The organism is Paenibacillus crassostreae (assembly GCF_001857945.1).
Taxonomy (GTDB): Bacteria; Bacillota; Bacilli; order Paenibacillales; family Paenibacillaceae; genus Paenibacillus_AQ; species Paenibacillus_AQ crassostreae.
Map to the genome: position 1 here is coordinate 1,960,834 of NZ_CP017770.1, position 461,373 is coordinate 2,422,206.

At 40.1% G+C, this 461,373-nt stretch carries 377 protein-coding genes, 14 tRNA genes, 3 rRNA genes, 1 other RNA gene, 7 pseudogenes and 6 riboswitches (2 of these 408 cut by a window edge); of the genes and pseudogenes, 89 read left to right on the forward strand and 313 right to left on the reverse strand.

Annotated features, from left to right (window positions below; all coding sequences use genetic code 11):
- Positions 1-9 carry the start of a nitrite reductase large subunit NirB gene (gene nirB, locus LPB68_RS09240; RefSeq protein WP_068661458.1) on the reverse strand. 2,424 nt of this gene lie to the left of the window's left edge, so only the first 9 of its 2,433 coding nucleotides appear in the window; it begins with the start codon at positions 7-9; its stop codon lies beyond the left edge, outside the window.
- Positions 10-499: 490 nt separating this feature from the next.
- Between nirB and LPB68_RS09245 the strand changes: the two genes are divergently transcribed.
- A complete protein-coding gene (locus tag LPB68_RS09245; RefSeq protein WP_068661459.1) occupies positions 500-1,102 on the forward strand; it encodes an ANTAR domain-containing response regulator in 603 nt (200 codons plus the stop codon).
- Positions 1,103-1,226: 124 nt separating this feature from the next.
- Here the strand turns inward: LPB68_RS09245 and lacZ are convergent, their stop codons facing one another.
- The 7 genes from lacZ to LPB68_RS09280 form a co-directional block, all read right to left on the reverse strand.
- Positions 1,227-4,265: a beta-galactosidase, LacZ type gene (gene lacZ / locus LPB68_RS09250; RefSeq protein WP_068661460.1), complete on the reverse strand. Its 3,039-nt coding sequence runs from the start codon at positions 4,263-4,265 to the stop codon at positions 1,227-1,229.
- A 47-nt stretch (positions 4,266-4,312) separates the two neighbouring features.
- Complete coding sequence (locus LPB68_RS09255) at positions 4,313-5,137, reverse strand: carbohydrate ABC transporter permease (RefSeq protein WP_068661461.1); 825 nt, start codon at positions 5,135-5,137, stop codon at positions 4,313-4,315.
- Positions 5,130-6,026 (reverse strand): carbohydrate ABC transporter permease, encoded by an 897-nt coding sequence (locus LPB68_RS09260; protein WP_068661462.1) that lies wholly within the window; start codon positions 6,024-6,026, stop codon positions 5,130-5,132. Before LPB68_RS09260 ends, LPB68_RS09255 begins: the two co-directional genes overlap by 8 nt.
- Positions 6,027-6,155: 129 nt before the next feature.
- Positions 6,156-7,451 carry an ABC transporter substrate-binding protein gene (locus tag LPB68_RS09265; protein WP_068661463.1) on the reverse strand — a complete coding sequence of 432 codons (1,296 nt, stop codon included), beginning with the start codon at positions 7,449-7,451 and terminating at the stop codon, positions 6,156-6,158.
- Between the two features lie 188 nt (positions 7,452-7,639).
- Positions 7,640-9,409, reverse strand: a complete 1,770-nt coding sequence (locus LPB68_RS09270; RefSeq protein ID WP_068661464.1) for a sensor histidine kinase — start codon at positions 9,407-9,409, stop codon at positions 7,640-7,642.
- A 5-nt stretch (positions 9,410-9,414) separates the two neighbouring features.
- On the reverse strand, positions 9,415-10,983 hold the full coding sequence (locus tag LPB68_RS09275) for a response regulator transcription factor (RefSeq protein ID WP_068661465.1): 1,569 nt from the start codon (positions 10,981-10,983) through the stop codon (positions 9,415-9,417).
- Between the two features lie 511 nt (positions 10,984-11,494).
- Positions 11,495-12,802, reverse strand: a complete 1,308-nt coding sequence (locus LPB68_RS09280) for a hemolysin family protein (protein WP_068661466.1) — start codon at positions 12,800-12,802, stop codon at positions 11,495-11,497.
- A gap of 238 nt (positions 12,803-13,040) precedes the next feature.
- On the opposite strand from LPB68_RS09280, the gene LPB68_RS09285 reads away from it, so the two are divergent.
- Both LPB68_RS09285 and LPB68_RS09290 read left to right on the forward strand, forming a co-directional pair.
- Positions 13,041-13,805, forward strand: a complete 765-nt coding sequence (locus LPB68_RS09285; RefSeq protein ID WP_068661467.1) for a DUF1836 domain-containing protein — start codon at positions 13,041-13,043, stop codon at positions 13,803-13,805.
- 17 nt (positions 13,806-13,822) lie between these two features.
- On the forward strand, positions 13,823-14,638 hold the full coding sequence (locus LPB68_RS09290; protein WP_068661468.1) for an undecaprenyl-diphosphate phosphatase: 816 nt from the start codon (positions 13,823-13,825) through the stop codon (positions 14,636-14,638).
- Positions 14,639-14,708: 70 nt separating this feature from the next.
- Here LPB68_RS09290 and LPB68_RS09295 read toward each other — a convergent pair whose 3' ends face one another.
- The 14 genes from LPB68_RS09295 to LPB68_RS09360 all read right to left on the reverse strand — a co-directional run bounded on the left by LPB68_RS09295 (position 14,709) and on the right by LPB68_RS09360 (position 29,502).
- The gene (locus tag LPB68_RS09295; protein ID WP_068661482.1) at positions 14,709-16,193 is read right to left on the reverse strand and encodes a methyl-accepting chemotaxis protein; all 1,485 of its coding nucleotides are present in this window, start codon (positions 16,191-16,193) and stop codon (positions 14,709-14,711) included.
- A gap of 38 nt (positions 16,194-16,231) precedes the next feature.
- Positions 16,232-16,792, reverse strand: coding sequence for a hypothetical protein (locus LPB68_RS09300; protein ID WP_068661483.1), 561 nt, complete (start codon positions 16,790-16,792; stop codon positions 16,232-16,234).
- A gap of 108 nt (positions 16,793-16,900) precedes the next feature.
- Positions 16,901-18,145: a stalk domain-containing protein gene (locus LPB68_RS09305; RefSeq protein ID WP_068661484.1), complete on the reverse strand. Its 1,245-nt coding sequence runs from the start codon at positions 18,143-18,145 to the stop codon at positions 16,901-16,903.
- Positions 18,146-18,454: 309 nt separating this feature from the next.
- Complete coding sequence (locus tag LPB68_RS09310; RefSeq protein ID WP_068661485.1) at positions 18,455-19,237, reverse strand: alpha/beta fold hydrolase; 783 nt, start codon at positions 19,235-19,237, stop codon at positions 18,455-18,457.
- Between the two features lie 8 nt (positions 19,238-19,245).
- Positions 19,246-19,399, reverse strand: a riboswitch (cyclic di-AMP (ydaO/yuaA leader).
- A gap of 17 nt (positions 19,400-19,416) precedes the next feature.
- Positions 19,417-19,794 (reverse strand): monovalent cation/H(+) antiporter subunit G, encoded by a 378-nt coding sequence (gene mnhG, locus LPB68_RS09315; protein ID WP_237087919.1) that lies wholly within the window; start codon positions 19,792-19,794, stop codon positions 19,417-19,419.
- Positions 19,769-20,062 (reverse strand): Na(+)/H(+) antiporter subunit F1, encoded by a 294-nt coding sequence (locus tag LPB68_RS09320; protein ID WP_068661486.1) that lies wholly within the window; start codon positions 20,060-20,062, stop codon positions 19,769-19,771. The genes mnhG and LPB68_RS09320 overlap by 26 nt, the downstream gene beginning before the upstream one ends.
- Entirely contained in the window at positions 20,059-20,538 is a 480-nt protein-coding gene (locus tag LPB68_RS09325) for a Na+/H+ antiporter subunit E (RefSeq protein ID WP_068661487.1), read from the reverse strand. Before LPB68_RS09325 ends, LPB68_RS09320 begins: the two co-directional genes overlap by 4 nt.
- A 6-nt stretch (positions 20,539-20,544) precedes the next feature.
- On the reverse strand, positions 20,545-22,023 hold the full coding sequence (locus LPB68_RS09330) for a Na+/H+ antiporter subunit D (protein ID WP_068661488.1): 1,479 nt from the start codon (positions 22,021-22,023) through the stop codon (positions 20,545-20,547).
- Positions 22,020-22,355: a Na(+)/H(+) antiporter subunit C gene (locus LPB68_RS09335; RefSeq protein WP_068661489.1), complete on the reverse strand. Its 336-nt coding sequence runs from the start codon at positions 22,353-22,355 to the stop codon at positions 22,020-22,022. The genes LPB68_RS09330 and LPB68_RS09335 overlap by 4 nt, the downstream gene beginning before the upstream one ends.
- A gap of 1 nt (position 22,356) precedes the next feature.
- A complete protein-coding gene (locus tag LPB68_RS09340; protein ID WP_068661490.1) occupies positions 22,357-25,224 on the reverse strand; it encodes a Na+/H+ antiporter subunit A in 2,868 nt (955 codons plus the stop codon).
- An 85-nt stretch (positions 25,225-25,309) separates the two neighbouring features.
- Positions 25,310-25,951, reverse strand: a complete 642-nt coding sequence (locus LPB68_RS09345) for a universal stress protein (protein ID WP_068661491.1) — start codon at positions 25,949-25,951, stop codon at positions 25,310-25,312.
- A gap of 534 nt (positions 25,952-26,485) precedes the next feature.
- The gene (locus LPB68_RS09350) at positions 26,486-27,700 is read right to left on the reverse strand and encodes an ArsR family transcriptional regulator (RefSeq protein ID WP_068661492.1); all 1,215 of its coding nucleotides are present in this window, start codon (positions 27,698-27,700) and stop codon (positions 26,486-26,488) included.
- Between the two features lie 203 nt (positions 27,701-27,903).
- Positions 27,904-28,455, reverse strand: a complete 552-nt coding sequence (locus LPB68_RS09355; protein WP_068661493.1) for a CueP family metal-binding protein — start codon at positions 28,453-28,455, stop codon at positions 27,904-27,906.
- A gap of 132 nt (positions 28,456-28,587) precedes the next feature.
- Positions 28,588-29,502 (reverse strand): helix-turn-helix transcriptional regulator, encoded by a 915-nt coding sequence (locus LPB68_RS09360; protein WP_068661494.1) that lies wholly within the window; start codon positions 29,500-29,502, stop codon positions 28,588-28,590.
- 103 nt (positions 29,503-29,605) lie between these two features.
- Between LPB68_RS09360 and LPB68_RS09365 the strand changes: the two genes are divergently transcribed.
- Both LPB68_RS09365 and LPB68_RS09370 read left to right on the forward strand, forming a co-directional pair.
- Positions 29,606-30,067, forward strand: a complete 462-nt coding sequence (locus LPB68_RS09365; protein ID WP_068661495.1) for a VOC family protein — start codon at positions 29,606-29,608, stop codon at positions 30,065-30,067.
- 146 nt (positions 30,068-30,213) lie between these two features.
- A complete protein-coding gene (locus LPB68_RS09370; RefSeq protein ID WP_068661496.1) occupies positions 30,214-30,783 on the forward strand; it encodes a YdeI/OmpD-associated family protein in 570 nt (189 codons plus the stop codon).
- A gap of 271 nt (positions 30,784-31,054) precedes the next feature.
- Here the strand turns inward: LPB68_RS09370 and tnpB are convergent, their stop codons facing one another.
- From tnpB to LPB68_RS09420, 10 genes are all read right to left on the reverse strand, one after another.
- Positions 31,055-32,212, reverse strand: coding sequence for an IS200/IS605 family element RNA-guided endonuclease TnpB (tnpB, locus tag LPB68_RS09375; RefSeq protein WP_418303823.1), 1,158 nt, complete (start codon positions 32,210-32,212; stop codon positions 31,055-31,057).
- Positions 32,213-32,648: 436 nt separating this feature from the next.
- The gene (locus LPB68_RS09380; RefSeq protein ID WP_082865870.1) at positions 32,649-33,953 is read right to left on the reverse strand and encodes an McrC family protein; all 1,305 of its coding nucleotides are present in this window, start codon (positions 33,951-33,953) and stop codon (positions 32,649-32,651) included.
- A gap of 9 nt (positions 33,954-33,962) precedes the next feature.
- Positions 33,963-35,873, reverse strand: coding sequence for an AAA family ATPase (locus LPB68_RS09385; RefSeq protein WP_068661498.1), 1,911 nt, complete (start codon positions 35,871-35,873; stop codon positions 33,963-33,965).
- 260 nt (positions 35,874-36,133) lie between these two features.
- Positions 36,134-39,484: an AAA family ATPase gene (locus LPB68_RS09390; RefSeq protein ID WP_068661499.1), complete on the reverse strand. Its 3,351-nt coding sequence runs from the start codon at positions 39,482-39,484 to the stop codon at positions 36,134-36,136.
- Positions 39,485-39,486: 2 nt separating this feature from the next.
- A complete protein-coding gene (locus LPB68_RS09395) occupies positions 39,487-41,193 on the reverse strand; it encodes a hypothetical protein (protein ID WP_068661500.1) in 1,707 nt (568 codons plus the stop codon).
- Between the two features lie 242 nt (positions 41,194-41,435).
- Positions 41,436-42,746, reverse strand: a complete 1,311-nt coding sequence (locus LPB68_RS09400; RefSeq protein ID WP_068661501.1) for an ABC transporter permease — start codon at positions 42,744-42,746, stop codon at positions 41,436-41,438.
- Entirely contained in the window at positions 42,739-43,644 is a 906-nt protein-coding gene (locus LPB68_RS09405) for an ABC transporter ATP-binding protein (protein WP_068661502.1), read from the reverse strand. The genes LPB68_RS09400 and LPB68_RS09405 overlap by 8 nt, the downstream gene beginning before the upstream one ends.
- A 2-nt stretch (positions 43,645-43,646) precedes the next feature.
- Complete coding sequence (locus LPB68_RS09410) at positions 43,647-44,561, reverse strand: ATP-binding cassette domain-containing protein (protein ID WP_068661503.1); 915 nt, start codon at positions 44,559-44,561, stop codon at positions 43,647-43,649.
- 7 nt (positions 44,562-44,568) lie between these two features.
- Positions 44,569-44,973, reverse strand: coding sequence for a GntR family transcriptional regulator (locus LPB68_RS09415; protein ID WP_068661504.1), 405 nt, complete (start codon positions 44,971-44,973; stop codon positions 44,569-44,571).
- 46 nt (positions 44,974-45,019) lie between these two features.
- On the reverse strand, positions 45,020-45,742 hold the full coding sequence (locus LPB68_RS09420; RefSeq protein WP_082865871.1) for an ABC-2 transporter permease: 723 nt from the start codon (positions 45,740-45,742) through the stop codon (positions 45,020-45,022).
- A 260-nt stretch (positions 45,743-46,002) separates the two neighbouring features.
- Here LPB68_RS09420 and LPB68_RS09425 point away from each other — a divergent pair, with 260 nt between their 5' ends.
- Together LPB68_RS09425 and LPB68_RS09430 are read left to right on the forward strand one after the other, a co-directional pair.
- Complete coding sequence (locus LPB68_RS09425; RefSeq protein ID WP_068659106.1) at positions 46,003-46,344, forward strand: transposase; 342 nt, start codon at positions 46,003-46,005, stop codon at positions 46,342-46,344.
- A pseudogene (locus tag LPB68_RS09430) lies at positions 46,338-47,180 on the forward strand (IS3 family transposase); the annotation flags it as partial. The gene LPB68_RS09425 and the pseudogene LPB68_RS09430, both read left to right, overlap by 7 nt.
- A 594-nt stretch (positions 47,181-47,774) precedes the next feature.
- On the opposite strand, the gene LPB68_RS09435 reads toward LPB68_RS09430, so the two are convergent.
- The 7 genes from LPB68_RS09435 to LPB68_RS09465 all read right to left on the reverse strand — a co-directional run bounded on the left by LPB68_RS09435 (position 47,775) and on the right by LPB68_RS09465 (position 53,886).
- Positions 47,775-48,239, reverse strand: coding sequence for a DUF420 domain-containing protein (locus LPB68_RS09435; protein ID WP_068659856.1), 465 nt, complete (start codon positions 48,237-48,239; stop codon positions 47,775-47,777).
- 119 nt (positions 48,240-48,358) lie between these two features.
- Positions 48,359-49,249: a cytochrome c oxidase assembly factor CtaG gene (ctaG, locus tag LPB68_RS09440; RefSeq protein WP_068659858.1), complete on the reverse strand. Its 891-nt coding sequence runs from the start codon at positions 49,247-49,249 to the stop codon at positions 48,359-48,361.
- A 101-nt stretch (positions 49,250-49,350) separates the two neighbouring features.
- Positions 49,351-49,674: a cytochrome C oxidase subunit IV family protein gene (locus LPB68_RS09445; RefSeq protein WP_068659860.1), complete on the reverse strand. Its 324-nt coding sequence runs from the start codon at positions 49,672-49,674 to the stop codon at positions 49,351-49,353.
- Positions 49,675-49,677: 3 nt separating this feature from the next.
- Positions 49,678-50,304 carry a cytochrome (ubi)quinol oxidase subunit III gene (locus LPB68_RS09450; protein WP_068659861.1) on the reverse strand — a complete coding sequence of 209 codons (627 nt, stop codon included), beginning with the start codon at positions 50,302-50,304 and terminating at the stop codon, positions 49,678-49,680.
- Between the two features lie 2 nt (positions 50,305-50,306).
- Entirely contained in the window at positions 50,307-52,151 is a 1,845-nt protein-coding gene (gene ctaD, locus LPB68_RS09455; protein ID WP_068660154.1) for a cytochrome c oxidase subunit I, read from the reverse strand.
- A gap of 71 nt (positions 52,152-52,222) precedes the next feature.
- Positions 52,223-53,272 carry a cytochrome c oxidase subunit II gene (gene coxB, locus LPB68_RS09460; protein WP_068659863.1) on the reverse strand — a complete coding sequence of 350 codons (1,050 nt, stop codon included), beginning with the start codon at positions 53,270-53,272 and terminating at the stop codon, positions 52,223-52,225.
- Between the two features lie 425 nt (positions 53,273-53,697).
- Positions 53,698-53,886 (reverse strand): hypothetical protein, encoded by a 189-nt coding sequence (locus tag LPB68_RS09465; protein WP_068659865.1) that lies wholly within the window; start codon positions 53,884-53,886, stop codon positions 53,698-53,700.
- Between the two features lie 353 nt (positions 53,887-54,239).
- Between LPB68_RS09465 and LPB68_RS09470 the strand changes: the two genes are divergently transcribed.
- The gene (locus LPB68_RS09470) at positions 54,240-55,142 is read left to right on the forward strand and encodes a diacylglycerol/lipid kinase family protein (protein ID WP_068659867.1); all 903 of its coding nucleotides are present in this window, start codon (positions 54,240-54,242) and stop codon (positions 55,140-55,142) included.
- Between the two features lie 131 nt (positions 55,143-55,273).
- On the opposite strand, the gene LPB68_RS09475 is transcribed toward LPB68_RS09470, so the two are convergent.
- The 5 genes from LPB68_RS09475 to LPB68_RS09495 all read right to left on the reverse strand — a co-directional run bounded on the left by LPB68_RS09475 (position 55,274) and on the right by LPB68_RS09495 (position 59,535).
- A complete protein-coding gene (locus LPB68_RS09475) occupies positions 55,274-56,614 on the reverse strand; it encodes a nucleobase:cation symporter-2 family protein (protein WP_068659868.1) in 1,341 nt (446 codons plus the stop codon).
- Between the two features lie 30 nt (positions 56,615-56,644).
- Entirely contained in the window at positions 56,645-57,220 is a 576-nt protein-coding gene (locus LPB68_RS09480) for a xanthine phosphoribosyltransferase (protein WP_068659870.1), read from the reverse strand.
- Positions 57,221-57,390: 170 nt separating this feature from the next.
- A riboswitch (purine riboswitch) is annotated at positions 57,391-57,490 on the reverse strand.
- 142 nt (positions 57,491-57,632) lie between these two features.
- Positions 57,633-57,920, reverse strand: coding sequence for a hypothetical protein (locus LPB68_RS09485; RefSeq protein ID WP_418303824.1), 288 nt, complete (start codon positions 57,918-57,920; stop codon positions 57,633-57,635).
- A gap of 4 nt (positions 57,921-57,924) precedes the next feature.
- Positions 57,925-58,761: a TrmB family transcriptional regulator gene (locus LPB68_RS09490; protein ID WP_068659872.1), complete on the reverse strand. Its 837-nt coding sequence runs from the start codon at positions 58,759-58,761 to the stop codon at positions 57,925-57,927.
- Between the two features lie 54 nt (positions 58,762-58,815).
- Complete coding sequence (locus tag LPB68_RS09495) at positions 58,816-59,535, reverse strand: zinc ribbon domain-containing protein (RefSeq protein ID WP_068659873.1); 720 nt, start codon at positions 59,533-59,535, stop codon at positions 58,816-58,818.
- A 195-nt stretch (positions 59,536-59,730) separates the two neighbouring features.
- On the opposite strand from LPB68_RS09495, the gene LPB68_RS09500 reads away from it, so the two are divergent.
- The gene (locus tag LPB68_RS09500) at positions 59,731-61,821 is read left to right on the forward strand and encodes an ATP-dependent helicase (protein WP_068659875.1); all 2,091 of its coding nucleotides are present in this window, start codon (positions 59,731-59,733) and stop codon (positions 61,819-61,821) included.
- A 94-nt stretch (positions 61,822-61,915) separates the two neighbouring features.
- On the opposite strand, the gene LPB68_RS09505 is transcribed toward LPB68_RS09500, so the two are convergent.
- From LPB68_RS09505 to LPB68_RS09515, 3 genes are all read right to left on the reverse strand, one after another.
- Positions 61,916-62,794, reverse strand: a complete 879-nt coding sequence (locus tag LPB68_RS09505; RefSeq protein ID WP_068659877.1) for a M15 family metallopeptidase — start codon at positions 62,792-62,794, stop codon at positions 61,916-61,918.
- A gap of 63 nt (positions 62,795-62,857) precedes the next feature.
- Positions 62,858-63,574, reverse strand: coding sequence for a hypothetical protein (locus tag LPB68_RS09510; protein ID WP_068659878.1), 717 nt, complete (start codon positions 63,572-63,574; stop codon positions 62,858-62,860).
- A gap of 53 nt (positions 63,575-63,627) precedes the next feature.
- Positions 63,628-66,726 (reverse strand): DEAD/DEAH box helicase, encoded by a 3,099-nt coding sequence (locus LPB68_RS09515; RefSeq protein WP_068659880.1) that lies wholly within the window; start codon positions 66,724-66,726, stop codon positions 63,628-63,630.
- A 518-nt stretch (positions 66,727-67,244) separates the two neighbouring features.
- Between LPB68_RS09515 and LPB68_RS09520 the strand changes: the two genes are divergently transcribed.
- Positions 67,245-68,003 carry a tryptophan-rich sensory protein gene (locus LPB68_RS09520; RefSeq protein ID WP_068659882.1) on the forward strand — a complete coding sequence of 253 codons (759 nt, stop codon included), beginning with the start codon at positions 67,245-67,247 and terminating at the stop codon, positions 68,001-68,003.
- A gap of 150 nt (positions 68,004-68,153) precedes the next feature.
- Here LPB68_RS09520 and LPB68_RS09525 read toward each other — a convergent pair whose 3' ends face one another.
- From LPB68_RS09525 to LPB68_RS09535, 3 genes are all read right to left on the reverse strand, one after another.
- Positions 68,154-68,534 (reverse strand): RidA family protein, encoded by a 381-nt coding sequence (locus LPB68_RS09525; protein ID WP_068659884.1) that lies wholly within the window; start codon positions 68,532-68,534, stop codon positions 68,154-68,156.
- Between the two features lie 47 nt (positions 68,535-68,581).
- Positions 68,582-69,247 carry an oxidoreductase gene (locus LPB68_RS09530; protein ID WP_068659885.1) on the reverse strand — a complete coding sequence of 222 codons (666 nt, stop codon included), beginning with the start codon at positions 69,245-69,247 and terminating at the stop codon, positions 68,582-68,584.
- Positions 69,248-69,353: 106 nt separating this feature from the next.
- Positions 69,354-70,610, reverse strand: coding sequence for an MFS transporter (locus LPB68_RS09535; protein ID WP_068659887.1), 1,257 nt, complete (start codon positions 70,608-70,610; stop codon positions 69,354-69,356).
- A gap of 477 nt (positions 70,611-71,087) precedes the next feature.
- Here LPB68_RS09535 and LPB68_RS09540 point away from each other — a divergent pair, with 477 nt between their 5' ends.
- The 3 genes from LPB68_RS09540 to LPB68_RS09550 all read left to right on the forward strand — a co-directional run bounded on the left by LPB68_RS09540 (position 71,088) and on the right by LPB68_RS09550 (position 74,636).
- On the forward strand, positions 71,088-72,962 hold the full coding sequence (locus LPB68_RS09540; RefSeq protein WP_068659889.1) for an NAD(P)/FAD-dependent oxidoreductase: 1,875 nt from the start codon (positions 71,088-71,090) through the stop codon (positions 72,960-72,962).
- Positions 72,963-73,192: 230 nt separating this feature from the next.
- Positions 73,193-73,651 (forward strand): hypothetical protein, encoded by a 459-nt coding sequence (locus LPB68_RS09545; protein ID WP_068659891.1) that lies wholly within the window; start codon positions 73,193-73,195, stop codon positions 73,649-73,651.
- 4 nt (positions 73,652-73,655) lie between these two features.
- The gene (locus tag LPB68_RS09550) at positions 73,656-74,636 is read left to right on the forward strand and encodes a polyprenyl synthetase family protein (protein ID WP_068659892.1); all 981 of its coding nucleotides are present in this window, start codon (positions 73,656-73,658) and stop codon (positions 74,634-74,636) included.
- Positions 74,637-74,724: 88 nt separating this feature from the next.
- On the opposite strand, the gene LPB68_RS09555 is transcribed toward LPB68_RS09550, so the two are convergent.
- The 5 genes from LPB68_RS09555 to LPB68_RS09575 form a co-directional block, all read right to left on the reverse strand.
- Positions 74,725-75,597, reverse strand: a complete 873-nt coding sequence (locus LPB68_RS09555) for a 4-hydroxybenzoate octaprenyltransferase (protein ID WP_068659894.1) — start codon at positions 75,595-75,597, stop codon at positions 74,725-74,727.
- A 135-nt stretch (positions 75,598-75,732) separates the two neighbouring features.
- Positions 75,733-76,566 (reverse strand): energy-coupling factor transporter transmembrane component T family protein, encoded by an 834-nt coding sequence (locus LPB68_RS09560; RefSeq protein ID WP_068659896.1) that lies wholly within the window; start codon positions 76,564-76,566, stop codon positions 75,733-75,735.
- A complete protein-coding gene (locus LPB68_RS09565) occupies positions 76,563-77,450 on the reverse strand; it encodes an energy-coupling factor transporter ATPase (protein WP_068659898.1) in 888 nt (295 codons plus the stop codon). The genes LPB68_RS09560 and LPB68_RS09565 overlap by 4 nt, the downstream gene beginning before the upstream one ends.
- A complete protein-coding gene (locus LPB68_RS22260; RefSeq protein ID WP_082865771.1) occupies positions 77,426-78,913 on the reverse strand; it encodes a Gx transporter family protein in 1,488 nt (495 codons plus the stop codon). The genes LPB68_RS09565 and LPB68_RS22260 overlap by 25 nt, the downstream gene beginning before the upstream one ends.
- A complete protein-coding gene (locus tag LPB68_RS09575) occupies positions 78,897-79,289 on the reverse strand; it encodes a NusG domain II-containing protein (RefSeq protein ID WP_068659900.1) in 393 nt (130 codons plus the stop codon). The genes LPB68_RS22260 and LPB68_RS09575 overlap by 17 nt, the downstream gene beginning before the upstream one ends.
- 152 nt (positions 79,290-79,441) lie before the next feature.
- Between LPB68_RS09575 and LPB68_RS09580 the strand changes: the two genes are divergently transcribed.
- Both LPB68_RS09580 and LPB68_RS09585 read left to right on the forward strand, forming a co-directional pair.
- Positions 79,442-80,497, forward strand: coding sequence for an FAD:protein FMN transferase (locus LPB68_RS09580; RefSeq protein ID WP_068659902.1), 1,056 nt, complete (start codon positions 79,442-79,444; stop codon positions 80,495-80,497).
- Positions 80,498-81,063: 566 nt separating this feature from the next.
- The gene (locus LPB68_RS09585; RefSeq protein WP_068659904.1) at positions 81,064-81,402 is read left to right on the forward strand and encodes a L,D-transpeptidase; all 339 of its coding nucleotides are present in this window, start codon (positions 81,064-81,066) and stop codon (positions 81,400-81,402) included.
- Here LPB68_RS09585 and LPB68_RS09590 read toward each other — a convergent pair whose 3' ends face one another.
- Entirely contained in the window at positions 81,403-82,218 is an 816-nt protein-coding gene (locus LPB68_RS09590; RefSeq protein ID WP_068659905.1) for a squalene/phytoene synthase family protein, read from the reverse strand.
- 124 nt (positions 82,219-82,342) lie between these two features.
- Positions 82,343-83,116, reverse strand: a complete 774-nt coding sequence (locus tag LPB68_RS09595; protein ID WP_068659906.1) for a glycoside hydrolase family 25 protein — start codon at positions 83,114-83,116, stop codon at positions 82,343-82,345.
- Positions 83,117-83,281: 165 nt separating this feature from the next.
- Here LPB68_RS09595 and LPB68_RS09600 point away from each other — a divergent pair, with 165 nt between their 5' ends.
- A complete protein-coding gene (locus tag LPB68_RS09600; RefSeq protein ID WP_068659908.1) occupies positions 83,282-83,884 on the forward strand; it encodes a YitT family protein in 603 nt (200 codons plus the stop codon).
- A gap of 203 nt (positions 83,885-84,087) precedes the next feature.
- On the opposite strand, the gene spoVAE is transcribed toward LPB68_RS09600, so the two are convergent.
- Genes spoVAE through LPB68_RS09620 form a run of 4 tightly spaced genes read right to left on the reverse strand, consistent with a single transcriptional unit; the run spans position 84,088 to position 86,833 of the window.
- Complete coding sequence (gene spoVAE / locus LPB68_RS09605; RefSeq protein WP_068659910.1) at positions 84,088-84,438, reverse strand: stage V sporulation protein AE; 351 nt, start codon at positions 84,436-84,438, stop codon at positions 84,088-84,090.
- A complete protein-coding gene (gene spoVAD / locus LPB68_RS09610) occupies positions 84,435-85,454 on the reverse strand; it encodes a stage V sporulation protein AD (RefSeq protein ID WP_068659912.1) in 1,020 nt (339 codons plus the stop codon). The genes spoVAE and spoVAD overlap by 4 nt, the downstream gene beginning before the upstream one ends.
- A gap of 1 nt (position 85,455) precedes the next feature.
- Positions 85,456-85,935, reverse strand: coding sequence for a stage V sporulation protein AC (spoVAC, locus tag LPB68_RS09615; RefSeq protein WP_068659914.1), 480 nt, complete (start codon positions 85,933-85,935; stop codon positions 85,456-85,458).
- 37 nt (positions 85,936-85,972) lie between these two features.
- Complete coding sequence (locus LPB68_RS09620; RefSeq protein WP_068659916.1) at positions 85,973-86,833, reverse strand: DUF421 domain-containing protein; 861 nt, start codon at positions 86,831-86,833, stop codon at positions 85,973-85,975.
- A 174-nt stretch (positions 86,834-87,007) separates the two neighbouring features.
- Between LPB68_RS09620 and LPB68_RS09625 the strand changes: the two genes are divergently transcribed.
- A complete protein-coding gene (locus tag LPB68_RS09625) occupies positions 87,008-87,214 on the forward strand; it encodes a DUF1657 domain-containing protein (RefSeq protein WP_068659918.1) in 207 nt (68 codons plus the stop codon).
- Positions 87,215-87,330: 116 nt separating this feature from the next.
- Here LPB68_RS09625 and LPB68_RS09630 read toward each other — a convergent pair whose 3' ends face one another.
- The 8 genes from LPB68_RS09630 to LPB68_RS09660 form a co-directional block, all read right to left on the reverse strand.
- Positions 87,331-89,646, reverse strand: coding sequence for a histidine kinase (locus LPB68_RS09630; protein WP_068659919.1), 2,316 nt, complete (start codon positions 89,644-89,646; stop codon positions 87,331-87,333).
- 108 nt (positions 89,647-89,754) lie between these two features.
- Positions 89,755-90,351, reverse strand: coding sequence for a potassium-transporting ATPase subunit KdpC (gene kdpC, locus LPB68_RS09635; RefSeq protein WP_068659921.1), 597 nt, complete (start codon positions 90,349-90,351; stop codon positions 89,755-89,757).
- 67 nt (positions 90,352-90,418) lie between these two features.
- Positions 90,419-92,449 (reverse strand): potassium-transporting ATPase subunit KdpB, encoded by a 2,031-nt coding sequence (gene kdpB, locus LPB68_RS09640; RefSeq protein WP_068659923.1) that lies wholly within the window; start codon positions 92,447-92,449, stop codon positions 90,419-90,421.
- A gap of 17 nt (positions 92,450-92,466) precedes the next feature.
- Positions 92,467-94,146: a potassium-transporting ATPase subunit KdpA gene (kdpA, locus tag LPB68_RS09645; RefSeq protein WP_068659925.1), complete on the reverse strand. Its 1,680-nt coding sequence runs from the start codon at positions 94,144-94,146 to the stop codon at positions 92,467-92,469.
- A 57-nt stretch (positions 94,147-94,203) separates the two neighbouring features.
- On the reverse strand, positions 94,204-94,281 hold the full coding sequence (gene kdpF / locus LPB68_RS23860; RefSeq protein WP_082865783.1) for a K(+)-transporting ATPase subunit F: 78 nt from the start codon (positions 94,279-94,281) through the stop codon (positions 94,204-94,206).
- 153 nt (positions 94,282-94,434) lie between these two features.
- Positions 94,435-94,830 carry a hypothetical protein gene (locus LPB68_RS09650; protein ID WP_068659927.1) on the reverse strand — a complete coding sequence of 132 codons (396 nt, stop codon included), beginning with the start codon at positions 94,828-94,830 and terminating at the stop codon, positions 94,435-94,437.
- A gap of 124 nt (positions 94,831-94,954) precedes the next feature.
- A riboswitch (cyclic di-AMP (ydaO/yuaA leader) is annotated at positions 94,955-95,137 on the reverse strand.
- A gap of 84 nt (positions 95,138-95,221) precedes the next feature.
- Positions 95,222-95,419: riboswitch (cyclic di-AMP (ydaO/yuaA leader) on the reverse strand.
- Between the two features lie 364 nt (positions 95,420-95,783).
- The gene (locus LPB68_RS09655) at positions 95,784-96,677 is read right to left on the reverse strand and encodes a hypothetical protein (RefSeq protein ID WP_068659928.1); all 894 of its coding nucleotides are present in this window, start codon (positions 96,675-96,677) and stop codon (positions 95,784-95,786) included.
- 658 nt (positions 96,678-97,335) lie between these two features.
- Positions 97,336-97,638 carry an MTH1187 family thiamine-binding protein gene (locus LPB68_RS09660; RefSeq protein ID WP_068659930.1) on the reverse strand — a complete coding sequence of 101 codons (303 nt, stop codon included), beginning with the start codon at positions 97,636-97,638 and terminating at the stop codon, positions 97,336-97,338.
- 343 nt (positions 97,639-97,981) lie between these two features.
- Positions 97,982-98,242: riboswitch (cobalamin riboswitch) on the forward strand.
- Positions 98,243-98,288: 46 nt separating this feature from the next.
- On the opposite strand from LPB68_RS09660, the gene LPB68_RS09665 reads away from it, so the two are divergent.
- From LPB68_RS09665 to LPB68_RS09675, 3 genes are read left to right on the forward strand one after another with little or no spacing between them, the layout of a single operon-like run.
- The gene (locus LPB68_RS09665) at positions 98,289-100,256 is read left to right on the forward strand and encodes an anaerobic ribonucleoside triphosphate reductase (protein ID WP_099458710.1); all 1,968 of its coding nucleotides are present in this window, start codon (positions 98,289-98,291) and stop codon (positions 100,254-100,256) included.
- Positions 100,253-100,759: an anaerobic ribonucleoside-triphosphate reductase activating protein gene (nrdG, locus tag LPB68_RS09670; protein ID WP_068659933.1), complete on the forward strand. Its 507-nt coding sequence runs from the start codon at positions 100,253-100,255 to the stop codon at positions 100,757-100,759. Before LPB68_RS09665 ends, nrdG begins: the two co-directional genes overlap by 4 nt.
- A gap of 25 nt (positions 100,760-100,784) precedes the next feature.
- On the forward strand, positions 100,785-101,441 hold the full coding sequence (locus LPB68_RS09675; RefSeq protein WP_068659935.1) for a deoxynucleoside kinase: 657 nt from the start codon (positions 100,785-100,787) through the stop codon (positions 101,439-101,441).
- A 95-nt stretch (positions 101,442-101,536) separates the two neighbouring features.
- Here LPB68_RS09675 and ssuE read toward each other — a convergent pair whose 3' ends face one another.
- Complete coding sequence (ssuE, locus tag LPB68_RS09680; RefSeq protein ID WP_068659937.1) at positions 101,537-102,106, reverse strand: NADPH-dependent FMN reductase; 570 nt, start codon at positions 102,104-102,106, stop codon at positions 101,537-101,539.
- A gap of 486 nt (positions 102,107-102,592) precedes the next feature.
- Here ssuE and serS point away from each other — a divergent pair, with 486 nt between their 5' ends.
- The gene (gene serS / locus LPB68_RS09685) at positions 102,593-103,870 is read left to right on the forward strand and encodes a serine--tRNA ligase (RefSeq protein WP_068659939.1); all 1,278 of its coding nucleotides are present in this window, start codon (positions 102,593-102,595) and stop codon (positions 103,868-103,870) included.
- A gap of 57 nt (positions 103,871-103,927) precedes the next feature.
- Here the strand turns inward: serS and LPB68_RS09690 are convergent, their stop codons facing one another.
- The 3 genes from LPB68_RS09690 to LPB68_RS09700 form a co-directional block, all read right to left on the reverse strand.
- A complete protein-coding gene (locus tag LPB68_RS09690) occupies positions 103,928-104,224 on the reverse strand; it encodes an antibiotic biosynthesis monooxygenase family protein (RefSeq protein ID WP_068659940.1) in 297 nt (98 codons plus the stop codon).
- 179 nt (positions 104,225-104,403) lie between these two features.
- Positions 104,404-104,604, reverse strand: coding sequence for a hypothetical protein (locus tag LPB68_RS09695; RefSeq protein ID WP_068659942.1), 201 nt, complete (start codon positions 104,602-104,604; stop codon positions 104,404-104,406).
- A gap of 179 nt (positions 104,605-104,783) precedes the next feature.
- Positions 104,784-105,422, reverse strand: a complete 639-nt coding sequence (locus LPB68_RS09700; protein WP_257786629.1) for an NAD(P)-dependent oxidoreductase — start codon at positions 105,420-105,422, stop codon at positions 104,784-104,786.
- 269 nt (positions 105,423-105,691) lie between these two features.
- On the opposite strand from LPB68_RS09700, the gene LPB68_RS09705 reads away from it, so the two are divergent.
- Together LPB68_RS09705 and LPB68_RS09710 are read left to right on the forward strand one after the other, a co-directional pair.
- Complete coding sequence (locus LPB68_RS09705; RefSeq protein ID WP_068659943.1) at positions 105,692-106,000, forward strand: hypothetical protein; 309 nt, start codon at positions 105,692-105,694, stop codon at positions 105,998-106,000.
- Positions 106,001-106,092: 92 nt separating this feature from the next.
- A complete protein-coding gene (locus LPB68_RS09710) occupies positions 106,093-107,034 on the forward strand; it encodes a hypothetical protein (RefSeq protein WP_082865772.1) in 942 nt (313 codons plus the stop codon).
- A 163-nt stretch (positions 107,035-107,197) separates the two neighbouring features.
- Here the strand turns inward: LPB68_RS09710 and LPB68_RS09715 are convergent, their stop codons facing one another.
- The 4 genes from LPB68_RS09715 to LPB68_RS09730 all read right to left on the reverse strand — a co-directional run bounded on the left by LPB68_RS09715 (position 107,198) and on the right by LPB68_RS09730 (position 110,528).
- Positions 107,198-107,428, reverse strand: a complete 231-nt coding sequence (locus tag LPB68_RS09715) for a YezD family protein (RefSeq protein WP_068659945.1) — start codon at positions 107,426-107,428, stop codon at positions 107,198-107,200.
- 185 nt (positions 107,429-107,613) lie between these two features.
- The gene (gene cysW, locus LPB68_RS09720) at positions 107,614-108,477 is read right to left on the reverse strand and encodes a sulfate ABC transporter permease subunit CysW (RefSeq protein WP_068659947.1); all 864 of its coding nucleotides are present in this window, start codon (positions 108,475-108,477) and stop codon (positions 107,614-107,616) included.
- A gap of 48 nt (positions 108,478-108,525) precedes the next feature.
- Complete coding sequence (gene cysT, locus LPB68_RS09725) at positions 108,526-109,359, reverse strand: sulfate ABC transporter permease subunit CysT (protein ID WP_068659948.1); 834 nt, start codon at positions 109,357-109,359, stop codon at positions 108,526-108,528.
- A 56-nt stretch (positions 109,360-109,415) separates the two neighbouring features.
- Entirely contained in the window at positions 109,416-110,528 is a 1,113-nt protein-coding gene (locus LPB68_RS09730; protein ID WP_068659950.1) for a sulfate ABC transporter substrate-binding protein, read from the reverse strand.
- Positions 110,529-110,852: 324 nt separating this feature from the next.
- Between LPB68_RS09730 and LPB68_RS09735 the strand changes: the two genes are divergently transcribed.
- On the forward strand, positions 110,853-111,779 hold the full coding sequence (locus LPB68_RS09735) for an ArsR/SmtB family transcription factor (protein ID WP_068659952.1): 927 nt from the start codon (positions 110,853-110,855) through the stop codon (positions 111,777-111,779).
- Positions 111,780-111,905: 126 nt separating this feature from the next.
- Here LPB68_RS09735 and arfA read toward each other — a convergent pair whose 3' ends face one another.
- On the reverse strand, positions 111,906-113,420 hold the full coding sequence (arfA, locus tag LPB68_RS09740) for an arabinosylfuranosidase ArfA (protein ID WP_068659954.1): 1,515 nt from the start codon (positions 113,418-113,420) through the stop codon (positions 111,906-111,908).
- Positions 113,421-113,625: 205 nt separating this feature from the next.
- Complete coding sequence (locus LPB68_RS09745) at positions 113,626-114,048, reverse strand: RrF2 family transcriptional regulator (RefSeq protein ID WP_068659955.1); 423 nt, start codon at positions 114,046-114,048, stop codon at positions 113,626-113,628.
- Positions 114,049-114,385: 337 nt separating this feature from the next.
- On the opposite strand from LPB68_RS09745, the gene LPB68_RS09750 reads away from it, so the two are divergent.
- The 3 genes from LPB68_RS09750 to LPB68_RS09760 all read left to right on the forward strand — a co-directional run bounded on the left by LPB68_RS09750 (position 114,386) and on the right by LPB68_RS09760 (position 118,094).
- Positions 114,386-114,874 carry a CcdC family protein gene (locus tag LPB68_RS09750; protein WP_068659957.1) on the forward strand — a complete coding sequence of 163 codons (489 nt, stop codon included), beginning with the start codon at positions 114,386-114,388 and terminating at the stop codon, positions 114,872-114,874.
- A 293-nt stretch (positions 114,875-115,167) separates the two neighbouring features.
- Positions 115,168-116,121, forward strand: coding sequence for an L-lactate dehydrogenase (locus LPB68_RS09755; protein WP_068659959.1), 954 nt, complete (start codon positions 115,168-115,170; stop codon positions 116,119-116,121).
- Positions 116,122-116,348: 227 nt separating this feature from the next.
- Positions 116,349-118,094 (forward strand): glycoside hydrolase family 13 protein, encoded by a 1,746-nt coding sequence (locus LPB68_RS09760; protein ID WP_068659961.1) that lies wholly within the window; start codon positions 116,349-116,351, stop codon positions 118,092-118,094.
- A 129-nt stretch (positions 118,095-118,223) separates the two neighbouring features.
- On the opposite strand, the gene LPB68_RS09765 is transcribed toward LPB68_RS09760, so the two are convergent.
- The 4 genes from LPB68_RS09765 to LPB68_RS09780 all read right to left on the reverse strand — a co-directional run bounded on the left by LPB68_RS09765 (position 118,224) and on the right by LPB68_RS09780 (position 123,809).
- Positions 118,224-119,069, reverse strand: a complete 846-nt coding sequence (locus LPB68_RS09765) for a sugar ABC transporter permease (protein WP_068659962.1) — start codon at positions 119,067-119,069, stop codon at positions 118,224-118,226.
- On the reverse strand, positions 119,066-120,379 hold the full coding sequence (locus LPB68_RS09770; protein WP_068659964.1) for a sugar ABC transporter permease: 1,314 nt from the start codon (positions 120,377-120,379) through the stop codon (positions 119,066-119,068). Before LPB68_RS09770 ends, LPB68_RS09765 begins: the two co-directional genes overlap by 4 nt.
- 92 nt (positions 120,380-120,471) lie before the next feature.
- A complete protein-coding gene (locus LPB68_RS09775) occupies positions 120,472-121,797 on the reverse strand; it encodes a sugar ABC transporter substrate-binding protein (RefSeq protein ID WP_068659966.1) in 1,326 nt (441 codons plus the stop codon).
- Between the two features lie 290 nt (positions 121,798-122,087).
- Positions 122,088-123,809, reverse strand: coding sequence for an alpha-amylase family glycosyl hydrolase (locus tag LPB68_RS09780; protein ID WP_232510268.1), 1,722 nt, complete (start codon positions 123,807-123,809; stop codon positions 122,088-122,090).
- A 272-nt stretch (positions 123,810-124,081) separates the two neighbouring features.
- On the opposite strand from LPB68_RS09780, the gene LPB68_RS09785 reads away from it, so the two are divergent.
- The 3 genes from LPB68_RS09785 (at position 124,082) to LPB68_RS09795 (ending at position 128,298) form a co-directional block, all read left to right on the forward strand.
- Entirely contained in the window at positions 124,082-125,122 is a 1,041-nt protein-coding gene (locus tag LPB68_RS09785; RefSeq protein WP_068659968.1) for a LacI family DNA-binding transcriptional regulator, read from the forward strand.
- A gap of 165 nt (positions 125,123-125,287) precedes the next feature.
- Positions 125,288-125,962, forward strand: a complete 675-nt coding sequence (pgmB, locus tag LPB68_RS09790; protein WP_068659970.1) for a beta-phosphoglucomutase — start codon at positions 125,288-125,290, stop codon at positions 125,960-125,962.
- Positions 125,963-125,994: 32 nt separating this feature from the next.
- On the forward strand, positions 125,995-128,298 hold the full coding sequence (locus LPB68_RS09795; RefSeq protein WP_068659972.1) for a glycoside hydrolase family 65 protein: 2,304 nt from the start codon (positions 125,995-125,997) through the stop codon (positions 128,296-128,298).
- Positions 128,299-128,379: 81 nt separating this feature from the next.
- Here LPB68_RS09795 and LPB68_RS09800 read toward each other — a convergent pair whose 3' ends face one another.
- Positions 128,380-128,796, reverse strand: coding sequence for a pyridoxamine 5'-phosphate oxidase family protein (locus LPB68_RS09800; RefSeq protein WP_068660167.1), 417 nt, complete (start codon positions 128,794-128,796; stop codon positions 128,380-128,382).
- A 148-nt stretch (positions 128,797-128,944) separates the two neighbouring features.
- A riboswitch (TPP riboswitch) is annotated at positions 128,945-129,055 on the forward strand.
- 110 nt (positions 129,056-129,165) lie between these two features.
- Between LPB68_RS09800 and LPB68_RS09805 the strand changes: the two genes are divergently transcribed.
- Together LPB68_RS09805 and LPB68_RS09810 are read left to right on the forward strand one after the other, a co-directional pair.
- Entirely contained in the window at positions 129,166-130,212 is a 1,047-nt protein-coding gene (locus LPB68_RS09805; protein ID WP_068659974.1) for an ABC transporter substrate-binding protein, read from the forward strand.
- A gap of 47 nt (positions 130,213-130,259) precedes the next feature.
- On the forward strand, positions 130,260-130,568 hold the full coding sequence (locus tag LPB68_RS09810) for an MTH1187 family thiamine-binding protein (protein ID WP_068659976.1): 309 nt from the start codon (positions 130,260-130,262) through the stop codon (positions 130,566-130,568).
- Between the two features lie 110 nt (positions 130,569-130,678).
- On the opposite strand, the pseudogene LPB68_RS09815 reads toward LPB68_RS09810, so the two are convergent.
- Positions 130,679-131,504 (reverse strand): annotated as a pseudogene (locus LPB68_RS09815) (RNA-guided endonuclease InsQ/TnpB family protein).
- 165 nt (positions 131,505-131,669) lie between these two features.
- On the opposite strand from LPB68_RS09815, the gene LPB68_RS09820 reads away from it, so the two are divergent.
- On the forward strand, positions 131,670-132,431 hold the full coding sequence (locus tag LPB68_RS09820; protein ID WP_068659978.1) for an ABC transporter permease: 762 nt from the start codon (positions 131,670-131,672) through the stop codon (positions 132,429-132,431).
- Positions 132,432-132,455: 24 nt separating this feature from the next.
- Positions 132,456-133,274: an ABC transporter ATP-binding protein gene (locus tag LPB68_RS09825; RefSeq protein WP_237087917.1), complete on the forward strand. Its 819-nt coding sequence runs from the start codon at positions 132,456-132,458 to the stop codon at positions 133,272-133,274.
- Positions 133,275-133,417: 143 nt separating this feature from the next.
- Here LPB68_RS09825 and LPB68_RS09830 read toward each other — a convergent pair whose 3' ends face one another.
- Positions 133,418-134,035, reverse strand: coding sequence for a TVP38/TMEM64 family protein (locus LPB68_RS09830; protein WP_068659979.1), 618 nt, complete (start codon positions 134,033-134,035; stop codon positions 133,418-133,420).
- Between the two features lie 102 nt (positions 134,036-134,137).
- Here LPB68_RS09830 and LPB68_RS09835 point away from each other — a divergent pair, with 102 nt between their 5' ends.
- On the forward strand, positions 134,138-134,938 hold the full coding sequence (locus LPB68_RS09835; protein ID WP_068659981.1) for a TatD family hydrolase: 801 nt from the start codon (positions 134,138-134,140) through the stop codon (positions 134,936-134,938).
- A 67-nt stretch (positions 134,939-135,005) separates the two neighbouring features.
- On the opposite strand, the gene nfsA is transcribed toward LPB68_RS09835, so the two are convergent.
- The 6 genes from nfsA to LPB68_RS09860 all read right to left on the reverse strand — a co-directional run bounded on the left by nfsA (position 135,006) and on the right by LPB68_RS09860 (position 140,909).
- Positions 135,006-135,749, reverse strand: a complete 744-nt coding sequence (gene nfsA, locus LPB68_RS09840) for an oxygen-insensitive NADPH nitroreductase (RefSeq protein WP_068659983.1) — start codon at positions 135,747-135,749, stop codon at positions 135,006-135,008.
- A 12-nt stretch (positions 135,750-135,761) separates the two neighbouring features.
- Positions 135,762-138,200, reverse strand: a complete 2,439-nt coding sequence (locus LPB68_RS09845; protein WP_068659984.1) for a heavy metal translocating P-type ATPase — start codon at positions 138,198-138,200, stop codon at positions 135,762-135,764.
- A 151-nt stretch (positions 138,201-138,351) separates the two neighbouring features.
- Complete coding sequence (locus LPB68_RS09850; protein WP_068659986.1) at positions 138,352-138,552, reverse strand: copper ion binding protein; 201 nt, start codon at positions 138,550-138,552, stop codon at positions 138,352-138,354.
- Positions 138,553-138,591: 39 nt separating this feature from the next.
- Positions 138,592-138,924: a metal-sensitive transcriptional regulator gene (locus tag LPB68_RS09855; RefSeq protein WP_068660171.1), complete on the reverse strand. Its 333-nt coding sequence runs from the start codon at positions 138,922-138,924 to the stop codon at positions 138,592-138,594.
- Between the two features lie 210 nt (positions 138,925-139,134).
- Positions 139,135-139,308 (reverse strand): hypothetical protein, encoded by a 174-nt coding sequence (locus tag LPB68_RS23140; protein ID WP_198402174.1) that lies wholly within the window; start codon positions 139,306-139,308, stop codon positions 139,135-139,137.
- Positions 139,309-139,541: 233 nt separating this feature from the next.
- Positions 139,542-140,909, reverse strand: a complete 1,368-nt coding sequence (locus LPB68_RS09860; protein ID WP_068659988.1) for an MATE family efflux transporter — start codon at positions 140,907-140,909, stop codon at positions 139,542-139,544.
- 212 nt (positions 140,910-141,121) lie between these two features.
- Here LPB68_RS09860 and LPB68_RS09865 point away from each other — a divergent pair, with 212 nt between their 5' ends.
- Both LPB68_RS09865 and LPB68_RS09870 read left to right on the forward strand, forming a co-directional pair.
- Positions 141,122-142,786, forward strand: coding sequence for a copper resistance CopC/CopD family protein (locus tag LPB68_RS09865; RefSeq protein ID WP_162274312.1), 1,665 nt, complete (start codon positions 141,122-141,124; stop codon positions 142,784-142,786).
- A 37-nt stretch (positions 142,787-142,823) separates the two neighbouring features.
- Entirely contained in the window at positions 142,824-143,501 is a 678-nt protein-coding gene (locus tag LPB68_RS09870; protein WP_418303825.1) for a YcnI family copper-binding membrane protein, read from the forward strand.
- Positions 143,502-143,633: 132 nt separating this feature from the next.
- On the opposite strand, the gene LPB68_RS09875 is transcribed toward LPB68_RS09870, so the two are convergent.
- Together LPB68_RS09875 and LPB68_RS09880 are read right to left on the reverse strand one after the other, a co-directional pair.
- On the reverse strand, positions 143,634-143,864 hold the full coding sequence (locus LPB68_RS09875; RefSeq protein WP_068659994.1) for a cold-shock protein: 231 nt from the start codon (positions 143,862-143,864) through the stop codon (positions 143,634-143,636).
- Positions 143,865-144,024: 160 nt separating this feature from the next.
- Positions 144,025-144,225, reverse strand: a complete 201-nt coding sequence (locus LPB68_RS09880) for a cold-shock protein (RefSeq protein ID WP_036651712.1) — start codon at positions 144,223-144,225, stop codon at positions 144,025-144,027.
- Positions 144,226-144,567: 342 nt separating this feature from the next.
- On the opposite strand from LPB68_RS09880, the gene LPB68_RS09885 reads away from it, so the two are divergent.
- The 6 genes from LPB68_RS09885 (at position 144,568) to LPB68_RS09910 (ending at position 149,360) form a co-directional block, all read left to right on the forward strand.
- Positions 144,568-145,296 (forward strand): amino acid ABC transporter ATP-binding protein, encoded by a 729-nt coding sequence (locus LPB68_RS09885; protein ID WP_068659995.1) that lies wholly within the window; start codon positions 144,568-144,570, stop codon positions 145,294-145,296.
- A gap of 36 nt (positions 145,297-145,332) precedes the next feature.
- Entirely contained in the window at positions 145,333-146,133 is an 801-nt protein-coding gene (locus LPB68_RS09890) for an ABC transporter substrate-binding protein (protein ID WP_068659997.1), read from the forward strand.
- Between the two features lie 81 nt (positions 146,134-146,214).
- On the forward strand, positions 146,215-146,880 hold the full coding sequence (locus LPB68_RS09895) for an amino acid ABC transporter permease (protein WP_068659999.1): 666 nt from the start codon (positions 146,215-146,217) through the stop codon (positions 146,878-146,880).
- A gap of 33 nt (positions 146,881-146,913) precedes the next feature.
- Complete coding sequence (locus LPB68_RS09900; RefSeq protein ID WP_068660001.1) at positions 146,914-147,564, forward strand: amino acid ABC transporter permease; 651 nt, start codon at positions 146,914-146,916, stop codon at positions 147,562-147,564.
- 181 nt (positions 147,565-147,745) lie between these two features.
- On the forward strand, positions 147,746-148,231 hold the full coding sequence (gene infC / locus LPB68_RS09905) for a translation initiation factor IF-3 (RefSeq protein ID WP_068660002.1): 486 nt from the start codon (positions 147,746-147,748) through the stop codon (positions 148,229-148,231).
- Between the two features lie 55 nt (positions 148,232-148,286).
- A complete protein-coding gene (locus LPB68_RS09910; RefSeq protein ID WP_068660004.1) occupies positions 148,287-149,360 on the forward strand; it encodes an undecaprenyldiphospho-muramoylpentapeptide beta-N-acetylglucosaminyltransferase in 1,074 nt (357 codons plus the stop codon).
- Between the two features lie 85 nt (positions 149,361-149,445).
- On the opposite strand, the gene LPB68_RS09915 is transcribed toward LPB68_RS09910, so the two are convergent.
- The 3 genes from LPB68_RS09915 to LPB68_RS09925 all read right to left on the reverse strand — a co-directional run bounded on the left by LPB68_RS09915 (position 149,446) and on the right by LPB68_RS09925 (position 152,171).
- Complete coding sequence (locus tag LPB68_RS09915) at positions 149,446-150,342, reverse strand: YitT family protein (protein ID WP_068660006.1); 897 nt, start codon at positions 150,340-150,342, stop codon at positions 149,446-149,448.
- Positions 150,343-150,424: 82 nt separating this feature from the next.
- Positions 150,425-151,672, reverse strand: coding sequence for a cation:proton antiporter (locus tag LPB68_RS09920; RefSeq protein WP_068660007.1), 1,248 nt, complete (start codon positions 151,670-151,672; stop codon positions 150,425-150,427).
- A 4-nt stretch (positions 151,673-151,676) separates the two neighbouring features.
- Complete coding sequence (locus LPB68_RS09925) at positions 151,677-152,171, reverse strand: cation:proton antiporter regulatory subunit (protein WP_068660009.1); 495 nt, start codon at positions 152,169-152,171, stop codon at positions 151,677-151,679.
- Positions 152,172-153,166: 995 nt separating this feature from the next.
- Between LPB68_RS09925 and LPB68_RS09930 the strand changes: the two genes are divergently transcribed.
- Entirely contained in the window at positions 153,167-155,044 is a 1,878-nt protein-coding gene (locus tag LPB68_RS09930; protein ID WP_068660173.1) for an LTA synthase family protein, read from the forward strand.
- A 127-nt stretch (positions 155,045-155,171) separates the two neighbouring features.
- Here LPB68_RS09930 and LPB68_RS09935 read toward each other — a convergent pair whose 3' ends face one another.
- From LPB68_RS09935 to LPB68_RS10005, 14 genes are all read right to left on the reverse strand, one after another.
- On the reverse strand, positions 155,172-157,370 hold the full coding sequence (locus LPB68_RS09935) for a DEAD/DEAH box helicase (protein ID WP_068660011.1): 2,199 nt from the start codon (positions 157,368-157,370) through the stop codon (positions 155,172-155,174).
- A complete protein-coding gene (locus LPB68_RS09940) occupies positions 157,367-158,689 on the reverse strand; it encodes an ATP-binding protein (protein WP_068660013.1) in 1,323 nt (440 codons plus the stop codon). Before LPB68_RS09940 ends, LPB68_RS09935 begins: the two co-directional genes overlap by 4 nt.
- 26 nt (positions 158,690-158,715) lie before the next feature.
- The gene (locus tag LPB68_RS09945) at positions 158,716-161,211 is read right to left on the reverse strand and encodes a TerB N-terminal domain-containing protein (RefSeq protein ID WP_068660014.1); all 2,496 of its coding nucleotides are present in this window, start codon (positions 161,209-161,211) and stop codon (positions 158,716-158,718) included.
- Positions 161,212-161,230: 19 nt separating this feature from the next.
- Positions 161,231-162,031, reverse strand: a complete 801-nt coding sequence (locus LPB68_RS09950; protein WP_068660016.1) for a sulfite exporter TauE/SafE family protein — start codon at positions 162,029-162,031, stop codon at positions 161,231-161,233.
- 389 nt (positions 162,032-162,420) lie between these two features.
- Positions 162,421-164,019 (reverse strand): response regulator, encoded by a 1,599-nt coding sequence (locus LPB68_RS09960; protein ID WP_068660020.1) that lies wholly within the window; start codon positions 164,017-164,019, stop codon positions 162,421-162,423.
- Complete coding sequence (locus LPB68_RS09965) at positions 163,994-165,865, reverse strand: sensor histidine kinase (RefSeq protein ID WP_068660022.1); 1,872 nt, start codon at positions 165,863-165,865, stop codon at positions 163,994-163,996. Before LPB68_RS09965 ends, LPB68_RS09960 begins: the two co-directional genes overlap by 26 nt.
- An 80-nt stretch (positions 165,866-165,945) precedes the next feature.
- Entirely contained in the window at positions 165,946-167,634 is a 1,689-nt protein-coding gene (locus tag LPB68_RS09970; RefSeq protein ID WP_068660024.1) for a type 2 periplasmic-binding domain-containing protein, read from the reverse strand.
- Between the two features lie 91 nt (positions 167,635-167,725).
- Positions 167,726-168,616: a carbohydrate ABC transporter permease gene (locus tag LPB68_RS09975; RefSeq protein WP_068660026.1), complete on the reverse strand. Its 891-nt coding sequence runs from the start codon at positions 168,614-168,616 to the stop codon at positions 167,726-167,728.
- Between the two features lie 18 nt (positions 168,617-168,634).
- Positions 168,635-169,594: an ABC transporter permease gene (locus tag LPB68_RS09980; RefSeq protein ID WP_232510277.1), complete on the reverse strand. Its 960-nt coding sequence runs from the start codon at positions 169,592-169,594 to the stop codon at positions 168,635-168,637.
- A gap of 234 nt (positions 169,595-169,828) precedes the next feature.
- Positions 169,829-173,050, reverse strand: coding sequence for a cellobiose phosphorylase (locus LPB68_RS09985; RefSeq protein ID WP_068660028.1), 3,222 nt, complete (start codon positions 173,048-173,050; stop codon positions 169,829-169,831).
- 12 nt (positions 173,051-173,062) lie between these two features.
- Positions 173,063-174,403: a glycoside hydrolase family 30 protein gene (locus LPB68_RS09990; protein WP_068660030.1), complete on the reverse strand. Its 1,341-nt coding sequence runs from the start codon at positions 174,401-174,403 to the stop codon at positions 173,063-173,065.
- 87 nt (positions 174,404-174,490) lie between these two features.
- A complete protein-coding gene (locus LPB68_RS09995) occupies positions 174,491-175,510 on the reverse strand; it encodes a LacI family DNA-binding transcriptional regulator (protein WP_068660032.1) in 1,020 nt (339 codons plus the stop codon).
- Positions 175,511-175,640: 130 nt separating this feature from the next.
- Positions 175,641-176,189: a hypothetical protein gene (locus tag LPB68_RS10000; RefSeq protein ID WP_068660034.1), complete on the reverse strand. Its 549-nt coding sequence runs from the start codon at positions 176,187-176,189 to the stop codon at positions 175,641-175,643.
- A 78-nt stretch (positions 176,190-176,267) separates the two neighbouring features.
- Entirely contained in the window at positions 176,268-176,825 is a 558-nt protein-coding gene (locus LPB68_RS10005; protein ID WP_071193209.1) for a hypothetical protein, read from the reverse strand.
- Positions 176,826-176,949: 124 nt separating this feature from the next.
- Here LPB68_RS10005 and LPB68_RS10010 point away from each other — a divergent pair, with 124 nt between their 5' ends.
- Both LPB68_RS10010 and LPB68_RS10015 read left to right on the forward strand, forming a co-directional pair.
- The gene (locus LPB68_RS10010) at positions 176,950-178,065 is read left to right on the forward strand and encodes a GNAT family N-acetyltransferase (RefSeq protein WP_068660038.1); all 1,116 of its coding nucleotides are present in this window, start codon (positions 176,950-176,952) and stop codon (positions 178,063-178,065) included.
- Between the two features lie 52 nt (positions 178,066-178,117).
- Positions 178,118-178,420 carry a Dabb family protein gene (locus tag LPB68_RS10015; RefSeq protein ID WP_068660040.1) on the forward strand — a complete coding sequence of 101 codons (303 nt, stop codon included), beginning with the start codon at positions 178,118-178,120 and terminating at the stop codon, positions 178,418-178,420.
- Positions 178,421-178,523: 103 nt separating this feature from the next.
- On the opposite strand, the gene LPB68_RS10020 is transcribed toward LPB68_RS10015, so the two are convergent.
- The 13 genes from LPB68_RS10020 to LPB68_RS10085 all read right to left on the reverse strand — a co-directional run bounded on the left by LPB68_RS10020 (position 178,524) and on the right by LPB68_RS10085 (position 192,059).
- Positions 178,524-179,834, reverse strand: a complete 1,311-nt coding sequence (locus LPB68_RS10020) for an ATP-binding protein (RefSeq protein WP_232510269.1) — start codon at positions 179,832-179,834, stop codon at positions 178,524-178,526.
- Positions 179,835-180,258: 424 nt separating this feature from the next.
- Positions 180,259-181,809: a tetratricopeptide repeat protein gene (locus tag LPB68_RS10030; RefSeq protein ID WP_068660047.1), complete on the reverse strand. Its 1,551-nt coding sequence runs from the start codon at positions 181,807-181,809 to the stop codon at positions 180,259-180,261.
- A gap of 12 nt (positions 181,810-181,821) precedes the next feature.
- Positions 181,822-182,373, reverse strand: coding sequence for a pyridoxamine 5'-phosphate oxidase family protein (locus tag LPB68_RS10035; RefSeq protein ID WP_068660049.1), 552 nt, complete (start codon positions 182,371-182,373; stop codon positions 181,822-181,824).
- Positions 182,374-182,401: 28 nt separating this feature from the next.
- Complete coding sequence (locus LPB68_RS10040; RefSeq protein WP_068660051.1) at positions 182,402-182,860, reverse strand: RidA family protein; 459 nt, start codon at positions 182,858-182,860, stop codon at positions 182,402-182,404.
- Positions 182,861-182,884: 24 nt separating this feature from the next.
- Positions 182,885-183,727, reverse strand: a complete 843-nt coding sequence (locus tag LPB68_RS10045) for an alpha/beta fold hydrolase (RefSeq protein ID WP_068660053.1) — start codon at positions 183,725-183,727, stop codon at positions 182,885-182,887.
- A gap of 22 nt (positions 183,728-183,749) precedes the next feature.
- Entirely contained in the window at positions 183,750-184,505 is a 756-nt protein-coding gene (locus LPB68_RS10050; RefSeq protein WP_068660055.1) for a class I SAM-dependent methyltransferase, read from the reverse strand.
- A 334-nt stretch (positions 184,506-184,839) separates the two neighbouring features.
- Positions 184,840-185,997 (reverse strand): serine hydrolase domain-containing protein, encoded by a 1,158-nt coding sequence (locus tag LPB68_RS10055; protein WP_068660057.1) that lies wholly within the window; start codon positions 185,995-185,997, stop codon positions 184,840-184,842.
- 1,015 nt (positions 185,998-187,012) lie between these two features.
- Positions 187,013-187,408: a VOC family protein gene (locus LPB68_RS10060; protein ID WP_068660058.1), complete on the reverse strand. Its 396-nt coding sequence runs from the start codon at positions 187,406-187,408 to the stop codon at positions 187,013-187,015.
- Positions 187,409-187,461: 53 nt separating this feature from the next.
- Positions 187,462-188,247 carry a phosphotransferase gene (locus LPB68_RS10065; protein WP_068660060.1) on the reverse strand — a complete coding sequence of 262 codons (786 nt, stop codon included), beginning with the start codon at positions 188,245-188,247 and terminating at the stop codon, positions 187,462-187,464.
- Positions 188,248-188,431: 184 nt separating this feature from the next.
- Positions 188,432-189,109, reverse strand: coding sequence for an HAD family hydrolase (locus LPB68_RS10070; RefSeq protein WP_068660061.1), 678 nt, complete (start codon positions 189,107-189,109; stop codon positions 188,432-188,434).
- 336 nt (positions 189,110-189,445) lie between these two features.
- On the reverse strand, positions 189,446-190,342 hold the full coding sequence (locus LPB68_RS10075; RefSeq protein WP_068660062.1) for an AraC family transcriptional regulator: 897 nt from the start codon (positions 190,340-190,342) through the stop codon (positions 189,446-189,448).
- Positions 190,343-190,916: 574 nt separating this feature from the next.
- Positions 190,917-191,369 carry a GNAT family N-acetyltransferase gene (locus LPB68_RS10080; RefSeq protein WP_068660064.1) on the reverse strand — a complete coding sequence of 151 codons (453 nt, stop codon included), beginning with the start codon at positions 191,367-191,369 and terminating at the stop codon, positions 190,917-190,919.
- A 264-nt stretch (positions 191,370-191,633) separates the two neighbouring features.
- Entirely contained in the window at positions 191,634-192,059 is a 426-nt protein-coding gene (locus LPB68_RS10085; protein WP_068660065.1) for an NUDIX hydrolase, read from the reverse strand.
- Between the two features lie 222 nt (positions 192,060-192,281).
- On the opposite strand from LPB68_RS10085, the gene LPB68_RS10090 reads away from it, so the two are divergent.
- Positions 192,282-192,560 (forward strand): hypothetical protein, encoded by a 279-nt coding sequence (locus LPB68_RS10090; protein ID WP_068660066.1) that lies wholly within the window; start codon positions 192,282-192,284, stop codon positions 192,558-192,560.
- Positions 192,561-192,589: 29 nt separating this feature from the next.
- On the forward strand, positions 192,590-192,781 hold the full coding sequence (locus LPB68_RS23865; protein ID WP_418303833.1) for a type II toxin-antitoxin system RelE family toxin: 192 nt from the start codon (positions 192,590-192,592) through the stop codon (positions 192,779-192,781).
- Positions 192,782-193,313: 532 nt separating this feature from the next.
- Here the strand turns inward: LPB68_RS23865 and LPB68_RS10100 are convergent.
- The 35 genes and pseudogenes from LPB68_RS10100 to LPB68_RS10275 all read right to left on the reverse strand — a co-directional run bounded on the left by LPB68_RS10100 (position 193,314) and on the right by LPB68_RS10275 (position 231,546).
- Entirely contained in the window at positions 193,314-193,538 is a 225-nt protein-coding gene (locus tag LPB68_RS10100) for a hypothetical protein (RefSeq protein WP_068660067.1), read from the reverse strand.
- Positions 193,539-193,905: 367 nt separating this feature from the next.
- The gene (locus LPB68_RS10105; protein ID WP_082865779.1) at positions 193,906-194,238 is read right to left on the reverse strand and encodes a DUF6979 family protein; all 333 of its coding nucleotides are present in this window, start codon (positions 194,236-194,238) and stop codon (positions 193,906-193,908) included.
- Between the two features lie 210 nt (positions 194,239-194,448).
- The gene (locus LPB68_RS10110) at positions 194,449-195,339 is read right to left on the reverse strand and encodes a PhzF family phenazine biosynthesis isomerase (protein ID WP_068660068.1); all 891 of its coding nucleotides are present in this window, start codon (positions 195,337-195,339) and stop codon (positions 194,449-194,451) included.
- 234 nt (positions 195,340-195,573) lie between these two features.
- Positions 195,574-196,062: a GyrI-like domain-containing protein gene (locus LPB68_RS10115; RefSeq protein WP_068660070.1), complete on the reverse strand. Its 489-nt coding sequence runs from the start codon at positions 196,060-196,062 to the stop codon at positions 195,574-195,576.
- A gap of 187 nt (positions 196,063-196,249) precedes the next feature.
- The gene (locus tag LPB68_RS10120) at positions 196,250-196,735 is read right to left on the reverse strand and encodes a GyrI-like domain-containing protein (RefSeq protein ID WP_068660072.1); all 486 of its coding nucleotides are present in this window, start codon (positions 196,733-196,735) and stop codon (positions 196,250-196,252) included.
- Between the two features lie 245 nt (positions 196,736-196,980).
- On the reverse strand, positions 196,981-197,520 hold the full coding sequence (locus LPB68_RS10125; protein ID WP_068660074.1) for a GNAT family N-acetyltransferase: 540 nt from the start codon (positions 197,518-197,520) through the stop codon (positions 196,981-196,983).
- A gap of 905 nt (positions 197,521-198,425) precedes the next feature.
- Complete coding sequence (locus tag LPB68_RS10135; protein WP_068660078.1) at positions 198,426-198,971, reverse strand: GrpB family protein; 546 nt, start codon at positions 198,969-198,971, stop codon at positions 198,426-198,428.
- A 239-nt stretch (positions 198,972-199,210) separates the two neighbouring features.
- A complete protein-coding gene (locus LPB68_RS10140) occupies positions 199,211-200,011 on the reverse strand; it encodes an aminoglycoside phosphotransferase family protein (RefSeq protein ID WP_232510270.1) in 801 nt (266 codons plus the stop codon).
- Between the two features lie 251 nt (positions 200,012-200,262).
- On the reverse strand, positions 200,263-201,003 hold the full coding sequence (locus LPB68_RS10145) for an SDR family NAD(P)-dependent oxidoreductase (RefSeq protein ID WP_082865780.1): 741 nt from the start codon (positions 201,001-201,003) through the stop codon (positions 200,263-200,265).
- Positions 201,004-201,248: 245 nt separating this feature from the next.
- Positions 201,249-201,611, reverse strand: a complete 363-nt coding sequence (locus LPB68_RS10150) for a VOC family protein (RefSeq protein ID WP_068660082.1) — start codon at positions 201,609-201,611, stop codon at positions 201,249-201,251.
- A gap of 285 nt (positions 201,612-201,896) precedes the next feature.
- On the reverse strand, positions 201,897-202,343 hold the full coding sequence (locus LPB68_RS10155; RefSeq protein WP_068660084.1) for a DUF2691 family protein: 447 nt from the start codon (positions 202,341-202,343) through the stop codon (positions 201,897-201,899).
- Between the two features lie 98 nt (positions 202,344-202,441).
- Complete coding sequence (locus LPB68_RS10160) at positions 202,442-203,149, reverse strand: SDR family NAD(P)-dependent oxidoreductase (RefSeq protein WP_068660086.1); 708 nt, start codon at positions 203,147-203,149, stop codon at positions 202,442-202,444.
- 272 nt (positions 203,150-203,421) lie between these two features.
- Positions 203,422-203,850 (reverse strand): SRPBCC family protein, encoded by a 429-nt coding sequence (locus LPB68_RS10165; protein WP_068660088.1) that lies wholly within the window; start codon positions 203,848-203,850, stop codon positions 203,422-203,424.
- Between the two features lie 292 nt (positions 203,851-204,142).
- Positions 204,143-204,637: a hypothetical protein gene (locus tag LPB68_RS10170; protein ID WP_068660090.1), complete on the reverse strand. Its 495-nt coding sequence runs from the start codon at positions 204,635-204,637 to the stop codon at positions 204,143-204,145.
- A 365-nt stretch (positions 204,638-205,002) separates the two neighbouring features.
- Positions 205,003-205,431, reverse strand: coding sequence for an NUDIX hydrolase (locus tag LPB68_RS10175; RefSeq protein WP_068660179.1), 429 nt, complete (start codon positions 205,429-205,431; stop codon positions 205,003-205,005).
- 265 nt (positions 205,432-205,696) lie between these two features.
- Positions 205,697-206,194 (reverse strand): shikimate kinase, encoded by a 498-nt coding sequence (locus LPB68_RS10180; RefSeq protein WP_068660092.1) that lies wholly within the window; start codon positions 206,192-206,194, stop codon positions 205,697-205,699.
- 259 nt (positions 206,195-206,453) lie between these two features.
- Positions 206,454-207,062, reverse strand: a complete 609-nt coding sequence (locus LPB68_RS10185) for a hypothetical protein (RefSeq protein WP_068660093.1) — start codon at positions 207,060-207,062, stop codon at positions 206,454-206,456.
- A gap of 249 nt (positions 207,063-207,311) precedes the next feature.
- A complete protein-coding gene (locus LPB68_RS10190) occupies positions 207,312-207,695 on the reverse strand; it encodes a VOC family protein (RefSeq protein ID WP_068660095.1) in 384 nt (127 codons plus the stop codon).
- A 250-nt stretch (positions 207,696-207,945) separates the two neighbouring features.
- Complete coding sequence (locus tag LPB68_RS10195) at positions 207,946-208,470, reverse strand: SMI1/KNR4 family protein (protein ID WP_068660097.1); 525 nt, start codon at positions 208,468-208,470, stop codon at positions 207,946-207,948.
- Between the two features lie 464 nt (positions 208,471-208,934).
- Positions 208,935-209,030 (reverse strand): competence inhibitor ComI, encoded by a 96-nt coding sequence (gene comI / locus LPB68_RS23390; protein ID WP_018759049.1) that lies wholly within the window; start codon positions 209,028-209,030, stop codon positions 208,935-208,937.
- Positions 209,031-209,372: 342 nt separating this feature from the next.
- Positions 209,373-209,897 carry a cysteine hydrolase family protein gene (locus tag LPB68_RS10200; protein WP_068660098.1) on the reverse strand — a complete coding sequence of 175 codons (525 nt, stop codon included), beginning with the start codon at positions 209,895-209,897 and terminating at the stop codon, positions 209,373-209,375.
- Positions 209,898-210,135: 238 nt separating this feature from the next.
- Positions 210,136-210,492 (reverse strand): NIPSNAP family protein, encoded by a 357-nt coding sequence (locus tag LPB68_RS10205; protein WP_068660100.1) that lies wholly within the window; start codon positions 210,490-210,492, stop codon positions 210,136-210,138.
- A 236-nt stretch (positions 210,493-210,728) separates the two neighbouring features.
- On the reverse strand, positions 210,729-211,583 hold the full coding sequence (locus LPB68_RS10210) for a DUF5677 domain-containing protein (protein ID WP_068660102.1): 855 nt from the start codon (positions 211,581-211,583) through the stop codon (positions 210,729-210,731).
- 796 nt (positions 211,584-212,379) lie between these two features.
- Positions 212,380-213,141: a DUF6602 domain-containing protein gene (locus tag LPB68_RS10220; RefSeq protein ID WP_068660106.1), complete on the reverse strand. Its 762-nt coding sequence runs from the start codon at positions 213,139-213,141 to the stop codon at positions 212,380-212,382.
- 414 nt (positions 213,142-213,555) lie between these two features.
- Positions 213,556-213,648 (reverse strand): annotated as a pseudogene (gene comI, locus LPB68_RS23395) (competence inhibitor ComI); the annotation flags it as partial.
- A gap of 337 nt (positions 213,649-213,985) precedes the next feature.
- Positions 213,986-214,645: a hypothetical protein gene (locus LPB68_RS10230; protein WP_068660110.1), complete on the reverse strand. Its 660-nt coding sequence runs from the start codon at positions 214,643-214,645 to the stop codon at positions 213,986-213,988.
- Positions 214,646-214,778: 133 nt separating this feature from the next.
- Positions 214,779-215,906: a tyrosine-type recombinase/integrase gene (locus LPB68_RS10235; protein WP_232510273.1), complete on the reverse strand. Its 1,128-nt coding sequence runs from the start codon at positions 215,904-215,906 to the stop codon at positions 214,779-214,781.
- 155 nt (positions 215,907-216,061) lie between these two features.
- Entirely contained in the window at positions 216,062-216,580 is a 519-nt protein-coding gene (gene msrA / locus LPB68_RS10240) for a peptide-methionine (S)-S-oxide reductase MsrA (protein WP_068660112.1), read from the reverse strand.
- A 73-nt stretch (positions 216,581-216,653) separates the two neighbouring features.
- Complete coding sequence (locus LPB68_RS10245; RefSeq protein WP_068660114.1) at positions 216,654-219,791, reverse strand: GAP1-N2 domain-containing protein; 3,138 nt, start codon at positions 219,789-219,791, stop codon at positions 216,654-216,656.
- The gene (locus LPB68_RS10250) at positions 219,791-221,050 is read right to left on the reverse strand and encodes a TRAFAC clade GTPase domain-containing protein (protein WP_068660116.1); all 1,260 of its coding nucleotides are present in this window, start codon (positions 221,048-221,050) and stop codon (positions 219,791-219,793) included. Before LPB68_RS10250 ends, LPB68_RS10245 begins: the two co-directional genes overlap by 1 nt.
- A gap of 571 nt (positions 221,051-221,621) precedes the next feature.
- Positions 221,622-222,248: a beta-mannanase gene (locus LPB68_RS10255; RefSeq protein ID WP_332455200.1), complete on the reverse strand. Its 627-nt coding sequence runs from the start codon at positions 222,246-222,248 to the stop codon at positions 221,622-221,624.
- 29 nt (positions 222,249-222,277) lie between these two features.
- Positions 222,278-223,552 carry a vWA domain-containing protein gene (locus LPB68_RS10260; protein WP_068660120.1) on the reverse strand — a complete coding sequence of 425 codons (1,275 nt, stop codon included), beginning with the start codon at positions 223,550-223,552 and terminating at the stop codon, positions 222,278-222,280.
- A 41-nt stretch (positions 223,553-223,593) separates the two neighbouring features.
- Positions 223,594-226,089, reverse strand: coding sequence for a transcription initiation factor TFIID (locus LPB68_RS10265; RefSeq protein ID WP_068660122.1), 2,496 nt, complete (start codon positions 226,087-226,089; stop codon positions 223,594-223,596).
- A gap of 2 nt (positions 226,090-226,091) precedes the next feature.
- Positions 226,092-229,481: a tubulin-like doman-containing protein gene (locus tag LPB68_RS10270; RefSeq protein WP_068660124.1), complete on the reverse strand. Its 3,390-nt coding sequence runs from the start codon at positions 229,479-229,481 to the stop codon at positions 226,092-226,094.
- A gap of 283 nt (positions 229,482-229,764) precedes the next feature.
- The gene (locus tag LPB68_RS10275) at positions 229,765-231,546 is read right to left on the reverse strand and encodes a vWA domain-containing protein (RefSeq protein WP_068660126.1); all 1,782 of its coding nucleotides are present in this window, start codon (positions 231,544-231,546) and stop codon (positions 229,765-229,767) included.
- Positions 231,547-232,100: 554 nt separating this feature from the next.
- Between LPB68_RS10275 and LPB68_RS10280 the strand changes: the two genes are divergently transcribed.
- Together LPB68_RS10280 and LPB68_RS10285 are read left to right on the forward strand one after the other, a co-directional pair.
- Positions 232,101-233,009, forward strand: a complete 909-nt coding sequence (locus LPB68_RS10280; RefSeq protein WP_068660128.1) for a hypothetical protein — start codon at positions 232,101-232,103, stop codon at positions 233,007-233,009.
- 42 nt (positions 233,010-233,051) lie between these two features.
- Positions 233,052-234,794, forward strand: coding sequence for a hypothetical protein (locus LPB68_RS10285; protein ID WP_068660130.1), 1,743 nt, complete (start codon positions 233,052-233,054; stop codon positions 234,792-234,794).
- A gap of 75 nt (positions 234,795-234,869) precedes the next feature.
- On the opposite strand, the gene LPB68_RS10290 is transcribed toward LPB68_RS10285, so the two are convergent.
- The 4 genes from LPB68_RS10290 to LPB68_RS10305 all read right to left on the reverse strand — a co-directional run bounded on the left by LPB68_RS10290 (position 234,870) and on the right by LPB68_RS10305 (position 240,930).
- Positions 234,870-237,293 carry an Ig-like domain-containing protein gene (locus LPB68_RS10290; RefSeq protein WP_082865781.1) on the reverse strand — a complete coding sequence of 808 codons (2,424 nt, stop codon included), beginning with the start codon at positions 237,291-237,293 and terminating at the stop codon, positions 234,870-234,872.
- A 153-nt stretch (positions 237,294-237,446) separates the two neighbouring features.
- A complete protein-coding gene (locus LPB68_RS10295; protein WP_068660132.1) occupies positions 237,447-238,625 on the reverse strand; it encodes an acyl-CoA dehydrogenase family protein in 1,179 nt (392 codons plus the stop codon).
- A gap of 262 nt (positions 238,626-238,887) precedes the next feature.
- Positions 238,888-240,096 (reverse strand): sn-glycerol-1-phosphate dehydrogenase, encoded by a 1,209-nt coding sequence (locus tag LPB68_RS10300; protein WP_068660134.1) that lies wholly within the window; start codon positions 240,094-240,096, stop codon positions 238,888-238,890.
- A gap of 42 nt (positions 240,097-240,138) precedes the next feature.
- Positions 240,139-240,930 (reverse strand): HAD-IIA family hydrolase, encoded by a 792-nt coding sequence (locus tag LPB68_RS10305; RefSeq protein ID WP_068660136.1) that lies wholly within the window; start codon positions 240,928-240,930, stop codon positions 240,139-240,141.
- A 411-nt stretch (positions 240,931-241,341) separates the two neighbouring features.
- Here LPB68_RS10305 and LPB68_RS23145 point away from each other — a divergent pair.
- Together LPB68_RS23145 and LPB68_RS23150 are read left to right on the forward strand one after the other, a co-directional pair.
- Positions 241,342-241,956, forward strand: a pseudogene (locus tag LPB68_RS23145) (LamG-like jellyroll fold domain-containing protein); the annotation flags it as partial.
- A 90-nt stretch (positions 241,957-242,046) separates the two neighbouring features.
- A pseudogene (locus LPB68_RS23150) lies at positions 242,047-243,216 on the forward strand (right-handed parallel beta-helix repeat-containing protein); the annotation flags it as partial.
- A gap of 147 nt (positions 243,217-243,363) precedes the next feature.
- Here LPB68_RS23150 and LPB68_RS10315 read toward each other — a convergent pair.
- Together LPB68_RS10315 and LPB68_RS10320 are read right to left on the reverse strand one after the other, a co-directional pair.
- On the reverse strand, positions 243,364-244,890 hold the full coding sequence (locus LPB68_RS10315; protein WP_068660138.1) for a copper amine oxidase N-terminal domain-containing protein: 1,527 nt from the start codon (positions 244,888-244,890) through the stop codon (positions 243,364-243,366).
- A gap of 20 nt (positions 244,891-244,910) precedes the next feature.
- On the reverse strand, positions 244,911-246,371 hold the full coding sequence (locus LPB68_RS10320) for an MBOAT family O-acyltransferase (RefSeq protein ID WP_068660140.1): 1,461 nt from the start codon (positions 246,369-246,371) through the stop codon (positions 244,911-244,913).
- 647 nt (positions 246,372-247,018) lie between these two features.
- On the opposite strand from LPB68_RS10320, the gene LPB68_RS10325 reads away from it, so the two are divergent.
- Positions 247,019-247,837, forward strand: a complete 819-nt coding sequence (locus LPB68_RS10325; protein WP_157756222.1) for a hypothetical protein — start codon at positions 247,019-247,021, stop codon at positions 247,835-247,837.
- An 83-nt stretch (positions 247,838-247,920) separates the two neighbouring features.
- Here the strand turns inward: LPB68_RS10325 and LPB68_RS10330 are convergent, their stop codons facing one another.
- A complete protein-coding gene (locus tag LPB68_RS10330) occupies positions 247,921-250,638 on the reverse strand; it encodes a WD40/YVTN/BNR-like repeat-containing protein (protein ID WP_068660144.1) in 2,718 nt (905 codons plus the stop codon).
- Positions 250,639-251,243: 605 nt separating this feature from the next.
- Here LPB68_RS10330 and LPB68_RS10335 point away from each other — a divergent pair.
- Positions 251,244-251,930, forward strand: coding sequence for a response regulator transcription factor (locus LPB68_RS10335; protein WP_068660187.1), 687 nt, complete (start codon positions 251,244-251,246; stop codon positions 251,928-251,930).
- Complete coding sequence (locus tag LPB68_RS10340; RefSeq protein ID WP_068660146.1) at positions 251,927-253,444, forward strand: sensor histidine kinase; 1,518 nt, start codon at positions 251,927-251,929, stop codon at positions 253,442-253,444. The genes LPB68_RS10335 and LPB68_RS10340 overlap by 4 nt, the downstream gene beginning before the upstream one ends.
- 98 nt (positions 253,445-253,542) lie before the next feature.
- Here LPB68_RS10340 and LPB68_RS10345 read toward each other — a convergent pair whose 3' ends face one another.
- From LPB68_RS10345 to LPB68_RS10440, 20 genes are all read right to left on the reverse strand, one after another.
- Positions 253,543-255,840, reverse strand: a complete 2,298-nt coding sequence (locus tag LPB68_RS10345; protein ID WP_082865782.1) for a stalk domain-containing protein — start codon at positions 255,838-255,840, stop codon at positions 253,543-253,545.
- Positions 255,841-256,173: 333 nt separating this feature from the next.
- Positions 256,174-256,401 (reverse strand): MerR family transcriptional regulator, encoded by a 228-nt coding sequence (locus tag LPB68_RS10350; protein ID WP_068660150.1) that lies wholly within the window; start codon positions 256,399-256,401, stop codon positions 256,174-256,176.
- Positions 256,402-256,615: 214 nt separating this feature from the next.
- The gene (locus LPB68_RS10355) at positions 256,616-256,909 is read right to left on the reverse strand and encodes a TFIIB-type zinc ribbon-containing protein (protein WP_068660152.1); all 294 of its coding nucleotides are present in this window, start codon (positions 256,907-256,909) and stop codon (positions 256,616-256,618) included.
- 86 nt (positions 256,910-256,995) lie between these two features.
- Positions 256,996-258,483, reverse strand: coding sequence for an arabinan endo-1,5-alpha-L-arabinosidase AbnB (locus LPB68_RS10360; protein WP_269466229.1), 1,488 nt, complete (start codon positions 258,481-258,483; stop codon positions 256,996-256,998).
- 471 nt (positions 258,484-258,954) lie between these two features.
- Positions 258,955-259,025 (reverse strand) — tRNA-Gly (locus tag LPB68_RS10365).
- An 18-nt stretch (positions 259,026-259,043) separates the two neighbouring features.
- Positions 259,044-259,117: transfer RNA gene (locus tag LPB68_RS10370), tRNA-Pro, on the reverse strand.
- Positions 259,118-259,126: 9 nt separating this feature from the next.
- A tRNA-Arg gene (locus tag LPB68_RS10375) sits at positions 259,127-259,203 on the reverse strand.
- A 12-nt stretch (positions 259,204-259,215) separates the two neighbouring features.
- A tRNA-Gly gene (locus LPB68_RS10380) sits at positions 259,216-259,290 on the reverse strand.
- Between the two features lie 7 nt (positions 259,291-259,297).
- Positions 259,298-259,381, reverse strand: a tRNA-Leu gene (locus LPB68_RS10385).
- Positions 259,382-259,398: 17 nt separating this feature from the next.
- Positions 259,399-259,471 (reverse strand) — tRNA-Lys (locus LPB68_RS10390).
- A gap of 6 nt (positions 259,472-259,477) precedes the next feature.
- A tRNA-Gln gene (locus LPB68_RS10395) sits at positions 259,478-259,551 on the reverse strand.
- A 31-nt stretch (positions 259,552-259,582) separates the two neighbouring features.
- Positions 259,583-259,658 (reverse strand) — tRNA-Thr (locus LPB68_RS10400).
- Between the two features lie 27 nt (positions 259,659-259,685).
- Positions 259,686-259,761 (reverse strand) — tRNA-Phe (locus LPB68_RS10405).
- A gap of 28 nt (positions 259,762-259,789) precedes the next feature.
- Positions 259,790-259,865: transfer RNA gene (locus tag LPB68_RS10410), tRNA-Val, on the reverse strand.
- Between the two features lie 14 nt (positions 259,866-259,879).
- A tRNA-Glu gene (locus LPB68_RS10415) sits at positions 259,880-259,954 on the reverse strand.
- Between the two features lie 56 nt (positions 259,955-260,010).
- Positions 260,011-260,086, reverse strand: a tRNA-Ala gene (locus LPB68_RS10420).
- Between the two features lie 35 nt (positions 260,087-260,121).
- Positions 260,122-260,198, reverse strand: a tRNA-Ile gene (locus LPB68_RS10425).
- A gap of 55 nt (positions 260,199-260,253) precedes the next feature.
- Positions 260,254-260,370, reverse strand: a 5S ribosomal RNA gene (rrf, locus tag LPB68_RS10430).
- Between the two features lie 216 nt (positions 260,371-260,586).
- Positions 260,587-263,515, reverse strand: a 23S ribosomal RNA gene (locus LPB68_RS10435).
- Between the two features lie 336 nt (positions 263,516-263,851).
- Positions 263,852-265,407, reverse strand: a 16S ribosomal RNA gene (locus LPB68_RS10440).
- Together the 16S, 23S and 5S rRNA genes with 13 tRNA genes alongside form the textbook arrangement of a ribosomal RNA operon.
- A 717-nt stretch (positions 265,408-266,124) precedes the next feature.
- Here LPB68_RS10440 and LPB68_RS10445 point away from each other — a divergent pair.
- Complete coding sequence (locus LPB68_RS10445) at positions 266,125-267,000, forward strand: cation diffusion facilitator family transporter (protein ID WP_068657151.1); 876 nt, start codon at positions 266,125-266,127, stop codon at positions 266,998-267,000.
- 107 nt (positions 267,001-267,107) lie between these two features.
- On the opposite strand, the gene LPB68_RS10450 is transcribed toward LPB68_RS10445, so the two are convergent.
- Entirely contained in the window at positions 267,108-268,013 is a 906-nt protein-coding gene (locus LPB68_RS10450) for a copper amine oxidase N-terminal domain-containing protein (protein ID WP_068657149.1), read from the reverse strand.
- A 189-nt stretch (positions 268,014-268,202) separates the two neighbouring features.
- On the opposite strand from LPB68_RS10450, the gene LPB68_RS10455 reads away from it, so the two are divergent.
- On the forward strand, positions 268,203-268,580 hold the full coding sequence (locus LPB68_RS10455) for a hypothetical protein (protein WP_068657147.1): 378 nt from the start codon (positions 268,203-268,205) through the stop codon (positions 268,578-268,580).
- A gap of 151 nt (positions 268,581-268,731) precedes the next feature.
- Here LPB68_RS10455 and rnhA read toward each other — a convergent pair whose 3' ends face one another.
- The 7 genes and pseudogenes from rnhA to LPB68_RS10490 all read right to left on the reverse strand — a co-directional run bounded on the left by rnhA (position 268,732) and on the right by LPB68_RS10490 (position 279,298).
- On the reverse strand, positions 268,732-269,388 hold the full coding sequence (gene rnhA, locus LPB68_RS10460) for a ribonuclease H (protein ID WP_068657145.1): 657 nt from the start codon (positions 269,386-269,388) through the stop codon (positions 268,732-268,734).
- 116 nt (positions 269,389-269,504) lie between these two features.
- Positions 269,505-270,245, reverse strand: coding sequence for a CPBP family intramembrane glutamic endopeptidase (locus LPB68_RS10465; RefSeq protein WP_068657143.1), 741 nt, complete (start codon positions 270,243-270,245; stop codon positions 269,505-269,507).
- 2 nt (positions 270,246-270,247) lie between these two features.
- The gene (locus LPB68_RS10470) at positions 270,248-270,772 is read right to left on the reverse strand and encodes a PadR family transcriptional regulator (protein ID WP_068657141.1); all 525 of its coding nucleotides are present in this window, start codon (positions 270,770-270,772) and stop codon (positions 270,248-270,250) included.
- 168 nt (positions 270,773-270,940) lie between these two features.
- Positions 270,941-272,530, reverse strand: a complete 1,590-nt coding sequence (locus LPB68_RS10475) for an ATP-binding protein (protein WP_068657139.1) — start codon at positions 272,528-272,530, stop codon at positions 270,941-270,943.
- Positions 272,531-272,773: 243 nt separating this feature from the next.
- Positions 272,774-274,852, reverse strand: a pseudogene (locus tag LPB68_RS10480) (alpha-amylase family glycosyl hydrolase); the annotation flags it as partial.
- Between the two features lie 127 nt (positions 274,853-274,979).
- Positions 274,980-278,195 carry a DEAD/DEAH box helicase gene (locus tag LPB68_RS10485; protein WP_068657137.1) on the reverse strand — a complete coding sequence of 1,072 codons (3,216 nt, stop codon included), beginning with the start codon at positions 278,193-278,195 and terminating at the stop codon, positions 274,980-274,982.
- A 320-nt stretch (positions 278,196-278,515) separates the two neighbouring features.
- Entirely contained in the window at positions 278,516-279,298 is a 783-nt protein-coding gene (locus LPB68_RS10490) for an alpha/beta fold hydrolase (RefSeq protein WP_068657135.1), read from the reverse strand.
- Positions 279,299-279,623: 325 nt separating this feature from the next.
- On the opposite strand from LPB68_RS10490, the gene LPB68_RS10495 reads away from it, so the two are divergent.
- From LPB68_RS10495 to LPB68_RS10510, 4 genes are all read left to right on the forward strand, one after another.
- Positions 279,624-281,060 carry a PTS mannitol transporter subunit IIBC gene (locus LPB68_RS10495; protein ID WP_068657132.1) on the forward strand — a complete coding sequence of 479 codons (1,437 nt, stop codon included), beginning with the start codon at positions 279,624-279,626 and terminating at the stop codon, positions 281,058-281,060.
- 320 nt (positions 281,061-281,380) lie between these two features.
- A complete protein-coding gene (locus tag LPB68_RS10500; RefSeq protein WP_068657130.1) occupies positions 281,381-283,447 on the forward strand; it encodes a BglG family transcription antiterminator in 2,067 nt (688 codons plus the stop codon).
- 16 nt (positions 283,448-283,463) lie between these two features.
- Positions 283,464-283,898: a PTS mannitol transporter subunit IIA gene (locus LPB68_RS10505; RefSeq protein WP_068657128.1), complete on the forward strand. Its 435-nt coding sequence runs from the start codon at positions 283,464-283,466 to the stop codon at positions 283,896-283,898.
- Complete coding sequence (locus LPB68_RS10510) at positions 283,898-285,043, forward strand: mannitol-1-phosphate 5-dehydrogenase (protein WP_068657126.1); 1,146 nt, start codon at positions 283,898-283,900, stop codon at positions 285,041-285,043. Before LPB68_RS10505 ends, LPB68_RS10510 begins: the two co-directional genes overlap by 1 nt.
- A 215-nt stretch (positions 285,044-285,258) precedes the next feature.
- Here LPB68_RS10510 and LPB68_RS10515 read toward each other — a convergent pair whose 3' ends face one another.
- Positions 285,259-286,656, reverse strand: a complete 1,398-nt coding sequence (locus LPB68_RS10515; RefSeq protein ID WP_068657157.1) for an RNA-guided endonuclease InsQ/TnpB family protein — start codon at positions 286,654-286,656, stop codon at positions 285,259-285,261.
- Between the two features lie 169 nt (positions 286,657-286,825).
- On the opposite strand from LPB68_RS10515, the gene LPB68_RS10520 reads away from it, so the two are divergent.
- The gene (locus LPB68_RS10520) at positions 286,826-287,074 is read left to right on the forward strand and encodes a hypothetical protein (RefSeq protein ID WP_204249606.1); all 249 of its coding nucleotides are present in this window, start codon (positions 286,826-286,828) and stop codon (positions 287,072-287,074) included.
- A 68-nt stretch (positions 287,075-287,142) separates the two neighbouring features.
- Positions 287,143-287,670: a glycosyltransferase family protein gene (locus tag LPB68_RS10525; RefSeq protein WP_068657122.1), complete on the forward strand. Its 528-nt coding sequence runs from the start codon at positions 287,143-287,145 to the stop codon at positions 287,668-287,670.
- Positions 287,671-287,828: 158 nt separating this feature from the next.
- On the opposite strand, the gene LPB68_RS10530 is transcribed toward LPB68_RS10525, so the two are convergent.
- On the reverse strand, positions 287,829-288,647 hold the full coding sequence (locus tag LPB68_RS10530; protein WP_068657120.1) for a S1 family peptidase: 819 nt from the start codon (positions 288,645-288,647) through the stop codon (positions 287,829-287,831).
- A gap of 135 nt (positions 288,648-288,782) precedes the next feature.
- Entirely contained in the window at positions 288,783-289,229 is a 447-nt protein-coding gene (locus LPB68_RS10535) for a V4R domain-containing protein (protein ID WP_068657118.1), read from the reverse strand.
- 378 nt (positions 289,230-289,607) lie between these two features.
- Between LPB68_RS10535 and LPB68_RS10540 the strand changes: the two genes are divergently transcribed.
- Positions 289,608-290,333 carry a Crp/Fnr family transcriptional regulator gene (locus LPB68_RS10540; protein ID WP_068657116.1) on the forward strand — a complete coding sequence of 242 codons (726 nt, stop codon included), beginning with the start codon at positions 289,608-289,610 and terminating at the stop codon, positions 290,331-290,333.
- 241 nt (positions 290,334-290,574) lie between these two features.
- On the opposite strand, the gene LPB68_RS10545 is transcribed toward LPB68_RS10540, so the two are convergent.
- Genes LPB68_RS10545 through LPB68_RS10570 form a run of 6 tightly spaced genes read right to left on the reverse strand, consistent with a single transcriptional unit; the run spans position 290,575 to position 295,764 of the window.
- Complete coding sequence (locus LPB68_RS10545; protein WP_068657114.1) at positions 290,575-291,426, reverse strand: metallophosphoesterase family protein; 852 nt, start codon at positions 291,424-291,426, stop codon at positions 290,575-290,577.
- 33 nt (positions 291,427-291,459) lie between these two features.
- The gene (locus LPB68_RS10550; protein WP_082865668.1) at positions 291,460-291,801 is read right to left on the reverse strand and encodes a DMT family transporter; all 342 of its coding nucleotides are present in this window, start codon (positions 291,799-291,801) and stop codon (positions 291,460-291,462) included.
- Positions 291,798-292,586 carry an HAD family hydrolase gene (locus tag LPB68_RS10555; RefSeq protein ID WP_068657112.1) on the reverse strand — a complete coding sequence of 263 codons (789 nt, stop codon included), beginning with the start codon at positions 292,584-292,586 and terminating at the stop codon, positions 291,798-291,800. The genes LPB68_RS10550 and LPB68_RS10555 overlap by 4 nt, the downstream gene beginning before the upstream one ends.
- A 14-nt stretch (positions 292,587-292,600) precedes the next feature.
- Positions 292,601-293,962, reverse strand: coding sequence for an ABC transporter substrate-binding protein (locus LPB68_RS10560; RefSeq protein ID WP_418303826.1), 1,362 nt, complete (start codon positions 293,960-293,962; stop codon positions 292,601-292,603).
- A gap of 52 nt (positions 293,963-294,014) precedes the next feature.
- A complete protein-coding gene (locus LPB68_RS10565) occupies positions 294,015-294,851 on the reverse strand; it encodes a carbohydrate ABC transporter permease (RefSeq protein WP_068657109.1) in 837 nt (278 codons plus the stop codon).
- Positions 294,852-294,885: 34 nt separating this feature from the next.
- Complete coding sequence (locus LPB68_RS10570; protein ID WP_068657153.1) at positions 294,886-295,764, reverse strand: carbohydrate ABC transporter permease; 879 nt, start codon at positions 295,762-295,764, stop codon at positions 294,886-294,888.
- A gap of 218 nt (positions 295,765-295,982) precedes the next feature.
- Between LPB68_RS10570 and LPB68_RS10575 the strand changes: the two genes are divergently transcribed.
- Both LPB68_RS10575 and LPB68_RS10580 read left to right on the forward strand, forming a co-directional pair.
- On the forward strand, positions 295,983-296,558 hold the full coding sequence (locus LPB68_RS10575; RefSeq protein ID WP_082865666.1) for a GbsR/MarR family transcriptional regulator: 576 nt from the start codon (positions 295,983-295,985) through the stop codon (positions 296,556-296,558).
- A 253-nt stretch (positions 296,559-296,811) separates the two neighbouring features.
- Positions 296,812-297,261 carry a MarR family winged helix-turn-helix transcriptional regulator gene (locus LPB68_RS10580; RefSeq protein ID WP_068657105.1) on the forward strand — a complete coding sequence of 150 codons (450 nt, stop codon included), beginning with the start codon at positions 296,812-296,814 and terminating at the stop codon, positions 297,259-297,261.
- 140 nt (positions 297,262-297,401) lie between these two features.
- Here LPB68_RS10580 and LPB68_RS10585 read toward each other — a convergent pair.
- The 7 genes and pseudogenes from LPB68_RS10585 to LPB68_RS10615 all read right to left on the reverse strand — a co-directional run.
- A pseudogene (locus LPB68_RS10585) lies at positions 297,402-298,233 on the reverse strand (transposase); the annotation flags it as partial.
- Positions 298,234-298,377: 144 nt separating this feature from the next.
- On the reverse strand, positions 298,378-299,439 hold the full coding sequence (locus LPB68_RS10590) for a DUF418 domain-containing protein (protein ID WP_068657102.1): 1,062 nt from the start codon (positions 299,437-299,439) through the stop codon (positions 298,378-298,380).
- A gap of 289 nt (positions 299,440-299,728) precedes the next feature.
- The gene (locus tag LPB68_RS10595; RefSeq protein ID WP_068657100.1) at positions 299,729-301,585 is read right to left on the reverse strand and encodes an FtsX-like permease family protein; all 1,857 of its coding nucleotides are present in this window, start codon (positions 301,583-301,585) and stop codon (positions 299,729-299,731) included.
- Positions 301,575-302,336 carry an ABC transporter ATP-binding protein gene (locus LPB68_RS10600; RefSeq protein WP_068657099.1) on the reverse strand — a complete coding sequence of 254 codons (762 nt, stop codon included), beginning with the start codon at positions 302,334-302,336 and terminating at the stop codon, positions 301,575-301,577. Before LPB68_RS10600 ends, LPB68_RS10595 begins: the two co-directional genes overlap by 11 nt.
- A 119-nt stretch (positions 302,337-302,455) precedes the next feature.
- Complete coding sequence (locus LPB68_RS10605) at positions 302,456-303,451, reverse strand: sensor histidine kinase (RefSeq protein ID WP_068657097.1); 996 nt, start codon at positions 303,449-303,451, stop codon at positions 302,456-302,458.
- The gene (locus LPB68_RS10610; protein ID WP_068657095.1) at positions 303,448-304,140 is read right to left on the reverse strand and encodes a response regulator transcription factor; all 693 of its coding nucleotides are present in this window, start codon (positions 304,138-304,140) and stop codon (positions 303,448-303,450) included. The genes LPB68_RS10605 and LPB68_RS10610 overlap by 4 nt, the downstream gene beginning before the upstream one ends.
- 440 nt (positions 304,141-304,580) lie before the next feature.
- Positions 304,581-305,798 carry an IS110 family RNA-guided transposase gene (locus LPB68_RS10615; protein ID WP_071193210.1) on the reverse strand — a complete coding sequence of 406 codons (1,218 nt, stop codon included), beginning with the start codon at positions 305,796-305,798 and terminating at the stop codon, positions 304,581-304,583.
- A gap of 401 nt (positions 305,799-306,199) precedes the next feature.
- Between LPB68_RS10615 and LPB68_RS10620 the strand changes: the two genes are divergently transcribed.
- Complete coding sequence (locus tag LPB68_RS10620; RefSeq protein WP_068654602.1) at positions 306,200-307,018, forward strand: arsenite methyltransferase; 819 nt, start codon at positions 306,200-306,202, stop codon at positions 307,016-307,018.
- A gap of 117 nt (positions 307,019-307,135) precedes the next feature.
- Here LPB68_RS10620 and LPB68_RS23670 read toward each other — a convergent pair whose 3' ends face one another.
- Complete coding sequence (locus LPB68_RS23670) at positions 307,136-307,261, reverse strand: hypothetical protein (RefSeq protein WP_257786631.1); 126 nt, start codon at positions 307,259-307,261, stop codon at positions 307,136-307,138.
- Positions 307,262-308,578, reverse strand: coding sequence for a hypothetical protein (locus tag LPB68_RS10625; RefSeq protein WP_068654831.1), 1,317 nt, complete (start codon positions 308,576-308,578; stop codon positions 307,262-307,264). It lies immediately after the preceding gene.
- A gap of 270 nt (positions 308,579-308,848) precedes the next feature.
- Here LPB68_RS10625 and LPB68_RS10630 point away from each other — a divergent pair, with 270 nt between their 5' ends.
- The 3 genes from LPB68_RS10630 (at position 308,849) to LPB68_RS10640 (ending at position 314,404) form a co-directional block, all read left to right on the forward strand.
- Positions 308,849-310,498, forward strand: coding sequence for an SWIM zinc finger family protein (locus LPB68_RS10630; protein WP_068654604.1), 1,650 nt, complete (start codon positions 308,849-308,851; stop codon positions 310,496-310,498).
- Positions 310,495-313,443, forward strand: a complete 2,949-nt coding sequence (locus LPB68_RS10635) for a DEAD/DEAH box helicase (RefSeq protein ID WP_068654606.1) — start codon at positions 310,495-310,497, stop codon at positions 313,441-313,443. Before LPB68_RS10630 ends, LPB68_RS10635 begins: the two co-directional genes overlap by 4 nt.
- Positions 313,444-313,549: 106 nt before the next feature.
- On the forward strand, positions 313,550-314,404 hold the full coding sequence (locus LPB68_RS10640) for a hypothetical protein (RefSeq protein WP_068654608.1): 855 nt from the start codon (positions 313,550-313,552) through the stop codon (positions 314,402-314,404).
- A gap of 290 nt (positions 314,405-314,694) precedes the next feature.
- Here the strand turns inward: LPB68_RS10640 and LPB68_RS10645 are convergent, their stop codons facing one another.
- The 4 genes from LPB68_RS10645 to nrdI form a co-directional block, all read right to left on the reverse strand.
- Complete coding sequence (locus tag LPB68_RS10645) at positions 314,695-315,528, reverse strand: protein-glutamine gamma-glutamyltransferase (protein WP_068654610.1); 834 nt, start codon at positions 315,526-315,528, stop codon at positions 314,695-314,697.
- Positions 315,529-315,683: 155 nt separating this feature from the next.
- Positions 315,684-316,640 carry a class 1b ribonucleoside-diphosphate reductase subunit beta gene (nrdF, locus tag LPB68_RS10650; protein WP_068654612.1) on the reverse strand — a complete coding sequence of 319 codons (957 nt, stop codon included), beginning with the start codon at positions 316,638-316,640 and terminating at the stop codon, positions 315,684-315,686.
- 87 nt (positions 316,641-316,727) lie between these two features.
- The gene (nrdE, locus tag LPB68_RS10655; protein WP_068654614.1) at positions 316,728-318,812 is read right to left on the reverse strand and encodes a class 1b ribonucleoside-diphosphate reductase subunit alpha; all 2,085 of its coding nucleotides are present in this window, start codon (positions 318,810-318,812) and stop codon (positions 316,728-316,730) included.
- Positions 318,799-319,158: a class Ib ribonucleoside-diphosphate reductase assembly flavoprotein NrdI gene (gene nrdI / locus LPB68_RS10660; protein WP_068654616.1), complete on the reverse strand. Its 360-nt coding sequence runs from the start codon at positions 319,156-319,158 to the stop codon at positions 318,799-318,801. The genes nrdE and nrdI overlap by 14 nt, the downstream gene beginning before the upstream one ends.
- 510 nt (positions 319,159-319,668) lie before the next feature.
- Between nrdI and udk the strand changes: the two genes are divergently transcribed.
- Positions 319,669-320,292, forward strand: coding sequence for a uridine kinase (gene udk / locus LPB68_RS10665; RefSeq protein WP_068654618.1), 624 nt, complete (start codon positions 319,669-319,671; stop codon positions 320,290-320,292).
- Between the two features lie 148 nt (positions 320,293-320,440).
- On the opposite strand, the gene LPB68_RS10670 is transcribed toward udk, so the two are convergent.
- Positions 320,441-320,845 (reverse strand): DoxX family protein, encoded by a 405-nt coding sequence (locus LPB68_RS10670; protein WP_068654620.1) that lies wholly within the window; start codon positions 320,843-320,845, stop codon positions 320,441-320,443.
- Positions 320,846-320,995: 150 nt separating this feature from the next.
- On the opposite strand from LPB68_RS10670, the gene LPB68_RS10675 reads away from it, so the two are divergent.
- Positions 320,996-321,547 carry a helix-turn-helix domain-containing protein gene (locus LPB68_RS10675; RefSeq protein WP_068654622.1) on the forward strand — a complete coding sequence of 184 codons (552 nt, stop codon included), beginning with the start codon at positions 320,996-320,998 and terminating at the stop codon, positions 321,545-321,547.
- Between the two features lie 167 nt (positions 321,548-321,714).
- Here the strand turns inward: LPB68_RS10675 and LPB68_RS10680 are convergent, their stop codons facing one another.
- The 6 genes from LPB68_RS10680 to LPB68_RS10700 all read right to left on the reverse strand — a co-directional run bounded on the left by LPB68_RS10680 (position 321,715) and on the right by LPB68_RS10700 (position 328,904).
- On the reverse strand, positions 321,715-322,260 hold the full coding sequence (locus tag LPB68_RS10680) for a 50S ribosomal protein L25 (RefSeq protein WP_068654624.1): 546 nt from the start codon (positions 322,258-322,260) through the stop codon (positions 321,715-321,717).
- A gap of 248 nt (positions 322,261-322,508) precedes the next feature.
- On the reverse strand, positions 322,509-322,871 hold the full coding sequence (locus LPB68_RS10685) for a response regulator (RefSeq protein ID WP_068654626.1): 363 nt from the start codon (positions 322,869-322,871) through the stop codon (positions 322,509-322,511).
- Between the two features lie 17 nt (positions 322,872-322,888).
- A complete protein-coding gene (locus LPB68_RS10690; RefSeq protein ID WP_082865542.1) occupies positions 322,889-324,052 on the reverse strand; it encodes a diguanylate cyclase in 1,164 nt (387 codons plus the stop codon).
- 9 nt (positions 324,053-324,061) lie between these two features.
- Positions 324,062-324,523 carry a response regulator gene (locus tag LPB68_RS22275; RefSeq protein WP_082865543.1) on the reverse strand — a complete coding sequence of 154 codons (462 nt, stop codon included), beginning with the start codon at positions 324,521-324,523 and terminating at the stop codon, positions 324,062-324,064.
- 53 nt (positions 324,524-324,576) lie between these two features.
- Positions 324,577-327,429 (reverse strand): ATP-binding response regulator, encoded by a 2,853-nt coding sequence (locus LPB68_RS10695; RefSeq protein ID WP_068654628.1) that lies wholly within the window; start codon positions 327,427-327,429, stop codon positions 324,577-324,579.
- A gap of 329 nt (positions 327,430-327,758) precedes the next feature.
- Positions 327,759-328,904, reverse strand: a complete 1,146-nt coding sequence (locus tag LPB68_RS10700) for a family 8 glycosyl hydrolase (protein WP_099458643.1) — start codon at positions 328,902-328,904, stop codon at positions 327,759-327,761.
- 239 nt (positions 328,905-329,143) lie between these two features.
- On the opposite strand from LPB68_RS10700, the gene LPB68_RS10705 reads away from it, so the two are divergent.
- The gene (locus LPB68_RS10705) at positions 329,144-329,998 is read left to right on the forward strand and encodes an SDR family oxidoreductase (protein ID WP_068654630.1); all 855 of its coding nucleotides are present in this window, start codon (positions 329,144-329,146) and stop codon (positions 329,996-329,998) included.
- A 262-nt stretch (positions 329,999-330,260) separates the two neighbouring features.
- Here LPB68_RS10705 and LPB68_RS10710 read toward each other — a convergent pair whose 3' ends face one another.
- Positions 330,261-331,364: a threonine aldolase family protein gene (locus LPB68_RS10710; RefSeq protein ID WP_068654633.1), complete on the reverse strand. Its 1,104-nt coding sequence runs from the start codon at positions 331,362-331,364 to the stop codon at positions 330,261-330,263.
- A gap of 67 nt (positions 331,365-331,431) precedes the next feature.
- Entirely contained in the window at positions 331,432-332,568 is a 1,137-nt protein-coding gene (locus LPB68_RS22280) for a winged helix-turn-helix domain-containing protein (protein ID WP_082865544.1), read from the reverse strand.
- A gap of 210 nt (positions 332,569-332,778) precedes the next feature.
- Between LPB68_RS22280 and LPB68_RS10720 the strand changes: the two genes are divergently transcribed.
- Entirely contained in the window at positions 332,779-333,549 is a 771-nt protein-coding gene (locus tag LPB68_RS10720) for a helix-turn-helix domain-containing protein (protein ID WP_068654635.1), read from the forward strand.
- 46 nt (positions 333,550-333,595) lie between these two features.
- Here LPB68_RS10720 and LPB68_RS10725 read toward each other — a convergent pair whose 3' ends face one another.
- The 4 genes from LPB68_RS10725 to LPB68_RS10740 all read right to left on the reverse strand — a co-directional run bounded on the left by LPB68_RS10725 (position 333,596) and on the right by LPB68_RS10740 (position 339,025).
- Positions 333,596-335,131, reverse strand: coding sequence for a glycoside hydrolase family 43 protein (locus tag LPB68_RS10725; RefSeq protein WP_068654637.1), 1,536 nt, complete (start codon positions 335,129-335,131; stop codon positions 333,596-333,598).
- A gap of 15 nt (positions 335,132-335,146) precedes the next feature.
- On the reverse strand, positions 335,147-336,997 hold the full coding sequence (locus LPB68_RS10730; protein ID WP_068654639.1) for a family 43 glycosylhydrolase: 1,851 nt from the start codon (positions 336,995-336,997) through the stop codon (positions 335,147-335,149).
- A gap of 44 nt (positions 336,998-337,041) precedes the next feature.
- Positions 337,042-338,049 (reverse strand): endo-1,4-beta-xylanase, encoded by a 1,008-nt coding sequence (locus tag LPB68_RS10735; protein ID WP_068654641.1) that lies wholly within the window; start codon positions 338,047-338,049, stop codon positions 337,042-337,044.
- 121 nt (positions 338,050-338,170) lie between these two features.
- The gene (locus LPB68_RS10740) at positions 338,171-339,025 is read right to left on the reverse strand and encodes an AraC family transcriptional regulator (RefSeq protein ID WP_232510130.1); all 855 of its coding nucleotides are present in this window, start codon (positions 339,023-339,025) and stop codon (positions 338,171-338,173) included.
- Between the two features lie 230 nt (positions 339,026-339,255).
- Between LPB68_RS10740 and LPB68_RS10745 the strand changes: the two genes are divergently transcribed.
- Entirely contained in the window at positions 339,256-341,541 is a 2,286-nt protein-coding gene (locus LPB68_RS10745; protein WP_068654645.1) for a glycoside hydrolase family 127 protein, read from the forward strand.
- A gap of 68 nt (positions 341,542-341,609) precedes the next feature.
- Here LPB68_RS10745 and LPB68_RS10750 read toward each other — a convergent pair whose 3' ends face one another.
- The 15 genes from LPB68_RS10750 to LPB68_RS10820 all read right to left on the reverse strand — a co-directional run bounded on the left by LPB68_RS10750 (position 341,610) and on the right by LPB68_RS10820 (position 364,935).
- The gene (locus LPB68_RS10750; protein WP_232510131.1) at positions 341,610-342,854 is read right to left on the reverse strand and encodes an endo-1,4-beta-xylanase; all 1,245 of its coding nucleotides are present in this window, start codon (positions 342,852-342,854) and stop codon (positions 341,610-341,612) included.
- A 93-nt stretch (positions 342,855-342,947) separates the two neighbouring features.
- Complete coding sequence (locus LPB68_RS10755; RefSeq protein WP_068654647.1) at positions 342,948-343,895, reverse strand: carbohydrate ABC transporter permease; 948 nt, start codon at positions 343,893-343,895, stop codon at positions 342,948-342,950.
- 16 nt (positions 343,896-343,911) lie between these two features.
- Positions 343,912-344,814 (reverse strand): carbohydrate ABC transporter permease, encoded by a 903-nt coding sequence (locus tag LPB68_RS10760; protein WP_068654649.1) that lies wholly within the window; start codon positions 344,812-344,814, stop codon positions 343,912-343,914.
- Positions 344,811-347,357: a DUF5696 domain-containing protein gene (locus LPB68_RS10765; protein WP_068654651.1), complete on the reverse strand. Its 2,547-nt coding sequence runs from the start codon at positions 347,355-347,357 to the stop codon at positions 344,811-344,813. Before LPB68_RS10765 ends, LPB68_RS10760 begins: the two co-directional genes overlap by 4 nt.
- Positions 347,358-347,373: 16 nt before the next feature.
- Positions 347,374-348,009 (reverse strand): YIP1 family protein, encoded by a 636-nt coding sequence (locus LPB68_RS10770; RefSeq protein ID WP_068654653.1) that lies wholly within the window; start codon positions 348,007-348,009, stop codon positions 347,374-347,376.
- A complete protein-coding gene (locus tag LPB68_RS10775; protein ID WP_068654655.1) occupies positions 347,993-349,453 on the reverse strand; it encodes an NHL repeat-containing protein in 1,461 nt (486 codons plus the stop codon). The genes LPB68_RS10770 and LPB68_RS10775 overlap by 17 nt, the downstream gene beginning before the upstream one ends.
- Positions 349,454-349,469: 16 nt before the next feature.
- Positions 349,470-350,345: a carbohydrate ABC transporter permease gene (locus LPB68_RS10780; RefSeq protein ID WP_068654657.1), complete on the reverse strand. Its 876-nt coding sequence runs from the start codon at positions 350,343-350,345 to the stop codon at positions 349,470-349,472.
- Between the two features lie 2 nt (positions 350,346-350,347).
- A complete protein-coding gene (locus LPB68_RS10785; RefSeq protein ID WP_068654659.1) occupies positions 350,348-351,304 on the reverse strand; it encodes a carbohydrate ABC transporter permease in 957 nt (318 codons plus the stop codon).
- Positions 351,305-351,319: 15 nt separating this feature from the next.
- Positions 351,320-354,214 (reverse strand): extracellular solute-binding protein, encoded by a 2,895-nt coding sequence (locus tag LPB68_RS10790; RefSeq protein WP_068654661.1) that lies wholly within the window; start codon positions 354,212-354,214, stop codon positions 351,320-351,322.
- A 99-nt stretch (positions 354,215-354,313) separates the two neighbouring features.
- Positions 354,314-355,699, reverse strand: coding sequence for an extracellular solute-binding protein (locus LPB68_RS10795; RefSeq protein ID WP_068654663.1), 1,386 nt, complete (start codon positions 355,697-355,699; stop codon positions 354,314-354,316).
- A 259-nt stretch (positions 355,700-355,958) separates the two neighbouring features.
- The gene (locus LPB68_RS10800) at positions 355,959-357,950 is read right to left on the reverse strand and encodes a glycoside hydrolase family 43 protein (RefSeq protein ID WP_232510132.1); all 1,992 of its coding nucleotides are present in this window, start codon (positions 357,948-357,950) and stop codon (positions 355,959-355,961) included.
- A 157-nt stretch (positions 357,951-358,107) separates the two neighbouring features.
- Complete coding sequence (locus LPB68_RS10805; RefSeq protein WP_068654665.1) at positions 358,108-359,856, reverse strand: sensor histidine kinase; 1,749 nt, start codon at positions 359,854-359,856, stop codon at positions 358,108-358,110.
- Between the two features lie 36 nt (positions 359,857-359,892).
- Positions 359,893-361,566, reverse strand: a complete 1,674-nt coding sequence (locus LPB68_RS10810; protein ID WP_198402105.1) for an extracellular solute-binding protein — start codon at positions 361,564-361,566, stop codon at positions 359,893-359,895.
- A 41-nt stretch (positions 361,567-361,607) separates the two neighbouring features.
- A complete protein-coding gene (locus LPB68_RS10815) occupies positions 361,608-363,251 on the reverse strand; it encodes a response regulator transcription factor (RefSeq protein ID WP_068654667.1) in 1,644 nt (547 codons plus the stop codon).
- 493 nt (positions 363,252-363,744) lie between these two features.
- Positions 363,745-364,935: a M14 family metallopeptidase gene (locus LPB68_RS10820; RefSeq protein WP_068654669.1), complete on the reverse strand. Its 1,191-nt coding sequence runs from the start codon at positions 364,933-364,935 to the stop codon at positions 363,745-363,747.
- A gap of 200 nt (positions 364,936-365,135) precedes the next feature.
- On the opposite strand from LPB68_RS10820, the gene LPB68_RS10825 reads away from it, so the two are divergent.
- The gene (locus tag LPB68_RS10825) at positions 365,136-365,513 is read left to right on the forward strand and encodes a hypothetical protein (RefSeq protein ID WP_068654671.1); all 378 of its coding nucleotides are present in this window, start codon (positions 365,136-365,138) and stop codon (positions 365,511-365,513) included.
- Positions 365,514-365,559: 46 nt separating this feature from the next.
- Here the strand turns inward: LPB68_RS10825 and LPB68_RS10830 are convergent, their stop codons facing one another.
- Positions 365,560-367,983 carry a sensor domain-containing protein gene (locus LPB68_RS10830; protein WP_068654673.1) on the reverse strand — a complete coding sequence of 808 codons (2,424 nt, stop codon included), beginning with the start codon at positions 367,981-367,983 and terminating at the stop codon, positions 365,560-365,562.
- 500 nt (positions 367,984-368,483) lie between these two features.
- Here LPB68_RS10830 and LPB68_RS10835 point away from each other — a divergent pair, with 500 nt between their 5' ends.
- The gene (locus LPB68_RS10835; RefSeq protein ID WP_068654675.1) at positions 368,484-371,435 is read left to right on the forward strand and encodes a hypothetical protein; all 2,952 of its coding nucleotides are present in this window, start codon (positions 368,484-368,486) and stop codon (positions 371,433-371,435) included.
- Between the two features lie 270 nt (positions 371,436-371,705).
- On the opposite strand, the gene LPB68_RS10840 is transcribed toward LPB68_RS10835, so the two are convergent.
- The 25 genes from LPB68_RS10840 to LPB68_RS10960 form a co-directional block, all read right to left on the reverse strand.
- Entirely contained in the window at positions 371,706-372,287 is a 582-nt protein-coding gene (locus LPB68_RS10840) for a lysozyme inhibitor LprI family protein (protein WP_068654677.1), read from the reverse strand.
- A 183-nt stretch (positions 372,288-372,470) separates the two neighbouring features.
- Positions 372,471-375,938 carry a glycoside hydrolase family 2 TIM barrel-domain containing protein gene (locus LPB68_RS10845; RefSeq protein ID WP_068654679.1) on the reverse strand — a complete coding sequence of 1,156 codons (3,468 nt, stop codon included), beginning with the start codon at positions 375,936-375,938 and terminating at the stop codon, positions 372,471-372,473.
- A 177-nt stretch (positions 375,939-376,115) separates the two neighbouring features.
- Complete coding sequence (locus LPB68_RS10850) at positions 376,116-377,114, reverse strand: SPFH domain-containing protein (RefSeq protein WP_068654681.1); 999 nt, start codon at positions 377,112-377,114, stop codon at positions 376,116-376,118.
- 20 nt (positions 377,115-377,134) lie between these two features.
- The gene (locus LPB68_RS10855) at positions 377,135-377,914 is read right to left on the reverse strand and encodes a TPM domain-containing protein (RefSeq protein ID WP_068654842.1); all 780 of its coding nucleotides are present in this window, start codon (positions 377,912-377,914) and stop codon (positions 377,135-377,137) included.
- 2 nt (positions 377,915-377,916) lie between these two features.
- Positions 377,917-378,948, reverse strand: a complete 1,032-nt coding sequence (locus LPB68_RS10860) for a TFIIB-type zinc ribbon-containing protein (protein ID WP_068654683.1) — start codon at positions 378,946-378,948, stop codon at positions 377,917-377,919.
- Positions 378,949-378,974: 26 nt separating this feature from the next.
- Positions 378,975-379,664 carry a PspA/IM30 family protein gene (locus tag LPB68_RS10865; protein WP_068654685.1) on the reverse strand — a complete coding sequence of 230 codons (690 nt, stop codon included), beginning with the start codon at positions 379,662-379,664 and terminating at the stop codon, positions 378,975-378,977.
- A gap of 136 nt (positions 379,665-379,800) precedes the next feature.
- A complete protein-coding gene (locus LPB68_RS10870) occupies positions 379,801-381,606 on the reverse strand; it encodes an ABC transporter ATP-binding protein (RefSeq protein ID WP_068654687.1) in 1,806 nt (601 codons plus the stop codon).
- A gap of 23 nt (positions 381,607-381,629) precedes the next feature.
- The gene (locus LPB68_RS10875) at positions 381,630-382,112 is read right to left on the reverse strand and encodes a lasso peptide biosynthesis B2 protein (RefSeq protein ID WP_068654689.1); all 483 of its coding nucleotides are present in this window, start codon (positions 382,110-382,112) and stop codon (positions 381,630-381,632) included.
- The gene (locus tag LPB68_RS10880) at positions 382,112-382,405 is read right to left on the reverse strand and encodes a lasso peptide biosynthesis PqqD family chaperone (RefSeq protein ID WP_068654691.1); all 294 of its coding nucleotides are present in this window, start codon (positions 382,403-382,405) and stop codon (positions 382,112-382,114) included. Before LPB68_RS10880 ends, LPB68_RS10875 begins: the two co-directional genes overlap by 1 nt.
- Before the next feature lie 94 nt (positions 382,406-382,499).
- Positions 382,500-383,735: a nucleotidyltransferase domain-containing protein gene (locus LPB68_RS10885; protein ID WP_082865546.1), complete on the reverse strand. Its 1,236-nt coding sequence runs from the start codon at positions 383,733-383,735 to the stop codon at positions 382,500-382,502.
- Positions 383,702-385,078 carry a sugar phosphate nucleotidyltransferase gene (locus tag LPB68_RS10890; protein ID WP_068654693.1) on the reverse strand — a complete coding sequence of 459 codons (1,377 nt, stop codon included), beginning with the start codon at positions 385,076-385,078 and terminating at the stop codon, positions 383,702-383,704. The genes LPB68_RS10885 and LPB68_RS10890 overlap by 34 nt, the downstream gene beginning before the upstream one ends.
- Before the next feature lies 1 nt (position 385,079).
- Positions 385,080-386,219 (reverse strand): glycosyltransferase, encoded by a 1,140-nt coding sequence (locus LPB68_RS10895; RefSeq protein ID WP_232510133.1) that lies wholly within the window; start codon positions 386,217-386,219, stop codon positions 385,080-385,082.
- Entirely contained in the window at positions 386,219-387,415 is a 1,197-nt protein-coding gene (locus LPB68_RS10900; RefSeq protein ID WP_068654695.1) for a glycosyltransferase family 4 protein, read from the reverse strand. The genes LPB68_RS10895 and LPB68_RS10900 overlap by 1 nt, the downstream gene beginning before the upstream one ends.
- Entirely contained in the window at positions 387,412-388,599 is a 1,188-nt protein-coding gene (locus tag LPB68_RS10905; protein WP_068654697.1) for a glycosyltransferase family 4 protein, read from the reverse strand. Before LPB68_RS10905 ends, LPB68_RS10900 begins: the two co-directional genes overlap by 4 nt.
- Positions 388,600-388,626: 27 nt before the next feature.
- Positions 388,627-389,679 (reverse strand): glycosyltransferase family 4 protein, encoded by a 1,053-nt coding sequence (locus tag LPB68_RS10910; RefSeq protein WP_068654699.1) that lies wholly within the window; start codon positions 389,677-389,679, stop codon positions 388,627-388,629.
- Between the two features lie 68 nt (positions 389,680-389,747).
- Entirely contained in the window at positions 389,748-390,257 is a 510-nt protein-coding gene (locus LPB68_RS10915; RefSeq protein WP_082865547.1) for an acyltransferase, read from the reverse strand.
- Between the two features lie 47 nt (positions 390,258-390,304).
- Complete coding sequence (locus tag LPB68_RS10920) at positions 390,305-391,450, reverse strand: glycosyltransferase family 4 protein (protein ID WP_068654701.1); 1,146 nt, start codon at positions 391,448-391,450, stop codon at positions 390,305-390,307.
- A gap of 16 nt (positions 391,451-391,466) precedes the next feature.
- Positions 391,467-392,810 carry a lipopolysaccharide biosynthesis protein gene (locus tag LPB68_RS10925; RefSeq protein WP_068654703.1) on the reverse strand — a complete coding sequence of 448 codons (1,344 nt, stop codon included), beginning with the start codon at positions 392,808-392,810 and terminating at the stop codon, positions 391,467-391,469.
- A gap of 28 nt (positions 392,811-392,838) precedes the next feature.
- Positions 392,839-393,969 (reverse strand): glycosyltransferase family 4 protein, encoded by a 1,131-nt coding sequence (locus LPB68_RS10930; protein WP_068654705.1) that lies wholly within the window; start codon positions 393,967-393,969, stop codon positions 392,839-392,841.
- Positions 393,966-394,751: an SGNH/GDSL hydrolase family protein gene (locus tag LPB68_RS10935; RefSeq protein ID WP_068654708.1), complete on the reverse strand. Its 786-nt coding sequence runs from the start codon at positions 394,749-394,751 to the stop codon at positions 393,966-393,968. The genes LPB68_RS10930 and LPB68_RS10935 overlap by 4 nt, the downstream gene beginning before the upstream one ends.
- Before the next feature lies 1 nt (position 394,752).
- Positions 394,753-396,177 carry an O-antigen ligase family protein gene (locus LPB68_RS10940; RefSeq protein ID WP_068654710.1) on the reverse strand — a complete coding sequence of 475 codons (1,425 nt, stop codon included), beginning with the start codon at positions 396,175-396,177 and terminating at the stop codon, positions 394,753-394,755.
- The gene (locus tag LPB68_RS10945; RefSeq protein WP_068654712.1) at positions 396,156-397,079 is read right to left on the reverse strand and encodes a glycosyltransferase family 2 protein; all 924 of its coding nucleotides are present in this window, start codon (positions 397,077-397,079) and stop codon (positions 396,156-396,158) included. The genes LPB68_RS10940 and LPB68_RS10945 overlap by 22 nt, the downstream gene beginning before the upstream one ends.
- Before the next feature lie 25 nt (positions 397,080-397,104).
- On the reverse strand, positions 397,105-397,995 hold the full coding sequence (gene galU / locus LPB68_RS10950) for a UTP--glucose-1-phosphate uridylyltransferase GalU (protein ID WP_068654714.1): 891 nt from the start codon (positions 397,993-397,995) through the stop codon (positions 397,105-397,107).
- 255 nt (positions 397,996-398,250) lie between these two features.
- Entirely contained in the window at positions 398,251-398,940 is a 690-nt protein-coding gene (locus tag LPB68_RS10955) for a CpsD/CapB family tyrosine-protein kinase (RefSeq protein ID WP_068654716.1), read from the reverse strand.
- A complete protein-coding gene (locus tag LPB68_RS10960) occupies positions 398,921-399,676 on the reverse strand; it encodes a YveK family protein (protein WP_068654718.1) in 756 nt (251 codons plus the stop codon). The genes LPB68_RS10955 and LPB68_RS10960 overlap by 20 nt, the downstream gene beginning before the upstream one ends.
- Before the next feature lie 313 nt (positions 399,677-399,989).
- Here LPB68_RS10960 and LPB68_RS10965 point away from each other — a divergent pair, with 313 nt between their 5' ends.
- The 4 genes from LPB68_RS10965 to LPB68_RS10975 all read left to right on the forward strand — a co-directional run bounded on the left by LPB68_RS10965 (position 399,990) and on the right by LPB68_RS10975 (position 403,664).
- Positions 399,990-400,403 (forward strand): VanZ family protein, encoded by a 414-nt coding sequence (locus tag LPB68_RS10965; RefSeq protein ID WP_068654720.1) that lies wholly within the window; start codon positions 399,990-399,992, stop codon positions 400,401-400,403.
- A gap of 142 nt (positions 400,404-400,545) precedes the next feature.
- A complete protein-coding gene (locus tag LPB68_RS10970; RefSeq protein WP_068654722.1) occupies positions 400,546-402,495 on the forward strand; it encodes an asparagine synthase-related protein in 1,950 nt (649 codons plus the stop codon).
- Positions 402,496-402,510: 15 nt separating this feature from the next.
- A complete protein-coding gene (locus LPB68_RS22775; protein WP_157756135.1) occupies positions 402,511-402,639 on the forward strand; it encodes a paeninodin family lasso peptide in 129 nt (42 codons plus the stop codon).
- 98 nt (positions 402,640-402,737) lie between these two features.
- Positions 402,738-403,664 carry a phosphoenolpyruvate carboxykinase (ATP) gene (locus tag LPB68_RS10975; RefSeq protein ID WP_068654724.1) on the forward strand — a complete coding sequence of 309 codons (927 nt, stop codon included), beginning with the start codon at positions 402,738-402,740 and terminating at the stop codon, positions 403,662-403,664.
- A 52-nt stretch (positions 403,665-403,716) separates the two neighbouring features.
- Here the strand turns inward: LPB68_RS10975 and LPB68_RS10980 are convergent, their stop codons facing one another.
- The 6 genes from LPB68_RS10980 to LPB68_RS11005 all read right to left on the reverse strand — a co-directional run bounded on the left by LPB68_RS10980 (position 403,717) and on the right by LPB68_RS11005 (position 413,047).
- Positions 403,717-406,503, reverse strand: a complete 2,787-nt coding sequence (locus tag LPB68_RS10980) for a glycoside hydrolase family 3 C-terminal domain-containing protein (RefSeq protein ID WP_068654726.1) — start codon at positions 406,501-406,503, stop codon at positions 403,717-403,719.
- 117 nt (positions 406,504-406,620) lie between these two features.
- Entirely contained in the window at positions 406,621-407,841 is a 1,221-nt protein-coding gene (locus LPB68_RS10985; RefSeq protein ID WP_068654728.1) for an MFS transporter, read from the reverse strand.
- A gap of 15 nt (positions 407,842-407,856) precedes the next feature.
- Positions 407,857-408,897, reverse strand: a complete 1,041-nt coding sequence (locus tag LPB68_RS10990; RefSeq protein ID WP_068654729.1) for an ROK family transcriptional regulator — start codon at positions 408,895-408,897, stop codon at positions 407,857-407,859.
- 181 nt (positions 408,898-409,078) lie between these two features.
- Positions 409,079-410,605, reverse strand: coding sequence for an alkyl hydroperoxide reductase subunit F (gene ahpF, locus LPB68_RS10995; RefSeq protein WP_068654730.1), 1,527 nt, complete (start codon positions 410,603-410,605; stop codon positions 409,079-409,081).
- 11 nt (positions 410,606-410,616) lie between these two features.
- The gene (ahpC, locus tag LPB68_RS11000; RefSeq protein WP_068654731.1) at positions 410,617-411,180 is read right to left on the reverse strand and encodes an alkyl hydroperoxide reductase subunit C; all 564 of its coding nucleotides are present in this window, start codon (positions 411,178-411,180) and stop codon (positions 410,617-410,619) included.
- Between the two features lie 331 nt (positions 411,181-411,511).
- Positions 411,512-413,047: a serine hydrolase domain-containing protein gene (locus LPB68_RS11005; RefSeq protein ID WP_068654732.1), complete on the reverse strand. Its 1,536-nt coding sequence runs from the start codon at positions 413,045-413,047 to the stop codon at positions 411,512-411,514.
- Positions 413,048-413,320: 273 nt separating this feature from the next.
- Between LPB68_RS11005 and LPB68_RS11010 the strand changes: the two genes are divergently transcribed.
- Complete coding sequence (locus tag LPB68_RS11010; protein WP_082865550.1) at positions 413,321-417,454, forward strand: endo-1,4-beta-xylanase; 4,134 nt, start codon at positions 413,321-413,323, stop codon at positions 417,452-417,454.
- Between the two features lie 121 nt (positions 417,455-417,575).
- On the opposite strand, the gene LPB68_RS11015 is transcribed toward LPB68_RS11010, so the two are convergent.
- The 5 genes from LPB68_RS11015 to LPB68_RS22285 all read right to left on the reverse strand — a co-directional run bounded on the left by LPB68_RS11015 (position 417,576) and on the right by LPB68_RS22285 (position 422,468).
- Positions 417,576-418,856 carry a mechanosensitive ion channel family protein gene (locus LPB68_RS11015; RefSeq protein ID WP_068654733.1) on the reverse strand — a complete coding sequence of 427 codons (1,281 nt, stop codon included), beginning with the start codon at positions 418,854-418,856 and terminating at the stop codon, positions 417,576-417,578.
- A 258-nt stretch (positions 418,857-419,114) separates the two neighbouring features.
- The gene (locus LPB68_RS11020) at positions 419,115-419,933 is read right to left on the reverse strand and encodes a methyl-accepting chemotaxis protein (RefSeq protein ID WP_068654734.1); all 819 of its coding nucleotides are present in this window, start codon (positions 419,931-419,933) and stop codon (positions 419,115-419,117) included.
- Between the two features lie 402 nt (positions 419,934-420,335).
- Positions 420,336-420,983 (reverse strand): 2OG-Fe(II) oxygenase, encoded by a 648-nt coding sequence (locus LPB68_RS11025; RefSeq protein WP_068654736.1) that lies wholly within the window; start codon positions 420,981-420,983, stop codon positions 420,336-420,338.
- Between the two features lie 297 nt (positions 420,984-421,280).
- Positions 421,281-421,910: a polysaccharide deacetylase family protein gene (locus tag LPB68_RS11030; protein WP_068654738.1), complete on the reverse strand. Its 630-nt coding sequence runs from the start codon at positions 421,908-421,910 to the stop codon at positions 421,281-421,283.
- Between the two features lie 258 nt (positions 421,911-422,168).
- The gene (locus LPB68_RS22285) at positions 422,169-422,468 is read right to left on the reverse strand and encodes an alpha-L-arabinofuranosidase C-terminal domain-containing protein (RefSeq protein WP_237087888.1); all 300 of its coding nucleotides are present in this window, start codon (positions 422,466-422,468) and stop codon (positions 422,169-422,171) included.
- 121 nt (positions 422,469-422,589) lie between these two features.
- On the opposite strand from LPB68_RS22285, the gene LPB68_RS11040 reads away from it, so the two are divergent.
- Positions 422,590-423,330 (forward strand): nitroreductase family protein, encoded by a 741-nt coding sequence (locus tag LPB68_RS11040; protein ID WP_068654741.1) that lies wholly within the window; start codon positions 422,590-422,592, stop codon positions 423,328-423,330.
- Positions 423,331-423,423: 93 nt separating this feature from the next.
- Here LPB68_RS11040 and ssrA read toward each other — a convergent pair.
- The 10 genes from ssrA to LPB68_RS11090 form a co-directional block, all read right to left on the reverse strand.
- Positions 423,424-423,788, reverse strand: a transfer-messenger RNA (tmRNA) gene (ssrA, locus tag LPB68_RS11045).
- Between the two features lie 258 nt (positions 423,789-424,046).
- Entirely contained in the window at positions 424,047-424,529 is a 483-nt protein-coding gene (gene smpB / locus LPB68_RS11050; RefSeq protein WP_068654743.1) for an SsrA-binding protein SmpB, read from the reverse strand.
- Between the two features lie 127 nt (positions 424,530-424,656).
- Entirely contained in the window at positions 424,657-427,515 is a 2,859-nt protein-coding gene (gene rnr / locus LPB68_RS11055; RefSeq protein ID WP_082865552.1) for a ribonuclease R, read from the reverse strand.
- 343 nt (positions 427,516-427,858) lie between these two features.
- Entirely contained in the window at positions 427,859-428,089 is a 231-nt protein-coding gene (gene secG / locus LPB68_RS11060) for a preprotein translocase subunit SecG (protein WP_068654745.1), read from the reverse strand.
- A 183-nt stretch (positions 428,090-428,272) separates the two neighbouring features.
- On the reverse strand, positions 428,273-429,559 hold the full coding sequence (eno, locus tag LPB68_RS11065) for a phosphopyruvate hydratase (RefSeq protein ID WP_068654747.1): 1,287 nt from the start codon (positions 429,557-429,559) through the stop codon (positions 428,273-428,275).
- 39 nt (positions 429,560-429,598) lie between these two features.
- On the reverse strand, positions 429,599-431,143 hold the full coding sequence (gene gpmI / locus LPB68_RS11070) for a 2,3-bisphosphoglycerate-independent phosphoglycerate mutase (RefSeq protein ID WP_068654749.1): 1,545 nt from the start codon (positions 431,141-431,143) through the stop codon (positions 429,599-429,601).
- A gap of 1 nt (position 431,144) precedes the next feature.
- A complete protein-coding gene (gene tpiA / locus LPB68_RS11075; RefSeq protein ID WP_068654751.1) occupies positions 431,145-431,897 on the reverse strand; it encodes a triose-phosphate isomerase in 753 nt (250 codons plus the stop codon).
- A 54-nt stretch (positions 431,898-431,951) separates the two neighbouring features.
- Positions 431,952-433,133 (reverse strand): phosphoglycerate kinase, encoded by a 1,182-nt coding sequence (locus LPB68_RS11080; RefSeq protein WP_068654753.1) that lies wholly within the window; start codon positions 433,131-433,133, stop codon positions 431,952-431,954.
- 130 nt (positions 433,134-433,263) lie between these two features.
- Entirely contained in the window at positions 433,264-434,274 is a 1,011-nt protein-coding gene (gap, locus tag LPB68_RS11085) for a type I glyceraldehyde-3-phosphate dehydrogenase (RefSeq protein WP_068654755.1), read from the reverse strand.
- Between the two features lie 141 nt (positions 434,275-434,415).
- The gene (locus LPB68_RS11090) at positions 434,416-435,474 is read right to left on the reverse strand and encodes a sugar-binding transcriptional regulator (RefSeq protein ID WP_068654757.1); all 1,059 of its coding nucleotides are present in this window, start codon (positions 435,472-435,474) and stop codon (positions 434,416-434,418) included.
- 294 nt (positions 435,475-435,768) lie between these two features.
- Between LPB68_RS11090 and LPB68_RS11095 the strand changes: the two genes are divergently transcribed.
- Together LPB68_RS11095 and clpP are read left to right on the forward strand one after the other, a co-directional pair.
- Positions 435,769-435,843: transfer RNA gene (locus LPB68_RS11095), tRNA-Arg, on the forward strand.
- A 184-nt stretch (positions 435,844-436,027) separates the two neighbouring features.
- A complete protein-coding gene (gene clpP, locus LPB68_RS11100) occupies positions 436,028-436,618 on the forward strand; it encodes an ATP-dependent Clp endopeptidase proteolytic subunit ClpP (RefSeq protein ID WP_068654759.1) in 591 nt (196 codons plus the stop codon).
- Positions 436,619-436,814: 196 nt separating this feature from the next.
- On the opposite strand, the gene LPB68_RS11105 is transcribed toward clpP, so the two are convergent.
- The 14 genes from LPB68_RS11105 to LPB68_RS11170 form a co-directional block, all read right to left on the reverse strand.
- Entirely contained in the window at positions 436,815-437,900 is a 1,086-nt protein-coding gene (locus tag LPB68_RS11105) for a PdaC/SigV domain-containing protein (protein ID WP_068654761.1), read from the reverse strand.
- Positions 437,901-438,029: 129 nt separating this feature from the next.
- On the reverse strand, positions 438,030-438,437 hold the full coding sequence (locus tag LPB68_RS11110) for a GIY-YIG nuclease family protein (protein ID WP_068654763.1): 408 nt from the start codon (positions 438,435-438,437) through the stop codon (positions 438,030-438,032).
- A 20-nt stretch (positions 438,438-438,457) separates the two neighbouring features.
- A complete protein-coding gene (locus LPB68_RS11115; protein ID WP_068654765.1) occupies positions 438,458-439,234 on the reverse strand; it encodes a DUF2087 domain-containing protein in 777 nt (258 codons plus the stop codon).
- A 173-nt stretch (positions 439,235-439,407) separates the two neighbouring features.
- The gene (locus LPB68_RS11120) at positions 439,408-440,412 is read right to left on the reverse strand and encodes a polyamine ABC transporter substrate-binding protein (RefSeq protein WP_198402106.1); all 1,005 of its coding nucleotides are present in this window, start codon (positions 440,410-440,412) and stop codon (positions 439,408-439,410) included.
- A 153-nt stretch (positions 440,413-440,565) separates the two neighbouring features.
- Positions 440,566-441,372: an ABC transporter permease gene (locus LPB68_RS11125; protein ID WP_068654769.1), complete on the reverse strand. Its 807-nt coding sequence runs from the start codon at positions 441,370-441,372 to the stop codon at positions 440,566-440,568.
- Positions 441,369-442,220, reverse strand: coding sequence for an ABC transporter permease (locus LPB68_RS11130; RefSeq protein WP_068654771.1), 852 nt, complete (start codon positions 442,218-442,220; stop codon positions 441,369-441,371). Before LPB68_RS11130 ends, LPB68_RS11125 begins: the two co-directional genes overlap by 4 nt.
- A gap of 2 nt (positions 442,221-442,222) precedes the next feature.
- Complete coding sequence (locus LPB68_RS11135; RefSeq protein WP_068654773.1) at positions 442,223-443,197, reverse strand: ABC transporter ATP-binding protein; 975 nt, start codon at positions 443,195-443,197, stop codon at positions 442,223-442,225.
- A gap of 413 nt (positions 443,198-443,610) precedes the next feature.
- Entirely contained in the window at positions 443,611-444,363 is a 753-nt protein-coding gene (locus LPB68_RS11140; RefSeq protein ID WP_332455159.1) for an SIMPL domain-containing protein, read from the reverse strand.
- 282 nt (positions 444,364-444,645) lie between these two features.
- Positions 444,646-446,151: a methyl-accepting chemotaxis protein gene (locus LPB68_RS11145; RefSeq protein ID WP_068654778.1), complete on the reverse strand. Its 1,506-nt coding sequence runs from the start codon at positions 446,149-446,151 to the stop codon at positions 444,646-444,648.
- Positions 446,152-446,328: 177 nt separating this feature from the next.
- The gene (locus LPB68_RS11150) at positions 446,329-446,598 is read right to left on the reverse strand and encodes an HPr family phosphocarrier protein (RefSeq protein WP_068654780.1); all 270 of its coding nucleotides are present in this window, start codon (positions 446,596-446,598) and stop codon (positions 446,329-446,331) included.
- 97 nt (positions 446,599-446,695) lie between these two features.
- Positions 446,696-447,625, reverse strand: coding sequence for a DNA-binding protein WhiA (gene whiA / locus LPB68_RS11155; RefSeq protein ID WP_068654781.1), 930 nt, complete (start codon positions 447,623-447,625; stop codon positions 446,696-446,698).
- 5 nt (positions 447,626-447,630) lie between these two features.
- A complete protein-coding gene (locus LPB68_RS11160) occupies positions 447,631-448,617 on the reverse strand; it encodes a gluconeogenesis factor YvcK family protein (protein WP_068654783.1) in 987 nt (328 codons plus the stop codon).
- 14 nt (positions 448,618-448,631) lie between these two features.
- The gene (gene rapZ, locus LPB68_RS11165) at positions 448,632-449,537 is read right to left on the reverse strand and encodes an RNase adapter RapZ (protein WP_068654785.1); all 906 of its coding nucleotides are present in this window, start codon (positions 449,535-449,537) and stop codon (positions 448,632-448,634) included.
- A gap of 88 nt (positions 449,538-449,625) precedes the next feature.
- Positions 449,626-450,576, reverse strand: a complete 951-nt coding sequence (locus tag LPB68_RS11170) for an ROK family glucokinase (RefSeq protein WP_068654787.1) — start codon at positions 450,574-450,576, stop codon at positions 449,626-449,628.
- Between the two features lie 224 nt (positions 450,577-450,800).
- Here LPB68_RS11170 and LPB68_RS11175 point away from each other — a divergent pair, with 224 nt between their 5' ends.
- The 4 genes from LPB68_RS11175 to LPB68_RS11190 are packed head-to-tail and all read left to right on the forward strand — an operon-like array spanning position 450,801 to position 454,193.
- Positions 450,801-451,718 carry an ABC transporter ATP-binding protein gene (locus LPB68_RS11175; protein WP_068654789.1) on the forward strand — a complete coding sequence of 306 codons (918 nt, stop codon included), beginning with the start codon at positions 450,801-450,803 and terminating at the stop codon, positions 451,716-451,718.
- Positions 451,719-451,720: 2 nt separating this feature from the next.
- Positions 451,721-452,458 carry an ABC transporter permease gene (locus tag LPB68_RS11180; RefSeq protein WP_068654791.1) on the forward strand — a complete coding sequence of 246 codons (738 nt, stop codon included), beginning with the start codon at positions 451,721-451,723 and terminating at the stop codon, positions 452,456-452,458.
- Between the two features lie 8 nt (positions 452,459-452,466).
- Positions 452,467-453,594, forward strand: coding sequence for a sensor histidine kinase (locus tag LPB68_RS11185; RefSeq protein ID WP_068654793.1), 1,128 nt, complete (start codon positions 452,467-452,469; stop codon positions 453,592-453,594).
- On the forward strand, positions 453,591-454,193 hold the full coding sequence (locus tag LPB68_RS11190) for a response regulator transcription factor (protein WP_068654795.1): 603 nt from the start codon (positions 453,591-453,593) through the stop codon (positions 454,191-454,193). The genes LPB68_RS11185 and LPB68_RS11190 overlap by 4 nt, the downstream gene beginning before the upstream one ends.
- A 57-nt stretch (positions 454,194-454,250) precedes the next feature.
- Here the strand turns inward: LPB68_RS11190 and trxB are convergent, their stop codons facing one another.
- From trxB to hisH, 8 genes are all read right to left on the reverse strand, one after another.
- Positions 454,251-455,204, reverse strand: coding sequence for a thioredoxin-disulfide reductase (gene trxB, locus LPB68_RS11195; protein WP_068654797.1), 954 nt, complete (start codon positions 455,202-455,204; stop codon positions 454,251-454,253).
- A 13-nt stretch (positions 455,205-455,217) separates the two neighbouring features.
- A complete protein-coding gene (locus LPB68_RS11200) occupies positions 455,218-456,933 on the reverse strand; it encodes a tetratricopeptide repeat protein (RefSeq protein ID WP_068654800.1) in 1,716 nt (571 codons plus the stop codon).
- A 245-nt stretch (positions 456,934-457,178) separates the two neighbouring features.
- On the reverse strand, positions 457,179-458,126 hold the full coding sequence (locus LPB68_RS11205) for a ribose-phosphate diphosphokinase (protein ID WP_068654802.1): 948 nt from the start codon (positions 458,124-458,126) through the stop codon (positions 457,179-457,181).
- A 74-nt stretch (positions 458,127-458,200) separates the two neighbouring features.
- Positions 458,201-459,025 (reverse strand): histidinol-phosphatase HisJ, encoded by an 825-nt coding sequence (hisJ, locus tag LPB68_RS11210; protein WP_068654804.1) that lies wholly within the window; start codon positions 459,023-459,025, stop codon positions 458,201-458,203.
- A 16-nt stretch (positions 459,026-459,041) separates the two neighbouring features.
- The gene (hisIE, locus tag LPB68_RS11215) at positions 459,042-459,728 is read right to left on the reverse strand and encodes a bifunctional phosphoribosyl-AMP cyclohydrolase/phosphoribosyl-ATP diphosphatase HisIE (protein ID WP_068654806.1); all 687 of its coding nucleotides are present in this window, start codon (positions 459,726-459,728) and stop codon (positions 459,042-459,044) included.
- A complete protein-coding gene (hisF, locus tag LPB68_RS11220) occupies positions 459,725-460,483 on the reverse strand; it encodes an imidazole glycerol phosphate synthase subunit HisF (protein ID WP_068654808.1) in 759 nt (252 codons plus the stop codon). Before hisF ends, hisIE begins: the two co-directional genes overlap by 4 nt.
- Positions 460,484-460,528: 45 nt before the next feature.
- Complete coding sequence (gene hisA / locus LPB68_RS11225; protein ID WP_068654849.1) at positions 460,529-461,269, reverse strand: 1-(5-phosphoribosyl)-5-[(5-phosphoribosylamino)methylideneamino]imidazole-4-carboxamide isomerase; 741 nt, start codon at positions 461,267-461,269, stop codon at positions 460,529-460,531.
- A gap of 59 nt (positions 461,270-461,328) precedes the next feature.
- On the reverse strand, positions 461,329-461,373 hold the final stretch of the coding sequence (hisH, locus tag LPB68_RS11230) for an imidazole glycerol phosphate synthase subunit HisH (RefSeq protein WP_068654810.1). 588 nt of this gene lie beyond the right edge of the window; 45 of the gene's 633 nt are visible here — the last part of the coding sequence; its start codon lies beyond the right edge, outside the window; it ends in the stop codon at positions 461,329-461,331.

Here is a 461,373-nt window from a genome sequence, read left to right on the forward strand (position 1 = left end):
GTGACTCATATTCAATCTCCCCCCCAGAGTAAATATAAAAAGACCTGCTGCGCTCAAGGAAATACATCATTCCCCATTTAAGCGAAGACAGGCCTCATTGCCGCTTCTATACGAATACGCCGTTGTATCCGTTAAAAATTATTGTTGGTTGTTTAGAATCAATTTCATAATCGTCTATGCATCTTAAGTAAGGATTGTATATTGATCGGAACGAATTATTCCGTCTATATATAGTTACAACTAAAAGATTTACATAATTATGAAATTGATTCTATTGGAACTAACTATATAAGAATCAATATCATATGTCAATATACTTAACATAAATTAAATTAATTTTTATGTAATTGGGCTTTATTATTCTATTGGTAGTTAATGTATGTTATATTATATAACATACAGTTTGTTTGACTTATGTAGAAGCTTAATTAAGTTTTAAAATATTATTACTTATTCACTTGATTACCAAACTGCAATAATTAGGAGGAGTTTGCTACCGATGCACTTCTTATTGGTTGTTCATGAACCGTATAATACCGTTAATACCAATCACAGTAAGACTTCTTTACCAGATGTACTGCCTGAGGTTATGCTTAAATCTTATGGTTACCAAGTATTTACTACATCCAGTGAACAGGATATTCCTCCAATCATTGAAAAATTGGACGCTGTTGTTCTCCATATACCTATCGGCGATATCAAAGGGTGGGATGTTTTCTTTCAGCAACAGAACCCTCTGCCTCTTATGTGGTGGTGCGGATCTGGCGTAGCTAATTCTTCCATTACTTCTTGTGAGGATAATGTTACGATTGATGGTATATTAACGCCTAGTATGAATGAAGTGGAACTACATTGGGCGCTCCATATCGGTACCAAGCAATTCTATGACCGGAAGCACTGGTTGAATGAACGATCACAACTAATATCCCGCCTCGAAGAACGCAAATGGATCGATATGGCGAAGCAAATTCTGAGTGAAGTGAATCGAATTTCTGAAGCTGAAGCATATGATGTTCTCCGTAAGAGAGCCATGAACGAGCGTAAGCGAATGGTTGATATCGCCACTTCGATTGTCAAAGCACAACAACAACTGAAAGCATAGTTCGCAAATCTATATATACACCAGACAAGCAAAAATACGCACCCTAGCTTCTTGTCTAGGGTGCGTATCTATATGTCACATCATTTAGAATAAGACAATATCAATCACAAATCTCCATACTAAATTACAATCCCTTAATCATAAATTCAAACTCTAATTCTTCATCCGAAGGGATTAGATATTCATCATGAACTGGAGCGCCCCAGCTATCGTCTCCACCTACGCCCATCTGTCTTCCAGCTACTGTAACTACTGTATAATAGACTGGAGGCAACTCGTAATGATGCGCTGCATGTTCTAGCTCAAATGCTGTGTATGGTGAAATATTACATTCCACAGGCACCTCCGCGTTGATAGAGATTCCATGACCGAGATGATCTGTAATACTCACTCTTCTAACCCCTGTGCGATTTCCAGATTCTTGCGGTTTCACATAACCTGATACATTATTCGAGACCTCATTATGGAACACCCCAAGCTTAGCTCCGTGAAGCCGATCGATATAGTTCTCCTCCGGACCCATCGCATACCATTCTAGATGACTGTAATCGGCAGGGATTTTAAATGACAGAGCAAAGATCGGTAATGTTGGCAATCCCGTTGTTCCTTGATAACGAGTCTTCACTCGCAATGATCCATCTGGTGTTACCTTGTAGGTTACAGTTACTTTCACATGTTCACTTATACTTACTGTATATGTGAACGTTATGAGAGCACTATTGTCCTGTTCAACAATCTCCACATCTACACATCTAGGCATAAGACTAGCTGCATACCAACCACTATGCGTGTAACCACTACCCATACCTCTATCATTATCCGTCATCGCCCGCCAATACTGGGGATATGGTGGTCGAGAGATCATCTCTCTACCCGCGTATTGTAGTGAAACTAGGCTACCTTGCGCTTTAGAGAAGAGCATATTGAAGTTCGTTCCTTTAACACCGATATTCACATCGCCATGTATAACTTCCAACTTACCCATTGTTACTTGTAGCTGTTTATCTGCTTCTCCATGCTGGAATACCTTCTGACCAGATGCAATCTCATAACCTTGTGGTGCCCAATCCAAATCCTCTTTCAATACAAGGGCTGCATTGATGTAATATTCACCGAATATATCTACAAAATTAGCGAGGTAAGGTAAAGCTACATATTGTTCCGATAACGGCGCAACATCCACGTCCATGCTTCCGAGATAGAGCTCTCTTCCCTCATAATTCAGACTGTATTCCAAGCGATAATCACTCGCATTCTGAAATAAACACTCATTCACGATCGTTACACCCTCAAGTCCAGGTTCCAATCTGAAATTCTGATACAAAACTTTGACCTCTTGCATCTTCGGTGAAAGAGTTCGATCCGCATACACAATACCATCCGTACAGAAGTTATAGTCTGTAGGACGATCACCGAAATCCCCACCATAAGCGAGGAACTCCTGGCCATAGCGGTCCTTTTTAAATAATGCCTGATCGATATAGTCCCAGATGAAACCACCTTGATACAATGAATATTTGCGTTCAAGTTCTACATATTTGTGCATACCTCCAAGTGAATTACCCATCGCATGCATATACTCACAACTAATGAATGGCTTCTGTGGATCATCCTGTAAATATGCCTCAATCTCAGTTGGCTTAGCATACATACGACTCTCCATATCACTCGTATCATTAAAACGGCGATCATGAAATAGCCCTTCGTAGTGTACCAATCGAGCTGGGTCACGGTCTCTGAAATATTGCGATACATTGTAGATCACTTCGCCACCATAAGATTCATTGCCACAAGACCAGATCAAGATAGATGGGTGATTCTTATCTCTTTCCACCATGGATTGAGCACGATCAAGAACAATTCCCTGCCACTCCGGTCGATCTCCAGGAATAACCCAAGAAGGTTCTACAATACCTAACTTCTGCCATGAACCATGTGTTTCTAAATTCATTTCATCGATCACATAGATCCCATACTCATCGCATAGCTCATACCAATCACTCTGATTAGGATAATGCGACGTACGCACAGCATTAATATTATGTTGCTTCAGGGTTCTGATATCCCACAGCATGTCTTCTCTGGTGATCGCTCTACCACGTCTTGCATTAAATTCATGACGATTAACACCCTTAAATGCAATCCGTTTACCGTTCAGACACATCACTTTATCAATAAGCTCAAATACACGAAATCCTACCCGTTGCGGAATCACTTCTACCAAATTGCCAGAGGAATCAAAGACACGAATATATAGGGTGTATAAATAAGGTTTCTCCGCACTCCACAACTGAACTAGACCAGCCTCTAGAGACAGATTAGACGTACTTCCCTCAGCAGCTGATCTCATAGTCGCAACCTGTTCTCCATCTGCGTCTCTCAATTCTAATTCCAAAGTTCCATTCTCATCACCAAGGAAGTCGAGTTCTACGGATAACATCCCTTTGGAATAACCTTGATCCAATTTCGTGTGAACGAATAGATCTCTAACATGAATATCCGGCACCGTATATAGATATACATCCCTGAATATACCCGAGAATCGCCAGCAATCTTGATCTTCTAACCAACCACCAGTACTACGCTGATACACCTCTACCGCAAGCTTATTCTCACCTTCCACTAAATAAGAAGAGATATCGAATTCGGATGGGGTGAAGCTATCTTCACTGTATCCTACAAATTGACCGTTCACCCAAACATAAAAGGCAGATTCCACCCCCTGAAATGAAATCATTACGGGTCTATTCTTCATGTTATCGGGTACTGAAAAATACTTCACATAGCTCCCAACTACATTTTGGTTCAGTGGAATTTGTGGAGGACGTAATTCCTCAACACCATCCCATGGATACATCGTATTGACATATTGAGGAATCCCGTAACCTTGAAGCTGTATATGCCCTGGCACATTAATATGATTCCAACCCGCACAGTTATAATCCAGTTGATAGAAATGCTGAGGCCGGCTGTCAGGGTGATTACTATAACTAAATTTCCACTCACCACTTAAAGAATACCGGAGAGGCATCACATCGGACGTCTCTGCCTCCTCCATCGTCTCATAATATCGATGATCCGAATGCGCCGCTAACCGATTCACAGCATAAACACTTAAGTCTGATAGCCATCCTAAGTTCGTTGCTGTATCTCTAATATCCATCCATATTCTCCTCTCAGGTGTATTCGTAGATTAAATTGAAAACCATTTTATTTAACCGAACCTGTCATACCCGCTACAAAATGTTTCTGTAGTAAGAAAAATACCAACGCAGTCGGAAGTGTTGCAATCACAATCGCTACCATAATCACACCATAGTCTGGAGCATAACCTGCACCCAGTGTTGAGATGAGAAGTGGTATCGTCTTTTTCTCAGGTGTTTGTAGAACAATCAATGGCCATAAATAATTATTCCAACTAGCCATAAACGTAATAATACCCGCAGCAGCATAAGTTGTTTTCATTGTAGGCATGAATATTTTGAAGAATATCCCAATCTCTGACAAGCCATCAATTCTTCCCGCTTCAAGCATATCCTTAGGAAACATCTTTGTACTTTGACGGAAAAAGAAAATCAGGAATGCTGTCGTTACCGTAGGCAGAATAACCGAAGATACCGTATTAATTCCGATCCATGGAGCAAATCGGGATACATCCGCAAAGAACCGATATAAAGGTACCATCAGTGCAGCAAATGGAATCATCATCGAAAGCAACAAGATACTGAATACAGCATCTCTTGACTTACTTCTGAAGATTTCAAAACCATACCCCGCAAGAGAAGCAATGAGCATTGCTAATACAGTAGTCACAATAGCAATAACAGCCGAGTTATATAATGCCTGTAATAACTCTGTTGAATCCAACAATTTCTTCAAGTTTTCCATTAAGAAGTTACCTGGAAGGAGTTTCCCCTTTGTAACGTCAACTGATGGATTCGTAGCACTGATGATCATCCATAGAAATGGAAAGATCGAGACAAAAGAGACAACACTTAAGAATAAATATACGAAGATTCTTTTTATTTTAGCCATTCTTATCACCTGCCACCTTAAACTGAATGAAGGCCAACACAATAATCATGATCACGATGGAGTAAGATACTGTCGCGGCATAGCCAAAGTCCGCAGTATATTTGAAGGACAGGTTATAAATGTAATGGGAGATACTCATGGTTGCGTTTCCTGGTCCACCTTTTGTGATATTTACAATTTCATCAAAGAGTTGAAGTGTACCAATCGTTGAAGTAATGGAAGTAAACAATATGATGGGCTTCATCAAAGGTATTGTGATTTTGAAGAATTGTCTTATTGATGATGCTCCGTCTATTCTAGCTGCCTCATAAATAGAATGATCAATGTTCTGTAACGAGGATAAATAGAAGATCATATTATATCCTGTCCAACGCCAAGTAATGGCTATGATGATCGTCACCTTCGCCCAAAATGGATCCGTGATCCACGCGATAGGTTCACTAATGAAATGGATATTCAGTAGTAGTGAATTCACTAGGCCATCGCCTGCAAATAAATATTTAAAAATTATCGAATATGCAACAAGCGATGTTACGCAAGGAAGGAATATCGCTGTTCGGAAAAACCCTCTAAATTTCAACTTACTATCATTTAAAAGGACTGAAATGATCAATGCTAATATAATCATTACAGGTACCTGAACGATCAAATAAATAAAGGTATTCTTTACCGCTGTAATAAAAGTACTGTCACTGAACAATCGGATATAGTTATCCAATCCTGTGAACGTTAAATTAGCCCCTGTACCTGTTTTGAAAGACAATATGAGCGATTGAATCATGGGATAGAAATAAAAGAGAACAATCATAACAACAGAAATGATAATAAATCCCCAACCGCTAAATGCATTTCTTCGATCTAAGCTCAAGTGTGACTTCGCTTGCTTCATACAATGTCCCACTCCTCTCTGTGAGTACTATTGAATAGAACCTTGAGGTTGACCCGTTCTCCTCCATTCTTTCTTTTTGGCGAAGGAGCCGTTCAAACCTCAAGGCTCTAGGTTTAACCTATCATTTTGTTATCTAATTTGTGTTTCTGCTTGACTCTGAGCATCTTTTAGAACACTATCAATGTCCTTACCGTTCAAATAATTCTGCATTTCTACGATCAGGATATCTTCAATTGCGTAGGTATGCATGCCATAATTAACATTCGGAATTTGTTCTGTCCAAGTGGCGAAATCAGCATAGATTGGTTGTCCTGAGAAGAATTCATCTGGTTGTGCATATGCTTCTCCTGTTGCTGCTTCTTTAAATGTACTTACAACACCAATATCTTTAAGCAGTTTTTGATACATTTCAACATTACTACCAAATGTTGTAGCAAGGAAGTCCGCTGCTTCTTCAGCACCTGGAACATTCATAACATACCACGAGCTACCTCCAAGGTTAGAAGCATTAACCGAATCAGCATTACCTGGAAGTGTTGGGTATGGCGCTACTGCCCACTTGCCTGATTGTGAAGCTTCTTGTTTAATAGAAGGCGTAATCCAGTTACCTGTGGGAACGGTCGCAACTGTACCCGTATTTAACGCCGCTATGAATTGACTCCAGTCGGAGTGAATATTTACGATGTCAGATTCCATCATTTTCTTGTAAAGTTCAAAGGATTGTTTCAACGCTGCATTTGTTGCAATATCTGGAGTTGTTCCATCTTCAGCCAAATACCAAGAACCTGCAGATTGAATCATAGAACGGATAAACCCTAAATCATTTGGATCAAGCGTGATTATATTTTTCCCTGTTTTTTCCTTAACTGCTTTTCCGATCTCGATATATTGATCCCAAGTTAGATTTTTCATATCATCAGTTGTGTATCCAGCTTGTTCTAAATAATCTGTTCTGTAGTACAACCCTGTAGCACCTGAGTCAAACGGAACACCATATTGCTTGCCTTCTAGACTTGTAGGTCCAAGTTTATAATCTGCGAACTTTGCTGAATCAATACTTTTTGATAAATCATAGAAAGCATCTGGATATGCACTTAAGAAACTTTGTGCGCGGTAATCCTCAATCAGAACGATATTAGGAAGACCACTAGTAGTACCAGAGTTAAGACCCGTATTTAATTTCTGGATAATATCAGCTTGTGCGTACTCGATGACATTAACCTTCACATCAGGATTGGTAGAACTATATACTTCCTTCGCTGCTTCGAGTGCTGCGATGTTAAAGGCTGGATCCCATGCCCAAGCTGTTATTTCTTTACTTGTTCCAGTTGCTTCACCACTACCTGTATTTTCCTCATTCGTTTTAGGAGAACAGGCACTAAGCATAAATACACTTGCAAGTAGAATAACTAATAACTTCTTCACTATCATCAACCCCCGTTGAATTATTTTGATAAAGCATTTACTGAAAGCGTTTGCTTTCTGTAAAACTATCTTAACTTTTCTCTAGAATGGATAGTTAGTAAAATGTCACTGTTAATTTGTCATATATTTGCGTTGTTGTAATCGCTTACTTTATTTTTTTGTACTTTCTTTGGTTTTTAGTAATATATTTATGTCAATGGTAACGTTATCTTCACCCTCGTTCCTTCTCCTAGTTTGCTCTTAATACTCACACCGTATTCATCACCATACAAGAGTCCGATACGATCATGTACATTCTTGATTCCTATTCCACTGAATAATTGACGACTTCGCTTATTAAATAGCATATTTTCAGAAGGAATTCCTGCAATCCCATCACCACTATCTACGACCTCACAAGAAAGAGTCTGTAATTGTTTATCTCTCGATACAAGCACATGGATATATCCACTATTTTTCATATTGAAAGCATGAAAAAAGGCATTCTCAATAAATGGCTGAATGATCAGTTTGGGGACATGATAATCTAAACAATCTGGAGCTACGAAATAGCTCACCTTAATTCGTTCCCCGTAACGAGCATGATTAATGAATACATAATGTTTCAAAATCTCGATTTCCTGTTCTACACTAATCGTCTCATTCACATTACTGATCGTATTCTGCAACACCGATATTAACGAATGGATCGTCTCAGTCGCCTTTTCCTTACTGCCTTGCTGTACCAATGTTTTGACCGATGCCAATGTATTATACAGAAAATGTGGGTTAATCTGTCTTTGTAATGCTGCTAACTCTGCATTCCTCTGCCCTTTTTGTGTCTCTACAAGCTTGTCCACATAATCGTGGAGCTCATCAAGCATATAATTATAAGCCTGACCGAGTTCTCTAATCTCATAACTACCCGTCACGGAAATATGATTGCGGAATTCATTCTTCGTTACATTAGACATTTGAAGCACAAGTGTGGTTAACGATTTACTTATTTGTCTTGTGGTCAGAAATACGATAACTAAAGCGATCATAACAATAACGACACATATGATCGTTAATGTCTTCACATTAATCATTTGCCCTATTGCGAGTTCCTTATCAATTGTGTTCACTATATAGAAATCATAGGCGGGAAGACTATCTGATATCACAATGCTGTCTTTCCCTAGTACACCTACATTTAAATAATCTAAGGATACCGCTTCCAATTGTTCAGCGTAATCTAGCAGTTCTTTACTGAAATGACCGATTCGGTCTAACCGATTACTCGAGACAATAATACCATTTTGATTCAAGATAAATACATCATTCCCCATACTCGTGAAGCTATCGAAGACTTGGCCAAAGTCACTCTCCCTTATCGCAATATGTATCGTTCCATAGATAAAGTTCGTTGATCGATCTAATATTGCTTTAGATGCTACGATAATCGGCTCTCTCCGCCCTACACTTCTAGTCACTTCTTTATATTCTTGATAAATCAGTTTCTTAGGCTCTTTATAACTGTTTAGAGTAAGTGGATGATTCTTCAACTTTCGATCTTCTATATTCAAAAAAGAGCGATCGGTTGAAACAACCCGCCCATTAATCCCCACCATCGTTATTTCCACCTCATAAGCATCTAAACTAGATTCAAGCTTTTTCAATTGCTCAGTCGTATTGAAGTATGACTTCGTTGTGCTTATGGAATCTGCTTCACCTTCCGTCAAGAACCTCTTGATCGCACCGCTCTGATTGGCATTACTTACTACAGTTATGATGGAATCATGATAGGACTCAAACCCTGTTTTTATCTGGTTTAGCACTTTCTTATTCGTGATACTGAATGTCTCCATAAACAAATCCGTTGACATATGAATCATAGTCCAAGAAATGGATACAGAGACCACAATAATACTAATTACCGTGATCATAAACATTTTGGTGAACAGTTTCGATGTTTTAAATTTATCTAATATTTTCATAGGAATCACTTCTCTTGCTTCATAAATTTTCTACGATAGCTACTTGGAGAGTCACCGGTAAACTTCTTAAACACCTTACAAAAATAACTGTGGTCTGAATATCCCACGCTGCCACTAATTACAGAAATCGTGTAGTCATCATCTTTCAACATTTCAATTGCTTTCTCAATTCTAATTCTGTTCAAATATTCGCTGAAGCCTTCCTTTGTATGAGCCGAGAAATAACTAGATAAATATGAGGCATTGAAATGAAAATGATTAGATAATTCCGCTAACGTTAATGGTTCTGCATAATGCTCATGCATGTAATCCAATAGTTGTTGTACTCGCTTATTATCTTTGTTATCTACGGATCCGATCATAAGCTTTACTTTATCCAGAAATGTTTGTAGTATGATCACCGCATCTCGTGCATACTCGGCTTCTTCCATCCTTTTGAAATAAACATATTTCTCCTCATTTAGCTCCTCGGTATCTACTTCGGAACCATCTAGAAGCGTAATGATGACAAAGATGATATTACTCAGAAAAGATTTGAATTCAAATACATCGTTCTTAAACTGAGCTGCAAGTACCTCTACATGCTCCTGTAAATATTGGAAAGCTGTATCCGACTGTTTTCGCTTTATTTCATCGGTGAATTGATTCAGATTAAACTTAGTATTCAATTTAGGAAACATAGGAAGTTCACTTGTAACAATAATCAACTGTTCCGGGAAATAAAATGAATACTCCATCTGCTTCATGAATGATTCACGGTATATACTCCCTAATTGATCCAAATGTTGAAACAACTCCCCTAGAACCCATACTCCTTGTTTCTGTTCTCTCATTGAAGTAAGCATATGTCTCAATATATCTGTCATCTGCTTCACTTCAGTATGCCTACAATTCAGTAATACAATGAACAAATGAGGCTCTGTCTGGATCAGATGAAGCCTCACTTCGTTAGGGGATAAATAATCTTTTAATTCGGTGAGTAAGTTAGACTTATAGGAATCAATCTCATTCTGCTTCTTTCCTTGTAAACTTTTCAATGGACACCCAAGCAAACAAAATCCATCATACGGGAACGAATCACGAATGTTAGTTACATCTGTATCTGTCTCATAGCCAGAAATAAGCTTATCTATAATATGGTCTACCGAAGGTGTGAAACTCTCTAAGGAATGCTCTCTCCCACGTAAGGATGGTATTTTGTCTGCCGTTGCTCTAAGAACATGAAGTAGTCCTTCTGTTTCTAGTGTGGGCTTTAATATATAGTCAGCAACACCACTCTGAAAAGTCGATTTCACATATTCGAATTCGCTGAAGCTACTGAGCACAATAATTTCAATATTAGGATTACTAGTCTTTAACCTGCGGACAAATTCCTCACCATCCATTACGGGCATAACCATATCGGTAATAACAATGTGCGGTTCTAATGTAGCTACCATTTCCAAAGCTTCCTTACCATTACCGGCTTCGCCTACCATGTGGAATCCTTCCTCTTCCCAATGCAGAAGATGTTTGATTCCTTGTCTGACCAAATATTCATCATCTACGATTAATACTTTACATAGCTCGCTCAAACATATCCCTCCTGTATAGGTATCTATGAATTTAGTAATAACGTTTACATAATTTCATTCCATTTAATCTTCATCACAATTCCCTGTCGAAACGTATCTAATTTTTCTTTTTCTCTTCACGAGGCCAGATGAAATAACTAACGGTAATTATCAAATCTATTCCAAGTACAATTGTCCAAATTTCCATTATATTATTTAGTACCGCAGTTCGAGATGCGTCATTAATAAGGAACAGAATCCCGAGCAGCAAGGCACATCCAATGGAATAAGCTAATATGTGTCTAACAAATCCTTTTAAATAGTGCCTAAGCAATTTCACAGCCTATAATCAAGTAAAAAACCCAATTCATATCACAATCCCCTTTCACTCTACTCTGTTTCTCTTTAATTTAATATATATATTTCTATTGTACGGATTAGAGTATCAAGTGTAACTTATACTTTCTTATTTTTAAAAAAGACTCTCCAGATCAAGTTCTGATCTAAAGAGTCTTTGGTTCACCTTATGAAATTACAACTCGATCTCCGCTACTTCTGGATTCCGACGATAAATCTCAATTTTGCGAATACGATATTTATCTTTTTCTTGAATATTGAAGATCCAATCCTCGTATGGCCATTCCGTGCCCTTAGGAAGTTCAGGTTGCCGATTAAATAACCAGCCTCCAATAGAGTCCACATCTTCATGTTCAATACTTATACCAAGTAGTGCGTTAACTTCATCAATAGCCGTGTTTCCGTCAACTAAATAATGATCATTGTCAATCTTCTCAATTGGCTTTTTCTCATCTGTATCGAATTCATCACGAATTTCACCGACAATTTCCTCTAATATATCCTCAATTGTTACTAATCCAGCTGTCCCTCCATACTCATCTAACAATAGAGCAATGTGCACATGCTGTTCTTGCATCTTCAGTAGCAATGACTTCACAGGTATACTTTCCGGCACGGTTAGAACCGGTTGAATTAATGATCGTATATCAAATGTAGAATTATTATCATAGTTCAAGAAGAATTTCTTCGTGTTCATGAAACCAATAATGTTATCTTTACTTCCCTTCGTAACTAGGAAGCGAGTATATTGTTCCGTCTTTACAATCTTTATATTCTCCTCAAGGGTTTGATTTACATCTAAGCACACCATATCTGTGCGCGGAACCATAATTTCACGGGCGAGTAAGTCATCGAATGCAAATATCCGACTAACATATCCATATTCTGATTTATTAATCTTCCCACTCTCATAACTCTCGGATAAAATGATTTGAATTTCTTCCTCCGAGTGCGCCTCTTCATGTTCGCTAGCAGGCATAATCCCGAACATTCTTACAAATGCATTCGCCGAACCATTTAATAACCATATAAAAGGATACATTGCTTTATTGAATACAATAATGATAGGTGCAGTAAGAACCGCAATTTGTTCCGCCTTTTGAATTGCAAGCGTCTTTGGTGCAAGCTCACCCAACACGACATGGAGGAATGTTATCGATACAAACGCAATAATAAATGCGAGAATATGCCCTGTACTTTCACCAATCCCAAGTTGCTGGAACAGTGGGAATAGGATCTTTTCAACTGTAGGTTCACCTAACCAACCAAGTCCTAGAGCAGTAATCGTAATCCCTAGTTGACAAGCAGATAAATATCCGTCCAAATTACTAGTAACTTTCTGGACAGCTAGTGCATTCTTCTTTCCTTCCATAACCATTTGATCCACTCTACTCGGGCGCAACTTAATAATAGCAAACTCCGTAGCTACAAAAAAAGCGGTAAGTACAATCAGTAAAGCAATCAAGAATAAATTCAGTACCATATCATGCTCCTTCTAAATTTGTTGAACCGTTCAATAAAACAGTTCTTACGAACTAATTCTAAAGTAGATAACATCTCAATGCAAACCCGCCTATAGCCAATATAAGGTTAAATCTGACCATTTCTCTGCATGTATAAGCTAAAAGTAGCTTCGCTCTTTTAGTATATCCTTTTGACACAAGCGCATAATCATTTTATGATAAGTTCAAATGAACCATTCACGAATAGGGGTTGATCACTTGGAAACTTTAAGCTTCACAAGAAAAGACATGGCTAATTTATTGCTATCTCTCAAAGAGAATTCCAATAGGTCTCCTAGATCAATCATTCAAGATATTTGGAGAGCAAATCACCAATCTGATATGTCACAAGCCTCTTCCATGTCTGCATTTATATCTACATCACTACCACCTATTATTGAAAAAATGATTCGGTCCGACGTAAACCCAACATTATCACTCCAAGATATTGTGTCCTTAGGTACCCTAATTGAATACACTCATTTCTCCATCACATCTGTTCAAAACTGGGTGAAACGAGATTTCAAAAATATCATTGGGCATGCAGAGGCAGGTAAAAAGTATTCATTGCAACAAATAGCTTTATTCTTAATTATTGAAGATCTGCGCTCCACTCTAGATTACGATACGATCCGCAAGTTTTTTCAAATTATATTCCGCTTATCCAATCATGAGAAAGCCAATTTGCATACTATTACACCACTCCATTTTTATACAGCGTATGCAGGACTATTCGAGGAAATTGATGAGCGGTTCAGAAGTCACATCGGGGATCATACAGACTTTGGATATAAGTGGGATAAAATGATCAATGAAATCGCCAAAGATTATGTTACATCCACTATGGATCTCTCCAATGAACAGAAAGAAACATTACAAACGGCAATCTATGTTGCATTGACATCCGTTCATACGTCTTGTTTCCAATCCCTTTCTCGTCGATATGTCAACGGGTTAGTGTTTCTCCACAATTTACATGAATGAGGTGCTTTAACTAAATTATGAATGATATCTTCACATTGCTTAAATATGCTTTCCTAGGTCTGGTTCAAGGAATCACCGAACCCATTCCTGTATCGTCTAGTGCCCATGTTATTATCGTACAGAATCTTTTTGGATTAGAAATTGCAGGGCTAAGTTTTGAAGTCCTGGTCAACTTCGCTTCATTACTAGCCATCCTACTCATCTATAAGAAAGAATTAATTCAATTAGTTAATCATGGATGGTTATATTTTCGCGGACAAGATGATGAATACAAAAAGGATTTCCACTTCATCTTATATCTCATTATTGCAACGATCCCTGCTGGATTATTAGGGTACTTGTTCAATGACCTAATCTCTGAAGTCTTCAAAGGAATGTTAACCATAGCTATCTCCCTCTTCGTCACTGGAATTGCACTATGGTTGATCCGCAATCTTCGTGGTCGAAAGAATGAAGCTGGACTTAAACTTAAAGATGCCATTATCATCGGCTTAGCTCAGGCTGTCGCATTAATTCCAGGAATAAGTAGATCAGGTTCAACGATTGTTGCCGGTATGGGTCTAGGTCTGAAGCAATCTACTGCACTCAAATTCTCATTCTTCCTATACATCCCCGTTAGTGTAGGTGGTATGATCCTTGAGGGCTCAAACTTACTATATGATCCAGATCTTGGAACACTAGCACTTCCTTATTCACTTGCCTTTATTTGTTCGCTTGTTGCTTCCTACTTCTCTATGAAGTGGTTTATGGGGATTATGGAACGTGGCCAACTTAAATATTTCTCTTGGTATTGCTTCGTATTAAGTGCATTTATCTTAATATTCATGCTCTAAAGGTAGCTATAAGATAAACAAAACTCCTACTTGATTAGATAATCTAGTAGGAGTTTTGTTTATCTTATTCTTAATGCTGGGATACCAGTAATTTCAGTTCCGATATCAATTCATCAAGTTTACCGTAATCTTCCACAATCATACTAATCTTATGATCCTGCGTTTCCATACTTCCGTACACCTCTTCTACTGCTGCCATGTTCTGTTCTGTCGTTGCAGCGATAGTCGACGTTTCATCCGTTATGCCTATTTGTCGTTCATGAAGACGATTGGCTGATTGCCCTACAATATCGGCATGTATCTTCACTCGGTCACTATTCTCATTAATACGCTGAATCAGTAATTGAACCTCTTGTGATACTTTACTACTAGCAATAACTTCTGTCTGACCACGTTGCACCTGAAGATCTACGACATTAATCTTCTCGCGTACACCAGTTAAAATCTCACCAATTTCATCCGCTGCTTTACGTGAACGATCTGCCAGCTTGCGCACTTCGCCTGATACAACAGCGAAGCCTTGACCATGTTCCCCAGCACGGGCTGCTTCAATTGCTGCATTAAGTGCAAGCAGATTGGTCTGCTCAGAAATTTCACTAATTACACCAACGATTGAGCTAATCCGTTCATTCTCTTTATTCAGAAGTTGCATATTCTCTACAGTGTGATCGATAATCTCCCGTACACTTTCAACTTCTGAGGATAATTCCTGCATTTGTTTACTACTCTGTTCAGTTAGAGTGGCATTATCAGCAGAATATTGTTGTAATTGCGTCGTTCCATCAAGTAATTCCTTTACATCATCCTTGATAATCAAGGTCGTCTCACTAACATTCATCACATTACTCGTCTGTTTCTCAATAGCAATTGCCATTTCTGAGAAGGTCAACGTCACTTCCTTAGATATTCCTCCGGTAATACGAACATTCTCCTTCTGTCTTTCACTGAACTCGTTCAGCATGAGAATGGAACCTTTAAGCTTATTTAGTAGTTCATCTGCTGTATTCTTAGCCGCTAGTGTTTCCTCTTGCTTGTCTGCAACTTGCTGTTGTAATTTCTGGCTGAATCTAGCTGAGAAAGCAAGAGCAGCCGTTGCAAATATTAAGTACATATAAATATAGATTAGCGATTCTCCAGGAAATAATTGTTCTTTCAAAGAAGGACTCATGAACAAATATGTACTGACTGCTGCACCTAGAAATCCAGTAAAAATAATAGGCTTATGATCTTGATATAACGTCATGACTGTTAAATTAACATAAATCAAAAAATATGTACTAATAATAGGATTGGGATCTGAGACAATTAAGAAAAGTACGATTAAAGTAAAAATTGTAGCTACAAAATATTTTATGTAAGATACCCAAATTTGTCGATAAGTCATGAACGTTGCCCCACCACAAGCTATGGCTCCCAAGCCTGCCAGCATTAGAATCATCTGTGTTTCTAGCCCAATTGCAATATCTGTAACAACACCAAGCGTTAGCATTCCCCACAATATCTTTACGAATAACCGATTACGTTTATCAAGTTCCGATAGCGTTGCTGTGTCCAAGGAAATCCCTACCTCTACTATAATTTTGATTCAAACCATCATGTTGGTTGAAGCTTCTGACTTAAAACCTGCGGGTTAATTATCCACGAATAATGCTTTTTATTGTTGTACACTTTTTCCACATCGATAATCACCGGTACAATATGATCACCCTTGTAGAACATCTTATCCCCGATCTTCTCATAGGGAACCTGGAACGTAATTCGGAGTGCTCGTAGAAATACGGGTTCCAGTAATGCTACATAATATTTCAACTGCTTCTTCTCCCCAAAATAAACAACGGCTGATAGTAAATCTGCAATGTAATGACCCCGATATTGCTTAAGCACAGCCATCTTATCAATTTCAGCTACCGCCCCCTCTGCCTGTACTAATTTCGGATGAGTAGAAAAGGGCGCAACCTCGTTAATCATACTTTCATTGATCGTGTATGGCTTAATTTCAGTGGTACCCACATACTCGTCATCGTTCGTAACAATCACGAATCGTTCCATCACTTGCTCAGAGAACTCAAGTTCAAAACCTTTTTCTAACCAGACGGTTGTCCAAATGCTGTGATATCGCGCTAACTCCCTATCATCCTCCACACGTTTGAACATTATTTCTACTCCTCTCTCTAAATACAATAGGTTTCTCCGTGTTCTGAGCGATATCTATAAACTTTATCGGAATAAAGGATTGGAAATTGTATACATTAAAATAAAAACCTATAACTCCAATGTCTTACTCATTTCACTCCAAGCAGCTTGTCCAATAAGCCCTAATCGCCATATTGCAATTCCTTTGAGGTCATAACGCTTGGCTAGTCCGACTTTGGTATTTATCGAATTTTCATTCTCACTACCCATGGATATGCCCAAAATCAACTTATCCTTATCAACTTCCTTCAATGCTAACGTAATAGCTTCATTTACTTTTGCCAGTGGTTCTGGATTCTTCTCATCTTCGTAGGCATACGCCATAATGATTAAATCATCTGCAAGATTGCCTAGAGTTGTATAGTCATATCCTGAATACGCGCTATTAAGTGGATGTAGAACGACTGTTAGCTTAAGATCAGATTGATGTGCTTTTGCAGAGATATTCTTAATGAACTCATTATAATCTGTACGCGCCTTAGCTTTGTCGCCACTCCAACCCAGACCTTCTAGATCGAGTACAATCCCCTTAAATCCTTTCTGAGCAGCAGTATTTACTATGGCAGATATCGTCTGTTCCTGTAGCACTTTATTCTCTAGATTCTTCGTTATCTCAAGGCTACTATCAACCGAATATACCATTAAGTAAGGGGATGTACCCTGCCCCTGCGCATCTTGAATGATCGATTCGGGCGTAACGGTTCCAGCTGATTGTGGCCATTTGTATTCCTGACCCTCTGTCGTAAACTGACCTTCCTGATCAATTCTGCTCCACCCAAAAGCAACAGAATCAAAGGAAGGGATTAAGGCACGTTCGTCAAAAGAAGACAAAGCATAAAAACCCAGCGTATATAAATCTTCCTTCGGAGATGTAATGATTACTTTCTTAGATACCTGATCCCATGCAACAGTTGCCCCAAATTGCTGACTGAAGAAGCTTAGCGGAATCATTGTACTTCCACTCACTGTTTGTACTGGAGCAGATAACTTCATAGTTGCACCGTCAACCTCTGCATTGGTACTTCCCTTTGTAAGTACAACTTGCGTAAGTCCAGTTGTATCCTTCTTGGAAGCCGTAATCGTCTGTGTATTCTGATTCCAACTAACGGTGACACCTAGTGCCTCAGCAATAGCTCGAAAAGGTACCAAAGTTGTTCCATTCATAACCTTAGGCTGTACCGGAAATGGTAGTGGATATCCGTCTAAGACAATACTGACCTGAGCTTCAGCTGCCTCGGTTGTGTTATTATCCATTGCGAACATTCCACCTATGGCTATCACCGAGCATAACAATACTTGAGTAAATCGTTTCATTCGAATCTCCTTTTCTATTAAATATTTCATAAAGACTGTTAAATTAACTATGAACGATTCTACCATTTTACCAAAATATGAAAGGTTTGGCGATATAATATATTCACATAAATATAAACCATATTTACAAGTAGAAACGGCAATATAAGAAATAGAGTATCGAGAATCAATTTCATAACTGCGCAATCCGATTTAGCTGCATCGGCGATTATGCAGAATACTTAATAGGACAATAAGAAAAACCTCGATGTCCAAAAAATCTGGTCATCAAGGTTCTCTATTTTATCTCAAGCATATACCGTTATTTATCTAAACAACATGCTGGTCAATCAAAAAATTCAAGAGCAGTCGATTGAACAATTGAGGCTGACACAGATGGCTTGGGTAGATGGCATCATCAACAATTTTGAGCTGTGCATAGGGAAACGCAGATACCATGTTCTTCATTTGCTTTAGACCCCATTCATTTTGACTGCCAGCCACGCATAGTATAGGCACCTGAAGCCGCACCGAATGACCACGCAAATCGATCTGTCGTAAAGCCAGACGTTGTTTGATTAATTCTGTAGGTCGCTTGTTCAGCAGACCCTCTCTCATAATCTTATAAGCCGGAGTCCATTGATGATAGGTCAGTCTTAGTGTACGAAGCAAAAATACCGCTGGTAAATAATATGATAACCAACTGAAGGTCTCAAACATCTCCCATAGTTTACTCGTCTTAGCAGACAAATAGCTATCCACTAACACTAAAGCTCTCACCCGTTCTGGGTAAATATCCGCGAACTTCCGAGCTAGAACACCCCCACTGGAACAACCGACGAGTGTAACCTTGAAAATGCCTAATCTTTCTAGTAGCTCTCTCAAATCTTCACATTGTGTATCGATAATCCGATTGACATCAACATTCATTTTGCCTGACTGACCATTCCCTCTCAAATCTAGTACGATCACCTTTGCTCTTGTGCTAAAGTATTCCACTTGCGGATCAAACATGTGATGTGAGGAAAGATGATCATGTATAAAAACGATGGACACACCGCTTCCATATGTCTCGTAATATAAAGAAGTCCCATTCAGTAGAATCTGGGGCATGTTTCAACGACTCCTCGCTTTGTACGCTTACGGGGTTAGCTGACGGATTCGGGCTCAAAGAATAACCCTACTCGAACATTCGAGATTCACCCCATGTGAAGACAAGATCATCCTCACGATTGGTTCCCCCGCTCCCTAAAAGGAATTCAGCGAAATATCTTTTTTATGAAATGATCATGTCATGAATGGCTTTGCCGTTCTTTTTCCTGTTCTAGCGCAATCTTCAGATCATCCTGTACACTTTTATCCCATAAGGGAACTCCTGAACGATAAGCTGCTCTACCATTCAAATGCCCAGCCACAGGAGACGTAATAAAGACGAACACAATACCCAACAGTAACTTGATGCTGATAACATCAAGAAAGAACATAAAATAGAAAAACGTCCCGATCAATACACAGAGTACACCGAGTGTTGCACTCTTAGTCGCAGCATGCGAGCGCAAATAGACATCCGGCAGTCGGATCATTCCGAAAGCGCTAATTGCACTAAATAATGCTCCGAACAATATCACTAACACAATCAACAGTTCACCGATCATGCGCATCGTCTCCATGTTCAATGACAACACCTCTTTCAATATATCTTGCCAACGCTGTTGTACCAATAAAGGTTAGAATACCGATCAATAGAATGATATCTATGAAAGCTTCTGTATGCAGTAGTAGGGAAATGACCGCGATCATAGCCAGCAGGTTGATACCTATCGTGTCCAGTGCGACAATCCGATCAGAACGTGACGGTCCTTTTATGAGTCGGTACATACAAGCGAATATCGCTAAAGATAGGATCACTAAGGTAGCCGTTAACAGTGATGTAATCATGAGCGTGTCACCTCCATAATAGCTTTTTCGAATGTTCCTCTGATTTGCTCAGAGATGATATTTGCGTCCTCCATGTCCATCGCATGAATATAAAGCGTCTGTCCATCCTTGGATACCTCTAGCGTCAGCGTTCCCGGAGTTAGACAAATCAGACAAGATAATATCGTAACTTCCCAATCCGATTTAAGTTCTGTCGTATAGGCAAATATACCTGGGGTGATCTTTAGCTTTGGGCGAAGAATATGGCGAATAACCGCAATACTGGACAGAACTAACTCCCGATTGAACAATACCAATAGCGCAAGAATCGCCCACACCCGTTGAGGATAGAATGGACCCCGAAAGAAACGCCGTAGCACAAGTAGGATTACGATCCCCATCAGAAACCCGATGATAAAGCGTGAGACTGACCAGTCATTATGAAGGAACATCCATAGAAAAGAGATCATCAAGTTTGTTAAAATTTGAAAGGCCATGTTTATCTACTCCTTCATTACGGCTTCAATATAAAGTGTGGGATTAGCAAGGACATCCCCTGCTTGTGACACATAGGAATAGACCCACTCCGATCCGAATCCCATCAGAATGATAAGCACGAGTAATCCTACAACTGAGACAGTTACGCCTTTTAGCTTGATGGGTTCTCGTTTCACTTGTTCCTTCTCATCACCCCAGAAAGCGAGTCTAAATACTTTCATCAATGAGTAGAGAACAAGCAAACTAGAGGCTAGACCGATCAAGGACATTGTTAGCATTCCAGCATCAAGTCCCCCGCGAATCAGCAGAACTTTACCCGCAAATCCACTGAGTGGTGGAATTCCTACAAGTGCCAGTGCCAGCGTGAAGAACATCCAACCAATGAACGGATACCGTTTGATCAACCCACCCATATCTTTCAATCGATCGGTACCCGCAATGGATATAATGATCCCCCCTAGAATAAACATTAATCCCTTAGCGAGCATGTCATGCATTAAATAGAATACGGCACCATCCAATGAATCCCCCGTTGCTGCTGCAAGACCAAAAGCAACGAAACCCACACTAATGATTACATTATAATTCAGAATTCGCGCAATATCGTTATAAGCAACGGCTCCTATGCCGCCGAGAATCATCGTAGCCGCAGCCATCCAAGCAATCCATGTATGCGTTAACCCCGGATCATGATAAAAGATTAATGTGAACGTTCTAAATATAGCGTACAAGCCTACTTTCGTAAGTAATGCCCCGAATAATGCCCTAACCGCAGACGGCGGAGCAGCATATGATCCCGGAAGCCAGAAGAATAGAAGCAATCCCGACTTTAAAGAGAATACGATCAGGAACATCATTGCAATCACATTAAGTACACCTCCCTGACCCAGCTCAGCAACACGCAAAGACAGATGAGCCATATTGAGCGTACCAACGGCTGCGTACAGATAAGCGACAGCCGCTACGAATAGAGTGGAAGATACAATGTTAATCAGCAAATATTTGACCGTTTCGCGAAGCTGTAGCTTTGTCCCTCCCAAGGAGATCAACGCATAGGAAGAAATAAGCATGACCTCGAAGAAAACGAATAGATTAAAGATATCCCCTGTCAGAAAAGAGCCATATACACCTACTAGCAGAAAATGAAAAAAAGTATAATAGTAGGTTCGTTCCCGCTCCACTCCAATGCTGCGGAATGAATATAAAAGAATGGCAAAGCTGACTATAGAAGCGGTAAGCACGAGCAAGGCAGCAAACATATCCGCTACAAAAACGATACCGTATGGCGGCATCCACCCTCCCATGTTCAATGTCTGAATTCCATTCTGATCAATACGATTGACTAGGATGAGGCAAACACCAATATTCAATATCGCGCTAAGCGCACTAATGAAACGTTGCACTGCTATTTTATCTTTTAGAAACATTAGAATAACGGCTGTGCATAGAGGGATTAGAATTGGAAATACAGGTAAGTTACTCATTGTTCATCCCCCTCAATACTATCTATATCATCCGTACCCAAGGTTTTATAAGCCCGGTAGGCGAGCACGAAGAAGAATGCTGTGACGCCAAAACTGATCACTATGGATGTTAAAATTAATGCTTGCGGCAAGGGGTCAACGTAAGCTTCTGTTTGCCCGTCCAGTATGGGCGCTGCACCCGTCTTCAGACCGGCCATCGTTAGGAGCAGCAGATGCACGCCATGTGTTAACAAACTTGTTCCCAGAATGATACGTAGTAAGGTCTTCGATAAAATTAGGTAAACACCGATTGCAAATAATACACCAACGGCTAAAGACATCATCAGTTCCATGTTATTCATCCCCTCCTATCGAAAGTATAATATTCATGGTGACACCGACTACGGCTAGATAGACACCAAGATCAAATAAGACCGCCGTCGCTAATTCGGTATCCCCCATGATAGGGAGATTGAAATGTCCAAAGGCATGGCTTAGAAAAGGCGCACCGAACGCTACCGATCCTACCGATGTTAGAATTGCGATGATCAGACCTATGGCAGTCAAAATTCGATAATTTACCGGCAATGCTTTACGAATCATGTCCATCCCAAAAGTGATAGCTAACAGAATAAGTGCAGCCGAAGTCATCAACGCCCCAATAAATCCACCGCCGGGATTACCATGTCCCGCGAAGAATAGATACAAAGAAAAAGTAATGATCATCGGGACAACAACCTTGGATACGGTCTTCAGAATCACATCGTTGCTGTTGCGTTGAATTATTGTTCTGCCTGACTTAGCTTTCATTAACTTACTTTCCATCTCCATGGGATCCAGCCGCAGTTGAATTAGACCATAAATAGCGAGCGATGCTATGGAGAGAACCATAATCTCAAACAACGTATCGAAGCCTCTGAAGTCAACGAGTATGACATTCACAACATTGTTGCCCCCTGCCAAATCATGACTATTTTCAATAAAGAACTCCGAGATCGGTTCAAATGGGCTGCTTCCGAGAGAGGCAAGTGCGATCAGCGTCATGGTGACACCGACACCGATTGAAATGATCAGGTTAGTTAATTTAACTCGTCTAGTTGTAACTTGCTTCTTTAATTTCGGAAGATACTTAAAGCACAGCAGGAAGAGCGTTACTGACACCGTCTCTACGATCATTTGTGTCAATGCTAGGTCTGGTGCGCGGAAGATCACGAACAATAACGTCACCATATAACCGACAGCACCGGTGAACAAGATTGACACGACCCGTGATTTGGCGAATGGTATAACAAACGCCGCCAAGAGCATGACTATGATAACTACTACTTCATAAAAGGATACTGGAGCATACTGATTCATGCCCAGCGTTATCCCCTCAGCTCCTAACATTGTGCTCCCAAGTGCGATGATGAAGAATCCAAATATATATATAAGATAATTCCGATTAGAGCCCGTCATGTAGAGGTTAGTTAGTTGGTTAGATCCGCGCTCCATCAGACGAAGCCCACCATCGTAGACACGGTTGAGCGAAACTCGACCTCCCCATTCACGATCCAACAATCGGAAACGTTTATATCCTCTGAACAAGAGTGTTCCTACTCCTACAACACCCAACGTCATAAAGATCTCTGAAGTCCAACCATGCCAGAAATGAATTGATACATCGAAGGTATCCCCTGGTGTCAGTAATCCACTATGAATGGAAGCCATAGCCGGTTCAATGAGTGAATAGGATAACAGGTTGGGGAACAATCCGAATATGACGGCTAAAGAAGCCAGAATAACCGGAGATATCAACAATCCTAGCGGAGCTTCATGCGGCTTTTTGTCTAACTTGTCTAGTTGAAGTTTTCCTGTAAAAGTCTTCATCACAAGAATCATACTGTAGACAAAAGTAAATACACTTGCAATCCAAGCGACAACTGCAAACATCATCATCCATGATTGCGTATTTAAGACATCAAACTCCCGGATATTCAATACGGACGTAAAGAACATCTCTTTACTCAAGAAACCATTAAATGGCGGTAAACCGGCCATGGAGAACGTTCCGATCAGTGCAATAGAAAAAGTTACCGGCATCAGAGACATTAATCCGCCAAGTTTACGAAGATCTCGAGTATTCGTCTCATGATCTACAATGCCTACAACCATAAAGAGAGAACCTTTAAATATAGCGTGATTGATTAAATGAAAGATCGCCGCCGTTGTAGCCATGGTATAAAAGAGCGAATCCTCTGTGCCAGGAAAGAATGCCGCGGCAGATCCAAGCCCTAGTAGACACATAATCATTCCTAGTTGGCTGATCGTCGAATACGCAAGCATTGCCTTTAGATCGGTTTGTTTAATCGCTTTGAACGAACCATAGATCAACGTAATTAGACCCGTCAGTGAGACAAGCCAGAACCACTCCGCTTGTCCAGCAAAAACCGGACTAAGACGTGCAACCAGATACAGACCCGCCTTCACCATCGTAGCCGAATGAAGATAGGCACTAACCGGAGTCGGCGCTTCCATCGCATCGGGCAACCAGATATGAAACGGAAACTGTGCGGATTTGGTGAATGCCCCTAACAGGATCAGTAACATTGCTGGAATAAATAGTTGTTGCGTAGTTAGCATATCGACCTGACCTATAATCTCCCGAATACTGAACGTTCCGGTCATGACATACAGCAGATTGAAGCCAGCAAACATCGCTAGCCCACCAAAGACAGTAATAAGCATCGATTTGAGTGCCCCATAACGGGATTTTTCCCGTCGATGCCAAAAGGCAATCAGTAGAAATGAGGAAATACTTGTTAATTCCCAAAAGCCATACAACACCATCAAATTATCCGACAATACAACTCCTAGCATTGCCCCCATAAACATCATTAAATAGATGTAGAATTGGTGCAGCGCTTCTGTTCGTTTATTCAGATAATAAATGGAGTACAGTACAACTAATGCTCCCATACCCGTAATTAACAGGACAAATAGTAAACTAAGTCCATCTAGCACGAGTGAAATATTTATACCCAGTGAAGGGATCCAAGATACCGTGGACAATATATATTCTCCAGCTTGAATCGCAGGAATCTTCGTCAGGAAATACACGAATAGGGCCGCAGGAAAGGGTAGAACGCTCCAACCCGTGTGAATACGAGTGAACCGCTTCGTTAGCGGAATCAAGAAAGCTAGAATAAATGGAACCATAATTGTAGCGTGTAGCACAAACAAACCTCCAATACAGACATCATAATCTACTCATTACCATTTTCACCTAATATGGCGAACATATCATGCACTTTCATCCAGAACTCTATCAGATAGGAGGAGTACTCCATTCCCCCTGAACAATTCTCAGGTACTGTTGCTTGCCTTTCCAGACCGTCTTAAATAATCCATTATTGAAATCGGTGTGAAGTTCACGAAAAAAAATCCCCTCAAACATCGGAGTTTCACCAGGCTGATCTCTTAGTTCATAGATTTCTCCTTGCTTAACCAAATACGAAGTAACGCCCGCCTCGTGTGTCTCCTCTAATAAATCGGGATAACGTTGCACAGATACAATATGCAGATCTATCGGGCCAAGTAACTCAACTAAATCATTGACAAAGTCACCTTGGGTCATCTCCTGCCACCAAGTCTGGGCAGATTGCCCAATAATAATCTGCGTAACGTTGTGGTCTTGTGCTGTTTCCACTATGACATCGGTTGCCTTCCTTCCGTGAGATTTGAGATTTAGAAATTCCCCGCCAGCTTCTTTAGCAAGCCTCTCCCACACCGTGATATACTGCTCTTTACTCTCGTTGAATTCATTATCCTCTGAAGTATCCACAGTTAGCACTCTAAATGGTGCGCCAAGCAATTGTGCCAACCGGCTGCCCCTTTGAATTAGACGTTGTCCGTGCGGTCCATAATTAACACATACCATGACACTTTCTCCATTGTCTTTCATCGTCATTCTCCATACCCCCTGTCTAATATATCCAAAAAAACGCAAAAGAAGCCCGCTGTTGGCAGGCTCCTCCGATTAAACAAATATACAATTACTTAGAATTATATCGTTTCGGAAGAAGGATGTAAAGATATTACCCTTTCAAAAAAGTATAAATGGGCTTTGAAATGGGGATCATTCATTCATATAAAGGAGTGATTCTCATGTTGAAACGAAGTATTATCGTCTGTTGCTCCATCTTTTTCCTTCTGCTAATGTTGGGATGGAGACTTGAGCATAACATTCACGAGAAACAACTAAAGAACCTCGTTCTGCCGTCAAATACCGACGGTTACAATGTCCTCTCCACTAAATTTACTACATCCGTTCATATCAATATGCCCTTTCTCCCCCGTGAATATGTACGGATTATCCGAAGAATTAGCGAGTAACACTTCAATTTATATCTATATTCTCCTTAAGAAATTAATTACTGTCCTCAAAAATGTTGTGAAGAAGTTATTAAGATAGAAGTTAGATCGAGGATCAGATGTTCTTCTATTAATGATTCATTCCCGGCATACTTCCATGGTCAGGACCAGATTTAGAGATAATTTCAAGCATGGAGTCGATCTCACCTTGGGCTTTCGGAGTCATAGATTGTTGCGAACCTGTCAACCAAGCATGATTATACGGACCTTCTGTCGGTGACATTTCATATTTCGGTTGTACAGATACCATATAGGACATAACCGATTCTGGCATACCGTCTTCATCACTCCAGAGTAGCGGTGAATGTTTTCCTAAGTGTGAAAAAGGAGCCGCGGCAATAGCCAATACTGGGGAGTTCACATTAACAAATGAGAAATTGTGTCCTGGTGTTGTAATCCCCCAGCCAAAACCGGTTGTACTGTCCTTATATTTAGCAAAGGCTATTGCATTCTCGTAAGGGTCATTACCTGAGATACGTACGGTTTTCCCATATTGTTGTAATCCTTTCTCAACTTCTGCTGAAACAACGGTTTCAGGACCAAGAATATATATACTAGCTTTGCCCCCTCTTGTCTGTAAAGCTTCCATTGTCTCTTGCGGTATTTCATCCTTCTTTACATACAATAATGGCTCGGGCATGTGAGCAATCCAGTTAATAGCAGGCAGGGTATACTCCGGACTATCTTGGGAACCGATAATGACGGAAGATGGATTTTCTCCTGCTATCTTTGCATAATAAGCATCTATGGCTTTTGCCAACGCTGCAGAATTATCCGCTGTTACTTTATCTACTTTGTAACCAAGTTCTTTCGCCTGATCTTCAATCTTTTGATCCAAATCACCCACAAGAATTACTTGAACACCATTGTTGGATTCAACCCCTTTAGGTTGAAGACGTTTCATTTCATTCACAGTAACATTGGGAATCCCCTCTTTGTTAACAAATAAGATTGGACCATTGCTCGGATGATGTATCAGATCAGCACTGACCAAGGCATTTTGCCAATTATCTGGGTCTGTTAAAATAATACTGCCTGGTCGATTATCGTCACTTGTTGCCATCCATAATGTCTGGGATATGATAACGGCAGCTTCCTGTGGATTGTCCGTGTTTATTCTGGTAGTATTCTTCGAAGCTATCCAAGGCGTAGAGACTTGAGATGTTGCATCACTTGCTTGTTGATTGGCTGTGTTAGATTCAACGTTGTTAACTTGTTTCGTACATGCAGATAAAACTAAAATCATAGTTAAAGCAACCATTCCAACTTTTATTATTTTTTTCATAAATTATCCCTCCGTTTAACCTTTAATTTTTAATAAATTCAATATTCTTACTCTGCTAACCATCATTTCCAAATAACGAAGACTACAATACATAGTAACTTGCAAATGCGCTTATATTATTGATTACCGAAATGCTATTCAAACCTCCCCGCATCAGAGTTACATTAACCGCTTCCGGCATTAAAAATAAAAAAAGTGCCCGCTTAGGCACTTTTGTTCTCTGTCAACTGTATGTTTGTAATGCAAGTATTGTCATTCTCAAAGGTAGAAAACTCTGACTCCGCCGTTTTTCCGTCGTGTGCAATCGTTATACGATACGCCCTGTCACGTGGTAACCACAAATCGACAAATCCGTTAGATTGGGATATCAATGTTTGGTCCAGTAATACGTTCCCATCCACGTCTTCAATGTATACACTAAACTCTTCATTCGCCATTTCTCCACGGCATCCAGTTAAACTGTGGACGGAGCAAGGGTGGGTTTTCTCGACGTATGGCGCAATGGAAACAAAAAAGTTCTCATCTGGCAAGTCATAGGTTAACTGGTTTTCGTCGCTGTCGGTCACAATAAGTTGCCGTGATGTAATAGAAGCAGACTGATTTTTTATATTACCAACACTGTAATCATGTACCAATTGCTTAATATTTTGAGTTTTATTTTCTTTCGGTGCATTTCTTTCGATGCTTTCCGTGAACAAATACGTCCCTAGTACAACGACAACCACTCCAATAACCGCAATGACTTTTCTTTTCATCCTATATTCACTCCTGCCTAGTTATATATGTTATTCTCTTTCTACGCTCATATCCTAATTCCTTTTAACTAATCTTTTTATAACATAGCTCGTCCTATCATCTTACTATTAAAAAATGGACGAAAACGAGTATCAATCCCTGTATTTCTTTATCATGACATTTAGAAACTCTCGAAAACCTTCAATATATGTTTTAGGCTCTATGATTTCCAAATCAGTTCCAAAACTAGCCAAAAATCGAAATCCGATATGATTTTGCGGCACATCTATTGTCACTATTAAAAATTCAGAATTATAAGCTTCAATCTTTTTGTGACCGTATCTTTCAATAAAATGATCTTTTATGCTATGTGAGATCAATGCTTTAATTGTAATTAATTTCGGTTGATAATGTTGTTCAGCTTTTTGCTCAGTCAAAAAATCTCTAGGAACAAATGTTTTGATATCGATATTAAGATTATCCGTTCTGGACAATTTAAAAGTTCGATATTCCATTCGATTTAAACAAAACCCCTTCAAATACCAACTCATTTCACTAAAATGAAGCTGATATGGCTCGATCATTCTATTCGTCTTCACTCCACTTTGATCTATATAATCGAAGGTAATTATTCTTTCTTGCACTATTGCTTCTTGACAAGTCTTTAAGATTTGAAAAATTTCAGAACGACCGTCCCAATCATAAAATGACAGGTGAATTGAACCTTTCCAAGTTGCTGAGCCTATCATTGATTCAATTTTTTTAAGAGTTAGTTCAACTTCGTCACTAAATAGAATTTGTCCCAATCCACCCAGTGCGGTTAGGATATTTTCTAAGTCTTTACTACTTAAAAGTCGTTTGTCTAATTTGTATTCATCCATAATCCCGTATCCGCCCTTAACTCCATTTATAGAATAAATAGGTATATTAGACAAACTGAGAGTTTCCATATCACGTAGAATCGTTCTTTTGGACACGTTAAATAATTGTGCAAATTCGGTTGCTGAAACAACGTTCTTTTGCAGCAAGATCATTATTATAGATATTAATCTTTCAATTTTATTCATATTGTCCCTCCCATAAAAATTTTCACAAAGCTATAATAGGTGACAAACAAGCTGTCACCTATTATAGCTTATACTTCATGTATTACAAGAAGGAGGTTTTTTCATGTCAGTTATTGCATATTTAAACTTTGATGGGAATACAGAGAAGGTCATTGAGTTTTATTCAGAAGCTCTGAATTCAAGTAAAGTAAAAAAAGTGAAATTTAAGGATATTTCACAAGATCCAAATTACCCTTTGCCAGAAAATGAGTTGAATATGATTATGGAGTCATCGTTAGAATTCGCTGGTGGAAAAATAATGATGTCGGATATCCTGCCCTCGATGAAGAAGGTAACGGGCGAGTTGGTTAAAGGCAACAATATAATGATTAGTATCGTTATTGATGAAAAACAGACAATGGAATATTACTTTTCTAATTTGTCTGTAGGTGGCTATGTTATCATGCCGTTATCAGAAATGCCTTGGTCTTCCTGCTTCGGAATGTTGGTTGATAAATTTGGTATTGTTTGGAAATTTAATAGTGACGCTGATAAGTTCCTTGATCGTTTAGTTTCAAACCAATAACAAGAATTAACACCAAGGAGTAGCTTCTCGTTTCTAGGTAATTGAAGCTGCACATTATATGACTTAAGGGAAAGTGGCAACGGACAGTTAGCGTTGCCACGTTTTCTCGTTTGTAGCCCAGGCAGAAAGGAGAATGAAACACATTCATGGAAATCAACGAACTGCTTCAAGTAAAGTCGAAAAGCGAATTGAGGTATTGGTTTCAGGAACATTGTTTGACTGAAAAATCTTGTTGGGTTGTCGTGAGTATGAAGTTGACACAAGGTACTTTACTGTATCTGGACGCTGTCGAAGAGGCCTTGTGTTTTGGATGGATTGATGGAATAAAAAAGAAAAATTCCGAGACTGAACTAGCCCAAAGGCTATCTCCTAGAAGCAAAAACAGTTCATGGACTGAATTAAATAAAGAACGGGCCCGTCGCCTTGAAACGTTGGGATTAATGACAGCAGTAGGTAGAAAGGAGCTCCCTGACCTGAGTTACGAGTCTTTTAAAATTGATCCTATTATTGAGCTGAGGCTGAAAGAGGAAACAGATGTATATCAGAATTTCGTTCAATTTCCAGATCTTTATAAAAGAGTTCGAATCGACACAATACAAAGCAATAAAAATCAACCTGAGTTATTTAAGAAAAGATTAGATAAGTTTATAACAAACACCAGACAAAATAAATTGTATGGTAATTGGGATGACAACGGACGCCTTTTGAATTACTGAACATAATTCTTAACCATATAGTGACGTGAAATCAATGCTCCAAACGGATGAACATCGCACTTTTCTAATACTAACAGACAATTATTTCATTAACGCCAAGAATCGTCTTACATTCTCTGGCGAACTTTTTAATCGACTGCTTCATTCTTACTTCTCTACATTAATGATTACCTTTTGAACCTCCCACGAATAAATCCGTAGGATTCCTACGCTAATACTCTATCGGAGTAAGGTAAGTAGGCTATCCCCGTAGTTCCTACGGTTCTATTTTTTATGCGGAAAGAAGCCTTTTCGCTTCTTGAAGAATATTCATACTGGCATTCTGGTCTCGTTTCTGATGGATTCCACATTGCGGGCAGTCCCATTTGCGAATGGATAGCTTCTTGGCTTCTTTGTACTGAAATCCGCAACATGAACACAATTGTGAAGACGGAAACCATGGACTAACCGCCACGACCTGTTTACCATACCATTTCGCTTTGTATTCCAATTGTCTGCGGAACTCTGCCCAATACGCATCTGCGATACTTTTGGCTAACCGATGGTTCTTGACCATATGGGATACTTGCAAATCCTCAATGGCAATGAGGTCGTGGTTTTTGACCAATGCCGTTGAGTGTTGGTGCAAGAAATCCATTCTGGCGTTGACAATTTGTTCGTGCATTCGAGCCACTTTGATTTTTTGCTTATGCCAATTAGAAGATCCCATGGTTCTTCTGGACAAAGTACGTTGTTCACGTATTAATTTTTGTTCCATGTTTCGCAGGAAGTGAGGGTTCTCCATCGGCTTGCCTTGACTCAACACCGCAAATTGCTTAATGTCTAAGTCCATGCCGACTTCCTGATGGGTTTTGGGTGATAGCTGAATATCTACTTCTGCGACAATGGACACAAAATATTTACCTGACGTATTTCGTCTAATAGTCGCATTGAGAATGCGACCATCCACTTCACGACTTTTGGTAAAACAAACCCATCCCAACTTGGGTAATTTAAGTTGATTACCGTCAATGGCGATATTCCCATTCATCTGTTTGGTTGTATAGGATTGGACAGGGTTCTTTTTGCTTTTAAAACGTGGTGTATTATTTTGCTTTTTATAATAGCGAGTATACGCATCGTTTAGGTTTTCTACGGATTTTTGCAAGGCAATGCTATCCACTTCTTTGAGGAAGGAATAATACTGTTTTAATTGCTTCACCGATTTAATGGATTCATTTTTATTGAAGAATTCACCTTTCCAACGATTCAGAGGAAGCTGGCCATTTTGAACCATCTCTTTGGTGATAGTCCAATAAGCGTCTTTTTCTTTTTGTTTCCCTAAGAAATGGTTAAAGACAAACCGAGTACATCCTATCGTTTTGTTGATGAAGATAGCTTGTTCTTTTGTAGGATACAAACGAAATTTGTAGGCTTTATGATGGTTCAAAATGAGACACCTCCTTTGAAGTAGATACCTTTACTATAGAACATATGTACGCCATTGAAAACAAAAAAAGAAGTTCAATTCATCTCATGGCTAAAGCCACAAGTGTTCTCGAACCAGTCATAAAATAATCAATTTATGCTTATAAAACAGAAAACAAAAGCCCAGCAAGGGTTCACTGGGCTTTTGTTTTCTGTTTTGGAGACATTATAAGATGAAGTTTACAACATCTGTGGGTAACGTCTGTAAATGAGACAAAAAGATCACCAAATCAGGTGATCTTTTTGTTATAAGTGAGACTTATTTGATCATTAATTGATACTTTTTGTTGATATTCCGGTTATAGATGAGATTTGTTATTGAGTAACATTCCTGGCTCAGAAGAACCCAGTCTATTGCTTCATTTTTACTTTACCACTTATACATTAAAATGACGATTTCACGCTCTCATCATTTCATCAATTTTGTTGGCAAGATCATGAATACTAGTGTTGATATTTATTAAATCTATGAAGCAAATATGAACCATTACGTCATCCTCACTTAGATACATAATCGATTCATCGATCGTGCACATGCTAATTGTCCAGGGATATAGTAAGAACACCATTTTAGAAGAGTATTTTTTATTGTACACGTACATCTGGTACATATCCGCCTGCGAGATTCCGTAGTTACTTTGATTTGGATAAAGTATTTTCCACTTTGTATCCAGTACGATTGAACAATTATCACGATCCTTCACCACAATATCTGGCTTCAATAGAAATCGCATGGGTTTATCGAACAGATGATATAACCGATCTTGTGTCTTCATTTGATAATGAGCTTTGTCTAAGACCTTATTTAGCTTGCCAGCAACATAGCTTTCAAAGACCTTCTCCATTGGAAACAAAAGCGCAAAGGCCACTCCGCCACCTTGAAATGTAGTAAAGCTTTTATTCTTCAGAAAGATGCTACACCATTGAAGAATCATTTCATAGTCCTTCATATTACGATCGGAGATGACCTTTTCGAACTCCTGATCAGGATTTTCAGAGACTTCTACTGCATCAAACGATGCCAACAATACGATAAGATCCTTTTTATTAATTCTACTGGAACTAACTTTTCGCAAAAAATCTAGCGTTGTCTTGATCAGCCTGTTCTCCGGTCGATTAACACTGAAGATATCATATTCGATATAAAAGCGTTCCTTATGTACGTAATTCGATTTAATATGCTGCGAAAAGTTGAGCTTACCTTTATAGTAGCGCTCGTTATCCTCGTGCTCAATATAAGCTGATTTCAATCCTCGTTTGACCAGCACATAGATCTCTTCAATGAACATTCGAATAAAAATTTCAAAAATATTATTTTTCTCAATATGAAGGTTCGACATCTTAAAGGTTTTGTACGGTATTTCCTTAAGGAATTTCAACATATCCAGAAAAACTCTTTTCGTTTCTACTTCTGAGCTTTCGTGTTCCTTGGAATATAACTTTGGTAAAATTTCAATTTGCGTGCCATCATCCATCGTTATTAAACCTACATAATTTTTTGCACTAATGATTTTACCAATACCGCGTTTACTAGAAATCGTCATCAATTCCAAAGTATCTGTATCAGCACTCTGTTTCTTCAACAAGATAAACTGCTCTAACCGATCGAAGGTAGACTCGGGTAAGGAGTGATATTGATTAGATGACACAGCTACATTCCTTGTGAACGAATCATATTCTTTAATCATGAACTGTTGACTCAAACCTGTCACCTACACGTTATAAATTTTGCGATACGATTCAATTTGGGTAAATGCTTGCTCATTAATTTCATAGGGTACTTCATCATCAAGATCAATCTCGCGCGAATTGCCAAATAGCTCTTTGAAATCAATCTGTTGGTTCTGGATAAATTGTTCATCCCTGTTTTTGTTGTTGTCTCCGAGAACAAGCTGGATATTATGATAATCTTCATAGAAGTATTCTTGCAGTAAAGGGATTATGGCATTTTTAAAAATACTGGCTAGGTTATCTAATATAGGATTGCTTGCTAGGGACATGAAATAGGCATGTCCAATCGTATGCTCTCTATCAAATAATACTTCAATACGGTGATTGATCTTCATCAGCATGGCGGCGATATCAATTCCTTCAACAACTACACCCTTAAGAAATTGTGGGTTTGGCATCAATTCCGCAAAATGAAAACGTCGGCGCAGAGCTGTATCTAGTCGAGCAATAGATCTATCTGCCGTATTCATAGTTGCGAGAATATATACATTGTTAGGAACACCAAATTCCACCTGTGAGTAAGGAAGTTTAAGCTTGATTTCTTCGACTTGTCCTAGACGCTTGGTAGGCTCAATTAATGTAATCAATTCACCAAATATTTTCGAGATATTTCCACGGTTGATTTCATCGATAATAAATACATATTGATTGGTATTCTCTTTAATAGTCGTGCCTGAAGAAGCATCATACTTTTTTAGAATATGAAGTACATCTGTAAGTTTAATCCGATTTAGTCTGTATACTGAACCTAAAGTCAGAACAGTGTTTCCATTTAGTTCATAGATATCTTCACGAATATCCTTAACCAGCCATTTGACCGTTCGCGATCTTTTGTAATGTGCAAACTGATCCAACCACTCGTAATCACCGGTAACGACGCCAATCGCATCTATCGTTTTCTCGTCATATAGAACTAGAACGATATCACCAATCATCATTTCATCGATAAAGCTAGACAGAATTTTCTTCCCACCGGCTTTTGTAAAATCAGTCTCTTCTGTGATCTTCTCACCATATCCATCCCAGCCAACTCTTATTCTACTATTAACAAAGCAATCTCTCTTGGTAGTATTCTCCCGCGCTCCTTCTAACGATACTTTCCATATTGTCGGTTCACTACGAATGCCATATTCATTGCTGTTCTGAATGGTTGGCGTTATTGCATGTTCACAGAATTCCTTGAAAATACCCGTCTTGATTTCATAGGAAACGTCGTTTCCATCCTGATCCGTACTTCCGATTCCAATCTTGGGCTTAATTCCCTCAATAAATTCCTCATATCCATACGATTGATGAAAGGTTGTAAATGCAATTTGCCCATTATCCTTGTATGTTCGATACCGTGTCAGAACACTTTCATAACCGTTCTTATCTATTTCCTGCTGAATAGATTCCAAAGATTTCCTCTCGATAATCGCGATTGCATAAGCAACGGTGTTGTAGGTCTTCCCCGTACCTGGTGGTCCGTAAAGAATGATATTTTTATCCATTGTTATAGCTTCTGTTGCCACCACCGTACTAGCTTGTAATGAATTCTGACCGTAACTAATAGATGAAGTATTCAACAAATCTCCTTCCCCCTGTTGCATGAGGAATTCTTCATAATATTGTAGTGCATATTGAAAGGCTTTGTTACCCGCCTTAACGTTGACTTCATCGAAGTTTTCTGCCCCTTCAATCAACACTCTTACCTTTTTAAAAGCTTCTGGTGATGCTATTTCGTATAAGTCAGTCGCTTCTAATTCAATACCCTTTAGCCTTTCAGGTGCATTTGACAAAGATGACACATAGGAGTTTACTGTATTATCTGAGTAATTTTCACCATTTGCTTTTTTACGCTGATTAAACCACTCCGTATACGCTTTTCGCTGCACTTTAGATGAATTATTCATATTGTTAACCTCATTTCATAATTCCCCTGTAAATGTTCATAAGATTTGAGCCGCGAAACTTCCCTTTAACACTTTAAAAACAAGCAATCTACGGCGCTCCCATGTGTACAAATAATCATTGTTCGTTTGTTACTACTCACAATTACATCCATCCTTATTTTGATGTCTTTCGCACATGCACGATCGTTCTACATCTGGATCAGTTATTTTTGTTCCAACAATATGAGAAACCTGGATTTATGATCCACATATATATGATCCTACATAACATCTACTTTTACGGGTTCTTCGATATGCGGTGTATAGAAAGAAATTTCACCATGTATTTTCTTATTTTTCGTCCTCGATAATTTAATTGATCTAAATTCGTCTTCTAGCGAACTAAACTTACGTCGAATTAACCTTGCAATATTGGGATTCGCAGTTGTAATAAACAATTGCACTCCATTTGCTGAAATCTCTCTGATGAAGTCAAGAAAACTAAGGACATTTAAATCATCCATATTTGAAACAGGCTCATCTAATAAAATAAATTTAGGTGCATTTTTCATACTTATATGTAAAACAAAAAAAACAGCGAGTGCAACTGCAGTCCTCTGTCCAGTACTCATTAAATGTATGGGGACTTCTTCAATTTTATTTGATGATTCACGTAATGCAATCAATTTGTTATTACTGTTAAGTTCCAATACTGAGAATTCTCTTGGACTATGCAGTAGGACAAATTTCTTACTAATTTCAGATATGTTGTTTTTAAGAAATTCCGAGCTATAATCCGAAAGTGGGTTTAACTTATTTATTACTAATTTGGCTTTTTTACAAACCTTAAGTAACTCCTTGTCTGAAGCAATTAATCGTTCTTCATCTTTCATACGCACTGAAATTTCAGAATAGTTTTTACGGTTACCAATATTTTCTTTTAGTAGTAATATCTCATTCTTTACTTCCATTAGATCACTAGCCCAAGAAGAAAGATTAATGTCATTAATACTATTATACGTTATCTTACTTATTAAGATTTCCTTAAAAACAAACCATTTAGAAAATACATTCAGTTGATTTTGATATACTTCATGCTGGACTCTATATTTATTTCCTTCATCAACGACTTTCATTTGTTCTTCTTGTAATAGATCTAATTCTACTTCTAGTTTTCTCATTTCAGAGAGACTTTCCTGAACTTTGTTAAGAAATTCTGCTTTCTTAGCATTTAAGTTCGAAAGCATTTGATCGATTTGAATCTGTCCTTCAATATAGGAATCTCCTAATTCTTGTTTGAATGATTGAACAAAGTTAACTACAGAATTGTAGGAATAACTCTCACTTTCTAAACTTTTAATTCTGTAATCCAACTCAGAAAGGATATCTTTTGTGTCAACTATTATTTTATTAACATAGTTAAATATTATACGGAAATTAGATTGTTCATTTATATGGGAACTTATAAAATCATCTGCAATATTATACTTTAATAAATAACCAAAGCTAGAAGTTATTTGATTCAATAGGGTATCTTCTTTTTTTATTGTTTCTAGTTCGTTAGCCGTTTCTCTAATTTCAGCAACAAGAGAGAATTCTTTCCTTTTAAGTTCTAAACTTGTATCTAATTGTAATCCCTCCATTCCATTAAGAACATTAACTAGAAGTTCATTGTAGGAAGAGTGATTAACTCCGCATAAAGGACAGCTATGAATACTCCTATTAGTCTCTAATATTGTTTGCCCTATGACTTTCAACTGTTTTAATTGATCTTTAAATTGAATGTTATTGTTCTCTTCTTTTAAAATGGCAGTTAATAATTCTTCATGTTGGACATTCAATTTTCGAAGTCTGTTTTCAGTTTCAATTCTCTTTTTTTCTGTTTTCTCAGTACTTATAATGGGAATATTTACCATTTCAGGTATTTTGTAATTTGACACAAAATGAACATAATAATCATATCTTTTCTTTAGTTCATAATATTTACTTTCAATTTCTAATCTTTCAGTTACTTTATTGAAGTTACTAAAGTAAATAAAATTCTTATTGACATAATTAATTCGATTATTAAAATTAATCAGATTATTATTTTCAGATTCTTGCTGTTCTTTTCTAATCATTAATTTATTTGTGACAGACTTTATCTTTTCATTTAGTGACGTATAAGTGGAACGAAGATTCTTTAGAGTTTGATCTATATTATTTAAGTTTAACTTTGTTTCAGTTCTTTTATTTTCAGCTTCAACAAAAGTATAAATACCTAAAGATTTCATCTCGAAAAGTTCACCAGCGTATTGATCAAAGTAATCAACTTCAATATGCAGTGCTTCTAGTAATTCATTAAGACGCTCTAAATTATTATCATGAGTATTATGAAATGTTGATAGTTGTGAGATATATCGATCGTCTCTTAAATATAAATTATCCAATGATCGAACTACTGTGGATAAATTAATTTCTGAAACATTTTTTCTCAATAGCTCAGAGTATATTAAAATTTGTTTTTGGTGAGAATCAATATTTTTATTTAGCCCCTTTATTGTATCTTCAACTTCTTCAAGGTGCCTATTAATATTTTTTTCAATCGTTTTAACTTCTTCACCGAATATAACCTTCTGAAATTCATTTTCATAATCAGGTTGACCTTCTGGGGTAAAACAAAATTGATAGACCTCTTCAGTTGAGAAGTAATTGTATTGATGAAACGCATGGTTTAATTTATCAATTTTACGTTCTCTATTTTCATAAAAAAGTGATTCACGTAGCTTTTTTTCTTCACTGGATGGCAGGCCCGATATAGATAGGTTGTTGGTAAATGTTATAATTCCGTCCCATGAATTAACTTTATTCGTTTTTTTAGCATCTCCTATTTGTTCACGATGGACATTTCCTGTTAATGCAATTTCTATAGCTTCTAATATTGAGGTCTTACCTGAACCATTTGGGCCAAATAGTAAGTTGACATGAGAAAAATCTAGCTTTGTGGAGGGCTCAAAGCAGTGCTCTCGATAAGCTGTTCCAAAAGAGATGTTGGATATTTTTAAGTTCGCATACTTATTTTTAATAGTGCTGCCTAATTCTTTAATATTTTTCTTGTCTTTTAATGTGAATTTGTTCCCCTGTAAAAACAACTTAAAATTTTTCGTTGTAAATTCTTCCACACATAACAACATACCATTCTCGCTAAGAACTGTTGTCCAATCTTTAGAAGGATCTGCAGATTTTAATACTTTATTATTTCGAGTTTCATTATCACTACGTTGTTCAAGATTATTCTCATATTCTGACGCAGCGATAACGGTCTTTCTTGCGTAATCACTTTTTCTTTCAATAAATACCTTTTTGTCCCAAGCCAGTTGTTTATAATCCATATCACTTAAAACAAACACAAAGTATAAGTTCCAGCGATCATCACCAGATAGGTTATAAAAAAAGTCTTCAATATATCTAGATTCGAATTGACTATATGCTTCATCACTGCTAGTTATCTCATTAAGATAGGATAATTCAGAATGAAATATTAAGTATTTTGCAATAATATTGTTTTTCTCATATATTATTATTTCTTTAATCTCTTTTTGTTCAATCATAAAAGTTTGTGAAGTTAATTGTTTTCCTTGTAACTTTAACATAATCAACCCTCCGAAATATTCGTTCTAGGCTTAACACGTACGGATGCATCTATTGAAGTATCATATTGCGGGAAAGTAACTATCTCGGTGACGTTACCCTTTTTCGAGCTGAACACACATATTTTTTCTTTATTCTGAGGGTCCATATTTTTGATTAATATATCGGCTGTCTTATTTGCCAATTCTTCACTACTTACAAAACAAACTAAAGCACTAACGTCTTCACTATCGACAGAAAATAAATTATGATTATTTAACTTATTTAGACCAAACCTATGATTCTCCCTTAAACCTTTAATATGTGACGGTAATCTTTTTTCTCGTAGACAATTTGCTAAATTAATGAACTGATCAATTCCATCTACCCTAGTCTTTTCTGAATATAAATCAATGGATATCCCAAGCCTGTTACAATACTCATCCTTGTTTGCTATTAATTGACTTTCTTCATTCTTACCAAGAGAAACTCCGAAGAAGTAGTCACGATCCTCTAACTGAGCAGTTAATGGGAATTTATATTCATCTGTGAGTAAACTCTCTATATCGTTAAGATCTTCATCAAACAACTTCTGAGCATCTACCCACCTACTTCTTGATTCATCTGGGTAAAAAGATTCATAACACTTGACGTCAATTGTTGGGGTAGTTACCATGGGTCCTAATTGACATGGTTTACGAACATGCAAGAATTGCATATTCTCTCTTTTAGATGAGAACCAAATATTCACCTTTTTATCAAGCCAATACGCAAAACCCAGCCCTTTAAGATGATTATTTTTCCGATGACTTCTTGTGTCATTATTCCAATTTTTATTATTATTCTTTACATATATACTAGACCAGGGACTATCTATTAATTCCGAATCACCAGAATCTTTAATAGCAATTGAAGAATCTTCAGCCCAATTTTGTGATATATATACTAATTTGCTCCCTTCATTTGAACGAAATAATTCCTTTCTTAATGAAGAGAAGTCATCTTGACGGGGTTTAGTGTTTAATTGAGGATGCAAAAGTACAATTGATTCATTGCCACATTCGAATAACTTCGAAATAGACACATCTCTTTGATTTAATGAATCTGCACATATCAATGAAATTAACTGGTTAGGTTGATTCCTTCCAAATCGATAGATGATAGATCCTAAACTTAATCCAACTTCCTCACATTCTAGCGATCGATCAGCCATAGATTTCGTCTTTAATTGAGGTGTTATACACAATTTACCGCTGGTTAGCTTAAAAATATAGAATAATGAGTTGACAAAAAATCTTTTACTATAATTCTCTGCTGCATCTGTAATTACAACCAATTTAGCATTTCCTTTTAAATCCTTGATAAATTGATCAAACACATCTACTTCTATACCTTGAGTGCAAATACACCACAATTTGCCGAGAGGAGGATGCATTGACTCAGTCGATATTATTTGCTCAATTATATTAAGTGGAATAGAATATTCAGGAGTCAAAAACAAATCAACATTCTTTGTTTTAGCTAATCTCAACGCATCCGGGAATAGGTTTATTGTATAATCGCTATTTTCAAACCTTGGACCTTCTTCTGGGCTAGCGATAATATTCCCCTTGCATTGGAGTTTCAATACTGTAAACGTTGCGGAATCATTTTTACACAAATCAAATTGAGGAATTTCTTCATTTTCTATACTTTGAAAACAGTCTTCGATGAATTTATATGTAATTGTCATATTTACCTCCGGTAATGTATTTCATTAGTATTCTACATAAGTTCGACATTACCTTCCAAAATCTACATCACTCACTTAGAGTTAAGGGACCTATAAATATTATGAAAATAAAAAGCCTTGATATACCAGGAAATATGGTTATCAAGGCTCTTTATTTTATCTCAACCATGTGAAGCTATCTTCCCCATTTTTTTCCTAAATCTCATCTATAACCGTTACTTACATCTGACTGGCAACAAGCACTAAATTTTATAAGCCTTCATCGCCTTACGTATCTCTTTCATCGTTGGACGCTTACCGTACATGAGTACACCGGTACGATAGATCTTAGCGGATAACCAACCGAAGAATATAATGAATACAACTAAAGCAAGAATTGAGGCCCATATTTCCCAGACGGCTACTTCCCCAATACCGATTCGTACAATCATGGTCGTAGGTGAGAAGAATGGAATGAATGAGGATACTTTCATCAGTACTGAGTTAGGAACACTAATGCTGAAAGTTCCGATATAAAATGCTGCCAGTGATAACATCGTGATCGGCATCACGGCTTGACCTAGATCCTCTGTGCGACTTACGATTGAACCAACAGCTGCAAATAAAACAGCGTATAAGAAGTAGCCTAGCACATAAAATATGAATCCATAGATCAATACGTCCAGACTAACCTGCGATAGATTCAAGTCGAAATCTGCAAGCAGTTGTTTGTTCTGCGGCATCAGTAAGTTTGCAACCAATACCAGTATGAAGGTAGCAATTTGAGTTAATCCAACCAAGAACATTCCGATGATTTTACCGAACATTTGCGTTAATGGTGAGACACTAGTGATTAGAATTTCCATAATCCGTGAGCTCTTCTCTGTCGTCACTTCAGAAGCTATCATATTTCCTGTCGTCATCGTTGTGAAGAAGAATAAAATAATCAGTACGTAGACTACACCGAAATTCAATATTTCCTGTGCTTCATTTTCTTCCGTAGCAGTTTTATTATCAATACCCGATGCCAGACTAACACTTTCAGTATTAAACTGCACTGGAGTTCCTAATTCAGCAATCTGCTCAGGCGTAAGTGAATCTTTTACGATACTCTGCGTCTTTACTGTCTGTAAAGCACCTGTAAGTTCCGCTTGAGCAATTGGGTTCAGCTGTTCCCCCTCTTCCGAAGCGTAGATCACTGCAGGAAATATCACATTGGTATCTTCTGTGAACTGTAGATAACCTTCAATGATCCCCTCTTCTATATCATTCTGCAATACTTGTATATCTGCTGTATCATACTTAACGAGAGTAAGATCTTCATTATTCTGTGCCTTCCAATAGCTATCAAGTTGTTCAGCTAATTCTGCCTGTTGTCCATAGATTAGTCCTATCTTCGTAGACTCTCCGCTTGCACCGTCTTTCAAATCCTCACCTGAGAACAACTGGATAAAATATGGAATATTAATCGCAATAGACATAATAATAGCTAAAACTAATGTAGTAATGATAAAAGCCTTCGTCTTCACTTTATTTCTAAAAGTAAATCCTATGACCGTCCCTATTTTATTCATTAGATTCACCAACCTCTTTAATAAAGATTTGATTCAATGTGGGTTCCTTCAATTCAAATTTCTCTACAACACTTTGCTGCATAGCAGACTGTAATATTTGTTGAGCAGCGGAAATATCTGAGATTGTGATCAGATAGCCTCCTTGCTCTTGCACTGTTACTTTAGTGACTCCTGAAATATTCTCTAGCCCAGAGACTTCACTCGTTGTTATTAGTGCTACTTGTTCGCGGGGATATCTGCTTTTGATTTCTTTCAAGCTCCCCTGAACAACGGGATTAGATCGATGCATAATGGTAATATGTCGACATAACTCCTCTACATGCTCCATACGGTGGGTTGAGAATAATATACTTGTTCCTTGTTCACGGAGTTCCTTCACCGTTGATTTCAGCAGCTCCACATTAACGGGATCCAATCCACTGAATGCTTCATCCAGAATAAGGATCTGAGGTTTATGCACGACAGCTGCGATGAATCCAATCTTCTGCTGATTACCTTTGGATAACTCTTCAATTCGTTTATCATAATATTCCGGAACTTCGAACCGTTCTAACCAATAGCGTAGGCTCTTATCTGCATCTTTAGAGGACATGCCTCGAAGCTGAGCCAAGTAGTTTAATTGTTCACTCACTTTAATCTTCGGATACAGTCCTCGTTCCTCAGGTAAGTAACCCATGATCTGCCGTAGCTCATCACTATGAGGCTTACCATGGTATCTTATACTTCCACCATCGGGATATATAAGTCCCAATACCATACGCATCGTTGTTGTTTTCCCTGCCCCGTTAGCTCCAAGGAGTCCGTAAATCTCCCCCGCCTCTACTTGAAGTGACAGTTCATTGACTGCGGTCTTCTCTCCAAATTGCTTTACAACTTTCTCCAACTTTAATGCTTCCATAATTACTCTCCCCTCTCTGACTGCGCAACGGCAGCCTCATCTCTTTGAATCCATAGATTTAAAATTTCATCAAGCTCCAATCCGCGTGTCTTCACTAGTTGTATTCCTGAAGCATGAAAGAGATTCTCTAATTGCTTACACTCTGTAGTTATCATTCGTAACACACCCGCAGAATCCTGCTGCACTTTCATAATTCCTGGTAATTTATCTACAATTGAACTACCGCTTCTAACCCAGACTTCTTTCCAATTATCCATAAGACTATCTTTCTCAACCATGCCAAGTATTCGACCATGGTGAACAAGGATAATGTAATCAGCCAGTTTCCTAATCTCATCAGCAATATGAGTGGATAGTAGAATCGTAGAATCACCCTGTTTCATATAATCTTGGAGTTCATCCATCATTCTCTTCCAGGCAAAAGGATCAAGCCCAGAGGAAGGTTCATCTAATAACAGTAACCTCGGGCGTGTTGCCAAAGCCATCGTGATTTCGAATTTTCTTCGTTCACCCTTAGACATTTTGCTTAATTTCGTACCTCTAGGTATATTAAAACTGGCCATTAATCTTCTACACAGATTATCATCCCAATTTGGATACCAGTATGAGCGGAATTTGGCTGCTGCCTCAGCTGTCAGATGATCTTCTTCCATATTACTTTTCTCCGACACATAGCCTATTTGTTGCTTAATCTCGATTGGAATACCCTCAGGATAAGACTGCCCAAACCATGTTATGTCTCCTTCTTCTGGGATCACAGTTTGCATCAACATATTCATCATTGTACTTTTACCCGACCCATTCTCTCCTACAATCACAACGACATATCCTTCAGGAATAGAGAGATTGAGAGGGCCTATCATTTTATTTCGTCGTTTCTTCTTCACGTTTACCATATTAACGACCATCTGCTCCATATCACGATTACTCCTTCCCATCTTCAGAATGATATTTATGCGTTACTATATCTAGAAATATCCTCATGATATCTTCTTCACTACACTGAACCGAAATCGCCACATCAACAGCCTTTCCTAGGGCATCTACTACAGATTCTCGTTTAAATGTATCTCGCTTAGAATCTCCTACCTTTGCAACAAACGTGCCTGTTCCCTGTTTCGTACGGAGTAGACCTTCACTTTCTAAATCTTGATACACTCTTCGAACTGTAATTACGCTACAATTCAATCCGCTAGCAAATTCTCTGATCGATGGTAAAAGCGTATTCTCCTCAATCTGACCATTTATAATAAGCGATCGTAGTTGAGTCTCTATTTGGTGATACATCGGCTCGGCACTATTCTCGTCAATTTGGATGGGTATCCACACCTTTCACACCTCATTCCTTAACTCTTCTTATACAACCATTTATCATTTATAAAAGGTCTCTATTCTGTAACTTACGAATTGTAAATTTCCCCATAATAGCTAAGACTATCAATCCACCAACAAGCGTACCCCACATGACTGGTGATAGCATTCCCCACTCTTGACTCATGTTCACTGTATATAATAGCAAATTGCCACCTAGCATCCGAATCGCAATCGCTACAATAAAAGAGATCCCCATTAGTATCATCGATAACCAGAAATATTTTCTACCACTACATAAAAATTCGAAATGAATATATATTCCCATAACAGCTATTGCATATCCAATCCATGTAAGTGCGAAGCTTATGAATGCTTCTAGAGGCATTTCCACTCTCAACGGATGGCTAATGCCATACATGATACTAAAAAAGATCAAGCTATTTATAATCAAAGCGGTTGTCAGCTGCATGTATCTGTACCCCATGATGACTTTAGACGAAATCGGCAAAGTTCGTAGATAGATCATCATTTGTGTATAAGAGTCCTCTGTCAAATATTTAAAAGATTTTTTTGAAAAGTAAAAACCTAACATCGGGATAAGGACTAACAGTACGATATCCGATATCGGATATAATTCATTCTTAGGTTCGAGCTGACTTTCTACAATCATGCTAATCATGACTCCAAAATAACTCATAAATATTATAGAAACGATCCACATATATTTCTCGATTTTTAAATCCCTTTTGAAAATCACCCAAGCGTCTCTTATTACGATTTTCACTCTAATCCCCTCGCTCTTAATCAATATCGTTATTCGCCATATATCTTTCTTCGGTGTGCTTACTGTATATATCTTTATACACAGTATAATGTGTGAAGTATCCATCGTCAATAGATAATTTCATTTTTATTCCAGGAAGTTTTTCATGAAAAAATGGCATAAAGAACCGCAGTAGATTGGTAATATCCCCTTTAAGTAGACACTCAAAAAAAACCGCATGTTATCATGTGGGAAAGAGTGAACTTGGAGGGGATATTTTTATGGCTAAAAAAGGACAAGTATTTCAACAGTATACGAATGAATTTAAAGAAGTAGCGGTCAAAGAATACCTTAAGGGATTAGCAAGCTTCAAAGTGGTGGCAGAAAACTTGGGAATTAGGAACTGCACACAATTAAAAGTATGGGTGAGAAAGTGGCGAGATGGAGAGGAATTCGATGTACGTAAAAGCTTATCTAATCCGTTAAAAGGACGAACACGTACGTCTTTTGCCTCTGTAGAGGAAGAGCGAGATCACCTGAAAGTACAGGTGGACTACTTAAAAAAGCGGTATCCAAATCTGGTAAAGGAGGCTTCCTCAGTCAGCAAGACAACTATCAAGTAATTGAAGAACTCCGTGAGTTACACGGTGTCACGCGTTTATTAACCATTGCAGGTGTACCCAGAGCCAGCTACTACAAATGGCGTGCAACGCGATCTAAGCGTATTGAAAGACAAGCGCGAGATCATGAAATCAAGGAGCACATGATGGCTATTCATTCCGTTCATTCTTACTTTGGATATCCACGTATGATGACGGCTTTATGGGAAGCAGGCTATCGTGTCAACCACAAAAAGGTAGCGCGGCTCATGAGGGAATTATCCATCCAATCCGTGATACGAAGGAAAAGACAACGATTCAATTATACACCTTCTGTCGTATATCCTAACCGATTGAAGCGTCAATTTCATGCTACAGGCCCTCAACAAAAGATGGTCACAGATATCACCTATATCTCCGATGGTACACGCTTTTATTACCTGTCTGCGATTCAGGACTTATTTAACAATGAGATCGTAGCTTGGCAAATATCAGATCGTAACGATGTTAAACTCGTACTAGATACGATCGACCAGTGGACAAGAAAAAGAGACGTATCAGAAGCCGTGCTCCATTCGGATCAAGGTTTCCAATATACGTCTCAAGTGTACAACACACGACTAGAAGCATTCAGCGTCAAAGGCAGCCACTCTCGCAAAGCAACCTGCCTGGATAACGCGTGCATCGAATCCTTCTTTTCGCATCTCAAAACAGAGAAGTTGTATCTTCTCCAGTGTAAGTCAGAAGCCGAGATACATCAAGCCGTTGAAGATTATATCTACTTTTATAACTATCAACGGTTTCAGGCTAAACTCAAACAACGCGCGCCGATTGAGTATCGGCACGCGCTGGCTGCATAGTTTTTTCATCTGTCTACTTGACAGGGGTATGACCAGATATAATCTGAGGTTTTTGTAGAGTTTAGTATTAACAAATGCTGGTTATGCAGTGTTCAGTGATTACAAATTGTAGTTTCAGAATTTACTAGTTGCACAAACATTGCCGGCAGCATACATTTCAGAGCTCTTATCGCGATCATTGGGTAGCGTCAGCATTAGATCATTGGATAATGTCTGCTGTAGGTGTAAAAAGTACATCTAAATCCGCCCAATGTCGTCTATTACTCGGTTTAGTTGTACAGAATACATTTATTATTTGGATATATAGCATTTTTCATAGTTATCCCACTTTTAGCTGTACTTTCTACATCTATTATCTACACCCACCTCTATCTCCTAGATTAAGTGTAGGTTTTGCAATTAAACATAACTAAACACAATCCTATGATCTCTACAGTCACCATGTTGGATTCTTGTTAGTTGGCGATGACTGGACCCCTTCCAACTTACGCTTTCCTATATTTAAAAAAACCGCCTTTAAGCGATCTTAGTAGATGATTATGTTTAAAAGAAAAAAACATCTAAACTGTGTTCAGTCTAGATGTCTTGAGATCATTATATACCTAGTATAACTTTCCACATTGGTATCGTATGACCACCTGGATATAAGATATAGAGAAGTAAATACACCATAACACCTGTGATCGCTGTGAAAAACCACATGATCGCGGTGACCTTACCCCATTTACGATGTTTCGCAAACTTAGCTTTAAATCCTAGTGTAAGTGTCGTAATTCCGAACACAGCAGCTACAGTTGCTAGAATAATATGTGAGATTAGAAAAATTTGATAATAGACTTGGAGGTCCTCTGGACCGCCCCACTCTGTATTACCTATAAAGATGGTGCGCGAAGTATAAATTATAAAGAACACCAATGCAGAAACGGCAGCACCAATCATAACCTTCTTATGTGCATCCCTATGACCTTTGATAATAAGAATCCAACCAATAGCTACCAACACCGCACTAAGTACGATGAATGAAGTACTAATCGTTGGGAATATAAAAAACAAATCCATGATATCCTCCTAAAAGTTTTATTAGCATATGCTACATGAATTACTTCGAAAAACTGACATCGAAAGCATATACCAAAGTTTTTTTATAGCATAGTAGCTTCTTGGTTTACTTCGTAAAGCTAGTATGACTCTCCATTGGTTAATTCATCATTCTCACGATTCTCACTCTTATACCAACGATTAAAAACATACGCTAATATAGAAGCGAAAATGATTTCTTGAATAAACTTCATGAGGATACCACCTACCTGTTGATCAACCAACGGACTCATTAGGCTGAAAAATGTGGGTCCACCAAAATTAGCTAACAGTAGTGAGGTATCCCCCGAGATACAATATCCCATAGACTTAGCCCATGTATTCGGATCACTGTAAATACTGTACATTGGCGATGATGCGAAAATGATCAAGCCACATGCTGGTGTTAATAATATCATATTCAAAAAGATATAGCCCATTTTACCAAGACTTGATCCCTTACTGCTCTCAGGGAGTGGATTTAGAAGCGTCCACCACATTAACATGGCACTCACGAACAATACTAAATAATACAAGCGGTGCACATTGAAATGCAACATTACATAGTCATGAATAACGGGAATATGATAGAAAGAGAATAATCCATTAAATACAAGCGCTGCCACGATAGGCATGGCCAGAAACTTTAATTTCCGCAATGGATTAATCTTCAACATCTTACGCCATAACCAAGGTGGAATTCCTAACATAATTAACGGAGGTGCCACAAGATATGAGAGTGCCATCGATAACATATGGAAAGAGAACATCATATGCCCCAATAGACTTATCGGTCCACCTTGTGCCAAATAGAGTATAAACACTCCTGCAATAAACATAAATTTCTTCATCCACGAGACGGGTTCAGCTTCAGCGAACTTTTCACTGAAAGGACCTACTACTAGTAAATAACCTGCGACTACAAGTAGCATACAACACATAAATAACGGACTCCACAAATCTGCAATACTAAAATATTCTAATCCCAGCATTCATTAACCTCCTTGCTACCGGGTTTCCTTTTGTCTAAAAAAGCATATTCTAATTTTCTAAGATTTAAAAAAAGAGGCGGCTCACGCCACCTCTTCTCATCTTACCACCACATCCAGGCTAGTGCAGTAACGATTGCCGTCCCTGCAACAAAGAATCCACCTGCCATGAATATAATCGGTAGCATATGACCCTTATCTTTCAAGTGCATCCAATAACCCATCTGAACAAATACTTGTAGAACGGCCATGACTAGCAATAGGGTAATCGTAAATCCTGCGTTTATACCGCCGGCTGCTACAGCTGCAAAAGCGATTAGTGTCAGTACAATAGAGAATATAAATACAACGATATGTTTCTGTGGACCTTCATGCCGAGGCCTTGAGTTGACTAGCTGATGCTTATTTGGTTGTTCATCGACAGTCATGACTTAACCCACCTTTCCAAGCAAATAAACGACCGTAAAGATAAATACCCATACTACGTCGATAAAGTGCCAGTACATAGCGGACACATAAACCTTCGGTGCCGTTACAACGGTTAATCCTTTGGTGTATAGCTGCCCAATGAGAACACCGATCCATGCAATACCGAACAGAACGTGAGCACCGTGAAACCCAACCAACGTATAGAACGCTGAGCTAAATGCACTTGTTGTCATACTGAAATTCTCTAAATGCATGTATTCATAGAATTCGTAAATTTCTAGACAGAGAAAGCCAAGTCCTAGAACGACAGTAACGATTAACCAAAGTTTCAGTGATTCTAACTTGTGACGATGTAATGCCTGAATCGCAAAGACACTAGTCAAACTACTTACTAACAAGATAAATGTTGCTGCAGCCGTTAGTGGCAAACCAAAAAGTTCATCACCTGTGGGACCACCATTTGTTTGATTACGAAGTGTAAGGAATGTAGCGAAGAGCGTACCAAAGAGTACGGCCTCGCCACCTAAAAAAAGCCAAAAGGCAAGAATTTTGTTGCGACCTTCAAGTGTTGCTTTCTCAGGATAATGAGGTAATTGGCCCTTTACCTCTTCCACGTGTGCTGTAGCCATAATTACACTCCCTCCTCTTCCAGTTCCTCTGGTTCAATATGCCAGCCATGATCATCATAAAGAGAACGTAGCAGCATACATCCAAACGTGATGAGAAGTCCCAATCCACACACGATCCAGTTATTAAATATGAGGCTCATGAACGAATTTGAAAATTCCTCTCCACTGAACATTAAACCAAGGCCTGCGATGAATATACCAAGAGACATAATAAAAGGGAGAATGGTTGGTGACGGCATATGAATAGGTCCCACTGGTTCTGAAGGTGCCATTTCTGTGTTGCCAGCCATTTTTTCCTTCCAATAAGCATCAATACCTCGTACGAGTGGTATTTGTTTGAAATTGTATTCCGGTGGTGGAGATGGTATCGTCCATTCCAATGTCCGACCATCACCCCAAGGATCATTAGCGACCCCAATAGGCTTCATTGATGTACGAATAATATTGACTAAGAATATAATTACACCCACACCCATCAAGAATGCACCCACGGTACTTATTAAATTCATCGTATCAAATCCCTGATTCGGTAAATACGTAACTATACGACGTTGCATCCCAATAAGTCCAAGGAAATGCTGTACAAAGAATGTCATATGGAATCCAATTGCAAATGTCCAGAATGTCCATTTACCCAGAGGTTCACTGAGCATTCGCCCGAACATTTTTGGCCACCAATAATGGAGTCCTGCGAACAATCCGAATACCATACCCCCAACGATAACATAATGGAAATGGGCTACAACAAAGTAGGTATCATGGAACTGAAAGTCTGCAGGAGCAGAAGCCAGCATCACGCCCGTAACTCCACCCATCGTAAATGTTGGGATAAAACCAACTGCGAATAGGTTCGGTGTCGTAAAGGATACTTGACCACCCCACATCGTAAACAGCCAGTTGAAGATCTTAATTCCTGTTGGAACGGCAATTAACATGGTAGATATCGAGAATAAGGCATTAGCCACAGGTCCAAGCCCTGTCGTAAACATGTGATGCGCCCATACCATGAATCCCAAAAAGGCGATCAAGATCGTAGCAAACACCATTGAACTGTAACCGAAAAGGCGCTTGCGTGAGAATGTAGGAATAACTTCTGATATCACCCCAAAAGCAGGCAAGATCAAAATATATACTTCTGGGTGCCCAAAGATCCAGAATATATGTTGCCAAAGAACCGGATTTCCTCCACCAGCTACATCGAAGAAATTTGCACCTAATATCCGATCAAATGTTAACAATACTAGCCCAACTGTAATAGCTGGAAAAGCAAACAATATCATTGCGGAAGTAACAAATGAAGTCCAAGTAAACATCGGCATACGCATGAACGACATTCCCGGAGCTCTCATTGTAATAATCGTGGCTAAGAAATTAAGACCACCAATTAATGTCCCTAATCCTGCAATCTGTAATCCGACCGTATAGAAATCTACGCCATGTGTTTCACTATACATTGAACTAGAGAGTGGTGTATAAGCAGTCCAACCTGCATCTGGTGCACCACCCATAACCCAACTTAGATTCAATAGGATACCGCCGAACAAGAAGGTCCAGAATCCTAGCGCATTAAGAAATGGAAACGCAACATCACGAGCACCAATCTGAAGAGGAATAAGAGCGTTCATGAGAGCAAATACAATGGGCATAACCCCAAGGAAAATCATCGTTGTTCCATGCATTGTAATTAATTCATTAAATGTTTGTGCGTCTAACATATCATTCATTGGTTTAATTAATTGAAGACGAATGAGAAGTGCTTCAATACCACCGATACCAAAGAACAGTCCCCCACCTAATAAATATAGAATCGCGATCTTTTTATGATCAACAGTCGTTAACCAATCCATTAAGCCCTTGTAACGCTTGACACTATGAGCGTGAGTCAAGGTTTGTACCCCCCTTAGAGTCCTTGCTATTATTAGTAATCTAATTTGTAGTTAGCTAAATATTCTGCTATACCATTGATCTCATCATCGGTAAGTCCCAAGTCTTTTGGTGCAGGCATTTTATTACCTGGTTTAACCGATTGTGGATCAATAAGCCATTCCTTCAAGTTATCCTCGACAGGATTGGTATATTCTCCAGCAACATCAGAATTCAATAGGATACTTGCAACGGTTTCACGCGATCCAATTCCCGTTAAATTCGGTCCAGATGAACCTCCTTGATCTCCAACTGCATGGCATGTCAAACATTGGTTCTTGAAAGTCTCAGCAAGAGCCACATCTTCGATCGGTACCATTGGTTCTTTCATAGCTGTTACCCATTGATCAAAGGATTCTTGACTTACAGATTTTACTTTGAATTCCATGAAACCATGTGATGGTCCACATAACTCAGCACATTTACCCAGATACACACCTTCATTAGGTGCACTGAAGCTAAATTTATTAATCGTTCCATCTGGATTGGTATCCAGCTTACCTGATAAGGAAGGAACCCAGAAAGAGTGAATAACATCCATTGTTTTCAATTCAAATGCTATATCCCTATTGGTTGGAATAATTAAATCTTGTGCTGTTGTGATGTCATACTGAGGGTATTCGAATTCCCACCAATATTGGTGTGATGTTACCTTTACTTTTATAGCATTGTCATCATTAGAATGATCTTCCCCAAAAGCAAATACTTCTTTAACAGTAGGAACTGCTAGAACAAGTACTAATACCAATGGAATAACTGTCCAAATAACCTCGAGTTTGAAATTACCTTCCACTTGTTCAGGCATCTCTGTCTGTCCTGGTCTTCTGCGAAATTTAATGAGTACAAATGCCGCAAGCGCAAACACAATAACCAGTACAACCAACATAATCGAGATGGATAGCTTTATTAGATCGAACTGCCCTTGCGCTACTGGCCCCTGAGGTTTTAGTACCGACAAGTCTTCCCGGCCACAACCTGCCAAGAGCAAAGTAAAAATTGCTAGCATAGGAAGTAATCGCTTCATAACCTGCCACCTTTTCATCATCATCTACCCCACTTTTTATGCAATTTTATATATATTTTCAAACATTATCACCAGAAACTCACCAGAAAGGCTCTTACTATAAACAAAGATATGCATTTGTCAATTATATGTATCACCTATTTTAATATAAGTTTATGACACAACTTTGTCAATCATTGACGACGAGTTCACAAATTGTTCAAATATACGAAAAATAGCGTAAAATAGGGATTTGGAAACGGTTACATTTATTAGAATTTAGATTCTCCTTATACTCTCTACTTATCCAAGTACCTATCAAAAGGAGTTGCTAGTCTACTATTTTACTTTTGCCAATTTTGTGACAGTTGAAATAACTCGTCCCACAATAAAAAAACCGATTCTCGCGGTTAGTACCGCGAAAAACAGTCTATAAGGGCGTTTCATAAAGTTCAATGTTCATTGTACTAAGATATGGAGGAATTCATCCGTCCTAGTTCATGTTCTACCACAGAGGTCAATTCCTCTTCGTATCCTCCCATAATATGATATTTCCTGACGTAATCCTTCACGAACTTCTTTGGATCCTTAGGTTGGAAAATCCGTGTCATTTCCCGTAGACTTTCCTTGACTTCGTTATGACCTTTAGTTGCCATAATTGTTCCCTCCCAATACGCTGAATGAAAAGCTAGGGTTAAGAGAATGCCGAAAAGATCTTCCTTAAACATCATGGAGTAAAATAACTTATGCAATGGATAGAAAGCTCTTCGATCACAGTTCGGGGTAAATTCAAATAATCACCTGGAACTAATGTAGCTGAATCACTCATCCTCATTGTACCATACTTCTCCAATCGTTACAGTACTCCGAACACATGATTCCTTATTTCTTTTTATAATTATGAAATTGATTCTTATAATTAATATTTATGTAGCTTTACATATTTTGTAGTTCCTTTTTTAACCTAAATTTTTTAAAATGAAGATAATCAACTTTTGGAGGAAAAACCATGTATCTGTTTGTCATTAACAAGAAATCCGGCAGCGGGAATGGGCTTCGCACATGGATCAAAGCACAAGAAATACTACAATCGCGCCAGGTACCCTATCGTCATATTTTCACCGAAAATTCAGAACAAGCTGTAGGTTTAATTTCAGATATACTTCAAGAACCTGAATTATGGCAAGCTGTAGCGATCATTGGTGGCGATGGTACCATTCACAGTATCCTGCCTGTTCTACAAAAGACAGGCATACCTTTAGCTGTTGTTCCCGCCGGATCAGGTAACGATACTGCACGTAATTTTGGAATCCCATTTGATACGGAAGGCGCATTAAATGTGATGCTCACAGGTCAGTCACAGGCTGTGGATCTGATCTTAACTTCCGGTGTCCTAACCTTAACAGCACTTGCGATTGGCTTCGATGCGCAAGTGGCAGAGAATGTGAACCAGAGTTGGTATAAGAAGTGGTGCAATATGCTTCGAGCAGGAAGAGTTGCTTATATCATCGGTATCATTCATACATTACTGACTTTTAGACCTTCGAGAGTCAGGGTCACATGCGATAATGAAACAGTAACCTATGAAGATACATGGATGACAGCTATTTCTAATGGCGCATCTTATGGAGGGGGGTTCAAGATATCACCTCAGGCCATTCCAACAGATGGTCAGTTGGACATCTGCGTCGTTCATGGCTGTACTCGGATGCAGCTTCTGACTCTTTTTCCAAGCGTATTAACTGGTAAACATGTGAACTACCCATTCGTTACCATGTTACGTGGTCGTACTATTTCTATTCATAGTGAGCATAAGAGACTTGCATTAGGTGATGGAGAGAATATGTCCAGCCGTCCATACGATTCCACCGTTTCACCAAGCGTCTTGCAAATGATGATCCCAGCAATTTGACTTATTGAATTTTTCATCTCAAGCAGTGACGGCTATGCCGAAATATAAAAGGTGCTGCCCCATTCGTAGAATAACATCTACAATCGGAGCAGCACCTTTTTCTATTCCAAGAGCATTTTCATAAGCCTTCACTATTCTGAAGCAGTAGCTCCTTTTCCTTTGATTCCGTTAAAAATAAGATTCATAAGTATGGCTGTCACACTACCCGCCACAATTCCATTATCTACAAGAATACGAAGCGAATCAGGCAACTGTGCAAATACTTCAGGCACAACGGTTACTCCAAGTCCAATTCCTACGGAACAAGCAATAATAAACAAATTCTCATACCGATTAAGATCCACTTGATCACCGAGCATACGAATACCTGATGAGACAACCATCCCGAACAAAGCAACCATTGCTCCGCCTAATACAGCCGTTGGCACAAGTTGTGTAAGTGCAGCAATCTTCGGTACGAAACCTATTATAATCAAAAGCCCACCTGCAACGACGATAACATCTCTTGTTTTCACGCGACTCATCTGCACCAACCCAACATTCTGGGAATAGGTCGTATAGGGAAAGGAATTAAATATACCACCGATCACGATGGCGATCCCCTCTGCTCGATATCCACGACTTAGATCTTTTGAGGTAATATCTTTATCTACAATTTTACCAAGAGCCATAAATACACCTGTTGATTCCGCTACACTAACAATAGCAACTAAGATCATCGTAATAATGGCTGAAGCATGGAACGTCGGTTTGCCGAAATAGAATGGCTGCACAGCATGAAACCAACTCGCATCTCTTAATGGAGCAAAATCAACATGACCTAACATGCCGGATACGATGGTCCCCACAATTAAACCTATAAGTACCGATATAGAACGTATAAATCCTTTTGTAAAGCGATTCATCAATACTATAAACAATAGGACACCAAATCCAAGCGATAGATTTAAGGGACTACCGAAATCAGGTGAGCCTGATCCCCCACCTAAATCCGTTAGTGCAACGGGAATAAGTGTCACACCGATGATCGTCACCACAGATCCTGTGACTACTGGTGGAAACAATGCAATTAGCTTTCCAAATAAGCCTGAGAATAGGATAACAAATATACCAGATGCAATAATTGCACCATAGATCGCAGATACACCGTCTTTCAGTCCAATCGCGATCATTGGTGATACAGCTTGAAAGGCACAACCTAACATAACAGGAAGTCCAATCCCAAAGAATCGATTCCCCCATACTTGTAACAATGTCGCTACACCACATGCAAGTAAATCAATAGAGATCAAATAGGTCAATTGCTCAGAAGTAAGACCTAACTGTCCAGCGACAATAAGAGGAACAATAACTGCACCTGCATACATCGCTAAAACATGCTGTAATCCAAGAGATAACGTCTGAAATGGATTTCTATTTTTTTGAAATACCGTATTCTGTTCTTGTGCTTGTACATGCTCTTGCTGTTGCATATTACTTTCTTCCCCCTATTTCATATCTATCTATTCTTCTACAAAATTCACTGTTCCATTATCCAACGCAGCAATCCGTACTAGGGATTCCACACGGTAGCCAGCCTCAAGTAAAAGTTGGCGTCCTGGCTGGAAGGACTTCTCAATCACAATGCCTATCCCCACAACCGTAGCACCTGCCTGCTCTACAATTCGTGCTAAACCAAATGCAGCTTCTCCATTGGCAAGGAAATCATCAATAATCAACACACGGTCTGTAGGTTTCATGAATTTCTTTGATACCGTAATTTCATTACTTTCTTGTTTGGTAAAAGAGAATACTTTCTCCACGTAGATATCCTGCTTGAGCGTCAAAGACTTCTGTTTGCGCGCAAAAATGAGTGGTACATTTAATTCCAATGCCGTCATGATCCCCGGTGCAATTCCTGATGACTCAATCGTTAGTACACGTGTAACCTCCTGATCAGCAAATCTACGTGTGAACTCTTTCCCTACTTCTTTCATTAAGACTGGATCCATTTGATGATTCAAGAAAGAATCAACTTTTAACACTTGATTACTGAGTACAATTCCTTCATCAATGACTTTCTTTCTTAGCAATTCCATTTAAAATCCCCCATAAATAAAAGTTGTAAAATCTGCGTTGTCCAAATTATCAAAAAAAGCTCTTCATCACCGCTAATATTCAGCAGGAAACGAAGGGCTTTAGATTAACAAATATACTTGCCTAACTCTACCTTATTAAATCTAAACCACTTGTTTAGAAAGATAGGAATGACATGATATGGCTAATCCGTAGTCCAATCATTCCGGTGATCGGGTAGAGACATGCAGGCCGATTCCTGCACCTATACGGAAGTCGTATGACAATGTAAGTGTGAAATGTAACTTATGAAGTATAACTCATACACCATAACAAAATAAAGTGGCAATAACTAGATTAATGTGAACATTTCACTACTGAATCAATTTCATAATTACGCAAACCAGCTGTATAGCGATTATGAAATTGATTCTTTTATAATAAATTAGACAGAATCGATTTAAGATCTCGATCTTCTGTGTAACGTTCTTCACCTTTATCTAACTCAGTAATTCTAATAGACGTATACTCTGATGCGGGATCAACTGGCTTAAATAGTAATAGATCTCGATCAGCAATCGTCACATTATAATTCATATCTCTGAACATTTCCAACAATTCATCATCACCAGGCTGTTGTTTATCATCTATGAAAATGATCCCACGTAACTGCTTAACCTCAGCTTTATGTTTAACTTCGAAATGTACGATGCATTCCAGCATTACATCACTCCTTATCGTAATTAACATCTTCATTAGCATCAAAAACGTCTATGCCAACGTATTTATTATATATTTTTTCATAATGTTGGCCATAACGCTCCGTAATTACATCCCCAATGTCTTTCTCCATTTCATAGAGAACCATCTCTTGCGTGAAATGACTTAGAAGAAGTTCAGTCATCGCAGGATGTACACTGACCATCGCGATCATAGAGGTATCTTTCCCATTCATACCGATCATACACCACTTCCGATCGATAACGAATGAGAATTTACGAACCGAACTCACTGGAGGCTGAGCAAAGGATGAGTCCCACTCTGGCCACAACATTTGCCGACTCAAGCTCGTTTCTCCACCATCCGTAGACCAGAGCAACCTCACGCCTCTGCTCTCAGCACGTTCCAATTCACTACGTAACAGCGTTGCCACCTCATGTGACACATCAATGACAATTTCCCGTTCGGATCTCTCCAACGCTTGAGCAAGCGCCGCCAAGACTTGTTCATTCCCTTCAACAGAGGAGAAAGGATGATGATCTGGCTCAGCCCTTGGCATTTGGCTCTCAATATAGGTGATTGATTGACGCATTTGACCTGAGATCATCTGCGTTAATTCTTCTGTCTTAATCATACTGTAGCGAACAGGTTCCCCTGAAATCTGATGGAGAAATCCTTGATGGGATAATCGTTGTAAAGTCGTATATACATTAGAACGAGATACACCCAATCTTTTAGCCACTTCATATCCCGATAACGGGCCACTTCCAGCCAACTCGACCATCACTTTGGCTTCCATCTCCGTAAATCCTAAATTACGAAGATGATGTAACAACTGTTCCATTCTTATGTCCTCCCAGGCTGCACGAACGTGTTCCCTTTTTCGAAACCATTGATATTATATCTGTTCTGCACCACAACGTGTACACCACTTAGACCCTACTGGCAGATCGACAGCACATATCTGACAGTTGATACTTTCCTCTGATGCCGCTACTTCGTCTTCCCCACTTAACTCATCGTGGTCCTGACCTTTCCAGTAACGAACTCGCCGATCAAGTTCCAGTTGGCGCTCACGCTCACGTTCCAGTTCCTCTACTTGCCTGCGTTCTCGGTCTATTCCTTGTGATTGCTTATCTATATTCACGGGATAATCCAACTTCTCATTCGTGTCTGGATACTCTGGGTTTAGAATAACCAGATCTTCTGGCTGTATTGATTCCTTCTCCGGAACAACACTCTTACCTTGCCGAGGTTGATTCCTAACCTCTGACAATTTTGTGCCACAATACGGGCAATAGTTAATATCTAAGGGTGCAACCTGACCACATTCACATAGTTTTTCATTCTTTAATTCGGCAATACGCCCACGAAGACCCTCTATTTCTTCCCACAGTGTATCACAAGCTTTCGATAATTTAACCATTTCTGTCTCTGCTTCACTCATGTCCTGTGATTGATAACCCTGATAGAACACTTTACCCATTTGCAAGAAGTAGATGTCCATTTCTCTTTCAATGTCATTCATGTGAGTTTTAATTTTATTAACTTCTACAAGTCCTTGAGCCTTCTCCGTTGCACGGTTAGCTCCATCTTTAATTCGTTGCATAATATTCATAAATAAACACTCTCCTTCGCGAGTTCACAATCCTTTTAACAAACACTATGATTAGCCCAATGCTTGCTCTAGCGTTATAATAATAATCAATGATTCTTTTTTACCCAAAAACCGTAGTGCTAACTCTATCATAACAAATTTTTATATGGATTGTGAAAAGGTATATCCTGTACAGTTCAGAAAGGTAGGCCGCAATTGCATCAACCCACTCTTCAATATCAGTCACATCCGCCCGGCGTGCCCATTACCACACCATTACCACAGACCCCATCTGCTCCAACTACAACAAGTAAAGAACTCGTTCAACCAGCCGTGGAGGATGCGTTCTACTTCCGTGCACTGGAGGAAGAAGGGATTCTTCTAAATGGACCACAAATTGACGCTGTTCGTCACGGTCATGGACCATTACTCACACTTGCTGGAGCTGGTTGTGGCAAAACAACCGTCTTGGCCGCACGTACCGGTTATTTAATTGCTGTTCGTGGTGTTCCTGCTTCACAAATATTATTAGTTACATTCACGAGCAAAGCAGCAGCAGAAATTAAAGCCCGTATCGCTAATATACCTTGTATTACACCCTTAGCAGCACGCTCTGTACAAGCACGAACCTTCCATTCATTTGGGTTAGCAGTATTACGTCAATCGGGTCAACGAGAACAAATCCTCAGTGATTTCTCAACTAGACATACGATTATGAAAATCATATTACGTCGCCTGAAAGTAGGAGAGACTTATCAACCTGAGACACTCTTAGCCGCACTCTCCTCTTGGAAAATGAATGGTGAATGGCCTACTGATCTTCCTTCTGATACAGCTGAAGAATTAAAGATCAAGAAGATTATGCTGGCCTATGAAGAATGGAAACAAGGACGTAATCAATGGGATTTCGATGATATATTGTTACACACAACAAAATTATTGAATGATCCTTCTCGACTAACCGAACTACAATCAAGATTCAGCTATTTGATGGTCGATGAGTTTCAGGATACGAATACAGTACAATATGATATCGTACGGAAGTTATCTGCAGGGCATCGCAATCTTATGGTCGTAGGCGATGATGACCAGACGATCTATTCTTTTAATGGTGCACGACAAGAATCTGTTCTGCAATTCGATCAAGTCTACCCAGACGCCACCATTATTTCACTTCCCATCAACTATCGAAGCGATTCGCGGATTCTCGGTCTAGGAACAGCACTCATCGCTCACAATGTATTCCGCCGAAACAAGCAACTAGTCGCTGCAGGATCTAAAGGTAATCCACCCTACTATGCATCTCCTATGAGCGTGGAGGAAGAAGCCTCCTTTGTTGTTGATCATATAGAAGAACAAGTACGACTTGGAGAGATCTCCTATTCTGATATTGCTATTCTCCATCGAACTGCTGGTAGTAGTCGTTCCGTATTAGAACAATTATTAATTCGCGGAATCCCTTTTGTCCAATATGGCAACAATACCGTCTTTTATGATCAGACCATCATTAAGACGTTAATGGATCATCTTCGATTATCACTCGATCCGCGTTGTAAAGAAGCCTTTCAGAGTACACTTGGTCCACTTTATATTTCTCGTGAAGAGGGACTTAATTATTTGATGGAACAAGAGAGGAAACAATCAAAGAAATACCCTCTCATTCACCTCTCGCATTGGGATCGTCTTCAGCCATTCCAACAGGCAGCCGTTAAAGAGCGAATCCGATTGATCAAGAAGCTAACATCACTCAAACCTGTATACGCAATTCGAGAAATGAGAAGAATCTTTTATGATAAGTATTTAGAGGCTGGAGATCCACTTCTTCACACCCAATATAAAGAGACACTTACCGATAGCTTGGATGAACTTGAGAGTGCTGCTGAACGATTTAGTACGGTCGAGCAATTCATAGCTCATGCTGATGAGTTAACTTTACGACATCAACAAATGGAGGATATGCGTGATGGCAATGCAGGTCATGCAGTACAATTACTAACCATCCACCGTGCTAAAGGGATGGAATTCCGTCAAGTCTATTGGATTGGCGCCAGCGAGGGAATTCTTCCTCATAGTACAGTGCTCAAAGAGAAGATCCCGCAAGAAATGAAAGCTACTCACCCACAGACAGCTGAATCCAAGCTCGCTCAAGCTGCGATTGAGGAGGAACGTCGTTTAGCATATGTAGCTGTAACCAGAGCCAAGGAATCCTTATATATCACCTCACCAAGCCATTATCACGGCAAAGCGGTTGAGCCATCTCGATTCATATTGGAAGCCTTTGGGGTGATACGCAAGCATTCTAGTTGATCTTAATAATGACAAAGAAACAGTAGACCTTGGGACAACCCCTGATCCACTGTTTCCTTGTTTGTCTTCTGGAGCTGTCGCACATCATGAACGACTAAAGCTTAATATTCGTTTCATCGAAATATTCTTCAACCGTCAGTACACTGTCAGCTAGGTCCGGTGCTATATCCGTTCCTATATAACGAATATGCCATGGTTCATATACATATCCTGTCCTATCCTCAGCACCCTCAAGATATCGGATCACGAATCCATACTCCGATGCATGCTCTGCCAACCACTTACCTTCCACAGTCTGACCAAATGATTCCTCGAGTACATTCCCTACACTTGGACTAGACACATCCATTGCAAGACCAGTCTGGTGCTCACTATTGCCTGGTGTGGAACTAACGCGAGAAGCTGCTTCCTCTCCTCGATTACGAACATTAGTCTCGTAAATTACCTTTTGACGATCATAGGAGCGATAACCTGATACCGCACGTAATTCAATTCCGTCAGCCTCTGCACCAGCAAATAACTCTTCCAAGGCTTCCGCGGCTTCTTTACGCATCATTCGTTTCTCGTGTGGACCATCGAAGGAAAAGGGAACATTAGGTTCCACTAGATCCTTCGGTTCATATCCCTCTGGAAGACCCCGCTGTTTATTCACAATCACTGTTATCGCCTCTGGATTTGTTACTACAGATTGTCCTTCTACTTCTTGGATTGTGGCTTGGATGGAGCTCTCACTACGCACCGCCATTACAGGATCGACAGCTTGTCCACCACTGTTCGCTGCCCCTTGTTCATTCTCCACAATTTCCTTCTGATCTCCTTGACCGGCAGGTGCAGCCTGTAGGGCTTGTCCTTCTTCTTGTGCGGAACCCCCTGTTTTAGGTCCACAACTTGCAAGTAGAACACAACACAGAATAAGTGTGGGCACTATTAACAGACGTTTCCAATCTTTTGGTCGCCATGTCTGTGAATTCATCGTAGCTCTCCTTTGTTGATAAATTTTATTTAAGCTGCATAGGCGATTATGAAATTGACTCTCTTATATTTTAAAGTATAACTTACGTCTTTTTTCGGCAGAATCTGATGTTTTCTTAATAACCATTCGCAACGCCTTCTGAAATCCAGGAACACTCTTCAACAACGGTGACCAATCATCAGCATTTAGTTCCAATTCTTCCTGCGTAGAGAGGTGTATCGTAACATCTTGAAAAAGAGGACCTGGATCATGTAATTTCCCTTGTTCTGCGGCTTCTGCTAACCAGTCGCCTGGAGTAGGTCCTAGCTTCTCCTTCTCTTTGGCGATCGAAGCTTCCAGTAAGGCTATTTCCTTCTCCTGTGAAGTCGTTGAACTAGCCCAAGCATCAAATACATTAGATAATAATTCTTGTCTTGGCAAGCCTAACAGAGTCAGCTTCATAAGTGGATCTATCATCAATTGATCCCAAGCATATTCACGCATGGATAACAATGCTGTACAATTCACATTCCCACAATCACAACCCGCTTCTTCCCACAATAATGGAATAGGAGATGGCAACAATTCAAGAACCCACAATGGAGTCTCCCCATTAAGTATACAGTATAGGTCATGAGGATTCCCTCGCAATTCCTGGAGTATCTCTTCTCGTATCTGAGGAGAACTCTTTTCCACAGGAATACTTACTACGTGCATTAGGGTTTTATCAAGGGAATCGTTCAAGGTCGCTATCCATCGTCCAGAATGTGCCTCTAGTACGATATCCTCTACCTTTGTCAACTTTATCCCCCCTACTCTTATTATATTCAAGGACACGCCAGATGATATTAGAATTACATCCAGTCCTCACCTTGTAATGATATAAGATCTTTCAGATCTGTATCTGACATCTCAGTCAACCAAGTTTCACCCGAACCTACGACTTGTTCTGATAGCGCCTTTTTATTCTCAATAAGTTCATCAATTCGCTCTTCCAACGTCCCTTGACAGATAAGCTTGTGTACTTGAACATTCTTATTCTGGCCAATCCGGAATACCCGATCCGTCGCTTGATTCTCTACCGCTGGATTCCACCAACGATCATAATGCAACACATGATTTGCACGTGTTAGATTGAGACCCACTCCGCCTGCCTTTAACGAAAGCACAAAGAACGTCGGTCCCTCACTTTCTTGAAATGAGCGAACCATCTCATCCCGTTCTTGCTTCAATACACCCCCATGTAGGAATGCAGGTTCCTTACCATATCTTGCAGCAAGGCGTGACACCAGCAAATGACCCATCGCCACATATTGTGTGAAAATAAGTGCCGATTCGCCGCATTCCTCAATACTGTCAAGAATCTCTAATAAACGATCCATTTTTCCTGAAGCTTCCTGTTTGGTCGCCCGATGCTCTTCTTTGCCGAGAAGCTGCGGATGATCACAAATCTGCTTCAATTTAGTTAATGAAGATAATACTAGACCCTTTCTCGCAAAACCAGTGCGTTGCTCAATTTGTACTAACATTTGATCAACAACTGCTTGATACATCGCACCCTGCACATCGGTTAATGTACAATAAGATTTAAGTTCAATCTTCTCTGGTAGATCTTTCGCAATATCTGGATCGCTCTTGAGTCTACGAAGCATGAAGGGTGCAACCAATTGATGAAGTTCCTTCAAGCGTTCCTGGTTGGCATCTCCGGTGTAGCGCTGACGGAAGGATGATGAAGTACCAAGATATCCAGGGTTTAAAAATTGGAAAATAGACCACAACTCTCCTAAGCGATTCTCCACCGGAGTACCCGTCATGGCAATCCGATGCGGAGTAGATAATTTCATTACACTTTGAGCTTGCTTCGTTCGATAATTTTTAATGTATTGAGCTTCATCCAAGACAACAGTCTCCCATGATACCTGCGCTAAATCTACACCATCTCTACCACATAAATGGTATGTTGTCAGGATAACATGATGCTGTGTAACCTGTTGAAGAAGTTCTTCCCCATGAAGTCTCTTATTTCCATGATGGATGTAAATCGACATATCCGGTGCGAAACGTTGTAACTCCCGTTGCCAATTCCCAAGTAACGACGTTGGGCAGACAATCAGAACAGGTCTCGTCTGTTCCGCCAACCGCTCTAGAATGCAAGTGATAACCTGAACAGTCTTACCAAGCCCCATATCATCAGCTAGACATACACCAAAGCCCAGATCTCTCATCGCTGCCAGCCACTGATAACCACGTTCTTGATAAGGGCGTAGTACGCCGTGAAGAGATTCCGGGGTCGAACGGCTTGGCACATCTCTCGAGCTCGTACTTTCGAGTAGCGCAGATAAGCGCCCCACCGTTTGCATACCCATGATACTGAGGCCTTTCCACGTTCTTTCATCGCCATCTTCGGCTGTTAAATGCATCCAATCAGATATTTCCATTTGGCCTTTTTCATGTCGTTTAATATAGCGCATAACCTGACGAATTTCTTTGAGATCAACTTCAATCCATTCTCCACGAAATTGCGCATAGGGGACATCAGATTCTGCCAACGTAGCCATTTCTTCGAGTGTTAGTGTTACTCCTCCAATAGCAGCCTCAACTTCAAATGAGACTAAGTTCTCCATACCCAGAGCAATAGGGACACCTTCTCTACCCTCACCCGCTTCGGGTTGTACCATTCTAAGCGATAATCCGACTCGACGCCGTTCGCGACTCCAACGAGAAGGAAGCTGTACACTCACTCCTGAAGTACTTAAGCGCGGCACATCCTCCCGCACGAAGCTAAATAATTGTTCCGGTGTAAGATCCATTCCCTCTGGAGCAGGGCGATTCAAAGCATAACGAATTTCATTTGACACCTTCGCAGCTTCTCCAAGTGTCATTAAAAATTGCTCCTGAATCGCTTCATATTGTCTCCCTCGAACTTCCAACCCACGTTGAGTCCTGCCCCAAATAAAGCTTGCAGGAAGCCATGTTCCATAATCATCTTGAATCTCCGCCCAAAATGAAACATACCAATGTTGTTCGTCCCCAAGCATTCTTGGTTCCATTCGTAAACCTAATTTCAAACGACCCTTTTGCTGTGCCAGAGCTGCCTCTTCATCCTTAGCAATCGAAGGAATAGAAGTACCTCCTATATGAGACACCACATTCGTTAACTCACTTACTTCATCAGGGGAACCTTGGATTGAAATATCACGACTTACCGTCAAGAGCCCATCCCACCACAATTCGGATAGAGGGGAATATCCCCTTCGGTAATCTGCCATATATCGCGACAGCTTACTTTCTATTCCATGGATGACATCTTTCATTTCAGTATGAATAATCGCACTCAAAAAAGAATGAAGCACATTAGCTCCAGCTTCTTCCTTCGTCTCTGAGCCTAGGAATGCAGGCACACCAAAGGCAAGAGGTGGGATAGAGGCAGCCAGTTGTAAGAAGCGTTCCACTTCGCGTTTGTCTTTCAAACTAGGTAGCCAACGAGCCGTTACAACTTGTTCGCTGCTACGTCTGCGTGATCCTGTTGTAACCAGTGGCGCAGTCCCTGGTGCAACCCGGCCTCGTAGCATAAGCTCCAATGCGAAATGTGCCACTTTTACCCAATAACTCATCTCTGCTCCTGGCTGTATTCCTTGGGATAGATACCTCTCTTCATCCCATGCAAGAAGCATCATAAATGCATCTTGTGGAGAAAGTGCAAGACCCTCTAATGTCCTACCCATTAATTGGCGTCTTTCACCACGTCTGTTGTTAACTCTGGTACTTGAGGTTGGAGAAGGGTACCGAAGTTCTGCCAGGCGAAGTACTCCCTGAGCAAATGGTCGAGTTCCATTATTCCATTCAAACTGCTTAACTACCCGGCTCCATGCATCCACCCTAGGTTCGGACACCTCACCGGAAAAACAAAAAAATACATCGCCTAACCATACGCCATATAGCGGTTGATTCATCGTTGTCTCCTGTCGTTTCACTGCTCACATATTTTTATTGCAACTTACCTAGAATCAATTTCATAATCGCCTATGTAGCTGGTTTGCATAATTATGAAATTGATTCCTATTTAACTTATAATGTGAAAAAAACCCACCTAAAGCTTACTCTCCAAAGGTAGGTTTATGATCGTAGCAAGCATAAACGCCTTCGGCGTCCTTATAAGGACGGTAAGTGTTTAAGCGAGAAATATAAGATATAAAGTATAGCGTAAAACTTATACTTTCTTATATTTGTACAAAATCAGCAATTTCTTTATCATAAATCATGACATTAAACTCCATTTACCACTGTACATCATACCATACGTTCTGAACCAATAACAACCAAACGTGAATAGTAATCAACTATCGTAAATCCAAATTCAAGAAGAATCGATGAATACTATTCTAGCCAATATGGGCATAGCTTATGTTAGTGGTTGTACTAAATTCAACAAAGCTAAACTAACTAATATAGATAGAGGAGGCATCTAGCCTTGTCGAAACATAACTTTTATATGTGGATAACCCTCGTCTCATTTATAATCATGTTAATCGTCAACTGTCTTGCAAATACCACACTTCTTGGTGGGAGAACCACTGGAGAAATATCCAATATGTATCCTACGTACATGACACCTGCTGGATATGCTTTCACGATCTGGATCGTCATCTATATCCTTCTTGCAGGATTCATATACTACCTGTTCAGACAAAATAATATCGGACGCAAATCCATATCATCCATTGGAATTGTGTTCACACTTAGCAATATCATCAATATCTTATGGCTCTTATTATGGCAGTACCTCTATATTGAATTGTCAGTTGTAGCTATGTTGTTGCTCTTACTAACACTAATTCACTTGTATCGGCGTACGATGCAGATCACTAACCTTACCATAATTGAACAATGGATAGTCAAACTACCATTCAGTCTCTATTTAGGTTGGATTAGTATTGCTACCATCTTGAATATTGCTATCGTACTCTCGAAGAATGAATGGGGAGTATTCGATCTAGAAGAACGAACCTGGGCTGTCCTTATGCTCTGTATCGGAGGTGTTGTCGCCTTATTATCTAGCTACCCTTATCGCGATAGCGTAATCCCGCTTGTTTACATCTGGGCATATATTGCCATTGCCTTAAAGCAAAGGAACGATGAACAAGTTTTCCTAGCAGCCTCTATCCTGATCGTCATTCTATTCGTTTACTCGATGTGGTTGTTCCTGATCCGCAATCGAGATCGTGATTAAGTGGATACGCAAAATGGACTGTACGGTGAATCCCATACAATCCATTTTGTGAGAATCAATTTCATAATAGCCTATGTAACTTAAATAGTTTGCGTAATTATGAAAATGATTCAGTATAGCTCATTTATTAACTCACTTGATCATCCTGCCTTATTTCTTCAACACTACAGCTTCGATCTCAACTAAGGCATCTTTGGGTAAACGAGCTACTTCAACTGCGCTACGCGCTGGAAAGGGTTGTGAGAAGAATGAGCTATAGACTTCATTCATTGCAACGAAGTCATTCATATCTTTTAAGAAAACAGTTGTCTTAACTACTTGGTCCATCCCAGCACCTACAGATTCGAGAATGGCTTGGACATTACGAAGTGATTGACGTGTTTGTCCTTCAATTCCTTCACCAAATTCCCCCGTCTGCGGGTTAATTCCCAGTTGTCCTGATGTAAAAATGAATCCTCCTGCCTCAACTGCCTGACTATATGGTCCAATTGCTCCTGGAGCTGCCTCCGTTGAAATCACTTGTTTACTCATTTATTTGTCCCCTTTCAACCTAAGTCATGATCTTTAACTTCCACTTATTATACCAATCCTAGAATATGAATGACATCATTCGGATAAATATGAACACCAGTCGGTCTCTTTATTGCAATATTCACCATCGCACGTGCGACTACTCTGGCAGGGATCGCCCGATATTTAATACCTTTTCCCCGGAAAAGAAAGTCGAAGGTAGTCATAAATTTGGCACCCCATTGTTCTCCCAACCGCTTCTCCTGACGCTGCCCAAGTAGCAGTGATGGTCGAAAGAGATGTACTGCTGGTAGCCCAATAGTTGAAAGCTTATCCTCCACTTCCCCTTTTGTACGATTATAGAACACACGAGATGAAGGATCCGCACCCATAGCTGATACAACCAAAAACTGACTTACCCCTTGCTCTTGTGCCAATTGAGCTGCACGAACAGGATAATCATAATCTACTTTACGAAATTGTTCCTGGGATCCTGCCTTCTTAATTGTAGTTCCTAGACAGCAATACACATCTCTCACATTTGAGAATATCTCGTGATATTGATCCAAGCGATCCCAATCAACTACAATCTGAGAAAGCTTTGGATGCTGAATGTCCAATGGTTGTCTGACAAGCAATTTTATGCCATCATATTCATCGCGTTGTAATAATTCTGCAACAACAAAACTTCCAACTAATCCACTGGCCCCTAATACAACAGCCTGCAATTTCATAGGATTCTCCTTAAAAGTTTTTAAAGCATAGGCTTCTTATTGAATGACTTCGTTAAAAACTCGCATCGGAAGCATAATCATAGTTTTTAAAGCATAATGTAATGTACTATGTTTCTTTTAATATTTTCCGTCCCAGTGTCAGCGCAACTAATAACATGATCGTCCCTACAATAGTCTGTAATCCATACTCCTGTACCCAGCTTGGAAGAACACCAATAATTTTATATATCTGTCCACCTATCACCGGTCCTAGGAAAGAAGTAACTCCCGTTATAGCAGCATACATCGCAATAAACATCGGTCTTTCACTCTTGGGAGTATCTCCAATCGTAAAGTTAAACACTAATTGGTTGAACCCACCAACTCCCGCTCCTAGTAACATATGTGATATGACCAGTACAAAAAACATTGGCAATATCGAAACGAGTCCCCAAACCATACAAGAAAGAGCAATAATCGGAAGTGTCCAGAAGAGCAATGTCCTATTACTGAACTTCGCATTAAGGTTACCCCACACATAAAAACTTGCCATCATAGAAATCGTCTGTACAATGGTCAGTATGGAGACAGTCTGATAATTAATATGTAATATATCCAACATGACATACGAGAACAATGGGACGACTAAGGTCTGTAGGAATAGCCAGGAGGCTAGAAATATTGTCGACTTCATAAAAGGTTTATCATGAAATGGCTTCTTCATCATCGGTAATAGCTTATTCTCTTTCGATCTCTCAAATGGTAAATCCGGATAAAAGAAGAACGATGCAATGTTAGCAATTGCAAATATCCATACGAGTATAAATAGTATCATGAACCCCGTGCTTTCAGGGTTACTATCAAGTATTCTACCACCAACAAACAACATGATACTTCCCAAGGCATTCAAGAAAGTATTCCTAATTCCAAAGTATCTACCTCTTACACCAGCAGGTACGATATCGCTAATAAGTGACGCCCATAATACCCCGACCACCGTATTAGCTAGAAATGCAGATGTGTATAATATGATGAAGACAGGTACCCACCACTCTTTATCAAAAAGAAACGGAATAAGTCCTGTAGAACTCCAAAGTAACCTGTGAAGTGCAACAAATATAACGAGTGCCCACTTCCGACTTTGCAATTTCTGAATCATATAAGCAATAAACACTTGTGCTACGTTAACTAACGTTGTAATAGCGAGTACAAAACCAACAACACTGGATCCGGCACCTAAATACAATAAGTAACCCGTAAGAAATGGACCTCCCAATAATGTTTGAAAAATCGTTGAAGGAATCCCCTCTGTTGTTGCAATAAATAAATTTTTCCGTTGCAGTGAGATTTTCCGTCGTTGTTTAGCAATAGAAGTCGTTCTGATGATGATGCACTCCTTTTAGTATCACTCTCTCCAAGCAGAAATGGATTCACCGTCCTTTTGTCACCATTCTACACTCCCACCATCTTCTGTCAATAAGATTTAAAATAGCCATTTGATTTTTATATCCTTTCTATTAATCTACATGCAAATATAGATAAATTTCCATCTTTTTCGTATTTTCTCTTCCCTAATATGACATAACCTGATATAATTCATTTCCATAGAAGAGATTTTAATATAATTAAAACTATTTTTTTGTTTTTTAAGTGATTTTTTTCACATATAGTGAGACATTTATCATGGTACCCTTTCACTATATAAGTGGAGAGTGATTATCAATACGATAGTAATAATACAGCAGTGTTATATTGACTTAGGAAGCTCTTTAAGGTGTCAAATAATAACTGTTATTGTATAGCTATCGTTGGTATTATAAGAATTTGAAATATACTTACTATTAATGAGGTGAACTTTAAGTTGAAGAAAATTGTCCTATTGGGTGGAGGTTACGGCGGTGTTCTCACCGCAAAAAAGTTAGCTAAGAAGTTCAAAAAGAATACTGAAGTTGAAATTCAGCTAATTGATCGTAATCCTTATCACACCATGCTAACAGAACTACATGAGGTAGTAGCTAATCGTACTCCTGAAGATGCGATTAAAATCGATCTTAAAAAGATTTTTGCTAACCAAAAAGTGGATGTTGTTCTTGACAATATTCAGAATATCGATTTCGAAACACAAACTTTAACATCAAGCAAAGCTAAATATGACTATGATTATCTAGTCATCGGTACAGGTAGCAAACCAACCTTCTTCGGAATTCCAGGTGCAGAAGAGAATACTTTCCCACTATGGTCATATGAAGATGCGGTTCGTTTGAAGGAACAGATTCGTAATATGTTCACAGAAGCAGCGAAGGAATTAGATCCTGTTATCCGCAAAACAAAGCTCACTTTCGTTGTTGTAGGTGCTGGGTTTACCGGTGTTGAATTGATCGGTGAAATGGCTGAGAATCGCGATGAATTGTGTAAGGAATTCTATATTGATCCACAAGATGTTCGTTTAGTTGTTGCCGATATGGCTCCGAAGATTCTGCCGATTCTGCCTGAGAAGCTGATCACTAAATCCGAAGCACGACTTCGTAAAATGGGTGTTGAAATTATTGTTAATGCCAAAATTACAGGTGTTGATCCTTCTGCAGTCAAGTTGGGTGACATGGAAGTTGCAGCAAATACCATTGTTTGGACTGCTGGAGTTGAAGGTTCAGAAATCGTTGGTAACTTGGATGTAACGCAAAAAGGTCGCAAACGTATAGAAACTAATGATAAATTACAAAGCATGGATCATGAGAATGTCTATGTTGTCGGAGACAACATCTTCTTCATTCCAGAAGGCGAGGAACGTCCCGTTCCCCAAATGGTTGAGAATGCAGAACAAGCTGCACCAATCGTTGCTCACAACATACACGCTGACATCATGAGTACAGCGAAGAAATCCTACAAACCTGCCTTTCACGGTACAATGGTATCGATTGGTAGTCGTTATGGTGTTGCCAATGTAGGACTTCCTAATAAGATGTTCATGCTTACTGGATTTATGGCTATGCTCTCTAAGCACTTTATCAATCTATTCTATCTATCTACTGTTGCTGGGTTTAATAAAGTATGGTCTTATCTGATGCATGAGTTCTTCCATGTTGAGAATCGTAGAAGTTTCCTAGGTGGCCATTTCTCCAAACGTTCACCAAATTTCTGGCTATTCCCATTGCGTATCTTTGTTGGGTTTATGTGGTTCAAAGAAGGTTGGAATAAGATAGGTAGTATTCTGGATGATCCATCTCGAATATTCCTAATCCCTGCCTCTCCACTAGCTGATGCAACATCAGCAGCAAGTGAAGCTGTAACCAATGTTGCTGAGACCGTAGATGCTCAAACTGCTGCTTCTGCAGTTGAAGCAACAGGTGAGACATTAACCGCTCTACCTGTTCCTGGATTTATTACTAGCATTATGAATACCTTTATGGATATTTTCTTCTATACATCTGATGGTGGTTACACCGTACTTGCTGAAGTATTCCAAATCGGAATGGTTGTAGCGGAAATGACATTAGGTGCATTACTTATCTTAGGTCTTTTCACAGCTGTCTCATCCATTGCGACAGTCGGTTTAGGCGTTATGATCTGGACTTCAGGTATGGCACCAACTGAAATGATCTGGTATGTAACAGCTGCTATTGCATTAATCGGTGGTTCAGGAAGCGTATTGGGTCTTGATTACTACGTACTTCCATGGTTGAAGAAACAATGGAAGAGGATTCCACTCGTTAGACGTTGGTACTTATTCACAGACTGAAATTAATGAATAATTGGTATTTTAAAAGCTAAGCAAGCATAAACGCCTTCGGTCCTTATAATGACGGTAAGTGTTTAAGCGAGAAATATAAGAAAGTATAGCGTAAAACTTATACTTTCTTATATTTTTAATTCAGAGTAATGTGCTTCTAGCACATTACTCTCCTTATTTTTACATTGTTATTGAATATCTAATTTAGACTACAATACCGATTCCAAGGGGTGAAGCATATGCACACACAACTTATGAATGAAACCTTCCTCATCCTCCAGACTGAATGTTCACCAGTAGCTAAGATTGTGTTGGACATAGATCGGGCGGATTTACTGGTTGCGGAATCATTATTGAATCGTTACGACATAGAACACGAGCGTAGAGTTCATATTCTTACACTTTACACATTGCTCAAATTGGCAACTAGTCGCCATAAAGACTGCCATTATTCTGATCCGAATCTAACTCGCAAGGTTCTTGATGGAGATTATTTATACAGCCTTTATATTCAATTAGCCCTCCAGTTTAAAGAATTCGATCTGATCTCTTTCCTAGCACCTCACATCAAGAAGTGGCAAATCATTTGGGCTGAGGGACATTCCGAAGTTGAGTTGTTACTCACATGCTTGGAACAGTTCTTAAATATAGAATTTCAGTGTGACAATAACCATAACAGTGTTGAACAGGTAGGGTAACGATATGAAACTTCATGAGACTTTAAACATCAATCTACCTCGAATTAACAAAGCTATTGAGCAAATTGTTACATCAGATAAAGACTTGCCGTCATCCTCAATTATATTAGAGAGTATTCTTTCATTAGTTCGATCTGGTGGCAAAAGAGTTCGCCCTTTAATGGTCATTGTCGGGAGTAGATTTGGTACCCAGCCACCTGGACGTCGACAGATTGAACTAGCTGCAGCTGCGGAGTTCATTCATGCTGCTTCACTTGTTCATGATGATATCATCGATCATGCAGAAATGCGAAGAGGGCAACCCTCCATGCATATGAATACAAGTGTATCTGAGGCCGTATATATTGGTAGTTATATGTCTGCGCGAATTATCGAACTTCTCTCTACCCATAGCTCCGAAAGAAACCGTTATGTTCATGACTTATCAGCAATAGCAACTGCTCAGCTCTGCATAGGTGAATATGAGCAACTTGAACATCGGTATGACTATAGTCTTTCACTTGGGCAATATTTAGAGAAATCAAGAAATAAGACCGCTCAGCTTATGGCTACATGTCTGCGAGTTGGGGCTTTATCTACAGAGGCTAAGCCTGATATCACAGACCTGCTTTACAAATTTGGTGAGCACCTCGGGATGTCCTTTCAGATTCAAGATGATCTACTCGATTTCACTCAGACACCTGAGTTACTCGGCAAACCAGCAGGTAGCGATTTGATCCAAGGGCAAGTAACGTTGCCCGTCATCTATGCTCTTCAAAAACCTGAAATCGCAGATACTATCCGCTCTATACATGCTGGATCAACCTCTGACGAGATTAATGTTGCTATCGAGATCATTCGCTCTTCTGGGGCATTAGAACAGACTGAACAACTAAGTCTTTATTACTTGGAGCAAGCTCAGCAGATTATCAATCAACTTTCTTCATTCCCAGCCCATCAGGATCTTCAGTCTTTACTCCATTACTTTGCTGGACGTGATCATTAATCAAACGGTTGAACCATCCAAAAACACCCTATGTCATCTTCAAATGACATAGGGTGTTCTTGAATTCCAATGGATAATCAACTTATAATTACGACACAAGAAAATAATCTATTAATGTACAGAATAAGATAACCATACTGATGACTTGGTTTAAATTATAGGAAGCTATTTTCATTAATTTAGGCTGGTTCGGTTTGATGATCCCATGCTCCGTCATAAGCAGGATTGTAGCGATACCTAGTCCAATCAGATACATCCAACTTAAATCTCTGAAATAATAGAGGAACACTAACATCATCATCATAACAAAATGCATTCCTTTGGCTATCCATAGAGCGGACTTTAGACCAAAGAAGCTAGGAATAGACCATAACCCATGTCTCCGATCAAACTCAATATCTTGTGTTCCATATATCACATCAAAGCCAGCGATCCACAGCATAACAATCGTGCCTAACACAAAAGGTGTAAATGCGAACTGACCTGTTACGGCAAACCATGCTCCAATGGGAGCAGATGCGATTACAAATCCAAGATACAGATGGCTTAGCCATGTAAAACGTTTCGTATACGAGTACACCGTGATAAGGAGAATAGCAACCGGAGATAATACCATACATAATGTATTCAACATGGATGCAGCAATAATAAATATGAGGTAATTCACTGTGATAAAAATAGCAACTTCTTTTGTCTTCAACAATTTCTTCGGAAGATGCCTTGAAGCCGTCCGTGGATTCTGTTCATCGAACCAGCGATCAGCCAGCCTGTTAAAGGCATTAGCACCATTCCGAGCACCAATTAAGGCAATTAATCCCCAAATCATAATCCACCAAGTTGGCCAGCCTCCTGCGGCCCATACCATGGATATCACCGCAAAAGGTAATGAAAACAGAGTATGAGAGAACATGACGAGTTCACCAAATTGTTTCCCTTTATATATCACTTTTTTATAATCCATCTACTTTCACCGTCCATCCTAGACGACGTTCACTTCCTCCCTATAACTCTCTGCTGTTGTTCAAGACTGATCTAATCCATTAAGAACTATACTCAAGCTTTTAGCATGTGTACCTTCCACATACAAGTAAGTAACTCATGTAAGCGTCCAAATATTCCCACTACCCGAATTAGACATCCAACCAACAGCAATTAGTACCATTATGAAAATAGCAATAAATACGGTATCTCGTCTTCTCCATGTCAGTCGATGATACTTTGAACGAGGCTCTCTCACACGAAATCCCCGGGCTTCCATCGAGTGAACCAGATCTTCAGCCCTTCTAAAAGCACCTACTGTTACGGGAACAAGCAAGGAAACCAACATTTTCCCTTTCTCTTTCCAAGGGAGTTCCTTTAAGTCTGCACCTCTTGAAGCTTGGGCCTTAAGTATAATCTGAGTCTCCTCCAGGATCGTAGGAATGAATCGCAGGGCAATACTAATCATTAGAGTAAGCCGGTCAGGTGATACTTTGATCCAATGTAGCGGCTTAAGTACACCCTCAAGACCTTGATTTAGACGTCCGGGCGTCGTTGTGAAGGTTAAGATTGCGGTAAAAGTCACTAGGAATACCATTCTTAAGACAGCGAACAACCCTAATCGAAATCCTTCGAAATACAGATTCCATGAACCGATACTTAGCAGCACTATTCCATTCTTATCTTCAACTTTTAAGCACTGTACAAGAAAAATAAAAACCATCAATATCCATAATGGCTTGGCAGCCTTAACATAATATTTCAAAGAAATACGTGTTGAAGCAATTACTGCAATTGAAAATATAAGTACACTTACCATCTCCAACCAGGTATTAGACATGATAATGATGACAACATATAACATCATCGCAATCATCTTGGCACGGGGATCGAGACTATGTACCCAAGATCCGGTGTCAATCGTTCGGCCAATTAACAATTTCTCGCTCATAACGATCCCTCTTCCCCTGGGGCAATCTTCAAGTTGGCCTCTCGTACTATCCGCTTAGCAATCGCCTCAGCACTCAAGCAGGGTTCTTCATTACTCCATCCAAATTCCTCAGATAATGCACGCCAATAACGAATAGACTGTGGAATCGCGACACCATACTGTTCCATCTGATCCGCTTGTTCAACTAATGCCTTAACTGTCCCCTGAAATACAGTTCTACCTTCATGTAGAACCAACCACTGATCTGCAAAAGGTAATAATTCATCCATACGATGTGTGACAATAATGACGGTTCTACCATCATCCCGACATAAACGATATAACAATTGAATAAGTTCAGCTCTGCTCACCGGATCTAGAGTTGCCGTAGGTTCATCGAGCACTAATATATCAGGATCCATAGCTAGAACTGATGCGATCGCCACTTTACGCATTTGTCCGCCGCTCAATTGGAAAGGATTGCGAGAGAGTAGTTCTAAATCCATTCCCATTCTCTCCATCGCAACACGTGCACGGTCCTTCGCTTCTTCTAAGCTAATCCCAAAGTTCATTGGACCGAAGCATAGATCCTTCTCTACGGTATCTTCAAATAATTGCTGTTCAGGAAATTGAAAGACTAGACCTACTCTTTTACGTAGTTGTTTAAGTTTCGGTGATTTCTCCCCTGCTACCATCGTAACATCTAATACTTGAACACTGCCTGAACTGGGCTTTAATATCCCATTAAACATCTGTAATAATGTAGACTTTCCAGATCCTGTCGCACCAGCAATACCAACCAGAGTTCCTGATTCAATTTGCAAATCCACCCCTTGAAGAGCAGCTTGTCTCCACATACTGTTGGCATCGTACTCATAATTCACTTGTTTGAAAGTAATGGCCATAGTCCTTCTATAAGCTCCTCTTCGCTACTAGGAATCGGAATTTCAACGCCTTGCTTGTGCAGTTCACTCTTAAGCCGGAAGGCAAAGGGTGCCGTTAAATGGCACATTTCTAGCATATGATCATCCCGAAATAGTTCGATTGGTGTTGAATCCGCAATAAGCTTACCTTCGTGCAATACGAGTACGCGCTCGGAAGCAGCAATTTCTTCTGCATCGTGAGTAATAGAGAGAATTGTATACTTTCCACTCTGATGCATATCAGACAGGATCACTGTCAGATCATTTCGTGTCTTCTCATCTAGCATTGAAGAAGCTTCGTCAAAGATGACAATTTCCGGTTCCATACTCAATATAGAAACAATAGCTACACGTTGCTTCTGACCACCTGACAACTCACTTGGGTGTTTATGTAGCAGGTCAGTAATGCCAAGCTTAGCGGCGTAAGTCTGTATTCTTTGTTCCATGATATCTACTGGAAAGCATTGACTCTCAAGGCCAAACACTATATCGTCCTCGACCGTTGTACCGATAAATTGATTATCCGGATTCTGAAAGACCATTCCAACATTTCTTCTAATCTCACCAATGGTATTCGACTGTAATTCGATTCCATTCACCTTAATACTTCCCGCACTCTTTGGCAGAAGTGCGTTCGTGAGTTTCACCAATGTTGATTTACCCGATCCATTCGACCCAACAAGTGTCACCCACTGGCCCTGCAGTATATTCAAGGATATTTGATCTACAACCGGTTTGTCCTGCCCATATCCAAAGCTAACTTCATGAAATTCAATAGCAACTGGAAGTGATCCAGCTACCCTTTGTATCACTTCAGTACTTTGAATCGTCGCTTCTACACCAGCCGTAGTAGGAATGACCTCATTCAGGTCAGATTTATGTGGATTCTTCCTAGATCTATCAGATTGAAATTCATCAAACAAAGATATATTAGTTAAAGATGGCACTAAATATTTCACAGCAATCCCAATTAGAACACCCGTAACCAAACCAGTCATTAATAACAAAGGTAAATAATAATAAATATTCGATGTTCGAAATACAATCGAAGCAGCAGTGATCTGTCCAACATTATGACCAACACCACCAATAACGCTTACTCCAAGTAAACTAACTTGATTACGACCTAATCTCATAACAAAGAACATTGCTATAAAGCTAAACACCGACCCAAACAAACTGAATAACATACTGGAGAATGTTCCGAAAATAAAGGCTGTAATAATAGTCTTTAAAATGACTAACATTAGAGCATCTCGGCCTCTCAAAAAGTATAAACAGGTCAGAATCATGATGTTCGCAAGACCTAATTTTGCACCTGGAATTTGCAAATTAACCGGAATAATCGATTCAACAATACTCAGTACAACCGCTACTGCAGCAAAAATAGCCACAATAACTATTCTTTTCAAAACTCGGGTAGATTCTTCAGTTGACAATGACATCCGGCTCATCTCCCACATCTTTCACACCATTTATTTCAACCATAACCCGATGAGGCAAACATATAATACTTTCTTTAGGTTGATCAATAAATCCAAAAGTTAGACAAATTTTATCTGGACAATCCGTATCATACATTTCTACACCATAATCATGCACTTTAACAACATTCGTGCCATTTTCCGATTTTATCTCAATAATTTGTTCTTCTTTAGTCAACTCAACCGTCTTAAACAGTTTTCCGTTCAATGTAATATCCGCTGTCAACAATTCATTGTGATTATTTTCACTATTATCTCCGGGAAACCATCTTGGAACTAGGAAGAATAAAGCCACAGCAGCAATGATCGTAATAATCAATATGTCTCCGCGTTTCATGGATAACTCCCTTATATTTTATATTATCTATCAATCAGATATCCTAATTATACCTATCTTATTTAAAACCTTCAATGTGTTTGCCCTATTTCTTTTAAATGATATATTTGTTATAATCCATCTCGAAAATGCACAGAAAATGGGGGAATACAATGAAACCATTCAAACATACTCCAATACTTCTATTACTATGCGTGATGATCGGCATAGCGGGTTGTGGAAATTCCACAGCATCCACTGACCCAACCATTGAGCCTGCATCTAAATCATTCTATGTATTTGATACCATTGTTCAAGTACGGATATATGACCAACCCGTGACCGAACAGAATTTCGATGATATTCAAGGCATTCTAGATACGATTGAAATCCAAATGAACCGTAGCAATGACAAAAGCGAGCTAGCGGATGTTAATAGAAACGCTGGTGTGAAACCCGTTGCCGTATCTGAAGATACTTTTTATGTCATATCCAAAGCATTAGAATATTCACAACGATCTGTAGGACGATTTGATCTGAGCATCGGCCCCCTTGTCTCATTATGGAATATAGGCCATGAAGGTGCCAAGGTACCACCTAAGGATGAAATTGCCCACGCACTGGAACTCACCAATTATAACAATGTGATACTAAATTCAGACAGAAGTGAGATCTATCTGGCAAAAGCAGGAATGGATCTAGATTTAGGCTCTATAGCTAAAGGTTTTGCAGCAGACAAGATTGTCGATTACTTACAGGATAAAGGCTTTAAAAGTGCTATCATTGACCTCGGAGGAAATGTGTTTGCTATGGGAAAAAAGACTGGAGATCAATTATGGACGATTGGTATCCAGGACCCTGATGAATCGCGAGGAAATCCGATCGGCAACATTCACGTTGAACATAAGACGATTGTAACATCAGGGATATATGAAAGATTCTTTGTAGAGAACGGTAATCATTATCACCATATTCTTGATCCAGAGACAGGGTTTCCTGTTGAGAATAATATAAGTAGCGTTACCATTCTAACCGACAAATCGATTGATGCCGATGGACTATCCACTACGTTATTCGCTCTGGGAATTGAAAAAGGGATGGAATTCATTGAAAATACAGAAAATGCAGATGCACTATTTATTACTAATGATAAGAAGATTTATGCATCCTCAGGACTACGTGAGCTACTTACACTAACCAATGATAGCTACACTTTAGTGGAAGAATAGAACAAGTAATAGAATGAATACTCTAAATCCCCGTCCCTGCAAGCCATAACCATTCAGTTTCTCGGTATGAACTGTGCTGCAGTGGGTGGGTTTTTACAGTTGGCAGTAATTCCATGATTACCCTTTTTAAATAATTGTTTGCTATTTTATCTTATATATGATATTATATTGGTATTGTGAAATTAATTTAACCCCATAGCGTTCCTCGCAAGAAGAATAACCCTTCACCAAATGAAGTTGAAATTTCTATTTTATTAAACCCAAACTAAGTAGAGTTTTTAAGACGTATCTGATTCACACTGGCGCGGTCACTGGAGCCGTAAGGACAAAAGAGAGGTAGGGCTTTTGTTGTGTTGGAAGTCATTTATTCTGTAACCCATCTGTGCTAAAGGGACCAACTGTAGTCAAAGTATGATGACTGACAGGGGTTAAATATATACAGCTACTAAAGCTGAACAACATGAAAGCACCTGGAATATCAATTCCTGGTGCTTTTTCTATTGCTGCTTATAATCACAAATAACATACCTAACACATATCCTAATAACAAAGGAGTGATTAGACATATGCCGAATTATCGGATTATCGTGGATCTTTCTGACAGGAACCTATATTTGCTTGATGGCAATATAGTCACCAGATCCTTTCCAGTAGGCATCGGAAAGATGCTGACCCAAACACCTATCGGCGAATTCACCATTGTGAACAAGCAAAACAATCCAGGTGGTCCATTCGGGGTGATGTGGATGGGACTATCCAAACCACACTATGGTATACATGGTACGAATGATCCTTCCTCTATTGGGAGAGAGGTGTCTCATGGATGTATTCGAATGTATAATGATGATGTTCTCGCACTGTCATCCCTAGTCCCAATAAATACCCGTGTAACTATCCGACCTTAATTACCTAACAGCCCCACTTACTATCTTCAATACAGCTATACGATTAAGTTTAGATTTGCCTGCAACAATAGCATCTAATGTTCCATGAGCTAATGCTAGCGGGATTTTACAGAAATTATATATAGGATCTAGCTTAATGCGACTCGTATAATCTTCGGCAATCTCTAAGTTCTGTCTCGCATAAGCTAGCATCTCATCAAAATTCCACCCCGGTGGATGGAAATTCACACCACGTTCTGAATCTTCTGCACGATTGCTAATGATATTAACCAACTGTAGACCCCGGCCAAATGCAACACTCTGTTCCTTAGCAACATCTCTTTCTCCGTACATTGTCCACAAATCAGAGAGCATAACCCCTACCAAGCCTGCCACATAATAGGTATAGTCATCCAGATCCTCTTTATTCTGAATATTCCAATTCTTCGATACCCATTCTGCCATTCCTTGTGACATTGTTGAAGTATAGCGACAAATGACTTCTTTGGTCTGTGTTGGTGCTAGCTTAATCCAATCTGTTAATCGTAGACTAACTTCAGGTAGATCTTTGTTGTAAGGTTGTAATAACGATGTGAATTCTTCTTCTACATAATCCGTTTTCAATAATGAAGCTATGGATAGCAATAGTGAAATTTTATCCTCCCTTGGGAGCTTCTCATGATCTTCAATCTCATCAATCGCTCTCATGCTAAGATAGCCTGCGGTTACAGCTTCTTGAAGTCCCGCTCCTAAGTGGCTAATTGGAATAATGAATGTTCTACTGGTTTGAGCTAATACTTTATTAGCGTCTTTTAGTAATGCCGCATTCGCTTGCACAACTCCACTTCCTTTCTAACGTCACAGCTGCATATAAGTCGCAATAGTCTCTATTTATCATACAATACATTTACCCTAGATGCACATGCTTCAAGAGGATCATATTGCTATATTCACACATACTTCAATCTTTTTTGTTAAAGACTCTACTAAGGAGTGTACCTAGCGTCCCAATGTCCACAATATCATTTGCCTTCCAATCCTCAGATATTCCTAATTCATCTATCAACCATTGCCGTCCTGTTTCCTTCCAGAGTGGCGCTTTCGGATCGTACACTGCTCTCAGCTCCGCTTCCGTTCCCTTGTATTCATTCATATCCACATTTCCAGAGATCCCCTGTACTCTCCCAGAACTCGTATACTGTAGAAACTCCCATTCTTTCCAGCCGCCACGATTGTTAGGGGTGCCATCTTGATTATAGTAGGCATACCACAATTTAATATCTCCGAATGAAGCATCCAATGAAGTATCTATAAAATTCGGAAATGTATAGATCATAGGGTAATTCCCTGTCCGTTGTTTGAAATATTCGACCCATGCGCGTACAGTCTTCACGGTATTAGCTTTACTTCCTGCTTCCTTCGTTTCAATATCAAGTACTATAGGCAGTTTTATGTCATTAATAACAGGTGTTATCACTGACAATAAATGATCGACCTCAGCTTTTACCTCCGCTGGATTAGCCGCTCTCGAGAAATGATATACACCAACTAATATCCCTGCAGTAGCAGCCCGCTTCACATTAGATAGAAACAATTTATCTCTCACAGTACTTCCTTCACTTGCTTTAATAAAAGCAAACATAATAGAATCTTCCGCAACCTGCTGCCAATTGATGTTACCCTGCCAATGCGAAATATCAATTCCCTTGGCATGAGTTGAACTTCTGTTTTGCATATGATCACCTCTTCGTATATTAAATGTTGATAGGGGATTTATTGCCTGTACAAATCTACATTTCTACTGAAATACGTGAGGTGATCTAACTTTTTTCTAGGCTAAATATCATGTATTAAAAAGATGAGCATATAATAAGACATGCTGTTAAGGGAGCTGTAAACCATGCCTTTTATTCGAAAATATGCAATCATCGTATTCGGTAGTCTATTAATCGCTATCGGTACAGACTTTTACCTTGTTCCCTTTAAAGTGTTAGATGGTGGTGTGATCGGCATTGCGTTGATTATGAATTACTTATTCCATTATAAAATTGGTCTAGTAATCATCATCTGTAGCATTCCTATCTTCTATATTGCTTGGATGAGAAATCGGGCATTTTTCTATAACAGCATATCTGGAATGTTGATTTCATCCATTTTTATCGAACTGCTGGTGCCTTTTCAATATTATTTCCTCTATTATATCGAATTGGGTCCTCTTACTAGTTCTATGTTCGGCGGATTTCTGCTCGGAACCGGACTCGGACTAATGCTTCGATACGAAGCTAGTACAGGGGGAACGGATCTTATCGCTAAATTGATATCTAACCATACCGTTCTGAACGTTGGCGTTATCATATTTCTGATTGATGGATTGGTGATTGGCATCGGGGGACTTCTTATTTCGTGGGAAACCTTTTTTTATTCAGTTATCTCCATTGCCTCAGGGGGGCTTGCGACTAGCATTTGTACGTTGAAGGGCTCCCGTAATTTACAACTAAAGTGATAGTTGCCTATTATGTAATTTATGAAGAAATCATGCCTATTGTTTATTGATAGCGCTGTGACAAGCAGAAACGGCGATGCTGTCCTTTTTCAAGGAGTTTATCCTTCCGATGTTAGTGATACTTTGTATCACTTTAGGGGATCCGATCTCCCTATCACAACGTTATGATTGATTTATAGGTTATTCTCTGTATTCTAAGGTTATTATCCCTTAGGCTTTACCCACAAAGCAGCGATAAAGGAGAATATAATCGCTGCTGATATCCCAGCACTAGTCACTTTGAATATTCCGGTTATAATGCCGATCCATCCATGATTCTTCAATTCCGTAATTGCCCCGTGGACGAGTGCATTACCAAAGCTTGTAATCGGAACAGTAGCCCCTGCGCCTGCAAAATCTATAAATGGATCATACAATCCTAACCCGTCCAAAACTGCCCCAATCACAACAAGCAAGGTCATCGTATGCGCAGGATCTAATTTGAACACATCAAAGCAAATTTGACCAAATACGCAAATAGCTCCACCAACCAAAAAGGCCCATACGAATATCATGTCATACTCCTCCCAGCTTCTATGGATACGGCATGTGCTATACAAGGAATGCTCTCACCTTGTTGAAAGCTCAGTGGAGATAATAAAGCTCCTGTCGCCACAACAAGTAGCCGTTTTATTTCCCCTTTTTGCATACGATTAAGCAAATGCCCATAAGTGACAACCGCAGAACAACCACAACCGCTTGCTCCTGCTTGAACCATCTGCGTATCATAATCATACATCATCATCCCGCAATCCTTATATTCCGTCTGATGAATAGGAATGTTATGTTTCTCCATTAATTTGCAGGCAATTTCATATCCTACCTTAGACAAATCACCCGTTACGATCAGGTCGTAATAACCAGGTTCAATATTTAAATCGCGTAAATGAGCTTCTATCGTATCTACCGCAGCGGGAGCCATAGCCGCCCCCATATTAAAAGGATCTGTAATTCCCATATCAATCACTCTTCCAATGGTCGCCGATGTAACTACAGGACCTTCTCCTTCCGTTGATACAATCACAGCACCTGCACCTGTTACCGTATATTGTGCCGTTGGTGGCTTCTGTGACCCATACTCCGTTGGGTAACGGAACTGCTTCTCGACGCTTGCATTATGACTACATGTCCCAGCCAGCGCATATTGTGCCGATCCTGAATTAACAATCATTGAAGCGATAGCCAAGCTCTCCATAGAAGTTGAACATGCACCGAATACACCAAGGTATGGAATAGCTAATGTTCGTGCAGCGAAGCTACTACTAATGATCTGATTCATCAAATCACCACCAATATAAAATTGTACCTGTTCCTTCGTTAATCCAGCATTCTCAATCGCTAATTTAGCCGCTTCTTCGATCAACACTTTCTCTGCTTTCTCCCAGCTTTCCTCCTGCAACATAGAATCTCCATGAATGATATCGAAATCCTCTGCAAGGGGTCCTCTTCCTTCAAAGGGCCCGACAATCGTTGCTTTTCCACGAATAACTGGTTTATTCTCAAACACCCAGCTTTGATGTCCCTTTAACATATTATGAACCACCTCCGCCTTGGAATAACCACGTCACTATACCAATAATAAAAGCTGCTACCGTACCAAATACAATAACTGGTCCAGCGATTTTAAACATTTGGCCACCTACTCCTAGAACGATACCTTCACTCCGATGTTCAATTGCTGCGGATGCCATCGAGTTAGCAAAACCTGTAACAGGCACTGCAGATCCCGCTCCTGCCCATTGTGCGATCTTATCGTATACGCCTAGACTAGTCAGTATGACAGAGATGAGAATCATTACAGCAACCGTAGGGTCACCCGCTGTCTTCTCTGTAAAACCAGCCCAATGAATAAACATCTCTTGAACTACCTGTCCAACCAAACAAATAACCCCACCCGCAATAAATGCCCGCAGACAATTTCCGAACACAGGTCTTGGAGGCTGAACTTTTCTAGCTAATTCTTGATACTCTTGCTGTGTTGGAGTTAAATTTTTCTTTTTATTATTCGCCATGAACATTTCCTCCTTGATTCAAATAGACAACCTGCCATTAACGAGTGAGCACCGGTCTAACATTGTCGATTACCTTAGCTAATCTAATGGAACTTTGTTCATACATATCCTTTATTTCTTTATTGTCAGTAGACAAAGCGAACATTTCTAGGTCTGCCTCACACTTCTTCAACGTTGCAAATAAGGTAGCCTTCACTTGTGGCTTCGGAACAATGAGCTGATCATCGAATAAATCAACATATAATTGGCCATACGAGTCCACTTGACCAAGAAATACATTCTCAATAGCCACACCAATTTTCTCTAACTCTACATCTAACCATTTCCTGTTCAATCCAATTGTTGCTAGTGGCTCATCCATAATTTCTCCATCCATAATCACGGTCTGCGTCTCTTGTTCTGGAGCGACCTTTATGCCTAGAGAATTAGGTGTAATTGGTAGGTTTTCTTTCGTTAACAGGACACTTATTCCACCGCTAGGCTCCATCACAGCGAATTCAGCATCTGCCACCCTAAACACATTCTTACTTCGAAGTTGTTCCATTAGCTCATCTGTAGTAAGCCGTTCTTTTTTTAGATTCTCTTCAAGAATTTTACCGTCTTTTATGAGGACCGTACCATGACCATCTACAGCGTCCCTTAACGTTTTACTCTTCAGCGTCAAAAATTCTATACCAAAAGAAAAGCCTATCCATACTAACAGCGATACAATACCTAGATACCAAGATCCATCCATCTCGATCGGAATCGTTGCTGCAAGGCTACCGATCGTAATTCCGGTTATGTATTCAAACAAGGATAGTTGAGATACTTGTCTCTTGCCAAGAAGTCTTGTTAATAAGAATAGGACAACAATTGTTAAAACAGTACGAAAAACAACTAATAACCACTCTTGCATAGTGACTTACCTCTTTTCAGTTTAGTATTAGGTACAACTAAGGATGTCCTGTACGCGATTATTTTAACCGAATTCTACAAATTCAAACTCTGAAGTATAGCCTTAACTAAAGACGGATATATTATGTTCGTTCCAGTTTACAAAAAAATATTTCAATTAAAGAGGTGAACTTAGATGACCGTTTCTTCTCAAGTGAAAACATGCTTAGCATCTTTAAAAGGAGCTCAAGCCAACCTTGAACAATTTGCATTAGAAACAGAAAATCAAGAAGCGAAAACAGCATTTACTAGCGCAGCTGAACAGACACAACAAATCGTTCAGTCCGTTGAAACACGCGTACAACAATTAGAGAATGAAGAGCCTCAATATAAAGGATTCTAAAGAATTGAATGATTCATGAATCAGGAAAAGCCACTGATAAAGGCATGAGGCCTATGATCAGTGGCTTTTCTTCTATAAATAATTAATCTGAATACAACGTATTATCTGAACAAACGTCAGAATCTCGCAACAACAAGTACATCTACATGCCGCCCTGCACGTAGTAGTCGTTTCACAACAGATCCCTTCCATAATACTTCAAATAGTTGAAGCTTGGATTGACCGACGATAATCTGTGTAGCGGTATGCTCGGTGGCTTGAGTAATAAGCACCTTTGCTATGTCACTACGACATCTCGCTTGTTGTATGTTAAACTGACCACCCAACTGTTCTGTTAACTTTTTTAGCGTCCCAATCCGTAACCTAGCTTGTTCCATACATTCTGATTTCTCAAGCTGTACATATGTCACATACCACGTTGCTTTGAGGCGATGGGCGATTCGGAATCCCCTTCGTATTAAGCTTTCCGCATGAGCTGTTAATTCTACACATACATATATCACTTCTTGTCTCCGCCAAGGTCCTCTTAAAGAACTTGTTCGCTCCCACGCTTCCAATCGTTCATCTACATCGTCTGCAATCTCTCTTAGAGCCAACTCACGCAATGCAATTAAATTACCTGTCTTAAAGAAGTGCCCTAACGATTGTTCAACTTTATTGAGCGCATATACTTTCCCATCTCTTAATCTCTGTTGCAAAGACTGAGGTGCTACATCTATCAATTGAACTTCATCCGCTAACCTTAAGATGTGATCAGGCACGGTTTCTCTAACACGAACGCCTGTTATTTGCGCGACGGCATCATTAAGACTTTCTAAATGTTGCACATTCATGGTCGTGATCACCGAAATACCTGCATTCAGAATTTCAATAACATCTTCATACCTCTTTTTATTTTTACTCCCAGGAACATTGGTATGTGCTAGTTCATCAACCAAGATAACATCAGGTGCCTGCTTAATAATTTCTTTGGTATCCATCTCTTCTAACTTCGCACCACGGTAATCTATAATTGCTCTCGGAATCGTTCCAAGCGCTCCTACCTGGGCCGCAGTCTCTTTACGACCATGTGTTTCCAATAGTCCGATCAACACATTCGTCCCAATACGTTGTAGATCATTTCCCTCGCGAAGCATCGTATAGGTTTTACCGACACCTGGTGCTGCTCCAATATATACCTTGAATTGTCCTCTTCTGATTCTTTCAATCTGCTTATCTACCTCTTCAGAGCTCAAGCGCCGATACATCGAGCTTGCTCTTGGACCTTTTACTTTTGTGGGTAGAATACGTTCTCCCTCATGTTCGGCACGGTCAGCAATAACAAACACATCCATGTTCTGTGTCTTTTTTAAGATGTCATGGATAATTGACCCTTGCCAGAATTCCTGCCAGCGTGTTTGTTTCGAATGACCCAACACGATTCGTGTCGCTCGATGTTCCATAGCATATTGAACTAATACGTTAGGTAGTGAACGTCTAGAGCTGAAAGAAAGTTCCTCAAATTCACCATTTACCTTTTTAACTAATTTCACGAGCGAACGTTTAAATGTCTCTGCTTCTCTGCTCATTTTTTTTTGTGGATTCCTAAAGGTGATCACACACAGATCCCCATTTAGTCTTTTTGCAATTTGCTGACCACGCCGAACATAAATGGAACTATTCCAATGATATTGAGCGGACACAAGAATTTTTTCAGTTACGCCTGTCGGACCGTAGTTCCCCATCTCCTCATTATGCTTCTCCAATGAATCATTAACACCTTCAGCAACATGTCGTAGTGCCAATTCACGTAATATCGCTAAATTCCCTCTTTTAAAAACAGTATCTGTCTCTGCTTGGCTTAACTGCAGTTTCCCCGTCGCAATACGACTCAATAGCGTTTCCGGTGTCACATCAATAAGTCGAACTTCATCTGCTAGCGCAAGCGTATTGGCAGGGACCGTCTCTTCCACTTCAACACCCGTCATTCGACTAGCGACTTCCCTAACACCCTCTAGATCATATATGTTAACTGTGGTGATGACACTTATCCCACGACTGAGCAAAAGCTGAATATCTTCAAGCCTTGTGCGAAAGGGAGCACCCGGTCTATTTCGGTGAGCAATGGCATCTACAAGAACAACTTCTGGGTTCCTTTCCAACAGAACATCTACATTCAAATCCTTCTGTTCAATTCCATTCTTAGTCCAATGAATACTGGGTACACGTTCCAAATCCGCAAGTTGTTCTACCGTTTCAGATCGCTGGGATGTCGTAACGGCACAGATCACAACATTGATCCCTTGCTCCTTGAGAAGTTGCCCTTCTCTGAGCATATGATACGTCTTTCCTGAACCACTTACAGCTCCGATGAGAATCTTTAATCGTCCTCGATGCAACTTGTAAATCGAGATTAGAATTTCTTCGGGTGTTTTTCTTTTGAAGGTTTCCATCGTTCATTACATCCTTTGCTAAACGTCAAAAAATTAAAAAAAAGCCAAAAACAAGCGGATCATATCCGAAATGCCTTGGCTTTTTGTGAGTGAATGGATCGCAATCTTTTATTTTATCATTTCTCCCAAAGCGAGGTTCAACAATAATACGTTGACTCTTGGATCCCCGAATATGCCTAAGTCACGTTCTTTGGTATGGTTATTCACTAATTTTTGTAGCTCAGCCTGATCTAATCCCGTTAAATTACTGATTCGTGGAATTTGAGCTGTGGCTGAAGCTGGTGAAATATCTGGGTCTAACCCTGATCCAGAATTCGTTACTAGATCAATGGGTAACTTCTCCAAAGGGACATCTGGATTAGCTGCTTCCCAAGCGACCATGGATTCTTGGATCCGTTTCACCAATTCTGGGTTAGATGGCGCATAGTTCATGGATCCAGAACCCGCTCCATTATTCTCAATGCTTGAAACACGACCTTGGAAGAATGCAGGATTGGTAAAGGTCTGTCCTATCAGCTCTGAACCAACGACCTTACCCTCCCCATCTTTCACCATACTACCATTCGCTTGTTGTGGGAAAATCAACTGGGCTATACCGGTACTAACCATTGGATATATTAAACCGCAAAGCACAATCATCACTAAACTGATGCGTGCGGCAACTCCTATCATTGAACTTTTATTGGATGTCTCTACATTGTTCATTGCTATTTCCTGCCTTTCCCTATTATAGTCTACGGCACATAACGCATGCCATCTTATTCCTTCGCGCTTAAATCCACAAGTGTACAATTAGGTCAATGACTTTAATCCCGAGAAAGGGAGCAATAACCCCACCAACTCCATAGATTAGTAAATTGCGACTGAGCAACTTACTTGCGCCCATGGGTTTGTATTTAACACCTTTCATGGCAAGCGGAATGAGCAGTGGAATAATCACAGCATTAAAGATGAGCGCTGAGAGTATTGCCGAGAGCGGTGAACCTAGACTCATCACATTAAGCCCATTCATTTCTGGAATAGCGACCATAAACATCGCTGGGATAATAGCAAAATATTTAGCTACATCATTCGCAATACTGAAGGTCGTTAAAGCACCTCGTGTCATCAATAGCTGTTTACCTATAGCGACAACTTCAATAATTTTGGAAGGATCGGAGTCCAGATCGACCATATTAGAGGCTTCCTTCGCAGCCGTTGTTCCACTATTCATCGCTAAGCCTACGTCGGCTTGAGCGAGTGCGGGAGCATCGTTCGTACCATCACCAGTCATAGCGACTAGCTTACCTTCACTTTGCTCACGACGGATGACTGCAATTTTATCCTCGGGTGTACTCTCCGCTATAAAACTATCTACGCCTGCTTCACGGGCAATGGTCGCTGCAGTTAACGGGTTATCCCCTGTACACATGATGGTCTTGATCCCCATCTGTCTTAATTGGTCGAATCGCTCTTTCATACCCGGTTTTACGGTATCCTTCAAATAAATCAATCCATAAATAATTCCGTCTACTGCCACCGCAAGAGGTGTACCTCCATCCGAAGAGATGACATTCGCCTTATCTTCCAAATCTGCAGGAATGAGTCCTCCTTGAGATTCAACCCACTTCCTTACAGAGTCAACGGCTCCTTTACGTACATGGCGTCCATCTTTGAGATCAATACCACTCATACGCGTCTGTGCTTTGAATTCAACGAATTCGCCACCTACTGCAAGTTGGTCTTCTACGAAATAATCAAGCTTCCTCATGAGTTCAAGGACTGAACGCCCTTCAGGAGTCTCATCCTTCAAGGAACTGATCGCTGCCCAATAACCTAACTCTTTCTTAGTCATTTTACCTACAGGTATAAATTCACTTGCCATACGGTTACCATAGGTTATGGTTCCTGTCTTATCCAGAATCATTGTGTTGATATCACCAGAAGCCTCGACGGCTTTACCCGACATCGCTAACACGTTGAATTGCGTCACACGGTCCATACCAGCAATACCTATGGCGGACAATAACCCACCAATGGTTGTTGGTATTAGACACACTAACAATGAGATAAGAACTGGAATCGGTAGATCAATATCGAAATAATTAGCAATAGGAGCTAAGGTTACAACAACAATTAGAAATATCAATGTCAAGCAAGTAAGCAATGTATTAAGTGCTATTTCATTCGGTGTCTTCTGACGCTGTGCACCTTCTACGAGTGAGATCATTTTATCAATAAAAGACTCACCTGGATCGGCAGTAATTCGCACTGTAATGACGTCACTGACTACCCGTGTACCGCCCGTAACAGAGTTGAAGTCTCCTCCTGCTTCCTTGATCACAGGAGCTGATTCACCGGTTATAGCCGATTCGTCCACAGATGCCAATCCTTCAATGACCTCACCGTCACCAGGGATCATCTCACCACTTGAGACAATCACGACATCGCCTTTACGTAACTCCGTAGAGTTAATAACTTTAATCTCGGAGCCTATTCGTTTATTGGCTTGAATCTCTCTCTTTCCTTTTTTCAAGGAATCCGCTTGTGCCTTCCCACGTCCTTCTGCCAATGCTTCAGCGAAGTTCGCGAACAAGACCGTAAATAACAGAATTAAGAAGACACTAATATTAAATCCTATCTGATCTTCAGTTCCGAAGTACTTTGGAAATAGTACCATCATAAGTACAACAAATGTCCCTACTTCAACTATAAACATGACAGGATTCTTCATCATAAACATCGGATTCAATTTTATAAAGCTTTCTTTAACAGCATGTTTGGCTATTTCACCATTGAACATGCTCTGGCGTTTATTATTCATCGTTCAAGCACCTCGTTCTAATGGAGTGTTAAAAATTCGGCCACAGGGCCTAAAACAATGACCGGAAGGAACGTTAACGCGCCGATCAATAAGACAACACTGATCAATATTCCAATAAATAGCTTGTTATCTGTACGAAATGTACCGATTGTTTCACCTACGGGGTTCTTAGCACTAAGTGAACCTGCTACTGCAAGCATAGCGATAATCGACATGTAACGTCCAAAGAACATTACGAGTCCTGTTGAAACGTTCCAGAATATCGTATTATCTCCTAGTCCTTCAAAACCGGATCCGTTGTTAGCGGCAGATGAAGTGTATTCATATAAGGACTGGGTTAAACCATGGAATCCCGGATTACTTAATGAATCATAGCCCGAAGAGGTTATAAATGAGAGCGCCGTAGGCACTAAGATGATAAATGGATGCACCAGAATAACGAGTGCAATCAGCTTCATTTCCCTGGCCTCGATCTTCCGTCCTAAGAACTCTGGCGTTCGTCCAACCATAAGTCCGCAAATAAAGACACCTAGTATGGCGTACATCAACATGTTAACCAGTCCGACACCTTTACCTCCAAAGACGACATTCAGCATCATTTCACCAAGTGCTGCCATTCCTCCAAGAGGCGTTAATGTATCATGCATATTGTTGACTGATCCCGTTGTCGCAGCCGTCGTAACAGTAGAGAATAGAGTCGATTGTGCTATACCGAATCGAACTTCTTTGCCTTCCATACTACCTTGAGAAGATTCAATACCTAACGAATTGATTGCCGGGTTGCCAGCTTTCTCTGACGTATAACTAATACTTAGGAATATCAAGAACAGAATCATCATGCTTGAGAATATGACCCATCCTTGCTTCTTGTTTTTAGCAAACAGACCAAACATATAAGGTAGTGAGGCTGCTAACATCCACATACTTAATATTTCGATAACATTGGTTAATGGACTTGGATTCTCAAATGGATGTGACGAGTTGGCTCCAAAGAATCCACCACCATTCGTTCCGAGATGTTTAATGGATTCCAACGAAGCGATAGGACCCATCGTTATCTGTTGCTCAACACCTTCAAACGTTGTTACTGTAGCCGTTGGGTCGAACGTTTGGGGTACTTTTAAACCAACTAATACGATCGTAACGATAAAAGCTAGTGGTATGAAGATACGAATAATAGCTTTGGTAAAATCCTGAAAGAAGTTACCTAATCCTTCACCGCGTCGAGTAATCCCACGAATAAATGCAACCGCAATCGCTAAACCTGATGCTGCCGATGTGAACATCATCATCGTAACAAATGCCATTTGGGTTAAATACGTCAATCCACTCTCGCCGCTATAATGCTGTAGATTGGTATTTGTCATAAAACTGATGATCGTATTAAAGGCGAGTGAAGCCTCCATATTCTCGTTCCCACTCGGATTTCCTGGCAGTAATCCTTGAAGACGTAGGAGTACGTAACTAATAACGATTAACACCGCATTCGTAGCAATAAAACTCAGTACGTACTTCTTCCAATTCATACTATTACGATTTCTTAATCCGATCAGCTTGTAGATGACATTTTCCGTTGAACCGAAAACCTTATCCGTTCGGTTAGGTTCATTGGAGAATACATGAAACATATAAGTACCGAGTGGCTTCACCAGCAACAGTAGTACGACAATCACAATTCCTATTTGCAGTAAGTCCATGCTTTATATCCTCCTATAGAGATGAATTTTCTGTTAGTTCACAATATTATGGCAATCCTAGAATTTCTCTGGATTGATTAACGCATATATCAGGTAAATGAAGATGACTAAGGTCAATGCAAGTACAACGATCATTGTTCCCCGCCCCCTCTATCTACCAACGTTCCGCACCAATGTGTGAACAATAACAATAATCCAAATCCAACAATTAACGTGATGACCATATAGACATCCATCATTATGGGAATGCCCCTCTCTCAAGTAGATTTTTGATGATTCATCCTGAGCTTATTTCTCAAGGAGAAATCCAACGTCTCCATTTTTCGTATAAATGACATGATCTGCACCCATTCCTCGATAGACCCCTCGAGGGCTAGAGTATCGGGTTATAATGTATATCTCACGCGTCGTCCATGGACGACATATTTGAAGATATCTACAACTTAAGTTAAGACTACTTTCGAAAATATAAATCCTTCCCACTGCCACATGTGGTACAATCCACTTTTTAGTCATATAAGTATCGATTCTAACAACATGTTTTGCACCCATTTCTAGGTAATCCAGTTCTTCTGTACGGCTGTTAGTCAGCACCGCAAATGACTTTTTATTATAAATTAATTGGTTTACGAATTTCCGTCCGTCCTCATTAGGAGCGATAACCAAAATGACATCATCTTCCATTATTAGGTCCTCCTATACGTTTAAAGACAACAAAAAAGAAGCTCAGCGAAAAAGTAGCTTTCCCAGAGCTTCTTTGTTAGTCCATGACAAAATAAATCCACGAACCAGCCAGAAGGCGGTTTGCTGCCTCTCCCTGTACGCTTACGAGGTTAGCTGTCGGATTCGGGCGAGAGAGTCGCCCTATTCCCGGCTTTGAAATACAATAGCCGAAAAATTCACCCCATGGAAACATCCGGCGTTTACGCAGCAGACATCTCCGATTGGTTCCCCCGTTTCTGAATTTCACAGAATTCAGCGTTCAAGACATTCTTTCAACATCCATCACAATTAATAACCGCAGAGCAGCTTGAGCGCCCTTCGATCGATAGTTTCGATCACAAGATTCATCATTCCTCTCTCAAACTTAAGCTTACGAGGTTAGCTGTCGGATTCGAGCGGTGAGAGTCGCTCTACCTAGATAAGGCTTAATAGCCTTATCTAGGATTCACCCCTGTAGCTTCCTAATTTCGACTCTCACACCGAAAAAAGGTTGCTACGTTTGGTTCCCCCGTTCCCCACCTTAAAGGTAGGGACTCAGCAAAACTAAGAATTGAAAATAATAACAATTTGTATTTCGATATGAATCATACACCCGCCCCAAATTAGTGTAAAGGTGACTCGAGGCCTTCTTAAAAGGAAATTTCAATCATTCAGGTTAATAATGGCGCTTACAATGATATTTCTCTCCTTCCTGCTTGTTCATGCTCTCTATATCTCATTTTTGGATTATTATGATGATTCTTGGGATTTACCCCTATAAACAAAATAGGCCCCGCCAGTTAACTAACCGGCGGAACCTTGTGTCAATATATATTCTAAAAGGGGGTACTTTTAGAATATATATTCTCGCTTAAATTGAGATGATAGAAAGCTTAAAATTTCATAAATTAATTGTTCTTATTTTCGTAGATGACTTAAGGACGCTCTACTGCGATGGAGCCCACAGCTGAAGTGAGCGATAATAATGGCCCACCTCCATTGATGTCGCTTTTACCTTTATTAACTCCTGTAATTTGTCCGAGATCACTTTCAACATTCAAGCTACATTGAAGAGTTCCAGCTAGTGTAGTAGTAATCCCACCAACTTCCGTATTCACCTTGAGACTGCTATCACTTTCCATCTGTTCAATCCCGAGTTGAATTCGACCGACATCTGATTGTACAGTGGATTCCCCTTGAATCTGTGCACCCTCAATATTGATCGTGCCCACATCACTTACAACATCATAGTTCCCTTTTAGATTCCGAAGTGTCAATTCACCCACATTATTTGTGAGATCGAATTGATTCACCGAGTCCGGTAACTCTACCTTATAATCAATGCTGAACTCTGAGAATCCGTATTTATCCTCTGCCCATGTCCACAAAGATTTCTTGGAGTTACCTTGGGGATGTGTAACAATCTTCAATTGATCCCCTTGTACCACGACCGAGACTTCAGCTTGATCCAGGATTTCTTGGTATTTTGCTTCACGTAATGATGATTTCGGAAATGAGAGTGTTGCGTTCACGATAAGGTTATCATCTGTAGCTGCTATAACTTCAATATTTCCTACCGCATTATCCATATTCAGGGTCGATGCAGAGCCTACCTCTTGTGTGAGTGATATCTCTTTTTGCAACCCATCTTTCTTCAATTCCGCACTCCAATCTGAGCTGATATTCTGAGCTGTATCCCCGATGGCTTCTGTCACTTCTCCGATGCCCGTCTTGAACATTTCATCAGTCTCATTAGTACATCCAGCCAATATCACCAGCGAAACGACTGTTACTATCATCACTTTTAAAAACTTAGGTTTTCTGTGCATACTAAGGAACTCCTCCATTATGACAACTATTTTTTGATATTTCTGATGGTAACGTATAGATGTTAGTATACAACAAGAGGAAATCATTAACACTCCATCCGCAGGCTAATATTCTACTGGACTTAAGTCGGGGTAAGATCATCTTTCGAAGCAGAAAAAACGCTGATTAATCCTGAGAAAAGCTAAAAACTTGCTTAGTGGTATTAAGTTATATTCCTGATATCCTTTGATTTGTAATAAATCATTTAAAGCGGCAAACCGTTATGTGGTTTTCTCTTCTAGCCACGGAAAATCATCATTGGTGCTTGGACGATTTTCATCAACAAGGATAAAACAGATCAAACGCCTGATCTAATCCGAAAGAAATAACTACCTTACTGCGTTACTCGGCGGTCAATTTGCGCATAACCGTTTTACCCTTACGCTGATCGTTCGACATAACAAAAAAACTCCTACTATATTACCGTAGGAAGCTTCATATTTACCGAGATTATACGCTGACGTTCATATAATTTAGTGCTAGGAAAGTGTAGGAATTACGTTAGCCTATCCGCTACATTCAACGAGTGACAAACGTTGATAGTACGGGAAAAACTAACGAAAGATGCTGATGAAAGAAATTGAACCCCCGACCTACGCATTACCTGGTAGATTGGGATTACTTTAATCGATCTTGAACAGACTGTATCTTCTGTGCACTGGATGACAACTTATCCCGACGATCATCTAGTTTAACAGAAGTCGATACTCGTTCTGCTCCTGAACTAAATGGAGATTCATGCAAAGCAGCAATAGCTTTCCACACCATACCAAGGGGACCTTCTATAATGGTACTCATCGATGTTAACTGATATGTTATGCCTTCTTGTTCTTTCAGAACTCGTTGCATATCTGCTACGTAAGCACTTAGACTTGTCGTCTGCGTTCCGATCGGAATGACGGTTACTTCTGCAATAGCCATATGACACCTCCTAAAAGTTTTGATAATGAAATTACTTCTTGAATCAGCTTCTTCAAAACTACTTCGAAAGCATATTCTTAAGTTTTGATAATGAAATTACTTCTTGATTGAGCTTCTCCAAAACTACTTCGGAAGCATAAACTTAGTTTTGTGATTTTACTACGTTTCTGATTCATTGTAGCGAATTCATAATTATTTCGCAAAATAAAGACACACAATTTTCATTACTTTTTTTATTCTAAGCTGTAGTAGGTCTCGGAGGTTTTTCATTCATTTTCATGGAATTCTTTCATTCTAGTTTATTTACAAACACAATATATTGAGTTAGATTTATATAGAAATACTAAATATAGTGAATTCAGGTGATCCGGCTAGTAATAGTTCGAGTCTTAAAAGGGAAGTATGGTGCAAATCCATCACGGTCCCGCCACTGTAATCCAAGAATCAACCTGCATCATGCAGAGAAGTAGGCTCAAGCTTATGCCACTGTAAGCACTACTTATGGGAAGGCGCTAGTGCCTAAATAAACGGACATCATCTACATATAGATAACGAAGCCGTTAACTTGGAGAGTCAGGAGACCTGCCTGTTGGACCAATATAACAAATCCTACGAGGATATAGGAAGGTTGGAATTTATTCATGGTACTTATGGAAACAAGAAGTGGTGTCTCTGAAGAAGAAGAGCAAATGTTGCGTGAAGTATCGGGTCTCGGACATGATATCACAGAGAGCCTCAATGTAGAAATGCTCCGCGAGAACGCCAATCTGAATGGAGAAAGCTTTTCAGGTAAAATAGGTAAATTCGGCAGTGAATATGCTAAATGGTACGCAAGATATTACATAGTCCCCGAAAAGCTCATGACTGCCGTAGATCATAATGATTTATATGTTCACGACCTTGATCAATACGCGGTAGGTAGCACGAACTGTATCTTCATCCCATTCGATAAACTTCTGGCACGAGGCTTCAGTACGGGTAGTGGTAGTGTTCGCACTCCACAGTCTATATCTACTGCTATGGCTCTCGTGGCGATCATATTCCAATGTCAACAGAATTCTCAATATGGCGGAGTCTCCGGAAGTAAGTTAGATCATGATCTAGCTCCATATATCGCTAAGTCATTTGCGAAGCATTTTCATAAAGGTGTACTCTACTTTGATGAGAATCTTCCGCTCGAAGAGCATAACATCACACTTGGCAGTTTGACATTATGCAACTCTCATCCACGTTCATATTCTTTTGCAGTACAGGAGACTAAGATAGAATGCCTTCAGGCTGCGGAGAGCTTAATACATAATTTGAATACGATGTCTAGTCGGGCTGGAGGTCAGATCCCATTCACCAGTATTAACTACGGTACCTGCACCTCGCTTGAGGGCCAAATGATTATTGATAGCCTACTCAGTGCAACAATGAACGGACTGGGAAGTGGCGAAACACCTGTATTCCCCATTCAGATATTCAAATGTAAGCGTGGCGTCAATCAATCACCAGAAGACCCGAACTATGATCTATTCTTGAAGGCCGTAGAATGCTCAACCAAACGCTTGTATCCTAATTTTGCTAACCTAGATGCTCCTTTCAATTTACAGTATTATGATCCAACCGATCCCAATACCGAATTTGCTACTATGGGTTGCCGTACTCGTGTGCTTGCTGACCGACATGGTCGTAACCGCTTGTCCGGCAAAGGTAATTTATCCTTCAATACCATTAATCTCGTGAAGTTGGGCATCAAACACGGTATCGTTAATGGCCGTACTGTGCCTCATGAAGTAGATTTTCAGCGAGATCTCTATCATTTCTTAGATATTGCACTTAATGGTCTATTACACCGTTACAAAATCCAAGCTCGGCAACCTGCTAAAGCATCTGATTTCATGATGCGTGAGGGCGTCTGGGAAGGTGGAGAACTACTAGATTCTGACGAGTCCGTCGAAGAATGTTTGAAGCATGGTAGCTTGTCCATTGGTTTTATCGGTCTAGCTGAATGTATGAAAGCTATGTATGGTAAACATCATGCTGAGAGTGAAGAAGTATATGCCACGGCCTTGGAACTTATCTCATCGATGCGTCGCTACTGTGATATGAAGAGTGAGGAGCATGATCTTAATATTACGTTAATGGCTACACCAGCTGAAGGCCTGTCTGGAAAGTTCACCAAGAAGGATCGCGAAGTATTCGGCTCTATCCCAGGTGTCACAGATCGTGAATACTACACTAACTCTTTCCACGTACCCGTGTATTACAACCTACCAGCTGCACGGAAGATTTCACTGGAAGCTCCCTTTCATGAATTATGTAATGCCGGAGCTATCTCTTATATTGAATTAGATGGAAATGTTCGTAGTAACCAGACCGCTTTTCTAAAAATAGTTCAGTATGCACTATCCCAGAACATCAGCTATTTCAGCATTAACCATCCAATCGATCGATGTGGTTCTTGCCATTACGAAGGCATAATTGGAGATACTTGCCCTATCTGTGGTACGAAGGAGACAGATGTGCCTATGTATCGCTTACGGCGAGTGACTGGTTATCTAACAGGTGATTATCAGACACGATTTAATGCTGCGAAGCAAGCTGAAGTAAGAGATCGGGTCAAACATAGATGAATATTTGTGGATACTATCCTGAATCCATTAATGAAGGTGATGACCTGCGGGCCGTCATCTTTCTTAGCGGCTGTCGTCACCGTTGCTCAGGATGCTTCAATCCGGCAACGTGGAATTTTAACTACGGAGAACCTTTTACGGAACAGCGTCAACAAGAGATCATCACTGAAATGGCTAATAATCAGTTACTCGGGGGTATGACACTTGCTGGAGGAGATCCTTTCTTCTCAGCCGATGAGGCTGCTGATTTCATTGATAATGTTCGTGCCGCTATCCCTAACTTCTCTGTGTGGATCTATACTGGTTATATCTACGAGGATCTCATCGTCTCCGTGGATTCAGCTGAATACCGTCTGCTTATGAAATGCCAAGTTGTGATCGACGGTCCTTTCATTGAATCTTTAAAAAACACCAGTCTTCCCTATCGTGGAAGTTCCAATCAGCGGATTATAGATATTCAGTCTAGCATAAGATATAACGATGCTGTAGAGTTAACTACCTAATTATGATAAGGAATGAGTGGCCATTATGGACTTCTCGAAACATTTTATTAACATACAGAAGGGTCGATGGGATATGATCGTAGTAGATGCCGTAGTCGGCGCAGGAAAAACAACATTAATGAAAATATTAGCAGATGAGCGGGGTTTAACAACTTTTGAAGAGCCTGTAGTCGATAATCCGCTATTAGATAAATTTTATCATGATCGTGAAAGGTATAGCTTTAGCTTACAAATATTTTTCCTGAATCAACGATTTCGTCATATAAAAGAAGCAGCGAAAATCAACAATGCTGTATTAGATCGTTCAATTTATGGAGATCTAATATTTGCACGAATGCTTTATGATAATGGTGAAATGTCGAGCGAAGAATTCAATTTGTATGTGAACCTGTTTGAGAATATGATTGAGCATTGCCAAGCTCCCAAACTGATGATTTACTTAGAGATTTCTGTTGATGAAGCGATTCAACGTATAATACAACGAGGACGCGATTATGAACAAATTGTGGAACATTCCTATTGGGAAAGACTTAATTATTATTATAGAGAATACTTCAATCAATATAATTCCTCACCCGTCCTTACGATTAATGTAGATGGACTTGATTTCGAGAAGAGCCCCATTGATCGACAATATGTATTATCAAAAATTGATCAGAAGCTTCTAGAATTAATGGAGTAAAACCTCTCAATCCACAAAAACGGAGTCGAGTCTGTTATCAGATTCCACTCCGTTATTTATATTTAGCCTATTATATGACAACATCATGATTTCAATTATAACTTCAATTGATTGTTTTGTTGCTTCATTTCACTTCTTAGTCTAGTTTCACTGACCAATTCCTCGAGAGCGGCATTTAATCGTAACTTCAACTCTTCCGCTATCTCCATTCCTCCATCTTCCTTACGAACAACCTGTGAGTCAACTGTGTAGACCCCACCAAGTATATATCTCGCTCCAAGTGCAGACAACACAGGCTTTAGAGCATAATCGATTGCGAGTAGATGCGCCATACTTCCTCCAATAAACAGAGGTAACGTGATTTTTCCTGCAAAGCCTTTTTGCGGAACCAAATCCAAGAAGGTCTTGAGTACGCCCGTATATGACGCCTTATACACTGGACTTGCTACAATAACAGCATCAGCTTCTGCTAATAATCCGTTAGCTTTGACAATAGGTTCACTTTCAAATTTGGTATGAATGAGATCTTCTGGGGGTAGCTTAGCCACATCGATTCGACTCACTTCAATTCCAGAATCAGAAAGAATCTTCTCTAAGTATTCAATGACAGCTTGAAGTCTTGAAGTAAGAGAAGGATTTCCGTTAATTACAACAATTTTAGCCATGTCTCAATCTCCTTTTCATATTAATAAATACATAATTCCGACAATAATACTTTGTTTAATTTATGGTACCAAGCATTATAAGCATTGTCAATTTATTATAACTTAGCTTGTCTTAACACAACCATTCTTATATTTACTACACCAAAGTAGAGAAAGAGCTCAGTCTCTTGCATTCCAAAATGCCTTATACTGAATCGATTTACGTATATGTTGCACTTATACTTCGTATACGCTATACTCGTTGACAAAGAATTAAACAGTGAAATTACGCCAATGATCAGAATCCAACTGTGAGGCGTTGGCGACCGGAGCAGGTAACCCCTCTCCCTAAGTTAACCGGCATCCGTCCGTTATCGCGGAACCAAGCGGATCGAAGACTGTCTTAGACAGATTCGATCAAGTTGGGTGGCACCGCGAGCAGACGCTCCTCGTCCCAAAGGATGAGGGCGTTTTTTGTATTTTTTCAGACAAAGGAGCTCGTGAGATATGTTGGACATCCGATTTATCCGGGACAATCCGGACTTGGTACAAAGAATCGCTGAACAGAAAAGAATGGAACTCTCAGTCAGTGATTTATTGAAATGGGATCAGAAAAGACGGGATCTTTTGAAACAAACAGAAGATTTGAGAGCTAAGCGTAACCAGTTGACACACACCATCGCAACATCTCTGCAACAAGGACATAATCAGGATGCTGAACCTCTTAAAGCACAAGTAAAAGACATCAACAAACGGTTATCAGTGACTGAGGTTGAATTAACTCACGCCACACAACAATGCGACAACCTCATGATGTTGATCCCTAATATCGTATCACCCGATACGCCTGTAGGTAACGATGATCATGACAATGTAGAGGTTCGACAGGTCGGAACTCCTCCTGTGTTCGATTTCGTAGCATTAGATCATGTACGGCTAGGAGAAATCCATGATCTCATTGATATCCCCCGTGGCGTGAAGACTGCAGGTAGCCGGAACTATTACCTCAAGGGCAACGGCCTGTACTTACATTTAGCCGTACAACGCTTAGCTCTCGATCTACTTACTTCGTATGGATTCACGGCTATGGACGTTCCCGTGATGGTTCGACCGGAAGCACTCACAAGAACAGGGTTCTTCCCAACAGGGCAAGATCAGACTTTCGAAGTCATCGGGGAAGATAAGTGGCTAGTTGGAACATCTGAGGTCTCGTTGGTCTCGTATTACAGCGATGAGATTGTCAATGTGACTGAACCTATCAGACTTGCTGGCGTGTCAGCATGCTACCGTAAAGAAATTGGATCAGCCGGCCGAGATGTTCGCGGCCTATATCGAGTGCATCAATTTGCGAAAGTAGAACAAGTCGTTCTTTGCGAGAATAACAACGAGGTGTCAGATCGAATATTACAGGAGATTACAAGTCATGCGGAGGAAATTCTCCAATTACTCGAACTTCCTTATCGAGTCATGGCAGTCTGTACAGGAGACATGTCGCAAAAGACGTATAAGCAATATGATATCGAGACATGGATGCCCAGCCGTCAGGCGTATGGAGAGACGCATTCCTCTTCAAATGTCCTGGACTTCCAAGCGCGTCGTTCAAACATTAGATACAGGGATCATGACGGGAAGCTACAATACTGCCATACACTAAACAACACAGCTGTGGCAACACCACGCATTCTGATTCCACTTCTAGAGAATCATCAACAATCCGATGGTTCCATCTATATACCTAAGGCATTGCGTCCTTATATGAAGGGAATGGATAGCCTTAGTTTCTGATATTTTTTTATAAAAACAGCTTCTTTAGACTTTTTCAAGTCAGAAGAAGCTGTTTTTCTAATTTAGATCAATCTCAACATAATGCTCTACTACTGGAAATGGATCGTAGTAATGATGCAATAGACTCTTCCATTCCTGATATTCCGCAGATTCTCTAAAACCTATCGTATGGTCTTCAAGAGTCTCCCAACGGACTAGCAAAATGTACTTGTTATCTTGCTCCATACATTTCTGCAATTCATGATGAATGTAACCCTTCATACCAGAAATAATCTTAGAAGCTTGTCGAAAGCTATGTTCGAAATCTTCTGCTAACCCTTCCTTTACATACAAAACAGCTGATTCAAGTATCATTTCGTAGTAACCCACCTTTATAACTTCTAAATGTTTAATTACATATTACATGTAGTCATATCTTACTAGCAACGGTTAACTTAAACTTAAAGAGGCTATTCTCCATAAGTCAATTATGGTGAATAGCCTTTTACATTATTCACTTACACTATATATGATTAGACACTACAGACCTACCATTAATTTCTCCACCATCTTCTTACCTTGGGTGTTCCAGAAAAGATTCCCTGATGTTTAGAACCTGTTAGTTCTGGTGTATGCAGATTGTTACGCTCAGATCCGAACTCAATTTTACGATACTGTTCTTGATTCAGTCCCTCGTCTCTTGAATACTGAACTCGAGTGACAACCTGTTGCATCTCAATAAATCCTTCATACATAAATTTCGACCTCCCGAATGGTTGCAAGCGTTCCCTGCCTTAACAAATCCATTCGCGATTACTGAAGGGATACAGCAAGGTTTGCCTGCTATAATAATATTGGTTACGCTTACATTATAACACGAATACTTCTCAAGTTAAACATATAATCGTTTATCGTGAGAGGATATTCGTATCATTTAGTAGGCAATAGTAAATCGAGCACGTACGAAATAAGGATCTTCCAGTTCATCAATCATAGCCACTGCATAATCTTCTCCAGAGATAGCACTTCTATCACCTGCATCGAGTATCATCATGTCCATTCCAATTCTGAATTGTCCCGTGCGACGTCCGGCAGTAATATGAGCAGCAGGACTACAATACGTCCAATCCAGGTCAGAATTACTGTAAATTTCATAAGCTAGCAAATGAGCGTTAGCTAGTGCTTTTTTGTCCACAGGGTATTCATCCGTGTCCATCCATTGAATGCCAGCTGCATTCCTGAGACCACCAGCCTCACCAACTATAAGAAGTCTAGACACACCTGAACGACGCACACCATCAACAAGAGAATGTGCTACTGTTACTAATTCCTCTTCTGCTCCAGGCACAGGACCGAAAGCACTAATGACAGCATCATGCCCTTCACAAATAGCAGCTACAGCAGCCACATCCATGATGTTTCCTTCTACAACATTTAGATTCTCATACAACTCCGTTAACTTAAGTCGATCTCGCACTACTGCGGTTACTCTATATCCACGATCAAGTGCTTCTTTCATAATAAGTTGCCCTATCTTCCCATTTGCTCCGAACAGCACTACCTTTTCATTCACAACAGATTCCTTCTTTCAATATTATTCAGATCTTACAAAGCATCATCTATCTTTTATGATTCATCATGTTATCTTAACACCTTGAACTAGTTGTTACACCTTATTCATTCATTGTTAATATTCACAAATAGTTGGGAATAGGGTATATATTAGAATAAGAAGTTTAGGTCTTCTTATATTGAATCAATTTCATAATTACGCAAACTAAGCTGCACAGGCGATTATGAAAATGATTCTATACAAATCTAAAACTAAGGTAGGTGCCGCTTATGTCTAATATATCAAAGCTTTTGAAATGGATTACATTTGCTATGGAAGCTTTTTTCGCTATTCCAGTGATCGGTGGTACGTATATTCTCGCTCAGGGTTGGTTGCCTTTAGGTGTTGCATTCCTCCTGCATATCGCGGCAATTATCTTTCTCTTGAAAGATCGAAGATCCATTATTGGTAATGGGTTAGGGGTTATAACCTCTATTATAGGCATCATTCCTATTCTAGGATGGATTATGCATGCAATTACTGCAATCGTACTTTTATTTGAAGCCCTTGCTGGGTCCAATAATAAACCTCGTTATTAGGATATTACGCTACTTGTCTTATGAGCCGATTACCTTGTAATATTAACGCTCATGTGCAATAGTGGAGGAAGATTAATGAAGGGGGAATTAAGTTGTCCCTTATGTTACAGGATATCACTAATGCCTTCTCCAGTTCTATTGAAGGCACCATAGCGGCTGGTCTAGCCGTTATTCTATTTGTATGGATGTATATAAGAACAGCTCTTCAACTAAGAATGGCAGGGAAAGAGCAATTAGAAAGATTACAGCAATCTCTTTTGCTCTATAGCCGTGTTACTGGACCTCTCGGGGAAATGTTAGAACGAGAAGAAACCAGTCTTGAGGATATAAGTCATCTGATATTTCTGTTGGAGGAATGTAAAGCTGCACCACTACTTACGAGTGATCTTCACGAGCAGATGAATGCTTACATTAAAGAACGAGATCAACCTCGTTTAGCGAACCTTTACAAATCTTGGGTACGCGAGGTCAATCGACGAATCAAGGAACAAAGTACGCTGTTACGCAAATGGGACCACCGAACTTGGGGTTTCAGCTTTTGGTTATTGTTAAAGCCCGCATTTCCTTTCATTGCCATTGCGTCTATTCTAATGTGGGTTTATCAACTCACATATACTCTTTCAGGACTACCAACCTGGGATTCATCGCCTTGGGATATCGTTAATGTATGGGCTCGCCTGATCTCTTGCCTTATTGCAACAGCTTCCCTGTACATCGTGCTCATGTATACCCAGCGAAAACCGGTTCATTTTATCTATACCATTCTGTATGTATTCATTTCTATCGTAGCGCTATTCCATATGCTAGGTCTGAATTGGGCAATCTATATTTTAGCGACACAAGGGATTCTCTATCTTGCAGGCTTCAGTCTTAACACACAACGATCACGTAAGGATCGTCCTTATGCCGGTCGCGATCTTGTATCGGAGGCTATCCCATCATTAACAGCAGAAGAATTAAACCAATTACGATCAAAAGCATATGATAACGATGTGCCACCATTACCATCACGTTCTAAAGGGATGAATAAATAGGATTTCTCACCAATGGACCCTAACACATAAATAACCCCACTGTTGTACATATGCTTCTGTAACTAAGAAGCATTCGTACTTAACAGTGGGGTTTTTAATTGTAATTATCCGAATCAATTTCATAATCGCCTAAGCAGCTAGGTTGACGTAATTATGAAATTGATTATCTTGAATGAGATCTAGTTTCCTTAAGTTGTCGTGAACCTGAACGAGGAACAGAACTAGTCTTGACGATCCCTGTAGGCTTATTCTCGAAACGCTTCCGCTCTGTTCGTTCCATCTGTACGATCTGTCCTTCATGCACTACAATCTGTAGTGAACCGAATTCCATATCATTCAAGAGTTCCGCAATACGTCCCAGCCATATCTCATCCACTTGAAGTGGTTTTGCCATAGTGTCGCCCCCTCCCAGGTTAGAAAACTACTATCCATGAATCAATTTCATAATCGCTTTTTCAGCTTAGTTTACGTAATTATGAAATTGATTCCATATAAATCGTTTCGCTTTAATTTCGCTTAATCCTCTGTTATCCAACCAAATTACTGTGAATTAACTTTAGCACGAACTGGAAAGTGCTGTCAATGAGCATTTTTGTGAGTAAACCAACTTTTTAATAACAGCGTAACCATAGCCAATAATAGCAATAATGATGCGACGGCAAATGAGGCCGAGAATTGATATTCATTGTACAAAATCTCAACATGTAGCGGCAGCGTATTCGTTTCTCCGCGGATATGTCCGGATACAACCGAGACAGCTCCAAACTCACCCATCGCCCTGGCATTACACAGAATAATCCCGTATAGTAGTCCCCATTTAATATTAGGCAACGTTACTTTGAAAAAGATTGTCCAACCACGTGCACCCAAAGTGACTGCAGCCTCCTCTTCCTGTTGACCCTGGTCTTCCATGAGTGGGATCAGCTCTCTAGCGACGAAGGGAAAGGTAATAAAGAGTGTTGCTAGAACAATACCTGGTACTGCAAATATAATTTTAATATCATGAGCACTAAGCCACGGACCGAACCAACCATGTGCACCAAATACTAAGACAAAGATAAGTCCTCCAATTACGGGAGAAACGGCAAACGGAAGATCAATCAATGTAATTAATAATCCTTTACCGCGGAATTTAAACTTCGTTACTGCCCATGCGGCGACCACACCAAATACCGTGTTCAATGGTACCGTTATTAGCGCAACAATTAATGTAAGTTTTAAGGCAGACATAGCATCTGGGTCGGTAAGTGCTGCCGCATAGACAACCCAGCCCTTCTTCAAAGCTTCTGTTAGAACAATAACAAGTGGTAGTACAATTAACCACAACATGACCAATCCCGCTAAAATGATCAGAAACCATTTAACCCATCCTGCTTCGGTTGTTGCCGGGGAGGTGATTCCTTTTGCGCTAGGTGCTGCTATTACAGGTTCCAATTCCACCATTGCTCCATCCTCCTTTGATTAAAGTAGTGGTTGCAATTTTCCTCTTGATTAGCGCGAGGTCCGACGCACCCAGCGTTGTAACGAATTAATCATAAATAATAAAAAGAACGAAATAATCAATAAGAGCATAGCGACCGCCGTTGCACCAGCATAATCATATTGTTCGAGCTTTGACATGATCAGCAATGGAGCAATCTCTGTCCTCATAGGCATATTACCAGAGATAAACACAACTGAACCGTACTCTCCTATCCCACGTGCAAAAGCTAGAGCGAAACCTGTCAGAAGCGGTGGTAGTAAACTCGGTAATATCACTTTACAAAATGTGCGTAAACGCCCTGCTCCTAGTGTCGCAGCTGCCTCTTCAGCATCTCGATCCATATCTTCCAGCACAGGTTGCACCGTACGTACAACGAACGGTATCCCAATAAACATGAGAGCCAAAGTAATTCCAATGGGCGAAAAAGCTACCTTTATCCCTAAAGGTTCTAGAAAAGAACCAATCCATCCATTCTGTGAGTATAGAGCCGTTAGGGATACACCTGCTACTGCTGTTGGCAGTGCGAAGGGTAGATCAATCAGAGCATCAAACACGGCTTTACCAGGAAATTTATAACGTACTAATACCCAAGCTAGTAGCAATCCAAGGATCGTATCTAGTAATGCAGCAACTGCTGAAGTTGTGAAACTGACCCGATAAGATGCTAGTACGCGCGGATCAGTCGCCACCTCCCAGAACTTAACCCAAGTAAGCCCTGTAGAATTAAAGAGTAATGCCGCTAGTGGAATAAGGACTACCACACTAAGATAAAAGACACTAAATCCCATAGTCAACCCAAACCCGGGTATGACCTTTTGTTGGATACTTTTAACTTGACTCATATCCTAATGTTCCTTTCCTCGCCTTCGACCTTTGGAAGTCGATCAGCTCAATCAATCTATTTGCCAGGTACATATATTTGATCAAATATTCCTCCGTCATTGAAGTGCTTCTCCTGTGTTTCTTTCCATGTTCCAAACACATCAGCTAAAGTAAATAATTCAACATTAGGGAAGTTATCCTTAAATTTCTCTTTCACACTATCAAGTGTTGGACGGTAGTAATTCTCTGCAGCAATCGTCTGTCCTTCTTCCGTGTATAAATATTGTAAGTAAGCTTCTGCCACTTCTTGTGTTCCTCGCTTATCAACCACTTTATCAACGATAGCAACGGGAGGTTCCGCCAGAATACTTAACGTAGGGTATACGATATCAAACTTATCTGGCCCCAGTTCCTTTATTGACAGAATAGCTTCATTCTCCCATGCAAGTAACACATCACCGATACCACGTTCTACAAAAGTCGTTGTTGATCCACGTGCACCTGTATCTAACACAGGAACATGCGAGAATAGATCCTTGACGAATTGTTGCGCTTTGGCCTCATCGTTTCCATTCTCACGCAGAGCATATCCCCATGCTGCAAGATAGTTCCAACGTGCTCCACCTGAAGTTTTCGGATTCGGCGTTATCACTTCAACATCATCCTTGATTAAATCCGACCACTCATTAATGCCTTTAGGATTTCCTTTTTTCACTAAGAACACGATGGTTGATGTATAAGGAGAACTATTAAGTTCAAACTCGCCTTCCCAACCTTCATTAATCAGTCCATCTTTTTGAAGCGCATCAATATCATACCCAAGTGCTAATGTGACCACATCGGCCTCTAAGCCATCAATAACAGCTCTACTCTGTTTACCTGAACCCCCATGTGATTGCTTGATTGTAACCTTCTGTCCCTTTTCTTTCTCCCAATAAGTAGCAAATGCTTTATTGTAACTTTCATAAAGTTCACGTGTTGGATCATAAGATACATTCAAAAGTTCAACATCCTCTAGTTTTGCTGGTTCTATATCTTGCTCTGCTTCTTTTACTGTCTTTGTTGTGTCATTAGCCGCTGGTGTGGCTGTTTTCTCATTCGCTGTTGCATTATTTCCACATGCGGCCATCATAGCACTCATTAGTAATACTAATCCCAATAGAACCCCTTGTTTCAACGTTTTCCTCATCATTAATCACTCCTGAATTTTCAATTCTACCTTGATCCAAATAGGAATAAAAAAATAGACGAAGGAAACACATCTATCGATGCTGTCAGTCCAGTCGCATATGACCGTGCCTGCAGCTTTGAGAGTGTTTTCCTCCGTCTGTACGGTAAGAAAATTTATTTTATTATTCCTACCTGTTTAGTAAGGTATAGTGCTATTGTAATGAGCCCATGACGAAGTGTCAAACCTTTTTTTATCCTGATTGTTATCCCAGTATTTATCAGTGTATAATGTTTATATATTTGTTAATCAATCACGTTAGAACAATGGGGGTTATTGATTCACATGGAACTAGATATCTCAGAGAGTTCACTACCTGTCTACGAAGCCTTGGCAAGTCAGGTTAGATTAAATATGATTCAATTGTTAGCCAAACAACCTATGAATATTCGAGAATTAGCAGAAGCACTTGGACTTAGTAGTGCTATTATGACGATGCATGTAAAAAAACTAGAGAAAGCTAAATTAATCTCCACACGAATGGTCCCCGGTAAAGGTGGTGTGCAAAAGATCTGCTCTATCGCTGCAGACAAAATAGAAATAACAATGCCTGTTGCACAAGACCAGGTACGTGAATTTCACCAGACGGAAGTACCTGTGGGACATTATACAGATTTCGATATTGTACCTACTTGCGGTCTAGCTACTATAGACCATATCATAGGCGAATTCGATGAACCTCGTTATTTCTGGGATGCTGAACGCGTCCACGCTAGAATATTGTGGTTCGGACAAGGCTTCATCGAATACAAAGTCCCTAACTTCCTGCTCTCTAGTCAAAGACCAGAAGAACTGGAAATTTCAATGGAGATATCTTCGGAGGCACCTTTTACTAATGATAATTGGCCCTCAGACCTCTCCTTTTATCTAAATGATATCCATCTTGGAACTTGGACAAGCCCTGGTGATTTCGGCGATAAGCCTGGTAAATATACACCCTCTTGGTGGCCAAGCGTTGTAAACCAATATGGTCTCCTAAAGAGACTTCGAATTACACAGGAAGGAACCTTCATGGATGGTCACCACATTTCTAACGTGAATCTGGATCAACTATCAATCGAACATAAACAATGGACCTTCCGTATTGCAGTTCTAAATGATGCTCAACATATTGGTGGCGCCACACTATTCGGTACAGGATTTGGCAACTACAATCAAGATATACTATTCAAGCTCTTTTACACACAAGAAACGCAACAGGCTAAGTCATAGAATATTCCCCTATAACATATCCATTTACGTTTGGACAAAGAAGCAGGCTATTCCTTTATTAGGAACAGCCTGCTTCTTTGTCTACATTATCTATTCTTTTATATAATAAGTGAATTAGGAATTTAATTAATTTTTGGCTAGACGAATAACATTCCACGAAGCCTTCGGAAGAACCACTTCAAGCATACCTTCATCTAGCTTCGACTGCCCTTGATGATGTGGTTTTACAGCTTCGTGATCCGCAGTATTCACGGCTTTGAGATCACCATCATTCTCAAGGACGATATGTTCCACGATTCTGTAGCCTTCGAAACTACGAACATCCGCGTTCAGAATCAATGATTCCTCGAGATGACGATTCACCGCAAATACCGTTACACTCTCTTCTTCATCATTAAATACAGCAGTAGAATCTAAATAGGGTACATCCGTGTAATCCTTACTGTCATATTTAGGAGAAGAGTTGACCGTCTGCAATGCGATTCCCCGTCCGAATACGGAAGTGTGCATATAAGGATAAAATATTGTCTGCTTCCAAGAACGACCATTATTCTCAGTCATAATAGGTGCAATGACATTCACAAGTTGTGCTAAGCAAGCCATTTTGACACGATCGGCGTACTTAAGGAACGTAATTAACATACTACCTACTAATAGAGCATCCTCGAAATTATATACATCTTCCAACTGCGGAGGTGCCACAGACCACGGATCAATCTTCGTGTCCGATTCATTAGAATGATACCATACATTCCATTCATCAAAACTGAGGAACATCGTTTTCTTACTACGTTTCTTCGCTTTAATATAATCACATGTTGAAATAATCGTCCGAATGAAATGGTCAGTCTCCATGCTTTTAGCTAAGAAATTCGGGGAATCGTTCTCGGCATTTCCATGGTATTGGTGTAGAGATACAAAGTCTACTGCATCATACGTATGAGTCAATGTTGTTGCTTCCCATTCCGGGAATGTTGGCATCATTGTGTTGGAACTACCACATGAGACAAGTTCAATAGAGGAATCCACGAGGCGCATAGCTTTCGCTGTCTCTACTGCTAAACGACCATATTCTTCCGCTGTCTTGTGACCGACCTGCCAAGGACCATCCATCTCATTACCTAGACACCAAGTCTTGATTCGATGGGGTTGCTCATATCCATGCTTCCGACGAAGATCGCTGTAATATGATCCACTTGGATGGTTACAATATTCAACTAAATTACGTGCAGCATCAATACCGCGAGTTCCAAGGTTCACAGCCATCATTACATCTGCACCAACTGCCTTACCCCAGTCCATAAATTCATTAGTTCCCACTTGATTATCTTCAATCGTACGCCAAGCTAACTCCAGACGTTTCGGGCGCTCACTCTTTGGACCCACCCCATCTTCCCAATTGTAAGCAGACACCATATTTCCACCAGGATACCGAATAATCGGCACTTGAAGCTCTTTCACCAGTTCGATAACATCTTTACGAAATCCCTGTTCATTGGCGAGTGGATGCTCTGGCTCGTAGATTCCACCATAGACTGCACGTCCTAAGTGCTCTATGAAGGATCCATAGATACGATTGTCCACACGTGCAATTTGAAAATCTTTGTCAATAACCATCTTAGCACGAAGTTTTGTACTCATAAGTAACTTCCCTTCTCATTCAAATATTAATATATTTACTATTTAATTCGTATTTGTATTATGCTATTAATATACCGTCACGTCATTCTATTTGTCAACGAACAATAAAGCGCTTCCAAATTTCTATTCCATATGTATTATTGTAGTTACAAAAATAGCCCCACTTATCTGTGCAGGGCATGACTAAGTTCGATTTTCAAATCCATCATTTGGTTTCCGCTTGAATATCCCTTGTCACATCCAATAACGTAATATTATCGTAATGACGTTCTAATGCCAATTCTCCACCACCATATATTCGGTCCATAATATCTTGAATACGGTCGGAGACTACACAAGGAGATTCTCCTCCTCCAGAACACCAACTCGGTTGTAGTGAACCACGAGCTAGCAGACGATACAGATCACCCAGAGTTACCTCAGAGCTGTTAATGTTTAACATATATCCGCCGCCAACGCCTTCCTTCGTTATCACATATCCTTGCTTGCGAAGTAAACCGAGCACTTTACGTACACGCGCTGGATGAGTACATACACTCTTAGCAATTTCATCACTATTAGCCATGTGGTCTTTCTTTAAGCTAAGAAGGGTTAAACAATGGACGGCAATATTAAATTCACTATTCATTTCATCGCTCCCTCTCATCTGTAAATATATGCATAACAGTTATATTTGTCAAGTTAACAGATGATTTATACTGTCCATAATATATGGGAATATGAGCTTTACTACTCACGACAAACTCTAACATATTATAAAGTTCCATAAAAAGTGAGCCCTTTCCAAAGAAAGGGCCCCAAATAGACTAGACATATGAAAGGGTTTACAATTTCCATTATAGTACGAAAAATTCAATTTGAAAACGTTTTTTTATTTAATCAAAAAAACACTTCAAATTGAAAGTAGACATTCGTGTGCTATAATATACATACTTATATTTGAAATATGGAGAGGGGTGCTTAACATGTTACAAATCAGTCCCTCATTACTTCAACTTGGAACTACTATTGGAACTGTTGTTATAGCGTTACTTGCTATTTTCATCCGATTCAAAGCTAGTAGTTCACCTGTGACAATTAAAAAAATTATCATTCCTCCTTTTGGAATGTCTACAGGCTTTCTTATGTTCGTTGCCCCTTTTACGCATATCCCTCTATGGTGGGCTGCCATTGCGCTAGTTGTCGGTTGGTTTCTATTCTCCTATCCACTGATTCGTAGCACTCATTTCAAGATTATAGATGGTCAAATCTATGCTGATCGTACTCGGAGTTTTGTCTTTATCTTGCTCGGGATGCTTGTAGTCCGTATGCTACTACACCAAGTTATTGAACAATATATCTCCATTCCACAGACCGGAGCGATATTCTTCATATTAGCTTTTGGGATGATTGTACGTTGGCGAATATTTATGTTCAAAGAATATAAAGCAATGACCCAAGCCAATCTCCTTTAGCAATTAAATAGACCCAATTAATTAGAAACCATCCATTATTATTTATGGACGGTTTTTGATGTTATTTACTGACGTAAATCCGCAAACTCTCACTTTCACATCTTTGGCATAGGGAGGGAAATTTTGTAATTACAATTCCACCATAATAATGTAATATATATGTAATAAAACATATCACACGATTACAATAGCCAATCAAGAACAAATAAATTCAATAATCACGTTATTTTATATCACATAAAGATCATATTTATATACTATATACTAGATAACTAGGTAAGGAGAAATGGATCATGAAGGTGAAATCACGAAAAGTAGCTATTATCGGATCGGGCATGGTAGGTTCAAGCTGTGCCTATTCAATGATTAACCAATCCATATCTGATGAGATTATGATGGTTGACCGTACGTATGATCGTGCATTAGCACAAGCCCTTGACCTCTCACATTGCATGGATTTCACACATACACGAACTAAAGTCTATGCAGGAACTTATGCAGACTGCGGCCCTATGGACGTTATTATCATCACGGCAGGAGCTAATCCTAAGCCAGGACAGTCACGTTTAGATGTACTAGAAGATGCACAAATCATTACAAAGGAGATTGTCACACCAATACTAGAGAGTGGATTCGATGGTGTCTTTGTCATTGCAGCTAATCCTGTAGACATCGTTACTTATATGGTATGGAAAACTTCAGGTTTCCCTCGTCATAAGGTTATTGGTACAGGGACTTCTATTGATTCTTCACGTCTTAAGACTTTATTATCCGAGGTATTCTCTATTGATCCGCGTAGTGTTAATGGTTACGCCATGGGCGAACATGGTGAATCACAATTCGTGGCTTGGTCACATGTTACGATAGGTGGAAAACCAATCCTTCATATCCTGTCGCAACATCGCGAAAGATTTCAACAATTAGATCTTGCCGATATCGCACGCAAAACTAAAGATGCAGGTTGGGAAATTTTCACTCGCAAAGGTTCAACTCATTTCGGTATTGGCAGTGCAATTGCTTATATTACTCGCTCCATCTTAAACGATGACCACAAAATCATTGCCGTATCAGCTGTTCTGGACGGAGAGTATGGCCAATCCGATATCTGCATTGGCGTCCCTGCCATTATTGGTAGTGAAGGCATTCAAGAATTAATTGAATTAAATTTAAATGATGAGGAGATGCGTCTATTTAATGCCTCATGTAATATTATCCGCAGCAATATTGAAGGTCTAGCAGAAGTTTAATGTGCAAGTTGATAACCACTCATTGATCCCGTAGAAATTAACATTTATGATGCTCGTCTCCTTGTATAATCAATGAAATATATGGTATATTCGAAATAGATATTATATTGATCTCAAAATAATAATACAATTAAAAGGCAATGTTACCCATACCCAAAGGTACAACCTCGACTGATTTATAGTCTGATGTTGTACCTTTTTTATGGCGCCCACAGGAGGAGATTACTATGTTATTAGAAGCTATATATCATCGACCGAAACAAAACTGGTGTTATGCTTACGATGAACGCACCATACACATTAGAATTCGCACAAAGCGAGACGACATTGATTCGATTCAGGCCATGACTGGTGATAAATATGCTTGGGAACAAACATTGACATATATCCCAATGACGATTATGTCATCTGATGAATTGTTCGATTATTGGGAATGCGAAGTCATCCCCCCACATCGCCGCTTAAAGTATGGTTTTATTTTGCAAAAGGGAAAAGAAAAGTTATGGATGACAGAGTATACATTTTTAAATGAGCCTCCTGAAAATCCAGATCGTCTTTTTGACTTCCCATATATCAATCAAGTTGATGTATTTACAACACCTGAATGGGTCAAGGATGCCGTGTTCTATCAAATATTCCCGGAGAGATTTGCTAATGGGGATGCTAGTCTCGACCCTAAAGGAACACTTCCATGGGGTGGAAAACCTGAAAGAGAGAACTTCTTCGGGGGCGATTTACAGGGTGTAATCGATCATATCGACCACCTAAGCAATTTAGGAATTAACGCCATTTATTTCACACCATTGTTCACGGCGACAACAAACCACAAATACGATACAGAGGATTACTTACAGATTGATCCTCAATTCGGGGACGCTGAATTATTGAAGAAATTAGTGTCAATCTGCCATGAACGTGGAATACGCGTACTCTTGGATGCCGTATTCAATCATTCTGGTAGAACTTTTGCCCCATTCGTGGATGTACAGAAGAACGGAGAACAATCTCGCTACAAAGATTGGTTCCATGTGAACAAGTTCCCGATCACAGTCGAGAATGGGATTCCAACTTACGAAACCTTCGCCTTCGAACCCTTGATGCCTAAGCTTAATACTGAGAATCCTGAGGTCAAAGCTTATCTTCTCAAGGTAGCAGAATATTGGATCAAAGATATTGGAATCGATGGTTGGAGATTAGACGTAGCCAATGAAGTAGATCATCAATTCTGGAGAGAGTTCCGCCAAGTTGTGAAGAAAACCAAACCTGATGCTTATATCCTGGGTGAAATATGGCATGAATCGTCAAATTGGTTACAAGGTGATCAATTTGATGCTGTCATGAATTACCCATTCACCAATGCCACGCTAGACTTTTTCGTAGAAGGTTCTACCGATGCAGAAGGATTCTCACATGCTATCGGTAAACAACTTGCTCGCTATCCGCAACAAGCGAATGAAGTGACATTTAACTTACTCGACAGTCATGATACGGCACGCTTAATTACATTGTGTAAAGATGATCAACGCAAAATGAAGCTAGCTACAACATTCATGCTTACCTTTAGTGGAACACCATGTATTTACTACGGTGATGAAGTAGGTATAACCGGTGGGCAAGATCCCGATTGCCGGAAATGTATGGAATGGGATCCTAAGAAACAGGATCAAGAACTTTTCAAATTCTATCAAGAATTGATTAAGCTTCGCCTAGACCATCGTGCACTTCGTACTGGTAAATTCACTTTCCTTGCATCTGAAGCAGGTCAAACAACGCTAGCCTATGCTCGTGAAGATGATCAAGAGAAGTTTGTTATTCTGATGAATAACGATAGTAAAGCCCAATCAATTAAAATCGATATCGAGGATACTCAGTTCATGGATGTACACTCAAGCAAGACCTATGCCTTTAAGAATGGGTCTTTGAACGTCAAATTACTTCCTTATGAGTCTATCATCTTAAAAGCTATTCGTTAATCCGTTACCAAGATTAGCAAATAACAAATAAGAAGAGGGCATTCTAACAGCTATTCATCAAGCTGTAGAATGCCCTCTTCTTATATTTATATCATGTTCATTCTAAGTGCGATTTCAAAATAACATTCTTTATCCTTTACTCGCTCCAGATGTTAATCCATCTACGAGAAAACGTTGAAGGAACATAAATAGAAGAGTGATAGGAACAGCAATGAGAACAGCTCCTGCTGCGAATAACGTGAAATTTGAATTCGTATTCGTATTCACCATTTCATAAAGTCCGACAGCCACTGTCCATTTCTCCTTCGATCTCAGTACCATCTTCGCAAAGATGAAGTCAACCCACGGACCCACGAACTGTGTCAATGCCATATACGTGAACATTGGTCGAGAAAGAGGAATGATGATTCTTGTGAATATTTTGAAGTTACTCGCTCCATCAATCCTAGCTGCCTCGTCTAATGATCGTGGGATGGTATCTAAGAAGCCTTTAGCAACAAAGGTTCCCATTAAAGGAGCCCCTGCTGCGTAAACAATAATCAAGGCAAGATGAGTATCGAGTAAATTGAACTCTTTTAGGAGTAAAAAAATTGCAATCATACTCATAAATCCAGGGAACATCCCCAAAATTAATACAGCTGATAATGCTGTCTGACGTCCACGAAAACGGAAGCGTGATACGGCGTAGCTTGTTAATAGTGTGAGAAAAACACCAATAAGCATGGATGCGATGGAAATTTTCAGCGTATTCATATACCAGTCGCCAAACATATAACTTTTTGATGTGAATAATTCACGATAATGATCGAATGTAAACTGTGTTGGAATAAGCGTCTTACTATACAGAGACTTCCCCGGTCGAACAGATCCGAAGATGACCCACAATACAGGATATACGGCACAAATAGACAAGATAATAAGAGTAATATAACTGATTGACAATCGGAATAATTTCTTTATTTTATGTCCACTCATTGGATCATATCCTCCTCTTTGAATGACTTCGTTCGACGGTAGTTATAGATCGAGAACGAGGCGATAATTAGGAAAATAATGATCCCGACAGCAGAGGCCATATTGTATTTATTCTGATCTAATGTTAATTTATACAACCAGGTAACCAGTAGATCAGTCGCTCCTGCATACTGATAATCCCCAACAACAGGATTTCCGCTCGTTAGTAGGAAAATGGCGTTAAAGTTATTGATATTTCCCGCAAACTGCATGATTAGAATTGGTGCAGTTGAGAAAAGTACCATCGGCAGAGTTACAATACGGAATTTTTGATAATTACTTGCACCATCTACCTCAGCTGCTTCATACATATCCCGTGGAATCGTTGTCAATACACCCATTATTAATATCATAGAGACTGGGATGCCGACCCACATGTTAACAATAATTACCGTAACTTTCGCCCAGAATGGATCCGTCAACCATGGAAGTCCTCCTAACCCAAAGTACCCGAAGTACTTAGTTATATACTGATTGATAGGTCCGAATTGTCCGTTAAACATATTTCTCATCACAAGCAGCGAAATAAGTTGCGGAATCGCATAAGGAATAATTAAAATCGTTCTCCAGAAACCCTTAAATCTGATGCCTTTCTGGTTAATAAGCAACGCAACAAGTAAACCACCGAAATAAGTAGTAACCGTAGATAAGACTGCCCAGATAATAGTCCAAGTCAAAACTCCGTAGAACGTATGACTCCAAGTCTTAAGTGATATCAAATCCTTAAATGTGTTGAACCCAACCCAATCGACCAACTTAAACGGTGGAATATGGTTTGGAGACGAGTAGTTCGTGAATGCCAGCATGACCATAAAGATGATAGGCATGATTGTAAAAAAGAGAATACCTACGGCTGGCAATGTCAATAATGCTTGCGCAAATTTATAATCCAGCACATACCGAATAGACTGGAGAAAACGATTCGCTTGGACTCCCTGCTCTCTTTTTTCAGCAATTTTACGTGCATCTCTAACATTTATAATATATATGATGATAAAAATAATTAAAAATAAGATCGTAATCAAACTTTTAATTAAAAGGATAATCGAATGATCAGCATCTACGAAAACACCATTAACTTTCGTTCTAGGCGTTTCCCCTAGTGTGACAATGCCCCATAATGCTCTGCCGAGATTACTACTGAAATAAATGATCGCATAAGCTTCTATTAACAGATATATAAGGCCTTTTATAAACTGACGGTTATATATTTGTCCAAAACCCATGAATATAAGCGACATTATTGTGGCTTTGTTACGATATCGGTCCACAAGCTTTCTCCTCTCTCTAGAAAATCGAGGAATGACCCGCCGCAATAAGCGGCGGGCATTTTCAATGTTATATCCCTCGAACTCATCATGAATTACTCTGTCGCACCGTCATTCAAATCTTTAATTTGTTGTGCTGCTTTATCCATAGCTTCTTTCGGTTCTTTCCCGTTATCCCAAATTTCCGGTAAAGCTGCATTGACTGGACTCCATACATTTCCCATTTCAGCAATCGTAGGCATTGGCTGTGAGTTGATAACTTGTTGAGCGAACCCTGCAACAAATGGATCATTATTAATTTGATCAGATGCTAATGCTTCATTATTCGTCGGTATTGAACCAACTTTTTCATTCAGCAGAAGTTGTGCATCCTTGCTTGAAGCGAATTGCGCGAACAATTGTGCTGCATTTGGGTATTGTGTGAATGAGTTAATGTACCATGCTTTGATTCCAGAGAGTGAAATAGCTGGTTTACCATCAATCGTTGGAATAGGTGCAATTCCAAGCTTATCTCCAAGTGCCTCTTTATAACCTGCAAGCTCCCAAGGACCCGTTATATCCATCGCTATATCACCGACATTGAATAAACTACGTTTAATATCTGGTGTAATATCGCCACTCTTAACAGGTAGCACTTCTTTTAACTTGACATAGGTTTGTAATCCTAACAGAGCACCTTCTGAATTAATTCCAATATCATCTTTGTTCGTACCATTGTCACCGAAGATATATCCGCCACCGCTAGCTATAAACGGATAGTTGAAATACATATTACCCGTTTCCCACATAATTCCATATCTATTCTTTGATTTGTCTGTGAATGTTTTGCTAAATTCAATCACATCATCGAATGATTGGGGAACTTCCGTTACAAGCTCTTTATTATAAAAGAGTGCATACGTCTCAGCCGCTCTAGGATAGCCATACAACTCACCATTAAAAGTTACCCCTTGAATGGATGCTGGTGTATTATTAGCTATTGTTTCTTCTGCAAGGACTTCATTTGTAAGGAGTAGACCCGCCTCTGCTGCTCTTCCTAAGTTATCATGTGGGAACATGACAATGTCTGCTCCTAATCCTGAGGGACCATCCTGAGTTAACTTCGTCACTTGGTCTGTTGCTGCTACTTCCTCAACCTTAACTGGAATACCATATTTTTCTTCAAATTGCTTCGCAATTTCATCCGTGAACGCTCTTTCTTCTCTACTCTCCCATACAATCAACGTCGCGCCTTCTTCAGGTTGAAGTCCTTCTTCAACAACAGCCTCTTCTTGAGCTGGAGCTTCAGTTACTGTGTTGTTAGCTGCAGGAGCGGGTGCTGGCTCAGCATTATTCGTTGTCGAATTACTCGTTCCACAAGCCGTAATGGAGAGTGTCAAGGTGAGTGTAGCTAATAACGTCAACATTTTTTTCATTTTCATACAAATCAAACCCCTCTCTAATGGTTATGCTGTTTACTTTTGTTGAAAGCAAACAAATTGAGCAAACGATTGCATTAACATGTCAAATTAACCACTCACTTTGAAAGAAAGAAACTTATTATTCCGTCCATTCTCTAAAGTAAGCGCTTTATTTATGTCTACATCATACACAATGGACTATCCTTTGTAAAAACGTTTGCACATGTTGATTTCACTTAAATTTGGCTATTATAGCTAGATTACAATATGATATCTCCTTATATCGCACTATATCCCATTTTTACTAATAATTACTTAATAATTACCGTGGAAAATGGATGTATTACTAGGATATTCTCATCAAGACTGGTTTTTAAATGATTTGTTTTAATGATTTCAGCAAATACATGCTCTCCAGATCCAGATTCCGCATCTAGCTTAATTTCTTGCACTTTTCCAGATAAATTATGCACGACAAGCACCTCATCTGATTGTGTACGTCGTATATAAGAACATAATTGTACATTCCCCGTATCATAATATTGGATATCTCCATTAAGAAGTTCAGGAATTTCATTTCTCCATGAGATCAGATCCCTGTAATGAGTTAATAATGAATTATTATCGTTCAATTGCATTTCCACATTCGCTGAACCATCCCCATGGTTAAAGATAGATTCTTCCCATGTTGTTTGTCCCTTCTTTATAGCCCCATCTTGATACCATTTCAACGGTTCACGGATTTGCTCATCTGGCTTAGCACCTAACATACCGATCTCTTCACCGTAGTAAATAAAAGGGTTACCAGGTAAAGTTAAGAGAATAGAAACTACCATCTTGGCATGATTCACATTACTTTCAAGCTGACTCATCACCCGATTCTGATCATGATTCGTTAAGAATATGGCATCAACAAATTCACCATTAGATTTCGTATTAAATAATTTATATGTTCGTTCTAGTGTAAAGGCCAAGTTGTTATCACGTTCATTTTTAACACTACTAATGACAGATTCTGCGAGACTGAAATTAAATCCTGAATCAAATGCCTCATCCAAATAGGGTGCTACTGAAGCAACAGAATTCTCCCATACCTCACCTACAATATATGCCTCCGGGTTAATTTCATTCATGCTGTTGCGGAATTCTTTCCACCAAGCTATATTCTTTGCTTCGATTTCCTCGTTCTTGTCTGTCGCTAAATCTTCATAAATATGCTTAGCTGCATCCAATCGAAACCCATCCACACCTAACTTTAACCAATATTGTCCAATACCCCTCATCTCTGAACGTACAGCTGGATTGTCAAAATTCAGATCTGGCATTCCTTCCCAGAACCCAGCCATATAATGAGCACCTTCCCTTTCATGCCAAGGATTCGAGCCTGATGCGGCACTCGTTCCATTAGGTTCCCGTCCCTGATCCTCTGCCCACACATACCAATCTCGATATGGGCTATCTTCACCTTCTGCAGAATCCATGAACCATGGATGTTCTTTACTTGTATGGTTGACCACTAAATCCATAATAACTTTGATACCGCGTTGATGTGCTTCATCAATCAACAGGCTTAGATCATCTACTGTTCCATAGTCAGGATTCACACTTCTGTAATCTGTCACATCATATCCGTGGTAACTTGGGGATGGTTGAATTGGCATCAGCCAGATTCCTCCAACACCTAAGTCATCTGTTGTCGAGGGGTCACCATCATTTAGATAGTCAAGTTTCTCTATCACTCCACGTAAGTCACCAATCCCATCACCATTCGAATCATAGAAAGACCGAACGAAAATTTCATAATATACAGTTGACGGTTGTTCATCAATCAGGTCATTTCCTTTAAGCATAACTGTCTCTTTTTCCTGTGGATTTGCGGGGGTCTCTACAGCTTTTTGGTCATTTTCTTCCATTTGTGTTAAAGTTGCATTATCAGACCCATTGCAAGCTGTCAACAGCATAGCCAGTAAGGTTACACCTATAAATCCATGTCCGTAACTTTTGAAATATTTCATTTTTGCAATCGTTTTCAAAAAAGTTGTCCTCCCCCATATCCGCTAACTCGCGGTTTATGGATATCATCATACTCGAGGAAGCTATGATGTCAATTTATTTGTCTTCGTAAAGAAACCTTTTTCATGAAACAGTTCCATAATCGCCTATATAGGTTTTGCGTAATTATGAAATTGATTCATTTACAAATAATTCTCATTAGATTAAGATAGCTAGTGTAAAAATGTATATGTACGTTTGTTTGATTAATTCATTTATTATTTACGCAAACGGTATCATCCGGGAGGTTATTATGTCTGTAACAATTAAAGATGTGGCTAAAAAAGCCGGCGTATCTCCCTCCACTGTGTCCCGGGTGCTATCAAATCACCCAAGAATTAGCCGCGAAACTTCTCGTAAGGTAAAAATCATTCTTGATGAAATGGGATATCACCCTAATATTATGGCTCAGAGCCTTGTATCGAAGACAACGAACAGCATTTGCGTTATCCTACCTAAATCAGCTGAAGAACTTTTCCTGAATTCATTCTTCATGGAATTAGTTCGGGGGATTGTAACTCAAGCGAACCGTTCGGGATATGATGTGGTGCTAAGCTCGGGAGGAAGCGAACAAGAAGAAGTCGAAGTTGTGTCACGTTTAATCAATGGAAAAAGGGTTGACGGTGCAATATTGCTATATTCAAGGAAAGATGACGCTGTTGTCGAATTTCTACACAGTAATCATCATCCCTTCGTTCTAATTGGCCGTAGTGAGAAATACCCTGATCTTCTATCCGTTGATAATGATAATATTCAAGCTGCTTATGATGCTACCAAGCACCTTATTTCTTTTGGTCATAAACGTGTAGGATTTGTTAGTGGCCCTCCGAATCATGTCGTATCACAGGATCGGCTTAAGGGTTATCAACGAGCGCTTGAAGAATCCGGACTTGAGATGCGCAAAGATTGGATTGTTGAAGGAGAGTTTCTACAGGAAAGTGGATATCGTGCGATGTCTTTTTTCATGAATTTACCTGAACGCCCTACGGCATTAGTTGTTGTTGATGATTTCGTTTCCTTTGGGGTATTACGCGGTTTACATGAATTAGGATTTAAAGTTCCTGATGATCTAAGCATTGTCAGCTTCAACAATATTTCTATAGCTGAACTCTCAACTCCCCCCTTGACTAGTATCGATATTGGTATCTATAATTTGGGTTATACAGCTTCTCAAGCTTTAATTCAATCGATCCAACATAACGGAGAAAAGCAATTTCAAAAAAGAAATATTATCCCTCATCGACTTGTTGTTCGAGAATCATCCATGATATCTGTAAATGGGAATAATGAATGAGCAGACTAACCCACCAACTATATATCTGATATAATGTTGATGTAAGAAATTTCATAAGTAATGTTATTTTGTTCGATTATTATATTTTGTTAAAATGAAGCATATAAATGCTTCATATATTTTTGACTGTAGTACAAACGTTTGCACAATAGAGGAGATGTCTACATGGAAGCGAAGAATCACCCCATCCAAGCCTGTTTGTTTGACCTAGACGGCGTACTAGTTGATACGGCTAAATATCATTTTTTAGCTTGGAAACGGCTTGCTGATGAACTAGGATTTGAATTCACAGAGAATGATAATGAAAGACTAAAAGGTGTTAGCCGCATGGCTTCCCTTGATATTTTACTGTCAGTAGGGAATGTTCAACTTGATGAGGAGACTAAGATCGCACTCGCAGAGAAGAAGAACAACTGGTATGTTGACTATATTTCGAAGATGGACGCATCTGAAATACTGCCTGGATCACTCGCTTTTCTTCAAGAATTGAAAGAGCGTGGTATCAAGATTGCCCTTGGTTCAGCCAGTAAAAATGCGATGACTATATTAAACAATGCTAATCTAGTTCCTTATTTCGATGCAATTATTGATGGAACCAAAACCTCAAATGCTAAACCAGACCCTGAAGTGTTTGTACTTGGTGCACAAGAAGTCCAAGTTGACCCAGAACATTGTGTCGTATTCGAAGATGCTGAAGCTGGAATTGAAGCTGCTATTCGTGCAGGAATGCGCAGTATTGGTATTGGATCAGCAGATACGCTAACCCAAGCAGAATATGTCGTATCTTCGCTAGCAGAAATGTCAGTTGAGAAATTACAACAAATCATGTCTAACAAGTAACTTATTATCCCATCTAAAGGAGACGATTTCACATGAAGCAATATTTAAAATTGGACCCATGGAGCATTATTGAAGAAGGATTCGATCCACAAAATCATGAAATATCTGAAAGTATATTCAGTATAGGTAACGGTTACATGGGTCAACGTGCTAATTTCGAAGAATTATATACGGGTCCTTCACTTCAAGGAAGCTATATGGCAGGCGTTTATTATCCAGATAAAACACGTGTTGGCTGGTGGAAGAATGGCTATCCTGAGTATTTTGCGAAGGTACTAAATAGCACTAACTGGATTGGAATCGATATCTATATCGATGGCGTTGCACTTGATCTAGCTGTGTGTAAAGTGAAAGATTTCGTTCGTGAACTTAATATGAAGGAAGGAACGCTCTCAAGAAGTTTTATTGCTGAATTACCTGATGGTAAAGAAGTAAAAGTTGAAGCGATTCGCTTCACTAGTATTGCTCGCAGAGAAATCGGTGTAATCCGATATGCCATAACACCGTTGAATTTTAACGGTTCCATTACTTTTACACCTTATCTTGATGGGGATGTGAAGAACAAAGACTCTAACTACGACGAGAAGTTCTGGTTAGAAGTATTAAAAGAAGTTACTCCTGAGGATGCAGCTCTGACGATCAAAACCAAGAAGCTTGATTTCCATGTTACTTCTGTTATGGCTTACACTGTTCATCAGAATGGTAATCCTGTTTCTGTAACACCTGAAGCAACGCATAAGGAAAAGTATGTTGCTCATTCTTTCAAACTAGGTGTTCAAGCGAAAGAACAAGTTGTTCTTTATAAATATGTAGCCAATGTGACTTCCCGTGATCATGGTTACGGTCAATTACTTAGTGTCGGACGGACTGCACTTCAATCTGCTAAGGAGATCGGATTCCAACCATTACTTGAAGAACATATCAAGGCTTGGGCTGATAAATGGAGCGAAAGTGATATCGTAATTGATGGTGATGTTGCTGCACAGCAGGCGATTCGATTCAATATTTTCCAACTAAATCAGACTTATAACGGTGAAGACGACCGACTTAACATTGGTCCTAAAGGCTTCACTGGTGAGAAATACGGTGGCAGCACGTATTGGGATACCGAGGCATATTGCCTACCCTTCTACCTAAGTACAGCTGATGATTCCATCGCTCGTAATCTCTTGGTCTATCGCTACAAACACTTAGAAAAAGCGAAAGAAAATGCCAAGAAACTAGGATTCAGTAAAGGTGCCTTATATCCGATGGTCACCATGAACGGTGAAGAATGCCATAATGAATGGGAAATCACTTTCGAAGAAATTCATCGTAATGGTGCCATTGCGTATGCCATTTATAATTACGTTAATTATACTGGGGACATTTCATATCTAGGTCAATATGGTCTTGAAGTTCTGGCTGAAATTTCCCGCTTCTGGGAAGAACGTGTTAATTACGTACCTGCCAAAGACAAATATATGATCTTGGGTGTTACTGGACCTAATGAATATGAGAACAATATTAACAACAACTGGTATACCAATAGCATGGCGGTATGGACATTGAAGTATACTTTGGAAGTTCTGGAGCATTTACAAAAGAATGAACCGAGCGTATACAAAGAGCTTGTTGCCAAATTAGATCTTAAAGAAGAAGAAACCTCCAAATGGAGTGATATCATCGCCAAAATGCATTATCCATATGATGAAGAACGCCAAGTATTCCTTCAGCAGGATGGATTCTTAGATAAAGACTTGACGCCAGTGAAAGATCTAGATCCATCAAATTTACCATTGAACCAACAATGGTCTTGGGATCGCATCTTGCGTTCGGTTTATATCAAGCAAGCTGACGTATTACAAGGGATATTCACATTAAGAGATCAATTCAATCTTGATGAAGTCAAACGTAATTTTGACTTTTATGAGCCACTTACAGTTCATGAGTCTTCCTTATCACCTTGTGTACATTCCATTCTTGCCTGCGAATTAGGTTATAAAGAGAAAGCATATGAAATGTATCTACGTACTTCTCGCCTAGATCTAGACAACTATAATAACGATACGGAAGATGGCTGTCATACAACAAGTATGGCTGGTACTTGGATGTCTGTTGTTCATGGTTTTGGGGGACTACGTGTTCAGAATGGCGTTCTACATTTAAATCCATTCAATCCTGGTCATTGGAAATCCTTCTCATTCAAAGTGATGTTCCGTAGTTCTCGCCTAAAAGTTACAGTTAGCGAACACGATGTGACCGTTTTGAACGAGACGGAAGCACCAGCAAATGTCAATGTTTATGGAAATGATTATACGGTTAATGGATTGAGCCACATCCAAATCAGTATTTAATAGCCTATATTAGAAGACCCCCATACTCCGCGATCGCGGGATGTGGGGGTCTTTCTCGTTCGACTTACTATGTATAATACTTCATGCGATCCATTCCCTTTGCTTACCACCCTTTTCTTGATAAAGAATACGTGTAATGTGAACGTCAAGAATGCCATAATTGGGATCCTTTGGTCCGTCGAACCACTCTTTCAAATCATCATTCCAGACTTTTTCCTTTAAACTATCATTCGTACTGATTGAACAGGTACCTTCGATCTCCAAACTATCTTTTGTTCCACCGATTTCATACCCGAGAAGCAAGGATATATTAGGATTATTCTTCAGTTCTTCTACTTTATGTGTTCTCAGATCGGTCGCCAAATGTAGGCTCAAACCTTCATTAAACAGTACCATATATCTCTGTTTCGGTTTATTTCCTTCAATCGTAGCCAATGAACAAATCTTATTTCGGTCTAAAATCTTTGTTATTTCTTGCTCAATCATTGTTTTTTCCATAGGTCTATTATTCACCTTTCTTTTACTAGGAATCAATTTCATATCATTTATTATGCCCACCATCTTACTTATAAACCGTCCCTTGAACAAGTGCCTACTGGACACTATCACCGTAGTGGATTATAATTCATATAGAAACGCTTAACTTTATATGTACCAGGGGTGCTGGAATTGGCTGGCTGAGATTGTGTCCCTCTAGACACTGACCCTTATACCTGATCTGGATAATGCCAGCGTAGGAACGTAACCGATATGATACAGCCATATCTATATTGCGCCTACATGCGTCCCGATTACGGGACGCTTTTTTTGTCGAATACAAATAGGACTTATTTAGCTCATGGTCCACCAAAGGAGAGAGAAAGAAGAATGAGAAACCGGAAAGGAATAACTTCACTTCTAATCAGCTTGCTATTAATTGTAGTAGTTGGTTGCGGGAGTAACCAGAATGACCAGGCTTCAAAGCCTAGTAATCAGTCCAAATCTACAACAGAAGGAACGTCAACAGAGTCCAAGCCGTTAAAAGATGTTAAAATTGTGTTGGACTGGACGCCTAATACGAATCACACTGGACTTTATGTAGCGAAGGATCAGGGATATTATGAAGAGGAAGGATTGAACGTAGAGATCATTCAACCGGGTGAAGGTGGCGCTGATACGATGGTTGCCTCAGGGACTGTTCCCTTCGGAATCGGGTATCAAGAGAGCGTGACACAAGCAAGAACACAAGATGTCCCGCTGGTCTCTATCGCAGCAATTATCCAACATAATACTTCCGGTTTCGCAGCACCTGTAGACCGCAATATTAAATCACCTAAGGATTTTGAAGGTAAAAACTATGGTGGATGGGGCTCACCTGTAGAAGAAGCCGTGATGGGTTCCATCATGGAGGCTGAAGATGCGAATGTCTCAGAGGTTAGTATGATCAATATGGGTAATGCTGATTTCTTCACAGCGGTTAAACGTGATATCGATTTCGCATGGATCTTCTATGCATGGACAGGTATTGAAGCCGAACTTCGCAATGAACCACTCGATATGCTATATGTTAAAGATTATTCTGATGAGCTAGATTATTATACACCTGTTATTGTCACGAACGAGAAGCAGATCCAGGAGGATCCTGAACTCATAAAATCCTTCCTTAAGGCAACAGCTAAAGGCTATCAACTAGCTATAAATAATCCAGAAGAAGCTGCCAATATTCTTATTGCCTCCGTTCCTGAGTTAGACAAGGATCTAGTCTTAGCAAGTCAGAAATGGCTTAGTCCACGTTATACAGATGATGCTCCTCGTTGGGGTGAACAAAAAGCTTCCGTATGGCAAAATTATACCAATTGGATGTTAAGTCATAACCTTTTGGATAAATCAATTGAAATTGAAAAAGCATATACCAATGATTTTCTACCACAATAACTTATCGTAACTATTTATTCTAATTTAGAAAGGATTGAATTTATATTATGGCTAACACCTTACTAAGCATTCAAGTTATTCCAAAGACACCGGGAAATGAAGATTCCATTCCTTACGTAGATCGTGCAATCGAGGTCATTCAACAATCTGGCGTGAAACATGAGGTGCATCCATTAGAGACTACTATGGAAGGTGAACTAGGCGAACTACTAGATATTGTAAAAAAAATGCATGAGGCTCTGGTGGAAGCGGGAAGTCCAAGTATCATCTCTCAGATCAAAATCGCGCATAATCCGAAAGGTATTAGTATGGAAAAATTAACGGAGAAATATCGTCCATCAACAGCTCAAGACTAAAGTCACGAGCTTGTAACTGCCCGGAAGTGCGAACGATTCTTGCGAATCTCCTTCCTTACTGTGGCGTTACATCAGGCAGGCTGACAGCTACCCAACTACAAAAGACATGCTTAGGTAGTTACTTCAGCGATGTACTCAATTCCTTTTCGCTGAAGATTCATTGCCCCCACACGATCGTCATTAGAAGTGTAGTGGCAGTTTTTACAGCAAAACACGTGTTTCTTTTTATCTCGGTTAGCCTTCTCTGTGTGACCACATTTCGGGCAGGTTTGCGAAGTGTATCGTGGATCAACGATAAGAACCTTAGACTCCGCCATTGCGGTTTTGTAAATTAGCATTTGACGGAACTGGAAGAATGACCAAGAAACTGTGATGTAACGATCCTTAACTCTTACTCTTTCAGTTGCGTTACGTACTCCAGACAAGTCTTCAATAACAAACAGGGTGTTGTTTCCATAATGGTCAACGAGTGCCTTACTGACCTGATGATTTACATCAGTCATCCAACGGGATTCTCGTTGTCCAATCCGCTTTATTCTTCTGCGTGAGGATGCAGTCCCTAGTTGTTGAAGGTGTTTGCGAAGAAACTTGTATTTAGAACGCTTATGCTTGATAGGTCTCCCATTGAAGAAGAAAGTGTTGTCTTGGGAATCATAAGCAGTTGTACCATTCATGATTATTACTCTTGTTGGTCTTATATCTTGCAATGACGGTTTTCATGACAGACTGAGCCATTTGTGATCGCAATCCATATTGAGTACGAAGTGGTCCATATGTGGCTTTATGCAAAAAAGCTTGATTTAGATTTACAGAATCTAAGACAATCCTAGAAACAAAATTGCATCCTTGTCTGTATGCGCTCATTGTTTCGCTTAACTGAGATACTTGGTCCCCCGTAGGTTTGATCTTTATTTTAGCTGTAATTGTAATTTGCATATTGGCACCACCTTCACTAAATTTATTATAGTTATTCTCTAGTGAAGATTCAAGAGACTAGACACAGACGAAAGGAGAAGTGGATAATGCGAGACAAACACCAGTCGCATTCAGCGACACTGCTTCCTCGCACGACTAAAGTCGCGTGTATCCACAGTGATATTGATGAAATCTTGGTGGAGTAAATGTTGGCCGCCCTTCGTGGCGGTCCTCTTCTTGTTAACAATATGGCAACTATGTACTACTTTCTTCGATATCGAGCAATGGATTCTCCCCTCTCCATACGCTATTGCCCAAGAGGCTTCCAGTCAATCTGTTGGATTATGGAAGCATACTTTAGCTACTATACAGTTAACGGTTGTGGGGTTCATCATTGGTACTCTGGTGGGTCTTCTTATCGCTATTGTATTACATATGACACCTTTTCTTAAATCAGCATTATATCCTTTACTTATTCTGAGTCAAAATGTTCCTACAATCGCTCTTGCTCCACTGCTCATGATATGGTTTGGTTTTGGATTACTACCCAAGATCATTGTCATTACATTAGTCTGTTTCTTCCCTGTATCTCTCGCCATGATGGGTGGGTTGAAACAGACAGATTCAACGATGCTTAGTTATATGCGGATGATTGGAGCTAACAAGCGTCAAATCTTCGTTAAGTTAGAACTTCCACACTCACTACCATCGTTGTTCTCAGGAATCAAAATTGCTGCCACTTATAGCGTGATGGGGGCTGTCATTGCAGAATGGATTGGATCAGATAAGGGAATTGGTTACTACATGATGTTACAGAAAGCTAGCTATCGAACAGATCGGATGTTTGTGGCGATCGCAATCATTGTTGTGCTCAGCCTTATCATGTTCTCCCTTATAGCTCTTCTTGAGAAGTGGACAGTACGTTGGACTCCACAACAAGAAAAATAAGAAATGAAGGATGTGTATATCATATTGGAACCTATTATTTCACAAGACAGCAGCCTTCAGAATAACGTACATTCAACCTCACTAGCGTTAGAAGTTACGGATATTCACAAGACTTTCCGCAATAAGGCACAGGATCTAACTGTGTTGAATGGAGTATCTCTAACCGTAAAGCAAGGAGAATTCGTCTCTATTATAGGACCCTCAGGATGTGGGAAAAGCACCTTGTTCCACATCATCGGAGGATTAGTTCAACCGGATTCGGGGACAGTATCGATGAACGGTCGTGAGGTTACTGGCGAACGGGGGCATATCAGTTTCATGCCACAGCAGCCTGCCCTATTCCCATGGCGAACCATTGAAGATAATGTCATTCTTGCACAGGAAATTATGGGGATCTCTAAGAAAAAAGCTCGTGCAGAAGCACGTGAGTGGATCACTAGGGTAGGTCTGTCTGGATTTGAACAATCCTATCCCCACACCTTATCTGGGGGCATGCAACAACGTGCAGCATTCCTTCGCGCACTTCTCAGCCCGGAAGAACTTATCTGTTTAGACGAACCCTTCAGCGCCTTGGATGCATTGACGCGAAGTGATATGCAACGTTGGCTCCTCGATATTTGGGAAGAAAATCAGCGCTCCGTCCTATTCATTACCCATAATATCGAAGAAGCTTTATTGTTATCCGATCGAATATACGTTTTCTCCAATCGGCCTGGTACCGTTTTACAAGTCCTAGATGTACCTCTTCCACGACCGCGGAGAGAAGAGATTATAGAAGATCCCATTTTCCTGAGATTAAAGCGAGAAATTTCCCAGATGATGAAAGAAGAACAAACAAGCTGAAACGGCTACACCGTCCTTTTAAAGGAGATTATCCTTCCGACGTTAGCGATACTTCGTATCACTTTAGGGTATCCGTCTCAGCCGAAATATAAGATATAGAGTATGAAGTGAAACTTATACTTTCTTATATTTAAAAATAGAATCTACGAACTCTTCGTAATCCTATCTCGACTCATCTTGTAAGTTTTATAATAGCTAATACTAAAGATCATAATGAGTACCATACAAAATATAACATACGAAATGATCAACATTCTTAAGTCTGTATCAGGAAAAATCACGGATGAACTAATAATACCGAATAACCATATATGTGAGAGCGTCCCTACAATAGAGGACCAAATATACGTTGACGATTTAATTGGGGATAATGCCGACATAAAGGCAATGAGATTATTGGGCATGATCGGTAAGGTTCGTAGAAAAATAATCGCCCAAGCTCCGTATTTATCAATACTTTGCTGCCACTTCTCATATCGTTCGAGACGTTTGCCCCATTTACGATTAAACCAATCACGAAAAAAATACTTGCAGATGAAGAAAACAACTACCGCAGCTACTGAGCCAACAAACCAGGTAGCCATTAACCCAACTTTTAAACCTAGGATAGATATATGGAGCACAAGTAATGTAGCAAATGGAAATATTCCGATGAAGCTTTGAATAATTGCAAGTATCGTAGTTAGCAAGATGATCGAAAGACCTTCCAATCCCGTAAAATTAATAAGCCAATCAATCGCTTGATCTATCAAATTAGTCATAAATATAGTCCTACTCCATTCAGCACTACTCTATTGTTGTTCAATTACAGTTATTCTAGCATTATATTCGTATAGACCATTCTTGGATAGGAGCCCTTGTATATGAACATATCCACTAATACGCCATTCATAGATGCCCATATTCACCTAGATTCCTATGGTGAACAGCAGCCATTACATCTCGGTGAATTACCCAATCATGGTGTAAGTAACGTTATTGCTGTATCCATGAATCTTCAATCCAGTAAACGCAATCTTGAACTTGCTAAATTATATCCTTCAATCGTTCATCCGGCTTTCGGATTCCACCCTGAGCAATCTCTACCGACATCCGAAGAGGTTCAAGAATTGTTGACATGGATGGAACTTCATCTTCAAGATATGATCGCGGTTGGCGAAGTTGGTCTTCCTTATTATTCGCAGTTGGAAGCGAAGGAGCTACAGCAACCTTTTGACCCAGCACCTTATGTCGATTTGTTGGAACAATTCATTTCTTTTGCAGCTGCATATCATAAACCTATTATACTACATGCTGTGTATGATGATGCAAAAATAGCATGTAAGCTACTTGAAGATTATGGTGTTACACGTGCACATTTCCATTGGTTCAAAGGTTCACGAAACACTATTGAACGTATGTCTAACAACGGTTATTACATATCCTTCACACCAGATCTTCTATATGAACCAGAAATTCAAGAACTAGCTCGTATTTACCCCAAGGATCAGGTCATGGTGGAGACAGATGGACCTTGGCCGTTTGAAGGTCCGTTTGCTGGTCAAATGACTCATCCTCGTATGGTTTCCGATGTGATCGAAGCATGGAGTCATATCCAACAGATTAGCGTAGCAGAAGCGCGAGAAACGATATATCGTAATACGACACGATTTTATGGGATTTAGAAGAAACAATAAGAAGAACGCCTAAAGGCGTTCTTAAGGAAGTAATATGGTCCATGAAATGGATAGCCTACTGTTTCATGAATCCTTTACTATCTAGAAATTGCTTCATGTGTAGACGGTTCGGTTGTGCTAAGCGAGTGGCCATCACTTGTGACCACGACGTATCACTCTTCCCATCGGTTCTCTTTAACATATACCGCTTTGTCGTTTCATCATAATCATTAACTGGTTCTATTATTCGATCTTTGGAATATCTATTTCTATGAAGAACTGCATCAACAGGTAACCGGGGGCGTAGGTCAGTCTCTTGATCCGGATACCCAACACACATTCCGAACACAGGGTACACCAATTCAGGTAAACCCAGTAGTTCAGACAATTCTGCCACTTGGTTACGTACACCACCTATATATACGATACCAAGACCTAACGATTCTGCAGCTACCACAGCGTTCTGTGCTGCCAATGCCACATCAATTGTCGCCACAATAAAATTTTCCGTCGAATCTTCATAGGAAAGCTGTTCTCCTAGATGGGGTGCCGTCACTTGCTGGAGGCGATATAGGTCTGCACACCAAACTAGAAATACTGGACATTGCTCTATATAAGCTTGATTTCCTGAAAGACTAGCTAATTCCTTCTTCAACTCCGGTTCTGTCACTGCAATAACACTGTACGCTTGAACATTACTTGAAGTTGAGGCCATCTGCGCACTAGCGACGATGAGGTTCAACTGCTGCTCAGTCACTGGCTGATCTGTAAATCGGCGGATCGAACGATGCTTCATCAATAATGATATAACGTCATTCATAACAAACCTCCTTTATAATTTTACACGTTGTAATCGGAGTGCATTAAGTACGACAGATACAGAACTGAATGCCATCGCAGCACCTGCAACCCATGGAGCTAACAATCCTAAGGCTGCTATCGGAATACCAATCACATTATAACCAAGCGCCCAGAATAAATTCTGCTTAATATTGCGCATCGTTCTTCGACTCATCACAATGGCATCTGCTACCGCATTTAGATCGCCACGCATTAAAGTGATATCCGCTGCTTCCATCGCCACATCTGTCCCTGTCCCGACAGCCATACCAATATCAGCAGTTGCTAGCGCGGGTGCGTCATTTATGCCATCTCCGACCATAGCAACGACTTTACCAGCATGCTGTAGCTTCCTCACTTCCTCAGCTTTACCTTCCGGCAATATCTCAGCCAACACGTTCGAGATTCCCGCCTGTGTGGCAATGGCTGCAGCCGTACGTTTATTGTCACCCGTAATCATGATGACGTCGATGCCCATTTCCTTTAACCGATTCACTGCTTCTTTCGAAGTTTCTTTTATCGTATCTGCTACAGCAATCATTCCCGCATACTTACCATCTACAGCTATAAGCATTGCTGTCTTTCCCATTGCTTCCAGCTTATTCATATCCTCATGGGCAGATCCGAGAGTCACGCCATGCTCAGACATCAACCTACGTGTACCGACCAACATCTTCCTACCCTCTACCCACGCTGTAACCCCATAGCCTGGCATATTCGCAAATTCCTTCGCAATCGGTAAGGGTAACCCTTTACTTCGTTCAATCGCTTCAGTCACAATCGCATCTGCCAACGGATGCTCAGAATGCTTCTCAACGGCAGCAGTCATCCGTAATAACGAACTCTCCGTCAAAGGTGCATTCGGTATAACATCCGTTAATACAGGCTTACCATTGGTAACTGTACCTGTCTTATCGAATACGACAACCTCGACTCCCTGAGTTGATTCCAGATATTCGCCACCCTTGAACAGAATTCCAAATTCGGCTGCACGTCCCGAACCCGCCATGATAGATGTAGGCGTTGCTAATCCTAGCGCACAAGGACAAGCAATAACGAGTACCGCAATGGCTTTTTCTAAAGCACTACCGAATTGACCCTGCTCGACAACTAAATACCATACACAGAAGGTGATTACTGCGATACCTACCACTACCGGAACAAAGATACCTGAGATCACATCCGCAATCCGTTGGATAGGAGCCTTGGAACCTTGTGCCGCTTCTACAACTTGGATAATCTGTGCTAATGTCGTTTCTTTTCCTATCTTTGTTGCCTTCATGTGAAGAACGCCATTCTTATTCAATGTTGCACCAATCACTGTATCACCAATCTGTTTCTCTATGGGAATACTCTCACCCGTCAGCATCGACTCATCCACAGAGGACACCCCTGCAATTACCTGCCCATCTACTGGTACCTTATCTCCAGGTTTAACAATGATAACGTCTCCAACTACAACTTCTTCTAGAGGAATGTTCATCTCTTCGCCATTACGCACAACAAGTGCCGTCTTTGCTTGAAGCCCCATTAAACTCTTAATAGCTTCGGATGAACGACCTTTTGCTAGGGCTTCGAACCATTTCCCTACTAGAATCAATGTGATAAGGACGCTACTTGTCTCGTAATACATCTCAACGGTATGATCCATCCCATTCATACTTAACGATTGAATCGTTAGATATAGGCTGTAGAAATAGGCTGCAGAAGTGCCCAATGCCACCAATACATCCATATTTGCACTACCATTTCGTAATGCCTTATAGGCTCCTATATAGAATTGGCCTCCTATAATAAACTGTACAGGTGTCGCTAAGATAAGTTGAAACCAAGGATTCATAAACAACTCGGGAACGGGAATCGATGACGTAAATGAGAAATGACTAACCATCGCCCATAACAGTGGTAGCGACAATAATCCCGAAATGATCCACATCCATTTCTTTCGATTGATTTCGTGTTTACGTAAGAGGGCTGTATCTTTCGCCTCACTTTTCGGCATCGCTTTATATCCAAGTTGTTCTACCTTTTGAGTAATATCTTTGATTGTTACATTCCCTGGGGAATATTCGACATGTGCGGTCTCTAGTGCCAGATTCACATTCGCTTGGGTAATGCCTTGCATACGATTAAGGCCTTTTTCGATCCGAGTAGCACATGCTGCACATGTCATTCCGGTGATCTCAAAGTCCATTGATTCCTTAACGACTCCATAACCGAGATCTCTTATTTTCTGTTCAATCTTAGTCACATCTAACTGCTTAGGATCATAACTCACCGAAGCTTGTTCTAAAGCCAGATTTACATTCGCTTTCGTTACACCTTCCATGCGGGCTAAGCCTTTTTCGATCCGTGTCGCACATGCAGAACAAGTCATACCCGTGATTTGCATCTGGTCTTTTTTTTCTTCGACATTACTGGATAAATCCATTATCATATCTCCTTCCTTAACTATCCATGGTCACTTTAATACCCTAGTAGGGTATACACTTTTGAAAAAAATACGAGGCGATTGGAATGATTCATCCCTCTGCCCCGCTAATTACATCTAACAAATCTCTCTTTGCATATATAGATGTGAGCTACACCACATCGTATCCTTGATCAACAATGGCTTTCTTAATATGATCTAAACTAACCTTATTCTCATCAAATTCTATGTCTACTTTCTTGAGTGATAAATCTACCTTTCCTGTTGCACCCACACTCTTAACAGCACCTTCCACAGCATTCAAGCAATGATTACATGACATACCCTCTACGTTCAATGTTACTTGTTTCATTTTTTATTCCTCCATATATATTCATATTGATAGTAATATTTATTTCATTAATTTATTTACTGTTATCAATAATTCATCAATGACCTCATGTTCTCCTGCTTCAATGCGTTCTACAACGCAACTTTTCATATGTCCTTCCAACAGTAGCTTACCCACACCATTCATAGCTGATTGGATCGCTGCAATCTGGTTTAGAACATCATCGCAATACGTATCTTTCTCAATCATTCCTTTTACTCCACGAATTTGACCTTCAATACGATTTAGACGAGTAATTAATTGGCTTTTCGTCTTCGCTGAATGATGACTTTTACGTATACTTGTATCAGAATGACAATGAGTTGTGACTCCGTCAGAATCAGATTGATCCATCACTTTGGCCGAATTATCTAAATTATGATCTACCATAGGCTCCCCCTATACATATATTTTAATAAATATCTTACATTTCCTAATCAGTATACCATACCCCACATGGGTATGCAAACTCATATTTATATCTCCTAATATTCCTCATTTCCAGCATAAATAACCCCTTGAACGCCGTCGCGTTCAAGGGGTTATCTTACATTTTAGATCATCTTAATCTCGTTCCGCTGATTCCATTTCATGAGAAGTCTGATAAAGTTCCTTAATCATATGTTGCATGAGCATATTTTGCTGATTACTAATTCCGTACTGATTATCTTGAACAATCATTCGGTGGATATTCTTCTTCAATATCTCACTACGACGTTCTAACATAGCATGGTTCATTTAGTAAATCACCCCAGACTTGTTATTGAACTTGCAAATGAAGTTCTTTATTCATTATAAAGAAGTCTGAAAAATAATGAAAACATGCTGAAAATGGTTATCCCTTTATAAAACTAGATAAAATAGGAGCACAGACCCTCAACAAGCTTAGCCATAGTTATCCTCCCCAATACTCCATTATCCTAGAGAGTAATAGCAAATCGAATAGATCCACGTTATTTCCCCTATTGAAATTACAAAGATAACCCATTCGAGACCGGAACAGGAACATCCCTCATTTGTCCTTTTCCCTTTCTCCATCTTAAGGCTACAAGAATTCCACGCAGATACTCATCCACAATCATCGCTATATATACACCAAGGAGACCCATCTCTAGCACAATTCCGAGTACATAAGCTAATCCAACGGATACCAACCACATTGAAATAATACTGGTTATCATAACATAGCGTGTTTGCCCAACTGCATTCAAAGCATTCCCCATCGTCATATTCATCATTTTACCTGGTTGAAGAACAATATTAATAATCAACAGGAACACGCCTAGCGCTATAATAGACTCATCCGACGTGAACCAATTCAAAATATATTTACCTAATATAACGAGGATTAATGTGTTCACCTCAACTAGCACGATCCCCCACTTTAGCGCTTTCCATACATCAGAATAAGCCTCTTTCCGTTTTCCTGAGCCATATAAGTGTGCAGTACGAATCTGTACAGCCATCGCTATGGCCATTCCGAATAGAAAAGCAAATGACTCAACTGTTGATAAATAGGAACGCGTAGCCAATTCTAGCGCACCCATTGTCCCAATGAAGGCTGCAATGACTAGCTGAGTAATGGAGTAAGTCCCACCACCCAAAGCAAGAGGAACACCGATCTTGGCAATTTCTTTGACAATCTTTTTATTCCACCTTACAAACTCGGCAAATGTTAGACGTGAGCTAAAACTATTTAACAGAATGATGAATAACATCAACGCGGCAAGCGTTCTACTCAGAACGGTAGAGATCCCTACGCCTACCATCCCTAGTTCAGGGAAGCCAAACGAGCCAAAAATAAATACATAGTTAAATACAATATGAATTAGATTCATCCCGATGGCAATCATCATTGTTGCCTTCGTATTACCTGTGTTACGAATAATATTACTGCAAACTTGAAGAAGTGCCATCATGATTGCGCCACTTCCTACGATATATAGGTACTGCTGTGCCAAAGGTTTAATCTCCGGCGGGACCTGCATTAATGTCAATATTAAATCTGTATTGAAATGTACTACTAGACTTACAGCAATCCCAATCATAACATTAAATGAAAAAGCTAGAGAAGCTGCCTTACGTGCTTCTAGTTCATTACCCGCTCCAAGCTTCTGGGCAACTAATATCCCTGCACCACCGCTAATCATCGTAAATAATACAAACAAAGCTGCAAAAAATTGATTACAAATTCCTACTGCTGCAACAGCCTCATCTGATATTCTGCTAACCATAATTGTGTCGACTGTCCCAATCATAAATTGAAGCGACATTTCTAACATAATAGGCCATGCTAAATTATACAGAGAATAGGTGTCATTATTTCTTAAAGATGCCATGTTTCTCTACCCCTTGGTCATTTAGACATATTCATTAATAGTATTTTTCTCATCGTCGCTAATGATAACATTCATTCATAAGTGCTACAATAACTTTATATTGTTTGCGCAGTACTTTAGAAACATTGCATTTAAACAACCTTATGATAGTATATAACATAAAGAAAGATGCCCTTATTATGTTTATTAGGCAATCAAAAGGTGAAATAACATTGAAAAATAATCATAAGCTTCTTATCCTTGGATTAGTCCTATCCTTTATATGGATGTTCCTATATCCTTCATTCAGCTATGCACATGCATATCTTCAGCAATCTAGCCCCTCTGCGAACGATATCATCAGTCAATCCCCATCTAAGATCACCCTTCAATTCAATGAGTCTGTACAGCCATCTTTCCACAGCATTCTAGTCACGAATTCAAGTGGGGAACGGGTTGAGCTTGATGATAGCTACATTCCAGACGACCAGCTAAATAGGCTAGAAAGCAATCTGAAACCTAATCTCCCTGATGGTTTATACGTAATTCAATGGAATGTCATTTCTGGAGATGGCCATCCCATAGAAGGAGATATCCCCTTTCAAGTTGGGGAGGGTAATCATTCTACTGTCGTACCTTCAGCAAACACCACGAAGAAGCTTCCTAGTGGTGACTACATTGCAGTACGTTGGTTATTGTACTTGGGCATATCCTTCTTGATGGGCATTCTCAGCTTTTATCTCTTTATGTATCCTGCTAACCCTAAAGGTAAATCTCCATTACCTCGGCGTAGTCGTACTTTATTATGGATATCATATTGCAGTATTGCTGTAAGTGTTGTTTTGAGTCTGCCACTCCAAGCGACAATCAATGCACATATCCATTGGTTAGAACTATGGACAACTCCATGGTTTGATCAAATCCTTCGAACTAATTTCGGTCCGATCTGGTTGGTTCAAATAGTGCTAGTAACGATTCTAGGAGGATCACTTTATTCTATCAACCGATCAGTTGCAACAAGTCGATCAAGAATGATAAGTTTATCCGTTGCCTATTCTTTGGGGCTTGGAATTCTTTTATCTAAATCTTTCATTGGTCATTCGGCTGTTTCTGAATTTAAAATTTTATCCGTCACAATGAACTTTCTTCACTTGGCTGCCATCTGCATCTGGATCGGTTCATTACTTGCAATAGCTGTGATTCTTCCGAAAGAGGCATCACTCCCTTCTCTGGCAAAAGACCGAAATGTGGTCATTTCGCACGTCATTCATTTGTTCTCCTATTGGGGAACCGGACTTGTTGCTACCATGTTGGTGAGTGGAATCTATGCCAGCCTGAAGTATGTCCCAACGCTATATTCATTATTTAATACATTATATGGTCAAGTGTTATTACTCAAATGTGGCCTAGTAGTCATTATGCTAGTGTTAGCAGCATTTAACTATTTACGCGGTAGAAAGAAGAAATCATTGGGGCGTAGTGTATGGATCGAATTATCTATGGGTGTCATTATTCTTGTACTTGCCGCAATCCTTACCCATTTGCCCACTGCGATGGCATCACCAGGACCTATCCAAGCAACGAATACTCTAGCTAACGGTGAGGCCATTACAATCCGCATTAGTCCCAATGTTGTCGGTATTAATGAGTTTGAAATAGACATTCATGATGTGCACGGGCAAGAGATTCGTAATATTCAACAAGTGAAGCTTACACTCACTTCCCTAGATATGGACATGGGTAAATACGAGATCATTCTTCCCTCTCAACCCAGTTCGACCTTTCTAGCACAAGACCTAATCAGCATGGCCGGAAGCTGGAAAGTTCAAGTCCATATTCTAACTGAGTCACTAGATGCTTGGGATACGGAGTTCACTATCAGAGTGGGTACTGAATAACAACTCAGTAACTAAATTATGAAAGTAGGAATTCATCTTGTTTAATAAGTCCAAATTATCCGTACTACTCATCTCAGTTGTCGCAAGCATCATGGTATTTGCCGGTGTTGCAAGTGCACATATCACAGTTAAGCCAGCTACATCCACCCCGGGAGCTTGGGAAACCTACACCATAAAAATTCCGGTAGAAAAGGACATCGCAACAACTAAAGTATCTCTGAAAATCCCCACTGAAATTGTCTTTAAGCAATATCAACCTGTTCCTGATTGGCAGATCAGTACAGAAAAGGATTCTGCAGGTAAAATAAGTACAATCACATGGACTGCTACAGGCGAAGGAATTTTAGCTGGAGAGTTTGAAATGTTTAACTTTGTAGCCCAGAATCCCACGGAGGATACCTCCGTAGCATGGGATGCTTATCAATATTATAAGGATGGTACCATTGTCGAATGGACAGGCGAAGAAGGTTCAGATTCACCTCATGCTATCACCTTGATTACATCATCTGAAGAAGCTAATAGCAGTTCATCTACGGAGCATGATCACAGTACAACAACTGCACCCGCTATATCAGATCAAGACCTTACTTCAACAGAAACCGAATCCACAAGTTCTAGCTCAACCTTAGATATCATCACACTGATCATATCCATTGTAGCTCTAACCCTATCACTCGTAACATTATTTAAAGCACTTAGAAATAAAAAGCAATAACTTCAAGAATCGCTTATCACTCAATAACGTAAATATGAAATAGACCGTAATCCTTTAAGGATTACGGTCTATTTCACATTCACATTAGTAATTTAACATCCTGATGGATGTTAATCCTAGCTGTGACATGATCTAATCGATTTGAACGCCTCTCTTGATTGCCTTCAAGTCACCATTGGAATTGTTAAGTATAGGAAGCATCTTAGTATCTCGAACCATAGGGGCATTGCATAACCGACAAGTCGGTTCATGTTCGAATGCGAAATTATCTCGCATCCATCCCTTACAGTTCTCATCCGTACAGGACCAAATTGAAGTATTTTCTTCTGGAATTTCCTCTAACGACTTTTTACGATAATTCATACTCAACCTCCTCATAAGACTTTAAAAAACCAAACAAGTAAAGACGGATACCGAACCTGAAATAAGTGGCATCCGCAAGATAGATCGTACCTTATACGTCCTGTGTCTTATAGTATAGAAAAACTGCCCTTAACAGACGTTAAGGGCAGTTCTGTTTATATTACAGTTTTACTACGTTTTCTGCTTGTGGTCCACGGTTTCCTTCAACTACGTTGAACTGAACACGTTGTCCTTCGTCCAAAGTTTTGAATCCGTCACCAGTGATAGCTGAGAAGTGAACGAAAACGTCGCTTCCGCCTTCTACTTCGATGAAACCGAAACCTTTGTCTGCGTTAAACCATTTTACTGTACCTGTTTGCATTTGTAATTCCTCCAAAAAATTTAATTAATGCTGATCTTTTTTTACACTTGCATATAAAAAAGTTTCACACATTGAAAAGTGTTCCATTATGACTGAATCCGCTTTTCAATACGTGAAAGCGATCAATATTTCCTAACTGAGTTCAGTGTAACATACGGTTTGACGAAACGCAAGGATGAGTGAAACTAATTTCCATTTTTAATGAAAAACCATAACACACCCGTAATGTTATATTTCATAACAAACTGTCATTGGTTTGTTTTCTTCCTCATATACTATGCACATATTTGCTTCAACCTATACATGATTTTATATTGTAATCGGCAAAGGAGGGCATGAACACTGATCAAATTCAAGAACGTTAATAAGTACTTTGGTTCTTTTCACGTACTCAAGAACATTGACCTTCAGATTAATGAAGGAGAAGTTGTTGTGATTATCGGTCCCTCAGGTTCAGGTAAAAGCACACTACTTCGTTGTATTAATCGGCTCGAGACCATTTCAGATGGCGAATTGATCCTGAATAAGGTTCCTTTGCACGACAACAAAATTGATATTAATCTGTTCCGTCGCGATATAGGTATTGTGTTCCAACACTTTAATCTTTATCCCCACAAAAAGGTTATTGATAATATTATCCTCGCCCCTATGAAAGTTCAACGGCTTTCTAAAGATGAAGCAAAGACGATAGCTATGTCCTATCTAACTCGTGTGGGAATAGATGAAAAGGCAGATAGCTACCCTTCCCAACTATCAGGTGGGCAACAACAGCGCGTTGCTATTGCACGTGGACTTGCGATGAATCCCAAGATTATGCTCTTCGACGAACCTACCTCAGCACTTGATCCTGAAATTATTGGGGAAGTACTCGATGTCATGCGTTCTTTAACCAATCAAGGCATGACCATGGTTATTGTAACGCATGAGATGGGATTTGCCCGCGAAGTTGCTGATGTCATAGTTTTTATAGATGAAGGTCAGATTCTAGAAGTAGCTACATCAACAGAATTCTTCTCCAGCCCACGCGAAGCACGTGCACGTGCTTTCCTCAGTCGCCTGATTAACCATTAAACATATCCTAGAGAAATTGAAAGGGGAACATGAATCATGAACAAAATAATGAGGTCCCATGTATTACTTATTGTAATCTTAGCTATTGCTGTTGCATTGGCAGGATGCAGCTCAAACAAAGAGAATACTACGCTCGGAGCGATAAAGGATCGTGGGAAAGTGATTGTAGGTGTGAAATATGATACCAAGTTGTTCGGTCTTAAAGACCCTGCTACAGGTAATGTTGAAGGGTTCGATATCGATATTGCCAAGGCTTTAGCCAAAAAAGTATTAGGCGATGAATCAAAGATTGAGCTCAAGGAAGTCACCTCTAAGACACGTATCCCACTTCTCCAAAATGGAGAAATCGATCTTATCATTGCCACGATGACGATAACGGACGAACGCAAAGAACAAGTTGATTTTAGTGATGTCTATTTTAAAGCAGGCCAATCGTTGCTTGTTAAGAAAGAAAGCCCTATTCAAAGTATTGAAGATCTCGCCAAAGGCACCAAAGTTTTGGCTGTAAAGGGATCCACTTCTGCTACTAATATTCGTGAGAAAGCACCTGATACCGAAGTGCTCGAATACGAGAATTATCAAGATGCCTTTACAGCACTCAAAGCAGGAAAAGGCGACGCACTCACCACAGACAACGCTATTCTCCTTGGCATGCAGCAACAAGATCCTGGCTATGTGTTGGCTGGTGGTACCTTTACAGATGAGCCTTACGGTATCGCTATTCGAAAGGGAGATAGTGAATTTGTATCAATCGTCAATGAATTACTTAAGGAAATGAAGGACAGTGGCGATTACGATGTACTTTATGAACAATGGATGGGTGTTAAACCTGAATAACGAATCCGTTTGGAGGGGGAGTGGCTCAACACGCCCTCCTCTTTTTACTTATCCGAGGAAACGGAGGTTCACAGACCAGCTATGGGAAAATTCGATATCACTCTAGTATTTGACCATTGGGATCGCTATATAGAAGGATTTATGAACACCATTCAAGTTAGCATCATGGCTCTTATTGGAAGCTTCGTATTGGGAGCAATCATTGCGATATTCCGTATCGCTCCTATTAAACTTCTGAATTGGGTCGGGACAGTATATGTAGAAGTTGTTCGCAATATCCCGCTTTTGATCGTTGTTTTCTTTTTCTATCTGGGGTTACCCTCACTCGGTATCACCTTAGATGGATTTGTATCGGGCACATTGGGTCTAACCGTTTATACTGCCTCGTTTATTGCTGAAGCCATTCGTGCTGGGATTCAAGCTGTTCCTTCAGGACAATCCGAAGCAGCAAGGTCGACGGGACTATCATATCTTCAGACTATGAATCATATCATTCTGCCACAAGCGATAAAGATTGTACTTCCAGCCATCGGCAATCAGTTCATTAATCTGGTGAAAAATTCGTCGATCCTTGCTGTCGTTGCCGGGATGGATTTGATGTATTACGCAGATCTGATTAATTCAGATACTTTCTTACCGTTAACTGTTTATACATTTGTAGCACTTTTCTATTTAGTACTCACAGTTCCACTCAGCTTCGCTGTTTTATATTTGGAAAGACGTTTTAACATTGCTGATAACCAATGATGCCTATTTCCAGCAGAAAGGAGCGAGTGATCTATGGATTTTAGCGGTGCGTATTCCATTCCTAATCTGACATTTATTCTAAAAGGATTCCTTATCACTTTAGAAGTAGCCGTTATCTCGATCATATTAAGTTTCATATTAGGAACTATGTTAGGTACTCTGAGATATACACGAATGCCTGTTGTGACGCAACTAACCGCTTTCGTTGTAGACACCCTACGTAATTTACCACTCTTACTTATTATATTCTTCATGAGAATCGTACTTCCTCAAGTCGGCATCAGCATGTCTCCTTTCTGGTCTACCGTTGTGGCATTGACCTTATTTGAAGGAGCCATGATATCTGAAATTGTAAGAAGTGGGTTAAATTCAATCGATAAAGGACAGATTGAGGCAGCTAGATCATCCGGACTTAATTATATTCAGACATTCTGGCATATTGTACTCCCTCAAGGATTACGTCGAATGTCCCCACCATTGGTCAGTCAATTTATTTCCTTGCTCAAAGATACATCTCTTGCTATCATCATTTCGCTCCCCGAAATCATGCACAATGTTCAAATCCTTGGAGGACAAAGCTTCAATTATGTTATCCCAGCACTTATCCTTGCAGCAGTTCTATATTTCATTGTGAATTACACCCTATCGATTATCGCTCGACGTCTCGAGTCTAAGATCAATTAACATCTGAACCTTACTTGCAGTCCGTTTAGGCCAATCATCTTTTTATCGTCAAGTTGAAGGAATGATGAATGGTCTTTGCCGGACTATTTTTCATGGAAATTAAAGTGGAATGGTTGATATTTCTCCTCGCACACGCTAACATGGGTTCATTATCCTATGTGAAAGTTCAGGTGTATATACGATGATCAAAAACGAACAAATCAGAGCCTCCGAGGTTCAGTTGACTGGCATTCATGGTGAAGATCTTGGTGTGATATCAACCTCAGAAGCTCTAGCTTTGGCTAAGAAACACAAGGTCGATCTGATCTGTACTTCACTTTTAAGCAGCCCTCCACCATGCCGATTAATGAAAGCTGGAGCCGCTAAGCAAGAAGTTCAGAAATCTAAGCCAAAGTCCGGCAAGCAAGAACAATCTCTTAAGGTAAAAGAAATACATCTTACACCCCAAATTGAAGATCATGATTACGATACGAAAAAGAATCAAGCTTACAAGCTTTTACAATCAGGAAAAGCGGTGTTGATCGTTGTACGTATTCAGGGTAAAGAAGGCCCTAAAGCAAAAGAATTGCTGGAGCGATTACTAAAGGATCTTATCGATGTAGGAAGTAAACAAAGTGGAATCCAACTCAGCGGTAAGCAAGCTATGGTTCAGGTGAATCCATTATAATAGAAGTTAGAATAACTGGTTCACCTACGTGACCAGAACAATGTGAGGTTAACAAATGTCCAAACGTATTTTATTCACAGGTGGTGGCTCTGCAGGTCATGTCACAGTTAATGTAGCTCTCATTCCAAAGTTCGTCAAATTAGGATGGGATGTATCATATATAGGCTCTATCAAAGGAATTGAATCCGAACTCATTTCCAATATCGAATCGGTGGATTATCATGGCATTTCCACAGGTAAGCTTCGGCGCTATATGAGTATTGAGAACTTCAAAGATCCCTTCCGCATTGTGAAAGGTGTATTTGAAGCTTACACGTTAATTCGTAAAATCAAGCCGGATGTTGTGTTCTCAAAGGGAGGATTTGTATCTGTTCCTGTTGTCATCGGTGCTAAGTTAAACAACGTACCTATCATCATTCATGAATCCGACATTACACCAGGTCTTGCGAACAAAATCGCACTTCCTTTAGCTACTAAGGTATGTGTCACTTTCCCTGAAACGTTAGATCATATGAAGAGTGATAAAGCAACCTATGTTGGGGCAATTATTCGTGATGAACTTCGTTCTGGCGGTGCTAGCCAGGGATTAAGCCATCTTCAGTTTGAGAATAGTAAACCAATCATACTTGTAATGGGAGGTAGCCTAGGCTCCAAAAAAATCAACGATACGATTCGCAGGAATCTCCCCACTCTCCTTGATCAGTTCCAAGTTGTACATATCTGTGGTAAAGGTCAGGTAGACGATTCTATCCAACTCAATGGCTATCAACAGTATGAATATATTCATGATGAGCTACCCGACGTGATCGCCTCAGCAGATATTGTCGTGACAAGAGCCGGTTCTAACTCGATCTTTGAATTTCTAGCACTTCATAAACCTATGCTGTTAATTCCACTATCGAAAGCGGCAAGTCGCGGGGATCAAATATTAAATGCACAATCTTTTGAAAAGGCAGGGTATGCAGAGGTTTTATTAGAAGAAGAATTGACCGACGAGAGCTTTATGCTTTCTCTCAATATACTATTCACCAGAAAATCTCAAATCATAGATACGATGGCTAAACATGATCAGAGTAATACGATCAATCAAGTTATTGAACTCATACAGAACACGGCAAGAACGAGATAGATTTCTAAGATACTTTCTTCTATTGCTAAAAAGACGAACGCAAGGATTAACCCTGCATTCGTCTTTTATATTTAGATGAACTCAATTACGTCCTATCCCGATAATACGATGTTGCTCTTGTAGATGTGTTAGATGAGATGATCGCTTCAGGGTCTATCGACTTTACAAGAACTCTAAATCTTGCTTTTTCTGCGAAATGAACCTTGTACACGATTGGACTACCCTCATCCTGTTCAATATTCTCTTCTTCTAACGACTTTTCTTCCGATATATTGGTCAGTCCCAGACGTAATGACAGAACCTGCTTGATCTCTTCATATCTACTACTTTGAACATATATAGTCCGGTATAAGGAAAATCCTCTAATCGTTAAGTGAACCATCTCAAAAGCTAACAGATAGGCAATGACAGAATACATCGCTTGATCCCATCCGAATACAAATCCAGCCATCGTCAACACCATACAATTGATAAGCATGATAATATCATCCAGCGAGACTGGAACTCCATTTCTCCATAGAGAGTGCTCAGCCAGTTCCAATATATCCAGCGCTCCTCCATATCGCACGACAATACCGAGACCTAACCCCAACGAGACTCCACCCACCATTGCGGCAGATAGAGAATGTTCGATTAAGGCAGGTATATGATGAAGAAAGATGGCAGTTAATGAGAATACGATCAATCCTAATACCGTCAGGACAACAAACTCTTTACGTATATGTTTGTAGGACATAACCATAAAAGGTACGTTCAACAGGAAAAGAAATAATCCTAGTCTCATCTCCGTAATATGAGCGAATATGGCTGAAATTCCTGTCATCCCACCAATAATAATCTGATTAGGCATTAGGAAAAGTTCTAAGCCCATTGATGCTAATATACTTCCTACAACGACAAAGAAGATATGAATAAACCAGCGCTTAATGTCATTTAACTCATAAGCTTTCCTTGATTCTAATGAAGTTCTAAGTTGTTTCAGTGCAAATCCCTCCTCCTCTGCTATAGACTCTCCCTATAATGACAGATGGTTCTGGATAGCATTTTAATAGGATTCGTGTAATTTAAGTTCCGCTTTCTTCTGGTAGCTTAGGGTTTACGTTCGTGTTACCTCTTCTTTTGGAATCTTTGAATTTGAATATATTATCCATAAAGTTGTATACATGCTTAGATTCTTTCGATAATAGAGGACCGAGAATAGCCATAATTAATACATAGAGCGCTGTAAAGGATTGAAGCACAGGCATAAGGCCCCCTGCCTTCCCTAAGTTAGCCATAATAATGGAGAATTCTCCACGACCCATAATCGTGAACCCAATGTTAAATGATTGCTTGGTAGACAAACCAGCGCTTCTCCCAGCCATCAATCCAGCTATAAAATTCCCGACCAATGTCAAAAGAACTGCGGCAAGAGATAACCATATCGCACCGAACATTTCCAGTGGATTAATAGATAATCCAAAGCTAAAGAAGAAGATAGCTCCGAAAAAGTCCCTGAAGGGTAAAATAAGATGCTCAATTCGTTTCGCATGTTTCGTATCGGCGAGTACAAGTCCAAACAGTAACGCTCCTATAGCTTCCGCCACATGAATCGTTTCTGAGAAGCCCGCTACAAGAAATAATGAACCAAAAACAACAAGTACAAATAATTCATTAGAGCGGATATTGAGCAGCTTATTTAACAATGGGACTGCCTTTCGCCCAACAATAATCATGAACAACATAAATCCTAGTGCTATTGATGCAGTCAGTAACACACCCCATACGCTAGAAGAATCACTGAGAACAATCCCTGAAAGGATAGATAAATATACAGCTAGGAATACATCTTCAAACATGGTGATGCCAAGAACCATTTCCGTCTCTGTATTAGCAGTACGCTTCAGATCTACAAGCACCTTTGCCACAATCGCACTAGAGGAAATGGTTGTGATACCAGCAATAACGAGAATTTCTTCAATAGGAAACCCAGCTATTATCCCAAGTAGTAATCCCAAAACAAAGTTAATTCCAATGTAAATGGAGCCACCTGTCACAATGGACTTCCCTGATTTAATCAACCGACCAATCGAGAATTCTATTCCTAAATAGAACAATAAAAATAAAACACCAATACGGCCAAGCAAATCGATGAATGGGGCACTCTCTATGAACCGAAAGTCAAAATGCCAAAAGTTCATTGCATGAGGCCCTACAGCCATTCCGATTAATATATAGAAGGGTATAACCGAAAATTTAATCTTTGTCGCAATCAGTCCTCCTGCTGCGATCAAAGCAATGGCTAACCCTACTTCAAGAATAATATGATCCATCTATTCAACCACTTCCATTCAGTAAAATTTGTTTGAATAATTTCTGTTGTTCACGTTCGCCCACAACAACCAAAGTAGATTCTGCTGGAATTACGAAATCTGGACCTGGATTTACGTGCTTGGAATGATTCTTCTCAATGACAGCAATAATCATCGCTCCAGAATTTTGACGTACATCAAGCTCACCAATCGATTTCCCGATGGCTTTATAACTATTGTCAGTTTTGTACCATTCTATAATCAGTTCATCAAATGCCATATCTACTTTCTCTAGCGCTTTAGGAACGTAAGTCATTCCACCTACAATTGCTGCAATGACACGAGCTTCATCATCATCCAAAGAAACCATAGAAATGCTATCATCAGGATCCTCATATTCAAAATGGTACATTTCACGTCTTCCATTATCATGAATAATAACAACTAACTTATCGCCACTATTTGTCTCGATATGGAACTTCTTGCCAATTCCAGGCAAATCAATTTCGCGTACATTCATTATTAAAAACCTCCAATATTTTGTTTGAATATATATATATATAAATAGAACGGTTACATTGCTCGAAATTGAACAATATCCGCCTGCATATTTTTGTATAAAAAGTTCCAATAAATATAATGGGTATTAGGAAAGAATCTCTAAATGGGTGCTTAAATTAGAGCACAGACAAATTGGCTCTGCTCACGAAAGTGGAGGTGTAGTTAATGGGGTCTAGAAATAAGCGTCGTAGTAATAACATAATGCAACGTTTAAACGGATAGATAAATGAAGGTAAATGTAACAATTCTAATAAGAAAATGTAGAATAACGGGGAGACTAACTGTGAAACAAGCTTAAGCTTTAATAAGAGTGGTGCGGATTGTCGAATAAAGGGTTTGGACATACTCAACCCCGAAGTAATTTCACTATGAGAAGATTCACTCCTGTATTCTTCATGAGAAGAAACGGGAAAGGATAGAGCTAGTACTAAAGCTAGTCCGATCGTCATCATGTAACGAAAACATTGTTGTATAATGGACAAATAGTACCACTCCCTTCTCATACTGTTACTAAAATGATATCACACCTCAATTCTTATCACAAACCAGATACATGAATTTATAAAACAGACCTTCAACACATCATGAAGGTCCGTTTTACTGTGTCCTACACTTTGAACCGACTTACTAGTTGATGAAGTCCCTCAGACAATTGGATAAGCTCTTGTGCGGAAGAGCTAATCTCCTCCATCATGGCAAGCCGACAATTACTGGGTTGCGGCTGTTGTCTCTTCGATTTGATTTACTCTTAGTCCGTGGTAATTGGCACATTAATACAAAAAAATACTTATTCAAGGATTTACCATCCGTTACTTACTTTGAATTTTCTTAATCTTTACGTTACACTGAATCTTAATATTGCCTTTTTACTTGGAATGAATTTAGATAGAAAAGATGTGAAATACGTTGTCTATAAACTGGAAAACTAACAAACTAACCACTCTGGTTATTATCATGTTGCTATTCGTAGCAAAATTAAGTCTTCTGCGATTTTTTTATTTCAGAGAAATTACCGGTAGTGGCCTACTCGCTGATACATTGTCCATCCTCATATTGGTTTCCCTACTTGACCTAATCTTGCCATCCAAAGCAAAACGGATCGTATTTTGGATTTTAAACACCCTATTCTCTGTCGTACTATTCGCAGCTACGTTATATCAAGTTCATTTTGGGTCAGTACCCACGTATACAACACTAAGTGGGTTAGGGCAAGTTGGTCAGATTCGTGCTAGCATCCAATCCTTGATTAAACCAATTCATTTTCTGTTTTTTACTGATCTTGCCATCGCTCTTATCTTAACGTTCATGGGTTTCATTCGTCCTCGTCGTGCGGTTTATGTGCATCGTGTAAGTCCTATATTCAGTTCCACATTTGATCATAAAAGAAAGAGACTCAAGTGGAAAATGGTTACTGCACTCCTCTTAGTCATCAGTATTAGTGGCTCAAGTCTACTAATTAACCGCTCGCTTGGGATACATAATGAGCTTGTTCAAGCCAATAAACTTGGATTTCTAAATTATCAGGTAGCCGCAATTTTAAAGCTAAAGCAGGAAGATGAGTCGATTACCAAAGGTAATCTCCAGCAAACAATCGCAGATGTGAGGACATTACAGTCCACTTATCCGTATATAGATGACCCCTCAGTAGCACCTGCCTCTTTCGGTTCCGCTAAAGGAATGAATGTTATCGTTATACAGATGGAGGCTTTTCAAAATTTCCCTATCCATTTGCGTCTGGGACAACAAGAAGTGACCCCTGTGCTCAATAAACTAGCTCAGGAAAGCTATTACTTCCCTTATTTCTATCAGCAAATTGGGCAAGGAAATACGTCGGATGCTGAGTTCATATCCAATACATCCATCTATCCAACTGGAACTGATGCCATGTCTTCCGGCTTCGGAAATAGACAGATACCTAGTCTGCCAAGGCTATTAGGCGGATTACAATACACCTCTGCGACATTCCATATCAATGATGTCACTTTCTGGAGCCGCAACTTGTTGTATCCAGCCCTTGGTTTCGATCATTATTATGATAAACCTTTCTATAAGAATGATCATTTCAATGATTTCGGTGCTTCAGATGAAGAAATGTATCGTGTAGGCGTGGAGAAGATGAAGGAGCTCTCTGCCGACAATCATCCTTTCTATACGCAGTTCGTTACAACTTCTAGTCATGCTCCTTTTGTCATTCCAGAAGATCGACGGCAGCTAACGCTACCCTCCGATATGGAAGGAACAGAACTTGGTCATTATTTGACTGCTGTAAACTATACGGATTATGCAATTGGTAAACTTATTGATCAATTGAAGGAAAATGGACTTTGGGATAATACCGTACTTGTGGCTTATGGTGACCATTTTGGGATAAATCCGAAAGAGATTGATGGGGCTGAGATTACAGATAAACTGGGCGTTCCGTATCATAATCAGATCAGTCGCTTCAATATCCCCCTCCTTATTCATGTACCTAATCAAGGAGCAGGGAAAGTGGTTGAGCTTACAGGTGGGCAGCTTGATATCATGCCAACGGTCGCCAATCTGATGGGGATTTCACTCGAGGAGGAGAACTTCACAACATTCGGACGCGATCTTCTGAACACAGATCACAACGTCTTCGGTATGCGTTATTATTCTCCTACAGGCACATTTTTCAATAATGATATCATGTTCGTTCCAGGTGCTGGCTTTGAGGATGGCAATGCCCTTTCCTTAAAAACATTGCAACCGGTCGAAGATATCAGTGCTTATCGCAGCGATTATGATTACATCATGTCATTGATGCAGTTATCTGATCACTATATGCAATTATTACCTAAACGCGCTCCTTGATTTTAGCTAAGTTAGCTCAACCATTAGAGTCATTCATATTAGATAAGCTATCTCTTCTTTAGACAACAACAGCCCAAACAACCACCAGTAATCTGGTGGTTGTTTGGTTCTGAATAATTATTTATTTTTACTGAGTGGTATCATTACCTACAAGCCCCGCAGCCAATCCTTTAACATCCAACCCATCAATGGCAAAAGCTCTCCGCACTAATTCTGGGGAAATGAACTCATCGTATTTCCCTAAATACGGGGCCTCATCTGGGGATAGGAGCGTAATGGCATCCTCGCATGTTGAAATCTCCGCTAGGATATGGTCGAGAAGTATCTGTACGTTGGTCTTACCAGCTACAACCATATAATACGGTTCCATCGGGACGATCGAACGTAAACCTAACTTATCCTTCAGGTTATTCTTAATCAACCGTTCCAAGGTACGGAATTGCTTACTCCCAACCCAAGGCATAATGAAGAAGGAATCGCCTCCCGCGGGAATGACTGAACTACGTAACATCCCACTTTCTCTTACAAGTCGACGAGCACGCTCAAGACGGTTGACTGCATTGGGCGCTAGATAGGAGTAGATGACATCATCCGCTAAAATTTCACGCATCTTCTGCATCACTCGGGTATGTACATCGCCTCCGGCACCTAACCAGAGTGTATCCACCTTTCCACGTGTAGATTGCACATAGACGGCTTGATGTTTCGTATCGACCTCTTCTACTTTCCACGGCTTACCAGCTAATGTGAAGACATAACCCGGAGGTGGCACGGTTGTGATGGAACCAATCTCCTCCGTACCGTTGTATACTACATGCTCCTCATCATCTTTAAACACCGCATAGAACCGGAAGTTATTCACGATTCGCTCGCCCATCAATCCGATGATAAGGCCACCTTCTTCGGTCCGTTGAATATGGTCGGTCTGCAATAAGTAATTTAAGAATGTTTTGTAGTCCTCTGGCTGTATCTCTTTAAAAGAAGGCAAAGTCAGCACCGCCCGAGCGAGTTCGGCTGGTTCCGCTTCCCCCAAACTCTTCAACACGCTCATCGTTTGATGATACATCAGACCGATAGGCATTTGCCGAACATCTAGTGGCTCCACCCATTTCTCTCGAACATATAACTCAATGACGGCAATGGCACGAAGTAACATCCATGGCATCCGTGCGGGGAGTTGTGCTTCTTCATCCTCTTCTTCAGGACAGACAAACAGCATTTCCGATGCTGCATTGCCACGCCGCCCTGATCGCCCTAATCTTTGAACGAAGCTCGAACTACTGTAAGGTGCTCCTAATTGAACTACTCGCTCCAGTTCCCCTAGATCAATCCCTAGCTCTAGCGTCAAGGTCGCCGCTGCAACCGCAGGTCCGTATCCTGTACGCAGTGCGGCTTCTGCTTCCTCACGCAACATAGCGGATATACTCCCATGATGTACATAGAATACATCTGCCTCATGACGTTTGGCTGCAATCCGTCGTAGCTCTAACGTCATCATCTCGGCATCTGAGCGACTATTGGTGAATACAAGGGCTTTCTTATGATGTGTATGATCGTAGATATAGTCGTGATAAGCTTGTTTGGCGAATTCTAACATCTTAGCTTCTTCTTCATTACGTGCATCAGGAAATGAGAAATGTTCTACACTTAGCTTGAGTTTACGTCCACCCTGTGGAGCTACGATTTCCGTCGCTTTATCTGTACCGGCACTAATCCATTCGGTGGCGGAATCATAATCACTAAGTGTTGCAGAAAGGCCAATTCTGCGCGGCGTGCAATAGGCCATCCGCTCAATTCTAGACAACTGGCATAACACTTGAATACCGCGGTCCGATCCCATAAAGGCATGTACTTCATCAATGATGATGTAGCGCAGATCATGAAATAGAGCTGGAATAGCATTCGGTCGATTCATAAGTAGTCCTTCGAGCGATTCGGGTGTGATTTGTAGCACTCCAGAAGGCTTCTTCATGAGCTTGGTTTTCTCTGTTTGAGAGACGTCACCGTGCCAATGCCATACGGGGATGCCACCTTCTTGTAGTAGCTCATTCAATCGTTCAAACTGATCATTAATTAGTGCCTTAAGTGGGCTAATATATAAGATACCCACGGATTTAGAAGGTCTTTCATGTAGTTCAGTAAGAGCAGGAAAGAATACCGCTTCTGTCTTACCAGATGCCGTACCCGAAGCAATCAGAAGATGATTAGGCGTATCAAATAGAACACGACAAGCTTCTACTTGTGCTTCACGCAATTCATCCCATCTTTTGCGATATATAAATTCCTGAATAAACGGTGCTAATCGATAAAAAGGGTTGTTGCTCATAGCTCGAACTCCGCAAGGAAATCATCCATATCATCCGCATTGACCGTTGCCGTTGTAGCTATATCTCGTTCACCAAGTAGATCCTCGTACGTCTTCTCTGGATTCTGATGGAGCGTATTGAGTAAATCCATGAAATCTCTTATAATTTCCCGTGTCGTAAGTAATTCATCAGCCCCTAATCTACCTACGGCAAGTTCCATAAATTGTACAAGTTGTGCATTGCTTAGGGATGACTCGTAACCATAGTGCATCGCATGAATACTGCTTAATTTCTGCAATAGAATTAAGATCTCTTCATGCGATAACATATTCAACCGAAGCATGGGACCCGTATAATTCTTTAAGCCCTCTGCTCCATAACGCCCCTCAACCAACCGTGATCTCAGCGCTTCATAGCTGAATAATCCTCGACGTGGATCTTCTACGAATTGAGGAGTTCCACCTAGGAAAATACCTAAATGCTCAGCTTTGCCTTGCATCGTATCATTGAACATCATCAATAGCTTCTCATAGTTACTTTGACGAGAAATGCTATTGGTTATTTTGTAAAGATTAACACCTTCATCAATAAACAATAACAATCCTTTGTAACCGATCCGTGCCACAAATTCTGACCATAACTTCATATAGTCATACCAATTACTATCGTCGATAATAACGCCTACATCTATAGCTTTTCTTGCTTCAGTCTTGGTCGCATACTCTCCGCGTAGCCAGCGAAGTGCCGCTTGTTTCCTTTCATCATCTGCCAGTTTATAGCTATTCCAATAAGCAGCCAATACCTTGGCAAAGTCGAAACCATGGACCATATTCTGCATCTCAGATGTTATGGCGAATATCCGTAACTCTACTTCCTGATTCAAGGCAAGATCGTTAGGTCGAAGCCCAAGCTCCTTCATGGCCGTTTGCTGAATGGAAGCAATCCATTTCTGCAAGATCACTTCCAGTGCTCCTCCATCTGGACGAGTACGTGTAGATAGATTCGTCATCAACTCACGATACGTTGCTAGTCCCTGTCCTTGAGTTCCAACTAATCGACGCTCCGGAGACAGATCAGCGTCTGCCACAACAAATTCACGGTCCATCGCATAATTCCGGATCATTTGCAGCAGAAAACTTTTACCACTTCCGTACCTTCCGGTAATTAGCTTGAACATAGCTCCACCCTCAGCGACATTGTCCATATCTCTGAGAATAGCTTCAATCTCATATTTACGACCTACAGCAATATGCTCCAATCCGATTCGTGGAACTACACCTGCTGTTAATGAGTTTACAAGGGCTGTCGTCATTCTTTTGGGGATTTTCACTTCACTCATTCGTATTCACCTCTTTACGTTTCTCTTTAAATTGTCTTTGTGATCTGAGACAGCATAGGTATATATTCTTCTGTTATTTCTTCACCATCTATGATTAAATCGCCTATCGTATCCATCGCGATCTCATTAATATCATCAGTCAACAATTCGGGCATCGTTCCCGCTTCATTAGCGATGTCTTGTAATGCTGATAGTCTTTGCCCCTGCTTCAGTACATACAGAACCTCTAGGTGACTCGAGTTTAGTGCATCTGCGAAGTCCTTCCATTCTTCTGGTAGTCCAGTAATATCCCAATGAATGGAGGATTCATTGATGCTAGGTATAGACAATTCTTCCTGTTGTTCGGAGAGATTGTCCTCTACATCAATATTCACAGTTAGAATATCTCGCACGAACTCCGAATCTTCCTGCAGTTGAGCGAGCTTCTCCTCATCAATAATGACGGCTGGCCCTTCTCGTTCTGGAGTTGTCTTTGTCTTCAACATTCGTTCTAGATATCGTGATACCAATGTGTCGACCTCGGGTTCAAGTTCAATTCCACGAAGTCTTCCTTTGAAATTCAGATGCTCACGCAGCTTATTCTCCGTCAGTCGTATTAATTGTGTAATGTACTCTCTTAGTGGTGCATGCTGGCTGATTCTTGTCACACTTATACTTACGAACCTACCATACAACGACTCATCATAGGTTGCACTTTGAAAGAGTTGTCGTTCTTTCTCTACCGGTGGGCCAGGATAGAATATTTCTATTAGTCGTAACCCTTGTTGCTTCGCTAAATAAGCATCCACCAAGGCTATGACCTTAGGAACATATTCCTGCAGAAGAACATCTCCACACTCATTGTAGAATTTACTTTTAATCATATCTGTATCCGATAACCGTCTCAACAAAGAGAATGGAATATCTAGAGGCTCCGAGTTAAATCGATGCATCAATTCCAGCTCTAGTTCATCACCAGATAACTCATTCGGAGCAAGTTGATATACATCTTGATATGGCATTGGAAGCCCATGGATCAGCGTGAAATCTGTAATCCATTCCAACAAATACGAGGTTAGTTTAAGATTACGTTCGCGATATGCCATCCATACATCCGACATGAGACGATAGCCTTCTATCTCATCTTTCCATCCTATACCATTAATTAATTCGTATACATAGAGAAAGATATATGAAAGATCTGTATCAGGATAACGCTGTTCACGCACTTCCCCTCTCCAATAGAAATACCACCTAGATTGCGACCCAGTCATGCTATCATAGGTAGGCCAATAATTCATATAAGGAACATACGTGGCGATACCCTCCACATGATTCTCTAACTGTCTAGCTCGCTTAGTGAACCGATGTTCTCTTTTCTGGACATCGATTTCTGCTTTAAACAGTTCAAACGATGAGAGGAAGGGCGGAGCCGGAATAGAAGTTGATCTTCGCTCAACCTGAGGAACTGCCTCCCTACGGGGAATCGGCGTACCCTTCTCCCCAAGCTCACCTTCTAATTCCATCTCTGTCATATGTAAAGGGATCGATTCCTTAACCTGAACCATAGGGAACCGTTCCATTCTCCGATAGGGTCGTGGTAGATCTTTTTTGGGCTGTTTAGGGTTATAGATGACATACTGAGATACGGTATAATCATTGATCTTCAGTAGGTTCATATGCGTAGTGGAGACATAAGATTGTGCAAAATAATCCTCTGCTGAGTAAACGGCCAGCTTAAGCCGTGATTTCATCTTCTTCAATTGCTTGAATATTTGAGTAGTACTACTCTTCGTTAGATCATCAGGTTCAAGCATGAGAATGATATCAAATGATATGCTCGCAATCTGTTGTTGCTTTGCAACATTCGGTGTCGTAATGATTACTCCGCTAGAGAGGATTTCCTGAACAATCTGATCTTTACCACCTGTCGTAAGCCAAATCGCATCCAGCAGACGCCAACGATCTTTCAGCTGTTCAAGCAAAGCCTTCTTACCTAACACAAGAATTCTAGATTCTGGATAACTCTTCAGAATATCATTCATAAACAATCGTAATTCTTCTGCGTGATGGTATGCTCCACCTCTAATACCACCGTTCAAGCCCCATTGGGTCAGAAATTTCAAATGTTCATATACAGGGTATTCACTCCCATAAGGCCATACTAGATCAGGAAATATGGTCTTACTCCAAGCTCCCTGCATACGCTCACTTCCTCGAGCAATAATCTCCGCTGGCGTGAGTTGAAAGGGTCTATCTAACATAGCACCATGTATGGTTCTTCCCATAGGACCTAGTCCAGCTTGTCTAAGTGTATCCACAGCTATATATCCATCATGAACAGGCACAAGGGGTACATCTGGCTTGATACTCCGCGAAACTTCAGCTGCCTGAATTCGTTGTGAGCCTATGTTCAACACTGGAATGGCCAAAGCTTGTCCCACACCATTGCTTAATTCTGTATATCCTTCAAGTACAAGTTCAGCTTCATGATATGTAGGGCGATTGTCATTAAGCCTAATATTCCCCCGGTTATCACCCATGTATATACCCCCTCCTTCATTATAAAATAATAGACATCCATATTTTTATCGCAGTCAATGAGATCAAGACCACCAAAGCGTATCGTAAATATTTCACATTCATTTTCGCACTAATCCGTGAACCCAGTGGAGCACCTAATAAACTTCCGAACACTGCAAAAAGAGTTGGCATGAGAACCATTGGTCCTCCTGATAATTTCCCGATTACCCCGCCTATAGCAGAAATAAACACGATCGCAAGCGAAGAGGCAATCGTTGTTCTCGTCGGAATCTTCATAATCGTTAACATAATGGGAATAAGAATAAACGCACCACCTGCGCCAACAATTCCAGATACTATCCCTGTTAGAAATGCAGCTACAATGGCAACACCTCTATTATAAGATATTTCCTCTGAATCATCTTGATATTTCCCCTTATTCGGAATGACCATGAGCACAATGGCAACAATTGCGATCACACCATAAATAACATTAATCGAATCCCCTACTAAAAATCCGGATAAGTATCCCCCAATAAGACTTCCGATTAGAATACTAATACCCATATTTAAAACAAGCCCCTTATGAATCAATGAGGCTTTATTACTTTTCTTACTCTTATGTTTGTAAGCCAGAATCCCAGCTAGAGATGCAAAGAAAACTTGAAACATACTTATCCACGATGCTTCTTGAGCGGAAAAGTTCGCTAAAGCAAAGATTGAAGGAACAAAGAGTAACAGGGGATAATTAATAATGGCTCCACCAATTCCTAATAATCCAGAAAAGAAGGATCCGACAAAACCAATGATGATCATAAGCATTAATAATATTATATCCATAGATACACCCTTATCTCTCTAACTCAATAGAATGAAGTATTTAGAGTTAGGCAATGTTAATCTAATTATACTGTACAATACGGAATCATGAAGGTATAATAAAACCAAGTAAATTCATGTGATTTGGGAGGATACTATGATAAATACATTTAAAAAATGGTTTGAGAGTAGGTGCCCGGAGTGTAATGAATTACTAACCACAGAGAAAACTGACTTGGGCATGGTTAAAACTTGCTGGGAAGGTCACTATACGGAAGAAACATACAGTTCACTTGGCGTAACTATTGTTTATGACTCTAAAGGAAACACTGAATGACAGACTTACGACAACAAAGCCGAGGTCAGTAGTTCACCTCGGCTTCGTTTACTTCATCAGCTTGAATATGCTACTAGATTGATTCCAATCCATCTTTCAACTTCACAACCGTTTGAACCTTATTTCGATACTCATGCGGAGTAACACCCTCTAATTCCTTAAACACACGCGAGAATTGCTTGCTATTCTCAAACCCCACGGACTCACCGATTACTGATAATTTAACTGAGCTTTCCACCAATAACTCCTTGGCTTTGCGAATACGTACTTTTTTCAAAAAGAGTACGAAATTCTCACCCGTATATGCCTTAAATGCCTCGCTGAAATAAGAGTAATTCAATGAAACATGATTACTTACCATCGCCATATTCAATGGTCGAGCGTATTGTTCTTCTATAAAAGCTACGGCTTCTTTCATATCACCATTCTCTGTATAGGCAGATCGCACCTGCGTAACATAGTCATTCACACTGATGAGCAGATGTTCTAACTTTCGATAATAATCATGAAAAGTCTGGAAATTGAACATATTCCCAACCTTCCGATAGAGTTTGAGCACTTCTACGGAAGCTTCCCCGTATACCATAAATATCTCATCTAAAACCTGCTCATTAATCAATCTACTGACCCGCTCTAAATAGGAAATATCGATTCGTTGTAAATGTTCTGTCTGAAAAATAGAACCGAGCAGAACCATCATGTCTCGCTCATGATCTGTACCTAGCATGTTAGCCAATCTACGAATATTCTCAAGTGGAAGTTGGAAATTCTGCCGCTCCTCCTTCACCACTTCATAATCGATATAATTAGCCTGAGGATACAAGAAGGTATATTGTAATGCCCGAACTGCTTCATGATATTGCGTTGTAATGTCCACTAATTGATACTGCTCTGAACTTAATCCCATACGTAATCCATGCCAACCCTTGACTTCAGCTAGCTTCGACAATTGTTGAAACCCATTCTTTGGACTACCAATCAACACCAATCTTCCTTCAATATCTGAAGTAATCACTTCAACTCTGTTCCCTAAAGTACTAGACAAACGTTCCACAAGGCTCTGGAGCTCATTCGTATTCATCCGGGAACCATCTTCATATTGGAAATTAACAACCGCTACTGTAAATGGCTTAATGAACTTCTCGAATCCAATTTCTAGACTATACTTCTCAAGCTGTAATTCAGATAATGGTTCCTTTTCCATCAATAGTTGCTGGATGATATTAGATCGGTGTATTTTTCGGAATAAATCACTTTCCTCAGCTCGTCTTTGAACAAGCAACTCCTGATCTGTTAGTTCTTTATTAATACGCTCCAATTGACCAAATAACTCTTCACGACGAATAGGCTTTAACAAGTAATCTTTCACCTTGTATTTGATTGCAGTCTTCGCATACTCAAAGTCATCATAACCACTTAGTATAATAATAACAGGCTCTTCACCCTTTGCTGCTAGCGTTAATTCTTCTAATAGACGAATTCCATCCATCACAGGCATGCGTATATCTGTAATCACAATATCAGCGGGCGTCTTCCGATATTGCTCGATGGCGATCTGACCATTACCTGCAAGTTGTATATCATATATTTCTGGATATTCTCTCTCAATCATTGTTTTCAATCCAAGGCGAATATTCTTCTCGTCATCAACGATCAGCAGAGTACGCTTCATGTGTACTTCCTCCTGTCAATAGTACTCTTGGGAATGTAATTAGCACCTTTGTGTAGACACCCTGTTCACTAGTTACCTCTAGTCCATATCTTATTCCATAGAATAATTGCAATCTCTGGTGAACATTCTGCAGACCAATCCCTGCACTATGAGGATCATCTGTGTGGATTCTTCGATTCAACTCTTGAAGTTGTTCCCATCCCATGCCATCTCCATTATCCGTAATAGAAATACAAATATCATCCTTCACGGTTTCAATGACGATATGAATCTTCTTACCGTTACTCTCTTCCTCATCAATAGTATCGGACCATCCATGCTTGACACTATTCTCAACGATGGGTTGAAGAGACATCTTTAAGACTTCCACTTCCATATAAGATGGCTCAATATCCATAATTAATGATATAGGGTCTTCAAAACGGATATTCATTACCGCAATATAATTCTCAATATGGCGAATCTCATCTTTTAATTTGACATACTCACCAGACCATTTAAAATTGTAACGCATCATTCCACCAAGTGAGGTTAGTGCATCAGATATCTGACGGTTATTATCTATTTCGGCCAACATTTTAATATTCTCTAATGTATTATAGAGGAAATGTGAATCAATCTGATTATGTAGCGTCCGTAATTCTGCTTCCTTGGTCAATGCCTGCTTACGAACAGCCACGGCAACAAGCTCATTAATCTTATACATCAATTTATTGAAATGGTGTGCCAGCTCACCAATCTCTCCGCCAGCACTCATGGTAATTCCAGTATAAAGTTCACCACGACGGGCCTTCTTCATTGCTTCGGTTAGTCTAACTAAATTTTTCAGAATAAACGAATTTAACACATAGACAATCACTGTGAATAAGGCGATAAACAACACATTGGCACCAATCGTTTTATTACGTATGACTGATATATCCTTAAGAACATTCTCCATAGAGACAACATTAAGCAGATAAGCACCTGTTCGTTCAATGGGCACCTGAAGGAATAAGAATGACTTACCATTCTCTTCATAATGTGTGTCCCATGTTCCTGCTTGTTGCAGTGTAACGAATCGATCATGGATGGCCTGCTCCATCGCTGTATTTTCCAATAGAATAGAATCATTAGTCCGTGTAAATATTTGCAGATCTTTATCTAGAAGGAACAATTGTGATTGATCATCATGGATATCTGAGAACGTCCTAGGCGAAAAATTCGATAATAACATATCCACTTGAATAATACCTGCATGCTTTCCAGCAATAATACTAATCTCCCTAAACAATGAGATCTTGGGTGTATTCTCTGGTATTGAACTATTCATGAGATCAAGATCATAGTCTTGGAAATACCACATTTGTTGCTCTTCTAGGCCAAATGTATGTTTATACCATGGTTCTTGATTAATTCTGTCCTCGCTGAAAATAATAGGCCAAATCTCATGTACATACTCACTAGCCGAGAACAAACGTAAGTGCTCAATATTAGGGTTATTGAACTGAATTCGCGTCAAATTTCTAAAAGCATTCATATTAAATTCAACAAGTTCCCTTGTTTGCTGTTCATTCTCATTCGTCAAGTAGTTCTCAACGTCTTTATCTAATTTTGCAAGCTGTGCCGAACGCTCCATGGACTCGATCTGGTTCATGATCTGCAATTTTTCCATCTCAAGCAGATTGGTATTCTTATTCATTGCATCTTTGATATATGTTTCGTTAAGAGAATTAAAGGAAACGACAGAGACAATTAAACTAGGCACCAAAATAATAAAAATATAAGCCAATAAAAGGCGGCTCTGTAGTGATCTACGCTCCCACCAATACAACAATGATTGTAGATATTCCGGTGTCCGTTTCATGTCTATAACACTCCCCACTCTCGTCGAAACAGCCCCGATCCCTCTCTACAGTGGGAAACGGGGCTTCACTACCTATATCTTTATTTCAAAAATTCTTCTAATTTCTTCACGTTCTCTTCATATTTACCTTGTTTGAATACATTCACCTGATCCACGCCATCTTTTTTGCGTTTCTCTTGGAATTCATTCCAAATGGTATCAAATTCAGCATCTGACTCAGCCATTAGAAGTTGTGGAAGTGTCTTGCCCCATTGCAATGCGAGCTTCGAAGCAATAATACCTTCTTCCGAATTTCCTGTTGGATCCAATAACTCGAACTCAGAAGCACTTACCGTCTTGCCCTTCGTCCAATCTTCCATTTGTTTAAACGGCTCTACTGCTTGAGGAGCCCATTGAGCTGTAATATTCGTATTCATCAACATCCAGAACGTATGTGATGCACCATATTTCTTATCGAATGCCGAACGGTCTGAGTTTAGTAATTCTAGTACCTCTGGCAGGAATTGATCTTTACCATCAATAGTATCATAACTAACGCCTTTTTCACCTAAGAATAAATCTTTATTTCCTTCTTCACTATTCAAATAACTGAGGAAACGAATGGCACGTGCTTTATCTTTTACATTCTTCGAAATTAATGTAACTGTCCATCCAGAAATACCAGGTCCATCCAGAGTAGCTGTATCCATATTAGCATTCGATGGTCCATCCACTGCAATATATACGGAATTCGGATCATTCGCATAAAGTGTATTCAACTGTGCTGCCATATCACTACGTTGATAGATCATTGCAAAGTAACGACCTTGGGCAATTTTTTCTTCCATTTGTGGGCGTTTATCAATGAAGACATCTTTGGAAAGTAACCCATCTTGGTTAGCTTGACGTAATGTTTTGAGCCATGCAATGTATTCAGGATCTGTAGAACGGTCATATAGTTGGCCATCCTTCGCTTTCGGGATCGCTAGAAGGTTCTGAATATATCCTTCAAGTGAATAGTTACCGTTCTCACCGAATTCATGTAATCCTAGTGGGATTAAGGGTTGACCATTTACCGTACCAAATTGTTCTTTAGCAGATTGTAGCGCTTTCAAGAATCCTTCAGGTGTACGCATATCCGGTGAACCAATGGCTTCGTACATATCTTTACGTACTAGAAACACTTGGTTAGATACATAAGTATCCCCATATTCAGCATAATCCTTCGGCGATGAGGATGCATTCGGATAGGCATAAACATTGCCATCATCCTTTGTATACCATGATAATTTAGCAGCATCAGATGCTGTGAAGAAGTATGGATCATATTCATCGGCTAACTCATTTAATGGAAGTACTAATTCACCATCAATCATCTTTTGGATGGAGCCTTCACCCTTATCCAATGTAATGAAGTCAGGTAGGTCACCTGAAGCAATTAACGTATTCAATTTCTCATTCTCATTCCCGGCAGGAACGATAAAATTCAGATCAACACCCGTCTTTTTCGTAATATATTGTGATGTAGCATCAACACCCCATTTATTAGCAAACCAAGAGAAATTGAGATACCAATCAAATGTAATCGGAGAAGTGTCGATCTGCCATCCCGGTTTATCTGCTGACAACTCAGCAACAGGAGTCTCTACTGCAGCTGGATCGCTATTGCTCGCGGCCTTATTGTTAGCTCCAGCATTGTTATTATTTCCTGAGGAGCAGGCTGTAGTTACTACCATTACCAACGCTACTAACAGAAACATGCTGCGTTTGAAATAACGCTTCTTGTTCATTGTCTTACCCCTTTTCATTATGATTATATCACTTATTTATAATGCACTCTTCCGTTGTAAGGCGGTAAGAGGAACTACCTTAGTCATTGATTTAACCCTTAATAGAACCAATCATCATACCTTTAACAAAGTACTTCTGTAAGAATGGATATACGAACACAATTGGAAGTGTCGTCACGACCATGGTCGCAAGTTTGATCGATTGTGATGTTACCGTCTGTGTTCCAGCACTTCCTTGCACCGCGACCATCATCTGATTCGAACTTGATTGCGCAACAACGCGATACAAATAGGTCTGGATAGGTTGTAGATCGGTATTGTTGATATAAATCATGCCTGTGAAATAATCATTCCATTGCCATACACCATGAAATAAGGCAATTGTCGCAATAACAGGCATAGATACCGGAAGAACAATTCTGAGGAAAATAGACCAATCGCTCGCACCGTCAATTCTTGCAGCTTCTTCCAATCCTTCCGGAATTTCGCGGAAGAACGTCATGAAGATGATGAGATCAAAGAAGCTAAATAAGAAAGGAATGATATATACTAAGAAATTATCAAGTAGTTGAAGATCTCTAATCAGGAGGAATGTTGGGATCAGTCCGCCTCCAAAGAATAGGGTTATTGTACCTAATAGGATATATATTTTTCCCCCTATGAGTCCTCTTCTTGAGAATGCATAAGCAACCATTGCTGTGAAAAAAACATGAGCTACGGTACCGACTGCTGTCTTGGCAACCGTCACTCCCATCGCGGTCATAATACCAGCGCTCTCAAATACGGCTTTGAAATTCTCAATGCTGAACACTCTAGGCCACCAGTAGATGCCTCCTCGCATAGCATCTGTACCCTCGTTAAGTGAATTCACTAAGACATACCATATTGGATATAAGGTGATGAAACAGATAAGGATCATACCAATCGTGTTGATTAGATCAAACAGAGCCTCACCCTTCGTTTTCCGTTGTAGCGTAAACATGAATATGAGCCTCCTTGTCTAAAACAGCGATGTATCGTTTAGTTTTTTGGTAATTCCATTCGCAATAAGTAGTAGAATCAGTGCAATAACTGACTTAATTAAGCCAATAGCAGCTGAATATGAATATCTTGCAGAGAGTAACCCCGTTTGATAGACATAGTAGTCGATCACGTTACTTGCACTATCATTCAGTGAATTACGCAAGACTAGGATCTGATCGAAGTTCGAGTTAAGCACTCCACTAACGGCAAGAATGAATAGAATACTAATGGTCGATTTAATGGATGGTAGAGTGATATACCACATTTTTTGAAAACGTCCTGCACCATCAATCGTCGCTGCTTCATACATTTCAGGAGATACACTCGAGATAGCAGCTAGATAGATGATAGCTGACCATCCAAGTTCCTTCCACAGATCTGAAGTGATGATAATCGTCCAGAAATATTTCGGTTCAGCTAGATATGTGATCGGTTGATCAATGATATTCAACCACAACAGAATGTTATTAATAATTCCCACATCAGCTAGCCATGTTGCTAGAATTCCACCTAATACGACCCATGATAGAAAGTGAGGCAGATAGGATATTGTCTGCACGAATTTCTTGAACTTAACAGACCGTAGCTCGTTAAGGAAGAGAGCAAATATGATAGGTAATGGAAATCCAATAAATAACTTAATTAGACTAATTCCGATAGTATTTCGAATGACATTCATTAGATTATCATCCTCTAGGAATTCCCTGAAATATTCAAAACCCACCCATGGTGCCTCGGAGATTGTACGAATAATGTCATAATCTTTAAAAGCAATGATAATGCCATACATTGGAATATAATTGAATATAATCATCCATACGACCCCAAGTAGTGCCATGGTCTGGATATGCCTCTGTGTGTACAATTTCCTCCACCATTTACGTTTAGGTGACGACGGAGTTGGCTGGACATGTTGTAAAGGAAGCTCTTTATTCATCGTAGGTTCCATTTCCATATTTCCTTACCTCCATGCTGTTTCTTTATCTCTGTTGAAAGCACTTACATTACACTTATAATAGTAAGTCTATTTCGTCCCAAACATAAGGCTTCAGATTTCGTTTTTAGGGTCTCATTTTTCGGATTATGTACAAAAGAACCTGACACAGAATATACTGTCAGGTTCTTTATGTGCACCATACTATCTATACCTGCTGCTATTCTTACTATTGATTCATTCCATAAAGACTTCTATAGCTTCAACTTCACCGTCGCGGATAGCTAAGGCATCTGCTCCTTGTACGATAGCACCACCGCATTCAACTATGGTACCCTCTCCTTTTAGTAGCTTCATCTTACTTATCTTCGCCGCATGACTACCGAAAGTATCTGCTCGACGAGGGTTATGATAAGTCACTAATGTGCTACCAAGAAGTGTGAAAGATACCTTCCCTGTGTCATCGAATAACCAGCTAGGTAATGCTGGGGCGAGGGTAAGTGTTAATTGTCCTTCGCTCATTATAAATAAGTGGTTACCAACCATCATCCTTCTCCACATACTAAGAAATTCTGCTGTAGATCCACTTAATCTGGCTACAAATCCTCTCCCGTGCACCTCAGGATCTGGATTCCCCCCTGTTGCAATAAAGGAAGAATTCTCTAATGTACTACGTCCATATACGGCAGGATCAAGGAAAGGAACCAGTGATGTTCTCAATTCTCCGAAATACTGTTCATAAAGGCCAGACTTTAATAGTTCTAATAGGTATTTATAAGACATGTGAAGGAAATTCGATTCTCGTTCGAGCCAACCTGGTGTAAATGCACGCATACGACCAATTTCATGTGATTCTGCGTCTAAACTTACGGATGTCTGATACATTTGCGTCGTCTGATCATACATCCCTGTCTTTTTAATGCGATGATAGATTTCCTTGACCTGCTGCGGATCCTTTAATGTCTTCATCCAGCGCGTTGGACCTTCAAGGAAATACGGCAATACATGAACTTGAAAACTCTTCACTTTTGCTTTTGGAAGACCATGATGACCAATAAGGGGCTTACCATCTACACCTATTATTTCCTCAAACTCTGTAGCTTCATAGCGTAAATACGTAGGTGTAATTCCATTACCTAGTTCTACAGCTTTCGTGATTCCTTCATCAATCTTGACTAAAAAGATAGAGAAATCTTCCTCAATTGTTCTCACAGAAATTTCACGTTCCACACCTGTAATCCCAAACCGAATACGGTCCCGATAAGCTTCACGCGCGGAAGCCACCCTGTCCCAATACGTGTACGAATCTAAGTTGCCCTCTCGATAATCTCTAACCGCTTGATGGACAACTTCCAGAAGATCCACGATCTCCTCTGGTATACGAACTACTCTTTCTTCGAGCACTTTCATACTATCCAGAAGAAATGTGATCATTCGTTTCAATTCGAAAGTCTCACTCATTCCCGAGCCTATCAATCCCGGGAGTCCATTCATGGCATCATTCCAGCCAGGTTTATTTGCTTCCATCTCGACACCCATACCGTGTGGATCCAGACATGTAAACTTATTGAGAGCTAGTGAGACCATTTTGACAAAAAGGTTAGTACTATACACATCCCCTTTGCCTCCATCGGTCTGCAACCAATTCGTATCGCCCATAGATCTTCCAAGCTGCTTTAACTTCTCTTCATCCTCAACTAAGGCATCGTACTGCCGAACTTGATTATGAATCACGACATATTTCTCTGTCCGAGGTTGAATTTGGGCAGCACTATCATAAAATGTGTACGTATCATCTCCAAAGAGAAGTTCTTCTTTTTTATCCGGAAAAATATCCAAATAACTGTCCACTAAATCCATGTTATACGTCCAATGATCACTCCAGAATCCTTCACCGAAACCGGCTTCGAAATTCTGCTGCGAAAGAGCCAATACGCCACTTAGTAAACGTTCTTCGCTAACCTTCAGTTGAACGCTTTGGTCAGCAACATAATTGATAATCTGCCCAGGTGTGAATTTATCGCTACATAATGCCACGAGTTCATCATGATGATCTTCAACCGCATCTACAATCCACTCTTTAAGCTTCAATTTATTCTCAACTGTAACCTTGAAGCTACATCCCTGTACGCTAAGTGGGTTATAGCCATCCGCCTGCATCAGACTAAAGAACATTTTGATATTAAAGTATCCAACTTTGGGATTAAAGAAAACATCATTTCGACGGTTCTGATTCATATCACGGAAGTTCCCATTCCCCTGCGAGTAATACTCTGGTGCAAGTGAGAAGAAATTATAATCCCGCTCCAAATCCCCATGCTTACGAGAGTACAGATGTACCACAAACCCTTCACCCTCATTGTCAAAAATAAACGGATACCCTCCACGCAAGAAATTATCCATGTAGGACTGCCCTGCGTAAGCATCGAATATTTCAGATGACGTATGCGTAGCGATGTCTGCCGTCAATTCTTCAACGATACTGCCTGCTTCTACTTTTTTACGAGAAATGTATTCCGCCGTGCATATGATATCTGCCTTAGCATTAATTCTCTCAATATCATTAACATGACCAATAATCGTGTTTAGAGATAGACTTTCGCCAGGAGCAAGTTGCTTCGCAACCCCACTGAAACCACAAGGGACTTTATTGACTGGATATTGTGGCTGTTGAGCTAACTCCGCAAGCGTGCTTGTCGCAAAGTTATCTGGATACATCAGTGAAGTATTTCCTCCAAACACAACTTCGAAATCTACAATCGGAGCTAGCCGCTTACCATCGTCTGTGAAGGATAGATAGAAATGTCCACTTGTAACTTCACTAACTCTTGCCTCATCCTCCGTACTCGATCGCACATGATAGAAAGGAATTCTATTCTCCAGATTATAGACTTCCATCCAACTACGAAGTAGATTACCAATCTCTTTAAACCCACCATTCTGTACACCATAGGGAAGAATCTCAGGCATCCCATCAAGTAACTCGATTTGGAGTGGTTTATTTCCGATATTCACGATCTCAACTTGCCGAACTAGTGCGGCATAATCATCATTCGGTAGGTGGAAATAATGAACCGTTGTCTTCAATCCATGGCCTGCATGGATCTCTTCAATCATAAGTCCATTAGGAGATATTCTCATAGTACGTGAAGCTTGTGTATCTGGTCGAGCCGATTGAAAAGGCTCATAAATATCTTCTTTTCCAGCTATTTTGATAAACGTCCGAAATCCATTCGCAGCGACACTCTTATAAGTAATACTCGCTGGAGAGAATTCCATGATTGCTGAATTTTTATCACGAATCCCAAAACTACATACCCCTTGACCCCGGTTCACATAGAACGTCCACATGGGAATGCCTTTAAGCCCCGCGATTCCTGGTAGGAAGCTAGAGAAAGGTTTCGCTTGATCAAATTCCTCTATTACAAATGAATTTTTCTCGTAATAATATTTAGGCATGGTATTTCACTCCTATTCAGAAATTATATAAGTCGCAATGGAATGAGGTTGTAACTCCGCTTCTAGCAATCCTTCGCCTAGACCGATGGTTGCCTTCTGTGTCTGATCACTCTCATTCATCATAATTACCGCTATGCTACCATCAGGATTCTGGAATGCTATGGACAATAGGTTATCTACCTTCGAATGGTTCCCAATACGCACAGCGCCAGGAGCGATATACTTACTGAAATGTCCAATGTAATAAAATGAGCTATTGTAATGAATCGTATCTGTCTTCGTGTCTGCAATAATTGGGGCATCACAATAGTTACCGACATGGTTAGGACCACCCATCTCATCTAGCACAATATTCCAGTCCAAGTATCCTTCTGTCCAGTTAGTCAAGTCACCAATGATGTTTCTACCGTATCTTTCTCCTGTGAACCATTCACCAAGCTTGACGCCACCTTCTTGGCATCCTTCTGTAAACAATAGATGTTTATCCGGGAATAAATCATGTACCTTCCCTACATTTTCGAATTCCTCACTCACGTACCAGTGCACCCCTGTACCCCATACATACTTCGCCGCTTCAGGATCAGACAATATAACGGATGCACGTTCCACAATGATATCTCGGTTATGATCCCAGATGATGATATTGACATCGGCAAGCCCCTCTTGATGCATTACAGGCCCTAGATGATTCTTTACGAAATCACGTTCATCTTCGGCACTATAGATACAAGAATCCCATGTTTGCACTGCAGCTGGTTCATTCTGAACACTAATTCCCCAGATTGGAACACCCTCTTGGCGATATGCTTTGATGAACTTCGTGTAATAACGTGCCCAGACGTCGCGGTATTCCTCTTTCAGCTGACCCCCATTATTCATTTCTCCATTCGTCTTCATCCAAGCCGGTGGGCTCCAAGGGGATGCCAACATGGTGAACTCTCCACCCTTAACTTTCATCGCATCTTTAATCAGCGGAAGTACCCATTGATGATCATGGGATATATCGAATGTGCCTAGCTCCGTATCGTTATCTTCTACATACGTATAGTTACCAAGTGCGAAATCGCAGCTGTGTATGTGTACTCGCCCAATCGAATAACCCAATCCTTCTACCGGATCGAAATAGCTTTTGATCACTTGTGCCCGTTTTTCCTTGCTCACACGCGATAATGTATACGCAGCAGATTCCGTGAATGCGCCTCCAAAACCAATAATATTCTGATATGTGATGTTCGGATCGAGCTCAATATCCGCTACTTCGCGTGCCGTTCTTTGCGGTAAAGAAGTAATTCCCTTATCACTCAGACGTTCTCCAGAATCTTTAGCTGTTAGGATCGTTTTAACTTGTTTCATTTGTATGCAACTCCTTATTATATACGGTTCGACACCGGTTTCGAAAAATACAAAAAAAAAGAATCATATAGGTTCAAAACTTTTGTATCATGTCTGTTTATTAACATAACCACATGAATCTCTAACGACTAATTTCACAGGCAATACTATAGCTTCTAGCGGCTGCGTAGCGTCGTCAATCGACCGAATTAACATTTGTGCAGCCTCACTTCCCATCATTATTGCATCTTGACCAATCGTTGTCAGAGCAGGCGTAATGTACTGAGTAAGGTCAATGTTATCAAATCCTATTAGAGATAGATCTTCTGGAATCCGCAGCCCACATTCCCTCGCAGCTCTCATCGCTCCTAATGCTAGATGATCCCCTGCCGCAAATACAGCCGTTGGCCGCTCTTCTAAATCCAAAAGCTCCATCATCGCAGCGTACCCGCTCTCAATCGAGAAATACCCGCTATGAACAACATAGGCATCTCTCTTCTCCAAGTTCAACTTGGACATTGCGAGTTCATACCCTTGTTCACGCTTTGCACCAGCAAATGTATTCATTCCACCTGAAATATGAGCTATTCTGCGGTGTCCCAGCGAGTATAAATACTCCACTGCCAGAAAGCTACCTTCTAAATTATCCGAATATACGGTATGTGCTTGTGGTGTTTCATAATCTAGAATGACGCATGGAATATCACTGTCCACAAGCTCTTTGAAATAAGGATCTTCATAATCCGATAGCACGACAATTACGCCATCCACACCTCTAATCTTACAATTCTCCAAATAGCCACTCTGCTTCCCACCAACATCCTTAGAAATAAACATCAGTGCATATCCCTTTTCTACAGCAACTTGCTTGAAACTTTCAATGACTGCACTAAAGAAAGGATGCTGCATTCCGATCCCGGAGGATTCAACAAATAATACTCCGATGGTCCAGGATTTCTTGGTTGTCAAAGTACGTGCATGCGCATTAGGCAAATAACCGAGCTCCTTGGCAGCTTGTAGGATAGTCTGACGTGTCTGTTCCTTTACATCTGTGTAATTATTGAATACTTTTGAAACTGTTGTGGGTGAATACCCCGTTTTCTTAGCAATATCATAAATAGTAGTCAATCGGGAATTCACTCCTGTTACTTACAAATAAAAATGATTATGGCAGATTCTTAATTGCATTCTAATCTTTTAGCTGGTGGTCGTCAATAACAATTAAGCGGTTTCAACTAGATGAACCGGACCTTACATCTCAAATCCTAGATCTCCACAGACGCCAAATACCATATACGACGACACCCGCCACACATACACCAATTAATATTGCCGGTAGCGATTCACCCAACTGATTATCCTCTAGGGTTGATTCAGTTGGAGCAGAAATTCTTGTAACAGGAACTTCTTTATCTTGTAGAAATAATAGTTCTGCACCTGCATCAGCAACCTTCATGGTTGGAGAACAAAGTGGGTTTTCCCATCCACTATCACTTTCTCTTAGATAAAAGAGATATTCCTCACCGATCTCACTTGGTCCATGCAACGATCCCCAGGTTATATTCTCCTTCACCGATAAATGTTCTTTATCAATTTTTTTGAAACTTTGGATTACCTTTAATTTGATGATATTGTCATCTTTCTCACGCGTCACATCTTCCACATGTCCTATAATGATCCCGTCATATTCTGCGTAACCTTGCTCACCTGTCGGCATTTCCGCGCAAGATAGAGCATGCGTAGTTGTTGGGTTGACCATCAATACAAAAAGGATCGACACCACCATAAAAATTATTGCTTTTTTCAATTGACAACACCTCCTTTCCCTTCAGACGAAGAAGATAGCGAAATGTTGCTAGTAGATTTTTTTGTAACTTCACACAGGCTAATGATCAAAGAATTTCGTTTCTAATTTCTGAACATGAACCATGTTTTCAGCCGGTGCAGCGAATTTGTAATTTCCACTATCATCGAAAATGGAACCAACGATAGCTTCGAAGTCTCTTGTCGCTTTTAGTGTAATTTCGTTAGTCCTTATATGATTAGGTCCATCAAGATGAATGACAATACGTTCTACATGGTAGAGCTTGCGATTCAATCGATCTTTGACTCGTGTCAGGAAGGGTCTTATTCCCGGATCATAGGAGATATTATCTGTTACTGTCCCTGTAAAAAAGGCATTATGGTTAGAAATTTCATAAGTATCTTCATTCAAACGAATCGTTCCATCGATCAAGTCATCATAAAACAATCTTTTCTCCAAAATAATATCTAATGAGATGTTGATCTTCTGCTCGCTATTCTCCCCGTAGCTTACGCCTGAGTACTGTTGGGATATCCTCACAGTTTCACTATAAATATTGACGTAGACAAAGGTAGTACACAGGATCACTACGATAATTATGGATAGGATTACAGCAGGACGCTTGAACCTTCCCATCATACTCAATCTCCTCTCTGACAATACTCCCTTACAATGGGTGTAGTAGCTAGCAATTTTTATTAGCATTTCACACCAAAATGAATGATATATTATACATGTATACTTAGATCAGGAGGGATTATTTATGGAATTTAGACTCATTAGAGAACATGAACTTAAAGAGGCTGCGTTTTTAGCAGAGGAAGTATTCTGTGATAATGGTGAGCGTTATATGGAATACTCTTTCCCTTCTTTATTTCGTCCAGGAGTGAGCCACTCATATGCTGCGTTCAGCGATCAAGGTAAGCTTGTGTCCTTCATCGGGATGGTTCCCGTGATGATTCATTCCGGAAAAGCACGTATATCTGCATATTCAATCGGTGCGGTCTGTACAGAACAAGCATATCGGGGACAAGGAATTGCAAGAAAATTACTAACTTTATGCCAACAACATGCCAAAGAAGCTGGTGCTTCATTAATGTTCATTTCAGGCGATATTCCTCTATATACGAAGGCAGGAAGTATGACATTCGGTAAATCCGAAAAATATAGTATTCATGCAAACGCTGCTGAACAATTAGAGAATCAACCAACGACGTGGACGTACTCTGAAATGGAACCACAAGATTTATTTGCTATTCATGCTTTAATATTACAGAACCCCGCTGCGATACAATGGGGTATCACTGAACTTGCTCAGTTCATCGGTGCAAGCCCGATGGCTAATATTTATCAGATGAATCAATACGTCCGCGTGGCGAGAACGTCTGAACAAGAGATCGTTGCTATTGCTGTATTCGCTATACCAAGAGTGGATTCCCCAGATCGTGCTGGAATGCTAGTTGAATACGCAGGATTACCATCAGCTGTAACCGCATTGATATCGCATTCCTTTACTCAATTTGAAATCGAATCATTAAGCGTAACTATACCTTGGCAAGATAAAGAACTAGCGAATCTATTGCAGTCTGTTCATGCCAATGTAGAGCAACAAGCTAATGCGGGTACCGTTCTTATTGTCGATGGGGCTACATTGATTACCCAAGCCGGCTATGATATATCTACCACCAATGAGACTGCAATATCCATCCTTCCCGATGGTCGTTATAAGTTACATACACAACATAAATCATCAGTTATTGGTGGTAACCCAGAGCTATGTTCACTCTTGTTCAATCCCGATTCAGATGTGGATCAGCTAGAAGATACGAATCTTCCAACTATAGCATTACCTTATATGTATGGATTGTATTTTATCTAACAACCAGCTACGGTAGTAATAGACATTAATCTATGGTAAAGGGGAAATTAAAATGAGTAGCAGTATTAAGCATATGGTCATATTTAATCTACATTCCGGGAAAGACACACCTGAAGCAGAGGCATTCCTTAAAGATAGCGCCACTGAGCTAGCAGCAATTCCCGGTGTACAACAGTTCGAAATATTTCATCAAGTCAGCATTAAGAATGAGTATGACTATGGTTTCTCTATGATTTTTGCTAATCAAATTGCTTATGATACCTATAATAATCATCCTGTACATCAAAACTATGTCGCAACACGCTGGCTCAAAGAAGTGAGCCAATTCCAAGAGATCGATTTCATCAATTATTAAATTGAAATAACTAGAGGATGACTTCTGATACTATCAGGAGCCATCCCTTTTCTTCGTTATGCGGTATACTCAGTGATTGATATTAAAATCTCTTGATGTATCCTTACTCTTGATACATGGGTAAATGTACGGTAAACAGCGTACCTACGCCCACTTCACTTTCCACTGTAATATTCCCATTGTGATCTTCAATAATTTTTTGACATAGTGATAATCCTAGCCCAGTTCCATCTTCTTTCGTTGTATAAAAGGGATCAAAGATTCTATCTAAGCCATTCAACGGGATTCCTTTTCCATTATCACGGACTTGAATGACAGCCATGTTCCCTTCTCTTCTGAGTATAAATTGTATGTGACCTGCCCGTTCCATAGCCTGAATGGCATTTCGAATCAGATTAATGAGCACCTGAATAATCTTATCACGATCCATCCATACCATAATATCTTGATTGGTAGCTTCCATTTCTATGTAGTGTCCATATGATAATGCTTCAGATTCACAAAGCGAATATACTCTCATCATACTGTTTGCAATGATTTCAAGCTTCATGTTACTCACATGCGGTTTTGAGAATTGTAAGAACTCCACCGTTAATTCGCTAACCCTTGAAATTTCACCCATAATAACTTCATACCAAGGCTGAATATTATATCCTGAATTCTGAGAGAGCTGAATAAAACCTTTAATTGAGGTTAGTGGGTTCCGTATTTCATGTGCCATTCCAGCTGCTAATTCCCCAACCATCTTCATTTTGTCTGTACGTAATTGTTCTTCCTGCCGATTGAGCCAATACTCACGCCTCATTTGATAAATTCGATCCTCTCCTATTTGGATCAATTGTTGAAAAGTGTCCGCTTCCTGCGGAAAATGCGTGATGCTGAAGGTTACTTGGATGCCTAAATTCCCAAATTTTAACTTGTCGTCAATTTGTTCTGTGGGCGGTAGAATTAGTGCAAAATGATCTCCGCTATATCGGGATGCGCCCAGATGGTTGGGGAATCGTTCTTGTAAAGCAAGAGAAAAGTTAATTAATATTTCATTGGCGTTTATAATCCCCTTGGCATTTAGAGATTTGAAATTATTAATATCAAACATAACAACCCAGAATTCCTTTTTTGTATCGATGTTCTTTTGGATTTTTTTTATGAAACCTACATAATTATTGAAGCCTGTTAGTGTGTCATGGTCAGTAAGATAATTATTTTGCTTGGTCAATTGCCTTCTCTCAGTTTCAATGCGTACAATGACGTGGAATAATAAGATAATGACGATTGAAGTGATCATATCATATACAGTAACTAACAAATTATAGGTTGTGGTGGGTACATAACTGAGCCGGATGAGTGAATATTGAAGAATGACTAGGAAAGCGACTGGAATGGTATCCCGAAACCTTACTTTATGCTGTATCAAGTACAATATCATGATGTAATATAGTGAAATGGACCAATTCAAATGGCTAGTATAGTGGAAAGCCCCTAAAAAAATTAATTGAGTATATTTAAACCAAGTATATTTTTGATCCAAAATCAAACTAACTATTAACATTAGAGCAAATGTAATCATGAGAACAATATTGGGTGATTTATTAAGGAACACAGTGGATATCATAATGAGTACGGAGATCACAGGAACACAGATGAACTTGATAATTTTAATAAGCAGATGGAATCACACCTCATGGACGGAATTGTCTTATAATTTCTTATTTAAGCATATTCTACCTTTAGATTCCATTCCCTCTATATTATTTATCAAACTTATTATGAATATTGCCGGTTTAAAGACAAATAATGAGGATTGCTCCTTCATCATTTGTCTCTGTGTTATTTAGCGTTCACTCAAAACACTTCAGTAGCTCCAAAGCCTCTTCATGCTGTGGTTCCAAGACCAACGCTTCGCGTGTATATCCTAGTGCCGCCTCTTCCAGCCCAAGCTCGTAACAGCAAATGGCAAGACAGTATAAGACTGTCGATACCGGCTCATCTTCATCTGCTTGTACGGATAATTCTAGGAATTGCTTCGCATCTTCATACATGTCCATCTCGAACAGTAACAATCCAGCGTCCAGCGCTAAATCATAACGTTGCTCCATCTCATAGTAGGATGACCACATCAAATGTATACCTCTTTGGATATCTTGCATTTCTTCATCGCTGGCCTCTGGTAGTAAGTTCGAGATCACTTTGGCACTCTGGATGAAAAACTCTGCATCATATCCACCTAAACGCCAAAAGGCTAGAATTTGTTGCAATTCCATTGTATCCACTTGCCGATCTACCCATTCCTTCATACTGAAGAAATCATCCGGTCCAAAACGTTCGATAAATCGTCGGTAAGCCAATCGCGTATTGACATAATTTTTTGGTGTTTCCAACATTAATATACAGCCGACATTGATATTCTTATAATGATGTGTGGTGAAAAGAGATTGAGCACCTTTCTGCTCCAACACATGTTGAATCGCATGATAGTTGGCCGTTAAAGAGAAACTTCCATGATGAATTAACTGAGGTGGCTCTGCAAATTTCCAGTTCTCTAATCGATGGTCACCTTTATCCGCTGTAAGCAGTATAAACCCCGCCTGCGACAGCTGCTCCAACCGCTCAAGACAGCTCAATCCTACTACCGGAAATAGGATATGCGAGTCCTCAAGCTCCTGCTGATATAATGTAATTACTTCGTGATAGGGGTAGGTCACTTCTTCATATTCAGGTGCTCGACGATACTCATAGTTCAGTGTCATTTCTTCTAAAGCTACTGATGGATCAAGCTGATCAAAGTTCTTGGGGTACGTAATGAATACATCGCATTCGAAGATTTCCCCATCGCCCACATAGATCAACTCTTGTGGAATACTATCAAAGAAATAATTAGCGACGATGATTAGCGGCTGCTCTAGATCACCTGAAGTAATGGTTCTTTGAGTTACAATTAAATGAAGTTCTGTGTCTTGCATGGCATCAAACTGTGCGAAATCCAACATTCCCTGTTGAATAAAGGATTGCATCGCAGGATGATTTCTCCATCCATCTATATTTTTCAACGCCAGATCAGTCATTACATATTGAAAAGGGGGCAGTTCAATACCCGCATAATCTCTTAGCTCGCATAATTCATGCAATACTTGGAAAGCAAGACGACCCGCTCCCGCTCCCAACTCCAGAATCATCACAGGTTCAGAGATTTCACCTCTCCCTGCCCGATCTTGCAGGAATCCAAAAATCATTTCTGCGTAGGCAGTAGCAATCATCGGATTGCTTGTTATATATTGTGGAACTTGATCATTATTCCAAGCCTTCATTCCTTGTTCTTCATAATAAGTCCGCTGTAAATCCCAGATGGGTGCTTCGCTAAAGCGGAAGCTCTGTTGTTCTTTATCTGCCATTCACTATATCCCCTAATCATATTGATGTCCTATGGGTGTTACGATCCCATCCATACTTGTTGAGTTTTTTTTCTTTTTATACTCTTCCAAACCTTCTTCGCCCTTCTTATCTGCCCATTCTAACAGTAAATTTCTTTCTCCTGCAAATGAATAAAGCGGCACACTAAATCCACAAGATGTTTTTACTATCTCAATATTAGATATTATTATTTGTCTAGCACCAGGAAGTATATTGAAATGTTGAGCGGTCTCCTCCCATTCTTGTGTACCCGGTAAGATCACCGTTCCATCTCCATATAACCTTAATATCAAAGGATTTCCTTCAAATGAAATGAACATATAGGTCATTCGATTGTTAACTGAGAGGTGTGCACTTGTCTCATTCCCACTTCCAGTTAAATCAAGATACGCCACCTTGTTAGGAGATAGGATTCTAAATACGTCATGACCTTTAGGTGAAATATTAACATGTCCATGATCTGCGGCAGTTCCAACGAAAAACATCTGTTGTTGTTTGATGAATAATTCATGTTCTGGTAAAATAGCTTGAAAATTCTTTCCCACATGGATCACCCGCCTTGCTCATCCAAATTTATACTTCAACTTCAAATATTGAATCCACGATGATGGGTAGATTATCTCTGACTGAAACGGCTCCAAATACTGAGCGAGCATGACTACCCTTATCACCAAATACCTCTAACATTAAATCGGAGAATCCATTGAGTACTTTATGATGTTCTTCAAATGATGGCTCTGCATTCACAAATCCTTGCGCTTTTACTACTCTCTTCACTTTATCTAATGATCCTAGTGCATCCTTGAGGACAGCAATTATTTCTATTCCTGTATTACGAGCAAAATCATACCCTTGCGCTGTTGTATATTCATTTCCTAATTTCCCTTTGGGATGTCCACTCGGTCCCTTTCCTGATACAAACATTAATCCATTTACAATTACAAAGTTAGCGTACTTTCCAGCTGGATCGCTTACATTAGGTAATACAATGCCTAAGGATTTCAATTTTTCTTCAATGGTTCCATTTATCATATTGGACCTCCTCGTTAAACCTCTTCAAAATGTGTTATCCATTTCTAGACTAACTCTATTTAACCATTCTTTTACCGTCTCTGAGAACAGAATATCCTGTTCAATATGCAAATTATGACCGGCTCTATCAAGTAAAACAAATGATGCCCTAGGATACATTTCGATAATTTTCCACAAGTCGCGATAACCTACAATTGAATCTTGTCTTCCTGTCAACATCAGAGTTGGTTTCATATACGGATTTTCAAGAACATCCACATTGAAACTAAAAGAAACTTGCTGACCTAGATTGTTTTTCAAAAATGATTGGTCGGCAATTTTTAGACCTGGAAGAATTTCCTCTTCAAACCTCTCCCATACTCGTTTATTTTGAATTGCGTTTATTCCTCCAGCTTCGAAATAATTTCTATCCTCTATTGTTAGACTTTTCAAGAGAATATCATCTTTATCAAATATCTGAAAATGAGCCCCATTTTCCTGTAGTGTTTCTTGTTCTGCGACAGGGCATATTAAAAGAAGTCCGTCCACAATCGAAGGTTGTTTATGTATGATTCCTCTGGCTAAATAGCCACCATAGGATTCTCCTGCTACGACAAAATGTTGGTTGGGGATGATAGCATCAATAAAGCCAAGAACCACTTCAAGCATTTGATCAGAACCAGTAATCCATTCTTCTCCTTTGGTTTGTCCCATCCCAGGTAAATCAAAGTATATACGCTTCCAAGCTGTATCCATCGTTTGAAGGATAGGTTCCATGCACCCTTTCATCAGCCTGTGGTCGGGACCCCATCCATGAATCATTACAAGCGGCGTACCTTCACCATAAACTTCATAATAAATATTTATATCCTTAACTGTACATTGCATTAATCTACTCTCCTTTGTGTTCCTACTTACTAAGTTTAAAAACTATGAAATCGCTGCAACGTAAATCTTCCTTGAATGATGGATACTTTTCAATCATTTCAGCCGATGGTTTGGGTTCCACAATTTCTTCTATTCGAAAACCAGTACTAATAATTGTATTTATATAATTTGATAATGTTCTATGAAAAAATAGTACTTTATCTTTGTCATCTACTGGAAGGCTTTGCTCATAAGCTCCTTCATAAAAATAATTATCAACTTTCCAATATAACTTTTCTCCATCATCCGACTTAACCCATCCACTTCCAGGTGTCACAAAGCATGGATGTAATATAGAAAAAATAAACGAACCATTATCAACTAAAAGTCGATACATCTCACTAATCGCCTTATCATAATTTGGTAAGTCCTGAATTACCATATTTGAAACTATTAAATCAAAGCTTTCATCTTCAAATCTGCTAAGTTCTTCACAATTTCCATGGAAAAACTGTATGCCTAATTCCTTAGGAGTTCTTTCGTTTGCTATTTTCAACATGTTTTCAGAATAATCAACACCGATTACATTTGTACCTAATCTCGCTAGCATTCTGCTAAAATAACCTTCTCCACATCCAGCATCCATAACTCGCTTATCTTTTACCGATTCAATAAGATTAAGGATGGTTGGATTTAAAAATACTTCTCTATGTAAGTCACCATTCTCTCCATACTTAGATGTAAATTTAACAGCATGCTTATCCCATCTACGAATCGCTTCCTCAGCATCAAATTTCATCCATTAACCTCCGATTATAGTTAGAATTTCCTCTTAAACACTAAGCCTTAGTCCATGTTGATCTAGTGTAACCAATCTTCATACCAACTCGTTCCATATTTCGATGACTTGACGAACAGTATGAAGTCTGACTCACAACTAATTTACATGCATTCTTATAAGCATCATCAATTCGCCTCTGAATTAATGATGTTTGAAGACCTTTGTTTCTGAAATCCGGTCATCTTCTTCTATTCTCCTTTCCTTGACTTGCTTCTGGTAGGTTCAAAAGGTTTAGCCTCACATTACTTATTGGCTTGGTTTAATTCTAATTTTAAAGCCAAGTTCGTCAGAGCTACCTTTCTACACTTAGTAACCAATATTTAGCCTTGGCAGCTATTTCATCAATAAACTTGCTACCATTATCACTGTTTGTCAAAAGAACAATACCATTACCACTAGATAAATTAATATAGAAGTTACTAATATAGCCTACATTATTCCCCCCATGCGTCAATATTGGTACCTTTTCCATTTTCGTGATTCTATAGCCAAGACCGTAACTATTTAAGCTCGGTTTAAACATCATCTCAAGTGAGTCAGCAGTAAGTACATTTCTACCTACTGGTTTTCCTTGTATCTTATCATCAACAGAAGCAGCTACGAATTCTGCATAATCAGAAATAGTAGACAGCAGTCCTGCGGCAGCTAGCTCTGTATAAAGCGTTATTGGATAAGGATCGCCATTAGTTTTGTAACCAAATGAAAGTTTACGAACTTCTTTTTCATCATATGTAAAGAACGAATGGTTCATCCCCAATGGTATTAATATCTCCTCTTTCATAAAATCAGAGAATGATTGTTGGCTAATCTCCTCAATCAATAGTTGAAGAACCGTATATCCACCGCCTGAGTATTCATATTTCGTCCCTGGTTCATGTATTAAAGTAACCTTTGTACCTTCGCTATTCTCGCCATTTAATGACTGTTCAAGGGTGGGGAAAGTTGAACCCGAAGGATATCCTATGTATCCACCTAAGGATAATCCAGATGTGTGGTTGAGCAGCCTTTCAATAGTTACTTTCTCCTTACTTAAAGGGGTATTTGGTATTTGCCAACGAGAAAGATATTGTTCAACTGGTGCATTTAAATCCAACTTCCCTTCTTCAACTAATTTCATGACACCCCATGCTGTGACAGGCTTTGAATTTGAAGCCACTTGAAAAAGAGATGTTTCATCTACTTTTATTTTATTTTCTACATCTGCTAAACCAAAGCCTTTTGACCACACAACCTCTCCTCCCTCTATGAGCGCAATCGCAGCACCAGGTACCTGATGCTGTTCCATGGATAGTGGAACCGAAATTTCTAATGAGCCAACTAAATCCTGAATCGTTGCAGCATTATTACTAGTTTGATGAACGCTCTTAGTCCTATTCCCTGAACATCCAACATTCAACAATATGATTGATATCATTCCTACTGTAAGCAACTTTTTGAATATTACGATCATATCAATTCTCCTCATATTCTATTTTTTTCTACTATATAATAGGAATCATTGTGTCTTACTTATTGTCTTTTGTTGTTTCTGTATTCATAAAACTATCCATTAAAAAAATCCATACAAACAACAGATGGTATCCTAAGAAAGTCACAATATATTCTGGCTCGATAAAAAGAACTATAGGTAAAAGTAGTAAAATAGTAATATAAGAATAATTATAAAGGTAATAAACTTCCCTGTTCTTTGATTAAATAGTTCATCATAAATTTACGATAATATTCAAAAAAATTTAATTTTGAAACTACAATCGAAGCAAGCGTAAGCATTCAATTTAATGCCGATCCTTGTAGATTTTTTAACTCACTTTCTTGTCTTTTGGCGATTTTTCTTACTTGGGATGACGGAAGTAGCGGATTGTTCCTGAAGAAAATTCAAGATTCACTTGGTGTCATAAACTCGGTCAGACAAGGCTTGTTTCTGGGTTAAATCCATCTATTTTAGCATCTCGTAGCCGATCACCGCGTCATGATGCTGTCCAGCCGTATGTTATCTAGCTACAATCACCTGAACCTCAAGTTGAGCTTAGCAAATCTATTCATCAGTTCCTTGTTATCTGTCGTCAATACCAGCATTGGACTGGACTGTATGGTGAGACACAGCTTCATTTTCGCGCCGTTCTTGATCTTCTTTTTCCTGGATACGACAAGGCTTTCCACAAGGTCTGCAATCGTACTTCTCTTGAATTATTATCTCGGTTCCCTTCCACTGCAGAACTATTGGCTGCTGAGAGACATGGGAGTGAACATCGCTAGGGGCGACATGGAGACGTGCAGTATATGGAACAAATTGGATGGTATTCCCTCATCTTTATTCCTGCATGCCCCTTCAGGTGTTCCAAAACTACCGACTCCTCTGTCTCCTTCTTATCTGACACTTAGCTAAAGGTGAAATCCTGCGAATTCATGAGCCTGAGTGAGAAAACTAAATCATATTGAGGGAGTTTAATACGCAAAATTTATCTCTATGTCAATTGCTGCGCAATCTCCCATACATGTCCCGCAGGATCTATGAAGGCAGCAGTACGTATTCCCCACGGTCGGTCCACTGGACCGTTAAGTAGAGCAACTCCGCGTGTATTCAATTCGTTAATTACTGCATCCACATCATCCACCCGGATGGTAAACTGGAAACGAGATCCTGATTCTCGGCTTGCGACTGTTCCAGGTTGAATCAGACCGTATGCCTCGGAAATATTCAGGAGGTTAATGCTCATATTTCCGAAGTCGAATACTGCAGACACATCGTCTTCATATACAGCTGAAAACCCAAATACTTCTTGATAGAACGCCCTCACCCTTTGTAAATCCTCCACAAACAACGTAATAACATCGACATTCATCGACCCTAAAGTCCTCATCTGTACACCTCTTCACATTTGGATTAAATCAAAACTCAGGTCGTCTGCCTACACTATTTCTTTAATCTTATTTGTAATTTTTCTTTAATCTCTTGCCTATATTCTCCTTGCATTTCATCAATTCGTGCTGCCAAAGTTGGTATCATCCACCGTTCAAGGAATCCGCCATTCATATCAGCTAGCTTAATATACTCAGTTAAATATTCCTTGTTAAAAAACTCTCGAAGTTCTCCATGAATTAACCAATTTGGTGCATTAGGCGGTAGCGAATGTGATTGAATCATCATTGAAGTTCTTGTAACATCAGCTTCTTGGTTACCTACTAATAGATTCAACCAATCAATTATTATTGGGCCATTAGGTGAAATAATAATGTTATCTGGATGAAAATCATAATGACATATCGTATTTCCATCAGGTAAAAAGTTCAATATATCTATAATAATTTGCTTCTCATGATTTGATATTTCTTGTGAATTATTAACTTTATTCGTTATTTCCGGTTTAAGATTTGGAATAATCTTGTTCTCAACATTATGAATCTCATATTGAAGATTTGCCATCAACTTAGCGTTATAAGATATACTCTGTTTTGTTGGTTCGATATGCCACAACATCGTAGGGCCATCAATTCTCTCATAAACTATACCAATCTTGCCTTCAAGTTCTACTAGTCCAGAATAATTAGGCGCTCTCAACTTTAAGTTATTTATTACTTCTGCATTTTTCGCTTCATTTATCGCAGAACTTTGATCATAAAATATCTTTATTACTTCAGTCTTTCCCCATCGATAAACTCTTGCAGTGTTACCAATACCAAGTAATTCGCCAATTTTCATGGTTTGTTCCTCTCTTCGAGCAACTGGACGTTGCGGATGGACTACTCATAAGTGTGTTTGAGAACTATCTTTCAGATAACGTTTAGCATTTCTGACGTTCAAGCAGCTTAAGTGACCGTTAGGTTCGGGTGGCACTGCCAAAGTGACGACGTAGGAATGTTTTGTCAGACAAAGATCACTGCATCTAAGAGTTATCTTCACGATTCCATTGTTCTATTATTCCTTCAAGTTCTAATAAATCTCTTACAATTCCATCTGATTCAAATCGTTCTGTATAATAAGTGTCTTCCTTCCATATCCCTCTCATACCAGCATTTATACTCGCAATTACATCATTTGTCGGATGATCTCCCACGTAGACACATTCTTTAGGTTGTACGTTCATCCTCTCAGCTGCTCTAAGGAATATAGATGGATTCGGTTTTCGAATTCCCTCTAATTCAGATATCAACATCACTTCAAAGTAGTCTTGTATTCCTAATGCTTGAATATTACTGGATTGAAAATCACCATATCCATTTGTAATCATTCCGAGCTTGTATCCCTTATTTTTGAGATTAGTTAGTGTTTCAATTGTATTTGGGAAAGACACTGCAAAAGATGAGAACCTGGTTCTATAGTCAGATAGTAAGTCATTCCAATCCAAAGGTAACTCAAATTCCTTGATGAGGTCCTGGTAGACTTTATCCTTCCAGACATACCCACGATTATCTAGTTCAATGAACCGGTTAATATAGTCTTCTTTATTAATATCCTTAGAATGTTTAATAATCCTTTTATACTGATCCACAATAAAAAGGTATAACGAATTATTCCGATCCAAAAGAGTTCCATCTAGATCAAATATGATTGATCGAATCATGTATTTTTCCGCCCTTTAATAGTTTTAGTGATTTCCGACTAACGTATGTACAGTTGCCTGAATCCTCCTCCCTGAATTGCCTCCGGCGACCAAGGGGCGAATGCCCCGCAGCGCAGTTGCTCTGTTATAGGATGTTCCACTCTCCTTCGATATACTTTCAATTATCACTTAATCAGGTTCGATTAACTTTCCAAATTCAATTCTCTTGGGTAATCCATCCGTATTAGTCTTAAACTATCGTTACTCGTTACATCAACGAAGGCTGCCGTACAGCTTCGCGTGGCAGCCTTGTGTTGTTCCTTTCATTGAGTCCTCGTCTTTCCTCCCGTACACCAATTACACTTTACGAATGGCGAACCAGAGTTCGATATAGTTGAGGCCGTCTTTAGCGCCATACATTTCGAACTCTATCCCGTCCAATTGTTCATATCCGGCTGTCGGGAGCCATTCGGTGTAAAAACGTTTGTATAGCGTTTCGATCGTCTCGCCGAACTGATCCCACGGATGCGGTTCCGAGGGGAAGATCGCCCACGTATGCGCTGGAATATTCACCGAGGTATACCCGTCCATGTTACTGGCTCCGTCTTTGAAAGCGCATAGCATGTACGGAAACGTCTCCGGCCCGGTCTTCCGGTAGCTACATACCGCATGCACGAGATGCAGATTCTGGCTGACGAACGATGGCAAATTGCCCGCACGTGCTTCAAGCCGTTTCACATCACCGTTCGCATGACTCTGCTCCCAAAGCTTTGCTGGAGTCAGCACCGACTCCCCACCCCCATTAGTAGGGAATACACCTTCAATGCCGAACACTTCAAAGCTTTCCTTTGTTTCGATCCGATAATTCATCGCCTCTGCCCCTTTGATTGTGATAAGGAAGGACAGACGAGGGTAGGCTTTGAGCGCAATCCCCTCCTGACGGGCCATGGCCGGCGTGATCCCGTGCAGCGAATTGAACGCCCGCGCGAACGAGACAGGCGATTCGTAACCATACTTCAACGCAATATCGATCACTTTCGCCGCTCCGCCGTGCTGCAACTCTAACGCGGCAAGCGTCAGCCGTCTTCTACGAATATACTCTGACAATGTCACGTCCGTAATGAACGAGAACATCCTTTGGAACTGATACGACGAACAGCAGGCCATGCGGGCCGCCTCGCTCAGTTCGACCTTCTCGGTAAGATTCGTTTCAATATAATCTATCGCACGGTTCATCCGCTCGAGCCATTCCATCTTAGTCCCTCCTCTCGAATTCAAGTATAGGTGGAGCATCAAATAGCTTCGCAACAATTTGTGCCAAAAGAAGTTGCTTCTATAAATTGTTTCGTAGTATCTTGCCCGTTAGTCTGACTCCAATGATCACGGTGCATCTCAGATTGTCGCACCCAATACGGGTAGCACTTAGGGGAGACTAATCCTTTTTAGCTGGTTGCACAGCCTTACATTTATTTTTAGAAGAAAGTCGATTGCTACCAACTAAACTCCATAATACTCTATCAGAGGCTCTACCTTTTTTAAAAACGTTACCTAATATGCCCTTTTTTAAGGTTTCGAGCTTTTTAATTTTCATGGGAGTTGAATACATATGGTTTTAAAAACACTAATGTATTGCGCTGATTTCCTATAACGTTCGCGAATTACCGACATCCAGACGGCTTAAGGACCGAAGGTCCGGGTGGCTCTGCCACTTGGCCGGCTGATGTGTCGCCTGGTTCAACTTGCTTGGTGACCAAGGGAGGGTAGCGACCGCTGTAGTAATGCAATGTTATGTGATGCCACCTCTCCTCCGATATCATTTTCAAAAAATCTATTCATAATTTATTATAAACCCTGTTTTTATGCCTCTCTTAAATCCTGATCTTTCATAAAATCCTAACGTTTCTTCTTTCTTACTGCTTGTCATTAGCATTACCTTATAACAATTTCCCTCTTCTGCTATTTCTAATGCTCTATTCAGTGTCAATCTTCCAAATCCTTTATTTCTATATTCCTCGTGAGTCACCACATTCTCTATTATTCCATACGGTCTTGCATTTCTTGTTAAATTTCTGACTATTATCAACACACAAGAAGAAACTATTCTTCCTTCATACTCAAGTACAATTATGTTCATATTTGGATCATTCATCATTGATTTCCATAAGTCTGATAATTCTTGATTCTTTAATAATTCAGGGTCTTCCTTATTTAAATGCTTATACAATTCTAGTAGTTCATTCAATTCATTATTTTGTATTAGACGCACTATAGATTCTGGCATTTTTACAACCTACTTTCAAAGCATATTTGATTAATAGCGTTGGGGTGGTTTCACATAACGTTTATGCATTCACGAACCCTTACTGGCTTAAGCTGCCGACCGATCTAGCGCAGTGATCAGTTAGCCGGGTCGTAGACTTAGCGAGTGCAGGGTTGTCCCCTGAATTTCTTCCCTGCTTCCTCCTCGGGGGAGACCGAGGGACGTGGTAGTAGCCCAATGCGTGAATGCGATGTTAGATAATGCCTGCGACTTCTAGAGATACCCTCATATATTCTTCTTATCCATAAACTCAACACAAAATGGTTGAATTTCAGGTCTTAAACAATACTCTATTCTTTGTCTGAAATCTTTCCATTCTACTTTTTCAAGTGCTTCTTCCATCGGAAAGAAGCCTACTTCCAAGCTTTCAGATGATATTGTAAGTTCTCCACCAATTGGTTTGGCTAAAAATAAAGTGTTACAAATTGAGTTCTCTACGTTCTGAAATATTCCGCAGAATTTGATAATTTCTATATCTATTCCAGATTCTTCTTTTGTTTCTCTTATTGCAGCTTGACTTAAGGATTCTCCCTCTTCTACTTGACCGCCCGGCATCTCCCAGCCTCTTCTTGGCCCTTTAATAAGTAACAATTCATTCTTTTCATTGACAACAATAGCTGCAGCAGAAAGGATATGCTTAGGTGGGTTCATTTCTTTGCTCCTTTATTGTGTATATATATTTTTCACAGATTTCATCTAACGTTGCGTATTTCTGACGTCCAAACGGCTTAAGCTCTCTGAATGAACAAGCGAAGCGATCAAGCTTGACCGGGTGGCTCTGCCACTTAGCTGGTTGGATGTGTCTCTTGAATTAACTTCTATGAAACTTCATCCGGGTGACCAAGGGAGCGTAGCGATCGCTGTGGTAATGCAATGTTATGTGATGTTATTGCCATCACTGCACAACCAAGAAAAACAGAACGTAGGATTTCAAATATTTTAGTTGATTTAGTTCTTCTCTTCCGCAGTACGCCTTCGATAGTAAATTCCAATAAGTCAGTGAGTATTAGGAAAAACGCTGCAATCGAAGATGATCTAAAACAAATCCAAGAAGCAAAAGAAGCCTTTGCTCGTGGCGAGGGAATAGATCTAAAGGATGTCATTGATGAGCTTACTCAATTGAGATTTATAAAGAGGCGCTCAAGTATATAAAGAAATTAGATAAACCAACAAGGACTCGTATTATTCATGCATTACAAGTCCTGTCAGATAATCCGTACAATCCAGAATTGGACATCAAGAAAATGCATGGAGTTACTGAGGAATTTCGTCTACGAGTCGGGATTTACCGAGTCATATACACAATTAACAATAATATATTGCAAATTCATATAATTAAAATCGGATCACGCGGTGATGTTTATAAAGGTTAGTCTTCATCCACTTCATCAATCATGAAGTGGGTTTTGTTTATTAAATTTCAGCTAACGTTCTTGTATTCACGACTTCCAATCCCCTTAGATAACTCTTATCTTAGGTCGGGTCGTGTTTTGTCTGAATATACTTCTCTTCTCCGATATCCTTCTTGGCAACCGAGGAACGTTAGTAACGACGCAGGATTTTTTTGTTATACGATGTTGGCGTCTTCTTGAGTAGCTTACATAATCTTCTTCAAACAAAAATAGCCCTAACTTTATTGCCAGGGCCTGATGTCATTTATATATGTCTCCTCTTGGTCCTATACGAACTACAAAAATGATTAATTCATTATTGAGAACCTCATAGATTATTCAATAATTTCCCACCCGTAATCTATAGATATTGCCTTCTTTACCTTTCATTTTCTTCGTATTAGGATTATTAAATGGGTCTTTACTTAATTGCTCAAGGACTATAAATATTCTTCTTGCTATAGTTCGATCTAGTTTCCCTAGGGTCCTTTCTGCTTCACTTGAAAATGTGGTTTTATATTTCAAGTTCACGTTTTAGGTCCTCTAAGGATTTAGTCTGACCATTTTGAAACTCAAGTCGTCCCTGTTCTATTGCCTGAATATCTTCTGGCGTCAAACAGTCATCTACCTCATCAAACTGTTTCTCAAGTAACCATGATAAAAAACTCTTTGCGACAACCTTATTCTTGTCATTTAAGTTACCTAATATGTTTTCTAGTTCATCATTCGGGACACTCATCAACTGTACCCCTTTTCTTTAATTATTCTTATTATACGCCAATATATAAGGATGCTCCAGACATTGCTTCTTTTATACTACATCGAAGTATTAGCCATCACAAATCCGCTTTCACGTCAATTTCTTATAACGTTTCGCATTCCTGACGTTCAAGCGGCTTAAGTGGCCAAAGGGAACGAGTCGTCAGACTTAGCCGGTTGAATGTGTCGCCTGATTACTCTTTTCTGAAATCCCTCATGGCGAGCAAGGAGCGTCAGCGACGATGTAGGAATGTTATGTTAGACGATTTATTGCCATCTTCGAAATACCTACAAATTATTCAATCATTTCATTCTTCCAAAGTTCTATTACTACATCCATCTGTGAATTATGCACCTTTTTTTTCATGTCCTATCGTTTCTATCCACAAGGTTTTCTTATCCTGTATTAAATCTCGGTTCTTCTTAATTAATTCTAATGCTTTCAATCCATATTCCTTGTTTCTTTGTGATGTTGTATATGCTCCTTTAGGTATGCCTACTACAATTCCTGTCTCACATAATCCTAAAAATGTTGTTCTTGGACAACCCTTCTTTTGCGACGCGGTCCCTTCCCCGAATATCTCTTTCGTGATGACCTCCCAAGCTATTCTTGGACTTTCTAATTTATTCTCCTTTATGTATTGAACTGTTTTCACAGCCGCTTCTCCATATTTGCTCACAAAATCACCTCTTCTTTCTATTTTTAAAATATAGCAATAATTTCGTCTAACGTTTGGCATTCGCGACGTCCATTTCCATTATATAGCTCTTATCTTAGGGGAATGAATGTATCTGCCTGAATTCACTTCCCCGAGAATACGTCTGGCAGATCAAGGGCCGTATGTCCCGAAGCATGAATATTGTGTTAGATGATGTTGGCTCTTCTTCGATCAATCCAAGTCAATCTCTAATTCTCTAACAAAAACAGCTGTACCTGATATAAAAACATCAATATTATTGGGCTTTCTTAGTACTTCTACATGTACTCTTCCATCCTTATCTATCTCTTGGCCCTGCTCTACTGTAAATTTAAAAAATCCTAATTCCTGATTAACGTACGTTAGATAATAGGCCCCCATTACACCTGAAGCAGTTCCAGTTACAGAATCCTCTGTAGTACCTGAATAAGGTGACGAAAAATGTCTTGCATGCATGAATGCAGTCTTATCATAAGTTTCAAAACAAATCGGATGTATAGATGATCTCGGATTCTCGGTCAAAATATCTGGAAATAACTTATTTTCAGGTTTCATGTCATGAAATCTTCTTAGATCCTTGACAGGTACTATTAAGGTCCAGGTTCCAGTACTTCCATATACTATTGGCATTGTTTGATCTAGATCATCTATCGTCACCCCCATTGAAGCGGCTAACTTTTCAACATCTCCGTTAAAAGTAATAAATTTAGGTTGGTCTTGCTTCATTTTTATACTTAGTTCATCATCCACTATGCTAAATGTAATCGGTAAAACTCCTACATTTGTCTCGATCTGTATAGTTTCCTTATCACCTAACAAGCCCCTTGTTTTTAGGCAGTATAAAGATCCCATAGTAGCGTGACCACAAAGGTTTATTTCGTGACCTGGAGTAAAATATCTTAATCTAAGATCAGTGTTCTCAGAATTCAAGACAAATACCGTTTCATTAAAGCCAATATTATAAGCTATTCGTTGCATCTCCATTTCAGTGAGATTATTCGCATTTAATACTACACCAGCAGGATTTCCTTTATCAGGTGTTTTTGAAAATGCATCATAGTGAAAAACTGTAATTCTTGTCATCTTAGAATCCCACTTTCATTAGTGTATTTAGCCAATTTCATCTAACGTCTCGTGTATTCACGACGTCGATCCCCCTTAGATAGCTCCTATCTTAGGGGGATCGATGTGTCCGGCTGAGTTTACTTCCCTGCTACTGAAATGCCTCACCGAATCCACATCTAACTTCTGCCGGACCGAGGGCCGAATGGCCCGATGCGTGAATATTGTGTTAGGCTATGCCATCATGAATTACATTCAAGATACCTTTTTCTTTATTGGGCAGTATATTGTAATTTCATTTCTATCATCATCATTTTCTCTAATTGTCTTTTCATCATACTTTTCAAAATAGTACGAAACATCATCATACTCGTACCTATTTTCTTTCAACCAATTAGACGTAAAATCATATGCGGAATACGTTTTACTTGCAGGGCCTTTATAGTATGTTACTGAGTACACTCTTGGTAGAATATGAATTTGAATCATTCCATGTGGTAAGTTAGCTAACGGATCTACTTCATAACAGCAATAGAAATCAAGGAGTCCACTATTCCCTTTGTAATTCGGGGGAGTAATTCCATAGGTTACTTCAGGATTCGTAATATTTTTTATTTCATTTTTTATTTCTATTAACCCCTTAAAAGCATGATTTACATTATCACCCAATTCAGTCATTAAACTAATAGCCCTTATTCCAACAAATGAAGTAATTTGATTTGTTTGCATGATTTCAATTCTCATAAAGGACACCTCGATTCTATCTTCACTGCTGCTTGACGGTTTCGTCTAACGTTCTTGTATTCACGACGCCACACCACCTTAAGTCCCGTAGGGACGGCCGCGATGCGGTTAGGTGGTGCGGGTCTGTCCGGCTGATTCCGCTTCCTTACTGCTGGAAAGCTTCTTCGAATTCACGATATTCCTTACTCTAATTATTCAATTTGCTTATTGGGATTAGTATTTCAACTGGCTCCTCATCTGCTTCATCATTTATATAAAAGATCTCAATTTGGCAAGCACCATAAAATTTATGTTCATATCGATTTCCTTTCATCCATTCAAAGAGCTTATTGTAACCTTCTCCAATTGTTTTATTGGTACATGATACTTTTACATACTCTGTATTGGGCAATGTAAAAGCAATCATTCCTTCTGGAGTTTTATCCAAATATTCTGTAACCTCAATGCACGCAAAATAAGTGGCAAGAATGCCATTACACATTCCAGGACTGAACAAAATCTCATAATCATTCGATTTTTTTATTTCTTTTCTTCTTTCCCAAAATTCTCTTTGAACAGTGATAGCCGCTTCAGGGAAAGACTCTGGGAAGTTTGCAGTGATACTCATTCCGACAAGTTTGTATTCTCTGTTAACGACTTCAATTTCAAATGATGCGGCCAATGGATTGCTCATAATTGTTCATCTCCTAAAAATGTTTATATTGGTTTTGCTACTGCGATGATTTCAGCTAACCTTTAGGTATTCACGACGTTCAAGCGGCTTAAGTGACCAAAGGGAACGGGTCGTCAGACTTAGCTGGTTGAATATATCGCCTGAATCTAATCCACTCACTTGGTGATCAAGGACGAATGCCCGCAGTAGGAATGCCGTGTTACGTGATTTGCTCGCCTTCGAAGCATATTCGGAAAATTATCCTTTTATCTTTCATATTCAATTAGCCAGCAATCCCTTAATTCTCCTTCATGCCATTCATGTTTATCAAGATACTTCTTCTTTACAAATCCATTCTTCTCATAAACCCTAAGAGCTCTCGTATTCCAAGTCTGAGGATCCATTAATATTTTGTTTACTCCTTTAATTTCTATTAAATATTTAACTGTTTCTTGTATTAAAAGCGAGCCAAATCCTCGGTTCCAGAAATCAGGTTCCCCAATGAATTGATCCATTCCATAGATTTTGCCCTTATAGTCTTTATAATCATATTTTTCTTTCTCTTCATCATCAATTATGTAGAACTGAATGTATCCGATATCAGTTGAATTGTATTGAATAATGCATTGAGTTATTTCTTCTCTGTCCTCATAAAAGTGTTTTTTTACTAGGTCCTTATTATGAGGGCGATCACGTCCTTCATAGAACTCCAATACAACGGGATTTGAGAGCCACTTCACCAGTAAATCAGCGTCTTCTTCTTCAAGGGTTCTAATACTTATATCTTGTTCACTAAATAGAATCATAGAGTCTAATCTCCTATATCATTTCATTTATGATCTGCGGGAATTTCACTTAACGTTTTGTGTTCCCGACGTTCAAGCGGGTTAAGTGACCATAGGGAACAGGTCGTAAGACTTAGCCGGTTGGATGTGCCGCCTGAATTAACTTCTCTGATATCCCTCTTGGCGATCAAGTGCGAATGCCCGCAGCAGAAATGCTGTGTTATCTGTTGCCAGTGACACCCTGAGTTACTTTCATGATATCTATATCCATCTATATATTTTCCCACTAGTTACTTTTATCCTATTCATACTTGCCCACTGTTTTAATTCTTCTATATTATTCTCTTCATTATTCTTAAATCTAAAATGTAAATCCATTGAAACTAATTTTCTTCCATATAGCTTGATACCGATACTCTGTACAAAATAGCCTTGTATTATAATCTTCTCGATTTTTTTGTATTGGTACTTCAATATGATTTATGTTAATTTTATTTTCTGTGATTTCTAGCTCACTATTTTTTCTTAAGATCGTCTTCAATAGCATTACTACTTGTATTAGGCTACCTAACAATAAGATAATGACAAAAAAAATAGATAAAAAATCATCTTTTCGAAGTACTGATAATAGTAAAGAAGAAATTAAAATAGAACTGACCACTTGGATATACCCTGATTTAGGTATTTTGATTTCTTATTTCTTGTTCATGTTCTGATTTATTCCCTTTCTAACTGGTTTCAGATAACGTTTGGGTATCTACGAATCCTTACCACCTTAAAGGAGCATAGCGACTGGCCGCGACACGGTTAGGTGGTGCAGGGTTGTCTGTTGAATCAGCATCCTTGAAATCCATCTAGCAGACCTAGGCCGATAGGCCGTAGCGTAGATACTATGTTAGATGATGCTATCGCTTTCCTTGAATCTACTACATATCTGTTTTTTCTGGTTTCCATCCCTTTATTTGAGACCATTTAGTAGCCTTTTTAAGGATGTCCCAAATAATAGGGTCTTTTCCATCCACATATTTCACTCTATCATGACGAAAAAAATTCATTAATCGGTGTTTTTCAACTATATAACGTTCACAATCTTCAGGATGAGTTCTTAAATAATCTCTAAAAAGTAAAGAAATCTGTTCACCTAAACTTCCAACTTGCCTAACATGAATATGAGTCCTTCTTGTTCCTGGAATCTCTCGGAAATATCCTTTTGTTTTGTCGATGTTTTCAGATCTATATACAAATCCAAGTCGTTCAATTTTGGATTGATATTGGGACAAATCATCAAAATCTATAACAGAAATCTGAATATCTATTATGGGCTTCGCCTCTAATCCTACTACTGAAGTTGATCCAATGTGATCAATTCTTATTGCGGTATCTTGCAATGATTCTCTTAACTTCATACCTAATTCTTCAAATAAATATTTCCAATCAGAATCATACTTAGCTATTCTCCATTGTTCATCCATGATAAGACCTCACTTTCTGTTTTTACATGTTGCGATAGTTTCATCTAACGTTGGTATATTTGCGACGTCCATTCCCTTAGATAGCTCTTATCTTAGGGGAATGGATGTATCTGCCTGATTATTCATCTTCGAACTCGGGTAGATCAAGGGGCGAATGCCCCGCAGTGTGGATATCGTGTTATCGGATGTCAATGCCTTCTTCGAATCAACTATCGTACCCGATAGAGTAATATTCAATTCTATATCCAATCTTCGAAATAATCTGTTACAAATCGAATCTCGCGCTCATAGTGCACCAAGTGTCCCTCATCAACCATTTTTTGAAAGGCAGGATTTCCTTCGGTAGCACCATTACTCAACGTGTCACACAGTGCAGTCAAACGTTGAATAATCCACTGTCGCAGATCATTAGAAACGGGAATTCCATACGATTCAAAAAACAAATGAATTCTCCGACGGCGCTCTACGGCATGTAAATCTGATTGGTATGCTACCGTAGATCCTGAAGAATAGTCAGGTGCGAAACTCGAAAGCGGAACCGATGTGTAAAGGGAGTACGCAATATCCCACATACGCGGACCAGGTCCTGCCATGTCAAAATCAATCAACGCCACAGGTACCCCCATTTGAAAGACCACATTATACAACGCAGCATCATTATGACAGATCACTTCGTGCTTGGTATCGTCGGCGTAGCTAAGCTGCCATCTGCCCTCCGTCACGAGAGTGAACCCTTTAGTCACATCATGAAAATGGCGCAAAAGGCGTGCCAAACACACAAGCGTCTCGTCCGACCACATGTACGGTTCAAGTTCAGGGTAATCATTTCCTGACACTTCTCCAGAAATAAATGTTAATATTTCGCGATCAGAGTCATCGATTCCAAGAAATCTTGGTGCTCCCTTATAGCCTTCTTTCTCCAAATGTTTGAGTAGTTCATGAACACATGGACTCCAATAACCTGTGGGCCGGTGAACAGTATTCGCCATGCGGACAATGTGATTAACATTACCACCTTTTAACACTTCTTCCTGAGTCACTAGGCTTCATCCTTCGCTTTTTATATTGCAGTTTACTGCCAGTTAGTTCAAATGTGTTTTTGCATTGAATTCCGATAACGTTTGGCATTCCTGACGTTCAAGTAGCTTAAGTGACCAAAGGGAACGGGTCGTCAGACTTAGCTGGTTGGATGTGTCGCCTGAATAATCCCCTTGAAAGTCCTTCTTAGCGATCAAGGGCGAATGCCCGCAATAGGAATGCAGTGTTAGGTGGAGTCTATGCCTTCATTGATTCACCCTTCAAGAAAACTTACTAGTTTACCAGAATCAAAGCGCTTATCGATAATATTTATTAAATGGTTGCATATGTTTTCTTTTGTTTGTAATTGTCCGGTTTGCTGTGCTTGCTTAAAGTTTTTAGCGAGTTTGAATTCTTGATCGTTCTTTTCTCTAGCAATTACTTGTAACTCTGTATCTACCATTCCTGGATCAACAGAGATAATTTCTACAGGTGAATTTTGGGTCGACTGTTCTGCTCCTACACATTGAGTAAACATATTTATTCCAGCTTTCGCAGTACAGTACACACTCATTTCAGGTGCAGGATAACTTCCTGAACCTGAAGAGATGTTAATAATTTTTCGTCTTCTTTGAAAAGTATTTGTTTGTTTAATGAAACAGGAGGTTAATATCATTGGGGCTATCAAGCTTATTTGAAGGTTCTTATTAATTTCTTCAGTTGTACATTGATCAATTGATTTCAGTGGTTCAAGCATAGCAGCATTATTAATAAGACAAATCATCTCCACATCCTTTATGTCAATTCGATAAATCGCCTCACTCATCATGTGTTCAACACTTGAAGTATCACTTAAATCAAACTGGATATGACTGTAATTCTCATACTTATCAAGGATAGAAGATTTCCCTCTTGCAATCCCGCAAACAAAGTCGCCATTCTCAAGTAGCATCTTGGCTAGTTGTTCTCCAATCCCCTTTGATGTACCAGTAATTATGAAATAAGATTTGTTCACTATATTTCCTCCATTCATTCCTATTGCTGTGATTTCACCTAACGTACCCGCTTCCCTGCTACTGAAATGCCTCCTCGAATCCACTTCTAACTTCGTACCGAACCGAGGGGCGAATACCCCGAAGCGTGAATATGGTGTTATCTGATGCCGGTGCCTTCTAGAATTACATACTTTATACTTATTCTTTAACATAAACATTTATTAAAAAACGGCTGCGATAAGGCAACCGTTATTTCCTGAACTATTTACCAATGTACTTGGAGTTTATTATTACTTGGATCATAGAAATGAAAATAAAAATGACCATCTTCTTCTATTATTTCATCTACTTCTACGTTCTGTTCAATTAATTGCTGATGAAATTTATGAATTTCTGGGCAAGTAAAGCCAACTGAAAATTCTGGTTTGCCGTTTATTAAGAAGTGACCTCTTGAATTTATATCTGCCTTAACTAAAACTAGTAATGGCCCTTCTTTTAGTTCAAATACAGCTAATTCTTCATTCTGTCTTCTAAGATGAAATCCTAAACATTCTATATACCATTTAACTGACTCTTCTAAACTAATTACAGGTATACGGAAATAATGAATTTCTCCAATTAACGACATTTTTTTAGGCTCCTTAAAAGTATCAGCTTTAAATGTTATTCTCCAAAAAGATGATTTCACCTCCTGTTTTGGAAATTTATTGTTTTTGTACTGTACCGGTTTCAGATAATGTACCCACATTTCTGACGTTCGAGTGGCATAAGGTGCGTAGCACCGGGTCGTCAGACTTAGCCGGTTGATTGTGTCGCTTGAATCTACTTCTACGAAATCCCTCTTGGCGACCGAGGAGCGTCAGCGACGACGCACGAATGTTCTGTTATATGATGCTACAACTTCTTGAATAAACTAAGAAACAGTCAATCTCGTCCTTGAATCATCTTCATCTATTAACTCAGGGTTTAAATCTAATTGTTTAATGATTGTAAAATAATGATTTGTAATTTCAATATCTTTTATGTAGGCATCAAAATATCCACCATCAACTAATAAAAAAATAACTTCGGCATGACTATTTAGAAATTCTTCATAAGTATCAATATCATTTAAATTAGCCTTACTTTTGTAACCTATAAATTCTCCAAATATTGCGTGTGTATAACCAGTTTCTAATAAGTCTAATAATTCCTTACCTTTCATAATACAAGGTTGATCAAATTCCCATCCCTCACCATAGATATTGATATAACTTAATCTCCAATCATAAAGTTCAATATTTAATGGTTTTAAAATATCGTAAAGCGTATAGTCATTATTATCTAAATTTTGAAATCTAACTCCTCTGATACTACTCATTAAAATCCCCTCTCTCTTGTCGTTTCAGATAACGTTTGGTATTTCTGACGTTCAAGTGGCTTAAGGACCGTAGGTCCGGGTCGCCATCTTCGACCTTACTACCAAGCAATCTCTTTAACGTTGGGTTCCATGTATTTTCCGGTTGACTCAATATTAGTTTCGCTTATCCACATATATATGTTTTCGGCTGCAACTGAAGGACAAGTATCTGAGTCTGGCGAACCTCCTCTAGTTATCAATCTTCCTGGATGAACAGCGCTTACCATAATATTTTCATTTTTCAGCTCTTGACTAAGGCAGATTGTTAACATGTTTTGTGCAGCTTTTGCCATTCGGTAAGAATACGAAAATCCCATTCCATTGAATTCACCTGATGCCACCCTACTAAGAGAACCAAGTCTAGAAGATATATTAATTATTTTAGGGCTTTCTGAATTGCGCAAATACTTTATACTGCCTTTTACTGCTCGAATAGGCCCAAGACAGTGAATATTGAACAAGTTATTTACCTCATCTGTGTCTACTTCCTCAATTAAACTACCCCTACCCGAAATCCCAGCGTTGTTAATTAAAATATCTATTGATGTAGTTATTTCTTTTAAGGAATTATCGATTTTGTATATAGAATCGTCTGTATTCAAATCTGAAATAATTGGGTAACAATTTATTGTGAACTCTTGTGTTAAAAGCTCTGCAGATTCTCTAGTTCTAACTAAAGGATAAACAATGCTTCCTGAATTAATATAAACTTTTAGTAATTCATAGCCCAAACCACGATTGGCACCTGTAATAAGGATTTTCTTCATCGATATACCTCCTGCTATTTCTATTACGTCCCTTTCTTATAACGTTCAGGCATTCACGAACCCTCACCACCTTAAGGAAGACTGGGAGGCTTAGATAGCTCTTATCTTAGCCTCCCAGTCTTCCAGCCACGATGCGGTTAGGTGGTGCAGGGTTGTCCGCTGTATAAGCTACTTTAGAAAATGCATCTCGCGGACCGAGGGGCGCTATCCCCGATGCGTGAATTTGGTGTTATGTGATGCCATGGCCTTCTTAGTATTACATTCAAGCTTCTTTAGAACTTACGTTTTTGATACGGGAGGCCCACTCCATCTTCACAATATGATTTTAAGCTATACAGGAATATTGCCCAATTATAATTACAAAATCTATAGAATGTTGTAATTTCTCTCCAATTGGAATGCTTCAAGGTAATGTATGACTTTTGATTTTTTTCTTCAATTTCAAAGGATACAAGAGTATCAATCCATTCGGGATCGGAATCTATACACTTCCAAACCACCCTGCTATTACTAACAATTTCAAGTATCTCCATCTTTGTGATGTCGTTACTTCCAAAACGAAACTCGTTTATTAATCCAGTTCGATTTTGAACTATAAGTTCATTTGTCCATACTTCAGACAGTCCTTTCGAAGTAGTCAAGGCATCATAAACAATAGAGGATGATACATTAGCTATTTGTAGGTGTTCAATGTTTGGCAAAATAAGAACCTCCTGTGTGATTATTACTTTAATGTTTTGCGTTGATTTCACATAACGTTGTTATGTTCCCGACGCCTTACCGGCTTAAACCCTAAGGGTGGCCGCGACGCGGTTAGTCGGTGCAGGTGTGTCTGCTGAATCGTCTTCCTCGAAATTCTTCTTGCAGACCAAGGCTCCGTAGGATCCGCAGTGGGAACATGGTGTTATATGACGTAATTGCCATCTTCGAAATGCTTTCACAAATACTTAAAATTAAATGTCTCTCCATATCAGCTACATACACATATAGGAATCAGTCAAGTTCATATTTTGAGAATTTTAATTCCATTAAACTTGTACCGTTATTTCCCTTTTTATTGCCGAATATCTCTTTTTCAATAATCTGAAATATTATTGTTTCGCCCCACTCATCTAACGCTCTAATTCCTTTCGAATTTAAATAATTCAGTCCTTCATTTAATCCTTTCAATTCCGTTTTCAGTCCACCCTTTTTAAAGATACTGAAAAAATAATCTCTATAAATTAGAGATTCTGAAATCCAAAATGTTTTTACTTTATACTTTTTTGATAATTTCAAAGGAAAACTTAAATCTTCGATAAATCGACCTTCTGTATCTACTATTAATATCCATGATTGAGTTTGTCCAACTCCAAGAGCAGATCCCATTGATACAGAAGTAACTTCTTCAAAATGTAGTCCCTCTTTCGATTTATAGAAAATATCGAGAATGCTATCTACTTCATCTATACCTGCCTTTATACAAAGCAATCCAATATTCCATGCCATATTCTCGCCTCACTAATATATAAAATTTATTAGAGCAAATGCTTCAATTCGGGGACGTATAGATGATATTCCTGAAATTTAAACCGACTTCTCCGTATTACATACTCACTACACTTTTATCTATTTTGCTCCATCGAAAATACTCACACAAAACTTCTTCAAACGATTTGCAGTTATGTCATATAACGTTTGGCATTTCTGACGTTCAAGCAGCTTAAGTGACCAAAGGGAACGGGTCGTTAGACTTAGCTGGTTGAATGTATCGCCTGAATTAACTTCTCTGAAATCCCTCTTGGCGATCAAGGAGCGTATACGACGATGTAGGAATGTTTTGTTATATGATGTCTGAGTCATCATTGATATGCTTAGAATATCTCTTCAAAATTATTAAACTCAATTATTAGAGATTCCTTACAGTTCACGCAATGTCTAATCTGTTCTTTAATGCTATTCCAATTCACTTTGTCCAGTGCCTCTTCAATAGTAAAATAACCAATCTCATAGCTCTCACTTGAAGTTTTAAATTCTCCACCAATTGGTCTTGCTAAAAATAAATTGCTACAAACTGATTCACTAACATTCTGAAAAACGCCACAAAAATTGTTAATCTTAATGTCTATTCCTGTTTCTTCTTTAGTCTCTCTAACTACAGCAGATGTTATTGACTCCCCTTCTTCAACTCGCCCTCCTGGGATCTCCCAACCTCTCTTTGGTCCATTAAGTAGTAATATCTCATTATGGTCATTTATTACAACTGCTGCTGCAACTACAGTATGCTTTGGTGACTTATCCATATATTTATGGTTTTCCTCTCTTATATAGACTTGCTCAGATTTCAAATAACGTTAATGTGTTCACGACGTCCCACCACCTTAAGCCCGAAGGGCGGCCGCGACGCGGTTAGGTGGTGCGGATGTGTCCGGCTGAAACTACTTCCTTGCAACTGCCAATTGCATCCCCGAATCCACTTCTAACTCCTGCCCGGACCGAGGGCCAAATGGCCCGAAGCGTGAACATGGTGTTATATGAAGGCCCCGATTACGAAGCAATACCCTCTAGTTATGAAGGTAACTGATCCAATATTTTTTCTATTAATTCTTCAATTCCAAGATTTTCAGCATCAATAATTACGTCTGCATACGACTCATATAAAGGGCATCTTTCCTGATATAGCTGAAGTAATGTTTGATTTTCTCTTAAAACTACGCCTCTTTGTTTTGCATTTTCCAGACGTTCTTGTATCGTTTCGTAACTTAACTTTAGATAGACTACAGTTCCAATATCTTTCAAGTGTGCCATCGCCTCATCTCCATAAATCACACTTCCCCCTGTGGCAATTATGGAATGATTAACAAATAAAGAGGCATTTGTACGGTTCTCTATTGAAATGAAGCTGTCGATTCCCTCTTGCGCAATAATGTCTTTTAAGAGTCGATTTTCTTGATTTTGAATTACAAGATCACTGTCTACAAAATCATAACCCTTTACCTTAGCCAATATAACGCCGACTGTGCTTTTCCCTGCAGTCGGCATACCGATTAGTACAATATTCATCATGTTATCCTCGGTTCTAAATTTAATAAATTGCTTCCATGAACAACGTCATTAAATGCTCTTCCGGGGCTTTCATATAACGTTGCGCATTCCTGACGTTCAAGCGGCTTAAGTGACCGAAGGGAACGGGTCGTCAGACTTAGCCGATTGAATGTGTCGCCTGAATCTACTTCTCCGATATCCCTCTTGGCGACCAAGGAGCGCCAGCGACGATGCAGAAATGTAATGTTATATGATTTCAGGGCCTTCACTGAATACACCTTCAAAGTATCTTTACTATTTGTTTTTTTCTATCTTCATCTTCATACTCAAAATTACATTTGTCTTGCCAGCCAATTATCTTCTCATAAGGTTTTATTCTTTTTAATTCCTTATATGGTAATCGGAGAGGATTGGAAAAGTCATAAAATACTATTTCGTATTCATCCCCCCAGTAACATCCTCCTACAACCAATACATCAATCCCTTGCGTATAATGTATTTCTGCCCAACAAAACCCCCTACCCTCATAAAATTCTGCCGGTACATAATCAATCACCTTCATAATTTTTAAATCAACTATTGAGAACCCTTGATAATCTTGACCACATAGTAAAAAGCTCTCTTTATCTTTCAAAATCCATTCAAAAGGAAAAGAACCAAAATTACGTATCAACACAAGTTCATTTTCCGTGCGAAGCTGAGTTATAGTTCCTCTAGAATACTTCCATCCTTGATTTTCTTCTGGATTAAAATATTCAATAATCAGCCTATACTCATTATCTGGTGAGTAATAAATATCGACTTTATCAGTTTTATATTTATCTTGAATACTTGTGAGTATCTCATTTCTAATCTGAAGATACTTTTCATCTTTTACTATATTCTTCATTGAACTCCCCCCCGGATAATATTATTGCCCTGATTTCATATAACTTTTCCGTGTTCACGACGTCCATTCACCCTAAGCTGCCAGAGTCGTGCGTCTAGCACGATCTCAGCCGGCCGCGATGCGGTTGGGTGAATGGATGTGTCCCGGCAATCTCTTCCCCGACTTAACTCCCGGACCGAGGCGGCTTGTCCTCAGATGCGTGAACACATTGTTATATGAAGGTCATGCCTTCTTCGAGTTAACTTTTAGTTACTTTCTATGAGTCCATTCTATTAAATTAATTGCATTTCCATCTGGATCATAAATATCAAAATCAATATGGTCATTCCAATCTGAAGCCCACTTATTAATTGGTCCTAAGACAATTCCTTTATTATTAAGTTCTTCATATGCTTCTAAAATGCTGTTACAATACAAATTAAAGATTGGATGTTTTAAAGGTTCACATGATTCTCCAACTTCAATTAAAGTTAGTAGTGTTGATTGGTTTGGAAAAATATAATTAGCTCCTCTACCATCATCCCATTGTTCAACATTACGCAATTGTAAACCAAGCACATCAGAATAAAACGGTAGCGCTCTATCCAAATTACTAACTCGAATAAAAACTGTTCCTAGATCTTGTACTTTCATATGAATAACTCCTCCTAAAATGAATCTTGCTTTTATTTATTTGCCTTGCATGACTTTCCTATAACGTTTGGCATTCCTGACGTTCAAGCGGCTTAAGGCACGAAGTGCCGGGTCGTCAGACTTAGCCGGTTGGATGTGTCGCCTGAATCTTCTTCTCCGATATCCCTCTTGGCGACTTAGGAGTGTAAGCGACGACGTAGGAATGTAGTGTTATATGATGTCAGTAACTTCTTGGTATACAAACATCAATTCAGTTGTCATCTTCCTTTAAACAAATCTGGAGAAATTCAAAAAGATTCCCTGCTTCAATAGAGCGTTTTCCCCAGTCGTGCCAAAAATACAGCACTTGTCCTACACTTCCTACATCTGATGGATCTGTATCCAGGCAGAGATAATCTCCTCCACCATTCTCAGCAATCGGAATCCATTTCGGATTCCAAAGATACGGCTTAATCGCACTATCAATATCGGGTTCTAATTCATCGGGCTCAAATTCTCCCTGTAAAAACATCCAGTTTTCGATAATTTCTGTAATTGGAGAAAGAGTTAAATTCCTCACAAAACACTCTCCTCCTATCCTCCAGTCCTGTCCATTATGAACCTTATAAAAATCTTTCATTTCCTTGGGAAACGTTATATCAATAGTTTTTTCGATTAGCTGAAAATCTTCATCACTAGCACCTGGTTGTAAATATAATCTATCTTTAAAATCCTCATTCCTACGTGTCCCCTTTTCTATAATGTTTTTCCACATTAACTCCGCTTGATTGATCACACTATCATTCCTTTCCATTTATAATACTGTTACAAAATACAAACCTTTTTATATAGGAAAAAGAATTTAAAAGCATTTTTGCTGATGTCATATAACGTTTGCACATTTCTGACGTTCAAGCGGCTTAAGTGACCAAAGGGAACGGGTCGTCAGACTTAGCCGGTTGAATGTGTCGCCTGAATCCGCTTCCCCGATATCCCTCTTGGCGACCAAGGAGCGCCAGCGACGACGCAAAAATGTAATGTTATATGATGGGGATGCCTTCTTTGAGTATACTTAAATAGTGTTTAACTTTTATTCATTTTTTCTGTTTTGATACATCTTTTTAAGTGTGTTATTATATATTTAATAAAGACCAAGTGCTGCGAACACTTGGTCAGTACAATTGGCTTGGATGGTATATTCCCTTCTAAGTCTTACAGGAATCAAAACCCACCTTAGGCTACTAATCTTTGGGTGGGTTTTTATTTTCTCTTGTTGTTATTATTAATGTATGTTAAAAGAGCAAGGATAAACATTCCAAATAGGAACATAATCGTTATTGCATCTTTTACTTCCATGGCTTCAGCTCCTTTCGAAGGGAAACCATGCCCACCCAAGATTCAATTGTATCTATATTTTACCTTTATTTTCATCTGCGTACAAGCGTTCCTATATACTTTTGATTTATGTATTTTATGATTTTAATATACGTATTTTGTCTGCATCCCTTTCATATAACGTTTGGGTATCTACGAACCCGAGAGGCATAAAGGAGCGCAAGCGACTGGTCGAAGACTTAGCCTCGCAGGGTTGTGAGCTGATTCCGCTCCACTGCTTACCTCTTCTTGCGAACCAAGGGCCGAACGGCCCGCAGCGTAGATACTTTGTTAGATGATGGTGATGCCATCCTTGTACTAGCCCTATATAAATACTTCTCTACTTTCCTTAATATTTGCAAACCGCTTCAACTCATTATTATGATTATCGATAATCTCTTTCGCCAAGAGATTATTACTATCCATTGTACTGTGGGCATCGCTTACAAGAGTTACTTTATATCCATTCCTATATGCTCTCTGACACGTTGCATCAATACACATATCTGTTTGTAAGCCCGTTATGATTAACTCATTAATCGATCGCTTCTCAAGTTCTTCTTGTAATATCGTCATATGAAATGAATCCGGGGTAGTTTTCTGAACAATCACATCACCCTCAGTCGGTTGAATGTTCGGATGTATTTCCCAACCCGGCTTTCTAGTTTCGAGTGGTTCTCCTACACTTTCATTATGCTGTACGTAAATAACTTGTGTACCTATTGATCGGGCTTTCGATATCAGGTTCTTAATCTTTTCTAGTAACTCTTTCTCTTTGAATATAGGGTAATTAGGGTCAAACATTCCAATCTGTACATCAATAACAATAAGTGCTTTTCTATTCTCCATTAATTTTAACCTCCAATTTAATTTTGTTTTAGCATCACTTTCATATAACGTTTCGCATTCCTGACGTTCAAACAGCTTAAGTGACCATAGGGAACGGGTCGTCAGACTTAGTTGGTTGAATGTATCGCCTGAATTCACTTCTCTGATATCCCTCTTGGCGATCGAGGAGCGTTAGCGACGACGTAGGAATGTTCTGTTATCGGATGTTACCGACTTCATAGCAAAATCAAAAGGAAAATTAATTCAATATTGTTTTTTCTCTTGTTACTGTGCTTTTAACAAACTCCTGTTTAATGTCTTCTTTAAGTACCTGTTTCAATCGTTCTCTACCTATTTGATCAAATCGTTTTTGCACCTTCATTACATGTTCTTTATCTGATTTTATCTGACTCTCTATTCTTTCGTAATCTTCATAACTGTCATATTCCCACATAGCGAATACCTCGGTATTATTCTCATCCTTATCGATCAACCATCGTCCAATTAACCTAGCACCATACTTTAGCTGAGACGGTAATAATATTTCATTAAATAATTGATTAAACTCCTCAACGAAAGTTGATTCGACTATGTATGTTTTTCTTCTATAGATCATTTTTGTTTGTCCTTTCTTTTTTTAATTATTATTTTCGGTAATTTCCGATAACGTTTGGGTATCTACGAACCCGAGAGGCTTAAGGGAGCATTTGCGACCGGGTCCAACGGACTTAGCCTCTCAGGGTTGTGAGCTGAATCAGCTTCTCTGCTACCTCTCCTTGCGAACCAAGGGCAAAGCCTGCAGCGTAGATACGATGTTATGTGAAGGAAATGGCATCTTGGAATAACAAAAGATCAATTGTACTTACTAATTAATTCATTTAAATACTCATCTCTGTCAATTGTATCGTCTAACAGCACTGCATTAACAAATATCTCTATTAATTTTGGTTTATCATAGGTATCTAAGATATGTGGGTGATTATTTGTTAAATACTTAATTAAATGTGATAGTGTAATAAAATAGGTATTACAGGCCATATTTAATATCATTAATTCTTCATTAGTATTTGATTTGGATAAATTCATCTTGAAAACTTCATCAGAAGAATAGTCATCTAAAATTTGATCTCTATAGACTTTCAAAGATGTTGGATCCGAATGTTCATGTTTGCTCGCTTCCCTGTATAACGATATATATATACCAAATAGTAACTTATCTTCTCGAGCCAAACCTGCTAGTGTTAATGGGATCATAGAATACTTATCTTTCAAGTCATATCCATTTCTTTTCAATTCTTTTTTACATTCATTAAATTTATTTATTCGGTTTGGATAATCACTTTCATTAAGCCAACCTTTATCAATAGCCTTCCTTAAATCCTTTAGAAATTTGTAATCATTCTTAATGGGTTGCATTGTAAACTCTTTATATCTTTTCTTGGATGAATCATCATTGCATAAAAATTCTATTAACATAAAATTATTTATTTGTGATCTTAATAATATATATGATTCTTCAGTAAAATTGTTCTCAAGTAAAACTAGTAAACTACTAAGAAGATTTGTCTGTTTAGCATAGAGGGTTATAATATCTCGAACATTTTCAAAGCCCGGTTGAATTATTACTGGACTTTCTTCTCTAAGAAAATGTATACTTACTTCTTCTATAAATCTTTTAATAAAAGATATTTTGTCTAATTTCTCCAATGGGTTCACCTTCATAATTTTATATTTTCATTTCTTTCACATAACGTTGTTGTATTCACGACGTCCCACCACCTTAAGCCCGAAGGGCGGCCGCGATGCGGTTAGGTGGTGCGGATGTGTCCGGCTGCATCTACTTCCCTGAACTCTGAAATGCCTCTCCGAAATGCCTCGAACTCCGGCCGGACCGAGGGCCGAATGGCCCGAAGCATGAATATTGTGTTAGGTGAAGTCATTGACATCGAAGCACTACTACATGCTTTGATAGTATGTATGAATTCTTTTTATTGTTGGAAATTCTTCAGAATAAATCAGAACAGAAATAAATTTATCTCTAACTGATGATGGTACCCATTCTTCTAAAGGTATCCTCTGTATCATAAACTTTATGTTGTAATAGAATATCCCTCTATTTATGTACCAATCCCTTACACTTCTGATATTCTTCCGGCTGATCGTTGTTGATTCTCCAATAATAAAATCCGAGCAAAGTTTGGTCCAATGCAGATTAAACTCGATCTCAGATTTCATCATTCCTATATATTTTTTATGATATTTTTTTCTGTACCTTTTCTTCATTGAACCCCCACAGATTAATATTTTTATTTGTTTCAATGATTTCACCTAACGTACCCACATTTCTGACGTTCGAGCGGCTTAAGGTGCGTAGCACCGGGTCGTTAGACTTAGCCAGTTGAATGTGTCGCCTGAATAAGCTTCTCCGAAAATTCCCTTGGCGACCAAGGAGCGTCAGCGACGATGGAGGAATGTAATGTTAGGTGATGTATGCTCTTCTCGATTATTCAATCACAATATTATTTATTCTTCTTGCTTCTTTTGTTCCTTCAACTGGATAAAGAAACCATTCAATATCCGTTAATTCACCAGTTTCAGATCTACTTAATTTATGAGTAATTTCAATTAGATTGGATAAAAAGTAGGAAAAAGATAAATCATTAATTCTATAAACACTAGTAGATGGTCTTTGATTATTTATTTCTGGATTCCCTTCAGGCCAATGCTTAATAAATAATGATTCTCCAATTGCAATATGATTTACTAAACCTCTAGACTCTTCTTTAATAACATTTTCTAAATTCGACCCCTCAGAAAAGTCAATATTCCCTTCATAATCATAATAAAAGATTCCATTAAAGATCTGCCTGTTCACCAACCCATTAATCGCTTCCGCCTTTACAAGAACATCTTTAAATAAATTAGATCTAAACTTACTTTTAACTTCAATAACACCAACAACGTTTCTTGGATGAACAATAACAAAATCACCTTCATTAAAGATGATTGGACAATTATTCTCATAGATTATTAAATCAATTTGAGTTGAAATGGATTCGTTATCTCCGTATTTCATAATAAATCCAGTGCCTACGGATAAATTGCTAGGTAAATGTTTTTTTAGATAATTCATTAAAATTACTTCTTTATATCGTCCCTCTTCACCCCAATGTGAATTACCAATCAACAATCTTACTCTATCTTTAATAACTGAAAATTCTTTCGAAATAGAAGAATGATAACGTCCAATATCAATATTAATCATATTTCTTCTCCTTTAAGTTTGGTTTAGCATATTTCACCTAACGTTTGCACATTTCTCACGTTCAAGCGGCTTAAGTGACCAAAGGGAACGGGTCGTCAGACTTAGCCGGTTGAATGTGTCGCCTGAATCCGCTTCCCCGATATCCCTCTTGGCGACCAAGGAGCGCCAGCGACGACGCAAAAATGTAATGTTATATGATGGGGATGCCTTCTTTGAGTATACTTAAATAGTGTTTAACTTTTATTTATTTTTTCTGTTTTGATACATCTTTTTAAGTGTGTTATTATATATTTAATAAAGACCAAGTGCTGCGAACACTTGGTCAGTACAATTGGCTTGGATGGTATATTCCCTTCTAAGTCTTACAGGAATCAAAACCCACCTTAGGCTACTAATCTTTTGGGTGGGTTTTGATTTTCTCTTGTTGTTATTATTAATGTATGTTAAAAGAGCAAGGATAAACATTCCAAATAGGAACATAATCGTTATTGCATCTTTTACTTCCATTGCTTCACCTCCTTTCGAAGGGAAACCATGCCCACCCAAGATTCAATTGTATCTATATTTTACCTTTATTTTCATCTGCGTACAAGCGTTCCTATATACTTTTGATTTATGTATTTTATGATTTTAATATACGTATTTTGTCTGCATCCCTTTCATATAACGTTCGTGTGTTCACGACGTCCCACCACCTTAAGCCCAAAGGGCGGCCGCGATGCGGTTAGGTGGTGCGGATGTGTCCGGCTGATTACGCTTCCCTGCTGCTGAATTGCTCCACTCGAATTCACTTCCCTACTACTGCCGGACCGAGGGCCGAATGGCTCGAAGTGTGAACATGTTGTTAACTGATGTTCCGGCCATCTTCGAAACACTCAATATTCCATTCTTTATTAAGATATAAAAATTCCTTTGCAGTTTCTCTTATAAAGTTCATGACTTTATCATTCTTAAAGTAAATCGGTGTGATTTGGGGTTCATTATTTAAATCTTCTAACCAGTTTATCTTACAGTCCCTATATTGATTGATTTCAAGTTGTGTAAGAAACGGATCTACTGAATATCCCTTAGCTTGTTCAAGTTTTACTAATAATTTATCTTTACTTTCTAAAGCTCTTAAAAGATAAAATTCTACTTGACTAACTTCATTATTATAAGTTTTTCGAATTTCATTCTTATCGCCATTGTAGTTATTCTCGAAATCCGTATAAATTGTTTCCGTCCATCTTAGATCCGTATAGATATGCGAAAAATAACCCACTACAAAGCTCTTCCATTCCGGTTCCATTCGCTTCGGTAAATATTCCCGATACCTTTCCATGATTAATTCCTTGTTCGGTAATTTACCATTATGTACAAGATGGGTCACTCCTTTTTCTTCCCTTGATATCTGACCCCTCATGTGAATAGCATCTGGAGAGATACTTCCTAATAAAAGATTAGGACTAGGATCACCAAATGATAGAATTTCTGATATTGCAAAATGCACCATAGGCCAAGGCATATTATCTAACTCCTTCGAAAATCTTTCAATCACGTTCTTGCCGGAATTTCAGTTAACTCCTAATCTGCGCACTCGTTTATCCGTCTAATAGACGAGTGCGTTTAGGTCTCTTCAAAGGGATGATAGGCGAAGCCTATTCATCCTCTTCGAACCCTATCATTCGATCCAGAGGGCTCTGGATGCGACGGATATCTTTAATACTTACGTGGGTGTAGATTTCAGTGGTCTTTGAACTTGCATGACCTAGTAATTCCTGAATATACCGAAGATCCGTTCCATTCTCTAATAAGTGAGTAGCAAAAGAGTGCCGTAGGGTGTGTACTGTAGCTGGTTTAGATATACCCGCTTTACGTATTGCCCTTTCAAATACTTGCTGTACAGAACGTTCCGTGATGTGATGATCAAGCCCTTTTCCACCTGGGAATAAGTATTTGATGATCGGTTGATTCTTCATATAATTCTGTAACAGATCATACGCTGCAGTAGAGAGAACGGTGAAGCGATCTTTCCCTCCTTTTCCTTGGCGGATATGTATCGTTCTGCGTTCAGGGTCAATATCCTGCTTCGTTAAACGTACGGCTTCACCGATTCGAATACCTGAAGAGTAGATCAACGCTAACAGTGTACGATGCTTCATATGCTGTACAGACTTTAGGATCTTTGATACTTCAATTGTTGAAAGGACCACGGGTAGTTTTTTTTGCCGTTTAGGCCTAATCCTCAGATTTGGATCACTACGTCCTAGTACGGTAACATGCCAGAAGCGTAGAGCGCTGACCGCTTGATTCACATAAGAAGATGATCGAGACTCTTCATGTAGATTCAACAAATACGCTCGTGTATGCTTTAATTCGGCATCTTTTAACGGAACAGGAAGCATTCGTAGGTAACGTTCAGCATGACCCATATACGCCTTTTGCGTCTTGGTACTATATCCCTTCAACTTCATACCCTCTCTTAATCTTTGTAATGCAATCTTCTCTTCTGCCGTTTGAAGCTGTAATAGTTCAGGGAACATCTCACCCAATTGAGCGTCGCCTAACTTCACAGGTATATCCTTTAATACATGACATAAGAACAGTATAGCTGACTTCGTACCTGGAATTTCCCACTGTTTCTCTGCAACATTCCACTTCCGACCAGGGACACTTCTGACAGCCTCAATCCACTCTTGGATATAAGGCATTCCTACAATTACATCACCATTGTCTGCCATCTTCAACGTAATATACTGATCCTCAGAGTATACATTCGCTTTCACCAATCCATTCTCCTTCCAAAATATACTATTCACACTGCTACATTTACACGCAAAAAGACAGACCGCTCAATAGAGCAATCTGCCTTCCGGTGCTTCCGCAAGTTTACATATTTATTTCCTCAATATCGTGAATCTAGCCAGATCAACCAGCCTACTTACTCGCCCCAATGCTTCGCAATAAAGGGATCTCTCCCAGATTGCTCACGATCTTCCTTGTAATGCTTCGGGTTCTTGTGATGATAGTCTTGATGATACTCTTCTGCTTCGTAGAATGGTTCGGCAGGAATAATCTCCGTGACGATGGGTCCGGGAAATCTCCCACTAAGAGCAACTTGATCCTTGGAAGCTAGAGCCGCAGCAAATTGCTGTTCGTTATGATAGAAGATGGCTGTCCGATATTGTGGCCCTCGATCTTGGAATTGTCCACCTGCATCCGTTGGATCAATTTGCGGCCAGTATAACTCTAGTAACCTTTCATAAGGGAAAACATCCGAATCAAACGTAATCTGTACTGCTTCATAGTGGCCCGTGGTTCCTGTCTTCACTTCTTCATATGTTGGGTTGACCTTAGTGCCCCCAGTATATCCCGATACAATACCATGAATGCCCGGCAATTCCTCAAAAGGAGATACCATGCACCAGAAGCATCCTCCCGCAAAAGTTGCTTGTTCCATGTTCCCTGCCTTCTCTCCGTTGTCTAATCTATATCATACTTAATGACCTAGAAATTTAATATTGTTAATCATCCTACATCGAAGGTTTCTTCATCACAGTGAATGTTTCTATACCTACCTTAACGGTACTACCAACCAAATTCTCTAATGTAACCTCTGGTAGTTTCACAGTAATGGAGCTCTTGTATTCTTCTATGTTGATGATCGGCATAGATGCTTGTCCACCTGATCCCGCTTCACCTGAATGGGTCGCATCATCGGTTCCTGTCACAGCTCCTGAGTCAGTTCCTTCTTCTGTTCCGATCTCCGTTTCTGAGCCAGTCCCTGATTTCACATCCGTTCCGATGCCCGCTCCCGAAGAATTAACCTCTGATTCTGCCTCGGTTCCTGTTCCAGTTCCAGTTCCAGTCTCCGTTCCTTCCACAGCTCCGTCCTCACCAACTTTTCCAGGCTCATCGTTTGTGGTTGCAGAATCACCTTTTTCAGTCTCGGCATCCTTACTCGCTCCATCTGATTTCCCCGCGGCTACCCCAGTATCCTCAAGACCATTAGTCTCTGACGAATCTGACTCCACCACAACCTCACATTTCACATCCGGCTCTAAATTAGTCAGAATCTTTGGGTCTGTCCCATCAGCTAATTCCAATGTGATATTGCTCGCATCGAATGCTTCACAAGTACCCGCATTTTTAAACAAAAAGACAAGCTGCGCATCCTTTACTTCACTATCTTCCGTATGTTCCACTTGATCTGCATATACCACGACATCTTCCGAGATGCTTTCATCTACTGGCGGCACCACCGGAGGTGTTGGGTTCACGACGACCTTCTCTTTATCGAATATACCCGTTGCCTTAAGTCCATAGAAACCACCAACCAGAACAATTAATACCACACCTACCACCATACACATCTTAACCAACTGCCGACTATTGCGACGCAGGAACTTCATGAATGGTGATGACAATTCTAGCTCTGCCTTGGCATATACCGCTTTAAGTTTCGGATTCACTGATGTGAAGTATTTCTTAACCACATCTTTCTTTTTAAAGGCGTCACGATCCATGTTTTTGAAATAAAAAATAATAGCTGAAGCATACGCTGGAATCAGACCTCGCCCCGCTGCAAACATCTGTTGCGTCGCAGACCATTGAAAGAATGAATAGATATCTTCATGATCCTGAACATTTCTATGAATAAAGTTGATCAGACCTGGATAATTCACTCCAGCTTGTCCACCTTGATAGAAAGCTAACGCCAACCGGCCGAATTGCGCTGGAACAATCTGATTCTGTAACCATTGACGACCCAACTGCTGTACACGGTCTAACTCCATCGGACTAAGTCCATCAAATACACTCTCATCTGGTTGATCATGACTAAACCAAGCATAAGCTGCCAGCATCACCGCTACCTGTGACTTAATCCGAGTATCGAATTTAGAAGCCCATTGCTTCACTTCACTTTGCTCTTGCAGGAAATCAATCTTCAAAAGTTGTTCTCTTGGCAATGTATCCAAGTCTAGTTCTGTTAATAGGAATAGATTCGCCACATATGCAAGTTGATCCATAACCGTATAATCAGGCGCAACCGCATTGTGTCCTGGTCCTTGTGGCTCCCAATCTTCCTCAATCTTAAGCTGCTGCTTCAATAGAGCATTCACCGCGGTTACGGGTTCCGACTCCTTACGGAGTTTCACGGACAACTGCGACTTCGCCTGATCAACAAAATAGGTATTTCGGGTCACGATAGGATGGTTTTTCCCCCATACCCCTACTAATTGCATCACATCTCTAGCTTTAGGTGCATGGTGTAACTTTTCCAGAATATACGGTTCAAACAATGATTTTTCGAAGCCACTACTCAATACCATATCAAAGAATGCCTTACTCAACTTGGGACTACTCTCAATCACTTTATAAAAGGAAGCAACAGCCTCTTTACGTTTCGTGGATGCGGCATGGCTAATGGCAACCATGAGATAGGTGACGATTTTACCTTCATTATGTTTACCACAGATACCATAGTAATCTCTGAAAGCTTCCACGATGCCCAAATCCGGTACTTCTCCTTGCTTGATAAGATCGAATTCCTGATCAAAGCGAGCGAGAAAAATATCATTCAACCGCACTTTACTCGTCATCGCTCCGGGAAGAGACAAATACTCCAACAAGCCATGTAACACCATGTTTTTATTATTAATAAAAAGCGATTCATTGCCTTCCTCGATCTGGAAGAACACCGCCAAATCATTATAGCTAGATACAGACGTCTGACGTATATGGTTCATATCCGATAGCATCAACTCAGCGAAAGAGTAGAAATGCTCTGCACGTTCAGGACGATTAAGATTATGCCAAGCAAAATCGAAATAAGGTTGCTTTATGAGTTCATTTTCACCATTCGTCACACGCTTCGCTACTAGATCAAATGTAAAATCTTTTTCGATATTCCGATCCCCAGGACGTAGACTACCACGCTCTACGAACATGACATGAATCCCTTTTTTGCTCTGAGGCTCTTTAGAAAACGTTAAGAATCCCAGCATTTTACGAAAAGCATACGGAATATTAGCATATATAACCTCTAGCAGTTGCTTCGCAAGCGTAGATATCTGTTCTGCTGGTACATCTAGTGAGATATACACCTTTTTCTTACCCGTAACTGATGTCATCACTGCAAATAAGAGCTGTTTAAACATCCTCTCATCTATATTCAGCGTATTCAGTAGCGCCACAACATCCGTTCTAATAGGAGGGCTTGCAACTGGCAAAGAGCTCAGCTCGGGTAGATCCTGTCCCTGTTCAATATCATAGTTGTCGATGAAATCAGCATGAAGCCAAGCGCTGTAATGGTTAACAATCTCATCTAAACGTTCACTAGGAATAATATAGTTATGAGTAAAAAAAGCACTCCGAAGCCCCGTGAAATCTGCGGATTGATATGTACTCCGTCCAATGATCGTCTGGTCATTATCGTTATGGACTAGATGCAGGGCATCCGGATACAACGTCGTATCCTTTTCCCCACGTGCAGATAATTCGGCGGGTGCGTCGTATGCGCAGAATGGATGGAGTGTTTTTTTGATAAAAGAATGATCTAACCCCTTCGATCTCGCGATCGTGTCAAATCCTTCTGTCGAACGAAAAATCCCCCGCCGCTCTCGTGTATACAATTGTTGTTGAATAGGTTGGGGAGTCGAATTCTCCACTATTCCTCTCTCCCCTCAATGTACATTAATTGATAGAGTAGCCAAATGAATGGTTCATCCACCCGAATCGGGCTAGCCACCCCTTGTAATTTCTGATTAACCGGATTGCTTCCTAGGGCCGACACGGCAAAATACGCAGTATTGGAAAAATACACATCCATCGTTCCCTTAAACGGTCGATCAACTTTCTCAATAAATCGGCGAATTTCCCCATCTATATTCTCGAATTCCGTCAAGTTAAGCCATTTACGATGCACCATATTGTTAAATACATTACTATTCGACTTAATATATTCCCCCTCTTCATCTTTCAATGAATGGAGCATATCACTCTTCGTCAGAACGACTGCTGTCGGAATATCTGTTTTACTCTTATCTTGATAGGCAATAAAGTCACCGAACATTGTCAGAACGACATCCCGTGGCTCATCATATTGTGACACCCATGCATTCTCCGAATCGCCAAATTGCATACGGATCTTCTCACGAATCGAGCGAATCTGCAGAGGATCAACCATGAATAAAATTCCCGAGGAATTCTTAATATGCTGACCATGCAGCCCTAGATAATCTTGATCGACCATACCTTCACCCGCTACATCAAAGAACACCAGTGTCAGCGGAGGCTTCGATTCATCTTTAAATACAAATTGGAAAATAAATGGTTCCTGCATCTTCTCCTTCTGGGTAGAAGCTAGCAGATCACCCCGTTCGAACAGCGGTTCTTCGTATAACGTGCGGAACTTGCGGCTGATCTCCGCATTTAATGGCATACACGCAGCATCGAAATGATCTGCTGTCGTATTCTGTAGTGTATGTATCAACGATGTCATGTACACCGATTTACCCACTTGAGATGCACCGACGATAGAGATAATATTACTCGGTACTTTCCCCGAGGTCACAGGCAATTCATTATGACATTTCGGGCATAATCTTCTGCGGGTGACCACACCATAACGATCATTTAATCCAACAAGCACGTTATCCGAATAGATCTGATGTTCTTCTGGAATATCATTAGGATGAATAATCGCTTCTATATCATCGACGGTATCGAGTCCGAAACGTTCGCGGTACCGATTCAGTTCATCATCTTCACCTAATGCATAGTTCTCATCATCTTCACGATGGTGACCCGCACGGAACACAACTTCATCAGGTGCGAATTTCTCGAAACAATACGGACATACGATGTCATAGAATAGTGGCTTGGGTTGTTGTGGTGGTTTCTTTTTGAACATATCGAAAATTCCCATGTTATCCCTCCCGAAATTTTTTGAAGAGCTATACTTCTCTGATTATTCTTCGTTTCAAAAAATCGCATCGTAAGCATAATCTAAGTTTTGCTTTAGTACAGGTTAACCATAACGTGGCCGCTACGGTAACGGATTGTTCTTACGATCGCTGTTGAGCTCAGTTTTCTTGATTATATAAACCCCTTAGAGGTAGAAAAATGATCTCAAAGGCGACCACTCCGTTTCTTCAGAACAATTCCGTTCCCTTCGCTACTTCTCAGCATTAATCATTATTGCCAGCAAGCTCTTAATATTGTCTAGATAAAATTCGTTTAATAATGTTAAGCTCCCTCGTGAGGTTACTCACTTCTCAAAACTCACCTCGTAAGAGCTAACTAATAATTTTGCTCCATGTTGTGCCTTGAGGTTCTAAAAGTATCTGGATTACTTTTATCACATGATTTAGAGCACTTAGATCACTTAGATCAGCTAGATCACTTAGATCACCTAGATCACCTAGATCACCTAGATCACATGAATCACTTAGCGTAGCTTTAGCATTAATTCACTTAATTCACTTCCACCATCCCGCCTACTCCGGCATTAATTCGTACAATTGTCCGTATTTGGGGCCGTCGGTGAAGAATATTCGTACGAAGTCATTTTTTCCCACCTCAATCTCAGGCAAGGTGTTTCTACCTGGGTTAAAATGTTGTACGAATGGGTAGACGGTGCCGTCGGTTTTATTGGATGGGTAGCTGCCCTCTTTCTTCACGTAGCATAGAATATCTTTGGATATAGGGACTTCTGTGGTTACCCTCATTTGGATTGTTTTATATTTCTGGAATAGAGCTCTCTTTTGTTTCAAAGAATACATAATCCGCGCTTTGCCCGTGTTAATCTGCTTGCGGTTCTGTCCATCTTCTTGAAGAATAAGAACAGGTTCGCCTTGATCCATCGAGCAAGCAAATACCGTATACACCCATCCGCCGACACCCTGAGTTCGATCATGATATCCATTGTTCGCTTTATACTCATCTCTGGTATATAGCTTCAGATTTTCAATAGCTGGTTGGTCCAGTACATCCTGATCTGACGCTACGCGGTAGATGTAGACCGCTTGAACCCCATCTGGCCAGAACCAACGTAGGGTACAGCGATCATCCTTCACTTGATGCACCAACTCACGTATGACTGGGGCCGATGAGTCCGCATCCATATATTGCAATTCTACTCACCTCCAACCTTTTAGAATCCCTTACTACTATTTGTCTTTCGTCGAGATCCATCTGTAATCACTCCTGCATGCCCTGGTCGATGTCTACCTTCTTGCAGTAGTCCATTCTCCTTGATAGGGATAACCCACGTGAAGAGTACCATCAGACCTGCTAAGATGAGACATGCCAACAATCGAAGGATGCCATCCTCAGGCGATTGCCCAGACAACCCTGATTCTAGGATTAATCCTGCGATCAATCCAGCAACACTACCGCCAACACCAAAACTCCGTGCTAAATAACGATTATCAAATACTAGACCTAGCGATAAGCCTATTGCTGTACCGATCAGAACAAATGATATTACTCGTAAAATCATATAATAAGAACTGTCTTGCATTGGGCCAGTTCGTTCTGTTAAGAGCGTGCGATCTCCGATTCTGTCATATATATTCTGGAATGCTAGAGATAGATTATCTACATTGTCTACATCAATATACTGACCGTTCGTCCGAATCGCTATCTCATTTAATAATCTAGAGCCATCCGAATTAATAGAACTCATCCCAACCGCATTAATGACAATACCTAGATCCTGATACTCAACTAATGCGGTATTCATATCCATCTCACTGAAACCATCAGATAGCAGAATCACCATCGTCCCACGTGAACCCTCTTTATATTCCTTGATATGTTCTAGGGATGTCTGCAGAGCTAGAGCAATATTCGTTCCACCATCCATCGCCTCAAGTGTATCTAACGTTGTATATATCTCATTTTTCACAGCAGTATCTTTTACCAATGCAAAAGGTTGAACTAATCTCGCTTCATCACTGAATTCAACAATAGCCACGCGCTTATCGCTGTTCATCTGTCCGATCAGACTTTTAGCAGCTTCATATCGTCCGTTATCCGGATCTGTCTCACGCATGCTACCAGAGTTGTCGATCACTAGTACAATATCTTTGACCGGCTTCGCACCGCCTATATTCAGTCCGTATACTAACTCAAGCAGAAGTCCCGCTGCGAATAACATGATTAGCGTTGCTGGCACCAGTAACTTCCAAGAGGAACTTACATACCGTTGTCTCCACGAGGGCCCATTCAGTCGCGGATTAACCATTTCAGCAATGAGACACATCAGACCAATAGAAAAGGCTAATATCCCACAATATAAGCCCACGATCACGATTCTTGGTATATCCCCATACAGACTATTCAACATAATTTCCCCAGCTACATAACCTATCGCGCCACCGATCAGGCTGAATATTAACATGATCATATTTACTTTACGTTGCATTTTTTTCAAACACCCTTTCCACTTATGGGAATTCATTTCACTTATCGAAGCTCTGGAAGTATGTTGGGATCTAGACCATGGAATTCATACCCATTCTGCAGATATGTTTCATAGTACAATTTACCATTGCGGTAATACATTAAATCTTCAATGTGGAAGCCGCCCATTAAGTTTAACTTCTCGACTCCACTGCTCCGCTTCTCATGAACATAACCCAATTTGTAGATACGTGATGTCTCATCCGCACCGAGGGAGTAGCGAATAAACTCGCTTTCCGAATCCCCGAAGAAATACTTCTCTTCATAACGATGCTCCTGTGTATAGTCCAACAATCTTAAATTAATCGCTGCGTGCTCCTCTAATGTGCGATATAACTTTTTGAATAAATCGTCCTTAGTCAATACTTGTTTATTATTATAGTCGATCGTCACATTCGCACGGCGAAGCAATTCTTCTTCAAACGTCTGCGCGAATGGCTCAGCTGTTAATATATTATTACGACATATCTGGGTCAGCTTAGATACCCAATGCTCTATTCCCGCTTCTAGCAGTTGCGTCACATTCCCTAGATAACGATCTTCGAAAAATACTGCCGCACCCCGTTTGTTCTCAATATCACGTACAACCTTCTCGGTCACTTTGTCATAATATTCTAAAATATTCTGTCCGATATAATCGTCTGCTGTTGTGATACTCTCCACAGCTACTGTATATAGAGTTCCTTCAAGGCGCTCCATCTGTTCTACTTGGCGCTTGTAATGTTGATGTATCCGCCCTAATTCATCCTCAACCCTTTGATAAAGCCTAAGCTCTGTTTCAAGTTGGAGTATATATACCTTTCGGCGGTAGACCGTATCTACCAAATAACGAATAAAGCTACGCAAGTTATGTTTATCCATCAGCGGAATACGCGGAAAGGACTGTTCCTCCACAATTCCTTGGTAGCATAACCCAAGTTCAGCTTTAGCTGATTCAAGTTCCTTCACCTTATCCCGAATGCTTGCCCGCAGATCACTCACGATACTACCTGACTGGTCTAAGTCTGCACTCCATGCTGCAACCTGGAAGAACCCAATCTGCGGATAGTCCAACATTTGCTTCTTCACCCTCAGAGCCATTTCGTTGCCTATCCCAATTTGGTCGTTATGGGCCTGAATTTCACGTGTATAATTATTGCGGAAATACGTCTCACAACCCTCACCATATAGTGCATGCTCGGCTTCAAGGAGCGACATCCGCTTCAAGGAGTTAAAGCTCATCTGATGCATCATAATTCCTGTCATCTCTTCAATTTTGCCATCGTCTGGCATCATCGACTTTACCCGCTGGGATAGCTCAAGTGGATCAATTCCAAAGAAAGCTAATTTCTCTTTGTTATTCAATTGTACGCCATTCTTCATACGAAGAACCATCTGTTTATAGAAGTGATAGAGTACGGTTAGTGCAATGGACTGGTTGGGACGTTTTACTCTAGAGAAACCCGCAGATACGAACCCCTCACGACCAGAATCAGACTTAATGTTACTCTTAAAAGACATATTATTGTAAAGCCGATTGCTTGATTGATGCTGCATATCCTTCTGCTTACGGTTCTTCAGTAGATTAATATGACAAATAATCTCATAGTTATCCTGCATCTCATCAAATGAAGAAATCCCCCGCTCATTCCTGTCCGATAGCAAATATACAAGTTCAAAAAGAGGAGACGGTGAATGGACTACAGGCATAGATATGCCATCCTCCGTCACATGGAGATTGGCTGTGAACGTATAATCACTCTGTTGCATATGCTCCAGTTCACGAAGAAAAGCTACACCTACAGAATAACTATAACCGAAGGTTTCTACCTCCTTCTCGCTAATCAACCCGTATAAATCCATCTGTACAGACTTAAAGGATTGATTAAAGATGGACTGGGATAAAAGAGATATTTCCGGTATGAACACATTAAGCGGGTCATCGACCCGCGTAATGAAAGAAAGATGAATTCGGTCGAATGATGAATACATCCGTCCAAAATCCGCTATGTTATGGCTAACCTTTCGCAGAATTCGATTCAATTCGATTAAATGTCGATTATCCTCGTAGAACCTGGTGTAAAGCTCTTTACGCGTTTTTTTGACACCATCTTTTGCGTCTGCATTTGCTGTTGAATTTGCTGTCGCATCTGTCGGATGAGGCAGCTCGAATCGAAGAAGGCGAGCGTGAGTCACTTGATCCATACCCTTAGCCCCGTTGTTCGTTGGCACACTAGATTGTGAGACGGGATGAGGACTCGAGTAACCTTCCGACGAATGCACTTGAGGAACTTGAGGATCATCCTTCTCAGACGCAATATGAATGTACATGACGCCTGCGCTGTTATCCCACTTCTTATCATGGATATCCATGATCGGTGCAATCGCCTCTGACACCTTATCACCAATAAAGACGAATACCGCAGGATAATGGATGCTGCTCTGATCATCTTCTCTTCCATTCAGTTTATCTTCAGCGATCGCATAATCCATAGCGAATTTCTTCAGCATTTCTTTCATGATTATTTCAACTTTCTACGAATATCGTTTAATTTAGATAACATTTGCTTGTAGAACTGATACAACTCTTCTCCATTCGCAAGTTCAATCTTCTCATATTCCAATTGATCTCGACCATTAAGGAACATTTCATACAACTCATCGAGTTTCGCAATAAGTCCTGATATATCTTCGGATGCGGTTAACTCCGTACCTCGACGAGTAGCTTTGCGAAGCAATGTACTCTTGTTCTTCTCGTCCAGTCTGCGGAAATGTTCAAACACATCAAACTCAACATAATTCTGACTCTTCATCAGATTAGCAAAAGGTTCCCAAGCTTCTTCCTCCGGATCACGATCATAGACATAAAGCGCACCCTTCTTCGTTATCGTATCGGTATAGAGCGCTTCAATGAATTGATCAAACCATTTCTCATCATCTTCATGCTGATTCATCAATTGTTCGAATTCAGTTGCCTTTGCGTTAATCATGACATACTTAGCTAGCTCTTCGCGAACACTCACTATTAATTCAGGGGAGCGAATGAGATTTTCCTTGGCTAAATCTTCAGAAATACTACCAAAGATATCTTTGCTAGATACTCGTTCAAGTCCTTGCGAGAGAAGGCGCTTCAACTCATTCCATGCTCGCTTCACTTCACCGAGATTCGGTTTAGGAGATTCTAATTGTAGATCATATCCACGAAGATACTCGGATAGATCGAATGGCTTCGTCATCACAACCGCAAAGCGATTACTTGTATTCTGGTCGATATCCTTCTCCATAATAACTTTCAACGACATAGCCTTCTCAAATTCAGACCGTACACGAGCATTATAAGATTGAACACGGGTATTCAAATAAGTATCGCCCCATGATCTCTCAGGAATTGGCGAAGGGAGATAAGTCCAGTTCGCTTTATCCGTCTGTACTAAATGACGTCCAATACCCTCTTTATCAAGGATGGTTCGTTCATAGCTTTCCTCATAGACTTTGAGTGGTGTATAGACGAACAACGGCACCCCATTCTTCGTGTTCAACCAGAAAATACGGTTCTTCACTTGGCTTTCTTTCACTGTAAAATGTGACCTGCCCACGGAATTATCCTGATAGTTACGAATTCCTTTGAGTATACTCGGTGCTCCAACAGGGACGGATACAAACCCCCATGAAGGGAAATATAAATTGCCTGAGCTATTACTCAAATGGAATACAGGAACGGCTTCTTCATCGAGTTTACCTGCGATATTACGCTCCACAAGCTTCTCAATAGATTCATCGTTTCCATACTTCATAACCAAGAAGTCTTCCATTGATCGAGTAATCAAGTCACCAAATTTATCTCCTAAGAATTCTGAAATAGAGCTTATGATATCAACTTCTTGCTCTCTTACCCATTGATTGGAATGATTTAGAAGTTCAAGTGTAAAGTCACGAATAAGGTCATCTACATCTTTATTCTCCATCATTTTACCAATGACTTTTGAAATGTCAGGCACACTTACTAGATTCCAATAGTATGTTTTATTGCCTTTATGATCGGCCTGCTCGTCACCTTGAATCAGAATCTCACCATTTTTGGCGAAAATAGTATTTAATGCATTTAATATTTCAGTATATACGTTATAAATGCGGTTATTCTCATTGTTCAACAATTCATATAAATCCTCGTAGAATTCAATCATTTGCTCTGTGCGTTCTACATCCGCTTGAATCCAGAATTCATTGATCTTCGCTTCGATATAAATATTCTTCTTCTTATCTCTAGAGACGAATGCGCTTTTCGCATCACCAAGTCTTTCATTGGCTTGCTCACTAGCTGCTTCAATATCTCTAGGGATACGGTGAAGATTCTCACGAAGTGTCTCAATATAGGAAAGTAACATTTTGAGCAGACTAAAGCCTTTTTCCGTATAGATCAACCGTGATACATAGAATGGTCCTTGTTCTGGATGTAGGAATATTCTACGGATCTGATCGGTGAATTGCTCTATGATCTCACCTGGTAACTGTTTTTTAGCTTTAATATACTCTTCTCGGGCACGTGCTAAGAAATTCTGTTCCAACTCTGTATCCATGTTGATGACCTGATTCTTCACGACATTGCTGTAACTTAGACGCTCACTGTTCTCATACCCAGGGAGTGGCTCAGGAACACGAGATTCGAAGGTCTTAACCATCGTATCCAGATCAATCCCTAGTTTACGGGCGAATGTCTCCACATCATCTTGGCTAGGAGCCTTCTCGAACATCTTCTCCATTTTGCCAAATAACCGGAATGCTAAGTATGTCGTCATCTCTTCAATTGGCAACACTGCGGAAGAAGCACCAATAATGTTATATTCATAGTTCGCCGGATACATCTTGTTCATCTGCGCGATGTTCGTACGAATATTACTAATATAGTCATGAATTGCGAATTCCTCGCCAGAGGCTTTCTCTTCACTTGCCATGAAGTTCGTTATGTTCTCAGCTGTAACATTCATACAGTAATCATAGGCATTCTCAAGTAGTTTGCCTTCCATATTTGTCGCTGAGATCAGATGACAAAGATTAAACGGTGGCAATGGTGAATTAACCGTTAGAATATTTCCATAACGTTGCTGGAATCGTTCACCACGACTGTCCACATTCATCCAATAATCAAGTTCCTTCAATGCAGCATAACCATTCTTTTTAATATACTCCCGGGTATGTTCACTCAAGCTCTTATTCGATAAGTTAATATCTGGCGTAAACAAATAACCGAGTGTGTTCACACGGTCAATACCAGCTGAACCATGGTCGCGCTCGATAATCCCTCGTACAATATAGGCGATATCTAAGAAGCAACCACTTCCTGTACCCCCAGACAATCCCGTAAGCATGAACACCATCAACTTCTTGTTCGTACCCACTGATAACGTCTTAATCTTCTTATCGATCGCTTGCACGACCTGATTAATCTTCGTGAATAATAGTAATCGACCCGCTTGACGAACACCGGCAGCACCGTTCATGCCATCCGTAATACTCATCTCAGGAGATAACCAATCGGTAATATACGGTTCTAGCACACTGCGATTCTGCAATAACCCACCAATCTCCGCATTGGATAGTAGTACGAACTCATTGATCGGATCGAGTCCAATCCCCTTATACTTCTTGCCACGATCTTGTTCATTCGTTTCAAATGCTAGAAATTCTACATTATCGGGCTTATCCCGTTTCTTCTTAGAAGATGGATCTTCAGGCAACTTAAATCTACGATTAATTTGGTATTTCAATCGTAGTAACGCATCAATCCCCGTACCTCCAAGCCCAATAATAAGAATCGGATTATCAATCGTATCCACCCGAATCTTATCGCTGACAATCCCTCCACCTAATGAAACATCCAATTGCTGAATATGCTCTCTAACTACTGGTTTCATTTGTATCCTCCTAAAAGCTTTACGAAGTAAAGCTCGCTTCGTAAGCATTATCTTAGCTACCATAATTCGTTTGGAGGCCGCTACGGTGCTGGATTGTCCTTACGATCGCTGTTGCCCTCAGATTTCTTGATTGTAAACCGCTGTTAGCGGTAGAAATCCCAGGGCAAGCATATGCTCTCGAAGTAGTTTTCCTACGGAAACCTTTTAGGCGAGCGCTCCGCTTCTACAGGACAATTCCATCCCCTTCACTACGTCTCCGTTGTCCATAATTCAGTCCAAAAACTTACACCAAATACTCGATCATAATGGTCTTATCTACATTTTGTAGCGGAAGAGTGATTCTATCGCTACCTTTAATTTCTAAACCTTTGCTTGCGTCCATTACGCGTCCAGACTTCTCAATGTTCACCGTTGAACCATTTTTTAATAGAAGCCGATCATTCTTACTCGGTAGGAAGATGATTTTCTCGGTCTCTTTCAGTTCAGGAGCTAGCTGCAGTAACTGATGCAGATTTACTTTTCCTTTGAATCCATTCAACTTCTTATATTGTGGATACGTCTTCTCACCCGTATTCTCGTCACGAATCTCAATGACCATCTGCCCCACAAATCCTCGATTCGCTTTCTTGACAGCTGCTAATATAAAGTAGATCGCTGCAAGAACGGCAGCAAGTGCAATCACGCCACCAATGATTGGAACAATTGCAAAAGGATCCTTCTCTTCTTCCACGACAGGTGTTGGCTTAGTTGGACTAGCTCCACCGGGCTTGGCACTTATTGACACAACGGGCGTTTCTCGATAAAGACTACTATCTTCTGCCACAACGGAGATCTCGTAGTCATGTTCAGCAGCAACCTTATAGGACCCCTCGAACCCATCACCCGTATTGGTCATCTCAATCTCTTGCGTATCTCCGCTATCAACATCTTTCACCATTAGCTTAGCATTCATATCCTGATAAAGTGTGCTATTCTGTAACTTTTGTCCACTACTCGTCAGATACGAGGTAATATCAATGTTATCACCCTTTTTAAACGTATTGCTTGAAAGAGGGTCCATGGTTAGCTCAATATCATAGTTGAAGACGAGATTAATATCGATTTTATCCTTATTTACACCTTTTACCTGCAGTGTCCAATCCCCACTTTTGGGCTTCAGTAGTTTTAATAAGGAATAGCTTTTCGACTGTGAATACAGAATATCGTTAGAAGGTATCGTTTGGCTTGCTCCAGTAGGGTCTGTTAATTTAACTTCTACTGCTTGTGCTGACATAATGGAGATATTCGCTTCCAACACATCATTATTCGGTACATTGATGACCACATCCTGAAAGCTTCCATTTCCCGTCATAGATTGAATGGGAACAATCTTGAGCTTCAAATGACTAGCAAATATTTCACTTAATATTTGGGGAAGGTCATCGGCCGTATTGGTGGAGAATGCCTTACCTCCCGTTTTCTTAGCAATCTCTGCTAGAGCATCCTTATTTAATTTACCATTAGCGTTGAGCCCAATCGTATATACGGGAATACCACTTTGATTCGCATCGGTAATCGCTTGTTCTAATTCCTGTGCAGACTGTTCTTCCGTTCGAGTCGTTGCCTCATCAAGATCATTGTTACCATCGGCTAGGAGTACAATTATCGGTTCATGATCCGGATCTGCACCCTGCTGCAACACTTTTACAGCTTCTTTTATCCCAACAGAAGTATCTGTATAAGGTCCCCGATCTAACTGATCAATGAATTGTTTCAAATCTTCCTTATCGGCAGCAGATTGAATCTCAAGTAGCGCCTTCTCTCGCTGAATCTGATCTGTATACGAGATAATCCCTACCTTGTCACCTTGAACAGATAACATATCAATGAACATTTTCATCGCTTCGTTGCCGATTTTATCTGGATCACTTGTCTTCATGGAATTACTTGCATCTACAACGAGCATAGCATCAATTTGTGAAGATGCATCAGCTGCTGCAACTTCCTGCATTCTTAAAGAGAACGGAAGTAGTAATACAGATAAAACAAGCAGTATACGGAGTGAAAATTGTTGTTTTCGAAGCATAGTTATACCCCTTTATTATGAGCTAATTTTGAAATTTGATCTCTTATCTATTAAACTGTAGGCGATAAGTCTTAAGTCCCTGTTAAAATACCCTTAAGATCCATTAAAAAAATCCTGTTCTATTCTAGATCATACCACTCCCACACTAAATTCTACCATTAATATACCGTTATGATATAATTAAACCCTTCAAAGTTCAACAAGTAGAAAAGGCTATGCCGTCCTTTTTCAAAGACGGCATCCGTTTCAGCGGAAATATAAAGATAAAAGTATCAAGAATCAATTTCATAATTACGCAAATCGATTTAGATGCATCGGCGATTATGAAATTGATTCAAGTGAAACTTATACTTTCTTATATTTTGAAAATACGTGGAATCGTTAGAACCACATATGAAAGGAACCTAATATGATTGCATACGTTTTTTTAGGAATTTTGATTCTTTTTATCGCCTTCAAATCAGTTATATACTTTAAACACCGTAAATACACGCCATCTCTCGAGGAAGTAGATCAAAAATTACTATCCCTCATCAACCATAAGGGGGAGCCTCATGAGTAAAAAGAGAGCTGTAACATTAAGACCCTATATACAGACGCGTTTCGCCTATGAAAAGTTGAGGGTAGGCAGCCATTGTGGACATTTTACTGCATTATGGGAAGAGCAATGTAACATTTGTGGTAAAGGCTCCCTCATTACGGTTACGCAAAAAGCCACTTCCAATGTGAAACGCTCTATGCGAAATGAGCAACTTATCGCTCTCCTCATCGGTTTAATTGGAATCTTTGTCAGTCAGACTTTCCTCCAAATGATCCTTAGTGCTGTAGCTGTCATCCTATTGGTCGCTTTACTATGGTTCGTGCAGAGAAGGATGCTTGCCTCAGAGATTCCTTTAGAGTTGGAAAGGCTCTTTATACAAGAACAGGTTAACATCCTTGAGGATTTGAAACATAATCGCAAGACAGCCGTCGCTTCTCTTAAAGAAGATGAACTCCTAACATATGAAATGTTGCGAGAGATCAGTACCCTCGTGCAGAATGATAAAATTCGTCTGCAACAGGTGGTGTTGCTTCAATCTTTTGTCCTTCGTAAAGATATGGATTTAACGGTGGAACCATTACTGATCGACGGATTCGATCCTGACCTAGCAGCCTACATCGGTGAAATCGCCAAGATCAAAAGAGATCTCATCAAGAACCGCTCTATTCGGTATATTCTTGCCTATGAACCATATATTCTTGAAATGGAACAAGGCATTGATATTCTAACCAGTGTGGCAGGAGCAGCCGTTCGATTGAAGACATATGTTGAGACTTACCCTGATTTCATCCGACGATATGCTAGCAGACTTCCTAAAGATCGTTTCTTAAGATTATATCGAATCATCCGCCAATATCCAGACCATCCGTGGGGCAAATTGGCGGATGAGGTGGCAATTATTCAAAAAGAGCTATATGAATAGGATCATGATTTCCAATGATAACGGTAAAGAGGCTATAAGACTATGACGATAAAACGAATGTTAACCCTGCAAAAACTTTTAATATTATGCTGTGTGGGCATGCTAATTCTAATTGGTGTGAAATGTTATTACATCCAGCAGAAGATCACTGCAGTGACCGAGGCTGATCGACTATATGCTCTTAACGATCTCATTGGGGCTGAAGAATGGTATCTTCAAGCACACAGAAACAAATCAATACGTTATAAGGAACAAGAGGTTTCCTTGTATCTTCAAGAGCTAGCACCGATTAGTGAAATGAATTCTACACTGAATGAGATAGATGATGCAGCTAAAAAGGCATATGCCAAAGACGATTTTGAACAACTCATGACGGTGTACGCTGAATTAAGTGACTTTCGGGCTATCTATATGAAAGATAGCAATACTTATGCCCCCTATTATCGCCAGATTTCTGCGAAATATGAAATCTCCGAAGATTTCACAACGTATTTTCAAGATTTCAGGACACTGTTCTATGAACAACTTGAGCACAATTTAGATAACAAGCAATATGCGGATGAGTCTTTTAAATGGAATCTATTGACCATACCTGAACCCTTCTTCGGTGACGCTGATCAGAAGAAAAGTCAACTATATGCGAAATTCAAAGCTTATGATCAACGAAAACTGGCCCAAATGGCAGCCAAAGGTGAGTTTCAAACTCTCTTAGACGAATCAATAGCCATGTTGGAACACTATGACTCCAGACAAATTCAAGCGGACTGGATTACGGAGCAGACGGATTCACTGGTGAGAACATTCTTGGAGCACGACGCTGACAAGGAAGCCTACTCAACATTCGCAGTACATGCTAAGAGTTACACCTCTTTCATCCAATCTGTTAAATTCGATTCCACAGTGGAGAGTTACATCACGAAACAAATAGACTCATGGATGAGTGTCGCTAAACGAGCTGTAAAAAATACAGAATTCAATAAAGCACTTGCCCTCTACGAAGGACTTGCGAATTATATGGATACTAGCTCAAAGGTGAAAGAAACGAAATTAGCATGGAATATCCATGATCCGATCCGAATTCTACAGAACAGTGATCCTACACGCGTATTCACAGTGATCGACAGTGGAAGTAAGCGCTTCGGGGCTGTATTATATGTGCTCGCGCAAGATGAGCAGAATATCATTTATTTCGCGAGAATGGATTCAGAAGACAAGGTGCATATATTAACTAATGACCACTTTCAGCAAGACGAGGCTATACAGGACATCGCCATCGAAAGTTCACTGAGTATAGAGAAATTCCCTGTCCTTCTTATCCAAGGAGAATCGTCTACAAGAAATACACGATATACCGCTATTGAAGTACAGACGGAATCCATGGTTACGCTATTCGAATTCCACGCAGACGGCTATCAAGTAGATTCTGACGGCCAATTACTTCTGGATAATCCAGATACACCAGAGGGTGCTGGACAGGTAGCAATATATCAACGTTCTGGTGAAAGCTATTCATTCGTCGGTTTCCAACAAGACTATATTGATATTGTCGTAGAGGATCTACTTCTCTACATTCAAGAAAAGGTACGATTCAGCACAAATATTATTCAACCGGGGTACAGCGAGGCTTTTGCTATTATGGGGGATAGTTATCTGAAACTTACAGGAAATTATAGTTTTTATGAAGGTACAGCCATTGTAACTGGAAGATTCAGTGGGTATGAAGATTTCTATATTGAGGATGAGTTAACATCTATACCTTTATTTGAAGTCGAGAGTATGGAATAGAACGAAACAACAAAAAGAGTGGGTCTCTGTATTGAAACAGAAACCCACTCTTTTTCATTCATTAAATACTTAAGACTATTTTACAACAACAACCACTTTCGTATTCTTACCACCATAACTTAACGTAATAGTTGCTTTTCCCTTACCTGTTGCTTTAACTTTGCCATCCTTAACAGTTGCAGCTAGAATCTTCGATGATTTCCAAAACCCTGCTTTAGATATATCAGCTTCAAGCCCATCCATGTAGGTAGCTGTTCCAATTAACGTAGCCTGCTCTCCAACTGACATATTTAGAATCACTTCATTGGTCTCTAGATATTTCAGTGTATCGACATCGACTGGGATCGATATTGATTTACCGGCATATTTAGCTGTAACTTTTGTTTTACCAGAAGACACAGCTGTTACTGTACCATCCTTAACAGTTGCTATTTTATAACTAGTTGTTTTCCATTCAGCCAAATCAGTAACATCCTTGGTAGATCCATCACTGAACGTAACCGTAATTTGAATTTGTGCTGTTGCAGATGCAATTGCGATAGTTTTCAATGATACCGATTGATGTGATGCTTCAATACTTGCGATAATATCTACTTCTACTGGAACAGTCACCTTTTGTCCGCCATATTCAGCTGTGATCGTAGCATTACCCTTTTTAATACCTTTTACGATACCATTTTTGACACTCGCTACAGCTGAATTACTCGACTTCCAAGTTACATCTGCACCTGTAAAGGTTTCTGGGTTACCAGATGCATCATTTGCAGTAAGTACAATTTCTTTGCTTTCACCTGAAGTCAATATAAGGAGGTCTGAAGCGGATACGAGTTCCTTCACTAACCCTACATTTACTACCATTGTATACTTAGTCTTCTCATACAACGCAGTAATCGTAGCCGTACCTGTTGCAACACCCTTGATTTGTCCCTTGTCAGTTATTTCAACAATTTTCTCATCACTGGTGCTCCATTCTGCTTCAGTTGTTAGATCAACATTAGCGCTGATACTAGGATCATATTCTGCAATAAGGGTGATGTTTTCTGTTACATCCTTCTTAATGTCAAGAGTTTTTGTACTCAATGCTATTGATGTAGGAATTTCTACACTAACCTTAGTTTCAACAGTTATTCCACCATAAGCAGCACTGATCGTCGCCTCGCCCTTTTTATAAGCATGAATCATACCTGTGTTTGACACGTACACTACAGATGCATCACTTGACTTCCATGTAGCTTTACTAGCCACATCAGTACTAGAAATTGCACCAGCATAATCAGCCATAAGCGTCAGTTGTTCGGATGTATTGAGTTTCATACCCACTTCTTCAACAAGATTAAGGTACCTCGGAACATCGACATCTACTTGAACGGTAACTGTCTCATCTCCATACTTCGCTGTAATCGTTGCCGAACCTGTTCCTTCAGCATAGACTACACCTTTATTAACATAAGCAACTGATTTATCACTAGTAGTCCATGTTGCCAGACTAGTAATATCAACTGGAACGGTTGGGCTATCAGGATATATAGCCTCCAATTTCAAAGCTAAATTTGATTTACTTGTATCTATAAGACTCAAGAATACATTTTGTTCACTAACTACTAATTTACGAGTTTTATCTACCTCAACTTCGAAAGTTGCTGTTTGTGTACCGTAATTCGCTGTAAGCGTTGCTGTTCCAATGCCATATGCAGTTACTTTATTAGTAACCATATCAGCGACTTTCGGATCACTAGATGTCCACGTTGCATCGAGTGTTACATCGCTCTCCGAACCATCCAGATTAGTAGCCATTAATTCGACTAATTCCGAATCCGGCAATGCATCAGTCAATAATAGGGAAACCTTGGGATTTTTAACCTGAAGGCGTTTCACAACACCAACATTTACATCTAGAGTGATAGATTGACCACCATACGATGCTTTAATTACCGCTGTCCCTGCGCTGTGTGCTTGAACATAACCTTCTACAACAGTTGCAACTTTCGTATTACCTGAAGTCCACTCTGCTGTAGTAGAGACGTTCTCTTCCAATCCATCGCTAAACGTAGCGAATAAATTAACCGTGTCTGATTGTCCCAGAGCAAGGTCAAGTCTTTGTACGTTTTTAGTTGTCAATGCTACAACTTTCTTGGTTACTTTTACTGTAACCGTCTTTGGCGTTTTTGGTTCAATAACATTACCTGCACTATCCGTATAAGTAGCTGTTATGGCTACAGTCCCTGGACCTACTGCAGTCACCGCACCTTTATAGACAGAAGCAATACTACTATCTGAACTTGTCCAGGAAGTATCAGCAGTTAAATCTATTGATGATAAATCCGTATATACTCCCGTTGTAGTAATCGGTACTGTATCTCCAACTACCATTGATAATTCAGTCTTGGAAAGGACCAAGTGAGTTAGTTCTTTCGTTGCTGCGAATGTCACACCAGAATTGGCAATGAAAAAGATAAGTACAATTGACATTGCTAATATTCTCTTAAATCTAATAGACAATGTTAGTTCCCTCCAGTTTTTTTTTAATAATTCCTTATATTTAATTAAATATCGGCAAAAGTGGACAAAATCATTAGATTTCCTATCATTTTTTTGTTTTATTCTTAAAATTTGAGTATTTCTTGTTCCAAAGGGTAGTGATCTGAATCATTTCTACTCTTGAATCGCACGCTTAGCTAAATTCTGTAAGACAACATCATCCATAGGGGGGTTATGAAGCCCAGCGCGAACGTCACGGTACATTCTCTCTAGTGGTAAATTACGCGAAAGACTGCTTGCTCCAACAATTCGCATCGCCTTATCTACGATCCGAATGGCATGGTTCGTAGCGATATATTTGGCAAGACCCAAATCAGGCTTCAGTGCTACACGCTCAGCAGGATCTCGATCCCAACGATCAGCTACAGCATATAATAATGTACGTGCTGTAATCAGATCTGCCTCCATCTCCCCAATCTGCTGCTGTATCCGCGGCAACTCTGCAATCGGTCCAGGTAAACTATTGGGTTTATAATTTCTAGCAAAATCTACTGCAAACTTACGAGCAGCATAGGCGATTCCGAGATAACAAGCTGGAATATGAAGTAGCGTTCCTCCACCATCATCCTTTGTATGTTGTTGCTTCTCCGTCAAGGATAAGCTGATAACTTCGTCATCAGGGACGAATACATTCTCTAGAATGACATCATGACTACCTGTAGCACGCATTCCAAGTGTATTCCAAGTTTCCACTACACGTACTCCAGGCCCCTTCCTTACGAAAAATTCACCTGTCTCATCATTTCCTTCAATTCCCGCTGAGACTGTAAAGTGTTCAACAATCGGACTCAATGTACTGAATGTCTTGTGTCCACTAATATTCCACCCTTTATCCACCTTAACTGCCGTTGTCTGTGGCTTACCTCCACGGGTTGGACTACCTGTAGCCATTTCACTAGCAAAATGGTTAATGATCGCGCCATCGTTAACAACCTCCTCACTGAAACGTGCGAATAGCTGATCTGACCAACGATGAGTATAACGAAGACTCAGAATAAGTGCCACATGCCAACCAACAGCCAGAGCCGTCGACCCATCGCCCCGAGCAATCCTTTCCTGTGCTAACAACATTTCATATAGCGATAACTCGTCACCCCCATATTTCTTAGGCACGGTTAGTTTGAGATATCCCGATTCCCGTAAATCCGTGAAATTATCAAATGGAAAAGAACCTTCTATGTCATGTTTAGAAGCACGTTCTGCAAACTTTATAGCTAATTGATCCGCAAGTAAGGCTATTCCAGCCTCTCTGTCGTTACGAATAAAGTGATCCTCTATTTGGAGTTGTTCCATCTGTTGTACCTCCTAGTTATTCAAAAATTCCATAACATAATTATAATTTACTTGAATTTCATAATAAAGAGAAGGACATATAAATGACTCGATGCCTCCCTTAGGAAAGCATAGTCACTCTATATGTCCTTATTACTTCAAACCTAACATTATCATCCTGTGATCATTTGTTCTGCGAATCAATTTCATACTTAACTATCTAGCCTAAATGAGGACTATATATAGTTGCATTTAAATCGGTTTTCGTAATTATGAAATTGATTCATAGTAACTCATTTCTTGCTCTTAACAACGTAAACCGATTCATACGAACATGATGAGCTTCTTGGAGACTACGATTCAACAACTCTGGTTCTATTCCCAGTTCTGATGGCAATGTAGGTCCACCCACCTGTTGTAGAAGGTTAGCTAACACTTTCGCATCAGGAATATTCGCTACTTCTTGTTGGATTTCTGTCCAATGAGACTGAATCGCTGCCGCGCGTTCTTGCTGATCCTCATCTGTAGCATCAACATGAAGTTGCTCAGCAAATGATGATTCTGCCAGTTGGTGATATAGTTGAGATATTTGAATACAAGCAACGCCTACTTTCGCGCCGTGTAACAATTGTCTTTTGCCTAGTGAGATATATTCCATTTCCCAGTAATGTGACAAGTGATGTTCTGCACCTGAAGCAGAATGGGATTGGCCAAATAAAAGCATCGCAAGACCTGATTCGATCAGTGAGCTAATTAGTGTACGGATTCCCTCTTCTTCTCGTGCTGCAATACTCTCAACCTGCTCCACGCAAGATATTAATGCATTCCTAGTGATATCCGCAACAGCCACGGAATAGGGCTCTCCCGCCACGATACTTCCAAACTTCCAGTCGAATAATGATGTATATTTTCCAATCATATCTCCGAATCCTGCGGCTACCATTGTTCTAGGGGCTTGTGTCAGAATTGCCAAATCTGCAAAAATAGCATCTGGCCCAATCGCTTGAATCGTCTTCTTCTCTCCACGCAGAATAATAGGTGCCCCCTTGGAATTAAATCCATCCACAGAAGGTGCCGTGGGTACCGATACAAATGGAATACCTGTTGTATAGGCAGCAAATCGTGAAACATCGTGAACGGTTCCAGAACCCGCTGCGATAATTAGCTCAGGCGAAACCTGTTGGATGTCGATCACTAACTGAATAATAGAAGCCTCATCCGCAATAACATCACCCTGAGCATTAGGTTTAATTAGAGTGACATGACTAGATATCCCCACGTGATCAATCGATTCTTGTAACGTTTTTCCGGCGATCTCATAGGTGATAGCATCTGCAACAATAATGACGTTACGAATCGCTCTCTTTTCCAGATAACCAGCAACATGATGAATGGCCCCATTTTCAATTAGTAAATCCATTTCAATAGACTTTAGTGTACTCTCATCAAGATCAGGAGCTGCTTGTTTTATTCTACTCATAATATCTGTCATAAGATCATCTCTTTTCTATTTATATTGCGTTGCTAGGATCACTCACTCAGATTCTAATATTCTTTTCAAATCGGCTAGTGAATCCCAGATCAGATCTGGAGTTACATTGCTAGCTTCGACCGCTTCTCTATTTACAGAGCCTGTTAATACCAGCGCTGTCATCATTCCAGCATTCTTGCCGAGTCCTATATCCGACACTAGACTATCACCAATCATAATGCAGCGTTCAGCCGGAAGTCCAATTGCTCGAAATGCCGCTTCAGCCATCAAACTGGAAGGCTTACCAATCACAACTTCCACCTTCTGATCTGTTGAAGCCTCGATCGCTCCAATCATTCCCGCAACATCTATGCAATCTCCCCCATCGCCTGGGAAAGTCTTATCCTCGTTCGTAGCAATGATCCGAGCACCATGTCGTACAGCTCGAAAGGCTTCATTTAACTCCTTATATGTGAGTGTCTCATGTAATGTAATCACAAGCCAATCTGCCAATTCAGGCTTATCTGCTAACTTGATTCCAGCTATCTCTAATTCATCTCGCAACCCTTGTTCACCCAGAACCCATGCCTGGCAATTCTCGTCGTTCTCTCTTAGGTAATTAGCCGTCACAGTAGAGGTTAATAGAATTTCGTTCTCCTCTACATCAATTCCCATTCCTATTAACTTATCATGGCACATTTTTCGCGATATATTGCCACGGTTACTTAAGAATGCAATTCTTTTACCTATAGATTTCAAATAAGCAATGGTATCCATTGCTCCTTCAATAGCGTCTTTTCCTTTATACACTGTTCCATCCAGGTCGATCACGAAACCATCAATATTCTCTAGCATGTTGTTACTATCCACCTCACTTATCTATCTTCACCATTTATATATATCATCCCCATTTCCATACTCTCTTGTCAACAGTTGTTTCACTTTATTGCAATCATACCTTCTACCTTACACAGTACACCTGAGAAAATGATTATTAATGGACATGTTCATTTTGTATATGAATTAAATTACCTATTAAACCCATTAATATAAAGATATGTTAAAATGATTATTGATGTAATCGCTTTCAATTGATAGGATTTCATCATTCCCATCTGCCCTCATCATTCTTAGTTACACATCACGGGTAGATATGGGATCAAGACATCTTAATCAAGGAGGTGAACTTGTTCCATTCAATATAGAATCACAACTAAAGCTTATAAGTCATGAAGATCAGTCCAAATAATAAGGAGGAGATCATTTATGAAAATATCCATTTCAAAAAGGCATTCTAAACTTAGGCTGAAAACTGCCATTTCAGCTCTTTGCCTCTCTTTAGCTATCCCTTTATTCACATTAGGATCTGTAGCCGCCGCCACTTCCTTTAGCGATAATTTCGATGATGGTAATGCCGACGATTGGACTTCAACGACTGGAAGCTGGTCTGTTGTTCAAGATAGTGGTTCATATGTCTATTCCCAAAGTGCTACAAGTGAAGGACGCACATCAGCAGGAAGTCAGACTTGGAGTGATCTAACTGTAGAAGCAGATGTTAAGATAGATAATTTCAATGGTACGAACCGGACCTATGTAGCTGGACGATATAAAGATGGCAACAATTATTACGCTGCCTCCCTTTATAATAAGAGTGACGGACAACTAGAGATCCGAAAGAAAGTAAGTGGTTCATCATCAACCCTGATCTCTAAATCATATCCGTTATCCACTGGTGTTTGGTATAACGTGAAGCTTGAATTGGTAGGAAGCACTATCAATATGTATGTAAATGATCAACTCGAATTGACTACAACCGATTCAAGTCTATCATCTGGCGCTATCGGATTCGTATCTGCCAAAACCGTTGCCAAATTCGATAATGTACTTGTAACCGATGGTGGAACGACGACACCTGTAGATCCAGATCCAGATCCAGATCCTGAACCAGAACCAGAACCAGAACCAGATCCAACACCCGCAGAAGGTGACTTATATGTCGCACCCAATGGATCGGCCAGCAATCCTGGCACTATTTCTAGCCCAACCACACTAAATTCTGCTATTTCCCAAATTGCTGCAGGAAAAACCATTTACCTGCGTGGCGGAACTTATAACCTAGCATCAACCGTTACGATCGAGAGAGGTAATAATGGTACAAGCAATGCTCCTAAGGAGCTTGTGGCCTATGGAAGTGAAGTACCTGTTCTCGACTTCTCAGCACAAGCCTTCGCCTCAACGAATCGTGGTCTTCAACTGTTCGGACATTATTGGATAATTGAAGGACTTGAAGTAATGGGTGCTGGCGACAATGGCATTTTCATCGGTGGCAACAACAATAGAATTGAGAATGTAGAGACACATCACAATCGTGACACTGGGGTTCAGATTGGACGTTACGCTTCCAGTGCTCAGTTCAGTGATTGGCCAATCAACAACCTCGTTCTTAACTCATACTCTCATGATAATTATGATACTGATAATGGAGAGGATGCTGATGGCTTCGCAGCAAAATTAACCGTTGGACCAGGTAATGTATTTGATGGTTGTATTGCTGCCTACAACGTTGACGATGGTTGGGATTTATACTCCAAGTCTGATACCGGCGCAATAGGGATCGTCACCATACGTAATAGCATTGCACATCATAATGGACAAACTTCCAATGGTACATCGACATCGGATAGTGATGGTAATGGATTCAAGCTTGGTGGAGAGAAAATTGCTGTCAATCATATTGTTGAGAACAACATTGCATTTCAGAACAAAAAACACGGCTTCACTTACAACAGCAATCCAGGCACAATCCGACTAACAAACAACACATCTTGGGATAACGGTCAGAGTAACTTCGCTTTTGATCTTGGGACCCATTTATTCACCAATAACTTATCCTTCGCAGGCTCTTCGAGTGATAAGACAAGCGGAACCGATGTTGGGAACACTAATGTTTGGTGGAAAAATAACGAAAGCGTAAATGCCAATGGACTTCTCGCAAGTTCAGCAGACTTTGACAGTCTAAACCCTACAATAACTCGGAATGCAGATGGTTCTCCGAACCTTGGTGATTTCCTGAGTCTTGTTAGTAGCAGTGATTTAAAGGGTGCTGGTACTCCAAGTGGAACCAACATTGGGGCTCGGTAATTCCTCACAAGGATTAGAATTAAAAAACACAGCGCCTCAAGATCGAAATTCATTCGATCTTGAGGCGCTTTATCTGCTAAGGGCAAATGACTACTATCCAGGTTATTCATTGGTATCATGTTATTCCCTAGAAGTTTCACCACGCCCCTACTTCGAAGCGGTTAGAGTCATTCGAATCAGTTGTTCTTCTGGATGTTCAAGATTAGCATCAAACCCGAATAGTTCAAACACAGAGCCCAATGGGATCATCGTTGTTCCATTGATTAACTCTGGTGCATAGGCCATTTCGACAGATCCATCTGATGTTTCTACTGTTGTGCTCCCTACATGCAACACCACATTACGATCACCACGGTTAAATGTCATAGATTTCGCTTCCTGATCCCACACCATCTCTGCACCTAACGTTGCGGTTAATTCTTTTACAGGTACAAAAATATCTTGATTATCTTCCGTAACATTCAAGTGGGTGAATTTAAGCGGTGTCGTCTGAGTTCCTTCTACCATCGAAATTTTCGCATTGATAACCTTAAACTCATTGGTGACCACAATATTCTCAAGTTGTTCCTCCATTAGAGTGGTAAATGACTTCACATTATCTTGTGTGACTTTATATTTAGCATCTTCACGACCAATGGCTTCGACAATCCATGTGTTTACATCTTGATTATGATGCGACAAATCTTTGTATAAATCCAAGTTATAAGTCCATTCAGACTCTTCTTGGAAATCATAAACATTCACATTAGGTAGCTGAGCAAACTGTTCAAACATCCATTCCTTCATTTCAAGTTGATTATGATAACGAGTATTATTCGTATCCTGCCACACCTTCTGTCTCAAGACACTGTACGGAGGATAATAGAAATTGAATTCAACATCTGGATATTCTTTTACAAGTGATAGAACATAGTCATTGAAAGCCGCCTTAACCGTTTCAATCGGCTCTTCATTCAATCCGAAATAGGCTTCACTCTGATGTGATGTCTTATAGACTTTAGCCACTTTCTCCGCCCCAAAGGTCACTTCTCTATTCCAATTATATAAGTATTCAAGTTGTCTTGGCGCATTGCCATTCAGCGGTCTTAAGACAGCCTCTTTAAATAGTTCCTCATATATGGAGTAGTTAAACCAATAGTTATAATCATTCCACCATTTATCATCGTACAGATACTCTGGAAAATCGATCTCTTCCTTGCTTCCCATTTTTAAAGAGAAATAGTCTAGACCCCACAGTACCTGCTTCACATTGCCTGTATCTAGAGCAATACTTGCAATAGCGTTGTGTTCGTCAGCGGTTGATCCCCGAATAGATAATTTCAGTGTCTCTCCATCCAAAGCTTCATTCACCTCTGCAGGAAGAAAATTCTCCGTCATCGAAGTACCAATAATAATCGTGTCATAGTCGTAATTCTTAGCTAATCCAGGATTCTGATAACGCTGTTCATTAGAGTAAATTGCTGGGTAGAAAGATTTATGATAGAACTGCAGTGGATCTAGAACTACAGTAAGTAATATAACGATACATGCCATAATGATCGCTGACACAAAGAATTGTCCGAAGAACCGTTTGCTCTGCTTAGCAGTGATACGCTTCTTGGGATCTTGCTGTGAATTACCTTTGTGCTCACCATTTGAATTTTCAGGTGCTGGTACTGGTGTTAAATGTTGCACAACGTCTTTCTCCTTTCCAGCTAGAAATTGAAATACAGGAATTCTGTAATTCTGTTGAAGTAGAGTAGCGAAATAATAAATGCTACCGCAATAAATACCGCCTTCTTCCACGTAGGTCGGAAATTCTCAATCCGTTCTGATGAATTACGGGTGAACAAGACAATCGGGAGGAAGATAAGAATACATATCCCCGCCGGTGCAAGTGTTTTAAATGAACCCATATCGAACCCATTGAGACCAATCATACCTTTAAGTAATCGATTGGCTTGCGGAATCGAATCTGCACGGAAGAATACCCATGTGACATTAATAAATATGAATGTAATTAGCCAAGCGAACCATTTAGGTAACGGCTTGCCTACCTTCATCCAAAGACGATGAATGGCTTGTCCCGCTCCGTGAAGGAACCCCCACATCATGAAAGTCCAACCTGCTCCATGCCAGAAACCACCAATAGTGAAAGTTATGATTACATTACGTATAGCGATCGCTTCGCCACGTCGGCTCCCGCCAAGAGGGAAATAAATGTAATCTCGTAAAAAACGACTGAGTGTCATATGCCAACGGCGCCAGAAATCCTGAAGGCTAACTGCCTTATACGGCGAATTAAAGTTCTGTGGCAATACAATATTGAATAACAGCGCAGCACCAATCGCCATATCGGTATATCCACTAAAGTCAAAATACAACTGAAATGTATAAGACAAGGTCGCAACCCATGTATCGACAAATTGATGTGCTGTAGAAAAGCCATCGTTCGCAAATTCTGCAAATGTATCCGCAATAACTACCTTTTTAAATAGCCCTATGCAGAAAATGTAGATTCCTTTGGAAGCATTATTCCAATTCCAGTGCTTATTCCGCAATCTGTCGAACTGCGGCATCATCTCACTGTGGTGTAGAATAGGTCCCGCAATAAGATGTGGATAGAACGTAACGAACAATATATAACTCAAGATGTTATACTCACGTGTTTTACCACGATAAGCATCTACTAAATAAGCAATTTGTGTAAACGTAAAGAAGCTAATTCCTAATGGTAATACCAAATTGAGTAATGGAATTGTTTGTCCTGTAAGCTCGTTTATATTAGTAAAGAAGAAATCCGTGTACTTATAATAGGCCAGTAGTAACAGATTACCCACAAGACCAATAATAAGGAGGGCTTTAGGTGAACGAAGTAATCCTCTTCTATGAGAATTATGATTACCTGTACCTTCAATCTGTCCCTGATCTAGTAAAGATTCTTCTTGGCGGTGATGTACAGCTACCTGTATAAACCTTCCTACTATGTAGTTAAAAGCAATAGATCCAAGAATTAAAGGAAGATAGCTTATATTCCACCAGCTGTAGAACACGAGTGAGGCAACAACTAAAGATAATTTCGCTGCAGTAACAAATCGAAGTCGATTAAGTATAAAGTAAATCACTACGGATATCGGCCAGAAGGCAAAAATAAATACATACGTGTTGAATAACAACCTTTTCACTCCCACTCCATAAAGTCTGCCAAAAACCATTTAAGTTATTGAAACAGTAGATCAAATATACATATCTTCAATAATCCCCTTTTGTAAAAAAATAGTCAATGTAAAAATACAAAATACATAAAAATGACATGCTAAGGCTTTTTAAGACATCCCAGAAATGTGTTCTAGTATTCCCTATTTCATGCTGTTGATGCATTAACACCCAACTGTTATGTTCAATACTATGATGAATAACACTTACAATATTATAATGCTATCTTATCAATATTACCTTAGTTCCCGGTGAAATATTTTTGAAAGATTTCTAAATGCTAGATTTGACTCACGATGGGAATTGATGTATATTTGTGGAAATAATAATATAATCGGAAACAGGAAGCACCTGTAAGAAAGGCATATCACCCCTTTTTTACAGGTGCTTCTTTGTACCCATTTATTTTAGGTAAATGCTTCCGAAGTAGTTTTGACGAAGCATGACTTGAAGTATCACCACAAAACTCTGGTATATGCTTTCGATGCTAGTTTTTTACGAGGTATATCGAGAAGTGATGCTAAAAAAACTTGGATTATGCTTACGAAGAGAGTTTTCTCGAAGTATTGCACAAGAAGTAACGCTCAAAAACTTTTAGGAGGTTATAATGATGACTATGATGACAAGGCTGTCCATGTTACTTCTCATTTGTATTTGTTTGACCGTTTTCCCTACATCTGTTTTAGCTGCATCTTTCGAATTAACTCCTACAGCGAAGAATAACTTTGATAAGATCGTCTCTTCCACCACTTCAGCAAAGGCGACAACTTTGAACACCCGTTATTCTAACGTTCTTGAGTTACAACAACAGTCCATCGATTGGGACAAGAAGATCAAGGATCTCCATTATACTAACGAAGAAACGGTTATTGTATTAAAGAAACAAATACAACGTATTGATGAAGATAAGATCAACAAATTGCAAACACAAGTAACACAAACAAAAGAGCGATATAAGACGCTTTTCAGCGCCTACGAAGCACTTAATCTGCAGAAGGCCGCAGCTAAAAAACTAACAAATAAAGAATTATACAAACTTCTTCAATCACAATCAGAAACGATGGAAATTGCCGTCCAGTTAGCACGTGCAGACATTCGAAACAAAACAGACCAACTTACATCTGCCAAAATGGTTACGGCTTCAACAAAGAAAACACTTCGAGGAAAGCTGGACGAAATCACTCCACTTAAAGTACAAATTAAAGCAGCCAAAAGTTCTGCTAGCTCCTATCAAAAGAAATTCACTGCTGAAACTTCTACTTTAAAGAAATCTATTAAAGATGGCAGTGTAGACCCTACCCTTAGTTCACTTGGGTTATTAGTCACACATATTCAGAGGGTCATAGAATACAAACAGAACGTTTGGACCATTGAACAAAAAATAGCCGCTATTACCCAAAAGGTTAAGGTGCAAATCCCCTCCTAAATCAAATCAAAGCCCCATTTGATGCTCTCATTGGCACTCAACTGGGGCTTTGACTATTCTACTGTTTTACTTCTGCTGCATTATTAATGCTTACCTTTGTTATCAGACTTATCCTTATTACCGTTATGATCCTTGCCATTCTTGTCGTCCTTATTATTCTTATTCCCGTTATTGTTCTTGTTGTTCTTCTTAGCATCGTACTCTACGTTAACGGACTTGGTAATGTTATTCCCTTCAAGGTCTACCGCTTCAATAACAAACGTATTTTGCCCCTGAACAAGTGTGAACTTCTCGTTGAACTTCCTGTTCTTAACCTTTGCTATTACGACCTTGTTATTGTGTTTGATCGTTATACTATCGTTCTTTACATCCTCACTAACAGTACCCGAAAGAACATAGTTTTTATTATTCACCTTGTTATTATTAGTAGTAAGATTAATTACCAGAGATTCTGTATCTTGCTTAATATCTCCGATAACAATTCCAAGACCATTCGTTGCTACATATACACGACCGTACACTCTTTGATCACCCGTAATGGCAGCATTTGCTGAACCAAATTGATTCTTATCATCATTAATTCTTACCCATGATGCACCTGCATCATCGGAACGATATATGCCATATTTATTATTAATCTTGGCATATGAGTAGAGTGACATATAGTCCTTACCTGGTGCAGCTTTACCGAATCCGATAGTAGCTGCTTCTTGAACATTATTTAATTTAGTAAAGGTCGCTCCAGAATCAGTGGAATGCCACAACCCGAAAGAATTCTCAGGATGTGAGTTGTCCATAGCAGCCCCGATCCAGATATCCCCTTCCTTACCATGCAAAGCTTTGAAATTACTGGACAACGTTGTTGGTAAGCCTTTGACATTAGAGGCATAGAACGTCGCACCTCCATCTGTACTTACATAGAACGTGCCATTTGAGAATCCATAGAATTTCTTAGCATTCACCCGATCAGCAGATACTCTCGCCTTCTCAGGAATGCCTCTGGAAGCTATCCACGTTGCACCAAGATCAGTTGAATAGCTTACTGGTCTTGATAATTTGTCAGAGGAACTTGATGGACTCCACACAATAGTCTTACCATCGGCTCCAACAGCCACATGCCCACCTTGGGTTGTATCACCTTCGAGCGGTACCCATGCGTTATTCGCTGGTCTCCAAGTTACACCATTGTCTGTGGATACTCCCATTCTTGCACCGATACCATCTGCATTCCCTACGCGAACAACGATATTAGGGTTATATTCTGCATAATCCAGATCTGTACTTGTTCCAATTGTTGGGTTCGTAATCATTGTTGGTGCCTTGGTCAGATCCGCATGACGGAATCCCCCAATATCACCCATAGAACTGATAAGTGAGGCTCCTGATGGAGGACTAATTAAACCTAGAACTGCAGTCTCTTCAATCCCATCAGCTTGCACTGAAATATTCACCATCGAACCTCTATCGAGTGCTGTCATGTTACTAGAGCCAAATAATGTTGCCCCAGTTCCATACAATATTCGGTCGGAATTGAATGGATCAATCTCAAGATCTCCGATCATCCATCCTAATTTAGGATTCTGTTCAGGGAGATTCTTCTTCTCACCCCAATCAAGCCATGGAGCTAAGGAATAATCCAGAGTATATTGATTATTGCGAACTGGATCTTTCGAGTAATCTAGTGTCCAAAGCGATTTCCACGTTAAGCCACCATCCGTACTACGATAAATAAATTCATCTGGCCACCATTTATTCATCGTTGCCACCATAATAATATCTGGATTCTGCGCATCCACTGCTAATCCACCATAAGGATTATCGGTATTTCCTGTTGGACTAATATCCGTCCATACACCGTTTACCGAATTAAATTTCCACAGGGATCCGCTTCCACCATTATAAGGGCCAACCTCTTGTGCATAACTAACGAATAACTGACCTTTTGAGGATAATACACCATGATGTGGCAAGTATCCTTGTCTAGGTTGATTAGGAACTGCTGCCCACGTCTGTCCTCCATCTGTACTTCTATAAATACTTTGATTCGTATCTGCTACACCTACATAGATCGTTTGCGTTGTCTTCCCACGGGAACCAGTAGAAGGATCAAATGTTACCCATACAACACCAAGATCATCACTATAATAATCCTTCACATTACCAACAGAAGGGAAATTCTTTACCTGATTCCAGGTCTCTCCGTAGTCTGTACTTTTCCAAAGACCATTCCCGCTTCGCGTACCTAAATACAAAATTTTATTATTATTCGGATCAATAGCTAGTCTTTCACCCATTGAACGACCTGGCATATTTCCGCCTAATTTAAAAGGCAATTCCGTTCTCTCGAATGAATTCCCCTTATCCGTTGATCTTAATATCACACCATTCATTGTCGTCCAGTCGTTAGTATACGTCCCTGAAGCGATGTATAGACGATTCGTATCCACTGGATCTGTAGCCATGCTCTCCACACCTAGCATGTTCCACTCATCAAAGCTTACAAAATTCATTAATTGCGTCCAAGACTTCGTTGTCGCGTTCCAACGATAGGCACCGCCCATATCTGTACGTGCGTATACGAGATCCTTTTCTTTCTGATTATAGATAATTCCAGGTATAAACCCTCCACCTACAACTTTAGCTCTTCCCCATTCATAGGATGAAATATTCTTTGGGGTATTGATCGAATTTTCTTGACTCGATTTCCCTTTATTAGATGCTTCCACTTGATTATAACCAGTACCAAAGACGGGTATAACCAACGTAGCAACTAAACATAGACTTAGTACCTTTTTGAACATTTACTTACCTCCCGATAAATTGTTATTGTCCACTAAACTAGCAGGGTAGCATTGCACTCTTCTTAGACAAGCAGAAACGGCTATGCCGTCCTCTTTCAAGGAGTTTATCCTTCCGATGTTAGCGATACTTCGTATCACTTTATGGTATCCGTCTCTGCCGAAATATAAGAAATAGAGTATCAAGAATCAATTTCATAATTACGCAAATCGATTTAGATGCATCGGCGATTATGAAATTGATTCGAGTGTAACTTTTACTTTCTTATATTTTAAAAAGCGTTTTAGCCCTCCTTTAAATAAATATGTAAACGATTTCAATTCATTCGTGTTCATGATTATAGCAACAACAATTTCGGATAACAACGACATAAAGACCCATGACTAATGTCTTGGGTGCTTGTCGATTTCTAGCATATCACTCGTATATATTTTATCTATTGAGATACGTTTTCTATCTATAGAACTAGTTAATAGTATATTTTCAAAAATGAAGTGCCCTTATCATGATATGATTAAGGTGTATTTCAGTAAGCATTCAGCCAAATTTCAGAATGAAAGTGGATAATAAGATGAAGAGAAAGATCTCCCGTAGAGAAGGTGACAATATGAGTGCAGTCAAAGGAATAAGAATCATGCTTGTTGATGATGAACCACATATATTACAATTCCTAGAAATCGGACTAGTTAATGAAGGATATGAAGTAATAACCGCTCTAGATGGGATGAGTGCTGTCACATTAGCCCAAGACTTCCAACCCCATGTTGTTATACTAGATGTCATGATGCCAGGCGTTGATGGATTTGAGGCTTGTCGAATGATTAAGAAGATTGGCTTCAATGTAGCGATCATAATGCTCACTGCAAAAGATGATGTTGAGGATCGTGTCAAAGGACTCACGTTAGGTGCAGACGACTACATGGTCAAGCCATTCAGCTTCGATGAGTTATTAGCACGAATTCAAGCACGACTACGCAATCAATTCCCAAGCTTATTGGGTGAAGTCACTTATGGCCCTTTCCAGATTGATGATCGAAGAAAGGAAATTATATATGAACAAAAAGTCCTCGAGCTTTCACCCACAGAATATGAACTTCTAAAGTTCATGGTTCTTAACCATGGTATTGTACTCAGTAAAACAAAAATTCTGGATACTGTATGGAGTTATGACTTTGGAGGAGAGGATAACATCGTTGAAGTATATATCCGTTCTCTCCGTGAGAAATTGAACGATAAGGGGCATCAGCTTATTCGTACCTTTAGAGGTTCCGGTTATCGGATTGATCTACCATGATTAAGGTCAAGTTAGACCGAATGAAACATGTTCTTGCCCCTCGTTCCCTGAGATTCCAGTTACTAACCCGTTCTTTATTAATTATGGCCGTACTTCTACTACTAGTTGGACTTCTACAATTTATCGTAATGAAAAATTTTATCTACCGAACGCAAGCAGCAACCATGGAGTCACAGATACAGTCTATTCCACGGAATTTGTTATTACAGAGGGGATCTGAGCAATTTCCTGATCGAGACGACCTAAATCATATGCCTCCCTTCAATCGTCCTGGAGAGAATGCTCTACTATTCATGCCAGATAAATCACTAGCTTGGATAAGCTATGACGGTGTATATACAGACATTTCAGGAGGTAACAATAATATTGCCCCAATGCTCACAGTAGATGAATACAAATCTATCCTAGATAGTTCCACCCATACTCAAGAAGTTACCTATCAGATTGTTCAGGATTCCAACGGTATAGATCAATTAGTTATATTCAGACCGATCGGTCCACCTAATGATCCTGATGGTCTTCTACAAATGGGTATGAACGTAGCACCTTTACAAGATCAAGTAATTCATCAGCTACTCATATTTGTCAGCTTATCGGCCATAGCCTTAGTTGCTGGTGCTGCTCTGTATTTGCCAGTTCTCCTTCGCACACTAGATCCTTTATCTAATATCGTAAAGGCAGTCGAACAGATTGATGTGAATAATTTAGCTGAACGTTTCCCCGTCCACAAAGGTCAAGAGGAAATTGAAAGATTATCTATTTCATTTAATGGAATGTTAAAACGATTGGAGATTTCATTCGAAGCCGAGAAAGAAGCACGAGAACAAATGAGGCGCTTCATAGCAGATGCCTCACATGAGCTCAGAACACCTCTTACATCTATCCATGGATTCTTGGAGGTACTACTTCGTGGAGCTGCTGCTAATCCAGAACAGCTCAAGAGTGCATTAAATAGTATGCATGGCGAGTCCAGACGCGTAAATAAATTAGTAGAGGATCTACTCTTATTAGCAAAAATGGACCGTTCACCCCAGCTACAATTAACAGAAAAAATTACATTGGATGAGCTTATAAGAGAAATGGATCCACAGCTTGTGATTCTTGCTGGTGATCGTAATATCACTATGGATTTATCCCATGGCATTAAGGGAGTCTATGATCCGGATAAAATAAAACAAGTCATTCTTAATTTATTTCAGAATGCCGTTCAACATACTGACCCGGAATCTGGGGAGATCATGATCTATCTGATCGCAGATGGCGACAAAGCTAAGCTTACGGTAAAAGATAATGGTCCCGGCGTTCGCGAAGAACACGCCATACATGTCTTCGATCGATTCTATCGCAGTGACACATCACGAACACGTAAAAATGGTGGAGCTGGTCTAGGTTTATCTATTTCTAAGTCTATTGTCGAAGCGCACGGTGGAACCATTCGTGTAGAAAGTCAGCTAGAGAAGGGCGCATCTTTTATAGTAGAACTTCCCACTTCAACTCGTCACGCTTTAACTTAAATGATGAACTTTTATTTCAGATCCTAAAAAACAAGCCTTGGAATTGATCCAAGGCTTGTTTCGGCTTAATAAGAACTATAAAATTCCACTGAAGTATATTAATCGAATTTAATCAGATGAGATTTTGCTGATAATGCATTCACAGTAGCTATCCCACCATTTGACTTAGAAAGGATATATACATAATAGCCATTTGGACTTGAAAGAGTCACCTGATTAACATCTTTAGAATCCTTGTTTATAACTAGGCTAGGTGCATCATTCAAGCGAATTACTTCGTAGACTGCACCAGTCACGGTACTGTAACTGTTGGCTTCAGTCAATGTAAAAGGTTGAGAGGCAGGTACAATCATTACTTCGTAATAAGAAATACCTCTTTCATTTGGCTTCGTAAAGTTGACCGTCCACGTATCATTCGCAGTCTTCGTTGCAGTAACATTAGTAGCCGCTGCAACTGCTGGTACTTTCAATACTATTTCTGCAGATGAAGAAGATAGCACATTCACTGAACTATATCTTGAATCTGCAACGGTAAGTACAAATACTTTATAATTAACATCATTTTTTATTGTTGCGCCATCTACATCCCTTGCTGTTGTCGCAAGGATTTGACTAATATTATTTCCTGTCTTAGCAACATAGGTGTAGTTAGAGCTAGATACCGCATTGGCCTTAGCCAAAGTAAAACTACTCGCATTCGCTGATTTAACTACCATAATTCTATATTGATTAACATACGATTCATTACTTACTCGATTGAAAGTCACTCGTAAATCACGTCCATCATTATTATCGCCTATATCCGTAACACCAATATTGGTTACAGCGCCAACACTAAGATTACCCGACAATATAATCTCAGATGAGTAGGAGGATAACGCATAACTTCCTGCATAACTTCCACTTCCAACAGACAGGATAAATACTCGGTAACTTACCCCATGCTGAATGATCGCCCCATCTACATCTCTTGCTGAAGATCCAAGAATTTGACTAATATTATATCCCGTCTTTGCTACATAAGTATAGTTAGAACTAGATACTTGATTAGCTTTCGATAAGGTGAAGTTACTAGCATTACCTGTCTTCACTACCATAATTCGATAATGGCCTAGGTTCGTTTCATCACTAGTACGACTAAATGTGACTTGTAAATCACGCCCGTCATTATAATTATTCACATCGCTTACTAGTAGGTTAGAGATACCATTAATACCCGTGTTATTCGATAACGTAATTGCAGATGAATAAGAGGACAATACATTACTTCTTGCATAACTCCCACTACCAACGGATAAGACAAATACTCGATAAATTACCCCATTCTTAATGATCGCTCCATCTACATCTCTTGCTGAAGACCCAAGAATTTGACTAATATTGTTACCCGTCTTAGCTACAGAAGTATAGTAAGCACTAGATATTGAATTTGCTCTATTAAGATCGAAATAACTCGCATTATTTGCTTTGACTACAAATATGCGATAAGAACCTATCTTCGATTCATCTGACATTTTATTAAAACTCACCTGGAGATCGCGTCCGTCACCATGATTACTCACATCACTAGCAACCAGATTGCTAACTGCTGCTACAGAGCCACTTCCGGATAACGTCACTGCCGGGGAAGCATTAGAAAGTAGACCTTGGTTATTTCCTTCACCTACACTCATTACATATACAACATAAGATTGATTTCCTGTAATTAATGCTCCATTCACATCTTTTGCTTGAGATGATAACGTAACCGTTATATCCCTCCCTTGGACCGGTACAGATGTATAATTCACATTAGACAATGCTGTGGCTGGATTGAAATTTGAAGACAATGCCGATTTCACAACCAGTATCCGATAATGACTCACTCCTGATTCATTTACGAGCTTAGGGAAACTGACTTGCAGATCACTACCATTACCATTTTGACTAATTACTTTTGCATTAACATACGAAACAGCTTTGAGTGCTGTTGATGTAGTAATAGTCACTTTTTTAGTCGAGGAATTCCAAACTACATCTTCACCTAGTGCTTCACTTACGAACCGGACAGGTACCAGAATTCTTCCTTTAATACTTTGAACAGGAACATCTAATGTTACCGTTTTATTATTAATTGTTGCTGTTTTGGCACCTAATTTTAGAATGATTGTATTACCGCCTCTAGTTGCTGTTACAACCTTCGTCTTTTGATTCCAATTCACATTCGCACCTAGACCTTCAAAGATCGCCCGTAATGGTAAAAGTGTACGGTTGGAGACTATAACTGGAGCCTGATCAGTTGATACTTTGTTACCATTAATATAAATACTAATTGGTGTTGCCGCATCTACTTGTGACTGTAACGCTAAAGAACTCACAAGTATGCAAATCATAATCATGGACATGAACCTCTTCAATTGTATTACCTCCCTGTGGAATCTACATTAACATTGACCTACTATTATTGACGTTCTAGAAAGGAAAATGTTTCCGTTAATTCGAATTATATTATTTTTGGTTCTCATGCTAAATCAATTATGTAATTATATCCATTCTATATCATTAAATCTGTTCATCAAGCCTATCACTGATAAATTTTTGATCTTATTAACGTCCTCAGAAAGAGACTATCTCCGCAATAGAACATATGTTCGTATAAATTGATAAAAAAAAGAAATGATTCATTTTGTATCGTTCTTTAAGAAGACACCTCTGTTGGTGTCTTATCCTACTCGAGCGATGGAGATTCGTTATGCTTTTTTCATAATTTGTTCAATTTCACTTTTGAGCAAAAGATATCTATGGGTACTTCTCATAATTGGAACTTTATTAAGTTTATTCTTCTCCACGTAGACTTTCATTTGATCTTTCGTCAGACCTAAGTAGTTCCCAGCTTCTGTAACAGTTAATACAGCTTCGTTGCTAGTCGCATTAAAAGTTTTCTTAACCTTCTGGTTCCAATCTTCAAATTCTTGCATGCCCTCTCATCTACCTTTCTTGTTACTCAATCAATAATCTTCACTAGTCCGATATATTCATTATACCATGATCCGACAACCTTGTGTGGACTTATGTATCCCAATGTGCTTCTTTGATATAGAGTATCAAGTGAAACTCATACTTTCTTATATTTTAACAAATGACAATAAGACCACCAATCATAGAGATTGGTGGTCTTATTAGTCTCATACATTAGAATAAATCACTTAGTACATCAAGAACTGAGTTCTTCTTTTTCTTATGTTTGTGATTTTTATAATCTGATGAGTTTCTATCGTCATATTTTCTATTGTCATTATACCCGTCAGTATTCTCATCACGATACAAATCATTATATTCTTGACGTACTTCACGTACTCCTGTCATTAGTCTGTCTAGTTCCCCTCGATCCAGCCATACTCCCTTACAATCTGGACAAACATCTATATGGACACCGTTCTTATCCACTTCCCTCATTCTTACATCTTCACAAATTGGACATTTCATCTAATTGCCTCCTTACTTACATTTTAATATTATCTACTAATACGCAAAACAATACACTAAGTTCCAATCCATTGTTATACTTTATTTCATTTCTCTACTTGACTACCCCATATTGTTACACCAGTCTGAGATAATGCACTAAAAGTTAATACATATTTCTCTGCAGATGAATCCCACTGACGTGATACTACTCCATTATAAGTTACATCGTCCAATATCAATTTAATCCCAGTATCACTGGTAGATTCCCATTCTCCGCGTACATCACCGGATATCTTGCCTTTCCTTTTGAGTTTTATTGAACCAGATTCTTTGATCTCAGCAGAAATATCCTTGCCATGATTGATTAATTTATATTCTCCCGAAATATCCTCTATATCAAACTTTGCCTGTTCAACTATATCTCCTGCATATCGGTATGGAGCTACAACCGGCCAACCTTCTGAATTCATATACATCTCATGGACGCGAATTTCATGATTTTCACCCCGGTTAGGAAACCGTGTATGGAAAATCAAAAAGTACTTACCTGTATTTTCATCATAGTACGCTGAATTATGTCCTGGAGATACATATCCTGTACCCTCCGTTACATCATCAATATCTCCATTTAGACTATTAAACAGATAGTTTCCCATGATCTTCACACCATAAGGCTCAATAGATAGATCATCAAATAATGGTTTACTAGGATCTGCTTTCACTTCAATCATATCAATATTCTCTGCATCATAGAACGGTCCATCTGGATTCTCGGAACGAGCTACACGTATGTTATATGCACCACTGGCATCAAGACCACCGAAGGATAGGAATAAATAATAATAATCTGTCTCTGGACTATATAACATATAAGGTCCTTCGATTCGACTGTGGTTTCCACCTATCAACAACTTACCATAACCTTGATCTGGCAAAGGTATTCCTGTTGATGGGTCCATTTGCATGATAAAGATTCCACCAGAATAAGAGCCATAGACCATCCATAAGTTATTATTGTTATCATAAAAAACATCAGGGTCGACTACATTCGGATGGACTAGAGCATCGTAGATAATCCCATCTTCACTGGGCTCGCCCCACATTCCTGATTTCAGGAAAATTCCTTTATCTTCATAAGGACCTTCTACTTGATCGGCTACTGCTAATCCCATTGCAGATCTCGGAGAATCTCCTTTACATGCATTATAGTACATATAGAACTTGCCATCAGCAAGCTGTATAACATCTGGTGCCCATAATGTGTTAGATTGAGCCCACTCTAATGTCTCTTTCAGTTCTTCTTTCACATTTGTAAACAATATATTACTACTATTAACTCCAGAAGCAATAGTTTCCCAGTTCAACAAATCCTTAGTCTTAGCAGCTCCTAGATGCGAACCAAATACATAATAAGAGTCATCCACCTTAATTACGGAAGGATCATGTACAGAAGCGTTTGTAAACATAGGCACTTCCTCCGTTATTGTATTCTTAACCTCATTACTGCTACACCCTGCTAGAACAAAGCTCACTAGAAATAGAATACACATGGCAAGTCCCATACTAGCTTTTCTATAAATCTTATTATTCATTTACTAAACCCTCCCAAAATTAATACGCTTACAAAATATCACTCTAAAAACCGTTCGTTATAATAATAAATATATTAATATATAAATGTATTTATAAATAATATCATTATTTCTTCTCACAAATCAATCTTCAATCATTTTAAATATATCAACTTCATATCTTAGCGATAATTATCCCACATTACCTCACAAGCGGAGACGGCTATACCGTCCTTTTGCAAGGAGTTTATCCTTCCGATGTTAGCGATACTTCGTATCACTTTAGGGCATCCGTTTCTGCCGAAATATTAGATATAGAGTATCAAGAATCAATTTCATAATTACGCAAACCGATTTAGATACATCGACGATTATGAAATTGATTCAAGTGAGACTTATACCTCCTTATAATAAAAAAAGAGCCCTAGATCAATATCTAGAAGCCCCATTTGTAATATTCACTTAAACTCTGTCTTTATTGTGTAATAATGAAGCGGGTGATGGGAATCGAACCCACGCTATCAGCTTGGAAGGCTGAAGTTCTACCATTGAACTACACCCGCATATATAAAATTGAAGTATCGGGACGACACGATTTGAACATGCGACCCCCTGGTCCCAAACCAGGTGCTCTACCAAGCTGAGCTACGTCCCGAAGTGATAATGGTGCGCCCTAAGAGATTCGAACTCCTGGCCTTTTGATTCGTAGTCAAACGCTCTATCCAGCTGAGCTAAGGGCGCGAACTACAGGAATGGAGCGGACGACGGGAATCGAACCCGCGACCCTCGCCTTGGCAAGGCGATGCTCTACCGCTGAGCCACGTCCGCAAGTATGTGGTGCGCGTGGAGGGACTTGAACCCCCACGTCATAGACGCTAGATCCTAAGTCTAGTGCGTCTGCCAATTCCGCCACACGCGCATAATTACTAGAAATGATGGGCCATGAAGGGCTCGAACCTTCGACACCCTGATTAAGAGTCAGGTGCTCTACCAACTGAGCTAATGGCCCGCGAAATGGCTGGGGATATAGGATTCGAACCTATGATGACGGAGTCAGAGTCCGTTGCCTTACCACTTGGCGAATCCCCAATACCTTATTTATATTTTCCATATAAAACTATGGTGCCGGCGAGAGGACTTGAACCCCCAACCTACTGATTACAAGTCAGTTGCTCTACCAGTTGAGCTACACCGGCGCACCAATCAACTATCCAACAACTTAATGGTGGCTCGAAACGGAATCGAACCGCTGACACGAGGATTTTCAGTCCTCTGCTCTACCGACTGAGCTACCGAGCCAAGCCATAAATAGAATTAATTTATATCATGGTGGAGGCTGAGGGGATCGAACCCCCGACCCTCTGCTTGTAAGGCAGATGCTCTCCCAGCTGAGCTAAGCCTCCGTATATAATTATAATGGTGACCCGTAGGGGACTCGAACCCCTGTTACCTCCGTGAAAGGGAGGTGTCTTAACCACTTGACCAACGGGCCTTATAAACATTCTGTTCCCATAACTAAAAATCTATCAATCTAACTATTAGGAATTATGGTGGAGCCAAGCGGGATCGAACCGCTGACCTCCTGCTTGCAAGGCAGGCGCTCTCCCAGCTGAGCTATGGCCCCATAAAAGAAACTACTAGGAAACTACCAAATTATTATGGTGGGCCCTGGTGGACTCGAACCACCGACCTCACCCTTATCAGAGGTGCGCTCTAACCAACTGAGCTAAGGGCCCGCATTTATAATATGTATAAAAAGAAGGAAAAAACCACAATTTATGTGGTTCTTGCGCTTGGCGACGTCCTACTCTCCCAGGACCCTGCGGTCCAAGTACCATCGGCGCTAGAGGGCTTAACGGTCGTGTTCGGGATGGGTACGTGTGGAACCCCTCCGCTATCGCCACCAAACGTGCATTTGTTTCACAAATGCTATTATTCAGGTATCAGCATAGCCATATGCCGTTAATCAAGTCTTCTTAACTTGGCCACTTGGACCACATTAAGTTAAATTGATCACCTGAAAACTAGATACGAACGAATCTGCATTGAAACACTTGTCTCCGTAGTTCTTCCTTCGATGTAAAGCGTAATGCTTCCGAAGTTAGTTTTCCTACGGAAAACTTTTAGGATAAGCCCTCGACCGATTAGTATTGGTCAGCTCCGTGCATTACTGCACTTCCACCTCCAACCTATCTACCTCGTAGTCTTCAAGGGGTCTTACTAATTGGGAAATCTCATCTTGAGGGGGGCTTCACGCTTAGATGCTTTCAGCGCTTATCCCGTCCGCACGTAGCTACCCAGCTATGCTCCTGGCGGAACAACTGGTACACCAGAGGTGCGTCCATCCCGGTCCTCTCGTACTAAGGACAGCTCCTCTCAAATTTCCTGCGCCCACGACAGATAGGGACCGAACTGTCTCACGACGTTCTGAACCCAGCTCGCGTACCGCTTTAATGGGCGAACAGCCCAACCCTTGGGACCTACTTCAGCCCCAGGATGCGATGAGCCGACATCGAGGTGCCAAACCTCCCCGTCGATGTGGACTCTTGGGGGAGATAAGCCTGTTATCCCCAGGGTAGCTTTTATCCGTTGAGCGATGGCCCTTCCATGCGGTACCACCGGATCACTAAGCCCGACTTTCGTCCCTGCTCGACTTGTAGGTCTCGCAGTCAAGCTCCCTTCTGCCTTTGCACTCTTCGAATGATTTCCAACCATTCTGAGGGAACCTTGGGGCGCCTCCGTTACTCTTTAGGAGGCGACCGCCCCAGTCAAACTGCCCACCTGACACTGTCCCCGAACCGGTTTACGGTCCTAGGTTAGAACCTAGATACGATCAGGGTGGTATCCCAACGGCGCCTCCATAGAAGCTTGCGCTCCTATTTCTCAGGCTCCCACCTATCCTGTACAAATCGTACCCAAATTCAATATCAAGCTGCAGTAAAGCTCCATGGGGTCTTTCCGTCTTGTCGCGGGTAACCTGCATCTTCACAGGTATTAAAATTTCACCGGATCTCTCGTTGAGACAGCGCCCAAATCGTTACGCCATTCGTGCGGGTCAGAATTTACCTGACAAGGAATTTCGCTACCTTAGGACCGTTATAGTTACGGCCGCCGTTTACTGGGGCTTCGGTTCATAGCTTCGGGTTTCCCCTAACCACTCCCCTTAACCTTCCAGCACCGGGCAGGCGTCAGCCCGTATACTTCGCCTTACGGCTTCGCACAGACCTGTGTTTTTGCTAAACAGTCGCTTGGGCCTTTTCACTGCGGCCCCCTCGTGCTATTCACACTACCGGGGCACCCCTTCTCCCGAAGTTACGGGGTCATTTTGCCGAGTTCCTTAACGAGAGTTCTTCCGCGCGCCTTAGAATTCTCTTCTCGCCTACCTGTGTCGGTTTGCGGTACGGGCACCTTCTCCTGGTTAGAGGCTTTTCTTGGCAGTGTGAGATCATGACCTTCGCTACTATAATTTTCGCTCCCCATCACAGCCCAGCCTATTAGTGTGCGGATTTGCCTACACACAAGCCTCACTGCTTAGACGGACTATTCCATCAGTCCGCGTCACTACCCTGCTGCGTCACCCCATTACTCATAACGGATTACGGTGGTACAGGAATTTCAACCTGTTGTCCATCCACTACGCCCTTCGGCCTCGCGTTAGGTCCCGACTTACCCTGAGAGGACGAGCCTTCCTCAGGAAACCTTGGGCTTTCGGCGGATCAGATTCTCACTGATCTTTTCGTTACTTATACCGGCATTCTCACTTGTATAGTGTCCAGCGCTCCTCACGGTACACCTTCAACCCCTATACAACGCTCCCCTACCCCAGATGCAAAGCATCTAGCCATAGCTTCGGTGGTGTGTTTAGCCCCGTTACATTTTCGGCGCAGAGTCACTCGACCAGTGAGCTATTACGCACTCTTTCAATGGTGGCTGCTTCTAAGCCAACATCCTGGTTGTCTGTGCAACTCCACATCCTTTTCCACTCAACACACACTTGGGGACCTTAGCTGATGGTCTGGGCTGTTTCCCTTTCGACAATGGATCTTAGCACTCACTGTCTGACTCCCGGATATAAGTACATGGCATTCGGAGTTTGACTGAGCTTGGTAACCCTTGCGGGCCCCGCACCCAATCAGTGCTCTACCTCCACGACTCTTCATCCGAGGCTAGCCCTAAAGCTATTTCGGGGAGAACCAGCTATCTCCGAGTTCGATTGGAATTTCTCCGCTACCCCCACCTCATCCCCGCATTTTTCAACATGCGTGGGTTCGGGCCTCCAGTGCGTGTTACCGCACCTTCACCCTGGACAGGGGTAGATCACTCGGTTTCGGGTCTACGTCCACGTACTATAATTCGCCCTATTCAGACTCGCTTTCGCTGCGGCTCCGGCTTCTCACCTTAACCTTGCACGGGAACGTAACTCGCCGGTTCATTCTACAAAAGGCACGCCATCACCCATTAATAGGGCTCTGACTTTTTGTAAGCACACGGTTTCAGGTTCTATTTCACTCCCCTTCCGGGGTGCTTTTCACCTTTCCCTCACGGTACTGTTTCACTATCGGTCGCTAGGGAGTATTTAGCCTTAGCAGATGGTCCTGCTGGATTCATACGGGGTTTCACGTGCCCCGCACTACTCGGGATACGTCTCGGAGAGAACACATTTTCAGCTACAGGGCTTTTACCTTCTATGCCGGGCCTTTCCAGACCTCTTCGCTTAATATATTCCTTTGTAACTCCATGTGAGACGTCCCACAACCCCAAGGAGCAAGCTCCTTGGTTTGGGCTAATCCGCGTTCGCTCGCCGCTACTGACGGAATCACTATTGTTTTCTCTTCCTCAGGGTACTTAGATGTTTCAGTTCCCCTGGTCTGTCTCTACCCACCCTATGTATTCAGGTGGGAGTGACTGCGTATTACCACAGCCGGGTTTCCCCATTCGGACACCCCCGGATCAAAGCTTGCTTACAGCTCCCCGAGGCAGTTTCGTTGTTCGCCACGTCCTTCATCGACTCCTAGCGCCTAGGCATCCTCCGTGTGCTCTTAGTAGCTTAACCTCAATTTTTCTCAAAGAGAAAATATTGTAGCTACTTTTACACTTTGTTTTGTTAACAAGTAACAAAACGTAAATATAAAAGAATGTTTCAACTTGCAAATTCGTTCGTTATCTAGTTTTCAAGGATCAAGTTCCTACCGCTTGTTCAGCGGAAGAACATCATATCATTTCTTTCCTCACCAGTCACCCGGTAAGTATTGGAAAAGATATTACTTTGAAAGATTGCTCTTTCAAAACTGAACACGAGTGAGTGTCGACTTTGCATTGCAAAGTCTATATACGCCGATTTACATCGGACGCTTTGAATGTTTCCGTTGCAGGAAACGATTCTCCATAGAAAGGAGGTGATCCAGCCGCACCTTCCGATACGGCTACCTTGTTACGACTTCACCCCAATCATCTACCCCACCTTCGGCGGCTGGCTCCCTTGCGGGTTACCCCACCGACTTCGGGTGTTGTAAACTCTCGTGGTGTGACGGGCGGTGTGTACAAGACCCGGGAACGTATTCACCGCGGCATGCTGATCCGCGATTACTAGCAATTCCGACTTCATGTAGGCGGGTTGCAGCCTACAATCCGAACTGAGACCAGCTTTGTTGGGATTGGCTCCACCTCGCGGTTTCGCAGCCCGTTGTACTGGCCATTGTAGTACGTGTGTAGCCCAGGTCATAAGGGGCATGATGATTTGACGTCATCCCCACCTTCCTCCGGTTTGTCACCGGCAGTCTGCTTAGAGTGCCCACCATAACGTGCTGGCAACTAAGCATAAGGGTTGCGCTCGTTGCGGGACTTAACCCAACATCTCACGACACGAGCTGACGACAACCATGCACCACCTGTCTCCTCTGTCCCGAAGGCCGCCACTATCTCTAGTGGATTCAGAGGGATGTCAAGACCTGGTAAGGTTCTTCGCGTTGCTTCGAATTAAACCACATACTCCACTGCTTGTGCGGGTCCCCGTCAATTCCTTTGAGTTTCAGTCTTGCGACCGTACTCCCCAGGCGGAGTGCTTAATGTGTTAACTTCGGCACCAAGGGTATCGAAACCCCTAACACCTAGCACTCATCGTTTACGGCGTGGACTACCAGGGTATCTAATCCTGTTTGCTCCCCACGCTTTCGCGCCTCAGCGTCAGTTACAGCCCAGAGAGTCGCCTTCGCCACTGGTGTTCCTCCACATATCTACGCATTTCACCGCTACACGTGGAATTCCACTCTCCTCTTCTGTACTCAAGTCACCCAGTTTTCAGTGCGACCCAGGGTTGAGCCCTGGAATTAAACACCAAACTTAAATGACCGCCTGCGCGCGCTTTACGCCCAATAATTCCGGACAACGCTTGCCCCCTACGTATTACCGCGGCTGCTGGCACGTAGTTAGCCGGGGCTTTCTTCTCAGGTACCGTCACCTTGAGAGCAGTTACTCTCCCAAGCGTTCTTCCCTGGCAACAGAGCTTTACGATCCGAAAACCTTCATCACTCACGCGGCGTTGCTCCGTCAGACTTTCGTCCATTGCGGAAGATTCCCTACTGCTGCCTCCCGTAGGAGTCTGGGCCGTGTCTCAGTCCCAGTGTGGCCGTTCACCCTCTCAGGTCGGCTACGCATCGTCGCCTTGGTGAGCCGTTACCTCACCAACTAGCTAATGCGCCGCAGGCCCATCTGTAAGTGGCAGATTACTCCGCCTTTCAGTGTCTCCCCAGGAGAGGAAACAAGTTATCCGGTATTAGCTACCGTTTCCGGTAGTTATCCCAGTCTTACAGGCAGGTTACCTACGTGTTACTCACCCGTCCGCCGCTAAGTGATTTGAAAGCAAGCTTTCAAATCACTCCGCTCGACTTGCATGTATTAGGCACGCCGCCAGCGTTCGTCCTGAGCCAGGATCAAACTCTCCATATAGGACCAAACGAAGTTTGGTTGACCGTCATTTAATTGATCCATCTCCTTGCAGAGAAGATAATTAAATGGCGATTTAATGAAAAGAGCGATTCGCTCATTTTGAAACAAACTGACGAGAAATTTCTTTCTCTATCAAATGATTTCTCATTTGTTTTGTTCTCACTTTCGTGAAAACCACTCACTCGTTGTTCAGTTTTCAAAGATCAATTTCTTTCGTCGTTTGTCGTCAGTTACTCTCGGCGACAACTTCTATATCATAACATGTCCGGTTCGTTTATGCAAGCTTTATTTTCGTTTAGTGTTTCAAACGAGTATTCCCTTGCCACATCATTTATATACTACTTAAATGACCGGAATAAGAATATACCATGAATAGATTCCACAATGCAAGCTTTATTTACAAAACAATTCTGAACAATATATTAGTTCTATTAGTTCCACCTATTCACTTCATATATCTAATAGATATCAAGTGTAGTAATTCCACACATTACTTCATACGGAAAATCACTGCAAGAAATCTTTTCTTCATTGAATCAAGTTCATAGTTGCCTATGCAGCTTAAATATGAACTTGATTCCTTTATATGCAGTTTCCCTTTAACTAAATAAGTTGTTGAAGTACTATTTTTAAGCACAAGGGCAATACTGTTTCTCTAGACCCACACGCCAAGTATCCAGTATGATCTAAGGACCACAAAATCGGAGGTATCAAGTATTGGATGCATACAACGAAATAAAAGAAGGGGAAAAAGGGGCATGGGTAAGTATTATTGCTTACTTATGTCTTTCCGCGATCAAATTATATATCGGATATATTTCTGGATCGGAAGCATTACTCGCCGACGGATTAAATAATTCTACAGACATCGTCGCCTCTTTCGCCGTTCTTATCGGACTAAAGATCTCTCGAAGACCACCTGACCAAGACCATAAATATGGACATTTTCGTGCTGAGACTGTTGCCGCTTTAGTAGCATCCTTCGTCATGATTGCTGTAGGTCTTCAAGTATTATCTCAAGCCGTTCGTAAATTCTTCGAACCAACTTTAGACACTCCCAATATGATTGCAGCTTGGACGGCTCTATTCAGCGCACTCGTTATGCTCTTGGTCTATAGATATAATATTCAATTGGCTAGAAGAATTAATAGTAATGCGATTAATGCAGCAGCTCAAGACAATCGCTCAGATGCACTTGTCAGTATTGGGGCCTTTATAGGTATTGTTGGATCCCAGTTCGGTTTACCTTGGTTAGACCCTTTAGCCGCAACACTCGTAGGTCTCATTATATGTAAAACAGCTTGGGATATTTTCAAAGATGCTTCTCATGCCTTAACAGACGGGTTCGACGAGAAAGAACTCAATAAAATTAAACTGACAGTCGCTGCGACCCCAGGGGTTGAATCCATTAAAGATATTAAGGCTAGAGTATTAGGAAATAATATATTAGTCGACGTAACTATTCAGGTAGATGCATACCTAAATGTTGTAGAGAGCCATGAAATTACGGAGAAAATCGAAGATAATATGATGAATGAGCATAAAATTTCACATGTTCTAGTTCATATCGAACCTACACAAACTACTAAATAACACATCAAATCATTATAAATATCCCCCATAGGAAACCGAAAAACCCAGAGAGATGAGACAATCCATCACTGCTGGGTTTTCTATAAGTATTTCTATGATATTATCATTTAGTCCTCGTAAATAACGACCGATTCAGTCTCAGACTCCCATTTAACGGTTGAATTTAACGATTCGCTGACGAATCGTGCAGGAACCACCGTGCTACCTTGTACAATAGTTGCAGGAACGTCCAGTGTCACTTTTTCACCATTCACGGTCGCGATCTTACTATCTATGATAAGAACCACGGTAACATGATCACGGACTACTGTGACTGACTTTTCTTCTGCATTCCATTTTACATCAGCATCTAAAGACTCTGTTATTGCTCGAAAAGGAACTAACGTAGTACCTTTTTGAATGAATGGAGCTACAGTTAAAGTAAGTTCTTCACCATTTACATATAGCTTTACACCTTTTTTCCCCATTTGATCATACAACTTTCCAAGCTTCTTGTATGAGTCAATGTTCTTAATATTTGCTAAAATAGCTTCCTTCTCAACATATACAGCATCCGTTACACTTCCATTACTAGCAAGCATATCAGCAATCAAGGATAAAGCTTCGTCTTTATCCTTAATTAACTCGAGCTCCGCTTTCATTTCATCGGTTAGTTGAGTCCCATACTGGGTCAATAGTATCTCAGATAACACTACACCCGCAGGCTTGTCCTTAACATTATTGATTGCGTTTAGAAGTCCCTTGTATCCCTTATGCCCTTTATTCATATAAGTCGAATCCGTTACAGTGACTGGTTCTTTCTTATCCTTTTCACCGTTATTTCCTTTATTACCTTTGTCATCTTTACTGTGCATTGATCCTTTATCGTTCTCTGTCTTCCCGCTCTTATTTTGTTGATTTACACTTGCTGTCTTCTCTGATGATTTTCCATTATTCGATTTTGCAAGAGCGGTGCTTGTCATTAGACTTGTTGCTAGGATACATGAAACTACAATTATTAAACTTTTTTTCATCTAGGTTAACCTCCTTAGGTTGTATATATTATTTCGGATTTATATTCAAGTTTGATGAGTACTACATCATCTAAGATTTATTCGATCTTAAACTAATCTTAATATTGTACTAAGGTTACCTCTATATAGTAACAATAACACTACATCAAATAATTATTGTTAAATATATATTGGAAAAGAGGTCTTTCTATGAAGAAGATTATAATCATCGGCACCTTCGTCATCGCAATAACCGTTAGTGGTGCGTTCGGGAGCAGCCTAGTAAGCGCCAATCCAGTCTTAAAACCGCTAAACATAGTTGCACCAGCCCAAGATGACTTACTACATATTCTTAAACTATCATCTGATGAAGAATTATATACAGCGTTGTACCATGGTGATACTCTAGCTGACCTAGCCAAGAAGAATGGTGTCGACATTCAAAAAGTAATTAACCTACAGGTATCCGAACTAACTGCACAATTGGATCTTCGTTATGCTAAAGAGAGTATTACCTTGGAACAATACAAAGAACAGAAATCAGAACTTATTGAAATGGTCACTAAAAGTGTAAACGGTATCCTATAAACCAAGCTGATACGGCTACGCGGTCCTTTAAAAGGACGGTATCCGTCTCTGCCGAAATATAAGGGTATAAAATATAAAGTGAAACTTATACTTTCTTATATTTTAAAATAAGGGGCAGTGTCATTGGACACTACCCCTTATTTTTCACAATCTACTTGCGCCCGTAATCAGCTTTAATCTCTCCCCACTCCTGTGTCTCCCATTTACGCACCGGATTATCATAGTGATTGGAACGTAGCCACTGCAACGCTCGATCCACTAGATCCCATACTTCTTTCGTGGACTCATCACGTTCTAAAGTTGTCGCAACTTGCTTCTCTCTTACCCACTTCAGTGCCGTTCTGGAATCGCTGTAAACTATCTTGTTACTTCCTTCTCTTTTCAAATAAGCCAGAGAATGAACGATCGCTAAGAATTCTCCAAGGTTATTCGTTCCTTTGGAAATAGGACCCTTTTCAAATATGACTTCTCCCGTTTGTGTGTTCACGCCTCTATATTCAATAGGACCCGGATTCCCTCTTGTTCCTACATCTACTGAAATGCTGTTATAGTCAATTTCTTCGGTTGACATAGGAGTCTTTGATTTACTACCTTTTGTGGCTCCATTTAGAGATTTACCTTCTGATTTGTTCTTACCCCAGTGTTGTTTCCAACCCTCTTGATAAGCTCGCTCCGCTTCCGCCTTAGAATCAAAAGATTTATATTTCGCATCCTTAAACTGAGCTACTTGTGATTGGCATTCTGGCCAGTTCGTGTAGATACCAGGATTATTGCCTACCCACACTACATAATGTTTCTGCTTTGCCACTTTGATTCATCCCTTCCAATCTGACGCACCCATGAAATATGTTGAACACAACATCTTCTTATCACGTAAACTATACTTAAGGTATTATTCTCAAGTACCACTATTCTCATTGTAAATCATCCAGCTACATGTTGTTTCTTCAAACTAACCATCAACCATACACACTGTATAATTAGTATGAGTATTACGATAATATCGTATCCTAAAGTCGTTGATTGTTCATTGCCCAAGAATTGAATCAAATTATGTAGGAAGTGAAATGTAATTAATGGCCAAATATTAGCATTCTTAATCATCAATAATGCTAATACTACACCCATCACAAGAGCATATACAAGTTGCAATAAGGTCTGCTCCATACTTTGACCCGACATAACATTTAAGAGGTGTGTGAGCGAGAATAGAATACTCGAGGTGATAACAGCTACTCTTATACTCTTGTTCAATAACGTTTTAAGAATAAGTCCTCGATAGACCGTTTCTTCCACAAATCCAACTAATAACGTAAAGAAGATAAAATAGAAGACTTCTGAAACAGTAACCTCTTTGAATCCATCTAGACTGATCACGACAAGTACAACGATTAAAGGCGTATAGAGCAACCAATGACGCTTCGGAATATTCGCCAGCGACTGGAATCCGATATCATGCCATTTCCTCCTCCATGTTAAGTAGATGATCAATATCAGAGAGATCGGTATGAAGGAAATAAGAACGGGAGAAACATTGTTGATTTCTTTAATGGTTACATAGGCACCTGCAACAAAGATCGCTAACAGTAGCAGCACCTCTATTATAACTACGGTTAATACAGGACGCCTCTGCGAGAATAGAGTCTTATTTCTGGGGTTTGACATGATTAATGATCATTCCTTTCTTGAATGGCTTGGACCCATCGTTTCTCCATATTATAGAACTCTAACCCATAGGTTAGAACTGATACACGGTAGTGGTAATTCTCGGGGTTGGGCATGTTCTGAAGCTCGCCTGATACAATCTGTTGTACAGCTGTAATCTGTGTAATCTGCCCTTCTAATTTAGACTGGTATTCCGTTAAACGTCGCTGTCTAGTCTCTTCATCTAAGTAATCAAAGAAGAATATTTTACTTAAATGGTCATTACGAGATAACTCTAGCGGACCTGCTAACCAAATAAGGAAGGCTTCTTTACCAACAGGTAATAATGTATATAGCTTCTTGTTCTTGCTATCTTCCATTTCCGTTACCGTTACCCATTCCTTAGCGGCTAATCTCTTTAATGCCGGATAAAGACTCCCAAAGCTTACCTTATAAAAGAACCCAACCGTGCTGTCGATCGTCTTCTTCAGATCATAACCACTCATCGGCCCTTCTATAAGCATCCCTAAAATAACGTATTCTAACATAAACGTTCACTCCTCATTTATATCGAAATGATATATCAAATCGATATATTTTATTATACCCAGTATTTAGGTTGCGTCAAGTTATTTACATAGAAAAAGAGCACCCCTCGAGTGCTCTCATTAATCAATTCAAATCCAATTATCCTCATAACTTATTCCTATCTGAAATCAAAACTTCACATGGTGCGGAAGATAAATATCCACCGTTGTTCCTACACCGATATCGCTCGTAATTTCCATATACCCATTGTGGGATGTTAGTATTTTTTTAACAATCATTATTCCTAGTCCGTTACCATTTGGTTTGGTCGTATGAAAGGGCTCTCCAGCCTTACGCATCACTTCCTCCGTCATGCCTTCCCCATTATCACTGAATCGTATTCTTTGGTAGGATTTCGTAACATCTAGCGTGATGGTAATTTCTCCTCCACAAGGTAACGCTTCTTGACCATTACTTAGAATATTAAGAAACACCTGTTTAATCTGATTTCGGTCACATTTAATCTCAACTTCTTCAATGACCTCGCAAGTGATCACGACATCTTTCATTCCCGCTTGTATTCCGAATATACTCAATACTTCCTGAAGAATAGTATTACAATAATCATTTTTGAATTGAACCACTTGTGGTTTACCTAGGATTAAGAAGTCACTTATTATTAAATTCATTCGTTCAAGTTCAGACATAATGAGATCATAATGTAGTAACTTCGAATTCTTACCTGATATCTGAAGCAACCCTTTAACTGTTGTTAGTGGATTTCGAATCTCATGGGCAATACTTACCGCCACTTCACCAGCAAAAATCAACTTTTCTTTATTCCGCAATATTTCATCTGTCTTCTTCATCTCGGTAATATCGTGCATACTCCCAACGACTTGTATTAGCTTTTGTGAGCAATCGTAGAACGGTACCACATCTAGCATATAGTATCGATATGAGCTTTGTTCTTCTATGGTAATTTCAATTCCCAAATAAGCCATTCTCTCATTTATACAGCGATGGAAGTATGTTCCTATGTGAACCAACGTAAATACTGATGAATGGACGATTCTCTCTCTGTCTCTACTATCTAATTGCAATATATTTAGACAATTCTCATTGATCTCTAGAACATCTCCCACATCATCGGTGACAACTATTCCGTAATAGTTAGTCTCTAGTAAGGCACGATTCAATAAAAACTGTTGACTATTCTGCCTTCTCAATTGAATTTCACGCTGAATAGATCCTGCAACTGCACTTAGCAAAGATAGAAAATGAGGATGCGCAGATACTAGTTCTGTCACTAATGTTATTGTTCCAAGTATCTGTTCACTCCCATCACTATAGAATGGAGCTGTATAACATGCAAAACCTTCTAGATATGTATGGGAATGATCTTTACCAATCATTTGAATCGGCTGTTTATGTTGAATGCTTAATGAAATTGAGTTCTCCCCGACCTCTTCATTAAATTGAATGCCTTCAATTATCCCTAATTGTTTCACCTTTGTTATAGACGTAGTGTCTCCCTTAAATGCTAATATGTAACCCTTATGATCCGTGGCTACTATAAGGAAGCGTTCCCCTTTCATAGAGGAAAGTAATGTTTCTATAAATGAACTTATAACATCTAACTCTAAAATATAATTAGATAACTGCGCCTTTAATTCAACCTCCGAATAATATTTGTTAAATATAAGAGGTCTGATAGAATCATTTCCTAATTGTTTACTCTGCTGCTTGTTTTCCCAAATCACTGTTTCCTCATTCATTCGATCAATCTCCAGCTACGGCTATTTGTTATATCCTATTATATTACCCTGAATACATCGCTATAACTATCTTAAACTTAGTAAAAAAACCATTAAATTACATAAAACCTTAATATATTTTTAAAATTCGAGTTTTTTTAACATGAATCGACACATCGAGACATCATCATCCTAGTAAACTAGAGCAGACCCATCCACATATCGTTATCATAGATGAGTCTAACTATCGCTTGGAGTGATGAATCAATCTAGCATCTTAATAATGACTGCTGTTAATGCATCTAGCGTAATATCATGGTCTGTCAGCTTAAATCCTGATTTCTTTGAACATTCTAAAGTACCTGCTTCGTTCTGATCTACCACTATAGTTCCCAGCGTTAAATCCTCTTGTAGTGTCAGTTTTCTCACTTTATGATCTGCATTCAGAAACACATAATATCTCCCGGTACCATCTGTAGATCGGCATACATATCCAATTACGAGATCACTTTTCTTTATCTCTGGTGCTTGGATCATAGTTACATTCGTATTGACCAGCTCTTGGTCACCTAATCTAAATGCATTCGTAGATTTCCTCAACGCTATAAGCCCCGCTGTATATTCCTTCGTAGTATGATTAACTGGAAACTGATGTTCCTCGGTTGCCTTACGCCAATCAAACATATTAATAGCATCAGATGAGTCATATGAATCATGTACGAAATATCCGAATATCTCGCCCTCTTCATCCTTGAAAGCATAATACTTCTGTTCAGGTAGACCACTGGCCTTCCACTGTTTGCTTCTACCATATTCTTGCCCGGCATGCAGAAACGCCGTACCTTGAGAAGTAAGGATTAATGTGTTACCAAGTCGGATACGTCTATGAATCTCTAAATCATGCTCTGGTATGGAGGGGTCTTTCTTAATCGTTTGCGCAATGACATCATATAACGTGAGATTATCATGGGCTTCAATATACTGCACAATGTCTCCAGGATGATCTGCGGGAATATTCGTTGGCTGTGCTTTAATGTTATTGAAAAGAAAAGAAATATCTCTTGCTCCATCTGAAAGGAATCGAGGTTCCCCTTCTAATCCATAGCCTGATTTCAGTTCATTTCTAATTTCATCCGAGAATACGCCCACATTATCTGTCTTGTCCATCCAACCTTGGTCTGCACCTTTACCTGTAAGCGTTGGGTCAGATAAATCTCCCTGAAAGGTTCTCCAACCCTCACCAATGAATATAGCCTTTGGATTGATCTCAGCCGCTGCATCATAAGCTTCCTGAACAGCTTCATAGGTTGCATCCCCCATCATATCCCAGCGCATACCATCGATCTTATACTCATTGAACCAATATTTCACTGAATCGACCATTAGTTTCTTCGCCATCTTACGATTGGTCGCAAGATTATTACCAAAACCTCCAATAAATTGCCCCTTATCATCCTGCCATGCATAATAATTCGGTACAATATCATTCAGTAAATCAACTTTTGCCATATGTGTATAGACGACATCTAGAATGACTCCCATTCCCGCTTCATGAATAGCTTGGATCATTGCCTTCAGTTCTCGTATTCTTAGTTCAGGATTGGTTGGATCCTCGGAATACGCACCATCAGGTGTGAAATATTGATGAGGATCGTATCCCCAGTTATATTCATTATCAACGGTCGAATATTGTAATTCTCTATGTCCCATTAAAGCTTCATCACCAAAATAGCATGCCATAACAGGTAGCAATTGGACATGTGTAATACCTAATGATTGGATATAGTGAATCTTATCTCTGAAAGCACTGAATGTACCCCATCTTGCATTCAAATCTTGTTCAATAGAAGGATCGGATGTAAAATCTCTAATATGTATTTCCCAAATGATCGCATCTACTCTTGTTGTATATCCCGGAATACTCGCAAAGTTGTAAAATTCAGGATTAGTCTCGCTTAAATCAACGATTGCAGCCTTTCCAACTAAATCTCCACCCGGACCTAACTGTCCTGTTGTGTTTATTCTACATATGGCCATCGATTTAGCGTAAGGATCTAGCACTTGGCTGGTTATGCCGTTGTTGGTTACTTCGTATTGATAGAAATAGCCTCGCATATCGGTTACTCGAAGTTCCTCTGGAAGTATCACCACCGACCATACACCTTTATCTTCTAATGATAAGGTCACACTCCCAACCTTCTGAGAAGAATAGATCTTATCATATATATTGGCAACAACCTTGCTTGCAAGTGGTGCCCAGATTTTCAGGGTTACACCACCTTTGTTATAAACTGCCCCGAGGTCATCACCCTCATAATGAAACTGTTCATCGAGCTTTTTCCACTCTTCTTTCAATGGTTTCCCTCCAATCCGTCGAACATCATAACCATTTCATTTGAAATTGATTCCTTTATTAACAACATATGCTTATTTCATCTATAGATTCATGTAAGCGTCTACTCTAATATACTTATATCATTAGAATTTCACGAATATCCTCTTCGGAGAACGTGGATAAAGCTTGTTCACCTGGTTGAATGACTTCATCGATTAAATTTATCTTTTTCTGCTGGAGTTCATACATCTTCTCTTCAACCGTCCCCTGAGTGATCAGTCGAATGACTTGTACGGCTTTCATCTGACCGATACGATGTGCACGATCTGTTGCTTGCTGTTCTACCGCGGGATTCCACCATAGATCATAAAGAATGACGGTATCTGCTCCAGTCAAGTTCAGACCTGTACCTCCTGCCTTTAATGAGATTAGGAACACGTCGGCTCCCTCCCCTTCATTAAATCGATCACATAATTCTACCCGTTCAGAAGCTGGTGTCTTTCCATCCAAATATAAATACGGTACACCCTGAGTGCCAAGTTCTCGACCAATCAAGCTAAGCATCTCCGTAAATTGCGAGAATATCAATATTCGCTTTCCAGCGTTCTGACATTCCTCAATTAACTCCATGAGTTGCTCAAATTTAGCGGAACTTCCAGCATATCCGCTTACGAATAAAGCTGGATGGCAGCATAATTGGCGAAGTCTCGTTAGTCCCGCTAATATCTTGATCCGATTCTTCTGAAGATTATTCTCCTTCAGGTGCTTCACTGTCTCATGTTTCAACTCAGCCAGATAAGCCATATATAGCTTCTTCTGATCCGGCAACAATTCAGAGATCTGTAATGATTCAATCTTATCAGGTAATTCCTTCAATACGTCACGCTTTAAACGACGGAGTACAAATAGACGGATTCGCTTAGCTACGCTATCTCGGGAGAGATTAGCGAAATCTTTTCTACTAGATAATAACTCTGGAAATACGACATTGAAGATCGACCATAGTTCTTCGATTGAATTCTCCACAGGTGTACCGGTCAGTGCGAAACGATTTCTTGCCTTAATTCTTCTTACCGATTGAGCCGTCTGGGTATTAGCGTTCTTGAAGGTCTGTGCCTCATCCAGAATTAACGTATGGAAAGTCGATCCCATATATTGTGCCAAGTCTCTGCGTACTAATGGGTATGAAGTGATTATCACATCTACACCTGTCAAATCCTTTAGCATACGACTACGTTCTTCCTGGACACCATCGATGATCATGGAGCGAACCTCTGGAGCGAACTTCTTCAATTCATTCCTCCAATTATAGAGGAGCGATGCAGGAGCGATAATTAGAGCTGGCATCTGCTCCTTTCTAATCTCCGGTAGAACAGAGACGATGAAGGTGATGCTTTGTAATGTTTTGCCTAAGCCCATATCATCTGCTAAGATCCCCCCGAATCGATAGTGAGCTAAAGTCTTCATCCATTGATAACCATACTGCTGGTAATCTCGAAGGATGGTAGACAGACTTTCAGGAACGGGGAAATCTAGAAGATCGGGATTGCGCATATTCTCGAGTAGTTTGCGAAAGGATTTACCCATTTTGATACTATTCCCTTTGTCCTGAACATCCATCAGCTGCAGCCCATGCACGACAGGAAGTCTAAATTCAGTGCCTACCATCTTACCTGTGCCGACACCCATCTTGTTCATGAAGTGTAGCATTTCTTGAAACTGCTCACCTTCTAGGGGAGCAAGTGCCCCATTGGGCAGTCGATAATATCTTCGTTTCTCTTCTAGGGATCTCAACAATTTACGGATATCTTCATCAGGTATTCCATCAATCTCGAATTTAAACTCTAACCAATCATGTCTTGAATCCATATCAACAGTGATTTTCGGAGCGGTAATCCCATGAATTCTAGCTTTGACAGCCGAGGTTGCATAGACTTCGAGCAGCTTCTCCAGTTGTGGAACAGTGTGGTATAGGAATTCGTACTCTGCATCCTCGTCAGCCAAGAAGTAGCCTTTCTCAGTCTTTGCGAACGTACTTTGATCCATGATTTCGAGTATTCTCATCTCAAGATCACCATTACGTACAAGTATACGATCCTCCCTTTGATGCTGGTGACTATCTTCGTCGAGAGGATTGATAACCACTCTTCCATAATGGAACTCCAATCCTGCTAATAAACGCTCCCTCACGCGATCTAGAAACAACTTTGCTTTGAGGGGTGTACGTACCATTCTCTCGGAGACACCCTTGGTAATATGTACATTCCCGAACTTCATTAAACCAGGAATCACCTTTTCCATAAAAGGGTCCAGTTGCTCTTGAGGAATTTGAATCCTTTGCTCATCGGATCTCTCAAGCATCTGCTGCAACTCTGCCAGTCGCTTACATTCATCAACAGGTAACTTCACCAGTCTTCCTTGGAACAAGATCACTCCATAGGGTTCCATGATGGCTATATCATCTAACCCTTCAATCTCCAGATGATATCCTTCTGCTACAGAATGGTTAAACTCGAACTGAAGTGGTAGGCCTTCCTCTGATATATTTATCCCGGTGGCAACAATATTCCACTGCGCTATCCTCACATTTGGAGCCTCACATAATAGTAACAACAGCTTGTCCCAATGATAGGGTGGGATCATTAATATTCGATCACTATTAGATATAGGTTGTCGATACATCTCCTCACTGTTATACATAAGAAGGAGTTGCTGGATCACACCGTCATTTTCTTTCGAGAAACTATGAAGCTCTGGGTCATATATGAAATGCTTGGAGAACGCGACTGTCTTTCCTCGTTCAACGCTATCAAGAAATTCTCTAACGTTCTTCACAACATATAAACGATTTATGCCAATCTTTATCTCCAAACCGAACATGAGCTTGTAATCTATATGGACGGTTCTGATAGTAAACTCTACTTGAAGAGGCGTTCTCGAATCGAAATAAGTTCGTGCACGGCTGGAGCGACGAGGCTTATCTGAGAATAACGCTAGGATAGAGTTAGCCAGTTTATTCTCCTGATTCGAAGACAACGATTCAGTGGGTTCTTGTCTAGCCTCATGCTGTTTTCCATGAATATTTAAGAGCACTGCGGCAATATGTTGGCAATAAAGATCGTAAGAGGATAGTTGAGGACATGTACATTCTGCCATTAGTTTACCTTCTATATCCGTTCTAATTGTCACTTGTTCGATGCTTTTCCCTCTGACACTTGCTTTATAGAATCCTGTTTCAGATTCTGTATATGTAAACGTCACTTTGTTCGCTTTAAAATAGGCTTCTCCTTTATCAAAGGAGGTCTTCCCACACCATAACTTAATAAGGCTTGGAGTTAACTCATTATCCACTTATTTTATCCTCCTAGTGAGATCTTATCTTCATCATAACAGATCAACCTACTGTTCCGCTTAGTCCAAGCAGAAACGGCTATACCGTCCTTTTCAAAAGTTTATCCTTCCGATGTAAGTGATACTTCGTATCACTTTAGGAAATCCGTATCTGCGGAAATATAAGAAATAGAGTATCAAGAATCAATTTCATAATTACGCAACTCGATTTAGCTGCAACGGCGATTATGAAATTGATTCAAATGAAACTTATACTTTCTTATATTTTTAAAAATCCGGACCTCATAAGAGAACCGGAATTATCGATTGTAAAGCTAACCCTATCCAATAAATTGCGCCAATAGATGATTAAACTTATTTCGTTCTTCCCAAAAAGGACCATGGCCGCTGTATTCAAAAGGGACTAATTGTGAATATTTAATCCTGTTATTCAATTCTTGTGCCTGTGCAAAAGGGATCACCTGATCATGAATCCCATGAATAATTAATGTGGGAACATGTATTTTATCAAGGTCAGGTTGCAGGTTCTCATCTCTTAACGTCACTATAATCGCCGCAGTTGACCATCCCGCTGCCTCTAACCCCATTTGGAAGAACCAATCAGAGAATCGGCTGCTTATATACTGAAAGAAAAAAGTATCTGTTACTCCTTGAATCATTTGAGGACGATCATTATACGTATCTGTAAGAAGTTTCTTTGCCGTTACCGCTGTAAATCCCGTAGGTGCTGCGGCATCAATCAGAACAAGTTTAGATACTCCGTAACCATGATGTCGCGCCATATAACGAATCGCGATGGCCCCTCCCGTCGAGTGACCTGCAATAGTGATGTTGTGTAATTGAAGCGCACTTATGACAGCTTTAATATCATCCGCCAGTCGGTCATAGTGGTATCCATCGATCGGTTTATCCGATTTCCCGAACCCCCGCCAGTCGAGTCCAATGCAGCGATATCCCAAAGCAGGTAGTACATCAAACTGATACTCAAACTGCTTATGGCTTAACGGCCATCCATGAATAAACAGAATCGTCTTGTTGCCCCCTGGATTGACATCTTCAACATACACCTTCACACCCGGCTCTACATTCACATAATATCCCATTCTTATTCCTCCATTTCATGAGTAATCCCAATTAGAAATAAGATATTCATCTGAGGTAACATAGGTGAACGCCTACCACTCTTAACGAATCCAGATTCTAACAGATTAAACTCTTTAAAAAATGGGTAAGTATTACAGTGGATGATGTTGTTCATTAATCAATATTATAGCCTCTTAAATGTTGTCAACAATGTTCATGCCGAAACCATGTTTTCATCTTCGTGACAATGAAAGCGCTTTGTTCTAATATTCATTCATAAAGGGTAACCTATATTAGAAATGTAATTAAGGAATCCCATTCAAAACTGTAAAGGGGGCATTATTAATGGCCACAACAGAATCAAAGAATAGTTCATCTGGCAACGTACGAGTGAAGGTACAACAATTCGGCCGTATGCTTAGCGGTATGGTTATGCCGAATATCGGCGCTTTTATCGCTTGGGGCTTAATCACAGCATTATTTATTCCTACAGGATGGTATCCTAACGAGAGTCTAGCTTCTCTTGTAGATCCTATGATCAAATATCTTCTACCACTCTTAATTGGATTCACGGGCGGTCAAATGGTGCACGGTAAACGTGGTGGTGTCATCGGTGCTATCGTCACAATGGGTGTCATTGTCGGTTCTTCGATTCCAATGTTCTTAGGTGCGATGTTAGTCGGACCGTTGGCAGCTTGGATTCTAAAACAATTTGACCGATCTGTAGAAGGGAAGATCAAATCCGGATTCGAGATGCTTGTCAACAATTTCTCACTTGGAATTATCGGTGGTGGGCTTTCAATCGCTGCACTTAAGGGGATCGGACCTCTAATCGAAGGCCTGACTAATATCCTTTCATCTGGTGTAGAATTCCTAGTTAACCATAACCTGCTTCCACTCGTTAACATCATTATAGAGCCGGCTAAGGTGTTGTTCCTAAACAATGCAATCAATCATGGAATACTTACTCCTATCGCTGCAGAAGAGTCTCTAAGAATCGGGAAATCAGTTCTATTCATGCTTGAATCGAATCCCGGGCCAGGACTCGGGATATTACTTGCTTATTGGCTTGTAGGTCGAGGATCAGCCAAATCATCCGCACCAGGTGCTATAATCATTCACTTCTTTGGGGGTATTCATGAAATATACTTCCCATATCTCTTGATGAAACCACGTCTAATCCTAGCTGCAATCGGTGGCGGTATGACAGGTACATTCACGTTCCAATTGTTAGGTGCAGGTCTTACAGGATCTCCTTCGCCAGGTAGTATCCTCGCTTACTTCGCAATGACGCCTAGAGGTGGATACCTTCCGATGATTGCAGGTGTAGTTACGGCAACCGTTGTATCTTTCCTAATCGCTTCTCTTCTACTGAAGACAAGTAAGAAGACTGACGATGAAGAAATGGATATAGAAGGAGCAGCTGCAAAAGTTAAAGATATGAAGTCCGCAGGTTCTGTATCACAGAGTACAACAACACATGTTGACACGAATGTCCGTAGCAAATCTAATGTGCAAAAAATCGTCTTCGCTTGTGATGCAGGAATGGGCTCCAGCGCTATGGGTGCTTCCGTACTGCGAAAGAAAATGCAGGCGGCAGGTATAAACATTACCGTTGTTAACTCTGCTGTTAGTGAGATACCAGCAGATGCCGATATCGTTATCACACAGAAGACTCTGACTGAACGTGCGATTGCTAACAATCCAACAGCAGAGCACATCTCAATCGACAACTTCCTCAAGAGTCCAAGATATGATGAGCTTGTTGAACGTTTGAAATAAACCATAGTTATAACCAAGTAGAAACGGTTATGCCGTCCTTTTTCAAAGACGGCATCCGTTTCAGCGGAAATATAAGGATAAAAGTATCAAGAATCAATTTCATAATTACGCAAATCGATTTAGATGCATCGGCGATTATGAAATTGATTCAAGTGAAACTTATACTTTCTTATATTTTAAAGAGGTAGTGAATTACCCCCGAAAGCTGAGCCTATGTATCAATACATGCTCTAGTTGCTTTGCGGGGGTATCAGAATTAAATACAGGAGGCGTTGCCTAGCATGGCAGCGTACATCTCCAGGTAGGACGAGTGCCGCGATATGAGGAAAATTACCGCCAGACAGCGTCAGATGATACTGCTTCTCCTTAGTGTAAGCAAAGAAATCACCGCCGCCGAAATCGCCTCAGATACCGGAGTAAGTGTAAGGACAGTTCACCGAGAAATGGAAGAAATCGAGCAGACTATGCAGGATTTCGGGCTACATCTAAGCAGAAAGTCAGGAAAAGGCATCCAATTGGGTGGTCCAGAGACTGACCTTGAGAAGCTACGCCTTTTTTTGTATGAAGAGAAGCCGGCGGAATATTCTGGAGATGACCGCAAGCTATATGAATTATGTTCTCTGCTCGAGGCAGAGGAGCCCGTGAAGCTGTTCTCTATCGCTCATACGCTGAAAGTAACTGTAGCTTCTGTCAGCTATGATCTAGACGAACTAGAACCTTGGGTGCGTAAATTCGGATTGCAGTTACTACGTAGAAGAGGATACGGAGTTGAGATCATAGGTGGTGAGGTTGATAAGCGCCGCGCGATTTGTAGACTGGCTGCTGAGCATCTAGATCAATCAGATCTGGTTGGTCACACCCCACAGACCAAAGGTAATCCGGTATTCAATATGCTTCTTAACGCAGTAGGTAAGAACGACCTTATAGACATCGAGAATACACTCTGGGACATGGAATGGAAATGGACAGCAGAGCTGCCAGAAATCGTCTATACGGAGTTGCTACTGGGATTATCTGTTACAGCAAGGCGAATAGCAATGGGTAGAACCATTACTACTACTGAGGAAGCTGGGTACTCGCGAATGTCCGATCATCGCAATGTTGCCGGGTCGGAGCATTTTGTACAACAACTTAGCATGACCTTGGATCTAGATTTTCCCCGGTCAGAGATTCTGTATATTGCCGGATTATTTGATCGAGTTCAGGATTCCTTCTCCTCTGCAAGCTTTGCTTATGGTGATATCGAGTTAATGGAGCTGGTATACAAACTGACGGAGAGTGTTGTGAGACGAACAGGAATCCCATTCCAACGTGATCGTTCACTCCGAGAAGGGCTACTTGAGCATATCGAACCGGCATTAAATCGCATTCGTGAAGGAACTCGGATCCGGAATCCCCTTCTTGGAGCCATTCGCAAAGATTACGAGTACTTATTCCATATTATCCAGGCTGCAGTGGAGGATATGAACATCTCCATCACTATTCCGGACGAAGAAATCGGATTTCTGGTGATGCATTTCGGTGCTTCCGAGGAAAGACTGAGCCAGCTCCGCCGTAATGTCCGAGCGATTCTGGTATGTGCTAGCGGATTAAGCTCTTCGCGACTATTGGCGACAAGACTCGCGAAGGAAATGCCGCAGATTGAAGTCCTTGGTAATATTTCTTGGTACGAGGCTGCGCGTCTACCAGAGGAAGACTACGACCTAATCATCTCGACGATTGAACTTCCATTGACAAAGGATCGTTATATCAAAATCAGTCCCCTGCTCACAGGGGAAGAATCAGAGAAATTATTGAATTATATTCAGAACACAACACTACGGGAGAATAAGGTATTCTCTTCACGTGAACCTGATACATCAGGCCGTGAGATAACATCATTGGACAGGATGAAGAGCTACAAGTACATCTTAGATGAGATTGTCAGTTTGTTGGAGCGTTTCCGGTTCTACCCACTGGATAACATTGACATGAGTATACACGCGACATTATCAGGGATGCTAGATATGTTAAAGGGAAGCGGTGTAATCGACAATCCCGATATCTTACTTGAGCGTCTGATGGAGCGAGAAAGAATGGCCAGTCAGGTCATTCCCGACACTCGACTAGCACTCTTCCATACACGAAGCAGTCATGTTCATATGTCCTCACTAACGTTATATCGCCTTTCGCAACCTGTTCATTTAGAAAAAGGTACTGAGGTCAAGGTCATTCTGCTCATGCTTGCACCACGAAAGTTGTCTAAAGAAAGCCTAGAAGTGCTCAGTGAAATTAGTGCATTGCTGCTGAATTCCGAATTGGTAAGACTATTAGAAGAAAGCACCGAAACGGAGATCAGGAGGTATCTATCAACAGAGTTGCTTCATTTCTTCGAAAATAAAATTTGAAAGCGAGAGAAACCATATGAATATACTGTCAGAGAATAAAATTATGATGAACGCCACCGCAAAAGATAAATATGAGGCGATCACTTTGGCTGGTCAGCTACTAGTTGATGCCGGTCATGTATCTGGAGAATACATTCCAAAAATGCTCGAACGAGAAGATGTTGTATCCACCTATATGGGCGGAGGTCTTGCCATTCCCCATGGAACAAAGGACGCACGTCAATTCATCAAATCCACAGGTCTATCCGTAGTCCGGTTTCAAGATGGTGTTGATTTTGGCGGAGATGAGCCGGCTTTTGTCGTCATTGGTATTGCAGCTGCTGGATCTGGACACATGGAGATTTTGACGAATGTTGCCATGATATTCACCGAGGACGATGCAATTGAACGAGTAATGAACGCCTCTACACCAGCTGATATCATTGCAATCTTTGAAGGAGGCGTAGAGTAGTGAAAGCTGTCCATTTTGGCGCAGGGAATATTGGCAGAGGTTTTATCGGTCTGCTACTATCACAGGCTGGTTATGAGGTATGCTTTGTAGATGTGAATGAGACCTTTGTAACACAGCTTCAACAACGTGGTGAATATCCAGTAACACTGGCAAGTGAGGGTCAGGAAACAGTGATTGTTAACCATGTGACTGCACTCAACAGCGTAACCCATGCAAATGCTGTAGCTACTGCCATTGCAGAAGCAGACCTCATAACTACAGCAGTCGGCGTATCCATTCTACAACACATTGCTGCGCTAGTCGCTCAAGGAATCAGTAAACGAGTTGCTGTTACTTCCGCTCCGCTACATGTGATTGCCTGCGAGAACGCTATCGGTGGCAGTGCCCAGCTCAAGGAGCTGGTATATGCTCAATTAGATAAAGAGGCCCGTAGCAAGGCGGACATTTCTATTGCCTTTCCAAATGCAGCAGTGGATCGGATTGTCCCATTACAGAAGCATGAGGATATCCTCAAGGTTGTCGTTGAGCCCTTCTATGAATGGGTTGTAGATTCATCGCAGATGATTCCGGGATACAAACCGATCGAAGGTGTACATTATGTTGATCAGTTAGATCCTTATATTGAACGTAAATTATTCACTGTGAATACTGGACACTGTTCCGCTGCTTATCTTGGATATTTGCGCGATTACGCAACAATTCAGCAAGCCATGGCAGATGTGCAATTGACCGCTCTCGTGCGAGAAGTATTGGATGAGACTGGTGCAGTCTTAGTCAATAAGCACAACTTCGATCCAGCTCAACACAGTAAATATATCGATAAAATTCTAGAACGCTTCCGCAACCCAGCTCTGACGGATGAAGTAACTCGTGTAGGTCGTTCCCCACTCCGGAAACTTTCCGCGAATGATCGGCTCGTATCACCAGCCCTTCAGGCACATAATAGCGGATTAAGCTACTCTGCTCTAGCCCGTTCCATGGCGGCTGCCCTATTGTTCAAGGCACAAGATGATCTAGAAGCGGTTGAGCTTCAAGCATCCATTGCTGACATTGGAGTGAGTGCAACGCTTACGAAGTATACAGGCATTGCGCCAGATCATGATGTACACAAAGCAGTCATGGTAGAGTATGGTAAACTGAGCTAATATACTGTCTGTTGTATTTAAGAACATTACGCTAGAACCTCGCACATCAAAGAGGAGCACTCCAGCCATAGACTGGGGTGCTCCTCTTTGATGTGACTCTAATCAAACATTCAACTCGCATTCAGGTGATCAATGTATCATATCCATGAATACTCCCGCCACTTACCCACGCTGTCGCTTCGGCTGAAGTGGGGGTTTCTGATGTATCATCCAACTTATTTCAGGATGCTTAACACCAGGGGAGTTGACACGTTGATGGTCTGGTTACCATACAACCCCTCTATCCCATTCGCTCCTTTAGCGGATACGTTTGGGAATACTTTTCGCATAATATTAGCTGCACCGTTTACATCGGCATGAATTAAAACCTTCACGTTCTTATACAGACCCCGATATACTCGCTTGCCTGAGAAGATCCATGTCCCCTCTTCGCCATAACTCGGTAACGGGTCTAGATCTAGGAAGCTAGCTTTCGATGTATACGCCTCTTCCGTCAGTATAACAACTATTCCTTGTTCTGTTGCCTTATATTCGATCATTTCGATGAGCATCTGATGTGGAATATGACTGAAGGACTGATTGTTTCGCCGTCCAATCCCGGGCGATTGCTTCCATCCATCGTTATGCCCAATGACGATCGTACCGATGTTGTGTTCCACTGCCAACGTGACGATATGATGACTTACCTTGTGGAACAAGTCTTTGATCCTACGGTGGCGCTTCAGATGAAGCCGTTCTAATCGTCTGGACGTGTACGCTCCTTCGCGTGGTCCCTTGCCCTGACGAAGAATACTGGTATAGTGCGCCTTCATCTTGTTGTAATACTGATTGATCGCTTTAACGATCTTGCCCTTCACAATGATCGGTTTTGCTCCGGTGGTCGTGACGATGGTTGCAAGATTGTTGACGCCAAGATCAATTGCCAACACCTGTTCTTGTACCGCTTCCTTCTTCTCGATCGGATAAGCGAAGATCATTTCAACCACATATTGCCCATGGCTTGGGACGACACGTACTTGCATCAATTGTCCGTCAGTACAGCCCAGTTTACCAATGTTCAACTGCAACTTGGTCTTTGGAAACTTGAGACATTTTCGTTCTTTGATCACACAATCTTGATTGGAGAAAATGACTTCCTTCACCCTGTTTCGAGCGTACCCCGGAATATTGGGCTTGCCTTTGTATTTCTCAGGATGCTGGCGATAGTCTTTATTACTGGCAAAGAAGGCATTCCAATTGTGGAACACCACCTTCATGATTGCCTGACTACACTGCGTTGGGAGCGCCCGATAATCGTTTTGATTCATCACTTTGAACAAAGCGTCCAAGAAGTTGTAATGAACAAAGGGGCTCTCTTTCGAGGGTAGCTTGAACGGTTGGGAATGGTTCTTATCTCTTCGTCGTTCGTTCATGACGTCAATATGGGATGCCAGCGTGTCCAGAACTTCCTGTTGCATCGGCTGAAGAGGCTCATTCTTCCCAAAAGCGGTAACAATCTGTCGGATGTAAAAGTTGGTCGTGTTATACAGGTTCTTGGCATCCTGACATGCTTGATCGAGGTACGCAAACAAGCGATGACCTGGCTTAATCCACACTTGATGGGTTCTGTACATTGACTTTGAATCTGACAAAGCTTCACCCCCCTTACAATCATAAAATGAGAATGTACGTTCTATTATTATACCCCTTAAGAAGTAGGAAGGGAAGAACATCTTGTGGGATTATTCAGGAGGTCACCGATTCACCTCGCCACTTATAGAAGTGGGAGTCCTCTCGGCGAAAATGATAGAGAACACCTCTACCATCGCTGCTAATAATGATGCTATTTTCGCCATTAATGGTGATTATTATAGCTTCAGAGATGATGGTGTAATTATTCGTAACGGAACCTTATTCCGCGATAACCCTGTGAGAACAGCCTTAGCCTTATTCAATGACGGTACGATCAAATCCTCCGAGGAAGAGAATGTTTCTTCCTCATCTTTATTAGAAGCCGGAGTAACGCGCTCAAGACAGGGTTTCAATATTTAAAAGATAAAGGTGAGCAAGGAAGCATAGTATGTGCGGATAGTGACGGTCAACATTTACCCGAGGATATTATGAGAATCTCCCGAACGCTCGATGGACATGGTCAACAACTTGTACTAGGAAGCCGTCATTTCACTGGTAATGTTCCCTTTCGTAGTCGCCTCGGTAACAGTATTACACGAATGGTATATTCTTTCACCACCGGAATCAAGGTATATGACACACAGACTGGGCTTCGGGGTTATTCTGCAGACTTACTGAACTGGCTGTGTCAGATTCCAGGAGAACGCTTCGAATATGAAATGAACATGCTTTTAAGAGCTCAAAATGAAGGATATATTATCCATGAAATTTTCATTGATACAGTCTATTTAGAACATAATAAGTCATCCCATTTCCGTCCGTTAGCTGATTCATTCAAAATTTATCTCCCGCTTCTTTTATTCAGTGGTTCTTCGATTATATCGGGGGTCAATGGTCTCTTACATGTCTATCATGAAGAAATCGGTATCCCACTTTTTATTGCAAAACTTCTGACGGAGGGGTCCATCTTCCTCTTCAGTTATTGGGCGCAACGTAAATATGTATATAAAGCATAGAATGATATCAAGCAGAAACAGCTATGCCGAAATATAATGAATAGAGAATCAAGAATCAATTTCATATATTTAAAAAGAGGAGCCCTCCTGTCACCGACCGGGTTGCTCCTCTTTTGTACGTTCAATTATGTATGATCTAAGATACTCAAATCACACTTCTAACTAGTAATCTCAGCCGTATTCGCTGTTGACTCCCGATATTGCTCGATAAATGCCTGCATTGTTTCCGAAGTAATGAAATATGTCATGCCATCATAGACAAAAGTAACCATTCCCACCACATTCAAGTCCTCATCAAGTACAGGTCCACCTGAATTACCATGGGCAATTTCTTTCTGAATGCTACCAACATAGTCTTTACCTACTATGCTAGTCTGACTGTCGTACACTCGCTTCTTAGCGATTGTATTCCATAACGTATGATTCCCCTCATGCATCCGATCAAGAAGAAGTAATTGACCTGCAGGATTGGCAGGATAACCAATCGTAATCACGGATTGATTATCTTGTGCTTCGGCAAATGTAACGGGCTTATATTCTACCTTCTGATGTAGCTTCAGAATCGCGATATCACGTTTTTGATCTGTGTAAACAACATCTGCTTCGATCCACTTCGACAGCTTATCAGGACTCGCAATCCGCAGTTTCCCTTGATCGCTTTCTTTCATTTCCTCGAATTCCTGTATCACATGGTAGTTGGTAATCACTTCATCCTCTGAAAATAAGATCGAGGTACCCACATTATAATGAACCATGCCTGGATTATCGGCTTTAATTATCTTCACATTGACTACAAATATTGAGTCTGATTTCTGAGCAAGTTCTTCTTTAACTTCTTGTTGAAAATTGCTTGCGAAATATATAGAATCTAACGACTGTGCATTCACCGTTGTCCCAATAGTGGACGTTAACAGTACTGCCGCTATTCCTACTAACCATTTCTTGAATCTAAGTCTGGCTACCTTCTGTGTCCTCATGCAGTGCCTCTCCTTTGTCATTCGATTCAAGATCTACTTAAGAGAATCTTTCATCATAGCTATAATTAAAAATACCATCGTAATCATAGCTAAGCAAGAGGGCACAGATTTTCTAGTCACAAAAGTCTAGCGAATTCAATACCTCACTTCATATTCACAATATTCATCACCGTGGACATTACATTTCACTTCACGAACAGAGACGCGTTTACCCCGCAATTTAGTAAGAGCACCTTCCATGATCGCTCCTTCCAAATCACAGACCATCTTGCCTTCCATTACTGGCAACCCTTCACAGAAGCAATCATATACGGCAACCGTCATTCCCTTCTCATCTTCTTTAACAATTTTAGGGATACCAATCTTCATATTCTCAAATAGTTCAAACAATTCCTCTACTGAATTTACACCTAACTCTTCACCAATTCTTCTTCCGATCGTTAGTGTTGTGCCTTTGCCATTCGAAGGTAACGCTTGATATAGCCCAATAAGTCTGATCGTTCTAAATAGCTCAAGCGGTACCATATCTCCCAAGTTGTCTCTCTTTATTTTTTTCATGTCCTCAAATGTAAAATGATCCATCGTATTTACCCCCAGTTGTATTATAAAAGATATGTTCGTTCCTATCTCATACGTTAATTATATCCTCATCCAATTGCCTTATTGTGATTTTCATCACATACAAAGTGAACACTTCCATATTACTGTTCTAACTCTTGACCTAGATCAATTTAACAACGCAAAGATCGATCTATACTGAGAACAGCAAGAAGATCACATATGAGGATGAATTAATTCTCGTAGCATTGGAACAAGCTCTCTTATGCCTTCGGATTAAACCATGCTACAATGAATAATATGTATTATTAGTTATCTTTAATGCGATACGTTTATCACACTACACAGGTGTAAAGTCTAAATATTCTAAACAACAATTCGCAAAGAATAGAGGGATTCATCATGGAGTGCAACCATCATCCAGTAAATGAGCATCAATGTTCGATTCATTCTCCAACACTATGTATAGATAATGTTCCCATTCTAGATGTGTTATCTCTCTCTGAGAAACAAGAAGTTATGAATGCCTCTATAGGTAAAAAATATAAAAAGGGAGAAATTATCTTCTCCCTCGGGCACCCATCAGCAAATCTCTGGATTGTTCATAAGGGTAGTGTGAAAATTTCTCGTTTCTCTTCGTCTGGTAAAGAACAAATTATTCGTATTCTAGAGCAAGGTGACTTCACAGGAGAGTTATCTCTATTCAGTCACACGATTCTAAATAGTACTGCTGAGGCATTAGAACCTACCGAGATCTGTCTCATTCAAGGAAAGATAATCAATGACCTAATGATGAAATCGCCACAAATTGCGATCAAATTCTTAGAGAAATATACAGAACGTATAGAAATGGCCGAAGATATGCTTGAACAACTTACATTGTATGATGTCGAGCAGAGAATAATTAAGATATTATTGAAGATGTTGCATGATCAGAAGGATCATCATACAGAAGACAACACTTTGATTCTTCCCATAAGTAAAAAAGATCTGGCGATCATGATTGGTACATCTCAGGAAACACTGAGTCGCAAGCTGTCCTTCTTCCAAGAACAAGGCTGGATTGAAATGATCGGTCAACGGCAGATTACTATTCTTGATCAGGCAAGCCTCCAACAATTCATCTAGTACAAGATGATATTCGTATCTGTATTGAGTTGAAATATAAGAAATAGAGCATCAAGAATCAATTTCATAATTACGCAACCCGATTTAGCTGCATCGGCGATTATGAAATTGATTCAAGTGAAACTTATACGTTCTTAGTAGAGTAGCAAATTGGGTTTTCATTAAAGAGCGTAAGCATGGGTATCTCTTTATCCTTGCTGGTAATAGGTGATACGTGCCTGCGATTAGTTGCTTTCGGATTTCAATACTTCACTTCATACTGAGCCGATTCAATCCAAGTTCCTGTCTTAAAGTTTCTCCCTCGAACAAGTACCTTCTCGTGATATATTTCCACATAGAACCCTTGGCTACCTGCCTTATGCTCATCATCATTGGTCCATAGATAAGCAACCGAAGCAGAATTGAACATCGTTGCAGTCTTTCCATGTCCGGAAAACATGGTGTTATCTACTTCCAATTCCCAATGCGTATGTCCTGTAAATAGTAGGGCCTGAGGATATTTCGCTAGAATATTTTTTAATTCCTGATCCTGTGTTACTCCGTACCATTCTTGAGACTCTAGTGATCCAGCCACAGTATCTTTGAGCGGTTGATGCAAGAAGAGAAATATAGGCTTATCTAATGATGATTGCTCTTCGAGTTTACGTTCAAGCCACTGGAGTTGCTCGTTCGACAAGTCGCAGAACGTACGTAGACCTACTTCTGTTCCTAAAAATATATAATGATATCCATCAATCCAATGATCATGATATGGAGAGTTCATTCCGGTCTGAGATTCATATAAAGCTATCCGAGATTCCCAATCTCCGAGTCCAACATCATGATTCCCTAAGGTGAAGGTGATGGCTGGAAGCTGGTCCTTGTAAATGTTCACGATACGAAGCATTTCTGTGTATTCCTCTACAAAACCATGATCCGTAACATCACCAATATGCATAATACCACTACTACCTTCACAGTTAGCTACAAGATCTTGAAGTGCCTTCTCGAAATTAAGGTTGTATTCATGCTTGGGATCAGACGTAATATGTGTATCCGTAATGATCTGGAAGGTAGCTAACGGTTGTCCTTTTGCTGGTTCATTCGTACTCATTTGTAAGCTGCCTCCTTTTGGTATCTTAAGTGATTAATGAGTCTTCACACTAATATTTAATCCCACAATACCGACGATAATAACCGTCACCCATAATACTGAAGCTAGAGATATTTTTTCATCAAAAAATATCATGCCCGCTAAGAAAATTAGGATAATCCCAGCCCCCGACCAGATGGCATAGGCAACACCAACCTTAATAGAAGTTAGTGCGTAATTAAGAGAGGTGAAGCTGATTCCGTAAAATATAAACATAAACACGGAAGCCCATGGGCGGGTGAAGCCATGAGATATTTTCATAGATATGGTACCTGAGAGTTCAAATAGAATGGCCAGAGCTAGAAAAATCCATGCCCACAATCCTTCAATCTTCACTGATGTATCCCCTCAATTCCTAGCTCCACAAAAGAATGAATGATGAAATCAGCATCGGGCAGGATATTCAGTGCTGTATTAACATCTGACGTAGCTGAAATTCCGATTGCCACGGTGGCGTGAGCCATCTTAGCCATTCGCATATCACCGTTCGTATCACCTATAACTGCTACAGTAGATGGATCAACAGCTAGTCTCTGGCAAGCAAGCTTCACCATATCTGGAAATGGCTTACCCTGCGTAACTTGATCTGTTCCAATCACTTCAGAGAAATATTGTCGTATTCCCAACCAACCCAAGTGCTTCTCAGCAGCGCCAGTCTCATCAGCAGTGACTACAGCCAGGGGGACGCCATGACTTTTACATTCGTCAAGAAAAGAAAGGAGGCCGGGAAGTGGAAGCACGGGTTGTCGTTCTTCCATCATAGCCTCCGCATTTTGCCTACAACGATGAACAAGCTCCATCGACTCAGCCCAGGATAAGCCCAACCGATAACTTTGCCATGAAAGAATGGCATAAAGATCTTCCATCGTACCCATGGCCAGCGGACCGTTCCGATCATAATCTGTAATATTTCCCTGACGATTATGAACAGTACCTAACCATGTGGGGAAGTGTTCCACTGGAATCGTGATTCCCCTCTGTTCTAAGTTCTCAGTGAATTGGTTCAGGAGGCAATCTCCCCAGCTTCCCCAGAGGGACACAAATTGAAGTAATGTTCCGTCTTTGTCGAACAGGATCGCAGATACGGAGTGACTCCCTTGAGGAGTCGTGAGCTTGTACATCGTGTTGTCCACCTTTATTTCAATTTATCCAACGCTGCCTGTGCAGTATCCTTAGCTTCTTTTAGTGCCTCTGCCGCAGGAGTGTTCCCAATTTGTACTTTGTCAGCTGCGATTTTCAGAGCATCTGTGATCTTGCCACCTGTAGGATCTTGGAATGGTTCAGATCCATGAGACGCCTGTTTAAGCGGAATTGTGATCTGCGGGTTACTCTCACTATATGCAACGAACGCCGGATCTTCGGATGCTGACTGACGAACAGAAATATAACCCGTGTTAATAGACCAGAAGGCAGTATTCTCTGAATTTGTGAAGTAAGTTAGCCATTTCATCGCTGCTTGTTTCTCAATGTCGCTTGCCTTGGCTGGAATACCTGCCAGAATCGCTTCAGCTACTGGTTTTCCTCCACCTACACCTGCCCAACCTGGTTGTTCCATGGCGGATACAATACTAAAGTCTAAATCTCCCTGATCTCCACTAGATCCTGTGTAACCTGCAGCTTGTCCTTTCATCACATCATCAATCGTCTTGTACCAATATTCCCAGCCTTGTCCACCAGAGTGAATACGCATAGTCTTATCTTCGTGGATCCATTTACGGAACTGATCCCAAGTCTCAACCCACTCTGTAGAGTCGATCATCACTTCGGTTCCATCCGCACTTAGAATACTTCCACCCTTACTTAGAGTTGCATCAATCATATTCCCTGCACCCCACATCGGTTCCCAACCGAATACGGTGGTGTTGTTGCCTTCTTTGACTGTCATCTTAGCGGCAGCAGCGGCCAAATCTTCCCATGTCTTTATATTTTCGGCCAAAATACCATTCTTCTCGAACATATCTTTGCGGTAGTACATGACTTGTGTTGTTCCATACATTGGAAGGAAATATTGTTTGCCATCGACTTTCCCTTGATTTAGAAAAGTCTGAATAAAGTCCTCTTGGTTAAAATCAGGTTGCAGAGCGATAAGCTCATCAATTGGAGAGAAATATCCTTTACGTGCCCAATCTACATTAGATGAGAGTACTGCAGCGGGAACGTCGCTTGATGCAATTGCCGCCTGTAGCTTTTGCTGAGTTTCGGTATAATCAGCTTGAACGATTCCTTTGACAATGACTTCCTCTTGGGAATCGTTGAATTTTTGAATAAGTGCCTCCATATTCTCGCCAAGCTTGCCACCGAGTCCATACCAGAATTCAATCGTTACGGGTTCGCTCGCTGTTGCAACCGTCTCTGTAGCGGGAATTTCTGTTGTTCCGTTTGCTCCGTTTGTCGCTGTGACATTCGCGGTGCCTGTATTACCTCCACAAGCGGTTAGTAGTGTCATTCCAGCAATCAAAGTTAAACCCGTTATCTTCTTAAATACGTTCATCATCATTCTCCTTTTTATCCATAAATGAGTGTCTATGTACAATAATCAATTCATATCTTTAGCCTTTAGTTGAACCGGCGGTCATATTGACACTTTGTAAAATGGTTTTCTGTGCCAGTACAAATACGATCATTAGTGGGGCAATGGTAAATGCACTAGCGGCCATGATCAGTGGCCATTTCAATCCGTAAGCACCTCCTTCAACGAAGAAACTACGAAGACCAGCTGATACGAGTTGGAGACTTGGATCTTTAGTGATCAGCATCGGCCAAAAATAATTATTGTATTGTTCAATGAAAGTGATGAGAGCCAACACAGCGAATGAAGAACGTGTGATTGGAGCTAGAATGGTCCACAATATACGCAAATGCGAAGCACCATCTGCCTCTCCAGCCTCGATCAATTCATGTGGAACCTGTAGGAACGCTTGCCTGATTAAAAAGATAGAAAATACACTTACACAGTTCGATAAAATTAAACCTGCATATGAGTTCAGTAAGTTTAATTCGGACAGGACGAGATAACCGGGTAAATAGATGGCCGTAGCCGGAACCATATAACCGAACAAGATAACCCCCGCGAATAATCCTTTTAGGCGGAATTTCATATGTGTGAGAGCATAGGCCATGAAACCAGAATTAATGATCTGTATAAAGACAATGGCTGTTGCAACGAATATACTGTTACCCATGTATCTAAAAAAAGGTGCTTCATTCCAAGCTTCTGCAAAATTACTCCAGAGAGGATTTCCCGGCCAGAGCGTAGGCGGTGATTGCCAGATTTCATCATTTGTTTTCAATGCACTGGTTACCATCCAATAGAAAGGGAAGGCCATCAACAGAGCTAGTGCGGCAAACATGATATAAAGAGTTGTGTTGCCCAATCGTGTCATCATATTCGTTCAAAGGACCCCTTTACGGTGAATTTTACTAATAGTGAGTGGTCTGTTTGCTGATTCTAAGTGACAATAGAGAAAGTAGCATGCAGATGAATACAAGAACCATAGCAATGGTAGAAGCTTCTCCGATCTGATATGACTCGAAGGCAGATTGATAATACATATACAACAAGGTGCGGGTTGAACCAGCAGGTCCACCCTGCGTAAGCACATTAATCTGGTCATAGGCTTGAAGCGCCTGTACAATCTGAACAATGAACAGAAATAGTGTCGTTGGAGAGATGAGCGGCCATGTGATACGTAAAAATTTCTGAACAGGATTGGCCCCATCTAGTTCAGCTGCCTCCAGCTGATCTGAAGGTACATTACGCAGTGCCACTAAGTAAAAAATCATAGCCCAACCTACAGATTTCCATATCGTTACGATCAGGACACCGACAAGTGCCCATTGGGGATCTTGAAGCCATCCAATCTTATCCAATCCTAGAAAGGAGAGAACTGCATTGGCTAGACCAACATCGGGTTCAAAAATAAAGGACCAGACGATGGAGACGGCCACAGTCGGTGTGACCCATGGAGAGAACAATAAGATTTGATAGAAGGTGGATCCTTTCATTTTGCCATTCATCAGAAGGGCTAAACCAAGCCCAATAACGATAATGGGTAGCACACTTCCTAAACAGAACAGGATGGTTACTTTAAGAGCTTGGTAAAAAGCGGGATTAGTTAAGAGATTAATATAGTTTTCTAGTCCAACAAAAATTTTCTCAGGGCTCATAAAGTCCCATTCTGTGAAACTTAGATAAAATACATACAGCAATGGCGCTAGCCAGAATACAACAAATGGTATCATCGCTGGTAGTGTGAAGAGTATCGGCTTCCAATCACTTATAAATTTTGAACGTGTCATTTCTTCTAAATACCCCATTCCATCTACTATGTATTGCTCAATCATTTAGAGGAAACTCCTCTGTTCAAAATAAATTGTACACTCATATAAAAGAAGTGTGGTTATGCGGGTGTAAATTGATACAGCGAATTATGTAAAATTTAAGAAGATAGTGAAGAGAAGCATCTGTTTTGTGTAATATAGAACAATAGACATTCCTTGAAATGGAGGCTTATGTATTGAAACAGCTAGCTTTTGATGAAGAGAACTCAAATTTATCTCCTCGTGAACAGTATTTACGTCCAATGATCGATGCCATCGCTCAAACTATGGACTTGTACGGATCTAATTATTCGTTCGGCAAACTCTATGGAATTATGCTATTTGAGGACAAGCCTATGACGCTTGAGGAAATGAAGAATGTCATGAACATGAGTAAGAGCAATATGAGTTATGGAGTCCGCTCATTGATTGCTTCCAAGATGGTTACTAAGCTTGAAGAAAAGCAGGATCGGAAGGATTTATATACCGCTGAGGCTGACTTCTTTCAGGCCTTCAAGAATTTCTTCACCATGAAGCTCCAGCGGGAGATCGATGTCATGAAAGAGGCATTGGAAGAAGTGATCCCCAAGCTAGAAAATCTAGTTCAGACTAAGGAGCCCTCAGATGAGGAGCGACAGTACTGCCTAAAAGATCTTGAAAAACTGAAGCATGCGGTTCAGTACTATAGTTGGTTACAGCAATTTGTGGATGGGCTCCATGAAGGGGAATACTTTGGTGAATTAGTTAATGAGTTTAAGACCTCCCGTGCATAGTAGTGCGCGATAATTAAATATTCCACTCTTAAAAAAAGCACCGCACCGTTGGTGCGGTGCTTTTTTTATAAAAATTCGTAATAATAATAGATTTTATTCCACTTTTGACCTAGCTGCATTAAGTAAATAGAAACTACTCTTAGCAATAAAGAAGGGGTATCTGAAGTTCAAGGACGAAATCCGTATCTGTGGAATAATATTAGTTTCATTTTACAAATATATAAGTTATAACTAGATCATGAGGTGAACCCACATGGAAAATGCACGTGAATTATTCCAAATCATGACCCGGCGTTTTGGTCTATTGAATAAAAACTGTTGTAGTGTAGGTGGTTGTGACATATCTTTAGCACAAAGTCATTTACTATATGAAATTGATCATCAACATAATCCCTCTATGCTACAAGTTGCAGAGACGTTGGGAATCGATATTACAACCTTCAGTAGGCAAGTCCAATCCTTAATCAAAATGAACCTCGTCAAGAAAACACCTGATCCTAATGACAGAAGGGTCTATACTCTTTCATTGACTGTGGAAGGGAAAATGGTTGCCACTACGATCGACCATCAGATGAATGATTATCTAGAAGAAGTTTTCTCCTATATGACAGCGTTTGAGAAGGAAACGGTATTACGTTCTGTGAAGATATTTAATGATGCAATGGGGAAATCAAGTAGATGTTGTGCACCTGTTACAGGGTGATTTCCCTTTTTATATACTTGCATTTTGCAAATATTAAACCCCACATTGGGGTACAGCCAACATTTCGTAAATTTTGTACGTTAAGCAAAATTCGACATAAAAAAAGCCAAATACCTATACGCTAAGGGATTTGGCTTATGTTATGGATTAGTTTTATTTAAGGGTCTTAATGAATTAGCTGGTAATCTATTTGAATCAAATTTATATTCTCCAAGGAAATTAATATGTTCCCATCCTAAAGGTGAAATGTGTGGAAGTAATTATTCTTTTAGGACATTATTTTTCCTAAATTCCTTTGTTACTTCACTTAAATACACAGTATTCCATACGCTTATTGCATTGATTAATATATTTAATGCACTAGCTCTTTGAAGTTGATCTTGTATGCCGCGTTCTCTGAATTCACCACGTTTACCAAAAAATAAAGCTCTAGCCAATCCATTCATGGCTTCTCCTTTATTTAGTCCACGATGTATCCTTCTTCTTAATGTTTCATTTGTTATATAGTCAAGAATAAAAATAGTCTTTTCAATTCTTCCAACCTCTCGAAGGGCTGTAGCTATTTTATTTTGTCTTGCATAAGAACCTAATTTCCCCATAATTAATGAACCAGAAACTTTTCCTTCTCGAATTGAATGTGCCAGCCTTAATATATCATCAAAATTCTCTTTAATAACGTTTGTGTTAATCTTACCTCGAAGTATGCCTTTTATGTTTGGAAAATCATTAGGAGAAGAAATGGTATATAATTTAGCGTCACTTATATCTCTTAGCCTTGGCGCAAAACGAAATCCTAACAAATGACTCAAATCCGAAAACTTGATCCGTGTATCCGGCTGTATCAGTGTAATGCTCTTCAATTGTAAGGTCAGATTCATGATGTAATAATCCATCTATCACATGTACGGCATCCCTTGCATTTGTATTAATAACTTTTGCATAAAAGGAAGAAAACTGATCACTTGTAAAAGGGGTAGCGTCAGGAAAATGCGGATTTACAACGTTAAGGATTTTAAAAGATAAAAATAGCTTAATTCCTCAGTATTTTAGTGAGAAATTAAGCTTTTGATTTTCAACAAATGCGCCCGTTTGACCAATAGAAAATTTGATTGTTTCTTACCTTGGTTTTGTAGCGTCTGTTTTTTTTCGTATTGAGAGCCATTTTCCATAAGTTCCGCATCGCCAAAGCCATTCTAACGGACCGTATTTAAAATATCTAAGCCAATATGAAGAGGTAATGATTTGCGCTATCACTACCAGTAAACACGTAATTGTTGCAGTCATGTATGGAACTACTGTTTCATCAACTGGAATAAACATCGCTATGATAACCAAGATAACGGATTGACCAATGTAATTTGTAAACGCCATTCGTCCGAATGCATTTAATGGTGATAACAATTTCCTTACTAAAGGTTCAAGCAGGACAAGAACACTGACGTAAAAAACAGAGAAAAACGGGGCAAATGCTAAGGACAAGTCTGCGAAGTCATAAAAAGCACGATTAGATACCATTTGTGATTCGGTTAGTTCAATACCCTCCATATAAGTTACTAATCCATCGTCAGGTGCTTTTTGCCAGAGAAAAGCGACTGTAATACTAGTTGCAACAAATGAAAGAACAGCAACCAGCATCCATTTTTTTCGGTTTTTCACGTAAGATTCAAATACACGATATTGTCCAAACGCTAGACCCAGCATCATTAAAGGAAAAGTTAGAAACATTTTCGCTCCGAAGATACTCCCTATTATAACCCCTGCTATTCCCACTATAAGATTAACCTGTTTTGGAACCTTGTTAAGGAAAAGAATAGGTATTCCTAGAATTGCATAAATCAACAGTGCTTCACCAGGGTTTATTAACTGATGTAATATTCCCACTGCAAATAAAATCAACATACGCCGAACAAAAAGGGCAGATGGACGGTCATTTTTTTCTTTAGACCGTGATAAGAAAATCCAAAGTCCTAATCCAAACAGAAAAGAGAATATGGCATAAAAACGTCCTTCAACAAAAATATATAATATACGTTGAATCCAAATATCTCCTTGCGTTCCTGATAAATTAACGTTTGATCCCCAAAGAGCGAGCACATTTACGAAAGGAAGCCCAATCAGGGCAAACCCTCTAATTAAATCAATGACATTAATTCGCTTTTTATTTATTGTTGGTTCCATTATATTTTACCTCTTTCTTGTACCAATGAAATGAATGTTGCTAATCCTAAATAATTGTCATCCAAAACTATATTGTTAAGTAAACTAATAAACATCATCAATATAAGTGACTATATAAGCCATAAATAGCTCTATATGCTTTTGGGAGGCCTTGCATATCTGTGCTTTTTCCCATAAACATATTGTGTGTACTGTGAATACTTTATCAAAGGATGCATCTCAAATATCTTTAATCCGACCATAAATTAAATATAAATCATTTACATTTGAAAACCATGTTCCTTAAAGTTCAATCATGATCGTCCATAAGTTTGTTTATATAGCTTCTCTGAATGATGAAAAAGCTTATAATAAATAGTATTATAAATACCGCTACACCGAATGTCGTCATCTGAAAAAATGTCATTGAAATAAAATTACGCATACTAAACATCGCTGTAAATAAAATGATAGATGCGAATGTAAATGGGATAAAAATTAAAATGGCTAGCTCTTTCCTAACAACAGAAGCTAATTCTTTAATAGAAAGACCGATTTTGCGAATACCTGCATATTTTTCCTTCTCCCCTTCAAGTGTTGTTTGCAAGTAAAAATAAAGTATACTCATCGCAGCACTCAAAAATATCAGACTTAGCATAAATCCAATAAAGAAGATGATACTCTTCACTGACTTCTCTGCCTCATATAAATCAATTTTTGAAGCAATTAAATGAACATTATAGTCTAAAGGAACCTTTGAAGAAATCGTCTCAATAACATCCGTTTTTTCTTCCCAATTTTCAAGTTCATAAGCAAATACTTTATACACTGGAAAATCGATTGTTTCATAAATTACATCAGGGACAACATAATACACATTCTGTATACCTGTTGATAAAATGTTTCGCTCCTCAAGCCCTTTATAGGAGAGCTTACCAAACGGATAATCATTTATTAATTCGGTATTCGGAACCGTGCCTTCATTGCCAGCTGCAACATAATACTCATTATCTTCGAGGGTAATATCCTTATGCATACCGAGAGCATTATAATCTGAAACGGACATGAACCCGATCCGATTATCCCCATCCGTCTTAAATTCTGAATAATACGCATCATACTTCCCTGATTCAGTAAAGACCTTTTCTATCGATGTTATATCTTTTTGCTCATCTTCAATGGTGTTTTCAGGAAGTGAAATGTATTGATAACTATAAGGATATAACTTTTGCGTGTTTTCTTTCACATTGTAATAAGAACTATAAAGTACACTTGTAAATACAAACACACCAAGTAGCAATAATGTTAATAAATAAATGATGTGTGCATGCGATTTTCCTTTCGCTTTTAAATTAGATATAAAAAGCATATTTGTTTTTTCAAAATACGATGGTCTTTTTTCTAGAAATAGAATAGCCATAAGTGCCCCTTGCGTCACAATAAAGTAAATAGTAATTAACAAACTGATAAACAGTGCTACATAATAAAGCATGCCAAGCGATTCAACCAATTCCATGTTCCATTTCAATAGAGAGAGTAGGAATCCACTTACAATCAATGATAATACTAACTTCCATGGCGCTCGTACGATTAACTTTTCCTGTGTGACATCTGCCTTTAACAGGTCGACAGCTTCTTCTTTATTAATAAAACGTGTCATAAATTTAGATACGGCAAAAAATAATATGGCAAAAAGAATAACACTTAATAAGATCGCTTGTACTGGGAAATACATACCAAAACTATCTGCCTGTAATACTTTCTTAGCAACCATTAAAAATAAGGGGGCAACGATCAGACCAAATGCAATTGCTGTTATAATCGCCGCACCAGCAATTAACATATTTTCCCTAAAAATCATTTTACGTACTTGCTTCATAGATGCCCCTGTAATCATAAAGATACCTAGGCTTTTTGTCTTCTTCTTTAGAAAAGCATATAAAGAATAGATGATAAAAAAGAACGAAAAAATGTACACAATAAAACTGGCAAGCATCATCGCAATGCTTAGTGTACTATCTGTATCCATTTCACCTAACAATGGATGAAATGTGATAATGGAAAATAAGAAAAAAACTATAATAGAAAAAACGCTACTTAAAAAATAGGAAATATATGTCCATTTATCACGTAAAATATTCTGTATTACGATGTGATTAAAACTCATGCTTCCCACCACCTAGAAACGTAAGTGTGTCCATTATTTCTTGATAAAATTGCTTCTTATTCTCACCACGGTGTATCTCATTATAAAGAACACCGTCCTGAATAAAGATAACTCTCTTTGCAAAGCTAGCAACATAGGCATCATGGGTCACCATTAAAATAGCTGTATTAAAATTCTTGTTAACTGATTCAAACAATGACATCACGCTGTTTACTGATTTAGAATCCAAGTTTCCAGTAGGCTCATCGGCTAACAATAAACTTGGTTCATGAATAACAGCTCTAGCAATGGCCACACGTTGCTTCTGTCCACCTGATATTTCAAATGTACGTTTCTTTACTATTTCTTCAATCCCTAAAAACGCTACAACTTTCGTTAAACGCTGCCTCATTTCTTCTGCATTTACGGTATCAAGCGTCAATGGTAATAAAATATTCTCTTCTACTGTTAAGGTATGAACGAGGTTAAAGTCTTGAAAAACAAAACCTAATTCTGTTCGACGAAATTTAGCTAGTTCCTCATCATTTAATTCATATGGGTTTTGTGAATTGATGGTAATGGACCCATTTGTAGGTCGATCGATTGTAGAAATGCAGTTAAGAAATGTTGTTTTCCCACTGCCAGATGGGCCCATCACCGCAACAAATTCATTCTTACCTAAATGAAAATCAATCCCTTTTAATGCTTTATATGTGATTTCCCCCGTATATTCCTTTTGAAGTTGATCGACATTTAAAAGTATATCTGACATCAGCTCTCCACTCCTTTATATTCTTTTATTACTTTTTAGTATAACCACCCCCTTCTACTCATAAAATCTTTGAACATGACAGCAATATGACAGAATTGCCATATACAAAAACGGCTACCTTATTTGATAGCCGTTTCAGTATTTCCTGAAAAGTCGATTGTGAATATTGTTTCATTATTGGCAGAGTATAGATCGAATGAATGGTTTAAGGTATTGAGAACCTTTTTTACTAAGTATAGACCAATACCAGTTGCTTCACCTATTGTCCGACCTTTAGAACCTGTGTAAAACAAATCAAAAACACGATTTATTTCACTTGTAGGTATCGTTTCTCCTTTATTGCGGATAAACAACTGTCCATTTTCATAATTAACTAATACGATGGACTCCCTCTTACCATATTTGACGGCGTTATTTAGCAACTGGTACACAACAACCTTGAGCCATTTACGGTCAGAATAAATCGTTATGTTTTCTTCTATTGTAATTTTAGGATATATTTCATTCTCGATAAAGTAATCTTTTAAATCGTTAACAACTTCCTGTACAATATCCTTTAATGTAATTGGTTCTATCTTTAGATCCACTAATATTTTTGTAGACCGACTATACATTAACAACTGATTTAAAGCGAAATTCAACATGTTACATTCTTTTTTTACTTTTTGCCATTCAAGAAATAACCTTGGTTCATTTGACTGATTTGATTGAATAAGCAATTGGATAACAGAAAGAGGCGTTTTCATTTGATGAACAGCTTGAGAAATCATCAATTGCTGTTCTTGTAAGAAATCCTTATGTTCTTCATCCTTTGAAAGAAGAGATGAAAGAATTGACCTCAATTGGTCTGCATATGCTTTTTCAATTGGAGCGTTTGGCTGATGAATTAGAAATTCGTCTATATCTATACTTTCTTTCTCAATATGCATATAGAATTTTTTCCGGCGTACGTAACGAACAAAGAGCAGAATGGCTAGTAAGATAATAGATAAAAATATAAAGTATCCATAATGATTTTCAAACCCATCTAATCGATGAATAACTATCGGTAGAGTAATAAACGTAATGATATAAAGGATAATAAAACTCAGATGATCCCGTAAAAATAATTTCATAATCTCTTCTCCGTTAATTGATAGCCAATTCCTCGAATAGTCGTAATTTCTAAAGAAGAAAAAATAACTTCTAATTTTTTACGCAACCTGACGATATTTACCGTCAGTGTATTCTCCTCGACAAACGTCTCGTCATCCCAAATGGCTGAAAGTAACTGTTGTCTTGTTATAACTTTGGGAAAAGCTTCAAAAAGCATTGTACAGAGTTGGAGTTCCTTTGCCGTCAACAGCTCCTCCTGCCCGGGTGACGATAATCGAACAGCGTCTATATTTAAAGTTGTGTTTCCTCTTTTTAAAGTTCGGGTGTTTGAAACATTTGCATATTCACCGTATATCCGACGAATTTGTCCATTTATTTTCGCAAGTACTACGTCAAGTGAAAAGGGTTTTGTAATGAAATCATCCGCCCCATTTTCAATGCCGTACACTTGATCTAATTCACCCACACGAGCGGAAAGAATCAAAATAGGACAATTTGACACGCGTCTTATTTTACGGGACCAATAATATCCATCAAAGGCAGGGAGATTAATGTCCATTATGACAAGATGCGGCCCTACATCTTGAAAAACTTCAAGAACCTTGTCAAAGTCGACTACAACGTGACAATGGTAGCCATACTTTTCAAGATGGTCTTTTATTGCATTAGCAATATTCATTTCATCTTCGACAATCAATATTTTATACATCGAATCCTCCTGTTTTATTATTAACTATATTCTCCTATATCTCCTATACCTATAATAGGATGAATAAAAGTATAAATAAGAATCAAAAAAAAATAAATTACTTTTTGTCTTTTGTACAAAAGACCTTACTTTATATAGTGGCCTAAAAATCACCATTATTGATTAAGTGTCGTTGTAACTCTACATATAATTTCATATACAAAACCACTTTATGTTTTGTATTACTCTACAATCTGGCCCGATTGCGGAAGATTCTATTTAAAATCCACTTTATTAGTTGCTTATCAGACTTTTTTCTCCTTATCCAATTGTCTTGGTCATACTCCCATGAAAATTAAATCTGCAGTTACTGTAAAAAGGCAAACGTAAATAAGACGCGGTTCATTCATTTTTTTGAAGGTCACAGCACCTGAGATAAGGGATATTGGTATATTAATGAATTAAGAAACTTCTGCAATAGTTACAGAATAACCTAAGTTTTCTAGTCGTCGAACTGCGTATTTCACAATAGATTGTTGCTTCTGTTTGTCAAAATAATCTTCGCCCAGGTATACATACATTTCTTCACGTGTTAACAGATAGTAGGCTATTCTCAACATAGCATGCGCGACAGAGATCGCTGCCCGTTTCCTTCCTTTTCGCGCTGCGGTTCGTCTATACATGGCACCTAGATAGTTCTTTGACGCTGCAACAGAATGAGCTGCTTCAACTAAGGCGGACTTCAGATATTTGTTTCCATTTTTAGCTTTAGCAGATTTTCTCTTTCCTGCACTTTCGTTATGCCCAGGTACAAGTCCAGCCCATGAGCATAAATGCTCAGCACTGGGAAACTGCTTCTTAATATTGGTTCCAATTTCCGCTAAGATTTGTTCTGCCATTCGAGTGGCTATCCCAGGAATTGAATCTAAACGTTCGACATCGTCATGAAAAGGGACTACTCTCGTAGCGACTTCCTGATCTAAAATCACGATCTGGTCACTTAAAAAATCAATGTGAGTTAAAATGGTCTTAATCATCAGCCGTTGGTGAGGGTTTACATAACCTTGAAGAGCAAGTGCGAGCTCATCCTTTTTACGTTTCTTGGTGCGTCTAGCGAAGTTCGCTAGTTTCTCAGGATCATCTTCACCATCAGCAATGGCACGGAGCATGTCGCGAGAGGAGACGCCCATAATATCAAAAACAACAGAACTGAGTTTAATATTAGCTCCTTCTAATACTTTTTGAATTCGATTATGTTGTCTAGCCCTTTCTTCAATGATACTACGACGATACCGAACAAGTTCTCGAAGTTCCCGTTGATTTCGGTCTGGAATGAAACTTGCTTTAAGTAATCCATGACGTAGGAGCTTTGCAATCCATTCCGAATCTTTGATATCCGTCTTACGTCCAGGCAATGCTTTCATATGCTGAGCATTTACCACTAAGAATTCAATTCCTTCAGCTTCAAGTAAATTAACAATAGGCTTCCAAAATACGCCGGTGCTTTCCATAGCAACGTGAGTACACTCATGCTGTTTAATCCAGTCAATTAATTGTAATAAAAACTCCGTTTTAGTTGAAAACGTTTGAATCTCCTTTCCCTTCGACGTTAGAATACATGCTGTAATGTTATCCTTATGAATATCCATACCACATGCTCGTTCAACAACGATTTCCACCTTAAAAATATCCTCTCTATGGCTAAATTAGGTAAGAGGCTGGTGCAACAATCAGAGTAGGATTAATCTCCCATGAGTGCTTCCCATTAGGGAGCGACAATCTGTGATGCACCGTGATCGTTGGAGTCAGACTAACGGATGGGCTCTAAGGCACCATAGTTGATCGACCTTCCTCTCCCAGCCATAGTAGCAGTATAGACAGATTTGTAGTCCCATTTTCATCATCTGTGGTGCGGCGCTTGCGCTGCATGCATGACTAACAGAGGCTTCAGCTTAACAAGCCAAATAAAAAGTCAGTTCCTTAGCGTGCTGGAATCCGACTTTTTTAGGTTGAAATTTGCTTAGCGTACAAAATTTCCGAAATGTTGGCTGTACCCCACATTGGGAAAGGATGATTGTTTATGACTAAGCTTACGAATGACCAGATTCGCCAGAACGTGCGAGGACGGTATCAACAAATCGCGGTACAACAGGTTGAACCGAGTTATTCAGAAGGTTCCACACATACAAACAATACAATCAGTTGCTGTGATACTCCGACAGACTTCAACACGATCTCTGCACAACTAGGTTATTCCAATGATGAATTATCTGCTGTACCCGAAGGGGCAAATTTAGGTCCCGGTTGTGGCAATCCCCAAGCTATCGCAGATATGCAATTAGGTGAAGTGGTCTTAGATCTTGGTAGTGGCGGTGGCTTTGATTGTTTCCTTGCTTCTCGCCAAGTGGGTGATACAGGCCATGTGCTCGGAGTGGATATGACTCCAGAAATGGTTAGTAGAGCACGTAACAACGCTATTAAGGGGGAATTTACGAATACCGAGTTCCGTTTAGGTGAAATTGAATATCTCCCAGTAGCAGATAATACGGTAAATGTCATTATTTCCAACTGCGTTATCAATCTATCACCAGATAAACAACAAGTGTTCCGTGAAGCATACCGTGTACTTCAACCCGGCGGCCGCCTTGCAATATCTGATATCGTCACGACGGCTGAACTCCCACCTGAAATTAAGAATGACATGAACTTACTGTATTCAGGATGCATTTCTGGAGCATCTTCCATTGATCTTCTAAGTGCAATGCTCGAACAAAGTGGATTCAGTGACATATCTATTGAGCCCAAAGATGAATCATTATCCTTTATTAAAGATTGGGTTCCCGGTTCAAATATCGAGAACTATATTGTCTCTGCGATCATAAAGGCAACAAAGAAATAGTAATCTATTTCAGAACAAACATAAATAAATAAAGACAGTCCCATCATCGGGACTGTCTGGTAATACAATTTCAAATATGTAGAGCAATTCTATCCAACCATTCATTGGTTCGGAAACTTAAAAATTTCCTGTACCATAATCACCAAGTGGAGTTACTTGGCCGCCAGTTACAGGAACAAATGGATTCGTAAATCCTATAACAATAATCAAGGCAATCAGTAGACCAACCATTTTGTTCTTCATCTATTTCCGCATCTCCTTCACTATTCTTGTATATTCCAATTGGAATTCAGGTGATGCAACATACCTAAATTCCTCGAATACCCTAACACAACTAATAAAACCTGACTTACTATTTATTCTAATGGATGTTTGTAAACTATGAAGAATCCACTTAAAACCCATATCAAATCGTTGTCTCCGTAAGTAATAAACACCTAATTCAGTCAGAAATTTAAGACTACGATTGGGACTAAATTGCTCTGTATAACCAGAGGACCATTTCGATTCACTAAAAGACGTAATCTGATCTTCAAATTGATTCAACACCTGATCCACATCAATGTCATATTTATTTGCTGACTCCGTCATCATAAGAAGACCCGATAGGACCTCTTCCTCATTCTCACTCATATAAGCGACATAATCTGGCAACACTGCCCATTCTCCTAGACGAAGTCTAAATGCACATTTATTAGCTTCACCCCATTTCTGAAATTTAGCAATATGCGTATGCACATCCTCTTCTCGTTCTTCAGACCAGTCCATTTCAGTGTATAATAACGTATATTTATAACCTGCTTCATAGTTTCCTTTTCTGCTATATGCAGCAGCCCACATCAGATACCCATATGCTCTATATGCCAGAACAGGGTATCTAATCTTTCTTTTCGTTCGAACTACCTTCCGCATCTCAACCGCATGTTGGCAATCCGCTCTAAATACCATCTTTTCAGAAATCTCTATCACCTTGTCCATTTCTTCCATAGTGAAATAGAGATTAACTAATTCACGGAGAGCATCCAACTGAATATCTTCTGGAAGACGATCAACATAAGGCTCAAACTGAACTGTAGCACGGAAATTAACAGACTGATCTTGGCCGATTGAAAGAGAGAATAACCGATACTGACACATAGCTAACCGCTCAGAATGCTGATACTTCTCTCCTACAGCTACGCATTTATACAACATTGTGGCTGCTTGGTTCCTGCCTTCTTGGTAGAGTAATTCTGCCGTCATAAATATACCTGGAAGGTACGAAAGATCATCGGCAAGCCGTTCCAACACTTCTTCGATACAATCGTAGTTACCTATTGCAGCGCAGCGTAGTATGAAGGGTCTTAATCGTCGCCAATTGGGATTGTTCGTAACAAAACATTCATCTACGTACAAGTCGTAAAGAGCTCCCTCTGGAAGTTTCATCGCTGCTGTTATTCGATCTAAGTGACTTACCGCGATTGATTTCGGTGGACTTCGATTGATTATGGCACTTAAAATTCCTTTGTTCATGCCCGCTTCTTCCGATAGCCCTTGTAATGTCATTCTATTATTATTCATGTAATATTCTATCTCTGTACGTATACAAGTAGTAGAGTTCAATAGATCACCCCATAATATCACAATTTCCAAATCCCATATATTAGTATAAGTGAATTATATGTCTAATTATTCCATTGGTCAATAACATATTTTACATATTTCTACTTTTTTTCCGTTATGTAACTCACTAGTAATCTGATCAATCACTATATAATCCTAATTTTCAAGCAAAAGTGATATTATTAATATATAAATCTCGACTATAAATCTCTCAGGAGACTCACTATAATGAACCCAACCTATATTATGGATGATACGCAATGGCAAAATCTTATTCAAAACGTTGCACACAATTTCAATGACCTGACGATCAAGCGTGGGTTTCAATATTTCAAACAGGGACGTGTTCATTCATTCACCATGTCAGGTCCTGACCACATTGAGGCTGTAGTCGAAGGTACGGAGGACTACTCCATTAAGATCAATATAGAATCCTTCTCTGCTAATCACTGTAACTGTCCTGTAACGGCCAACTGTAAGCATATCATTGCTGTCCTGTTAGAGTACGCTAATCTACAAGATCGTTCAGTCCATGCGCTCGTGAATGCACATTCAGCAGCCATGTTCAAACAAGTTACCAAGCCATCTCCACATACAGCGGCTAATCGTTCAATTATTCAAACACCATTACAAAAGGCAGAAGCTTCTGCTAAATTGAAAGAACAAGCTAGTCACCTATCTACGAAGCCTATTTCAGAGTGGTATGAGCTATTCGAGCAATGTATTACTCCATTAGGGATGAAGATCCCCAATGGACAATATGCACAGAATGCTTTAGCATCCATATACACGATTAAACCTCAACTTTCACCAGTGATGGAGCTCCTTTTCCATTTACAGGTACATCTATTTGTATTGAAAAAGCTAGTGAAACCATTGCAGAAGTCTGAGAATATTTCCAATTTCTATATGGGATTTCATACACAGGTTGCTGCTGATGATGTGCTAGCAGAGATCGAACGTACCTTTTTAAATAAGCTTCCGCTTCCGACCGAACCAGAGAATTGGCCATATATGAAGGAAACATTAAAAGGTTTACGTAATGATATGCTCATAGAACCTCAGAACCTGCAATATTTTCTAGATGTCTACAATCAACTCTGGTCCCATTGGATTTATCCTAATCATATCGGTTCGGAGATGTACTTAGAGGAATTAGAACATTTACAATCGGCTAAAGATGAGCTTGGCACTTCACTATCAAGACTCCCATGGATGCTGGCTCAGAGCTGGATGCACTTCTATTTGACTCAAGATGAGCTATCGTGGGCTCTTTTAAAAGTTGGGGATAAAATCTACACGATCCATCCCAATCATCTATATCATTTCCTATCTATCCTAATGCAAACAGAAGAATGGGCTCGGTTGACAGAATGGCTTATCCAAATTGGCCCCCTACTCAGTAGTAATCGGAATAGTAACCTACATCAATACTGGAGCTATTGGGAGACGACTATTCAGTATCACCCGGAAGCAGAACAATCAATGTGGGCAACACTAGTCAGTATGCTACCTCTTTCTAGAAATATCTATGAAGAGAAGTTACTGAACCATGGTAAATGGAAGCAATGGATGGACTATCAATTAAGCACTGGAAGGGAACCTCTTGATTATCGAGTAACCGTATTTCAGCCTGTTGAGAAACATGCCCCCGAATTGCTATTACCCTTCTATCATCAAGCTGTTGAGAGATATGTTGTTCAGAAGAATAGAGACAGTTATAAGCTAGCTGTAAAGCTATTAAAGCGACTATCAAAGCTCTATAAAAAATTAAAACAAGAAGCACGCTGGGAGCTGTTTATCGCTTCATTCGTTACTCGCTATAGTCGATTACGCGCACTCCAAGAGGAGCTTCGGAGAGGAAAACTGATCTCATGAGCCAACATAATGAAACCATCACTATTCATATCAACTTGAGTGCTTATGGAGATGCACTAATCTATGGCTCTACCAATACTTTTAATTATGTGCCAGGCCAGATGATGAAACATCTCCTATTCGCATGGCATGAAGCTTCCTTCTATGGGACAGAACTAGAAGTTCAAACCGTGCAAGATGTTGATCTTGTCGTTCTTCCCTCCGAGCAGGTTATTCCTTTCTTTGCGGAACAGAAGCTTCTGAAACATATTCAATGGACATGGATCGAGGATGAATCCCCATGGGTCCGGCTAACACCTTTATTGCTTAAATATATAGACGAAAAGAAATATATCCCTAGTTACGAGGCTTTTCTGTCAGGAAAGGTGCAATGGGTCTGGGACCCGTCAGCAATGAATACAGAAGAACAGTCTATCTTAGAGGAGATCAGGATCAGTAACACCAGTATGATTGAAGGGTTATGTGCGGCATTCTCATCTACCGTATCTCAACGCTACTATGGAACAGAATTAGAGGCCACTGATTTACGAAGAGAGTATCCGTTGCTCTTCGCTAACGTTGGTACAACTCCTCATGGTCTGGATGAACATAGCTGGCTCATTACAATAGGTTGGAGAGCAGATACTGCTCCGTTCCGTCCATTACTGCAACTACTGGAGCCTTATGACGATGAGCCTTCTTGGCATCTTCAGCTTGTACTACAGGATAAATCTGATCTCACCCTACTTGAGCGTATTCAGCTTACGCAAGAAGGCCAAGCATTCGGATCATGGCCTGATCATTGGTCAACTCATGTTCATGACCGTTCCGTAAGTTGGTTGGAACGTTTGCAGGCATGTCTACCTAAAGGGCGTTTCGATGATAACAGCGAATATGTATTAAGCGGTCCACTGTCGGATGAAGATGCTTGGAGATTCTTAACCATAGATAGTAATACGCTACTGGAATCTGGATGGCAAGTGCTTCTTCCAGCTTGGTGGGAAGAAGCTAGTCGGAAGAAACCTAAGCTTCGTGCCAAGGTCCGCACCAATGAGGGTAGAACTACAACTTCTCTATTCGGACTGGACTCTATTGTTAACTTCGATTGGCGTATTGCCATTGGTGATGCCCAACTCACCGAAGAGGAATTCACCGAACTCGTGGCCCGTAATGAACGTTTGGTTCGCTTCAGGGGGCAGTGGATCCCACTTGATCCAGCTCTACTTGCGCAGATCCGTCAAGCCATGGCAGGGACAGATAAGTCACAGGGCCTATCCTTCCAAGACATTTTACAGCTACACTTACTAGGAAATAATGATGAACCTGAGCATGACGCTTCGGAGCAACAACAGGAGAATTCCGCACGAATTCAACTTGAAGTTGAACTGAATGAACATCTAATGAAGATTATGAGTCAACTTAGAGGTCAGACCAAGTGGCCGACATTAGCTGTGCCTGACGGGTTACAAGCGGAATTGCGTTCTTATCAACAAGACGGGTTTACCTGGCTCGCCTTTTTACGCCAATTCGGACTTGGCGCCTGTCTTGCAGATGATATGGGACTCGGTAAAACCGTACAGTATATTTCCTATTTATTACATCTTAAAGAGACCTTTGCAGATTCGGATACTAGCATGCCTTCCCTCCTCATTTGCCCCACTTCGGTATTGGGCAATTGGCAGAAGGAATTGGCTCGCTTTGCCCCTTCGCTAAAGGTCATGCTCCATTATGGAAGTAGACGTGATAGCGGTGAATCTTTTCATGGAGAGATTGCACAAGCGGATATCGTTCTAACCTCCTATGCGACTGCGACTCTCGATCAAGACATACTTAAACAATTCACTTGGCAATCCCTTTGTTTAGATGAAGCGCAGAATATTAAGAATGCCCAGACCAAACAATCTTCTGCTGTAAGAAGCTTTTCTGCGAAACATCGTATTGCGCTTACAGGTACGCCAATTGAGAATCGTCTATCTGAGCTATGGTCTCTTTACGACTTTATCAATCCAGGTTATCTCGGTAATGCAAGAGCCTTCAATAGCCGATTCATTAATGCGATTGAGAAGGACCATAATGAACAACGGACACAGGATTTACAGAAGTTAGTTAAACCATTCATGCTCCGCCGTAAGAAGAAGGATCCCGCTATCCAACTTGATTTACCGGATAAGAATGAGATGAAGACCTATATTAATCTCACTGCTGAGCAGGGAGCCCTTTACGATCACACGGTCTCAGAACTCATGGAACGGATGCAGAAGCTAGAGGGAATTGAGCGAAAAGGGGCTATCCTTGCTGCACTTACGCATCTTAAACAGTTATGTGACCATCCTATGCTTCTAACGAAAGAGCCGATTCCGACGTCTTCTAATAATCATACTGTCATACTGGATACAGAGACACTGGTCGGACGTTCAGCTAAGCTGGAACGTATTCTCGAGATGGTCAAAGAATTGCGGGAGGAGGGCGAGCGTTGTTTGATCTTTACGCAATATATAGGTATGGGTCAGTTACTTCAACAGGTACTTCAGCAAGAGCTTCAGGAGCCTGTTCTCTATCTAAATGGAAGCACCTCCAAATCTATGCGTGATACGATGATTGATCAATTCCAATCTCAGATCCTACCACCTCAGGAGCAACCATCCGTATTCATTCTTTCGATCAAAGCGGGAGGCGTAGGACTTAATCTTACAGCGGCTAACCATGTCTTTCACTTCGACCGTTGGTGGAATCCAGCAGTGGAGAATCAAGCTACAGATCGCGCCTACCGAATGGGACAGACAAAGGACGTACAGGTCCATAAGTTCATCTCACTCGGTACATTAGAGGAACGTATAGATGAAATGTTAGAGAGTAAGCAACAGCTCAGTGACAATGTTATCTCCAGCACTGAAGGTTGGATTACTGAACTATCAACCGAGGAGTTGCAAGACCTTTTCGCCTTGCGGCGGAATGGGATCAGTTAATTTATTCAGCTGATCCATTTTTTTCAAGACGATCGACTTGATAGGTGTCATTTCAAACTCTCTGTGAATAGGCTATATCATCAAGTCTATTCTGGAGGTTATTCATATGCCCATTAGAAAAAAATATTTCCCGTTCACTCATTACTACCATCTCTACCCTTCACAAAGTCATGCAGCTTACCCCTATGGAGTAGAATATCCAGACTATCAACAAGCAACTCCGCCTCCTCCCCCTGCTCCGTCTTACCCCTTTCCAACACAACTGTATGGGTATGGCCAGCCTTACGGGCAACAAGGCTATCCAATGGGTAGAACCGAACTTGTGAAGGGCCAAGTACAAGGGAATATAGGTAAAGACGAGGGCCTTAGCCTTAGTACCGGAGCAGAATTAGGTGGTAAACATGGCGTCGGCTTTAACGCGGATGGTCATGCAGCACTCAAAGGTGTAAGCGCACAAGCGAATGCACACCTTGGTGAGAAATATGGAGTTAACATACAGACAAGTGCTGAGCTAAACAAAAGTCAGGGATTTGAGATGAACGGTGAAGCACAACTTGGTGGTCCGTACGGATTAGGAGCTCAAGCTAAAGCCCAATTCGGTGGAGGACAATTAGCCGGTTTCAATACGGATGCTCAATTCGGTGGCGAACATGGTCTAAGTGCTCAAGCAAAAGGCCAATTGGGCGGTGGTCAACTGGCTGGAATCAACACAGGCGCTCAACTCGGCGGAGATCAAGGACTCAGTGCAAATGTGGAGGGTCACTTAGGGCTTAATCAAGGAATCGGCTTCAACACTGGAATTAAGCTTGGTGGATCACAAGGATTGGGTGCCCATGCCAAAGCACAATTGGGTGGCGGCCAAGGAGTTGGGCTAGGTATTGGCGGCCACTTAGGTAATCATGACGGACAACTCGGCATTACCCTGGGTAGCAAAGATCAAGGAGAGAAGAATTCTGATTAGGTCAGCTATCACATTAGAACCCTCAATATTACAAATAAGAGGCAACCCTTGAAGGGCTGCCTCTTTTCAAAATATAAGAAAGTATAAGTTACACTTGAATCAATTTCATAATCGCCGATGCACTTAAATCGGGTTGCGTAATTATGAAATTGATTCTTCATACTCTATATCTTATATTTCGACTGAAACGGATACCTTAAAGTGATACGAAGTATCGCTATCATCGGAAGCGTAAACTCCTTTAAAAGGACGGCGTAGCCGTTTCAGCTTGTTATGCATGGATATTACCGCTATGCTTTCATTTTAGAATAGTACTTTTGGCTCCCAATCTTAGCCGCAATTCCGCTGTTAATTACTATATTGCCTTCTACCTTATGATTTCCTCTTGTAGACATCTTCCGCACATCATCAAAATCTGGATGAAGTACTTCATTCGAGAGATAGGCTGATTTATTGCTCCAAGGTATTCTTCTTCGATTAAGAGCGGCTATGATTTGTTCCGAAGTTCTGATCCCCAGACCATGTCCGAAATATAAATCATTGGCTAACAAGACAGCATTCTCCCCTTGCCATTCTGGTGTTTCTAGCGCATGCTCTGGATTCTTGAAATATACAATATCCCCGGGGTACGCCTCATTATTATGATTAGTAATAAGTAACCTTAAGTCGCTATCATATTTCCAATCCCTTAAGTACAAGTCTTCGAAATACTTGTTAAAACTATCTTTTTGTATGACATTAAGCGTAGCCCTGTACAAGATAATCACCATTGCAGTCGCACATTCAAAAGCATAGAGTTTCCCATTCTCAAAAATATCATTGATTCCATCTGCAGGCGGGATCCCATGATTCAATCTGAAACCACCATTCTCTGTTCTTGTCCATAACTGGGTATTACAGCGAGATTGTCTGAATACAGCAAAACTTACATCACTCTTATCTAAAGCATAAGCTGCCTCCACGATTGCCGTTCTCATGGTTAGCTCGAATGCTAAAGATGCCAGAGAATCATAACGATAGATTAAATGGCTATTGTTCTTAAGTTGCACAATATCCTTCTCCAAATTGGACAACTGTAATGTACTAATGATTTGTTCAACATCATAACCCGGGATTAAGATCATCGTACTCCCCCCATACTGTATATTCATAGTTTAGGTTATTGTACGTGTCACATGACATGTATGTGCAGATTTCATTATCAAAAATACACCGAAAGCCAAGAGGCCTTCGGTGTACCTTGTTCGCCATCCTTGATCAGACAGTCTCTATTTTTCTATTATATATTAAACACGAAATCGTCATCAGACAGTGGCTCAATATTGATCGCCCGCACATAACCATTCCCCTTTTTCGAGAAGAAGTCATGTTGCTTCGTATGTGTACTGATCCCATTAAATACAATCGGGTTAACGGGTTCTTCTGGAAAATAGGTCTCGAAGCCAAGGATCATCAATGCCTTGTTAGCATTATAACGGACATACGTTTTTACTTCTTCCTGCAGACCGATTGGCGTATACAACGCATCCGTATAATTCACTTCATTCTGGTATAGCGTATCTAATAACTCAAAGATTTCCTTCTGTAGCTGTTCTTGCTCTTCCAACGGAAACTCTTGATATATCTCCTGCGCCAAGGTACCCACATACAAGCCATGAATACTCTCATCGCGTAAGATAAGGTCAATAATCTCTCCGCTACTCGTCATCTTACCTTGACCCGCCAGATACAGTGGATAGAAGAAACCGCTATAGAATAAAAAGCTCTCGAGGAATACCGAAGCCACCATCGCTCTATATAAGTCTTGCTTCGTATGAATATCCTTGTACCATGATTCAATCAGATTAGCCTTGAACTGTAGTTGTTCATTATTCTCTACCCATTTAAAGATCTCATCGATCTCTTCTGTTGAAGTCAATGTTGTAAAAATACTACTATAAGACTTCGCATGAATCTGCTCCATCATTGACATGAAACCAAGCACTGCTTTGCGTTGCAAACCTTCTACATGTTCCAACACCTTCGGCATGCCAACACCACCTTGCAAGGTGTCCAGCAATGTCAGCCCCCCAAGAACTTGCTTATAAGTCGTTCTCTCTTGGTCAGTCATTACCATCCAATCCATCTTATCATCAGATAATGGAATCTCATCATCCGTCCAGAACTGCATAATGTTCTGTTGCCAGAATGTTAACGTATAATCATCATCCGGTCGGTTCCAGTTAACTGCCTTCATTTATGTAGTATCTCCTTTTTATAAAAAAGCGGCGGAAGATATTCACAGCCTACTCCGCCGGCTTTATTGTAGATTTCATGTTCTATATTATATTGCGCAACTTGTACATTCTTCGATTGATAACTTATTCGTCCGTGTATAGTACAACGATTTAAGCCCTTTCTGTGCTGCGTAAATGTAGAAACGGGATAACTCACGAGTAGATACTGAACTATTCACATGTAGAATCGTTGAAATCCCTTGATCCACATGTTGCTGAATATCTGCAATCATATCAATCAACCGGAATTGATCAATGTTATAAGCTGATTTATAGAACCATTGTGTCTCTGCACTGAGGAATGGCATTGGATAATAGGTTGTCGAGTTCGCATATGTGCGTGTCTCAATATGTTCAACGATTGGCATAACGCTAGAAGTTGCATTCTGAATATATGAAATGCTCTGCGTTGGTGCAATAGCCAATCGATAAGCATGATACAAGCCATACTTCTGAACCTGTTCCTTCAGATGAGCCCAATCCTGTGGTGATGGAACTTCTATACCAGTGAATAACTCTTTCACACAATCAGATTGTGGTCTGTAGTCTGTCTCAAGATATTTTGCGAAATAAGTTCCTTTTGCATATTCAGATTTCTCGAAATCAAGGAACGTAATCTTACGGTCACGCGCAATTTCCATACTTTGCTCAAGCGAATAGTAGTTCATCATCATGAAGAACGTACTTGCGAACTCCCTTGCTTCTGCACTTTCATAGGCTATTTTGTTCTTCGCTAGATAGCCGTTTAGGTTCATTGCCCCCAAGCCTACTGAATGAAGCTCCTTGTTCGCACGACGTACACCAGGTGCATTATCAATCTTCGATAGGTCACTTACCGTTGTAAGAGCTTCGATCCCGACGCGTACTGATTCTTTGACCTTCCCACGCTCCATAACATTCACAATATTGAGTGATGCTAAGTTACAACTGATGTCACGACGGATATTATCTTCTACACCGTAATCATTAATTTCGGAAGTCTCCATTAACTGGAAGATCTCCGTACATAGGTTAGACATTTTAATAGTTCCAATATCTTTCAAAGCATGTTCTTTGTTTGCATTCGTCTTATTTACAATGTATGGATAGCCCGATTCTAACTGGATAGAAGCAATTTTCGTCAACATATCACGAGCACTCATGACCGTTTTCTTCGTAACTTCCTCATTTGCTAGTAGTTCATCGTACATCTCGTCCATATCCAGATCATCCAGATGCTTACCGTAAGCCTTGTGAACAGAATAAGGTCCAAAGACAACCAATGACTTGTTCTGCGCAGCTAGTTCATAGAATTTATTAGGGATGATCAGACCGATCGACAACGTCTTTATACGTAGCTTCTCATCCGCGTTAATTTTTTTAGAATCAAGGAACTCAAGAACGTCCCAACCAAAAATATTATAGTAACCAGCTCCGGAGCCTTTACGTTGTCCCATCTGATCAGCGTAAGAGAAAGAGTCTTCCATCAGCTTTAGGACGGGCATAACACCCTTCGCAGCACCTTCCACCCCTTTGATCGGCTCACCGCGTCCGCGTAACTTCGACAGGTTTACCGCTACACCACCGCCAATTTTCGACAATTGCATACATGTTCCAATAACATAGTTGATTGAGTTAAGTGAGTCATCCATTTCAAGCAAGAAGCAAGAGACTAATTCACCACGGCGGCTCTTACCAGCGTTCAGAAACGTAGGTGTAGCTGGTTGTAGACATTGTTCGATCATCGCCTCAGCAATCCGTATAGCCTTGCTATAATCACCCTCGCCTAAATGTAGAGCAACAATAGCGACGCGATCTGGATACTGCTCTAGGTACATGCCCTTATCGTTTGTCTTCATAGCATAGTCTTTATAGAATTTCGAAATAGCCATATAGGATTCAAATTGAAAGTCACTGCTTGCTGTGATTGCAAACACGGACTCTACTTGCTCATAAGTGTACTTCTCGAACATATTGTCGTAGTAATCATTCTCAATCAGGTAGTCGAGCTTCTCACGTAACGAGCCGAACTTCATCGTTTTCTCATCAAGTTCTTCCATAAAAGCGGCAACCGCTTCTTTATCTTTATCGAGTTGGTAAAAACCATCCGTCCCACGTTGCATTAATTCGTTGTTCAATTCAATATGCTTCAATTCTTCGCACCCCTTCGACAAATTGTTCTTTATCTAAATTCGTACCTGACAACTCAAATTTCGTAATGACTGGAACCCCGTACATATCAGATATCGTATCCGCACTCATAGCGAACTTCGTTCCCCAGTTACGATTACCACTTGCAGATACCCCTCTGAGCAACTCTTTGTTGCGGGAGAGGAAGGACTGTACCTTCTCTGGAACTTGTCCGAAGCCTGTTGTATAAGTCACAAGCACAAAGGGCTCTTCCACATAATTACGCTCTTCAATCGGAATTGCACGCATATTCAGCTTGTTTACGAATCTTTTTACGTTTCCGGTTCTAGAATCGTATACTATTAGCATTGATCTCACTCCTACTGAATTTCAGCATCAAAAAACGCATTTGGTTCTCTCCAAAAACCAAATACGCTGATGCTCATTACATGGTAATCTTTCGTTATAAATTTGCAGATAAATCAATATGTAGTTTGTATAGTTGATAATACATCAATATATAGATTGAGTCAAACATAAATAATATATCAAGTGGAACGGGTAATATCTTAATATTTGGGCAAGAAAGTAATTATACTAAAATTTAAAGATTAAAAATATAGTTAAAATTTATAATATCATAGACTCTGTGACTAGCCCAGTGAAATGAATTAATTCTTAATTTATATTGCATATTCAATTGGTATTTGTTCAATAATATGTTAAAAATGTTATCAGATATCGTATTAATCCATAAATTTGTCGAATTTTAAGGAAACCCTCAATTCATTTGCACGATCTGAGGTGAAATAATGTTAATGCTGTGCTACAATACTGGAATTGCAACGGGAATTATCTTAGGGAGGGTATTGAATCACCATGCTTATAATCGGTATCGCCGGTGGCACTGGTTCTGGTAAAACGACAGTGGCACGCTCGGTCATTGACCGTCTTGGATCGGACAAAGTTACTTTTATATCGCAAGATAACTACTATAAAGACCATTCACATCTCACCATGAGTGAACGTGAATCGATCAATTATGATCATCCACTCGCTTTTGACAACGATCTACTCATTGAACATCTACATTGTCTGAAAAAGGGCAACGCTGCGCATGCTCCAGTATATGACTTCACGGTTCATGCTCGCTCTACTACGGAGACGGTCGAACTCAAACCGAACCATATCGCTATTCTAGAAGGGCTACATATCCTATCTGATGAGAACCTTCGGAATCAGCTCGACATTAAGGTATTCGTCGATACAGACCCCGATGTGCGTATCCTACGTCGTGTGGTTCGGGATATTGAGGAACGAGGCCGGTCGATTCGATCCATTCATAATCAATATTTGAATACCGTTAAGCCGATGCATGAAGCATTTATCGAACCCTCCAAGAAATACGCTGATCTCATCATCCCTCAAGGTGGGCATAATGAGGTCGGCATTCAGATGTTATCTATTCTGACAGAGAAATACTTGACGGGCGATCACAAGTAATAGAGTAAAACAATAACCCAATACCGCATAGGTATTGGGTTATTGTAGCAGTTATGGGTTTCACCCTCTAGTCAACTCTGGTTAGAAAATATATCAAGAAGTTATAACTCCTGCAATTGAGCATCCAAATCCGAACGAAGCCTCTCTATTAAACCTTGCGTTTCTTAAGAATAGCTTGATCGATAGACAGTGACGTAGGTTCAGCAGCACTTAAATAAATGGTTACTAACATAAAGGTCAGATCTAATTCGTATCCCGCCATCTGACCGTTTCCAAGCAGTCCAGCAGAAAGTTTCATTGTAACGATAGCTCCTAGGAGCATGATTGTAAATATTGCCGATACATATCGTGTAAATAGACCAACAATAAGCATAATACCTCCAACAAGTTCAAGTACAGCCACCCCATAAGCCACAAATCCAGGTAGACCCATAGATCCGAACCAAGCTGCAACATTACCTAAACCCATTTGCAATTTATCTACTCCGTGGGCTAGGAATAATATTCCCAAAACAACACGCATTATTGTTGATACTGTTGTAATTCTCTTCATCTTTCTATTCTCCACCTTTTTTGATTATTTGTAATAAAAATATATAATTCGTATTAGTAATATAAATGAAATCACACTAGCATGTCAACAGGAAAATTGTTAATATAAAATTATATTATGTATTACTAATATTTCGAGGAGTGAAATGGAATGGATATCGGCTCTGCAATACGAACAATTCGCAAGCGCAAAAATATGACCATCGCTCAAATATGTGAGGCTACTGGATTATCTCAAGGATTTATGAGTCAGGTTGAAACCAATAAAACTTCACCCTCGATATCCACTTTGGAAAGTATCGCGAATACTCTAAAAATCCCCTTGGCTTATTTACTATTACAAAAAGAAGAACGCATGAGTATCGTGCGAAATAACGAACGAAGAATAACAAAAAGCGGTACGGATGATTTAAATGTAGAACACTTAAGTTCAACTAACCATGTCAGAATGATGATTGTCGAATTCCCTCCTGGAGCTTCTACAGGTAAAGTTCCACATGCACATGAAGGAGAAGAAGTTCATTTTGTTATTAAAGGAAAGATCTACGCTGAGCAGGGAGAAGATTTCGCTGAATTTGAGGAGGGTGATTCCTTTAGTTGGCATGCTTGTACGCCCCATTTAGTGAAGAATATAGGGGATCAACCTGCAACAGTGCTTATCACCGTCTATACAGAGACACAACGACAAGAAGATTTAATCTGATGAAATATCTACCTGATGATATAAATTCACTCACCATATCAGTGCACAAAAACGCCGTATCTGCATGTTAGTTGCAGAAACAGCGTTTTTGTCTAGGTGAATCAATTTCATAATCGCCGTAATTATGAAATTGTTTCGTATATACTAAATTTAACTATAATATTGTATTAAGGCTTTACAACGGATAGGAGCAACTCATTCCCGCCAGAAATAACCGTTACTTCTGCTGGTAATTTCAAGTCACTTACAAGCAATGATTCCCCGATATTCATATCACTAATATCAAACTCTACCGCATTCGGCAAATGTCTTGGCAAAGCCTCTATCTCAACAAACTCGCTTTGAATTTGAACTACTCCACCTTGCTTAGTACCAATTGGCGTACCTTTGACTTTCACCGCAAGCTTTGTACGTACGATCTCGTTGGTCTGTACTTGTTGGAAATCAACATGTAACAAATCCCTAGTTACTGGATCACGTTGTAGATCTTCTAATAATACAGATAAGGACTCTTTCCCCTCAAGTTGCAATTCAATAAAACCAACTGCGCCTCGTTTTAACCATTTCTGAAAATCTATCGTTGAAATATGAATCATCTCATTTTCTGTATTTCTACCAAAAACAACACCGGGTAAGCGGCCTCCTTTACGTAGATTACGAAGTCCAGATGTATTCAAATGTGTGCGTTCTTCAGCTTGAAATAATGTTGTCATGATCTATTCGCTCCTCTTTATGATATGATCTTTGCGCTTTTTGAGTAGTCGCTGGATCTTCCCCGACTAGGGATAAAGAGAGAAACATAGCATCACCACCTCCAAGTCCTTCCATATAATATAAGACATTTAATGTAAAAACCCATATATATACAGTAAGGCACCCCACTCAAAAAGAGTGGAATGCCTATAGGTTTCCTTTAACCTTATCATATAGCTGGTACCTTGTCGAACTTGAATTACCGTCATCATTCATTTAGGATTTCCTGCACTACCTGTAACAGCTCCAGTGGACTAAATGGCTTGGGAATAAACCTTCTTACTCCGGCTTCCAAGGCCTTGGTCCGATCTGCATCTTGAGCCTTAGCTGTCAACATTAGAATGGGCGTCCGCGCTCTCTGTTCTTTAGACAGCTGTTCTAACACTTCCATCCCCGTTAGTTCTGGCATCATATAGTCTAAAAGTATCAAATCGTATTCGGTTTCTGCCAATTTCTCTAACGCAACTTTTCCATCCTGCGCAATCTCAATTTGTACGTCTAAATCTTCCAAGGTGTCTGATATTAACAACCGAAGGATTTCTTCATCATCGACAATCAATATTTTCTTCATAGAACCTCCAGAATTTATTATTTTCTACATATTTTCTGCACTAATCGTTCAACTCTCGATACTAACTCGGACATTTGGAAAGGTTTAACTATATAATCATCGGCCCCAAGTTGAAGCGCATGAATAATATCCGTCTGGTTGCTTCTACCTGTTAACATGGCAACAACAATATTACTTTCAGGATATTCATAGCGGATTCTCTTCAACACCTCTACGCCATCCGTTTCCGGCATAATCCCATCTAACAGAATAATATATTTTTCTTGCTCTGAATACCAATCAGATTGAAGGAAATCAGTACCATTGTCATATTCCTTAATCGAAACAACTATATTTCGGTTCGGCTGCCATTTCGTGAATTCCGACATAATTATTTTTCGAATAAGTCGATCATCATCAACGACGATAATATTTAATCTTTGTTCGTTATGCTTACTTATTACTTCCGTTGAAAAAAGAACCGTCTGATTTCTACCAGACTGCTTCCCCACATAGAGAGCTTGATCAGCCTCTTCAAACAGTTTCTCAGAATGTGCATTGTCCGAGTGAATATTGGTTACTCCTGCAGTAAACGTGACTTGTAATTGTTGATCTTTAAATGAGAAAATATAGGATGAAATCGCATGATGAATTCGCTCAAGTACTTCTAGCGCCTGATTTTTGTCTGTATTGGGGAGAAGCAGTGCAAATTCCTCTCCGCCATAACGACATAGAGTATCTTCATGCCTCATGTTATTCACTATGGTGTCAGCACAACGTCGAAGTACTTCATCTCCCACGAGATGGCCATAAGTATCATTTACTTTTTTGAAATAATCAATATCTATGATTACAATGGTAAATACACGTCCCGATCGGTGAAAATCTGCGATAAGATGCTTCATCATCCGATTGAAATGTTTACGATTATAGACACCCGTTAACTCGTCTATTATGGTTAGCTGCTCCCATTGCTGCTTAATTTGAAATCGGTTCTCTATTAGAGCAATAATTAATTCCTGATCTATCGGCTTAGCAATATAGTCCATAGCTCCAGAACGATACGCACTCAGCTGATTTTCTTTGGTATCCTCGCTACTCATGACAATGATCGGTGAATGCTCTTGTTTGGACTTTTCAACAATTAGCTTGAGAAGCTCTAACCCATTACGATCTGGAAGAAGAATATCCAGCAGGATCATATCCGGTTTCTAATCGTAGAAAAGCTTCAATCCACGTTCAGCTGTTAATGCGAGATTAACTGGATAGCTATGTTCCTCTAATATCTCCTTCAAATAACCAGCTAACTCGACATCGTCATCGATAATCAGAATTCGATTCTCATGCATTTCCCATAATGGATTCTGCGATGTTATTACACCCTCTGAAAGTTGACCTTGTCCTTTGTCGGCTGAAATAGCTTCTAGTAAAGATTTTAGCTGTTCGTACCATTCGAGATAGGTGAAATGACGATTACCTTGATCTGAATATATATTTATCTTTTGTTCTGCTACCTTCTCAATTTCTAGCATCCCGATCGTTCCAGCGGTACCTTTAATATTGTGTAAGAATCGATAGATTTCCCTTTCCTCAACCGTGGCTCTAGTTGTCCATTCATCGAACGTGCTTATAATCCGCTGTTCGACAAGTTGTTTATATTTATCTGTGTTCAAGGTTCAACTCCTCACGGCTTATTTATGCCTGCCAACAATTCAATCATAACTTGCTATATCTTTCTTATACTCAAAATATCCTCAATCGCTTCAAATAACTTCACAGTTACATACGGTTTAATAAGAAAATGCGAGATACCCATTTGCAAAGCCCTCCCCTTATCTTCAAAAGCACTAGAAATGATAATAGGGATGCTCTTCAATTGTTCAGAGCTCTTCATCCGCTCAATAACCCCCCATCCGCTCACTTCAGGAGAAAGCTTCAAATCTAGGACTATAATGTGGGGCGGCTGTTCCTCCATTGCACGAATAGCATTAACTCCGTCTGAATAGATCGTGGTTCGATATCCCTTCTCCACTAGTTCCTCTTGAAGCATACCGGCTAAATTAATATCATTCTCCACAAGCATCACATTTACTGGAGTGTCTTCACCTATGTTTGTCGATAGTTGGCTTGTACTAATCGGTGCAATATCACTCTTATAGATTGGTAAAATGATTGAAAAGGAACTTCCTTCTCCCAATTGGGATTTCACACTCACATCACCCTGATGATGACTTACAATCTCTTTAACAATGGCAAGTCCTAAGCCCGTCCCTCCAATCTTAGATCGATCAGAGCTATCAACTCGGTAGAATTTGGTGAAAAGGCTCGAAATAGCTTGAGCAGGAATTCCTAAGCCTTTATCTGTAATCTCAATCCATATATTATCGCCCATTTGATGGGAAAATATGATAATATCCCCACCATCTGGTGAGTACTTGATTGCATTACTCACCAAATTGACCATTGCCTGATATAGCTTATCTCGATCTCCAAGGACTACCATTTTCTCATGAGATGAGTTACTTATTATTCTATGATGGGTGGTACTGGCTTGCTGAATCTCCTTCACTTCCTCGATAAGATGAATCATATCCACTGGCCTAAAATCATAAAACTGCATGCCATTCTCCATTCGCTGGAGATCTAAAAAATCGTTAACTAGTAATGTCAATCGATTGGCCTCTTGATGAATCGTAGCCGTATATTTACGTTGACGTTCCGGATTCAACTCCCGGTGTAACATCAGTTCCGAGAAACCAAGAATGCTAGCAAGTGGCGTTCGTAATTCATGGCTAACCGTGCTCACAAATTCGGATTTCATCCGGTCGACCTCATACTCCTTCGTGATGTCACGATGAACGAGTAGTATGCCGAACTTCTGCTTATTGTGGTATATAGGTTCCCAATAGATTTGTATGTATCGAGTCTCTTCGCCCTTAAGCACATAGTTCAAACTTTGGATCTGACCTAAATTATCACTTAAAGCATTTTCAATAAATTCATATAATGACTTAAAGTCCTCAATTCTGGGAGCAAGTAATGCCATAAAATCTTGTAAAGACATCCCATCCAATTCAGAATCGACATAGGATAACCCCATAAGTTCATATAGCTTATGATTTACCTGCAAGGACTGTCCGTTAAGATTCATGAACTGGACGCCTTCCTGAATAGTGTTCATCATATCTTGGGTCAGCTGCCGCTGCCCTTCCGTAGCTTCGAACATCTCTAACTTCTCAAGCGATAGTGAGATTTGTCCCACTAGGCTGATTATTTCTTTCTGATCACGATCCCCGAAGCACTTACCCACACGGGTTAGTACCATACAAGCCGTAATGTTCCCATCCCCTTTATATATAGGTAGAAACAAGTCATACGCTGAAAGAGGTTCTGAAATATACCCCTTCTCTCCTGGGGTCGCATCTCTTTCCCGTAAATACAATTGCTTACTATACAATGATCGAATGGCAGCACTCTGCATAAATCCGTTCATAAACTGTGAAATTTCCTCCTGGGAGATTCCATGCGCGGCATGGTCCTGTGTCTCATTCATTAATATGAGAATCCCTTTTTCCGAAGAGGTAACCTCTACCATATTACGAATGATGCTGTGCAAGAGCTCTTTTTTATCTAATGTATTGGCTATAGATTGCGTAAACACATATCGTTTATTCAAATATGATTCATTCTCTTCCATCTGGATAAGAGCTTGTTGAAGTTCATCCTGTTGGGCTTGTAGCTCATCTTGCTGAGATAGAAGTTCCTCATTCTGAGCAAGCAGCTCCTCATTCTTCTCTTGTATCTCATAAATCATGTTGTTCAAGGATCTAGACAGGTGTCCGATTTCATCCTTTCGTTCCAAAATATCTGGTTGTATCTTGTCACCTTCAGCGTAATACATCGCATATCGAGACAGTTGCCTTAAGGGATTTCCAATATCCTTCGACAACTTTCTGCTCATATAGATTGATAAGAAGAGAACCATAATTGTGTAGACAATAAAGCTGACACCTCGAAAAAACAACTTTTCAAGCAGTATCTCATTCTCATTTTTCAACTGCACACGAATTTCTTTCTCTGATTCGTGTGCGAAGGAGATTATTTCATTAACGGGACTATTCACACCCAAGGTAATTAAGTTACGCAGTGCGTCATAATCCCCTTTCTCAGCGAACACTAGCCCTTGAGGTAAAATACTCATTAAATACTCATCGAAAAAATTTTCTACATTTCGAACAAGCTTCGCTTCTTCACTTGACAACGGAGTACTCTTGAAAGAACTTATTGACCTATCTAACTCCTTCTTGACATTAAAAATCTGCTCATATTCATAACGATCTAAATATGCAAAATAACCTCTTACTCGTAGAATAATTTCATTCGTTTGGTTAGCGATATCCGAAATATGGTCATGACTTCGATTCATATTGTTGATCTTATCATCGTAATTCCGGATGATGGTGATAGTACTCAAGGCCATGACGGAAGCACCGACTAGAATGAGCGTAAAACCAACCATCATGATTGTTATGATCCTTATATTAATACTATGTTTGATATATTCCTTGAATCTATTCATTTAAATCCCCTCTTGAGCAATCCTATTACTTGGAAGGCTCTTAATTATTGACCACTCTTTGTACATTTGACTTAATTCGACAAATTTCGCACTTTTCCTCTATATTAAAATAAAAAATTTAATATACCTTCGAATGTCCACTATTAATCTTTAAAATATGATAAGAACAATGGTTATCCGTCTCTGCCGAAATATAAGAAATAGAGGTTCAATTGAAACTTGTACTTTCTTATATTTCGAAAGAAAACAAGCCACAAACGCATGTGAACTGCACATGTGATTGTGGCTTGTTTAAGTGGATCATCGATTCCACGAATACTCTATTATAATTATTTCGGAAGATAGATACGGTAGTTACCGCTAAGTGCAAGTAATGTAAACAGGTAAAGACAATTATCATAATATCTTCTAGTACCCGTTCGCAGTGGTGTGTTCCAGAACAACTCAATACTCGCCTGGGCATGTGGCCCCGTTGCAGCAAGAGAAGCCATCGCATTGGTGGCAAGTAAACCAACAGGATGTAACGACTTCTCATCAAAGGCTTCACCCGCTACGGTATATCGCCGATAGTCTTCAGGTGTCTTATCCGCAAAAAAAGCCTGTACCTTGTTCGCTTCCTCGCATTCCCATTCATCTGCTCCAAACCATTCCCAATCTAAACCGATATTGGCAGCAACCCGATAGGAATCGCTGAAGAAATGTCCATATCCTCTATCATTATTAGGCGTACCATCATAATGAGCATATTCTGGTGCTAATCCAGTCACAGGGTGACATGAAATAGTTAGATACACCCGGCTAGCGACAGCCGCCTCTTTCCAAAATGCGCGATCCTCTGGGTATGACCAGAGAGCGAACAGTTCATAGAAATGTGGCAAATGGTAAGACGGATCCGAATAATCGCATTCCGGTATGAACTTGATTAGCTTGTTATCTGGATCCCACATCGGATACCCAACACCGTCCTCTCCTCTATGAATACAAGTACGGAGTAAGTCACGCGCTTGCGTTCCATAATTATAGGGAGCTTCTCCATCCCCCCAGCGATGGGATGCGAAGAATAGTGCCATTGCGAAGAATTCCTCTCCATCTGGTGCGGGTCCGTTGGCTAGTCGTGATCCATCTGGTTTACAAGACCAGGCGAAGTATCCAGCATGTACACCCGTCGTCATATACATATGAGTCATTGTCCAATTCCATAGACGATCGAATACATCTTTGCGGTTAAGCTGAACAGCCATCATCATCCCATAGGACATACCTTCACTACGAGCGTCGAGGTTACCTGTATCCAACATATAACCCATATCCTCACCTTGCGGGTAATAAATCCGTGTATCCTCATCACCTTCAAATAATTTCGACCACGTATCCTCTAGACGCGTATTAATCTCTTGTTGATCTATTCCATAATCCTTAAGTAAATTCCGATACTGTCCGGTATAAAAAGAGCCTTTATGTTGATATCCTGTCATAGGTATACAGCCTTCCTCTCCCGTTGCAAATGATGATATTTTAATACTCACCATTAAATTACCACTCCAAGCAACGGAGTTCCATGCACATATCAAGCAACTATTTACCCAAATCAACCAAGCAGTTGTCTCATAGACTTAGCTGCGACGGATCTTTTCTGTAGCATCATCACCATCAATACGTCATAATCTATTTGAAACGCATCCACTTTCTTATATTCTAATAAAGGAGAATGATCATGGGACCTTTTGCCAAGGATTTGTTACAAGACAAAGTTGTTCTGATCACAGGTGGTGCTACAGGATTGGGGCGAGCTATGGGAGAACAGTTCCTACAACTTGGGGCAAAACTAGCTATTGCGAGTCGGCGCGAGGATACATTAAGGATGGCAGCTACAGAGCTAAGCCTAGATCGGCATGATGTGTTCTACAAAGTGACTGATGTTCGGGATCCTGACCAAATTCATGACCTAGTGGATGCTGTGGAACAGCGATTCGGTCAAATCGATGTACTAGTCAATAATGCCGCTGGAAATTTCATAAGTCCTACCGAGCGTCTCTCTCCCCGAGCGGTAGATGCCATCTTAAATATTGTGCTACATGGAACCATGTACACTACTTTAGAAATCGGTAAAAGGTGGATTGAACAAGGGCATCCAGGTACTATGTTGAATATCGTAACCACCTATGCTTCAACAGGTTCGGCTTTTGTAGTTCCATCGGCTGCAGCTAAAGCCGGCGTGTTAGCATTAACGCGCTCACTTGCAGTCGAGTGGGCACGTTACAACATACGTCAAGTTGCTATTGCTCCAGGTCCCTTCCCAACAGAAGGCGCAACATCTCGACTTATGCCAATGCCGGAAATAGAAGAACAGATGATCAACCGAATCCCCCTACGTCGTGTAGGGAATAAGGAAGAACTTGCTCATTTGGCTTCTTACTTAATCTCAGATTATGCCAGTTATATCAACGGGGAAGTCGTTACTATTGATGGAGGAGAATGGCTTCAAGGGGCAGGAGAATTCAACGACCTTCTTGAGATTACTGAGGAGCAATGGGATATTTTAGCTGAGAAAACGCGCAAGGGTAAATAGTTAAATCCAATTCAAGTTGATTCCATTTGTTAGACAGTGCATCTAACAACAAACAAAGCAGACCTGTTATAGTTAACAAGTCTGCTACATCAAGCAGAAACGGCAACACCGTCCTCTTTCAAGGACGGTATCCGTCTCTGCGGAAATATAAGAAATAGAGTATCAAGAATCAATTTCATAATTACGCAACCCGATTTAGCTGCATCGGCGATTATGAAATTGATTCAAGTGAAACTTATACTTTCTTATATTTTGTGAACAACTATAGTAGTAGTCTTATTTCTTCATCCAACTGTTGGAATGCTGCCTTTAGCTTATCCTTGGGTACTTCAGAATAAAGGTCTCCAATAGCTAGTTCAGAATAGCAACTTGTTTCGTTAATGTTCCTTAGATGTTGCGTTAAGCGCACTCCTGTCGTCTCATAAATCCGTTTCAATATAGGCTCAAGCTGCTCTGCTGATACATCAAAATGAACATGAAACATATTCGATACCGGCTCTGCTGGCATAGTCGTAACACCATGGCACTGATTGAACAATCCCGCCAATTCTTTAGCTTCCTCATAATATTGTGCCATCTTATTCACGCGCTTCTGGAAATAGTAATCCGAGCTTATGACATAAGGATACAAGCTGATTAAATCTCCCCCGTAGCGTCGTTTCCATATCTTTGATTGACTCGTAAAATCCTTGTCCCCAGCTAGAATTGCACCCGCAATTCCACCAATTCCCTTATAAAAGGATACATATACACTATCAAAGAGTGCACATACCTCGTCAGCTGTTTTTTGATAATAAGGTAGGACTTCAAAAAGTCGAGCCCCATCCAGATGTAGCTTGATCCCTTGTTCCCTACAATAAGAGGAGATAGCCTCAAGTTCTGCGTAATCCGGTAGTTGTCCTCCGATCTCACGTTGAGGTAATTCAAGCAATAAACAAGCAATATCTCCCTTTATGTTCTGGACATCTTCCAGCCTTATTAATCTGTTCTTCTCCCCAAGTAAGATCGGCTCGATATGATGTATTTCTTTCAACCCATCTTGTTCATGAATCTCTAGGTGACATAAAGGATGATAGGCAACTCGTTTCACTTCTTTTTGATCAGACCATATTCTTAAGGCGATTTGTTGCGCCATCGTTCCACTTGAGAAGAACACCGCTGTTTCCTTCCCTAAATGTTGCGCCATCTGATCCTGGAAGTCTTCGATCACCTTGCCTTTACCATACATGTCACTTCCCAGATTTCCATCGATATCTTTCAAAGCTTCTATTAATATTTGAACATTCCGTTTACCATGGCCTCCAAGTTCATAAGCCGTTTCAATAGAAACTTCTGATAAAGACTTCTTATTGTTCGTATTGTCCATCTCGTTACTACACCTCTTCATTTTATCTATGAACTATTCCGTAATCAGGCCATATGCTGATATCCTCTTAATTCTCCGCGACACAAAGTGAGACAATAAGGGGAATACTTACAATAAATTGCACATTCTTAACTCCAGCGCTAGAAAGTAGCAAGGACCGTAGTGAATTAGTGTAAAATATACCCAATATACTGCCTATTATAACACCGATGATCACAATAGGAACAAAGCTCATCGCAATCAGGTTCATAAGTTGAAATGTAGTATATCCTATCGCTTTCATGATGCCAAACTCCTTCTTGCGTTTGAGTATTATAGTTTTTATCACAAGATAAAGAATCATAATAACGACCAATACCGTAATCGAGAGGATCATAAGCATAAAGGAAAACACAGCTGATACGTATATACCACTTTGCCTTTTTATTGTTTCGTCTGCATCTATTACATCCTCTGTTAAATTCCCGTACTGTTCTTTGATGTTTCGGATTGCGCTTGCGTTATCTGTATCTTTCAGATAAACATGGAATAACGAACCTGTATAGTCTAAATCAGTTGCTGTACACCAGGTAAAGTTAAAGCTGTGACCATCAATCCTATCCTCTAAAACGTGTCCCGTTCCCCATACAGTTTTCATATATTGCGGATTATTAGGATTCACTTCAATTTTCTCGCGCAAATGACGGATATGTACATTTAGTGATCCATCTCCAGTAAAAGAATCCCCCCAGACGTTTTGGAACAACTCTTCCTTAGTGACCACTCTATTTTTATTTCTCGCCAAGTAACAGATTAACTTATATTCCAATGTTTTGAGCTTGATCTCTGCACCATTTACACGTACACGGTTTAGCATACAATCGATCTTCACCTTCCCGAACTCTAATATTTCAGAAGAACTGCTATTTCCACCATATCTCTTGAGCACTGGCTTCACTTTAGCGAGCAATATACTGAGCGTATATGGCTTCTGTATGTAATCGCCTCCACCTATATTCAGTGCAATCAGAACATCGTCATCACTAGAACGAGCACTAATAAACAGAATAGGAATCTGCGTTGTCTGGCGTTGTCTTTTGCACAAATCGAACCCAGATGTATCCCCGAGATTGATGTCCAGAAGGATCAACGATGTTTCATTATCCCGTAAAAACTGTTCACACTCATCTGCACTAGTCACATAGATCGATCGGACTTCGAACATATTAAAATACTCACATATCGTTTCCGCAAGGACTGTTAACCTGTCTAATTATAGGTTTATTAGCACTATAATTATTACTTTTATCAACTAGTAAACAAATGCAACAAGAGCAAAGATATGCACATTGTTTATTAACTTCTTATTTCCCATAATTAAAGCGTATACAATTACAATTCAACTTAGCCTATAAAGCAAAAGGGGGAAAGTTCCATGTATAACATTTTGCTTGTTGATCCAAACGATTTCACACTACACGAAACAACAAATTTGATTGATAGGTTAGACATTGATTTTAAGGTGACTGCTTATACTAAGCAATTCCATGATGTTATTCATTTAATTGAGAAACAGCATTTCTCCCTCATTCTTATTAATATTAAAGGCTACAATTCGAGTGGAATATTACTTTGCAGGAAAATCCGCAGTAAGAGTCGTATTCCAATTATTCTTATGGGTGGGAAGGATAATTTTCAAATTGCTAGAAAAGCATTAACTTATCAGATCAATGACTATTTAACCGATCCATTGCATGAGTCCGCCTTAAAGACAAGTTTAACAGCACTAAAGAAAGCGCTTACTAATAATTTATCATATGAACCGAATTATCTCCCCCATCCTACAATGCCAATAAAGAAAAATGAACCCACCATCTCGATTATCGAAATCGTTAAAAAATATGTTCAGGATGATATGCATCAAAATGTTACATTGAAAAAAATATCGAGCATACTTCATTTTAACTGCGCATATTTAGGTCAAAAGTTTAGATTGCATGAGAATATGTCTTTCAATGATTATTTACTACAACAAAGAATGGAAAAGGCAAAATTATTACTTAAAAGAACCGACATGAAAATATATGAAATTGCGAATGAGGTAGGTTATACCGAGATCGACTGGTTTTACAAAAAGTTCAAACAATATACTGGTTTTAGCTCCAATGAGTACCGCAAGAAATATGATTTTTCTCAAGCAAATTGAATAATCCTTCAACAAAAAAACACCAGGTATCTGGTGTTTTTTGCTGTTATTTCATAATTGTATATGTTCCATTAACTAGCTTCGCGAAGTGGAAATAATCAATATCAACGTAGCCACCAGTCTCTAAACTTGCATAATTAAATAGTCCGATTCGATACCCCATAAAATGATCCAATGTATATTTCATTTCTAAAGGATATCCAATTTCGATCCATTGCCCATCTTCTGAAGCGTAATAAAATTTTGCGATATCTATACTGTTTTCAAAATTAAATTCAATTTTGAAATAGATGATACTATGGTCATATGGCAAAGATTCAATTATTGCTTCCATACCATCACCATCGTTCACGCTCATCACGACAACTCTATCGCCATTGCTGTCTACTTTAACACCAACAGTACCAAATAGATTCTGCAAGGCAATCAATCCAGCATGATCGCCATGCTTCATATTCGAAATATCCATCACAGACGTTACTACACATGCTGGTCCTTCCGTACGCTGTGTCAGCGTGTTACGAGCTTTGAGCACACTGTCTACAACATTGCCCGTCGTTAATCGTAGGTGACTGTCTCGTTGCGTAACTGACCATAGCTGATCATTCGGATTATGATTCCATTGCCAATTCAGTGCCAATTGATTTTCTTCATAATCGAACTCGTCACTCATTACAATTGGTTTTGAAGGTGTGTACGGAAAATCTGTTGCAAACGTTTCTGAAGCTTTACCATCTATACCAATGATCGGCCAGCCATCAAGCCATTCAATAGGCTGTACGACCGGTATTCTTCCAACAGCATCATGATCCTGAAATAATAGCGTATACCACTTATGATCTTGTGTTTCAATAATACCTCCTTGGGCAATTCCATTATTACTATAGCCCATATCATCATCCAAAATAATTTTCCGTTCATAAGGTCCTAGAAGCTTAGAGGAACGATAGCATATTTGTCTGCGACGCTTATTGCCTACTGTCGGCCATTCGATAAAAAATAGATAGTATATTCCATCTATTCTATACGCATGACATCCTTCACATCGTAGACCAATGCCTTCACTTTCAGTTTCTAATAGTAGCTGAGCGATCCCGCCCTCTTTGACTGCTGTTGCATCTGCTGTCAACTCGGTAATATAAATACCGCCATTTCCATAAATAACAAATACTCTATCTTCGTCAAATAGTAAGCTTGGATCATGGATTAAACCATTGATTACAGAGCGTTGCCAATTTCCATTTTCAATATCATCGGTTGTGTACATATAAAACTGATGCATGTCATTGCTTGAAAAACATACATAAAACAGGCCATTATGTTCACGCAAACTAGCTGCCCAAGAACCTTGACCATAGATATTTTTCCCATCAACCATATTATGAGCATCATTATTCTCGAAGCTGTCATAGACGTAATTAACGATCTCCCAGTTCAACAAATCTTGTGACTTCATAATAGGACAGCCAGGCATAACATGCATACTTGTACTAACCATATAATAATGATGACCGACTCGAATAATATCTGGATCTGGTACGTCCGCCCAGATGATTGGATTAGTAATTAAACCGTTACCCATCTTACTATCCCTCCCTTACGATATAGATTCATTTACAGCTTCCTTGTTAGGTACGATCAGCTGCATCGTTACATTCTTCAATGTGTCATTCAGATCATTGGCTTCTATCATATCTAATACTGGCGAACCATCTGCTGCGAAATGAACTCGGCGTATCCCTGTGCTTCTTGGAGCTTCTAGACCATATCTAGCATGATATATCATTAATAGATTTCCCGCGTCATCCTCTATATAAGAATTATGACCAGGACCGTACTCTCCTTCAACGGAGCGAGAAGTAAGCAGTGGATAGTTTCCTTTTACCCAGCTTTGAGAATCTAATAGATTTGTGCCCCGCTCAGCTGTTAATAGACCCACACAATAGGTTGCATTAACAAGTGCACTGGAAAATGTTAAGTAAATCTTATCTTCGGCAATGATGGCAAATGCTCCTTCATCAACAAATGTCTGATTATTCGCCCATCCATAATCAGGTCGTGAGATTAATACGGGATCATCTTGTAATCGCCAAGGCTCGCTCGGATCAATAGTGGCAATATAGAGCCATGAACCGAGATCGATTGGATCAAACTGCCTTTGCGCCCACACAACATAATGCTTCTCGTCAACCTCGAAGTAGGTCATATCTAACGTAATTCCTGCGTCAAATAAATAAGATCCATCTTGCTTCTCCATTTTCACTGGCGCTTCCCAATCACTCGCATGTGTCGGATTGCCATTGCTTTTCAATTTCATAACATGACATTGAATATCGATAAACTCTCCACTGCTACAAGCAAAATAAAGATACAAATCCTCACCAATTTCATGAAATTCCGGTGCCCAAAAGTGGATCTTTAACGATGGATACATATGCTTATCGAGGATTAAATGCTCACTTGCATGTCCAAGCCCCTGAATTGTATCTGATTCTCGAACATATAAGCATAAATTTCCATGGCTACTATCATCTGTTGCAATAAAGTAATACTGATTATTCCATCTAACTACTGCTGGGTCAGCTCGATGAATAGCCATTGGAAAGCTATAATGCTCTTGTTGCACTGTCCCACTAATCTGATACGTTCCTCCAACATTCCAATCCACATTACTTGTATCCCATGCTACATTTTTCGTAGCTGTAGAGCCATCACTGTATATCGCGGTCGCTCTTATATTGGCAAGCTCATTTACCGATTCAGCTATGCTTGTTGCAGGTATATACATTTCCGTATTCTTAATAGCACATAATTTGTTTCTAAGACGTTTCCCGACCCTTGAATCTACTTGAATAACGTTTCGTTCCATTGCTCCCTCTATTGCTGTATGTATCGAGGAAAGCGAGAACTTCTCCGAGTTGATAGGTAAGGATATGCTATGAACATCTGTTATGTTACGTAATGTATTTTGAAAATAGTTACCTAACTCATCACACCAGCGAATCACATATTGTGTTGTCTCCGTATCAAATTCGCACATGGCATCATATACGTCGATATTCCCCTTCAAATCTAGTAATCCTATCTCTTCATAGCTCAATAAATCAGTAGAAACATATAGCAATATACAGCCACTACTTGCCTTGTCTACTTCCCCATCAGCTTCTGTTCGCACGGCTATAACGCCAAATCTACCATCTTCAAGTTCGAAAATATATGGATTTTTTAAGCTTTTCGCTATCAAACTTCCGCCGTTATTGACAGTGGATTTTGCAAACAATACACCACTGTTATGATTCAACTGCTCGTAGTTTACACCATCATTACTAATGGCTAGATGCATGCTGTATGCTAACTTCGGAGAATAAATATGTTCCGCTAACGGTGATCTCGTATAACATAATACATTCATCTCTTCCTCTGACGTGTAGCAACTATTATGATCCATAGACATCCTCCACTGTATAATCGTCAGCTAACTTACAAGGCTGATTAGGATTTAGCAAGATTAACCACATTCCAAAATGATTCCTTTGGCTTATGCTCCGTGTCAAATAGAAAAGGCCAATTTTTACGATGGTGTACTGGGAAATGATCTAGCCAAGTATAATCGTCCGCTGCTCCCCAAAACGTTACTGACGTAATATGTTCACTATATTCCTTAAATAGCTTAAATAATTGACCATATCGCTCCGCTTGTCTTGCTAGCATTTCTTCAGTTGGAGTTATACAATCGGTTCGACGATCATCGAATTGAAACATTGATAGATCCATTTCAGTTATATGAAGTGTGACATCTAAGCTAGCATATTGTTCAATCGTCCGGCGAATATCGTCAAGAGAAGGATGATCTAGATTCCAATGTGATTGCATGCCAATACCATGAATAGGTACATCCTTTTCTTTTAATGACTTCACTAAATGATAGATTTTATCTCGCTTTACAGCATCAGATTCATTGTAATCATTATAGAATAGTAGAGCACTTGGATCGGCAGCATGAGCATATTCAAATGCTTTTACAATAAACTCTTCCCCTGCAATGTCAAGCCACTTCGATGAACGTAATATGTCATTACCACTATCAGATACTGCTTCATTGACAACATCCCATGCATAAAACTGGCCTTTATAACGAGTAACCACCGTGTCAATATGGGCTTTCATTCGTTCTAAAAGTGTTGCACGATCAACAAGGCCACCTGAACGTTGTTCGAACATCCAATCGGGGGTTTGATTATGCCATACCAGCGTATGACCTCGTACACCCATATTATTCCCTTTTGCAAAGTCTAGCATATGATCAGCAACTTCAAATTGAAATTGCCCCTCCATTGGCTGCAAACTTTCAAACTTCATCTCATTTTCTGCTGTGATACTATTAAAGTGGTGTTTCAACAATTGCTGTTGACTATTAAGTGTTATTTTATTTACTGCTGCTCCAATCAGAAAATACTGTTCGTACTCCTCGCATAGCTTTGGCGGGTTACGATAATTCATATGAAAGTTCACTCCTCTACCTATAATAATGAACTATACCGTTTGATCATATGAACAACAACCTGTTGAAAAGCGGTACATATACCTGCCTAGTTATGGGTATGAGACAAGATCCTTTTGTTTAGAAATTAAGCAACCTGTTGGCATAAGCACTTCTGTAATCCGTAGGAGTAATACCCATACTTTTCTTGAATGCTTTTGTGAAGGATTGGCTGTCTGGAAAAGCAAGCTGGAGGGAAATTTCAATGATTTTTTGATTCGTATCTGTCAGCAAATATTTCGCCACCTCCATCTTCTCTTGAATCATAAATTGTTTCAAGGAGATTCCAGCCATCGAAGAAAATAAGCTGGAGAGATGTTTCGCGTTATATCCGAAGTATTTAGCAAGTTGATACACTTTTAAATTCTCATGACGATGCCACTTAATATAATCCACGATATCATTGAATAGTTGCTGATTCATTTTCTTTTTGGATTGATTGTGGAGAAAAAAGGTTTGGTTGTAAATCTCACATAAGATACTTGTCGTTAAATAATTGTTTAAAGTTTCCTCGCTATAGCTGCGTATGGAATCCTGCAATTGTTTCAGCATCACAATGAGTTTCTCAGGGCTACGCAGTACACCTGTTTGTGGAATGACTATGACTCCAGGCTTATAAACATGCTCATAAGTGGTATCTACATAACTCTCAAAATCTTCCGTAGTGAAATGTAACCAGTAGAAGCTGCAATCAGACTCTTGAAAACCATATTGTTGGGTACCGGGAGGCATGAGCAAGAACTCCCCTTCCTTCAATGTAAAGCGTTCTTTGCCGTTGGATAGATACAATGTACCTCGTGTTTGTATAAATAGCTCATATTCCAGTAGAATCCGGTTCATATGTGTCCATTCAGGGAAAGGCGAAACAAATTTACCCGTCATGTCCAGTGCGATCGGCTTATCCACTTTAAATTGATAAAGGATCATTAGACTCATTCCTTTTCCTTCGACTTTTTCACACTTTTAATAGATTTATTCTATCAAAAGGGCACCCCTAGATCCATGATTACTAGGAAATCGGATAAATAGGAGCTCAATATTCCAATTACAAACCCCTTCCCTTTTGACACCAAATCCAACCTTCTCATATTTCCGTAGTTGAAGAAAAACGATAAGCTTAAGTAAGTCTTCTAAAAGAGAAATTTACTATATATGGAGGAATCTTAATGAATAATACTACATCGGGAATAGCAGCTTTGAACAATATCGGTTTGAGTCATGTCCAGCTTACCGGTGCTTACCATGTAAACGCATTTGAGAAGGAAATGGCCTATTTATTAAGTTATGATCCCGATCGATTGTTGGTTGGTTTCCGTGAGGTTGCAGGCTTACCAGCCAAAGCCACCATCTATCCTGGTTGGGAAGATACAGAGATCAGAGGCCATACATTAGGCCACTTTTTAACAGCATGCGCCCAGGCTTATATGCAGAATCGAAACGCGGACTTGCTTGCTAAGCTAGAATACATCATAGATGAATTATCTCTCTCTCAATTGGATAATGGGTATTTATCTGCCTTTCCAGAGACGCTATTTGATAATGTGGAAAAAAGGAAACCCGCTTGGGTTCCTTGGTACACCATGCACAAAATTATTGCTGGCCTCATTATCGTTGTTGAGGGGACTGGCAACCAAACAGCCTACGACATCGTAGCAAAACTGGGAGATTGGGTAGCAGATCGCACTTCTAAATGGTCTAAGGAATTGCGGAAAACAGTCCTCGCTGTGGAGTATGGTGGCATGAACGATTGCCTTTATGATCTCTTCAAACTAACCAAAAGTTCACGGCATTTAGAAGCAGCTCATCAATTCGATGAGATCAACCTCTTTGAGGCGATCCGTAGTGGTCAGGATATCCTTAAGGGGAAGCATGCCAATACAACAATTCCTAAATTCCTAGGTGCGTTGAATCGCTATTTGACACTAGGGGAAAGCGAAATATTTTATCGAGAAGCTGCTGAGAAATTTTGGGATATGGTAGTTTATCATCATAGCTATATCACAGGTGGAAACAGTGAATCCGAGCATTTCGGCGATTCTGATCTGCTCGATGGTAAGCGTAGTGACATCACTTGCGAAACTTGTAATAGCTACAACATGCTGAAGCTTACTCGAGAACTCTTTAAGCTGACACAGGATATCAAATACGCGGATTTCTATGAGAATACTTATATGAACGCCATTCTCTCATCTCAGCATCCGGATACTGGGATGACGATGTATTTTCAGCCTATGGCTACAGGATATTTCAAAGTGTATTCCTCTCCATTTGAGCATTTTTGGTGCTGTACTGGAACTGGAATGGAAAGCTTCACCAAGCTAAACGACAGCATTTACTTTCAACTGGATCAGCAGTTGTATGTCAATCAATATGTGAGCAGTCAGTTAGATTGGTCTGAACAGAATATCAAGATTACACAGAACACAGATTTCCCTTATACCGATAAGGCACAATTAATGATTGAGACAGTTGATCATAGTGATAAACACTTCACTATGTGTCTGCGTATCCCCGAGTGGGCCTCAGGAGAAATTTCATTTACTATTAACGGCGAACATATTCAACCGAAAGTTAGAGATGGCTATGCACACATTGAAAGGGTCTGGATGAATGGTGACTCCCTTCAGTTACGAATCCCTATGGTGGCCTCCTACTATCCATTAGCAGATGCTCCAAACGTCGTCGGTTTCAAATATGGTCCAGTCGTATTAAGCGCAGCATTGGGTACAGAAGATATGATCGAATCCAAAACAGGCGTAATTGTCAGCGTGCCAACCAAGCGAATGCTTGTTAAAGATTTCGTCACTCCTGTTGGAATGAACGTACAAGAATGGTTTAACGACTTCGATCAGCATTTCGTCCGGTTGAACGATGACTTAGCCTTTGTGCTGAGAAATACGGATGAAGAAAAGAGGCTAGTCTTTACCCCGCATTTCAAACAACATAACGAGAGATACGGGATTTACTGGAACTTCGTCGAAGCGGATTCAGACGCATTGCGTGATCATCAGAAGAAGAGCCATCAGCAACTTCTCCTTAAAGAGAATACTATTGACAGTGTGCAAGTAGGTAACGACCAATACGAGTTGGAACATTACATCCAAGGCGAGCATACTTATGCAGGTAGCTTTGAGGGACTGAATGGAAGACGAGCAGAGGCTAACGGATGGTTCAGTTATGAAATGAAGGTCCTACCAGGCCAAAGAAACGGACTATTAGTTACTTTCAGCTATTTAGATGCTGATAGAAGCTTTGGAATATGGGTTAACGGTCATCTGCTAGCAACAGAAACCGTTCTACACCATGAAAGAAAACGAGAATTCTATGATAAAGTAATCGAAATTCCTGTAAGCCTAATTGCCGAAGATCAGGAATCAATCGTTGTCAGGTTTGCTCCTGTAATGGGCGGATTTAACGGAGTTTATGGTGTTTTGCGGACTATTAAGCCATAACTTTGATATCGTTAAAGAGCAGCTGTCGATTTATGACATGCTGCTCCTTTTGATCAGTTGATAGTTAGTTATTGTCTTGTAGCAGGATCAACTACAGCCCAAAAAGCCGGCTTGGCATGTAGCTGCTTATCGAATAGAAAAGGCGCTTCCGTGCGAGTAATAGGGAATGTACTTAACCATGTATGATCATCGGCAATGCCCCAAAATACGACACCACTTATGATGTCCTTATGTGCCTTGAATGCTTCAAACAACTCACGGTAACGGTCAGCCTGCTTTTGCAGGATCTGTTCTGGAATTTCTTCACCATAATCATTATGATCATTCCATACGTATAAGCTCATATCTAGTTCAGTTACAAGATTATCAAGACCTAGCCCAGCGAACATCTCCATTGACTCAATAATTGAGCTAACAGGTGGCCAATTCATATTGATATGAGTTTGGTGACCAACACCATCGATAGGTACTCCTTTATCTAGCATTTCTTTCACTAGCTCGTATAAACGATCCCGCTTAGCCACATCATCTGTACCATAATCATTAATGTATAACTTAATATCAGGTCCCCCTGCTTCACGGGCTACACGAAATGAAGTCTCAATAAATTCCGTTCCTGTTACTTTGTACCATTCACTAGCACGCATGCCACCTGGGTCAGCTGGCTCGATAACCTCATTCACAACATCCCATGATTTTATATCGCCTTTATAGCGACTAACAATCGTTCGCACATGAGTATCTAGACGTTCAAGTAACAGCTTTTTATTTACCTCACGCTTAGCTTCGTCTGTCTCGTCCACCATTGGCTTGCCTTCATTATCTTTAAAGAACCAATCTCCTACTTGACTATGCCATACCAATGTATGGAAACGGACTTCGATATTATTCGCTTTAGCAAATTCAACAAGTTGATCTGCTTGAGTCCAATTAAAGATCCCTTCTGTAGGCTGAAGCGAGACAGGTTTCATTGCATTTTCAGCTACAAGCCAATTGACATGCTTTTTAAGTAAATTAGCTTTTAGCCCACTTGTTTGGAAAGGCTCAATCGCTGCCCCAATCGGGAAATATCCCGAGTATGCCTCGTATAGTGAAGGAATACCTTCTTCTACTGATGGTTCTACTATTTCCTTAACAATCACTTCTGCAGTGGGAGTAGGTTCCGCCTCATTCGTTGGCTCGATGACTGCATTAGTGGGTTCATCTTTAACAATTCCAGCCTCATGTTGACCGTTATTAATAATGAATATCAAAGCAATACAGATAACAACACTAACGACAGCTATTATTCTTTTATTCAATTTGGAATTCACCAACAAAAACCACCTTCGCAGGAAATTAGAAAAGCCCCGCGTGAACTTGTTCTTACACTTAGTTACACGCCGGGCGCTCTGTTGATCTACTTTCTATCCAACAATTCCTGTGCGTTCGATGCTTTCTACAAAATAACGTTGAACAAACAAATAAATAATGATTAGTGGCAACATAGCAAGCAAAATTCCTGTATCCTGTACCATGCTCTGATAGAATGGATCCACTTTTGATGTAGCTCCACCTTCTAGCTGTATTGCAAGATTATAGGGCAATGAAGATAACTGCGTTGACATCACTTTGCTTGAGGTTAAGTAAGTTGTCGTATAAAAGCTATCGTTCCATTGCCAAACAAATGAAAATATCGTGACCGTAATAAGCGCAGGGATAGCATTAGGAAGCATAATTCTAGTAAACGTTTTTCCAATCCCAGCCCCATCGATGTAGGCAGCCTCCTCAATCTCCTTCGGAATCCCTCTGAAAAATTGCCGGAAGATAAAAATATACAAGCCTGCTTTTAACGAATTAGCGGTCAGCGATGTCAAGATAAACGGCCAGTAGGAATTCAATAGATTAACGGATTTCCCAGTAAGTAATGGTATTATCCCCATTAAAGTAAAGTCCTTTAGATTTAAGTAAATAGGAATTAGTATGGTTGTCGGAGGCACAAGAATAGTCAAAATAACCCCTGCAAACAATAGATTACTTCCTTTAAACTTTAATCGTGCAAACCCATAACCAGCTAGAGCACATGAAATTGCGGTTAGCAACGTTGTCATAGAGGATAAAGCAAAGGTATTCAACAATGTTACCCAATAATCCATAATTTGAATGACTTGCTTAAAATTATCGAACGAGTAGTTTTGAGGGATCCATATAACAATTGGCGAATATAGATCAGATTTGTGTTTTATCGCTGTCGATATTTTTTGCAAAATAGGGTACAAGATTACGAACGATAAGCCAATAATTAGGGTATATCGTACGAATGACCACAACCATTTTTTCCAGATTTCTATGGATAACAATTTAGCAAAGACCAACTCCTACACCCTCTTTCTATTCATGATAGAATATCCTTTTGGAGATCAAAAACGTACTAATTAACAAAATAATCGCAATACACAGAAAATATATCCATGCCATTGCTGAACTTAAACCAAAGTTAAACTGGGTAAAACCCGTTTCACGTATTAAGTCCGTCAAGGTGTTACGAGAAAAAGAATCAATGATCGTATAAATCAAGTTTGTAAAAATAAGTGGACTTACCATTGGAAAAGTAATTTTCCAAAATGATTCGTACCCTGTTGCCCCTTCCATTTTCGATGCTTCATATAATTGTGGAGAAATATTCTGAATGCCTGCCAAGAAAATTAATATCTGTACTCCAGATAGGCTGACAATCTCATAAATACGGTCAACGGCACCCGTTAAATACATGACTATCGTTTCACTTACACCAGATTGCAGCATGATCTTCTGTAGTTCAAAACTAATGACTACTGAATTTCCAGCATTTTGCTCATTTACAGCTTGAATTAAGCTAGTACTCTCCAATGATAGAATAACTCCAGAAGCTAATATAACAGGCAAGAAAAATACTGCTCTCGCTAGCGATCTTCCGAAAAACTTTTGATTCAAGAGCACTGCCAAGAACAGGCTAAAGATTACGATCAAAGGTACATTTACAACCATATCAACAATCGATTCTATCAAACTTCGGTTAAAGCTTGTATTTACAGTTAACGCTTCAACGTAATTCCCTATCCCTATAAAATCAATGATCATTCCATTCGCATTCGCTTGAATAGAACTCAGACTATAGCGTATAGAAGACATCAGAGGTATGAAAAAGAAAAAGATAAATCCTATAAGCCATGGTAAGACGTAGATAAATCCCCACATTGCCTTTTGCTGGGCATATGTCTTTGGTTTGATTCCGAGTTTCATTAGTAATTTCATGATTTATCACCACCCGTAATATAGCCCTCGTTCTCGATAATGTTACCATCAGCTGTCACTTGAGTATCATTATAATTAACAATGACATATAAGCCGTTCTCATACGTCGTTTTGAATACACCATCCTCAAGCTCCTCATGCCAAATGATACGTTCATGACTCACTTGCTTCAGAAATTCATTCACTCCTTGATAGATTTCTGCCGCTTGATCAATCCAGAGTTCATAATTAACTGCGTATAAATCATTATGATCTGTATCTTTTACTTTATAATTCGGTTCATGAATCCATTCAAAGTAAACACCTGATCCATACTCCAATGTTTTCAATATATACTGTTTCTCATTAGTGTAGGTAGAAAGGTTATACGGAGCTCCTGTATAATCAATATACCCTCGAAGTACCATTTGATAGAAAGGAATTTCCTCATCTTCTATCTTAAATTGACTGCTCGTCATCGGTGCATTTGTAATGTTTGTCAAATAAGGAAACGCGTATGCATTGCCTCCATTAGCGAGAATGTTCTGGTTATGCTCACGAATCGTGGTTAGTGCATGAACTGAAATCTTCTCAGATTCTACACGATCGATTTGATTATTCTTTAGATAATCACTATTCAATTGATCAGCCAAATCTCGTAGTGAAATACCGTCTGTCTCATAACCACTCAGGCCATTAAGCATAGATTGGGTATACCTTTCAACATATCGTGGTGAGATCACATATGAAGGTGACTTGCTTCGATCACGTCGATTTAATGCTAAATCTATAGGATATAACGTTGCAGGAACTTCCCTTAATGTTCGTGAGGCTTCTTTCTTTTCATTAAAGTTATCACCTGAATTCGCTATTAACAACGCAGTATCTGGAAATAGCGAGATTCCCTGCTCCTTAGTAAAGGCTACAAAATCTCGTAAGCCTTGGCTTCCTCCGATGACTTTATCCACACTTACTTTAGTAGGTACTTTATGATCCAAATCTCCATTAAACCAGCCAGAATACTTAAGTCCAATTTGCTTAATGTTACGCTCCTGTAATTGTTTGATCATACTTTGTGCTTGCTCAAAAGTTGTAAGTGGTTCAATCGCATCATAAGGAATTCCTGCGAAATGATTCTGTTTGGATATGCTACCGATTAATTGTAAATAAAACGTGCTGTCCGCGTTTTCTTGATTATCATGTTGTAGCGGTAAACCATTGTTCTCTAATAAATATTGTTGATAGGTTTGAGCCATTCCTTGGTAAGACGCTTGCTCATCTGCAAGGAAAACATAACGTACAGTATAATCTGTCTTCATCGGTTCTTCTTGAAACTTTGGAATGGAACGTCGTTGATCATTCGCATTGAGCGTAACTTCGCCTTTATTTACAACATAAAAGCTTGGATAAACGTAATTGTAACTGTTTAATCTACCATTAATATCTGCATTAATAGTTGCCACTGAAGCCCCTTGCTCAATAATGCCAAGTACTGCACTATGCTCATGAATGACGCCAAACACAGGTAACCTAGCCTTTTGTTCCTGATTCGCATCTTCCGTTGTTTCCATGGTCATATCAGGACCATAAACTTGTTGTTGATATGCTGGATATTTCGTTTTTCCATTATTAAAATGGATTAAAGCTCCTGACCCATCTGGAACCAATATCGATCCCTGCTCATTCATGTCTCCTGCTCCAAAAAAACTTAACGCTGATATCGAGTTAATCGGATATTCCTCGGGAAATTGAATATCTGACACTGGTATGTTTACGATTAGACCATCTCCATCCAGCATATATTCGATCGAAGCAAGAAATACTCTCGGCTCTGGTTTCGCTTGACTTAAATTATGCTCCTGCGCATCCTTTATCAGATCTTCCTCGGTATAACCAATATCCTCAAAGGCTTTTAATCCACGCTCTAGCTGTAATCCTTGAAGCGCGGTATCATTTCTTACATATGTCGACGTTTCCTTCTCTTTTTTATAAGCAATCATTAACGCTCGTTGGCCTGTTTTATCCATTTTACTGGACAACTCTTCATATCGAGCTGCACTTAACATTATTGGTAAATCATCAACTGACTTCACAGCCTTTCCAAATTGATATGTTACCTTCACCCCATTGTGAATGAGTTCATAATGAATTTGTTTATGAACAGCGCTATCCGTGTAAGAATTAATGGAACTAAGTTGACCAAGCGAATTATAATAATCTAGCTTTAATTGAGAAGACAACATATCTTTATTAACCCCAGAAGCTAGTGTATCTGAATCTCGCTTCGGATCGTTGCTATACCAGACCTCTCCGTTTTGTTTGTGGAGAACAGCAATCGCTCCCGTCTGATCGTCAATAAATAATTGCAACTGATCATTTTGTACGATGCCCTTCATGCCTTGAACGCGTGAATCAGTAAAAGAACTACTCACGCTATTTCCTTGGATGAATACTGTCTCTCCTAGCTCACTTGTGGAGCTTATATTGGAGCTATTAGTTGCTGAGCATCCAACAAGAGTAGACCCCGTTAAAATAATCGCAATGATTGTTTTAACAAATCTCATTTCTATCCCTCCTTTCCTAATTCCTCATGACAATTTCTTGATAAATAACGGATACGAAAGATATAATCTGCTGCACCAAGCTGAAAAATAATAAACAAAGGAAAGCCATGAATCCCATTGCTACAACCGTCAAAAGCATCGTTACAATTGCCTTGAAGGGTGTATATTGATGTATGGTCATATTCCCTACAAACAAAAGGAATACAAACCATAAAACAGCAAAACTTGTTGAAAAGTAATAAAAGGTTGTCTCTTCCAACGCGATCACATTACTCAGCCAAATCCATGGAAAATTGATAATGACAAGTGGAATCAATGCAAAACATGTTGAATTGAATATTTCAACAAATTTACCTTCACCATCCATTAACGTTGTAAGTGACCAATTAGCAATACTCCAAAATAATACAGGTACAACGACATATACAATCTCCATGATGCTGTTCATGCCTTTGGGATTGTAGATATGAACTAGAAAGCCACTGTATTGACTGTGTAAAATATTTGTTATAACTAATAAGAACAACACAACAAATGAAATGAATAAATTATCCTTTTTGTTGTTCTCGTATTTTAGGTCCCAAAAGCCGTTAAAGGGATGGGTAATGAGATTAAATGGGTATTTAATCAGCTCTTTACTCCATGTTGACAATCTTCCTTCCTCCCTTCGTTTTGCGCACCTTGCTCCATATAAATGTTATGAATACCAACAAGACAATACACGTCATAATTATTGGAAAGTATCCTCGAAGCACTTCTTTACGATGCAGAAGGAACGCTTTTGAATAGCCCTTCTGGTCTATACTCTCTTTGAAATATGTCATCGCTCCGTCATAATCTCCTTGACGTATAAGCGATTTCCCAATACCTGAATAAGCAAACTCTAAGTTCGCATTCATATTAATCGTTTCATTATAAAGCTTATAAGCGGCTTCCTCATCGCCACGATAGTAGCTTCTAACCGCTTCATTCAAGGTCCGTCCATAAGCTGTTGTTCGGAAAATTGTTATCTCCCCAAGCGCCTTATCCAGCACCAGGAAATCATCTCCCACTCGAGCAATCGCTACTGGAGCAACAAATTCCCCTAATTGATTACCTAATCCTCCGAATACATACATTAAGTGTCCGTCGCCATTATAAGTGAATATACGACCACGCTTGGAATCGAGGGCGGAGTATATCTCGCTATTCGTAACGTCAATATCGATCATCCGAGAGGGACCAACATCTGAGCTGTAGGAAATGTCCCCACTAGGTAGAAAATATCCTTCTTCCCGTAAAATATTGTTACCTTGCGCATTTAACTTCTTAATATTGTCATTCTCTTGCCCATTTGTTGCATAAATGAATCCTTCATCATTAATGTCCAGATTCGTAAACTCCATCGGTGTAAACTGAACCATCTGACTACGCTGTTCTTTCGTTGATAGCGTTTTCCATAAATATTCGATTGGATCAATAGTGACACGGTTAGCACCAATAAACGTTGTGAATTCGCCATCAGCATTAAATTCCATGAAACCATCAAACACCCCAGTAGCCATCACGTAGATACGCTTCGCATTATCTACGACGATCCGGACAGGTAGAAATTCAAAATTTTCTTGCAATAGTTCTGATTGCGGAGATTCCACAACTTTCATAAGCTCAAAATTCTGATTAAGATGAACCACTCGTTTATTGCCTGTATCTGCAATGTATATATGCTTATCTTCCGTCACAAAAATACCTTGTGGTTTAGAAAAGATCTCCTGTTGTCCATCCTTTAAGAAGGAGTCAATAATGTCCAATACTTTGTACTGATCATCTAATATAACTACTCGTGAGTTTCCTGAATCCAACACATAGATGTGATGATCTAACGTAACATGAAGATCACTTGGCTCGTTGAAGATTCCAACATTTAGACTATTCCCATCCATTAGTGCTGTTGCTTGATAAGGGGCTGGAGAACCAACTGTATTTCCCCAGTATGAATAGTTATAGGAATCTGAATCGCTTTCCGCTTGAACCAGAGTTCCTCCAAAACTCATAGACAAGAAACAGCAAAGTACTAATAACAGGTAGCATTTATTTTTTTTATTCCATTTCAACATTGTGCATGGCTCCTTTCTACTCTTTCATCCCTGATGTCGCCATCGTTTGAATGACGCTGCTTTGCGAGATGACAAATAGCGTGATTGGAACAACCATTAGAATTAGTGCAACTGCTGCTCCAACACCTGCACGTGCAATTCCCCCTTGAATAATCTGACCAAGTGCGTAATGAAGCGTCTTTAAGTTTTCGCTATAGATAAAGTTCCCTCCATCAGTACCCCAAAGTGCAGGAAACTGAAGAATAAGTAGGGTTAACCAAGCCGGTTTTACATTTGGCATCACAATACTCCAAAAAATTCGATACTCACTCGCTCCATCAATTTTAGCCGCTTCCAATAATGCATCTGGAATTTGCTCCATAAATTGCTTCATCAAAAACAGGCCTAATGGAAATGCCAATGAAGGCACGATGATCGCGGCATGTGTATTGATCCACCCCAGCCATGAAATCACCATGTAGTTAGGTGTCGCTGTGACATGCCCTGAAAACATTAATGACAATACAACAATTGAAAAGAGTGTTTTCGAACCAAAAAATTTGTATTTAGATAGTGGATATGCTGCTGCAGATGCTAGTAAAATATGACCAACAGTACCAATGATAGTAATGAGCAGCGTATTGGTTATATATCGAGAAAGCGGTACCCACGAATTCCCCATGAGTGCAACTAAATCAGTAAAGTTGTCCGAGGTCGGATTATTCACAAAAAATCGTGGTGGAAATATAAACAATTCATCTAGTGGCTTAAAGGCATTATTCACGGCATAAATTAACGGTAGCATCATAAATGAACCGAACAAGGCAAGAATAACGAATAGTAAAAAGCTGACTGTAAATGATCGATTCAGCTTTTTAGGAGCTCGGAAACGAGCTAGCGTTTTTACGACCATCGTTACTCACCTATCTTTCTCAATAGCTTTTGCGTAATTATATTCGTCCCAATCATCATTCCAAACAGTACCGTTGCGATTGTGGATGCATAACCCATCTCAAAACGAATCGTTCCGTAATCCATAAGATGCGTTACAACTGTATGTGCTGCATAGTTGACACTAGGAAATCCAGCGAGTGCAATAGACACTTCAGCTACTGCGAACGATGCAGTGATTTGCATGACTGCACCGAACATCAGTTGTGGTCTCATCGATGGTAGTGTTATAAACCATAGCTCTTGCCATCTATTTTTGATGCCGTCCATAGCTGCAGCTTCAACAAGCGATTGATCAATCGTCTGTAATCCCGCAATAAAAGCTAAGAAACTTGTTCCTAAGCTTAACCATAGCTGTACGATCATAACGATAGCGAGAATATATTTTTCATCGGCTAGCCATTGAATCGGTTCAAGAATGATACCAACTTTCATTAGAAATCCATTTAGATATCCATAACTATCACCTGAAAATATGATTAACCAGATAAAGAACACATTTCCTGAAATCGAAGGTGCATAGAATACCAAGGTCATAAATGCACGAATCTTCGGTGAGAGCTCATTAATAATCCATGCAAAAATAAAACAGGCAATATAGCTTACTGGTCCCGTGATAATCGCAAATAAAAATGTGTTTTTTAATGCGATCATAAAGACATCATCATTCAGGAACAATCTCGAATAATTCTGCCAGCCTATAAATCGTGGAAATTCGAGCATATTAAAATAGAAGAAACTTAACACTAAAGAAAACACTACGGGTATGACGGTAAATGTAAAGAAAATAATCATGTACGGACTCATCATAAAATAGTAATGCTTATTTTTCTTGAACTCCTTCATAGCTTTAGTCCATCGCGATTCTTTCATCGTTTGGATAGAACTCTCTACGGTTTGATTCGTAGTTCCGACTTGCATACTTCCACCTCCAAACTAATAAGGTAAATTGAACTCTTTCCGTTTAATGGCGATTTCATCATTTATATACAAAATATAATCAGATAAAGCTTCTCGAGGATTCTCATTCCCGTTTACCACTTTTCTAAATGCATTATCCAAATGTCTACCTGTAAAATATCCACCAGGGACTTGTGGAATCCCCTCAACCCATTGCCACTGACTTTCAAGATGTACATAATCTTTAACTGGCCATGGCAATTCTTTTAGTGCTTCAATATTCGCGGTTGGATATCGTGCTGCTTCACCCATCAATCCTTCCATTTCACGTCCATATTGAATTTGCGTTTCTTTGGACGTCCACCATTTCAAAAACTCCCATGCAGATTCCTTATCTTCAGCATTCTCAAGCATCATCACAGCACTCGTTGAGCTCGCTACTTGATGATTGATCGTACCATCCTCTCGAACCGTACCCGGAACGATTGTAAAGTCCCATAAACCTCGGATTTCAGGCGCCATGACCGTTAATGCGTTATAAGTGGTATAATCTGCAATGCCAATTGGCATTTCACCCGTACGGAATCGATTAGGAAAATCAGCTTGTAGTGGGAACTTGTAGTTGGTGTAGAATTGTGACCACTTCTTAAACATTTCCATAGAAACCTCGGAATCAAATAAACTTCTTGTTCCGTTTTCATTATAAAAAGCTCCGCCGTTTTGATAAAGCAGCATCGCAAAAGTTGCGTTTGGTACAATGCTTGCATTATTCGTTGGATTATCAAGCGGTAAATAGAACTCCAGATTATGCTTTTGCAATACGGAGATCATATTGTAAACATCTTGCCACGTCTTTGGTGGTTCTAGGTCAAGTTCTTGCAAAATGTCACTACGATAGAACAGCATGGGGAATGTTTGCTGCTCTGGTAATGCATATAACCCATCATTGTATTGATAAGGCACTAGAGCGCTATTTCGGAACCGTGTAGTGACTTCGTCATAATCGTCAAATTGCGTCAAATCGGCTGCAGCATTACGTAGCGCATAATTGATCGGCACATCCTCGCCAACTTGCATAGCTACATCTGGACCTTCATTAGCAAGCGTAGCAGGCAGCAATATATTACCGGCAACTAGCCTAAGCTGTACGGAAATGTCTGTATCAGGCGTAAATGTTTCATCGATTAACCCCTTCAATACTTGAGCTTGGTCTCGGCCAGTAGTAACCCAGACTGTAATTGAACGGTCACTTTCTTTCGTATTTCCAATGCTGTCATAGTCTTCTGTATACGAAGCTAGCAATGCACCTGCCTCATGCTTCACTTCATCAAGTACAGAAGCGTTAGCTTTAGGAAGCTGTACATTAGGAGAAGATACGACCAAATAATCTAGCGTAAGCGGTTGTTCTTTCACGGTTAGTATCCATGTGCCTAAACTTCCGACATTGAGTTTGAACGTTTTTAACCTTTTTGCAATCGTGTCAGGATATTCCACCATATCGTTCAATTGATGAACAAGAGAGTGTAAGGCAGATACTTTATCACTACGTTCGCCTGTCATTTGTTCAAGATAGTCTGCTACACTTTGAATGATTTCTGCTTGTTCAGATAACACATCTAGCATGTCTGGAATTCGTTTTTCCAATTGATAATCTCGATATGGGTCAGGTGAATTAGACGTAATCATCAGTATCTTGCGATACATATCATTAAGCTGTAGCACACTAGATTCGATCGTTCGAAGTAATGGTGCAATGTCACCGAGCGAAACCATTAATCGTATATTGTGTGTCCCTTTATTTAAATGGAATAAATAGGGTTCATCTTCACCTAATACATCCATCTGCCAATCGGTCTTATAATTAAAATGAATTCGTTTCATTTCTTCGAAAGGATACTCTCCATCAATCATTAAGCTCCGAGTTGCATATATCCCTCTTAGCTGATCTTGCTTCCGTTTTAAACCAATTTGATACAATCCATCTTCCTCTACTTCAACTTCCCATTCTATCCACTGACCCGGGAGTTTCCAATTGACTCCTCCAATTGTATTGATTTTAAGCTTAGACACATGATATGGCTCAACAGAAGAACTAGATCTATCCGTAAGTGGATATAACGTAGGGGATGATTTGTAGTTAGCATCCTCTGCTTGAGCAACAATATATTGGTCCGAAGTTGGCTGAACCCCATTTGAATCGTATTCATTATTTAATTGCACGTACGTTAATAGTTCCTTTTCCTGATAGAGCTCAATGTAATCAATGGCCATTGGTTCTCTTAACGCATTCAAAGAAATCGTTTGTTTACCTTTTTCAAAATAGAATAAATACGGTTCTTCATAATAACCCTCACCATCAATAAAATCTGCTATTTGCCACTTAGGTTTCTCCACTTGTCTTGGGCGAAGATCGTTCCCTCTGTCGTCCTGCTTAATTTCATCGCTTAAATTGCCCCATACGCGATCAAACATCAGAATATCTGCACCTCTAAACGGTACCTCTTGATTTATAGTAAACTCTCTTTCAATCGCAGAGCTCTTCCCTTCAATGGGGTAGTAATGAACTCTGATATTATATAGCCCTACCTGTTCGAGTTGAAGGTTCCAAGTAATAGATCCTGTTTCCGGTGTAATCACTGCCTGACCAGCTAATCCCTCATATTGATCAACAATTTCAAAACCTTCCCCAACCGTTTCAAGGAAGTCTTCTCCCTCAATGCGAATAACCTCGGCTGGTCGTTTTGCAGATATGTATTGATTCAAATATTGATCATAACCATCACCTTCAGAATCAGTTATTGCAGCAAAGTGGCTCATAGCTAAAGCTTGATGATTTTTCGATGAACTTGAAGGACTAAAAATAAATATAGATGTTACGATTAAGGTAAGAACTATGAAGAGGATCACGTAGTTCTTTTTTCTAATATTCAACTGCATACCCTCCTTACAAAAAAGAGATCAATTTCATTAATAGTCCCCAAATTAGATCAAATCTAACTGGGGACTGTTGATAATTAGTACCGAAGGTTACTATTTATAAATTTCATCAATTGCTGACTGAAGCGTTGCTTTATACTTTTCAACAACAGAAGATACTGAATTTCCTGTAGTTAACTCACCAAGGAAATCCCAATAAGGGAAGGAGGGGAATGTGTTATGGTCAAGAACCACCATTCCGTCTGCTGCAATGCGTGCATTATTGATGTCATCCTCATTTGTATAGTTACTCTCTAATGTAGCTTGAGATGGATAATCATACATAGATTCAATATCGTTGATTTTTTCCCATATATACATGATTTGTTCAGGATTTTCAACTGATTTCGGAATGGTTAAGGCTTGGTATAATGCTTCACCTGTATGATATGCGGAAGCACTTGGACCTTTAGGGAATGGAACAAAACCGATATCATAATCAGCCATATCTGTTTTTATACCCTCAACTTCATAACCAGCACCTACATACATTAATGTGTTACCTTGACGGAAAAATTGACTAGGTTCTGTCCAATCCCCACCTTCGGTAGGACGTATAAATTGTCCTGTAGCTAGACTAGATATAAAGTTCAATGCTTCTAATGTTTTTGGATCTTCTAAACTCTGTTCACCTCCATTAGTCAGCCCTGCTTCGTTGGAATATAGTGCTTGCTCTAGTAGACCACCTTGAGATAATCCCCAAATATCAAGCTTTCCATCATTATTTGTATCTTTATTAGCTTCTTTCGCTACTTGAATGAATGTCTCCCAATTCCAATTATCTTCATTCACGTAATCTTGAAGCCCCTTCAATCCTTGTTGATTCATAAGTGTACGGTTGTAATAAACACCTGCTATAAAGGAGCTTTGATCTTCAGTAAAACCGTAACCCTTACCTTCATACTGCATATACTCATTAGTTGTCTTTTGATTAAAGACATTCGCATTGGTTGTATACTCATCAATCGGCCAAAGTAAATCTTGTTTAACCAATGTTGGAACCGTATATGTTTTACCTAACCTGACAATATCGCCAAGTGGCTCCCCTGCCATCAGCGATGCAACGACCTTCGATTGATACTCGCCATAATCAATAGCGACATATTCAATATTGAAATTATGTTTTGCCTTTAATGCTTCTAAATTCTCTTTACGTTGGATACTGTCTGGGTTATCTTCTCCAATGGTCATATCCCACCATGAAACAACTTTAAGCGTTCTTCCACCCATATCAAAATCCATTTCAGGTGTTGCATTTGGGTTCTCATTAACTACTTCAACATCTTCACTCGGTACAACATCTGTTACCACTGGCTCACTTGATTGTTCAGGAGCACCATTATTTGCTGAATTACCACTTGTTGAATTCCCGCTACAAGCAGATATTACTAAAACAAATACAAGACACAGCATCATTAACAACCTATTTTTATTTAACATTTTCTTCCCCCTTTTTCACCCTCGAGAGTTAGTTACACAACGAATTGTAGCGCTTTCATCTGTTGATCAACAACCTGCCTATATTCAGTTATTAAGCCTGCTTAATTATAGGTTTCCTTTCTATAGACCGGTTCACATATCGAGCGATAAAGAAACAAGTAAAGATTTGCTTACAATCTAAAAAATTGCACATATATTTCTTATAAATAAAAATCCCCGTACCTATTAGATACGGGGATAACGATTCACAAACTATTCACTATCTGTGAACTTGCCAGTAATCAAACTTGATTAGCTTACGATTAGTCTCTCCTCTAAATACAAGGAATAAGTGATGAACTCCATCTGCACCTTTAATCTCAGTTTGAAGCTCATTGAACTGATCTAGTCCATTACCTGCAGGAATAGATAGCTCACCAATCAGTTTGCCGTCTGGACTATCCAATCGAATTTCAATGCTACTAGAAGAACTTCCACTAGCCACAGATGCTGTAAAAGAAGAAGCACCTTTCGTACCAAAATCAACATTGGAAAGAGCAATCCAATCGCCGTTATCAATATCTGTTACTGCTCGATTAGCAGAATGAGCTTGAGCGTCATCAACAATCGCCTCAGTATTTATTCCTGCATTCCAACCGATAGTCTCCGCTTCTACTCGAACGTATGGATTTAATGCTTTCAGTTGCTTTACACCTTCATAATTAGCAATAATCTCCTGAATCGTTCCATCTGCATTAAAGAAGACCTGATTCAGATGCGTTGATCGATATCCTTTCGGTACTCCCATCGCTTTAGACAATGTTTGCGCATGATAAGCGATGTACCAGCTTCCATGGAATTCGAAAATGGCATGATGATTATTTCCACCTATGTCAAAGAAGTGTACTGGATTTTTCAGAATCATTCCTTCATATGTCCATGGACCCATCGGAGAATCACTGACCATATACGCGATTTGACCTGCTTGAGGACTTCCGTCAGGACGAACACCATCATAGAAATTTGAACAATACGTATAGTAGTATTTGCCATTCACTTTGTTAATTCCAGAATTCTCGAACATATACGGAGCTGGAATGGGTTGAGCTTCCCCTAAGACACTAGTCATATCTTTGCCTAGCTCCATCACTCTAGCTGTATTTGGCATTTCTTCCTGTCCATCTGGAATACCACCGCCAAAATAGATATACCCTTTTCCATTGTCATCTACTAATACAGCTGGGTCAAACAGCCACGTTACTTTTTCCACGCCAGGAGTTTCTCTAGTAAGCAATGGCTTTCCAATAGGATCAATCCACGGTCCAGTTGGACTATCGCTCGTTAACACACCAATATTACTGGCATTATTAGCAAAATAAATAAAAAACTTATCTTTTCCATCAATCACTTTATGCACCGCAGCAGGTGCCCAAGATTGTGTTGCCCATTTCGCAGCACCAGCTGGACCAGCCACATCAACAACGCCATGGTCTGTCCAGTTAACTAGATCATCCGACGAAATGACCGAGAGTTTATTAATATTTGCATAAGTATTATCCTTGACACTACCACTCTCATCGTACTCAAATACATCATTCGTCATATAAAGATAGACCCTGTCTTTATATACTAAAGCATAAGGATCAGCTCCAAATTTGTGAGAAACTAACGGATTTCCCTTTAATACAGCTTTACCTACCGGCTCAGCGGGTGGTGCATATGAAAACTTGGATACTGCTCCACTTACATCAATTTGTTCCTTCTGTTGTGCTGAATCTATGATTTCCAAAGAATCTACCTTTACTTCATCATCTATCATTTCAACTAGCTCCTTTTTAAGTCTAAATGTAATCTTTACAAGCTCCTTACTCAAATCAACATTTTCAAATAATTGCGTTGTATCACTCACAGTATTTATTTGTAATGCAATACCACCTTCAACACCTTCATATGATGTTTCTACTTCTGCCGTATTTTGTTCGTTAGCAACAATACGATCAATCTCAAGCCAGTCTGGAAAATGTATGGTCGCACGAAGTTGCTGGAACATCTGCCCATCAGGCAAATCATCTAACAGTAAGCTTAGGTCATAGCTATTGCCCTTATCTTTGCTAAGTTTTACATGACTTTCTTTCAAATAAGCGGTCAGAACAGTCTTTGTTATCACCTCTGAATTCTTATCAAATAGTCGATTAAATCCAATAAATAGGATTGCAATAAAAATGAATAAGATAGCTGATGATATATACATTATTTTAGAATTAACACTCATTAATAGCCCCCTTTTAACCATGATCACCAATTTATCTATTAAATCGTAACGCTTCAATATCACTGCTTCAACCTGTCAAACTGAGGGTGAATGACCCCTCAAGTTATAGGTTTAACTACTCCCTCAAATTGCCCACAAAAAAAGTGACTCATTCGAGTCACTCTAGCAGCATATCATTATTCATTTGAATACAAATGATAACCTTCAATCCGTTAAGTTCGCTTCGCTCTAATCTAAGCCCACTGCCATCACCATACGTTAATACGAGACGTCGATGAATGTTTATTATACCTGTTATTTCATTTTCTTCTGAGTTATGCTGGAGTCGATTCTGCAACATGAAAAGTTGTTCATCAGATAGATGATCACCATTATCTTCTACAATAATATGAATAGTATCCTGATGTTTTTCAAATGTAATGCAAAGCAATCCTTGCTCACTCTTCTTCTCAAGGCTATGCTCATACGCATTCTCTATAATTGGTTGTACGATAAGTCTTGGTATTCTAATAGCTTTCATTTGATCTGGCAATTCATCAAATCGTACACGTATTCTTCTTGAAAAACGAAGTTCTTGAATATCGGTATACATACGGGAATGTTTTATTTCTTCCTCGAGTAAAACGAGATCCTCTCCATTACGTGTAATAAAGCGAAAATATTCCCCCAGCATAATTGTAAATTGTTCAATCCGCTCGACATCTCCGACCTTTGCTAAGGAATTCAAAATAAAGAAGCTATTATACAAAAAGTGTGGATTAATCTGAGATTGCAACTGCTTTAGTTCAGATTTCTGCATCATCATTTTTTGCTTATAATCTTGATCAATTAGACTTGTTAATTTCTTAAGCATTTGATTGAAGCGAGTATACAAAAAGCCAAATTCATCTTTTTTGTCATGAACGATTGGATGATCTAGCTCTCCTGCCTCCATCCGCCTAAAGCTTTGCACAAGCAGTAATAACGGCTTATGAATAAAGAGATACGTCGAATATGAAAAGACAACAATCGCTATAAAGGAAGCAACAGCAAATAACCACGCCCATTTATAGAAAAAGCTTAACGGTCTTTTCACCGTCTTCTCGGGCAAATAAGTAACAAGTGTAAGCATTAGATTATTGGAATAAGCCTTATCCATATGATACTGCTCTCCAGAAACCTCTAGCGTTGACATACTGCTTTTTCCGCTTTTCTCCTCATGCAAATAACTATTTACAACATCTGATGCTTCATCACTACTCATCAATGTAAATTCTGACGGCTCTGAAATAAGAAATGAGCCGCTATCTGGATAGACACTTAGCTGCTGTAATGACTGCTTCAGTTTTGCGCCATCTAATTCGATCTGAACTACATAGTTTGGTAGTTCTCCTTTACCGCCTCCATACTTTACAGCGATAAGATGGAGAGCCTCACCTGAATAATATAGTCGATTGCGATTCGTAGAAACATTAGCGGTTAATTGTGTATAGGCCTGCTCATCAAGATCGACAACAGAATTTGTTGCAGAAACTGTTTTGGAAATGCTATAAATATGCACATTAATATCTTTAATATACGCACTGCTGTTTTTAAATGATGTAAGTCGGTGTAAGACATAGTTTAAACTTTGTCTTCTTTCCACACTATTCATCAAACCCCAAGTCACAGCAAGCTTACTCAATTCGCTATCTTCTACAAGATCGAATTGCTGTAGCTCCATCCACTCAATTTCACGATCTAGATCTTCTAAATAGTAGTTTAATTGTGTTCCGGTCGCTCTTGAAATATCATCGCTAGCATTATTATAGCTCCAGTTGTACAAGTAAAATCCGAGCATAATAATTGGTATAAAAACAAGCAGGTACGTAAACACCGAACGAAAAAAAATAGTTTTACGTAATGATGTTACAGGAAAATTGAACAAGGCAATACCTCCGAGCCTGCATAAATGTTTTTATGATCATTTATTTAGTTTATACCACTCATTGACTTCCTTTGTTATTTTCGCTCCACCAAGCTCATGCCATGTATCAACAAATTGATCAAATTCGTCAATTGAATTACCAAGAATGATATTGATATATGCCTCATGTTGAAGATCATGTAGCAACGATTTCCTCTCGATCATTGTTTCTGTAGGAGCACCTGTAAATGCTTCATATAAAAGCTGATTATTTTGTTCGTATTGATCAAGTATAGAAAAGGCCCCATCTGTTCCATAAGTCTTCTCCCAGCCCCAACCATGCTCTTTATCTTCTCCTCCGGATTGATATTTCTTAATTAGCTTTTGGATCGATTGAGCCTCCGCATTGAGCTCCGTCCAATTTCCTGTTCGTCGCGCTGCTTCTAGCTGTTGGTAGGCTTCAAAATTCTTTTTCGCTGGATATGGTGTTACCGGGGATAGCTTCCATACTGGATGTGGAGAACTATAGAATGTTTCGAATTCACCAGTTCCTCCCCAATTTTTTTCGAGATGCAAATTAATTAATTTAATAATAGCTTCTGGTTGCGCGAACTCCTTTCGTACAACAAAATATTGCCAAGTGTTTAATTTCAAAGGTACTTTAGGTAGCTCGTCTGATAAAGCAACAATCGGATATGCTTTCCAGTCTGCATTGGCATTAAGCTTTTGGCTTTCCTGTACTAAGAATGATCCCCATTGCTCACCGTACACCATCCCTATATTTCCACTCGCAATTTGTTGCTTGACTTTCTCACCATTTTTAAATGAAAACTCCGAATCGAGTTGACCATTTTTATACATTTGCTGTAATGTTTCTAGTGCAGTTTTCACCTCTGGCTGGATTCCGCCAAATACAAGATTACCTTCTTCATCAGCTATCCAAATCTCAGGATATGCTTCATAGCCTGCCATAAAGCCTTTAATGCCCATAATAGGATCCCACAGATAATTTGTAATTGCTAAACCTAATGTATCGTTTAGACCATTTTGATCTGGGTCCATTAATGTAAACGCTCTTGAAATTTCCAATACATCATCAATCGTCTGTGGCGGCTGTAGATTAAGCTGCTCCATCCAATCGGTACGCAGCCATATATACATGGCTCCTTCAATGGAAGAGGTGGTTTCTGGTATTGCCATTAATTTCCCGTCAATTGTTGCCGTATCAAATGGCGCATGGCCTTCTTGCTCCAATATTTCCTTCGTTAACGGCGTCGCATAATCCTTGTAAGCATCCGTCAGCTCTTGAATTAAGCCCGCATTACTCAATATTCTGAGTTGCTCAGCACTAACCCTAGTAATATCTGGCAATTGACCCGATGAAACGGAGAAGCTCTGCTTTTGACTATATAGATCGCCTTGCGCGGTCCAATCATAATGAATCGAAATGCCTAATATTTGCTCATACATCCGGCTCCATCTATTATTCTCTAATGTTTCATCCGGCAATATATTAATTAAATCTTCCAAATCATTACTTGTTTCACGAACAAACGAAACCTCAATGGGCGGGTCATATTGACTAAGTCCAATTTCTTTATAGTCATTACTATACTCGCTATGCTCAATGGGATTATCGATATTATCGGTCGTATTATTCTCTTTCTCACAGGCCATTAATATCACAATAAATAATAGAGTTAATATAATAAACTTGGCCCATTTAAACATAGCACTCTGCACCCCCATTCCGATAGATATCATTTCATTAGCTAACCAGAATATCGTTCCACAATGATTGAATCTCGGTACTCCTGTGGGGTCATCCCTGTAGCTCTCTTAAAAAATCGTGTAAATGAATGTGCTGCTTCATACCCAACCAATAAGGCAACATCACGAACTTTTAAATCTCCATTACATAATAACTCCTTGGCTTTTTTAATTCGGCATTCATCAATATATTCCGATAAATTAACCCCATGTTCCTGCTTAAAGAAACGCGATAAATAGGATGGATTGAAATAATGAACTTCTGCTAAACGAACAAGCGATAAATCTTCACTTAAATGATCTTTTACAAATTTACGAATTTTCCCAATGATTAAAGATGCTCTGTTTTGCTCATTCATAAATTTTTGTTTAAACATATGTTCAGCCAATAATTGCAAATATTGAAATCCTTCTGTCATGGATATATGTTTATCTAAAAGCATTAATTTACTGTACTCACCGATATGATGATGCAAACCAAACCGATTGATATATGATAGCAATACTAACGCTAGTGAATAATAGGATTCAACGGAGCGATGAACCGATTCACTCATATTCAAAGTATATTGAACAACTTCATCAAAACATTTAAAAAACTCCTCAGACCTCCCGGCATCTAGATGTGCGCTCAAAACCTCCATTTTGGGCCCAAGCCGAAAACCTTCATTCGAATTTGAAGTAATGGTCTGCTCAACTCGATCAGTTTGAATCAATGAGACTCCATCGCCAATCTTCATCCTCTGTAGTTGTCTAAGGCGTTCATACTGATTAGTTATTTCATTCCATGTACAGGATCTTCCACTAATTGTGAATGATATTGTGATGCCTTGTGTTTCCAAGCATGCTCGCTGAATTAATTCTAAAGTACCTTCCATATATTTTATTAAGTGATTAGTAAACTTTTCATCTTTAAGCTGTGATGGTTGAAGAAACCACAATAAATCGCCATATTTGTCAACTAGTGCAACACTGTTAATTTGCTCTGTCATAAAGGAATTCCAAATAACTCTCGTTAATGAAAACAACTCACTTTTTTCTATATATGCTGCTTCAAAAGAATATGACAAATGACCAAGTGCTAAAACAACAGGAACTTTGGGATCTAAAGCAATATTTAATCTTTCAAACTCTTGTATTACTGAACCTTGATGCTTATAGATTGTTTGACTATCCTGTAGAAAATGTCTGAAATATTCGCTCTGAGCCATAAATTCTAGCGTATCCATCTGTTCTTGTGATTGTTCCAACAAATTATTCATTTGATTCTCATTATTAATCTCATATATAACTTCCTGCACGGTTTGAGTGACTTTTGTGTAGCCTTCTGTTTTTAATAAATATCTAACGTTCAACTTTTGAATCGCTTGATACGCATATTCGAACTCGCTATATCCTGTCAAAAAAATAATTCTACATCTTGGCCAATATATTCGGATTTCTTCCATCAACTCTAAACCGCTCATCCCGGGCATGCGAATATCAGTAAGCACGATATCTATTCTGGTTCGTGACAACCAATTTAATGCTTCTTTTGCTGAGAAAGCTTTACATATATCTAATTCACCTGGCATAAATTGATTAAACACTTCGTACAAGGCCTCTGTAATAATTTCTTCATCATCGACAATCAGTAGTCTGTACATCCAGGATCTTCTCCTTTTGCTTAATGAGCACCCAACTGTTAAGCCAATGGCTACTTTTAAAAATATACTACATAGGGCTGATTTCTACTATTCAGATCAAAATTAAATTCATTTGATAATAGCATCTGATCATACCTTATAGAATTTGCGCTATTTATAATAAAAATAGTAAGCGCTTACAATAAAAAAAGAAGTTATTATCTGTTTGAATCAAATATTAACTTAACTATAGTATGTTAATTATCCGAATAACTGTCATACAAAACAATGTGCATTTTTTGATTTCGTTATCAAATTTTTACTTTTTATTCTATGTGACCCGGAATCGTTGCATTTTTTCTGTTAATCTTATAGAACCGCCCATTAGGTGCTTAGAAAGGACGATCAGTTTCTCTCCAATAGCTACTTGATTTGTACAAGTGAAGATACTTGCTGATCGCCGCTGTCCCAGCAGTTTTGTCGTTTACAATAGAAAACTCCATTAGAATAAAACTTACATATATAGGGAAGTCAGCAATATACCCAGACTCTCTTGATAGATTTGTTCAAGCTGCGTTAAGGGAAGTGGATTAGTGCCTCTCCCAACTTCAATTGTAAATCCTGGTCTTCTCCAATCCTGAATGAACCAATCCTTGAAGCCAGCTGAGCTGTCTGCATATTCAATGGGCTGATAACCACTCACTCTCGCAAACTCATTGACAATTACTTCAGATTCAGGTGGCTCCAACCCTTCAAATCCCCAAAAAATGACTCTTCCCTGTGTGTGAAAAGCTAATACGCGGTTGAAATTACTATTCCTCGTCAGATTGGCTATGGCTTGCGATTCTGGCTCGGTAAGCGGTCCTGTTCCCGCATAATCACGAGGGGCTGGCGTTCGCGGACCTCTTGCCGCTTCACGTTCCCATAATGCTGGATACTGGTTGTTTAAATCCACACCCCGAATGTTCGCCTTCCAGCCACTGAAGTCACTGCTCCCATCATTTATAGCTAATACTTCGTTGCGATATGGCTCCTCGCTCGGCGGTCCATTCACCACTAAATTGACACCATCAGGATTAACCATCGGAACAAGTGATAACGTGGTCGTCCTATATAGAGGATTCATCACAAGTCCACGTATGCTGCCATTGTTCGTCAATGCTAATAAGTATTCATTGAGAAACCGGATGAGCACTGGTGTTGTGATCCATTCATTCCCATGAAAGGAGGCATTGACGTGAACCTGTTTAGGACCGTTACCTATTCGAATTTCAGGAATTTCCTTTCCCATAACGGAGGTACCTATGGATCTTCGACGGATGAACGGATAAATCTCCTCAAGGAGGGTGAGGTCCTCTAACATGTCCCCATAATCATAAGGTCTTACCGTGTTAACCACTACATCAGTCACACGCCTTGGAATTCGAATAATCTGACCAACACGAAGTGAATTGACTAGAATCGATGGATTAAGTAATAGCAACATATCCTGCGGCACAACGTATCTCGATGAGATACGCCAAATGGTATCCCCTGAAACGATCTGGTATCCTATTGTCACATAACCCGGTATTTCTACCGTTTGACCTAACATTAGTCCTTGAGGAATGATGTTGGGATTTGAATCAAGCAGAAGCTGTAGCGGAACCTGAAACAACTGACTGTATACCCACAACGAATCCCCTTGGCGCACCGTTACTTGCATTTTGTTATATCCTCCTTAAAATTATGAAACACAAAAAACACCTCATATCCTAGGCCTTTGCCCCTAGTGTTAGTGTATGTGGAGGATACGTGAAGTGGCCCAAATCATGTGAGTTTTTCATGTTATATGCTAAAGAGTACAGGTAACATACAATAGATCTGAGTAATATAGAGTAATAATGACATCGAGGTGATTTGCTTATGTCAAGGACAACAAAACTTCGCAAGCGAGCTACTCAACTGAAAAGTCGCCCTGTCTGCATTACACTGCATGATGGACGTTCATATGTGGGTTGGATAACTGGACTTGAGAAGCAAGCTTTGATTCTTTCTGGACAACGTAATCATAGAAAACCGAATAGAAACTCACACTCTCGTTCACAAAAGGCAACCATATCTGGATTGATGCCGTTATTTGGTTCACTTCTTGGTAATGGTGGAGCTGCGGGCGGAGCGGTTGCAGGAGGATTAGGCTTTATAGGAATGATGCAGAAATCCTGGCCACTGATGAAGATGGGCTATAGTATGATTAAATCGATCATGCCATTTCTAGGTAGTCTGAAAGGTTTAATGGCATAACCAATAAAAGACACCCCTCAAGGTGTCTCTTTGTTTTAATATATAGTTATTTATATTCACTTTCATAATCACTTATGAACTTGTAGGCATCTATTTCCGATAGAGGCTTACTATAATAATATCCTTGCACTTCCTTACACTTTTGTTGCTTTAGGAATTCAACATGCTCCTCGGTCTCCACACCCTCTGCAATAACCGCTATATCCATATTGTGCGCCATATCTATGATTGTTTTAATAATCGCTTGGTTTCTTGGATTCAAATGACGAACAAATGACTGGTCTATTTTTAGACGATCGATCGGGAATTGACTTAAATAACTTAATGAACTATACCCTATACCAAAATCATCAATGCTGATTTTTACTCCCAAACTTTTAATACGATTTAAAATCCGAATGGTCTGCTTAGCATCGTGAGCAATACTTTCCGTAATCTCAAGCTCTAGAAATTCTGATAGTAAATCTGTCTCCTCAAGAATTCTCTTAATTACTTCATGTAAATCATTCTGTATAAATTGACGCAACGAAATATTGACTGCAATAGACATCTGATTATATCCTGCTTCATGCCATTCCTTTAATTGTCGACATGCCGTTCGCATTACCCATTCCCCAATCGGAATGATCAATCCTGTCTCCTCTGCTATCGGGATAAATTCCATAGGCGGGACAAGACCCAGCTCTGGATGATTCCAACGAATTAACGCCTCCATACCTACAATCTTGCTTGAAACCATATCAACCTTCGGCTGGTAATATAGAACAAATTGATTTTGATCAAGAGCCCTACGTAGATCACCTTCAATCTTTAACTTTTTTGCAATGGCTTGGTGCAATTCATTCGTGAAAAATTGGTAATTATTTTTACTTCTTTCTTTCGCTAGATACATAGCCCCATCGGCATTTTTAAGCAAAACTTCAATATTGTCTCCATCGTCGGGAAATATGCTGATACCAATGCTAGGTGTTATATAAATTTCCATATGCTCTAGGGTAAAGACCTCTGACATCCTATCAATGATCTTTTGAGCTACGCCCTCAATTTCTTTGCGGGTAATATTGGGAAGAAATAATGTAAACTCATCCCCTCCTTGACGAGAGAGGCAATCGCTACTACGCAGGCATTCAGCTAAACGGACCGCAACTGCTTTTAGCAAATTATCCCCCGTAGAATGTCCCAATGTATCATTAATCGTTTTAAATCGGTCTAGATCAATAAAAATGACTCCGACTTTCTCATTCTTTTCTTTCGCAAGAGCCAAAGCTTTGATTAATTGATTATTAAATAGCGTTCGGTTGGGCAATTGCGTCAGTGCATCATAATGAGCCATATAGTATATGGTCTCTTCCGCCTTTTTTCTTTCGGTAATATCAATCATAGAGCCCACAACTTCAACTATTTTTTCATTTTGCTGAATAGGAGACAATGTAATATAAAAATACTTATCTAAATACTCTATTTCGAAATTTACGATCACCCCGGTTAATGCATGATGCAGATTACTCTCCATTAGTTTCGCTACTTCATCGTTGAAGATTTCATGTGACGTTTTATTCAAAACCTTTTCCATTGTCAATCCTAGCTCTTCAGCAAGCTTGCCTTCACATAGTGTATATGTGATTCTATTGTTGTCATCAACCACAACTTTAAATATACAGTTTCTTAAGTTTTTAACCGTCCTCATAAAATCATTCTGCAGCGCTTCTGCTAGAGCAGTCTCCGCCCTAATTCGATCAGTAATATCCGTACGAATGGAAACATACTGATACGGTACACCTTCATCATCGAGATACGGTACAATCGTTGTATTCATCCAGTATATATTGCCATCTTTGGCGCGGTTCTTCACTTCACCTTTCCACACTTCCCCATGTTTGATCGTGTCCCACATCACTTTGAAGAATGACTTAGGATGATAACCGGAGTTAATAACCCTGTGAGTCTTGCCAACTAGCTCCTCTCTATCATATTTTGAAATTTCGCAAAATTTATCGTTAACGTAAGAAATGACACCTTTCCCGTCAGTAATTGCTACAATTGAAGATTCATCAAGCGCATTTTTAATATCCTGTAAATCCCTTATTGTCTTTGTGAGCGATTCATCCATTGCCTTGCTTCTCGTAACTTCCGTCCCAATCGCCATATATTCAAAGATGACACCTTGTTCATTCTTATAGGGGATAATATGCATATCCACCCAATAGTCCGTGCCATCCTTCGACTGACACTTGATCTCCCCTTGCCACACTTGTCCTCGACGTACCCTCTCCCAAAATTGATCATAATAAGAGTTAGAGTAAAATACCGAGCTAATTGTATTATATGGTCGCCCGATGATTTCATTTTTTTCGTAATTGGATATCTCTAGATATTTATCATTTACATATGTAATAATGCCTTTTTTATCTAAAATTAATATAATAGATGACTTATCAAAGTCTGATATTATTGATGTCACATCTCTCATGTCAGTTAACGCACTCCTAGTAATATCAATTTATAAAGTTATTGTACTCCCCATTGCTAATTGTTTCTAGTTCGTTATCGAATAAATTTGATAATATGGTCATTAAATGTGATATTTATCATAGCATGGACGTGATAATTACTGTAGCTAGAACTTATGAAAAAGAAAAAATCCACAACCTCTTACGTAAAAAAAGCCAACCTTTTTAAGTGTTGGCTGAAATGCTATCCGGAATTATGCTGATACCCATGCTAGGTCTTATATAAATTTCCATATGCTCTAGGGTAAAAAGCTCTGACATCCTATCAATCATTTTCTGGGCAACTTTCTCAATTTCTTAGCAGGTGATATTAGGAAGGAATAATGCAGGCTCAGACATCATCTCTACAATTACAGCTAGCGTTATATGGTGACAGAGTTACGGTATCTGCCTCGATGCTTGTTGAATATAATACTTACTGTAACCATTCTGCAAGTAAGCAGTAAAGGAGAGATTTCCGATGGCTGAAGAACACAATGTAAATCCGAATGAGATTAGCAAAGATAACCCCGCTTCAGTTAATGAGTTATTAACAATAGTAGAAAAAGCTATCATTGATACTATAAAGTCAGTGGAACAGATGACGAGTGATATTACTGCACAGCAGCTAAAGGAAACCGAAATAGAAATACAGAAAAAAATAGATGAATGTGGAATTAGTATTAGTGAATACGGAGCCGATCCAACTGGATCGCTTGATAGCCATGGAGCACTCCTATCTGCACTAACAGCATCTGATGAAATACGTATTCCTAAAGGCGTATATTTAATTGGACAAAATATAACCATTCCAGTGAATAAAGAGCTAGTATTTAGTCGTAATGCAAGATTAAAACCTGCTAATGGAGTATCGATTACCATTAATGGGACATGGAGTGCAAGTAATGATGATTGGATATTCGATATGTCCCTTGGTGGTATAATTGGCGGCGATTTCAGAGTAGATGAAATCCATCCTGAATGGACGGGCGCAAAGGCTGATGGAAGTGATGATGCCAAAGCATTTAATGATGCCATGACTCTTTGTGCTAAAAAGAGAATATTAAAGTTGGGTGCCAAAACATACAAAGTAAGATCAACCATAGAGAATAATTCCAGAGGAATCATAGGTGTCCAGGCTTACATCGATAGTGGAAACAGTGGAACTTTGATTTCATTCGACCCAATTGATACAGAGACTGACTTACTCCCGTGTATCAGAGTATCAGCCGCTGGAGTAAGTGCCGTATTTGAAAAATTTAAGGTAATGGGAAAGACATCTTATAACTCGCGATACTTGTCTCGATGGATAGATAAAACAAAGTTCGAAGCAGGGACTTATGATATGTTTGCTACAGGTACAGTTGCTATAGAAGTAGCCGACGGAGCAAAACCTACATTTCGCGATGTAGCAACGAGTAATATAAAAGTCGGATTACTTATGAATAGTTTAAAAGGTCATATCACTTCCTACGACTCAAGTTGGAGTGGACTAATTGGGGTTTATTGTCGTAAAAATAGTGAAGATTATTATTTTCAAGGTGGTAGTATAACAGGTTCCTTTTGTGGGGTAATGCTGGGCATCATTTTGACTTCTAACCATCGCGGTGGGATGTCAGTAAAAATGAATAGAGTTCATATGGGATTCTGTCCTTATTCTTTTTATCAAGTAAAGGATGCGAATGATTACGATTCTCTTGTGAATTGTATTGGTTTAAATGGGGTACTTGAATCCGTACGGTTCGAGCAAACTGGAGAAGCATGTATTAAATTGCTACCTAAAGCTGAAACATCTGGTTATATCTCAGGGCTAGGTCTATCTTGGTCTGTTTCTGATTATACAGATGAAGTAGCAAGGTGGCAGTATAGTCTTCCTGATGATTTGATGCTTCCCGAAGATAAGCAAAAATATGCTTTTTATTTCGGAAGAATAAGTAGACCATTCATTATTGAGAATTGGGATGGTGGTGAGGCTTATAAATCTCCTAGATCTGTAGGAGCAATAGGTACAGCCTACATTGACCATATAGCAACTAGTGATATAAATCTAACCGGACTTGGTGATCCAAGTCTGATCACTATTCGCAGAAAGCAAGAGTCTACTTCCATTACATTGACAACCCCTAGAGCAGTAGAAGACACAATACATTCAAGAGCGCATAACCCCATAAGTCATGGGCAGCTAGTGAATAACCCCGAGATAGCTTCTAACTGGACTTCTAACAGTGGGACCGCTTTATCTATCGTAACTGACTTATCAGAACTTCCTGTAGGTTTGAGTGGCGAGGTTAAATCCTTTTTAGGAGAAAACCTAAAAATTTTAAAAATAACCCCTGATGGTGTGAATTTTCCATCTTTATCTTTATCCTTTTTGCCTCCTGCCATAGCGGATACTGATAGAGAAATATGTTATGAGTATTTTACGATGTGTGAAGTACAAACAAGAGTTAGAAGTAATATCGCATTCTTACCATCGGGAAGGGTATATGATACAACCTACAATATTCCTGCTATGGAATGGGTACGAATACAAGGCAGAGGGCTAAAGCCACCCAATAGTTCCTTTCTAAATACAAATATGGGTGGGTTTGATAAGATCTCTCCGAGTTATGTAGTTGGATTAATGATCAATTATGATAACAATGGGGCTTATTCACCACAGCCGCATGCCTTTACAAGAGTAGACTTTGAAATAGGGGATAAAGGTGGATTAATATTAACAGACACTACAGACGGAAGCCGAAGCAAAATAACTCTAACCAATGGGGCCTTACAGTCTGAAAACACAAATATAAAAACAAAAGTATATTCCCCAAACGGAGTTCCATATAAATTAACCGTAGCCGATGATGGTACATTGACAACTTCATTAGATGCCTTATTTTATGATTCATTTGATGGAAATGACAGCACAACGTCACTTGGCAATAGGTGGACAGTTGTTAATGGAATATGGGGTAGATTATCGAATGAAGCCTATAATCGATCAACTGGTACAACTTTAGCAATTTTAACTAACAATCTAGGTTCAACTAAATATAACGTAGGTTGCACTATGAAAGGTCAATTATCAAGTAATACGAATTACAGTAGCCCGGGTATCCTATTTAAATATATAAGTAAAGATAATTACTTTTGGGCTGAATTAATAAACAATTCTTTACGGATTAGTAGAAGAGTCACTGCACTAGATACCATAGTTGCTTCGACTTCCGTCACCTTAACAGATGATGTTTATTATAAAATGAGAGTAGCAGTTCATGATGATGTTATATCTATATATCTGAATGGAGATTTAATCTTAAATTATTTTCTCACACCCTCAGATATTACAACATTTGGTTTGACTGAAATAGTTGGGTTAAGACATCGTAGTATGGGGATTATATCAACTCCAGTAAGATTTAATAATTTTGTTGTCGAGCAAATTTAATAACACTGTCATGAAGTGATGAGATGAATCCTGCAGAAACAAAAAACATGGGGTGCCCCTAGTCATTATCATGACTTATGGGACATCCCCTACTTTGTAAATCCCCGTTTGAGATTTCATTAATAACTTACATATATATTGAAGCAAGCAATATCCCCAAGCTCTCTTGGTATATTCGTTCCAAGCTGTGTTAAGGGAGGCAGATTATTGCCTCTCTCAACTTCAATCGTAACCAAACAATTTTTATGTCGTCGTTATTCCTTATACCAATTACTTCATATACAAATCCACCAACTCATAGCACCTTTCTTTTGTAACTCGTGATAGGGTAAGAATGTACTGTAATGACTCCATCGTTCCACCTTCATATTCTAAGGATTCTTCCTTGGCTGTTTCATCTCTAGATGTTATCCAATCCAATTGTTCTTGCTTTAGCTTAGCCATTTCACTTGTAGATAGTTGCTGCTTCAAATCATTATAAATTTCATTCAAAGCCGCATCCCATCTTTTATATGTTTCGTCAGCTGCTGCCGTCATGGACACGGTTGTGCCTTCATTATATAAGTCTTGTAGATCGGCTAGCCCTTCTTCAATTTCATTAAGCTTTTGGATATATTCATCTTTGGTCTCCACAGCAGTAGTCTCTTCCTCGATGATCGGTGCTTCTTCTTGCTTCACTTCTTCTTGCTTAACCTCTTCTTTAACCTCTTCCTGTTGTTCCACTTCTTCTGGTACTTTTATTTCTTGTTCCGTATTTTCTGGTTGCTTTGTATTCATACCTTCATTCGAAACATTGCTACACCCAGATAAAAAAATGCATGTTAGTAACGTCGCAGTCAGCCATTTCTTCATTTGTTTACTCCTATCTATCTATTTTTTAACTCTATACATACAGACGATATCCTGGAAATAATTGTTGCATTATTGTATCATTTAACGATCCAGCCTTTTTCCTATAATGAAATAAACTGGCTCCGATTAAGATCGGAACCAGCTTATTTCACAAGGTCTCTTTTCTAACCCATTAACTCAATATTACTCAATATGAAACTGAAAAGATTTGAAATTAAACTGACTACCTGGTAAGAAGACGAACGTGACGGTTTGTAAGCCTTTGACTTGTTCGATCATATATTCACGTTCACAATAACCTTCAGTGAAGTTGAATTCAAGCAATTGTTTACTATCACCCTGCTCACTGCTGAACAGTACGTGAATTGTATTATTCTCGATGGGTGAATGCCCCTGAATAACTAGCTTACGACTACCTATCTCACCGAAATCCATATCCTCAAAAATGAGAGAGACATTATTTCCGATATTCTCAATAGCGTCTGATGTAATGGTGAAGGAGTCTCCATAAATGGCATTGTTATCAAGCGCATTTAATTGTTCAAATCCTTTCAACCGTTTCTTAAACTGGAAGCCCTTGAGATGGATTTTACTACGTAGTAGGAAGTAGATCGATGTCACACCGGTTAATACTTTCGGTAATGTGTACATTTCTTCCTGATACGTATTCCATATAGATGGCTTTTGATAAGAGACTACTGTTAATCTTTCAGCTTGCTCATCACCAGGAGCACCCTCCCAGATCTCAATATCGAGTCGTAGATCATCCAGCGAGAAGATGGGCAGTGTAATTTCATTCGAACCATAGGGTCCAAAGTCAACTCGCTCAAATCCAATTAGACTCTCGCCATCTCTCGAACTAGCCATCCCTCGATCATTACCATTCGTAAGATTATAACTCTTATCACTGTGATAAGCCGCTGATACGAACTCATAGGGTTGAATAAAGGCTTGACCCATATTCTGAATTTCCATTTCTAATAAGGAATACATCTTTGTATTATTTGAGCCATTCTTGGTTGCACATCGAATATAGATCTTTCCATCCCCAAGTGCTGTTACCATAGCTTCCTGACCATTCGCAACCAGTGTTGCATTATTAGATTCTACACCTGCAACATTCGTAACTCTCCATTCAACTTCCTGATAAGTAGCATTGCTTGGATGAATCTTGACACGAATAGGAAGTGTAGTTTTCTCTGGAGAGAATTGAGTCCCTTCTGGGCAAATAATCTCTAGTTTACGTACAGGAATTTCTCCTGCAGCTTGAACCAACTCCGAATTTTGCAGCAATGCCTCGTGCATGGCTGAATAGCTATATAATGACAATTCTCCCTCAGCTTCACTCGAATTAGAAGAAGCAACGGATGACAAAGTAAGCTTACTTGTAGGGAGGCCCTTGGAATTCGCTGTTACGACTATTGTACCGGACTCATTCGTGCTGGCGATGATCGCAAGTAACTTGCCGCTGAACATTCTTCGATTATTCCCTTTGTAGGAGTCATAATCAGTGCTATCACCGTTATCCAACCCAACTAGACGAGCAGGTCCATCAACCGTAATATGTACACGATTATTGGCATTGGCTACATGATTTCCGTCCAAATCATGACTTGAAATCTCGACGAAGATTAAATCAGATCCATCTGCCTGCATGGCCGTCTTATCAGGAGTGAGAATCATTTCGGCTGCATCACCGAAAGAGCATTGGCTATCCGTCGCGATCACTTGACCATTTTCATCATAGGCTACTGCTTTTAAAGTTCCTTTCGTATAAGGAATTTGCCATTCCCCAATCAGCTTCTGACCATGTGCATGATCAATGTGGAATACACCTTTGGACTGCTCATTGAAGAACAGTTCAATCTTGGGAGCATTGGAGCACACCCGTATATCGATCGTTTGACCCTCAGAGAAATCCCAATACGGGAAAATATGCACCATTGGAGCTGACTTATAATTTGTCCATTCCGCTTGATAGATATAGAAGGAATCTTTCTTAAATCCCGCTGTGTCTAATTGGCCGAAGTATGAGTTCTTGGTAGAGTAGGGTGTTGGTTCTCCAATATAATCAAAGCCAGTCCATATGAATTGCCCTAATGAGAACTTGGCATCGCGATCATCAATAATACAACGCTCTGTGCTTTTTGCTCCCCAGCTTGTCGAACTGTTACCCAAAGATGAGCATTGCTCGTCATCGTCAGATAAAACGGACTGTGCTAGTGGGAAATGATAAATCCCTCTGCTCTGTACCGTAGAAGAAGTTTCGCTACCGTAAATAAACCAATCTGGATGTTCTTGATGATGAGTTTCATAGTATTTCTCAGCATAATTATACCCAGCGAATTTCACGATATCTGCACACTTCTGTGCATTCTCCCAAGGCATATAATTCGAGCCAATCGTAACGACAGCGTTCTCTCTCGGATCATGGAGCTGTACACCCGCTAATAATTCCCTTGTTACTTCTTGTCCACGTTCATCAGCATGTGTATCGTATATTTCATTTCCAATACTCCACATTAACATGCTAGGATGATTACGATCTCGACGTACCCAACTTGCAACGTCACGCTCCCACCATTCCGGGAAGAACCGCGCATGATCATAAGGATTCTTAGGACGTTCCCACATATCGAATGCTTCAGATACAATCAATATTCCCATTTCATCTGCAAGCTCCATAAGTTCTACTGCGGGCATATTATGAGAGGTTCGAATCGCGTTGACTCCCATTTCTTGAAGAAGAGACATTTGACGTTTCAAGGCAACCCTATTGACAGCTGCGCCAAGGCTTCCTAAATCATGATGCTGACACACACCGTTTAATTTGACATGACGTCCATTCAGAAAGAATCCTTTTTCTGTATCAAAGGCTATCGTCCGGAATCCAAAGTTCAAATCCTCATCATCGATAACCGTATCATCTATAATCAATTCCGTGTGTAGTGTATATAAAGTCGGATCAATGATATCCCATACCAATGGATTAGTGACCATTAGCGTAGTCTTTATTAGTCTATCTTCCGCATGAAATTGAACATCCGATTGCGTGACTACATTATGTTGTCCATCCACAATACGATGTCTCAACTTATAAGTTGAAGTGGAGTTTGACGTTCCATCGATCACAACCTCTGTATCCAACTCTACATGCCAATTTGTCTCATTTTGAATGGTAGACACATAGATCCCTTGCGGTGCTATATGAGAAGTAGGGTATGTCTTCAACCATACGGAGCGATAGATTCCGGCACCAGAATACCAACGTGAATTAGGCGATTGATGGATGACATGTACAACAATTTCGTTCTTACCTTCAATCAGGTAGGAAGTGATATCCATTTCAAAGCTGGCATAGCCATTCTTCCAAGTTCCAACTTCATGACCATTCACAATTAACGTTGAATCCATATATACACCTTCAAAATAAAGTGTGTATATGGTCTGCGGGGATATTTCAGTTAGTTCTATTGTCTTCTTGTACCAACCATCGCCATCTTCATATAAATTATTCGCATCATAAATTAACCAATCATGAGGAAGCGTTACGGCAACCCATTCATCTGATTGAGATACCGACTCATAGTTCGTATGTAATGGCTGTTTCGTGAATAACCAATCGTTGTTAATCTTCAGTTTCTTACTCATGGTTTGTTGTCTCCTTTATTGACATACTTCTTGTCAAAAGATTATATATTTCCAAAATGGACACTTACAAAATATCTTATCACTGAATGTTTTTTTGGGCTATAGCATGACTGTTATACAAGCAAAAGCCCACTCAGGTGAGCGGGCTCTATTTAATTGAATTGGCTGCCGGTCCAGTTAAAGCTTCTGACCGCAATTCGAACAGAATTTAGCGCCTTCAGTTTTCGTACCACAATTCGGACAGAAGTTGGGCTTCTTATCGCCTTCTGCAGAAGAAGGAGCAGGTGCAGATTGCTGCTTCTCAGCAGAAGGCTTTTGGTTCTGATTTGAGTTCTGATTGATATTCTTCATCATTTCATTAGCCATATTCATTCCCATCATCATACCCGCCATATCCGAAGCAGCACCGCCACCTTGTACTTTGCCAGATGAAATACCTTCCGTCATGCTAACTTGTTGGAATTTCTGTAGGTTACCGATCATTTCGTGGGAAGCTGTTTTCGTGATCATATCTTGAATTTCTTTAGGGTAATTGAAGCTCATCACTTGAAATCCTGTAATCGTCATCCCGTTGTCCATAATCTGCATATCGAGATCTTCACGGATCCCTTTGGCAATATCTGATGCGTTCGCCTGAAGATTAAACATATCTTTTCCTTCGCGGCTAATCCACTTCATTAATAACTGATCTAACACAGAAGTAATCCGAATCTTAACATCATCCACAAGATAACTATTTCTCATGCCAGCAATCTTATCGATCAACGTAACATAATCATTCACTTTGAAATTGAACGTTCCATTCGCGCGAATAGGCATGCCGCCCGGAAGCTGCGGAGTTGGGATCAGAATCGGATTCTGTGTTCCCCACTTGACAGTGAATTCCTTCGTATTAACGAATAAGACTTCCACCCTCATCCCACTGTTAAAGCCAAACTTGAATCCTTTTAACGTAGATAGGAATGGGACGATGTCCGAATCAACATTGAATTCCCCTTCATCCTCAAAAATCCCTTCGATCTTACCGTTATTCACAAAAATAGCATCCTGACCAGAGCGAATAATGAGCTTACTTCCTTTTTTAATCTCCTGATTGTTCCACTTCCAAAAGATCATATCATCTCTAAACTCTTCCCATTCCACAACGTTTGCAAATTGATTTTTAAAGAAACCCATTATTAACTCCACCTCATCCTTTAAAATGATCCTCTGCTACCACTATGTGAATGACCACCACCGGTAGTTCCTCCGCCACCACCTGAGCCACCGCCATTGTTCTTCTCGATCTTCTGTCTCGTTGTTGTTGTCCGAAGGTATTGGTCACGATGTTCCAGAACCCCTGAAGTGCTTGCATCTTCATAGGTTTGCCGATTTACCGTCACTCGACCACCCGAGCGATAAGCCATTAGACCCACGACTAGCCCTCCGACCCCTAGTGAAACAGCCAATTGAAACCAACCATTAAACAATATATTGTCCGGGTTCACATCTGGCTCAAACCCCATATATCTGTGAGCTGTTTTAATATACTTTTCAAATGCTAGCTTATAGTCGCCATTCGCTAAATCCGGCGTAATCTTTGCATTTATCTTATCAAGCCTGCCGTCATCGAGGTACTCTTTACCTTTATAAAATCCAGCTAAATAGAAATCTCTGTTTCTCATATCCATCGTTAGTATGACTGCATTCCCATGTGCCTTATCATACCCTGGGGCCTGCTCATCGTAGAAATCTTGTGTCATGACCATCACATCAACATTATCTTCATTGTTAGTAGTATAAATAATGATGTCTGTTTCTCGCTCAGCTCCGTATTTATTAGCCATTACGTTCAGCTCATTATACTCATCCTGAGTTAGTAAACCCGCTTCATCATAGATTAATGTCTTCAATTCTGTTGCAGCCACCGTCGTCTCCATCGGAACCGCTAGATACACTGCGAGGAAGAACAGGATCGCTATAATCCTTCTATTCATATTCACCAGAACCCGCCCCCCACCATCAATGAAATGAGCTTCAGTGAAAGAAGTGAGACACCCGAAATACCTGCAAACCATGCCGTCACTTTTGCCTTACTGATCGGGGGTTTACCAACCACCTTACCCGTCTGAGCATTCATAGCAAACATATGATCTGTCTTATTATAGTCATAGTGTACCACCCATACCGGAAGCAGAACATAATCTGCTTGTTGTAATTTGGTATCAATTTGTTTGTCGGTGAAACTCATGGTTGTATATCCTGCCGTCGCAGACTGAATAGATGATTGAATATATTCATTAATTTTTTCTTTCGCTCGTGGGAAAAGTTCCTCATCGTTATAACTGTATTTTTCCGCGATATAACCTGCTAGATACGGTGTTTTGAAACTTTTTAGCTGATCATATGGAAAAGGTTCAAGTCGATCCATCAGTTCATCATTCATTTTCTCCGCAGCATCGATCGGTAGATTCACATAGTTCAGACGAAGCTTACGGTATACATCAAAATGCTGTGTTTCTGTAATCTGGTAATCGCCTCTTCGGAAGGATCTCACCTTCGTGCCATGACCATGAACCTCAACATTATTATGTAATTCATATAGCCAAAAGGGTACATAGACCCCCGTTATCCCTTTGATTCGATCCGCTGTCATGAACCCATTGGGCGTCAGCCGACCATTCCTACACCATTTCTTAAAAGCATTCTTAGCCTCTTCTTTACTAATTGAAAAAGGGATAACCTTCGCTGGAGCAAGCGTCCCCGTCAACCGGTCGCCGAGAACAACAGCTGAACCACAGAAGCTACAGACTGTTGCGGTTGTCTCCGCTTCGGTCATAATGACTGCTCCGCAACTGTTGCAATGGTACTCCATTACCTCATCTTCTGAAAAGGTATTCTTGATCAAAGGATCAGGAAGTTGTTCAACATTATCTTTTCTTCCGCAGCTGTGACAAGATAACATTCCTGTCTCACTATCAAAGACCATCCCACTCCCGCAGTTTGGACATTTGTATTCAATAACTGGCATCTACTCACCTCTATCACAAGGAACTTTTAATTCTTATTGTTCATTTGATCTTTCATTGCGGCCAACTCATCTTCTGGATTCTTACTTGGATTAGTCTGGGCATTAGTGCTCTTCTCCAATTCTGCGAATAGATCATCCAGATCGTCCTTCGGTTCTGCTCTAAGTTCAGCTAAAGCCATAGCTTCATTATAAGCTTGATCAACCTTCTCTTCTAAGGTATCTAATACGGGGTCACTATCTACAGAGGAACCGCTAGAGTTTATTTTTTGCTGTGCTTTGGTAGCTGCCATTCTCTCCTTCAAACGGAGTTGTCGTGCTTCCAACTGGCCCATATCTAATATGATTTTTTCCTGCATTTGTTGCATCCTTAAGGCGTTAGCAGAAGCCACGTCATAGGCGGTTTGTAATTGCTTTTGTTTCTCTATCTGTTTTGCCTTTCGCTCAAGAAATTTTAGGGCGTCTTCATCATTACCGGAATCCACTGACTTTTCGGCATATCGTTGCAGCTTTCTAATCTCAGCTGTGCATTCATCAAGTGTTCTTTGGGCTCTACTCTCATCTGAGAGTACCGAAGCCGTCTCCGCCTTGACCTTGCCAAGGTCCATATTCAGATTTCGCATATAATCATTCATCATCTTCTCTGGATCTTCTGCCTTATCCAATAAAGCATTAACATTGCTTGCCATAATATCTCTAAACCTAGACAAGATTCCCATGATGAGCCTCCTTCGAAAAGAGTTATATTACCCTATAATACATTACTTGAGGATAAAAGGTTTCATTTGCCAATCTCCATAGCAAAAAAAGGCAGCCGCTCCCCCTATAATGAAGGAACGACTGCCTCATGAATGCCTACATCTCAGTACCCGTTTGATAATTAAGCAACTGTCTAAAAGTGCCTTTGGTCTCCTGTGATAGCTGCTGATAACCCCCTTGCTGAATAACTTCACCCTGCTCCATGACAATCACCTGATCTGCATTGCGAATCGTAGATAGTCGATGGGCGATGACGATAATGGTCATGCTTCCTTTCAGAAGTTCCAGCGCCCCTTGAATCAATTGTTCGTTCTCACTGTCCAACGCGCTTGTCGCTTCATCTAGCACAAGAATAGCAGGACGCTTCAAGATCGCTCTCGCTAGTACGATCCGCTGCCGCTCTCCTCCTGACAACCGGATTCCTCGATCACCGATGACCGTATCCAGACCTCGAGGAAGCTTGCGCACAAATTCTTCGGAAGCCGAGAATGACAAGGCTTCCCACAGTTCAGCATCATTAGCGTTAGGATTAACCAGCTTCAGATTATCGCGAATGCTCTCATTGAAGAGAAAGGGATCCTGTGCCACATATCCGATCGAACTGCGTAGAGATAGAAGCTGTTGCTCATCTCTAAGAGTCTCACCATCAATCATCACCTGACCATTCTCCGGATGAATCATTCCCATCAACATATCGATAAGCGTACTTTTGCCTGCACCTGATTTGCCAACGATTGCCGTCATACGGTTGGCGGGAATATGTATATTAATATCACTTAAAGCGAATACGGGTTCATTGGAATCGTATCGGTAGTTCACATCTCGGCATTCTATTCCTTCCTGCATTTTCAATCGGTCAGGTTCACGCATAGAGGCTATTTCTCCGATTTCCTTGTCTGTCTCATATTCCATTTGCAGATTGCGCATCGCCTGAAATGCTGGAAAACTGGATACAAGTTGCTCGGTACTCGATTGAATGCTAATAAACCTCGGCCACAACCGCGAGAAGATAAGAACAACAATAATTAATTGTTCCACTGGTGTATGGATCACCTCAAGGGCCAGATAGACGAAACCGGCAATCAGTACAACAGAGGATAGGCGATAAATAAGCTGAGACAAGGAATTAACCCTTCCCAATTGGATGAAGTTATGCTCCATTTTTGTGGATAGATTTTTGAACCAGACAATGTGAGATTGCTCTAGTCTATTGCTCTTAATATCCTTAATACCATTGAAATGATCGTTGATTCCTCCAAAATAATACTTAGACAATTCTGTTGTCTGTTCACCAAGATTCTTCGACTTTTTAATGAATTTACGTGAATAAAGAGCTATTAGTCCGCCACTGATCATAACAACTATCGTTAGTACAGGAGAGAGCCATAAGGCAAGACCGATCTGTATGATGGTGAAAATGATGGAAGTAATCATCTGCAAGAATAATGAGGTACCGTAATTCACTCGCCCAAGTTCATTCGTCAAAATATGATTAAAGTCTGACTTGCGCTTGCGCAGGAAGAACTCCCATTTGGCTTGAATCAGTCCACGATACGTCTCGATCCGGAGCGTACGAATAAAGTTTTGCAGAATCCTCGCATTCAACAAGGTCTGGCTTCGCTGGAGCAGTGCCTCCCCCCCCACGATAACGACATATACGGCTAGTACAATCGGCAAATTCAACTCAAATGACCATGATTCAATTATATCTAATAAAGAAGAGATCAATGGCACGCCATCCATACTCATGTCAAATACGCCTATGATACTGAGAAGGGGAACGATCAAATAGATACCTATACCATCCAGTAAACTGATGAGTAGCGTCATGGACATATTGATATACAATCTGAACCCTGCGACATGATGCATTTTACGAATAAAATAAAATAAATCTTTCATTAATGAATAACCCCTTATGCGGATTACCGCTTCATAGTCGTCAGAGCTTCAGCTTGTTTATCATTCCCGAAAATCCCTACTACGGTATATTTCTCATGTCCTTCTTTGCCCGTTAAAATATATGAACCACTACGCAACCAAGCATGCGCAACCATCTGACCCTTCTCATCTCGGCCACTTCCCAGATACATCGTGCTCGGGATCCCTCTTCGCTCAAGCATCTTCATCGCTGCGATGGCCTTGACCATACACTGGCTTTCCCACCACGTGACACGGCTCATCGTATGAACAGCCCTCGACACTTTACGTAGCAGTAAGAGGTCCTGTTCCGTATAGCTCGTAAACGAAGTTTCCTTCATGTGACTCCCTAAAGAAGGAGCTACTTTGGAGAAGGGGAGTAGTTTAAGCACCCTCCCCCACGCCAAGTAGAAATACGCCTCTACGAACATCCACTTTACATCAAGAGGATAAGAACTAAATCTGCGTACTTTTCTATACAAGCTCATTATTGTTTTCTCACCTGTACGATGCCTTCGGCTGCAAGCTGCTGTAGGAATGTGTATACTTGCTGCTCGCATACGTTAGGTTCAATCTCATACTCGGTCACTAATTGCTCAACCATCCCAGTCACCGTGTTAGGCGAAGATAGAAGCTCCCAGATCCGCCCGCCTATTTGACCGAGATTATAATATTTGCCGTTCTCGATGCTCAGCATCACTTTCTCGCCATCCATATCACTTACCAGGAAACCCTCCGATTGTACGATAAAATCATCCGTTGCGATAAGTTCAGTGCTCATGAATAATAGCCTCCTTGATTGAATTAAGATACATCATTTCTATGATACAAATTGTATCATTATATTGGAATTTGGGAAAGTAATTCTACAACGATTATATAGATTGTTGTTTCATTCGCCGCCAGAACCATAGAAAGGGTCGGAGTAGGAAATAGAGAAAATGGAGCGATTTAGGCAGGGGTAACAATAACGCATCTCGAGAACTAGGAGAAAGCTTGATTAAGAGGTAAGTTAATTTCTGTTTCCCCGACATTAATGAAAAAATGTAGCGATGATAATGCCAAGCAACACTTTTCTCCGGTACCGGGTTTAATTGAACTATTCTTTTGATATAATAGAGGGCCATTACTGCTAATCGGTTAGATTTTGGGCTAACTGTTAATACTTCTAAATCACGAGAGATCTTCGTTGAAAATAATTGCGATAACAGGATCAACGCCTGCCCTACGTATTGCTGTCCTCCATATTGATTGAAATGAATATTCATATTTCCACTACTTATTGTAGGTAATAACCTTTCAATATCCATTAACCAACGTAACCGGAACCAACCATGTCTAGCACCATGGTCACTAAGATAGTAGAGAAGATCCTCATTTCCCAAATAGTGAAACGTTTGATTAGACAATATCACATCATTTCTACGTTTCCACAATTGATCAAATGAGAAGGACTTGCTGAAATGAGGATTCAATCGCCAGTGGATTTCAACTTGTGCCATATGCTCATGATGCTCGAAAGATAGATGATGTGATTTCCTCTTCCAATTATCCAATAAATGCTCATCTTCCGACACATAGCCAAGTTGTACCAGTATGTCCTCCGTTTTCTCCACATCATCTGCGTGAACTAGAATATCTATATCCTTGGATGTTCTATGAGCCAGATTACCATAGAGTTGTATTGCAAGAACCGGTCCTTTTAGCAAGATAGTACGTATTCCATTGTTGGTAAATGCTTTGCAGATATGATTCATTTCTCTGCTTAGATGTAGCATCTTCATGGTGTTGTTATTATATTGTTGCTGAAGAGATTCCCTGACATTAGCCGGAATTAGTGTGGGGTTAAGTTCTTTCAATTTCAAATAAACAAGAGGATACACACGATGATGCATTACAAGCTTCACAAACCATTTCCAATCCAGATCGGATGTATATTGCTTAACAAGCATCTCATCCAGCGTTTCCTCACGTAAAATAAATAGTAAAAAAAATAATTCTTTGGACACATCACTTAGGTCCAATTCAATGGCATCTAATTTCAATGTATTTACCTCACTATCTGATAATTGAATTTTCAGATCATAACAATCTCCGTTATTTCTCCCCAATTCATGGCCAGTCTCACAATGTCATCCTCAACTAATTGACTACCTGTCTGCACCTCTATGATTTCGATATCGGTAATCGCTCGTAAGCTATGCTTCGCTTCCGTAGATATGACGATGACATCTCCCTTTTCAATCATCCGAACAGTGCCATCCAATATCATTTCCCCTTGTCCCGATATAACCGTCCATACTTCACTGCGCAAAAGATGATATTGATAGCTTAAATTCTTCCCTTGAAGAATGCAGATCCGTTTGGTCAATACTTCATTTCCATTCGGATATTTAATGTAGTCTAACACACGATAGCGTCCCCAACGGCGCTCTTCATACATCGGGCGCTGATCACCAAATTGCATCACTTCTTTAATTCGAATGCTGGCATTCTTCTCAGATACAAGAATCCCATCCGGACTTGCCGCAACGATTAAATTTGGAGATCCAATGACCGTTATCGGAATATCCAACTCATTAATAACATGTGTATTATGAGAATCCTCGGTCAAAGTGCCCTTTCCAATAACTGTGGATTGAATTTCTTCGGTCAATACATTCCAAGTGCCTAAGTCTTTCCATATGCCTTTATACGGCATCACAACAATATTTTTTGCCTTTTCCACCACGGCATAATCGAAACTTGTCTTTTCCATACGATTGTACTGATGTATTAATTCATCATATTGAATGGGAAGAGACTGCTCTAGGAGATGATTAATAACATACTCGAGGCGAAAAGCAAACACGCCACAATTCCAAAGCGCAGATTGCTCCATCAGTTGAAGAGCATGTTGTTCTTCAGGCTTCTCAACGAAATGGTTTACCCGTAAAAATTCCATCCCATTATCCAATTTCGATGTGGATTGAGGTACGATGTAGCCGAATTTGGAAGAAGGATGATCTGGTAAGACACCCATCAATCCCAGATCAGCTTCGGTTTGCAACATTAGCGTTTCTAATTCTTTCACTTTCTCGAAGAAATGATCCTCTACAAACGGATCAACTGGAAGCACTATGACAACATCGTTAGGACTCGCACCTTTAACGGAGTACAGGTAACCAGCCGCCAATGCAATAGCCGGAAATGTATCTCTACGTGCTGGCTCGACGACCATTTCTACTTCAAGTCCAAGCTGATTTTGAAGCATTTCTACCTGTGATCGCCCTGTTGCCACAATGGCAGACTGCTGAAGACCCATTTGACCAAGCTGGCCCCATACTCTCTGAACCATGGACTCACGCTGTCCAGAACCGTTATCCAATAATTTGAGAAACTGTTTGGAACGTGTCTCATTGGATAAGGGCCATAAGCGGTTTCCGCTACCTCCCGATAATAAAACGATATGCATATTAATAGCTCCCTTCCGCTTCCGTGATCTTGGTATTGATCTCTCTTGTTCCTAACAGACTCTCAATGCTGGACTGCAACTGTTCTATAAATAAATGCTCACTGAATTTCTCAGCATGCTGCCGAATTCGTTCTGAATTCCATTGATATTGATTGAACTGATCGATTGTCGCCATCAGTGAGCTTACGGATTGCTCTTCGAAAAATAACCCCGTCTGTTCATCAACAACCGTGTCCAAGGCTCCACCCACACAGTAAGCAATAATCGGCCTGCCGCATGCATTAACTTCAAGCGGTGTTATGCCGAAATCTTCAATACCGGGAAAGATCAATGCTTTACAATGCTGCATATAACGGACGACCTCCTCATCACTTCTCCGCCCTAGAAAAGTGACCGTATCGCCAGCTAGCCGCTCAAGTCTCTGCCGATCTGGACCATCGCCAACTACGAGCAAACGTTGACCCAACTGAGTACAAGCCTCTACGGCCAAATCTATTCTTTTGTACGATACTAATCTGGAAACAACAAGAAAATAATCCTCTGGCTCCCCTTCTATTGCGTTGAACCGGCTAATCTCTACTGGAGGGAAAATAATCGGTGCATTCATTTCATAACATTGTTTGATCCGCTCTTTCACGATGGTTGAATTTGCAATCAGGCGATCCACATGCTTCGAGTTATTTCTATCCCATGTTTGGAGAGGGCGGATAAAACATTTTGCAAGTTTTTTTACGTTATTCGGGACTTGAACGCTTTCCATATACGCTTCATAATTCCATGCAAATCGCATAGGTGTATGGCAATAACAAATATGGATACTCCCCCTACCCTTCCGTACTCCTTTGGCATAAGCACTACTGGAGCTAAGAATAAGGTCGTAGCCTTTCACGTTCATTGAACGTACTGCGAACGGGTACAACCAGAAGAACATTTTGAATTTTTTTAATATTCCTGGAATTCGCTGCATCCAAGTCGTCTTGATATCAGCGTCCTGTAACTCGGGAAGAAGTTTATTTCGATCCACAATCGTTGTATAAATTGGCGCATCGGGGAACATTTTGTGGAATACAGCTACTACTCGTTCAGCACCGCCCATTTGATTAAGGTAATCATGTACAATGGCTACTTTCAGATCACGCATTACATCATCTCCCTTGCACGTTGATGTTCCAACAATTCATGACCAGGTCTGACCAATAGCTGCTGATAAATCAGTTCGACATTGTGAGAAGTCTGAGTGATGGAGAACCTCTCTTGTACCCGCTCCTGTCCATTGCGACTAAGCTTAGACCAAAAGATCTCATCATCGAGTACTTGACGGATGCAATGTATGAGTTGCTCGACATTTCCAATCTCATACATGAGTCCACTCACACCATGTTGAATAATCTCAGGGACGCCACCCCCTCGTGTCCCAACGACAGGCGTTCCTTGTGACATCGCTTCAATAATAACTCGGCCAAAGGGTTCTTTATCCGAACATAATAAAAGGAGATCTGCTGAACAGCAGATCTCCAATACATCTTCTCTGAATCCTGTGAATATGACGTTATCCTCAAGTTGTAACAACTTAACCTTCTCATGTAGTTGGTCGAGATATTGTTCGTTCTCTGACCTGAACTTAGCTTCTCCAACAATCCATAGAACCGTGTTTTGTTCCTCACCCACAAGAGTGGCGAATGCTTCAATAGCATCCTCTTGTCTCTTCCATGGAGCAATCTGACCTATAATAGCCAACACTCGTGCATCTTGAGGTGTTCTTAATTCGACACGGGTACTTTCTCTAATGCCTTGTCTTACCTCGGGATTGAAACTCCTTAGTTCCACACCGTTATGTACGAGATGGCACCGCCCCGCTACAGAAGGATGATCTATGCCCTGAATGACAGATTCGGAAATACCGATGAGTGCCTGCGACGTAAACCCTGCGAACTTGCGAACAATCTTGCCCATGTATCCCTGTGGAGGCATGTCTCGTAAATGCCACACAACTGGCAGTCGATGGTACCATCTGAATAAACCTGCCATAATACCTGCTCTTATAGAATTGGCATGGATGAGATCCACATCATTTTTCTTCATTAGAAGAGCCAGCCTCCATCCTGCCCACAACATTCCCATAACATAGATCACTAGAAGAATCGGATTTTTGGTCATTCTCGCTCGGAAGCTAGGCAGCGCCACGACTTCAAGTCCTCGGTTACGCGCTCTCTCCAGCAATTCACCTTCGGGTGCAAACAGTATCGGATGTGCTAGAGTTAAATGTTGTGCAGTCAACAGTAGACTGATCTCCGCACCACTGATCGAACTCGTATGGTTATAAAAGGCGATTCTCATCTTCTGAACCCCTTTCTTTTACTGATTTCTTCCGTAAATACCTCCGTCACAGCTTCCGCTACCCTCCCCCATGTATACTGACTCAGTACATGTTCTCTGCACTCTTCTCGGGAAGGAAGGTAAGAATCCTTATTCAGGACATCAATAATTTTCTTGCTTATCGATTCAGAAGTTCCGTCTTTAAACATTAAATCATCCGATATTTGATGTAAAATCTCCTTTGTTCCCCCATAAGGAGTCCCTAGCACTGGTGTTCCACAGGCAAGAGATTCTACGGTAATAAGACCGAATCCCTCTAGTGTGAGGGTTGGAACTAAGCTGAGATCTGCTGCTTGATAATACTGCACGAGTTCCTCATTGGATATTCTGCCGAGCAACTTAACATTAGAAGAAAGCCCAAGATGACCTATGAGTTCCTCATATTCTGCCCGCATCGGTCCATCTCCTCCGATGAACAGCTGGACGTTAGGATGTGTTTGGACTACATCAACCATGGCATGAATTAAGCGATCAATTCCCATTCTCCGAACTAGTCTTCTTATGCAGAAGAGCAAAGGTTGATCCGAGAAAATACCTAGTTGTGTCCTTAATTCCTCACGATTGTGATGAGGTTGGAATCGATGATGGTCCACCGCTCCTGGTATAATATGTATTTTTCTCTCATCCACTCCATATGTGTCGGTCAATACGTCTCTAAAGTACTCACTAAGAACAATGAAGCTATCCGAACGACGGTAAGTCATTTGTTCTACTTGCTTCTTGATCCAAAACTTTGTTTCTTTGATTGCACCTGCATTCGTCTTTTCTTCTACTCTAGATTCCATTGCCCATGGTCCATGGAAATGTGTAACTATGGGGATATGGGCGGGGATTTGGCTTCTTGTAACCATGGTTGTATAGAAAGCAAAATGAGGATTAAATACGTCCGGTTGAAAGCTGCTTATAGCTTCTTTAGCATGCTGTTGCACCGATCTCATCCGAGGGATAAAATGATTAACCTCTACTTCATGGGTTGCATTCTGAATATTCCTGTCTGATGGGAGATCAACTCCTTTTGGAGCCACAATCAACCCAAGTTCAGAGTGTCCATGTTCTTTCATTGCATTGGTGTAATCGGCGAAATAACGATTTAATCCACCATGCTGGATATCTATCCATCCCATTCCAGTCGAAAGCACCTTCATAATTATCTCTCTTTTCTTCAGTGAAATTTAACTGATCCGAAGTTCTTCATAAATTTTTATCGTCTCTTTAGCGACCCGTTCTACTTTGTAGAAATCCAATCCCTGTTGTGCAGAAACTTTATATTTGTCACGAAGTTCCTCATCACACAGCATTGTAATAATTGCTTCTGCTAACTTGTCTGGAGATCTCGGTGGTACAATCATGCCGGAATTCCCATAATTCAATGCTTCTGGTATACCGTCTACATCGGTTGCGATTATGGCACAACCCGCTTCCCTAGCTTCAACCAATACTAACGGAAATGGATCTTTATGTGAGGCTAGTACAAATACTTCTGCAGAACTCATATATTTATGGGGGTCGGCCTGGAACCCCTCGAAATGTATCCTTTGATGATTGAATGATTGGGCAGCTTTTAATTTAAATACGTCTCTGTCCGGTCCATCTCCAACGATATACAACTCTGAATCTGGGCATTCGACGGAAACGATGTCAAACGCTTCGATTAAATCTGATATACCCTTTCGCTCATTTAATCCAGCAACAGTAACAATCGAACGGCCCTTTAGTGAGATACCATCTGTATCTTCTATTCGCTTGCTTCCTATTGTTCCGTTTAAAACAACACGTAATTTCTGCTCTTCTACACCCCGGTTCGCCATCGATTTAGCCACTGCTTGGCTTACCGCTATGACTGAATCTCCAACCTTCATGTAGTCCGCACTCTTCTGAAATTCATTATGTACATGCGTTACAATTTTATATTTCTGAAACCCTTTCAAATATCTTGAGTACAAAGCTCCAGTCATCATATGTGCATGGATAATATCTGGCTTAAATACTTTGACTATTTTTCGAAAAACAAAAAAAGCCTGCATCATTTGTGCTGGCTTTCTCGTCTGATCAAGTTTATAATGTTGAACATTATTCTTTCGCAACAGTTCTATATACTCCCCACCCTCAGATGCAACCGCTACATTATGACCCAATCTAGCCTGCTCGCAGGCTAAATCGATCATAACATTAACAATTCCGTTACCAGACTGTTTAACATGATTGGCTATATGAAGAATATTCATGCTCTCACCTCATTTTGGTTTTCACTTTCAATTCATTTATTTGAGTACTTCAATATTTGCAACTTAGCTTATAGTCTATATGAAATAACCTTTGCTGGAACTCCGGCAACAATAGAATAAGGTTCCGTACTCTTAGTAACTACCGCTCCAGCTGCCACAACTGTTCCTTTTCCTAGTGTTACACCGGGGAGAATTATACTTTGGGATCCAATCCAACAATCTTCATTAATAATTACATCTCTTTCGATAAAGTTTTGATCACGAATAACGGTATTCTTTTCTATTCCATGGTTCATACTAGTTATAAATACGTTTGGACCTAAAATCGCCGATTTACCAATAATTATTTTCGCATTTTCTGAAGCCCACAAACGGCATTCTTCACCAATTGTTACTTTAGTATTGAGATAGATATTATTAGGATTACGAAATGATGTAGTAACATCTATGACGGCATCATTATAAGCTCCAAGTTTTGGAATAGAACCAAAACTTCGATCGTATAGGTTTAATAGCATCTTTACAACGTATGACCAAAATCGAATGCTAAATAAACATTTTATTAATTTTGAAAACATAACATTCCCCCTATTGTTACTGATAAAGTAACACAGTGGTTATAATATTAACCAATTTCCTTCTTACTAATTTTCTCATAAAAATGAATGGTGTCTTTCGCTATCTCCGACCATTTATATTGCTGTGCGGTTTCGTAAGCATTGTGTCTTAACTGATCAAGCATGTTCGTATTGGAGAACAAATAATTTAAAACATTCTCAATTGACTCGTAATCTGCCGGAGGTATTATTTTTGAGTCGTAACCATCTTTTAGTATCATTAAAGGCCCTTGAGTAGCTGTTGCAAGAGGTGCTAAACCACACGCCATTGCTTCAATTAGTACTAATCCAAAGCCTTCTGCCAATGATGGGAACAACAAAATGTGTTTACCCTGTAGGAGGATTGGCAATTCTTGATGTTCATATTTACTAATAACTTGTATCTGATTATGTACCGCAGGATCATAGTCCTCAAGTACCTTTTCAGCCATACAACCCGTACCGATAAATGACAGCTCGACATTAGGATATTTTTTTAATATTGAATTCATTGCTTTTGCAGTATAGAAAATACCCTTCCTAGATATATAACTTCCTATTTGTACAATATGTACTTTATCCTTTTTTTCAATAGATAAGATATTAACTGGTAAATCAATAAAATAATCAGGAAGCCCATTACTGATTGTCCGAGAATACTGCCTATTGATTTTCAACTTCTCAATAGAATAAATTAAGTCATAATCATTTAAAAACAAACAACCGTCAGCTTTTCGGAACGAAGTTGCTACTTCCCACAATCTGATACCCCCATGATATATAGGATACTTCCATGAAAGTTTAACGTTCCCTATATGTTGTTGATCTAGGAGGCTGTCATGGACAGTATGTTCTAGCCCATGACTTCTTGATATGAGTAGAGTCTCAGACTTTTTTTTGCGGTTTCTAAACAGGCTTAAGATCCACGCATCTCCACTTGAAGCATCAATAACGTCAATGTTTTGTTTCCTTGCATTTATTTTTACATACAAAAAAAAGAATAATGGAAATAAAAATGATTTTAGTTTATTTGGTACATAGGATGGAATACTATCGAAGGAATAAATGGAAGCATGATGCCCTAATTTTTCATACTCCTGATAAAGTTGATAGGTTACTCCTGGGGCTCCTTCATTTTTGTTCAAATTATGATGAATGGATAAAAGTATGTTCATTTACTGTTTTTCCTTTCTACATAGATTCTCTACTATGATTTTTTTGATTACGGATACGTTGAGTCACCCATAAGATATCCTTCTTTGAAACAATCCAATTTCCCAATTTAACTTTATATCTTATGGTATAGATAAGGAAAATCCCAATTATTTCAATCATCGATGTGATTAGCAACGATATAGCTGCACCTTCTATACCTAAGAGAGGAATGAATATATTTAACAATATTACGTTTAATCCAAGTGATATTATTCGAAGAATCGTTACAGATCCTGGTTTCCCAATAGACATAAATCCTTGTGAGAGTATCCATGAGGTACTATATATCGCTGTTTGAAAAATTAATATTCTAAACACTGCTATTGCTTCAACAAAGGTCTCACCATAAAGGAGTATTAAAAGATACGGAGCTACAATAAAAATCCCAATACCTAATATCATTGTTATTACGATACTAATTCTAAATACTCTAAAAGTTAGATTAATAGCATCCACTTGTGTAAGCCCCGATGCTTTTGGAAACAATACAGAGGAAATTGCATATTGAATCGTATTTAACATTTTAGAAAGATTAAGGGAAACCACATATAGACCCAAACTGCTCGGAGACAACAATCCTACTACTAAAATCTGATCAATATATCCTGAAAATGTCCCGGCAACATCTGTACCATATGATCTGATTCCATAGCTTAACAGCTTTTTCCCGGATTCAATCTTATTTTTCTGCTTAATCTTATAATTTGAAATCATTTTTATTGTTACCCATATCGCAACTGGGATGGCAGGAAAAAGATATGCCACCGATGTATAAAACGGTGTGACGTGATCTGTAACGACAAGACCTAAAAGAAGGACTAGAGTGCTAAATACAGGAAAATATCTAATGAAGTTATATCGATGATATTCTTCTCTAGATTGAAGAGCAGCCACGTTGATCGTCCCAAGCATTGCAATTGGCGCCATGATTAAAGCCCAAGTTGCAAATTCAATAACTCCCTTAGAATACTCTCTCATCCAAAATGGAATAATGACAAAGCCAACCGCTATCGCAACACAACCGAGAATTAAACTCATATACAATGATGTGATATAGAGTGAACCCTGATTTTCATCTTTTTTTTTCATATAATAAACTAATGAGGCTGGAATGCCTAAAGTCAACGAATAAGCCAGAAATGTTGGCCACATAATCATCGCTGCTTGTTCCCCACGCCCCTCTGGCCCTAAATATCTTGCTATGATAATACCTGTTATTACATTTAATCCAAGAATAAATACATTAGAAGCGAAAATTTGCAAAACATTTCCTAAACTACCCAAACTTCTTCTTTGTTTGATCAAATTCACAATAGCCATATGTTTTTATCCCTTCAGACCTGCTTTACTAGAATTTCTTTGAAGTGTAATTGATTATTTGCAAATATTTATACGACATATTTTGCCATGAATTCTTTTGAGCATCTTCCCTTGCTCTCAAAGCCATCATCTTTAATCTTTCTTTATTTGAAGCAAGTTCCGTAAGCACGTTGATTAACGTTGTTGTATCCTCTGGATCCTCAATAACAACGGCAGAATTATCGGACAAAAGTTCAACAGCACCGCATCTACTACTTGTTATAACCGGCAATCCTGAAGCCATTGCCTCTAAGATTACAAGCGAAAACGGCTCATATTTTGAGGGGAAAATAAACAAATCAGCAAGGGACATAATTTCGGCTACATCTTTCCTGTACCCTAAAAAGTGAACTCGATCACTTATTCCTAGATATTTAGCCATACTGGGATAATTACTTTTTTCAGTATAACCAAGCACTAATAGGTTTATATTCTCCACCTTAGCCATTGCATGAAGTACTGTATCCAAGTTCTTTCTATTAGATTTCAAGTCTCCAGCAAACAAACCATACGTAGTATTGGTGTCTAGATCAAAATCCGCCCGATTAACAGATCGTGGATAAAACTCATTCAAATCAACACCATTTGAAATTACCACAATATATTGAGCATGTATTTTTGCAACCTGTACTAATTCCTGTTTAACTTGTTCCGACACTGCAATGATTTGTTTCGTATGTTTCAGTGCATATCTCTCTAAATAAGCATTCAAGCTATTGTAAAATAACTGATAAAGGCTTTTGACGTTTTTATGATCACGATACGGATGATACTTTGACTTAACCCATGCACTATGGACAAAATGAATACAATTAATGTCAGATCGAGCATAGGTAATAAACCCATTGACCACAATGAGATCCATTTTTTTCTGATGAGTCCATATCCAGATAGCGGAGAACAACGCAAATAATTGATACTGCAATAAAATTGTAGGAATTTTGCTTACATTCATTTTAATCCATTCTATTTGGCTTTCATTCCGAAGTTCTTCGGATAGCTCTGAAGATATAACTATGATTTCATGTCCTTGTTTTAAAGCTTCTTCGATGACTTCATAATTCACTCTTCCTTGTCCGTCTCCTTTCTTCACCTTGTGTGTAACGAAACAGATCTTCATAGGCTTACCTCTTTCATTACTCTGTTATTATTCAAGAGAGAATGCTCAATAATTATGTCCATGAGTGCCTCAGCAATTTTGTTATGACCACTTTCATTAGGGTGAAAGCGATCCATAAAATAATCGTTCCATGTATTCAAATACTGTGATGGGTTACTCATAAATATTCTGTCGCTAGATTTATTCAGCTCATATATATCTTGTAATACCTCTCTATATCTCCTCATCGATTCCGGAGATCCCGGGAAGTATTTTTCTTCGATATCCCCTGGAGTTAGAAATATAATATTTGTTTTTGTATTATGATTAAGGATTGTTCTAGTAAAATTAGTTGTTTGTCTATTGAATTCTGTTAAACTCATCCACTGCTTCCCACCAAATACCTTAATAAGCGTAACCTTTACTCTCCATCGGAGCCCTGACTCTATCTTTTCCAACCATTTTCTAGTCTTCCGGCTCGAATAATAGGGCCTTGGGTCCATCCAACCAGGTTTTCTCCATCTTTTAGGCATAAATTTTAGGTACTTTCTTTGTTCTCTTACGACGGCTTCTGTATTCCCATGCGCAAAAACGATAATGTCAGGCTGTAATTCTAGAATTTGTTCCTCATATCTCTCTCTTGATTCATTAACCTGCATTGCACTAGCCCCATAATTAATAATCTGAACGGATTGAGAATCAGAAGAATTCAGTTGTTTCATTAATACATCCGTATAACTTGTTCTAGATCTATTCACGCCTAATCCTGCTGTAATTGAATCACCTAAACAAACGATCAACATTCTACGTCACCTCTTGATTTGAGGACTTTGGTATATAAGCGAGTGAAATAATAAAGAAAAGAATAAACCCAGTTAATCCACTCAAAACATTACTTGCAGATAAAAGAAATAAAACAGCACTAATTGCGGCCAATGAAATAGGAGAATAGACTTTCTCTCTTTTACTTACCTTGAAAAGGTCAAAAAGGAGGTAAATCAATGTTGCTATTATAGCTATTCCCAATGGAAGTCCGAATGTATAAAATATGTTTAAATAACCGTTGTCAAATGATACTAGTGTATCTGAATTTTGTGTTAACTTCGCACCTAGCCCTGAACTTCCCAGACCCATTCCTATAGGGTTACCCACTACTTGTGATAAAATATTGCTTGAAAAATTCAATCTTTCATTAAATGAATGATCTTCTTCTAATGACCCGAATGTCTCAATTCTAGAAACAACATTATTAGCCCCTGGTAATAGAGGAAGGACAAATACATAAGCCACAGCAAAGATCATAACCAAACCAAGCAGTTTTATTTTATTTTTCAAATGTGCTCTAATAAAGTAGGCAAGGATCATAACCAAACAAGCAATCCATCCCACACGAACCAAAGTAAGAAGCAATCCAAATGCTACAATCATGATTCCAATGATTCCAAATACTCTCCATTTTTTCTGAACAGTCATGATCGCCAATGCTAATCCAAGAAATACACCTGCTGGTCCAGGTGAATTCAAGATAGAGAAAACTCGAAAGTTCTGAGGCTCAGGTAGCCCAATGGAACCCATCTTAGATCTAATCATCCAAAATTCATCCCATGGGGGAAGAACCATATATTGATATATTCCATAGGTAGCAACGATTACGCCAAGATAAGAGAAACTTCTTAGCCATTTATCACGGACATCACTATCGAAATTGCTTACATTCACATAAATTAAGACAAGAAACGGAACAATATTATTTAACAAATCAAATACTGACGATAGTCCAAAACTTAGAAATCCGAGGAAAAATCCATAAATCAAAGCTACTCCCATAATTTTAGATATCAAGCTAATTCTACGATCAACTTGCTTGATGTTTTTAACAATTGGTATTAGTAGGATCAACCCTACACAATAGGGCATAAGTGAAATGATAGATGTATCACTGTATGACTGAAACGACCAATCCATTAAGCGCCTTATTTCTGGACTCACTACCCAGATCAGTAAACTATATGGAAGTAACAAGTCCGATCTATAGGCATAGATGTGTAATGAAATAATCATACTCACGAGTAGGATTGTAAATTCTAGAAGCTTCATATGGAGTGAATCTATTGAACCAGCAACTCCAACAACTGACCCAAGAACGACTATTCCCGCAAGTTTCATTAATCCGTATAGTAACATTCTAATGCCAGGCTTTAAAGCACCTATTCTAAAGATCCTCTCCACGTTTTCCAACCACCCCATCTACCTTTATATGAAATCAATATCTTTTTAAAACTATTATATTTCTCTTTAGGCAACATCCTCATAAATTGAACAACTCCAGGTGAAGATTTGCTTCCAATGAGAATAACCCATCCGATATATAGCAATCTTCTTTTCCAATTGGAATGTTTAAGTAAAGTGTAAGTCTCATTATGTGCCATATTGAAAAAAGCTATCTCATTGAAGCTGTTTCTTTGATCCTCATCAAATCTCTCAGCTGGATAGTGGTCCACACATACTTTGGGATCATAAATAAGTTTCCAGCCTTTCTGTTTAACGGATAGACTGAACTCCATTTCGTTATATATTTGAGCACCAGTACCCTTTAATTTCTCATCAAATTCCATACCTCGAATTGCATCTTTCCTAAAACTCATATTGGCACCCTTAAGAATATCCACTTCACGAGTGCTTCCCAGTCCAATATGATGATTCCCTATGATCCGACCATATGGCTTTATAATACCGACCTGTTGTTTTATAGCTTCAACCGGTTTGCCACGAAAGTGTACGATATCTCTACCTCCAACTCCGCCTATATCAGGATTCGTTACATAATAATTCTCTATCTTTTCAAGCCAATTCGAATGGGAAACTGTATCATCATCGGTTAATACTACAATAGATCCTATGCTTTCCTTGATCCCTAAGTTCAATGCAGCTATCACACCTGACTGTTCAATGAGAGCAATTTTTAAGTTTTCCATGTGAATAGATGATAAGTATTGTAATGTACTGTCATCTGTATTTCTTACTACTACGATGATTTCATCAGGGTATCTCGTTTGTTTCTGTATTCCTTCCAAACAATTCAGTAAAGCATCCACTCTTTGATATGACGGTACAATGACACTAATTTTCATATTGATCCCTCTAACTGAATTTATATTAGCGACTCATTCTGACAAGACGCTCTCGTTCAAGAATCGTTTCCAATCCTTGCAACAGCGGTTTACATAACTCTTCATTCTGCAGCGCAAAGCTGAGCGTAGTCATAATGAATCCCAGCTTCTCGCCTACATCATAGCGAGTGCCTTCGAAGTCGTATGCATACACGCCTTGACTCTCATTCAGCTGTTGTATAGCATCCGTCAACTGTATTTCTCCACCGGCTCCTGTTTCTTGATGTTCCAGAATTGCGAATATTTCGGGAGTTAATATGTATCTGCCCATGATTGCCAGGTTAGACGGCGCTTGACCCAGTGGAGGTTTCTCTATCAAATAATCTACCTGATGTAAACGACCGAACCTCTCTAGTGGAGCTACTATGCCATAGCGTTTCGTTTGGTCATAGGGAACGCTTTGAACGCCAATCACAGATTTCTGTACTTGTTCGAATTGCTCCGCTAGCTGCTTGATACAAGGAGTCTGGGATTGGACGATATCATCCCCGAGCAACACGGCGAACGGTTCGTTACCGATAAAGTTTCGGGCGCACCATACGGCATGGCCAAGACCCTTTGCTTCCTTTTGACGTATGTAATGGATTTCTACATTAGAGGAACGACGAACTTCTTCAAGCAGATTGAACTTGCCCTTATTGAACAAATTATTCTCCAATTCGATTGCATGGTCGAAGTGGTCTTCAATGGCGCGTTTGCCTTTACCGGTCACAATAATAATGTCTTCAATACCGGATGCCACCGCTTCTTCCACGATGTATTGAATGGTGGGCTTATCGACAATCGGGAGCATTTCCTTCGGCATCGCTTTCGTTGCAGGTAAGAAGCGTGTCCCAAGACCCGCTGCAGGAATAATTGCCTTTGTTACTCTTTTCATCCTTCAACCACCACCATCTCTATTAATTATTTTGATCTATATGAATTTCTTAGTAGTAGAAAAGCCTAGCTATACACTCTTCGTTCCAGAAGATTGCATAGCTACATTTTCTAATGAGGGCATTTAACCCATCCTCACATCACACTCTCGACAATGATGTCTAAGGTCCTTAAGACCCACAGCGTGAACGAGTGCCTACAGTGATAGAGGTGCAGTAGACATTACCTTTACTTACCTGAATACTTCGCTAGTTAATTAGCCTTTCATTCCGTAATAATTCATATAAAAGTCCGGTTGGTCATCTCGATTGATCCGGTTAAGTACAACACCCAACATTCGAGCGTTGACATGATCCAACTGTTCTTTGGCTTTCTTCAAATGAACTTTCTTCACCTTGCCTGCAGCAACCACCATAATAACGCCATCGCACAATGTGCTGGCAATGACGCTGTCCGTAACAGCCAATACCGGTGGAGTGTCCATGAGAATAATGTCATATTGATGAATCAGTTGATCCAGCATTTCCCGCATTGCTATAGAGTCAATGAGATCGGACGGATTAACCGGTACCGGTCCAGATGGAAGTAGCGATAACTGATTGATCATGGTTTCATGAATCGCGTCTTGTACACTTGTCTGTCCTGTTAATACTGTGCTTAAGCCGTGATGATTGGGTTGGGAGAAAATACGATGCAGAGATGGCTTACGCATATCCATATCAATCAGTAGCACATTCCTACCTTCTTGTGCATAGGTAATAGCCAAGTTGCTTATCGTTGTGGTTTTACCTTCTCCTGCTTGGGAAGAAGTGACCATGATGGTCTTCAATGCCTGATCTATAGAAGAATAATGGATGTTGGTTCGAAGTAGCCGATATACTTCCGAGATAGGCGATTCGGGATTCACAGAAGCGATTAAGCCGCTATTATTGATTGATCGACGCATATTTGCTCTCACCTACTTTTTGATTTTGTAATGCTACCTTCCTCCGGGAAGTCTTCAAGTCACTCTTCGTAATCTTCCCTACAACGGCAAGGACGGAAACGTCTAGAATTCCAACAATTTCAACTTCTGTCTTCAACGTATCGTCTAGATAATCGAGAAGAAAGACAATTCCAATCGCCAGCATAAGCGAAACAACAAGGCTGATCAAAATGTTCATGATCGGATTAAAATTGATCGGACCAGGAGATGCGGTCGTATCTGCCTCGCTTAGAATGGTGATGTTATCTACATTCATAATGTGAGGAATTTGCTCTTTAAATACTGTTGAGACAGCATTGATGATAGCAGCAGCCTTGGCGTAGGATGTATCCTGATAGACTAAATTCATAACTTGCGAATTGTTCGCTGAACTGACAGATATGATCGAGGACAGTTGATTAGAAGTAACGCCCAACTCGGGGAACTGCTCAACAACTTTATTCATAATGGTCGATGATCTGATAATTTCTTTATAGGAATTAATAAGGATGATACTCGTTTGTATAGTACCTGTATTGAGGGTTCCCCCTTCACCCGCCATTGCTGACTGATTAACGATAAGTTTGGCGTTAGCCGAATAGATTGGTGTTGTAAAGTAAAAGCTTTTGACACCTGTTGCTGCGATCGCGATGACGACAATGGCTAATATCAGCCACCATTTCTTCAGAACAATTCCAAAATACTGTTTGAGTTCCATACCCTTAGCAACCCCTCACCCGCTTAATTTGTAGAATATATGTATTAGTAACCTATACCCTTTGATACAAAATGTATCATTTATATTCCCTACTTTACGATACGATTTGTATCATGTCAATACTATATTTTATTCGTTTTTTTGATAACGCTTACCAACCACATCAAATAAACACTCAATTTGGATCTTGAAATAACATTAGTGCTACTATATACTAGCTTGATTAGATACGTTTTGTATCAAAATTGTTATCTAAATCCGATTTGCAAAATGACATATATAATAGAAGCGCTTTCAAAAGAGGGGTTGTCAAATGCGTATTATTCTTACTGCTCTATGGGCTTTAGTCTTGTTTATCTTCACTTGTTCAGTTAACTTCCATCTACTCATCAGATATCAAATTGTTGATTTCCAATTTAATCCCAATCCCAATTGGTCGGAGCTGCTTAGGCTTGATTTCCAATGGACTAGTCATGATTGGGTTCAACGAAAAATAGGACATTTTGTCGGTTTCTTTATCCTCGCGCTACTCGCATCAAACTTTGGCAAAACTAAATCTGCTTTCTTCTTCACTATCTTCTATGCAGCTTTAACCGAAATCCTTCAGCTATTCTTCCTCCGGGGAGGCCGGATCTATGACATCGTCAACGATTCCGCCGGTATTTTCTTTGCATATCTATTATGTCTTGTCCTGTTTCGTGAAACTCAAGCCGTACCAAAAACATAAATAATACACCATTTTAATTCGACTGCTTATTATTACAAAATTTCCTATTGCTACATTTTATAACTTGGTATATGATATCAATGATACAAAATGTATCAATAAAATCTAGTGTAATGGACAGTTCATAACGGAGGAAGACCGAATGAGTGCAATAGCCGGTATTTATCGTTTCAATGGAGAAGATGCTCAGATCGAGCATGGTGGCTTTATGATGGAAGCACTGAAGCAGTACCCAGCTAATCAAAGTGCGTTATGGCATAAGGAGCAGGTATTACTTGGATGCCATGCACAGTGGATCACTGAGCAATCCATACACGAAACACTGCCATACTACGACCATCATCGAGAGCTTGCTATAACGGCAGATGCCATCATTGACAACCGGGATGAATTAATGGATCAATTGCAAGTATTACATAATGTTAGGAAAAGTATGACAGACAGTGAAATCTTACTGCTCGCTTATGAGCAGTGGGGTGAAAGTATGCCAGCAAGACTGGTCGGAGATTTCGCCTTCGTTATTTGGGATGAGAGAAAGAAGCAATTTTTTGGAGCTAGGGATTTCTCAGGCGCTCGCACGCTCTATTATCACCGCAATGAACAGCAGTTGTCCTTCTGCACCGTGATCCATCCGTTGTTGTCTTTGCCTTATATACATAAGGAGCTTAACGAACCATGGCTGGCTGAATTTCTCGCAATCAGCGGTGTTTTCGAGCCACCGGATCTTTCAACTACTATTTATAAACATATTGAACAATTACCGCCGTCTCATACGATCAGCATCAAGAATAACAAGGTGGTTATTACTAGATACAATGCCCTTTCGGATGTAGCTCCTCTACAACTTACATCATCGCTAGATTATGAAGAAGCATTCCGGAACGTGTTCAATATAGCCGTCACTTCAAGGATCCAACGCACTAACCGAAATGTCGGTGCTCATCTTAGCGGAGGGTTAGACTCAGGTGCAGTCGTTAGCTTTGCTGCTAGAGCCTTACAGAATAATAACCGTCCACTACATACATTCAGTTACGTGCCTGAAGATGGATTCGTGGATTGGACATCAAAGTACAGACTCGCAGACGAACGGCCACTCATCAAACAAACCGTACAATATGTAGGTAACATTGACGACAATTACATGGATTTCAAAGGAAGAAGCTCCTTATCTGAAGTTGATGATTGGCTTGATATTATGGAATCGCCGTACAAGTTCTTTGATAATACCTTCTGGTTGAGAGGAATTTATGAGGAAGCACAACAACGCGGAATCGATATTATGCTCAACGGAGCCAGAGGAAATTATAGTATCTCTTGGGGGCCTGCGATCGAATATTACACGAAACTTATGAAGAAATTTGAATGGCTTCGCTTATCACGAGAAATTAAGCTATTCAGTAAAAATGTCGGAGTAGGACGCAAGCGTGTCTATTCTATTGTCGGCCGTAAAGCATACCCGATTTTGGAGCGAGTAAGACCATCCAGCTCACCTTATGACTATCCCCAATTAATAAATTCAGATTATGCCAAGTTAGCTGGAGTCTATGACAAGCTTGGAGATACCAATTTCACAGGTATTGGATCGACACAGGATTTACCAGCAGATCCGCTTGAAGCAAGAAGGCAACATTACGACCGCGTGAATATGTGGAGTACAACAGGCACAAGTAGTTGTAAGCTCTCTCTTCGATATTCGGTATGGAGCCATGATCCAACCAATGACCTTCGGGTTATTCGATTCTGCCTGTCAACTCCAATGGAACAATTCGTACAGAATGGCGTGGATCGTTCATTAGTTAGACGGGCTACAAAAGGTTGGCTCCCTGATCCAATCCGACTCAATCAACGTACCCGAGGGATACAAGCAGCCGACTCTATCCATCGAATGTCTGATGAATGGCCCGTGTTTATCGAAGAGCTTGAGCATTTGAGCCGTGATTCTCGAATGCAGCAGATCATCAACATGCCTGTCTTCCATAATGCACTAACAGAAGCCCGCAATGGCCTTCATCCGAATCAAGCCTACGATCCTACCATCAAGCTATTAATGCGTAGCTTAATCGTGTACCGATTTCTCCAAAAGAACTTTTGAAAGGGGGTGAAAACAATGAAAAAAGAGTGGAATATACCTGCTTTAGAAATACTTAACGTTAGCATGACAATGGCTGGTCCTGGTAATGCAAGACCAGACGGGGTACAACCGGATCCGGATGAAACAATACATCACACAAGCTAAACATAGGATATCACTCTTTTTGTAGCGCCCTTATATGCCTTGTTGGGTATAAGGGCTATCCTATTTTATTCGTAAATTAAGCAATGAGGTGAAGAATTGTGGTTAACATAATGAGCAAGAACATATATAAAGCATTCGGGTATTCCATACAAAGCGACATCCTACTACCTGAACTACAGCAGATATACAATCCTGAAAGTAACATTAATATTGATATTACTATCCGCTATGCTGATTTAACTGAAAAATGGTTAGAACTATCTGTCTCAACTAAGAAATTCGTAGTCACCGAGGACCTGATCATGTTCATGATACCCAACCTAGCAATCTTCGCCGTAGAAGGCGGAACAACCATCACGATTTCATCTGAGAAGGATGCGAACGAAGATAAACTTCGACTATATGTGCTTGGGTCATGTATGGGTGCTATATTACTGCAGAGAAAGATTCTGCCATTGCATGGCAGTGCGGTAGTCATTGACCATAAAGCTTACGCATTCATTGGTGATTCGGGCCATGGTAAGTCTACACTCGCTTCTGCTTTTATCCAGCGAGGATTCCAGTTGTTAACTGACGACGTCATCGCTGTTACACTGGATCAGCACAATATTCCTTATGTGACACCAGCTTATCCGCAGCAGAAGCTATGGCAGGAGAGCTTGGATACCTTCGGTATGAATTCAGATCAATTCCGTCCAGTATTCGATCGCGAAACCAAATATGCAATCCCCGTCACCTCCCATTTCTCTATTGACCCCCTCCCTTTAGCTGGTGTATTTGAGTTGATTAAGATGGATTGTAGCCAGCCAGAAATTCGAGCGATCGAGAAATTAGAACGACTTCCGCTTTTGTATCGTCATACATACCGTAATCTTTTCCTTCCAAACAAAGGCTTAACCCCATGGCATTTCGATACGACAGCTCGCATGTCAGGTCATATCGACATTTACCAAATCCAGCGTCCATTAAATCAGCCTACCGTACATCAACTGACCGACATGGTGTTATCTTCGATCGGGAAGTAATAGAAATAGAATGAAAAAAACAACCTGGATGATATATCCAGGTTGTTTCTGTTTACACTTGTTTAAATTCGATCCAGTCGATCTGCAAGCCTGGCTTGATGAACTCCAATTTCAATTCATAAAGTCCTGCTTCCAATTCGATTTTCACAAGCTTCTGTCTGATCCATTTACCTTCTGTTCCATTCGTTTGAATGGTCGTGATCAATTGATCATTCAAAGTTACATTACAAGCGCTTTGGGCCAATTCAGGTTCCGGAGACATGATGTTGACAATAATCCGGTATTGTCCGGCCTGATCCACTTGCATAAAAGTCGATCCAGCTATAACAGGTTTAACCTGTGCATCTTGTGATAGCGATTGTACATGTTCCGTTGATAGTGCTGGATTAGCCTTAAAGCTATCAACCGTTTCATCAATCTCATGTTTTCTAGAGAATACCGGTGCATGCATAATGAATTCACAAATATTGATGGCGGAGCGCTGAAGTTCTCCGCGAGTTAAAGTACCATTTCCCAAGGATTCCAAGGTATTGTCATCATAAGCATTAACTTCCGCCCCATAGTTACTAACAACCATATATAGATCGTTTTGGGCACGAACCATCCAGTTCGTATTCTTCCGATCTGCTGGTCCACCGTCAACAACATCGTTCATAACGGCCCACCAATCGGTCATAACAATACCTTTGAAACCCCATTCTCCGCGAAGAATCGTGGTATTCAAATCATAATTGGATGCTGCCCAATGCCCGTTGATAGGATTATAGGAGGTCATAATCGAATTGGCTCCACCTTGCTTCACCGCGATTTCAAAGCCTTTTAGATAAATCTCCCGAATAGCGCGCTCGGAGACAACTGCATCTACTTTACTACGATCCTTTTCCTGATTGTTGCAGGCGAAATGCTTCAGTGTGGCGTTAGAGCCACCCTTCATAATCCCACGTGTACATGCTGCAGCGAATTCCCCGGAGATCAGCGGATCTTCCGAAAAATACTCGAAATTGCGTCCATTAAGTGGACTACGTCGGATATTCAGGCCCGGTCCTAGCAAGGCGTCCACGTTGTAGCTTAATAATTCTTGGCCTTCCATAACATAAAGTTCTTCGACCAGTTCCGTATTCCAAGTCGCTGCGAGTAGAGTTCCAATGGAAACCTGTGTCGCCTTTTGCCCACTATCCATACGAATCCCGGACGGGCCGTCTGCCGTACAAGCAACTGGAATGCCGTAATTGAACAACGAATCGCTTACCCCACCGAAAGCTGAAGCCGTACCTGGAGTAACCAAAGGACTACTCATGCCCTCACCTCTAACGATCACAGCAAGGTCTTGATCACTGAGTTGGGCGATAAAAGCTTCCATGCTAACCTTTTGCTCATAGACATCTCTCAATTTATATCCTTGATCTCCGGTCTGCTGTAATGTTTCAGGAAGATTGTTCTCGATACGTTCCGCTAAAGATATCTTCCGCTTCGATACCTCTTCCGAGATGAGTTCATACGAACCATCTTCCTTTCGAACACCCGGCTTCATTCTCATAAAGCTTTCCGTCGGCGCCAGCGCCTCTTGCAACTGCTCCACGACTTGAAGTGCTTCTAGTACATAACCGCTTTGTCCTTCAACACCTATTTCTGCTAGATTCTTGACACTGGTTCCCATATAGAAACGGTATGTCCCGGCTTCCAACACATAAGCGGAAGGATGCCCAGTCACTCCAGCGTCATCATAAGAGGCAAGAGAATGTACTGGGAAACTCACAGTAATAAGCTGCGATTCACCCGCCTGTAAAACTCTTGTCTTCCCAAATGCTGCCAATGCTTTAGCCGGTTGCCCCAACTTTCCTTGCGGAGCTTCATAATAGACCTGCACGACTTCTTTTCCCGCAAAAGTCGTTCCAGTATTGGTTACGGTTACATCGATTTCAATGTGTTTTTCTCCTGCTTTAGTTGTCAGTTTGGCTTCCTTAGGCTCGATTGTAAATGTGGTATAAGATAAACCATAACCGAATTCAAACTGAACTTTATCCGGGTAGAACGTCTCGAAATAACGATATCCTACATAGATATCTTCCTGGTAAATGTTAATAAATTCATTGCCATAATTCTGGGTTGATGGATAATCTTCGATTGAATATGCTATCGTATCGGTTAATTTCCCGCTGGGTGTTACATCCCCAACTAACACATCGGCAATCGCATTGCCTCCTTCCATTCCCCCTTGCCAAGCGTAGATGACACACGGAATGGAATGGACATAACTTTCATCGTTTAACCAGCTCATATCGATAATATTCGAAACATTCAGTACAACAACCGTCTGATCGAAATAAGTAGTTACCAGTTTCAGCATAGCTTTCTCTTCTACTGTTAATAGATAACTTCCCTGCTCATTGGCATTATCCTGATCTTCTCCCGCTGTACGTCCGATGACCACGATTGCCTTAGTGGATCTTGTTCTGGCCTCTGACACTAGCTCAGCGCTTAATGGCATTTCTTTTTGGAACCAAGGTTCCGCAGCCCATCCACCCCCGCCATTATCGAATGGATTTTTTTCAATCCACTTTTCATATACAGCTGCCAATTCTTCGTTGATTGTAATATTCTTTTTATTTCGAAGACCATCTAATAGATTGGAAGTATAGGTAACATGGACACTACCACCTGAACCCGTACCGCTTCGATAATAATTAACCTGAGTTCTACCAAAAACTGAAACGTTTTCGGAATGTCCAAACGGTAGAATATTTCCTTCATTCTTTAACAAAACCGCGCCTTCTGCGGCTACTTTTCTACTGAATTCAGCAAAACCCTCTAATGGAGTGCCTGGTTTCTGATTAATCAATTCATTCTCTCCTTATATCGCCAGAATACATATTGATAGTTATATATATAAGGTACCTCATCCTTAACAAAATTTCCATTCATTTTGTCAATCCATGTTTTTTTGTACATCAGTCCACTAACGGATACTTTGTCTTAATCCCACATGTAACTTTCTCAAGAAATCATTTAATTTTTCGGTACACAAGAGCATAGCAATGGCCAACATAATAATAAACCACGGAAAGATACTAATAGTTATATTTGTTGCAAGCAATCCGAGAAAAGGAGGTACTAGCGTACTACCCGTATAAGCAGCGGCCATTTGAAAGCCCATGATGGTCTGAGCATTCTTTTTCCCAAATCGTGCAGGCGTTTCATGCAGCATACACGGGAATATTGGCGCTAACCCCAATCCAACAATCATAAATCCCACTAACGAGAGGATAGGAGGGAACGGTAGCACAAGTAATATTGTACCAAATAAAGCGATAAGTTGGCCGTACCTAATCAACATTCGACTACTCATTTTAAACGTGATAAATCCAGTAATCATTCGCCCAACAGTAATACCTATATAAAACCAAGAAACCCATTGTGCTGCTGTTGCTGCAGGTAAATTTTTTATATTTACAAGAAAGCTACTTCCCCATAATCCCATGCTTGCTTCAATTCCACAGTAAAATAAAAAGGTTAGCAATGCTAATTTGACCCCTTTTATATTCCATGGCTTTGTATTCTCAGCAATTTGCTCTAACTCTTGATTAATCAAATTATGTTCAGCCTCAACATTTGTTACATTACTTCTTTTAGCAACTCTATCCCACAAAGGAAGTGTAACAAATAGAATAATAACTAGACTAAATTGAATACCCGCAACAACGAGATATCCTTGTCTCCAATGATTGTTGCCTGAAATAGACGAAGCCATAATGATTGGACCTAGTGTAGCGCCTACGCCCCAAAAACAGTGTAGCCAACTCATATGATGAGCTTTGTAGTGAGCAGCAACATAATTATTTAATCCTGCATCTACAGATCCGGCACCTATACCTAGTGGAATGGCGAAAACAATGAACCAAATTAGTGAAGGAGACCATGCAAAACCAAGTAAAGCTCCTGCAGTCAATATACAACTCACAAGCGTCACTTTTCCCGTACCAAAACGTTGCAGCACTGTTCCACTTAACAAGCTTGATACAATTGTACTGCCTGCAATAACCATTGAGACAATTCCTGCAGTTCCTAATGATGCATTCAGATCCATTCTCATCACTGGCCATGCCGATCCGAGCAATGAATCCGGCAACCCTAAACTGATAAACGCCAAATATATAATAATTAAAAAGAAAGTTGCCATCGGTATCTGTACTCCTTAGTGTAGGTCATCTATTTGTTGCGAAATTAATAAACTCAATCCGAGACTTTGTAATCCATTTAGATAATCATGCTTCATATCACTTGCAGCTAACTCTGGGAGATGTTCTTTTGGAACGTATGTGGCACTTCGCTCAACAATTTGATGAAGAGTCAACGTTTCTATTTCATCGTCGCAAAAAATAATATAATGAGGATTCAAGATAGAGGTGATGGAGGCCACTAACCGGCTAATCGCATCCGTTTTTCTCTCCATTTGTTCAATACTTCTCTCTCCATCATTTCCACATGATAAAGCTTGTAGGAAGTTTCTATCGTCATACTGTGGAACAAATGACACTTCTCCTGAAAAGTACGTTTTCCCACGCACAATTCCACCATTGATTACTATTCCGGCACCTGGACCATTTTTCCCTAAATACAAATAGAACAAAGAGATGTTGTCCCCTACTTTCCTTTGATCCATATAGCCGATTACGGCCGCATTCATATCATTCTCTACGACTGTTGGGATAGAGAGTTGCTCCTCTATAACCTTTTTCAGATCTACATTATGATAGTTTTCATATCCTGGTATATGAAAGATTGTTCCGTTATTAACCGCACCTGGAACACCAATGGCCACAGCATGAATGTTAGAATAAGAACTCCTTTTATTCTCAATAAATGCGGCTAGATGTAACACATCTTCCTCTAGCATACTATGAGTGTTACCTTGCTCAATCACTTCTCCTAAACAATTAAAAACGGTATAGTTGGTCTCACTTTTCTCTAAAAAAATGGCTATCCCCAGCATATAGTTCGGATGATATGTATATCTTATTGCCCTTCTTCCCCCGCTTGATTCATCAAGACCTACGGAAGTTACCTCCCCTCTGTTCTCCATTTGCTTCAGAAACTTACCGATGGTTGGAAAACTAATTTGTAAATTATGACTCAATTCAACCTTCGTTGCACTTCCATACTCTAATAGTGTAGATCGAATGCTTCGTATTATTTCTGATTTCATATGCGAAGTAAGTCGTATATCACTCACCATACCCCCCATCTTATTATCAAAGTGACTTATTAAACGTGTTTAATAAGTCACTTTGATAATAACAGGAATACGTTACACTGACAAGTTACAATGTGAATGACTATGTATTCAGAATACACAAAAGAGACACCTAAAGTGTCTCTTTTGTGTGAAAACCGTATACGATCTACAAGAATGTTTATTAATTACGGATAAGATAATCAAATGCACCTAACGCTGCAGTAGCACCTGATCCCATTGAAATAATAATTTGTTTATAAGGGCTATTTGTACAGTCACCAGCAGCGAATACGCCAGGGACATTGGTTGCGCCATGATTGTTCACAACAATTTCACCAGTACGAGTACGTTCAACCGTGTCACCTAACCAGTCTGTATTAGGAACGAGACCGATTTGAACAAATACCCCTTGCAATTCAATATGCTTCGTCTCACCGCTCTCACGCTCGATGTAACTAATGCCGTCAACTTTGCTTGTTCCAGTGATTTCTTTTACTTGAGCATTCTTAAGTACAGTTGTATTTGGCATACTGTTTAGACGGTCTTGTAATACAGAATCAGCTTTCAACTCAGGCATAAATTCCAGAACCGTTACATGTCCCGCAATACCCGCGAGGTCGATTGCTGCTTCAATCCCAGAGTTACCGCCACCAACAACCGCAACATGTTTTCCTGCGAATAAAGGACCATCACAATGCGGACAGTAAGCAACACCTTTATTCTTAAATTCTGCTTCACCAGGCACGCCAAGGTTACGCCAACGGGCACCTGTAGTAACGATTACAGTCTTACTCTTTAGAACAGCACCGTTGTCCAATTCAACTTCAATGAGATCTTTCTTCTCTAAAGACTTCACACGTTGTGCCTTCATAATATCAATGTTGTATTCTTTGGCATGTTCTTCAAGACTTGCAGCAAGCTTCGGACCTTCAGTGTATTTCACACCTATTAAGTTCTCAATACCCAAGGTATCATTGACTTGTCCGCCGAATCGTTCAGCAACAATCCCCGTACGAATACCTTTGCGTGCCGCATAGATTGCTGCACTTGCTCCAGCAGGTCCACCTCCGACAACTAGTACATCGTATGCTTCCTTATTCTCAAACGCGGATGCATCTGAGGTGCCCAATTTAGCAAGAATATCATCAATTGTCATTCGGCCACTTTCAAAGAATTCACCGTGAAGATGAACGGTCGGCACAGCCATAATTTCCTTGCTTTCTACCTCATCCTTGAAAGCTGCTCCGTCAATCATCGTATGAGTAATACCAGGATTAAGGATACTCATCAAGTTAAGTGCCTGCACAACATCAGGACAGTTATGACAGGTTAGGCTCACATATGTTTCAAAGTGATACTCACCTTTAATGTTCTTAATCTGATCAATAACGCTTTGATCAACCTTTGGAGCTCGTCCACTCACTTGAAGTAAAGCCAAGACTAATGAAGTAAACTCGTGTCCCAACGGTATCCCAGCGAACGTTACGCCAGTATCTTCACCTACGCGATTTACGCTAAAACTAGGAGTTCTAGTTAATTGTGTTTTCTCTATTGTAATCTTGTTTGACATGCTGGATAGTTCATTAATCAGATCCATCATGTCATTCGATACGGAATCAGTACCTACACTTACTTTCAGCAGAATATCGCCTTCCATAAGCTCAAGATATTGCGCCAGTTGTGCCTTTATATCTGCATCCAGTTTCATGTTATCTCTCCTTAAATCTTACCTACTAGATCAAGACTTGGTTTCAATGTTTCAGCGCCTTCTTTCCACTTCGCTGGGCAAACTTCACCTGGATGATTGTGTACATATTGCGCAGCCTTAATCTTGCTAATCAACGTACTTGCATCACGGCCAATACCGCCTGCAGTAATCTCAACAGCTTGGATCACACCGTTCGGATCAATGATAAATGTACCACGGTCTGCCATACCGTCTTCTTCAATCAACACTTCAAAGTTACGGGAAATCGTATGTGAAGGGTCACCAATCATAATATAAGTAACTTTACCAATAGCTTCAGAACTATCATGCCATGCTTTGTGTACAAAGTGAGAATCTGTTGATACGGAATACACTTCTACCCCAATATCCTTCAAAGTTGCATATTGATCTTGCAAATCTTCAAGTTCAGTAGGACAAACGAATGTAAAGTCTGCTGGATAAAAACAAACTACGCTCCATTTACCTTTCATATTTGCTTCAGAAACCTCGATAAACTCACCATTCTGAAAAGCTGATGCTGCAAACGGTTTTACTTCTGTTCCTATTAGTGACATAATATTATTCCTCCTAGTATAGTATAGTTGTTTTACTAACCAACTCTTATTTATAATTATTATTATATGCTAATAATTTTCATTGTCAAACTTGTTCACGAAGTGTTCATATTCTTTAATATGTCTCAAACGAACTCAAAGTATTCGTTTGAGCTTCTAACGCTGAATCAGAAGGACTCCGCAGTCATGACTATGATAGATATAGAGATTCGCAAGAAGGGTCAACAATTCAATTTATGAACAAGAAGAACCCGCTCTATGAGTGGTTCTTCTAATATGGACTCGAGGCCCTATCCGTTAATAATGGTATATTATGCTTCTACAGGTATTGTCACAATTTTGATGTTAGCGTTGCGACCCCCTGATTTAATTTTCTCTTGTATTTCTTAAGAAATATAACCATTACATAATACATAAACCATAAACTAAATGCTCCTACAAACATAATCATCCCTATCGCAAGATCGTAGGGATACCCGTAAAACCCTATAGAAGTCGGCCGTACAGTGAGAAACAAGAACCAAAAAGGAGCTGCACATGCCCCATATCCGATCAAGGATAGGATTGATCTAACAAGATTTTTGGCATATAAGCCTTTTCTCCATAATCTCCTTATTAGAAACACAAGAAAGAACGTGCCTAGAAGAATAAGTGTAATCGAGATGATGCCAAGTAGTTTGCCCAGGGTGAATGGTGCTAAGTTTGATTCCGGCTCATGCCCTAACATAACAGATGTAATCCCCTCAATCATTTGCTGCTGTATTTCAGGATGAAACTCACCAAGAAATAACGTGATGCCTAGATCATGTTCTGGTATAAAAAGAATAGCAGTTGCTGAGCCAACCCCATCACCGGTTTTATAAAAGGTGGCATTCTGATGCAGTTCCTTCCTCTCAAAACCGCTGGCCGTATAGGACGCGTTATTCATTTCGGTGGTAACGTATCCGATTCTGGATTCTTCTATGCTATCAGGTGCCAATAAGGAGTACTCTGCAAAGCCTAATTGAGCAGAATGGAACTTACTTAGGTCCTCAATCGTGCTGTATAGACCCCCCTCTGGATCTTGAGCACTACCAAACGCTTCAAATGAACGGTTGATATGAACCTTATTTGCTAAAAACCAAGTATATTCTTTGGCTAATTGTGAATCTGTGATGCTATTAAGATGATGCCCGAATACTGTGTCTTTCATTTGAAGCGGATCTAGAATCTTTTGCTGAATGTAGTCATAATAACTCAACCCTGACACCTGTTCGATCACAAGTCCCAAAATACTATAACAGCCATTGCAGTAGCTTCCTGATTGGCCTGGCTCTTGTGTAATCTCGATTTGATCAAACAATCGCACAAAGTCTTCCAGTGAATCACGGGCTTTATTATCCTCAAAAACGAGTCCATCGGTCTGAAATGAGCCAATCCCCCCTGCCGAATGAGTCAAGAGATGCCGCAAAGTAATTTGGTCAGTAAGTTCTTTTTGTTTAAATTGAAACCAAGGGATGTATGTACTGACGGTCTGATCAATATCTAATAGCCCCTCATGCTGTAATTGATAAATGGCCGTTGCTGTAAAAGATTTTGTAACGGAAGCGATGGAGTATACTGTGTTTTCATTAGGCATTTGCTCCCGCTCTAAGTCTAGCTTTCCGAATCCTTGCGACCGAATCAGCTTATCCTGATGAGTAATTCCAAGCACACCGCCAACTATGTCATTCCGCTCCATTTGCTCATTGAAATAAGATACTGCTTGATCTAGTCTTTCTTCGCTAATCACTGAATCCTGTATCCCCTCTGCCATTGCCTCGGATGTAAATGGAATAGTTAATATGAACACCATCATAATCAACAGGATTGGTTTGATCCATCTCACCCTCATCTTCCTCCTTTGAACCGAGTTTTGTCATTATCGGTTATTTCATACGTACAGACACAACACAACGTTTCAAATTTTTTCCACTTTCATTCAGATTGATGATGACCAATATAACAATTTTTGTAAACTATATTTAATAAGCACAGTATATTCTTTAGTTATTGAAGTAGAATTTTTTTGATACACGCTATAATTGACCTCAGAGGAGGACTAATTCAAATAAATGTAAGCGCTTTATATTATCAAATCATTTTAGGAGGGATGCATCAAATGAGTAGAAAGTTCAAAAGAGTCATCTCAATCTTACTCGCAGCAGCTTTGCTGATTCCATCAATCTGGCTCGCGCCAGTTGCGAAAGCGGCGGGATCGATAGAACAACCAGATACGGTAACAATTTACCACGAATCCTTTGCTGACGGTAAAGGAGCTGCAACGCAATCGGGTGGCGCTAGCCTAACACCTGTCATCGATAAGGCTTTTGCCGGAAATGCTGACCGAGCAGCTTTATATGTAAGTAACAGAACGAACACCTGGGATGCGATTGATTTCAAATTCGCCGATATCGGATTGGAAAATGGTAAAACCTACACAGTGACTACATCTGTATATGTTGACGCTGATGTGACTGTGCCTAGTGGCGCACAAGCTTATCTTCAAACGGTAGAGAGTTACGGCTTCTTGGCAGGCGCAGATTTTGTAGCTGGATCAGCTTTCACTATGACCAAAGAATTTACCGTGGATATGGACAAGGATTCTGCCCTACGCGTTCAATCAAGCGAGGATGGAAAGACTGTTCCATTCTATATTGGGGATGTATTGATCACCGAAAAGGTGGCTTCGAGCGGTGGAGAACCGCAGAGAGACCCAGCTTTACCATTCAACACAATTACCTTCGAGAATCAAACAAAGGGTGATTTAGTAGGCAGAGCAGGTACAGAAACGCTGACTGTCACCAAAGAGGCTAATCATACCGAAGGCGGTTCATACGCTCTGAAGGTAGAGGGCAGAACAAACACTTGGCACGGCCCGACTTTACGTGTGGAGAAATATGTTGATAAGGGCTTTGAATATACCATTTCGGTCTGGGTCAAACTGATTGATCCCGCAAGCTCACAGCTTCAGCTATCTACACAAGTTGGTAATACCAGTCCAAGTTATAACACCATTCTATCCAAAACAATCACTAATAACGATGGATGGGTACTATACGAAGGCAAATACCGTTATACCAGCGTAGGCGATGAATATTTGACCATCTATGTGGAAAGCTCAAGCAACAGTACGGCTTCTTTCTATATCGACGATGTCAGTTTTGTAAAAGGCTCAGAACCGATTTCCGTGCAGAAAGATTTGACTCCAATTAAAACGGCATATGAGAATAATTTTCTGATCGGAAATGCGGTATCAATGGCAGATCTGGAAGGCTCTCGACTTGAGCTTCTCAAGCTGCATCACAATGTTGTCACAACAGAAAACGCAATGAAACCAGATTACACATATAATGACGAGAAAGAATTTGACTTTACAGCAGAGAATGCGCTTGTTGATAAAGTTCTGGCTGAGGGACTTAAGCTGCACGGACACGTGCTAGTATGGCATCAGCAGATGCCAACGTGGCTGAGTACTTCTGAAGACGGTTCCCCTTTGAATAGAGATGTAGCTCTAGCAAATCTGAAGACCCATATCGAAACGGTCATGAAGAATTACGGCGATAAGGTTATTTCATGGGACATCGTAAACGAAGCGATGAGCGATAATCCACCTAACCCGTCGGATTGGAAAGCGTCTCTGCGACAATCCCCTTGGAAAGCTGCCATCGGAGATGACTATATAGAGCAAGCTTATTTGATTGCAAGGGAAGTATTGGACGAAAATGGTTGGGATATCAAGCTTTATTACAACGATTACAACGAAGATAATCAAAATAAAGCTATGGCTATTTACAACATGATCAAAGAAATTAATGATAGGTATGCGCTGACACACGATGGTAAACTCCTTATCGACGGTATGGGTATGCAAGCGCATTACAATATCAATACCAAGCCGGAAAATGTTAAAAATTCCTTGGATAAATTTATTTCCTTAGGAGTAGAAGTAAGTATAACCGAGCTTGATATTACAGCCGGAAGCGACTCTGTGATCTCTGAGAAAGAAGCCAATGCTCAAGGCTATTTATACGCACAACTGATGAATATTTACAAGGATCACGCCTCTAATATAGCACGTGTTACATTCTGGGGACTTAATGACGCCACGAGTTGGAGAGCCGCGCAAAGTCCGTTGTTGTTTGATAAGGACCTGCAAGCCAAACCAGCTTACTACGGTGTAATCGATCCAGATAAATTTATCGAAGAACATCCACCTGCATCAACAATCGCAAACCAAGCAATCGCTAAATATGCTACGCCTGTAATAGACGGGACTGTAGACAGCGTATGGAGCAAGACTAATGAAATACCGATTAATCGGTATCAGATGGCTTGGCAAGGATCAAGTGGTGTGGCCAAGGCTCTATGGGATGATCAAAATCTGTATGTTCTAATCCAGGTTAGCGATGCACAGCTTGATAAGAGTAGTGCGAACGCCTATGAGCAAGATTCTATCGAAATCTTCCTAGACCAAAACAATGCAAAATCATTCTCCTATCAAGATGACGATGGACAGTACAGAGTAAATTTTGACAACGAAACTTCATTTAATCCGGAAGATATTGCTACTGACTTTGTATCGGCAACTAAGGTTTCCGGAACTAACTATACCGTTGAAGTAAAGATACCGCTTAAATCAATAACTCCGACTAATAATACAAAACTAGGTTTCGATGTACAGATCAATGATGCTAAGGACGGTGGCCGTCAAAGTGTTGCCGCATGGAACGATACAACCGGTCAAGGATTTCAAGACACTTCCGTGTACGGCGAGCTTACACTCACCAACGCGCTAGCCGCTCCTTCAAGCTTAACAGCAACAGCTTTGAATCATCATGTCATTAAATTGGATTGGGATAATGTTAATAATGAGTCTTCCACTACTTATAGTGTATATCGCTCAACAACTGTAAAAGGACAATATGATATAGTTGCTGAAAATTTAAGTAACTCTGAATATGTGGACAATAAGTTAGCTGCTGCAACAACTTACTACTACAAAGTTGTTGCAGTGACCCCATCCAACATTTCTGAACCTGCAACAACGCATACAACAACTAAAGCACTGCCGCAAATTAATAATCCAGATCCTAATTCGAATTCAAACCCAAATTCTGAAGGGAAAGTTGTACAAACTCCAGATGAATCGGTGAAGATCGAGACAACTGTGAAGACCGTCAACGGACGTGTAGAAGTCACAATTTCTAACAACAACTTGAAAAAGGCGCTTGAACGAATTGCTTCAGTAGCAAATGGCAAGAAACAAGTCGTAGTCGATGTGGCAAAACAAGCAGATGCAAAATCATATGAAGTTCGATTATCCACTCAAAGCTTGAAAGGTGAAGAAAACTTTGTAATTGTGATGAAGACAGAACATGCAACGGTCGAGATACCAAGTAATATCCTGTCCAACATGACGGAGAACGCTGAGCAAGTATCCATCCGCGTAGCCAAGGTTACTACAGACAACTTGGATGCTACCACTCGTGAACTAATTGGTAATCGTCCGGTACTGGATCTAAGCGTAGTAGTCGATGACAAAGTCATTGCTTGGAACAACCCGCATGCACCTGTAACCATCTCTGTTCCTTACAAGCCGACAGCAGAAGAACTAAGCAATCCGGATTCGATCATAGTTTGGTACATCGCTGACAATGGCGATGTGACATCGATCCCGAATGGCCGTTATGATGCAACAACCGGAATGGTTATATTCCAGACGACCCACTTTAGCACTTATGCTGTGACTTCCGTCGTCAAAACTTTCGATGATCTGAAGAATGTGCCATGGGCGAAGCAAGCCATTGACGCATTGGCAGCTCGTGATATCATCAAAGGAACCTCTGCTGACAGCTTCTCTCCTGAAGCTTCCATCAAGAGAGCGGATGCCATCGCCCTCCTTGTAAGAGCACTTGAATTGCAAGGTACAGAGAACAATGACGCGATGTTCAGTGATGTTGAAAAAACTGCCTATTATTATGATGAGCTAGTTATCGCAAAGGAACTGGGTATCGCTACGGGCTTGGGAGATAATAAGTTCAAGCCAAACAGTAATATCTCCCTTCAAGATATGATGGTGCTAACGACACGCGCACTGGAGGTAGCTGGTAAACAAGTCGAAGTCAGCGGAGCTTTAGATGCTATTCCTGACGCGCCGAGTATTTCCAATTACGCGAACGGCAAGATTGCACCAAACAAAGACCTCACCCGCGCTGAAGCAGCAGTCATCCTGTATCGAATCTGGAATCTATAATTACAACCAAGAAAAAACTTGATAGTTGATAAAAAATATCCAGCCAGCGCGTACCGATGCTCTATCGGTGCGCGCTGTTTGAATTTGGTCTGAATACGCTGGTAAATTTATCAGCTACTTGCTACATTCCCTTTTGCCATTTCTGGCTATTCTCATCTCCAAAATGTGCAGGATTACGTTCTATTTGAGTAATATCATATCCTGTCGGACTTTGGAAAAGCCGAATCCCCAATGCCGGTGCCACTGCATAAATGTGATCAAAGATATCCGACTGAATTGATTCATATACCGCCCAATCGGTATCGTTGCTGAAAGCGTAAATTTCCATCGGCAACCCACTATCCCCTGGCGCTAACTGCCTAACAAGGAGCGTCATTTGTTTATTGATTTTGGGATGATTCTTGAGATATTGATGTATATACACTCTGAATACACCAATGTTGGTAAGCTGTCTTCCGTTTACTTTATTGGATGTATTAATTTGATTGTCCGTATTATACTCTTCGATTTCACTTACTCTTGTCGTTATATATTCCGATAGAAAATGAATCTTCTTAAATTCCTCAATCATTTCCTCCGTGCAGAAATGTATGCTGCTTGTGTCTATATAGATACAACGCTTAATCCTTCTACCACCAGAAACTTGCATACCTCTCCAATTTTTAAAAGAGTCTGAAATCAGAGCATAGCTAGGGATCATAGTGATAGTTTTATCAAAATTCATAACCTTCACAGTATTCAATGTGATATCAATGACGTCACCGTCTGCATTGTATTTAGGCATCTCAATCCAGTCACCAACACGTACCATATCGTTGGATGACAATTGAATGCCTGCCACTAGGCCTAATATCGAGTCCTTAAAAATTAACATCAGAACAGCCGATAATGCACCAAGACCACTGAGAATGATTAACGGATTCTGGCCGATGAGGTTCGAGATAATCACTATGCTACCAATGATAAATAGAATGATCTTCACAACCTGAATATATCCCTTGATTGGTCTGACCTTGGATATTGCAAATGAACGGTATATATCATCAAAGGCATTCAGCAGCGCATTAAGGATCGCTATGGTCACAATCATCATATAAGTTAATGCGCCCTTTTCAATCCAATATTGATAGACGGGAAATACAGCCCCAGAATAATAGAGAATGATGGCAGGAACGATATGAGATATCTTGTGAAAAACTTTTTTCTCCAAAATTATATTATCCCACGTGTACCGATTGTTCGTAATGATATGAATAATAACCTTCAGAACTATTTTTTTGGCTATATAATTAACCAGTATACAGACCCCAGCTATAAAAATGACCATGATGGTATTTGAAAGATAATCAACAGTTTGTGAACTTATTCCGAATCTAGCTAATTGACTTCTTATGAATTCCATTGTTTCCTCCTAAACACTTTTTATTAGGCTACTAGTATAGAATAGTTTTCAATACTAGGCAAAGGTTAGGGGAATAAATCATCATTTTTTTAAAGTTCGCAAGACTAATAAGAGAACCACATTTACTGCTCTCGCAATCTTTCTGAAACTTAATGGTTATCATTTCATAATACTTTGGTACACGTGTGAATAATTTCTGGAATAAACCTGGGAAATTGCAAAAAAAGAACACCTCATGGTGTCCGTCGTTATGGTAAATTATAATCTTTTTGCGAATTGATTTAGCTGCTCCGACATCCGATGAACCTCTTCAATAAATTCAAAAATCTGTCGGGATGACGTGGACTGGCGTTCAATGGTTGCCGTCATACTTTCAATGGATACGCGCATTCCGTTTATTGCCTCTTCGAATGTTTTTAGTGTATCCTGAATTGAATTCGTGGAAGTAAGCGTTCCATTGGACAATTTCCGTATCTCATCGGCTATAATACCGAATCCTCTTCCTCGATCCCCTGCATGAGCTGCTTCAATTGCCGCATTAATGCCTAGTAAGTGAGTCTGATCCGCTACTCTTCTGACAATCGATACAACTTTGTCCGCTTCATTTACATGTTCTGCCGTTCGATGGGCGAGCGTAAGAAGCTGCATGGCAGACTCCGCCAGTACAACCGAACCTTCTGTGACCTCAGAGAGCTGATTGGTGGCCTGTGTTAACGAACTCGACATTTGTTCGGCAATCGCTATTAATTCACTTTGTTTTCGAAGCTGAATGGCTATACCTCCGATTACATGGCCATTAGAATCATGAAGTGGTGTTGCTGTCCCCGTAAATTCAAACCCATAAAATGCTGCAGATACTTCCGACCTTAATGCAATATCTTCTCGAATTGCCTGCGATAACGGTTCTTCTTGCTGTAACGATTGTCCGACGCATATCTTTAAATCAATATTTTCGCCAGGCCAATAAGCAATAAATTTTTCTGTGTCACAAATAGCAATCGATAATTCTGCAGGAACTGCAGCTTTTAGAATTGGAACCATTGCAACCACAGTTTCCAGCGATTCAATTCTGTTCATCTCAGATTCTCCTCAATCATTAACTATGTATTTAAAATTTTAACAATCTTATGTATCAAACATTTAATATTAGCACCATTAATTAATATTGTAAATATACAAATTATCCATTATCTTGAATAATCATTGATTACTCATGGACATGAATAAAGCAAAGAGAGTACCTCTCGCGGTACTCTCTCATAGGTTTAGAGAAACTACCTTTATAGGGTTCTCCTCAAGGTGTCTCTTCTGATAATAAATATGGAGACGAGGGGAGTCGAACCCCTGCCCGAAAATATTGGCCATAAAGTGCGCTCCACGATGGGCGTAGTCAAAGTTTTGATATCACCTGAGAGTTACTAGAATTAATAACATCCTAACTTTCCATTGTTTCCAAATACTCAGTAAATGACCATTCATCTAGGAGAAGCGAAAGACTTGTCTTCTCATCCACATCGTTGCAACCCACTTTTCCCCTTTGATCACTGGTGTACCTGCATGCAAGGTAAGATCGTTTAATTCATGATTACTGTAAAAATATTCGAAGTAGACCGCCATGCCTTTGCTAGGAAAAATAGATAAATTAAGCATGGGGAATGTCGTTTCTCCGCCATCCTCTACATCATTCAAATACATCACGAGCGTACTAATTCGATTGTTGGTACTTGCTCGACTCGTTTCTGCGAAGAAATCATAATGAGGTTGATACTCTTGGCCAGGGGTATACAGCAGAATTTGCAAGCCATCACTATTCTCAACAGGAATATTCATAATTTGAGAGAATCGCTTCTCGATTCTTGTAACCGTCTCATTCTCCTCACAGAAAACCCCGCTACTCGTTCTAATTTGATTGACCGCATGATCTTGGCCTATCTTTGAACGTTGCAATTGTTCCCTAGAATGATTAATTAGCTCATCGCATTCCTCATCACTAAGAACATTTCCTAATACGACAACCAGAGGTTCCTCATACTTGGCAATAATTCGAATCTCTCGATCTTCTGTCTTGATCGTATTTCCAGCATGATCAAATATCGTCCGCTCTTTCTCCGTCGTATTCCCTATCATTTTTATGCAGCCCCTATAGTATGACATTACCACAAAAATAACATACCATTAAATGGAATAATTAGCTCGAACTACTTCAGAAACAGTAAATAATCAAACAGCGTGGCTGTTTTCGCAAGGACTCCCTTCATTTCCATATAACCGCCATGTATACAGAACAACAAAAAAGACACCTAAAAGGTGTCTCTTCTGATAATAAGTATAGAGGCGAGGGGTGGACGTGCAGGGCCACAATTCAGTGTAACAATGCTTTATTCAACACGTTGATTAAACTATAGCTCACCTTCGGCAAATCCTTTATAGCTGGGGATTAGCGAGTCCAAGTAGCTCGCTTACGGTCAAGAACCGATAACCTTCGGCAGCAAGCTCTTCTACCAATACCTGAACAGCTTTAATCGTTTGAGAACGTTCGCCATACCCGTCATGAAACAAAAATATACTACCATTTTCGATGGTTGGTCTCGTATGATCCAGAATAAAGTCAACACCAGGTTGTTCCCAATCCTTCGCCTCACCGTTCACGGCACCGATTGAGTGGTATCCGAACTCTGCTGCAAGCAAAAGAATATCGTCATTAACACCAAAAAACGGTGGTCTGAAGTTCAATACAGGCTTTCCCGTCAACTTACGAATCCTCTCATCCGCCTGCTGCAATTCAGCCCGCGCCTCGTCTACCGTCAATTTTGTCATATCAGGATGCGAGTATGTATGATTGGCAATCTCATGCCCGGCAAGATGAACCTCTGTTGCGATATCCTCGAACGCATTGATCTCTTGACCGATCATAAAAAAGGTCGCTTTACCATTATTGCTGCGGAAGATATCCAGAATCTGTTTCGTGTATAACGGATGCGGGCCATCATCAAACGTAAAAGCGACGGCCTTTTCCTGGGTTAGGACCTTATGTACTAACGATAATTTGGCCATTCATATTCCTCCCGATTCATATAGTATGAATGCATTCGAATGCATCCAGTATTGCTGCGGCGTAACACCCTCAGTTTTTCTAAAAATCCTCAGGAGTATCTCATTCAATCAGGTAATACATATGTATCATCGCTGACGAAGACGTAAGTCTTCCCCTCCCTCCGCAATCAAACAGCCGATTTGACCACTCACTCCACGCACGCCTGCAAGCATTCCTATCTCTCTCCATCTTAGCACACAATCGTTAAGTGTTAAGTGTTAAGTCAGCGTCAGCACGACCACAGACATTGGCGGCAGCGCTGCCATCAAAACGCCTTCGCTTACATTCGTAATGCCGTCAAACATCTGAGGCTTCACCGCCTCCGTCTGCTCAAATGTGTTATGGGCGTTCATATCTGCATGCTTCAAAACCCGGCCACTGACTTTCAAGTCTCGGCCTAATCCACGTAACCGCAACGATACATCTCCCTGACGATACGGGTCGATGTTGCATAGGCTGATGTCGATCGTGCCATCGGCCCGGATGTTGCCGCCACAACCCCAATTCGTATTGAGCATATGCTTGCGTTGCTCACGTGAACCGACGCCGTCCTTCCAGTGATACTCGTCGGCATAGCACCCGTGCCCTACCGCAGACTGGCCAGCTTCTACAAAAACCATCTAATTGGAGGGAATTATAATGAATGAGGTCATGCAAGTGATCCGCCAGCATCGCTCCATCCGTAAGTTTAAAAATATTCCGTTGATTGACGAGCAAATCGAAGCCATTGTCGATGTAGCGCAAATGGCACCGACCTCGGCACATATGCAGCCGTTCTCGATCATCGGCATTACCGATCAGGAACTGCGGAAGAAGATCGCGGTGCATTCAGAAAATCCGTCGATTGAGGAATGTGGGTACTTTTTTATATTTTGCGCCGATCTCTATCGGATAATGCTGGCCGCCAGCCCTGAACAACAAGAAAAAATGGGTCATAACCTGAGCTTCTCGTATTTTTACCAAACCGCTGTGCTGAGTACCGCGCTTGCCCTGCAAAATGCCAATGTGACGGCCGAATCGATGGGGCTCGGAGCCGTGATCATCGGCGGAATTAACGAGGCTCTGCCCGCACTGGACGAATGGCTTGGCCTGCCGGACTTCGTCATTCCATTGGTCGGTCTTGCAGTAGGCATTCCCGACGAACTCCCCGAGCAAAAGCCACGGTTACCACGGTCTGCCGTATTTTTTGAAAACCGGTATGATCTCGATCTTAAAGAAAAGGCGAAAGATATGACCGGGAAATCGGAGTACTACGGCGCGCGAACGAATAACAAACAAAGGGCAAGCTGGTCCGGGAAATTCATCGCTATGCTGGATAAAGATTTGCCGTTGGGCGGGTATACGGAATACGTAAAAAGTAAAGGATTTGATTTGAAATAATGGGAATTATGGATAAAGAGCATGTTGACCTTATCCTATAACTTCTTATCCCTGAAATGCAAAATCCACAACCGAATCCGGTTGTGGATTTAAATATGGAGGCGAGGGGAGTCGAACCCCTGTCCGAAAATATTGGCACATAAGATTCTACGGGTGTAGTCACGGATTTGATGTCACCCGAGTATCGCCCCGTAACCGGCTATACGTTGGGTCAGCCTGATTGTCTTCTTCAGCTCACCGCAGGCGGAGATGAGACAGCGTATTCCACTATTTGTTAGCCCCTAGTCTAGTCACATGGACGATGCTAGGTAGGAGCACGCTAACAGGTTATTAAGCTGCTAATGCGTAGTTGTTTTGTGTTTTGCCATTTAATAGGCTTTAGCGTTGATAAAGCGGACGCGTCCCCACTACCCGCTACTCATGCTCAAACTATCCCCGTCGAATCCATAAACGCCCCCTTGATATAAAGGGCTTCTAGGATAGAGTCTTGAGTAGTCAAGACATGATGTTCTATTCAGTATCCTTTTCCTCCATGAAAAAGGACCGCTAGAAGGTAATCACTTATATAAGATCTGTAGATCTGATATGTGTTTAGTATAACACAATAAATACTCATAATGAAATTAAGTTATAGGAAGGATAGGACATATCTGACATTCCATCCATCATTCACTCCAATCCGTTGACCAGTCACCTATAATCACATATCGGCTACCTTACCGCGCAATCTTCTGTTTCTCACGAAGCGCACGTTGAATATCACGTTGTGCATCGCGCTTAGCTGCTGTATCGCGTTTGTCATATTGTTTCTTCCCGCGACCGAGACCTAATAGAAGCTTAGCATAACCATTACGGATATAGATCTTTAGCGGAACAATCGTATAACCCTCTTGCTTCGATAGTCCAATCAACTTCCTGATTTGTGCCTTATGCATCAGCAATTTACGTGTCCTCGTAGGATCAATGGGATTACTACGGTTCCCTTGCTCAAAAGGACTAATGTGCATATTGTGGATCTGAATCTCACCATTACGAATCGTAGCAAACGCATCCCCGATATTGGATCTACCATTACGTAGCGACTTAATCTCAGTCCCCGTCAGCACCATACCTGCTTCATACGTTTCCTCTATAAAGTAATCATGGGAAGCTTTCTTGTTCTGGGCCAAGACCTTCCCGTCACTATTATTCTTACCCATGTCCTCACCCCTTTGGTGTATATAAAAAATGGATTCTGGTAGTTATTCCTCATCCATCTAGGAACATACCAGAAATCCATTGTATCAACTGCCTGCTTCAAAATCAAGATAAGGTGGCTAGCTCGCCTTATTCCTTACCTGCACCACTACCAGGTGTTGCATCCCCACCAAGGAAGATTCCACCTCTACCCGAACCCTTACGCGCACTACCCTCAGCGGACGAACTATCAGAACGTCCAGCTTCACTAGTTGAAGAAGAGGCTGCTCCATATCCTCCCTTACCTGAACCGAAGGCGAAGCCAGGTCCGCGCGATGTTTGCAAGGCATCGTACCGCCCTGCTGGAGCACCTGCTCCACGATCCCGCTTACGTCCAGCACCTTTTTTACCACTATTTCCACCTTCGCGTTTAGGCGCTCCACTACTTCGTTTCACCGCATTACCATTCTCAGTCGGAATGGAAGGATTCACAGCTTCGGCTACCACACCTGCACCATTGCCGCTAACTGGCTTCACTACGCCCTTAATTCCATTAAATCCGCCGTTCTTCTTTTTACTTCTAGTGCCATTTGCACTTGATTTCTTAGCAACTGTATCCTTAGGTGTGCTATTCCCAGCCACTGCATTACCGATCATATCCATAGACTTCTTCTTACCTCCGCCATTTGCACCAGCCGCCTTGGCGCCTCCGCTCTTTGCTCCAAATACTTTACTTGCTCCATTCGCTTTACTTCCAGCGCCCTTACCGCCACGAGATCCATTCTTGCCACCTCGTCCGGGACCTCTATTAAACCCACCAGCTGACCCTTGTGGACGACCACCTCGTCCTCCTGAGCTTCCTTCACTGCGTGGTTTCATATCAACCAATTCAAAATCAATCGTATGATCATCCATATTAACGCGGGCTACACGGATCTTCACTTCATCACCAATACGGAATACTTTAGAGGTACGTTCTCCGATTAACGACATTACCTGTTCATTGAAATGATAATAATCATCTGTCAATGCACTCAAGCGAATGAGTCCTTCAACCGTATTCTCTAACTCAATAAACATACCGAAACTCGTTACACTACTGATCATACCTTCAAATTCTTCACCAACCTTATCCAGCATATATTCTGCTTTCTTCAGTTGGTCTGTATCTCTTTCTGCATCTACAGCAACACGTTCACGTTCTGAAGATTGCTTCGCAACATCTGGCATACGAGAAGCCAAATATTCTTGACGCTTATCTGACAATACACCTTTATTCTCGATTACTTCACGAATAACACGGTGTATCGCTAGATCGGGATACCGACGAATAGGCGATGTGAAATGCGAATAATATTCTGCTGCTAGTCCGAAATGGCCCGATGTCTCAGCGTCGTATTTCGCTTGCTTCATAGAACGTAACATCATTGTACTAATAACTGTCTGCTCTTTCGTACCTTGAATATCTTCAAGAAGTCCTTGCAGTGCTCTTGGATGAATTGCATTACCACGACCTTTGACATGGTATCCGAAATTCTCTGCAAATGCTAAAAAGTTCTGTAACTTCTCTTGATCTGGATTCTCATGAATACGATAGATGAATGGAACCTTCAACCAATGGAAATGCTCCGCTACCGTCTCATTCGCAGCAAGCATGAATTCCTCTATGATTTGCTCCGCGATGGAGCGCTCTCTTTTAACAATGTCTATAGCCTTACCATTCTCATCGACGATAACTTTAGATTCAACGAAATCGAAATCCACGGCACCACGACGCATCCGATTCCCACGTAATCTCAAAGCAAGTTCCTTCATCTGATGGAAGTTATCGACTAGATCACTATAACGTTCCAACAATTCTGGTTCTTCACCCTCAAGAATCTTACGTACATTATTATAAGTCATTCTTTCTTTCGTTCTAATTACGCTGGTGAATACGTCATGATTGACTACTTTCATCTGTTCGTTAAATTCCATTTCGCATGACAGAGTTAACCTGTCCACCTGTGGATTAAGACTACAAATCCCATTAGAAAGACGGTGTGGCAGCATCGGAATAACCCGATCAACTAAATACACGCTACACCCGCGATCATAGGCTTCTTTATCCAATTCGGAACCTTCACGAACATAATAACCTACATCGGCGATATGCACGCCAAGCAGATAGTGACCATTCGGTAAAAGCTCCACATTCACCGCATCATCAAGATCTTTCGCATCTTCACCATCAATGGTAACAATGGTTTTATGACGTAGATCACGCCGACCTTGCTTAAGAATCTCTTCCTCTGTAATCGTATCAGGTGCAAGTTCCGCCTCTGACATAACTTCTTCAGGAAAAGCCTCAGGCAATTGATGCTTACGAATAATTGAGATAATATCAACGCCCGGATCATCCTTATGACCTAGAATCTCAGCCACTTCACCTTCTGCAGCCGAACGACCCTCGGGATAATTCACAATCCGCACAACAACCTTCTCGCCATCTACAGCACCATTAAATGCATCCTTAGGTATAAATATATCTCGATTAATCCGCTTATCATCAGGTAATACGAAGCCGTATGACTCATTGTTCTGGAACACGCCTACGACTTGTGTAACAGCGCGCTTCACAATACGAACAACTTCTCCTTCAAGCTTACCACCGGCTGCACTCTTAGACGTCACTCGGACTAGAACGATATCACCATTCATAGCACCTTTAAGATCATTCGCATTAATGTATACATCGGGATGCTCCCGGTCATCAGGAATTAGGAAGGCAAATCCCTTAGCGTGTGCCTGTAAACGACCACGTATAAGATCCATTCGTTCCGGTACGCCATAACGATTCGTACGCGTAAGAATTACTTTCCCATCTTGTTCAAGGAGATTCAATTCCTTTACAAATTCCTTGAAATCTTGCGCCTTATCAATACGGAAATGTTGTTCTAATTCTTGATAAGTCATTGGTTTATATGCAGTCTCCCGCATAAAATTTAATATTTCTTCTTCTGTTATCATGATTATCACCTCAGATGACTTGCACTAATGAACTGCAAGTTCTATGTATCTTTCGCTTTATATAATTTAGTTGGTATTTATTTCATCACTATACTCATACCCTAGTATACACGATTTCAATCGCAAACATCCCTTTAATCCCTTGATTTTTATTATCACTAAGAAAGATATCAAGTAGAAACGGCAATGCTGTCCTTTTTCAAAGACGGCACCCGATTTAGCTGCATCAGCGATTATGAAATTGATTCAAGTGAAACTTATATTTTCTTATATTTTAACAAAAAAAAACCTTCTCTCCACATAGAGTATGTAAGAGCGAAGGTTTCTGAAAGTTCAAAATTAATTACATAACGACAGCTACAGCGATTGCTACAATAAAGAATCCTGCTGCCATTGCAACGGTTACACGCTGAAGAACCAAGTCCATGCCACGTGCTTTCGATTTACCAAAGAGATGTTCTGCTCCGCCGGAGATGGCACCGGAAAGACCTGCGCTCTTCCCCTTTTGTAAAAGAACCACCGCGATCAGACCAATGGAGAAAACTGCTAACAACACTTGTAAAAAGATTTCCATTCATTCCACCTCCTAAACGTGTTAAACATTCTATTCCAAGTTAATTTCATTTATCAATATACAGAAAACAGCATTCTTATTGTATCACATTCAACCTATATTTGACAAGATTGTTGTCATACTCACTAGAAAGAGCCAGTTCTGATGTACGAACATCAGAACTGGCTCTTTATCTATCATTAATTATTTCTTCAAGTTGTAGAAAGATTTCATACCGCTGTATTGAGCCAATTCACCCAATTGATCTTCGATACGAAGTAATTGATTGTATTTAGCAATACGGTCTGTACGAGAAGGAGCACCCGTCTTAATTTGACCAGCATTAGTTGCAACAGCGATGTCAGCAATGGTGCTATCTTCTGATTCACCAGAACGGTGAGAGATAACAGCTGTGTAACCAGCGCGTTTTGCCATTTCGATAGCATCAAATGTTTCAGTCAATGTACCGATTTGGTTAACTTTGATCAAGATAGAGTTACCAATACCTTCTTCAATCCCTTTGCCAAGGCGATCAGTGTTCGTTACGAACAAGTCATCTCCAACAAGTTGGATTTTGTCGCCTAATTTTTCAGTAAGCAATTTCCAACCATCCCAGTCATCTTCGGACATACCGTCTTCGATTGTAATGATAGGGTATTTATCAACCCATGAAGCAAGAAGGTCAACATACTCAGCGGAAGTGTAAGATTTACCTTCGCCAGCAAGTGTGTATTTACCGTCTTTGTAGAACTCAGTAGAAGCAACATCCATACCTAGGAATACGTCAACGCCTGGTTTGTAACCAGCTTTTTCGATAGCTTCGATGATTGTAGTGATTGCTTCTTCATTCGAACCAAGGTTCGGCGCGAAACCACCTTCGTCACCTACAGCTGTACTCAAACCTTTTGCTTGAAGAACGGCTTTAAGGTTGTGGAAAATTTCAGCACCTGTACGAAGGGCTTCTTTGAATGAAGGAGCTCCAACAGGAAGAACCATGAACTCTTGAACATCGATGTTGTTGTCAGCATGCTCACCACCATTGATGATGTTCATCATTGGTACTGGCAATTGTTTCGCATTGAATCCACCAAGGTATACATACAATGGGATATCCAAAGCTTCAGCAGCTGCACGAGCTACTGCCATAGACACAGCTAGAATTGCATTTGCGCCCAATTTACCTTTGTTATGAGTTCCATCAAGAGCGATCATCAATTTATCGATTCCCAATTGATCTAATGCATCCATACCAATCACTTCAGGGGAAATAATTTCGTTCACGTTCTTTACAGCTTGCAATACACCTTTACCAAGGTAACGAGATTTGTCACCATCACGAAGCTCAACGGCTTCATGGGCACCAGTAGATGCACCAGATGGAACGATCGCACGGCCAAGAGCACCGGATTCTAAGTAAACTTCAACCTCAACTGTTGGGTTACCACGAGAGTCTAGGACTTCGCGAGCATACACGTCTGAAATAATAGTCATGTGTTTTTTCTCCTTTTATTGTAACTGTATTTTTTTGTACTACTTACGACTTGCAATCATGGATTGACCAGTCATCTCTGCAGGTTGCGGTAATTGCATTAGATCTAAGATCGTAGGTGCAACATCAGCCAGGATACCTCCATCACGCAATACCACATCGGATGCTGTTAAGATAAACGGAACAGGATTCGTAGTATGTGCAGTAAATGGACGTCCAGCCTCATCAAATACCATATCAGCGTTACCGTGATCAGCAATAATGATCGCTACCCCGCCTTTTGCAATGACAGCATCTACAACTCTGCCCATACATTCATCAGTCACTTCAACGGCTTTGATGGTTGGCTCAAGCATACCTGAGTGTCCTACCATGTCCGGATTAGCGAAATTTAGAATAATAGCATCGTGATTCTCTGCTTCAATCTCTTTCACACAAGCATCAGCCACTTCATAAGCGCTCATCTCTGGTTGTAAATCATACGTAGCGACTTTTGGTGAATTGATGAGGATACGCGTCTCACCTGGCAGTTCCACATCACGTCCGCCACTGAAAAAGAAAGTGACATGCGGATATTTCTCTGTTTCAGCAATACGAAGTTGTTTCTTATTGTTCTGTACCAATACTTCCCCAAGTGTATTATCTAGGTTCTTCGGTTCATAAGCAACATAACCTTCTACCGTTTCACTAAACATTGTCATACATACAAAATGTAGTTGTTCAGGGAATTTCGGTCCACGTTCGAAACCGCGGAAGTCTTTATTCGTGAATACTTGCGACAATTGGATCGCGCGATCAGGACGGAAGTTTAAGAACACGACAGAATCTCCACTATTCAGTGTAGACAATGGCTGTCCTTGCTCATCCACAATAACCGTTGGTTCTACGAATTCATCAAAGACTGACTTCTCATAAGATTCGATTACCGCTTGAAGAGCGTCTGTATACTTAGGTCCTTCACCATAAACGATAGCACGATATGATTTCTCAACACGTTCCCAACGTTTATCACGGTCCATAGCATAGTAGCGTCCTTGTACCGTTGCAATGGTACCGACACCAACCTCTTTGATCTTAGCGTTCAATTGCTCAATGAACTGTCTGCCTGAGTCCGGAGCAACATCACGACCATCTAGGAAAGCATGGATGTAGACTTCATCTAATCCTTCTTTCTTTGCCAGATCCAACATCGCAAATATATGTTCAATGTGACTATGTACGCCTCCATCTGACAGTAGGCCATACAAATGCAATTTCTTATTATTGTTCTTCGCACTACGAACCGCATCAACCAATGTAGCATTCTCGAAGAAATCACCATCACGAATGGATTTCGAAATGCGCGTCAGGTTCTGATAGACAATACGCCCTGCACCAATATTAAGATGACCAACCTCAGAGTTACCCATTTGCCCTTCAGGTAATCCAACAGCTTCGCCACATGCAATAAGCGTGGAGTTCGGATATTGGTTCATCAAACGGTCATAGTTCGGTTTCTTAGCTTGCGCTACAGCATTACCTTCAGTAGTATTGCGCAATCCGAAACCATCCATAATAATTAAGGCTACCGGTCTTGGTGCTGACATATTACTTCGCCCCCTCAACAAGTTGCACGTATGAAGTAGGTTGTAGACTTGCGCCACCAACTAATGCGCCATCGATATCACTTTGTCCCATATACTCAACGACGTTCTCAGGCTTCACGCTACCGCCATATTGAATACGAACAGCATTGGCAACATTTTCACCATACAAACCTTTTACAAGCTCACGGATATAAGAAATGACTTCATTAGCATCTTGAGCTGTGGAAGATTTCCCAGTTCCAATCGCCCAGATCGGCTCATAAGCAATAACAACTTGTGCTGCTTGTTCAGCGGTTAAGCCTTTCAATGCGCCTTCAGTTTGAACTTTACATACCGCTTTTGTCTGGTCAGCTTCACGTTCTTCCAACTTCTCACCAACACATACGATCGGAGTAATACCATGCTTGAAAGCTGCAAACACCTTTTTGTTAACAATTTCATCAGACTCAGCGAAATAAGCACGACGCTCTGAATGTCCAATAATGACATAGTGCACGCCTAAATCTTTCAACATTACACCACTAATTTCACCAGTGTAAGCTCCGTCGTCTTCGAAATGCAGGTTCTGCGCTCCGATTTTAATAGAAGTACCTTTAACAGCTTCCATTAATGCTGGAAGATTAGTGAAAGGAGCACAAATTACGCTCTCCACACCTGCCACTTCTGCTTTACCTTTGATTTCTTCAATAAATGCTTTTGCTTCTGGAACTGTTTTAAACATTTTCCAGTTACCCGCGATAATCGGTGTTCTCAATGCAATTCACTCCTTATTATCCCCACATGCCTATCCTTAATCGAATAAAGGGAATTATTTATCGTTCAATGCTTCTACACCAGGAAGTTTCTTGCCTTCCATGAATTCAAGAGAAGCTCCACCGCCTGTAGAAATATGATTCATTTGATCTGCTAATTGGAATTTCTCAGCTGCAGCTGCAGAATCACCACCACCGATGATTGTGTAAGCTTCAGTATCCGCACATGCTTGTGCTACTTCACGCGTACCATTTGCGAAAGGTTCCATTTCGAACACTCCCATTGGTCCATTCCATACAACCAATTTTGAGTTTTTGATAACATCAGCATAGATAGCACGCGTCTTAGGACCAATGTCCACGCCTTCCCAACCAGCAGGAATTGAATCCACATCTACGATGTCAACGTTAGCATCCGCACTGAAGTCATCTGCTATAACGATATCTACTGGAAGCAAGAAATTCTTACCGAGTTTCTTAGCTTTCTCAATGAATTCCAGTGCTGTATCAAGCTTGTCATTATCGCATAAGGATAGACCAATTTCATGTCCTTGTGCTTTAAAGAATGTGTACGCAAGTCCGCCTCCGATAAGCACGTTATCCGCAAGATTAAGCAAGTTATTAATAACATCAATCTTATCTTTAACCTTAGATCCCCCAATGATTGCAGTAAAAGGACGTTCAGGTGTGGAGAATGCTTTACCAAGCACAGATAGTTCTTTTTCCATCAAAAGACCTGATACTGCTGGTAAATGATGTGCAATACCTTCTGTGGAAGCATGAGCACGGTGAGCAGCACCAAAAGCATCATTCACGAATAGATCCGCAAGTTCAGCAAATTGTTTCGCAAGTTCAGCATCATTCTTCTCTTCTCCAGGATAGAACCGTACGTTTTCAAGCAACAATACGTCACCATTAGCCATTGCAGCAATTTGGGATTTAACAGCTTCACCAACAGATTCGTTAGCCTTAACTACCTTCTTATCAAGCAATTCAGAAAGACGTTCAGCAGCAGGCGTCAAACGCATGGATTCAACCACTTGTCCATTGGGACGACCCATATGACTTGCTAAGATCACTTTTGCTCCACGTTCCACCAAATATTTAATGGTTGGCAATGTTTCACGAATACGTGTATCGTCGGTAATTTTACCATCTTCGAGCGGCACATTGAAATCAACACGAACGAACACCTTTAACCCATCTACTTCCACATCACGTACACTTTTCTTATTCATCTCCACGTTCCCCCACACCCACATATTTTATAGTTTGGAATCCAAGGAATAACTTTTCATATATTTCAGAAAGAGCGGAAACATTAAAATCCGTTTCCGCTCTTTAAATGTTCTCAAGCTTTAGCCAATATTACTTAGCCAATTTAGCGAAGTGTTCCAAAGTACGAACCAATTGTGCAGTGTAAGACATTTCATTGTCATACCAAGCTACAGTCTTAACCAATTGCTTGTCGCCAACAGTCAATACTTTTGTTTGAGTAGCGTCAAACAATGATCCGAATGTAATACCTTTGATATCAGAAGATACGATTTCGTCTTCTGTGTATCCATAAGAATCAACATCAGAAGCTGCTTTCATAGCTGCGTTAATTTCTTCAACAGTTACGTTCTTCTCAAGAACAGTTACCAATTCAGTCAATGATCCAGTTGCAACTGGAACACGTTGAGCGGCACCATCCAATTTACCTTTAAGTTCAGGAATAACTAGGCCGATTGCTTTAGCAGCACCGGTAGTGTTAGGGATGATGTTCTCAGCTGCTGCACGAGCACGACGGAAATCACCTTTAGAATGTGGAGCATCCAAAGTGTTTTGGTCGCCAGTGTAAGCATGAATTGTAGTCATCAAACCTTCAATAATTCCGAATTTATCTTGTAAAGTTTTTGCCATTGGTGCAAGGCAGTTAGTTGTACAAGAAGCACCAGAAATTACAGTTTCAGAACCATCAAGAATTTCATGGTTAACGTTGTAAACGATCGTCTTCATGTCACCAGTAGCTGGAGCAGAGATAACGACTTTTTTAGCGCCACCTTTTAGATGTTTCTCAGCTGCTTCTTTAGTTGTGAAGAATCCAGTACATTCAAGAACGATTTCTACACCAAGATCTCCCCAAGGCAATTCTTCAGGGTTACGGTTAGCTAGAACTTTTACTTCCTTACCATTTACTTTGAAGAATCCGTCATGAACTTCAACGTCACCGTCGAAACGGCCTTGTGTTGTATCATATTTTAATAGATGAGCTAACATTTTAGCGTCTGTCAAGTCATTAATAGCAACTACTTCAATACCTTCCACAGCTTGAATACGGCGGAATGCAAGGCGACCAATACGTCCAAATCCATTAATACCAACTTTTACTGTCATTAGAATAGTTCCTCCCAAATTTCGTTTTATTTATTCAAGAAAGGCTGTTACACCTGTCAAGACATCAGATAATATGTGTTTCACAAGCAGAAACGGCTATTTTCAAAGAGTTTATCCTTACGATGTTAGCGATACTTCATATCACTTTAGGGTATCCGTTTGAGTCTGTTCATCCATCTCTCTCTCAATTTCCAGGGCAGCTGCCTCGTCAGTAACGAGTATATCTTCCTGTCCGAACCTGAGAACGGCGTGTATTGCTCTAGCTTTGCTCTTACCGCCTGCAATCCCAATAACAATTTCAGTGTTCATGATATCCTCGAGCCGAAGGCCTAGAATCATCATCTTATGCACCATAGCACCTTCATCATTGAAATAATATCCAAACGACTCCGCAACAGCACCGTCTGCTCTAATGGCTTCAACCGTAGTTGAATCTAGCTTTCTACGACGTGTCATCACCATGGCATCACCAATACCGTGCACAATGATCCGTGATTGTCTGATAATATGAACAATTTCCTGAATGTTAATATCTTGGACAAGCGATTGATAAGCATCTTCGCTGAGTAAATCCGGCAAGTGTAATAATCGATATTGGGCTCCTACACTCTTAGCCATTGTAGAAGCAACGGTGTTCGCTTGGAACTCCACGCTTTCTCCTAAGCCGCCGCGGGCTGGTACGAACCAAGTTCGTTTAACATGTGCCGATACTGGTTGAGATAGTTGCTCAGCAACCGCAGCAAGTGTAGATCCTCCTGTGACAGCGATTATATCTTCATTGCCCATGACGCTTAACAGTGCCTTCGCTCCTGCACGCCCTAGTTCTCGTTTAGAGAACGATGATGACTCAGAATCACCAGGCACAATCACTACCTTGCGTAGTCCATATGCTAGTCGAATTTTATCTTCTAAATCAGTGAGTCCAAATAGATCTTTAGCGATAGGCTCCAATGACTCCAGCAATTTCTTACCCGAATCACTAATCCTCATTCCCATGCTTTCAATCTCAATAAGTCCTTGTGATTTCAATAAATCCGTCTCAGACCGCAACACGCGTTCCGTCATATGGAGCGACGCGGCCAGTGTTCTACGTCCGATCATATCAAATGACATGATCCGTTGAAGAATACTATACCTTGTCTTGAGTGTTTCCATGAGATCAGGCAGAAGCTGCTTTTGTATTTCTAATAAATTCCGCATGCTTTCCACCCCTGCTACTTTCTACATGGCCCTAAAATGTCCCGGGTTAACTTTTTAAGTCCCACCACTATTCTAACCAATATTTGCTTCTGTTGCAAGTATTCATTAGTATATTTCTCCTCGCTTTCTTTTCTTATACATAACAGGACTATGATCCTTGCCACACTAAGCCTTGCATACGATATTATTTGAGCTAGATACCATTTTGTGATCATTCATCAGGATAAAATTAAAATCCGCGATCCTTGCTATTCTAGCTGATATATCATATAATCATTTTTGCTATTGCATTATGCGCCCGTGGTCAAATGGATATGACGTAGGCCTCCGAAGCCTGAGATCGAGGTTCAATTCCTCGCGGGCGCACCATAATCATAGCGTTATCACTTTATATCATTAACCAACCAAGACAAAAGCCAATCATGGCTCTTTTTTTTACCAATAGTTTGACTTTCCCTGACTTTATGTTTTAAAATGTTTATGAAGTGGTAAATACGGCAATCGTATTTACAATGAACAACTAATCTAGTTTCTATAAAGGGAGGCTTTCCACATGGGTTTTGTTCCTATGGTCGTTGAACAAAGTAACCGCGGTGAACGCGCATATGACATCTATTCCAGACTACTGAAAGATCGCATCATTTTCTTAGGTTCTGAGGTTAATGACATGGTTGCCAATTCCATTATTGCACAAATGCTATTTCTTGCAGCTGAGGACCCGGAGAAAGATATCTCCTTATATGTAAACAGCCCTGGTGGATCCATTACAGCCGGAATGGCGATTTACGATACGATGCAATACATTAAACCGGATGTATCCACAATTTGTGTAGGGATGGCCGCTTCTATGGGTGCATTCTTATTGACTGCAGGAGCCGTTGGTAAACGATATGCATTGCCCAATAGTGAGATTATGATTCACCAACCTCTAGGTGGTGCACAAGGTCAAGCATCGGATATCGAGATTCGTGCTCGTCGTATTCTCAAATTGCGTGATAAGTTAAATCGTATTTTAGCTGAACGTAGTGGACAGCCGATTGAACGCATTGAGAAGGATACAGATCGTGATTACTTCATGAGTGCTGCGGAAGCTGCAACATATGGCCTTATTGACAAGGTTATTGAGAAGCCAATAGCTCTTTAAGATTAACCCTACAATCAAGCATAAACGCCTTAGGCGTCCTTATAAGGACGGTAAGTGTTTAAGCGAGAAATATAAGACATAAAGTATAGCGTAAAACTTATACTTTCTTATATTTCAAGTAGAAACGGCTGTGTCGTCCTTCATTAAGGACGATACAGCCGTTTCTTATGTTAGATATATTTCTCTTACTATCGATTTATTTAAACATGCTTGTACCTTTTGGAAGGATTTGTTGATATGGAACCACGAACGTAGGAATACCTGCAGCATAAGGCGTATATTCATACTGTTGGAAGAATAGGGCTATGCCTTCTGATTTCAAATAATAATTGGATTCAGACGTTACTCCCTTATAATCCTCAACATAACCGTTGATCTCTGTGAGTCCCTTCACAACATGCTTATCTAGCTCCGTTGCATAATCGGCATTCTTCTCTTTCAACTGATCAGCAAGCGATAACAACTCACCGTCAACTAAGGAGAAGTTCATTCCGATACGAAGTGTACCTCCGTGTGCCCCACCCGTATATCCATACTGATCTATAACTATACTTAGCACGTCATTCTCATTATATGAAACGACGTAATTCTGAAAGAATTGATAGGTGTGTTCAATAGAGCTGTCCCTCTTAGTAGCTTGCTCTTTCGAGGCATCTACGAAATCATCCTTAAGTTTCTCCAGCTTAGAATTGATTATTTTCTCAACCTTTGCATCTGCTAGTCCACTAATCTGAGGATAACGTACAATGAATAATGCATCCTTCGTATTCGATTCCAACACTTTTGTTGTGATCTCAAGGTCATTCTGTAATCTAGGAGTAATACTTAGCGACTTAAGTTCAGAATTCCATACACCTTCGTACCCCAAGTAGTCACTCATTAATTTAAATGGAATATATAACTTTCCTCCGATATTTTTCACTTCATATTCATTCAAATAGAAGTTATTTACATTAGTATTCACTCCGTACTCCGAGACATCCATATTCAACTGTCTATAACCACTTCCAAGACTATACGTTCTCGTACCTGGATTATAATTCAAGGAAAGTCCAAGTTGATCCCGCAATAGGGTTACAGGAATAAGTGTATTCCCATTACTGATTAGTCCCTTCTGGGTGAGAGTAGTTCCTTTCCATTTCAAAATAACCGAGGGTACCACCGCAATATTCTTCGTATTTCCTGCCGCAACAACTGTTGCTTGTCCTGTATATCCAAAACCCGTGATTATAAGCCCAGCTGCTAAAGTCAAAGTAGACCATCTCTTCAAAGCCTTATTCATAACAAAATTCCCTCCACATTATTCGAGTTATTGTTTCAGTATACCGAAATCATGGAGGGATATGGTAACAGTTGCATGACAGGGACATAACAGCTAGGTAACAACCGGGTAACAAAATCGAGATGAATACTAGGATTCCTGATTATATCCCTTGTCTCCATAAGGTTGCAGCTTATCCAACCACTTCTGCTCCAACTTTTGTAACTCTTTCTTATATTTTTTATTCGTTGGATGGTTTATAGGGACGTTCAATGGGATCATACCAATCAGTGATTCTCCTTCTTCAAGCTTCACTTGTTCTAATATTTCCATTTCGAATTGCTGTTCACCATATACCTTCCAATCTAGCTGCAATGCCACACAATCGTGATTACCCATATTCAAGATGAATACATCTTTATTGTAAGCTCCGTATAGATTCAGACTGCTCTCAATCCATATCTTATGATTGGTCAAGTTACGAATTTGATAAACTCCCATTTTACGAGGTTGTTGCTGATACTCTTCTACTAGTTGTTTACGTCTTTGCTGATCCATAATACACCCTTCTTTCATAATTAGTTTGTTTGTTTACTTTTCACCCAATATCGGCTACCGTCCGGTTCTCGATCCATAAATCCATATTCGATTAAATACCTTCTCAATGTCACATAGTCATCTAAACGATGCTTCAGGATTTCATTAACTTCCTTCTCTGTATAGAACCTCTGAACATCAAAAAATTGAGTAAGATGTCGCAAAATGACTATTTTACGCTTCTCCTTCTTGGGAAATTCCGTCATAGGTCCAGCTAAACCATGTTTAAAATAGGAACTCAGAATATGATCGTTCTCCTCTTCCGTAATAGAATGCCGCTCATCCAGCAATGAGGGAGCATCATGAATTTGAATATACCGACTTTTACTATTTGATTTCTCCTCGACAAGCTCCATGATGGATAGAAATACTTTGGCCTGCTTCATTTTCTCACGTAACGTAAACCGATGATTACGAATAGTAGAGGTACTCCCCCCATCTAATTCTTTAACGATCTCTTGGTCACTTAATCCCGTTTGAAAAAAATTCAATAGTGTCCGCTGCAAATCCGTTAATCCGGTCAACTTCTTATCTAACCCCAGCAAAAAATCAACCATCGATATATGCTCACTTGTGATATGCCGGCGGACATATTTCTCAGCTTCGTATAGTACATCTTCATCTTTATAAATAATGCCTTTCTCATAACGCTTACCGCAGACTACGCATACATAGACCTCGCGTTCCTGATCGAACACGTACCCTTGTTTAATTTCTTCTATACTAGCGTTCCAGAATATTTCAGATATATAACTCATTATTATAGACACCTTTCAATTTTGTTTGCTATTTAACAAACATTATATAATATCGTTTACTATTAAGCAACCATTCATCGTTTTAAATGGCAAAAAAAGGCTCAAAGCTGGACGACATCCTAGCTTCGAACCTTCTCCTCATTCAACTCAATATCTTATCAACTTCGCGAATGTTATTCTCTACCACTTTTCAATTCAGTCCAGAAGCGATCGTATACTTGTAGAGTATCGCCTACATCACTCAGCCACTCCGTCCGACTCAATTCATCTTCAGAAAGATTAATCATGGTGTTATTACGATAGGTTTCAGAATGATATTCCATCGCCTTCGTGTTAGGATCACTGTAACCAATTGTCTCGTAATTCTTCGCACTCACTTCAGGGTCCAGCATGTAATTGATAAATTTCTCCGCCAAGGCTTTATTCTTAGCCCCTTTGGGGATAGCGTAGTTATCAGAGAACATTGTGGCACCTTCCTTAGGCACAACATAAGCAATGTCCGGATTGTCATTAACAATATAAGCCGCATCTCCAGACCATACCGTGCCAATCCAGCCTTCTTCTTGAATCATCTTTTGTTTGATAGTATCGGTATCGAACGCAAGTACGCTCGGTAATAGAGCTTTCAAATCATCTACAGCTGTCTTAATTTCTGTCTCATTGGTAGAGCTATTAGAATAGCCATTCTTCTTCAGTGCCATCCCAATCACTTCGCGATTATCGTCTAGTAGCAATACTTTACCTTCATATTCCGGATTCCATAGATCATCCCAACTATCAATGGAATCTTTAATGTACTTCTTGTTGTAGGCAATTCCCGTTACACCAGAAGTATAGACGATGGAATATTGATTACCTGGGTCGAATGTAGGATCTTTGAATGTATCCGCGATGTTATTGAAATTCGGGATATTATTCTTATCCAAAGGTTCAAGAAGATTATTCTTAATCATCGTTTCCACCATATAATCAGAAGGTTGGATCAGATCGTAACCTCCGCCACCCGCTTTGATCTTAGCTAATAAGTCCTCGTTATTCGCAAAGACATCATACGTAACTTTTATATCGAATTCTTCTTCGAAGTCAGCTAATACCGCTTCATCAAAGTTATCTGCCCAGCTGTAAAGATGCAATGTTTCCTTAGAAGAACACCCACTTAATAGTACTATCGCCATCATTCCTGCTATCAGCAGGCTTATCCATTTTGTTTGTTTCACAGTTACATATCTCCTCTCTTTCGTCACATCATCTTATGTTAGGGGTAAAGATCCGCCCTTAGGAACGAGTCATCTACCCATTATTAATATATTCTCCCGTTCTGTATGTCGCTTTTAAAAAGGTAATGTATTTCGTTTCTTTTGTCCTCGTCCGCGATTCATGAAGTACTGCGATAACAAGATCAACGAAATACTAACTAGAATAAGCAAAGTACATAATGCATTAATTTCAGGCGATATGCCTCGCTTCACTTGCCCGAAGATATAGATCGGAAGCGTTGTTGAGCTTGGTCCTGCAACAAAGAAGCTAACCATGAAATCATCTAATGAAAGCGTGAATGCAATCAATGCACCTGAGATAATACCTGGTGTAATTTGTGGTAATGTTACATAACGGAAGGTTTCCCAGTATGTAGCACCAAGATCTTGCGATGCTTCTTCAAGTTGTCTACCCATTCCTGCGAATCTTGCGGACACCATCACATAAACATAGGAAACACTGAAGGTTATATGAGCAATCATAATTGTCATTTTTCCTAATGGAATATGCAGTTGGCTAAACAACACTAACAATGATATCCCCATGATAATATCTGGAATAATAATAGGCATATATAATAAACCATTCATTGGGGCCTTTAATCTCTTACCCAAATCTCTCATAGATAAAGCTGCAATTGTACCAATTATCGTAGCCAGAACGGTAGAGACAACAGCCACAATCAGACTGTTCATTAGAGCATCCAATACGTTACGATCTTGTAACAGAGAAATATACCAATCAAAAGTAAACCCTTGCCAATCCCCTGCAAGTCGTGTGTTGTTAAAAGAATACACCATCACTAATACGATAGGCACATAAATGAAGATCATTAATAATATAGAGTGAATACTTAGAAGAGGATGTCCTTTTTTGTTCATCTTTTCCCCTCCTTAACACGATCGCTACGCGATTTCATCACTTGGTTAAACAATACAATCAGCACAAGCGATGTCAGGACAAAGATGACCGAAAGCGCTGAACCGAAAGGCCAATTACGTGCCCCAAGGAACTGAGACTGAATGATGTTACTTATCATAGAAGACTTAGATCCTCCTAGAATATCCGTAACAACAAACATCCCTGCTGTAGATACGAATACGAGAACTGAGCCTGTAATTATACCAGCTTTACTTTGTGGCAAAGTGATATGCCAGAACGCCTTCCAGCGACTAGCTCCTAGATCACTTGCAGCATCTAGCAATCGTCGATCAATTTGCTCGATAGCTACGTACAGTGGTAACACCATAAAGGGAATAAAATTATATACCATTCCTAGGAGTACAGCTCCTTTGGTATAGAGCATTTGCAAAGGTTCATCAATCCATCCCCAATGCATTAAAATATTGTTTACTACACCTTGTGTTCGAAGCAGTAGCACCCATGCGTAAGTCCGAATAAGGAAGTTAATCCAGAATGGAATCGTAATCAGGATCAGCCCCCATTTCTGTATACGGGGAGAGGAGCCTGCTATATAGTATGCCAATGGATAACTAACAATTAAGCATATCAATGCCGTCGAGACGGATAATACAATCGTATCCCAATAGATTCCTATGTATAGAGAATCCCAAAATGTCTTATAACCTTCCCAACTAAAACTAAAAACAACATTACCTAGCGTGTCTCGTTGCATGAAAGACATCGCCACAACAATAAGCATGGGCACGATTAGGAATAGACCTAACCAGACCAAAACTGGAGTCAGGAGCCATTTGGACTTGTTCATGGTTAGATCACCACCTCATCCTTAGGATTCCAGTTCACCCCGATCCGTTCACCTACTTGCCACGACTCTTCATCCGACAAATCAAGTGCAATGGTTACACTCATCGCCGTTTGCATATCATCTTGTTGTAGCTCAACGATTAATTTATGAACATTTCCCATATACATAATATCTTGAATAATACCTATTTTATTTGCGTTTTCTAGATTCCGCTGTGGACGTAGCTTCTCTGGTCTCACAGCATACAGACCTTCGGGTGAAGTGAATATATTATTCTCTCCGATAAAGGTTGCGGCAAAAAGTGTTTGTGGTGTGGCATAGATTTCTTTGGGAGTGCCAATCTGCTCTACCTGTCCATTATTCATAATAACAATGCGATCAGATAACATCATCGCTTCCTCTTGATCATGAGTAACGTAGACAAATGTAATTCCAAGTGTCCGTTGTAGATGCTTGAGCTCGGTTTGCAGATTTTTGCGAAGTTGTAAATCCAAGGCCCCTAGAGGTTCGTCAAGTAGTAGTACTTTGGGCCTATTCACTATTGCCCTAGCTATAGCTACCCGTTGTTGTTGGCCTCCTGAGAGTTGATGAGGATACCGGGAAGTCAGAGCTGTTAATTGAGTCATTTGAACAGCTTCTGCCACTCGTGCAATTTGTTGGTCTTTGGGGACTTTTTTCATTTTCAGACCGAAGGCAATATTCTCTTCTACAGTCATATGAGGAAATAAAGCATAATGTTGAAACACCAAATTCAAATCCCTTAGATTTGGAGGATCATCCGTTACATCATGTCCATCAAGTATAATATTCCCCTTGGAGGGTTGTTCAAAACCAGCGATCATACGTAGAATAGTCGTTTTCCCACATCCGCTTGGTCCTAATAGTGTAAGGAATTCACCTTCCTTAATTATCAAAGACAATGGATGCACCACAACTTGTCCTTCAAACTGCTTCTCCACCTGCACGAGTTCAATCATAATAAATACCAACCCCTTTTTTCATCGATTACACAATATAGCTATGTCGTCCTGCTCTTGGACAATATTTCGTCCATTATAACCCTCTAACACTTCTAATAAGCCATATCATATTGTATGGCTTACTTATCTTTAAACTATTCATAAATGGATATAATGGTTAGTTAAATTGGTACATGGACCAAATTCGCATATTCACTATAACGTGTTTCAGCAGAAGGTACAACAATTTTCTATGAATTTAGACTTTAATTCACCCTATACTATCACAAAATCGTGACGGACAGTATCATAATCATTAAGATCAAGAGAAACTTATGCTTTCTTATATTATCAAAAAAGTCGCATTCTCTCGACATAGATTGTCTGAGAATCGCGACTTTACAAGGCAACATTAATTAGTATTTCAACAATTACTTGAGCTCATATTGAACGCTAAGCTGTGTTGATACTTTAACTTCTCCTGTCTCAATAGCAGTCGAGGCTGCAGTGTCCATGGAGACTTTAGCCTGTAGCATTTCATTCTGCGCATATACAATTGGTGCACTACTATCTCCTTGGCTAACGACTAGAACGATTCCTAGCTGCCGATTCGCTGCCTTGGCAATAGCACTAGCCTTCAGATTAGCATTCGCCATTGCCTTTTCAATCACTTGAGTTTCATATTGATCACGGTTCTCAACTGAGAATCGTACATTATCGATGTTGTTAGCTCCTGCCTTAGAAGCTGCATCGAGTAATTCACCAATCTTGGCAAGGTCACGGTAAGTTACTTCAATACTGTGATTAGCATTGTAACCTTTAATCTTCTGGCCTTCTTTTTCTGTGTACGTATAATTAGGTTGTACATGGAATTGCGTGCTCTTAATATCTTTATCTACGATCTTCCAAGTATTTTTCAGCACGTCATTCAACTTCTTCATCTTAGCTGCATTTGCTTGTTGTGCAGCTTGAGCCGTATCGGCTTGCGATGTAACACCAATAGAAATGTAGGCGATATCCGGTGTAATTGATATTTCCCCTGATCCAATCACATTAACAACATTACGCGGTTCTTCCGCCGCAAAAACTTGTGCTGTGCCTCCTATTGAGTTCGTAATCCCAGATATTCCGAGAATTAACGTACTCGCCACTACAACCAACCCTAATTTTTTTACCCATTTCATGATTATACCCTCCTAAAAGTTTTTGAGCGTTACTTCTTGTGCAATACTTCGAGAAAACTCTCTTCGTAAGCATAATCCAAGTTTTTGAGCATCACTTCTCGATATACTTCGTAAAAAAACTAGCATCGAAAGCATATACCAAAGTTTTTGAGCGTTACTTCTTGTGCAATACTTCGAGAAAACTCTCTTCGTAAGCATTTACTCTTGAGTTTTACGAAGTTTTCCTTCTTTTACTTTCTAGACGAGAAGTAAAGGTAAATGTTGCATAGGTTGGAAAAGAAATTATTCTACAATAGCTTTGAGATTCTGCTCGGCTTTTTTCGTACTCTCCATACTCATTTGGTTATTCTCAAGTAATAACTGTAAAGTTGCAGATAGTTCTTGTAATGTTGCTGAAGTCTGTTCGTTAACAGATGCTAAGTGATTCGTTGAATCTCCAACGGAAGTTGAGTACTGAGTCACTTCGTGCATCATACTGCCGTATTCTTGTGATACCTGCAAAAGTTCTCCGATAGATCCTTTTATAGAATCAAATGACTCTGATGTCTCTTGGGTTAACTCACTACTTAATGTCATTTGTTCCGCTACCAAGTTCATTCTCAGTAGCGTTTCATTGGTCTTCACGGTGAAGTTCTGAAGTTGTTGCGTTATCTGCTCGGCCGCTGTGGAAGTAAGCTCTGATAATTTTCGTATTTCCCGGGCAACTACGGAGAATCCTTGCCCATATTCACCTGCTCGTGCAGCTTCAATACTCGCATTTAACGAAAGAAGATTCGTCTGATTGGCAATCTCACGAATAGTCTGGCTAAATTGAGAGGTTTCATTCACACGTTGCGTAAGCTCTTCAATATCTGTAGCCATTCCATCAATTTCTAGTTTAAATTCGATAATGGCATCTTTTAACGTTTCTACTTTACCCTTGCCTGTTTCTGAAAGATGATTAGTCTCATTGGTCTGTATCAATAATGTCTCAGTCGATGTGGTCATCCCCTGGATCATTTCCGCCATCTGCTGAATTGAATCATTAATAGATAATGTAGTATCAACCTGAGTTACAGCACCTGTAGCTATTTCTTGGAATGCAACATTCATTTGTTGGAAAGATGCTGTATTTTCTTCCATCGACTGTGTAACTTCCATCATATGCTGAGTGACCGTTACGACATTATGCAACAGTTGTTCTTTATGCAGACGTTGTTCATCAAGTAAAATTTCAGTCTGCTTACGCGCATCGTCTGTATCTTTCATTAGTTTACTGGAAGCACGTAATAGTAGCACAATCATAAAACATACAATCATATAAATAACTAATAATCCAACACTATCCTCTGGATTCACACCAACTTGATCTCCCTTTACCATAACCAAAACATACGCCATTCCCATTCCACAAACCATAGTAATGATCGTTAGAGTTGCCTTCATAGTGATTAGAGATAGAATAATTAAATAGTATACTGAGCTTAAACCATTCATAGAAGGTGTATAGATTATCTGTAAACTGGAAGTCAATATCACCCCTAGAACCCCTAGATAAGAAGTTAGATGGATATACTTACGCTTACTATGAAATAAGAGCATTATTCCTAATGTGATTGCATTTATCACAAAAGTGATATTAGTCATTGCAAAAAGATCAGATAAGTTAATGGCAGCGATACTCATCAATACAGCAATACTAAACGCAATAATGAGCACCATATTCCGTCTCATAACATCCTGTTCCTTCACACTAAGGAGCTCATCACCGTCTTTGCTACCTATTCGTAGAATATTTTTAATTTTCATAATTAACCCCCTGTGATGTGAATTCTTGGCAACACTTATTATTAATGTCGTTGTATAGAACATAATATATATCGACAGATATCTTATCTATCATGAGTATTAATTTATTGGGGAATAATAACAAAGAGCAGCCAGCCCTCAAGGGGTTAGCTGCTCTTTGTTATGTGAACGTCAACACTATTGGTTCTCTAATTCCTCTTTACTTACTAAACTCACTAAAGCGGTTACAGCCTGCTCAGCGTCAGCGCCATCTGCACTAATATTAATTTCCGTTCCGGAGCTGATTGCAAGGCTCATAATTCCCATAATGCTTTTAGCATTCACCTTTTTATCATCTTTTTCCACGAAAATTTCAGACGAGTACTTATTCGCTTCTTGGACGAACAATGCTGCCGGTCTGGCATGGAGACCCGTCTTAAGACGGACTACTACCGGGTGCTTTGTCATGGAAACTTACCCCCTAATTTATAAATCTGATCAATTTACACTAATTTCATTTAAAACCATTATATCATTATAACATGAAGGACACTAGAAGAAAAACTCAACCCTTACGAATCTTATCTGCCATCTCATCAATCTTACGCAATCGATGATTCACGCCGGATTTACTGACCGTGCCTTTAAGCATCTCACCAACTTCTTTCAAGTTCATATCAGGATGCACCAGACGTACTTCTGCTACTTCACGAAGCTTCTCAGGTAAATTATCTAATCCCACTTCACGTTGCAGCAGTTTAATGTTCTCTATTTGCCGGACTGCCGCACTGATAGTTTTGTTTAAGTTCGCTGTCTCACAATTGACAATCCGATTCACAGAATTTCTCATATCTCTCATAATGCGAACATCTTCAAATTTGAAAAGAGATTGATGTGCACCAATTAAGCTAAGAAATTCAATGATTTTCTCACCTTCCTTAATGTAGAGCACGAACCCCTTCTTACGTTCAATAAAGCGTGCATTCAGATTAAATTCATTAGCCAAATCGACCAATGCCTTACAATGATCTTCATACATTGAATAAATTTCAAGATGATACGATGAACCCTCAGGATTATTTACAGATCCACCAGCCATAAAGGCTCCCCGTAGGTATGCCCGTTTACAACATTTCTTACGTATAAGCCCAGATTGAATATCTTGTGTAAAAAGAAACCCCTCAGAAACAATATGAAGCTCTTTTAGAATCTCCTGAACTTGTGCAGGTATGCGTACGATATATACATTATTCTTCTTCAATCTCATTTTTTTACGCACAAGTAATTCTGTATGTGCCTGGAAGAATTTTTTGATCAAGGTATAAATTCGTCTCGCTATCGCGGCATTTTCAGTCGAGATATCCAAAATGACCTTTTTATTCGAAAGTTGGACAGAACCATTCATGCGAATCAGTGCTGATAATTCAGCCTTCTCGCAACATGCCTGTCCTTCCACCCTAGTCAGTTCTTTTTTTGTCTCTGCCGCAAACGACAAGTCATTCACCTCTCACGTAAAGTCCAATTTTGTACGAGTTGGTATATATGTTGGCTTAGTTTCTCAGCATCATGCCGTAGATAAGTTCGGAAAAGTACGAGTGTATCCGCAATAACTTTGTAACCATTGCCTGTCACTTCATCCAAATCTAGCTGAACTGGTCTTGCTCCCTTTTCAGCATACTTATCTTGAACTCCAGTCGGAATTTCACCGTTATTAACAATAACATAATCAAAAAGATGTATACCGACATGATCATAAATCGCATTAAGATGATCATTTACAGTGTAATTGTCGGTTTCTCCAGGTTGTGTCATCACATTACATATAAATATCTTAATCGCTTTAGATGCACAAACAGCTTCTACAAGTTTGGGAACAAGCAAATTAGGAAGAATACTTGTATATAGGCTCCCAGGGCCAATTAGAATCGCATCTGCTTGCTGGATTGCCTCAACTGCCTCTGGCAACGGCTCCACGTGAGCGGGATCAAGAAAAACTCTCTTAATCTTCATCCCTGCTTCCGGGATTTTGGATTCTCCACTTACAATGCTTCCGTCCTCCATCTCAGCATGAAGATTTACTGCAACACCAGCAGCTGGCAGCACTCGACCACGAACAGCGAATACCCTACTCAATTCTCTTACAGCTGATACGAAATCACCTGTAATATCCGTCATACCTGCTAAGATTAAATTGCCTAAACTATGCCCTGCCAGCCCTGAACCACTTGCGAAACGATAACTCAACATTTGCGAAAGTAACGGTTCAACATCAGCTAGTGCTGTTAATACGTTACGAATATCACCCGGTGGTGGCATTTGCAATTCACTTCGCAATATACCTGAACTCCCACCATCGTCAGCTACCGTAACAATAGCCGTGATGTCAAGCGGCTTCTCTTTCAATCCTCGGAGCATGACGGATAACCCGGTGCCTCCACCCATGACAACAATTCGAGGACGCTTTTTTTCCTCTTCTGCCGCTTCCATTACACTTCACCTCATTAATGCCAGTCACGATCTCGATCAGAGTCGCGATGGCTAACTGAGACGTTCTCCGTCTCACTAGATCCCAGCATTTTAACTAAATATTCGGCAATAGCAACGGAACGATGCTTACCACCTGTACACCCAATACCGATAATAACCTGACTCTTACCTTCTTTATGATATTGCGGAATTAGGAATTGGAGCATATCCAATAGTTTAGTTAAGAACAATTGGGTTTCCGCCCATTTCATGACATACTCATATACTTCACTGTCTTGACCAGTACGGGGACGCAAATGATCTACATAATGTGGATTAGGCAAAAATCTCACATCAAAAATTAGATCCGCATCAATTGGAATCCCGTATTTGAATCCAAAGGATGTAATATTAACAGATAATGAATTAGCCTCCAGTTGTGAGAACCGAGAGATAATCTTCTCTTTCAGTTTACCTGGTTTTAAATTACTTGTATCGATCAACTGGGTGGCGGATTTCCTGAGCTCCTCCAACATCTTACGTTCCAATTGTATACCGTCGAGTGGCATCCCCTCAGGCGCTAATGGATGCCGTCTGCGACTCTCTTTATAACGTTGCACTAGAACAGAATCGGTTGCGTCAAGGAATAGAATCTCGCACCCCATCGTGAAGTGTTCTTTAACATAGGTCAAAGATTCTGATAAGGCAGTGAAAAACTCACGTCCACGGAGATCGATCACTAATGCTACTTTGGCAATCTTTCCGTTGGATTGTTCAATAAGTTCGGCGAACTTAGGGATCAATACCGGTGGCAAATTATCCACGCAGAAGAAGCCCAGATCTTCTAAGCTTTGTACAGCAAGTGTCTTTCCAGCACCCGACATACCTGTAATAATAATCAGGGTGGCCATCGCCGGGACAGTATTGTCTCCCTCCAGCATCAGCTTTCCCTCCCTTGTCTATAAGTCTAACAAGCTTATGACTCGTCATACAAGCAGAGACGGCTTAGCCGTCCCCTATAACCTATATCTATGAACGAAGATGAAGACCTGCAGCCCCAACAATTCCAGCATTATTTCCTAATTGAGCAGGTAGAATCGACACACCCCGTTGTAATGGCTCTGGAGTAAACTTCGCAAATACTTCACGCACTTCGTTAAATAGAATGTCTCCTGCGTAGGATACACCTCCACCTACAATAAATACTTCAGGATTTAACACCGCAGCTACCGCTGACATCGATTTACCTAAGTAAAATGCAGCGCGATTAACAATACGAAGTGCAACTTCATCGCCAGCCTTGGCTGCATCGAATACAGCCTTCGCATTTATTGTCTCTACATTAGAAAGAACAGTACGATCTCCACGTTCTACAGCATCTTTAGCCATACGGATGATTCCTGTTGCAGATGATACCGTTTCTACACAACCCTTTTTACCGCAACCACATTGAATCGCTTCCAGATCAGGCACAACTGAGATATGACCAATCTCTCCTGCCATCCCAGAGAATCCTTGATAGATCTTTCCATTGAGGATAATACCTCCGCCCACTCCGGTTCCAAGTGTATAGCAGACACAGTTATCAATTCCACGACCTGCACCGCTCCAAGCTTCACCCAAAGCAGCCACATTAGCATCATTATCTATTTTGACAGGCTTGCCAATTCGCTCCTCTAACAGAGACCGAATCGGAACATCTCGAAATCCTATGTTGGGTGCAAGGACAATAATTCCCTCAACGACATTCGTAAACCCGGCAACTCCTGCTCCAACACCTACAAGCTGATCCCACTCATATGGTGACTTCTCCACAATTTCACGCACATACTTCTCAATATTATCAATGACAACTTGAGTACCTTTTTCAGTCTCGGTCGGTCCTTCATGTGTTAGAAGAAGCTGCCCCTCTTGATTACAAATTCCCACTTTAATCGCTGTACCACCTAAATCCACACCAACATAGATATTTTCAGACATGTTACAAGCCACCTTTTTGCATTCTAAAATAATTTAAACCCTACGTACCAACTATAATTGATGCCCTCTATCTGGTCAAGGGAAGTCAACACGTTAGGAGTACTTCGTTAATAAGATATTGATGACAATTGTCACATTTAAGTGGTGACAGTTTTTACTAACTATTGAATACTGGTTTCGCTATGATTTAGTCAAGATCAATACGATATATCGGAGGTAGATCAATGAACGCCATTGTGGAATTAAAGAATGTTACCAAAAGCTTTGGAGAAAAAAAAGCCGTGGACAATGTTTCCTTATCTATTGAGAGAGGTTCCATCGTTGCTATATTAGGCCCAAACGGGGCGGGTAAAACAACAGTCTTGTCTATGATATTAGGTCTGATGAAGCCTAGCCAAGGTACTATATCTGTTCTAGGTAAACATCCAAAAGATACAGAAGTACGGAACAAAATTGGAGCTATGCTACAAGAAGTTAGTATTATGGATGGCTTGAAGGTTCGCGAACTTATTACATTAATCCGTAGTTACTACCCAGAACCGCTTGATATGAGTCAATTGACGCCATTAACCGGTCTGAATGATGCAGATCTAAATCGCCTGGCAACGAAGTTATCTGGTGGGCAGAAGCGTAAACTTGGTTTCGCTCTCGCTCTTGCTGGTAATCCCGACCTCATATTCTTAGACGAACCCACCGTCGGTTTAGACGTTACCGCTCGTCGCATGTTCTGGGATAAAGTTCGTGAATTAACTACACTAGGCAAAACAATTCTATTTACTACTCATTATCTTCCAGAAGCTGAAGACTTTGCAGATCGAGTTATCTTATTTAATGAAGGAATCATCATAGCTGATGGCACTCCAGACGAGATCAAATCCACATTGACGATAAGTTCGGTCTCATTTAAATCCGACGACCCTAATCTATGTGATGCTCTACTTCAATTACCTCAGGTTACTGATGTTTATGAAAAAGAGGGTCGGATCTATACCGTTACTGAAGATACAGATAGCGTTCTAGCATCCATCTTTGAACACAAGTATGCAGTTAAAGAAATTCGAATCGAGCAAGGTAGGCTTGACGATGCTTTCGAACAGTTAACGTTACATCCAGAATTTAATGTCAAAGAGGGGGCTATATAATCATGCATATGATCATCATGCAATGTAAAGCTGAAATGAAGAGAATTCTACGTAATCCTTATTATGTATTCTGGTCCTTACTGTTACCCATTGTGTTTTATTTCATCTTTACTCGGCTCGTTAACACCAATGCCAATGACAATCAGCTCTGGCAAGCTCATTATTTGATGTCTATGACTACCTTTAGTGTAATGGGTTCGTCGATCATGACTCTAGGCATCCGAATTGTTCAGGAACGTGTTCATGGTTGGTCCACCTTCATGCGAATTACTCCGCTCCCTGAGAGTGTCTATTCTTTTGGTAAAATGTTCGGACAGTCCGTTATGCATTTACTCTCTATTATCGTTATCTTTGGTGCGGGATATTTAATGAATGGCGTATCCCTATCTGCATCGCAATGGATCTACAGTGGACTTTGGATATTAGTAGCTTGTGCACCTTTTCTGGCACTTGGAACATTAGTTGGAAACATGAAAAGAGTAGACACGGCAAGTGGCGTTAGTAATGCCATCTATATGGTACTCGCTGTTATAGGAGGAATGTGGTTCCCTATTGAGTCTTTCCCCAGCCTATTGCAACGAATTAGTCACTGGCTTCCTTCCTATAGCTATGGAAACGGGGCTTGGGAGATTATACGCGGAAATGCCCCTTCACTTGAAAATATACTCATTCTGGTAGGATATCTTATAATCTTTATGGTACTATCAACGTATATTGGCAAAAAGCAGGAAGTGGTGTAGATCTTATTATGCACAGTAAATTTCAGGTTTTCCCTAAAGCTCTAGGGTTCTATCCATATGTCTGGCTGATTTACATCTCTCTACCTATTATTAATACCGCACAAGAACATGGTTTGAAAATGATCCTCGGCTATTTGATGATTGGAGTATTCATTATCTCTTATCGACAGCTATTCTTCGCTTCAGAGAACGGTTCATTTTCATATTGGCTAGCCTTACAAATGGTAATTATCTTTATACTCAGCTACCTTTATAACCCTTATAACGTATTCATGGGTTTCTTCACGGCAAGTTTTATTGGATATTACACCAACTCATTTAAGTTTAAGTTATCCTTAGTCTCCTTCGCGATTATTGAAATTCTACCGATTATATTAAACATAGGTAAAAATGAACCTAAGGATTACTTATTTATCTTTCCTTTTCTTATCATTATGCTCATATCTCCTTTTGGAATACGGTCGATGAATAAACACCAGCAGCTAGAGATGAAGCTAGATGAAGCCAATGAACGTATAAAAGAGTTCGTTAAGCGGGAAGAGCGCATGCGTATTGCGAGAGATCTGCATGATACATTGGGTCATACGTTGTCTTTGATTACTTTGAAGAGTCAAATTGTTGATCGCCTTATTACCAAAGACCCTCAGCGCGCTCAACTTGAAGCCAAGGAGATTGAACGAACATCAAGGGCAGCCCTTCGAGAAGTTCGTGAACTTGTATCCGATATGCGTGCAGTTACACTTGTTGAGGAATTGCTTGAGGTCCAGGTTATCTTAGACAATGCTGATATCATCTATTCTTTCGAAGGAGATGCATCACTTGTTGGAGTCCCCGATCTTACGCAGAATATTCTCAGCTTGTGCCTCCGTGAAGCGATCACTAACATTGTCAAACATAGCCAGGCCAAGAACTGCAATGTGCGTGTTGAACATAAACAAGCTCACGTCATCCTAATCATTAGTGATGATGGAATAGGTCTGCTTGAAGATCATCATGATGGAAATGGAATGAAGGGGATGCAAGAGCGATTGTCTTTGATGGATGGCTCCATAACGATAACTTCTGACAAGGGGATAACCTTGCGTATTACTATCCCTATTATTATCAAGAATCAACAAGAGGAGGAGACCGCATGATACGAATTCTTCTAGCCGAGGATCAAGGGATGCTTCGCGGAGCGTTAGCCTTACTATTAGATTTGGAAGATGATATCGAAGTGGTGGGACAGGCTTGTGACGGGGAAGAGGCCCTCTCACTCATCGCGTCTCTTCAGCCAGATGTCTGCTTGCTAGACATTGAAATGCCCTTGAAAACGGGTCTAGACGTAGCTGAGCAGTTGAGAAAGTTAGATTCAGTATGCAAAGTCATCATTCTGACTACTTTTGCTCGTCCTGGTTATTTCGAACGTGCAGTGAAAGCCGATGTTCAAGGATATCTACTAAAAGATGGACCTAGTGATATGCTAGCAGAGTCCATCCGTCGTGTCATGAAGGGGCATCGGGAGATCTCCCCAGAGCTTATCTTCGGAACGATCAAAGACAAGAATCCCCTTAGCGCCCGGGAACGTGAGATTCTTTCATTATCCGCCCAAGGGAAATCTGCTAATGAAATATCCTCTATACTCCACCTTTCATACGGAACCGTTCGTAATTATATTTCCGAAATCTTGAACAAATTAGATACCCGCAACCGAATTGAGGCTATCCGTATGGCTGAAGAAAAAGGATGGTTGTAAGCAAAGAACCCGACGAAGAATTCCTCCGTCAGGTTCTTATATGTAGCCAATATGGTATTACTTACCTAGCGATTCGCTCCAGTCGTGCACCATATTACCTTCAATAAATTTCTCGGCATCCATCGCGGCCATACAACCTGAACCTGCTGCAGAGATTGCTTGACGATAACGTGTATCCTGTACATCACCACATGCGAATACACCCGGAATATTCGTCTCTGTCGTACCCGGCTTAACAACAATGTACCCCACGTCATCCGTTGTAATCTGATTGTCTAGGAATTTCGTATTCGGAGTGTGTCCAATCGCTACGAACACACCATCTGCTTCAATCAATTCTTCCTCATTGGTCTCATTGTTAAGAACCTTTAACCCTTTAAGGCCCATTCCTTCCGTAACCACTTCTAGCGGTGTCCGGTTCAATGCCCATAGAACCTTCTCGTTCTCACGAGCACGATCCTGCATGATCTTGGAAGCACGTAGTTCTTCGCGACGGTTTACTACCGTTACACTAGAACCGAACCGAGTCAAGAAGTTGGCTTCTTCCATAGCGGAATCCCCGCCACCAACCACGATGATCTTCTTTTCACGGAAGAAGAAACCATCACAGGTTGCACAGGTGCTAACTCCACGTCCGATATTATCCTGTTCACCCGGTATGCCTAAGTATTTCGCTGATGCACCCGTAGATATAATAACCGTCTCTGCTAATAATTCACCTAATCCATCCACTTGAACTTTAAATGGGCGTGTAGAGAAGTCTACCCTCTCAACCCAGCCAGACTTGAATTCAGCTCCGAAGCGTTCTGCTTGCTTACGCATGTTATCCATTAATTCAGGACCCATTATGCCATCTGGGAACCCTGGGAAATTCTCAATTTCAGTCGTTGTCGTTAATTGACCCCCTGGTTGCATTCCTTCAATAACTAATGGATTCATATTGGCACGAGCAAGGTAAATGGCTGCCGTTAATCCGGCAGGACCTGTTCCAATCACGATTGATTTGTACATAAGTTATGACCTCCTATTTCATCTTGTCCTTCATATGACATACGCTATCCATCCTGCGTGCATAACGGCTAACCGTCGACACAGAAATTCCGTACCGGCGTGCAATTTCTTGATAGGAAGTTGGAAGATCACTCATTTTGGTCGCCCAATAATCAAGAGCCGCTGACCATACCTCAATATGATCAATTCTAGGTGTGTCCGGATAACTGCTACGCATGAATTCTGACCATAAGTTTCGCACATTTTGTTGTTGAACCAACCCACATGGGGGGTCCATCATTTTCAGTGTCATATCTATAACCATACGTGATGATTCATCATCCTGAGCATGCGATGCTCCTACAATATGTAGGTATGGTATTACTTTATCTAAATTAGCAGCAGGATCTATGAACAACTCTTCCTCGTCCAATTCTTCAAGAACTGTACGTGCTGCCTCGATAATTTCCTTGTCCTCATCTGGATCATTCAATATCGCACGCAGAACCTGCCTCACCTCTTCATCACCAATCCAAGCAAAGGATTGAATCACTTGCAACTTAGTCGCAACGTCTCCATGCCGAAGTGCCCAGAAAAAAGATGAGCGGATTAATGGATTCTGTAAAATTTCATCCGTTATTCCTTCATCACTTTCATCCCACATCTTTAACTGCTCTTCAAAAGGGAGATGGTAATGATAACTAATCTTAGGTTGTTGTGTTGTTCCTGCTAGAAACTCCTGAAGTTGAGATAAGTAGTATCTCGGGATATCTGAATCAGGATCAAGTTTTAATGCATATCTCCAATACTTCTCTGCCTCTACATATCGCCTACAGTTAAATCCCGCTGCAGCAGTATAATGATACAAACTAGGATCATCCTTAAACTCCTCATCCTTAATTAAACGTCGGAAATGGATATAAGCTTGCTCATGTTGACCAAGAATCCCCATCGTAGTCGCAAGTTTAAACAAATGTTCTTGATGAAACGGAACGGTAACGGTAAGCAACTGTAATAATGGAAGCAAAGACGTCATATCATTCTCATGTTGATAAAATATAGCTAAATTGCAGAGACCATGTAGATTTCCTGGCTCTAGTTCCAATACCTCTTGAATCGTTATCTTCGCTTTCTCAAATAACCCTACATAATAATAGGCAAGCGCCAAATTATTGCGAGCTGCCAAGAAATCCTCATTGTTCTTTACAATATCTTCTAATAGGTCTACAGCTTGTGCAAACTTACCTTCTTCTAGAAGAGCCCGAGCATGCTCATGCTCTACCATTCCACCTCGGCTCTTAATCCGAGTGAGCTTAGTTGGACGGTCTAGTTCATAATGTAGTAAATCCATTAAATCCTCAGACTCCATAAGAAACTGTCCTTCACTATCTTCTTCCAGATAGGTGACTAATGCCTTCTCAGCTTCTTCGAATTGTTCCATATTGGCAAAGTTGTTAGCCATATAGTAGTAGCATTCCGTCATCGACGGATCAATATTCTCTATAACTTGTAATAATACGGCATTGGATCCCGCATAATCACCCATTTCTGACATGATTCCGGCCATATTGCAATGGTTCACTGGATTATTCGGTTCATACTCTACTGCTTTTCCGAAATATCTCAGTGCCTTGTCATAATGATTGCGGTCCAACGAACGTACAGCCCTTTCAAAGAAAAAGTTGGCATCCAAATGGACAGGTATTATTTTATTGTATAGGACTTCAGCCCGTAGTTTATCCTCATTCATTGAAGCAAGGCACCTCCTTTTCCTACTAACTTGTTACTTGTTTCCCAACATAGTATACCACAAGAGCACAAGTCCTTTTATATGAATCAATTTCATAATTACGCAAATCCATATAAATGTAACTATATATTGACAGAACAAACCACTCTGATCAATATATAGTCCTTATTTTAGCTACATAGGCGATTATGAAATTGATTCATTTACAACGTTCTCTTCCTAAATGCAGAAAAGACACCGCATATTTACATGCCGGAGTCTTTGAACAAGGTTGCTATGGATCCACCTTCAATAATGATGCGTGTCGCTTGCGCAAGCATTGGTGCTACGGATAGAACCTTAATCTGACCTACATATTGTTCAGGAAGGGCTATTGAGTCCGTTACGACGACCTCTCTAATGTTAGGATGATTCAATCGTTCTAAGGCGGATCCTGAGAAAAGGCCATGTGTTGCACAGACATACACATCCTCTGCTCCACGTTCCTTCAAGCCTTCTACTACATTAACAATGGTTGTTCCTGTATCTATTAAATCTTCTATAATGATCGGAGTCTTTCCTTTAACATCGCCTATGACATGCGTAATAATCGATTCATTATGAGAAGGCCGTTTCTTAATCATGATTGCAAATGGTGAGTCGAGATGATTCGCTAGCTTCTCTGCAGTTGAAGCACGTCCAGCATCTGGAGAGACAATCACTGGGTTCACAATATTCTTTGACTTTAAATACTCACTAATGAGATCCAGTGCCGTTAAGTGATCCACCGGGATATTGAAGAATCCCTGAATCGCTGGAGCATGTAAGTCCATCGTAATAACACGATTCGCCCCAACCGTAGTCAATACATCGGCTACCATTTTGGCTGATATCGGTTCACGTGGAGCAGATTTCCGTTCCTGCCGTGCATAACCATAATAAGGTACTATGATGTTAACCGTATGGGCTGACGCTCTCTTAGCTGCATCTATCATCACAAGTAACTCCACGAACATTTCATTAATCGGGTGTGAGAGCGATTGTACTAAGAACACATCACAATTCCGAATACTCTCTTCATAGTTGACGTATATCTCTCCACTTTTAAAGCGCGAACGCTTAATACTACCTAATTTCACACCTAATTTATCACAAATTTCCTCTGCAAGCTTCGGGTTTGATGAACCCGTAAACACACGCATCTTATGTTGCATAGTATCCTCCCGATTTCAAGCCTTCCTGAAGACTTGAGTTAAATCAACACGTAATTGTATTATACAGGACTCCACTAGATTTCAAAAGGAACCTCAGACCTTTTTCGCTTCTCAAAAACGGATAACTGTCGATAACCAACATCCCATAATAACGCACGTGCCTGATCAAGATACTCTCCAAGCCGTAACGGATCATGTGCATCTGATCCTACAGTAACCGGAATTCCTAACTTAAAAGCTTCCGTTACCATCCGTTTGCTAGGAAACATTTCCTCACAAGCTTTAGATAGTCCAGAAGCATTTAACTCCATAACCATCCCGCTTCTACTCACAGCTGTAAGTGCCAAATTCTCCAAGGCTTCTACCTCTTGGATTCTATCCACTTCCGGTCGATAACCAAAACGTTTAATCACATCGATATGTCCCATAATGTCATAGAATCCGGTAGCTGTAGCCTTCTTGACAGCATCATAATACCTTTCATAGACTGTGAGAATATCCTGCCCCTCCCAGTTATGAGTCTGACGATAATCACTAATATCCCACTCACCTAGAAAATGTACAGAACCAATCACATAATCCCAAGGATAGGATGTAATGATATGTTCAATCTCTGCTTCATATCCTTCGATGTAGTCACCCTCAATACCGAGGCGAATATCGATCTGTTCCTTATAACGTTCTTTAAGGGTTAGACACTCCTCTACATAACGAGGAAGTTCGTCCATGGGCATAGCCATTTCTGGATAATACGTAGCCGGATCAACATGAATTAACGGCATATGATCCGATAGACCGAGCTGGGTTAAGCCCATCTCGATCCCTTTAAGGACGTATTCTTCCAGTTGTCCGATCGCATGTCCACAACGGACATGATGTGTATGATAATCGATCAGCATGGGGCGAATCCCTCCTTTAATCGCGTCTTGGACGCTCGTGACGTCGACTAAGCTCAGTCATAATTTCATCTAGTGGAAGCTTACGTTCTTCAAGCAATACAAGAAGGTGATAGATTAGATCGCTGACTTCAAGTCGTAATTCATCGTTATCTTTATTTTTTGCAGCAATGATCGCCTCAGCCGTTTCTTCTCCGACCTTTTTCAGAATCTTATCTACACCCTTTTCAAATAAGTAAGTTGTGTATGCGCCTTCTGGACGTTCCTTCTCACGCTGTGCAATAATTTGTTCCAACTCTGCCAACACCGCGAAACGGTCATTCGCTGGAATAGCTCTACTAACTTTCTTATCCAATGATACTTCATTAAAGAAACAAGTTACGTTGCCTGTGTGGCAAGCAGGACCTTGAGGCAATACTTGAATCAGCAATGTATCTCCATCACAATCATAACTTAATGATGTAATGCGTTGCGTGTTGCCTGAAGTTGCACCTTTATGCCATAGTTGTTGTCTAGAACGACTCCAGAACCATGTTTCACCACTCTCTACTGACAGTTTAAGCGATTCAAGATTCATATATGCCATCATTAACACATTTTTCGTTGTTGCATCTTGTACAATAGCAGGCACTAACCCCGCTTCATCAAAGCGAATCTCATTCTGAATTTGTTCCAATGAACCTACTTGGTTTAAGTTATTACTCATCGAATCTCCACTCCCTTATGCTTTAAATCCATCTTCAAGTCATGGATCGTCATTTCTTTATAATGAAAAATAGTCGCAGCCAATCCTGCATCTGCCTTTCCTTTCGTAAACACATCATAGAAATGATTGGTTGTGCCCGCTCCACCTGAGGCAATAACAGGAATACCTATAAGTCCAGATACCGCAGATGTAAGAGCAATATCGAATCCATCCTTTGTACCATCCGCATCCATACTCGTAAGTAGAATCTCACCGGCGCCTAGGGACTCCGCTTCTTTTACCCAATTTAGTGCTCGTATACCCGATGCTTTACGTCCACCATGCGTGTATACTTCCCACTCGCCCCATGATTCATTGTACTTGGCATCGACTGCTACAACGATACATTGCGAACCGAAACGACGCGCTCCCTCAGAGATCAATTGTGGATTGTTCACCGCTGCTGTATTAATACCGATCTTATCTGCCCCAGCACGTAGAATTCTCTTCATGTCATCCACATGGGAGATCCCTCCACCTACTGTAAAAGGAATCGCGATTTCGCCTGCAGTCTGCCGAACGACTTCGACCATCGTTGCACGGCCTTCCACCGAAGCGGAGATATCTAGAAATACGAGTTCATCTGCTCCCTCACGATCATACAGCGCCGCCAGTTCCACCGGATCACCCGCATCTCGCAAGTTAACAAAATTAACACCTTTCACAACCCGACCGTCCTTAACATCCAGACAGGGAATGATACGTTTTGCCAGCATATCTCTCGTCCCCTCACTTATAAATTCACGATACAGCATTTCTTTCTATCCTTGACGTCTGATAGCTGCTACAGCTTCTTCAAGGTCAATATTCCCCGTGTATAAGGCTTTGCCTACGATAGCTCCACCAATTCCTTCATGATGGTAAGTATTCAAGCTAAGAAGGTCATCCAGGACCGTCACACCGCCTGATGCAATAACAGTACGACCGCTGCTCACAGCTAATGAGCGAATAGCCTCTACATTAGGCCCTTGCATCATTCCATCCCGAGATATATCTGTAAAAATAAACGTTTCTGCTCCTTTGGATGCTAACTCCTTAGCCAATTCCTCCGCTTTCACTTCAGAGGTATCCAGCCAACCGCGAGTCGCTACATACCCATTGCGCGCATCAATCCCAATGGCAACTTTATCTCCATATGTACCTAGCACAGCTTCTGTAAAAGGACGATCTTCAATCGCTGCCGTTCCGATGATTACCCGACTCACTCCAAGTGCGAGTAATCTTGTTACGTCATCAAGCTTGCGTAAACCGCCACCAACTTGAACAGGCACATTCACACCCTTAGCAATCGCCGCAATAATGGCGTCATTAACAGGATGACCTGCCTTCGCTCCATCGAGATCCACCAGATGAATATAAGTTCCACCTTGCTCCTCCCACGCCTTAGCCACCTTCAATGGACTATCATTATAGACCGTCTCTTGATTGTAATCTCCTTGCACAAGCCTTACACATTTCCCATCACGTATATCAATCGCTGGATAGATTATAAAAGGTGACATCATTGTTTGCCCTACTCTCCTTGAGAAATCTATATTTAAAAAACGTTGTGTTCCGAAATTTAGTTGTTCACTTTGTCAGAGTCACCCGTAAGTTTCAAGAAATT

What these genes read in the sequence shown, in the direction of transcription:
- hisA (WP_068654849.1), bottom strand. Translation starts at nt 461,269, where the DNA reads ATGTCACCTTTTATAATCTATCCAGCGATTGATATACGTGATGGGAAA.
- LPB68_RS09860 (WP_068659988.1), bottom strand. Translation starts at nt 140,909, where the DNA reads ATGGCATCTTTAAGAAATAATGACACCTATTCTCTGTATAATTTAGCA.
- LPB68_RS11110 (WP_068654763.1), bottom strand. Translation starts at nt 438,437, where the DNA reads ATGGATCAGCAAAGACGTAAACAACTAGTAGAAGAGTATCAGCAACAA.
- LPB68_RS10085 (WP_068660065.1), bottom strand. Translation starts at nt 192,059, where the DNA reads ATGAACCCACCTAAGCATATCCTTTCTGCTGCAGCTATTGTTGTCAAT.
- LPB68_RS09370 (WP_068661496.1), top strand. Translation starts at nt 30,214, where the DNA reads ATGGAAATCAACGAACTGCTTCAAGTAAAGTCGAAAAGCGAATTGAGG.
- LPB68_RS10595 (WP_068657100.1), bottom strand. Translation starts at nt 301,585, where the DNA reads ATGAGTTTTAATCACATCGTAATACAGAATATTTTACGTGATAAATGG.
- LPB68_RS10895 (WP_232510133.1), bottom strand. Translation starts at nt 386,219, where the DNA reads ATGCGTGATCTGAAAGTAGCCATTGTACATGATTACCTTAATCAAATG.
- LPB68_RS09795 (WP_068659972.1), top strand. Translation starts at nt 125,995, where the DNA reads ATGAAGCAATATTTAAAATTGGACCCATGGAGCATTATTGAAGAAGGA.
- LPB68_RS09320 (WP_068661486.1), bottom strand. Translation starts at nt 20,062, where the DNA reads ATGATTACATCACTGTTAACGGCTACCTTAGTGATCCTATCTTTAGCG.
- LPB68_RS10765 (WP_068654651.1), bottom strand. Translation starts at nt 347,357, where the DNA reads ATGAGATTTGTTAAAACAATCATTGCGATTATTTTAACGGGGTCTACT.
- LPB68_RS10740 (WP_232510130.1), bottom strand. Translation starts at nt 339,025, where the DNA reads ATGAGTCTAATGATCCTTTATCAATTTAAAGTGGATAAGCCGATCGCA.
- LPB68_RS09675 (WP_068659935.1), top strand. Translation starts at nt 100,785, where the DNA reads ATGGACTTCTCGAAACATTTTATTAACATACAGAAGGGTCGATGGGAT.
- LPB68_RS09360 (WP_068661494.1), bottom strand. Translation starts at nt 29,502, where the DNA reads ATGAATAAAATTGAAAGATTAATATCTATAATAATGATCTTGCTGCAA.
- LPB68_RS10620 (WP_068654602.1), top strand. Translation starts at nt 306,200, where the DNA reads ATGACTAAGCTTACGAATGACCAGATTCGCCAGAACGTGCGAGGACGG.
- LPB68_RS11080 (WP_068654753.1), bottom strand. Translation starts at nt 433,133, where the DNA reads ATGAATAAGAAAAGTGTACGTGATGTGGAAGTAGATGGGTTAAAGGTG.
- LPB68_RS10830 (WP_068654673.1), bottom strand. Translation starts at nt 367,983, where the DNA reads ATGAGAGATGTGACATCAATAATATCAGACTTTGATAAGTCATCTATT.
- LPB68_RS10030 (WP_068660047.1), bottom strand. Translation starts at nt 181,809, where the DNA reads ATGGCAGATAAAGAACAACAGAGCTTCCGCTTTAGCGAAGCACCCATC.
- LPB68_RS10260 (WP_068660120.1), bottom strand. Translation starts at nt 223,552, where the DNA reads ATGCAACGTAAAGTAAATATGATCATGTTAATATTCAGCCTGATCGGT.
- LPB68_RS11200 (WP_068654800.1), bottom strand. Translation starts at nt 456,933, where the DNA reads ATGAATGAGGATAAACTACGGGCTGAAGTCCTATACAATAAAATAATA.
- LPB68_RS09450 (WP_068659861.1), bottom strand. Translation starts at nt 50,304, where the DNA reads ATGGCTACAGCACACGTGGAAGAGGTAAAGGGCCAATTACCTCATTAT.
- LPB68_RS09945 (WP_068660014.1), bottom strand. Translation starts at nt 161,211, where the DNA reads ATGGGTGATAACCGGGGGAATATTAGGCTTAATGACAATCGCCCTACA.
- LPB68_RS10090 (WP_068660066.1), top strand. Translation starts at nt 192,282, where the DNA reads ATGTTATGTGATGTTATTGCCATCACTGCACAACCAAGAAAAACAGAA.
- LPB68_RS10555 (WP_068657112.1), bottom strand. Translation starts at nt 292,586, where the DNA reads ATGTACAAGCTCACGACTCCTCAAGGGAGTCACTCCGTATCTGCGATC.
- LPB68_RS10810 (WP_198402105.1), bottom strand. Translation starts at nt 361,566, where the DNA reads ATGTTTAAATGGGCCAAGTTTATTATATTAACTCTATTATTTATTGTG.
- LPB68_RS09920 (WP_068660007.1), bottom strand. Translation starts at nt 151,672, where the DNA reads ATGGATCATATTATTCTTGAAGTAGGGTTAGCCATTGCTTTGATCGCA.
- LPB68_RS09820 (WP_068659978.1), top strand. Translation starts at nt 131,670, where the DNA reads ATGAAATCTTGGTGGAGTAAATGTTGGCCGCCCTTCGTGGCGGTCCTC.
- LPB68_RS11090 (WP_068654757.1), bottom strand. Translation starts at nt 435,474, where the DNA reads ATGCGGAATTTATTAGAAATACAAAAGCAGCTTCTGCCTGATCTCATG.
- LPB68_RS10255 (WP_332455200.1), bottom strand. Translation starts at nt 222,248, where the DNA reads ATGGATGCGGACTCATCGGCCCCAGTCATACGTGAGTTGGTGCATCAA.
- LPB68_RS10155 (WP_068660084.1), bottom strand. Translation starts at nt 202,343, where the DNA reads ATGAGTAGTATCAGAGGAGTTAGATTTCAAAATTTAGATAATAATGAC.
- LPB68_RS10015 (WP_068660040.1), top strand. Translation starts at nt 178,118, where the DNA reads ATGAGTAGCAGTATTAAGCATATGGTCATATTTAATCTACATTCCGGG.
- eno (WP_068654747.1), bottom strand. Translation starts at nt 429,559, where the DNA reads ATGACTATTATTTCAGACGTGTATGCTCGCGAAGTCCTAGACTCTCGT.
- LPB68_RS23670 (WP_257786631.1), bottom strand. Translation starts at nt 307,261, where the DNA reads ATGAAGAACAAAATGGTTGGTCTACTGATTGCCTTGATTATTGTTATA.
- LPB68_RS09940 (WP_068660013.1), bottom strand. Translation starts at nt 158,689, where the DNA reads ATGAGTGAAGTGAAAATCCCCAAAAGAATGACGACAGCCCTTGTAAAC.
- LPB68_RS10685 (WP_068654626.1), bottom strand. Translation starts at nt 322,871, where the DNA reads ATGAAGAAAATATTGATTGTCGATGATGAAGAAATCCTTCGGTTGTTA.
- LPB68_RS10125 (WP_068660074.1), bottom strand. Translation starts at nt 197,520, where the DNA reads ATGATTCTATTTAGTGAACAAGATATAAGTATTAGAACCCTTGAAGAA.
- nrdF (WP_068654612.1), bottom strand. Translation starts at nt 316,640, where the DNA reads ATGAAGGCAGTTAACTGGAACCGACCGGATGATGATTATACGTTAACA.
- LPB68_RS09800 (WP_068660167.1), bottom strand. Translation starts at nt 128,796, where the DNA reads ATGGAAAAAACAATGATTGAGCAAGAAATAACAAAGATTTTAGACCGA.
- LPB68_RS10700 (WP_099458643.1), bottom strand. Translation starts at nt 328,904, where the DNA reads ATGACAGGATATCAACATAAAGGCTCTTTTTATACCGGACAGTATCGG.
- LPB68_RS09965 (WP_068660022.1), bottom strand. Translation starts at nt 165,865, where the DNA reads ATGAAACGGACACCGGAATATCTACAATCATTGTTGTATTGGTGGGAG.
- LPB68_RS10505 (WP_068657128.1), top strand. Translation starts at nt 283,464, where the DNA reads ATGAATATACTGTCAGAGAATAAAATTATGATGAACGCCACCGCAAAA.
- hisIE (WP_068654806.1), bottom strand. Translation starts at nt 459,728, where the DNA reads ATGAGTAATAACTTAAACCAAGTAGGTTCATTGGAACAAATTCAGAAT.
- LPB68_RS10775 (WP_068654655.1), bottom strand. Translation starts at nt 349,453, where the DNA reads ATGTTGAAATGGAATAAAAAAAATAAATGCTACCTGTTATTAGTACTT.
- LPB68_RS09260 (WP_068661462.1), bottom strand. Translation starts at nt 6,026, where the DNA reads ATGAAGCAAGCGAAGTCACACTTGAGCTTAGATCGAAGAAATGCATTT.
- LPB68_RS10670 (WP_068654620.1), bottom strand. Translation starts at nt 320,845, where the DNA reads ATGAAGAGAATTACAACAGTATCAACAATAATGCGTGTTGTTTTGGGA.
- pgmB (WP_068659970.1), top strand. Translation starts at nt 125,288, where the DNA reads ATGGAAGCGAAGAATCACCCCATCCAAGCCTGTTTGTTTGACCTAGAC.
- LPB68_RS10335 (WP_068660187.1), top strand. Translation starts at nt 251,244, where the DNA reads ATGAGTGCAGTCAAAGGAATAAGAATCATGCTTGTTGATGATGAACCA.
- LPB68_RS11020 (WP_068654734.1), bottom strand. Translation starts at nt 419,933, where the DNA reads ATGAACAGAATTGAATCGCTGGAAACTGTGGTTGCAATGGTTCCAATT.
- LPB68_RS09470 (WP_068659867.1), top strand. Translation starts at nt 54,240, where the DNA reads ATGTATCTGTTTGTCATTAACAAGAAATCCGGCAGCGGGAATGGGCTT.
- LPB68_RS10780 (WP_068654657.1), bottom strand. Translation starts at nt 350,345, where the DNA reads ATGGTCGTAAAAACGCTAGCTCGTTTCCGAGCTCCTAAAAAGCTGAAT.
- LPB68_RS10275 (WP_068660126.1), bottom strand. Translation starts at nt 231,546, where the DNA reads ATGCTTCGAAAACAACAATTTTCACTCCGTATACTGCTTGTTTTATCT.
- LPB68_RS11130 (WP_068654771.1), bottom strand. Translation starts at nt 442,220, where the DNA reads ATGAACAAGTCCAAATGGCTCCTGACTCCAGTTTTGGTCTGGTTAGGT.
- LPB68_RS10840 (WP_068654677.1), bottom strand. Translation starts at nt 372,287, where the DNA reads ATGAAGAAATGGCTGACTGCGACGTTACTAACATGCATTTTTTTATCT.
- LPB68_RS09305 (WP_068661484.1), bottom strand. Translation starts at nt 18,145, where the DNA reads ATGAAACGATTTACTCAAGTATTGTTATGCTCGGTGATAGCCATAGGT.
- coxB (WP_068659863.1), bottom strand. Translation starts at nt 53,272, where the DNA reads ATGATGAAAAGGTGGCAGGTTATGAAGCGATTACTTCCTATGCTAGCA.
- LPB68_RS09855 (WP_068660171.1), bottom strand. Translation starts at nt 138,924, where the DNA reads ATGGATCAATCTGATTCTGACGGAGTCACAACTCATTGTCATTCTGAT.
- LPB68_RS09750 (WP_068659957.1), top strand. Translation starts at nt 114,386, where the DNA reads ATGTTACAAATCAGTCCCTCATTACTTCAACTTGGAACTACTATTGGA.
- LPB68_RS10815 (WP_068654667.1), bottom strand. Translation starts at nt 363,251, where the DNA reads ATGTACAGACTACTGATTGTCGATGATGAAGAAATTATTACAGAGGCC.
- LPB68_RS10610 (WP_068657095.1), bottom strand. Translation starts at nt 304,140, where the DNA reads ATGTATAAAATATTGATTGTCGAAGATGAAATGAATATTGCTAATGCA.
- LPB68_RS09695 (WP_068659942.1), bottom strand. Translation starts at nt 104,604, where the DNA reads ATGTATGAAGGATTTATTGAGATGCAACAGGTTGTCACTCGAGTTCAG.
- LPB68_RS09950 (WP_068660016.1), bottom strand. Translation starts at nt 162,031, where the DNA reads ATGGATATAATATTATTAATGCTTATGATCATCATTGGTTTTGTCGGA.
- LPB68_RS11170 (WP_068654787.1), bottom strand. Translation starts at nt 450,576, where the DNA reads ATGTCTGAAAATATCTATGTTGGTGTGGATTTAGGTGGTACAGCGATT.
- LPB68_RS09365 (WP_068661495.1), top strand. Translation starts at nt 29,606, where the DNA reads ATGTCAGTTATTGCATATTTAAACTTTGATGGGAATACAGAGAAGGTC.
- rapZ (WP_068654785.1), bottom strand. Translation starts at nt 449,537, where the DNA reads ATGCTGGAGGGAGACAATACTGTCCCGGCGATGGCCACCCTGATTATT.
- LPB68_RS09290 (WP_068661468.1), top strand. Translation starts at nt 13,823, where the DNA reads ATGAATGATATCTTCACATTGCTTAAATATGCTTTCCTAGGTCTGGTT.
- LPB68_RS10680 (WP_068654624.1), bottom strand. Translation starts at nt 322,260, where the DNA reads ATGACAACATTATTTCAAGCTGAAGAACGCACACATTTGAATACATCT.
- LPB68_RS09935 (WP_068660011.1), bottom strand. Translation starts at nt 157,370, where the DNA reads ATGAGCAACAACCCTTTTTATCGATTAGCACCGTTTATTCAGGAATTT.
- LPB68_RS10520 (WP_204249606.1), top strand. Translation starts at nt 286,826, where the DNA reads ATGATAGAGAACACCTCTACCATCGCTGCTAATAATGATGCTATTTTC.
- LPB68_RS10285 (WP_068660130.1), top strand. Translation starts at nt 233,052, where the DNA reads ATGACGATAAAACGAATGTTAACCCTGCAAAAACTTTTAATATTATGC.
- LPB68_RS09255 (WP_068661461.1), bottom strand. Translation starts at nt 5,137, where the DNA reads ATGGCTAAAATAAAAAGAATCTTCGTATATTTATTCTTAAGTGTTGTC.
- LPB68_RS11140 (WP_332455159.1), bottom strand. Translation starts at nt 444,363, where the DNA reads ATGAAATGGGTAAAAAAATTAGGGTTGGTTGTAGTGGCGAGTACGTTA.
- LPB68_RS09465 (WP_068659865.1), bottom strand. Translation starts at nt 53,886, where the DNA reads ATGGCAACTAAAGGTCATAACGAAGTCAAGGAAAGTCTACGGGAAATG.
- LPB68_RS10675 (WP_068654622.1), top strand. Translation starts at nt 320,996, where the DNA reads ATGGATATCGGCTCTGCAATACGAACAATTCGCAAGCGCAAAAATATG.
- ahpC (WP_068654731.1), bottom strand. Translation starts at nt 411,180, where the DNA reads ATGTCACTAATAGGAACAGAAGTAAAACCGTTTGCAGCATCAGCTTTT.
- LPB68_RS09970 (WP_068660024.1), bottom strand. Translation starts at nt 167,634, where the DNA reads ATGAACAAGAAGCGTTATTTCAAACGCAGCATGTTTCTGTTAGTAGCG.
- LPB68_RS10220 (WP_068660106.1), bottom strand. Translation starts at nt 213,141, where the DNA reads ATGATTAATATTGATATTGGACGTTATCATTCTTCTATTTCGAAAGAA.
- LPB68_RS10525 (WP_068657122.1), top strand. Translation starts at nt 287,143, where the DNA reads ATGAGAATCTCCCGAACGCTCGATGGACATGGTCAACAACTTGTACTA.
- clpP (WP_068654759.1), top strand. Translation starts at nt 436,028, where the DNA reads ATGGGTTTTGTTCCTATGGTCGTTGAACAAAGTAACCGCGGTGAACGC.
- LPB68_RS10945 (WP_068654712.1), bottom strand. Translation starts at nt 397,079, where the DNA reads ATGAAAATTAGTGTCATTGTACCGTCATATCAAAGAGTGGATGCTTTA.
- LPB68_RS10265 (WP_068660122.1), bottom strand. Translation starts at nt 226,089, where the DNA reads ATGAAAGAAATGCTGAAGAAATTCGCTATGGATTATGCGATCGCTGAA.
- LPB68_RS09775 (WP_068659966.1), bottom strand. Translation starts at nt 121,797, where the DNA reads ATGAAAATGAAAAAAATGTTGACGTTATTAGCTACACTCACCTTGACA.
- LPB68_RS09530 (WP_068659885.1), bottom strand. Translation starts at nt 69,247, where the DNA reads ATGAAATTGCAGGCTGTTGTATTAGGGGCCAGTGGATTAGTTGGAAGT.
- LPB68_RS11175 (WP_068654789.1), top strand. Translation starts at nt 450,801, where the DNA reads ATGAACGCCATTGTGGAATTAAAGAATGTTACCAAAAGCTTTGGAGAA.
- LPB68_RS09875 (WP_068659994.1), bottom strand. Translation starts at nt 143,864, where the DNA reads ATGAATTATCGTAAAAAGTCGTTAGAGGAAATTCCAGAAGAAAATACT.
- LPB68_RS09515 (WP_068659880.1), bottom strand. Translation starts at nt 66,726, where the DNA reads ATGAATCAACCGCTATATGGCGTATGGTTAGGCGATGTATTTTTTTGT.
- LPB68_RS10200 (WP_068660098.1), bottom strand. Translation starts at nt 209,897, where the DNA reads ATGGAGAATAGAAAAGCACTTATTGTTATTGATGTACAGATTGGAATG.
- LPB68_RS11115 (WP_068654765.1), bottom strand. Translation starts at nt 439,234, where the DNA reads ATGAGTTATATATCTGAAATATTCTGGAACGCTAGTATAGAAGAAATT.
- LPB68_RS10040 (WP_068660051.1), bottom strand. Translation starts at nt 182,860, where the DNA reads ATGATAAATGGAACCATTGAAGAAAAATTGAAATCCTTAGGCATTGTA.
- LPB68_RS10075 (WP_068660062.1), bottom strand. Translation starts at nt 190,342, where the DNA reads ATGGAATGGCTCGAGCGGATGAACCGTGCGATAGATTATATTGAAACG.
- LPB68_RS09925 (WP_068660009.1), bottom strand. Translation starts at nt 152,171, where the DNA reads ATGAATGTACGCGAAATTGATTTGCCTGGAATTGGCAAGAAGTTCCAT.
- LPB68_RS09245 (WP_068661459.1), top strand. Translation starts at nt 500, where the DNA reads ATGCACTTCTTATTGGTTGTTCATGAACCGTATAATACCGTTAATACC.
- LPB68_RS10560 (WP_418303826.1), bottom strand. Translation starts at nt 293,962, where the DNA reads ATGATGATGAACGTATTTAAGAAGATAACGGGTTTAACTTTGATTGCT.
- hisJ (WP_068654804.1), bottom strand. Translation starts at nt 459,025, where the DNA reads ATGCTGATCGATTATCATACACATCATGTCCGTTGTGGACATGCGATC.
- LPB68_RS11185 (WP_068654793.1), top strand. Translation starts at nt 452,467, where the DNA reads ATGCACAGTAAATTTCAGGTTTTCCCTAAAGCTCTAGGGTTCTATCCA.
- LPB68_RS10875 (WP_068654689.1), bottom strand. Translation starts at nt 382,112, where the DNA reads ATGAGCTTGTATAGAAAAGTACGCAGATTTAGTTCTTATCCTCTTGAT.
- LPB68_RS10070 (WP_068660061.1), bottom strand. Translation starts at nt 189,109, where the DNA reads ATGATTCGATCAATCATATTTGATCTAGATGGAACTCTTTTGGATCGG.
- LPB68_RS10305 (WP_068660136.1), bottom strand. Translation starts at nt 240,930, where the DNA reads ATGCTAGAGAATATTGATGGTTTCGTGATCGACCTGGATGGAACAGTG.
- LPB68_RS22775 (WP_157756135.1), top strand. Translation starts at nt 402,511, where the DNA reads ATGAAAAAAGAGTGGAATATACCTGCTTTAGAAATACTTAACGTTAGC.
- LPB68_RS09575 (WP_068659900.1), bottom strand. Translation starts at nt 79,289, where the DNA reads ATGAAACGCGGAGACATATTGATTATTACGATCATTGCTGCTGTGGCT.
- LPB68_RS10915 (WP_082865547.1), bottom strand. Translation starts at nt 390,257, where the DNA reads ATGTTTTCAAAATTAATAAAATGTTTATTTAGCATTCGATTTTGGTCA.
- LPB68_RS11145 (WP_068654778.1), bottom strand. Translation starts at nt 446,151, where the DNA reads ATGAAAATTAAAAATATTCTACGAATAGGTAGCAAAGACGGTGATGAG.
- LPB68_RS09300 (WP_068661483.1), bottom strand. Translation starts at nt 16,792, where the DNA reads ATGTTCAAACGTGTGGAGGATGATAGGGAGTTAGCGCGATATCACAGC.
- LPB68_RS10865 (WP_068654685.1), bottom strand. Translation starts at nt 379,664, where the DNA reads ATGGGAATCTTGTCTAGGTTTAGAGATATTATGGCAAGCAATGTTAAT.
- LPB68_RS09355 (WP_068661493.1), bottom strand. Translation starts at nt 28,455, where the DNA reads ATGAAAAGAAAAGTCATTGCGGTTATTGGAGTGGTTGTCGTTGTACTA.
- LPB68_RS10515 (WP_068657157.1), bottom strand. Translation starts at nt 286,656, where the DNA reads ATGTACAGAACCCATCAAGTGTGGATTAAGCCAGGTCATCGCTTGTTT.
- LPB68_RS10625 (WP_068654831.1), bottom strand. Translation starts at nt 308,578, where the DNA reads ATGAATAATAATAGAATGACATTACAAGGGCTATCGGAAGAAGCGGGC.
- LPB68_RS09760 (WP_068659961.1), top strand. Translation starts at nt 116,349, where the DNA reads ATGTTATTAGAAGCTATATATCATCGACCGAAACAAAACTGGTGTTAT.
- LPB68_RS09730 (WP_068659950.1), bottom strand. Translation starts at nt 110,528, where the DNA reads ATGAGGAAAACGTTGAAACAAGGGGTTCTATTGGGATTAGTATTACTA.
- LPB68_RS09425 (WP_068659106.1), top strand. Translation starts at nt 46,003, where the DNA reads ATGGCTAAAAAAGGACAAGTATTTCAACAGTATACGAATGAATTTAAA.
- LPB68_RS10490 (WP_068657135.1), bottom strand. Translation starts at nt 279,298, where the DNA reads ATGGGATATTATGTGAATGTAGAGCCGGGTGTGAAGGTGTATGTTGAA.
- LPB68_RS10580 (WP_068657105.1), top strand. Translation starts at nt 296,812, where the DNA reads ATGGAAAATGCACGTGAATTATTCCAAATCATGACCCGGCGTTTTGGT.
- LPB68_RS09560 (WP_068659896.1), bottom strand. Translation starts at nt 76,566, where the DNA reads ATGAGCGAGAAATTGTTAATTGGCCGAACGATTGACACCGGATCTTGG.
- LPB68_RS10175 (WP_068660179.1), bottom strand. Translation starts at nt 205,431, where the DNA reads ATGGATAAGTCACCAAAGCATACTGTAGTTGCAGCAGCAGTTGTAATA.
- LPB68_RS09845 (WP_068659984.1), bottom strand. Translation starts at nt 138,200, where the DNA reads ATGGATTTATCCAGTAATGTCGAAGAAAAAAAAGACCAGATGCAAATC.
- secG (WP_068654745.1), bottom strand. Translation starts at nt 428,089, where the DNA reads ATGGAAATCTTTTTACAAGTGTTGTTAGCAGTTTTCTCCATTGGTCTG.
- LPB68_RS10005 (WP_071193209.1), bottom strand. Translation starts at nt 176,825, where the DNA reads ATGATGGGAAGGTTCAAGCGTCCTGCTGTAATCCTATCCATAATTATC.
- LPB68_RS10180 (WP_068660092.1), bottom strand. Translation starts at nt 206,194, where the DNA reads ATGATGAATATTGTACTAATCGGTATGCCGACTGCAGGGAAAAGCACA.
- LPB68_RS11135 (WP_068654773.1), bottom strand. Translation starts at nt 443,197, where the DNA reads ATGATTGAACTCGTGCAGGTGGAGAAGCAGTTTGAAGGACAAGTTGTG.
- LPB68_RS09975 (WP_068660026.1), bottom strand. Translation starts at nt 168,616, where the DNA reads ATGTTTACGCTACAACGGAAAACGAAGGGTGAGGCTCTGTTTGATCTA.
- LPB68_RS10455 (WP_068657147.1), top strand. Translation starts at nt 268,203, where the DNA reads ATGAAGAAGATTATAATCATCGGCACCTTCGTCATCGCAATAACCGTT.
- udk (WP_068654618.1), top strand. Translation starts at nt 319,669, where the DNA reads ATGCTTATAATCGGTATCGCCGGTGGCACTGGTTCTGGTAAAACGACA.
- LPB68_RS10905 (WP_068654697.1), bottom strand. Translation starts at nt 388,599, where the DNA reads ATGAAGGTGCTTTCGACTGGAATGGGATGGATAGATATCCAGCATGGT.
- LPB68_RS09390 (WP_068661499.1), bottom strand. Translation starts at nt 39,484, where the DNA reads ATGTTAAAGTTACAAGGAAAACAATTAACTTCACAAACTTTTATGATT.
- LPB68_RS09625 (WP_068659918.1), top strand. Translation starts at nt 87,008, where the DNA reads ATGACCGTTTCTTCTCAAGTGAAAACATGCTTAGCATCTTTAAAAGGA.
- LPB68_RS10835 (WP_068654675.1), top strand. Translation starts at nt 368,484, where the DNA reads ATGGCTGAAGAACACAATGTAAATCCGAATGAGATTAGCAAAGATAAC.
- kdpC (WP_068659921.1), bottom strand. Translation starts at nt 90,351, where the DNA reads ATGAACAATGTAGAGACATCCAATAAAAGTTCAATGATAGGAGTTGCC.
- mnhG (WP_237087919.1), bottom strand. Translation starts at nt 19,794, where the DNA reads ATGGAGACGATGCGCATGATCGGTGAACTGTTGATTGTGTTAGTGATA.
- LPB68_RS10800 (WP_232510132.1), bottom strand. Translation starts at nt 357,950, where the DNA reads ATGAGTGTTAATTCTAAAATAATGTATATATCATCAGCTATCTTATTC.
- LPB68_RS10745 (WP_068654645.1), top strand. Translation starts at nt 339,256, where the DNA reads ATGAATAATACTACATCGGGAATAGCAGCTTTGAACAATATCGGTTTG.
- spoVAC (WP_068659914.1), bottom strand. Translation starts at nt 85,935, where the DNA reads ATGGCGAATAATAAAAAGAAAAATTTAACTCCAACACAGCAAGAGTAT.
- LPB68_RS10820 (WP_068654669.1), bottom strand. Translation starts at nt 364,935, where the DNA reads ATGCAAGTAACGGTGCGCCAAGGGGATTCGTTGTGGGTATACAGTCAG.
- LPB68_RS10270 (WP_068660124.1), bottom strand. Translation starts at nt 229,481, where the DNA reads ATGAAACCAGTAGTTAGAGAGCATATTCAGCAATTGGATGTTTCATTA.
- LPB68_RS10630 (WP_068654604.1), top strand. Translation starts at nt 308,849, where the DNA reads ATGAACCCAACCTATATTATGGATGATACGCAATGGCAAAATCTTATT.
- gpmI (WP_068654749.1), bottom strand. Translation starts at nt 431,143, where the DNA reads ATGTCAGCACCAAGACCGGTAGCCTTAATTATTATGGATGGTTTCGGA.
- LPB68_RS09445 (WP_068659860.1), bottom strand. Translation starts at nt 49,674, where the DNA reads ATGACTGTCGATGAACAACCAAATAAGCATCAGCTAGTCAACTCAAGG.
- LPB68_RS11025 (WP_068654736.1), bottom strand. Translation starts at nt 420,983, where the DNA reads ATGATAGGGAATACGACGGAGAAAGAGCGGACGATATTTGATCATGCT.
- LPB68_RS10135 (WP_068660078.1), bottom strand. Translation starts at nt 198,971, where the DNA reads ATGGATGAACAATGGAGAATAGCTAAGTATGATTCTGATTGGAAATAT.
- LPB68_RS10910 (WP_068654699.1), bottom strand. Translation starts at nt 389,679, where the DNA reads ATGAATATTCTTCATATAGCCAATCATGTTAAACAGTCTGGTAACGGA.
- LPB68_RS10205 (WP_068660100.1), bottom strand. Translation starts at nt 210,492, where the DNA reads ATGATCTATAGAAGAAAAACATACATAGTCGAATCAACTTTCGTTGAG.
- kdpA (WP_068659925.1), bottom strand. Translation starts at nt 94,146, where the DNA reads ATGGACTTACTGCAAATAGGAATTGTGATTGTCGTACTACTGTTGCTG.
- serS (WP_068659939.1), top strand. Translation starts at nt 102,593, where the DNA reads ATGTTGGACATCCGATTTATCCGGGACAATCCGGACTTGGTACAAAGA.
- LPB68_RS10190 (WP_068660095.1), bottom strand. Translation starts at nt 207,695, where the DNA reads ATGAAAGTACAAGATCTAGGAACAGTTTTTATTCGAGTTAGTAATTTG.
- LPB68_RS10450 (WP_068657149.1), bottom strand. Translation starts at nt 268,013, where the DNA reads ATGAAAAAAAGTTTAATAATTGTAGTTTCATGTATCCTAGCAACAAGT.
- LPB68_RS10600 (WP_068657099.1), bottom strand. Translation starts at nt 302,336, where the DNA reads ATGTCAGATATACTTTTAAATGTCGATCAACTTCAAAAGGAATATACG.
- arfA (WP_068659954.1), bottom strand. Translation starts at nt 113,420, where the DNA reads ATGAGTACAAAACTTCGTGCTAAGATGGTTATTGACAAAGATTTTCAA.
- LPB68_RS10900 (WP_068654695.1), bottom strand. Translation starts at nt 387,415, where the DNA reads ATGAGAATCGCCTTTTATAACCATACGAGTTCGATCAGTGGTGCGGAG.
- LPB68_RS09980 (WP_232510277.1), bottom strand. Translation starts at nt 169,594, where the DNA reads ATGAATAAAGAGCTTCCTTTACAACATGTCCAGCCAACTCCGTCGTCA.
- LPB68_RS10295 (WP_068660132.1), bottom strand. Translation starts at nt 238,625, where the DNA reads ATGGAACAACTCCAAATAGAGGATCACTTTATTCGTAACGACAGAGAG.
- LPB68_RS09475 (WP_068659868.1), bottom strand. Translation starts at nt 56,614, where the DNA reads ATGCAACAGCAAGAGCATGTACAAGCACAAGAACAGAATACGGTATTT.
- LPB68_RS10825 (WP_068654671.1), top strand. Translation starts at nt 365,136, where the DNA reads ATGTCAAGGACAACAAAACTTCGCAAGCGAGCTACTCAACTGAAAAGT.
- LPB68_RS11015 (WP_068654733.1), bottom strand. Translation starts at nt 418,856, where the DNA reads ATGGAATTCATAAGAAGTCAATTAGCTAGATTCGGAATAAGTTCACAA.
- LPB68_RS09335 (WP_068661489.1), bottom strand. Translation starts at nt 22,355, where the DNA reads ATGGAACTGATGATGTCTTTAGCCGTTGGTGTATTATTTGCAATCGGT.
- LPB68_RS09705 (WP_068659943.1), top strand. Translation starts at nt 105,692, where the DNA reads ATGTCTAATATATCAAAGCTTTTGAAATGGATTACATTTGCTATGGAA.
- LPB68_RS09930 (WP_068660173.1), top strand. Translation starts at nt 153,167, where the DNA reads ATGTTGCTATTCGTAGCAAAATTAAGTCTTCTGCGATTTTTTTATTTC.
- msrA (WP_068660112.1), bottom strand. Translation starts at nt 216,580, where the DNA reads ATGGAACAAGCAACTTTTGCGGGAGGATGCTTCTGGTGCATGGTATCT.
- gap (WP_068654755.1), bottom strand. Translation starts at nt 434,274, where the DNA reads ATGACAGTAAAAGTTGGTATTAATGGATTTGGACGTATTGGTCGCCTT.
- LPB68_RS09900 (WP_068660001.1), top strand. Translation starts at nt 146,914, where the DNA reads ATGGATTTTAGCGGTGCGTATTCCATTCCTAATCTGACATTTATTCTA.
- LPB68_RS10150 (WP_068660082.1), bottom strand. Translation starts at nt 201,611, where the DNA reads ATGTCGTTAATTGGAGAAATTCATTATTTCCGTATACCTGTAATTAGT.
- LPB68_RS09985 (WP_068660028.1), bottom strand. Translation starts at nt 173,050, where the DNA reads ATGCCTAAATATTATTACGAGAAAAATTCATTTGTAATAGAGGAATTT.
- LPB68_RS10160 (WP_068660086.1), bottom strand. Translation starts at nt 203,149, where the DNA reads ATGAAGAAAATCCTTATTACAGGTGCCAATCGTGGTTTGGGCTATGAA.
- LPB68_RS10185 (WP_068660093.1), bottom strand. Translation starts at nt 207,062, where the DNA reads ATGAAGAATATAGTAAAAGATGAAAAGTATCTTCAGATTAGAAATGAG.
- cysT (WP_068659948.1), bottom strand. Translation starts at nt 109,359, where the DNA reads ATGAGTCAAGTTAAAAGTATCCAACAAAAGGTCATACCCGGGTTTGGG.
- ctaD (WP_068660154.1), bottom strand. Translation starts at nt 52,151, where the DNA reads ATGGATTGGTTAACGACTGTTGATCATAAAAAGATCGCGATTCTATAT.
- LPB68_RS09805 (WP_068659974.1), top strand. Translation starts at nt 129,166, where the DNA reads ATGAGAAACCGGAAAGGAATAACTTCACTTCTAATCAGCTTGCTATTA.
- LPB68_RS09550 (WP_068659892.1), top strand. Translation starts at nt 73,656, where the DNA reads ATGAAACTTCATGAGACTTTAAACATCAATCTACCTCGAATTAACAAA.
- LPB68_RS10935 (WP_068654708.1), bottom strand. Translation starts at nt 394,751, where the DNA reads ATGTTGATCGTTTGTTTAGGTGATTCAATTACAGCAGGATTAGGCGTG.
- spoVAE (WP_068659910.1), bottom strand. Translation starts at nt 84,438, where the DNA reads ATGATATTCGTATGGGCCTTTTTGGTTGGTGGAGCTATTTGCGTATTT.
- LPB68_RS10880 (WP_068654691.1), bottom strand. Translation starts at nt 382,405, where the DNA reads ATGAGCACTGAACTTATCGCAACGGATGATTTTATCGTACAATCGGAG.
- LPB68_RS09555 (WP_068659894.1), bottom strand. Translation starts at nt 75,597, where the DNA reads ATGGATTATAAAAAAGTGATATATAAAGGGAAACAATTTGGTGAACTC.
- LPB68_RS09810 (WP_068659976.1), top strand. Translation starts at nt 130,260, where the DNA reads ATGGCTAACACCTTACTAAGCATTCAAGTTATTCCAAAGACACCGGGA.
- ctaG (WP_068659858.1), bottom strand. Translation starts at nt 49,249, where the DNA reads ATGCTGGGATTAGAATATTTTAGTATTGCAGATTTGTGGAGTCCGTTA.
- LPB68_RS09755 (WP_068659959.1), top strand. Translation starts at nt 115,168, where the DNA reads ATGAAGGTGAAATCACGAAAAGTAGCTATTATCGGATCGGGCATGGTA.
- LPB68_RS10640 (WP_068654608.1), top strand. Translation starts at nt 313,550, where the DNA reads ATGCCCATTAGAAAAAAATATTTCCCGTTCACTCATTACTACCATCTC.
- LPB68_RS10860 (WP_068654683.1), bottom strand. Translation starts at nt 378,948, where the DNA reads ATGCCAGTTATTGAATACAAATGTCCAAACTGCGGGAGTGGGATGGTC.
- LPB68_RS10355 (WP_068660152.1), bottom strand. Translation starts at nt 256,909, where the DNA reads ATGAAATGTCCAATTTGTGAAGATGTAAGAATGAGGGAAGTGGATAAG.
- LPB68_RS11125 (WP_068654769.1), bottom strand. Translation starts at nt 441,372, where the DNA reads ATGAACAAAAAAGGACATCCTCTTCTAAGTATTCACTCTATATTATTA.
- LPB68_RS09400 (WP_068661501.1), bottom strand. Translation starts at nt 42,746, where the DNA reads ATGAATAAAATAGGGACGGTCATAGGATTTACTTTTAGAAATAAAGTG.
- LPB68_RS10785 (WP_068654659.1), bottom strand. Translation starts at nt 351,304, where the DNA reads ATGCAAGTCGGAACTACGAATCAAACCGTAGAGAGTTCTATCCAAACG.
- LPB68_RS09895 (WP_068659999.1), top strand. Translation starts at nt 146,215, where the DNA reads ATGGGAAAATTCGATATCACTCTAGTATTTGACCATTGGGATCGCTAT.
- LPB68_RS09745 (WP_068659955.1), bottom strand. Translation starts at nt 114,048, where the DNA reads ATGAATAGTGAATTTAATATTGCCGTCCATTGTTTAACCCTTCTTAGC.
- LPB68_RS10170 (WP_068660090.1), bottom strand. Translation starts at nt 204,637, where the DNA reads ATGGCATGGAATATTGGATTGCTTTGTATAAAGGCAGGTATAGATGAA.
- LPB68_RS10050 (WP_068660055.1), bottom strand. Translation starts at nt 184,505, where the DNA reads ATGAAATTTGATGCTGAGGAAGCGATTCGTAGATGGGATAAGCATGCT.
- LPB68_RS09345 (WP_068661491.1), bottom strand. Translation starts at nt 25,951, where the DNA reads ATGACGATGAAAGACAATGGAGAAAGTGTCATGGTATGTGTTAATTAT.
- LPB68_RS11160 (WP_068654783.1), bottom strand. Translation starts at nt 448,617, where the DNA reads ATGGAAGCGGCAGAAGAGGAAAAAAAGCGTCCTCGAATTGTTGTCATG.
- LPB68_RS10570 (WP_068657153.1), bottom strand. Translation starts at nt 295,764, where the DNA reads ATGACACGTTCAAAATTTATAAGTGATTGGAAGCCGATACTCTTCACA.
- LPB68_RS10850 (WP_068654681.1), bottom strand. Translation starts at nt 377,114, where the DNA reads ATGGGTTTCTTTAAAAATCAATTTGCAAACGTTGTGGAATGGGAAGAG.
- LPB68_RS09565 (WP_068659898.1), bottom strand. Translation starts at nt 77,450, where the DNA reads ATGGCCATTACTTTCAAACAAGTGAATTATGAGTACGATGCCAACAGT.
- LPB68_RS10055 (WP_068660057.1), bottom strand. Translation starts at nt 185,997, where the DNA reads ATGATCGTAATATTCAAAAAGTTGCTTACAGTAGGAATGATATCAATC.
- LPB68_RS09690 (WP_068659940.1), bottom strand. Translation starts at nt 104,224, where the DNA reads ATGATACTTGAATCAGCTGTTTTGTATGTAAAGGAAGGGTTAGCAGAA.
- LPB68_RS10540 (WP_068657116.1), top strand. Translation starts at nt 289,608, where the DNA reads ATGGAGTGCAACCATCATCCAGTAAATGAGCATCAATGTTCGATTCAT.
- LPB68_RS10360 (WP_269466229.1), bottom strand. Translation starts at nt 258,483, where the DNA reads ATGAATAATAAGATTTATAGAAAAGCTAGTATGGGACTTGCCATGTGT.
- LPB68_RS09765 (WP_068659962.1), bottom strand. Translation starts at nt 119,069, where the DNA reads ATGAGTGGACATAAAATAAAGAAATTATTCCGATTGTCAATCAGTTAT.
- LPB68_RS09830 (WP_068659979.1), bottom strand. Translation starts at nt 134,035, where the DNA reads ATGACTAATTTGATAGATCAAGCGATTGATTGGCTTATTAATTTTACG.
- LPB68_RS09600 (WP_068659908.1), top strand. Translation starts at nt 83,282, where the DNA reads ATGCCTTTTATTCGAAAATATGCAATCATCGTATTCGGTAGTCTATTA.
- infC (WP_068660002.1), top strand. Translation starts at nt 147,746, where the DNA reads ATGATCAAAAACGAACAAATCAGAGCCTCCGAGGTTCAGTTGACTGGC.
- LPB68_RS11040 (WP_068654741.1), top strand. Translation starts at nt 422,590, where the DNA reads ATGAATGAGGTCATGCAAGTGATCCGCCAGCATCGCTCCATCCGTAAG.
- LPB68_RS10110 (WP_068660068.1), bottom strand. Translation starts at nt 195,339, where the DNA reads ATGACAAGAATTACAGTTTTTCACTATGATGCATTTTCAAAAACACCT.
- LPB68_RS09960 (WP_068660020.1), bottom strand. Translation starts at nt 164,019, where the DNA reads ATGAAGCGTACTCTGCTGATCGTTGATGACGAGAAGAATATTCGCCTT.
- LPB68_RS09270 (WP_068661464.1), bottom strand. Translation starts at nt 9,409, where the DNA reads ATGAAAATATTAGATAAATTTAAAACATCGAAACTGTTCACCAAAATG.
- LPB68_RS10690 (WP_082865542.1), bottom strand. Translation starts at nt 324,052, where the DNA reads ATGATCCTGCTGGATATTCTTCTTCCAGATCGTAATGGGTTAGAGCTT.
- nrdG (WP_068659933.1), top strand. Translation starts at nt 100,253, where the DNA reads ATGAATATTTGTGGATACTATCCTGAATCCATTAATGAAGGTGATGAC.
- LPB68_RS10705 (WP_068654630.1), top strand. Translation starts at nt 329,144, where the DNA reads ATGGGACCTTTTGCCAAGGATTTGTTACAAGACAAAGTTGTTCTGATC.
- LPB68_RS10300 (WP_068660134.1), bottom strand. Translation starts at nt 240,096, where the DNA reads ATGACAGATATTATGAGTAGAATAAAACAAGCAGCTCCTGATCTTGAT.
- LPB68_RS09585 (WP_068659904.1), top strand. Translation starts at nt 81,064, where the DNA reads ATGCCGAATTATCGGATTATCGTGGATCTTTCTGACAGGAACCTATAT.
- LPB68_RS23140 (WP_198402174.1), bottom strand. Translation starts at nt 139,308, where the DNA reads ATGAACCATGCTATGTTAGAACGTCGTAGTGAGATATTGAAGAAGAAT.
- LPB68_RS09990 (WP_068660030.1), bottom strand. Translation starts at nt 174,403, where the DNA reads ATGAAACAAGTTAAAACGATCCTAACAGCTAAAGATTCTGGAGAACGT.
- galU (WP_068654714.1), bottom strand. Translation starts at nt 397,995, where the DNA reads ATGAAAAGAGTAACAAAGGCAATTATTCCTGCAGCGGGTCTTGGGACA.
- kdpF (WP_082865783.1), bottom strand. Translation starts at nt 94,281, where the DNA reads ATGATCGTTGTACTTGCATTGACCTTAGTCATCTTCATTTACCTGATA.
- LPB68_RS09835 (WP_068659981.1), top strand. Translation starts at nt 134,138, where the DNA reads ATGAACATATCCACTAATACGCCATTCATAGATGCCCATATTCACCTA.
- LPB68_RS10890 (WP_068654693.1), bottom strand. Translation starts at nt 385,078, where the DNA reads ATGCATATCGTTTTATTATCGGGAGGTAGCGGAAACCGCTTATGGCCC.
- LPB68_RS10845 (WP_068654679.1), bottom strand. Translation starts at nt 375,938, where the DNA reads ATGAGTAAGAAACTGAAGATTAACAACGATTGGTTATTCACGAAACAG.
- LPB68_RS09495 (WP_068659873.1), bottom strand. Translation starts at nt 59,535, where the DNA reads ATGAATATTATGCAACGAATTAAAGATGGAGCTAACCGTGCAACGGAG.
- LPB68_RS09850 (WP_068659986.1), bottom strand. Translation starts at nt 138,552, where the DNA reads ATGAAACAAGTAACATTGAACGTAGAGGGTATGTCATGTAATCATTGC.
- LPB68_RS09410 (WP_068661503.1), bottom strand. Translation starts at nt 44,561, where the DNA reads ATGGAGCAGATGGTCGTTAATATGGTAAACGTGAAGAAGAAACGACGA.
- LPB68_RS09330 (WP_068661488.1), bottom strand. Translation starts at nt 22,023, where the DNA reads ATGAGTAACTTACCTGTATTTCCAATTCTAATCCCTCTATGCACAGCC.
- LPB68_RS10115 (WP_068660070.1), bottom strand. Translation starts at nt 196,062, where the DNA reads ATGAGAATTGAAATCATGCAAACAAATCAAATTACTTCATTTGTTGGA.
- LPB68_RS10920 (WP_068654701.1), bottom strand. Translation starts at nt 391,450, where the DNA reads ATGAACATACTTTTATCCATTCATCATAATTTGAACAAAAATGAAGGA.
- LPB68_RS10465 (WP_068657143.1), bottom strand. Translation starts at nt 270,245, where the DNA reads ATGTCAAACCCCAGAAATAAGACTCTATTCTCGCAGAGGCGTCCTGTA.
- LPB68_RS10955 (WP_068654716.1), bottom strand. Translation starts at nt 398,940, where the DNA reads ATGCGTCGATCAATCAATAATAGCGGCTTAATCGCTTCTGTGAATCCC.
- LPB68_RS22280 (WP_082865544.1), bottom strand. Translation starts at nt 332,568, where the DNA reads ATGTTCGAAGTCCGATCGATCTATGTGACTAGTGCAGATGAGTGTGAA.
- LPB68_RS10730 (WP_068654639.1), bottom strand. Translation starts at nt 336,997, where the DNA reads ATGGATCATAATAGTTGCTACACGTCAGAGGAAGAGATGAATGTATTA.
- LPB68_RS09385 (WP_068661498.1), bottom strand. Translation starts at nt 35,873, where the DNA reads ATGAATAATTCATCTAAAGTGCAGCGAAAAGCGTATACGGAGTGGTTT.
- LPB68_RS10535 (WP_068657118.1), bottom strand. Translation starts at nt 289,229, where the DNA reads ATGGATCATTTTACATTTGAGGACATGAAAAAAATAAAGAGAGACAAC.
- LPB68_RS10710 (WP_068654633.1), bottom strand. Translation starts at nt 331,364, where the DNA reads ATGGACAATACGAACAATAAGAAGTCTTTATCAGAAGTTTCTATTGAA.
- rnr (WP_082865552.1), bottom strand. Translation starts at nt 427,515, where the DNA reads ATGATAACAGAAGAAGAAATATTAAATTTTATGCGGGAGACTGCATAT.
- smpB (WP_068654743.1), bottom strand. Translation starts at nt 424,529, where the DNA reads ATGGGTAAGAATAATAGTGACGGGAAGGTCTTGGCCCAGAACAAGAAA.
- LPB68_RS10280 (WP_068660128.1), top strand. Translation starts at nt 232,101, where the DNA reads ATGAGTAAAAAGAGAGCTGTAACATTAAGACCCTATATACAGACGCGT.
- hisF (WP_068654808.1), bottom strand. Translation starts at nt 460,483, where the DNA reads ATGCTGGCAAAACGTATCATTCCCTGTCTGGATGTTAAGGACGGTCGG.
- LPB68_RS10635 (WP_068654606.1), top strand. Translation starts at nt 310,495, where the DNA reads ATGAGCCAACATAATGAAACCATCACTATTCATATCAACTTGAGTGCT.
- LPB68_RS09630 (WP_068659919.1), bottom strand. Translation starts at nt 89,646, where the DNA reads ATGGAAACCTTCAAAAGAAAAACACCCGAAGAAATTCTAATCTCGATT.
- LPB68_RS10855 (WP_068654842.1), bottom strand. Translation starts at nt 377,914, where the DNA reads ATGAATAGAAGGATTATAGCGATCCTGTTCTTCCTCGCAGTGTATCTA.
- LPB68_RS10470 (WP_068657141.1), bottom strand. Translation starts at nt 270,772, where the DNA reads ATGTTAGAATACGTTATTTTAGGGATGCTTATAGAAGGGCCGATGAGT.
- LPB68_RS10695 (WP_068654628.1), bottom strand. Translation starts at nt 327,429, where the DNA reads ATGAATAGATTCAAGGAATATATCAAACATAGTATTAATATAAGGATC.
- LPB68_RS10495 (WP_068657132.1), top strand. Translation starts at nt 279,624, where the DNA reads ATGGCCACAACAGAATCAAAGAATAGTTCATCTGGCAACGTACGAGTG.
- LPB68_RS09310 (WP_068661485.1), bottom strand. Translation starts at nt 19,237, where the DNA reads ATGCCCCAGATTCTACTGAATGGGACTTCTTTATATTACGAGACATAT.
- LPB68_RS09910 (WP_068660004.1), top strand. Translation starts at nt 148,287, where the DNA reads ATGTCCAAACGTATTTTATTCACAGGTGGTGGCTCTGCAGGTCATGTC.
- LPB68_RS09490 (WP_068659872.1), bottom strand. Translation starts at nt 58,761, where the DNA reads ATGGAACAGTTGTTACATCATCTTCGTAATTTAGGATTTACGGAGATG.
- LPB68_RS09480 (WP_068659870.1), bottom strand. Translation starts at nt 57,220, where the DNA reads ATGGAATTGCTAAGAAAGAAAGTCATTGATGAAGGAATTGTACTCAGT.
- LPB68_RS10720 (WP_068654635.1), top strand. Translation starts at nt 332,779, where the DNA reads ATGTATAACATTTTGCTTGTTGATCCAAACGATTTCACACTACACGAA.
- LPB68_RS09880 (WP_036651712.1), bottom strand. Translation starts at nt 144,225, where the DNA reads ATGCAAACAGGTACAGTAAAATGGTTTAACGCAGACAAAGGTTTCGGT.
- ssuE (WP_068659937.1), bottom strand. Translation starts at nt 102,106, where the DNA reads ATGGCTAAAATTGTTGTAATTAACGGAAATCCTTCTCTTACTTCAAGA.
- LPB68_RS10970 (WP_068654722.1), top strand. Translation starts at nt 400,546, where the DNA reads ATGAGTGCAATAGCCGGTATTTATCGTTTCAATGGAGAAGATGCTCAG.
- LPB68_RS09545 (WP_068659891.1), top strand. Translation starts at nt 73,193, where the DNA reads ATGCACACACAACTTATGAATGAAACCTTCCTCATCCTCCAGACTGAA.
- LPB68_RS09505 (WP_068659877.1), bottom strand. Translation starts at nt 62,794, where the DNA reads ATGAATTCACAGACATGGCGACCAAAAGATTGGAAACGTCTGTTAATA.
- LPB68_RS10965 (WP_068654720.1), top strand. Translation starts at nt 399,990, where the DNA reads ATGCGTATTATTCTTACTGCTCTATGGGCTTTAGTCTTGTTTATCTTC.
- LPB68_RS10475 (WP_068657139.1), bottom strand. Translation starts at nt 272,530, where the DNA reads ATGAATGAGGAAACAGTGATTTGGGAAAACAAGCAGCAGAGTAAACAA.
- trxB (WP_068654797.1), bottom strand. Translation starts at nt 455,204, where the DNA reads ATGTACAAATCAATCGTGATTGGAACAGGTCCTGCCGGATTAACGGCA.
- LPB68_RS10530 (WP_068657120.1), bottom strand. Translation starts at nt 288,647, where the DNA reads ATGAGGACACAGAAGGTAGCCAGACTTAGATTCAAGAAATGGTTAGTA.
- LPB68_RS11030 (WP_068654738.1), bottom strand. Translation starts at nt 421,910, where the DNA reads ATGGCCAAATTATCGTTAGTACATAAGGTCCTAACCCAGGAAAAGGCC.
- kdpB (WP_068659923.1), bottom strand. Translation starts at nt 92,449, where the DNA reads ATGAATAATAAACGCCAGAGCATGTTCAATGGTGAAATAGCCAAACAT.
- LPB68_RS09785 (WP_068659968.1), top strand. Translation starts at nt 124,082, where the DNA reads ATGTCTGTAACAATTAAAGATGTGGCTAAAAAAGCCGGCGTATCTCCC.
- LPB68_RS11150 (WP_068654780.1), bottom strand. Translation starts at nt 446,598, where the DNA reads ATGACAAAGCACCCGGTAGTAGTCCGTCTTAAGACGGGTCTCCATGCC.
- LPB68_RS10045 (WP_068660053.1), bottom strand. Translation starts at nt 183,727, where the DNA reads ATGCAATGTACAGTTAAGGATATAAATATTTATTATGAAGTTTATGGT.
- LPB68_RS10925 (WP_068654703.1), bottom strand. Translation starts at nt 392,810, where the DNA reads ATGGCTATTGTGAATTTGATCAAACAAAGAAGAAGTTTGGGTAGTTTA.
- spoVAD (WP_068659912.1), bottom strand. Translation starts at nt 85,454, where the DNA reads ATGTTAAAGGGACATCAAAGCTGGGTGTTTGAGAATAAACCAGTTATT.
- LPB68_RS10960 (WP_068654718.1), bottom strand. Translation starts at nt 399,676, where the DNA reads ATGGAACTCAAACAGTATTTTGGAATTGTTCTGAAGAAATGGTGGCTG.
- LPB68_RS09485 (WP_418303824.1), bottom strand. Translation starts at nt 57,920, where the DNA reads ATGCTGGAATGCATCGTACATTTCGAAGTTAAACATAAAGCTGAGGTT.
- LPB68_RS10725 (WP_068654637.1), bottom strand. Translation starts at nt 335,131, where the DNA reads ATGGGTAACGGTTTAATTACTAATCCAATCATCTGGGCGGACGTACCA.
- comI (WP_018759049.1), bottom strand. Translation starts at nt 209,030, where the DNA reads ATGGAAGTAAAAGATGCAATAACGATTATGTTCCTATTTGGAATGTTT.
- LPB68_RS11180 (WP_068654791.1), top strand. Translation starts at nt 451,721, where the DNA reads ATGCATATGATCATCATGCAATGTAAAGCTGAAATGAAGAGAATTCTA.
- LPB68_RS10760 (WP_068654649.1), bottom strand. Translation starts at nt 344,814, where the DNA reads ATGAAATTACTAATGAAACTCGGAATCAAACCAAAGACATATGCCCAG.
- LPB68_RS09620 (WP_068659916.1), bottom strand. Translation starts at nt 86,833, where the DNA reads ATGCAAGAGTGGTTATTAGTTGTTTTTCGTACTGTTTTAACAATTGTT.
- lacZ (WP_068661460.1), bottom strand. Translation starts at nt 4,265, where the DNA reads ATGGATATTAGAGATACAGCAACGAACTTAGGATGGCTATCAGACTTA.
- LPB68_RS22285 (WP_237087888.1), bottom strand. Translation starts at nt 422,468, where the DNA reads ATGCTCAATACGAATTGGGGTTGTGGCGGCAACATCCGGGCCGATGGC.
- LPB68_RS09650 (WP_068659927.1), bottom strand. Translation starts at nt 94,830, where the DNA reads ATGGAAGATGATGTCATTTTGGTTATCGCTCCTAATGAGGACGGACGG.
- LPB68_RS10330 (WP_068660144.1), bottom strand. Translation starts at nt 250,638, where the DNA reads ATGTTCAAAAAGGTACTAAGTCTATGTTTAGTTGCTACGTTGGTTATA.
- LPB68_RS11010 (WP_082865550.1), top strand. Translation starts at nt 413,321, where the DNA reads ATGAGTAGAAAGTTCAAAAGAGTCATCTCAATCTTACTCGCAGCAGCT.
- LPB68_RS10120 (WP_068660072.1), bottom strand. Translation starts at nt 196,735, where the DNA reads ATGAGCAATCCATTGGCCGCATCATTTGAAATTGAAGTCGTTAACAGA.
- cysW (WP_068659947.1), bottom strand. Translation starts at nt 108,477, where the DNA reads ATGGTGGAATTGGAACCTGTAATAGCAGCACCTAGCGCAAAAGGAATC.
- LPB68_RS10870 (WP_068654687.1), bottom strand. Translation starts at nt 381,606, where the DNA reads ATGAAAGATTTATTTTATTTTATTCGTAAAATGCATCATGTCGCAGGG.
- LPB68_RS09660 (WP_068659930.1), bottom strand. Translation starts at nt 97,638, where the DNA reads ATGGCTATTGCAGAAGTAACCGTCATTCCGATCGGAACGCAGACGACA.
- LPB68_RS10565 (WP_068657109.1), bottom strand. Translation starts at nt 294,851, where the DNA reads ATGATGACACGATTGGGCAACACAACTCTTTATATCATGTTTGCCGCA.
- LPB68_RS10500 (WP_068657130.1), top strand. Translation starts at nt 281,381, where the DNA reads ATGAGGAAAATTACCGCCAGACAGCGTCAGATGATACTGCTTCTCCTT.
- LPB68_RS09435 (WP_068659856.1), bottom strand. Translation starts at nt 48,239, where the DNA reads ATGGATTTGTTTTTTATATTCCCAACGATTAGTACTTCATTCATCGTA.
- LPB68_RS10795 (WP_068654663.1), bottom strand. Translation starts at nt 355,699, where the DNA reads ATGTTAAATAAAAATAGGTTGTTAATGATGCTGTGTCTTGTATTTGTT.
- LPB68_RS09395 (WP_068661500.1), bottom strand. Translation starts at nt 41,193, where the DNA reads ATGACAATTACATATAAATTCATCGAAGACTGTTTTCAAAGTATAGAA.
- LPB68_RS09735 (WP_068659952.1), top strand. Translation starts at nt 110,853, where the DNA reads ATGGAACTAGATATCTCAGAGAGTTCACTACCTGTCTACGAAGCCTTG.
- LPB68_RS09405 (WP_068661502.1), bottom strand. Translation starts at nt 43,644, where the DNA reads ATGGAAGCATTAAAGTTGGAGAAAGTTGTAAAGCAATTTGGAGAGAAG.
- LPB68_RS10545 (WP_068657114.1), bottom strand. Translation starts at nt 291,426, where the DNA reads ATGAGTACGAATGAACCAGCAAAAGGACAACCGTTAGCTACCTTCCAG.
- LPB68_RS10930 (WP_068654705.1), bottom strand. Translation starts at nt 393,969, where the DNA reads ATGAAGATCTGTTTCGTTACACACAAGGTGAAGAAAGGAGACGGACAA.
- LPB68_RS10350 (WP_068660150.1), bottom strand. Translation starts at nt 256,401, where the DNA reads ATGCAAGAATTTGAAGATTGGAACCAGAAGGTTAAGAAAACTTTTAAT.
- LPB68_RS10100 (WP_068660067.1), bottom strand. Translation starts at nt 193,538, where the DNA reads ATGAGTGTCCCGAATGATGAACTAGAAAACATATTAGGTAACTTAAAT.
- LPB68_RS10325 (WP_157756222.1), top strand. Translation starts at nt 247,019, where the DNA reads ATGATGACTATGATGACAAGGCTGTCCATGTTACTTCTCATTTGTATT.
- LPB68_RS10590 (WP_068657102.1), bottom strand. Translation starts at nt 299,439, where the DNA reads ATGGAACCAACAATAAATAAAAAGCGAATTAATGTCATTGATTTAATT.
- LPB68_RS10645 (WP_068654610.1), bottom strand. Translation starts at nt 315,528, where the DNA reads ATGATCTTAATCCCGGGTTATGATGTTGAACAAATCATTAGTACATTA.
- LPB68_RS10250 (WP_068660116.1), bottom strand. Translation starts at nt 221,050, where the DNA reads ATGGGAATTTTCGATATGTTCAAAAAGAAACCACCACAACAACCCAAG.
- LPB68_RS11120 (WP_198402106.1), bottom strand. Translation starts at nt 440,412, where the DNA reads ATGATGGCGATAGTACTATTAAGTGGGTGTTCTTCTAAGGAAACATTG.
- LPB68_RS10060 (WP_068660058.1), bottom strand. Translation starts at nt 187,408, where the DNA reads ATGAGGACTTTAGGGTCGATGAATGTCGATGTTATTACGTTGTTTGTG.
- LPB68_RS09350 (WP_068661492.1), bottom strand. Translation starts at nt 27,700, where the DNA reads ATGAAAAAAATAATAAAAGTTGGAATGGTTGCTTTAACTATGATTTTA.
- ahpF (WP_068654730.1), bottom strand. Translation starts at nt 410,605, where the DNA reads ATGAAACTGGATGCAGATATAAAGGCACAACTGGCGCAATATCTTGAG.
- LPB68_RS11105 (WP_068654761.1), bottom strand. Translation starts at nt 437,900, where the DNA reads ATGAATAAGGCTTTGAAGAGATGGTCTACTTTGACTTTAGCAGCTGGG.
- LPB68_RS09580 (WP_068659902.1), top strand. Translation starts at nt 79,442, where the DNA reads ATGAAACCATTCAAACATACTCCAATACTTCTATTACTATGCGTGATG.
- LPB68_RS22260 (WP_082865771.1), bottom strand. Translation starts at nt 78,913, where the DNA reads ATGTCATTGTCAACTGAAGAATCTACCCGAGTTTTGAAAAGAATAGTT.
- LPB68_RS09325 (WP_068661487.1), bottom strand. Translation starts at nt 20,538, where the DNA reads ATGGCCTTTCAAATTTTAACAAACTTGATGATCTCTTTTCTATGGATG.
- LPB68_RS10735 (WP_068654641.1), bottom strand. Translation starts at nt 338,049, where the DNA reads ATGAATTATCGTAACCCGCCAAAGCTATGCGAGGAGTACGAACAGTAT.
- LPB68_RS10985 (WP_068654728.1), bottom strand. Translation starts at nt 407,841, where the DNA reads ATGGCAACTTTCTTTTTAATTATTATATATTTGGCGTTTATCAGTTTA.
- LPB68_RS10065 (WP_068660060.1), bottom strand. Translation starts at nt 188,247, where the DNA reads ATGAAAATTGGCGAATTACTTGGTATTGGTAACACTGCAAGAGTTTAT.
- LPB68_RS11205 (WP_068654802.1), bottom strand. Translation starts at nt 458,126, where the DNA reads ATGCAACATAAGATGCGTGTGTTTACGGGTTCATCAAACCCGAAGCTT.
- LPB68_RS10080 (WP_068660064.1), bottom strand. Translation starts at nt 191,369, where the DNA reads ATGCCAGAATCTATAGTGCGTCTAATACAAAATAATGAATTGAATGAA.
- LPB68_RS09890 (WP_068659997.1), top strand. Translation starts at nt 145,333, where the DNA reads ATGAACAAAATAATGAGGTCCCATGTATTACTTATTGTAATCTTAGCT.
- LPB68_RS10340 (WP_068660146.1), top strand. Translation starts at nt 251,927, where the DNA reads ATGATTAAGGTCAAGTTAGACCGAATGAAACATGTTCTTGCCCCTCGT.
- LPB68_RS11190 (WP_068654795.1), top strand. Translation starts at nt 453,591, where the DNA reads ATGATACGAATTCTTCTAGCCGAGGATCAAGGGATGCTTCGCGGAGCG.
- LPB68_RS09595 (WP_068659906.1), bottom strand. Translation starts at nt 83,116, where the DNA reads ATGCAAAACAGAAGTTCAACTCATGCCAAGGGAATTGATATTTCGCAT.
- nrdI (WP_068654616.1), bottom strand. Translation starts at nt 319,158, where the DNA reads ATGCTAATAGTATACGATTCTAGAACCGGAAACGTAAAAAGATTCGTA.
- nfsA (WP_068659983.1), bottom strand. Translation starts at nt 135,749, where the DNA reads ATGAATGACGTTATATCATTATTGATGAAGCATCGTTCGATCCGCCGA.
- LPB68_RS10010 (WP_068660038.1), top strand. Translation starts at nt 176,950, where the DNA reads ATGGAATTTAGACTCATTAGAGAACATGAACTTAAAGAGGCTGCGTTT.
- LPB68_RS10605 (WP_068657097.1), bottom strand. Translation starts at nt 303,451, where the DNA reads ATGAAATTATTTTTACGGGATCATCTGAGTTTTATTATCCTTTATATC.
- LPB68_RS09280 (WP_068661466.1), bottom strand. Translation starts at nt 12,802, where the DNA reads ATGGTACTGAATTTATTCTTGATTGCTTTACTGATTGTACTTACCGCT.
- LPB68_RS09525 (WP_068659884.1), bottom strand. Translation starts at nt 68,534, where the DNA reads ATGAGTAAACAAGTGATTTCAACGGAGGCAGCTCCAGGAGCAATTGGA.
- LPB68_RS09715 (WP_068659945.1), bottom strand. Translation starts at nt 107,428, where the DNA reads ATGGCAAAACCACTTCAAGTGGATGAGATATGGCTGGGACGTATTGCG.
- LPB68_RS09655 (WP_068659928.1), bottom strand. Translation starts at nt 96,677, where the DNA reads ATGCACAGAAAACCTAAGTTTTTAAAAGTGATGATAGTAACAGTCGTT.
- LPB68_RS09665 (WP_099458710.1), top strand. Translation starts at nt 98,289, where the DNA reads ATGGAAACAAGAAGTGGTGTCTCTGAAGAAGAAGAGCAAATGTTGCGT.
- LPB68_RS10990 (WP_068654729.1), bottom strand. Translation starts at nt 408,897, where the DNA reads ATGGTGAGTGATATACGACTTACTTCGCATATGAAATCAGAAATAATA.
- LPB68_RS10230 (WP_068660110.1), bottom strand. Translation starts at nt 214,645, where the DNA reads ATGCCTTGGCCTATGGTGCATTTTGCAATATCAGAAATTCTATCATTT.